The following is a 449,907-nucleotide window of genomic DNA, read 5'->3' as shown; positions in this document are numbered from 1 at the left end:
TGGTTCTTCGGGTAGTTGAGCACATGGACGAGGTTGGGCCAGGCGGCCACGTCCGGGTCCTTCAGCCGCTCGGCGACCCGCCTCCTGATCTCGTCGGGCGAATACGTCTCCAGCATGCGGGACTTGACTCCGTCGGTGAAGGCCCAGCCGGAGTCGCCGCCGCGGCCCTCGCGGGCGGCGCGCGGCATGAACCACATGACGCCGCCGTGGTACGTCGTCTCGTAGAAGTCGTAGTGACCGCCGCTGACGAAAATAGCCTTCAGGCTCGGCGGGCGCTCGGCCGCGGCCAGCACCTGCATCGAGCCGAAGTAGGAGATGCCGATCATGCCGACGTTGCCGTCGCACCAGGGCTGGGCCGCGACCCACTCGATGAAGTCGTAGGCGTCCTGGCCGAGGGAGACACCGCCGGCGTTGTAGTTGCCGATGTGCTCGCCCTCGGAAGCCCCGGAACCGCGCAGGTCACCGATGACGTGGACGTAGCCCTCCTTGACGACGCGCGCGATGTCGCCGGCCTCGATGCAGCCGTCCCACATCGGGCTGGGCCGGCGCTGCGGCGGGGTGGTCAGCGCGAGGGCCTGGAGTTCCTTGCCGTAGGGGCTCAGGGCGACGAGCGCGGGCCGGGGGGTGTCGTCGACGCCGCTGTAGGTGTCGGCCGCGAGGGTGATGCCGTCGCGCATCGGGGCTCGGAGGTCCTTGCGGACGGCGATGCTCTGTTCGCCCGCGCGGATCGTCTGGGGGTCGGTCATGAGGGGGTGCTCCTGAGTCACAGGTTCTGGTTGCGCAGGCGGTAGCCGTGCATCGAGGTGAAGAACGGCGACGGCTCCAGCGCGGGGTCGCCGGAATAGTCGAGTTCCTCGGCCGCGGAGGCGAACGGGGAGTACGGGGAGTCCGTCTGCCGCAGACCCGCGGCCAGGCATCCGCAGGCGGCCGAGGCGACCCGCGCCTCGATGTCCAGACTCTGGGTGATGGCCTCCCGGGCCTGCGCCTCGTCGAGTTCGACTCCGTACGGGGTGCCGTCGGCGCGACGGTAGGGGTGCCCCAGGTAGAGGTGGCGTGGGCGGATCTCGTCGCGCAGGTACGCGAGGCCGGCGCGGTAGGCGTCCGGGTCCGTGTAGCCGGGGAAGCCGTTGGCGGCTCCGTGGACCTGGACGGCGTCACCGGTGAAGACGGAGCGCTGTCCGTCCACGACGTACGCGACCGAGCCCGGGGTGTGACCGGGGACGGCGTGCACGGACACGGTGACGTCTCCGCCGAGGGAGAGCGTCTCGCCGCCCCTGACCAGCAGGGAAGGTTCCATCTCGCCGGAGATGACGGCGTTCGCGGCGGCCGTCACCTCGGCCGCGCCGTCGGGGTCGGCCAGGTACCGGCCCCGGCCGGCGAGGTACTCCTCGACATGGGCGCGGCGCGAGCGGAGCAGCGGTGCGTCGGCCTCGTGGATCACGACCTTGGCGCGGCGTCCGGTGAGCTCCCACAGGGCGTGGGCGCCGCCGACGTGGTCGATGTGGCCGTGGGTCAGCAGGATCCACCGCACGTCCTCGATGCGGTGTCCGATCGCCTCCAGTGCGGGGGCCATGCCCTCGGCCGGCGAAGAGGCGATCCCGGTGTCGACGATCGCCGGTTCGGGCGCGTCGATGAAGAAGCTGTACAGCCCGAACCGGCCCCACGGTGAGACCAGGGGGTGGACGGCGACCGGGTCGTGCGTCATGGTCTTCCCTCCCTGCGGGTTCAGCGCCGGCCGAGGAAGGCGGCGGTCTCCTCGAAGACCCGGTGGTACTCCGGGATCCACGAGAAGTGCTGGACGAAACCGTGGCCCGCGCCCTCGTACCGGCTGACCGTCGCCGGCACGCCGGCGTCGCGCAGCCGCTCCCCGTAGCGTTCGCCCTCGTCGCGCATCGGGTCGTGCTCGGCGGTCACGACCAGGGCCGGCGGCAGGCCGGTGAGGTCGGCCCGCTTGACCGGCGACACGAGCGGGTCGGCGGGGTCGGCGCCGCTGCCGAGGTAGAACGCGTTGAACGGCTTCAGGCCCGCGGTCTCCAGGCCGTAGCCCACGGCGTTCTCCCGCAGCGACGGGTAGCGGTCGACGTCGAAGTCCAGGTCGAGCGAGGGGTAGTACAGGATCTGGTGGGTGATCCGGTCGAAGCCGTCGTCGTGGGCCCGGGCGGCGACGGCCGCGGCGAAGGTGCCGCCGGAGCTGTCGCCGGCGACGGCCAGGGTCGCGCCGTCCCAGTCCAGCCCGTTGCCGTCCTGCGCGGCCCAGCGTACGACCGCGTAGCAGTCGTCGAGGCCGGCCGGGAAAGCCGCCTCCGGTGCCAGGCGGTAGCCGACGGAGACGACCTTGAGGCCGGTCTCCTCGGCCAGCGAGCGGGCGATGTGGTCGTGGGTGTTCAGGCTGCCGAGGAAGAAGGCGCCGCCGTGGAAGTACACGAGGACGCCGTGGCGCTCGGCCTCGGCGGGGGTGTAGATCCGGACCGGTACCTCGCCGATGGCCGTCGCGGCCGTCACGTCCTCGACGGCGGGCAGCGGCAGGCGCTCGTGCGGCGGTGCCACCTGGGCCTCGTCGGCGGCACGCAGGGCGGCCGGGTCCAGCGGGCCCTCGGGCGGGGCCGGCAGGGTCGCGAGGAACTTGGCGATCTCGGGGTGCAGTGTCACGGGGTCACTCCTGTCCCGCGGCGGCGGGCTTCTGGCCGGGGAAGACGTCGTCGATCTCTTCCACGGTCCACCCCTGGCGCGAGATGCGCTGCAACTCGTCGGTCACCGGTTTGCGGATGGCCTGGAACAGGGCGAGCGCCTCCTTCGGGGAGTCGGCCTGCCGCAGGGCGTCGGCGAGCGCGCCGCCGTCCTCGATGGCCGAGTTGGCGCCCTGGCCCTGGTGGTGGAGCATCGAGTGGGCGGCGTCGCCGACGAGGACGACGGAGTCCGTGTGCCAGGTGTCGACGGGGTCGATGTCGTACACGGCGCGGATGTTCACGGTGTCCATGTCGAGGTCGCGGGTGATGGCCACCAGGCGCTCGTCGAAGCCGTCGACCGTCTTGAGCAGGTCCTCCTTGGTGACCTGCGGCGCCCAGGTGCCGTCCGGGTTCAGGGCGGTGATGTCGAAGGACACCTGGCCGCGGTGGCGCAGCGGCAGCAGGTAGATCTTGGTGCCGCGGCCGATGTACATGCGCAGGTTGTCGTCGACGACCATGCCGTGGGCGGCGTCGGCGGAGATCACCGTGCGGTAGGCGTGCTCGCCGGAGAACACCGGGGGCTTGTGGTTGAAGAGCTGGTGGCGGACGACCGACTTGATGCCGTCGGCGCCGACGACCAGGTCGGCCTCGACGGAGGTGCCGTCCGCGAAGGTGAGGACGGCGCCCTGGCCCTTGTCCTCGATGCTCTCCAGCTTGTGGCCGAGGTGCACCATGCCCTCGGGGAGCGCGCCCATGAGGGCGTCGATGAAGTCGCCGCGGTGGATGAGGTGGGTCTGGACCTGCTCGCCGTCGGCGGGCCACGCGTCCTTCATGATCGGGTCGCCGGTGGCGGTGAGGATTTCGAAGTAGTCGCTGGGGGAGGTGACTTCGGCGATCGTTTCGAGGATCCCCCACTCGCGGAAGCGGTTCATGGTGGCGGGGCGCAGACCGATGCCGGCACCGACCTCGCGGATCCGGCCGGCCTGCTCGTACACGTCCACGCGGGCGCCCAGGAGGCTGAGCGCCTTGGCGGCGGCCGCGCCGCCGTACCCCGCTCCGACGACGGCGATCTTGAGGTTCTTGATGTCCGGGAGCTGCATCGTTGGTTCTCTCTACTTCTGGAGGGTCAGGAGGGCGGCGGGATTGTCGACGAAGATCGTCTTGATCGCGGTCTCGTCGAGGCCGGCGGCGCGGAGGTCCGGGATGAGGTCCTCGAAGAGGTAGTTGACGGTGTGGCCCTTGACGCCGGGCCAGCCGAGCGGGGAGCAGTTGGCGTCGGCGGAGGCGAGGACCTGGTGGATCCGGCGGCCTCCGTCGATGAAGCGCAGGAAGTGGTCGAGGCGTTCCTTGCGGGGGCGGGCCCAGAACGGCGGGTCGGGCAGCTCGGTCTCGTAGCCGAAGGTGTCGAAGCCGATGCGGCCGCCCTGCTCGGCGATCCACACGTCGCGGGTCTTGTCGGCGTTGACGCCGTCGTCGACGTGCCCGAACAGGACGCGATCCAGGGGCAGACCCTCCTCGTCGAAGATCGCGACGGCGTTCTCGGCGTCGATGGCGAGGTGGGTGAGGATCGGCGCGCCGGTGCCGAGGGCGGCGCGGGCGGCGGCCCGGTAGATCCGCTTGTCCAGGTCGGTCATCCGGCCGCCCCGGCTCACGCCGACCTTGATGACGCCGGCGAGGCTGCCGGTGTCGGCGATGCCGACGGTGATCTCGTGGACGAACTGCCGCATCAGGTAGTCGACGTCGGCGTTCGCGAAGTGCGGCAGGGCGGTGTCGCCGCCGACGAAGCCGGTGCAGGCGACGATGTGCACGCCGGTCTTCGCGGACAGGGACTTGTAGTAGTCGACGTCACGGCCGTTGCAGATGCCGGTGGCGTCGACGAAGGTGCCGCCGCCCAGCTCGTGGAAGCGGCGCAGCTTGGGGACGGTCTCCTCGTACCGCTGCTCGGGCGTCTTCCACCACTTGGTGTCCAGCTCGGAGCCGGGCATGCCGTATCCGATGTGCTCGTGGACGGCGACGAGGCCCAGTTCCTCGGCCGGGACCGGCCCCAGGACCGTGTTCACTCTCGACACAACACTCACCTTTGAGAAAGAGACTTGATGGTCGTCGGTGCCGGTGCGCTCAGCGCACCGACAGCAGGTCCCGCGGGTTGTCCACGAGAATCCGGCGCGTGTCCTCGTCGCTGAGACCCCGGGCCTTCAGCAGCGGGACGAAGTTGGTCAGGACGTGGCTGTACGGCACGTCGGTGCCGGTGTGCCCCTTGGCGACGCCGGTGGCGCTGCTGGACAGCAGGACCCGGCCGGCGAGGCCGGCCCCGGCCAGCTCGGCGACCAGCGCGGCCCGTTCGGTGTCGGTGACGTGCTCCTCGTCCTGTGTGCCGACGTGGTCGAGGGCGACGTAGGCGCCGCGGCGGGCGATCTCCCGGGCCACGCCGGAGGCGACGGCGTCCTTGCGGTCCAGCCCGCCGACGACGACGCGGTCGGCGGGCAGCTTCTCCTCCAGGACGACGTCGAGGTCGTGCACGGCGTCGGCGCCGTGGCGGATGGAGAGGGGGACACCGGTGGCCAGCGCGGTACGGGCCGCACCCCGGAACAGGCTCTCGTCGGTCGCGGTCATGCCGGTGCGGGTGGCGGCGGTGGCCACCAGGCCCGCCGGGCCGCGGCGCTCGACGCGCGGGACGACCATGCCCTCGGTGATCTCCTTGGTGAAGAGATCGGCGAACTTCTCGGCCGGCCACGGTGTGGGCGGGTTGGTCTGCGGGGTGAGGAAGTATCCGCCGAGCATGTCCTCGGGGCCCTGCCCGGTCGAGGCGACGATGTGCACGCCCGTCGCACGGGCGAGGGCCTCGTAGAGCCGGACGTCGCGGCCGTGGAACATGCCGGTGCTGTCGACGACCGTGCCGCCGCCGTGGGTCCTGAAGTCCTTCAGCCGGGCGGCGAGGGTCTCGAAGATCTCGGCGCGGTCGATGGTGATGTCGTAGGCGTGCTCGGCGCCCGGCACCACCGACAGCAGCGCCTCGTGGACCGAGACGACGCCCAGCTCGGCGGCCGGCACCGGGCCCAGGACCGTGTTGACGGTGTTGCTCTCGACGCTCATGCGCATGCCTCACATGTCTGGTGTGGGGTGCCCGCGCACCCTGTGGCTGCCGTCACGGTAGCCATTCGCTTTACACGCCGTCAATGAAACGAACACCACGAAAAAACAATTTGCCATGGGTTGCGCGAGTACTTCGGGACCCCTTGCGCGAGTCCCGGAACGACGTACGAGACGCGTGCGACATGCACGGCGTGCATGTCGGAGCATGCCAAGCATTCACTTGTTCGATGTCGGGACTCACACTTCACTGAGGGGCATGAACACCCCGCCCGCCTCCGACGTGGACCTCTTCGCCGACGAAGTCGTCCTCGACCCGTACCCCGTCTACGCCGAGCTGAGGGAACGCGGCCCCGTCGTGCACCTGCCGCGCAACGATGTCTACGCGCTGACGCGGTACGACGCCATCCGCGGCGCCCTCGCCGACTGGGAGTCGTTCTCCTCGTCCTCGGTCGCGTTCAATCCGCTGGCCAACGAAGCGCTGGCCGGCACCTCGCTCGCGTCCGACCCGCCCGTGCACACCCAGCTGCGCGCCGCGCTCACCGAGAACCTCTCCCCACGCGCGCTGCGCGGCCTGAAGGGCTCGATCACGGCGAAGGCCGACACCCTCGTCCGCGAACTCGTCGCGAGGGGATCCTTCGAGGCCATCGACGCGCTCGCCCGCGCCTTCCCGCTGGAGGTCGTCGCCGACCTCATCGGCTTCACCGGTCAGGTGCGGGCCGACATGCTGCGCTGGGGCCAGGCCGCCATGCAGGTCCTCGGCCCGCTGAACCAGCGCACCGCCGAGAACTTCCCGATCGCCGGCGAGCTGTACGCCTGGTGCTCCCAAGTCGAGGCCGGGGACCTGGCCGAGGGCTCCGTGGGCCGCGGCATCTTCGACGCCGAGGCCCGCGGCGCCATCCCGCCGAACACGGCCGGCCACATCATCCACCAGTACCTCGGGGCCGGCGTCGACACGACCGTCGCCGCCATCGGCAACCTCGTCGCCCTCTTCGCCCGCCACCCCGAGCAGCTCGCCCTGGCCCGCGAGGACCCCTCGCTGGTGCCCGCCGCGTTCAACGAGGTGCTGCGCTTCTGGGCCCCCGTGCACGCCTGGGGCCGCCGCGTCACCAAGGACGTCACGATCGAGGGGGTCGACATCCCTGCGGGCGCGCAGGTGGCGATCCTGTTCGGCGCCGGCAACCGGGACCCGCGCCACTACGGGAACCCGGACGCGTTCCTCGTCGAGCGCAACCCGGTCGACCATCTGTCGTTCGGCTACGGCCCGCACGGCTGCGCGGGCCAGGGGCTCGCCCGGCTGGAGGCCCACGCCGTGATCGAGGCGCTGTCCCGCCGGGTCGAACGCCTCGTCGTCGGACCCGAGGTCCGCATCCCCGGCAACACCACGCGGAGCATCGAGCAGCTCCCCGTCCTGGAGCTGATCCCCGCATGAAGATGATCCTCGACCGCCCCCGCTGCGAGGGCCACGGCCTGTGCGAGGAGGCCGCCCCGCAGCTGATGCACCTCGACGACGAGGGCGAACTCGTGCTGGACCGCGAGGAGTTCGACGCGGCCGACGCCGCCCTCGCCAACGCCGCCGTGCGGGTGTGTCCCGTCGCGGCCCTGAGGATCGCATGAGCACCGCGGCCCCCGGGCGCGTGGTCGTCGTCGGCAACGGCATCGCCGGGCTCACCGCGGCCGACACCCTCCGCGAGGCCGGGTTCGACGGCGAGCTGACCGTCGTCGGCGACGAACGGCACCCCGCGTACAGCCGCCCGGCCCTGTCCAAGGCGCTGCTGCTCGACGGCGACGACCTGACCTCGCACGAGCTGCCGCCCGCCGGGCACGGGGCGACCGAACTGCTCGGGGTGCGGGCGACCGGCCTCGACCTGGACCGCCGGCTCGTCTCCCTCGACGACGGCACGGCCCTGCCGTACGACCGTCTGGTGCTGGCCACCGGGTCGCGGGCCCGGCGGCTGTCCGACCTGCCCGGCGAGCTCACCCTGCGCGGGCTCGACGACGCGCTGGCCCTGCGCGGCCGGGTGGCGACCGGACCGACGGTCGCCGTCGTGGGCGGGGGCCCGCTCGGCATGGAGATCGCCTCCGGCTGCCTGGCCTCCGGCTGCGAGGTCACTCTCGTCTCCCAGGGCACACCTCTGCGGCAGCAACTCGGCCCGTATCTCGCCGGCGTCTTCGTGCGGGCCGCGCTGGAGCGAGGACTTCGGCTGGTGGAGACCGCCGAGGCCCGGCTCGAGGACGGCGGCAGGGGTCCGCGGGTCGCGCTCGCCGAGGGCGGTGTGCTGGAGTCCGAGGTGGTGCTCACCGCCGCGGGCGACATCCCCAACACGGAGTGGCTCGCGGGCTCCGGGCTCACCGCGCGGGGCGCCGTCGAGGTCGACGCGCGCGGCCTCGTCCGGCCCGACGTGGCGGCCGTCGGCGACCTCGCGGCCTTCCCCACCGGGCGGGGTCCGCGCCGCGTCCCCCTGTGGAGCAGCGCGATCGAGCAGGCGAAGGTCGCCGCGCGGGCACTCCTGCACGGCGACGCGACCCCGCCGCTGCGGTTCCAGCCGTACTTCTGGACGGAGCAGTTCGGTCTGAGCCTGAAGGCGGTCGGCACCCTTCCCGTGGAGGACGAGCCGTAGTACGTCGACGGGGAGCCCGGTGGTGGTCCCGCACTGATGCGCTGGTCGCATGCGGACGGCACCGCGGACGTCGTCGCCCTGGACTACCGCATACCGATCCCCCGGCTGCGCCGGATGACCCGGGCGGCCGCGTAGGCTGCGCCCCATGAGCGCGGAGGAACGGGCCACCACGAGTTCGGGCCTGGACCGGCTGGCGTCGGTCAACCTGAACCTGCTGGTGCCTCTTCTCGCGCTCCTGGAGGAACGGTCGGTGACCAAGGCCGCGGAGCGCGTCGGCCTCTCCCAGCCCGCGATGAGCCACGCCCTGACCCGGATGCGGCGCCTGCTCGGGGACGACCTGGTCGTCCGGCAGGGCAGCGGGGTCACGCTGACGCCGCGCGCGCTGGAGCTGGTGGGGCCACTGCGCAGCGCCCTCCAGCAGACGGCGCGCATCGTGAACTTCCCCGTCTTCGACCCCACGACGGACCGCCGGATCATCACGGTCGCCATGACGACCAGCACGGCGTTCGTCGTCGGGCCCAGGTTGACCCGGCTCGTCAGGGAGCGCGCCCCGCACGCCACGCTGCGGCTGCGGACGATCACGATGCCGAGCGAGTCGACCTTCACCGATCAGGGCGTCGACGTCGTGCTGATCTCCGAGGGGCACTTCTCGCCGTACCCGCGGGAGCGGCTGTACGACGACCGGGTCGTGGTGGTGGCCGCACCGGACACGCCCCCGCGAGCCGACGCCCTGGAGCTGCTGACGACCCAGCCGCACGTCGTGGTCGACACCGGCCGGCGGGTCTTCCCCTACTCGGTGCTGGAGGACAAGGGCATCCCCTACCGGGTCGGACAGCTGAGCTCCGACTTCCTGCTGGTGCCCTTGCTGGTGGCCGGCGCCGGCGGTGTCGCGCTGCTGCGGCACCGGGTCGCCGTCGCCATGCAACGGCTCTCCGATCTGCGGATCGAGGAGTTTCCCTTCCCGCTTCCCGGGCTCGGGATCGACATGGTGTGGAATCCGAGGCTGACCGACCAGCACTTCGTCGCGTGGCTGCGGGCGCTGCTCCAGGAGGTCGCGGCGGGGCTCTGAGCGCCGGTCAGTTCAGCAGGCGCACCCAGCTGTCGGTGAGCTCCTCCAGCATCTGGTCGCGGGTCAGCCTCCAGTCGGAGCCGTCCCAGTGCTGCGCCACATAGTCGAGCTGGGACATGGCGAGCACACCCCGGAAGTGCCGCTGGTGGGGCTCGAAGCGGCCGGCCGCGCTGAGCCCGTCCTCGATGTCGCTGATGGCCTCCTCCAGCCAGCGCTCCACCAGGTCGGGGAGGTCCGGATCGATCACCGCGGCGTCCCGGCCGATCCGGATGATCGGCCGGATCACCGGCCAGCTCTCGGCGGTCCGGCGCAGCCACGCCAAGATCGCCTCCGGCGTCCCGTCGGCGACGGTGGCCACCAGGTCCTTGGCGGTGGAGCCGTGCTCGGGCGAGCGGACGCGCTGTAGCGCCTCGTTGAGCTGCTCGTCGATGAGCGCCCGCATCAGCTCGCTGCGGGAGGGGAAGTACGCGTAGAAGGTGACGCGTGTGGTGCCCGCGGCGGTGGCGATGTCGTCCACCGTGGTGGCGGCGTATCCCTTCGCCTTGAAGAGCTCGAGTCCCGACTCCAGCAGCAGACGGCGGGTCATCTGCTTCTGTGCCTCACGAAGGGTGGCCATGGCGCAGATCCTAACCCCGTCCGGGCACGGCGAACGCTCAGCTTACGCACAGCCCGCGGCGCCGACGTCGCGTAAAGCCCTCAGCCGGTCGGTTCGACGTCCAGCCGCTCCCGCGGGGCGGCGACAAAGATGCCGTACGTCTCCAGGACCCCGACGCCGTCCGGGCAGTGGCGAACACGGCGAAGACGCCGTGGTCGGTGCGGACACGGTGGACGCAGCCCGGCCCGGTGAGCGGGTACGTGCAGGCGGGGAGTAGCTTCGGGGCAGCATTCCGGGTGAACAGCCGCGAGCGCGCCGCCGAACCGTTCGAACGGGTGCGGACGGCCGCGTAGAGGTAGGAGTCGCTCATGCCGCGCCTCCGGCGAGGGCCGCCTCGCCGGAGGCCGCCGACGAGAGCGGGACCGGCGTGAACATCTCCGGTTCCTGGTCCGGCGTCAGGGCGGTCGGCCCGTAGAGCCAGTCGGTGAAGGAGTAGTCGTAGGTCTCGCGGGCGCGCAGCAGGGCGTTGCGCTGTTCGCGGGCGAGCCCGTCGAGGTGCCACAGTTCGCCCCACTTGCGGGACGTGGTCAGGACGCGTCGGCAGTGTTCGGGGCGGACGGCCTCGTAGGCGGCGAGCGCGGCGGTCCAGTCGACCGTGCCGTCCCCGGCGCGGTTGCGGGCGGCGTGCTCGCCCAGTACCCAGCCGTCCTCGATGGCCATGATCGCGCCCTGCGCGATGTATTGCAGCGGCGGGTGCGCGGAATCGCCGAGCAGGGCGATCCTGCCGTGCACCCACTGCATGATCGGGTTCCGGTCGAACATCCGCCACCACTTGTCCCGCCACATGAAGGGCAGGCCGTCACGGACGAAGTCGCAGGTGCCGGCGAAGGCGGCGTCGAGCTCGTCGGGCGTACCCCAGTCGTCGCGGCCTGCGAGCGCCCTGGGCGACTCGAAGACGGCGACCTGGTTGAGCATCTCGCCGCCGCGCAGGCCGTAGTGGACGAAGTGGCAGCGGGGGCCGACGTACACCGCTACCTCGCTGAGGTCGACGGACCGCACGCGCGGCTGCTCGGCGGGGACGGTGCCGCGGTAGGCGACGTACGCCGACGACACCGGCCGGTCGTCCACGAACAGCTTGCGGGCGGCCGAGTGCAGACCGTCGGCGGCGATCACCATGCCGGCCTCGTGGGTCGCGCCGGAGGCGAGGGTCACGCGGGCCCCGCCGTCGGTGTTCTCGTACGAGGTCACTTGGGCGTCGTTGACCAGCTCGACCCCGGCGCGCCGGCAGGCGCGCAGCAGCAGGCCGTGCAGGTCGCTGCGGTGGATGACCAGGTAGGGGTAGCCGTACCGGGTCTCGAGGTCGCGCAGGTCGAGGCGGGTCAGCTCCTTGCCGTCGACGGCGTCCCGCATGACCATGGCGTCCGGGACGACGCCGAGGCGCTTGGCCTCGTCGAGGAGGCCGTAGTCGTCGAGGATGCGGGTGCAGTTGGGGGCGAGCTGGATGCCGGCGCCGACCTCGCCGAAGGCGGGGGCGCTCTCCAGCAGGCGGACGCTCAGGCCCTGGCGGGTGAGCGAGTGGGCGGCGCCGAGGCCGCCGATGCCGCCGCCGACGACGATCACATCTGGATGGGACATGAGTGCACTCCTCTACAGCCAGGGGCCGGGCTCGGGGACGTCTGTCAGCGAGTGGGGCCGGCCCGCCAGCCAGGCGGCGACCTCAGGCGGCGGACCGTCGGGCAACTCGGCGAGGCCGCGCTTCGCCTTGATCTCGGCGACGAGCGCGGTCAGGAAGCCCTTCGGCAGGTCGGCGAAGGTGACGACGCCGGTGCCGAGGTCGACGGCGTGGACGCAGACCTCGCGGGCGCGCATCCACGGCAGTTCGGTCGCGGGCACGGTCCGGCCCTGGGCGGTGACGACCTGGTGGCCCCACTGCGCCTCGGAGAGCCCGTCCAGGCCGGTCGCGAGCCTTCGCGCGGAGTCCGTCAGCCAGGAGCGCAGTTCCTCCGCCGACAGCGTGGGGCCCTTGGCGATGCCGGCGGCGCGCTCCTCGGCGGAGGCGTACATCGGGGTCTCCTCGCCGGTGGCCGCCCAGTGCACCAGGTTGCCGAGCGCGTCGGCGTTGGCGGCGACGTGCGCCACCAGGTGCTTGCGCGTCCAGTCCGGCAGCACGCTGGGCGCCGAGAAGGCGTCCTCGTCCAGTCCAGCGACGGCGTCGAGCAGCAGCTCGGTGCCGGTACGGACCCAGGCGCGCGTGTCGTTGCGGGTCCGTGGGGCGCCGGTCATCCCTCGACCACCTCGTTGGAGCAGGCGCCGAGGCCGGCGATCTCCGTGACGACGGTCTGGCCGGGCAGCAGGAAGACCTTCGGGTCGCGGGCGTTGCCGACGCCGGCCGGGGTGCCGGTGGCGATGACGTCGCCGGGCTTCAGGGTGATGACGGTGGAGATGTACCGCACGAGGAAGACCGGGTCGAACAGCAGCGTCCCGGTGTCGTCCTGCTGCACGACCTCGCCGTCGACGACCGTCCTCACCCGAAGCGCGGGGCGTACGCCGCCGACCTCGTCGGGGGTGACGACGTACGGTCCGAGCGGGGTGGTGGCCTCCCAGATCTTTCCCTGGGTCCACTCGATGGTGCGGAACTGCCAGTCGCGCAGCGAGATGTCGTTCATGACGGTGAAGCCGGCGATGGCGTCGGCGGCCTGCCGCTCGTCGGCGCGCCGGACCTGCTTGCCGATGACGACGGCCAGTTCGACCTCCCAGTCCAGGGTGTCGGTCTCGGCCGGCTTGGCGATGTCGTCGTTCGCGCCGATCAGGGTCTCGGCGAACTTGGGGAACAGGGTCGGGTGGCTGGGCAGGTCCCGGCCCATCTCCTTGATGTGGTTGGTGTAGTTGTGGCCGACGCAGACGATCTTGGAGGGGTTGGGGACAACCGGCGCGAAGTCGGCGCCCTCCACCGGGTAGGCGGTTCCGGAGGCGGCGGCCCTGCCCTGCCAGTCGTCCTGGGCGAACAGCTCGCCCAGGTCGGCGTAGCCGAGGTCGACGAGGGTGTCGCCGTCGAGGCGGACCGCCCGGGTGCCGTCGGCGGTACGGAGGGTGGCGAGCTTCATGGTCAGCCGTCCTTCTGAGTGCGGTCGAGCTTCAGCGCCTCGAAGACGGGCGCGTCGGAGAAACGGAACAGGTCGAGGGCGCCGGAGTCGGTGTCCGAGTCACCGGCCTCGGACTTCACGGAGAATGGCTCCCAGGACGGGACGACGAACAGGTCGCCGCGCGTGACCGTCCAGGCCTTGTCGCCGACGGTGACCACGCCGGAGCCGTCGAAGACCTGGTAGACGCAGGAGCCGGTCTCGCGGACCGGAGCGGTCTGGGCGCCGCGGACGACGCGGTGGAACTCGGCGCGGATCGTCGGCAGGACGTCGGAGCCGTCGTGCGGGTTGCTGTAGCGCACCGCGGCGTGACCGGGTTCGACGGTGCCGCCGAAGCCCTCCTTCTCCAGCAGCAGCTGGTCGCGCAGCGCGGCGTTCGTGTACTCCCACTTGTACGACAGCAGCGGGCTGCCGGGCGTGGCCGGGGTGGCCGACAGCGGACGCAGGCCGGGGTGGGCCCACAGCCGCTCGGAGCGGGACCGCTCGGGGGTGGTCCGCTCGGCGTCACTGATCTCGTCGCGGCCGAACTCGAAGAACTGCGCCTCGGTGACGTACTGGAAGGGAATGTCCAGACCGTCGATCCAGGCCATCGGTTCTGTGGTGGCGTTGTGGTGCGCGTGCCAGTTCCAGCCCGCCTGCGGGAGGAAGTCACCGCGGTTCATGGGCACCGGGTCGCCGTCGACGACCGTCCACACGCCCGAGCCCTCGACGACGAAGCGGAAGGCGTGCTGGGTGTGGCGGTGTTCGGGAGCGTCCTCGCCGGGCATCAGGTACTGGATGGCCGCCCACAGCGTCGGGGTGGCGAAGGGCCTGCCGCCGAGGGACGGGTTGGCCAGCGCGATCGCGCGGCGCTCCCCGCCCCGCCCGACCGGCACGATGTCGCCGGCCTGTGCGGCCAGCTCGCGCAGCCGCTCCCAGCGCCACAGGTGTGGCACGGCGCGCGAGCGCGGGTGGGCCGGCATCAGGTCACCGATCTCGGTCCACAGCGGGATCAGCAGTTCCCGCTCGAAGCCCCGGTACAGCTCTTCGAGCTTCGGGGTGACCTCGGGCTGCCCCTCGGCGGTGACGGCCTGAAGCCGCACCGGGGAGCCCGTGGCGATGTCTTGGGTGAGGGAGGACTCAGTCACGGAGCCAGCGTGCATGGCGTCTGCTGACGGAACATGTAGATTCTGCACAGCAGAATTGGCGAGCGTCGGGAGAGCTGCCGTGGACAAGCCGCTGAAGACGCCGCCGCCCTATCCCATCGCCAGCGTGGACCACGCACTGCGAGCGGCGGCCATCCTGCAGATGGAGGGCGGCGCCACCGTGGCGCAGCTCGCGGAGCGCCTGGGTGTCGCCCGGTCGACGGCCCACCGCATCCTGGCGATGCTCGTCTACCGGGACTTCGCCGTGCGGGGTGAGGACCGCGTCTACCGCGCGGGCCCGGTGCTGGAGCTGGCCGCCCACTCCCAGTCGCTCGTGTCACGGCTGCGCACCATGGCCCTTCCCCACCTGCGCCGGGTCGTCGATCTCCTCGACGAGACCGCGAACCTGATCGTGCGCACCGGGGAGACGGTGCGGTTCATCGCCAGCGTCGAGTGCCGACAGGCCCTTCGGGTCGGGTCCCGGGAGGGGATGGTCTTCCCCGCCCACCGCACCACGGCGGGGCTCCTCCTGCTCGCCGAACTGACCGATGAGGAGCTGGAGAAGGTTTACACCCCCGAGCGCTACCGCGACCGCCCGGCCGACCGTCCCGACCTCTCGCGGCTGCGGACGGAACTCAGGCGCTTGCGTCGCAACGATTTCGCCGTCAACAGGGAGCGGTCCGAGCGCGGTCTCGTCGCCGTCGGCGTCCCGGTGCGCGGCCGGGACGGCGCCGCGCTGGCCGGCCTTTCCGTCTCGATGCCCAGCGTGCGCTACGACCCGCAGCGCCTGCGCTCCCTGGTCGCCACGCTGGAGACCGCGGCGCACGCCGTTGAAGAGGACTTGGCCGACTTGACCGATCAGCCGTAGAGCCCGGCCCACCGACCTTTCGGAACGAACAGAATTTTTATTGCCTGCATGTTCCATTGACGCGCAGTAAAGCCAAGTGTCATCCTCCACGGCACCACGCCGGACGCGCCGTGCCTCCTCTTCCCCACCGCGTGCGCGGAGCCGAGCGTTTCCAGGCTTCGGGGCGCCCGCTTCCGGGAGACCCGAAGTCCCCAGCCAGGGAGAACGCGCGATGACACGCAACATCGGGACGACGACGTCCCCGGGGCCCACCGCGGGGGCGGCCCGGACACCGGGCTACGCGGGAACACTGACTGCCGCCTGCGCCGCGGTCTTCGTGGCCCAGGTCGCGAACGCACTGCCGGCGTCGCTGAACGGACTGTTCCAGCAGGACCTGAACACCCATGGCTCGCAACTCACCTGGATCACCGCCGCGTTCATGATCGCGGTGGTGTGCTTCGAGTTCACCTTCGGCGTCTTCGGCGACCTGTTCGGACGCCGCAGGCTCGTCGTTGCGGGCACGACTCTGGTAGTCGCCGGCAGCACCGTCGCCGCGCTGGCCCCGTCCGTCCAGGTGCTCTGGGTCGGCGCCGCCCTGAACGGGCTGGGTGCCGGGGCCATGTTCCCGGGCTCGCTCACCGCACTTACCGCCGTCGCCCGCGACGTACGGCAGCGATCGACCGCCGTCGCGGTCTGGAGCGGGTTCTTGTCCGCCGGTGCCGCCGTTTCCCCCCTGCTCGGTGGCATGTTCGCCAAGGTCGGGTCGTGGCGCGGCTCCTTCTGGGTGCTCGTCGGTCTCGCATTGATCAGCATGGTGCTCACCAAGGCGCTGGCGACAGAGTCGCGAGCACCGGAGGGCCGCACGTTCGACATAGCCGGTCAGGTCACCTTCGCGCCCGGCCTCATCCTGGTGTTGTACGGCGCCGTCGAAGGCCCCGAGTCGGGCTGGACGACCCTGCCCGTCACTCTCTCCCTGGCCTTCGGCTCGATGTTCCTCGCCGCATTCGTCGTGGTGGAGCTGGGGGCGGAATCCCCCATCTTCGACGTGCGGCTGTTCCGCAACAGAGCCTTCGCCGTGTCGTCCGCCGCCGCGGTCATCGGCATGCTCGCCTTCCTCGGCGCCTGCTTCGCGACAAGCATGTGGTTGGGGCCAGTGCAGCACCAGGATCCGATTCGGGTGGCGCTCCCCTTCCTGCTCCTACAGGGACCGGCCTTCCTGCTGATCCCCGTCGTCTCATGGCTGCTTCACCGTGTCGCCCCGTCCTGGCTACTGTCCTCGGGGTTCGTCCTGATGGCGGTCGGCTGCCTGCTGTGCGCCCGGCTGGACGTCACTGACCCGCGGCTCGGCGCGTTCGTTGCGCCCGCCCTGCTGGTCGGCGTCGGATTCGCCCTGACCGTCAGCTCCGTCACGGCCGTGGCACTGGGCAGCGTGCCCCCGCGCCTGGCAGGCATGGCCAGCGCCACCACCAACATGCTGCGCGACCTCGGGTTCGCCCTCGGTCCCGTCGTCGTCGGCGCGGTCGCCCTCAGCGGCGCGGGGTCGGCGTTCGCGACGAACCTCTCCGGCACGGTGCTGCCGGCCGCTGAGACCGCGGCAGCACGGGAGATCGCCTCGGCAGGCGGCCCCATCGCCGTGAACAGCCTGCCGTCGGGCGCTCCGGGATCAGCGGCCCACAGCCTGGCTTTGGACGCCCTGGGCACCGGCTTCAGCACCGCGTTCCTGGTGTGCGCCGCGGCGGCGGCCGTCGCCGCGGGACTCACCGCCTTCGGGATGATCGGCTTCCGCCCCGCGATCGCGCCGAGGTCGGGGGGCTCTCTCCCCTACCGCCCGGCCACAGCGGCCGGGCAGAACCTGCTGCCGGCGCCGCGCGCCCCTGAACCCCGCGCCTGCCGGGCACCCGGCAGGCGCGACATCGACCCCACGCCCTGGTCCGCTGACTACCGGGAATGACAGGGCGTCGGCCGCCCCGCCGCCGCGGGACGGGGCGGCTTGTTGTCACTTGTGCCGGAGGGCGAGCGGGTCGCCGGCCTCGCGGACGACGTCGGCGATCCAGGCCATGGCCTCGGGCACGTCGTAGTTGCCGGCGTGCGGCTGGTTCCAGGCGAGCCGGTAGTCGAGGTCCTCGACCTGCTTGTCCGCGGCGAGCGCCCGGTCGAGGTTGACCGAGACGGTGAACGCGGTGTCCCGGTCGCGGGTGCCGTGGCGGACGTACCAGTTCGGTGCGGTGTCGGCGCGGGTGCCGATGAAGTCCATCGGGTTGATCAGATGTGCCTGGTCGTCGACGGTGGTGCTCTTCTTACCGGTGTACTGGTCCCAGGTCAGCCCGGTGTCGTCGAGTCCGCTGCCGTCCCCGGCGATGTCGTTGTGGTTCCAGCCGTACTCGGTGTAGTTCAGGTACTTCTGCGTCGGCGGGCCGAAGAGGTCGGTCTCGGTTCCGCTGGTGGTGTTCCCGTCGACGCCCACAGCGTCGAAGGCGGGGGTCGTCTTGAGGGTGGCCTGAGTGGCGACGAAGGCGAGGTACTTCGCCATGTCGACGGAGCGCACCGTGCGGGTGGCGGTGTCGACGTCGATCCAGTCGTTGACGTACCTCTTGGTGGTGGGCGGACCTCCAGGGGCGCCGGAGGTGATCTCGAAGGTGTCTCCCAGCGGCGGGACCGAATGGTCGGGATCCGCCTTCAGGTAGGTCTCCGCGGAGCGGACGACCTCCCGCCTGATGGTGTCCAGCATGTTCGCGGCACTGAGGCGGGAGCCGTCGGGGTTGCGCAGCCCGAGGCTCTTCTCGTACGCCGCGAACTCGGCCGCGATCGCGGCGGCGTCCTCGGGCGAGGGGTTGGAGCCCGTGGCGTCCCGGGTGGCGAGGGCGTTGTACAGCCACTCGTAGGCGACGTCGGCGTTGCCGAGGTCGGTGATCGGGCAGTACGCGTTGACGGCGAAGACGTCGTCGCGCAGGGTGCTGCGTTCCTTGGCATCGACGCCGGCGGCGCCGATCGCGGCCAGGTACGGGGTGTACTCGCCGCTGTTGCCGGAAGCACCGAGGATCGACGCCAGCGCGCCGCCGCCGCTGGTGCCGTTGACCACGATCCGCTCCGCGCTGCCGGGCATCGTCGCGTCGTTGAGGCGCAGATAGCGGACGGCGGCCTTGGCGTCGACCGCAGCCGCCGGAGCCTTGCCGGGGAACGAGCCGTCGGCGCCGATCAGTCCGCGGCTGCGGCTCGCGACGTCGACGAAGACGTAGCCCGCCTTCAGGGCGGCGCCGACGTTGCTGGTCGCGCTGTTGTAGGGAGTGCCGTCGGTGACGCCGGCCCTGATGTAACTGGCTTTCCAGCCACTGTTGTTCACCGCGAGGTAGACCGGGGTGCGCTGGTCGCCGAAGGCTCTCTCGGGAACGAACACGTTCATGCTCTGGTAGCCGCAGGCGGTGTTGGGGATCGTGGTGCCGCCGCCGGGGCCGCCGGGCTGCCGGGCCGCCGCCGCGACCGGGTTCGCGACGTAGCAGATCTCCTTGTACCAGCGCACGTTCATCGGCCGGCCGTCGACGGTGACGGTGATCGTCGTGTAGCCGGAGGAGTCGAAGGTGAGCGCCGCGTCCTGGGGGTCCGCCGCCCGGCCACGGCTCTGCGCAGGGGCAGCCGCCGCGACGGAGGCCGGTACTGCGACGAACGTGAGGACGAGGGAGCCCGCCAGCGCCATACCTCTCAGGAGGCGTTCGCGGGTGACGAAGCGTCCCGACCGCATGCTCGGCCGGTGGGTGAGTGCGTCTCGTCCGCGTGGCGCGGTCAACCTCTGCATGGGTCTCCCCTCATCGAGCACCAAGTGCTGCGGATGCCTCAAGCGCAAGGCGCGACGCACGCTACAACTTTGTCAACAATATGCCTAGCACTATCGCCGACATCTTGTTTCCCGAGCCCGGCGAGTCAGGACCCGGCCGCCGCAGGCACCCGCACCCCCGGTGGAGACCGACAAGACGTGAGAGGGCTGCCCATTGCCGCCGTACGCCCGTTCTGCCGTTCCTCGCCGCTGTTGACCGGCGCGCGAGCACCGCAGGGCGGCTGTCGGGCGCCGCCTGTGACTTCCACCGCGCTCGCTCCACCCACAAGAAGAGTGAGAACAGAATTGTTGACAATTCTGTTCGCCTAGATTTAGCGTCGACAGGCACTCACTCAGGGAGGGCAGATGCCGAAGGAAGCCCGTCCAGGCTCCGGAGAGCAGGCCAAGCAGTACGCGCTGGAGCGGCTCAGGAAGGCGATCCTGCACGGCGAGATGGCACCGGCCCAGCGGCTGGTGGAGAACGAGCTCGCCGAGAGCTACGGCGTCACGCGTGCCAGCATGCGTGCCGCGCTGCTCGACCTGACCTCCGAAGGGCTGGTGGAGCGGATCCGCAACCGTGGTTCGCGGGTGCGGGTGGTGACGGTCGAGGAGGCCGTGGAGATCACGGAGTGCCGGATGGCGCTCGAAGGGCTGTGCGCGGGCAAGGCGGCGACCGAGGCCACCGATGCGCAGCTCGACGAGTTGACCGACCTGGGCGAGGCCATGTCCAGGGCGGTCACCAACGGCGATCCGGTCGCCTACTCCGAGCTCAACCATGACCTCCACGCCCTGATCCGGGATGCCTCCGGCCAGCACACGGCCGTCGGTCTCCTGGAGCGGCTCAACGCCCAGCTGGTGCGCCACCGCTTCCGGCTGGCGCTGCGGCCGGGCCGTCCGCAGCAGTCCCTGAGTGAGCACCTGGCCGTGATCGAAGCGATCAGGGCCAGGGATCCGCAAGCGGCCGAGACGGCCGTTCGCGCCCACCTCAGCAGCGTGATCGACGCCCTGCGCGCCGACTGAAACGCGCCCCTGGGGCGGGTGCGGCACCTGTCACCAAGGAGATGCAGCATGACCCACGGCAACGGCGCACCCCCCGCCGCTCCGCCCCGATCGACCCTCGTTGTGACCGCGCACGCGGGGGACTTCGTGTGGCGGGCGGGCGGCGCCATCGCCTTGGCCGCCGCCCGGGGCGAGAAGGTCACCCTCGCGTGCCTGACCTTCGGCGAGCGCGGCGAGTCGGCCAAGGCGTGGCGGGAGGGCAAGAAGCTCGAGGAGATCAAGGCGATACGCCGGGAGGAGGCCGAGAAGGCCGCCGCCGTCCTGGGCGCCGAGGTCCGCTTCTTCGACGCCGGCGACTACCCGCTCCTCGTCACGGCCGAGCTGACCGACAAGCTCGTCGCCGTCTACCGGGAGACGCAGCCGGACGTCGTCCTCACCCACCCCACCGAGGACCCGTACAACGGCGACCACCCGGCCGCCAACCGCATGGCACTGGAGGCGCGCGTCCTCGCGCAGGCCATCGGCTACCCGGGCGAGGGCGAGGTCATCGGCGCCCCGCCCGTCTTCTACTTCGAGCCGCACCAGCCCGAGATGAGCGGCTTCCGGCCCGAGGTGCTGCTCGACATCACCGAGGTGTGGGAGACCAAGCGCAAGGCGATGGAGTGCCTCGCCGCCCAGCAGCACCTGTGGGACTACTACACCGACCTCGCCGTCCGCCGCGGCGTCCAGCTCAAGCGCAACGCGGGCCCCAACCTCGGCCTGGCGCACAAGACCATGGCCGAGGCGTACATGCGGCCCTACCCGCAGATCGCGAAGGAGCTCGCCTGATGCCCGGCATGATCGTCACCAACCCGCCCAAGGCCGAGGCGGAGGACGTCGAGGCGCTGGCCGGCTACGGGACAGCGACCGTCGGTGAGGCCATGGGCCGCACCGGCTTCCTCGGTACCCAGCTGCGCCCGATCCAGCAAGGTGTCCGGGTCGCGGGCACCGCCGTCACGGTGCTGTGCTGGCCCGGCGACAACCTCATGATCCACGCGGCGGTCGAGCAGTGCGGCGAGGGCGACATCCTCGTCGTCACCACCACCTCCCCGTGCCTGGACGGCCTGTTCGGCGAGCTGTTCGCCACGGCCCTCGCCCATCGCGGGGTGCGTGGCGTCGTCCTGAACACCGGCATCCGTGACACCGCCGAACTGCGCGCGATGGCCTTCCCCGCGTGGTCCGCCGCCGTCAGCCCGCAGGGGACGGTCAAGGCGACCGGCGGCAGCGTGAACGTCCCGATCGTGATCGGCGGCCAGGTGATCCGTCCCGGTGATGTGATCGTCGCCGACGACGACGGAGTGGTGGTCGTCCCGCGTGAGCGCGCTCGCGACACCGCCGAGGCGTCCGAGGCCCGCGAGCAGAAGGAGGCCGGGGCCCGCGCCGCCTTCCGGGACGGGCAACTGGGCCTGGACCGCTACGGGTTGCGGGAGACACTCGCACGGCTCGGGGTGACCTACCGGGCGTACGAGGAGGTCGAGTCGTGACCCGCCCCGCAGGGCTCCGCTGCATGCTGATGCGCGGCGGCACCTCCAAGGGCGCCTACTTCCTGGCAGCCGACCTGCCTGCCGAGGAGACCGTCCGCGACGAGCTGCTGCTGCGGGTCATGGGCAGCCCGGACCCCCGCCAGATCGACGGCCTCGGCGGCGCCCACCCGCTCACGAGCAAGGTCGCGGTGGTGTCCCCGTCGGCCGACCCCGAGGCCGACGTCGACTACCTCTTCCTCCAAGTCGCCGTGGACGCGGCGGAGGTCTCGAACCGCCAGAACTGCGGCAACCTGCTCGCCGGGGTCGGCCCGTTCGCCGTCGAGCGCGGACTCGTACGAGCAGGGAGCGGCGAGACGTCCGTGCGCATCCGCATGATGAACTCCGGTGACTTCGCCGTGGCGACGTTCCCGACCCCTGACGGCCGTGTCGACTACAGCGGCGACACGGAGATCTCCGGGGTTCCCGGGAGCGCCGCCGCCGTGGTCATCGACTTCCCGCCGGGTAAAGGGCAGTTGCTGCCCACGGGGAACGTGCGCGACACGGTGGCCGGCGTCGAGGTCACGTGCGTCGACAACGGCATGCCGACCGTCCTGATCCCGGCTGAGGCTCTCGAGGTCACCGGTCAGGAGGACCCGAAGGGTCTGGAGAGCGACCGGGAGCTGACCGCCCGACTCCACGAGATACGGCTGGCTGCCGGGCGGCTGATGGGGCTCGGCGACGTCACCGGCACCACGGTTCCCAAGCTCACCCTCCTCTCGCCGCCCCGCCACGGCGGCGCCGTCACCACCCGCACCTTCATCCCGGCCCGCGTCCACACCTCCATCGGCGTCCTCGGCGCCGCGAGCGTGGCGGCCGGGCTGCGGATCGAGGGAAGCGTCGCGCACGGCATCGCCGTCCTCCCCGAGGACGGCGACCGGCTCCGCATCGAGCATCCCAGCGGATTCACAGACATCGAGAGCAGCATCGATCGCGCCCCCGGGGGCGGCCCGACAGCGCGTCGCACCGCCGTCGTCCGCACCGCCCGCAAGATCTTCGACGGCACCGTCTTCCCCGCACCACGCACAGGAGGTCGCTCATGACCCCGCCTCTCGGCGACATCGCCCACATCGGCCACGCCCAGCTGTTCACTCCGGACCTGGACGCCTCCGTCGCCTTCTTCACCGACTTCCTGGGCCTGACCGTCAACGGGCAGGACGGCGACACCGTCTACCTGCGGACCTACGACGACTACGAGCACCACAGCCTCGTCCTCACCGCCCGCGAGCAGCCCGGCCTCGGCCGCCTCGCCCTGCGCACCTCCAGCGAGGAGGCGCTCCGACGCCGGGTGGAGGCCATCGAGGCGGCGGGCGGCACGGGACAGTGGACCGAGGACGAGCCCGGTCTCGGCCGGCTCTACGTCACCACCGACCCGGACGGCCACGAACACGCCCTGTACTGGGAGAGCGAGTACTACCAGGCCACCGAAGCACTCAAGCCCGCACTCAAGAACCAGCCGCAGGCGAAACCCAACCGGGGCGTCGGCGTCCGCCGCCTGGACCACATCAACTTCCTCGCCGCCGACGTCCTCGCCAACGCCGAGTGGCAGGAACAGCTCCTGGGCGCCCGCCCCACCGAGCAGATCCGGCTCGACTCCGGCAGGATCGCGGCACGCTGGCTGACGTACACCGACAAGTCGTACGACGTCGTCTACACGTCCGACTGGACCGGCAGCGAGGGCCGCCTGCACCACATCGCCTTCGCCGCCGACACCCGCGAGGACATCCTGCGCGCCGCCGACCTCGCCATCGACACCGGCGTCTTCATCGAGACCGGCCCGCACAAGCACGCCATCCAGCAGACGTTCTTCCTGTACGTCTACGAACCCGGCGGCAACCGCGTCGAACTGTGCAACCCGCTCACCCGCCTGGTGCTGGCGCCGGACTGGCCGCTCATCACCTGGACCGAGGAGGAGCGCAAGAAGGGCCAGGCGTGGGGTCTGAAGACCATCGAGTCCTTCCACACGCACGGCACGCCGCCCGTACAGCCCTGATCTGATCTCTCCGCAGGCCCCGGGGAACGGCCGTCCGTACCCCGGGGCCTGAATCGTTGCTTATATTGTTAACAAAAGTGTTGACGCAGCGGCTGCGGCTTCTTAACGTCTACGCCACAGCGAGCTTGCGGCTCCCCGCGCGGAGCCCGCAGCTCAGGGGCATGCTCCGTCCGTCCTCCCCACCGGATGCGCGAGCCGCACCGGCCCCACTGCCCTTGCAGCCAGGGACCAGGGCCCTGTCCTGACGTCCCGCACGAGAGGAAACAACGATGTCCTCCTCCGCCACCTCCCCGCTCGCCCAGGCGACCGGGCCGGCGTCCCGCCGCAGCCGCACCGTCGTCATCGCCCTGTGCTGGGGGCTCGTCCTCCTCGACGGCATCGACACGTTCATCTACGGCTCCGTGCTTCCGAAGATGCTCGGCGGCCACAGCCTCGGCCTCACCCCCGACACCGCGGGCACGATCGGCAGTTACGCGAACTTCGGCATGCTGCTCGGCACGATTCTGTCCGGCATGGCATCGAACTGGATCGGCCGCCGCGTCACCGTCTTCGTCAGCGTCGCGATCTTCACCCTCGCCACGCTGGGCACCGGCTGGTCCCAGTCCTCGGGCCAGTTCGGCTTCTTCCGCTTCGTGTGCGGTTTCGGCCTCGGCGCGCTGCTGCCGATAGCGATCTCGTACGGCATGGAGTTCACCTCTCGCGGCCGCCGCGCCCTCGCCACCGGCATCATCATGACCGCCCACCAGACCGGCGGCGCCCTGGCCCCACTGATCGCTCTCTGGCTGGTCGACGACCACGGCTGGCGAACGGCCTTCATCGCCTCCGCGCTGCCCGCCCTGATCCTGCTCCCGATCGCCTTCAAGCTGCTGCCCGAGTCACCCACCAACCTGCTCACCCGCGGCCGCCGAGCCGACGCCGAGCTGCTCGCCACCGCCTACGGCACCGAACTCGCCGAGCCGAAGGCGGACCGCAAGGACAAGCTGGACGCGCTGAAGAACCTCTTCCGCAACCGCCAGTGGTCCACCACCCTGTGCTTCTGGCTGACCTCCTTCGCGGGTCTGCTCCTGGTCTACGGAGTCGGCCAGTGGCTGCCGAAGATCATGGTCGACCTCGGTTACGACACCGGCGACTCGCTGCTCTTCTCGACGTTCCTGAACGTCGGCGGCATCTGCGGCATGCTCATCGCCGGCCGCACCGCCGACCGCATCGGCCCGCGCAAGGTCGTCATCGCCTGGTTCGTCCTGACCTCCGTCTTCGTCTACCTCATGGGCGTCCAGATGTCGGTCGGACTCCTGTACGCGGTGGTCTTCTTCGCCGGACTGCTGCTCTTCTCCGGCCAGACCATGGTCTACGCGACGGTCGGCACCCACCACAACGACGAGGACCGCCCCACCGCCCTCGGCTGGGTCTCCGGCATGGGCCGTTTCGGCGCCATCTTCGGCCCGTGGATCGGCGGCGCCCTCCTCGAGGCGGGCCATGCCGACATCGGCTTCACGATGTACGCCTGCGCCGCGCTCTTCGGCGCGGTCATGATGACCGCGGCCGCCCTCACCATCAAGGCGCGCACAGCCGCGAGGGTCTGACCGCGGGCAGAGGACATAGCTCCTCCCCCACCGCGAGCGTATGAGTAGTCGTCGTACCAAGCTGTCGTGTGATCAGGCCGCGAGCAGTCTGCGCACGCTCGGCCGGGGTCTCCCAGCCGAGCGTGTTGCGTGGGCGGCCGTTTTCCCCGGTCGTGGCCGACGAAGTGACGGCGAGGCCGGAAGCCTCCGTCCTGCGGCGACGTCGGCGAGCCACGTACCTACGCTCCTCGTCGTCTCCGCCAACCTCGCCGCCGCACACCAGGCCGGCGAGGAGGCCAGCCACTTCTGCCGCTCGGGCGCGTGAACTCAGTGCACTTCACCGGGGTTGCGACGTCGACATCGACAACGCCCCGTCGTCCACCGAGCCTCCCCTTCTCCCGCCGCAGACACCCCCCTAGAGGCGGGCCTCCCGTCGTTCCCCGCGCAGCAGCCATGCGAGGTAGGCGCCGCCGGCCACGCCGGTCACCACGCCCACCGGCAGCAGCGCCGAGCCGGTCAGGCGTTGGGTGAACAGGTCAGCGGCGGTCACCAGAAGGGCGCCCATCCACCCGGCGGACAGCACGCCCGGACCCGCCGCGCGAGTGACCCGGCGGGCCAACTGCGGGGCGGCCATCGCCACGAACGGAACCGGGCCGGCCGCCGCGACGGTCATCGCGGTCAGTCCGGTACCCGCCCCAAGCAGCACCAGGCGGCTGCGTTCAGGCGGCACACCGAGCGCGGCGGCGGTGTCGTCGCCCATCTCCAGCATCGTCAGTCGGCGCCCGTACACGAGGACGACCGGGACGAACGCCATCAACCCGAGAGCCGCGACGCGCACGTCGGCCCAGTCCCGGGCGTTGAGCGAGCCGACCATCCAGGCGGCGGCCTGCGCCGCCTTGCCGATGTCGGCACGCACGTACAGGAAGCTGGTCACCGAGCCGAGCACCGCGGAGGCGCCGATGCCGACGAGGACCAGCCGGTAGCCGTGCACGCCTCGCTTCCACGCCAGCAGGTACACGGCGGCGGCTGTGGCCAGCCCGCCGCACACCGCGCCGAGCGCCGTCTGCGCCGCGCCCACGTCGAGGACGATGATCGCCACGAGGGCGCCGGCCGAGGCCCCGTTGCCGAAGCCGATGACGTCCGGACTGCCCAGCGGGTTGCGGGTCAGCGACTGGAACACAGCGCCCGCCATGCCCATCCCGAAGCCCACGAGCGCGGCCACCAGGGCGCGCGGCAGGCGGAGGTCCAGTACGACGAACTCGGCGCCCGGCGGGCCGTCCCCGGCCAGGGTGCGCAGGACCTCGGGCGGGGAGAGAGCGTAGGTACCGGTGCCGATGGCGAGCACCATCGCGCACGCGGTGAGCGCGGCGAGCGCGGCGCAGACCAGCAAGGCGCGCGGGTAGTAGCGCAGCGACCAGCGGCCCGTGCGCAGCATTCCGGGCCGCATCTCGACGCGGCGCCGCGCGGTGTCGTCCTTCACGAGGCTCACAGCTGGGCCACCTTCCGCCGCCGCACCAGGTGGATGAAGAGGAGCCCGCCGAGGAAGGCGGTGACCGTGCCGACCTCGATCTCGGAGGGCGGCACCACGACGCGTCCGATCATGTCGGAGACGAGCAGCAGTACCGGCGCGTACAGCGCGCAGAACGGGAACATCCAGCGCGGGTCGGGGCCGCAGAAGGCGCGAGCGGCGTGCGGGATCATCAGGCCCACGAAGCCGATCGGCCCGCACACGGCCGTCGCCCCGCCGCAGAGCAGGGTGACGGCGACGACGGACAGCACCCGCACGCGCCGCACCCGGGTGCCGAGCGCCAGCGCATGGTCCTCACCGAGGGCGAGCGCGCCGAGCGGCCGGGCCAGGGCGAGGGCGAGCAGCGCGCCGGCCACGAGCAGCGGCGCCACGGTGAGCAGCAGGGACGCGTCGCGCTTGGCGAGGGTGCCGACGGACCAGTACCGCATCTCGTCGAGGGTGCTCAGGTGCCACAGGGACAACCCGTTGACGTAGCCGAACAGGGCAGCGTTGACGGCGGTTCCGGCCAGGGCCAGCCGCACCGGCGTGGCCCACCGGCCGCCGAGCGCGTTGACGGCGGTGGCGGCGAGTCCCGCTCCGGCCAGGGCGAACCACAGGTATCCCGTGAACGAGGTGATGCCGAGGACGCCGATCGCGGTCACGACGGCGGCGGAGGCGCCGGCGTTCACCCCGAGCAGCCCGGGGTCGGCGAGGGGATTGCGGGTCAGCGTCTGCATGACCGCGCCGCCGAGACCGAGCGCGGCGCCGACGGTGGCGCCGATGACGGTGCGCGGCAGCCGCAGGTCCCGCACGATCGCGTCGTTCTCCGTGCCGGAGGGGTCCAGGAGGGCGGACCAGACCTGGTCCACCGGGATCTGCTTGGCGCCCATGACCAGGGAGAGCGTGGCGGCCGCCACCAGGAGGACGACGCCGAGGAGCAGGCCCGCCGGGCGCAGCACCCCCTGGGCACTGGGCTTCTTCGTTCGGTCTGCCTGCCCCGGCGGAGCGGGGGCTGTCGCGACACTCACGAGACCGCCGCCCCGGGGACGCAGTGGCGGACAACTGGTGCCGAGTTGGCTGGGTGCGGGGGACACATTCCGATGGACATGTGCTTAGCTTAGGCTAGCCTTACCTTAACTGTTGACGATTTCGTCGACATCTTGCGACTTCCTGCCTGCGTTTCGACCAGCGGTTTACGGAGAACGCCGATGCCCCCGCTCGCCCACCCCACTCCTCGCAGTGCCGCCACACCGGACATCCGCCCGGTCCGGGTCACCGGCCTGCGCGTCGCGCGCCTGCTGGAGGAGACCCGGGGCGCCGACGACGTACGGCGAGCGGCCCTGGCAGCCGAGTTCTGGCGTGAGGTGGAGCGTCGGGGCACACCCCTCGTCGAAGACCTCGACGGTGCCTCCGACCACCGGGCAGTGACGTTTCTGTGGCGCGGTCACCGAGCCACCCGGCAGGTGCTGCTGTTCGGCAACCGCATCACCGACCGGGACCGGCTGGCCGATGCGCTGCTGGAGCGGGTGCCCGGCACCGACGTGTGGCACCTGGGCCTGCGGCTGCGCGCCGACCACCGCGGCTCCTACCGGCTGGCGGCCGACATCTCGCTCAAGGCGGCGCCCACGGATGCGGACGGCCTACAGCAACGGCTGCGCTCGCTCTCCGCCCACGCGGCGGCCGACCCGCTCAACCGCCGCTCCGTCGCCACCCGTTGGCGGACCGCCGACAGTTCCGTCTTCGCACTCCCGGACGCCCCGCCCGAGCCGTGGGCCGGGCGCCGGGGCACGGTGCCGGCCGGACGGGTCGAGCGGCACCGGGTACCGGGGGCCGCCCCGGTCGGCGACCGGGACGCCTGGGTCTACCTGCCTGCGGGCCACCATCCCGCCATGGAAGCCCCGCTGCCCGTTGCGGTGATGTGCGACGGCGACATGTGGTTCGGCCGGCTCGGCTTCGGCGACACCCTGGACGCCCTGATCGCCGACGGCTCGCTGCCGCCGCTCGTGGTGGTCGCGCCGGACGCCGTGGACCGGCGCACCCGCTGGCGCGACCTCGGCGGCCGGGAGCCGTTCGTGGCGTTCCTCGCGGACGAGTTGTTGCCGTGGGCGGCCGGTCGCTGGCCCCTGACCACCGACCCGTCCCGGACCGTGGTCGCCGGTCAGAGCCTCGGCGCCATGACCGCGCTGTACGCCGGTCATCTGCGGCCCGACCGGTTCGGCAACGTGCTCGCGCAGTCCGCCTCACTGTGGTGGCGCCCCGGCCTGCCGCCGCCCGCCACCGCGAAACCACCGGTGCACGGCACCCCGTGGCTCGTCGGCCGCTACGCGTCCGGCACCACCGGCCCGGTGACCGTCCATCTGGACGTCGGGCTCCACGAGGGCCCCATGGTCGACCACCACCGCGTCCTGTACGACGCCCTGCTCGCGGCGGGCCACCGTGTCACCCACCGGACCTACAACGGCGGCCACGACTACGCCTGCTGGCACGGCGCCCTCGCCGACGGCCTGGTCCGTCTGCTGGGCGCGCCCGCCACCCCCTGAACCACCTCCATGCATGTCTTCCGCATCTCTCGATTCACCCGCTACAAGGAGTTCCCTTCCCATGTCCTGTGCACATGCCGCCCGCAGAACCGTCCTGACGTCCGCCGCCGCAGTCGTGACCGGAACGCTGCTCCTGACCGGCTGCGGGAACGACGACGGCGCCAGTGACGGCGCGGGCGGCCAGGAGTCGAGCACCCGGCAGATCACCGACGCGACCGGCCGGAAGGTCGACGTGCCGGCCGAACCGAAGAAGGTCGTCACCCTCAGCGAGCCCACCCTCGACGCCGCCCTCGCGCTCGGCGTCGAACCGGTCGGCGCCACCGCCGGTCGCGGACAGCAGGGCGTCTCCAGCTACCTGGCCGACAAGGCGGGCACGGCGGACGTCGTCGCCACGGTCGCCGAGGCCGACATGGAGAAGCTCGCCGCGCTCCAGCCCGACCTGATCCTCCTCGACGAGACCACGGCGGTGAAGAAGGAGGTCTCCAAGCTGGAGTCCATAGCCCCGACCGTGGTCACCGCACAGCTCAACGAGGACTGGAAGAAGGCGTTCTCCGCAACGGCCGACGCGCTGAACCAGAAGGCCGAGGCGGAGAGGCTGCTGAGCGGCTTCGACGCCGACGTGGCCGCCACCAAGAGCAAGCTGGGTGAGAACGCCGGCGCCGTCGTGAGCGTCGTGCGCTGGCAGAACAAGGCGCCGTCGGCCGTCGGCCGCGGTGTGGGCCACGTCGGCGCCACCATCACCGCGCTGGGCCTGGGCCGCCCGAAGGATCAGCAGGGCGTGGGCACCGGCCACAGCGAGCCGGTCAGCCTGGAGAAGCTGGCCACCATCGACGGCGACTGGCTGTTCTTCGGCACGCTCGGCGAGAAGGCCGACAGTGCGAAGGCCTACGCCGAAGCGAAGAAGGTGCCCAACTTCGGCAAGCTGAAGGCCGAACGGGAGGGCCACGTCGTCGCGGTCCAGGGCTCCGCCTGGAACAGCGCCGGCGGCCCACTGGCCGCGCGGATCGTCCTGGACGATCTGACCAAGGCGCTCGCTTCGTGAGCGCCGGGCTCGACGGCCGGCTCGCCCTCGTGACGGGGGCCGGCCGGGGCATAGGCGCGGCGGTCGTCACCGCGCTCGTCGAGCAGGGCGCCCGTGTCGTCGCCACCGACCGCGCCCCCGAGGGCGTCGAGGCGCTCACCGGCGAGCGCGGAGACGGCCGGGTCACCGCCCGCGCGCTCGACGTCACCGACGCCGACGCGGTGGAGACGCTGGTCGACGAGACCGAACGCACCCTCGGTCCGCTGGACATCGCCGTCAACGTGGCCGGCATCCTGCGTGCGTCGGACGTCCTCCACCTCACCGACGACGACTGGGCGGCCACGTTCGCCGTCAACTCCACCGGTGTCTTCCACGTCTCCCGCGCCACCGCCCGACGCATGTCGGGCCGAGGGCGCGGCAGCATCGTCACCGTCGCCTCGAACGCGGCCGGTGTCCCCCGCGCGGGCCTCGCCGCCTACGCCGCGTCCAAGGCCGCCGCGGTGATGTTCACCAAGTGCCTGGGCCTGGAGGTGGCCGGGCGGGGCGTGCGCTGCAACACCGTCTCCCCCGGCTCCACCCTCACCGACATGCAGCGCGCGCTGTGGACGGTCGGCGAGGACGATGCCTCGGCCCGGCGCGTGATCGACGGAGACCTCGCCACGTACCGCACGGGCATACCGCTGGGCCGGATCGCCGACCCGGCCGACATCGCCGACGCGGTCGTCTTCCTGGCCTCCGACCGCGCGCGACACATCACGATGCACGACCTGTACGTCGACGGCGGCGCCACCCTGCGGGCCTGACCCGGCCCGTCGAGGCCCGCGGCTCACGCCATCCCCCACTGGAGACAGCCATGCCCCTTTCCCTGCACGAAACCGTGCGCGAAACGCACGAGACGCCGCACGAAGCCCAGCCGGTCTCCGCGCCGGTCGTCCCCGGCGCCGCGACCCGGCTCCTGGAGGCCTACAGTCCCGCCACCGACCGCTTCCTGGCCACGCCGCACCGGACGCTACTGGGCAGCGGCACAGCCGCCCGGATACCCGACGATTCCCGCCCGCCGGCCGAGCGGGTCCGCGAGGTGCTGGGCGCGCTGCGCCGCCCGGGCGCCCCCGCTCCGGTGGTCGTCGGCGCGCTGCCCTTCGCCTCGGAGGCGCCCACCGCGCTGGCCGTACCGCAGACCGTGCGCTGGGCTCCCCCGCTGCGCGAGGACCCGCTGATCGCCCTGCCCGTGCCCGACGAGGCGGAACGCGACTGGCGGGTGCGCGAGGTCCCCGGGCCCGAGCACTACGGCGAGGCGGTCGCGGCGGCGGTCGGTCGCATGCGGGCCGGTGAGTTCGACAAGGTCGTTCTCGCCCGCACCCTCGAACTGACCTCCGCCCGCGACCCCGACCTCCCGGCCATGCTGCGCCGCCTGGCCCGCCGCGACCCGGCCGGTTACACCTTCGCCCTGCCCAGCGGCCCCGGCCGCACCCTCATCGGCGCCAGCCCCGAACTCCTGGTCGCCAAGGACGGCGGCAGGCTCACCGCCAACCCGCTCGCGGGTTCGGCACCCCGCAGCGCCGACCTGGCGGAGGACGTACGGCACGCGGTCGCGTTGCTCGAGTCCGAGAAGGACCTGCACGAGCACGCCGTCGTCGTGGCCGCCGTACAGGAGGCCCTCGCGCCGTTCTGCGTGTCGCTGCGGGTGCCCGAACGGCCCACCCTGGTGCGTACGGCGGCCATGTGGCACCTGTCGACCACCGTCACCGGCGAGCTGGCCGACCCCGGTGCCACCGCGCTGGATCTGGCCTCGGCCCTGCATCCGACACCCGCTGTGTGCGGCACGCCGACCGAGGTGGCGCGTTCCGTGATCGCCGAGTCCGAGCCGTTCGACCGGGGCGCCTACACGGGCATGGTCGGCTGGCAGGACGCCGACGGCGACGGCGAGTGGGTCGTGACCATCCGCTGTGCCGAGGCCGAGGGGCGATCGCTGCGGCTCTTCGCCGGCGCCGGGGTGGTGGCCGCCTCGACACCCGAGGCCGAGACGGCGGAGACCGCCGCCAAGTTCCGTACCTTCCTGCACGCGGTGGGAGCCTCCCTGTGACCCTCACCCCGGGCGTGGACGCACCCACCTGGCCGGTCGAGTTCGCCGAGCGCTACCGGGCAGCCGGCCACTGGCGCGGCGAGACCTTCGGCGGCATGCTCCGCGAACGCGCCGAAGCCCACCCTCACCACATCGCCCTGGTGGACCCGGCCCCCGAACGCCGCACCTGGACCTACCGCGAACTGGACGAGCGCGCCGACCGGCTCGCCGCCGGCTTCCTCGCCCGCGGCATCGCCAAGGGCGACCGGGTCGTCGTACAGCTGCCCAACGTCGGCGAGTTCGTCGAGGTGGTCTTCGCCCTGTTCCGCATCGGCGCACTGCCGGTGTACGCGCTGCCCGCGCACCGGGACACGGAGATCGCCCACTTCTGCTCCTTCACCGAGGCCGTCGCCTACGTCGTCCCCGATCTGCACGCCGGCTACGACCACCGCGAACTGGCGTCCCGCATGCGGCATCGGGTGCCGGGCCTGCGGCACGTGTTCGTGACCGGCGACCCCGGCGAGCACACCGCGCTGTCCGACGTGCCGTGCGAACCGTCCGCTCCCTTCGACGGTCCCCGGCCGCACGAACTGGCGTTCCTCCAGCTGTCGGGCGGGACGACGGGCGTGTCCAAGCTGATCCCGCGCACGCACGACGACTACCTGTACTCGCTGCGGGGCTCCAACGAGATCTGCGGCGTGAACGCCGGCACCCGTTTCCTCGTCGTCCTGCCGGCCGCACACAACTTTCCGATGAGTTCTCCGGGTTGGCTGGGCGCGCTGTATGCGGGCGGCACGGTGGTGCTGTGCCCGAAGCCCGACCCGGACACCGCGTTCCCGCTGATCGCCCGGGAGCGGATCAGCATGACCGGGCTGGTGCCGCCGCTGGCGCTGGTGTGGACGCAGGCCGCGACCGAGACCGCGCACGACCTGTCCAGCCTGGAGCTGGCGCTGGTGGGCGGCGCCAAGTACAGCGAGCAGGCGGCCCGCCGGCTGGAACCGGCACTGGGCTGCAAGCTGATGCAGGTCTTCGGGATGGCCGAGGGCCTGGTCAACTACACCCGGCTGGACGACGACACCGAGACGGTGGTCACCACCCAGGGCCGGCCGATCTCCCCCGACGACGAGATCCGGGTCGTCGACGACGCCGGCCGGGACGTCCCCGACGGGGAGTTCGGACACCTGCTCACCCGCGGCCCGTACACGATCCGCGGTTACTGGCGGGCACCGGAGCACAACCGGCGCGCTTTCACCGAGGACGGCTTCTACCGCACCGGAGACATCGTGCGCCGTACCCCGACGGGTCATCTCGTGGTGGAGGGCCGGGCCAAGGACCAGATCAACCGCGGCGGCGAGAAGATCGCGCCGGAGGAGGTCGAGAACGTCATCCTCGCCCACCCGTCCGTGCACGACGTGTCGGTGGTAGCGGTGCCCGACGCATACCTGGGCGAGCGCTCCCTGGCCTACGTCATCCTGCGCGAGGGCGCCGAGCCACTGAAGCCGGTCGCGGTCAAACGGTTCGTGCGCGAGCGCGGCATCGCCGCCTACAAGGTGCCCGACCTCGTCGAGTTCGTCGACGAGTTCCCGCGGACCGGCGTCGGCAAGGTCAGCAAGAAGCACCTGCGCTTCGCCGCCGGCCAGTCCTGACCGCATCGAGAGGCTGTTTCCCATGGCACTTCCCGCCATCGCCCCCTACCCGCTCCCCGCGCCGGACGAACTACCCGCGAACCGCGTGTCCTGGACCGTGGACCCCACTCGCGCCGTTCTGCTCGTGCACGACCTCCAGCAGCACTTCCTGTCCGCCTTCCCCTCCGGCGAGCAGCCCCTGACCGGCATGCTCGGCAACACCGCCCGTCTGCTCAAGGAGTACCGCCGCATCGGCGTCCCGGCCGTCTACTCCGCCCAGCGCGGCGGCCAGACACCGGAGGAACGCGGGCTCCAGCTCGACTTCTGGGGCCCCGGAGCCGCCGACGACGCCGAGGCTCTCGCCGTGCCGGAGTCGGTGGCACCCGAGCCCGGGGACACCGTCCTCACCAAGTGGAAGTACAGCGCCTTCGTCCGCACCGACCTCGCGGAGCTGCTGCGCGAGACGGGCCGCGACCAACTGGTGATCACCGGCGTGTACGCGCACATCGGCGTGCTGATGACCGCCGCGGACGCCTGGCAGCGCGACCTGAGGGCGTTCGTGGTCGCCGACGCAGTCGCCGACTTCTCCCGCGAGGACCACGACACGGCACTGCGCTGGGCCGCCGGCCGCTGCGCGGTCGTCACCACCACCGACGCACTCCTGAAGGACGTCTGCGCCATGGCTCCCGCTCCGCTCACCGTGGACCGGATCCGAGCCGACGTCGCCGACTGCCTCGGCGAGGACCCGGCGGACATCCCCGTCGACGAGAGCCTCCTCGACTACGGCCTCGACTCGGTCCGCGTCATGACCCTGCTGGAGCGCTGGCGCCGCGAGCACGCCGTCACGGCCGGCTTCGCCGACCTGGCCGAGCGGCCGGCCATCGACGCCTGGGCGCCCTTGCTGGGGGCGGTATGACCGTCCCCGGACTGCCTTTGACGGCGGCCCAGTCGGGCATGTGGTTCGCGCAGGCCCTGGACCCGCTCAGCCCCGCACAGAACACCGCCGAGTGCCTGGAGATCGACGGGCCGCTCGACCCGGAGTTGTTCGCCGACGCGCTGGGCCGGGTGGTCGCCGAGGCGGAGGCACTGCGCGTCGTACGCGTCGAGGACACGGCCGAGGGACCCCGCCAGTACGTCGCGGAGGAAGTCGAACTGCCGCTGACCGTGCGCGAGACGTGCGACGCGGTCGAGGCGGAGGCGTGGATGCGCGACGACCTCGCCGAGCCGTTCGACATCACGCGCGGACCTCTGTTCCGGCAGGCCTTGTTCCGCGTCGGACCGGACCGCTGGCTGTGGTACCAGCGCGTCCATCACCTGGTCATGGACGGCTACGGCTACTCCCTGCTGGTGCGTCGCACCGCCGAGGTGTACTCGGCGCTCGTCCGCGGCGCGGAACCTCCGCCGCGCACCTTCGACACGCTCGCCGCCCTGGTCGAGGACGACGCCGCCTACCGGGCCTCGCCGGCCTTCGATGCCGACCGCGCCCACTGGACACGGGCGTTCGCCGACCGGCCCGAGGCACCGCGCCTGGCGGGCCGAGGTGCGCTGCCGTCCCGTACCTTCCTGCGCCGCAGCGCCCAGCTGTCCCCGGAGACGACCGGGCGGCTGCGGGACCTGGCCGCCCGCCTCCGCGCGACCTGGCCGGACGTGCTGATCGCGGCCCAGGCCCTCTACACCTCCCGGGCCGCCGCGCAGTCGGACGTCGTGCTGGGGCTGCCGATGATGGGCCGGATGGACTCGGTGTCGCTGCGGGTGCCGGGCATGGTGATGAACGTGCTGCCGCTCAGGCTCGCCGTCTCCCCCGGTGCGACGTTCGCCGAGCTGGTGCGGCAGGTGGTGCTCGGCATCCGTGAGCTGCGGCGCCATCAGCGCTACCGCTACGAGGAGATCCGCCGCGACCTGGGGCTGCTGGGCGAGAGCCGTGCCCTGGTGGGGCCGCTCGTCAACGTCATGCCCTTCGACTACGGCGTGGACTTCGCGGGTGCCCCCGTCCGCGCCCGGAACCTGTCCGCGGGGCCGGTGGACGATCTGACGGTCAACATCCACGACCGCGCCGACGGCCGGGGTCTGCGCATCGACCACGACGCCAACCCGGCCCTCTACGACGACGACGCCCTCGCCGCGCACCAGGACCGGTTCCTGCACCTGATCGACCGGCTCACCGGCACGGACCCGCATCGTCCCCTCGCCGAGCACGCCGTGCCGACCCCGGCCGAACATGCCCTGGTCCTGGACGAGTTCAATCGCACCGACATCGCCCTGCCGCCGACCACGCTCGTCGGACCGATCGAGTCGCAGGCCGCCCGCACACCGGAAGCCACCGCGCTGGTGTACCGGGACACCACGCTGACGTACGGCGAGCTGAACGCCCGCGCCAACCGCCTGGCCCGGCACCTCCAGTCGCGGGGCGCCGGACCGGGCGCGGTGGTCGCCGTCTCCGTACCGCGTTCGGTGGAACTGGTCGTGACGCTGCTCGCGGTGCTGAAGGCGGGCTCGGCCTATCTGCCGCTGGACCCGGACTACCCGGCGCCGCGCCTCACGTACATGCTCGAAGACGCCAGGCCTGTGTGCGCCGTCGCCGACCGCGTCGGCCGCCTCCCCGAGGACACCGGCACCGGCCTGGTGGTGCTGGACGGCCTCGACGTGTCCGCGTACACGTGGACGAACCCGGCACGGGCCCTGACCCCCGCGCACCCGGCGTACGTCATCTACACGTCCGGCTCCACCGGCCGCCCCAAGGGCGTGGTCGTTGCGCACCGCGCGATCGACAACCGGCTGCGATGGATGCAGCACGAGTACGAACTGACCACGGCGGACCGGGTGCTGCAAAAGACTCCTTCGTCGTTCGACGTGTCGGTGTGGGAGTTCTTCTGGCCGCTGCGGGAGGGCGCGGCGCTGGTCGTCGCCGAGCCCGGCGGCCACAAGGACCCCGTGCATCTGGCCCGGCTGATCCGCGAGCAGGCGGTCACCACCTGCCACTTCGTGCCCTCGATGCTCCAGGTGTTCCTGGCCTCGGCGGAGACCGGCGGATGTGGCGACGTGCTGCGCCGGGTGTTCTGTAGCGGGGAGGCCCTGCCCCGGGAGACCGCGCAGACCTTCGCGCGCGTCCTGCCGGGCGTCGGCCTGCACAACCTCTACGGCCCGACGGAGGCCGCCGTCGACGTCACCCACCACACCTGCGCACCGGCCGACGCAGGCCCGGTACCGATCGGCCGACCGGTGTGGAACACCCGCCTGTACGTGCTGGACGCCGCCTTGCAGCCTTGTCCGCCCGGCGTGCCCGGCGAGCTGTACCTGGCGGGCGTGCAACTGGCCGACGGATATCTGGGGCGGGAGGAACTGACGGCGTCCCGGTTCGTGCGCGACCCCTTCGGACCAGCGGGCAGCCGCATGTACCGGACCGGTGACCTGGCCCGCTGGACCGGCCGGGGCGAGGTCGAGTACCTCGGCCGCACCGACCACCAGGTCAAGCTGCGCGGACAGCGCGTGGAACTCGGCGAGATCGAGGCGGCGCTCGCGGCCCGCCCCGGCGTGGACGGGGCCTGCGCCGTGGTGTGGGAGGACCGGCTCGTCGGATACGTCACCGGCGGCGCCGACCCGGCGGACGTGCGGGCCGCCCTGGCCCGGGAGCTGCCCGAGCACATGGTGCCCGCGGCCGTCGTGGCGCTGGACGCGTTCCCGCTCTCCCCCAACGGCAAGCTGGACCGCCGTGAACTGCCCGCCCCGGTCTTCACCGGCGCCGGGGCGCGCCGCGCGGCGTCCGCCCACGAGGAGACGCTGACCCGGCTCTTCGCCGAGGTGCTGGATGCCCAGGGGGTCGGCCCCGACGACGCGTTCTTCGACCTGGGCGGGACCTCGCTGCTCGCGGTGCGCCTGGTGGCGCGGGTGCGGGAGGAGTTCGGCACCGAGCTGACCATCGGCTCGCTGTTCGAGGCGCCGACCCCCTCGGCCCTCGCCGCCCGGCTGGACGCCGCGGGACCGGGTGCCGATGACGCGCTGGGCGTCGTACTGCCCCTGCGCACCGAGGGCGACCGGACGCCGCTGTTCGCCGTCCACCCGGCCGGCGGCCTCTCCTGGTGCTACGCCGGGCTGACGGCGCGGCTCGGACCGGGGCAGCCCGTGTACGGCCTCCAGGCGCGCGGCCTCGTCGGTGACGAGCGGCTGCCACGCACGCTCCAGGAAGAAGCCGAGGACTACGCCCGGCAGATCCGCGGCGTCCAGCCGCACGGCCCGTACCGTCTGGCGGGCTGGTCGGTCGGCGGGGTCCTCGCGCACACCGTGGCGGTGCTGCTCCAGGAGGCCGGCGAGCAGGTCGAACTCCTCGTACTGCTCGACGCGTTCCCCGCCGAGCAGTGGCGGGAGAGGCCCGCACCGGAGGAGGGCGACGCGCTCACGGCGGTGCTGCGCATGGCGGGCTTCGACCGCACGGACGAACGCACCCGTGAGGACGTGCTGGCCACGCTGCGCCGGGCGGGCAGTCCGCTCGCCGGGCTCTCCGAGAGCGCCCTCTCCCGGATCGTGGACATCGTGCCGAACCACGCCCGCATGATGCGCGAGCACGAACACGGCTCGTACGAGGGTGACGTGCTGTTCTTCACGGCTGCCGCCCCGCGCGCCGAGGACTGGCTGACGCGGGAGGCATGGCGGCCGTACGTGAGTGGCGCGATCGTCAACCAGGACCTGGACTGCACCCATCCGCAGCTGATGCGGGAGCGGTACCTGGACGACATCGCGGCGGTGATCGCCGCCCGTCTGAAAGAACTCGACGCATGACCGGCTCCCGTTCAGCTGCCCAGGAGGGCCACGAGCCCGTCGGCGAGTTCGGTGCGCCAGCAGAGGTAGTCGTGGCCACCGTTGAACTCCCGGTAGGAGGAGTCGTGACAGCCGATCGACGTCAGGGTGTCCCGGAACCGCCGGGCCGCCGGCAGGGCCACCCATTCCTGCTCGCCGAAGGAGAGCCAGAAGCGCACCGATGGCCGCGGTGCCCCGGCGACGGTCCGGGTGAGCCACTCCGCGTCCGGTCCGGCCGGCCACCAGAACGACGCGGACTGGACGAGGGCGTTTCCGAAGCGGTGCGGCGCGCTCACTGCGGCGTAGGCGGCGGTCAGTCCGCCGAGGCTCTGCCCGGCGGCGACCGTGCGGCGGGGATCGGCGGTGAGCGGCAGTCGCCGGGCGGCCCACGGCAGCAGTTCATCGGCGAGGAAGCCGACGAACTCGGGCCGGCACGCCAGTTCGGCCCAACGCGTCGCCTCGTCCACGGCGTCCGGCAGCAGTGCGGCGACGGGCGGGATGCGTCCGTCGGCTATCAGGTTGTCGAGCAGACGGCCGATGCCGAGACGCGGCCCCCAGTGCTCGCCGTCCAGGAGGACCAGCACCGGCAGTTCCTCCGTCCGTCCCGCGCCGCCGGGCGGTTCGTACAACCAGACCCGGCGGTCGCCACCGAGGAGGGCGCTCGCCACCGCGTGCCGGGTGACGGTGCCGGGCAAGACGCCGGGTCTGGGCTCCCAGTCCATGGCGCTCGGGGCGGCGGGGAGTTCGACGTACGGGACCGGCTCACCGTCCCAGCGGCTGGGCAGAGCACGGGAGTTGTGCGGGTCGGGTCGGCGGCGGGTGCGCAACCATCGCCAGTAGGCGGGGGTTTGTGGGGTGGGACGCGGGCCGTCGCCGACGTCGTCGACGTAGAGGTCATAGGTGCCGCGCCAGTCGTGCCGCAGGCGCAACGTCCAGTGCCACACGTCCGTGCCGGGAACGTGCTCCATGAGATTGCCGGCGGGGTCGCGCGGGTCACCGAGTTTGTTCGGCAGGACCTGGACGGCGCGGGTGGCAGGTGTTCCGCGCCACAGGAACGTCACCGCCCGGTACTCCGGGCTGCTCAGCGGGTCGGTGCCGACCAGGGGCGTACCGCTCTCGCGTACGCCGGCCCAGAAGTCCTCGGTGCCGCCCGGACCGGGCAGAGCGCACACGGGGTCGGCGACCCGCGGCACGGGACGGGTCCGGGGCAACCGGGGCGGGCGGTGCGGAGTGCCCTCGGGCGGGCGGGCGGCGAGCATGCGACGGAATCCAATCGACAGCGCAATTGAGTGGCCATGGTCTCTAAATTAGGTTAGCCTTACCTTACTTGATCTGCGCATCGCATCGGTCCGGGCCCCCGTCCTCCCTTCGACGGTCGCGGCCGGCCGCCGCCCCCGTGCGACCCCCAAGCCACTTTCCCCCGCAGTTCCGGTTTCCGTTGAATCCCGAGAAAAGGGAGTTCCACCACCATGTCTCGCTCTGCCAACCGCACCCGCCGCCGCACCGCGCTCACCGCAGCCGTCGCCGTGGCGGTCGCCGCGGGCAGCACACTGACGCTCGCGGGCACCGCGTCCGCGCACACCACCGGTTCGACCGTCACCACCGCCAAGCTGACCAAGGGCCTCTATCAGTCGGCCTACTCCGAGCGGAACGACGTGCTGTGGGTCACCGCCGCCGTCGGCCGCCCGCCGGTCACGGAGTCCCACCTGCTGAAGGTCGACCCGAGGACCCTCGAGATCGAGGCCGACCTCACCCCGCCGGTCACCGACACCGCCACCGGTGCCGTCGAGGCGGTCTACGGCGTGGCCGTGGACGACGAGCACAACACCGTCTGGACGACCAACACCCGCAACAACACCGTCGCCGTCTACAGCCAGCGCTCCGGCAAGCACCTGGCCACGCTCGCGGGCGTGGCCCACGCCCGCGAGATCGTCGTGGACGAGCGGCACAACACCGTCTGGGCCAGCGGATTCAGCGACGGCACACTGGTCGCCTTCGACTCCAAGTCCCTCAAGGAGAAGGAGCGGATCACCGTCGACGGAGCGGGCCCGACCGGTCTGACCGTCAACGAGCGGACGGGCGCCCTCTACGCCGCCGACCTCAACAACGACCGCCTCATCGAGCTGAAGCGCGGCTCGCGGACGCCGCGCTTCATCGCGGTCGGCGACGGCCCGATCTCGGTGGCGCTCTCCGAGAACGGCAGGACCGCCTACACCGCCGACCAGACCTCGGGCACTCTGTCCGTGGTCGACCTGAGGAAGGGCGCCGTCACCAAGTCCGTGTCGACCGGCGCCGGCGCCCTGTCCGTGGAGACCGACGAGCGTTCCGGCGACGTCCTGGTGGTCAACCGCACCGACGCCAACGTCACCCGGGTCGACCCGCGCAAGGGTGTCGTCGAGGAAACCGTGACGACCGGCGCCAACCCCAACCATGTGGAGATCGCCGACGGCACCGCCTACGTGGTCGACAAGTCCGGGGCCACCCAGACCGAGGACACCGTGACCCGGATCCGTCTTCGCCGCTGATCCTCCCTCCCCGCGCCTGTCGAGGAGTAGCCGCCGACCGTCCTATGAGACGGTCGGCGGCCTACCGGGTGCACTACAGGGGCAGCGGCGGGGCGATGCCGTGCTTGGCCGCCTGTTGCGTCAGTTCCCTCCAGACTTTCGGCGCCACCGGCACGCCGTGCGTGCCGCGCTCCACGGCCACCGCGGCACTACGCTCGCCCGGGTAGTACACACCGTCGGTTCCAGCCGCGACCGGCAGGCCCTTCAGGGTGCCGAGAGTGTCGTCCACGGCCGCGGTGAACTCCGCCGCACCACCGCCGAAGGCGGCCGGGTCGAGGGCGATCAGCAAAGCGTTCTGGCGGTGCTTGCGACCGTCCGGGTCGTCGGAGTGGAAGGACGCGAAGATCGGGGCGCCGACCAGGACACTCGTGAGCAGTTCGAAGGCGAGCGACATGCCGGAGCCCTTGGCACCGCCCAGCGGCAGCGGCATGACCGCCTTCTCCGGGTCGGTGGTGGGGGTGCCGGCCTCGGTGGCGGCGGCGTTCTCCGGCAGCGGCGTGCCGTTCGCCTTGGCCTGTCGGATCTTGCCGAGGGCGATGGTGGCGGTGGCCATGTCGAGCAGCAGCGGCGCGTGGTCGGCGGCCGGCACGGCGATGGCGAGGGGACTGGTGGCGACGGCGGCACCCTTGGCACCGGTGTAACCCATGTTGGGCATGCCGGCCACGAAGCCGAGGCCGACCAGGCCGTGCTCGGCGATCTTCGAGACGTAGTAGCCGATGGCACCGGTGTGGACGGTGCGGCGTACGCCCACGGAGGCGATACCGAAGGTCCGGGCACGCTCGACCGCCTCGTCGGCGGCGGCGCTGAGGGCCACCGGTCCGGGGGCGCGGTCGGCGTCGATCACTGCGGCGGCCGGGGTGGTCGACTCGACCTTGAGGACGGCCCGGGCGTTGGCCACGCCCTTGGCGAGCAGCTCCAGGTAGGCGGGAACGCGGGCGACGCCGTGGGACTCGACGCCGCGCTGGGCCGCCCAGACGAAGACGTCGGCGGTGGTCCGGGCCCGATCGGGGCTCAGGCCCCCTTTCTCCAGGAGGGCGGCGGCGAAGGTGCGCAGATCGTCGGGGGCGACGCGGACCTTCCCCGGCTTGGGGGTGGGAGTGTCGGTCATGGTGCGGGGTCTCCTGGGTCAGCGGGTGACGAGGACGTCGACGACGGCTGTGGTGCCCTCCGCCACGGCCTTCAGCGCGCGCTCCAGGGCGGGCGCGAGGGCGTCGGTGGTGTCGACGGTCTCGGTGTGCATGCCGAACGGTTCGGCGAAGGCCGCGAGCCGGGGCAGCCGGTGCAGGTCGGTGCCGAGCCACTCACCGGTCTCGGCGGCGGCGCCCTCGGGGTAGAAGCGCCGGTGGTTGAGGTTCATCGACTTGTAGACGCGGTTGTTGAAGACCACGATCAGCACCGGCAGCTCGTAGGCCTTGGCAGCGTCGTACGACGGGATCACCGGGTTGTAGGTGAACGCGCCGTCACCGATGGTGAGGACCACCGGACGTTCCTCGACGGCGAGTTTGACGCCGAGCGCGACCGCGATGCCCTGGCCGAGCCCGCCCTGCACGTAGAAGTACGAGTCGGGGTCGGCGGTTTGCAGGTGCCGCTTGACGACGCGGCTGTGCGTGATGGTCTCGTCGACGACGACGCCGTCCTTGCCGTCGAGCAGTCGGCGCAGGGTGGCAGCGACCAGGACCGGGTCGACGCCCTCGGACTGCTCCGCCCTGCTCTCGGCCGCGGCGATGGCGGCCTGCTCGGCGGCGTGCCGTGCCTCCTGCGCCGACCGGCGTACGGTGACGGCCGCGTCGTCCAGGTCCTTCGCCCGCTTGGCCAGTTGGCGCAGGGTGTTGGTGACGTTGCCCTCCAGATAGACGTCCGCGAAGAGGACCTGGTAGACGATGTGCGGGCGCTGCGGCACCTGGTCGATGACGACGATCTTCGCCTTCGACGGCTTGCGGCTCGGCGGGTAGAACGGGGCGCGGCAGCTGACCAGGAGGATCAGGTCGGCCTCGTCCATCCACGGCCCGACATCGCTGCCGGCGTGCAGCGGGTGGGTGCGCGGGAAGTTGCCGCACACCGCCGAGTCGGGTTCGACGACCGGGAGGTTCCAAGCCTCTGCGAAGGCGACCAGGGCCTCGAAGCCGCCCGCCTCACGGCCGGCCGTTTCGGTGACGATCACGGGGTTCCTCGCCTCGCGGATCAAGGCCGCGACCGGGTCGACCTCTTCCGGCGAGGAGTGCGTGGAGCCCGGCGGCACGACGGGCTTGGCCTCGCGGCCGTCCCACTCCTCCAGCAGGATCTCCAGCGGGATGTTCAGGTAGGCGGGGCCCGCCGGAGCCCGCCAGGCCAGTTCAGCCGCCCGCGCGATCATCGTGGGCAGGGTGCTGATGTCGGCGGCCTCATTGGCCCACTTGGTGAACGGCTGCGCCACGTGGTGGGGGCCGCCCACGATGGACAGGTTGCGGTACCACTGGCCGCCGGGGTCCTGACCCGGGCCGTCGCCGTACGTGGTCGACTCCGAGGAGGTGACCAGCATCGGAACACCGGCGAGGAGGGCGCCGTGCACCGCCATCGAGCCCTGGAGCAGGCCCGGAGCGGCGTGCAGGAGCACGCCCTGCGGGCGGCGCTCGACCAGCCCGTATCCGGTGGCCATGCCGACCGCGACCGTCTCGTGGGTCAGATCCAGGTATTTTGGCGCCGGCTCCCCGTCGCGGTGGCGCCGGGCCAGGGACTCCCACACCGGGGCCCATTCCGACCCCGAGGAGCAGAAGATGTAGTCGGCGCCGACGGCGTTGAAGGCGGATACGAAGGCATCACCGCCGTCGGCGCCCGGCTTGTTGCTGCTGTCCGTCATCTCGTGTGCGTCCTCAGCCCTCGTACGGCCAGTTCAGGACCTCGGAGATACCGCGCCCCATGATCCATTCGAGCTCCTCGGGCGTGAAGTCCCAGTGCTTGGTGAACTGCTCGATCGTGTCGGTGTAGGTGATGCCGTGGCCGAGCAGGCGGGTGATGTCGGTGCCGTAGAAGCAGCGCTGCGGGCCCATCTTGTCGACCATCTCGCGGACGTACTTCTGGATGTTGTTGTTCGGGAAGGGCTGCGTGGAGTAGCCGGGCAGCGCCGAGACCTTCACGTAGATGTTCGGGTGGGCGGCCAGGTCGGCGGTCTCCGAGACCCAGTAGCCGATCGCGTCGTCGACGCAGCGGGCCATGATGCCCATGTGGTCGATGATGATCTTCAGCTCGGGGTGCTTGGCGGCGATCTCGCCCAGCTCGCGCTTCCAGATGGGGGCGTGGACCATGGTGGGGATGCCGAGCTGCTCGGCGACCGGCCAGTACCAGTCGTTGGTGCCGTCGATCATCCAGTTGCGGTCCTGCGGGCGGTGGAAGGTGAGCCGGGTGCCCTTGATGTGCGGGTTCTGGGCGAAGTCCTTCAGCATGGCCGTGCCCTCGGCCTCGTTGTCCTGCGGGACGCGGGCCATGATGCCGAAGCGGTCCGGGTGGGCCTCGCAGGCCTCCAGCGCGTAGTCGATGCGGTTGCCCTCCCAGGACGGCGGGAGGATCAGCGCCCGGTTGACGCCGGCCTCATCCATCAGCTCCAGGGCCTCCTCGTAGGAGAAGGGCTCCTCCCGGTGGCCGTTGAGGCGGATCCGCTCGCGGGCACCCGGGACCCAGGGACGGTCCGGGGTCTCTTCCTTCCAGATGTGGATCTGGGTGTCGACGACGAACATGTCGAACTCGCTTTCTCGAACGTTCTCGAAGGGGGTGGTGGGTGGTGTGCAACGAACGCTAGGCGGGTGAAGAGGTCTTGCCGAGAGCTTGGGATGCAAGCTGTTGTTGCGCGAAAGTGCGCTGTGAACTGGGCATTCTCGGCGTGCTTCAGGCGTCGCCGAAGACGGCGCCGACGATGTGCTCGGCGATCGCCATGGAGGCGGTGGCGGCCGGCGAGGGCGCGTTGCGCACGGCGGTGATCCTGCCAAGTCGGTGGATGCGGAAGTCGTCCACGAGGGTGCCGTCCCGGTCCAGGGCCTGGGCCCGTACGCCGGCTCCGCCACGGATCACGTCCCCCGCGCCCACGCCGGGGACGTACAGGCCCGCGTCCTTGATGAAGGCCGTGGTGGACAGCGAACCGCGGTACTCCTTGACGCCGGTGCGCCAGTGCTGGGCCGCCATCCTCCAGGAGCCCGGATAGGCGGCGAGGCCGAGCAGGTCCTTGGGGGAGACCTTGATGAGCCGGTAACCCTCCCTGGCGAGTGCCAGGACGGCGTTGGGGCCGACCTCCACCGTTCCGTCGACCCGGGGGGTGAAGTGGACACCCAGGAAGGGGTAACGAGGGTCCGGCACCGGATAGACGAGGCCGCGGACGAGGTGGGTACGATCCGGCTTGAGCAGCATGTACTCGCCCCGGAACGGGATGATCCTGGGTTCCTGCTTGTCCTGGGCGAGCCTGGCCACCGAGTCCGAGTGCAGGCCCGCGCACAGAATCAACCGGTCCATCTTCAGGCGCTGTCGGCCGGAGGCCACCTCGATGCCCCCCGGTACGTTGGTGATGCCGGTGACGGGGAAGCCGAGTCTGACCTCGCCGCCCGCGTCGGCGATGTCCTTGGCGAACTCCCGGGCGATCGCCGGGTAGTCGGTGATCGCGGTGCGCGGGGAGTGCAGGGCCGCGACGCCGCCGGCGTGGGGCTCCAGTTCCTTGATCTCGTCCTTGGAGACCCTCCGCAGGTCTGGCACGTGGTTGTTCCTGGCCCGCTCGTAGAGGTTCTCCATACGGCCCAGCTCGTCCTGGCGGACCGCCATCACGAGCTTGCCGATCTCCCGGTAGGGCAGCTCGCGGTCCTGGCAGTACTCGCGCAGCAGTGCCACGCCGCGCACCGTCAGGTTCGCCTTGAGGCTGCCCGGCTTGTAGTAGATGCCGGCGTGTACGACTCCCGAGTTGTGGCCGGTCTGGTGCAGCGAGACCTGCTGTTCCTTCTCGCACACCACGACACGGGTGCCGGGGCGCCTGAGCGCGATCTCGCGGCCCGTGGCCAGTCCCACGATGCCGGCGCCGACGATGCCGATCGTCTCGTCAGCCATCGGCATCCTCCTCTCTGTTCTTGCCGCTCCCCCGCCGTCAGGCGCCGAAGTGGACGGCGACCGTCTTGACGCGGGTGGAGAAGCGCAGGACCTCTTCGCCCTGCTCCTTGTAGCCGGTGCCGGAGTCGTGGAAGCCGCCGAAGGGCAGGTGCACGTCCCAGCCGGGCGTGGGGTGGTTGACTGCGATCTGGCCGCACTCGGCCTCGTCGACGAAGCGGTAGGCAGCACCGATGTCGCGGGTGAAGACGGCCGCGGCCAGGCCGTACACGGAGTCGTTCACGGCGGCGACGGCCGCTTCGAAGCCGTCGACGGCGCGGACGGCGAGGACCGGGCCGAAGACTTCCTCCCGCCAGACGGCCATCTCGGGGGTGACGTCGCCGAGCACGGTGGGCCGCACGTAGCAGCCGTGCGCGTGATCGCCCTCGGTGTCGGCGCTGCCGCCGGTGAGGACATCGGCGCCCTGCTCGACCGCCTGGGCCAGGTGGACGATGACGCTGTCGCGCTGCTTGGGGCTGGACAGCGGGCACATCGTGGTGGCCGGGTCGCTGCCCGGGCCGACGATGAGCTTCTCGACCTCGGCGACCAGCAGCCGGGTGAACTCCTCGTACACCGGACGTTCGACGACGACGCGGCTGGTCGCGGTGCAGCGCTGGCCGGCCTGGCCGAAGGAGGCGGCGACGACGGCCTTCGCGGCGGCAGGGAGGTCGGCGTCGCGCAGCACGACGGAGGCGTTCTTGCCGCCCAGCTCGCCCTGGAAGCGGACGTTGCGGTCGGCGAGGCGGCGGCGGATGGAGTTGCCGACCTCGTTGGAGCCGGTGAAGGTGATGCCCGTGATCCGCAGGTCGTCCAGCAGCGCCTCCTCGATCTCCCGGGTGCGTCCGGTCACCACGTTCAGCACACCGGCGGGCAGGCCCGCGTCGTGCAGGGCGCGCGCGAAGTGCAGCCCGGACATGGGGGTGTCGGTGGCCGGCTTGAAGACGGCCGCATTGCCGGTCGCCAGCAGCGGGGCGAGCTTGCGGGCCGGGGTGATCAGCGGATCGTTCCAGGGGCTGATCACGAGGATGACGCCGATCGGCTCGCGCTGGGTGTGCGTACGGGTGTCCGGGCGGGCGTCGTGCAGGAGGGTGCCGTAGCCCTCGCGGGCGAGGCCTGCGTAGTAGTCGAGGAAGTCGGCGGCCTTGCCCGCCTCGCCGCGGGCCTCGGACAGCGTCTTGCCGTTCTCGGCGGTCACGTCGGCGGCGATCTCGTCGAGCCGTTCGCGGATGAGCCGGGCGGCGTCGGTGAGGATCCGGGCCCGGTCGAAGGGGCTGGTGCGCTTCCAGACGGCGAAACCCCGCTCGGCGTGGTCGTAGGCCCGGGTGACGTCCTTGGCGGCCAGTGCCGGGATACGGGCCACGGGGGTGCGGACGTCGGCCGGGTCGTGGACGTCGATCCACTCGCCGGTCGTCACCCACTCTCCGCCCAAAAGCGTTTCCAGAGTGCGCATCAGATCACTTCTTCCTTCGTCGGCCTCGGTGCCGTGACCGCGACGACACACCACGCGGGAGGGGGTTCACCAGCCCCGCGCAGGCAGGCATTGGTTGCATCGCGCGCAGGTCGGCGCGGGGACGGTCCGTGCTGGAATCGGCGGGCCGGACGGTGCGCTCGGCGCCGCCGGGAGCCGAGGAGAGTCGAGACATGGCCTACGCAGTCGTCGCCCATTACCGCTGTGCGCCCGCCGACGAGGCCGCGGTGCGTGCCGCGCTGCTGAAGGCGCGGGAGGCGACCCGCGCGGAACCGGCGAACCAGATGTACGAGGTGCACGCCGTGGCGGACCAGCCCGGCGGGTTCCTGCTGTACGAGCGCTACGACGACGCCGCCGGGTTCGAGGCGCACAAGGCGGCGCCGCACTTCAAGGAGCAGATCGTCGAGGCCGTGTGGCCGCTGCTGACGGACCGGTCGGTGACCTTCGCAGAGGTGCTCTGAGCGGACGGCCGAGGGCCGGGAAACGCAGGCTTCCCGGCACTCGGGTCCCTCAGAACTCGTTGCCCCAGCAGTAGCGGGCGATGGTCTCGACCAGGACCAGCTTCCTGCGCTGATCCTCGGCGCTCAGCAGCGGTCGGCTCGCCACGTCGGCGAAGCCCCGGGACGGGGCCACGGCGGCGTCCTCCAGGTCCTTGAACGCGTCGAGGGGGTCGATTCGGGACATCACCGTGTCGATGTCCTCCAGCTCGGGACGGGTGGCGTCCACGACGCCCAGGCAGAAGTCCCGCTCCTCGGGCAGTGCCCGGACCAGCTCCACCTCCGACTCGGTGCCCTGGTCGAACGGCAGTACCCAGCGGTCCGCCGGGACCTCGGTGAACAACCGCTCGGCGCGGCCCACGTCGACGGCGCCCGGCGCGGCCCATCCGGGCGCCACGCCGATGCGCACGCCCTCGGGGCGTTCGTCCAGCCGTATCGCCGCCGAGTCGACCGCGAGCGCGTCCTCGAAGGACAGCGCGCCCGGGCCGGCCGGGTCGGGGGCGACCTGGTCCAGCAACAGCGGGCTGTTCAGCTGAATGAGGCGCACGCCCCGGGAGACCAGCAGGGCGATCTCCGCCCGGACGATCTCCGCGAGCGCCTCGCCCAGCGCGCGGGCGGAGGGCACGCCGAGTCCGGGTTCGTAGGTGGTGGCCGCGAGATACGCCGGGGAGGGCAGTGACACTTTCGGGGCGATGACCGTCAGCTCGGCGAGCCTGGCGGCCCAGTCGGCGAGCAGCGGCCCTTCGGCCTTCGGCAGGGACTCGGCGACCCAGCGCACCAGACCGTCGGCGCCCGTCCGGTCGGTGCGGCGGAAGCCGGAGACACCTTCGAGGACGGCGCCGCGGAAGTCCTCGCGAGGGAAGTCGCCGTCGGTGACGACGGTGGAGCGCAGCCTGCGCTGGTAGGCGACCGCCTCGTCGACCGCCTTGGCCTCGGCCGTCCGGAGGGCCTCCGGGTCACCGGCCGCGCGTGCGGCGGTGAGTTCGGCGGGGCGGACCAGGCTGCCGTGGTGGTCGATGCGGTAGTTGAACGTGTCCGCCATGGTCAGTCCTTCGTGGAGTCGGAAGCGGCGGGAGTCGGCTTGCCCACGACGCCCCAGGCGGCGAACTCCAGCTCGTAGCCGAGGGACGCGAGCACCTCGTCGGCGATGACCTGGTCCTCGTCCGCGGTGCCGCCGGCGATGCCGAGGCCGCCGATGATCTCGCCGTCCTTCTTGATCGTGACGCTGCCGTCCGTGGCCATGATGGGCATGGCGGCGCCGGGGAGCTGGGAGAGCTGGGAGAAGAAGACGGGCTGGCTCTCCTGCCACTTCTTCAGCATCTTTCCGGGGCGCTGCATCACGGCCGCGGTGTACGCCTTGGCGCGGGCGATGTCCGGCGTGAGTGGGCGGGCTCCGTCCGGACGGCGGATGGCGACGACGAAGCCGCCGGCGTCCACGACGGCGACGCTCACCGCCTTGCCGATCGCCTGGGCCCGCTTCTGGGCGGCGGCGATGATCTCCTCGGCGGCGTCGAGGCTGATGGTGTTCATACGGCTTCCTTCGCGGCGGTCAGGGTACGGCGCAGCCGGGCGACGGCCGCGTTGTACGGCTCGGGGGTCTCCCAGTACATGGAGTGCGGGGCTCCGGGGACGATCTCCAGGTGCGAGCCGGGCAGCAGTTCATGGGCGCGGGTGACGGTCTTGACGCCGAGGACCGCGTCCTTCTCGCCGGCCAGGAAAGCGACTTCGACGCCGGACTTCTGGATTTCTTCCAGGGACGGGCCGTTGGTGTCCAGGTTGCGCAGGTCCTGCATCCTGGCCACGTTGAACGTGCCCATCTGCTGGAACAGGAAGGTGAGGTCGGCGCGTTCGGTCTGGAACGGCTTGGTCAGCAGGCGGTCGATGACCGGCAGTTTGACGGCCTCGGCGCGGTCGGCGGCGGCCAGCTCCTTCAGTTCGGGGTTGCTGATGCCGCCGAGGGAGTGGCCGAGGACGACGCAGGAGACCCGCTCGGGACGCATCAGGCCGGCGCGCAGGGCGGCGACGGAGCCGATGGACTGGCCGACCAGCATGACGTCGGTCAGGTCCTCCTTGTCGAGGACCGCGAGTACGTCGCCGGGGAAGTCCTGGCCGTCGAACTCGGGCATCGAGCTGTCGGACTTCCCGAAGCCGCGCAGGTCGAAGGTGACCACGGTGAATTCGTCGCGCAGGGCTGCGACCTGCTGCCACCAGATGGCGTGGTGTCCGCCGCTGCCGTGCACGAACATGATCGCCGGACCGCTGCCGTGGCGCTCGTAGTAGAGGGAGGTGCCGTCGGAGTCGACGTAGGGCATGGGAGGAAACTCCTCAGCGGGGGCGGTCAGTTGGGGCGCTTGGCGTGGTGGACCAGCTCGATCATGGTGTGGTCGGGGTCGTGGATGTAGCAGAACTTGGACCGGTTCTCGGGCCGCTGGATGGGCCGGGTGTGCCGGATTCCCAGCTCCTTGAGGTGGGCGAGGAACTCGTCCCAGTCGTCGACCTCGACGGCGAAGTGGTAGGGCGCCATGCGCTCCATCTCCTCGACCGGCGTGAAGTGCAGGTCGAAGTTGCCCCGGGTCATCAGCACCACGCGGGTGTTGGACTTGGGCATGATCCGCTTCATCCCGAAGACCTTGGTGTACCACTCGGCGGTCCGGTCGGGGTCGGTGGTGGGGAAGTTGACGTGGTGGATGTAGCGGGGTGCTGCGCTCATGAGTCGTTCCCTTCCAGGTGTACGGGGTTGGAGAGCGTGCCGATGCCGCTGATGTCGACCTCGACGGTGTCGCCGGGTTCGAGTGGGCAGACGGACTCGGCGCCCATCCAGAGCACGTCGCCGGGGTGCATGGTGATGTGCTTGGTGATCTCGACCATGTGGTCGAAGGGGTCGAAGACCATGTCGCCGGTGGCGAACTCGGCCCGGGTGACGCCGTTCACGCTCAGGGTGGTGGTCTGCGCGAGGGCGTCGACGTCGGTCTCGATCCAGGGGCCCATCGGCTTGAAGGTGTCGCTGTTCTTGCTGCGCCAGAAGGAACGGTCCTGGTGCTGCCAGGTGCGGGCGCTGATGTCGTTGCCGACGGTCCAGCCGAAGACCGCTCTGCGTGCCTCGTCGTGGGTGGCGTGCCTGAGGGTGCGGCCGATGACGGCGACGAGTTCGGGTTCGGCCTCGAACCGTCCCGTCACCTCGGCGGGTCTGACGATGGGCGTGCCGTGGCCGGTGAGGGCGTTGTTGGCCCGGTAGCCGACCTCCGGGCGCTCGGGCATCGGGGCCCCGGCGTGGGTGATGTGCCGGGGATAGTTCATGCCGACGGCGTAGAAGACGGGCGGGACGACGGGCGGCAGCCAGTGCGCGCCCTCGCGCGGCACGGTGCCGATGACGTCGAAGTCGTTCTCCTCCAGGGGGGAGCCGGACAGCAGCTCGATGTCCCGCTCCCCCACGCGGCCCCACACGGCGCGTCCGCCGACCGAGATGCGCGCGTACCTCATGGCGCCAGCAAGTGGGAGACGCGCTTGGTGATCAGGTAGGCGTCGAGCGCCTCGGGGCCGCCCTCACGGCCGTAGCCGCTGTCCTTGACGCCGCCGGAGGGGGCCTCGTGGACGGAGCCGCCACAGTGGTTGAGGGAGAGGATGCCGGCCTCCAGCTCGTCCGAGAGCTTCTCGGCGGTCGCGGCGGAGTCGGTGAAGCCGTAGGCGGCCAGTCCGTACGGCAGCGCGTTCGCGGTCGCGAGCGCCTCGTCGAGGTCGCCGAAGGGAACGACGGGAGCGAGCGGCCCGAAGGGCTCCTCGCTCATCAGCCGCGCGTCCTCGGGGACGTCGGTGAGGACGGTCGGCGCGAAGAAGTAGCCGGGGCGGTCCAGGCGCTCTCCGCCGGTGAGGACCTTGGCGCCGCGGGCGACGGCGTCAGCGATGAGGCGCTCCATGGCCGCCAGGCGGCGCTCGTTGGCGAGCGGACCCATGCCGGTGCCGTCGGCCAGGCCGTCGCCGACGGTGACCGCCTCCGCGGCCGTGACGAACTCGGCGGTGAACTCATCGACGATCGACTCGTGGACGAGGAAACGGCTGGGCGAGGTGCAGACCTGGCCGGCGTTGGCCCACTTGGCCTGGGCGGCCTTGCGGGCGGCCTTCACCGGATCGGCGTCGGCGCAGACGATCACGGGGGCGTGGCCGCCCAGTTCCATCAGGGAGGGCTTCATGACCTCCCCGGCCCGGGCGGCGAGCAGCTTGCCGACCGGGACGGAGCCGGTGAAGGCGACCAGACGGATGACCGGGGACTTGATCAGGTGCTCGGAGACCTCGGCGGGTTCACCGAAGACGAGGTTGAGGACACCGGCCGGGAGTCCGGCATCGGCGTAGCAGCGGACCAGTTCCATCGCCGTGGCGGGGGTCTCCTCCGAGCCCTTGATGACGAGGGAGCAGCCGGCCGACAGCGCCGAGGAGATCTTCCGGTTGGGGCCGCCCACCGGGAAGTTCCAGGGGACGAAGGCGGCGACGGGTCCGATGGGCTCACGCCGTACGGTCAGCACGGTGCCGGGGGGCGAGGGGATGATGCGGCCGTAGGCGCGGCGGGCGTCGTCGGCGTGCCAGCGCAGGGTCTCGGCGGTGCGGCGGGCCTCGCCGGTCGATTCCCTGAGCGGCTTGCCCTGCTCCTGGGTGGAGACGCGGCCGATCTCGGCGGCGCGTTCGCGGATCAGGTCGGCGGCGGCGTGCAGGATGCGGGTGCGCTCGGCGACGGGCGTCGCGCGCCACACCTTGAAGCCGTCCGCGGCGGCGTCGAGGGCGCGGTCCAGGTCGGCCGTGGTGGCCAGGGGCACGTCGCCGATCACCTTTTCGGTGGCGGGGTTCACGATCGGGGCGGTACGTCCGGTGCCGCCCTGGCACCACTCGCCCGCGATGTACATGCGGACGGCGGGGTAGCCGTGGTCGGTGGTCATGGGTGGGTGCCCTCTCAGGCCGGCGGGGTGGTGGTTCGGGAGGTCAGGAGGCGGGAGCGTCCTGGTCGCGGTTGGTGCGCAGGGCCCAGATGTGGTGGGGCGGGGTGGTCTCGTGCACGCGGGTCCCGTAGGTGTCGTCGACCCGGTCCATGTCGGCCGCGTACTCGACCCGGCCGCCGCAGGGGGCGTGCAGGAAGCGGAAGACGTTGGAGCCGACGGTGTGGCGGCCCAGCTTGCGGGCCTCGCGCCAACCCCGCTCGATCATGTGGTTGCCGCCCTCGACCACGTCGTCGAAGCCGGGCACCTCGTAGGCGATGTGGTTCACGCCGACGCGGTCGGGGCGGTGGCACAGCAGCATGGTGTGCTGGTCGTCGTCGCCGGGCGCCTGCATGAAGACGCCCATGGGCTCGACCACGTCGGTCGGACGGAAGCCGAGGAGGTCCGTGTAGAAGGCGACCGCCTCGTCCTTGCCCTCCTTGGCGATGTTGAGGGCCACGTGGCACATGCGCAGCGGGTGGGCACGGGTGATCGGTTCCAGGGCCTCGTTCCAGCGGCCCACGTTGCCCAGTGTGTTGGTGCGGCGGGGTTCGACGGTCACCTTCTTCGGCCGGGCGAGGGTGAGACCCACCCCGAAACCGCTGCGGTCGGCCGCGTGGTGGACGCCGTCGGCACTCGTCCGGACCTCGTGGTCCCGGTCGACCGCGGCCGCCAGGCGGGCCAGCTCCTCCCGGGTGTCGACGCCCCAGACGACCTCCCGCAGTGTGGGGCCGCTCTCCACGGGGGCCGGCAGCAGGGGGCCGGGGTCGGTGTCGAGGTGCAGGGTCTGTCCGGTGAGCGTCTCGAACACCGCGTGCTCGTCGGTCCGCTCCACCAGGAAAAGCCCGAAGTCTTCGAAGAACCGCACGCATTCGTCGAGGTCGTCGATGCCGTAGGTGACCGATTCGATTCTCTGGATTCCCATGGATTCCTCGTTTCCGTCTCGCCTGGTGAGCGTAGGTTTGAGGGAGTCGGCGTCTCAATGGCCCGAGCTGTCCCCAGTGCGCAATCGTTTCTTGCGCCCTCGTCGCCCGTTTACGAGCGCATGGCGGGGATCGGATTCCGGGAGAACCACTCGGCGAGGAAGTCCAGGAACACGCTCACCTTGCGCGGGGTGTCCTGGCCGGGGCCGTAGATCGCGTACAGGGGACGGTCGGGCACCGCCAGCTCGGGCAGCAGCACCCGCAGGGCGCCCGAGGCGAGATCGTCGTGGACCGGCCGCTGGGGCAGCAACGCGACACCGCGACCGTGGACAGCCGCCTTTTGCAGGGCGATGTAGGAATTCGAAGAGAAGGCGATGTTACGGATCTTGTGCAGGGTGCTCGCGTGTCCGTGGCCGATGCGCCAGACCGGGTCGTTGACGTGTACCAGGCAGTCGTGGGTGGCGAGGTCGTTGGGGTGAACCAGCGAGCCGTGTTCCGCGATGTACTCCTCCGACGCGCACAGGACGAACGGCAGGGAGGAGATCTTCTTCAGCCGGACGCTGGAGTCGCGCAGATCGCGCGTGTGGAAGGCGACGTCGAATCCGCTGTCCAGGAAGTCGTAGGTGCGGTCGGACATGCCGCCCAGTTCGAAACGGATCTGTATTTTGGGATGGGCCGCGGAAAAGGCGGCGATGGCATCGCCGAGATCGAGGCTGCCTATCCATTTGGGGCAGATGACACTGAGCGTGCCCTCGGCCCGGTCGTGGAGCTGGGCGATGCCGGCGTCCTCGGCCTCGATCTCGTCCAGGATGCGGGTTGCGAAGTCCGCGTACCGCTGACCGGGTTCGGTCAGACTCACCGAGCGGGCGGTACGGTTCACCAGGCGGACGCCGATCTGGCGTTCCAGTTCGGCGACGTGCCGGGACACCAGGGAACCCGATGACCCCAGCTTCTTCGCGGCCCCGCTGAAACTGCCGACCTGGGCGACGGTGACGAAGCTGTGCATGAGGAGCAGGCGGTCCATGTTCTTCCTCCGAAAGCCGCTCCCCGCCCGACCGGTGCCGGGAGCGGGGAGCACGGGCCCCGCCGTGGCCGCGGGCCCGTCCCGCGGTGGCAGTGCGGGATCGGGTCGGCGGTACGGCGGGATGTGCGGCTCAGACACGGGTGAGACGGGCGCCGGTTCCCGGTGGGGGCCCTACTTCGGGCAGTACTGGGGAGCCTCGCTCAGGTTGTCCTTCGTGACCAAGACAAGAGGAATGTCAGAGATCTTGTCAACACCTTCTTTCTTGTCGAGCAGCCCGACGGTGCTCTTCACGGCGGTCCGGCCGATGGCCATGGCCGAGTTCGCGACGGTGGCGGCGAGGCGGCCGTCCTTGACCGCGGCGACGCCGTCCTCGGTTCCGTTCACAGAGACGATCTTGACGTCCTCGGCGCCGGCGGCATCGAACGCCTTCCGGACGGCGAAGGCCATCTCCTCGTTGGCGACGAAGGCGTAGTCCAGATCGGGGTGGGACTGGATCATGTTCTCGGCGACGTCCTGCGCCTTGGCCGGGTTGAACATGCCGGGCTGGTTGGCGACCACCTTCGCGTTCTTCGGCAGCGCGTCCTCGAAACCGCCCACCAGCAGGTCGGACGCCGCGCCCGGGGCACCGGCGACGACGCCGACCGTCACGTCCTTGCCCGCGGCGTCCTTGCCGACCCACCCGGCGTCCAGGGCGCCGACCTTCTTGAGGTCGACCACGGCCGCGCCGAGTACGTCGGACATGTCGGAGGTCGCCACGGAGGTGAGGTAGAGCGGGATGCCCGCGCTCTTTGCCTTGGCTATGTCACCCTCGAGGGCGTCCACATTGACTGTCTGGACGATCAGAGCGTCCACGTTGCGGGCGATCATGTCCTCGATGTTGGACAGTTCGGTCCCGGCGTCCTGCTTGGAGTTGGCCGAGTAGACCTTGGCGTCCTGCGCCTCGGCCTCCTCTTCGACCGCCTCGAGCAGACAGGTGTGGAAGTGGGTGTTGGAACCGTTGACGAATCCGAGGGAGACGGAACCGTCGGCGGCGCCCCCGCTGTCGTTCCCCGAGCCGCATCCGGCGAGGAGCAGGGCTGCGACGCCTGCCAGGGAGGCCGCAGCGGCGCGGTGACGGGAGCGGGCGATGGGATTCATGGAGTCGGGCCTTTCCTGCATCGTCGAAGAGAAGGTGCCTGCGTGGTTGGACGCGCCGAGAGGAGGGTGCGCAAGGACGACGGACGTTCGCCTTCGCGCTGTCCCTCGCTAATGACCTGGTGAGGACTTGCGCTGGAACTCGTTGATGACCGCCGCGACCAGGAGCACGCCACCGGTGACGACGAGCTGGTAGTTGCTGTTCACCTGGAGCAGGTTCAGGGCGTTGCCGACCACGCCCAGCAGCACGACGCCGAAGACCGTGCCGACGATGGTGCCGTGGCCGCCGGCCAGGGAGGTGCCCCCGATCACCACGGCGGCGACGGCGGTCAGCTGGGTCTGGAGGCCGGCCGTGTTGGGGGCGGCGGCACCCAGCCGGGAGAGCAGCATCAGGCCGGCCAGTCCCGCCAGGACGCCGGCGAGCGCGTACAGGGCGAGCTTGCGGCCGTTCACGTTGATGCCGCTGAGGCGGGCGACGTGCTCGTTGCCGCCCATCGCGAAGGCATCGCGGCCGAAGGTGGTGAAGCGCATGGTCACGCCGACCAGCGCGAGGACCAGAACGGCGACGATCGTCAGATAGGGCACGCCGACGATCTCGTCGTTGCCGAGGGAGGACATCTTGTCGCCGATGGTGACACTCATGCCGTCCAGGACGAGCAGCGCGACGCCGTCGAGAAGCATCGCCGAGGCGAGCGTGGCGACGAACGGGGCGACCCGCGTGTACGTCACCACCAGGCCGTTGACGAGGCCGATCAGGGTGGCCAGCGCCAGGCAGACGACTACGACGGCGGGTGTGGACCAGCCGCTGTCGACGAGTTGCGCGCCCACGCACAGAGTGACGGCCGCGTTGCTGCCCATGGAGAAGTCCATGCCGCCGGCCGTCATCAGCAGGGTCAGCCCGGCCGCGATGACGGCGTTCACGCTGACCTGGCGCAGCACGTTGAGCAGGTTCTGCGAGGTGGTGAACGTGTCCGCCTGCACGGCGGTGAACACGCAGACAAGGATCAGTACGAGTATCAGTCCGCCGTGCGGGACGTGCAGCAGTTTCCGGGATGCCGAACCGGCGGCGCCGGTGCGCCCGGGCGCACCGGCCGCGACGTCCGGGGAGGCGGCGGGGGTCTTGAGACTCACTGCGGTTGACCTCCGAGTGCGGTCGCGACGAGCTCGTCGCGGGTGATGGCGTTGATGTCGTGTTCGGCGACGGTGCGGCCGGCGCTCACGACGACGACCCGGTCAGCCAGACGCATGACTTCCTCGGCGGACGAGGAGGCGAGCAGGACGGCCACGCCCCGCGCGGCGAGGGCATCGACCAAGGTGTGGATGTCGGCCATGGCGGCGACGTCCACGCCGTTGGTCGGGTCCTCCAGGAAGCAGGCGACCGGCTCGGTCTCCAGCCACTTGCCGAGCAGGACCTTCTGCTGGTTGCCGCCGGACAGCGAGCCGACGGGCGGGTTTCCGGTGAGGGCGATGACGCCGTACGTGTCGCGCACAGGGGCGGCGCGGCGAGCGAGGTGGGCGGCGCGGTGCAGCCGGCGGCGGGCGAAACGGTCTCCCGCCAGCATCAGGTTCTCGTCCACGGTCATGTTCTGGACCAGGCCGAGCGAGCGGCGGTCCCCGGTGACGCACCGCAGGCCGCTGGCCAGGGAGGCGCGGACGCGCCCGAGGGGCACGCGCCGACCGTCGACGTGGACCTCTCCGGCGTCGGGGCGCCGGCGTCCCGACAGCAGGTCGAACAGCCGGGACTGCGCGTCACCGGCGGGTCCGAGCACGGCGACGATCTCGCCCCTGCGCACCTCGACGGTGAAGTCCCGGATGGCCCGGCCGTGGCTCAGCCCCCGAACGACGAGCCCCTTGTCGTCGGCGGGCGCGGGGCGCTCGGGCCGCGTCGAGACCACGTCCCGGCCCACCATGCTGCGCACCAGGGAGGCGGGGTCCATCTCCGTGGCCGGTGCGCTGCGCACCAGGCCGCCGTCGCGCAGGACCGTGACCCGGTCGGCGATGGACATCACCTCGTCGATGTAGTGGGAGATGTAGACGACGGCGACGCCCTCGTCCCGCAAGGTCCGCACCAGGGCACGCACCTGGCCGGCGTCCTTGGAGCTGAGACAGGCAGTCGGCTCGTCGAGGATCAGCACCTTCCCGCCCCGGCGCACCTCGCGGGCGACCTCGACCATGGTCTGCTCGGCGACGGTGAGCGTGCCCGCGATCCGGTCCACGTCGATGTCGATGCCGAGCCCGCTCAGCGCGCCGTGCGCCTCGGAGCGGACCGTCTTCCAGCGCACGGCGCCGCCGCGGGTCGGCAGGTCACCCAGCATGACGTTCTCGGCGACGGTGAGGCCCATGGCCAGCTCGCGGCGCTGCGGTACCGAGGAGATGCCCAGCCGGCGGGCCTTGCGCACGGTCAGCCCGGAGTGCCGAGTCCCGCCGACCTCGATGCTCCCACCGTCTGGTTGATGGACGCCGCACAGGACCTGCACCAGCGTGGACTTGCCGGCGCCGTTCATACCCATCAGGGCGTGAATCTCACCGGGGTGCAGGTCGAGATCGACGCCTTTCAGGGCGGCCGCACCGCCGAAGCTCTTGGTGACACCACGTACGCGGACGACTGTCGCAGGCGTCGCCCCGCCCGGCGCCATCGGCGTCCTGGAGCTCACGGCCGTGCCTCCCTCGGCGCCCGGGCCCGTCAGGCTGCTCACGGTCGTGCCCCGTCGGCGTCGGGGGCGACGCGGCCGTAGCCCCGAATGTCGGGGAAAGGGGGTTCCTTGTCGGCTTGCAGGTCCACCTGGAAGGTGTTCAGACACATGCCGAGCATGGTGAAGTTGCCGAGTGCGCCGATGGTGTCGACCAGCCCCTTGGGCCCAAAGTGCTCCAGCGCGGCGGCGAAGGTCTCGTCCGAGACGAAGTGCTCTTCCAGGACCTCCCGGCAGAACCGGTAGAACGCCTGGTCGGCCTCGTTGTCGAAGACCGCCTCGCGCTTCTCCGCCAGGGCCTTGACGGCGGCCACCGGGATCCCGGCCTCGATCGCCTGGTGCACGTGCGCGTTCCACGAGTACTGGGCGTCCCAGTTGCGGGCCGCCATCAGGAGGGTCAGCTCGCGCAAGTGCTTCGGCAGACCGCAGTCGAAGCGGGCGAACGCACCGAGAGACTCGGCCCGTTCGCACATCTCCGCGCTGTGCAGCCACACCCGGAAGGGGCCGCGGACCGCGCCTCGGCGGCCGGCGATACGAGCGGCCAGCTCCTGCTGCCGCGGGTCCATTTCCTCTTCGGTGAGAACGGGGAGCCTCATCTGGCCGATACCTGCCTTTTCCTTCCGGCGCGTTGCCGCAGCGGGTCGAAAGCCGTGCGGTGACAGGTGACGGTACAGCCGGGCGGAAGATGCACACCCCTCCCGGAGCGCAACGTAAACCTGCACGCCAGAGGGCACCGCCTCGCGGCGGTGAGACCTAACGTCGGTCGGCGCAAGACGTCGGAGTGGAAAGGAAACCCCGGATGACCACCATCATCAAGGCCGCGTCCGTACCCCTGCTCGACCGGGGCGGTGCGGTGATGACCACGCCCCTGATCACCACGCCCTCGGCGGGCGGCGAGAACCGCATCACCAGCGGGATGAGCGTGTATCCGGTGGGCTCGGGGGCGCCGATGCACTCGCACAACTGCGACGAGCACGTGACGGTCCTCGAGGGCGAAGCGGAGGTGTGGGTCGACGGCAAGGTGACACGACTGGAGCGGTTCGACACGACGTACATCCCCGCCCCGATCCCCCACTTGTTCCGCAACGTCGGCGAGACACCGCTGCGCATCCTGTGGGTGTACTCCTCGGGCCACGTGACCCGCACGTTCACCGAGACCGGCAGAACGGTGGAACATCTGTCGGCCGAGGATCAGATGGGCCGAGACTGAGCCCGGGCCGCACGGCCTACGACGCCGACAAGTCCGCTGACCTCTCCGTTACCCGGCGCCCGTCACGTCCCGCCACCTCCCAGCGGCGGGAAGGGCGAATACCCGCCACCCGGCTGTACCGTCCGCGCCGTCGCGTTGCTTGCAGGAACCGCGGCCACCGCGCGCGTACACCGCTCCCGGGACTCGGGCGGTGAACGAACGCACATGGACGCTCCTCCCAACGCCCTGGAAAGGCGGCCCAGCCATGCCTACGCCCCCGCGCTGCCGAAGAGCCACGCATGTTCCGCTCCTCGGCATCGCCCTGCTGCTCAGCGGCTGCGGCCTTTACCAGGCCGACTCGGACACTGCGGACCACGACCCGCTCACCCTCGGGTTCGTCAACGGCGGCGACAGCCAGTTCCACACCTGCCTCCAGCGGTCCGTAGAGATCACCGCCAAGAACAACTTCGCACGACTGGTCACCGCGAACTCGAGACAGGACCCCGCGATGGAGCTGAGCAACATCGAGGACATGATCGCGCGTAAGGTCGACGCGATCATCCTGCAAACCGTCGATACGGACGCCCTGAAACGCGACATGGAAAAGGCCGGAGAAGCGGACATCCCCGTCTTCCTGACCTCCGTGAGCGCGAACCCGGACGACATCCTGGGCGCGGTGGTCGTCGACCTGAAGGCCGTCGGCCGGCTCGACGCCCAGTGGATCGCCGACGACGCGGCGGGCCGTGACGTACGAGTCGGTGTCATCGCGGGAGCGCCGGGCGCCGCCTCCGATCTGCTCACCGACGGCTTCACCGAAGCCCTGCCCGCCAACGCCGAGGTGGTCGCGGACCAGCCTGGCATGTTCGACGCCGACAAGGCCGGAAAGATCGCCACCACCATGGCCCGGGCCCACCCTGACCTGGACTACGCTTTCGTCGCCAATGAGCAGATGGCCTTCGCCGCCCGCAAGGCCTTCGACGCGGCCGGAGCCGACAAGGTCAGGATAGTGACGGTCAACGGCACGGACGAAGCCCTCGCCGCGCTGAAGGACGGCCGCTTCTCCGCGACGGTGTCCAACTCGGCCGGCAACACCGGCGAACTGGCCGTCAGCAACACCATCGCCCTGCTGCGCGGCAGGAAGGCGACGAAGATCGACCACACACCGATCCGCTTGGTCACCAAGGGTGATGCGGACACGGCACCGTTGTACTGCCCCTCCGACTACTGATCCGGGGCCGCCATCGCGCTACTCGCCAGTGCGGAAGCCACCGATCAGATCGTGGCCCGGTGCGGACCCAGTAGGTGCGCAGGACGGATGGCCCTGGCACCACGGAAGCCCCCTGGCACCGTCTGGCGCCCGGTCCGGCCCGGATGGCGAGGTCCGGTGACGGGTTTGCCATCCGCGCCGGTCCGTCCCGGGTGTTCTGCCGTCCCGGCCAGTGCCCTCGTCGGCCGGACGGGGTTGTCAGCCGAAGATGCGGGGGCCGCGGACGGTGGCGTCGGCGCCGCTGTCCGCGAAGACGACCTGTCCCGTGACGTGGCGGTTGGTGGGGCCGGTGAGCCAGGCCAGGAGGTCGGCGATGTTCTCCGGTTCGGCTGCGCCGTTGAGCGGGGAGGGGACCTGGGCGTAGAGGCTGTCGCGGCCTTCTTCGGTGGCCAGGAGGGGAGCCGTCATGGGCGTGCGGATGATGCCGGGGCCGACGGCGTTCAGCGGGATGCCGGCGCCTGCCCAGGCGTCGGTGATCGCCTGGGTACGGACCCACTCGGCGATCGCGCGTTTGCTGCTCGGGTAGATCAGGTGGCCACGCTCGTCGGCGGTGAGGGCTTCGGCACGGCTGACGGCTCGTTTCTCGTCGTCGTCGCGGAGGGCGTCGAGGAGTTCCGGGTCGGTCTCCTGGAGGGCGGAGAAGGAGGTGACCACGACCGCGCGGGGGGCTGCGGAGTGGGCCAGCAGCGGACGCAGGGCGGTGAGGGTGGCGGTCGCGCCGAAGTAGTTGACCTTCACGGTGAGGGGGTGGGGCAGGGAGACGCCGGCGATGGCGTGGACGGCGTCGATGCCGTCGGGTGCCTGGGCGGCGACGCGGTCGGCGAGGCCCTCGCGGGCGGCGGGGTCGGAGAGGTCGCAGTCGATGTCGCTGCCGCGCAGGTCGACGCCGATGACGCGGTCGCCCTGGGCGAGGAGGGTCTGACGGGTGGCCGCGCCGATACCGGAGGCGGCGCCGGTGACGACGTGGACGCGTGAAGTGGTGCTCATGGGTTCTGCTTCCGAGAAGGCGGTGGGGTGGCGGACTGGGGCGGATGCCGGTCCCGCCCGGGCGAGGCGCGGGCTGGACCGGACCGGCCGGAGGTCAGGGGATAAGCGCGAACTCTTCGACCAGGGACCCGGGCACGTGGTAGCCGTTCTGGTCGCGAATGGTGTCGACGTGTGCGGCGATGTCGTCGGCGGTGGCCACCGGGGCGTCGGCGGCGACGTGGTAGCCCTCGGTCACGCCGATGAAGACGCGGGCGTAACGGCCACGGGCGACGGAGAACGCCTCGTGGGTGTGGGGGTTGTCCTCGCCGGCCAGGTAGGTGGCCATGGCGGTGATCATCTCGGGCTCGCCGTGCGCGGGCGTGGTGGGGATACCGGCCAGGGTCTCGGGGTTCATGGCGGCGGCCATGCGGCTGTCGGCGGCCGGCAGGATGGTGTTGACCTTGACGCCGTGCGGTGCGCCCTCCAGGGCGACCACGTTGGCCAGGCCGAGGACGGCGCCCTTGGCGGCGGCGTAGTTGGCCTGTTCGGCGTTGCCGAAGATGCCGGCGGCCGACGAGGTGAAGACGATGCGGCCGTAGCCCTTGTCGCGCATGACGGCGAAGGCGGGCTGGGTGACGTAGAAGGCACCCTTGACGTGTACGGCGAGCAGGACGTCGATCGCCTCGGGCGTGAGGTCGGTGAACGGGGCGTTGCGGATGTTGCCCGCGTTGTTGATCAGGACGTCGACGGTGCCGAAGGCGTCCAGGGCGGTCTGCACGATGGCCTTGCCGCCCTCGGGTGTGGCGACCGAGTCGTAGCTGGCGACCGCCTCGCCGCCGGCGGCCGTGATCTCCTTGACGACCTGGTCGGCCATCGCGGCGCCGCCGCCCCTGCCGTCGATTCCGCCGCCGAGGTCGTTGACGACGACCTTCGCTCCGCGGGCTGCCAGGTCCAGGGCGTGGGCGCGGCCGAGGCCGCCTCCGGCCCCGGTGACGATCGCGACGCGTCCCTGGAATGAAATCCGGGCCATGGTGGACCACTTCTTCCTGTACCGAACTCGTGTCCCGGGATCGCCCGCGACACTCAACTGCAACGTTATGCCTTTTTGGCATGACGTGCCAACTGTAGGTTTCGTGCCACAATGAGGCGAGCGACACAACGACGGAGGAGTGCGCAGAGGTGCCTCAGCCCCAGGGGTCTGTCGGCCGGCCCGCCACCGACCTGCGGCAACGCCGCCGTGCGGCCATGCAGCGCGAGCTCGCCCTGCGAGCCGCCCACCTCTTCGAGGAGCAGGGCTTCGCCGACACGACCGTCGAGCAGATCGCCGCGAACGCGGGTATCTCCCTGCGCACCTTCTACCGGCACTGCCCGGTCAAGGAGGAGGCGCTCACTCCGCTGCTCGTGGAGGGCGTCCACACCCTCGTCGACGCGCTCGCGCGACGCCCCGCGGCCGAGCCCCTGCCGGAGGCCGCCCGGTCCGCTCTGCTCGCCAGCAGCACCACGTCCGAGGACACCCTGCGCATCGCTCGCGTGATGCTGGCCGAACCGGTACTCAAGGCTCGGTGGCTGGCGGCCGGGCGGCGCGCCCAGGACCTGCTGGTCCCGGTCGTCGCCCGGCGGCTTGGAGTCGCAGCCGACAGCCTGGCCGCCAAGACGACCGCCGGCATGCTCGTCAATGTGGCCACCACGGCCCTCGAACACTGGGCGCTGCACCCAGAAGACAGCACACTGGGCGAGGTCACCTCGGCGGCCTACACCGCCGTCGCCGGGTTCGGCCGGGCCGCCGCCACCTGATCCCGTCCGGTGGCTGGCTCGGTGGCACCCTGAGGCTTCGAGCATTCAGCCGGGGTGGATCACCGACATCGACACCAGGGGCCCACACGGCCCGGACCGAACGGTGCCGGAACCGCGCACCGGCTCCCGTCCTTCAGGCGTCGCCGCCGGAGTCGGCCGCCATGCGTTCGACGATCCGGGCTCGGTGAGCCCCACGAGCTGGGCGCGGAGGTCGTCGCTGTCCCGACCGCGCTCGACTGCGGGCATCGAGTCCGAGGCACGGGCGCCGGCAGCCACCCGAGGGATCCGGGTGGCTGCCGGCGCCGTAAGAAGAGTCGGCCGGGCTCTAACCGGCCGGCTGCACTTCCCAGTAGTGGGGCTCGTCGGGGGCCTGTCGCACCACGAGCCGGGCGGTCGCACCGGGATCATCCACCAGCTTCCCGTAGGAGCCGGACCGGTCGGCGGGCGTGTGCTCGATGTCGGCCCACACCACGCCGCCGGGGCCGGCGGAGCCGTAGGAGACGGTCCATTCGGCGTACTTGTCACCGCAGTTGCTCACCGACACGGTGTGCTGCGACGTCACCATCAGACAGGTGCGCGGGTCCGAGCCCGGTGTGGAGACTTCCATGGTTCCGTTGGGGCGTTGCCGTACCTGCCAGTTCGCTGAGGTCGACGCGGTGTCCGCGCAGGCGCCCAGGGACACCACGCCGACGTTCGCGTGCGTCTTGGGCCACACGAGGCACTTGCCGTCCTGGAGAGCCGCGAAGCGGTAGACGCCGTCGACGAGTGGGGCGGCGTGGGCGGGTTGAGCGAGTGCCGCGGCGGCCGCGACGGCGGCGGCCAGGACGGACAGGAAGCGTGAACGCATGGCGGTGACTCCTCGAACAGCCGTGGTCGAGAACCGATCGCACGGCACAGACGTGGTCGATGCACGATCCGTCGGAGACGACGGCGACTCCGATCCTGGAGGGCCGGACCGCGCGGCAACGGCCCGTAACGGCCGCCGTCACTCGCCTGGTTGAGCCGCGTCACCCGATGGTGGAGTCAGAGCGTGGCCTCGCTGGTCAGCCGCAAGTCTTGCCGGCCGTGGCATCGTCCGTGCCGGTGCGCGGGTCTCTTCAGCACGCAGCGCTCCACCGCGCACCCGCAACGCCGAGACGAGGCTGTTCGAGTGAGGAAGAAACGAACCGCCCCCAGGGGCACGCGGTGACGACCAGACGGTGGTGTCCGACTCCGGGTGGTGGTCAGCCGGGGATGCAGCCGGTCCCGCGCCTGCGCGGTGGCCTTCCCACAGCGGCGGGTGGCGGCGACGGCCTGGCGCTGCGCCGCTGAGTCAGCGACCGTTGCGGCGGCCGAGGGACCCCACGCGGGTATCCTGCTGCGGGAGTTGCAGGTGACAGGCACCAGTGGACGCAGTTTCAGTCGGGGGCAACGTGGTGCGCGTACTTAAGGCGGTAGTCCCGGTCCTCGCCCTGGTGGCGGTGACGGCCGGGTGTACCTCGTCCGAGGGCGGGGACGAGCAGCGGCTGACCGCGCAGCGAGAGAACTACTGCACGCAGCTGGGGGCGTGGCAGAAGGCGCGGAACGCGGCGGCCACGGACACGCCGGAGCCGTCAGAGTACGACGAGGTCGGGGCCGTCGCGCAGAACACCTTCCTCGCGATGCGACCGCTCCGGGATGAGACCCTTGACGGAGGCCGCACCTTGGCGGAGGCGACGGTGGCAGCGGTGAACAACGGTGACTCCGAGGCGGAGGGGCGCGTTGTGCAGTACTGCGACGATGTCGGCTTCGAGACGCTGACCCGCTAGTGCCGCATCGACAACGTTCGCCCGCCGGGGATCGTTCCATCCGTAAACATGCACCCGTTGCGTGGAGGCGGCGGCTCGGTCCCTGTCAGTCGGACATCTGGGGTGCGGCGGCCACCGCGTTCGGGCGCGGCCCGGCCGGGAAGAGGGGGCCGGTGTCCGCGTACACCTCCACCTTCTCGCGGGTGAGCCAGCCGGTACGGGCGCAGGTCGCCAGGCCGTACCAGCGCAGAGCGCGCAGCACCGTGAAGCTCCACAGGGTCACCACCGGCGCGCAGGCGAACACCAGCAGCCGGCTGCGCAGCCGTTCGTCGTCCGGGCGGATCGCCAGATAGCGGAGGCTGTGGAGGTAGCCGACGATGACGGGGACGAGGAGGAGCAGCGGCAGCGGGCCCGCGTTGCTGATCGGGTGCAGCAGGATGAACCAGGTGAAGGCAGCCGCGGTCGCCAGGGTGACGAACCAGTTGAACGTCTGGTTCCAGAAGGCGTACCCGCTGAGCGGGAGGTATCTGACGCGCCAGAAGGACCGGATCGCGGAACCGCGCATCCAGCGAAGCTGCTGGCGGAGGTGGTGATTGAGGTTCTGGGGCATGGTGGCGCGGGCGAACGCGGTCGGCTGCTGGACCGTCCTGCCGCGGAGTTTGGCCAGGAGGGTCAGAAGGGAGTCGTCGGAGAAGGCGACCGGACGCCCCATGAACGTCTCGTCGAGGTAGGTGCGGGCGTTGTCGCGCAGCACCTCGGCCCGGTAGGCGGCGCAGCAGCCGGTGTTGACGACGACGGAACCCAGGACCGACTGCGCGGAGCGCTCGTTGAGCTGCCAGCTGAGGGCGTACATGTCGAACAGGCGGGTCAGCCGGCTGGCGCGGGCGTTCGCGGACATGACGAGGGCGGCCACCGACTGCACCTGATCGTCCGTGAAGGGCTGCTGGAGCTCGTGGAGTGCGAGCCGGTCGAGTTCGGTGTCGGAGTCGATGGTTACGAAGTAGTCCGCGTCCGGGCTCGCCGCGGCGGCCGTGAGCTGGGCGTGCCGCTTGCCGTGATTGTCTGTGCGCTGCCACGAGACCCGGACGCCGGCGTCGGCCGCGGCCCGCTCGAACCACTCCCGCACCTCGTCGTAGTCGACGCCGCTTCCGTCGTCCGTGACGTCGACCGAGTCCGGCAGCCGCGTCTGGTTCAGCAGGGACTGAAGGCAGCGGCGCAGCAAGGGGGCGTCCTCGTTGTAGACGGGGACCAGGACGGCGACATGGGCGGCGTCCAGGACGGCCTGCTGCTCGGCGGAGGCCCGATAGGGGCGCTCGGCGTAGGCCAGCAGCGTCTGCCACAGCAACCACAGGCAGGTCACCGTGTACAGGATGACGAAGGGCGGCCGGCCGTTCCCGCCGAGGGAGGCGAGCGCATCCACGCGGCACAGGACGAGGTAGCCGAGCACCGGCGCGGTGAGCGTGGCGGCCACCAGCACACGACGGCGCCGCGCGGACTCCGGCCTGACCCGGACCTGGGCGGGCTGATGCGAGGCGCGACTTTGGCTGGTGCCGCGGCCGTGCCCGTCGTCCCCGCTCATGATCCTGCCGGGCTATCGCGCCGCCATGTGAGCCGGAGCAGCACGACACCGGTCACCACCATCGCGGCGGCGACGGCCAGCAGCCACACCTCACCGACCGCGAACCCGAACACGGTGACGGTGCCCGCCCCGAGCCCCGTCTTCGCCAGCTGCCCTTCAGACATCCGTGTGCCCCTTCGTCCTCGTCGCGGAAAGCGGCGGCGCGGCAGTCCGGAGCCCGAGGTCGTCGGGCACGGACGGCCGTCACATCCGAGAGAGACGGTTCCCTGCCCAACCGTCGCAGCCGCCGTCCCCGGCACCGATTCAGTCACCGGCGTAGGGCCTCGCAATCGCGGGAGCTCGCTGAGGACGGGCTGCGACGCCCTGAAAAGGGATCCTGTCCCGGCAGCCGCCTTGTGCCCGAGTTCGAGGCGCCCCCCGGGCAACGCTCGATTCGGCCTCTCTCCCCAGGGCATCTGCCCCCCCCTTCCCTGAGCAGGCATGGTGTCCGCGCGCATAGCCGACCCCCGAACTATGTTGCGCCGCCACATGTGCGCTTCACCTGCGGATTCCTACGGTGTGGCGACACGCAACCGTCCCCGCAGATCCCCAGGAAGTGGTGCCGATGTCGTCGCCCGCAGCCGCTCCACCAGCCCCGGCCCCGAACAACCTCAAGCGCATCGTCGCCGCGTCCCTCATCGGCACCACCATCGAGTGGTACGACTTCTTCCTCTACGGCTCCGCCGCCGCGCTCGTGTTCAACGAGTTGTTCTTCCCGGACTCCGACCCGCTGGTCGGCACGCTGCTGTCGTTCCTGACCTATGCCGTCGGGTTCGCCGCGCGGCCCGTCGGGGCCCTGGTGTTCGGGCACTACGGTGACCGGCTCGGGCGCAAGAAGCTGCTGGTGCTGAGCCTGTTGATGATGGGCGGGGCGACCTTCGCGATCGGGTTGCTGCCCACCCACGCGACCGTCGGCACGGCCGCTCCCGTGCTGTTGACCGTGCTGCGGCTGGTCCAGGGTTTCGCCCTCGGCGGTGAGTGGGGCGGGGCCGTGCTGCTGGTGTCGGAGCACGGGGACGCGCGGCGGCGCGGGTTCTGGGCTTCGTGGCCGCAGACCGGTGCGCCCGCGGGGCAACTGCTCGCGACCGGTGTGCTGTCGCTGCTGACGGCCGTGCTGTCGGACGCCGCGTTCAACAGCTGGGGCTGGCGGATTCCATTCCTGCTCTCCGGGGTCCTGGTCATGGTCGGTTTGTGGATTCGTCTGTCTGTCGACGAATCACCGGTGTTCAAGCAGGCGTTGGCGCAGGCCGAGTCGCGGAAGGCGAAGGCCGAACCGCTTCCGCTGGTCGCCGTGATGCGATACCACTGGCGCGACGTGCTGATCGCCATGGGCGCGCGGATGGCGGAGAACATCAGCTACTACGTCATCACGGCCTTCATCCTCGTCTACGCCACGTCCGCGGCCGACGTCTCCAAGCAGACCGCGCTCAACGCGGTGCTGATCGCGTCGGCCGTGCACTTCGCGGTCATCCCGGCGTGGGGCGCGCTGTCGGACCGGATCGGCAGGCGCCCGGTGTATTTGCTGGGCGCGGCCGGCGTGGGGCTGTGGATGTTCCCGTTCTTCATGCTGATCGACTCCGGCCGCTTCGGCAGTCTGCTGCTCGCGGTGACCGTGGGGCTGGTGCTGCACGGCGCCATGTACGCGCCCCAGGCGGCCTTCTTCTCCGAGATGTTCGCGACCCGGATGCGCTATTCGGGGGCGTCGATCGGCGCCCAGTTCGCCTCCGTGGCCGCGGGTGCGCCGGCGCCGCTGATCGCCACCGCGCTGCTGTCCGAGTACGACAGCTCGACGCCGATCTCCCTGTATGTCATCGCCTCGGCCGTACTGACGCTGTTCGCCGTGGGGGTGGCACGGGAGACCCGGCACCGGGATCTCGCGGAGGTCGACCCCGCCCCCGGTGACGGAGACGGTGACGGAGACGAAGGCGGCAGCGGTTCGGTGTCCGACTCCCGTGCGCAGCGGGCGCGTACCGTCTGAGCCGTCCGGTTTCCGGCCCCCGTACGCCGGTGCGTGCGGGGGCAGTGTCAGTGCCGGGTCGGGGCCGACAACCGCTGCAGCTTCAGGGCCAGTTGTATCTCCAGTGCGCGCTCGGGGCTCTGCCAGTCCTCGCCCAGCAGCCTGCCGACGCGCTCGAGGCGCTGGGCGACGGTGTTCACATGGACGTGCAGGGCCTCCTTCGTGCGGGCCGGGCTCATCCCGCAGGCGAAGTACGCGTCGAGGGTGCGTACGAGTTCCGTCCCGCGCCGCTCGTCGTAGGCGACGACCTGGCCGATGGTGCGCTCGACGAACCCGGGCACGTTCTGGTCCCCGGCCAGCAGCAGGCCCAGGAACCCGAAGTCCTCGGCCGCCGCGCCGTCCCCGCACCGGCCCAGCAGCCGCAGGGCGTCCAGGCAGCGTCCTGCCTCGGTGTGGGCGGCGGCCACGGCGTCGGGGCGGGCGGCGAGGTCCCGCACGGGGGCGGAGGCGCCGACGGTGACGGCCTCGTGGACCGCGCGGCCCAGGTGCCGGGCGGTGCGGCGGGCCAGGTCGGTGGCCTCGTCGCCGTCCTCAAGGGGCAGCAGCAGTACGGTGCCGCCGTCCCGGGCGGCGGCCAGGCCGTGCCGGGTCGCGGCGAGGTGGGAGGCGGCGGCCCACAGGCGCCGGCGCGCGTCCGCCTCCTGGTCGGCGTCGGCCCCGGTGGCGTCGAGGCGGGCGACGAGGACGACATGGGCGGCGGAGAGGTCGGCGTGCAGCCGCCGGGCCCGGTCGTCGAGCAGCCGCGGGTCGCGGTCGCGGGCGTCGAGCAGGTCGTCGAGCAGCTCGCCGCGGACGCGCTGCTCGGCCTCGGCGGCGGAGCGGCGGGCGAGCAGCAGCAGGGAGGTGACCATCGCGGCGCGTTCCAGGGTGAGCTGGTCGACGGGGTCGAGGCCGGGGTGGCCGCGCAGGACGAGGGCGCCGAACAGCTCGTCGCCGGCGGCGACGGCGGCGATCCAGTCGTCCTTGTGCCGCACCACGTGCCCGTCGGCGCGGGACGCCTCCAGCGCGTACTCCGGTGCCGCGGCGGCCTCGGTGAACTCCACGGTCCCGTCCAGGACCTGCGAGACGGCGGCGGCGACGTCGTGCACCCCGCCGCCGCGCAGGACGAGCTCGGCGAGCCGGTCGTGGACGTCGGAGGCGCGCTCGATGACGCCGCTGCGGTCCCGGATGATCTCGTTGGCCCGTTCCAGGCCGGCCAGGGCCGAGCGGGTCTCGGCGAGCAGGTTCGCGGTGTCGATGGCGGCGGACGCGAGGGCGGCGAAGGAGCCGAGCAGGGCGATCTGCTCGCGCTCGAAGACCCTGGCGCGCCGGTCGGCGGCGAAGAGCACGCCGATGACGTGGTGGCCGAGCATGAGGGGTACGCCGAGGATGGCGACCAGGCCTTCGTCGCGCACCCCCGCGTCGATGGTGCCGGTGTGCTGGAAGCGGGCGTCCTTGAAGTAGTCGTCGGTGACGTAGGGGCGGGCGGTCTGGGCGACGAGGCCGCCGAGCCCCTCCCCCATGCCGAGCCGCAATTGCTGGAAGCGGGCGGCGACCGAACCCTCGGTGACCCGCATGTAGGTGTCACCGCGCTCCGGGTCGTTGAGGCTGAGGTAGGTGACATCGGTGCCGAGCAGGGAGCGGGCCCGCTGCACGATCGCCCGCAGGACCGCGTCCAGGTCGCGCAGTCCGGCGAGGTCGTGGGCGGTCTCGAACAGCGCGGACAGCTCGGCCTCACGCCTGCGCCGGCCCTCCAGCTCCGAGCGCACCCGCAGCGCGAGGTGCTTGGCCCGTTCGAGCGCGTCGATCCGGTCGGCCGGTCCGCCCTCGGCACGGGCGAGCAGCACGGGCTGCTCGTAGGCGTCGGCGGAGGCGCCGCGGGCCAGCAGCTCCAGGAACGGCGTCTCGGCGGACTGCGCATGATCGCGGGACATGCTCACAGGATTCCCCATCACCCGTCCGTCCCGGCAGCCCTGTGGAAAACCCCGGCTCAGTGCGCGGTCCAGCCGCCGTCCAGGACGAGTGAGGTGCCCGTGAGGCTGGCCGCGTGCGGGCCGCACAGGTACGCCACCGCTTCGGCGACCTCGTCGGGTTCGATCAGCCGCCGCACGGCGCTGTCCCGCAGCAGTACGTCGGAGAGCACCTGCTCCTCGGGGACCCCGTGGGCGCGGGCCTGGTCGGCGATCTGCCGCTCCACCAGCGGGGTGCGGACATAGGCGGGGTTGACGCAGTTGGAGGTGACGCCGTGGGCGGCGCCTTCGAGCGCGGCGGTCTTGGACAGGCCCTCCAGTCCGTGCTTGGCGGACACGTAGGCCGCCTTGTAGGGGGAGGCGCGCAGGCCGTGGACGGAGGAGATGTTGACGATGCGGCCCCAGCCCTGCCCGTACATGTGGGGCAGGGCGCCGCGGATCAGCCGGAAGGGGGCCTCCAGCATCACGGTGAGCACGGTGTGGAAGACGTCCGGCGGGAAGTCCTCCAGGGGCCGCACCAGTTGCAGCCCGGCGTTGTTGACGAGGACGTCGGTGCCGGCCGCGGCGCGTTCGGCGGCGTCCAGGTCGGTCAGGTCGAGGACCTGCGGCTCGACACTGCCCGCGAGGTCCCCGCAGCTCCCGGCGAGTGCCTCGAGACCGGCGGCGTCCCGGTCGATCGCTCTGACCTCGGCCCCGGCGGCGGCCAGCCGCAGCGCGCAGGCGCGGCCGATGCCGCCGGCGGCTCCGGTGACGAGGGCGGTGCGGCCGTGGAGGTCGAGCGAGGCGGCGTGGGGGGCCTGGAGGACGCTGGGCGTGGTCATGTCCTGACCCTAGGCAGCGTCCACCCGGTCCCCCATGTGGGCACGCCCCATACTTCAGACGGAACCAGTGGGTTCGAACCATGTGGGGGCGTCGGACAGGGCCTGCTTGACCCTGGCCTGCCCGAACTCCTTGATGTCCGGCAGCGCGTCCACCGCGAACCAGCCCACCTCCAGCGACTCGTCGTCGTTGACCCGGGCCTCGCCGCCCACGGCCCGGCAGCGGAAGGTGATGTCCATGAACTGGCAGACGTCACCGTTGTCGTAGGTGACCGGCTTCAGCGCCTGCACGAGGACCAGTCGCTCGACGACGCACTGGACGGCGGTCTCCTCCTCGACCTCGCGCACGGCACAGGCGGCGGGCTGCTCCCCCGGGTCCGGGATGCCGCCGATCAACGACCAGCGCCCGTTGTCGGACCGTCGGCCGAGCAGCACTCTGCCTTCGTCGTCGAAGACGACGGCGGTGACTCCGGGGAGCCACAGGAGCTGGTGTCCGGCCGAGGCGCGCAGGTCGTGAATGAAATCGGGAGTAGCCATGTGCCCGACCCTAACGGGGCGGCCCGGCCGCTCCCGCCGATGTCGAGGGGCGTGCGGCGGGCGTACGGCTACACGTCGCGGGCGCGCCGACCGCGCACACCGGCACCCACGGCCCAGCCGAGCCCGCCGGCAGCGACCAGTACCAGGGCGATCTCGGGCGCCACGCCGAGGCGGGTGGCAGGCGTCTCGGAGGAACGCAGGGGCACCTCCTGCACCAGGGAGTCGGCCACGAACATTCCGGTCTTCTGGGTGATCCGGCCGTCCGGCATGATGATCGCGCTGACGCCGCTGGTCACCGGGACGGTGACGGTCCGGCTGTGCTCGACGGCGCGGATCCGGGACATGGCGAGCTGCTGGTAGGTCATCTCGCTGCGGTCGAAGGTCGCGTTGTTGCTGGGCACGGAGATCATCTGGGCGCCGTCGGTGACCTCGGAGCGCACGGCCCAGTCGAAGGCCGCCTCGTAGCAGGTCACCAGGCCCACCTTGGTGCCGGCCATCGTGAACACGCCGGGTTCGGTGCCCCGGCTGAAGTCCCGGCTGACCATGGTGGTCCAGTCGTCGTTGATCGCCCCGATGAGCGAGCGCAGCGGCAGGTACTCGCCGAAGGGCTGGATCTGCCGCTTGTCGTAGGTGTCGACGGGGCCCTTGTCCGGGTCCCACAGGATCTGCTCGTTGAGCAGCTTGCCGTCGCGGTCCACGACGCCGCCGACCGAGATGGGCGCGCCGATGGCCTTGGCGGCCCCGTCGATGATCCTGCGGGCGTCCGCGTTGGCGAAGGGGTCGATGTCCGAGGAGTTCTCCGGCCAGAGCACGAAGTCGGGGCGTGCCGTCCTGCCCGCCTTCACCTCGGCGGCCAGGCGCAGTGTCTCGCGCGCGTGGTAGTCGAGTACGGCCCGGCGCTGGGAGTTGAAGTCGAGACCCGCGCGGGGCACGTTGCCCTGGACCACGGCGACGGTCGCGGTGCCGTCCTCCGCCTTGTCGCTGACCAGCGGCCGGGCGGCCACGGCGCCCACCACGGGTACGGCCACGCCGAGCAGGGCCACCGCCGCTGCCCCGCGACGCACCTCGTCGCCGCGGCGGGCCCGGACGGCCAGGCGTACGGCCTCGCAGAGACCGAAGCCGCACAGCACGACCGCGAAGCCGAGCACCGGTGTGCCGCCGGCCGCGGCGAGCGGGAGGAACACGCCGTCCGCCTGTCCGAACGCGATCTTGCCCCAGGGGAAGCCCTCGAAGGGCACGCGCGCGCGTGCCGCCTCTCCGGCGATCCACAGCGCCGCCGCCCACAGCGGCCACCCGGGCAGCTTCGACACCGCGGCGACGCCCGCGCCGACGGCCGCCACGAAGAGTGCCTCGATCGCGGCCAGGGCGAGCCAGGGGCCGGGGCCGACCTCCACGCCGGTCCACACCAGCAGGGGCAGCAGGAAACCGAGGCCGAAGAGGTAGCCGAGGCCGAGGCCCGCCTTCCAGCCGCGGCCCCGCAGCACCCATCCGAAGACGGCGAAGGCCGGCAGCGCGAGCCACCACAGGGTGCGCGGCGGGAAGCTGACGTAGAGGAGCACTCCGGAGAGCGCCGCGGCGGCGGCCGGGACGAGGCGCACGAGCCGCGCGACGGCCCGGGAGGCGGGCGTGGTCTGCGGCTGCGTACGGTCCGACTCGCCGACGGAGGTTGCGGTGGCTGTCACCCCCCGGAGTGTACGGCGGGTCACCTGGCCGCGGACAGGACGGTCCGGGCACGCCCGGAGGGCCGTCCGGGGACGCCGAAGAGCCGCCCGGGGACGCCGAAGGGCCGTGCGGGGACCGTGCCGCATCGTTTCGCCACAACCGGGTGCCGACCGGTCCCCAATCCGCCGACCGGCCGTTACGGTGTGGCCGAGCCCCGGTCGCCGGCCCGATTCCGCCGGACGGCGGGGGCCCGTCAGGTCGGGGGCGACGCGGGCGGGGGACACGGTGGGTGCGAGGGGGACGGCGTCTGCGGCCGATGCGGTCGCGGACGGCGAGAGACGCGGTGGCGCGGACACGGCGGGGATGGTGGTCCTCGCGGCCTGCGCCTCCTGGCCGCTGATCACCGCGGCCGCGCGCGACGGGCGCCCGGAGGGCGTGCTGCTCGCGGTGCTGGCCGTGGCCGCCGGGTATGCCGTGGGGCGGATCGGCGGGGCGCTGCTGCCGGTCGCCGCGCCCGGTGCGGCGGCGCTGGCCGGGGTCGCCCTGACCGTCGCCGTCCCGCATCTCGCGCCGGGGCCGAGGATCACCGCACCGCTCGGGCACGCCGGTGCGACGGCCGCGCTGCTCGCGCTGTCGGCGGGTGCCGCGTGCTGCGGGGCGTGGGCCTGCGGGGTGCCGGCCGTGCGGGTCGCGTTACGGCTGCTGGCCGTGGGGATCGCCGTGACCGCGGCCGTACTGGGCTCGGTGGCCGGCTGTGCCGCCTGCGTGCTGGTACTGCTGTGCTCGCTCGCCGCGGGCCGCGTCCGCCGGCGCGGCGCGGGGATCGCCGGGCTGGGTCTGGGCGCGGGCCTGGCGGCCGGCCTGGGCTGGGCGGTTGCGGGCGGCTTCGGGCCGGACGGGCTCGCCGTCCTTCTGGAGGGGCAGCTGACCTCCCATCGCGTCCGGTTGTGGGGCGACGCGCTGGAACTGCTGTGCGCGGACCCGGCCCTCGGGGTGGGGCCGGGACGCTTCGGGGCGCTGAGCCCCACGGCCGCCCAGGGTCCGTCGCCGGACGGCCGACCGCACTCGGCGGTGTGGCAGCAGGCGGCGGAACAGGGGGTGGTGGGCGTGGTGCTGCTGGCCGCGGCCTTCGGCTGGGTGCTGTACGCACTGTGGCGCTCGCCGCGCCCCACACCGGTCGTCCTCACCGCCGGTGTGGCCCTCACGGGGCTCGCGGCGATCGCCGCCGTCGGCAACGCGCTGAGTTTCACCGCGGTGCCGTTGGGCGCGGGACTCCTCGCGGGACTGGCCACGGCCCGCCCCTTCGCCGCGGAGGCACCGCCGGCCCGGGGCGCGCAGACCCGACCGCGGGACGGCCGGCTGCCCGGCTGAGGACCGTACGGCCGGTGCCTGCCGCGGGGCGTTCAGTGGGCCGGGCCCGGCGCCTTCGGACGCAGTCGGTCCTTGATGACCTGGACGGCCGCCTCCGCGTCGTCCACGGTGATCGTGAAGGTGTGGCCGTCCCCCAGCCGCAGGATCAGGCCCTCACCGCGTCGCACGACGACGGCCGTGCCCCGCTCCGGACGCCACCGGTAGCCCCAGCCGCCCCAGTGGCGCGGGGTGACGTGCGGCGCGAACTCGGCGCCGACGACGTGCGACAGGGGGATGCGGCGGCGGGGTACGCCGATGTGGCCGCAGCGCACTTCGAGGCACTCCTCGTCGACTCTCAGCGCGACGTGCACGAACGCGAGCGTGCCGAACAAGACCAGCAGTCCCGCCGCGATGCAGCCGACGACGGCCATGGCGAGCGGGGCGACGCCGGACTCCCAGGCCGATTCGACGGCCAGGGCGATGCCGAGCGCCATGCAGGCGGCGCCGATGAGCGCCAGGAACCACTGGACCCGGCTGGTGGCACGGCCGGTCCAGACATTGGGCTGCGGGACGGTCTCGCCGTGGCGATGCCTCATGGATATGAGGTTACTCATGTTTCGCTGCGCGGGTACCTCGTCGCGCAGGGTGACTGGGCCGACCGGGCGGGGCGGCCCGTCAGCCGGCCGGCGTGACCGCGCGCAGGAGCCGGCCCTCGTCGTAGGCCAGCGCGGGCGCGGGCAGGGTGCCCTCGCGTCCGCTCAGCAGCACGGTCAGGGTGCCCGTCGCCGGGGCGCCCGGGTCGGGGCGGGCGCCGATCCGGCGCAGCGCCTGGGCGGCCACGGCTCCGGCGGAGCCGTGCAGGACGAGCCGCGGGGCGCCGGGGCGCTGCACGGCGGCCCGGATGCGCTCGGCGACCAGTTCGTAATGGGTGCAGCCCAGGACGACGGTCGTCACGTCGCCGGGTGTGAGGGCGGCCGCGGCGGTCACGGCCTCGGTGATCGCCCTCTCGTCGGCGTGCTCGACGGCGTCGGCGAGTCCCGGGCACGGCACCTCGGTGACCGTCGCTCCGTCGGCGAAGTCCTCGATCAGGCGCCGCTGGTAGGGGCTGCCGGTGGTGGCCGGCGTCGCCCAGATCGCCACCGGGCCGCCGCCGGCCGCCGCGGGCTTGATCGCCGGTACGGTGCCGACGACGGGCACTCCGGGCTCCAGCCGGGCGCGCAGTGCGGGCAGTGCGTGCACCGTGGCGGTGTTGCAGCCGACGATCAGGGCGTCCGGACGATGCGCGGCGGCCGCCTCGGCCACGGCGAGGGCACGGCGGGTCAGGTCCTCGGGCGTGCGCGGGCCCCAGGGCATTCCGTCGGGGTCCAGGGAGAGGATGAGATCGGCGTCCGGTCGCAGCCGCCGTACCGCGGCGGTCGCCGCCAGCAGACCGATTCCGGAGTCCATGAGCGCGATCTTCACCCGGCCACCATAGACGATGCGCCGTTACCGGCCGGTGCCGTGGGGCAGACTGCGCACGTGAGCGCCGATGTGTGGACCTCCGTCGTGACCGTCGTGACCGTCGTGGCAGCCCTCTCCCTGGCCACCTGGCTGTGGCTGCTGCTCGCCCGGGGCTTCTTCTGGCGTACCGACGTCAGACTTCCGGCCCGGGAGGAGCCCGACGCCTGGCCCTCGGTGTGCGTGGTCGTCCCCGCCCGCGACGAGGCGGCGGTACTGCCCGCGAGCCTGCCGTCCCTGCTCGCCCAGGACTATCCGGGGCGGGCCGAGGTCTTCCTGATCGACGACGGCAGCACGGACGGCACGGGCGGGCTGGCGTGCGAGCTGGCCCGGCGGCACGAAGGGCTGCCGCTGACCGTGGCCTCGCCCGGGGAGCCGCCCGCCGGCTGGACGGGCAAGCTGTGGGCGGTCCGGCACGGCATCGGTCTGGCACGCACGCGTGAGCCGGAGTACCTGCTGCTGACGGACGCCGACATCGCGCATGCTCCGGACAGTCTGCGCGGCCTGGTGTCGGCGGCCCGCACCGGAGGTTTCGACGTCGTCTCGCAGATGGCCCGGCTGCGGGTGGAGAGCGGCTGGGAGCGGCTCGTGGTGCCGGCCTTCGTCTACTTCTTCGCCCAGCTGTACCCGTTCCGGTGGATCGGCGGTGGCCGCGCGCGGAGCGGGGACGCCAGGGGAGGCGGGGGACGGAAGGGGAGGCGCACGGCGGCCGCGGCGGGCGGTTGCGTGCTGTTGCGTGCCGACGCCGCGGAGCGGGCGCGGATCCCGGACGCCATCCGGCACGCCGTCATCGACGACGTGGCCCTCGCCCGCGCGGTCAAGGGCGCCGGCGGCCGGGTCTGGCTGGGCCTGGCCGAACGGGTGGACAGTGTGCGTCCGTATCCGCGGCTGCACGACCTGTGGCGGATGGTCTCGCGCAGCGCGTACGCGCAGTTGCGGCACAACCCCCTGGTGCTCGCCGGTACGGTGCTCGGTCTTGCCCTGGTGTACCTGGTGCCGCCCGCGGCGGTGCTCGTCGGCCTGGCCGCGGGGCAGGGCCCGACGGCCCTGCTGGGTGCCGCCGCCTGGCTGGTGATGGCGGGGACGTACCTGCCGATGCTGCGCTACTACCGGCAGCCCCTGTGGCTCGCGCCGCTGCTGCCGTTCACCGCGTTCCTCTACCTCCTGATGACGGTCGACTCGGCGGTGCAGCACTACCGGGGGCGGGGCGCGGCCTGGAAGGGCCGCACCTACGCCCGTCCGGACGCCGTGCCCGAGGAGGGCCGAGCGGGCTGAACGGGCCGAGCGCCCCAGGGCGGGTCATTTCCGGCCGGGCGTCCAGTTCATGCCCCAGCCGTAGGCGTAGTCGACCGTCCGCTGCGGGCTCACGCCGCGCTCCGGCACCAGATAGCGGGCCTCGCGCTGGACGACGAGGTCGCTCCCGGTGTTGGTGATCAGCGCGAGGGCGCACACCGTCGAGGGCACGGTGCACTCGTCGAGGGAGAAGTCGACCGGGGCGCCGTACTGCGGCTGGAGGGTGACCGTGGCGTGCAGGTCGGCGAAGGAGCGGGCGCCCTCGTAGATGGTCACGAAGACGAGGATGCGCCGGAAGTAGCGCTGGTGGTCGAGGCTGATGGTGAGGTTCTCGCCGGTCGACACGGCGCCGGTGCGGTCGTCGCCGTCGAGGTGGATGAACGGCGGCTGGTGCAGCGCCCCGAAGGCGTTGCCGAGTGCCTGCACGACGCCCTTGCTGCCGTCGCTCAGTTCGTACAGGCAGCACAGGTCGAGGTCGAGGTCGTCGTGCATGGCGACCGGGCGGCCGAGCTTGCGGGCCCAGCCCGAGAACTGCTTGCGCACCTGCCAGTTGAGGTTGACGCGCATGGCGCCGGAGGTGGCGCCCTGCTTGGTCAGCGAGACGGAGGGTGCCGCCTTGGTGAGCGTGACCTTGGTCAGCCGGACCGGCTCGGCGGACGGCGCGGACGGCGCCGTCGCCGGGGGCGGCGGGGTGGCGGGCCGTGCCATGGACGGCGGCGCGGCCGGTGCCGGCGGCGGCGCCGCGGCCGGGAACGCGGGCGGGGCCGTCGGCGCCGGCCGGGTGGGCGCGGGCTGTGCGGGAGCGGGCGGGGCGGCCGCAGGCGCGTGCTGCGGTTCGTCCACCGAGATGCCGTAGTCCGTGGCCAGTCCCTCGAGCCCGCTGTCGTATCCCTGTCCGACGGCGCGGAACTTCCAGGCGCCCTGGCGGCGGTAGAACTCGCCGAGCACGAAGGCCGTCTCGGCACTCGCGCCCGGATTGTCGAAGCGGGCCACGACGGTGTTCTGCGCCGTGTCGCGCACCTCGATGTACAGATCGGGCACCTGCCCGAACGCTCCGCCGTCCGAGGAGGCGGCGAGGATCACGGTCTCGATCGCGGGCTCCACGCGCGTGAGGTCGACGAACAGGCTGTCGGTCACCCGGCCGCCGGCGTCCCGCTTGCCCTCGTGGCGGACCGATCCGGAGGCGTGGGCCGGCTGGTTGTAGAAGACGAAGTCCGCGTCGGACCGGACCTTGCCGCCGACCAGCAGGAGGGCGGAGGCGTCCGCGTCGGGCACGCCGGGTCCGGACCGCCAGCCCAGTTCGACCCGCAGTGCCGTCGTCGGCACCGGGGTGTTGGATCCTTTCGACATTGACATGTCCGCCCCCATCACGTGTCACCGAGCCGGGTGGTGTCCCGGCGAATCGTCGAGTTCCTGACGCACAACCTATTCTCCGGGCCGCCCGCCCTTGAAGAAGAGTCCGGCGGAAGCTTCGGTCAACCGCCGGTAACCCGCCCGGAACTCGGCCTTTACCGCAAAATCGCGCGGCTTGACGCCCCTTTTTCCCAAGTTCGCTCGCATTGGGGATGCCCGGTCACCGCGGACACGCAAAACAACCCTCTTATCGGTCTCCCCAACCAGCACATCGTGGGCTTAACTTATGGCCATGACCTCCCCCCGCTCCACTTATGGCGGCGGCTACTACTCCGCCTCCTTCCCGGACACCCCGATCTACGACTCGCTCGTGGCCGAACGGGGCACACCGCAGATCGCCCCGATCCGGGTCCCCGCCGCGTACGACATGCCGAGCAGCAGCCATCTGCCCGCGCTGCCGTCCGCCCTGCCCGCCCTGCCGGCGGGCCCCTCGCAGCCCACCTACGGATACCCGCAGCAGGCCCCGCAGCCCGCCCCGCTCCAGCAGGCCCCCGCCGCGTACATCCCGCACCAGGCGACCGCGCCTCGCGGATACCCCGGCCCCCAGCAGCCGCAGCAGCCCCGCCCGGCCGCGCCCGGCCCCGCGGGGTACGAGGCGATGCGCCCCGCGGCTCCCCGGCCGGCCCCCGCGCCGTACCAGGATCCGTACAACCAGCAGCAGTACCGCGGCTACTGAGCCGTCCTCCGGGTTGTCGGTGCCACCTGGCACGATGACCCCATGGGGTACGCGCGACTGCGGTCGATCCACGTCCATCCGGTCAAGGCCTTGCGGAGCCTTTCGCTCCAGGAGGCCGAGGTGGAGCCCTGGGGGCCGGCCGGAGACCGACGCTGGATGCTGATCGACGACGGGGGAAAGGTCGTCACGCAACGCAGGCAGCCGCGCCTCGCCCTGGCCGCCGCCGAGCTCCTGCCCGGCGGCGGCGTACGGCTGTCCGCACCCGGCACGGCGCCGCTCACGGTGCCGGTCCCGCGCGCGGCCGGCACCGTGCCGGTGCGGATCTTCCGGGACAAGGTGGAGGCCGTTCCCGCCGAGGACGAGGCCGCGCACGCCTGGTGCAGCGCGCTGCTCGGCACCGACGTCCGGCTGGTGCACCTGGACGATCCCGCCACCCGCCGCCCGGTGGACCCCCGGTACGCACGGCCGGGCGAGACCGTCTCCTTCGCGGACGGCTTTCCGCTGCTGCTGACCACCACCGCCTCGCTGGACGCCCTCAACTCCCTGATCGCGAGCGGCGAGCACGCGGACGAGGGCCCGTTGCCCATGGACCGCTTCCGGCCGAACCTGGTCGTCTCCGGCACCGATCCCTGGGCCGAGGACCGCTGGTCGCGGATCGCCGTCGGCGAGGTCGTCCTGCGGGTCGCCAAGCCGTGCGGGCGGTGTGTGGTGACGACCACCGACCAGGGCACCGCGGACCGCGGCGCCGAGCCCCTGCACAGTCTCGGCCGCCACCGACGCCTCGACGGCAAGCTGGTCTTCGGGCAGAACCTGGTCCCCCTCGGCCGCGGCACGGTCCGGGTCGGCGACCCGGTGCGGATCGTCGAGTGAGGCGCCCGCGCTCGCCCCTGACCGGGCCCGGGTTCCGGACAAACGGCCCGCTGACGGGAACCCGGTGCGGGGTCCGCGCGTTGGGGTTCGTGAGAGGTTCATGAGAACCCGGCCGTGACGGGCCACCTGAGCGGGGACGGCACGCCCCCGCGGTCCGGTCCGCCCGGGATCCGCGTGAACGGCTCGACGGGGGTGGAGCGGAGCGGGAAGGGGGTCCGTGTGTGCGGGCGATCAGAGGTCTGTGGCGTTGGCGAGGCAATCCGCTGTGCCGCGCGAGCGACCTGGCCGAGGCCTGGCTGGCCCTGACTTCGCTGCTGCTGATCGTGTGTGTGGCGCCCCTGGCCGGCGTGCTCGTGGGCGGCGCGGCGCAGAGCGCCCTCCAGCGGTCGGTGCGTGAACAGCACGAGCTGCGGCACCGGGTGACGGCCACCGTGGTCCGGGCCCTGGAGCGTTCACGCCTGACCGTCGACCCGGAGGGTGCCACCGGCGAGGAGCTGCGCAGCCGTGTCCTCGCCGCCTGGACCGGGCCGGACGGCTCGCGGCACGAGGGCCCCGTCCTGGTGGGCATCGACCGCCCGGACAGCGGCGACCGGTTCGCGATGTGGACGGACGGGCGGGGCCGTGAGGTGGCCCGCCCGCTGGACTCCGCCACCGCGACGACGCACGCCGCGCTCGCCGGGGTCGGCACCGCGGTGGCGGCCGCGGCGCTGGTGGAGGCCGCCCGGCGGATCGTGCTCTGGCGCCTGGTCCGCCGGCGGTACGCGCGCCTGGAGCAGGAGTGGGAGCGGGCGGGACCGGACTGGGGCAGGACCGGCGCGGGCAGTTGACGGGCTTCGGCCTCCGGTCAACTCACCACCTGCGCGCACGCTACGGTGGACCGGCCGAACCTAATCGGCGACGACCCGCGTACGACGAGGTGGGGGCACAGCAACGCCATGGCACAGGGCACGGTCCAGGTGACGCACACCGGCACCTCGCGGTGGCGGCGCCGCACGGGTGAGTACGCATCGCTCGCCGCCGCCCTGGAGGCCGCGGCCGACGGCGACGTCCTCACCGTCGCCCCCGGGACCTACCGGGAGAACCTCGTCGTCCAGCGGGCGGTGACCCTGCGCGGCCCCGAGGGCGCCCAGGGTTCGGTGCGCATCGCGCCCACCGACGGAGTCCCGCTGACCGTGCGCGCCTCGGCGGTGATCCAGGACCTGCACGTCGAGGGCCAGGACGCGGCGGCGCCCGCGGTGCTGGTGGAGGACGGCACGCCGGAGCTGCTGGGCCTCAGGATCGTCGCGCGTTCCGCCTCCGGGATAGAGGTGCGCGGCAGTGCGCGTCCCACGGTGCGGCGCTGCACGGTCGACAATCCGGCCGGTGTCGGCATCGCCGTCCTGGACGGCGGGGGCGGCGTGTTCGAAGAGTGCGAGGTCGTCGCGGCAGGCCAGGCGGGCGTCGCGGTGCGCTCCGGCGCCCACCCCCGCCTCGAGCGCTGCCGGGTGCACCACGCCGCGGGTTCCGGACTGACGGCGACGGGCGAGGGCTCCGCCCTGGAGGCCGTGGGCTGCGAGATCTACGAGGTGCGGGGCAGCGGCGTGCAGGTGACCGGCCGGGCCACCGCCCATCTGACCGACTGCGACGTGCACCGCACCACCGGCGACGGCGTCACCCTGGACACGGACGCGGTGCTCACCCTCGCCGACTGCCGCATCCACGACATCCCGGAGAACGCGGTCGACCTCAGGTCCCGCTCCGTGCTCACCCTGACCCGCACCAGCGTGCGGCAGTTCGGGCGCAACGGCCTGTCGGTGTGGGACCCGGGCACGCGGGTGGACGCCAACCAGTGCGAGATCTTCGACAGCACCGGCGACTACCCGGCGGTCTGGGTCAGCGACGGCGCCACCGCGGTACTCGACTCCTGCCGGGTGCACGACGTGCCGGACGCGCTGTTCGTCCTGGATCGCGGCTCGCGCGCCGATGTCGTCGACAGCGACCTCTCCCAGGTGCGCAACACCGCCGTGTCGGTGAGCGACGGCGCCACCGCGCAGCTCGACGACTGCCGCATCCGGGACGCCGCCACCGGCGCCTGGTTCCGCGACCACGGCAGCGGCGGCACCCTGAACAACTGCACCCTGGACGGCAACCGCACCGGTGTGATCGTCACCAAGGGCGCCGACCCCACCATCGAGCGCTGCACCGTCGACTCCCCCTCCGAGGCGGGCGTCTACGTGTCGGCCGGCGGCCGCGGCAGCTTCCTGAACTGCCGGGTCACCGGCAGCGCCGGCTACGGCTTCCACGTGATCGACGGCTGCCGTACGACGCTGAAGAAGTGCCGCACGGAGCGGTGCGCGCGCGGCGGGTACGAGTTCGCGGACGGCGGCCCCGACTCGGCGTACGACTCCGGGCCGCTGGTCGAGGACTGCACCAGTGACGAGAGCACCGGTCTGACGGCGCCCGCCACGGCGCCCGAGCCGGTGGTGCAGACCGCGGCCCAGTCCCCCGGTCTGCTGGGGTCGATCCCCGGGCAGCGCACCACCGAGCAGGAGCCGCTGGTCGCGGGCACCGCCCCCGCGGAGCCCGCCCGGACCTCGAAGGCCGTCCTGGGCGAACTGGACGCCCTCGTGGGCCTGGACAGCGTCAAGCGCGAGGTGCGGGCGCTGACCGACATGATCGAGGTGGGCCGGCGCCGGCAGCGGGCGGGCCTGAAGGCCGCGTCGGTCAAGCGGCACCTGGTCTTCACCGGCTCCCCCGGTACCGGCAAGACCACGGTCGCCCGGCTGTACGGTGAGATCCTCGCCTCCCTCGGGGTGCTGGACAAGGGGCATCTGGTCGAGGTGTCCCGGGTGGACCTGGTGGGCGAGCACATCGGCTCCACGGCGATCCGCACCCAGGAGGCGTTCCAGCGGGCGCACGGCGGCGTGCTGTTCATCGACGAGGCGTACGCGCTGTCCCCCGAGGACGCGGGCCGGGACTTCGGCAAGGAGGCCATCGACACGCTGGTCAAGCTGATGGAGGACCAGCGGGAGGCCGTCGTCGTGATCGTCGCGGGATACACGGCGGAGATGGAGCGCTTCCTGTCGGTCAACCCCGGCGTGGCGTCCCGTTTCTCCCGCACCATCACCTTCGGCGACTACGGCCCGGGGGAGCTGCTGCGGATCTTGGAGCAGCAGGCCGACGAGCACGAGTACCGGCTGGCGCCGGGCACGTCCGAGGCGCTGACGAAGTACTTCACGGAGATCCCCAAGGGTCCGGCCTTCGGCAACGGGCGCACCGCCCGCCAGACCTTCGAGGCGATGGTCGAACGGCACGCGAGCCGGGTCGCCCAGCTGCCCGACCCCAGCACGGACGACCTGACCCTGCTGCACCCGGAGGACCTGCCCGGGCTGCGGTGACGGCGCTGGAGCCGGTGCCGGGCGGGCCTGCGCCTCAGCAGTCCCCGGTCGCGTCGTCCGCCGCCGGGACGGGCGCCGCGGCACCGCCGGTGTGGCGTGGCGCCGGTACCTCGGGGCGAAGCCGGGCCAGCAGCCGTCCGCGTTCCTCGGCGAAGACCGGGTCCGCCTGGTAGTCGGAGTGGCCGAGGACCGGCGCCGGCAGCGGGTGGAGTTCGGTCCGGCCGTACGTCAGCGGGTCCCGGAGGGGCGCGCGGTCCACCGCGGGGCCCGCGTCGCCGGGCAGCCGCATCGGGCCGCCGATGGGGTCGGTGCGCCGGTAGAGGTTGCGCCAGCAGTCGACCTCCTCGTGCAGCGAGGCGAGCGCGTCGGGGCCGAAGTGGGCCGGGAACCAGCGGCCGTACAGCCGTTCCAGCGGGGAGCCGTAGGTCAGCAGGGCGACGCGCCTGCGGGCGGCCGGTTCCAGCTGCCAGGACGCGGCGGCGGCCAGGACGCTGCCCTGCGAGTGTCCGGAAATGACCAGCCGTCCACCGGTGGCACGGGTCCAGGTCGCCATCCGCCAGGTCAGGTCGGGCACCGCGCGCTCGGCGTAGCAGGGCGGTGCGAAGGGGTGGGCGGCGCGCGGCCAGAAGGTGCCGACGTCCCACAGGATGCCGATGGTGCGCCGCGCGGAGGCGTCCTTGTAGGCGCGCCTGCCCCAGGTGACGAAGAGTATGAAGCCGAGGCCGATCAGCCAGGAGCCCAGTTCCTGTGCGGTCTGCGCGGCTCCCTGGACGACGGCGTACGTCCCGCGGGCGGCCTCGCCCGGCACCTGGTCGGTCGTCATGGCGCCTACCAGGGCTCCGGCGCCGAGGAGCAGGGTGGCGGTGGAGGTGATGGCGACGAGGACGGGGGCCCGGTCGGTGAGGCCGGCCATGGCGCGGGTGAGCGCGATGCGCCGGGTGCGCGCGGGGTCTCCGGCCTCTCCCGGGTGGTCGCCCTCCACGGCGTCCTGTTCCGCCCGGGCCAGGCGCAGGGTGTGCCGGGCGAGCACGGCGCACATCAGCAGGACGACGACGAGCAGGGGCGGGATGACGGACGCCTGCCAGGTCAGCAGGACGGGCGGGCCGTCGAGGAAGGTGCCGGTGCCGTCCATCCAGTCGGAGACGCGCTGGGAGACGCCGCCGGACATCACGCCGCCCAGCGCGCAGGCCAGCATGGCGACGGCGGGACCGCCCAGGCCCCGGATCGCGGCGCGGGCGTCGGGGCGGCTGCGGTGGAGCAGGTGGGCGGCCACGGCCAGCGCGACGACCAGCAGCCCCTGCACCAGGGCGATGCCGCCGAAGGCCGCGTCACCGGCCAGCCGGCCCTGCGACGTCCAGGTGGGACGAGCCCAGCCGCCGTACAGCAGGGCGAGGAGGAACAGCAGCAGGGCGGCCAGCGGCAGGCGGCGGACGAGGTGCTCGTCGAGTGTCCGGTCGAGGCGCCTCTCGCTGCGGCCCCGGCGGCAGACCACCGCGACGACGGCGACCGACGCCACGGCCAGCGCCCCCAGCAGGACCCAGCCCAGCGTGTCGAGCAGCGCCGGTCCGCCCGGCCGCCGGTCGAAGCGGGCCGCCGGGACGCCGACCGCCACGGCGACGGTCAGCAGGCCCGCGGCGGTGTGCGCGGCGCGCAGCCGGGCCACCAGGCGGCGTCCGTACCAGAACCCGGGACGGCCCAGCGCGGCACGGCGGGGGTCCTCCTCGGCGTCGGCCTCGCGGTCCATCGGCTGCCGGGACTCGTACGCCCGCCAGGTGCGCAGCGACAGGTACCACAGCAGCCCGGTGAGGGCGGCGGGCACCGCGGCCGCGAGGGCGAGCCGGCGGCCGGGCGTGCTCCACCAGCCGCCGTCCGACACCACCGGCGACAGGAAGCCCAGCCAGGAGTGCCGCTCGGCGCACGCGCGGGTGCCCGCGCACTGCCAGGCCACGAGGTCGAGGGCGACCTCGCAGGCGGCGGCGACCAGGAGCACCGTCAGGGTGAGGCCCACGAGCCGCAGCAGCAGGCCGTGGAGGCGGACCGTGCGGATCCGGCCGTGGGCGGCGGGCCGCATCCAGTGGGCGATGTTGACCACCATGAAGGGCAGGAGCAGCAGCCACAGGGCGCGGGCGCCGTTGCCGGAGGTGAGGTTGCACCAGACGTAGGCCTCGGGCACCGGCCGGCCCCGGTAGTCCTCGGGCCGGGACTCGGCGTCGGCGTCCTCGGTGCGCCGGAAGACGGCCGCGACGTGGTCGCCGGTGACCCGCACGGTCCGCGGGTCGTCCAGCATCTCGGCGGGTGTCGTACCACCCACCCCGTGCACCAGCAGTTCCAGGGCGGTGCCGCTTCTCGCGTCGGTGCCGCCCGCCCCGGCTCGCTCCTGTGCCTCTCCCACTGTCCGCACTCCCCCGTGACGCGCCGTCGGCTCTGTCCGTGCGGGCACAAGGATCTCCCGTCCGGGGACCTCCCGCACCCCTCGGCACGGAATCTCCCCGTTCCGTGTGACCGGTGACGGCGGGCGGGCGGTGGCGCGGGCCGTGGCGGGGCGTGCGAGGATGGACGTCCGCGCACGGGTGCGGGGAGAAGTCCTCATCGGAGCGGGTGCGTCGGCGTGTCGGACGGTGTGGCGGCGAAAGGACCGAAGCGTACGTGAGTGAGAATCCGAACCTCCTCGCGGAGCAGCGGCGCGCCCTGATCCTGGACGAGGTCCGCCGCCGGGGCGGTGTCCGGGTCAACGAGCTGACCCGCAAGCTCGGCGTGTCGGACATGACGGTCCGCCGCGACCTCGACGCGCTCTCCCGGCAGGGTGTGCTGGAGAAGGTGCACGGCGGGGCCGTCCCGGTGGCGGAGGCGAGCACCCACGAACCGGGGTTCGAGGCCAAGTCGGGTCTGGAGCCGACCGCCAAGGAGGACATCGCGCGGGCCGCCGCGGAGCTGGTCGCGCCGGGCGCCGCGATCGCCCTGTCCGGCGGTACGACGACGTACGCGCTGGCGCATCGGCTGGTGGACGTGCCGGACCTGACGGTGGTCACCAACTCGGTGCGGGTGGCCGACGTGTTCCACGTGGCGCAGCGCACCTCGGGGGCGCGGCAGGGCGGCGCGACGGTGGTGCTCACCGGTGGGGTGCGCACGCCCTCCGACTCGCTGGTGGGTCCGGTCGCCGACCAGGCGATCGCGACGCTCCACTTCGACGTGCTGTTCCTGGGCGTGCACGGGATATCGGCCGAGGCCGGCCTGTCCACGCCGAATCTCGCGGAGGCCGAGACGAACCGGCGTCTCGTGCAGTCGGCACGGCGTGTCGTGGTGGTCGCGGACCACACCAAGTGGGGTGTCGTGGGCCTGAGTTCGTTCGCCGCGCTGGAGCAGGTGGACACGCTCGTGACCGACTCCGGCCTCGCGGCACAGGCGCGCGCGGAGGTCGCCGAGCACCTCGGGCTGGTCGTGGCGGGCGAGCCGGAGCCGGAGCCGGCGGCGGACTGACGCCGCCGCCGGCGTCCGGAAACCCCCTGCCGCGCGGGCGCCGGGCGTGGCCCGTACGGTGCCCGCCCCGCTGACACCCGGCGCGCCCGGGGCTATCGTGGCGCCACCCGGCCGATCGTCCGCCACGCGCGGCTGCGCACAAGGGGGTTGTGTCCATGGCTCGCCGTCTGCGTCCGGTGGGTCTCGGCTTCGTCGAGACGGCGCCGGTACGCCTGGTCTTCGCACGGGAGATCTCCGCCGCTCCGGACGCCGTCTTCCGCGCGCTGGCCGAGGACGTACCCGGCTGGACCGCGTGGTTCTCGGCGGTGACGTTCGCCCGGCCCATCGGTGAGGGCGCGGGGCGCGAGATCCGGCTCAGGGGCGGCACGCGTTTCGTGGAGACGGTGCTGGCGGCCGAGCGCCCCGAGGTGTACGCCTACCGCGTCGACGTCACCAACGCGCCGGGTGCCCGGGCCATGCTCGAGGAGTGGCGGCTGACGCCGGCCGGTACCGGTACCCGGGTGCGCTGGACGTTCGCGGCGGACGGTACGGCGCCGTTCCGCTTCGTGCTCGACCGGGCGCGTCCGGGGCTGGGGCGGGCCTTCCGGGGCGCGGTCACGTCGCTGGACCGGCGGCTGCGGCGGCCGTAGCCCGGCGAGCGGGTCGTGCCCGGGGTGCCGGTCGTCAGCCGGGCCAGGTGCCCGTGCGCAGCAGGGACTCGATCGCCGCCGTGTGCGGCTCGATGTCGAGGCCCTGTTCGGTGAGCCAGGCGTCCGAGTAGTACTTGTCGAGGTACCGGTCCCCGGGGTCGCACAGCAGCGTCACGACGCTGCCCCGCTCCCCGGCGGCCACCATCTCGGCGACGATCTTCAACGCGCTCCACAGGCCGGTGCCCGTGGAGCCGCCCGCCTTGCGGCCGATGGCCCGCTCCAGGGACCGTACGGCCGCGACGCTCGCCGCGTCCGGCACCTTCATCATGCGGTCGATCGCGCCGGGCACGAAGCTCGGTTCCATCCGGGGCCGGCCGATGCCCTCGATCCGGGAGCCCCGGTCGCAGGCCACGTCGGGGTCGCCGGTGGTCCAGCCCTCGAAGAAGCAGGAGTTGTCCGGGTCGGCGACGCAGACGCGGGTGTCGTACTGCATGTAGTGGACATAGCGGGCGAGGGTCGCCGAGGTGCCCCCGGTGCCGGCCGTGGCGACGATCCAGGACGGCTCGGGGTACCGCTCCAGCCGCAGCTGGCGGAAGATCGACTCGGCGATGTTGTTGTTGCCGCGCCAGTCGGTGGCGCGTTCGGCGTAGGTGAACTGGTCCATGTAGTGGCCGCCGGTCTCCGCCGCGAGGCGGGCCGACTCCTCGTACATCCGCCGGGAGTCGTCCACGAAGTGGCACCGTCCGCCGTGGAACTCGATCAGGCGGATCTTCTCGGTGCTCGTCGTGCGGGGCATGACGGCGATGAAGGGCACGCCGATCAGCTTCGCGAAATACGCCTCGGAGACGGCCGTCGAGCCGCTGGACGCCTCGATCACCGGGCGGTCCGGCCGGACCCAGCCGTTGCACAGGCCGTAGAGGAACAGGGAGCGGGCGAGGCGGTGTTTGAGGCTGCCCGTCGGGTGGGTGGACTCGTCCTTCAGGTACAGGTCGATGCCCCAGTGCTCCGGGAGCGGGAACAGGAGCAGGTGGGTGTCGGCCGAGCGGTTGGCGTCGGCCTGGACCTTGCGGACGGCCTCTTTCAGCCAGGCTCGGTAGGCGGCGTCGCTGTGGTCGACGTCGAGGGTGGCGCCGGTGCCGGTCTGCCGGTCAGTGCTCACTTCGGGGTCTCCTTACGCTGCGCGCCGACGGCGGACAGCGCGGCCGACACCAGGATCATAAACACCTTCCACACGCTTCTCACCTGCATAAACACACCTTTGGGCGCCTCAAAGGCACCCCTGGGGGCCGGGGCCCGCGCGGTGTGGCGGGCGGTGGGGGGCGCATTCGCGCGAGTGCTCCGGTCGCCTCCGGAAAGGACCGGCGCGTACTGGTGCTCGGGGCTCGGTGCGGGCAGACTGCCAGCGGCGGGAACCGACGCGCGAGGGGGCGACGGCCATGGCGGAGCCGGAGTTCAGGGCCACGGGGGTGCGGATCGGCAAGCGGCTGCGTTCACTCACCCGGGCCGGGACGGTCCGGATCAGCGGTGGCCGGGTGGAGCTGCTCACCAGCTACGGCAGCGAGATAGACAGCGCGCCGGTGCAGGCGGTGCGCGCCTCCCGTCCGTGGTTCGGTCCGCAGGACCGGGCGCTGGCCGACCTCGACGGCAAGCGGTATCTGCTGACCCTCGGCGAGCGTGACCCGGCCCCCGGGGAACCGGGGCCGCCCGCGGCCCGCCGCTTCATCGAGGCTGTGCGCCGGGCGGCCGGACGCCGCGCCTGAGAGATGTCCGTAAGTTGCGGTGCCTCACCCCTTGCGTCACGCTGGTCTCACGTCACTCTGGGTTTACCGGCGATAACGCTGCGAACCAGCCCGCCGGCCATGACAGCGGGCGGCGTGCGCCAGGTGCGCCTCGCTGGATCCGAACTCCGTGTTCTTCCGGACCTCTATGTCGGGGAGTCGCAGCCGTGATCACTCACCCAAGCAGACACTGCACGGTGGAGCTCCAAGCCCTGCCGTCGCGGATCGGCCAGGTCCGCAGAATCGTATCTGCGCAATTGCGCTACTGGCATATGGATCTCCTGATCGACCGGGCGGTGCTCGGCGTGACGGAGTTGCTGACCAATGTCCACCTCCATGCACGGCCCGACAAGGCGTGCACCGTGGAGATAGAGCTGCTCCTGGACCGGCTCACGGTCTCGGTGCGCGACCACGATCCGCGACTGCCCGTCGTGGACGACGCCGAGCCCCTCGCGACGTGCGGGCGCGGGCTCGCCATGGTGGCCGCGATGAGCGAGACCTGGGGTGCCCGGCCGGACGGCGAGTCGGGCAAGGTCGTCTGGTTCACGCTGCCGACGGCCATCACCGCCGCGCCGGTCACCGCGCCGCCGGTGGCGACGCGCCCGCCGCGCCGTCTGGTCGAGGAGGTGCCGGCCGCCGCGTTCGCCGAGGTCGAGCACGCGGTCGACCTCGGCAGCCCCCAACCCGCTCCCGCCCGGTCGGCCGTTGTCGGCTGACCGGGCGGTGACCGTCCGCTGCCGCGGGCCGTGCGGCACGGGGTCCGGCCCACGTCCGGAACCCGAACCCGGGTGCGTGTCGCCGGGGCGGCAACCACCGTGCTCTGCCGGGGTCGTGACGGAGCTTCGGGTGCCCCACGGGGCGCGGGGCGTGCGGCGCAACCGGGCGCCGACCGGGCCTTCCGGTCGGCGCCGGGGCGCCCCGCGGCCGACCGGGGGTCGGCGGCGGGCTCGCCGGCGTACCGGGCGCACGGCGACCGCCCGACGGCGAGCCGTGCAGCACACGCGCATGCACCGCCGGAGCGACGCACCGGTCCCCGGGGGCTCCGCGCCACCGGCGATGGGTGGCGCCCGCGTCCCGCCGCGGGCCGGGCGCCCTCCACCGCGTCGGCGATCCTGCGTGGGTACGGACGGACGGCGGCCGATGCACCGCTCCCCGGCCGGGAGTGGGTGGACCGGCCCGGTATCAGCCGCACGGCGCGGGCTCCCCCTCCACCACGTCGGCAATCCAGCCCGGGTACGGACGGACGGCGGCCGGTACACCCGCCCGCCACCCGCCGGGGAGCGGGTGCACCCGCCGGTATCAGCCGCACGGCGCGGGGCCGCCGGGGGCCGGTGCGGGCTACTCCGTGGCCACGGCGCGCAGTACGTCCAGGCGGGACGCGCGCCGGGCCGGGCGCAGGCCGGCCAGGGCGCCGGCCGCGAGACCGACCAGGGCCACCACCGCGAGCTGCGCGGGCGGCAGGGCGAAGGCGAAGGCGCTGTCCGAGGCGCCGTCGGAGGCCGCCACCAGGACCCAGCCGAGGAAGGCACCGAGACCGAGCCCGCCGACCGTGCCGAGGGCGGCGACCAGGACGGACTCCCAGCGCACCATGGCCCGCACCTGGGCCCGGGTCTGACCCACGGCCCGCAGCAGGCCGAGTTCGCGGGTGCGCTCGTGGACGGCCAGGGTGAGGGTGTTGGCGATGCCGAGCAGCGCGATGAGCACCGCCAGGGCGAGCAGCGCGTAGACGAGGGTGAGCATCATGTCGATGCCGCCCGCGGAGGACTGCGCGTACGCGTCACGGGTCTGCACCTCGGGGTTGCCGTACCGGTCGGCGACCTTCTCCACCGCCGCCCTGCCCGCGTCCGGGTCGACGCCGTCCTCGAAGGCGACGGCGACCAGGCTGTCGGAGTCCTGGGTGCGGTGCGGGGCCCAGGCGGCGCGGGTGATGACGTAGTCGCCGGCGAGTTCGGACTGCCCGTAGACCGCGCGGACGGTGAAGGTGCCGCTGCGGCCGTCGGTGAAGGTGAGCCGCGTGGTGTCGCCGGTGGTCAGTCCCCGCTTCTCCGCCTCGCTCCCGGTGATCGCGATGCCGTCGGTGCCGAGGTCGTCCAGTGAGCCGTGGACGGTGCCGAGGTCGAAGGTGCGGTTCAGGGCGACCGGGTCGGTCACGGTCAACGCACGTCCCTCGCCGTCCACTTCCGCCACTCCCCGGCCGAGTCCGACGGTGGTGTCCACCTCGGGCAGTTCCCGGACCGCTTCGGCCAGGCGCGGGCTGAGGCCGCTGCCGCCCGCGCCGAAGGACGGCGCGCTGACGGCGACGTCGCCCGCGAAGGACCGGGAGACGGTCTGGTCCATGGTCGCCTTGAGCGACGCGCCGAAGACCGTGAACAGCGACACGACCGCCACGCCGATCATCAGCGCCCCGGCGGTGGCCGCCGTGCGCTTGGGGCTGCGCAGGGCGTTGCGCCGGGCGAGGACGCCGGTGACGCCGCGGAGCCGGTCGAGCGGGGCCCCGAGGACGCGTACGGCGGTGGCGGAGGCGACCGGGCCGAGTACGACGAAGGAGGCCAGGGCCAGTACCGCGCCCGCTCCGGCCAGCCACACCGACGGGGAGAGCAGGACGCCGACGAGCGTCACCGCGAGGGCGAGCACGAGCATCCCCGTACCGGTCACCGCCCGCGCGCGGGAGGCGCCGGAGGTGTCGACGGCCGTCTCGCGCAGCGCGGCCAGTGGAGCGGTGCGGCCCGCTCGGGCCGCGGGCAGCAGGGCGGAGCCGAGGCAGACCAGGACGCCCACGGCGAGCGGGAGCAGCAGCGACAGCGCGCTGACCACCAGGGCGCCCTCGGGGAAGGGGAAGCCGATCGCCGGGAACAGGGCCTGGAGTCCGGCCGCGATGCCGATGCCGCCCGCGAGCCCGGCGGCGGACGCGGTCACGGCCACGACGGCCGCCTCGGCGAGGGTGGCGGCGGTGACCTGGCGGCGGGAGGCGCCCAGTGCGCGCAGCAGGGCGTTCTCCCGGGTGCGCTGGGCGACCACGATGGCGAAGGTGTTGTGGATGGAGAAGGTCGCGACCAGCAGGGCGATGCCGGAGAAGACGAGCAGGAAGGTCGTGAACAGGCTCAGGAACTGACTGGAGATCATGTCGGTGTTCTCCGCGGCCGACTCCTGGCCGGTGATGGCCTCGACGCCCTCGGGCAGTACGGGTGCCAGCCGGTCGACGAGTTCCCGCTGGCCGACGCCCGGCCCGGCCCGCACCTGGATGCTCGCCGCCTCGCCCGGGCGCGCGGTGAGGTACTTCTCGGCGTCGGCCCGGGTCATCCCGGTGAAGGTCACCTGGGCCATGCCGTCCTCACCCCCGAAGGTGGCGAGACCGACCACGGTGACCTCGACGGGGTCGGGGGTGCGCAGGGTGGTGGTGTCGCCGATCGTCAGGCCGCCCTGCTCGGCGGCGCCGCGGTTGACGACGACCTCGCCGGACTGCTGCGGGGCGCGGCCCTCGGCGAGGCGGTACGGGTTCAGCTCGGGGTCGGTGATCCAGTTGCCGGCCAGGGTGGGTGGTCCCTGGCCGCCGATCGGGTCGCCGTTCGCGCCGACGAGCTGGCCCGCGCCCTGGATGCTGGGGGCGGCGGCCGCGACGCCGGGGACCCGCTCGATCGTCCGCACCAGGCCGGTGCCGACCGGCTGCCGTACGCCCTGGCTCTCGCCCGGTGTGGTGATGGCGTCGGCGCTGCGCACCACGGCGTCGGTGCCGCCGGCGGCGTTGCCGAACATGGTGTCGAAGCTCGCACGGAGCGTGTCGCCCATGACCAGGGTGCCGGTCAGGAAGGCGACGCCGAGGACCACGGCGAGGAACGTCCCGGCGAAGCGGCGTTTGTGGGCCCTGAGCGAGGAGGCGCTCAGGCGGACGGAGGCGTTCATGAGGGCACCTCGAAGGCTTTCATCCGGTCCAGGACCTTGTCGGCGGTCGGCGCGTCCATGCGGTCGACCAGGCGCCCGTCCGCGAGGAAGACGACCTCGTCCGCGTGGGCGGCGGCGACGGGGTCGTGGGTGACCATGACGACGGTGCGGCCGGTCTGCCGGACGGTGCGGCCGAGGAGGCCGAGCACCTCGCCGCCGGAACGGGAGTCGAGGTTGCCGGTGGGCTCGTCGGCGAAGACCACGTCCGGCTGCCCGGCGAAGGCGCGGGCAACCGCCACCCGCTGCTGCTGCCCGCCGGAGAGTTCAGCGGGCCGGTGGTGGAGGCGGTCGCGCAGTCCCACGACGTCGATCAGCGCGTCGACCCACTCGGTGTCACCCCGGCGCCCGGCCAGGTCCAGCGGGAGGGTGATGTTCTCGGCGACGGTCAGCGTCGGCACCAGGTTGAAGGCCTGGAAGACGAAGCCGACGCGGTCGCGGCGCAGCAGGGTGAGCCGGCGGTCGTCGAGGGTGCTCAGGTCGGTGTCGCCGATGCGGGCGGTGCCCGAGGTGAGCGTGTCGAGTCCGGCGGCGCAGTGCATCAGGGTGGACTTGCCGGAGCCGGAGGGCCCCATGATGGCGGTGAAGCGGCCGGCCGGGAAGTCGACGCTCACGCCGTCCAGGGCGCGTACGGCGGTGTCGCCACCGCCGTACACCTTCACGGCGTCCACGACCCGGGCGGCGGCCCGGGTGACGGTCGTCGTGGTCATGCCGCACCGCCCTTGCCCGTCCGGCCGAACTGCTCGTCCAGCACGGACAGCCGGCGCCAGTACTCGTCCTCGTCGATCTCGCCGGAGGCGAAGCGGTGGCCGAGCACGGTGATGGGCGAGTTGTCCGCGACGGTCGTCGGCCGTCCGGGTCCGCGGCGGCCGCGCCACACCGTGCGCCGCAGCAGGGTGATGCCGCCGCCGATGACCAGCGCCCAGATCACCGGGAAGAGCAGGATCCACGGGCCGGGCCCGCCGTCGCCGAACTGTGCCAGGGTCTCCATGTCGTCCAACTCCTCGGTCGCGATGTCCCTTGTGTCGCTTCCGAGCCTCGCTCCGCAAGGGGGTCCCGGTCGTCGTACGGCCAGCGGCAGTGGGCGTACGACGACGGGAGTACCGCGGCGGTCCGGGTCTGCTCCCGCCGCTCTTCCTCGCCCTCTCGACTTCTGTAACTACTAGTATGTACAGTGAGCGCATGAGCACCTCGGAACGACTGATCGAGTCCACCCGCGAGTTGCTGTGGGAGCGCGGGTACGTGGGCACCAGCCCCAAGGCCATCCTCGAGCGGGCGCAGGCGGGGCAGGGCAGCATGTACCACCACTTCAAGGGCAAGCCCGACCTCGCGCTCGCCGCGATCCGGCGCACCGCGCAGGAGATGCGGGCCGCCGCCGGGGCCGTGCTCAACGGCCCGGGGACGCCGTACGAGCGCATCGAGGCGTATCTGCGACGCGAGCGCGACGTGCTGCGCGGGTGCCCGGTCGGCCGTCTGACGATGGACCCGGACGTGATCGCCGACGACGCCCTGCGCGCGCCGGTGGACGAGACCCTCGACTGGCTGCGCGAGCAGATCGCGCAGTTGGTGGAGGAGGGCCGGGAGCAGGGCGAGTTCGCGCCCTCGCTGGACGGCGAGGAGATCGCGGCGGCGGTCGTCGCGACCGTCCAGGGCGGCTACGTGCTGGCCCGCGCGTCCGGCTCGCCCGCCGCCTTCGACGCGGGCGTCCGGGGACTGCTCTCACTGCTCGCCACCCACAAGAACGCCACCGCGTAGAGGAGTTCGACGACCGTGCACATCACCCGGCAACGCCCCGGAACCGAGCGGGGCCCGGCCGAGAACTTCACCGGCCCGGTGTGGCTCGACGAGATCGCCGCTCCCCCGGCCCCGTCCCGGCTCCGCATGTTCCACGTCCACTTCGCGCCGGGCGCGCACACCGCCTGGCACCGCCATCCGCACGGCCAGGTCCTGCACATCCTTCAGGGCGAGGGCCGGGTGCGGCGCGAGGGCGGTGCGGTGGAGACCGTGCGCGCGGGCGACACCGTGTGGATCGAGCCGGGCGAGTGGCACTGGCACGGCGCCGGGCCGCACACCTTCATGAGCCACCTCGCGGTCGTCGAGGCCGCCGGGGACGGCACGACCACCGAGTGGGGCGCCCACGTCGCCCACGAGGACCCGCACGCCTGAGGGGGCATCCGATGCACGCCATGCAGTACAGCTTCACCCTGCCCGCCGACTATCCGATGGAGGTCATCAGGGAGCGCGTGGCCCGCACCGGGCACCTGCTGGACGAGTGGCCCGGACTCGGGCTCAAGGCGTATCTGATCCGCGAGCGCGAGAAGGACGGCTCCCCCGTCAACCAGTACGCGCCGTTCTACCTGTGGCACACCGTGGAGGGCATGAACTCCTTCCTCTGGGGCGGCGCCTTCCAGCGGCCCACCGACGACTTCGGCCGGCCCGCGGTCCAGCAGTGGACGGGCCTGGCGTACGAGGAGGGCGGCGCCGCCGGCTCCCCCGCGCGGGTGGCGGTCCTGCGGCGGCAGCGGGTGCCGGAGGGCGTGCCGTTGTCCAAGGTGGCGGCGGACGCGGTGCGCGAGACCGGGCGACTGGCCGCCGGGGACGGGGCGCTGCTCGCGGCGGCGGTCGTGGACACCCGGCGCTGGGAGACGGTGCACTTCTCGCTGCACGCCGGTGACGCGCCGGACGGTGCGGCGGGCGAGGTCTTCCGGGTACTGCACCTGTCCGCGCCCGGACGGGGCCTGCTGCCCGGGGGACCCCAGTGGTGAGCGCCGTCCGCACGGTCCTGGGGGACGTGCCCGGCGGGGACCTGGGGGTGTGCGACGCCCACGACCACCTGTTCTTCGCCAGTCCCCGGCTGCCCGGCGAGGAACTGCGCGACGCGGCGGCGGCACGGGCGGAACTGGCCGCGTTCCGGGAGCGGGGCGGCGGCGCGGTGGTGCAGTGGACGCCGTACGGGCTGGGTCGACGGGCCGCCGATCTGCCCGCCCTGTCCCGGGACACCGGCGTCCACGTGGTGGCCGCCACGGGACTGCACCAGGACGTCCACTACGACGAGGGCACGCTCGCCGCGCTGCGGGGCCGCGCGGCCGAGGTCTTCGTCGCCGAACTGACCCGGGGCATCGGGACGTCGGGCGTCCGCGCGGGACTGATCAAGGTGGCGGGCGGCTTCCACGCGCTCGACGCGCACGCGCGATGGACGATGTCGGCGGCGGCCGAGGCGCACCACGCGACGGGGGCGCCCATCGCCGTGCATCTGGAGCTGGGGACCGGCGCGCTGGACGTACTGGAGCTGCTGTGCGGCGAGTCGGGGGTCCCGCCGCAGAGCGTGATCCTCGGTCACCTCAACCGCTCCCCCGACCCCGTGACGCACCGGCAGGCGGCCGGGTCGGGGTGCTGGCTGGCCTTCGACGGGCCGTCGCGGGGAAACCACGCCACCGACTGGCGGATGCCGGACGCGGTGCGGGACCTCGCCGAAGCGGGGTTCGGCGACCGGCTGCTGCTGGGCGGCGACACGACGACGGCCTCCGCCCGTTCGGTCGACGGCGGTCCGGGCATGCCGTACCTGCTGCGCCGGGTGGCCGCCCGGCTGGCCCTCGCCGTGGGGGACGACCTGGTGCGGCGCATCCTCACCGAGAACCCGGCACGGGCGTTCGCCGTCGACTGGCGCTGACGCCCCCTCCCGCGGACCCCGTCCCGGACCCACCCGACAGGAGATCCCTGATGCCCTTCGTCCGCATCGACGCCCACGGCGGCGACACCGGCGGCGACCGCCTCGACGCGCTCGGGCGGGCCGTCCACGACGCCCTGGTCGAGACGCTCGGCATCGCGTCCGACGACCGCTTCCAGGTCCTGACCGCCCACGACGCCGCCCGCGGCACCCTGCGCTACGACGACTACCTCGGGGTGCGCCGGGACGCCGGCATCGTCTTCGTGGCGATCACGCTGCGGGCGGGGCGGACGACCGGACGGAAGGAGGCGCTGTACCGCCGGATCGCCGAGCTCGCCGAGGAGTACGCGGGGACGGAGCCCCGCAACGTCTTCGTCACCCTGACCGAGAACACCTCCGCGGACTGGTCGTTGGGCGACGGTCTCGCGCAGTACGTAGGGTCGGGATCATGCTGAGACTCGGAATCCCCGTCATCGGTGTCACGGACGTCCCCCGCGCGGTGGCGTTCTGGACGGCCGCGCTGCCCCTGGTCGCCACGGAGGAGTGGCGGAGCGAGACCTGGCGCACGCTGGAGTACGCGGACGGCTCCGGGCGGGCCCTCGGCCTGCTGCGCAGTGACTCGCCGCCCGAACCGCGGCCCCGTCTCCACCTCGACCTGTTCACGGACTCGGCCGAGGAGCAGCGGGCGGAGGTGCGGCGGCTGACCGGCCTCGGTGCGCGGGCCGTGGAGTGGGACCTGTATCCGCCCGACCCCGACTTCGTCGTGCTCGCCGACCCGGACGGCAACATCTTCTGCGTCGTCGACCTCAGCCACGCCCCGAGCGGCGGCGACCGGCCCGCGCCCTGAGCTGCGGGCCCGGCTCGGCCGCCTACGCGGGCACGCCGCCCAGCGGGTCGTCCAGGACCGGCTGCCAGGCCAGTTCGGCCGCGCCCACCAGGCTGTTGTGGTCGAGGCCGCAGGGCAGGATCGGCACCCCGCCGCTCTGGCCCCACAGGCTGCGCCCGGCGACGACCGCGCGCAGCCGCTCAGGGTCGGCGTCGAGGAGCGCCCGGTGCAGTCCGCCGAGGATGATGCGGTCCGGGTTGAGGATGTTCACCAGCCCCGCGAGACCCAGGCCCAGGCGGTCGATGAGGGTCTCGGTGGCGGCACGGACGTCCGGGTCGGCATAGTGCTCGCGGATCAGGTCGTAGGACTGCTGGAGCAGGGACACCTCGGGTCCCGGTGCGCGGCCGGCCGCCGTGAGGAAGGCCAGCGGGTCGGTCTCCACGTCCAGGCAGCCGCGGCTGCCGCAGTGGCAGGGGCGGCCCTCGGGGTTGACGGTGAGGTGTCCGACCTCCAGCGCGAGCCCCGAACTGCCGGTGTGCAGACGGCCGTCGAGGACCAGCGCACCGCCGACACCGCGGTGGCCGGTGGCCACGCACAGCAGGTCGCGGGCGCCGCGGCCGGCACCGTGGCGGTGCTCCGCGAGGGCGGCGAGGTTGACGTCGTTGCCGGTGAAGGCGGGGCCCTCGATCCCCGCGGCGCGCACCTGCCGCGCGAAGATCTCCCGCACGGGCGCGCCGGCCGGCCAGGCCAGGTGCAGCGGGTTCAGCGCCAGGCCCTCCGGTTCCGCGACGGCCGACGGCACCGCCAGTCCGGCGCCGACGCAGCGCCGCCCGGTCTCCCGCAGGAGTTCCGCGCCCGCCTCGACGACCGAGCCCAGCACCTTCGCCGGGTCCGCGTCGACGACCTCGCAGCCGGGCGCGGTGGCGACGATCCGGCCGCCCAGACCGACCAGGGCGGCGCGGAATCCGTCGGCGTGGATCTGGGCGGCGAGGACGACGGGCCCGTCCTCGGCGACCGAGAGACGGTGCGAGGGGCGGCCCTGGGATCCGGCCGCCGCGCCGGGCCTGGCGTCCACCCGGATCAGGCCGAGCGCCTCCAGCTCGGCGGCGACCGCCCCGGCCGTGGCCCGGGTCACGCCCAGTTCCGCGGTGAGGACGGCCCTGGTGGGGGCGCGTCCGGTGTGCACGAGCTCCAACGCGGGCCCGAGCGCACCGCGCCCCCGGTCCAGCCGCGTCCTCGAGGTGGTCCCTTCCCCCGCCGCCCGGGGGTCCGCCTTGCCGCTCATGAGGGGGAGTCTCCCATGATCCGTCCGGGCGGGGTGCCTAGAGGCCGCTGACCCGGAGCGTGATGTTCAGCCGCCCGGCGAGTCCCAACTCGGGCGGCGCGGTGCCCGGGTGCACCCTCGGCACCCCGTGGTACGCGAGCCGGGAGGGGCCGCCGAAGACGAACAGGTCACCGCTGCGCAGCTCGGTGTCGGTGTAGGGGCGGGTGCGGGTCTCGGGGTTGCCGAAGCGGAAGACGCAGGTGTCGCCGAGGCTCAGGGAGACCACGGGGGCCCCGGAGCGCTCGTCCGCGTCGCGGTGCATGCCCATGCGGGCGTCGGCGTCGTAGAAGTTGATCAGCGCGATGTCGTACGGCTCCCGTGCCACCGCTTCGGCGCCCAGCGCGTCGGCCACCGCGCGGCGGGCGAGGTCGTCGAGCCAGTCCGGGAAGGCCTTGACCGGGGCCCCGTCGCCGTCGACGGCGGTGGGGGCGTAGCCGTACGGGTACCAGTGGCGGCCGAGGCAGACCTGCCGGGCGGTCATGGTGCCGCCGCCGGGGGTGCGCACCGTGCGGAGTCCGGCCGGTGGGCGGGCCCACGCGCGGCAGGCGTCCAGCAGCTCGCGCTGCCGTCCCGGGGCCAGCCAGTCCGGCACGTGGACGGCGCCGGGCGCGGTCTCGGCGCGGGTTCTGGGGAACAGCTCGGCGTCCATGTCCCCATCCTGCCTCCGCGCCCCGCCTCCCGGGCGCGACCGGTGCTGAGCTGCGGCTCGGCTAGCCTGGGCACACGATGAACGACGGCAACACGCAGGACCCCGGCACGCACGACCGCGGCGCGCACCACGGCAACAGGCACCACCGCAGCATGCGCCACGGCAGCACGCATGACGGCAGCACGCATGACGGCGCAACGCATGACGGCGGCACGCACGGTCGCGGCGGGAACGACGGCGGTGATCGTGGCGACCGTATGACGACGCCCTGGGGCTCACACGTGCTGTCCCGCTACCCCGAGGACCCGCGGGACCGGCTCCGCGCCTGGGACGCGTCCGACGAGTACCTGCTGGGGCACCTCGCGGAGCGGGAGGTCCCGCTGGACGGCACGGTCGTGGTCGTCGGCGACCGCTGGGGAGCGCTGGTGACGGCGCTGGCGGCGCACCGGCCGGTGCAGATCACCGACTCCCACCTGGCGCGGGAGGCGACGCGCGCCAATCTGGGGCGCAGCGGCGTCGAGCCGGGTTCGGTGCGCCTGCTCACCACGCAGGATCCGCCGCCGGACCGCGTCGACGTGCTGCTGGTGCGGGTGCCGAAGAGCCTGGCGCTGCTGGAGGACCAGCTGCTGCGGCTGGCGCCCGCGCTGCACGAGGGCACGGTCGTGGTCGGCACCGGGATGGTGAAGGAGATCCACACCTCGACGCTCCGGCTGTTCGAGCGGATCGTCGGCCCGACCCGGACCTCACTGGCCGTGAAGAAGGCCCGGCTGATCTTCGCCGAACCCGACCCCGCGCTGAAGCCGCCCGCCAACCCGTGGCCGCTCGGGTACCGGCTCCCCGACGACGTCGGACCGCTCCTGTCCGGCCGGCCCGTCGTCAACCACGCCGGGGTCTTCTGCGCCGACCGGCTCGACATCGGCACCCGCTTCCTCCTGCGGCACCTGCCGGAGCCCGGGGGCTTCCGGCGGGTGGTGGACCTGGGCTGCGGGAACGGTGTGGTCGGTACGGCGGTGGCGCTGGCCGATCCCGACGCCGAGGTGCTGTTCACCGACGAGTCGTTCCAGGCGGTGGCCTCGGCCGAAGCGACGTACCGGGCCAACGAGGTCGCGGGTCAGGCGGAGTTCCGGGTCGGCGACGGGCTGGCCGGCGTGCCGGACGGCAGCGTCGACCTGGTGCTCAACAACCCGCCGTTCCACTCCCACCAGGCGACGACCGACGCCACGGCGTGGCGGATGTTCACCGGGGCGCGGCGGGTGCTGCGCCCGGGCGGCGAACTGTGGGTGGTCGGCAACCGGCACCTGGGCTACCACGTCAAGCTGCGGCGCCTGTTCGGCAACAGCGAGCTGGTCGCGGGCGACCGGAAGTTCGTGGTCCTGAAGGCGGTCAGGGAGTAGCCGGAGGACGGGGAGCGGGCGCGGTGGGGGCGATCACCCGGATGAGCGTCGCCACCGTCCGGACCATGGCTTGCCGCCCTGCGGTGAGGTAGCCGCGCGAGTCGACCGCCTCGGGACGGGCGGCTTGGTGCTCCCTGATGGCTCCGGTCATGGCGATGTTGAGGGCGGTGCCGACGTTGACCTTGGCGATGCCGCCCGCCACGGCCGCGGCGAGTTCCCCGTCCGGGACGCCGGAGGAGCCGTGCAGGACGAGGGGGACGTCCAGGGCGCCGGACAGTTCCCTCAGCAGGTCGTGGTCGAGGGCCGCGGTGCGGGTGGTCATGGCGTGGGAGCTGCCGACCGCGACGGCCAGGGCGTCCACGCCGGAGTCGGCGACGAAGGCCCGCGCCTCGGCGGGGTCGGTGCGGGCACCGGGGGCGTGGGCGTCGAGCGGCGGCGCCCCGTCCTTGCCGCCGACCTCCCCCAACTCGGCCTCGAGCCACATCCCTTGGGAGTGCGCCCAGTCGGCGGCGGCCCGGGTCGCGGCGAGGTTCTCGGCGTACGGCAGCCGGGCGGCGTCGTACATCACGGAGCTGAACCCGGCGTCCGCGGCCTGGCGCAGCAGGCTGTCGCTCTGCACGTGGTCGAGGTGCAGGGCGACGGGGACGGCGGCGGCCTCGGCGGCGGCGACGGCCGCGCGGGCCAGGGGCAGCAGGCGGCCGTAGCGGTACTTCACGGCGTTCTCGCTGACCTGGAGGAGGACGGGTCCGCGCGCCGACTCGGCGCCCGCGACGACGGCCTCGACATGCTCCAGGGTGATGACGTTGAAGGCGGCGACGGCGGTGCGCTCGGCCGCGGCACGGCCGATCAGGTCGCCGGTGGTGGCGAGGGGCACGGGGTCTGTTCCTTCCCTGCGTCGGGGCGGGCGTCAGGGGGCGAGGACGACCGAGCGGGTCAGGTGGCGCGGGCGGTCCGGGTCGAGGCCGCGGACCGCGGCGACGGCGACGGCGAGCCGCTGGGCGCGCACCAGTTCGGCGAGCGGGTCCAGCTCACCGGGCACCCACAGCGCGCCGGTGTCGCGCACCTGGTCCGCCAGTCCCTCGGGCGCCTCGCCGAACATCCAGGTCGCGGTGCCCGCGGTGCTGATGCTGATGGGGCCGTGCCGGTACTCCATCGCCGGGTACGCCTCGGTCCAGGACAGGGACGCCTCGCGCATCTTGAGTCCGGCCTCGTTGGCCAGTCCGACGGTCCAGCCCCGGCCGAGGAAGGTGAACTGGGTGCGTTCGACGAGCCCTTCGGGCAGCTCGCCGGCGAGCGCGGCGCGGGCGTCGGCGACGACGGCCTCGGTGTGCAGGCCCAGGTGGGCGCGGAGCACGGTGAGGGCGGTGGTCGCGAACCGCGTCTGGACGACGGACCGTTCGTCGGCGAAGTCGAGGACGACGACGTCGTCGGCGGCGGTCATGACCGGCGTCCGGGGGTCGGCGGTGAGCGCGACGGTGCGGGTGCGGCCCTTCAACTGCGTGAGCAGCGTCAGCACTTCGGTGGTCGTGCCGGAGCGGGTGAGGGCCACCACCCGGTCGTACGTCCGTCCCCGCGGGAACTCGGAGGCGGCGAACGCGTCCGTCTCGCCCTGGCCCGCGTCCTCGCGCAGCGCCGCCGCCGACTGCGCCATGAAGTACGAGGTGCCGCAGCCGACGATCGCCACCCGCTCCCCCGCCGCCGGCAGCGCCGCCGTGTGGCGCGCCGCCTCGGCCGCGGCGCGCGTCCAGCAATCGGGCTGGCTGTTGAGCTCGTCCTCGACATACGTCATGTCGCACACTCCCCGTCCCCGGACTGATTGTTCCTGCAAGGTATAGCGATCTTTCGAGCACTATCAAGCAATCAGCGGAAGAGTGCGGTGCGCTAGGGTCGGCGGGGGTCGAGGAACGGAGGCGCGGATGTCGCGCGACGCCCGCTGGAAGGCGCTGCTGGAGCTGCTCGTCGAGCGCGGCCGGCTGGACGTCGAGGAGGCGGCGACCGAGCTGGAGGTCTCGGCCGCGACGATCCGCCGTGACTTCGACCGGCTGGCCGAGCAGCAGATGCTGGTGCGCACGCGCGGGGGCGCGGTCGTCCACGGGGTGTCGTACGAACTGCCGTTGCGCTACAAGACCGCCCGCCGTGCCTCGGAGAAGCAGCGCGTCGCGCAGGCGGTCGCCGCGCTGGTGGCGCCCGGCGAGGCGGTGGGGCTGACCGGGGGGACGACCACCACGGAAGTGGCGCGCGCCCTGGCCGTGCGCACCGACCTGGCCTCCGGCACCCCCGCGCTGACCGTGGTCACCAACGCGCTCAACATCGCCAACGAGCTTGCCGTCCGGCCCCAGTTCAAGATCGTGGTGACCGGCGGTGTGGCGCGGGCGCAGTCGTACGAGCTGATCGGGCCGCTCGCGGACGGGGTGCTGGGCCAGGTGACCCTCGACGTGGCGGTCCTGGGCGTCGTCGCCTTCGACGTCGTGCACGGTGCCGCGGCCCACGACGAGGCGGAGGCCGCGATCAACCGGCTGCTGTGCGAGCGGGCCGAGCGGGTGGTCGTCGCCGCCGACTCCAGCAAGCTGGGGCGGCGGGCCTTCGCCCGGATCTGCGCGACCGGGTCGGTGGACACGCTGGTGACGGACGGCGCGGCCGACCCGGAACTGGTGCGCGGGTTCGAGGAGGCGGGGGTCCGGGTCGTCACGGCCTGAGGGTCCGCGGGGGCGGGGGTCCGGGTCGTTACGGCCTGAGGGTCCGCGGAGGTGGGCACCGGCCGGCCCCGGCCGTGGTGCCGGTCAGTGTCCGTGGCCGTCGGCGTGTTCCGGCGTCGCGGCCGGGGCGGATTCCGTGGCGCCCGGCGTCGATCCGGCGCGCACGGTGAACGCCGCGGTGTGGACCTCGCCCCGGTGCCGGAAGTCCAGGAAGAGGCGGTAGGCGCCGGCACTGGGCGCGGTGGCCGTGAACGAGATCTCCGGGCCGGGCTCGGTGGCGCCGTCGCCGGGTTCGCCGTTCGGGTGGACGTGGAGGTAGGCGAGGTCGCCGGCGCGCAGGGCGACGAGGTGGCCGTAGGCGCCGAGGTAGGGCTGGAGGTCGCCCACGGGCTCGCCGTCGCGGGACACCTTCAGCCTCAGCTCGCTCGCCTTGCCGGGGCGCAGGGAACCGTCGAGTTCGACCTGGTAGCCGTCGGTCCGGGCGGTGCCGTCCGGGGCCGGGAGCCGTGCGGGCTCGTATCGGCCGGAGGCGGCCAGGTCCGCGCCGAGGGTGAGGTTCTCGGCGCCCTCGGCGGCCGGGGTGAAGTCGGCGAAGACGCGGTAGCCGCCCGCCGCGGGCAGGTCGACGGGGGTGCTCCAGGTGCCGTCGGCGGCACGGGTGGGGTGCAGGTGGCGGTAGGTGACCAGGTCGCGTGAGGCCAGGACGAGGTGGAGTTCCTTCTCGTGCTCGCGCCGGTACGCGGTCACGGCGTCCCCGCTCGCGTCCCGGACCATGAAGCGCAGTTCGGTGCGCTGACCGGCGGTGACGCGCGGGGTGGCGAGGTCGAGGGTGTAGCCGCCCTCGGAGATCCGCAGGCCGCCGACCGGGGTGCTCTCGTGTCCCCCGTGGCCGCCGCCTTCTTCCGGCCGCGGCGACGGCCTGCCCGGGTCGCTCGGGCCACTCGGATCGCCCGGGTCGCTCGGAAGGCGCGGGTCGTCCCGCTCGCCGTGCTCCTCGTGGGGCGCGGGCGCGCTGTCCGCGACGATCGGGTCCACTCCCGTGCCGACGCCGTAGGCGGTGCCGAAGGTCGCGGCCAGGGCGGCCGCGAAGGCGGTGATCCTCAGTCCGGTGTGCATGGCGGTCGTCTCCTCGGATTGCGGGTCTCCGGCTCACGCGGAGACCTCTCCATGCACTTCACCATACCCCTGGGGGGTACCTAGTCAAGCGAGGGAGACGCTTGCGTTCGATACCCCCCAGGGGTATACATGGAATCGCTGGGACGGATACCCCCGCCCCGTATTGGCCGCACGATCTCCGGAGGAACGTCATGCCCTCGAACGTCACCACTCCCGCCGCCTCCCCCGTCACCACCGCCTACGCGGTGTCCGGCATGAGCTGCGGTCATTGCAGCGCGACGCTCACCCGGGTGATCGGCGAGCTGGACGGTGTGACCGGTGTCGACGTCGAGCTGGACACCGGCCGCGTCACGGTCACCGCTGCCGAGCCGGACGACGCCGCGATCGCCGCGGTGGTCGACGAGGCCGGCTACGAGCTGACCGGCCGCGCCTGACCGGCCCGCACTCCCCCGCCGCACCGCCGGGACCCGCGCCGCCGGGTCCCGGCCGACGACCCCGCGTCAGGAGCAGTCATGACCACCAGTACGACCAGCGCACCAGCCGAGGTGGAACTCGCCATCGGCGGCATGACCTGTGCCTCGTGCGCCGCCCGGATCGAGAAGAAGCTCAACCGGATGGAGGGCGTCACCGCCACCGTCAACTACGCGACGGAGAAGGCGAAGGTCAGCCATGCCGGTGCCGTGTCCGTCCAGGAGCTGATCGCCACGGTCGAGGCCACCGGGTACACGGCCCGCGAACCGGAGCCGGTCCGTGCCGAGCCCGTGAGCGGCGCGGAGGGCGCCGAGCCCGCCGACGCGCTGCTGCCGCTGAGGCAGCGGCTGGTGACGGCCGTGGTGCTGGCGGTCCCCGTCATCGCGATGGCGATGGTGCCGGCGTTGCAGTTCGAGTACTGGCAGTGGCTGTCGCTGACCCTGGCGGCGCCCGTGGTGACGTACGCGGCCTGGCCCTTCCACAAGGCCGCGGTCACCAACGCCCGGCACGGCGCGGCCACCATGGACACCCTGATCTCGGTCGGCACGTCGGCGGCCTTCCTGTGGTCGCTGTGGGCACTGTTCCTCGGCACCGCGGGCACCCCCGGCATGACCCACCCCTTCGAGCTGACCATCGCCCGCGGCGACGGCTCCGGGAACATCTATCTGGAGGCCGCGGCCGGGGTGACCGCGTTCATCCTCGCCGGGCGCTACTTCGAGGCCCGTTCCAAGCGCAAGGCCGGTGCCGCGCTGAAGGCCCTGCTGGAGCTGGGCGCCAAGGACGTCACCGTGGTCAGGGCGGGCCGTGAGGAGCAGATCCCGGTCGGGGACCTGAAGGCCGGGGACCGCTTCCTGGTGCGCCCCGGCGAGAAGATCGCCACCGACGGCACGGTCGTCGAGGGCACGTCGGCCGTCGACGCGTCGATGCTCACCGGCGAGTCCGTGCCGGTCGAGGTCGGCGTGGGCGACGGGGTCACCGGAGCGACCGTGAACGCGGGCGGCCGGCTCGTGGTCGAGGCGACCCGGGTCGGCGCCGACACCCAGCTGGCCCGGATGGCGAAGCTGGTGGAGGACGCGCAGAACGGCAAGGCGGCCGCCCAGCGGCTCGCCGACCGGATCTCCGGCATCTTCGTCCCCGTCGTGATCGCGCTCGCGCTGGCCACCCTCGGCTTCTGGATCGGCAACGGCTCCGGGCCGGCCGCCGCGTTCACGGCCGCCGTCGCCGTCCTGATCATCGCCTGCCCCTGCGCACTGGGTCTTGCCACCCCGACCGCGCTGATGGTCGGCACCGGGCGCGGCGCCCAGCTCGGCATCCTCATCAAGGGTCCCGAGGTCCTGGAGTCCACCCGCAAGGTCGACACCATCGTCCTGGACAAGACCGGCACCGTCACCACCGGACGTATGACGCTGCTCGCCGTGCACACCGCGGAAGGCACCGGGGAGGCCGAAGTGCTGCGGCTGGCCGGGGCGTTGGAGCACGCCTCGGAGCACCCGATCGCCCGGGCGGTGGCCGCCGGCGCCGCCGAACGGGTCGGCACCCTGCCCGCCCCGGAGGACTTCGCCAACGTGCCGGGGCTCGGCGTCCAGGGTGTCGTCGAGGGCCACGCGGTCCTGGTGGGCCGCGAGCAGCTGCTCGCCGAGTGGGCCATGGAACTGCCCGCCGGCCTGGCCCGGACCAAGGCCGAGGCGGAGCGGGACGGCCGCACCGCGATCGCCGTGGCCTGGGACGGCGAGGCCCGGGCGGTCCTGGAGGTCGCCGACGCGGTCAAGGAGACCAGCCCCGAGGCGATCACCCGGCTGCGCGCCCTGGGCCTGACGCCGGTGCTGCTGACCGGGGACAACGAGGCGGTGGCCGCCTCCGTCGCCCGCGAGGTCGGCATCGACGCCGAGCACGTCGTCGCCGAGGTCATGCCCGAGGACAAGGTCGCCGTCGTCAAGCGCCTCCAGGGCGAGGGGCGTTCGGTGGCGATGGTCGGCGACGGGGTCAACGACGCCGCCGCGCTGGCCCAGGCGGACCTGGGACTCGCCATGGGCACCGGCACCGACGCCGCCATCGAGGCGGGCGACCTCACCCTCGTCCGCGGGGACCTGCGGGTCGCCGCCGACGCCATCCGGCTGGCCCGCCGGACCCTCGGCACCATCAAGTCCAACCTGTTCTGGGCCTTCGCCTACAACGTCGCCGCCCTGCCGCTCGCCGCCGCGGGGCTGCTCAACCCGATGATCGCCGGGGCGGCCATGGCCTTCTCGTCCGTCTTCGTCGTCGGCAACAGTCTGCGGCTGCGGGGCTTCAAGACCACGGACTGACCCCACCGCCTCGCCACCGGGCCGCCGGCCACCTCCGTGAGGAGCGGCCGACGGCCCACTGGTACGTGGCCCCGGCCGGCCCGGACCGCACCCCGCCCGGTCCGGGCCACACACTGCCCGGTCCGAACCGCACCCTGCTCGCTCCCTGCCGCACCTGGCCGGTACGGGCCGCACCCGCCCCGGATGGGCCCCGCCGCTCCATGGCGACACCCCCCGGCCGGGCCCCGCTCCTTGGCCACGCCCACCGGACGGACCCCCGGACGGGCGCCGCCCGCGCGCCGCCGGGTGCGGGGACGACCAGGATGGTGCGGGTCCCCTCTCCCGCGGAGCAGGAGCCCATGACCGAACCGACCCACGCCGACCGCGGCACCCCGGGCCCGCTCGGGCCGCCGGCCGGTCCGGAGTCCGCGCCGAAGCGGGCCCTCGCGGCCGTGCTCGGGGATCTGCGGGCCGTGGACGGCGCGTTGTACGCGGCCGTCGCCGCCACGTCCACGCCCGCGCTCGACCGGGCGCTGCGGCGCCTGTCCCATGCCGCGGACCATTCGAAGGTCTCGCTCGGGATCGCCGCCGTCCTCGCCCTGAGCGGTGCGCGGGCGCGGCGCGCGGCCCTGGTCGGCGTGGGGGCGGTCGCCGTCGCGTCGGCTTCGGCGAACCTGCTGGGCAAGCGTCTGGTGCACCGGGCGCGACCGGACCGGGAGGCCGCGCGGGTGACGGTGGACCGCCATGTACCCATACCCGCGTCGGCGTCGTTCCCGTCGGGGCACACGGCCGCGGCGGTCGCGTTCGCCACGGCCGTCGGCGTCGTCCTGCCCGAGGCCGCCGTGCCGCTCGGCGCGCTGGCGGGCGCCGTGGGCTACTCCCGGGTCCACACCGGCGTGCACTATCCCGGAGACGTCGCCGCGGGCGCCGTCCTGGGCATCGCCAGTGCGGCGGCCGCACTGGCGGCGGCGGCGCCTGCCCGGGTTCGTCAGCCGAACACCTTCACGGCCTGGTAGTACGTCCAGGCCGTGCTGTTGCAGGCCGTCTTGGTGGCACCGCCGTAACCGGCGCAGACCCGCTTGAGGTCCTCGTAGAAGGCGCTGTCGAGGCGGGACTTGTTGGCGCTGAAGGTGCCCGCGTCCTTGTAGTTGCGGTAGCCGAAGTCGTGCCGTGCGCAGGAGGTGCTGAAGGGGAAACCGAACGGGTTGTCCGGCGAGGTGGAGCAGTAGTCGGTGGTCCAGTCGAAACCGTAGGCGGACCAGGCGGACTTGTTCGCCCGTGCGGCGTTCCAGGCGTTGTAGCTGGACGCGCTGGTCTGCGTCCAGCTCGCGAGGACCTGGGGCTTGTCGGCGGGGGCGGCGTCGGCGGCCGCCGCGGTGGCTACGACGGTGGTCACGGCCAGGGCCGCGGCGGTGAGTCCGGTGGCGAGTCTGCGGTGCATTCCCACACCTCCACGAGGATGCGACCCACCCTTTGGGCCGCAGGTTCATGTCAAGATGATGCGCATCTCCACCACCCGTTCACACCTATGGCGGCCCAACTCGCTGTGAACATATCGACTTTGGTGCGTTACGCGCGCTCCGCGGGGGCCCAGTCGGGGTGGTCGCCGTGCATCGCGGAGTGGAAGGGGTCACCGGGGGTGATCTCGCCCGCGCGCACCGGCCGTCCGGTGAACGCCGCCTTGTACAGCGCCGCGGCGAACTCCAGCGTGGCGCGGGCCTCCGGACCGCTGCCGGGCGGGCGGACCCCGGCGTCCCACGCGTCCAGTACGGCCCCGAGTTGCGCCGCGTGGGAGCTGGGCACGTCGGCGCCGGGGGCACTCCAGGCGGCGGCGCGTTCGGGCGCGACGTGCGGGGCGGGGGTGTAGGTCCAGTCGTCGTTGCGATGCCCGTACAGGTGCGTCAACTCGACCGTCGCGTCGGCGCAGTCGACGCGTATCCGGCTCCTCTCGTGCGGGGAGAGCACGCTGTTGACGACGGTGGCGAGGGCGCCGCTCTCGAAGCGCACCAGGGCGGTGGAGACGTCCTCGCCCTCGGTGTCGTGCACCAGCCGCGCCGCCATGGCCCGTATCTCCGCCCAGGGGCCGAGCAGATGGAGCAGCAGGTCGTACTGGTGGATGCCGTGGCCCATGGTCGGGCCGCCGCCCTCGGTGGTCCAGCGTCCGCGCCAGGGCACCGCGTAGTAGGCGGCGTCGCGGTGCCAGGTCGTCTGGCAGTGCGCGACCAGCGGCGCGCCCAGTTCGCCGTTCGCGATCAGTGCGCGGGCGTGCGCGGCGCCGGAGCCGTACCGGTGCTGGAAGATCACGGACGCGTACGCCCCGGACCCCTTCTCGGCCGCCGCGATGTCGTCGTACTCGGCGAGGGAGAGGCACAGCGGCTTCTCGCACAGCACCCAGGCACCCGCCTCGAGCGCAGCCACCGTCTGCTCCCGGTGCAGCGACGGCGGTGTGCCGACCAGCACCAGGTCGGGGCGTACGGCGTCCAGCATGGCGCCCGTCGAGGTGTGTCCGGCGACGTCGCCGGGCGCCTGCGCGCGGAAGGCGTCGAGCCGCGCCGGGTCCACGTCGACGGCGGCGACCAGTTCGACGCGGTCGGCGTGCGCGGCGAGGGCGGGCAGGTGACTGCCGGTGACGATGGCACCGGTACCGACCACGGCGACCCGGCGGCGGACGGGACGTGGAGCCATGCGGTCCTCCTCGGACGGCGGCGCGGTCGCACGCGTCCGTCGACGAACGGTGATGGATACGAAGCGAGAGCGACAGAAAGCGCTTTCAGACTGAGCCGACCCTAAATGGCGAGCGATGGCCCGGACAACCCCCACCGTTTGCGGGGCGGGCGTACGGCTGGTCGACTGTCGCGGGGGGACCGGGGCCGGCGGTACCGCGGCGGCCCACCCTTCAGTCCTCTCCGGAAGGAGTCCAGGCGTGAGTTCCCCGAAGCCGAAGCCCTCGTCGTCCGCGGAGCACCGGTCGGACGGCAGCCAGCCCTGGCTGCACCAGAAGGGCCGGACCATCCAGGAGTTCGGCACCGTCAAGCAGTTCCCCGTGGCGCTGACCATGGAGACCCGCCTCTACTCCTGCCAGCGGCTCAACAAGGTCCTGGCGGACACCCGGATCCTGCACGATCTGTACAAGAAGTACCACTGGCTGATGCGCGGGGCGACGTTCTACCAGCTGCACCTGCTGCTGGACAAGCACGCCGGTGAACAGCTGGAGCTGATCGACACCATCGCCGAACGCGTCCAGACGCTCGGCGGCGTCGCGGTCGGCGACCCCCGGCACGTCGCGGAGATCACCACCGTGCCGCGCCCGCCGGACGGGGTGGAGGAGGTGCCGTCGATGCTCTCGCGGCTGCTGGAGGCGCACGAACTGATCCTGACGGAGTGCCACGACGCGGCGGCGCGCACCCAGGAGTACGGGGACGACGGCACCAACGACCTGCTGGTCTCCGAGGTCGTGCGCACCAACGAACTCCAGGCGTGGTTCGTGGCGGAACACCTCGTGGACACACCGCTGGTCCACGCCTGACCCCGCCGGACATGGCGCACACCGGCGAGGACACCGAGGGCAGCCCTCCGGCACACGGACGGTGGCACGCGTTCCGGCAGTCGCCGTTCTGGCCGGCCACCGTGCTGGTGCTGATCCTCGCGGCCGCGGCGGGGCTCTTCGCGGGCTCGTACACCTACTCGATGGCGAACCCGACGCCGCGCCTGATCCCCACGGCCGTGGTCGGCTCCTACGAGGAGGCGGGCGGCCGGGCCTTCCTGTACGGCCTGGAGAAGGCGCTGGACACCTCGGTGCGGGTGCATCCCTACGGGACCCGCGCCGCGGCCCGCGAGGCGATCGAGCAACAGGAGGTCTTCGCGGTCTTCGAACTGCGCGACGACGGGCGGAGCGCCGCCCTCGACGTGTCCGGCGCGTCCGGCGCGTCGGTCGCCGAGTTGCTCGCGCAGACGACGCCGGCCGTGGGGAAGAAGCTCGGCGTCGACGTCACCGTCCGGGACGTCAACCCCCTTCAGAAGGGGGACCCGCGCGGGCTGGCGATCTTCTACATCTCCCTGGCCGCCGTGATCATCGGCTTCGTCGGGGCGATCCAGCTGAGCGTGCACGCGCGGGCGCTCACCCCCGTGGAACGCATCCTGTTCACCGCGGTCTACGCGCTGCTCGGCGGGTTCGTCATCGCGGCCACGGTGGACTGGCTGCTGGGCGCGGTGGACCTGCCGTTCGCCGAGTCGTGGCTGATCCTGGCGCTCACCATGTTCGTGTCCGGCATGGTCTTCACCATGTTCAACACCATGTTCGGCCGTTGGGCGATGCTGCCGACCTGGGGCCTCATGGTGATCATCGGCAATCCGTCCTCGGGGGGCGCGGTGTCCTGGCCGCTGCTGCCGTCGCCGCTGGGGGTGATCGGCCGGTGGCTGCCGCCCGGCGCCTCGGTCAACGCCCAGCACACCGCGGTGTACTTCCAGGGCCACCAGCACGCGTTCCCGTTCCTGGTGCTGGGCGGGTGGGCGCTGCTGTCCTGCACGGTCTTCTGGGTGTGGCGGCACCGGCATCCCGGCGGACGGGAGAAGGGACCGCCGGAGGCCGAGCCGGAGGCCGCCGGGTCCTGACGGTCCGCCGGTGCTCGCTCGGGCGGGTCAGGGGGTGGTCAGGGCACGGCAGGCCATCTGGAGGGCCAGCCGGTTGCCGGGGTCGTCCAGCGGCACGCCGAGCCGTTCGCGGACCTGGCGCAGCCGGGCGGCGACGGTGTTGCGGTGCAGGCCGAGGGCGCGGGCGGTGGCGGCGGCGGAGCCGCCGTGCTCCAGGAAGATCCGCAAGGTGGTGAGCAGGTGGGCGTGGTCGGGGCCGCGCAGCGGGGCGAGCGCGGTCTCGGCGAAGGCGCGGGTGATGTCGGACTGCTGCCAGGCGGCCAGCAGTCTGCCCACGCCGAGTTCGTCGGTGTGTTCGACGGACGGCCGGACGTCCCTGGCCGCCGCGAGCCGCACCGCGTTGCGGGCCTCGGTCAGGGTGTCGGCCAGCCCGCCGGGGCCCTGGCGGGGCCTGCCGATGCCGGCCACCAGCCGCCAGTCGGCGGGAAGTTCGGCGAGCGCCCGGCGCACCCGGTGGAGCAGGAGCCGGGGTTCGTCGTCGGCGGGCCGCGGGCCGCTGCTGCACCACAGGGCCCAGTCGCCGTCGCCCTCCGCCACCGCCTGGGCGGTGACGCCGTGCCGGGACAGGGCGGCGAGCACCGGTGCGGGGACGGTGCCGGGGCGGCCGGCCGCCGGCGGTTCCTCGGCGTGCACGGCCAGGCCCACGTGCCAGTCCTCCAGTCGCCAGCCCAGGGCGACCGCCTGCTCGACGACCTCCCGGCTGACGGTGCCCCGGCCGGTGACGACCTCCGCCAGCAGGCGGCGGCGGACGGCGCTGTCGTGGTCGGCGCGGGTGCGGGCTCCGGCGAGCCAGGACCGGACGAAGGGTTCGAGCAGGGCGAGGCCCAGTGCGACGGTGTCGGCACGGTCCTCGTCGGCCCGTTCGAAGGGCCACACCAGCCAGGCGGTGACCGGCGCGGCACCGCCCGGCAGGTGCCCGGCGAGCGGGACGGCGTGCACGGGGTGGGCCAGCAGGCCGGGGGTGCGCTGGGGCACGGCGAGCTGCGGGCGCAGGGCGTCCGGCACGACCGGGTCACCGACGATGGCTCCGCCGTCCGGGGTGACGAGGCTGACGTCGGCGGCGAGCACGGTCCGGGCCACGGCGATCAACTCCGGCCCCTCCGTGCGGGTGGCGAGCCGGCGGAGCAGGTTCTCGACGGTGCGGGCCCGCGTCACCTCGGGGGCGCGGACCCGCAGGGTGAGATCGAGGGCGAGCCGGAAGGGGTCGTCCGTGGCGGCCCACAGCACGGGAATCCGGAGCCGGTCGGCCAGTCGTACGGCGGACAGCGGTGGCCTGGCCGTGCCGTCGGCGGTGACGCACAGCGCCGCGGCGCCGGCCTCCTGGGCCCGGCGGACGAGGGCGTCGAGCCGGTAGGCGGGCGTGGCGTCCTCCGCCGTGCAGAGCACCAGGTGGCCGTCGACCGGGTCGAGGACGCCCCGGTACGCGGTGACGTCCCGCACGGGCCGCCCCAGCCCGGCGTGCCCGGCCAGCGTGCGGGCGCCCTCGAGCAGGGGATCGGCCAGCAGATCGGCAACACTCGGAACGGCGGTCACGACGACCCCCAGGACGAGGAGACACCGCGGCGCGCCGCCGTACCACCGGGCGGTGCAACGCCCAGGGCGACGGCGAGGGGCCCGGCCAAGGACCCGGCCCCGGGTGACCGGCCGAGCGGGGACGGGCGGCACGGCAGGATCAAATGGCCGACCGGACGCGACCGGTCGACGGCGGTCACGACGGACCCCACGGCGAGGAGGCCCTGCGGCGCGGCACCGGACCGGCGGGCGAGCCCAGGTCGGGGTCGAGGACGAGGAGGACCGGCCAGGGACCCGGCCCCGAGCAGGATCAAGCAGCCTCTGGGGCGCAGCCTCTCGGCGGGGGTCACGACAGACTCCCCGGCGAAACGCCGCCCCAACCCGGGCGACACGAGGCCGTACCACTGGGCGGTGCCACGTCCAGACCGACGGCGGAGGGGACCGGCCAAGGACCCGGCCCCGGAAGGCCGCCCTTGCGGGGACGGGCCGCGCGGCAGGAGCAGGTGGCCGGCGAGGGGCGACCGGTCGGCGGGGGTCATGACGGGATCCGGGTTGAGGAGGCGGCGGGGTGCGGTGGCGGGCCGGTGGGCGGGGGCAGGTCGAGGCCGAAGGCTGCGGGGCCGACCAGGGGTGCCGCGTCGGACGGCCAGGTGTGCAGGGGTGGGAGGCGGAGCAGGATCAGGTGGCCGCCGGTGCGGAGCTGGTCGGCGCGCAGGGGGCGGCGGCCGCTGGGATCGACGGCGGCGATGATCTGCGGGGCGGCGGCCCGGGTGACGCCGTCGACCGTGACGGCCAGGTACTCGTCCAGGAGGTCCACCCGGACCACGGCACCGGTGCGTCCGTCGGTGAGGGTCGCCCAGCCGGGGGTCAGGTCCTGGCGGGGGACGATCTCCTCGACGCGGCCGGCCGCGAGCAACTCGGCGCCGAGGGCGTCGGCCAGGCCCTCGGGCGTGCCGCCCGCGTCCCGCGCGGTGAGGAGCCAGTCGCCGAGTCCGAGGCAGGCGGAGACGGAGCCGCGCACCCCGAGCGCCGCGAGCCGGGCGGCGGGCAGGGGGTGGACGGCGAGGGCGGCGGCCCCGCCGAGGGCGAGGACGTTGGCGCGCAGCAGCCGTTCGGCCAGGCGGCGTGAGCACTCCCGGACGACGACGGTGTTCCCGCCGGGGCCGACCAGGACGAGCGGCGCCGGGTCCACCCCGGCCACGGCGGCGACGGTCTGGTCGATGCGGGGGAAGGCCCGCCCCATGAGGTCGCCGTCGACGAGCGGCAGGCCGAGCCGGGCGGCGGCGACCGCGGCGACGACGGCGTTGAGGCCGCCGATCTCGATGACCCCGACCGCGCCCGCCGACCCGCCCGCCACCTCGGCGGCGGTGCGTACGGCGTGGGCGAAGTCCTCGGGGTCGGCGAGCCGTTCGGCCAGGACGTCGGGAGCACCGACCAGCCCGGCGTGCACCACGAGGGTGTCCGGCGCCTGCGCGGCGGCGGGGAGCAGCGGCACCGGTGCCCCGGCCAGCTCGCGACGCAGCAGCAGCGCGCCGGTGGCCACCTCTCCCCCGCCGCCGGAGCCGAGCAGCATCGCCCCGGCGGCCAGCGCCGGCACCCGCGCGGCGGTCAGCGGCGCGGGAGACACGGGCGAGGGGGCCTCGGCGGACGTGCGGGTCACCCTTCGATCATCACACTTCGGCGCCCTGGAACGGCACGTACTCGTGCGCGTACCCGAAGTAGCCGGGCCCGGCCAGGGCGAGACCGTCGGGGGTGCGCCAGCGCGGGTCGCAGGGCACGCCGAGGACGCTGACCCGCAGGCCGTAGCGGAGCGTCTCGGTGGTGACCGGTTCGCCGGAGTCGGTGTCGAGGACGCAGATCAGGTCGGGAACGCTGACGACGACCTCGCCGTCGCGGGTGGCGACCAGGTTCTCGTTCTGGAAGGACAACTCCAGCGCGGACCCGGCATCGGCGTCGAGGCCGGTGAGCCGGGCCGTGCCGCGGGCGAAGCCACCCGTGGTGGTGCGCTGCACGTCGCCGATCTTCCCGGTGAAGACCGTCCGGCCGCCGAGGACACCGGACGCCGCCGCCACCGGATCCGCGTGGCCCTCGCGGGCCTCGCGGATGGCCCGGCCGACCCGTTCGCACAGGGTCAGGGTGCCGGGCACCAGGTGGTCCTTGGCCTGGCGGCCGGTGAGCGCGTACAGGCTGACCGCCGCGCTGCACCCCATCTCGACGGTGGCGGCGCGGGCGAGGCGTTCCGCCCAGGCGTTGCCGTCGGTGCGCAGGGTGACGGAGTTGCCGCGTTCGTCGGCGAGCGCCATCGGGGAGGCCTGCACGCCGCCGAGGGTGGGCAGCAGCATTTGCAGTTCGGGGAAGGCGCGGCCCATGCCGTCGGCGTCGATCAGCGGGACGCCCGCCTCGGCGGCGGCGACGAACGGCGACATCGAGTTCAGGCCGCCCGCCTCGATGGAGACGGTGTGGGTGGCCTTGCGGCCCAGGAGTTCCTCCAGGGCGCGCATGGCGCCGATGATCTCGTCGCCCGAGGGGAGCTTCTCCAGCATCACCGTGGGCGCCCCCATGAAGGCGGTCGGGACGATGAACGCCCCGTCGTCGACCTCGTCGACGTCGAGGAGGGTGACGGGACCGTTCCGCTTCAGCGCCTGCTCGGCGAGGAGGCGGCCGACGAAGGGGTCGCCGCCTCCCCCGGTGCCGAGCACGGCGGCCCCGCGGGCGAGGTCGGGCAGGTGGTCGGCGGTGATCTCACGCACGGGGGCCTCCCAGGCTCAGCTCTCCGACGGCCTTGACCCGGATCCGGGTGGCGTTGCCCGGCAGGTAGGCCAGCGGTACTTCCTCGATGTCGACGATCTCGACGGAGCCCGGCCGGGCACCGGCGGCCACCGCTCGGTCGACGGCCTCCTGACGGGCCTCGTCGAGCACGGTGTCGCGCTGCTGCGGTACGACCGAGTAGACCCGGTCGACCTCGCCGCCGACCTGGGCGATCGCCGCGCCGATGGCGTTGGCCACGGCGAAGTGGTCGGGGCGCACCACGCGGGACGCGCCCGTGAGGTCCTCGGGCACCAGGATGCTGCCGCCGCCGACGGCGACCACGGGCACCGGTTCGGCGGAGGCCCGCATCCGGTCGACGACCTCGGCGAGCCGGTCGTCGACGACGCGCAGGGCGGCGTCCACCACGCTCTTGTCGAGGTGCGCGACGAGCGAGGCGTCCCCCACCTCGGCGCGTCCGCCGGCCACCGCGACGTCGGTGGCGGTGAGGCGGGTGCCGCCGAAGACGAGGGCCTCCTGGGCGAGCCGGTAGCCGACGCTGGCGGGGCCGACGGCGGTGCCGGACGCCTGGTGCACGACGTGGCTGCCGCCGCCGATGCCGATCGAGAGCACGTCGGGCATGCGGAAGTTGGTCTGCACGCCGGCCACGTTGACGTCCGTGGACGCCTCGCGCGGGAAGCCCTGCTGGAGGATGCCGACGTCGCTGGTGGTGCCGCCGATGTCGACGACGGCGCAGGACGGCAGCCGGGACAGGAACGCGGCGCCGCGCATGGAGTTGGTCGGTCCCGAAGCGAAGGTCGCCACCGGGTAGCGGCGGGCGTAGTCGACGTCCATCAGGGTGCCGTCGTTCTGGCTGAGGAAGACCGGCGCGTTGATGCCCGCCTCCGCGACCGTGCGGAGCAGTCCGGTGGCGACCTGGTCGGCGAGGCCGCGCAGGGCGGCGTTGACGACGGTGGCGTTCTCCCGGCCGAGCAGGCCCATGCGGCCGATCTCGTGGGAGAGGCTCACCGGGGCACCGGGCAGTTGCTCGGCGATGATCTCGGCGGCGCGGGTCTCGAACTCCGCGTTGACCGGGGAGAAGACGGAGGACAGCGCGAAGGAGGTGGCGCCGGCGGCCACCGCGCGGTCCAGGACCGCGCGGAACTCGGCCTCGTCGAAGTCCGCGATGGGGCTGCCGTCGTACTCGTGGCCGCCGTGGCACAGATGGCTGTGGCCGCCGATCGCGGTGACCAGGCGGTCGGGCCAGTCGACCAGCGGGGGCAGGGCGCGGGTGGCGGGCAGCCCGAACCGGATGGCGGCGGTCTGCGCCAGGCGCTCGCCCTCCACCAGTGCGTTGATGAAGTGCGTGGTGCCGATCATCACCGCCTGGACGGCCGCCGGGTCGAAGCCGGTGGCCTGCCGGAGGTCGCCGAGGGCGGTGACGATACCGCCGGTGACGTCGGCCGTGGTGGACGCCTTCACGGCGCCCAGCACCCGGTCGCCGTCGATGAGGACGGCGTCGGTGTTGGTGCCGCCCACGTCGATGCCCAGTCGGAGCATGTGGGTTGTCCTGCCTTTCTCTTTCGGTGGCCGCGTACGCCGGTGGCGTGCGCGGTCAGGCGGCGGGGACGCCGGGGGTGCCGGTCGCCGTCCCGGGGACGGCGCGGCGGGTCGGTGCGGTGCCCACCCCGCGGACCAGGCCGAGGCGGGCGGCGGCGAGGTAGAGCACGAAGGCGACGGCGATCGAGTTGATGGACGGCAGGCCCCAGTCGACGTACTTCCCCACGACGGCCGCGACGATCCAGGTGATCAGCCCCGCGGGCACCCACATGGGCGACGCGGCGGGGAGTTCGCCGCTGTCGCGGGTCTCGTCGAGGCCGGAGCGCCAGGTCCGGGCGACGAAGTACTCGGCGACCATGATTCCGGCGATCGGCGGGAAGAGGACGCCCAGCAGGTCGAGGAAGTCGGTGAAGTTGTCGAGGACCCCGGCCGCGCCCAGCAGGGAGCCGAGCACCCCGACGACGACGGTGACGGCGCCCCGGTGCAGGCGGCGGCCGAAGGCCTGGTCGACGAAGGTGACGACGCCGAGGGAGGCGGCGTACAGGTTCCAGTCGTTCACCTTGATGGTGGCGGCCACGATGATCAGTGTGCCGAGGAAGCCGGAGGTGGACGTGACGATGGCGATGACGTCGTTGGTGCGCAGGGCGAGTGCGAGGAGCACGCCGATCAGGCCGATGACGTACTCGCCGATGGTGATGCCGACGACCGTCTGCTTGACGACGTCCTTGCCGCTGCGGTTGAAGCGGCTCATGTCGGGGGTGATGACCGCGCCGACGATGAAGCCGCCCGCGACGATGGTGGTGCCCTGGAGCAGGGACAGCGGGGGCCCGGCGGGCTGGGCGGAGGTCAGCGCGCCCAGGTCGTGCCGGGACAGTTCGACGGCGATGGACCAGCCCGCCATGAGCAGGAAGGCGGGGACGGTCACGTAGGCGGCCCACGCCATGGAGCCGACGCCCTGGACCACGATCGCGGTGATGAGCAGCCCCACCACCAGGGCCCAGCCCCAGGAGGGCAGGACGCCGACGAGGTTCACCAGGCCGTCCGCCGAGACCGCGTTCTGGATGCCGAACCAGCCGACGGCGCTGAGGCCGATGGCGAGTCCGATGAGGGAGGCGCCGGCCGCGCCGAACCCGGTCCAGCGGGCCAGCAGCGATGTGGAAAGCCCTTCGCGCTGGCCGGCGATGCCGGTGAAGACCGTCATGACCTCGAGGATCACCGCGCCGAGGGTGATGGCGAGCACGGCGTTCCAGAAGGTCATGCCGAAGCCGAGGGTCGCGCCGATGAGGAAGCTGGCCAGGGTGGAGAGCTGACCGAAGCGCTGGGTGGCCACCGAGAACCAGTGGAACCGGGCCGTCTGCGGCACGCGGGCCAGCGCGTGGTCGTCGTGTCCTGAAGAGGACGCCATGGGGACTCCAGAAGGGCGGGGGCGCCGGGTGCGGTGCGGTGCGCCGAGACTAGGCCGCCGCCCCCGGCCGGTCACCGTGCATCAAGCACCGGTACGCGGCACCGGCAGGGCATCCCGCACAGTCGGGCGCCGGTCGCGGGCGGGGGCGGGCGCGTCGGCGGTGCGGTCCGCACGGTCGTCGCGGCCCGGCTGTGCGCCTGGCACCTTGCGGCCCGCGGCGGGTCCGCACAGGGTGGGCCGACCGTTCCGCCCGCCCACCTGGAGGTGCTGTGAAGCTCACGGTCGTGCTCCCCGTCATCACCGACGCGTTCACCGAGGAGGTCCGCCGCGAGGTGGGCGCCTGGGTGTCGCCCGGCACGGAGGTCGGGGTCCGCCGCATCGCGCGCGGCACCGCCTCCATCGAGTCCGAGTACGACGAGGCCCTCGCCGGCCCGGGCATCCTCGACGCCGTCCGTGAGGCCGTCGAGGACGGCGCCGACGCGGTGTTCGTCAGTTGCTTCGGCGACCCCGGCGTGCAGGCGGCCCGGGAGATCGTGGACATCCCGGTGGTCGGCGGTTTCGAGCCCGCCGTGCTCACCTCCCTCGCACTGGGCGAGCGCACGGGTGTGATCACCGTGCTGCCGAACGTGCTGGGGATGCTGCACGGCCTGGTCCGGCGCTACGCCCTGACGGAACGGGTCGGACCGATCCGGGTCGTCGACATCCCCGTCCTCGACCTGGACGCCGGCGACCGGCTGGTCGACGCGCTGACCGAGCAGGCCCGGGCCGCGGTGGCGGCGCGGGAGGCGGACGTGATCGTGCTCGGCTGCACCGGGATGCTGGGCGTGGCGGCGGCCCTCCAGGAACGTCTGGCCGCCGAGGGTCCCTTCGTCCCTGTCGTCGACCCCACGGGTGCTGCGATCATGTGGCTGGAGTCGCAGGTGCGGCTCGGGGTGCGGCCCAGCCGTGCCACGTACCTGCCGCCTCGGCCGAAGGACCGCATCGCCTGACCACCGTCCGCCTCCCCGTCCACCTCCCCGTCCGCCTCCCCGTCCGCCTGGCCCACGACCCTGGAGTTGCCCCATGGCCCTCGACGTCGCCGCGATCCGCGCGCACGTGCCCGCCCTGAAGTCCGGTACCGCGCGGTTCGACGCGCCGGGCGGTACGCAGACCCCGCAGCCGGTGATCGACGCCATCGCGGCGGCGCTGACCGCCCCGCTCGCCAACCGGGGGCGCAACACCGAGGGCGAGCGCAACGCGGACCGGATCGTCGACGGGGCCCGGTCCGCGCTCGCCGACCTCCTCGGCACCACGCCGGGGACGGTGGTCTTCGGGCGCAGCGCCACCCAGCTCGCCTACGACCTGTCGCGGACCCTGGCCAAGGGCTGGGGGCCGGGCGACGAGGTGGTGGTCACCCGGCTCGACCACGACTCGAACATCCGGCCCTGGGTGCAGGCGGCCGAGGCGGCGGGGGCCGACGTGCGGTGGGCGGACTTCGACCCGGCCACCGGCGAGCTGCGGCCCGAGCACCTCGCGGCGGTGCTGGGCCCGCGCACCAGGCTGGTCGCGGTGACCGCCGCGTCGAACCTGATCGGGACCATGCCGGACATGCCCGCGCTGGCGTCCCTCGCGCACGCGAACGGGGCGCACTTCCACGTCGACGCGGTGCACTACGCCTCGCACGCCGTGGTGGACCTGGCGGCGACGGGCGCGGACACGCTGGTGTGCTCGCCGTACAAGTTCCTCGGCCCGCACCTGGGCGTGCTGACCGGCCGGGCCGAGCTGCTGGAGTCGCTGCGCCCGGACAAGCTGCTGCCGTCCGCCGACACCGTGCCCGAGCGGTTCGAACTGGGCACCCTGCCCTACGAGTTGCTCGCCGGGGCGAGCGCGGCGGTGGACTTCCTGGCGGGGCTCGACCCGGAGGCCGGGGGCTCGCGCCGGGACCGGCTGGTCGCCTCCTTCGCGGCGCTGGAGGCGCACGAGGACGCGCTGCGCGAGCGGCTCGAACGAGGGCTCGCGGACCTGGGCGGCATCACCGTGTACTCGCGGGCCGCACGGCGCACCCCGACGCTGCTGTTCACGGTGGCGGGCCTGCGCCCGGCCGACGTCTACCGGCAGCTCGCCGAGCGGGCGGTCGACGCGCCGGCCGGTTCCTTCTACGCCGTGGAGGCCGCGCGCCGGCTGGGCCTCGGCGACGAGGGCGGCGTACGCGTGGGCCTCGCGCCGTACACCAGTGCGGAGGACGTGGACCGGCTGCTGACGGCGCTCGGCGCGCTGGAGCGCTGAGGCGCACCCCGGCAGAACGCCCCGCGCCCCGCCCCGAGCGACGAAGCGGCACGCCCCGCACGGCGAAGCGGCACGCCCCCGCGTGCCGCTTCGCCGTGTGGTCCGGCCGCTGCCGGGGTCAGGTCAGCGGCACGGTCACCTCACCGGTGCCCTCCGCGCTCGCGCCGCCCGCGACCCGGACCGTGAACGGACGGTCGGTGCCGCTCGCGGTCACCCGCAGGACGTCCCCGTCGCGCCGCACGCGGAAGGTCGCGGCCGGAGTGCCCGTCAGGTCGGGCACGGTGACCTCGGCCGTGTGCTCGGCGTCGGCGGACGGGTGGACCAGCAGGGTCGGGGCGTCCAGCCAGTCGCCGTCGGGCCGCTGGTCGTCCGCGGCCAGCGGCAGGACGGCGCCCTCGCGGACGTACACGGGCAGGCTGTCGTAGCCGTGCCGTTCGGTGCGCCAGGCCGGGCCGGTGACGCGCTCGCCGGTCAGCAGGTGGGTCCAGGTGCCCGCGGGGAGGTAGACCTCGACCTCGCCGTCCTCGGTGAAGACCGGGGCGACCAGGACGTCGGAGCCGAGCATGTACTGGCGGTCCAGCGGACGGCACGCCGGGTCGTGCGGGAACTCCAGGACCATCGGCCGCATCATCGGCACGCCGGTGCGGTGGGCCTCGGCGGCGACGCCGTACAGGTAGGGCATCAGGCGGTGCTTGAGGAGGGTGAAGCGGCGGGCGACGTCGACGGCCTCCTCGCCGAACTCCCACGGCACCCGGTACGACGAGGAGCCGTGCAGCCGGCTGTGCGAGGAGAGCAGGCCGAAGGCGAGCCAGCGCTTGAAGACCGCCGGGTCGGGTGTGCCCTCGAAGCCGCCGATGTCGTGGCTCCAGAAGCCGAAGCCGCTCAGCGACAGGGACAGGCCGCCCCGCAGTGACTCGGCCATCGCCTCGAAGGACGACCAGCAGTCGCCGCCCCAGTGGACGGGGTACTGCTGGCCGCCCGCGGTCGCCGAGCGGGCGAAGAGGACGGCCTCGCCCTGGCCGCGCTCCTTCTCGAGGAGTTCGAAGACGGTGCGGTTGAACAGGTGCGTGTAGTAGTTGTGCATGCGCTCCGGGTCGGAGCCGTCGTGCCAGACCACGTCGGTGGGGATGCGCTCGCCGAAGTCGGTCTTGAAGCAGTCCACGCCCTGGTCGAGCAGCGGCTTCAGCTTGCCCGCGTACCAGTCGCGGGCGGCGGGGCTGGTGAAGTCGACCAGGCCCATGCCGGCCTGCCACAGGTCCCACTGCCAGATGTCGCCGTCCGCCCTGCGCACCAGGTGGCCGAGGGCGGCGGCCTCGTCGAAGAGCGGGGACTTCTGGGCGATGTAGGGGTTGATCCAGGCGCTGACCCTGAGCCCCTTGGCCTTGAGCCGGGCGAGCATGCCGTCCGGGTCCGGGAAGACGTCCGGGTCCCACTCGAAGTCGCACCACTGGTACTCGCGCATCCAGAAGCAGTCGAAGTGGAAGACGGAGAGCGGAATGCCGCGCTCGGCCATGCCGTCCACGAACGAGGTCACCGTCTGCTCGTCGTAGGAAGTGGTGAAGGAGGTGGTGAGCCACAGGCCGAAGGACCAGGCCGGCGGCAGGGCGGGGCGGCCGGTGAGGGCGGTGTAGCGGGTGAGGACGTCCTTCGGGGTGGGCCCGGCGACGACGTAGTACTCCAGCGTCTGGTCCTCGACGCTGAACTGCACCTGCCCGACGGACTCGGAGCCGACCTCGAACGAGACCGCGCCGGGGTGGTTGACGAAGACGCCGTAGCCGCGCGAGGAGAGGTAGAACGGGACGTTCTTGTAGGCCTGCTCGCTGCTGGTGCCGCCGTCGGCCTGCCACATGTCGACGACCTGGCCGTTCTTGACGAACGGGGTGAAGCGCTCGCCGAGGCCGTAGATCTGCTCGCCGACACCGAGGGCGAGGCGGCTCAGCATGTGGTGGGCGCCGTCGCCGGTGGTGGCGAAGGCGGTGCCCTTGGCATCGGCACGGGTCAGTTCGCGCCCGTCCGCGTCGTGGAAGGTGAGGCCCCAGGGGCCTTCGCGGTCCAGACGGAGGGTGAGCGGGCCGCTGGTCAGCTCGGTGACGGTGCCCTCCTGGCGCACCTCGCCGGCGCCGTCCGCCGCCTCGGTGAGCGCGAAGTCGGGGCCCGGCCGGCGCTTGCCGGCGTGGTGGGTGACGCGGACGCCGATGACGCCCTCGGCGGGTGAGAAGCACTCGACCGTGAGGAGCGGCGCGTTGAGCGTGTCCCCCCTCCGCGTCACCTTCTTCACGGCGGCATGGGCGGTGAAGCGCTTCGATTCGGGGCGTACATCGCGTACCTCAGTGGCGTACGAGAGATGCACGCCCTCGCGGATGAGCCAGAAGCCGTCGGTGAACTTCATGATCTTCCTTGGGTGGGGCGGGAGCTGTCGGGTGGGAGCACGGGGGCCGTCTCACAGCGTTTTGATCGTACACAAAACAAATCCCCACGCCGAGGTGTTCGTACCGGCTGCACCATGCTGAGCTGGCACTATTACGCAAGAGAACGAGACCCTCACCCCGCGGAGCGGAGAGAGCGGGGCCACTTTCCTCTAGCGCGGAAGCGGGTCGGTGACGTATTAGTCATCACATCAAACAAAACAGTCCGGCGAGGAAGCCGGACGGTACGACAGCAAGGGCCGCACCATGTCGAAGCGCTTCACCTCGCTCGCCTTGACAGCACACCCTCCGGCTGCCACGCGCCGCGGACGAGGACGCTCACGCCGAGTCGTCGCCCCCTTCACGGCCGTGTCCGTGCTGGTCGCCGGGGCGGCGCTGGCCGGCTGCGGACAGCAGCGCGACGCCGGCACGTTCACCGTGATGAACTCCTCGACCGACGAGTCGTACCACCGCTGGGACGCGGAGGCGATGGCCCGCTGCGGCAAGGAGCTGGGCGTCAGCATCGAGCAGCAGAGCGTCCCGGCGGCGCAGGTGATGACGAAGGCGCTGCGCATGGCGTCGTCCAAGTCGCTGCCCGACATCGTGCAGTTCGACGCGTCCGAGATGCCGACCTTCGCCGACGCGGGCGGCCTGGTCGATCTGAGGACCCTCGGGCTGAGCACCGACGACATCCCCGACGGGATCGTGGACTTCGGCTCGTACAAGGGCACGTACTACGGCGCGGCCCGCTCGGTGAACACCCTCGCCCTCTTCTACAACAAGGACGTCCTCGACCAGGCGGGCGTGCAGGTGCCCACCACCTGGGCCGAACTGCGGGCGACGGCGAAGAAGCTCACCCAGGGCAAGCAGTACGGCCTCGCGCTCAGCGCGGGCGGCGCCGAGGACGGCGTCTTCCAGTTCACGCCGTTCATGTGGTCCAACGGCGGCGACGAGACCGACCTGGACGGCCCGAAGGTCGTCGAGGCCCTGGACTACTGGAAGAGCCTGCTCAAGGACCGCTCGCTGTCGAAGTCGACGGTCAACTGGACGCAGGCGGACGTCAACGACCAGTTCATGGCCGGGAACGCGGCGATGATGATCAACGGACCGTGGCAGGTGGAGACCCTCAACAGCGACAAGTCGCTGCACTGGGGCATCGCGCCGATCCCGGTGCCCGACGCCGGGGACGACTCGGTGGGTCCGCTCGGCGGCGCCGTGCTCACCGTGCCCAACACCGGCGACGAGGCCCGGGAGAAGACGGCCGGGAAGATCGTCGCGTGTCTGGCGAGCGAGCAGGAGCAGCTCACCTACGCGCTCAACAGCTGGATGGTCCCGGCCAACGCCAAGGCCGCCGCCGTCTGGCGCGAGAAGGTGCCCGAGCTGGACTCCCTCGCCGATCAGGTGGCCGTCGCACGATCCCGGACGGCGAAGCTCGGTGCCGGCTGGTCGAGTGTGTCGCTCGCCCTGCAAAGCGCCTTCCAGTCGGCCCTGACCGGCCAGTCCAGTGAGACCGCCCTGAAGCGCGCCCAGCAGCGGGCCACGAGCGGGAACTGAGGTACGACCCCATGACCACGCCCATGCCCACCACCTCCACCGTCGGCGCGCAGACGCCCGCCAAGGCGTCCGAGCCCGCCTCCGCTCCCGACCCCGGCCGGATCGCGCGCCGCCGCAGGCTCGCCCAGTGGGGGTTCGTCGCCCCCGCCGTCGTCTTCATGCTGCTGTTCTTCGGCTACCCGCTCGTGCGCAACGTCGTGATGAGCTTCCAGGACTACACGCCGAAGACCTTCTTCACCGGTGAGTCGCCCTTCAACGGCGCCGACAACTGGTCCAACGTGTTCCAGGACGCCCTGTTCGGCAAGGCCCTGTGGCACACGCTCGTCTTCACGGCGGGCTCCCTGCTCGGCCAGTTCTGCATCGGTCTGGCGCTCGCGGTGTTCTTCAGCCGCCGCTTCCCGCTGAACGGGGTGCTGCGCTCGCTGATCCTGCTGCCCTGGCTGGTGCCCATGGTGGTGTCCGGCATCGTCTGGCGCCGCATCCTCGACCAGGACACGGGCGTGCTCAACTCGTTCCTGGACACGCTCGGCGTCGGCGGCCACACGCCCTGGCTGACCAGCCCGGAGATGGCCCTGCTCTCGGTCATCCTGGTCAACATCTGGATCGGCATCCCGTTCAACATGGTGATCCTGTACGGCGGTCTCCAGGAGATTCCGAAGGAGCTGCACGAGGCGGCCGCCCTGGACGGCGCGTCGGCCTGGCGGACCTTCCGTTCGGTGACCCTGCCGATGCTCAAGCCCGTCGTCACGGTCGTCCTCGTGCTGGGCTTCATGTCGACGGTGAAGATCCTCGACCTGATCCTCGCCCTGACCGACGGCGGCCCGGCCGACGCGACCCAGACGCTCGGCACGCTGACCTACCAGAACTCGTTCGTCCAGCTGGACTTCGGCGCGGGCGCCGTCGTCGGCAACGTACTCATCCTGATCTCCGCCGTGTTCGCGGTGTTCTACCTGCGGGCCAACCGCACCGAGGGGAAGTGACGTCCATGGCCTCCCACACGCCCACCGCCTCCCGGCGCCGCTGGGGCTCCACCGTCGCCGGCGTGCTCATCCTGTGCGTGATGCTGTTCCCGCTGTACTGGATGCTCAACACCGCGCTCCAGCCCGACTCCGGGCTGCTCCAGGTCGACCCGGTGCCGGGCAGTCTGGACTTCTCCGGCTTCTCCAAGGCGATCAGCGACCAGGGCGGGCACCTGCTGACCTCGCTGGCGGTCTCGCTCGGCGCGGTCGCCATCTGCCTGGCGATCTCGGCGCCCGCCGCCTACGGTCTCGCGCGGTTCGGGCTGCGCGGCTCGCGCACCATCGTGTTCGGCACGCTGATCACCCAGATGGTGCCGGGCATCGTCATCGCCAACGCGCTCTACAACTCCTACGTCGACCTGGGCCTGGTCAACTCCTACTTCGGCCTGATGCTGGCGGACGCCTCGCTGGGCATCCCGTTCTCGATCGTGCTGATGCGCTCCTTCATGGTGTCGATCCCGGGCGAGGTGATCGAGGCGGCGCAGATCGACGGCGCCGGTCCGGTGCGCACCTTCGTCCGGGTGGTGCTGCCGATGAGCCGCAACTCGCTGATCACGTCGGGGCTGTTCGCGTTCTTGTTCTCGTGGAGCGACTTCATGTTCGCGCTCACCCTGAACACGACCGACGAGGTCAAGCCCATCACCCTGGGCATCTACCAGTACATCGGCGCGCACGTCGGCGACTGGGGTTCGGTGATGGCCGCTTCGGTGCTGTCCGCGGTGCCCGCGGCGATCCTCCTCGTCCTCGCCCAGAAGTACATCGCCGCCGGGATCACCGGCGGTTCCGTCAAGTGAACCCCGCACACCCCATACACCCCGCAAGCACGGAGATGAGCAGCACAGCATGAGTGAGTACCCCGGTTTCCCGCCCGGCTTCGTCTTCGGCGCTGCGACCGCCTCGTACCAGATCGAGGGCGCGGCGAGGGAGGACGGCCGCGGACCGTCGATCTGGGACACCTACAGCCACACCCCCGGCCTGGTGGTGAACGGCGACACCGGTGACGTGGCCTGCGACCACTACCACCGCTACCCCGAGGACGTGGCCCTGCTGCGCGACCTCGGCGTGGACTCCTACCGATTCTCGATCGCCTGGCCGCGCATCGTGCCGGACGGCTCGGGCGCGGTGAACCCGAAGGGCCTGGACTTCTACTCCCGGCTGGTCGACGAACTGCTGGCGGCCGGCATCGAACCGGCCGCCACCCTCTACCACTGGGACCTGCCCCAGGCCCTGGAGGACCGGGGCGGCTGGCGGGTGCGGGAGACGGCGGAGCGGTTCGCCGAGTACACGGCGGTGGTCGCGGAGCACCTGGGCGACCGGGTGCCGCGCTGGATCACCCTCAACGAGCCGTGGTGCAGTTCCTTCCTCGGCTACTCCATCGGCCGGCACGCGCCCGGCGCCAAGGAGGGCCGGGGCGCGCTGGCCGCCGCCCACCACCTGCTGGTCGGCCACGGGCTGGCGGTGAAGGCGCTGCGGGCGGCCGGGGTGCGCGAGGTCGGCATCACGCTCAACCTGGACCGCAACCTGCCCGCCACCGACTCCGCGGCCGACCTGGCGGCGGTGATCCGCGCGGACACCCAGCACAACCTGGTGTGGACCGAGCCGATCCTCGCGGGCCGCTACCCGGCCACCGAGGAGGAGACCTGGGGCGAGCTGATCACCGGCGAGGACTTCCGGCGGGACGGCGACCTGGAGCTGATCTCCCAGCCCCTGGACTTCCTCGGCGTCAATTACTACCGGCCGATCGTGGTCGCCGACGCCCCGCACCGCGAGAGCGACCCGGCCCGCCGCGTGGCCACGGACAACCGGTACGAGGAGGTACGGCACCCCGGAGTGCGGCACACGGCGATGGACTGGCCGGTCGTGCCGGACAGCTTCACCGACCTGCTCGTCGCCCTGAAGAAGCAGTACGGCGACGCGCTCCCGCCGGTCCACATCACCGAGAACGGCTCGGCGGAGGACGACGCGGCCGCCGCCGACGGCACGGTGCACGACACCGACCGGGTCGCCTACCTGCACGACCACCTCACCGCGCTGCGGGCGGCGATCGACGCGGGCGTGGACGTGCGCGGGTACTACGTGTGGTCGCTGCTGGACAACTTCGAGTGGGCGTACGGCTACGACAAGCGCTTCGGCATCGTGCGGGTCGACTACGACACGCAGCGGCGCACGCCGAAGGACAGCTACCGCTGGTACCGGGAGATGATCGCCGCCAACCGCGGCTGAGGCAGGCGGGACGCGGAGGGCTGCCGGGCGGCGGCCCTCCGCGTCAGCCCGCGTCCCGTTCCGCGTACGCCGCCGGGTCGGCCAGCACCTCGCGGACGATCACGCCGGCCGCGCCCCGGGCCGCGTCTCCGAGCGAGGACGCGGCCCGCAGCCGTTTGCCGTCCTCGCTCCACAGCCCGGAGACCACGCGCCGGGCCAGTTCGCGGTCGACGGCCGGGGCGAGCCAGTCCATCAGTTCGCGGTAGACGCCGCCGAGCATCACCGCCTCGGGGTCGAAGAGGTTCACCGCGCCCGAGACCACGACGCCCAGTTGCCGGCCGGCCCGTTCGATCGCGGCAAGCGCGGACGGATCGCCCTGCCGGGCCCGGCGTTCCAGTTCGGCGACGCCCTGCGCTCCCGCGTCCGCGTCGATGCCGGCGGCGGTGAGCAGCGCGGCCTGTCCGGCGTACTGCTCCAGGCAGCCGTGGGCGCCGCACCGGCACCGCGGGCCGTCGGGGTCGACGACCATGTGCCCGATCTCCCCGGCGAAGCCGTGCGCCCCGCGCAGCAGCCCGCCGCCCAGCACGAGGGCGCCGCCGATGCCGATCTCGCCGGTCAGGTAGAGGAAGCTGCGCACGCCCTCGGTGCCGGCGCCGAACCACAGCTCGGCGAGGGCGGCGGCGTTGGCCTCGTTGTCGGAGCTGACCGGCAGCGGCCGGTGGGCGGGGCGCAGGGCGAGGAGCGCCTGGGCGAACAGTCCCTCGACGGCGACCCGCTGCCAGCCCAGATTGGGTGCCTGGCGCACGGTGCCGCCGGTCACCAGGCCGGGCAGCGCGACATGGACGCCGGCCGGTGCGAGGTCCTGCTCGGCCGCCGAGCCGATGGCGCGCGCCGCCAGCCGGGCCGCGCGCGTCAGGACTTCGGAGGGCCGGGCGCCGCGGTTGTCGACGTGCTCCACGAGCCGCACCCGGTCGGTGCCGGCGAGGTCGACGACGCACACCGCGATGTAGTCGATGTTGATCTCGACGCCGAGTCCCGCGGGGCCCGAGCGGGACACCTTCAGAACGGTGCCGGGCCGTCCCGCCTGGCCGCTGCTGGTCTTGCCCCACTCGGAGACGACGCCGTACTCCAGCAACTGCTCGACCAGGGACGACACCGCCGCACGCGTCAGTCCGACGTGCGTGGCGACACCGGCCCGGGTCGCCTCCCCCGCGTCGTGCACGGCCCTCAGAACCAGGCTGAGGTTGTGCCGTCTGACCGTGGCCTTGTCGGCCTTCGGTGCCAAGGGGGTGAGGTTGTTCATCATGGTGCTGTCGAGCGTATGCGACACCCGGGGCGCGGGGCCCCGGGTGCTCCGGGTGCTCCGGGTGCTCCGGGTGCTCCGGGTGCTCCGGGTGCTCCGGCGGCTAGGCCGGCAAGTTCCACTTCTGGGTGCCGAGGCCGTTGCAGTCGTAGATCTGTAGCCTGGTGCCGTTGGCGGTGCCGCCGGACGGGATGTCCAGGCAGCGGCCGGACTGCGGGTTGAACAGCGAACCGTCGCTCCGGTGGCGCCACTGCTGGCCGCCGACGCCCGGGGCGCAGTCCCACACCTGGACCTTGGTGAAGTTGGCCGTGCCGTTGCCGTCGATGTCCAGGCACTTGCCGAACGCGCGCACCGTGCCATCGGGGGCCACGGACCAGCGCTGTCCGGTGGCGGTGGAGCAGTCCCACAGCTGAGCGGCGTTGCCGTTGCGGCTGGTGTTGGTGTCGACGTCCAGGCACTTGCCCGCGACCCACGGCGTGGTGACCTGGCCCACCGGTCCGCCGAGGCCGCCGGTGTTGAAGCGGACCTGGCACTGGTTGCCGGTGCCGAGCCAGGTGGCGGTCAGGTAGAGGAAGGAGGTGCCGTCGGCGCGCGGCACGATCGGTGAGCTGTAGCCGGGGCAGGAGGGCTCACCGGGGTTGTAGCCGCCGGTGGGGTCGGTCAGGACCGGGGCCTCGATCTCGGTCCACTCCCCCGCGCCGAGGTGGGTGTTGGCGAAGACCACGCCGCCGGACTCCGACAGCACCGTCTTGTTCCCGGTGGGGCCGCTCACCACGCGCTGGCCGGACATCAGCAGCGTGCCGTCGGGGCCGCCGCCCGGTACCCAGGCGAGGTAGGGGGTGTGCAGCAGCTCCCTGCCGTCGGCGGTGCGCACCAGGGTGCCCGGGTTGTCGGCGGGCGCCCAGTTCAGCCCGTCGGGGCTGGTCTTGGTGTACACCTCGCAGGCGTGGTCCGCGTCGGTGGCGTCCCGGCACATCTCGTACGCCATCATGAACCGCCCGTCGGGCAGCGGGACGATGATGGACATGCCGGGGCGGGCGAGGTTGTCGGCGGGGAAGGCGACGTCCTGGGTGAGCGTGCCGCTCCAGGTACGGCCGCCGTCGGTGGAGGTGTAGTGGCCGATGACCTGGTTGTTGGTGGGGCTGTTGGCGGGCCGCTCGTCGGAGATGAAGCAGGCCAGGGTGTTGTCGGGAGCGAGCAGGAACCAGGGTTCCCAGATGCCGTGCCCGATGGTGTCGGGCAGGCCGCTGGTGCGGGTGCAGTCGGAGAGGTACTGCCAGCTCTGTCCGTGGTCGGTGCTCTTGAACACCTCGACCCGCTGCGTGGTGTAGTCACCGGCCTGCCAGGCGGTGCCGGCGGCGAGGAGGTCGCCCTGGTTCAGGCCGTTCGCGGTGCGCGGCACCTCGTAGAGGACGGGTGCCTCGATGTCCCAGCCCGGGGTGTGCGAGGTGATGGTGGAGATCGGGGCGGCGCTCCAGGTGCGCCCGCCGTCGGTGCTGCGGTGGACGGGCAGCGTGTTGGTGGCGCCCTGTTCGCGCTTGGCGTAGGTGGCCAGCATGGTCTGTCCGGCCGAGCCGTCGTGGTCGAGGCGGACGGCGCGGGGGTAGCTGTTGTCGCCCTGCGGGTGGGCCGCGAGGTCGGGCGACGCCAGGACCTGCCCGGCGGGCGCCGCCGACGCGGGCTGCGACCACAGGGACAGCAGGGCCGTGAGGAGGGCGAGGACACCGAGCAGGGCCGGTGATCGTCTGAGGGTGAGTGACGGGTTGCGCACGGATCGACTCCTTGGTGGTGGGGATGTCGGGTGGTGCGGGATCGGTGGATCTGGTGGAGCGGGTGGCCCGGAGGTCAGGCGGTGGGGCGGGCCTGCGGGTCGTCGCCGATGTACGGGTCGGTCCGCGTGTCCACGTCCAGCGCCGTCCGGGCGGCGACGGTGCCGTCCACGACCAGCGCCAGGTGCAGCCGGCCGCTGGTCCAGCCGTCGGGCAGCGTGGCGGGCACGGTGACGGCGGCGCCGAGGACGTACGGCTTGGCCTCCGCGCGGCCACCGGGGACGGCGTCGCCGGGCGCGTCGGGCGTCCCGGCGTACACCGGGGTCCAGGTGGTGTGCAGGGTGCCCGCGACCGGGTCGGCCCCGTGGTGGGAGACGTGGACGTCGACCGTGACGTCGCGGTCGGAGGTGAGCAGGTCGCGGCCGGGTGCCACCGGCGTGACGTCCAGGACGAGGGTGGTCGGCGCGTTGGCGTGGGCCGGGTCGACGCCCGCGAGGTCCTTCGTGCCGCGGCCGAAGTCCAGCAGCCCGGCGCTCTCGTGCTCGATGTCGTACAGCTCCGTGTACACGTACCCGGCGAGCCGGTCGTGGCGGCGCAGCTCCTGGGTCTGCCAGCGCAGGTGCCAGGCGCGGTCCAGGCCGGTGAAGCCGCCGCCGTACTCGCTGTTGAGGTTGGGCAGGCCGCGCAGCGGCTGACCGGGGACGGCGAGCTTCTTGTGGACGACGAAGTCGGGGCCGAGCTTGACGGGGAAGTCGTCGCGTTCGCCGGAGAGCAGGTCGGCGACGGTGGTGGCCCAGGAGGCGGCGCTCTCGTCGTAGTAGTGCCAGTCGAGCAGGTCGGTCTTGACGTGGGTCCAGCCGGAGTTGTCGACGACCGGGCGGGTGGCGTCGAGGGCCTTGAGGCGGTCGTAGGCGTCGGCGGTGGCGCGCTGCTTGGCCGGGTCGCCGGGGATGTCCCAGTCCAGACCCCATTCCTCGTTGTACAGGCCCCAGATGACGATGGCGGGGCTGTTGCCGTCGCGTTCGACCATCGGCTCGATCTGCTCGGCGAAGGCGGCGGTGGAGGCGGGCGAGAAGCGGCCGGGCGAGGCGGGTTCGGCCCACAGGAGCATGCCGAGGGTGTCGGCGTGATGGGTGAAGCGCGGGTCCTCCAGCTTGAGGTGCTTGCGGACGAGGTTGTAGCCGGCCTCGGCCGCGAGTTCGAGGTCGCGCCGCAGGGCGGTGTCGTCGGGGGCGGTGATGCCGGTCCCGGGCCAGTAGCCCTGGTCGAGCACGCCGCGTACGAACAGCCGCCGCCCGTTGAGATACAGGGACTCGCCGTCGACGGCGATGGTGCGCAGGCCGGTGTACGCGGCGACCCGGTCGGTGCCGTCGGCGGAGGTCAGCTCCGCGTCCACGTGGTAGAGGTGCGGGTCCTCGGGCGACCACAACCTGGGCGCGGAGAGAGGGAGTTCGGTCCGGAGCCGTCCGTCGGGGTCCACGGTCGCCGTGACGGCGGTGTCCTCGTCGCGTACGCGCAGCCGGAGTTCGGCGCGGTCCGCCGCGGGACCGTGCACGACGGCCTCGACGGCGATGCCGGTCAGGTCGTCGTTCGGGCGCAGCCGGAGTGCGGCGAAGTGGGTGGCGGGGCGGGCCTCCAGCCAGACGCTCTGCCAGATGCCGGAGGAAGGGGTGAAGCAGACGCCGTCGTAGTCGTCGCGGGGCATGCTGCGCTGCTTGCCGTGGGCGATGTCCCGCTTGTCGGCGGGGGCGTGGACCCGGACCGTCAGCAGGTGGTCGCCGTCGTCGCCGAGTGCGTCGGTGACGTCGGCGGCGAAGGGGGTGTAGCCGCCCTCGTGGTGGGCGACCTCGGTGCCGTCCACCCAGACCGTGGCGGCGTGGTGCACGGCACCGAAGTGCAGGACGACGCGCTGTCCGGCCCAGTCGGCCGGCACGGTGAACGTCCGCCGGTACCAGGCGGTCCGGAGCCAGTGCTCGGCGATGCCGGAGGCGGGCGTCTCCCAGGCGAAGGGCACGGTGATGGCTCGGTCGTAGCCGTCGGACGCGTCGGCGGAGTAGCGCTCGGCGGGGTCGGCGCGGAAGTCCCAGGTGCCGTTGAGGGTGCGCCAGGAGTGGGACCGGTCGAAGTGCGGACGGGGGTATTCGGGACGGGGGGTGGTCATGGGCGTGTGTGCTCCGATTCGGTGCGGCTGTGGGGCGGTCGGCGGTGTATGGGGGAAGTTCAGCCCTTGACGCTGCCCGCGAGGATCCCGTTGATGAAGTGGCGTTGCAGCAGGACGAACAGGGCCAGCACGGGCAGCATCGCGATGCTTCCGGCGGCGAGCAGTTCGCCCCAGACGGTCGCGAAGTCGGCGCCGACGCGGTTGCCGGTAACGTTCTGCGCGAGGGTGGACAGCACGACTTGCAGCGTCTGGTGGCTCTCGTCGTTGACGGCGACGACCGGCCAGACGAAGTCGTTGTAGATGTTCATGGCGGTCAGGACGCCGAGCGCGGCGATGCCGGGCCGGATGACCGGCACCACGATCCGGGCGAAGATGCCGAACTCGCTCGCCCCGTCCACGCGTCCGGCGTCGAGGAGTTCGTCGGGCACGGCCGCGATGGTCTGCCGCATCCAGAAGATGCTGAAGGCGTCGATGCTGCCGGGCAGGATCAGCGCCTGGTACGTGTTGACCCAGCCCAGTTGGCTCATCTCCAGCAGCAGCGGGATGACCAGCACGAGGGTCGGCAGCATCAGCGTGAGCATCAGCACGCCGAAGAGCAGGTTCTTGCCGGGGAAGCGGTACTTGGCGAAGGCATAGCCGGCCAGCGGGCAGAAGAACATGGTCATCGCGCCCTTGACGGCCACGACGAGCACGGTGTTGACGAAGCCGGTGCCGATCGGCACGTCGTCGAACATCGCCCGGTAGTTGTCGAGCGTGGCCGAGCCGAGGGAGAAGGACAGCGGGTCGCGGACGATGTCGGTCGGCGGCTTCAGCGAGGAGCTGACGGCCCACCAGATGGGATAGACGAACACCAGGGCGAGGAGGCCGAGCACCAGGTACTGGAGCGGCCCCGGCCGGGGCTGGGACAGGCTCCTGCCCGGCTTCTCGGTCCGTCTGGTCATGAGGCTGGTCATGGTCACTCGTCTCGGGAGCGGAGCAGGCGCACGGACAGCAGGGACAGGGCGAACACCAGCAGCACGAGCAGGAAGGAGTTCGCGGCGCCGGTCCCGAGGTCGGACGCCAGGATGTGGTTGTAGAGGTAGAGCCCGCCGGTGGTGGTCGAGCCGTACGGGCCGCCCTGCGTGACGACGAACGGTTCGGCGAACATCTGGAACACCGCGAGGGTCTGCACCACGACGAGGAAGGCGATGCTGCGCCGGACCAGCGGCAGGGTCAGCGACCAGAACTGCCGCTTGCGGGAGGCGCCGTCGAGGGCGGCGGCCTCGTACACGTCGGAGGGCACGGCCTGGAGCCCGGCGAGCAGGATGATGATCGCGAATCCGGTGGTCTTCCACAGGAACAGCAGCGCGAGCGTCGGTTTGGCCCAGGCGGTCGACTGGAGCCAGTCGACGTCCGGCAGGCCGACGAAGTTGAACAGGTGGTTGACCAGCCCGTAGTCGGTGTCGAAGGCGACGATCCAGACCTGGGCCATGGCCACCAGCGGGGTGACGAACGGCGCGATGAAGGCGACCCGGAACATGCCGCGCAGCCGCAGCTTCGCGTTGGCCAGCAGGACCGCGGCGGCCAGGCCCCCGACGATCTGGAGGGGCACGATCAGCAGCCACATCACCGCGCTGTTGCCCAGCGACGACCAGAACTCCTCGCTGGTGAGCAGGTAGGTGTAGTTCTCCAGGCCGATGAAGTTCGCCTCGCCCGCGCCCTTCCAGTCGGTGAAGCTCAACTGGAGCGCGAAGACGAGGGGGTAGAGGCCGAAGGCGGCGAAGACGACGTAGAACGGCGCGACGAAGAGGTACGGCGCGAGGAAGGGCTTGCGGCGGGAGCGGCGGGCGGGGCGCGGCGCGTCCGGTGCCGCTCGCTCCTTGCGGGGCGGGGTGAGGGTGCCGGAGGTCATGCGCGGTCCACCAGGTTGCGCTGGATCTTCTTGGTGGAGTCGTCGATGACGTCGTCGGGCGCCATCTTCCCCTCGATGAGCCGCTGGAGGTTGTTGCCGAGGTAGTCGACGGACTTGGCCCACCAGGCCGGGATCGGCGCGGCGGACGGAATGGTGTCAGCGGCGTCCACGGCGACCTTCCACAGGTCCTGCCCACCGAGCGCGGCCACCGGTTCGAACAGCGGCTTGTCGGGGCGGCGGGCGGGGCCGTAGCTCGGCACGGAGGTGGTCAGTCCGCCCGGGTAGACCTCGCTCGGCCCGTACACGGCGCTGTAGCCGGGCTCCTTGAAGCACAGGAACTCGTAGAGCAGCCAGGCGAGTTCCGGGTTCTTCGCCTTCGCCGGGATGATGAAGCTGCTGCCGCCCATGGCGCCGCTGCGCGCCCCGCCCGGGGTCCAGGCCGGCAGGGGCGCGGCCCGCCACTTGCCCTTGCCCTTCTTCAGCAGCTGCTGGGGCGCGAAGGACCACCACACCGCCCAGGGAACCAGGGCCTGCTGACCGTTCTCCAGGGCGGCGAGGTCGGCCTGCTTGAGGTACTCGGCGTGGGTGACCAGGTCGTCGTCGACGGCGTCCCGGACCCAGTTGAGGATGTTGCGGTACTCCTTGGAGTCCAGCCGCACCTGGCCGTCGGCGTCGGCGAGGCTGGTGCCCTGCTGGCCCGCGAGCATCTCCAGCCAGAGCTGGCCGAGGAAGGGGTCCTTCTCCATGTGCAGGGGGCGGGACTTGGGGTTCTTCTCCCGCAGCGACCGCGCCGCGGCCAGCAGGTCGTCGTAGGTCTTCAGCCCGGCCGGATCGACGCCCGCGTCCTCCAGCAGGTCCTCGCGGTACCAGAGCAGCCCGGGGTCGAGGTCCCAGGGCACGCCGTAGATCCGGCCGTCCACGGTGTTGACCGAGAGCTTGTACGCCGAGGTCTTGTCGCGGTACGGCGCTATCAGGTCCGTCAGGTCGTACAGGTGCTCCGCCTGGCCGCCGATCTTGGCGTCGTCCCAGAAGCTGCCGTCGGGCAGGTCGGTGCCGCTGATCAGGGTGTTGGCGAGCTTGGCGTCGATGTCGACGGCCTGGTGGTTGACCTTGATGTCCGGGTAGGCCTTGCGGAAGGCGTCGATCGCCGCGTCGAAGACCTTGAACAGGTCGCCGGAGCGGTTCCAGATGGTGATCTCGCCCTTGGCCGACGCGCTGGGCGTCCCGGTGAGCTTGCGCGGCTCGGACCCGGAGGAGCCGGGGGCGCACGCCGCGAGGGGACCGGCGGCCGCGGCGAGCGCGCCGGCGCCGAGCGCGCCGCGCAGAACGGTGCGCCGCGGGACGAATGATCTGGACATGAGCACGGCTCCTCGGTCGGGAATGCGGGCTGGGGTGCGCGAGACGGAGTGGCTGAGCAGGGGTGGACGTGGACGCGCGCAGGCGTCGTCGGCGGCGCGGCGGTCCGCACGAGGTCCGGACCGCCGCCCACGCTTTGCAACGATGCAGAGATGATGCGTCGCCTTTTGCAACGATGCAATAGCTGAGTAACATCAACCTGCATCTACGCCGGTCCGCACCGGCGCGGACAGGAGATGCTGCCGACCGATGCCCCGCGAGGGCCGTGAGGGGGAACCGGATGGCCGGCTCCACACTCCGCGACGTCGCCCGACGCGCCGGAGTCTCGATTCGCACCGTGTCCAACGTGGTCAACGGTTCGGTGCCCGTCTCCGACGAGTTGCGGGTCCGGGTGCAGGCCGCGCTCGACGAACTCGACTACCGGCCGAACCTGGTGGCCCGCAACCTCCGCCGGGGCCGCAGCGGCATGATCGCCCTGGTGGTCCCCGAGCTGGACGTGCCGTACTTCGCCGAGCTGGCCCGCGAGGTGATCACCGCGGCCCGCACCCACGGGTACGTGGTCATGCTCGACCAGACCGACGGCGACGGCGAGCGCGAGCGGGAGCTGCTGGGCCGCGAGTCGCGCGCCACGATGTTCGACGGCCTGCTGCTGAGCCCGTTGTCCATCTCCGCGGACGAACTGCGCCGCCGCACCAACCGGGTGCCCGTCGTGCTGCTCGGCGAGCACATCTTCAACGGCAGCTTCCACCACGTGGCGATCGACAACGTCGCCGCGGCCCGGGACGCCACGGAGCACCTGCTCGGGCTCGGCCGTCGGCGCATCGCGGCCATCGGCGACCAGCCCTACAGCACCGGCGAGACCGCGCAGTTGCGCACGACGGGCTACCGCCAGGCGCTGGAACGGGCCGGACTCACCGTCGACGAGGAGCTGATCGTCCCGACCCCGCGTTTCCACCGCCACCTCGGCGCCGAGGCGATGGAGCGGCTGCTCGCCCTGCCCGAGCCGCCCGACGCGGTCTTCTGCTACAACGACCTGCTGGCCATCGGCGCCATGCACACCCTGGCCCGGGCCGGGGTACGGGTGCCCGACGACATTGCCGTCGTCGGGGTCGACGGCATCCAGGAGGGCCGGTACAGCTCGCCGTCGCTCACCACCGTCGCCCCGGACAAGGCCGCGATCGCGCGCACGGCGGTCAGCACCCTGCTCGGCGTGATCGACGGCTCGGCACCCGCACCGACGGAGGCCAAGGCGCCGCACCGGCTGCTGGTGCGGCAGAGCACGGTGGCGACACCGGCCGACTGACGAGGCGCGGGCTTGCGCACGCCACGGACCTCAGCAGCCCCGGCCCGGGAACCGGCCCAGGCCCCGCCCACGACACCGACACCGGCCGACTGACGAGGCGCGGGCTTCCCCACGCCACGCACCTCCACAGCCCCGGCCCGAGAACCGGCCCCGACCCCGCCCACGACACCGGCACCGGCACCGGCACCGGCCTCGTCACCGGCCCGGGCCCCGCCCTCGACCCCGGGCGCCCTTGCCGCCTCCCCCACCCGGCACCTAGCCTGAGTTTGTGCCGCAAATAAACAAAGCCCGATCGCACAGCGCCGTGCCGGGCACCCGCGACGATCTCACCCGTCTCCGCATCGCCCTGACCGCCTTCTTCGCCCTGGACGGCTTCGTCTTCGCCGGCTGGGTGGTCCGCATCCCCGCCATCAAGGAGCAGACCGGCGCCTCCGCCAGCGCCCTCGGACTCGCCCTGCTCGGCGTCTCGGCGGGCGCCGTCGTCACCATGACCCTCACCGGACGACTCGTCCGCCGCTACGGCAGCCATCCCGTCACCGTCGGCTGCGCGGTCCTGCTCTGCCTCAGCATCGCCCTGCCCCCGCTCACCCACTCCGCGCTCGCCCTCGGCGCCGTCCTGCTGGTCTTCGGCAGCGCGTACGGCGGGATCAACGTCGCCTTCAACAGCGCCGCCGTCGACCTGGTCGCCGTACTCCGGCGCCCGATCATGCCCAGCTTCCACGCGGCGTTCAGCCTCGGCGGCATGGTCGGCGCGGGGCTCGGCGGACTGGTCGCCGGGGCGCTGTCGCCGACGCGGCACCTGCTCGCCCTCACCGTGACCGGGCTGCTGGTCACCCTGTTCGCGGGCCGTGCCCTGCTGCGCTGCGAGCCCGCCGCGCCGCCGGAGCGCGCGCCCGAGCAGGACGGCGTCCCGCACCACCGGGACCGCCGTACCCGTCGCCTCGTCGTCACCTTCGGCCTCATCGCCCTGTGCACGGCGTACGGCGAGGGCGCGATGGCCGACTGGGGCGCGCTGCACCTGGAGCAGGACCTCGACGCCTCCCCGGGCCTGGCGGCGGCGGGCTACTCGTGTTTCGCCCTCGCCATGACCGTCGGCCGGCTGACCGGGACGGCGCTGCTGGAACGCCTGGGCCGGACGGCCACGGTGGTGGCGGGCGGCACCACCGCGGTGGCCGGCATGCTGCTCGGGTCGCTCGCCCCCTCCGTGTGGGTGGCGCTGTTCGGCTTCGCGATCACCGGCCTCGGGCTGGCCAACATCTTCCCGGTCGCGATCGAGCGGGCCGGCGCGCTCGGCGGCCCGAGCGGTGTCGCGACGGCGTCCACCCTGGGCTACGGCGGCATGCTGCTCGGCCCGCCCGCGATCGGTTTCATGGCCGACTGGCTGTCCCTGTCGGCCGCCCTCACCAGTGTGGCCGTGCTCGCGGCGGTGGCGGTGCTGATCGCGGTCGCGACGCGACGCGCGGCGGTTCCCGGCTGAGCCGCACCACGCCGCCCCGTCGGGAAGGCACCGGCGGGACCTGCCGTCGAGTCCGCTCCATGCGGCAGACTGCCTGCCGTGAAGACTGCCGCGTACGTCGAGATCCTGGACCGTGAAGGTGCGTTGCTGGCCGCGGCCGCCGAGGCGGCGGGCAGCGACGCCGAGGTGCCGACCTGCCCCGGTTGGCGGGTGCGGGACCTGCTGCGGCACACGGGGATGGTGCACCGCTGGGCGACGGCGTTCGTCGCCGAGGAACTCACCGGTCCCCGGCCCGCCGACGATCTGACCGACCTCGACGGCGCCCCGCTGCTGGCCTGGTTCCGGGAGGGTCACGGTCGGCTCGTCGAGACGCTCGCGGGTGCCGCACCGGACGTGCGGTGCTGGCACTTCCTGCCCGCCCCGTCACCGCTGGCCTTCTGGGCCCGGCGCCAGGCGCACGAGACGACCGTGCACCGGATCGACGCCGAATCGGCGCGCGGCGTTGAACCGAGCGGTGTCGGCGTGGACTTCGCGGTGGACGGCATCGACGAGTTGCTGTGCGCCTTCCACGCCCGCGAGAAGAGCGCCGTGCGCACCGAGGAGCCCCGCACGCTGCGGGTCCGGGTGACGGACGCGCCGGACGCCGTGTGGACCGTACGGCTGTCCGCGCGGCCGCCGGTGACCGTGCGGGAGGACACCGGGGGCGCCGACTGCGAGCTGTCCGGGCCCGCCGCGCTCCTCTACCCGGCGCTGTGGAACCGCCGGCCGTTCCCCCAAGTGACCGGCGACGGGTCGCTCGCCGCGGTGTGGCGCGAGCGGTCGGGTGTCACCTGGAGGTGAGGCGACCCGTGCCGGGCGCCGCGCTGGGAGACTGGACGGCATGGACACTTACGGGCGACGGCGCACGCAGGGCGAGCGGGACGCCATCACGGTCGAGATCGGCTACGCGCTGTGCAGCGCGGCGTTCGCGGCGGCCGTGCTGTTCGGTGCGGTGGCGTGGCCCGCGTATCTCTTCGGCCTGACGGGCGGGGTGCGCTCCGCACTCGTCGGGGCCGACGTGGCGCTCGCCGTGGTGGTGTTCTGCGTGCGGGTGGTGAGCGTCCTGGTCCGGTACGGGCACGGCGGTCAGCCGAGCCAGCCCGGCCGCACCAGGCCCGACTCGTAGGCGAGGACGACCAGTTGGGCGCGGTCGCGGGCGCCCAGCTTCACCATGGTGCGGCTGACGTGGGTCTTGGCGGTCAGCGGGCTGACGACCAACCGGCGGGCGATCTCCTCGTTGGACAGTCCGATGCCGACCAGGGCCATCACCTCGCGCTCCCGCTCGGTCAGCCGGGCCATCTCCCCGGCCGCCGCGGGCTCCTTGGAACGCGCCGCGAACTCGGCGATCAAACGGCGCGTCACCCCCGGCGACAGCAGCGCGTCCCCGTCCACCACCGCCCGCACGGCGCGCAGGAGTTCCGCCGGTTCGGTGTCCTTGACCAGGAAGCCGGAGGCCCCGGAACGGATCGCCTCGAAGACGTACTCGTCGAGTTCGAAGGTGGTGAGCATGACCACCTTCACGTCGTGCAGCCCCGGGTCGCCGGTGATCCGGCGGGTGGCGGCGAGGCCGTCGAGCAGGGGCATGCGGATGTCCATGAGGACGACGTCGGGGCGCAGTTCGCGGATCGAGCGCACCGCCTCCTCGCCGTCGGCGGCCTCGGCGACCACCTCGATGTCGGCCTGCGCGTCCAGCAGTGCCCGGAAACCGGCCCGGACCAGTGACTGGTCGTCGGCGAGCAGTACGCGGATCACCGGTCGTCCTCCTTCGACTGTGCCGTACGTGTCACGTGGCCGCCTTCTTCACGTCGATCGGCAGGGCCGCCAGCACCCGGAAGCCGCCGTCCGGACGCGGGCCCGCCTCGATGGTGCCACCCAGCGCCGCCGCACGCTCCCGCATCCCGGCCAGCCCGTTGCCGCTGCCGCCCGCCTCGGCGCCCGTCGCGGGGCCGTCGTCGTCGACGCGCAGCAGCAGCGTGCCCCCGTCCCGGTCGAGGCACACGCGCGCGTGCCGGGAACCGGAGTGCCGTACGACGTTGGTGAGCGCCTCCTGCACGATGCGGAACGCGGCCAGGTCGGTGCCGGGCGACAGCCGCGGCGGCTTCCCCTCCACCTCGACGGTGAGACCCGCGCTCGCCGCCTGCTCGACCAGTTCGGGGAGCCGGTCGAGGCCGGGGGCCGGAGCGCGCGGCGCGTCCCCGGGGGTGCGCAGGGTGTCGAGCACCTGCCGCACCTCGCCGAGCGCCTCCTTGCTCTGGTCCTTGATGGTGCTGAGGGCGGTGCGGGCCTGTTCCGGGTCGGTGTCCAGGAGGGCCAGTCCCACCCCGGCCTGCACGTTGATGACGGAGATGCTGTGGGCGAGTACGTCGTGCAGCTCGCGGGCGATCCGCAACCGCTCCTCGTCCGCGCGCCGCCGCGCCGCCTGGGCCCGCTCCGCCCGCTCCCGCGCCCACTGCTCGCGGCGGGCCCGGGCCGGCTCGGAGAGGGCCGCGACGGCCACGACCCAGGTGGCGATCACGAGTTCCTGCCCCCAGGACGCCGCGGAGTCCCCGGACGGCGGCAGCCACCGGTAGAGCCAGTGCGCCACCAGGGCGTGCCCGGCCCACAGCGTCCCCATCGCCGTCCAGGCCGCCTTGCGGTGCCCGGCGACGACGGCGCTGAAGCAGGCCACGGCGACGGCCACGAACACCGGGCCGTACGGGTATCCGGCGCCCAGGTAGACCAGCGTGGTGGCCGCCGTGCCGAACACGACGGGCACCGGGTACCGCTGCCGCCACAGCAGGGCGGCCCCCGTCACGAACAGCAGCGTGCGGGCGAACGGGTCCAGAGCGGCCCGCTCCGCCTCCTGGGCGTGGGCGGCGAAGTTCGAGCCGACCATGACGAACGCCGTGACCAGCAGAGTGGAGCGCCAGGGCCACCGGGGGCGCTGCTCCTCGTCGTCCCGCGGGTTCCGCCACGGGGGCCCGTGCCGCCACCACTGCGGCGCCCGGCCCGCGCGCTCGCGCTGTCCGTCCATGTCCGCCACGCTAGACGCCGGGCCCCGCGGGCGGCGTCACCCGCGCGTGGTGATCACACGTACTCCCGGCGAAGTACACCCGCGCACGACCGCGCGCCCGCCGCCGGACGTCAGGGGAACACGAGGCCGACCGCGTGGGCGAGCCGGTCCGCCGCGTGGCGGAAGAACGTCTCCCGGTCCTCGACGACCCGGTTGAACTGCCCGAACACCTCGAACCCGACCAGCCCGAACAGCTCGGCCCAGCACGCCACCATCGCCGTGACGGTCTCGGGCGGCAGGTCGGGGGCGAGGTCGGCGGCCATCCGGTGGGCCTCGGGCCGCAGTTCGGCGGGCAGCACCGGCTTGGCGAGCCCCGTGCCCCGGTGCGCCTCGCGCAGGATGCCGATGAGCACCTCGCCCACCCGGGCGGCGGCGGGGATCGTGTCCTCGGGCGCGGTGTAGCCGGGCACCGGCGACCCGTAGATCAGCGCGTACTCGTGGGGGTGGGCCAGCGCCCAGACGCGTACCGCCTCGCACACCGCGGTCCAGCGGCGGGCGGGTCCGAGGCCTGCCGCCGAGTCGCGCGCCGCCTCGGCCGCGCCGCCGAGCGAGTCGTAGGCGTCGATGATCAGGGCGGTCAGGAGGTCGTCGCGGCTGGGGAAGTAGCGGTAGAGGGCGGAGGAGGCCATGCCCAGCTCGCGGGCCACGGCCCGCAGGGACAGTTTGGCCGCGCCCTCCGCGGCGAGCTGTGCGCGCGCCTCGGCCTTGATGGCGGCGGTGACCTCGATCCTCGCCCGGGCGCGGACGCCCCGGACTCCGTCTGCGGTGCTCATGGGGGACAGTCTTCCACGGATTTGGAGCAGTGCACACAAACGAGAGCACTGCTCTTGCTTTCCCGCGGCGCAGCGGTGCACACTGGGACCACCGAGCGAGAGCAGTGCTCACAAAAGTGAGCGGCGCTCTCCATGTCCTGCCTGCTGGAGGCCACCATGTCGACGACCGCGCCGTACTACCGCAAGGGCAGCCCGCTGACCGTCCGGCTGAACAGCGTCATCGGCCGGCTGGCGCGCCACGGCGTCAGCCTCGCGGGCACCGCGGAGATGTCCGTGCGCGGCCGCAAGAGCGGGCAGATGCAGCGCATCCCGGTCAATCCGCACACCTACGAGGGCGCGCAGTACCTGGTCTCGGCGCGCGGCCACTCGCAGTGGGTGCGCAACATGCGTGCCGCCGGCGGCGGTGAGCTGCGGGTGGGGCGCAAGGTGCGGGTGTTCACCGCGGTGGAGCTTCCCGACGAGGAGAAGCTCCCGATCCTGCGGACCTACCTGGCGAAGTGGGGCTGGGAGGTCAACCAGTACTTCAAGGGCGTGACCGCGAAGTCCTCCGACGAGGAACTCGCCGCGGCCGCCGGCGACCACCCGGTCTTCCGGATCGACATCAAGCCCTGACCCGCCGGACACCGGCGTCAGGCGCCGGTCTCCTCCCCCGCGGACGACTCGGACCGCTCGGACTGTGCGGACGGCTCGGACGGTGCGGACGGCGCGGACTGCGCGGGCCGCCGGTCCATCGCGCCCAACGCCCGCTGCGCCAGCGGATGGCTGCGGACCAGCTCACCCAGCGAGGTCGAGCCCTGTGTGATGTCCTTGAACGCCTTCCACGCCGGGCGGAAGCCGGTCAGGGCCGCGTGGAAGAGGCCGGGGCGTCGCTCGAACACCGCCAGCATCCGCTTGCCGACGCTCATCTCCACGCCCAGACCGGCCTTGACCGCGAACGCGTAGTTCAGGGCCTGCCTGCGCGCGTCCACGGCGTCGTGCGCCTCCGAGATGCGCACCGCCCACTCCCCCGCGAGCCGTCCCGAGCGCAGCGCGAAGGAGATGCCCTCGCGGGTCCACGGCTCCAGGAGCCCGGCCGCGTCCCCGCAGACCAGGACCCGGCCGCGCGACAGCGGCGAGTCGTCCGCGCGGCAGCGCGTCAGATGGCCGGAGGAGACGCTGGGTTCGAATCCGGCCAGCCCGAGCCGGGCGACGAAGTCCTCCAGGTACCGCTTGGTCGCCGCGCCCTCGCCGCGCGCCGAGATCACCCCGACCGTCAGGGTGTCGCCCTTGGGGAAGACCCAGCCGTAACTGCCGGGGATCGGGCCCCAGTCGATGAGCACCCGGCCCTTCCAGTCCTCGGCGACCGTCTCGGGCACCGGGATCTCCGCCTCCAGGCCGAGGTCGACCTGGTCGAGCTTCACCCCGACGTGCGCGCCTATCCGGCTGGCACTGCCGTCCGCGCCGACCACGGCCCGGGCCAGTACCGTCTCGCCGCCCTGGAGGACGACGGCGACCGTGCGCCGGTCCGGCACCGCCGACCCGTGCTGCTCCACCCGGGTCACGGTCGCCCCGGTGCGCAGCTCGGCACCCGCCTTCTGGGCGTGCTCGACGAGCTGAAGGTCGAACTCGGGCCGGTTGATCAGCCCGAACAGCATCTGCCGGGAGCGCCGGGTCCGGGTGAAGCGCCCGTTGTTCGAGAAGGTCACCGCGTGCACACGGTCCTGGAGGGGCAGTTCGAAGCCCGGGGGGAGGGTGTCGCGCGAGGGTCCGATGATGCCGCCGCCGCACGTTTTGTAGCGGGGCAGCTCCGCCTTCTCCAGCAGCAGCACGCGCCGCCCCGCGACCGCCGCCGCGTAGGCGGCCGAGGCCCCCGCCGGTCCCGCGCCCACCACGACCACGTCCCAGACCTGACGCGCGTCGTCCGCCGAAGAGTTCTCGCTGCTCACGATGGTCTACTGCTCCGATCAAACCGCCTGCCGCACCTGACCCCCGCATCCTACGGCGGGCATCGCCGCAGGCCACTGTGGGAGGATCGGCCCGTCATTCCAAGTACTCCTTGGTACAACGTCGCACCCACAAGGAGCGTGCCCATGTCGTCGAATCCGGTCGCCGAGACCGTCGCTTCGCTGATGCCCCGCGCGAAGGAGGAACTGGCCGCGCTGGTGGCCTTCAAGTCGGTGGCCGACTTCGACCAGTTCCCGCGCAGCGAGAGCGAGGGAGCCGCCGAGTGGATAGCGGCGGCCCTGCGCGCCGAGGGTTTCCAGGACGTGGACCTGCTCGACACGCCGGACGGCACCCAGTCGGTGTACGGGTACCTGCCGGGGCCCGAGGGCGCCAAGACGGTGCTGCTCTACGCCCACTACGACGTGCAGCCGCCGCTGGACGAGGCCGGCTGGGCCACTCCGCCGTTCGAGCTGACCGAGCGCGACGGCCGCTGGTACGGGCGGGGCGCCGCGGACTGCAAGGGCGGTGTGCTCATGCACCTGCTGGCACTGCGCGCGCTGAAGGCGAACGGCGGCGTGCCGGTGCACGTCAAGGTGATCGCCGAGGGTTCCGAGGAGCAGGGCACGGGAGGACTCGAGCGGTACGCCGAGGCACACCCCGAGCTGCTGGCCGCCGACACCATCGTCATCGGCGACGCGGGCAACTTCCGGGTCGGGCTGCCGACGGTCACCTCCACGCTGCGCGGCATGACGATGCTGCGCGTGCAGGTCGACACGCTCGAAGGCAACCTGCACTCCGGCCAGTTCGGCGGTGCGGCGCCCGACGCGCTGGGCGCCCTGATCCGCGTACTGGACTCGCTGCGCGCGGAGGACGGCTCGACGACCGTCGACGGTCTGGCGGCGGACAGCACCTGGGAGGGGCTGGCCTACGACGAGGAGCAGTTCCGCCGGGACGCGCGGGTGCTGGACGGCGTGGAGCTGATCGGCTCCGGCTCGGTGGCCGACCGGATCTGGGCGCGGCCCGCCGTCACGGTGCTCGGCATCGACTGCCCGCCGGTCGTCGGCGCCACCCCGTCGGTGCAGGCGGGCGCACGGGCCCTGGTGAGCCTGCGGGTGCCGCCGGGCGTGGACGCCGCCGAGGCCACCAAGCTGCTCCGGGCCCACCTGGAGGCGCGTACGCCGTGGGGCGCGCGGGTCGCCGTCGAGCAGATCGGCCAGGGTCAGGCGTTCCGCGCCGACACCACGAGCCCCGCGTACCGGGCCATGGCGGACGCGATGGCGGTGGCGTACCCCGGCGAGGAGATGCAGTACGCCGGTCAGGGCGGCTCCATCCCGCTGTGCAGCACCCTGGCCTCCCTCTACCCGGAGGCGGAGATCCTGCTGATCGGCCTGAGCGAGCCCGAGGCCCAGATCCACGCCGTGAACGAGAGCGTGTCCCCCGAGGAGCTGGAGCGGCTGTCGGTGGCGGAGGCGCACTTCCTGCGCAACTACGCGGCGAGCTGAGCCCGCGCCCGTCGGACTCTGCCGTCGGCAGAGGGGCCTCGCCACCTGGCGGGGCCCTGCCTACGGTCGTCCCATGGATGTCGTCGAACTTCTGCCGGGCCTGAGCCTGCTGCGTTTCCCCGTCGGTCAGGCGTACCTCTGGCGTGACGGGGACGAGGTGACCCTGATCGACGCCGGACCGGCCGGGTACGGGGCCCGCATCGCGGAGACCGCGCGGACCGCGGGCCGGGTACGGCGTGTCGTGCTCACCCACTTCCACGAGGACCACGCGGGCGGCGCGCAGGAGGTCGCCGCGCTCACCGGGGCCGAGGTGGTGGCGCACACCGCCGAGGCGCCCGTCGTGCGGGGCGAGGTGCCCGGTCCGCCGCCCGTGCTCGAGGACTGGGAGCGCCCGCTGCACGCGAACGCCGCGCGTCGGCTCCCGCGAGGTGACTTCGCCCGCCCGGCCCGGCTGACCGAGGTGGTGGACGGTGACGTCCTGGACTTCGGCGGCGGGGCCCGGGTCGTGCACGCGCCGGGTCACACGGACGGGAGCATCGCGCTGCACCTCCCGTCCCACGGCGTGCTGTTCACGGGCGACGCCGTCGCCGCCTCGCCGGTCGACGGCGCTGTGCTGCTCGGCGTCTTCAACCTCGACCGGGACCGGGCCCTCGCCTCCTTCGGGCGGCTGGCGGCCCTCGACACGGAGGTGGCCTGTTTCGGACACGGCGATCCGGTGACCGCGCGGGCCGGGGAGGTGCTGAGGGCTTCGGCGCGAACCTACGGGGAGGCGGGCTGACGCGGGCGACGCCGGGCCGCGGCGTACGGGACGGCGGGCCGGGAGGGCGAACGGTCAGCCGACCGGTGTGCCCGCCTCCAGGTAGTGGGCGGCGCCGCGCTCCCGGGCCCGCAGCGCCCAGCGCAGCCGCTCGTAGCGGACCGGGGGCAGCAGGGCCGCGGCCTCGTCCTCGGTGGCGAAGCGCCAGTCGCGCAGCTCGGCTCCCGGCAGCAGCACCCGGTCGGCGGCCGCGGTGTCGAGCCGGCCGCCGTCGAAGAGCAGCCGCAGACCGCCGTGGGCGGGGGGTGCCGGTGGTTCCCAGTCGACGACCAGCAGGGCCGGTACGTCGTCGAGGCTGAGCCCGGTCTCCTCGGTGACCTCGCGCATGCCGGCGCGGGCCGGTGCCTCGCCGGGTTCGACGACGCCGCCCGGGAACTCCCAGCCGGGCTTGTAGGTGGGGTCGACGAGGAGGACCCGGTCCCGCTCGTCGAAGAGCAGGACGCCGGCGGCGACGGTCTCACCGGTGGGCTCCGGCGTCTGCACGATCTCGCAGGCCGGCACGGCGCCCGTGCCGACGGCCTCGGCGACCCGGACGGCCGCTTCGTAGGGGGTGAGGGCGCCGGTGTCGACGGGATGGGCGTCGGCGGTGAGCCAGGCGGCGAGGGCGGCGCGGTAGGGCTCGATGTGGTCGTAGGACCACTGCCGTACCCGCGTCTCGCCGTCCGGCAGGTCCTCCGGGGTCTCGCGGCTCGCTATTCGCTCCCGCAGGATCGTTTCGGCCGGGGCCAGCAGGACGTGCCGGACCTCGATCCGGCGGGCGGCGAGACCGCCGAAGATCTCGTCCCGGTACTCCTGGCGCAGCAGGGTCATCGGGACCACGAGCGTCCCGCCGAGGTCGGCGAGCAGCGCGGCCGCCGTGTCGATCACCAGCCGGCGCCAGATCGGCAGATCCTGGAAGTCGCCCACCTCGGCCAGGCGTTTGGGCGGCAGCAGGTGTGCGAGCGCCCCGCCGATGACCTCGGGGTCGAAGAGCGTGCTGTTCGGGATCAGTTCGATCAGTTCCCGTGCGGTGGTGGTCTTCCCCGCACCGAACGCGCCGTTGATCCAGACGACGGTCACAGGTCCCCCTCTTCTGTTGGCCCCCTGTGGCTTGCCCGCTTCACCCTGCCACGGAAACCCGGCCCCGTGGGGGCGGGGAGAAAGGGCATATGACAGCGGCGCCGACGCCCCCTCGGGGCACCGGCGCCGCGTGGTCCGCACCGGGCACTTCGGCCCGGCCGGAGGGTGTCAGCCCAGCTGTCCCAGGGCGTCGCCGTCGAGGGCCAGGCTCTCGGTGGCGACGGTGTCCTCCAGGGTGCTGACGGTGTCGTCCACCCCGAGACCGAGCGGGAGTTCGCTCGGCGCGGCGTGGGACGGGGTGACGGCCGCGACCACGAAGCCGGTGGCGAGGGACGCGAGGGCGAGCATGCTGCGCTTCTTCATGCCCCGCTCAACTACGCCGCCGCGCGGGAGGTCACGGTCTGGACCGGGGAAGCCACCGAGGACACCGAGTCGTACCGCGGGCCCAGGCCGCCGAACCGCCGCGTCCCCTGCGGCTCGCCGCCGGTGACGCAGCCTGCGAGGCACCGATTCGACCGGCCGCCTCCGAGGCACCATTTCGTACCGGGCGACATCCAAGAACACCGATTCGTACCGGGCGACATCCAAGGACGCCGATTCGTACCGGGCGGCGCCCAAGGACACCGAGTCGTACGGGCTCCCCTGCCTCAGACGTGCGCGGCGGTCACCGACGCCGTCCGCGTGAGCGCCGCCGCGGCCGCGCCGACCAGCCCGGCGTCCGTCCCCATCTGGGCCGGGACGACCGCGAGGCGCTGCACGAAGGACAGCGTCGCGTAGTCGGTGAGGGCCTTGCGCAGGGGGGCGAAGAGGATCTCCCCCGCCTTGCCCACTCCCCCGCCGACCACGGCGATGTCGATCTCGACGAGGGTCGCGGTGGCCGCGATACCGGCGGCCAGCGCCTGGGCGGCCCGTTCGAAGGAGGCGACGGCGACGGGGTCGCCGGAGCGGGCGGCGGCGGCGACCGCGGCGGCGGAGGTGTCGCCGTCCGGGCCGGGCCTCCAGCCCGCGTCGAGGGCGCGCCGGGCGATGTTCGGACCGCTCGCTATGCGCTCCACGCAGCCGCGCGCGCCGCACGGGCAGGGGTCGCCGTCCAGGTCGACGCTGATGTGGCCGATGTGGCCGGAATTGCCGGTCGGCCCGGGGTGCAGCCGGCCGCCCAGCACCAGCCCCCCGCCGACGCCGGTCGAGACCACCATGCACAGCGCGTTGTCGTGGCCGCGGGCGGCGCCCTGCCAGTGTTCGGCCGCCGTGATGGCCACCCCGTCCCCGATCAGCTCCACGGGCAGGCCGCCGACGGCGTCCCGGACCCGTCGGACCAGCGGGTAGTCGCGCCAGCCGGGGACGTTCACCGGGCTGACGGTGCCGGCCGAGGCGTCCACGGGACCCGCGCTGCCGATGCCGACGGCCGTGGCCCGCCCCCACAGGGGCGAAGCGGTCAGCTCCGCGAGAACGGCCTCGACGGCCTCCATCACGGTGTCACCGTCCTCCCGGGCAGGTGTCGCACGCTGTGCGCGCGCCTGGATGCGGCCGTGGCCGTCCACCAGTGCGCCGGCGATCTTGGTGCCGCCGATGTCCAGCGCTGCCACGAGGTCGGTGTGCATCAGAGTCGGATCTCCCCGTCGGACCGAAAGCGAAAAAGCCGTACAACACGAGCGCGCAGCGACCGGTCCCGCGATGGGGACGAGGACCGGAGAGTGCGATGGACAGTGTCTCCCGCATCTGACAACGTTGTCCAGGCTCTATGCTCGACGCCACATCCTCATACAAGCCCATCACCGACACATCCCCCCGGACAGCAGGAGCCGACGCAATCCCGTGGACGACAGGACAGGACACCGCATCGTGCCCGACACGACCCGCCGCGCAGACCGCCTCCCCGGGAACCGTTACGGCAATCGCCCGACCATGAAGGACGTCGCCGCCCGGGCCGGGGTCGGCCTCAAGACCGTCTCCCGGGTGGTCAACGGGGAGCCCGGCGTCACTCCCGAGACCGAGCGCCGCGTCCAGGAGGCCATCGACGCGCTGGGCTTCCGCCGCAACGACAGCGCGCGGGTGCTGCGCAAGGGCCGCACCGCGAGCATCGGCCTGGTCCTGGAGGATCTCGCCGACCCGTTCTACGGGCCGCTCAGCCGCGCGGTGGAGGAGGTGGCCCGCGCGCACGGCGCCCTGCTGATCAACGGGTCCAGCGCGGAGGACCCGGACCGCGAGCAGGAGCTGGTCCTCGCACTGTGCGCACGGCGCGTGGACGGCCTCGTGGTGATCCCCGCCGGGGACGACCACCGGTACCTGGAGCCCGAGCTGAAGGCGGGCGTCGCCACGGTCTTCGTCGACCGCCCGGCGGGTCGGATCGACGCGGACGTGGTGGTCTCCGACAACTTCGGCGGTGCCCGCGACGGCGTGGCCCACCTGATCGCGCACGGGCACCGCAGGATCGGCTTCATCGGCGACATGCCCCGCATCCACACCGCGGGCGAGCGGCTGCGCGGCTACCGGGCGGCGATGGAGGACGCGGGCATACCGGTCGAGGACTCCTGGATGTCCCTGGGCGTCACCGATCCCGTGCGGGTGCGCCGGGCGGCCGAGGAGATGCTCGCCGCCCCGCGGCCGGTCACCGCGATCTTCACCGGCAACAACCGGGTGACGGTCACCGTGATCCGGGTCCTGGCCGAGCACACCCGGGGCGTCGCCCTGGTCGGCTTCGACGACATCGAGCTGGCCGACCTGCTCCAGCCGGGCGTCACCGTGGTCGCGCAGGACGCGGCCGCCCTCGGCCGCACCGCCGCCGAGCGGCTCTTCAGGCAGCTGGACGGCACTCTCCTCGCCCCGGACCGCATCGAACTGCCGACCAGGCTGGTCACCCGGGGGTCGGGCGAGCTGCCGCCGTCGGCCTGAGCGCACCGCCACAGCCACAGCCACAGCCACATCCACGAGGAGCATCACACCGTGTCGACACCTCCCGGCGAGGACCGGACGCTGCGGGCGCTCGGGCTGGCCGGGGTGCCGCGCGAGGAGCCGCTGCTGTACCCCGGCGCGTGGCCGCGGGAGTCCGGGCTGCTGGACGGGGACCGGCTGCTGCCGCTGGACCGGGCGGTGTACGACGAGGAGGACGGCCGGGTCCCGGTGCTGGCGATCGGCTCCAACGCGAGCCCCGGTCAGCTGCGGCACAAGATGGCCGAGTTCGGCATCGGCTCGCCGATCCCGATGGTGCGGTCGCGGGTCACCGGGCTGGACATCGGCGTCTCCGCGCACGTGAGCCGCATGGGCTACGTGTCCGCCTCGCCGGTGGGCGCCCCCGGCACCGTACGGGAGCTGTTCGTCCTGTGGCTCGACGCCGAGCAGCTCGCGGTGATCGACGCGAGCGAGGGCGTGCCGATGGCGGGCGGCAACTTCGACCGCGTCTGGCTGCCCGCGCCCGACGTGCGCGTCGAGCCGGGGGACGGCTCGGTGCTGCCCGGCGCCTACGCGTACGTCAACCGCCACGGCGTGCTGCACGACGGCACCGGTGCGCCGCGGCGCCATCCGGGGGCGCAGCGGCCCCTGATCACCGAACTGCTGCGGGGGTCGGCGCGGCTGCGCGCGCTGTTCGGCGCGACGCCCGAGGAGTTCTGCGCGCGGGCGCGGGCGGACCGGCGGCTGTGCGACCGGGGGACGCGGCTGTTCGCCGAGGAGGAGCGGGTGACGGCGTCCGGCCTGGAGCGGTACGTGGGCTCCGGGCCGGCGGATCCCTTCGCCGGGGGCCGGACGCCGTCGGCGGACCCTACTGCGCCGATGCCGTGAGGTCGCCGCGCCGGGGCCCGGAGAAGCCTTCCAGGTCGGCTCGGGTGAGGCCGGTCAGCCGGGCGACCTCGCCGATGTCGAGGGCGCCGCAGTCCAGGCCGCGCAGCAGGTAGCCGCTGAGCGCCTTGGCGGTGGCGGGCTCGTCCATGACGTCGCCGCCGGTGCGGTTGGCGTAGCGGGCGAGGCGGGCGGCGGCCTGCTCGAAGCCCTCGCGGTAGAAGGCGAAGACGGCCGCGTACCGGGTGGGGATGTGGCCGGGGTGCATGTCCCAGCCCTGGTAGTAGGCGCGGGCGAGCGCACGGCGGGTGAGGCCGTAGTGCAGCCGCCAGGCGTCGTGGACCTGCGCGGTGGGGCCGACCGGCAGGACGTTGGTCGAGCCGTCCGAGACGCGTACGCCGGTGCCGGCGGCGGCGACCTGCATGACCGCCTTGGCGTGGTCGGCGGCCGGGTGGTCGCTGGCCTGGTGGGCGGCGGAGACGCCGAGGCAGGCGCTGTAGTCGAAGGTGCCGTAGTGCAGGCCGGTGGCGCGGCCCTCGGCGGCCTGGATCATGCGGGCCACGGTGGCGGTGCCGTCGGTGGCGAGGATGGACTGGCTGGTCTCGATCTGGATCTCGAAGCCGATCCGGCCGGGCGTGAGGCCGCGCGCCTTCTCGAAGGCCTCCAGGAGCCGCACCATGGCGGTGACCTGCTCGGGATAGGTCACCTTGGGCAGGGTGAGGACCAGCCCGTCGGGCAGGCCGCCGGCCTCCATCAGGCCGCTGAGGAAGACGTCGAGGGTGCGGATTCCCCGGGCGCGCACCGGAGCCTCCATGCACTTCATGCGGATGCCCATGTACGGGGCGGCCGTGCCCTGCTCGTACGCCTCGGCGATCAGGCGGGCGGCGCGGGCGGCCGCCTCGTCCTCGTCGGCGTCCGCGCGGTTGCCGTAGCCGTCCTCGAAGTCGACGCGCAGGTCTTCGATCGGCTCGCGCTCCAGCTTGGCGCGCACGCGGGAGTACACGGGCTCGGCGAGGTCGTCGGCGAGACCGAGGACGGCGGCGAAGGAGGCGGCGTCCGGGGCGTGTTCGTCGAGCGCGGCGAGGGCCTTGTCGCCCCAGGAGCGGATCGTGTCGGCGGCGAAGACGTCACCGGGGACGTAGACGGTGTGGACGGGCTGGCGGGTGCCCGGGTCTCCGGGGTAGCGGCGCTCCAGCTCCGCGTCGACCGGTGCGAGGGAGGCACTGATCTCCTCGCCGACGGCGCCCGCGAGGCTCGTTGCCACCTTCTCCTGCTGACCCATTCGACACCCTCCTGATGTTCATTTTTCCGCTGAACGGAATCACTTATCCGTAGAGTGAAGTTATCTGTCGGTTCTTCGCCGGTCAACACCCATCCTGCGGGGCACGCCGAGGCCCCCGCGACGTCCGTGGACGTCACCGGGGGCCTCGGCGTGCGGTACGGCGGGGAGGTCAGCCCTTGCGGGTCTTGACCTCCTCGGTGAGCTGCGGGACGACGTCGAAGAGGTCGCCGACGACGCCGTAGTCGACCAGCTCGAAGATCGGGGCCTCGGCGTCCTTGTTGATCGCCACGATCGTCTTCGAGGTCTGCATGCCCGCGCGGTGCTGGATGGCGCCCGAGATACCGGAGGCGATGTACAGCTGCGGCGAGACGGACTTGCCGGTCTGGCCGACCTGGTTGGTGTGCGGGTACCAGCCCGCGTCCACCGCGGCGCGCGAGGCGCCGACGGCCGCACCGAGGGAGTCGGCGAGCGCCTCGATGATCGCGAAGTTCTCCGCGCCGTTGACGCCGCGGCCGCCGGAGACGACGATCGCGGCCTCGGTCAGCTCCGGGCGGCCGGTCGACTCGCGCGGCGTGCGCGAGGTGACCTTGGTGCCGGTCGCGGCGGCGGAGAAGGTGACGGACAGGGCCTCGACCGCGCCGGCGGCCGGGGCGGGCTCGACGGCGGCGCTGTTCGGCTTGACCGTGATGACCGGGGTGCCCTTGGAGACGCGGGACTTGGTGGTGAAGGCGGCGGCGAACACCGACTGGGTGGCCACCGGGCCCTCGTCGCCGGCCTCCAGGTCGACGGCGTCGGTGATGACGCCCGATCCGAGACGCAGCGCCAGGCGGGCGGCGATCTCCTTGCCCTCGGTGGAGGACGGGACCAGCACGGCGGCCGGGGACACCGCGGCGACGGCGGCCTGGAGGGCGTCGACCTTCGGCACGACCAGGTAGTCGGCGTACTCGGCGGCCTCGTGGGTGAGGACCTTCACCGCGCCGTGCTCGGCGAGCACGGCGGCGGTGTCACCGGCGCCGTTGCCCAGCGCGACGGCGACGGGCTCGCCGACGCGGCGGGCCAGGGTCAGCAGCTCCAGGGTCGGCTTGCGGACGGCACCGTCCACGTGATCGACGTAGACGAGAACTTCAGCCATGGGACTTCTTCTCTCCTGCTTGCGAAAGATGAGGGGCGGTGGGGGCGGCGGGGCCTCAGATGAACTTCTGGCCCGCGAGGAACTCGGCGAGCTGCTTGCCGCCCTCGCCCTCGTCCTTGACGATCGTGCCCGCGGTGCGCGCCGGACGCTCGGCGGCCGACTCCACGACCGTGTAGGCGTTCTCCAGGCCGACCTCGTCCTCGTCGATGTCGAGGTCGGACAGGTCCCAGGACTCCACCGGCTTCTTCTTGGCCGCCATGATGCCCTTGAAGGACGGGTAACGGGCCTCGCCCGACTGGTCGGTGACCGACACGACCGCCGGCAGGGAGGCCTCCAGCTGCTCCGTGGCCGAGTCGCCGTCGCGGCGGCCCTTGACGACGCCGCCCTCGACCGAGACCTCGGACAGCAGCGTCACCTGCGGCACGCCCAGGCGCTCGGCGAGCAGCGCGGGGACGACGCCCATGGTGCCGTCGGTGGAGGCCATGCCGGAGACGACCAGGTCGTAGCCGGCCTTCTCGACCGCCTTGGCCAGCACCAGGGAGGTGCCGATGGCGTCGGTGCCGTGCAGGTCGTCGTCCTCGACGTGGATCGCCTTGTCCGCGCCCATGGACAGCGCCTTGCGCAGCGCGTCCTTGGCGTCCTCGGGGCCCACCGTCAGGACGGTGACCTCGACGTCGTCGTCGGAATTCTCGGAGATCTGCAGCGCCTGCTCGACCGCGTACTCGTCCAGCTCGGAGAGCAGACCGTCCACGTCGTCCCGGTCGACGGTCAGGTCATCGGCGAAGTGCCGGTCGCCAGTGGCGTCGGGCACGTACTTCACAGTGACAACGATCCTCAAGCTCACGCCGGCTCTCCTACTGCGTCGACATTTCAGTGCTGCCTCTTGCAGGCAGCATAGGCGCCCCAAGCGGCCGATCCCGGTCGGGGCGACCTGCGCTCCGCCCGGAATATTACTCGTCAGTACATCCAGTTCTTTCCCGCTAAGCAAGCGCTTTGAACTGTGACCTTCGCAACGCAGCGTAACCGGAACCCGACGCCCGCGCAGAAGGTGTCCCGCCGACCGGTCAGTCCCGCAGACCGCGGTATCGCCCCTGGTGGTACAGGAGCGGCGCGCCGGTTCCCGCGGGGTCGCCGAGGAGCACCTGTGCCAGCACGATCCGGTGGTCCCCCGCGGGCACCCGGCCGGCCACGCGGCACACGAGCCAGGCGAGCACGCCGTCCAGCACGGGCACCCCCTCGGGTCCCTCCCGCCACGCGGTGGGTGCCGCGAAGCGGTCGGCGCCGCTGCGGGCGAAGGTCGCCGCCAGCTCCTCCTGGTGCTCGCCGAGCACATGGACGCCGACGTGCTCCGCCTCGGAGACCGCGGGCCAGCTGGAGGAGCCGGTGCCGATGCCGAAGGAGAGCAGCGGCGGGTCGGCGGAGACGGAGGTGAGGGACGTGGCCGTGAAACCGACCGGACCGCGGGGCCCCCGGGCGGTGATCACGGCGACACCCGCGGCATGCCGCCGGAAAACGGACCGCAGCAGATCGTCGGTGGCGGGCAGCGGTGCGGTGCGGTCGGGTGTGACCGTCATACGGGGTGGTCCTTCTGCGTTGCGCCCCGGTCCCGGGAACGGCGAGCGGGGCATGGGGGCAGGCTGACGACGGATGGCACACACAGTCAATTACGTCCCCGGATGCGGCGGCTGTGGAGAAGGCCTCAGCACTGGCGTGGCGCTTGTCACACCGCCTCACCCAGCGCCGCGATCACGTCCGCCTTGCGCGGCTGCCCGACGGCACGCCGCACGACGCGGCCGTCGGCGTCCAGAACCAGGACCGTGGGGGTCTTGAGCACGCCGAGGGCGCGGACGAGTCGCAGCCGGTCCTCGGCGTCGATCTCGATGTGGACGACGCCGGGGACCATGCCCGCCACCTCTCCCAGCACCCGCCGGGTGGCCCGGCAGGGCGCGCAGAAGGCGCTGGAGAACTGCACGAGCGTGGCGCGGGCACCGAGTTCCGCACCGAGGTCGGCCGCGTCGAGCCGTGGGGCGGGGGCCGCCGCCCGCCTGTCGTCGTCCTGGCCGCGCACCGGCGCGCCCCCTTCCGCCGCCACCGCGGCACTGTCGGGCGCGCGTGCCCCGCGCGCCACCGGTCGGTCCTCCGAAGGTGCAGCGCTCGCACAGCGGCGGAGATTCCCGCCCACCGTCGCATTTCGGCCACACCCGGACCGGCAAGTGATGAGGATCTCGCCGCACACGGGCACCAAGGCTGGTACACCGGCCGTTCTTGGGGCACGATCTGCGACAAGCCCGTAAACCTACGGGTGCGTAACTTTCGACTGGGAGCCCCCTTCCCAGGCTGACAAGGAAGGGTTCGACCCGCCCATGGCAGAACTCGTCTACCGCCCGGTGATCGGTCTCGCCCGCACCCTGTTCAAGGCGTGGGACCTCAAGATCGACTGCCAGGGATCGGAGAACATCCCGCGCTCGGGCGGCGCCGTGCTGGTGAGCAACCACATCAGCTACCTGGACTTCATCTTCGACGGCCTGGCCGCGCTGCCGCAGAAGCGGCTGGTGCGCTTCATGGCGAAGGAATCCGTCTTCCGGCACCGGATCTCCGGTCCGCTGATGCGCGGGATGAAGCACATCCCGGTCGACCGCAAGCAGGGCGAGGCGGCCTACGCGCACGCCCTCGACTCGCTGAAGTCGGGCGAGATCGTCGGCGTCTTCCCGGAAGCGACGATCTCCGAGTCCTTCACCCTGAAGAGCTTCAAGTCGGGAGCCGCGCGGCTCGCGCAGGAGGCGGGCGTCCCCCTGGTCCCCGTAGCCCTGTGGGGCACCCAGCGCCTGTGGACCAAGGGCCACCCGCGCAACTTCAAGCGCAGCCACACCCCCATCACCATCCGGGTCGGCGAGGCCATGGAGGCCTCCCGCGAGCAGTACGCGGGTGCCATCACCCGGCGGCTGCGCGAACGGGTGCAGGAACTGCTGGAGGCCGCGCAGCGCGCCTACCCGGTACGCCCCAAGGGGGCCGACGACACCTGGTGGATGCCGGCCCACCTCGGCGGCACGGCACCCACGCCCGAGCAGCTGCGCACCGCGCAGGCGCACTGAGCCGCGCGCTTCAGAGCGCCGCCGGGAGGGTCCGCCACAGGTGCGGGCGGTCGGTGGCCGCCTTGAGGACGTCCAGCACCACCGGGTGCGGCGCCGCGTACAGCTCCGGGTAGTCCGCCTCGCCCGCCGCGTGGTCCGGCGTGAAGGCCAGTCGCTCCCTGCCCAGGGAGAACCGCGCGTTCACGCCGGGCTTGTTCCCGCGCGGATCCTGCCGGTGCCAGGCACCGTCGAGGCGTACGGCGACCAGGCCGTGCACCACGTCCAACCGCTGGTAGCAGAGCGCGGTCGGGATGTCCTCGGCCCGCAGCAGCGCGGCCAGCGCATGGGCCTTGGCGTAGCAGATGCCGGTGCGCCGCTCCAGGACGTCGGAGGCCCGCCAGGTGACGCGCGGGTCCTCGGAGTCCTGTGAGTGCGGGATGGTGTCGCGCACGAACTCGAAGGCCAGCCGCGCATAGGCATACGAGTCCTCCGCCTCTCTCGCCAACCGGCCGGCCGCGTCCCGCACCTGCGGATGATCGTGGTCGATGGCGTCATCGGCAGCCAGATAGGCGGACAGGTCAGGGGTTTTCTGGATCAGCTCCATGCCCGCAGAGCATAGGAAAGCGATCACCCTCCAGTCAATGACTTTTCAGGTGACCGCATACCTATGCATAGTGTGAGCGGTGGCGTCAGCGCGCCGTCTCCTCCTTGAGGGCGGCCACGAACGCGTCGACGTCGTCCTCGGTGGTGTCGAACGCGCACATCCAGCGCACGTCGCCGGCGGCCTCGTCCCAGAAGTAGAAGCGGAACCGCTTCTGAAGGCGCTCACTCACGTCGTGCGGCAGCCGGGCGAAGACGGCGTTGGCCTGCACCGGGTAGAGGATCTCCACGCCGTGCACGGCGCGCACGCCCTCGGCCAGGCGCTGGGCCATCTCGTTGGAGTGCCGGGCGTTGCGCAGCCACAGGTCCTTGGCCAGCAGCGCCTCCAGCTGCACGGACACGAAGCGCATCTTGGAGGCCAGCTGCATGGACAGCTTGCGCAGGTGCTTCATGTGGCGCACGGCGTCCTGGTTCAGGACGACGACCGCCTCGCCGAACAGCGCGCCGTTCTTGGTGCCGCCTAGGGAGAGGAGGTCGACGCCGACCGCGTTGGTGAACGTGCGCATGGGCACGTCCAGCGAGGCGGCGGCGTTGGCTATCCGGGAGCCGTCCAGGTGCACCTTCATGCCGTGCGCGTGGGCGTGCTCGCAGATGGCGCGGATCTCGTCGGGCGTGTAGAGGGTGCCCAGCTCGGTGCTCTGGGTGATCGACACGACCTGCGGCATCGCCCGGTGCTCGTCGTCCCAGCCGTACGCCTGGCGGTCGATGAGGTCGGGCGTGAGCTTGCCGTCGGGGGTGGGGACGGTGAGCAGCTTGAGGCCGCCCATGCGCTCGGGGGCGCCGCCCTCGTCGACGTTGATGTGCGCGCTCTCGGCGCAGATCACCGCGCCCCAGCGGTCGGTGACCGCCTGGAGCGCGACGACGTTGGCGCCGGTGCCGTTGAAGACCGGGAACGCCTCGGCGCCGGAGCCGAAGTGGCCGCGGATCACCCGCTGGAGGTTGTCGGTGTAGTCGTCCTCGCCGTACGCGACCTGGTGCCCGCCGTTGGCCAGCGCCAGGGCGGCGAGCACCTCCGGGTGGGCCCCGGCGTAGTTGTCACTGGCGAAACCGCGGACCTCGGGGTCGTGATGGCGACGCGCGTCGGTCTTCGGGGGGTTCACGGCTTCTCGGTCAGCCACAGACGGTTTCCGTTCACTTCCGCGGCGGGCTTGTCCCAGACACCGGCGACTGCCTCGGCGAGGTCACGCACGTCCGTGAAGCCCGCGAACTTCGCGTTGGGGCGCTCGGCGCGCATCGCGTCGTGCACCAACGCCTTGACCACCAGGATCGCAGCCGCCGAGGTCGGCCCCTGCTCGCCCCCCGCCTTGCGGAAGTAGTCTGCCATGGCCAGCGTCCAGGCCTCGGCTGCGGCCTTGGCGGCCGAGTAGGCGGCGTTGCCCGCGGTGGGGCTGGACGCTCCGGCAGCGCTGATCAGGAGGTAGCGGCCGCGGTCGCTGCGCTGGAGCGCCTCGTGGAAGGCGAGGGAGGTGTGCTGCACGGTGCGGACGAGCAGCTTCTCCAGGAGGTCCCAGTCGCCGAGTTCGGTCTTGGTGAAGGTCTTGCTGCCGCGCCAGCCGCCCACGAGGTGGATCACGCCGTCGACGTGGCCGAACTCCTGCTCGGTGCGGTCGGCCCAGGCCCGGGTGGAGTCCAGGTCCAGCAGGTCGACGGTCTCGCCGGTGACGGTGGCGCCGCCGTGCGCGTAGCGCGCCGCGTCCACCGCCTCCGCGAGCCGCTCCGGGTCGTTGTCCGCGCCGACGACGGTCGCGCCCGCCTCGGCGAGCCGCAGCAGCGCGGCCCGTCCGGCGGGCCCGCCCGCCCCGGCCACCGCGATCACCGCGCCGTCGAGCGCCCCGTTCCCCATGGTCCTCGCCTCCCGAGCCTGCTGCCGTGCTGCCTGATCCTGCCCGCCGGTGCCGTCGCTCACGCGGCGGCCCGCTCGGCGCCGTCCGCCGCCGCGGTGATACCCCGGGTCGAGGCGATCACCTTCTTGAGCTTCTTGGACAGGGCCTCGTAGAACATGCTCAGCGGAAACTCGTCCGGAAGCACGTCGTCGACGAGTTTGCGCGGCGGCAGGGACAGGTCCAGGGCGTCGGGGCCCTTGGCCCACTTCGAGCCCGGGTGCGGGGCGAGGTAGGTGGAGACCAGCTCGTAGCCGGCGAACCAGTGGACGATCTTCGGGCGGTCGATGCCGTCGCGGTAGAGCTTCTCGATCTCGGCGCACAGCTGGTTGGTGACCTGCGGGGCGCGCTGCCAGTCGATGAAGAGCTTGTTGTCGGTCCAGCGGACGACGTCGTGCTTGTGCAGGTAGGCGAAGAGGAGCTGGCCGCCGAGGCCGTCGTAGTTGCGCACCCGCTCGCCGGTGACCGGGAAGCGGAACATGCGGTCGAAGAGCACCGCGTACTGCACGTCGCGGGCCTGCGGGACGCCGTCGGCCTCCAGCTTCACGGCCTCCTTGAAGGCGGTGAGGTCGCAGCGCAGCTCCTCCAGGCCGTACATCCAGAACGGCTGGCGCTGCTTAATCATGAACGGGTCGAAGGGCAGGTCACCGTGGCTGTGGGTGCGGTCGTGGACCATGTCCCACAGCACGAACGCCTCCTCGCAGCGCTTCTGGTCGTCGACCATCGCGGCGACGTCCTCGGGCAGCTCCAGGCCCAGCAGGCCCACGGCGGCCTCGGTGACGCGGCGGAAGCGGGCGGCCTCGCGGTCGCAGAAGATGCCGCCCCAGGAGAAGCGCTCCGGGGCCTCGCGCACGGCGATGGTCTCCGGGAAGAGGACGGCCGAGTTGGTGTCGTAGCCGGCCGTGAAGTCCTCGAAGGTGATGCCGCAGAACAGCGGGTTGTCGTAGCGGGTGCGCTCCAGTTCGGCCAGCCAGTCGGGCCAGACCATGCGCAGCACGACCGCTTCGAGGTTGCGGTCCGGGTTGCCGTTCTGCGTGTACATCGGGAAGACGACCAGGTGCTGGAGGCCGTCCGCGCGGTTCGCGGCGGGCTGGAAGGCCAGCAGGGAGTCGAGGAAGTCGGGCACCTCGAAGCCGCCGTCCGCCCAGCGGGCGAGGTCGGTCACCAGGGCCTCGTGGTAGGCGCGGTCGTGCGGCAGCAGCGGGGACAGCTCGCGCACGGCCTCGGTCACTACGCGTACGGCGTCCTCGGCGGCGGCCCGGCCGGGGGCGCCCTCGGCGTCGAAGTCGATCGACCCGTCCTTGGACTGCCATGGCCGGATCTGCTCCACGGCATCCTTGAGCACGGGCCACGCCGGGTGCTCCACCACCCTGCTCGCCGGAGGAACGTTCTCCTCCGCACCCACCTGCACAAGAATTTCCGTCATGTCCCATCCTCCACGGGAGAAGCTTGCGTCAGAACACCGTAGTCATACGACGTTTCTCCAATCAAGGGGAGGCTCCGTAAATTATCCTGCCTCACCCCGGCCTTCACCGCATTTTTTCCTGTCGGACGCCGGATTCGTATACCCGGCGCGGCACGGGGGAAACGGTCCGGCAGGGCCCGTTAGGCTGCGCCCTGCCCACGCCGACGTCGACGGAAGCGAGTCGAGCCTTGAACTTCCTCACCATCGGTCACCGCGGAGCGATGGGTGTCGAACCCGAGAACACCCTGCGTTCCTTCGTCGCCGCCGAGCAGGCCGGCCTCGACGTCGTCGAACTGGACCTGCACCTGAGCAAGGACGGCGCGCTCGTGGTCATGCACGACGCGGACGTGGACCGCACCACCGACGGCACCGGTGCGATCGCCGACAAGACCCTCGAGGAGCTGCGGGCGCTGGACGCCGGGCGCGGGGAGCGGGTCCCGGTCTTCGAGGAGGCGCTGGACGCCGTCTCGGTGCCGTTGCAGGCCGAGATCAAGGACGCGGCGGCCGCTCGTGTCCTCGCCGAGGTGATGCTGCGCCGGGACCTGGTCGACCGGGTGGAGGTGATCTCGTTCCACGACGAGGCCATCGTCGAGATCGCCCGGCTCGTGCCGGGGGTGCGGACCGCGCTGGTCGCGCAGTACTACGGCCCCGAGGTCGTGGACCGCGCGGTGGCGGCGGGTGCCCGGACCCTGTGTCTGGACATCAACAGGGTCACGCTGGAGATCGTGCGGAAGGCCCGCAAGGCGGGGCTGCGGGTGTTCTGCTGGACCGTGAACACGCAGGACCACCTGCGGCTGGTGCGCGCCCTGGGCCTGGACGGCGCGACGACCGACTATCCGGAGATCAAGCGCACCGGGCGCTTCACGGCCTGAGCGGCCGGCTCGGCCGCGCAGCCGGCCCGGCCGGACGCCCGCCCGTCACGTCAGCGGTTTGACCAGCAGCTCGAACCGGAGGTCGTCGCGCTGCGGGATACCGAAGCGCTCGTCGCCGTACGGGAAGGGGGTCGTCTCTCCCGTACGGCGGTAGCCGCGGCGCTCGTACCAGGCGATGAGGTCCTCGCGCACCGAGATCACGGTCATGTGCATCTCCGTGACGCCCCACGTCGCGCGGGCCCGCCGCTCCGCCTCCGCGATGATCGCCTTGCCCAGTCCCCCGCCCTGGAGCGCCGGGCTGACGGCGAACATCCCGAAGTAGGCGTGCGCCCCGCGGTGCTCCAGCTGGCAGCAGGCCACGATCCGGCCGTCCCGCTCCACCGTCAGCAGCCGGCTGTCCGGTGCCTTGACGACCTCCAGGACACCCTGCGGGTCGGTGCGCTGCCCCTCGAGGATGTCCGCCTCGGTGGTCCACCCGGCCCGGCTCGCGTCGCCCCGGTACGCGGACTCGATGAGCGCCACCAGCGCGTCCACGTCGGCGTCGGTGGCGTCGCGGTAGGTCAGCGGGCTGTCGGCGGTGTCCATGGGGCGTCTCCGGTTCGTTCTGGGCGCGGCGCGGGCACCGATGAGCGTAACGCCGTGGCAGGGCGCCACTAGGGTCGGGACGCATGGTGCACGTACTCAGCAGCCGGACCCTGCTCCGCCCCACCGACCCCGAGCGCTCCCGCGCCTTCTACGGAGAGCAGCTCGGTCTCGCCGTCCACCGGGAGTTCGGCACGGGTCCCGAGCGGGGCACCGTCTACTTCCTCGGCAACGGCTTCCTGGAGGTCTCCGGGCGCTCGGACGCTCCCCTCACCCCCGGGCTGGCCCTGTGGCTCCAGGTCGAGGACGCGGCGGCCGCCCACGAGGAACTGCGCGCCAGGGGCGTCGAGATCGTGCGGCCGCCAGTCGAGGAGCCGTGGGGGCTGGTCGAGATGTGGATCGCGGACCCGGACGGCACCCGGATCGTGCTGGTGGAGGTGCCCGCGGAGCATCCGCTGCGCTACCGGCCCGGGATCTGAGCCGCGGGGGCGGCAGCGCGACCGGGGCGGTACGTGCCGGATGGCCGCGGCCCGGGTCCGGCCTTAGCGTCTGAAGGGACGGAAGGGGCGGACGGCCCACGGCCCACGGTCCCGGCGGAAGGACGCCACCACGATGAAGCTCCACGAACCGGTCACCGGCGGGCCCTGCTGGGCGGAGCTGGGGACCACCGACCTGGAAACGGCGAAGCGGTTCTACACCAAGCTGTTCGGCTGGTGGCCCGAGACGGACCCGCGGCAGCAGGCGGGCGGCTACACGATCGCCAGGATCGACGGCGCGGCGGTCGCCGCCCTGACGCCGCTGTACCAGCAGGGTCAGCCGGTCGCCTGGAACGTGTCGTTCGCCGTGCGCGACGTCGACGCGGCCCTACGGCAGGTGACGGCGGCCGGCGGAGCGGCCCTCCAGGGGCCCGCCGACGTCTTCGACGCGGGCCGGTTCGCGGTGGCCGCCGATCCGACCGGGGCGGTGTTCCAGTTGTGGCAGGGGCGCTCGTTCCCCGGTGCGGGGCTGTTCAACGCGCCCGGCTCGCTGGGCTGGGTGGAACTGCTGACCCGGGAGCCCGACCGGGCCGCCGACTTCTACACGACGGTGTTCGGCTGGAGCGTCGGCGCCTCGGACCGCTACCCGCAGTGGGGGATCGACGGGGCGGACTTCGGCGGCATGGTGACGATGGACGAGAAGTTCCCGCACGAGGTGCCGGCGCACTGGCTGCCGTACTTCGCGGTGGCGGACGTGAACACCGTCGCGGTCGACACGACCGACGGCGGCGGCACCGTGCTCATGGAGCCGACCTCCGTGCCCGACGGGCCGCGCATCGCGGTGCTGCGGGACCCGCAGGGCGCGATGTTCGGCGTGTACCGGGCGGGCGACGAACGCTGACGCACCACGGGCCCGGCAGGCGGCCCGCCGCCCCGGCAACCCGTCGCGCGGCGCCCCGGCCCGTCCTGTTCCCGGAGCCCGCCCGCGCCGGGCAGGGCGTACCGGGCAGGAGCCGCCTGGTACGCCGAGCGCGGACGGCAGGCGGCAGGCGGCAGGCGGCAGGCGGCAGACGGCAGACGAGCCTCGACCCGCCCGCCGCCCCACCGGCGCCTCAGGCCCGCAGAGCGTCCAGGCGGCCCTCCAGCTGGCCCAGCAGCCCGCCGAGCAGCACCGCCAGCTCGCCCTGCCGGGGCACGTCCACGCCGGACAGGACGGCCGACTCGTAGGCGAGCTGCTCAGGCAGGATGCCGTCGACCAGGTCGCGTCCGGCGTCCGTCAGGCGGACGTGGGCGACCCGGCGGTCGCGGGTGTCGCCGCGCCGCTCGACCAGGCCGCGCTCGGTGAGCTGCTTGAGCCGCTTGGTCACGGCCGCGCCGGAGGAGAAGGTTTCCCGGGCCAGCTCACCGGGGGTCAGCTCGTGCCCGGTGCGGCGCAGCGCGCCGAGCAGGTCGAACTCGGCCCGGCTGAGGCCCGCCCGGCGCAGCGGGGCGTCCTCGGCCTGCTGGAGGAGGGCGGCACAGCGGTTGATGCGGCCGATGATCTCCATCGGCCCGGTGTCGAGGTCCGGATGGACGGCACGCCACTGTCGTACGACCGCGGCCACGGTGTCGCCGCCCGGCCCCGTCCCTCCGGCGCCGGAACCGGCACCGGCTCCCCCGTCGTTCGCTCCCCCCTCGGTTGCGGTCATGGCCGTACGTCCTCCGTTCTCGTGCCCGCGTCCCGGTCCGGACGCACTGCCTGGCGTCGCACCGCCTCGGCGAGCGTACGGTGTCCGGACCGCTCGGCGAGCACGACCCTCTCCTGGGGCAGTGCGCGCCCCCACCATTCGCCGGCCGCCCCGTCGGCGGTGGCCCTCAGGTCGGTCAGCGCGGCGGCCAGACCCCGGCGGGCGGCCTCCAGGGCGCCGGGGGCGGGAGCGGGCTCGGCGAGGAGGCGCGCGGCGCGCTCCCGGGCGCGGTCGGCCGCGGTCACCGCCCCTTCGACGCTGCTCCCGGCGCGCCGGTTGGTGACGACGACGGCGGCGAGGAAGCCGACCAGGGCGCCGACGACGGTGTCCACGGCCCGCTCGGTCATCAGGTCGCCGGTGGCCTGGTAGCCGGCGAACTCGGTGACCAGCAGGGCCATCGGGGTGACGCAGACGCTGCCGAGCCAGTAGTTGCGGGTGATGAGGGCCTCGGCGCCGAAGTTGAGGGCGAGGCAGCACAGGACGAGCAGCGCCTGTCCGAGGTGCGCGAGCGGGGCGATGGCGGCGAACAGCAGCACTCCCGCGAGGTTGCCGACCACGCGCTGCACGGCCCGGCTCCAGGTCAGGGTCAGGTTGGCCTGGTAGAGCGCGGCGGCGGTGACCAGAGCCCAGTAGGGGCGGCCGATGCCCAGGGCCAGGGAGGCGTATCCGGCCAGCGCGCAGCCGAGGGCGGTGCGGGCGGCGAGGGGGGCCAGGGGACCGAGCCGCCGCCACAGCGGCGCGGGGCGGGCGGCGAGTTCGGCTTCCACGCCGAGGAGTTCGTCGGTGTCCGCGGGGGCGTCGCCGGTGCGGGGGATGCGGCCGGCACCGCGCAGGGCGTGGGCCCAGGCACGCAGTCGCTCCGGGTCGGTGTCGGCGGGGGCGGCGAGCGCGACCTCGGCACGGACGACGAGGCGTTCCAGGGCGTGCCGGGTGGCGGCGCGGACGCCGGTGGACGGCAGGGCCAGCAGCGTCTGCCAGGCGCCCTGTACGGCGGCGTACCCGGCGGCGCGCGCGGGGGCGTGGTCCTCGTCCGCGCCGGTGCCGTGGGCGGCGGCGTACGCGGCGGCGGCGTTCAGTGCCTGGGCGGTGGCCCGGCGTTCCGGGCCGTGCGGGCGGACCGGGGCGGGCGCCATGCCGACCAGCCAGGCCCAGACGCCCGCGGCGGCGGCCAGCGCCAGGTGGCCGGGGATCTGCCCGAGGGTCTGCGGGACGAAGAGGGCGGCCGAGCTGATGAAGGTCAGGACCACGTTGCCCGGCGGGCCGACCCGGGTGGCGTCGCACAGGGCCTTCTGCACGGCGGCCAGCAGCGCGCCGACGGTGACGAGGACGACGGCGTCGCGGGTGAGCGAGGCGGTGACCAGGGCGACGGCGAGGCCGCCGATCATGCCGAGCACCACCCACGCCAGGGTGCGGGCGCGGGCGGCGTAGGGGCGGTTGTGGGCGTAGAGCGCGCACAGGGACCCGGCCATCGTGTACATCGCCAGGTCGAGCCGGCCGAGCGCCAGCAGGAGCAGGTTGGGCGGGGCCACGGCGGCGACCGAACTGAGGGCGGGCTTGAACCAGATCTCCGAGGGCCGTCGCAGGCGCAGCACGCCGGCCAGGGAGAGTCGTCGGGCCGGTGAGGTGCCGGAGGTGGGGGTCGCACTGCTCATGGGATTTACCTTAACAAGTGTTTTACCCGTGAATCAAATATCGGATGCACTCCCGTCACCGTCCCCGTCACCGTTCCCGTCACCGTCGGCCGGCACCGGCACCGGCCGACGGCGATCCTCGGCGGCGAGGGGCGCGCGCTCCCCCGGATGCCCCCGCGTACCCCCTTGCGCTCGCGTGCGCGCCGCATGGCCCGGGCAGTCCTTGACAGACCGTGGACCGCCGAACGGGAGGTGCGTGTGCACGAATCGGCGTCACCCGGATGGCTGCTGGTCGCGCTGTGCGCGGCGACCGGCGCCTACTGCCTGCTGCGGCTGCGCAGCAGCGTCGAGGAGCAGCGCCGCGCCGCGGGCGGCGAGGCCCTCATGGGGTTCGGCATGGCCGCCATGGCCGTGCCCGCCGCGGCGTTCACCCCGCCGACCTGGGTCTGGTCCGCGTACGCGGTGGTGTTCGGGGCCGCCGGGCTGCGGGCGTTCTGGGCGGCCCGGTCGGGGCGCCACCACCTGCACCACCTCGTGGGGGCCGCGGCGATGGTCTACATGGCGGTGGTGATGGCCGGCTCCCCCGCCCACGCGCACGGGCACGGCGCGTCCGGCGCACCGCTGCTGACCGGGGCGCTGCTGCTGTACTTCACGGGATACGTGCTGTTGACCGGCGTACGTCTGATACCCGTGGTGACGGTGGCCGGCGGCGGTCCGGGGGCGCCACCCGTGCCCGCACCGGGCGGCGGCGCGGTGACCGGCGGCCCTGCGGCGGCCGGGTGGGGCGACCGGCCGGAGCTGGCGCGGGCCTGCCGGCTCTCGATGGCGATCGGGATGCTGGCCATGCTGCTGCCCCTGTGACACCCGCGGCCGGGGGCGGCACGCCCTGACTCGCGCTGCCCAAGGCCCGCCGTGCGCAATCGTTGCCTGCGTCACTTTGCGTCTCGGGCCGTACTGCCGACGACGCGGCGCTCATAGGCTGCCCCCATGATTCTCCCCGCGGCACTGCTGCTGCTCGGCGCGCTGACCGCCGTGCTCGCCCCCAGGCTGCTCGCCCGGGCCGACTGGCCGGACCGCGAACCGGTGGTCGCCCTGTGGGTCTGGCAGTGCGCGGTGGCGGCGGTGCTCGTGTGCTGCGCGCTGTCGATGACGTTGAGCGCGGCGGCGGCCTGGCACGCGGTGGGCGGGCCCGTCTTCGCGGCCGCTCCCGGCCCGGTGGTCGAGGCCTACGCCCTGGGCACCTCCGGCCTCTGGGCGGACACCACCGCCGTCACGCTGGCCTGCGGCGGGCTGTGGAGCGCCGCGATGCTCGCCCGGGAGGTCGTACGGGCCCGCTCCCGGCGCCGGCTGCGCCGGGCGGAGCTGCGGCACCGCGCTCCGCTGCTGCCCGGCGAGGAGCCCGGCCCGGGGCCGCTCGTCGTCCTGGAGGGCGAACGGCCGGACGCCTGGTGGCTGCCCGGCACTCCCCCTCAGCTGGTGGTCACCACCGCTGCGCTGCGCCGCCTCAAGGGCCGGCAGCTGGACGCGGTGCTCGCCCACGAGAAGGGGCACGCGCGGGCGCGGCACGACTGGCTGCTGCACTGCTCCGCCGCGCTGGCGGACGGGTTTCCGCGGGTCCCGGTGTTCGCCGCGTTCCGCGACGAGATGCACCGCCTGGTCGAACTCGCCGCCGACGACGTGGCCTCCCGCAGCTTCGGCCGGCTGACGACCGCCCTGGCCCTGGTCGAACTCAACGAGGACCGCGGGGTCTTCGGCCCGTGCCCGACCGCGCGTGCCGGCGTCCCGCAGCGGGTCCACCGGCTGCTCACCCCGCCGAACCGCCTTACGGCGGCCCGGAGGCTGCGGCTGACGGCCGCGGCCGCCCTGGTACCGGTCGTCCCGGTCCTGCTGGCGTTCGCGCCGGGGCTGCGGGCGTTGGGCTAGCGCGGCCTCCCCGCCACGGCAGTGGCCCCGAAGGCACCGGTTCGGCGAGGATCGCAGCATGCAGACGCCGCCGGTCGACTCGCCGCCCGCCCCGCCGCAGCCACGCACCGCCCTCCGCGTCACCTGGGTGCTGACCGTGTGCTCCGTACTCCTGCTCACCCTGGTGGCCGTCGAATGGCGCCCGTTGGTGCGGTTCGACGAGGACATCGCCGACACGACGCACCGATGGGCCGTCGAACAGGGCGGCGTCACCCAGGCCATGCGGATCCTCACCGACTGGGTGTGGGACACCTGGACGATGCGCCTGCTGTGCGCGGTGGTGGTGCTGTGGCTGTGGTGGCGCCGTGCGGACCGGTGGACGGCCGTGTGGCTGGGCGCGACCTGTCTGCTGGGCAGTCTTCTGCAACAGGCCCTCAAGGCGGCGGTGGACCGTCCCCGCCCGGTCTGGCCCGATCCCGTGGACTCCGCGCACTACGCGGCCTTCCCCTCGGGGCACGCGATGACCGCGACGTTCGTGTGCGGCCTGCTGGTGTGGCTGCTCCACCACTACGGCGCCGGGCGCGACCTGCGCCGTACCGGCCTGGCCGTCGCCGTGGTCTCCGTCTTGGGGGTCGGCGTGACCCGGGTGTGGCTCGGTGTCCACTGGGCCACGGACGTCCTCGGCGGCTGGCTCCTGGGCGCCCTGGTCGTGGCGCTCGCGGTGCTGGTGCACCGGCGCCGGCATCCGTGAGCGGCGCGGCGTTCGCCGGGCCGGATCACCGCGCACTCCGCGCCGGCCCCGGACGTCGCCCCGGCGGCCGTCGCCGCCGCCGCTCTGTCGTGGCCGCCCCCTAGGATCCGGGCCATGACCGCCGTTTTGTTCGACTTCTCCGGAACCCTGTTCCGTATCGAATCCACCGAAGCCTGGCTGCGCGCGGCGCTCGACGGCGCCGGAGTGGAGCTTGCCGCACCGGAGTTGGCCCGGACGGCCGAGGCCCTCCAGCGGGCGGGAGCGCTGCCCGGCGGCGCACCGCCGGTGCGGGTGCCGGAGGAACTCGCCGAGGTGTGGGAGGTCCGCGACGACAGCTCCGCGCTGCACCGGGCCGCCTACACGGGGCTGTCCCGGCAGGTGCCGCTGCCTCGCCCCGACCTGTACGACGCGCTGTACGAGCGGCACATGGCGCCGGACGCGTGGAGCGCCTACGCCGACGCCGCCGAGGTGCTGGACGCGTTGCGCGGGCGCGGAATCGCCGTGGGGGTGGTCAGCAACATCGGCTGGGACCTGCGTCCGGTGTTCCGCGCGCACGGCCTCGACCGGTACGTGGACACGTACGTCCTGTCGTACGAGCACGGGATCCGCAAGCCCGACCCCCGGCTGTTCCGCGTCGCCTGCGCGGCGCTGGGCGTGGAGCCGGGGCGGACGCTGATGGTCGGCGACGACCGGAGGGCGGACGGCGGCGCGGCGGCGCTCGGGTGCGGGGTGCACTTCGTCGACCACCTGCCGGTGGCCGAGCGCCCGGCCGGGCTGCGGCCGGTGCTGGACCTGGTCACGTAGCCCGAGGCAACCACCGGGTGGTCCCGCCCGCCTCGGACGATCCCCCGTGTCGCCCGAGGCAGACAGTAGCCGGAACGGTCCCGCAGGGCCGTCCGTCTGCGCCGAGTATAGTTGGCTGGTAGCCAGTCAACGCAGGAGTACAGCATGTCCCCGCGCAGCGCCTCGGTCAATGAAGAATTGCGGCGGCGCTCGAAGGAGCGTCTTTTGCAGGCCGCCGTGGAGCTGGTGGGCGAGCGCGGGTACGAGGCGACCACGCTGGGCGACATCGCGGACCGGGCGGGCTCGGCCCGGGGGCTGGTCTCCTACTACTTCCCCGGCAAGCGCCAGTTGGTGCAGTCCGCCGTGCACCGGTTGATGCACCGCACCCTGGAGGAGGCCCTGGAGCGCGAGCCGCACACCGGCGACGGGCGTGAGCGGCTGGCGCGGGCCGTCGACGCGATCCTGGGGCTCGCCCGGGACCGGCCGGTGCTCATGCGCCAGCACATGGCGGGGCTGCTCCAGGCGGAGGTCGGCTTCGTGCCGTGCCCGGAGCAGCGGCGGCTGGCGGAGCTGCTGAGGGACACGGTGGCCCGGCACGGCTCGCGGGACGTCGACCGCGACTACCCGATGCTGCGCGCGCAGCTGATGGGCGCCGTCTTCGCGGCTCTCGTACCCGGGGTGCCGATGCCGGTGCCGGAGCTGCGCGCCGAGTTGTTCGAGCGCTACCGGCTGGACTGGAAGCTGGGTGTCCCGCCGGACGCCGAAGCGCCCGGCGGGACGACGTGCGACCCGGACCTGTCACGGTTCTTCGCGACCGGTGTACTCGATCGGCCGGAACGGACGAAGCGGCAGGACCGGACGGACCCGACCGCTCAGTCGAAGTAGTCCGGCTGCGTCTGCGTGTTGAGCTCCCGCAGGTGGACCCGCTTGGCCGGGTCGGTGCGCCGGTCGCTGAGCTTGAGGACGTCGAAGCCCTTGGCGATGTCGTTCGAGTAGATGTAGCCGTTGTAGTAGTACGCCGACCACGAACCGCCGGTGGTCATCGAGTCGGTGGTCAGCGGACCCCGCTCGAAGTAGGCGATCTCCCTGGGCCGCGAGGAGTCGGTGAACTCCCAGACGGAAATGCCGCCCTGGTACCAGGCCTGGACCATGATGTCCTTGCCCTTGACCGGGATCAGCGAGCCGTTGTGGGCCACGCAGTTCTCGGTGTCCGCCTGGTGGCGCGGGATCTTGAAGTAGCTGCGGAAGACCAGCTTGCGGTGGTCACCGCGGCCGACGATGTCGTAGATGCCGTCGGCGCCGCGGTTCGGGCCGATCTCCGCGTTGCAGGTGGCGGCGCCGCCGCCGCCCAGCTCGTCGGTGAACACGACCTTGTCCGCGCGCTGGTTGAAGGTCGCCGAGTGCCAGAACGCGAAGTTCACGTTGTCCTGGACGCGGTCGATGACCTTCGGGCGCTCGGGGTCCTTGATGGAGAACAGGATGCCGTCGCCCATGCAGGCGCCCGCCGCGAGGTCCTCGGAGGGCAGGACGGTGATGTCGTGGCAGCCGGTGGTCTTGGAGACGCCCGGGTTGGTGGGTCCGCCCGGGTTGCCGCCGCCGTCGGGGCCCTCACCGGGGAACAGCACCGGGAAGCCCACGAGGGCCGCCCGCTCGGGTGCCTTGCGCGGCACCTTGATCACGGAGATGCCGTCGTGCGGCGGCTTGCAGTCGGGGTAGGCGGCGTTCGGCGAGTAGGAGGAGACGTAGATGTAGACGTTCTTCCGCTCGGGCACCAGCGTGTGGGTGTGCGAGCCGCAGGCGGTCTCGACGGCGGCGACGTACTTCGGGTTCCGCTTGTCGCTGATGTCGAAGACCTTCATGCCCTCCCAGGAGGACTTCTCGGTCGCGGGCTGCGTGGTGCTGTTGCAACTGCTGTCGCTGCGCGAGGAGTCGGTCGACAGGAACAGCAGGTCCCCGGAGACGGAGATGTCGTTCTGGGAGCCGGGACACAGCACCTGGGCGACGGTCTTCGGCTTCTTCGGGTTCTTGATGTCGAAGATGCGGAAGCCGTCGTAGTTCCCGGCGAAGGCGTACCGGCCCTGGAAGGCCAGGTCCGAGTTGGTGCCGGGCAGTGCGTCCTTGGGGATGTTGGTGAGGTGCTCGATGTTGTCCGAGTGGACGATCTCGTCCTGGCCGGGTATCTCGCCGCTCTCGATGGCGTCGCGCACCTCGGCGCGCGCGCTCTTGGACACCTCCTTCGACGTGGCCGGAGCGTCCCCGGGGTCGGGGGTCGCGACGGCAGGGCCGGCGGTGAGCAGCGCGGACAGGAGTCCGGCGGCGGCAGCCGCGACTCCCAGGCGTCTGCGCCGCGCTCGCGGGTCGTTCAACAGGGTCACTGTTTCCTCCCAACGTCCGTTCCCGTCGGAACGGTTCACGCATCCCGCAGTATCGTCTTCGCCATGCACATCTCAACAGGGGGCAACAAACTCGCAATGAAGTTTTTTGATCAGTGACGCGCGGAAGCGTGCTAGGACGGTCATCGCACCCACAAGGTGCTCCGCCTCCCTCCACCCAGAGGGGCACCCGCAGCCACAGGAGGTCGTTGTGTCCTTTCGCCCCGCGATGTCCAGCGCGTCACTCGTCACGGCCTCGCTGACCGCACTGGCCGTGCTCGGGCTGGGGGCCTGCGACTCGGGATCGGACACCGGTGCGGCGGCCGCCGCCGGACCCTCGGTGATCGCGCCGGGCAAGCCGGGCGAGGGCAACCGGACCCTGTCCGCCGAGGACGCCGAGAAGCAGCGCGCCGACGACGACTCCCCCAACTCGGCGGACGTCTCCTACGCGCGGATGATGATCCAGCACCACGCCCAGGCACTGAAGATGACCGAACTGGCGCCGAAGCAGGCCGAGTCCGGCCGGATCAAGAAGCTGGCGGAACGCATCTCGGCCGCGCAGGGACCGGAGATCAAGGCGATGGAGGGCTGGCTCGAGACCCACGGCGAGAAGGTGACGGGCGGCGGGCACGATCACGCCGCGATGCCGGGCATGGCGACCGAGGCACAGCTGAAGAAGCTGCGCGCGGCCGAGGGCAAGGCCTTCGACCAGCTCTTCCTCACCCTGATGATCACTCACCACGAGGGCGCGATCAGCATGGCCACGGACGTGAAGTCCGAGGGCAACAACGTACTGATCGAGGAGATGGCCGACGACGTGGTCGCCCAGCAGACGAGCGAGATCTCCCGGATGCGCGCGATGCTGTGACGACGCGGCGCTCCGGCGGCGGGAGGCGCCCTCGGCCGCGTCTCAGCGGCGTGCGCGGCGCGGCGCCAGGAAGCCCTCGTCGCGGGCCTGGCCGATCAGCCTGAGCGACCTGCGCCTGCTGTGCCCGGTGGCGCGCATCACCGCGAGGACCGGATCGCCGCCCTCGTCCCGGGCCGTCCGGTACTCCTGGGCGACGAGCCTGCGCCCCTCCCGTCCGCGCGGCCACGCGGGCCGGGCCCGCCGCGACGCGGCCGGCGCGCCACGGGCGGGGGCCGGGACGCAGGCCTCGAAGAGGGGGTGCTCCAGCCACTCGGCGAGCACGGCCAGGTCGTCGAGGGACAGCGGCGGCTGGGCCCGCACGTCCTCGACGCGCACGTCCGCACCGGACAGCACGGCGAGCGCGTCCACCCGGGCGCCGTCGGGAAAGGCCAGCCGGACGTCGAACCACGAGGTCGTGGTGGAGCCCTCGCTCACCGCCCAGGCGTGCCGCACGGACATCTCACCGTCGTCCGGACAGCGGTCGGAAAGCTGAAGAGAACGATCAACGAAGGATGCTTCGAGCACATACGCAACGTAACCGAATGATCACATTCCATACGAACGGAACACGCTTCGTTCACCGAGGGCGGCACCCTGTCAGCGGAGCGGACCGCGCGGAGACGCGGCGGGGCAGAGCGGTGGCGGCAGCGGCCTCCCGCCCCGGCGGTCAGTGGCTCCCGACGGCGGCGGCCTGCCGGGCGGCCGCGGCCAGCAGGGCGTCGAGCAGCCCGGGGAAGAGGGCGTCCAGGTCGTCCCGGCGCAGGCCGTTCATCTTCGCCGTGCCCCGGTACGTCTGCCGGACCACCCCGCTCTCGCGCAGCACTCGGAAGTGGTGCGTGGTGGTGGACTTGGTGACCGGCAGGTCGAAGTGGGAGCAGGAGAAGAGCGCGCCGCTGTCGGCGGCGAGGTCCCGCACGATCCGCAGCCGCACCGGATCGGAGAGCGCGTGCAGCACCCCCTCCAGCCGGATCTCCGCCCGCGTCGGGTGCGGCAACTCGCGTGGAGGGGCGGCGGTGGCAGCGGGGGGCACGGCGGCTCCAGTTCGTCCAGGGGCCCCACCGGTCGGGAGGCGGTTCCCCATTGTACGAGAACTGTCGTAGTTTGACACCCGACGTACTACGAGAGCTATCGTACGAGCCGTCCCCGCCCCGCCCGACCCTTGGAGCAGCCCGCCATGAGCCCCCTCTTCGAGCCCCTCCGGCTGCGTGACACCACGATCCCGAACCGGGTCTGGATGCCGCCGATGTGCCAGTACTCCGCCGCACCGGCCGGCCCGCAGGCGGGCGTGCCCGGCGACTGGCACTTCGCCCACTACGGCGCCCGCGCCGTGGGCGGCACCGGCCTGATCGTCGTGGAGGCCACCGGCGTGTCCCCCGAGGGGCGCATCTCCCCGCAGGACCTCGGGCTGTGGAACGACACGCAGGTCGCGGCGTTCCGCCGGATCACGGACTTCGTGCGCTCCCAGGGGACCGTTCCCGCGGTCCAGTTGGCGCACGCCGGCCGCAAGGCGTCCACCGCGCAGCCCTGGAAGGGCGGCGGGCCGGTGGGGGCGGACGCCCACGGATGGCAGCCGCTGGCCCCGAGCGCGCTCGCGTTCGACGAGCGGCACCCGGTCCCGACCGAGCTGACCGCCCCGCAGATCCAGGAGACGGTGAGCCAGTTCGCCGACGCCGCACGCCGGGCGCTGGCGGCCGGTTTCGAGATCGCCGAGATCCACGGCGCCCACGGCTACCTGATCCACGAGTTCCTGTCGCCGCACTCCAACCACCGCACCGACGCCTACGGCGGCTCGTACGAGAACCGCACCCGGTTCGCCCTGGAGGTCGTCGACGCGGTCCGGGAGGTCTGGCCCGACGACAAGCCGCTGTTCTTCCGCGTCTCGGCGACCGACTGGCTGGAGGAGGGCGGCTGGACGCCGGACGACACCGTCCGCTTCGCCGGCGACCTCCAGGCGCACGGCATCGACCTGCTCGACGTGTCCACCGGCGGCAACGTCCCGCGCGTCCGCATCCCCACCGGGCCCGGCTACCAGGTCCCGTTCGCCGCGCGCGTGAAGGCGGGGTCCACGCTGCCGGTCGCCGCCGTCGGTCTGATCACCGACGTCGAGCAGGCCGAGAAGATCGTGGCCAACGGCGAGGCCGACGCGGTGCTGCTGGGCCGCGAGCTGCTGCGCAACCCGTCCTGGGCGCAGCACGCGGCGCGGGAGCTGGGCGTGGACGCCCGGATGCCGGACCAGTACGGCTGGGGCATGTAGACGCCGGGTTTCGCGCGGGGCGTTGACTAGAAAGTGCTTACCCTCTACGGTCCGTTCACCAGCATGACCGTCGCGAAGGGCACGGCTTCACTCTTCCCCACAAGTTGGGCTGTGCGTTCGTATTCACGGTCATGCTGACGAACATCGTTCACGTACATGTTCCGTTCTTCCACCCCCACTCCCTATGGAAGGGATCAGAACATGACCGTTGCGACACGACCGCCCGCCCGGCGCGCGGCAACCGGCGCGCTGGCCGCCCTGGGGCTTTCGGTTGGCATGCTCATGACTTCCGGAGCCTCTTCGGCGCACGCCGCCACCTGGCCGACCCCCAACGGCAGTGAGGGCGTCTCCTCCACCATCTCGGTGTCCGGCACCAAGGACTACGGGATGAAGCGCCTCTACGGCACCGGCGACCTGGGCTCCGACGGCCAGGACGAGGACCAGGGCCCGATCCTGGAACTGGCCCCCGGCGCCGTCCTCAAGAACGTGATCATCGGTGCCCCGGCCGCGGACGGCGTCCACTGCAAGGGCAGTTGCACGCTCCAGAACGTCTGGTGGGAGGACGTCGGCGAGGACGCGGCGACCTTCCGGGGCTCCTCGTCGTCGAACGTCTACACGGTCTCGGGCGGCGGCGCCAAGGAGGCCGGCGACAAGGTGTTCCAGTTCAACGGCGCCGGCACCCTGAACATCTCCGGCTTCGCCGTGAAGAACTTCGGCACCTTCGTCCGGTCCTGCGGCAACTGCTCGACGCAGTACAAGCGGACCATCAACCTCAGCAACATCGAGGTGAGCTGGAAGGGCGGCCGGATCGCCGGGATCAACACCAACTACGGCGACAGCGCGACCCTGCGCGGCATCACGATCGTCGGGGACAGCAGCAAGAAGATCGTCCCGTGCCAGAAGTACATCGGCAACGACGACGGCGACGAGCCGGACTCGAACGGCTCGGGCGCCGACGGCACGTACTGCAAGTACTCCTCGTCCGACATCACCTACAAGTGACGCGTCAGGTCCGGGCGCCGTGCGCCCGGACCTGTCCGGACTGCTCCCGCTGGTAGCGCGCGTAGGCGTCCCGCAGGGCCGTCCCCGGCCAGCCGGCCGGGAGCAGCTCCGCGGGCAGCACCGGGTCGGCGAGCAGGTGCCGCACGACGGCCGCGAAGGCGGTGAGGCGGTCCGCCGGACGCCGGGCGCGGTGGACATGGGCGAGCAGTGCCCGCGCCGTGGCCGCCCACTCGCCCAGCGGCCACAGGCGCGCGGCCAGTTCGCGGGCCGGGGCCTCGGGGCGTGAGACGAGCCGCTCGGCCACCCGGTCGAGGCTCGGGGGCAGCGGGCGGTCGAGGTTGGCGGGACGCAGCCAGACGCCCTCGCGGAGCTCGGCCAGGCGCAGGGCGGTCAGCCCGGCCCGCAGCTCGGCACGGGCGGCGGGCCCGCGGCCCGTCGCGGTGATCACGAGCGTCTCCCAGTCGCCGTCCCACGCGCGCGTGTGCGGGCGCAGGGCCTCGTCCTGGCGCCGCTGGCGCTCCAGCAGGCGCTCACTGAGCCGGTAGCCGGTGTCCGTGCGGCGCAGGTCCCCGGCGGCGGTCATCCGGCTCAGGGCCGCGCGGGCGGTGGAGGCGCCGACGTCGAACCCCTCCACGAGCCGTACCAGGTCCCGGGCCGGCAGTTCCGGGGGGTGCGTGCCGAGCAGCAGGCTCAGAACCACCGACCGCGCGGACAGCGGACGCAGGGTGAGCCCGTCGGCGGCCCCGGAACCGCTCATCCGCGCGGGCACGTGTCGTTCGTCCACATGAGCACGTACTGTACGTGCGCCCATGATGTTGCACTATTGCTGCGACCGCAGCGAGAGTGCAACACTCGACTCATGACGACACTCGCGCAGGAACCGCCGTACGAGTCCTACGAGCCGTCCGAGGAGCCCTGGGGCCGTCCGGAGGCCCGCGCGACGCACGAGGTCACCAACCAGCCCCCTCCCCTGGCCCCCTACGACGCCTCCGACGACCCGGCCCTGCTGGAGGGCGTGCGGCGGGAGGGCGCCGGGTGGGCCGAGGACGGGCTGCGGCGGCTGGGCCGCCGGGCGGGCAGCGCCGAGGCGCAGGAGTGGGGCGACCTCGCGAACCGGCACGAGCCCGTGTTGCGCACCCACGACCGGTACGGCAACCGGGTCGACGAGGTCGAGTACCACCCGAGCTGGCACCACCTGATGCGGGTCGCGGTCGGGGAGGGCCTGGCCGGCGCGCCGTGGGCCGACGACCGGCACGGCGCCCACGTCGCACGGACCGCCGGCGGGCTGGTCTGGGGCCACACGGAGGCGGGCCACGGCTGCCCGACCTCGATGACGTACGCGGCCGTCCCGGCGCTGCGCGCCCAGCCCGAGCTGGCGAAGGTCTACGAACCGCTGCTGGCCTCCCGGGAGTACGAACCGGGGCTGCGCACGCCCACGGACAAGCGCGGACTGCTGGCCGGCATGGGGATGACCGAGAAGCAGGGCGGCTCGGACGTCCGGACGAACACCACGACGGCCACCGCGACCGCCGAGCCCGGGGTCTACACGCTGCGCGGGCACAAGTGGTTCACGTCGGCGCCAATGTGCGACGTGTTCCTGGTCCTGGCCCAGGCCGCCGGGGGCCTGTCCTGCTTCCTGGTGCCGCGCGTGCTGCCCGACGGCACCCGCAACACCTTCCGCGTCCAGCGCCTCAAGGACAAGCTCGGCAACCGGTCCAACGCCTCCTCGGAGCCCGAGTTCGACGGGACGGTGGCCTGGCTGGTCGGGCCCGAGGGGCAGGGCGTCAAGACCATCATCGAGATGGTCAACTGCACCCGGCTGGACTGCGTGATGGCCTCGGCGACGCTGATGCGCAAGACCCTCGTGGAAGCCGGTCATCACGTGCGGCACCGCAGCGCCTTCGGCGCCCGGCTGGTCGACCAGCCGCTGATGCGCAACGTCCTGGCGGATCTCGCCCTGGAGTCCGAGGCCGCGACGACACTCACCCTGCGGCTGGCCGGCGCGGCCGACCGTGCGGTGCGCGGTGACGAGGGAGAGGCGGCGTTCCGGCGGATCGCCACCGCCGTCGGCAAGTACTGGGTGACCAAGCGGGGCCCGGCGTTCACCGCGGAGGCCCTGGAGTGCCTGGGCGGCAACGGCTACGTGGAGGACTCGGGCATGCCGCGGCATTACCGCGAGGCGCCGCTGCTGTCGATCTGGGAGGGCTCGGGGAACGTCAACGCCCTGGACGTGCTGCGGGCCCTCGGCCGCTCCCCCGCCTGCGTGGACGCCCTCTTCGCGGAACTGGCCCTGGCACGCGGGGCGGACGCCCGGCTGGACGCGGCGGCGGCCCGGCTCCGGGCGGGCCTCGGCGAGGCGTCCGAGACCGGTGCCCGCCGGCTCGTGGAGCTGATGGCGCTCACCCTCCAGGCCTCCCTCCTGGTCCGGCACGCCCCGCCGGCCGTCGCCGACGCCTTCTGCGCGAGCAGGCTCGGCGGCGACTGGGGACACGCCTTCGGCACGCTGCCGGACACGGCCGACCTCGGCGGGATCCTGGCGCGGGCGCTGCCGGGCGAGGACTGAGCGAGGCGGCGCGAAGGACACCTCCGCGGAACCGACATCACCGTCCTGACCTGTTACGACGCCCTTTCCAGGGGTGACTGTCAGTGGCTGGGTGCAGACTGGCCCGTGTCCGAGACGAAGGCGTCGACGAGGACGCCGCGGAGGTGATCGGCATGACCGAGGTACTGCTCGCCGTGGGCACCCGCAAGGGCCTGTTCATCGGGCGCCGGCGGGGTGGCACCTGGGAGTTCGACGAGAGTCCCTACTTCAACGCACAGGCGGTGTACTCGGTCGCCCTGGACACCCGCGGCGCCACCCCGCGGCTGCTGGCGGGCGGCGACAGCGCGCACTGGGGTCCTTCGGTGTTCCACTCCGACGACCTGGGCCGGACCTGGACCGAACCGGCCGCGCCCGCCGTCAGGTTCCCCAAGGACACCGGCGCCTCCCTGGAGCGGGTGTGGCAGCTGCACCCGGCGGCCGCCGAGCCGGACGTGGTGTACGCGGGTACGGAACCGGCGGCGCTGTACCGCTCGGAGGACCGCGGTGAGAGCTTCGAGCTGGTCCGCCCGCTGTGGGAGCACCCCACGCGGTCGAAGTGGGTGCCGGGCGGTGGCGGCGAGGGACTGCACACCGTCCTCACCGACGCCCGCGACCCCGAGTCCGTGACGGTCGCCGTCTCGACCGCGGGCGTGTTCCGCACGGCCGACGGCGGCGCGAGCTGGGCGCCGTCGAACTCCGGTGTCTCCGCCGTCTTCCTGCCGGACCCCGACCCGGAGTTCGGCCAGTGCGTCCACAAGGTCGCGCGGGACGCCGCCAACCCGGACCGCCTGTACCTCCAGAACCACTGGGGGGTGTACCGCAGCGACGACGCCGGTGCGCACTGGACGGACATCGGCGAGGGCCTGCCCTCCACGTTCGGTTTCGCGGTGGCCGCCCACCCGCACCGCGGCGACACGGCGTACGTCTTCCCGATCAACGCGGACGCCGACCGGGTGCCCGCCGACCACCGGTGCCGGGTCTTCCGCACCGCGGACGCGGGCAAGAGCTGGGAGCCGCTGTCGGCGGGCCTGCCCCAGGAGGACCACTACGGCACGGTGCTGCGCGACGCGCTGTCCACGGACGATGCGGAGCAGGCGGGCGTGTACTTCGGCAACCGCAACGGCGAGGTGTTCGCGTCGGCCGACGACGGCGACAGCTGGCGGCAGTTGGCCTCCCACCTGCCGGACGTGCTGTGCGTGCGGGCAGCGGTCGTCGGGTGAACCGGACCGGGGGGACGGGCCTTGGCCACCGGTTGATCGGCGTCACCCGTACGGCAGTAGGGTGACGCCCGTGGCACCACGACCCTTGAATGAAATCGTCGAAGCGGGCTGGGCCAAGGCCCTGGAGCCCGTCGCCGGACGGATCACCTCGATGGGTGAGTTCCTGCGCGCGGAGATCGCCGCCGGACGCACCTACCTCCCGGCGGGGGCGAACGTCCTGCGGGCCTTCCAGCAACCCTTCGACGACGTACGGGTCCTGATCGTCGGACAGGATCCCTACCCCACCCCGGGGCACGCCGTCGGACTGTCGTTCGCCGTCGCGCCCGAGGTACGCCCGCTGCCCGGCAGCCTCGTCAACATCTTCCGGGAGCTGAACACCGACCTGAACCTGCCGCAGCCCTCCAACGGCGATCTCACGCCCTGGACCCAGCAGGGTGTGCTCCTGCTCAACAGGGCGCTCACTACCGCCCCGCGCAAGCCCGCGGCCCACCGCGGCAAGGGCTGGGAGGAGGTCACCGAGCAGGCGATACGCGCGCTCGCGGCGCGGGGCAAGCCGATGGTGTCCATCCTCTGGGGCCGCGACGCCCGCAATCTGCGTCCGCTGCTCGGCGACCTCCCGGCCGTGGAGTCGGCGCACCCGTCCCCGATGTCGGCCGACCGGGGCTTCTTCGGTTCCCGTCCGTTCAGCCGGGCCAACGACCTGCTGATGCGCCTGGGAGGTCAGCCGGTCGACTGGCGCCTGCCGTGAGCACCGGCTTCCTGGCCGTGGACTCCGGTGGCTCGGGGCTGCGCGCCGTCGTCGGTGCCGTCGGCCCCGGCGGCGGACACGGCCACGACGGTCCCGGCGGCGGAGCGGGCGGCGGACACGGCCCGCTCGGTCGGCGGGTCTCGCGGGAGCCCGTCCGCACCGGTGCGCACGGGATCGACCCCGGGCACCTCATGGGACAACTGCTGCCCATGGCCAGGGAGTTGTGCGCCGAAACCGGCGTCACCGAGCTCGGCACCGTCGTCGTCGGGGCCGCCGGGCTGGCCACGCTGGGCGACGCGCTGCGCGCCGAACTGCCGGGCGCGCTGGCCCGGGAGCTAGGCGTACGGACGGTCGCCCTGGCCGCCGACGCCGTCACCGCGTACGTGGGCGCGCTGGGTCCGCGGGCCGGGGCGGTGGTGGCCGCCGGTACCGGCCTGATCGCCGTCGGCACCGATCTGTCCCGCTGGCGCCGGGCGGACGGCTGGGGGCATCTGCTGGGCGACTGCGGCAGCGGCGCCTGGATCGGGCGGGCGGGCCTCGAGGCGGCGCTGCGCGCCCATGACGGGCGGGAAGGCGGCTCCGCACCGCTGCTGGCCCGCGCCGAGGAGCGGTTCGGCCCCGCGGCGGGACTCCCCGGGCAGGTGTATCCGCGGTCCGACCGTCCGGCCGTCCTGGCCTCCTTCGCACCCGACGTGGCGGCCTGTGCGGCCGCCGACCCCGTCGCGGCGGAGATCCTGCGGGCCGCCGCCCGGCACCTGGCCGACTCGGCCGCCGCGGTCTGTCCGGCCGGCGGTGCACCCCTCGTCGCCGTCACCGGCGGGCTGACGCGGCTGGGCGATCCGCTCCTCGTGCCGCTGCGGGACGAGCTGGCGAAGCGCCTGCCGCAGGCGCGGTGGACGGCCGCCGAGGGTGATCCGCTGGACGGCTCGGTCCGGGTCGCGACCGACCTGGCGACCGGTTCATTCACACTTCCGAGTGACGACAGGATGCTGTGGGTGACGACCGTGCCGGACGGCTGAGAACCGGTCCGCCGGCGAGGTGAATCATGCCGATGTCGGCCGATCCGTACATCACTCATCAGACAAAACCGGACGGATACCGCTCACCTGCACCCTCCCCGAACAGGGAAACCCCGGAAACCAGTAACATGCGGCGCCATGAGCTCCCCCACTGGGCCCGCGTCCGGCCTGCCAGTACGAATGCCGCGCCCCCGCCAGCCCGGACGGCACCGCCGTCCCGAACCACTGGTGGCTCCCGAGGGCGCGCCGGCGCTCGTCCTCGCGGTGCCGGGGACGCCCAGTAGCGCCACCCGAAGCCTCGCCGACGAGGTCATCAGCATCGCCCGTTCCGAGCTGCCCGGGCTCGACGCCCGAATCGGCCACCTCGACGGGGACGACGACGCCGAGTTCCCGTCGCTGACCGCCGTGCTTGTCCAGGCCGCCGAGGAGCGCACCGCCCGCTTCGAGCAGGCGCGCGCCGCCGGCCTGGACGTCAGGGAGCCCGAGGGCCCCGTCGCGGTCGTCGTGCCGCTGCTCGCCGGTCCGGACAACGCGCTGCTGCGCCGGATCCGGCAGGCCGTGATGGACAGCAAGATCGCGGCGGAGCTGACCGACGTGCTCGGGCCGCACCCGCTGCTGGCCGAGGCCCTGCACGTGCGGCTCTCCGAGGCCGGTCTCGCCCGTGCCGACCGGGCCCGCCTGTTCACCGTGGCGACCGCCGCGGACGGCATCATCCTGGCCTCCGTGGGCGGTGACGAGGCCGTCCAGGCGGCCGGCATCACCGGCATGCTGCTCGCCGCGCGCCTCGCCGTGCCGGTGATCGCGGCGGCGCTGGACGAGGAGGGCTCGATCGCCTCCGTGGCCGAGCAGCTGCGTTCCTCGGGCTCCCAGCAGCTGGCGCTCGCGCCATACCTGATCGGCCCGGAGATCGAGGCGTCGGTGCTGGAGGAGGCGGCCAAGGAGGCGGGCTGCTCCACCGCCGAGCCGCTCGGCCCGTACCCGGCGATCGGCAAGCTGGCGCTGGCCAAGTACACGACGGCGCTCGGGATCTCGCCGCAGCAGGCGCAGGGGGCGCCGGTTCGGTGACGCGCGCGTGCGCCTGCGTTTCCAGGCGTGTGTGAAGGGGCCCGCTCCTGGTGAGGAGCGGGCCCCTTCGGCATGGCCGCGGGGTACGGGGCCGTCGGTCGGGATCGCGTCCGGCATGGGTGCGGGCGGGGGTGGGTCGCGCCGCCCGGCGCTTACGGGGTGCCTCCCCCACTCTCGGCTCCGCTCGAGCGGGAGGTGCCCCCACCGCCCACCCGTGCCGTCTGCGGGTACCTACGAGGCCGCTCAGGCACCGGGGGAGGCAAGACTGCCCGCAGACTGGGGCGGGATGGCTGCCCGCAGGCTGGGCGGCACGAGGGCCCGCAGGCGGGGCCGGAGCGCTGCCTGCGGTTACGCGGGGGCGAAGATCACGCAGGAGGCCGCCGGGACCGACAGGGTGCCGGTGCGGCGGGGAATGCCGGTGGCCGGGTCCAGGGCGAACCAGGTCACGTCTCCGGAGCGCTCGTTGGCCGCGTAGAGGAAGCCGTCCGACACGGCGATGTCGCGGGGCCAGTGGCCGCCGCAGGGCACGGTGGCGGACAGCCGCAGTCCGTCCGGCTCCACGACGAACACCGACAGGACGTCCTCGCCGCGGGTCGCGGTCCACACGAAGCGGCCGTCGGGCGAGACGGCGATGCCGGAGGGGTAGGCGTCGCCCGCCGGGGCCCCCGGCAGCACCGGTACCTCGGTGAGGGGCTTGAGCGCGCCGTCGGCCGCCTCCCAGTGGCAGACGGTGACGGTGGGCGCCAGTTCGTTGAGGACGTAGGCGCGCGAGCCGTCCGGGTGGAAGGCCAGGTGCCGGGGCCCCGAGCCCGGCCGCAGCGCGATCTCCCGGTGCACGGCCGGGGCACCGTCGGCGAGGGTGCAGACCCGCACCGAGTCGGTGCCGAGGTCCACGCTGACGGCCCACCGCCCGCTGGGGTCGGGCCGCACCTGGTGGGCGTGCGGTCCCTGCTGCCGCTGGGCGTGCGGCCCCGAGCCGGTGTGCCGCAGGACGCCGGACGCGGAGCGGGCCAGGGTGCCGTCGGGGCGGACCGGTACGGCGGTGACGGTGCCGGAGCCGTAGTTGGCGGTCAGCACGTGCCCGGCGTACAGGGTGAGGTGGGTCGGCCCGTCGCCGTCGACGGACACCGGCCGACCGGTGGGCTCGGGCCGGTCCCCGCTCACCCGGTAGGCGGCCACCGCGCCCTCGTCCGTCTCGCTGACGGCGTAGAGCGTGTTTCCGTCGGGCGCCAGGGCCAGGTAGGAGGGGTCGGCCAGTCCGTCCGTGCCGCTCACGACCGTGAGGGCGCCGCTGTCGGGGGCGACCGTGGCCGTCAGGATGCCGGGGCCTCCGGCCGCCGTGAACGACCCGATGTACGCCCGCCGCTGCCGCCTGCCGCCGTCCGTCACCGCTACTGCCCCTCTCGTCCCGCTCCGTCGGCCCTCATCATCTGCCCTGATCGTCCGCCCCGGAGTGACGGTAGCAGTCGATCACTTGCGGTCTAGACCAAACGGGTGCCGCGGGCGGCCGACGTGGCGCGTCAGGCGCCGGCCAGGCGTGAACCGGAGGGGCTGCGCAGGGGCGCGGCGAGTTCGGCGAGGGCGTGTTCCAGGTCGTGGAGGTGGGCCAGCGCGGGTTCGGCGGCGCGCTGCCCGCCCGCACGGGCGTCCACCGAACCTTCCGCGCGGACGGCGCCGGGAGCGGCGGAGGCACCGTTGCCGGTGAGGGCTTCCACCGCGGCCTCGACCCGCCAGCAGGCGGCGGCCAGCCGGGCGTCGTGCGAGGCCTCCGGGTCGGCGGCGACGGCGACCAGGCCGCGGATCTCCCGGGCGCAGTCGTCGAGCAGGTCCAGGACCCGGCGGGCCCGCCGCCTGCGGCCGTACATCGGGCTCAACGGGTGCACGAGCGGGGCGACCGACATCCGTACCCGGCCCAGCAGCTGCTCCAGTTCGGCCACGCGCGGCGCCGGGTCGGCGCCCTCGGTTCCGGCGAGGCGGGCAGCGGCCTGAGCGGTGCAGGCGTGCACGCAGCGCAGCGCGCGCTGGATCCAGACGTCGGTGACGGCGTGCGTGGTGACGGGCAGGACGAAGAGCACGGCGAGCGCGGCGCCGAGCGCGCCCACGCCGGTCTCGGCGATCCGCAGGGCGAGCAGACCGGGGCTGAGGACGCCCAGCAGGCCGTAGAGCAGCTCGGCGAGCAGGGTCACGCAGAGCATCATCCAGGTGTAGGAGACCGCGGCGGTGTAGAAGATGCCGAAGACGCAGGCGGCGGCCAGCACGGCGGTGGGCACCGGGGACCCGGCCACCGGCACGGCGATCAGGAAGCCCAGGCCGATGCCGGCCACCGTGCCGAGGACCCGGCGGAAGCCGCGCACCAGCGTCTCGCCGCGCGAGGTGGTGTTGACGAACACCCACCAGGTCGCGCCGACGGCCCAGTACCAGCGGTCGTCGGACACCAGCTGGCCCACGACCAGGGCGAATCCGGCACCCGCGGTGGCCTGCACCGCCTGACGGGTGGTGATGCGGGCCAGCCCGGTGCCTGCGGGCGGCGCGGGAGCGGCGGGCGCGGGCCGGCGGCGCTCGTAGCACCACAGGCCGAACCGCACCGCCGCGGCGGCGGCCACGGACAGCAGGACGGCGGCGAACATCTCGGGCAGCCGGTCCGTGGTCGCGTGCAGGAACTGCGCGATGAAGAAGGTCATGAAGGCGAAGACGCCCAGGCTGTGCCCGCGCGGGCCCCAGCGGCGGGCGTACACGCCCGCGCCGACGACGGCGAGGAAGGTGAGGTCCCGGGCGACAGGGAGGTCGTGCAGCGCGGCGGCGGCGGTGAGCACGGGCAGCCCGGCGACCGGCAGCAGCGCGGTGGTGACGGCCTGGCCGCGCACGGTGGCGTCGGTGACGGTGAAGAGCGCGAGCAGGGCGGCCAGGCCGCCGATGATCGCGCCGACCAGCGAGGTGCCGGCCAGCCCGCACACCACGACGGCCAGCCCGATGCCGAGGACGGCCCGGGCGGCGAACCGCAGCCGGGACCGCCCCGGGTCCGGGCTCACGAACACCTTCTTCAGCACTGATGACCGCCCCCTCGCTCGCTCACGCCCACTGGCCCGGAAGTCGCCGCATACAAAAGGCGCCGCGGGATCCGCAGCGCCATCGACACCCCTATAGGAGCATCTCCGCCACCACTGGCTCAACAGGCCGCCGCTGGGGTGTGCCATTGGTACAGTGATCTGGGCATGCCTGCGGCCACCGGAGAGCCAATGGCCGACGGGAGGAGGGCCGGACCCGCGATGGCCGTCGACGAGCTCGACACCCGCATCCTGCGGCTGCTGCTGGAGCAGCCGCGCACCAGCGTGCGGGAGTACGCCCGCCTCCTCGGCATCGCCCGCGGCACCCTCCAGGCCCGGCTGGACCGCCTGGAGCGCGACGGCGTGATCACCGGTACCGCCCCGTCGCTCTCCCCCGCCGCGCTGGGCCACCCGGTGCTCGCGTTCGTGCACATCGAGGTCACCCAGGGTCATCTCGACGAGGTGGGCGAGGCGCTGGCGGCGGTGCCGGAGATCGTCGAGGCCTTCTCCATCACGGGGGGCGGGGACCTGCTGACCCGCGTCGTGGCCCGTGACAACGCGCACCTGGAGGACGTGGTGCAGAAGCTGATCAGCCTGCCCGGCGTGGTCCGCACCCGCAGCGAGGTGGCGCTGCGCGAGCGCGTGCCGCACCGCCTGCTGCCGCTCGTGGAGTCGGTCGGGCGCTCGGCCCGCAGGTGATCCTTGGCATCCTGGACCGCATGAGCACCCTGAGCACGCTTGGCGGCATCTCGGTCGTCTTCGATCTCGACGGAACACTCGTGGACAGCGAGCCGAACTACTACGAGGCGGGCCGGCGCACCCTCGCCGAGTACGGCGTCCCGGACTTCACCTGGGCCGACCACGAGGCGTACGTGGGCATCAGCACCCGGGAGACGGTCGCCGACTGGCAGCGCCGGTACGGGCTGGGGGCCTCGGTCGAGGAACTGCTCGCCGTCAAGAACCGCCACTATCTGGGGCTCGCCCGCGACTCGGCCCGCGCGTACCCCGAGATGCGGAAGTTCGTCGAGCTGCTGGCGGGCGAGGGGGTGCCGATGGCGGTGGCCTCGGGTTCGTCGCTCGAGGCCATCGGAACGATCCTCGCCCGCACCGGCCTCGACGCACATCTGCGCACCGTCGTCTCGGCCGACGAGGTGGCGCGGGGCAAGCCCGCCCCCGACGTCTTCCTGGAGGCGGCCCGCCGGCTGGGCGCGGAACCGGCCCGCTGCGTGGTCCTGGAGGACGCCGCCCCCGGTGCGGCCGCCGCGCACGCGGCCGGGATGCGCTGCATCGCGATCCCGTACGTCGCGGCCCAGGCCGACGACCCGGAGTTCGCCACCGCGGGGCTGCTGGTGCGCGGCGGCCAGGAGGAGTTCACCGCGCGGGCGGCGTACGACTGGCTCGTGCGGACGGCGCGTACGTCCTGAGGTGATGTGCGGTACGTCTCACTTCAGGTGATGTGCGGCGCCCCCGGCCTCACCTCGGGTGAGGTGCGGCACACCTCGCGCCACAGGTTTTGCCCGCAGCGGTGATCAGATCGCGTTCCGTATCCGTACCTCCTGGTGTCCGAGCCTGTCTTCGCCCCAGGAGGCACGATGCGCATCACGCGCACCACGGCAGGGACCGCCTTCGTGGCCGGTGCCCTGGTCCTCACCCTCACCGCGCTCGCCTACCCGACCATGCTCGGGGTGCAGAACGCGGGCAGTGACCAGGCCCGGGTCGTCACCAACACGCGGTACGGGCCGCTCACCGAGCAGGACCGGGACTTCGTGGTGAAGGTGCGTGCCGCGGGGCTGTGGGAGCATCCGCTGGGGCTGATGGCCATGGAGCGGGGGACGACGCCGGAGATGAGGGAAGCCGGTGAGCACCTGGTCGTGGGCCACTCCCGGCTGGACGCCACCTGTCGCAGGATCGCGCCGGAACTGGGCATCACCCTGCCCAACCTGGCCTCACCGCAGCAGCAGCAGTTCGTGTCGACCGTGGACGGGACGACGGGCAAGCAGTTCGACACCACCGCGGTCAACATCATGCGGATCACCCATGGCCAGATCTTCCCGGCCATCGCCAACATCCGCGCCAACACCAAGAACTCGCTGGTCCGGCAGCTCGCCGACCAGGCCAACGACACCGTCCTGGACCACATCACCGTGCTGGAGAAGACCGGGCTGGTCAACTTCGACCAGGTCAACTTCCAGCAGACCGCACCACCGAACCTGCCGAAGGTGCAGCTCACTCCGCCGGCCCCGCAGCCCGGCGAGCCGGTGCTCTCGCTCACCTCGCCGCCCGGCCTCGAGGTGAACACCTCCGCGCCGACGCCGAGTCCGACGGTCCGCTGACGCGTCGGGCGGGAGCCGGGGGCGGTGAGTCGGGAGTGCGGTGGGTTCAGTGCCGGCGCGGTTTGCCGCCGCGGCCGCCGCTCCTGCCCTTGCCCTTGCCGCCGCCGCTCGCGCCCCGGTGGCCGCCCCCGGTGCCGCGCCGGGCGCCCCCGGGCTGCTTTCCGGCGGTCTGCTTTCCGGCGCTCTGCTTGCGGGCGGTCTGCTTGCCCTCTTTGGCACGCGCCGGTTCGGGCTGCCTGCCCCGGGTGCTGTTGACGGTCCGGCCCCGGACGATGCCGATGAAGTCCTCGACGAGGTCGGTGTGCGCGTCCTCGGGCCAGGACAGGGCCACGCCCGACGCGGGGGCGTCGGTGACCGTGCGGTACGTGAGGTCCTTGCGGTGGTGCAGCCGGGCCAGGGACAGGGGCACGAGCAGCACGCCGATCCCGGCCGCCACCAGTTCCACGGCGTCCGCGGTGGTGGCCGGGCGCTCGAGGGCGGGCCTGCCCGGCAGCCGTTCCCAGCCGAGGACGTCGTCCAGGGGGTGCAGCACGATCTCGTCGGCGAGGTCCGCGACGGTCGCCTCCTCGGCCGCGGTGACGAGATGGTCCTTGGGGATCAGCACGACCGTGGTCTCGGTGTAGAGAGGGATGGCGCTGAGCAGGGTCCGGTCGACGGGCAGCCGCACCAGTCCGGCGTCGGCGCCGCCGTCCAGCAGCACACCGGCCGCCCCGGCGGCGGAAACCTGGGTCAGGGCGAGGGGGACGTCCGGCAGCCGCTCGTTCCAGATGCGCGCCCATTTGTCGGGCGTCACCCCCGGGACGTACGCGAGCCGGAACGAGGGGGGAGCTTCCGAGCCTGTCACCCGGCCAGGTTACCGGGCGTGGTCGGGAGCCACTCACACGATCGATACCCTTGACCGCATGACGTCGCACCAGAACACCCAGACCATGAAGCCCGCGACCGCGGCGAAGAAGCTGGGTGTGTACCTCGAAGCCACACCCGCCGAGTTCCGGGAGGGCGTCGTCACGCGCGCCGAGTTGAACGCGCTCCAGACCGACCCGCCCGCGTGGCTGCGCGAGCTGCGGCGCGACGGTCCGCACCCGCGGCCGGTGGTGGCGGCGAAGCTGGGCGTCTCCATCGCGGGCCTGCACCGGGGCGGGGTCGCCGAGCCGCTCACCACGGAGCAGATCGACGCGCTGAAGCAGGAGCGTCCGGAGTGGCTGGAGCGGGAGCAGGCGGTCCAGGCCGACGTGCGCAAGGAGGCGGCCCGCGTGAAGAAGCTGCACGCCGAGCGGGCGGAGCGCGCCGAGCGCGACTGACCGGCCGCCCGGCCCGGTGGCCACCCGGTCATTCCTCGGCCTTCTGCGCGGTCAGGCTCCAGGCGTACTGCAACCAGTCCGACACCACGACCGCGCTCAGGCCCGCGCACACCAGCCGCCCCGCCCGGGGCGCCACGGCGTAGGTGCCCACGAGTCCACCGGCCACCCACGCCGAGGCGCAGAACGGGCAGGAGATCAGGTCGCCGACGGCACGGCGCAAACCGGTGCCGCGCCCGGCGTCCATCACCTCGTTGGCGTTGCCCTCCCGCTCGCGGTGGGTGAACGGGGCCCGCAGGAAGCTGGTGACCTTGTCCTTGGTCAGCAACCGGGAGGCCTTGAACGTCGCCGTGCCCAGCAGGGCCACGTCCCAGGCGGGGACGGTGTCGGGCAGCCGGACGCCGCGGCGCCACGCCGTCACCGCGAACGCCCCCGCGGTGGCCGCGAAGGTCGTGGCGAGCGCCGCGTATCCGGCGAGGGGCGTCTGCGTCTCCTCCTCGCCGGCGTAGCGCTGCTCAAGGTCCGTCATGGGTGTCTCCTCGGTCTCGGTGGCCCGTCTCCGGGCGTCTCTCGGCGGGTGGTCCGGTGGATGCCGGGCCGCCGAAGAGGTCGGCGCAGTCGGCGGGCAGGCTGCCCAGCAGCCGGTCGACGTGTTCCCGGGGCACCGCCTCGGCGAGGGTGGAGAGCACGGCGCCCGCGTCCCATTCGGCGGTGCGCGGCCGGGCGCCGGTCTGCTGGGCCACCCGCCGGAGGAACTCCGCACGGCCGAAGGTCTCGGGACGCCCGCGCTCCAAGCGCAGCGCGTCGTCCAGCGGTGCGGGCAGTTCGCGGGCCAGTCCGGCGGCCTCCTCCGGGGGGATGCGGGACGCGATCACCCACAGGACGGCGGTCGTGACCTGCTCGGCCTCGTCGTCGCCGTGGAACTCACCGCGGTCGCGGACCCGGGTGAGGAATTCGTCGAGCCGCACGGCGTCGCCTCCTTGTGCCGTTCGCGCTCCGGGGCGGGTGCCCTGTGCCCGGCCGGGAAAACGACCGCGACAACCCCGGCCGTGCGCCCTCGGCACTCCCCCACCGCGCCCGCGCCCTCCCGCGCAGCGCCCTGCCTCGCCGCGCCCTCACCGTCGTATGCCCGCACGCGCGGCGTCGGCGGCTTCGGTCACCAGGGTCAGGGCGTCCGCGTTCCCGGTGGACAGCGCGCGTCCGGCGGCGATCCGCAGTCGCCGGTCCCGGCCCGGTGCGGTGAGCCGCCGCAGCGCGTCCAGCAGCGCTCCCGTGTCCTCGGCGACCTCGGAGACACCGAGCGCGGCCATGCGCCGTACGCCGTCCGCGCCGTGGCCGGGTATGGGGCGGTGGCCGACGACCGGCAGACCGGCCGCGAGCGCCTGTACGGCGGTCTGACCGGCCGCGTTGTCGATCAGGGCACGGGCCGCGCGCAACAGGCCCGGCATGTCCGTCACCCAGCCCAGGGCCAGGACACCCGGTGTGCCGGACAGCGTGCGGCGCAGCCGACGGTTGTCGCCGCAGAGCACCACCGGCAGGTACCCGTGGTCCGCCAGAGGCCGGACGGTGGCGTCCAGGTGCGAGCCGACGCCCCAGGCACCCGCGGACAGCACCACGGCGGGCCGTCCCGGGCCGAGCCGGTCGAACGTCTCCCGCCACCCCGCCGTCCCCGGAACGTCGTCGGCCGAGAACTCCGGGGCCACGACGGGACCGCACGTCGACGCGGGGGTGCCGGTACGTGCCCGCACCTCGCGCGCCGCTTCCTCGGTGAGACACACACAGTGGTCGTTGCCGGGATGCAGCCACTGCCGGTGGAGCTCGAAGTCGATCACGAGGACGACGCTGGGCACGCTGAGCAGCCCGCGTTCGCGCAGGTGGCCGGTCAGCTGGGCGCCCAGGTGGAAGACGGGCACGACCACGTCGGCGCCGGTACGCTCCACCAGCGCGCGCAGTCTGCTCCCGGCCAGCCGGGCCAGCGGCGTCCCGCTCGGGCGGCGGCCCTCGCCGGGCCGCAGGAAGAGGCGGTACAGGGCGGCGTAGGCCCACGGGAAGTGCCGTACGGACCCACGGTAGAAGGACCTGAGGGCGGCGCCCAGTCCGTACGGCAGGAGGGCGAGGACGTCGACGACCTGAGCGGTGTCGCCGCGCTCCCGGGCCCGCCGGACCAGTTCGGCGGCGACCGTGTCGTGACCGGCGCCCATGCTTGCGCTGATCAGCAGCAGGCGTCTGCCGCCCCGCGGACCGTGCGGGGCTCCGGGGCGGCGGGGCACTGATGAGCTGCGAGGATGCACGGCGGACCAAGTTGCCGGTCCGGCAGCTTCCAAACCACCCGCAAGCGGGCGTTTCGGGCGTCTCCTGAGGGATACTCCGTGACCGCCCGTCCGGCCGGACGCCGGAGCCCGACCGCCCGGTCGGCCGCTTCCCGGTGCCCGCCCCGAGCCAAGGTGGTCCCCATGGTCCATGCGTTCTCCCGTCCCCGGTCCCTCCCCGGACCGCAGGTCGTCGCACCCGGCGCGGACCACGCGAGGCCCGGGCGGCGGCCCGTCGGAATCCGGGACCCTCGGACCCGCACGGCGCTCGTGACGGGGGCGTCCTCCGGTATCGGCGCGGCCGTGGCCCGCCGGCTGGGCGAGGAGGACGGCTGGCGGCTGGTGCTCACCGGACGGGATCCGGTGCGGCTGCGCCAGGTCGCCGACGACACGTCGGCGACCGCGTTCGCCGCGGATCTCACCCTCCCCGACGCCGGCCGGCAGCTCACCGACTTCACGCTGGCCACGGCGGGCCCGGTGGATCTGCTGGTGGCCGGCGCCGGGGTGGGCTGGGCCGGGGATTTCCTGGACATGCCGCCGCACACCATCGACGAGGTGCTCGACATCAACGTGCTGGCCACGCTGCGGCTGGTGCGGCTGCTGCTGCCGGGGATGGTGGCGGCGGGCTCGGGCCGGGTGGTGCTCATCGGATCGCTGGCCGGCGCCGTCGCGGTGCGCGACGAGGCCGTGTACTCCGCCGCCAAGGCCGCGATCGGCGCCTTCGCGGACTCGCTGCGCTACGAGTTGCGGGGCACGGGTGTGGGGGTCACCCATGTGGTGCCGGGCGTCGTCGACACTCCGTTCTTCGAGCGCCGGGGCGCTCCCTACCGGCGGTCCAGGCCGCGCCCGGTGCCGCCCGAGCGCGTGGCCGACGCGGTGCGGACCGCGGTGGTCCGGGGCCGGGACGAGGTGTACGTGCCCTCGTGGCTGCGTCTGCCGTGCCGGGTGCGGGGCGCGGCTCCGGGACTGTACCGGCGGCTGGCCGCACGGTTCGGATGACCGGGAGCGCGCCGCGGTGAGTGTCCTCACCGTCGTCCTCGCCCTGTTCGCGGCGCTGTCGAACGCCGCGGCGTCGGTACTGCAACGCCGGGCCGCGGCGCAGGACGAGGACCGGGCGGGGGCCAGGCACACGGCGCTGCGCTCCCTGCTGCGGCTGGTGCGGGACCGGTACTGGGTCGCCGGGGCGGCGCTGCTCGCGCTGACGACGGTGTTGCAGGCGGCCGCGCTGGCGGTGGGCAGTCTGGCCGTCGTCCAGCCCTTGATGGCCACCGAACTGCTGTTCACGCTGGTGGTCGGCAGTGCGGTCTTCCACCGGCGGCCGGACTCGCGGACGTGGCTGGCCTTCGTCGCGCTGGCCGTGGGGCTCGCGCTGTTCCTGGGCTCCGCCTCCCCGTCGGCCGGTCAGGACACCGCTACGGGGGGCCGGTGGATCTGGGCGGGGCTGGCGCTGTTCGTCCTGATGACGGTCCTCGCCTCGGTCGGCAGCCTGGTGCACGGCGCGCCCCGCGCCGCGCTGTTCGGATCGGCGTCCGCGGTGGGGTTCGGCGGTACGGCGGCGCTGCTCAAGGAAGTGACGGGGCGGCTCCCCCAGGGGGTGGGCGAGGTGCTGACCCAGTGGCCGCCGTACGCGACGGGGGTGGTGGGCGTGGCCAGCTTCCTGCTGTTGCAGAGCGCCTTGCGGGCGGGGACCCTGGCCGCCTCGCAGCCTGCCCTGACCCTCGGCGACGCGCTGACCAGCGTCGCCCTGGGCTGGGCCCTGTTCGGCGAGGAGATCCTGCTCGGGGTGCGGGTGCTGCCCGAGCTGATCGGCGTGGCGCTGATCGGCCTCGGCAGCGTCGGGCTGGCGCGTGCGCCGTCGGTGCACGGCGCCTGGGACACCGCCCCGGCGGCACGGGACGGCCCCGGGCGAGCGGTGGAGCGATGAGGCGGCGAACCGGAACGCACGACTGGGCGGAAACCCGGCCGGCCGACCGGGGACGGAACGAGGTGAAGAGACCGGAGGTACCACGGATGCGTCAAGGTTCTCGGGCCGGGCGGACGGCGTACGCCGCCGCTCCGGTCCTCGCCGTCGCACTGGCCCACATCGGTCCGGCGGCGACCTGGCTGCCCGAACTGCGCCGCCGCCGGTTTCCCGGTCTGGCCGGTCTCGGCTCCCCCGGCCACGTGGCGCTCACCTTCGACGACGGCCCCGATCCGGCGTCCACGCCGCGGTTCCTCGACGTACTGGACCGACTCGGTGTGCGGGCCACCTTCTTCGTCCTGGGCGAGAACGCCGCACGCCACCCCGTGCTCACCGGCGAGCTGGTCCGGCGCGGACACGAGATCGCCGTCCACGGCTGGTCGCACGACCGGCCCTGGTGGCCGTCGCCGTCCCGGGACGCGCGCGAGTTGCTGCGCGCCGTCCGGGTGGTGGGCGAGGTGACCGGGACCGTCCCGCAGTGGTACCGGCCGCCCTACGGCATCCTCACCTCCGGTCGCTGGGCGGCCGCCCGCCGGTCCGGGCTGCGGCCCGTGCTGTGGACCGCGTGGGGCAAGGACTGGCGGTACGACGCCACGCCCGCCTCGGTACGCGCGACCGTGGCGGCCGACCTGCGCGGGGGTGGCACCGTCCTCCTCCACGACACCGACTACGCCTCCGCCCCGGGCAGCTGGCGGGCCGCCCTCGGCGCGCTGCCGGACATCGTGCGCGACTGCCGCGGGGCGGGGCTGGCGGTGGGCCCCCTGCGCGAGCACGGGACGGGCGGGGCCGCGGTGCCGTCCGTGACCGCGGGGTCGCCCGGGACGGCCGGGACAGCAGGGACGGCCGGGACGGCCGGGACAGCAGGGACGGCCGGGACAGCAGGGACGGCCGGGACAGCAGGGACGGCCGGGACAGCAGGGACGGCCGGGACAGCAGGGACGGCCGGGACGGCAGGGACGGCAGGGACGGCCAGGAGGGGACCGTTTCGGTCACCGGCGCCGGGATAGCCGTAGCGTCATGAAGGACAGCGACGAGCGGCGCGCGGCGGCACCGGACACGTCGAGCCCGCCCTGGGCACTGCGCGAGTACGCCGTCCTCGCCGACGGCGAGCGGGGCGCGGTCCTGGACCCCCGGGGCCGGATCGTGTGGCTGTGCGCCCCGCGGTGGCACGACGACGCGGTGTTCTCGGCCCTGATCGGCGGGGCCGGGCACTTCACCGTGGAGCCGACGGACCCCTGGCACGTCTGGGGCGGCTCCTACGAGGAGGGCACGCTGATCCGGATCAGCCGGTGGGTGACCGCCGACTGCGTGATCGAGTGCCGGGAGGCCCTCGCCCTGCCCGCCCGCACGGACCGGCTCGTACTGCTGCGCCGCATGCGCGTGGAGCGGGGCGAGGCACGGCTGCGCCTGGATCTGGACCCGCGGCCCGGCTTCGGGGCGGTCCGGATGCGCGATCCCCGGCTGGACCGGGGAGTGTGGACGGCCGCGTCGGAGGACCTGCGGATGCGGCTGGCCGGGGCGCCGGACGCGGTGTGGCGGGACGGGGCCGGGCTGTGCGGCGAGTTCCGGCTGCGCGAGGGCGAGACGCACGACCTCGTGCTGGAGCTGTCCGCGGGGCGGGAGACCGAACCGCTCGACGCCGAGGCGCTGTGGCGGGCCACGGAGCGGGAGTGGGGGCAGGCCGTACCGGACTGCTCGCGGCTGGTCGCGCCCCGCGACGCCCGGCACGCCTACGCCGTGCTGCGCGGACTGACCAGCGTCTCCGGCGGGATGGTCGCCGCCGCGACCACGTCCCTGCCGGAACGGGCCAACAGCGGGCGCAACTACGACTACCGCTATGCATGGCTGCGCGACCAGTGCTACGCCGGTCTCGCGGTCGCCGCGCACGGGCCGCACCCCTTGGTCGACGACGCCGTGCGCTTCGTCGCCGAGCGGGTGCTCGCGGACGGCGACGGCGTGCGCCCCGCCTACACGGTCGACGGGCGGCCGGTCGGGGAGGAACGCTCCCTACGGCTGCCCGGCTATCCCGGTGGCAGCGACCACGTGGGCAACGACGCGGGCGCCCAGTTCCAGCTGGACACCTTCGGCGAGGCGTTGCAGTTGTTCGCCGCGGCCGCCGCGCACGACCGGCTGACCGACGAGGCGGAACGGGCCGCCGCCGTCGCCGTGGACGTCGTCGAACGGCAGTGGCTGAAGCCGGAGGCCGGTCTGTGGGAGCTGGAGAACCGGTGGTGGACCCACTCCCGGCTGAGCGTGGTGTGCGGTCTGCGGCGGATGGCCGAGGTGCTGCCTGGGGCCGCGGGACGCCGGTGCGCCGAGCTCGCCGACACGGTGCTGCGCGAGACCCGGCGCCGCTGCCTGCGCGCCGACGGCCGCTGGCGGCGGGCCGAGGACGACGACGGGCCGGAGGCCGCGCTGCTGGTGCCGATGGCCCGCGGCTGCGCGTTCGGGGACGGCGACGGCGACGCCGCCACCCGCGCGTACGTCGAGTCCCGGCTGACCGAGGACGGGTACCTGTACCGCTTCGAACACGCCGGGGTGCCGCTCGGCGAGGCCGAGGGTGCGTTTCTGCTGTGCGGCTTCACGATGGCGCTCGCCACGCACCGGGTCGGTGACCGGGTCGGCGCGTTCCGCTGGTTCGAGCGCACCCGGGCGGCCTGCGGGCCGCCCGGGCTGTTCGCCGAGGAGTACGACGTGCGCCAGCGCCAGCTCCGCGGCAACCTCCCGCAGGCGTTCGTGCACGCCATGATGCTGGAGTGCGCGGTCCGCCTGGCCGGCGAGTCGACGCTGCCCTGAGCCTTCCTCCTCAGGCGGCCGCCCCCGTCTCCGCCACGTCCCGGTCCACCGCGGCGCGGTGGGCCTGGTCCCGGTGGATCGGCTCGGCTCCGCCCGTCAGGGGGACGCCCGTTCCGCCGCGGCGGGCCGCGACGATCTCCGCCGCTATGGACAGGGCCGTCTCCTCCGGGGTGCGGGCGCCGAGATCGAGGCCGATCGGTGAGCGGAGCCCGGACAGCTCGTCCTCGGTCAGGCCCGCCTCCCGCAGCCGGCGGTGGCGGTCCTCGTGGGTGCGGCGCGATCCCATCGCGCCGACGAACGCGACCGGTCTGCGCAGGGCCTCCGTCAGCAGCGGCACGTCGAACTTGGCGTCGTGGGTGAGCACGCACAGCACGGTGCGTCCGTCGGTCCGGGTCTGCCGCAGATAGCGGTGCGGCCAGTCGACGACGACCTCGTCGGCCTCCGGGAAGCGGGCCCGTGTGGCGAAGACCGGCCGGGCGTCGCACACCGTGACGTGATGCCCGAGGAACTTCCCGGCCCGCACCAGCGCGGCGGCGAAGTCGACCGCGCCGAAGACGATCATGCGGGGCGGCGGCACGCTGGACTCGACGAGCAGGGTGAGCCCGCCGGGGCAGTGCGACCCGTCCGGGGAGAGTCCGACCGTGGCGGTGCGTCCGGCGTCCAGCAGGGCGGCCGCCTCGGCGGCCGCGGTGCGGTCCAGCTCGGGGTGTCCGCCGAGACCGCCCTCGTACGATCCGTCGGGCCGGACCAGCAGCGCCCGGCCCAGGAGTTCGGACGGGCCCCGGACGACCCGGGCGAGGGCCACCGTCCCGCTCCGGGCGGCGGTCGAGAGCGCCGCCCGGAACACCTCCCGCGACGGCGCGTCCGCGCCGACCGGCGTCACCAGTACGTCGATGACCCCACCGCAGGTCAGGCCGACCGCGAAAGCGTCGTCGTCGCTGTAGCCGAACCGCTGGCGCACGCTCTCGCCGCTGTCCAGGGCCTCGGCGCACAGCTCGTACACCGCGCCCTCCACGCAGCCGCCGCCGGAGACCGAGCCGATCACCGTGCCGTCGCGGTCGACGGCGAGGGCCGCACCCGGTCCGCGCGGTGCGCTGCCGCCGACGGAGACGACACTGGCGACGGCGAACTCCCGTCCTTCGGCGAGCCAGCCGTTCAGCTCGTCGGCGATGTCAAGCATGCGGGCCGCCCCCGGACGCGGGCACCCCCGCCGACAGGATCCGGTCCGGCCGGATCGGCAGGTCGCGGTGGCGTACGCCGGTCGCGTGCCAGACGGCGTTGGCGACGGCCGCGGCGGCGCCCACGACGCCGATCTCGCCGACGCCCTTGATGCCCACCGGGTCGTCCGGGTCGGGGTCGTCCACCCAGTCGGCCTGGATGTCGCCCACGTCGGCGTTGGTGGCCACGTGGTACCCGGCGAGGTCGGGGGCGTACAGGGCGCCGCTCGTCCGGTCCCGGACCGCCTCCTCGTGCAGGGCCATGGAGATGCCCCAGACCATGCCGCCGACGAGCTGGTTGCGGGCGGTGAGCGGGTTGACGATCCGGCCGGCCGCGAAGATGCCGAGCATGCGGCGCACGCGTACCTCGCCGGTGGCGGGGTCCACGGCGACCTCGGCGAACTGCGCGCCGAAGGAGTGCCGTTCCTTCTGGGCCAGGGCGCCGAGGGCCTCGGTGGTGTCGGACCGTACGGTGATGCCCTCCGGCGGGATCGGCGTGCCCAGGGCGAGCCGCTCCCGCAGTTCACGGGCCGCCAGCCGGATCGCCCAGGCCCAGGAACGCGTGCCCATCGAACCGCCCGCGATCATCGCGGGGCCGAAGTCGCTGTCCCCGATCCGGACCCGGACCCGGTCGGGCGCGACCTCCAGGGCGTCGGCGGCGACGAGCGTGAGCGCCGTACGGGCGCCGGTGCCGATGTCGGCGGCGGCGATCCGCACGGTGAAGCCGCCGTCGGCCTGCGCGGTGACGACGGCCGTGGAGGGACCGGCGCCCGCGTGGAAGGAGGCGGCGGCCGTGCCCGTGCCGAGGAGCCAGCGCCCCTCCCGGCGCCGCCCGGGGCGCGGGTCGCGCTCGGCCCAGCCGAACCGCCGGGCCCCTTCGCGGAAGCAGGCGTCCAGGTTGCGGCTGCTGAAGGGCAGCCCGGAGACCGGGCCGACCTCGGGTTCGTTGCGCAGGCGCAGTTCGATCGGGTCGACGCCGCAGCGCTCGGCGAGTTCGTCGAGGGCCGACTCGACGGCGAAGGACCCCGGCGCCTCGCCCGGCGCGCGCATGAAGGTCGGCGACGGCACGTCGAGCGGGACGACCTCGTTGGCCGTGTGGTGGGCGTCGGCGTCGTACATCACCCGGGCCACGCCCGCGCTGGGCTCGACGAACTCGTAGACGGTGGACGTCTGGTTCAGCGAGCGGTGCTCCAGGGCGCGCAGCCGGCCGTCGGCGTCGGCGCCGAGCCGCACACGCTGGAGGGTGGGGCTGCGGTAGCCGGCCAGCGAGAACATCTGCCGCCTCGTCATGACCACGCGCACCGGACGCTGCAACTCGGTCGCGGCCATCACGGCGGCGACCTGGTGGGCGCGCAGTCCCTTGCTGCCGAAGCCGCCGCCGATGTGCTCGGAACGCACCCGCACCGCGGAGGCGTCGAGGGAGAACATGCTCGCCAGTTCGCTCTGGATCCAGGTGGTGCCCTGGTTGGAGTCGACGACCTCCAGGCGGCCGCCGTCCCACCGGGCGGTGGCGGCGTGCGGCTCCATCATGCTGTGGTGCTCTTCAGGGGTCGTGTACTCCTCGTCGACCACGACGGCGGAGGCGGCGAGGCCGGCCGCGAGGTCGCCCTTGGCGGTCTCGCCGGGCATGACCCCGCCGGCCGGGTGGGCGTCCGGGTGGCCGGTGGTGAGGGCGGTGTCGTGCGGCTCCTCGTCGTAGGCGACGACGAGGGCCTCGGCGGCCTCCCGGGCCTGCTCGGGTGTCTCGGCGACGACGAGGGCGACCGGCCAGCCCACGTGGTGCACCCGGTCCTGCTGGAAGACCGCGGCGGTGGGGTCCGGCGCCATGCCCAGCAGGCCGATGTAGTCGGTGTCGACGCGCGGGGCGTTGCCGTGGTGCAGGACGGCCAGTACGCCGGGCATGGCCAGGACCGGCTCGGTGTCGATCGCGCGGACGCGGCCGCGGGCGACGGTGGACAGCACCAGCCAGCCGTGGGCGAGGTCGGCGAAGGGGATCTCGCCCGCGTAGCGGGCCGCCCCGGTCACCTTGTCACGGCCCTCGACGCGGGTGTGCGGGGTGCCGACGACGCCCCTGATCGCCGTACGACCGGTCGTGGCGGTGGTCATCGGGCGGTCTCCTCGGCGAGTTCGGTCAGGACGGCCACCACGAGGTTGCGCATGAGGGTCACCTTGTATCCGTTGTCGGGCAGCGGCCTGGCGGCCGCGAGTTCGAGGTCCGCGGCGGCGGCGAAGGTGTCGCCGTCGGCCGGTGCGCCGGTCAGCACGGACTCGGCCGCGCGGGCCCGCCAGGGCCGCGAGGCGACCGCGCCGAGGGCCAGCCGGGCCTCGCGCACGACGCCGTCCTCGATGTCGAGCGCGGCGGCGACCGAGCCGATCGCGAAGGCGTACGAGGCGCGCTCGCGCACCTTGCGGTAGCGGGAGCGGGCGGCGACCGGGGCGGGCGGCAGGGTGACGCCGGTGATCAGCGCGCCGGGCGGCAGGACGGTCTCCCGGTGCGGGGTGTCCCCGACGGGGAGGTAGAAGTCGGCCAGCGGCAACTCACCCGGCCCGTCGAGGGTTTCGTAGCCGACGACGGCGTCGAAGGCGGTGAGGGCCACACCCATGTCGGAGGGGTGCACGGCCACGCAGTGGTCGGAGGCGCCCAGGACGGCGTGGTTGTGGTGCTCGCCGGTGATCGCGGAGCAACCGCTGCCGGGGGCACGCTTGTTGCACGGCTTGCTCAGGTCGGTGAAGTAGCCGCAGCGGGTGCGCTGGAGGAGGTTGCCGCCGACGGTGGCCATGTTGCGCAGCTGGCCGGAGGCGCCGGCCAGGACCGCCTGTGCCAGGGCCGGGTAGCGGCGGCGCACCTCGGGGTGGGCGGCGAGGTCGCTGTTGGTGACGGTGGCGCCGATGTGCAGGCCGCCGTCCGCGGTCACCTCGATGCCGTCCAGGGGCAGTTCGCGGACGTCGACGAGCCGGGCGGGACGCTCGACGCCGGTCTTCATCAGGTCGACGAGGTTGGTCCCGCCGCCGAGGAAGCGGGCGTCCGGGTCGGCGGCGAGCAGGGCCACGGCGCCGGAGACGTCCTCGGCGCGCTGGTATCCGAACTCCCTCATGCGGCCGTCTCCTCGGTGGTCTCGTGCCGGCCGGCACGGTCGCCGTCGTGGGCCTCGGCCTCGTGAGCCTCGGCGGCACGGGTGACCGCCTGCACGATGGAGACGTAGGCGCCGCAGCGGCACAGGTTGCCGCTCATCCGTTCGCGGATCTCGTCCGGCGTCAGGGGTGGTGGTCCGGCCTCGGGGCGTACGTCCTCGGTGGCGGCGCTGGGCCAGCCGGCCGCGTGCTCCTCGATGACCGCGATCGCCGAGCAGATCTGGCCGGGGGTGCAGTAGCCGCACTGGTAGCCGTCGAGGTCGAGGAAGGCCTGCTGGACCGGGTGCAGCCGGTCGCCCTCGGCCATTCCCTCGATGGTGGTGATCTCGCGTCCCTCGGCGGCGACGGCGAGGTTCAGACAGGAGACGGCGCGGCGTCCGTCGACCAGGACGGTACAGGCGCCGCACTGCCCCTGGTCGCAGCCCTTCTTGGTACCGGTGAGGTCGAGGCGCTCGCGCAGGGCGTCGAGCAGGGTAGTGCGGTGGTCGACGGTCAGCTGGTGCTTCTCGCCGTTGATGTTCAGGGTGACGGCGCTGGACGTCGACGAGGGCGCTGGGGCCATGATCAGCCTTCTTTGGTGTCTGGGACCGGGAAAACTGGCTGTAGGCGGTGAGTGCATGGGTGGGGGGTACCGCTGTCCGCCGGTAGACTGGGCGGACAACCGGACAACTGTCCATTCACTGGAAAACGTAACGGACAGTTGTCCGCTTAGCAAGGTCGGGATTCGGCCACGAACCCGGAAGGAGGACGAGTGCCGCAGTCGAGGAAGGCCAAGCCGGACACTCCCCTGCGCTCGGACGCCCAGCGCAACCGCGAGCGCATCCTGGCCGTGGCCACGGAGGAGCTGACGCACTGCGCGAACGCCCCGTTGAGCGCCATCGCCAAGAAGGCGGGGGTCGGGCAGGGCACCTTCTACCGCAACTTCCCGAGCCGCGAGGCGCTCGTCCTGGAGATCTACCGCTACGGGATGCAGCAGGTGGCCGAGGCCGCGCCCGAAATGCTGGCCGCCGGGGAACCCGACCGGGCACTGCGCCAGTGGATGGACCGCCTCGCCGAGTTCGCCATGACCAAGGCGGGTCTGGCGGACGCGATCCGGCTGGTCACCAGCGCGCCCGGGGCGCCGGAGAAACCGCGCCCCACCCCGCTGGAGGACGCGGCCGAACTCCTGCTCCGTGCCAACCACGAGGCCGGCACGATCCGGCCCGGAGTGACCGGGGACGACTTCTTCCTCGTCCTCGGCGGACTGTGGCTGATCGATCCCGGCGAGAACTGGCAGCCGCGGGTCACCCGGTTCCTGGACCTCGTCATGGCCGGGCTGCGGGCCGGAGCGCCGGGCCGGTGACCGCGCCCCGGAAGCGGTAGCGGCGCTCCGGGCGCCCCGCCACGCCGTAGCGCAGGGAGACGTCCGCGCCGCCCACGGTGTGGAAGTACTCCAGGTAGCGGCGCGCGCTGACCCGGGAGATGCCGGTCAGCGCCGCGCACTCGCTGGCGGACAGGGTGCCGTCGGCCTCGCGCAGGGTGCGCTCCACCAGTCCGGCGGTCTCCACACTCATTCCCTTGGGCAGCGGGGGTGCCGGTGCGGCCTGTGCCGCGGCCCCGGCCAGTACGCGGTCGACGTCGGCCTGGCTGCGCACCACCGTGCCGAGCAGCCGGCCCCGCTGGGCGGCGTAGCGCTCAAGGCGCACCCGCAGGTCCTCGAACTCGAAGGGTTTGAGGAGGTAGTCGACCACGCCGTGCCGCACCGCCCCGCGCACCGCGTCCGCCTCCCGGGCCGCGCTGATGACCATGACGTCGCAGTCGTGGCCCGCGGCGCGCAGCCGCGGGATGACGTCGAGGCCGAAGACGTCCGGCAGGTACAGGTCGAGCAGGACCAGGTCGGGTCGCAGTTCCCCGACGGCGGTCAGCGCCTGCTCCCCGGTGCCGGCGGCCCCGACGACCCGGAAGGGCTCGACCCGTTCGACGAACGCGCGGTGGACGCGGGCCACCATGAAGTCGTCGTCTACCACGAGCACGCCGATCGGGGCGGCCGCGCGGGGCGGCTCGCCGGGCGCGGCGGTCGCGGTCGCGTCGGACGTGCCGCTCGTAGCCGTCATGGTGCTGCTCCTTCCGCCACCGCGTCGGTGAGGTGGCTGACGGTCATGCGTGCGGTGAACATGGCCCCCTCGGGGGTGTTGGTCACCGAGATCTCACCGCCGTGACGTTCGCAGACCAGCCGGGTCAGCGCCAGGCCGATGCCGCGCTCGCCCTGCCGGGCGGCCTTGGTGGTGAAGCCGTGGGAGAAGACCTCCCGGGCCAGTTCGGGCGCCACGCCGGGCCCGGAGTCGCGGACCACGATCTCGACGCTGGCGGCGTCCTGCCGCAGCTCGACCTCGACCCAGGCCTCGTGCGCGTCGTCCAGGGTGGCGGCGGCGTCCACGGCGTTGTCGACGAGGTTGCCGACCACGGTCGCGACGTCGGCGGCGTCCGCCGGCTCCAGCCGGTCCAGGGCCGTACGGTCCGAGACGCGCAGGACCACCCGGCGCTCGGCCGCGAGGGAGGTCTTCGCGGTGATCAGCGCGGCCACCGCGGTGTCCCGGACCCGGCGGCTGAGGGTGACGTCCAGGGACTGGCGGCGCTGGTTGAGGCCGCGGATGTAGCGCACCACCTCGTCCTGCTCACCGATCTGGATGAGCCCGGAGATGGTGTGGAGCTGGTTGGCGAACTCGTGGGCCTGGGCGCGCAGCAGCTCGGAGGTGGAGCGGAAGGAGCCGATCTCCCGCTCCAGACGGGCCAGTTCCGTGCGGTCGCGCAGCGTGGTGACCGAGCCGAGCGGGCGGCCGTCCTTGGTGACGGTCATGCGGTTCATGACCAGGACCCGGCCGTTGCGGACGACGACCTCGTCGCGCGGATCGGCCGTCTGCGAGGTCACGCCGGCGAGGACGTCGCGCAGCCGTCCGTCGATGCCGAGACCGTCCAGGCTCTGGCCCACGCAGTCGGCGGGCAGGTCGAGCAGGCGCCGGCCCATCTCGTTGACCAGGGTGAGCCGGTGCTGCGGATCGAGGGCGACGACGCCCTCGGCGATGCCGTACAGCATGGCCTCGCGGTGTTCGGCGAGGCCGGCGATCTCGCGCGGCTCCAGGCCGAGGGTCTGCCGCTTGACGCGCCGGGCCAGCAGCCAGGAGCCGGCCACGCCGAGGCCGCTGGCGATGCCGAGGTAGGCGAGCAGGTAGGAGGAGGCTCCGCCGAGCCGCTGCCACACCGTCGGGTCGGCCTCGCCGACCATCACCGTGCCGAGGTGGCGGCCGAGGGTCTGCCGGGTGGCACCGAGCACCGGGACCTGGGCGACCAGCTCCCGGCTGCCCTGCACGGTCAGCGGCCCCGACCAGCCGCTCGTGACACCGGCACCCTTCCCGCGCGGCAGCCGGGCGCCGATCAGCGTGGGGTCGGTGGAGCTGACGACGCGGCCGCCGGCGTCGGCGACCGTGACGGAGGTGACCCCGGACTGGGTCTGCGTGGAGTTGACCAGCGGGGCGAGGGCCTCCTGCGGCACCGGGCGCAGCAACTGGCTGCGCACCAGCGGCGTGGCGGCCAGCTGCTCGGCCAGGGCGGTGACCCGGCGGCCCTCGACGCGGTTGAAGGTGGCCTTGGACTGGGCGAGCGAGACGGCGGCCACCGCGAGCAGGACGACCACGACGATGGCGAGTTGCAGGACCAGCATCTCGCCCGCGAGGGTCTGACGGCGGAAGGTGGGGGCCACGGCGGACTCGTTTTCGGCTCACGGAGGGGGCTGGGACGGGGCGGGGATGTGGTGACCGGCAGGGGGACCGGTGGGTGTGCCGGATCGCCATCATGGCGCCCACCTGCGGCGAGGGAAAGGGATGTGCCTGCTTCGCAATGAACCGGCGATCGGACGGCGATGTGACACCCCGCATCGGTCACGCGGTTTCTGGCGACATGGATCGGCCGCGCGGTTCCGGCGACCGCAATGAACACAACCTCCCTTGGTTGCGCAAGGAAGACACGAGGCAGACGCGCGGGCACCATGTGGCCCACGTCACCCTCCCCCACAGGGCTCCCCTACCGCTCTACCCAACCGACAGGTGGTGTCATACGTGCGCCTGCGCACCCCCCTTGCCCTGCTCGGGGCCGCCGTGCTCGTGCTGGCCGGACCGCCGTTGCTCTCCTCGGGCGACGACTCCGATTCCGGCACCCGGATCCCGGGCCTGCGCTTCATGGTTCCCAACACGCCCGGCGGCGGATACGACATCACCGCCCGCACGGCCGCGAAGAACGCCGAGGACGCCGGACTCACGCACAACATCGAGGTGTTCAACCTGCCCGGCGCGGGCGGCACCGTGGGCCTGAGCCGGCTGGTGAGTGAGCACGGCAACGGCAAGCTCGCCATGTCCATGGGCCTCGGTGTCGTGGGCGCCGTCCGCTCCAACCACGCGCCCAAGACCCTCGCCGACGCCACGCCGATCGCACGGCTCACCGAGGAGCAGGACGTCGTCGTGGTCGCCAAGGACTCGCCGTACAAGACGATCGACGAGCTGATCGACGCCTGGAAGGAGGACCCCGGGAAGATCCCGGTGGGCGGTGGTTCGTCGCCGGGCGGGCCCGACCACCTCGCGCCGATGCTGATGGCGCAGGCCGCCGGGATCCAGCCGAAGTCGGTGAACTACATCCCCTTCGACGGCGGCGGCGAGCTGCTCGCCTCCATCCTCGGCAACAAGGTCGGCTTCGGGGTCTCCGGCGTCGGCGAGTACCTGGACCAGATCAAGGCGGGCGAGCTGCGGGTGCTCGCGGTGACCGGGCCCGAGCGGGTGGACGACCTCGAGGACGCGCCCACCCTCAAGGAGTCCGGCTACGACGTGGACTTCACCAACTGGCGCGGCATCGTCGCCCCGCCCGGACTGTCCGAGGCGCAGCGCGACAAGCTGATCCGCCTGTTCGAGGAACTGCACGACTCGCCCGAGTGGAAGAAGTCCATGGACCAGAACGGCTGGGACGACGCGTTCCTGACCGGCGACGAGTTCGGCGACTTCCTGGACGCCCAGGACCAGCGTGTGGTGTCGGTGCTGAAGGAGCTGGGACTGTGACCACGCCGACCGAACTCCCCGGGGACCGCGAGGAAGCGGCCTCCGGCCGGCGCTCGTGGCTGCGCGAGCACTCCGAACTGGGTGTCTGCGTCCTGCTGCTGGCGCTCGGCGTGCTCGTCCTGACCGACGCGCTCACCATGGACGTCGACATCACCCAGCGCGGCCCGGTCGGCCCCAAGACCGTGCCGGTCGTGGTCGGCATCGGCCTGCTGGTGATCGCCGCGCTGCTCGCCGTCGACGTGCTGCGCGGCGGCCGGGGCGAGGCCGAGGGCGGCGAGGACGTCGACCTGTCCGAACCGGCCGACTGGCGCACGGTGCTGCTGCTGTCCGGGATCTTCCTCGGCGCCGCCGCCCTGATCGAGCCGGCCGGCTTCCCCGTGGCGGGTGCGCTGCTCTTCTGGGGCGCCGCCTTCGCGCTCGGCAGCCGCCGCGTGGACCGCGATCCGCTGATCGCCGCGGTGCTGGCCCTGATCACCTACGTCGTCTTCGACAAGCTGCTCGGCGTGCCGCTGCCCGGCGGTCCGCTGATGGGAGTGCTCTGACATGAACGCCCTCAACTCCCTCATGGACGGGTTCGGCACGGCCCTGACCCCGCTCAACCTGCTGTGGGCCGCCCTCGGCGTGCTGCTCGGCACGGCCATCGGCGTGCTGCCCGGCATCGGCCCGGCGATGGCGGTGGCACTGCTGCTGCCGGTGACGTACGGGCTGGATCCGGTCGCGGCGTTCATCATGTTCGCGGGCATCTACTACGGCGCGATGTTCGGCGGTTCGACCACCTCCATCCTGCTCAACACCCCCGGCGAGAGTGCCGCCGTGGTCGCGGCCATGGAGGGCAACCCCATGGCGAAGGCGGGGCGTGGCGCGCAGGCGCTGGCCGCCGCCGCCATCGGCCACTTCGCGGGCGGCATGATCGGCACGATCCTGCTCGTGGCCCTCGCCCCGACGGTCGCCGACCTGGCCGTGGACATCGGTGCCCCGGACTACTTCGCCATCATGGTGCTGGCCTTCATCGCCGTGACGTCGGTGCTGGGTTCGTCGCGGATCAGGGGTCTGGCCTCGCTGCTGATCGGTCTGACGATCGGCCTGGTGGGCCTGGACCAGATGACCGGCCAGCAACGGCTGACCTTCGGTTCGCTGCAACTCGCCGACGGCGTGGACGTGGTGATCGTGGCGGTCGGTCTGTTCGCCATCGGCGAGGCGCTGTGGGTGGCGGCCCATCTGCGGCGCGGGGCGGCCGAGCCGATCCCGGTGGGCCGTCCCTGGCTCGGCCGCGCCGATGTGAGGCGGACCTGGAAGTCCTGGCTGCGCGGCCCGTTCATCGGCTTCCCGTTCGGCGCGATCCCGGCGGGCGGCGCGGAGATCCCCACCTTCCTGTCGTACGTGACGGAGAAGCGGCTGTCCAAGCACAAGGACGAGTGGGGCAAGGGCGCCATCGAGGGCGTGGCCGGTCCGGAGTCGGCGGCGTCGGCCTCGGCCGCCGGCACGCTGGTGTCCATGCTGACGCTCGGTCTGCCGACGACGGCGGTCGCCGCGGTCATGCTGGCCGCCTTCCAGCAGTACGGCATCCAGCCGGGTCCGCTGCTCTTCGAGCGCGAACCCGAGCTGGTGTGGGGTCTGATCGCCTCGCTGTTCGTCGGCATGGTGCTGCTGCTCGCCCTGAACCTGCCGCTGGCGCCGGTCTGGGCCAAGCTGCTGCGCATCCCGCGGCCGTACCTCTACGCGGGGATCATGTTCTTCGCTGCGGTCGGTGCGTACGCGGTCGGCGGCGAGGTGGTCGACCTGGTGATCCTGCTGGTCATCGGTCTGATCGGGTTCGGTATGCGGCGCTACGGGCTGCCCGTCCTGCCCGCCGTGATCGGTGTCATCCTCGGCCCGAACGCCGAGCAGCAGCTGCGCCGCGCCCTTCAGATCAGCGACGGCAGCGTGACGGGCCTGGTCAACACGCCGTTCTCGGTGACGGTGTATGCGGTGATCGTGCTGCTGCTGGCCTGGCCGCTGGTCAAGCGGCTGGTGGTCCGGGGACGGACACGGGCGGACGCCTGATCCCCGGCCCGGTCCGGTCCGGCGACGCGTGCGCGTGCGCGTGCTCAGGAGCGGTGTGGTATGCCCGGTACGTCGATTCCGTACCGGGCAACGTCGTCGGAGCGTCGGAGATCAACTTCATCGGTAACCTCGTCGGCGGCTGCCTCGGCCTGTGCGAGCTGATGGTGCTCGCGGCCGAGGGCCGGGTACGCCTGCGAACGGCGACGTACCCGCTCGACCGCTTCCGGGACGCGCTCGCCGACCTGGACGCCGGCCGGGTCCGCGGCCGCGCCGCCCTCGTACCGTGACCGGGGAGATCCACTCCGGTCCCGCCCTCACAGAAAGCGAACTCATGATCTTCATCACGGCGAAGTTCCAGGTACTCCCCGAACACGCGGACCAGTGGCCGGAGATCGTCGGCGACTTCACCCGGGCCACCCGGGCGGAACCCGGCTGCCTCTGGTTCGACTGGTCCCGCAGCGTCGACGACTCCACGGAGTACGTGCTGGTCGAGGCGTTCCGCGACGAGGAGGCGGGCGGCGCCCACGTCAACTCCGCGCACTTTCGCGCCGCGCAGGAGAAGCTGCCCCGCTACCTGGCCCGCACGCCGCGCATCGTGAACACGATGCTCGACCAGGAGGGCTGGTCGGAGCTGGGCGAGATGGCGGTGGAGTAGGACGCCGGAGCCCGCCGCCGTCACCGGCGGCGGGCCCGCTGCCGGAGCAGCCTCCGGTGGACTCCGTCCGGGCGGAGCCGGCCCAGGCCGGCCCTCCGGAGGCGGGTGAGCAGCTCGTCGAAGCTCTCGCTGTCGTGGTGCTGGTCGAGGTAGGGCTGTGCGCGTTCGTCCCAGTCGGCCGGTTCGGGCACGGCCAGGTCCCAGTCGATCTCCCAGACGCGGAGAGTTCCGTCCGCGCCGAGTGAGACCGCGCGGGTGCCGTCCTCGCTGACGCGCACCCGTTGCAGTGCGGTCTGCCCTTCCAGGACGTGGACGCAGCGGCCGGTGGTGACGTCCCAGATGCGGATGGCCTCGTCCATGCCGGCCGAGAAGGCGAACCGGCCGTCGGCGGTGAGGTCGACGCCGAGCACGGGATGGGTGTGGCCGGCCATCAGCCGCAGGCACTTGCCCGTGGCCAGGTCCCAGTGCCGCACCGTGGCGTCCCAGCCCCCGGTCACGGCGAAGCGCCCGTCCGCGCTCACCTGCACGGTGTCGACACGGTCGGCGTAGTCCTCGAGAGCGCGCCGGCGCCTGCGGTCACCCGTCCAGTAGACGACGCCCGAGTATTGCAGGGCGGCCATGACGACGCGACCGTCCGTGCTCACACTGACCGCGTTGACCTGTTCCAGCTCGCGTCGGGAGGGGCCCTCGGTGTAGTGCGCGGTGCGGCTCGGCCCGCGGAACGCGCGCAGCAGGCGGCCGTCGGCGAGATCCCACAGCCGCAGCACCCCGTCCCCGTTCTGGACCAGCGCGGTGCGGCCGGCCCGGTCGACGGCGACCGACATCCAGGTGGAGACGGGCTCGCCCAGGTCCCGGACCGGGGTTCCGGTGCGCAGGTCCCACAGCCGGACGTCGCGCGCGGCGTGGCCCACGACCGCGTGGGAGGCGTCGACCGTCATGGCGAGGACGCTGACGTCGTCCCCGCCGTGTTCGGCGAGAGGGTAGGTGCGGGCGGCCCGGCCGGTGTCGAGATCCCACAGGACCATCGTGTGTCCGGGCGTGCTGGACAAGGCGTGTCGCCCGTCGCCGCTCACCGCGACGTCCCGGTGCCAGAACGTCGCCTCTCCGGGGAGGGTGATGCTTCGCGCCTGCCAGACGGCCCGCAGGCCGACGCGCTCGGCGCCGGTGAGGAGCCGGCGCCAGGCGACGACCACGGACGCGTCCCGTTCGTAGCCCGGCAGCGTACGTGCTTCGGAGAGGCTGCTCAGGGCCCGGGGGAGATCTCCTTCGGCGGCTGCGGACTCGCTCGCCGCGAGGAGGGTCCGCAGCCGGTCGTCGAGCTGTCGCACGCGGGCGTGCGGCCGGGGGCGGCAGACCCGCAGCGGCGCCCGGTGGCCCCTGGGCAGTCCCCAGGACCTGACGGTGTCGTTGTTGCTCACCGAGTGGGCCCGTCGTCCGTCCGGGTCGATCCGGACGGGCATGTGCAGGGACTCGTTGGCGAACAGCAGCCGGGCCTGTTCGTCACGGTGTCCTTCGAAGGTCCGCAGGCAGCGGCCGTTCGTGGTGTCCCACAGGCGCATGTCGCCGTTGCGGGTGGCGGTCAGCACCAGTGCGTCGTGCAGCCGGAGCTCCTCGACGCCGTCGCCCAGCACGTGCCGGCACTCCCCGGTTTCCAGGTCCCACACGCGCAGGGCCTCGTGCCCGCCGGTGACGGCCGTACGGCCGCCGTTGCCGATCCCGACCGCGTTCAGCCGGTCGGGACTGGTGAGGCCACCCGCGTAGCGTCCGGTGCGCAGGTGCCACACCTGGACGGTGCCGTCGTCCGCGCCGGAGGCAAGGAGCGATCCGTCGGCGGAGAAGGCGAGTGAGCGGATCCGATCGGAGGGCCCCGTCAGGTCGAGCACGGTCCTGCCGGAGGCGACGTCCCACACCAGGATCCGGCTCGGCTCGTACGCCGGGGCGACGGTCGCGCCGGCCAGGAGCGAGCAGCCCGGTCCGAAGCGGAGCGCGCTGACGTGGACCCGGCTCTCCATCACCACGCGCCCGTGGCGGTCGTCCCCGGTCTCCCGCACCCGCACGGCGGTGTTCGTCCCCCAGGCGGCCAGTCGTCCGTCGTCGCCGAGGTCGAGGGCCGTGACGGCCTCCCCGCTCTCCACCACCCGGGGGTCCGGGGACGACAGGGAGAAGAGGTGCACCGGGAACCGGTCGGGCTTGCGGCGGTAGCCGAACAGGTAGGTCCGGAGGTTGCGCGGTACCGGGTCACGGATCACCCGGGCCGTCATGGCGACCCGGCCGTCGGTGCTGAGGGAGGCGGCCGTCATCCACTCCGTGCCGCGCTCCTCCCGCGTCCGCGCGCCCCTGTGCGTCAGGACGTGCTCCTCCAGGCCGTCTCCGAGGGCCCCTGCCTCGGCCTGTCCGAGGACCGCGCTCACCTCCGGTTCGTCACCGGCGCCGGCGGCCGCCTCCCGCAGGAGCGGGAGCGCGGCGTCCAGATCGCCCCGCTCCAGGTGGAGTTGGCCCAGCAGGTAGGCGCCTTCCCACCGGCCGGGGGCTCCGGTGCGGGCGACGGACATGGTCGCCACCGCCGTCTCGTCGCTGATCTCGCCGCGGCGCCAGCGCAGGGTGAGCGAGTTGAACGTGGCTTCCAGGTGGGTGGGATCGATGCGCAGCGCCTCCCTCAGGGTCTGCTCGGCATGGGTGTCCTCGCCGAGGTCGAGCCGGGAGAGCGCGTGGTTGTTCAGCTCGTCGGCGCGCAGGGCGGCCTCGGCGGGAGCCGTCCTCGGGTAGGGACCGACCGTGTGTTCGTGGAGGTCGATCAGCTCCTCGGCGATCTCGGCCATGGTGGCGGGGCGCTGCGACGGCTCGTGGCGCAGGCAGCGCCCCAGCAGCCGGGCGAGGCGGTCCGGCACGGCGGCGGCGGACCGCTGCTCGGCCAGCGTCACCGGCGCGTTCGGTCCCTCACCCCAGGTGGCCGCTCCGACGAACATCTCCAGGACGGTCACCGCGAAGCTCCACACATCGGTACGACGGCCCAGCGGCCGGCCCGCCACCTGCTCCGGCGACGCGTACGCGGGGGTGTAGCCGCCTGCGGTGACCGCGACGCTGACGTCAGCGCGCCCTGGGGCGGCGCTCTCCTCGACCGCCAGGATCGCCCGGGACCTCGACAGGCCGAAATCGGTCACCTTCGCCGTGCCGTCCTCGTCGAGCAGGATGTTGGCCGGTTTGACGTCCTGGTGGACGACGCCGCGCCGGTGCGCGTGCTCCAGCCCCCACGCCACCTGGATCGCCAGGTCCAGCCGGAAGCCCAGCGCCCGCTCCGGCTCCATGTCGCGCAGCCGGCCCCGGTCGAGCAGGTCGCGCAGGCTGCCGCCGGCGGCGTACTCGGCGAAGATCCGCGGGATGCCGTCGACCGTGCGCACGTAGAAGCAACTGCACAGGTGGGGGTGGAGACCCAGGGAGATCCACGTCCTGGCCTCGGCGAGGAAACCCTCCCGGCCGACCGGGTGCCGGAACAGGGCCGGCCGCGGGCTCTTGACGGCCAGGTCGACGTCCCAGCCGAGGTGCCGCACCCGGTAGACCAGGCCCATCCCGCCGTGCAGGTGCACACGAGTGACCCGGTACAGGCCCTCGATCTCGTCACCGACCCGCCAACTCGCCCCCGTCACCACGAAATCTTTATTAGCATCACGGGGTGTCGTTCCACTACTACTTGTACATCAGTGACAGCAAGGTCGACATGTTGCTGCCGCAGATCGACCCGGCCCACGCCACCAAGCGCGGATCCGAGGTCGGGCTGAGCCTGTCGGTGCTGTCGTTCAAGAAGACCGCCGAGCGGCCCGCTCACGACCGCACCGCCCGGCTGGAGCGGGTCCTGCGGTTTTTGCAGGACTACGGCGACATCGGTTCCGTCGACCAGCCGGGGCAGTTCTTCGGCGGGCTGCTCCCGGTGCAGTGGGGCCGCTTCCCGGGGGCCGCGTCGATGGTGTTCGCGGGAGGCCGTACGGACCGGACGGTGCTCGCGCTCGGCGGGTCCGGGCGGCATCTGCTCGGCGCCGTACCCAACATCGACCAGGCCGACCCCGCGTGGTCGCACCTGCCTCCGCTGCTCGACGGACTGGCCTCCGACATGGAGGACGAGATGCTCGTGGAGGCCGCCGAACAGCCCGGCGACCACCTCGACCGGGGGGACCTGAACGCACTGGCCACGGTGCGCCGGGCGGTCGACCGGCTCACCGGACCGGCCCAGAACGTCGAATTCGTCGCCAAGCGCCTCCTGCACGGAACGCTGGACGGGCAACCGGTGCTCCTCGGCTCCCCCGTATACCTCGCCCTCGTCGACTGAGCGTGCGCCACCGGCCGGAGGGCGTCCGCCCGCGGTGACGGGCTCCGGCCGGTGACGGCGGACGCGGCCCTAGCCGAGGAACGACAACCGCACCTGGCGGTCGGGATTGTCCCTGTTGGTGTCGACCAGGCACACCGACTGCCAGGTGCCGAGTTCCAGGCGGCCGCCGATCACCGGCAGCGTCGCGTGCGGCGGTACGAAGGCGGGCAGGACGTGGTCGCGGCCGTGCCCGGGACTGCCGTGGCGGTGCTGCCAGCGGTCGTCGGCGGGGAGCAGGGTGTGCAGGGCGGACAGCAGGTCGTCGTCGCTGCCCGCGCCGGTCTCGATGATCGCGATCCCGGCGGTGGCGTGCGGGACGAAGACGTTGAGGAGGCCGTCGCGCCCGGACGCCGCCTCGCGCAGGAAGGACTGGCACTCGCCGGTGATGTCGGCGACCCGCTCCGCCGAGCCGGTGGCGAGGTTGAGGACTCGGGTGGTGAAGGCATCAGGCATGACCCCATCGTGACACCCGGGAGAAGCGTGATCCCGTCCTGACACCGGGGAAGATCGGGGCCTGCCACGCCGTTGGTAGAAGCGTGAACAACACACGCGAGGTCGAGGTCGTCGTCATCGGTGCCGGTCAGGCCGGGCTCGCCGCCGCCTACCACCTGCGGCGCACGGGCTTCGAGCCGGAGCGTGACTTCGTGGTGCTGGACCACTCCCCCGGGCCCGGCGGAGCCTGGCAGTTCCGCTGGCCGTCCCTGACGTACGGCAAGGTGCACGGCATGCACGCCCTGCCGGGGATGGAGTTGACGGGCGCGGATCCCTCGCGGCCGTCCGCCGAGGTGGTGAGCGGGTACTTCGCCGACTACGAGCGGACGTTCGACCTGCGGGTGCTGCGACCGGTCGACGTGCGTGCCGTGCGCGAGGGGACGGACGGGCGGCTGCTCGTCGAGACGTCGGCCGGGTCCTGGTCGACGCGTGCCCTGATCAACGCGACCGGCACCTGGGACCGGCCCTTCTGGCCGCGCTATCCGGGGCAGGAGACCTTCCGGGGACGCCAGCTGCACACCGCGCAGTACGCCGGGCCGCAGGAGTTCGCCGGGCTGCGCGTGGTCGTGGTCGGCGGCGGCGCCTCGGCCACCCAGCACCTGCTGGAGATCGCCCCGTACGCGGCGGCCACCACGTGGGTGACCAGGAGGCCCCCCGTCTTCCGCGAGGGGCCCTTCGACGAGGACGCGGGCCGGGCGGCGGTGGCGCTGGTGGAGGAACGGGTGCGGCAGGGGCTGCCGCCGAAGAGTGTCGTGTCGGTGACCGGGCTGCCGCTGAACGACGCGGTCCGGGCCGGGCTGGAGTCGGGTGTGCTGGACCGGCAGCCCATGTTCGACCGGATCACTCCCGAGGGGGTGGAGTGGGAAGGCGGGCGGCGGGTGACCGCGGACGTCATCCTGTGGGCGACCGGGTTCCGGGCCGCCATCGACCACCTGCGGCCGCTGAAGCTGCGGGAGGCGGGGGGCGGTCTCCGTGTCGAGGGGACGCGATCGGTCGCCGACCCGAGGGTCCATCTCGTCGGCTACGGGCCCTCTGCCAGCACCATCGGCGCCAACCGGGCGGGCCGCGCGGCCGTGCGGGACATCAGGCGGCTGCTGGCGGACGGGGAGCCGGTCGCCGCGTGACGCCCCGGCCGGTCACGTGGCGGCCCCGGCACCGGCCTTCTTCGAGGCGCTCCGCTGGAGGCGGTTGAACTCGTCGACGTTGCGCTGGTGTTCGGCGTAGTCGGCGGTGAAGCGTGTGTCGCCCGGCTTGACCGTGACGAAGTAGAGCCAGTCGCCGGGAGTCGGGTTGATCGCGGCGCTCATCGCCACGTCGCCCGGGTTGGCGATGGGGGTGGGCGGCAGCCCCATGCGCTGGTACGAGTTGTAAGGACTGTCGATCTTCGTGTCCTTGTCGGTGGTCTTCAGGGTGGAACGGCCCAGGGCGTAGTTGATGGTGGAGTCCATTTGCAGCGGCATGCCGCGCTCCAGCCGGTTGAAGATCACCCGGGCCACCTTGCCCATGTCCTCCTTGGCGGCGGCCTCCGCCTGCACGATGCTGGCGATGGTGACCGCCTGGTAGACGTTCAGCGCGTTGCGCTGGGCGCCCGCGGCGACGGGCGCGCCGGTGAACCTCTTGTTCGCCGTGTCGACCATGGCCGTCAGCAGCTTCTCCGGGGTCGGGTTCTCGCCCAGTGGATAGGTCGCGGGGAAGAGATAGCCCTCGGGGTTGCCCTCGGCGTCGTTCGGCAGCTTGAGATTGGCCTTGGCCAGGGACTTCTTGGTGGTGCCCGCGGGCAGGGCGAGGGCCTTGTCGACGGCCGCGTAGACCTGGGTCGCGCGTCGGCCCTCCGGGATCACCAGGGAGGCGGGGCGGGACGCGCCCTCCTCGTCCGACGTCAGCAACGGCACCGCCACGGCGGTACCGGCGACCACGGCGCCCACCGCGATCAGGGCGACACGGCCCCGGCGCGTCAGCCGGATCGCCCTCCTGGGGCTTCGGGGACTCTGCGGGCTCTGGAGACCTCTGAGGCCCGTGGCGCCTCTGAGGCTCCCACGGGGGCCTCTGGCGCTTCTCGCGCTCCTCGCGCTTCTCACACTTCTCGCGCTCCGTGGCGGAGTGTTCATCTGCATGCGGGCACGGTAACCCCCATACGGCCACAAACCCGGCATATCGTCATCTTGTCGGCTCCAGTCGGGCGTCCCGGCGGACCAGCGCGGCGTACCTCCCGTCCTGTGCCAGCAGCGCCTCGTGCGTGCCCTGTTCGGCCAGGCGTCCGGAGTCCAGGACCACGATCCGGTCGGCACCCCGGACGGTGGAGAGGCGGTGCGCGATGGTGATCGTGGTGCGGTTGGCGGACAGGGCGTCGATGGCGCCCTGTACGGCGGCCTCGGTGCGGGTGTCGAGGGCGCTGGTCGCCTCGTCCAGGACGAGGACGGGCGGGTCGCGCAGGATGGTGCGGGCGATGGCCAGGCGCTGCTTCTCACCACCGGAGAAGCGGTGGCCGCGCTCGCCGACCACGGTGTCGTAGCCCTCGGGCAGTGCGGCGATGTGGTCGTGGATCTGCGCCGCCCTCGCCGCCGCCTCCAGCTCCGCGTCCGTGGCGTCCGGCTTGGCGAAGCGCAGGTTCTCGGCGACGGAGGCGTGGAAGAGGTACGTCTCCTGCGAGACGACGCCGACCGCGCGGGCGAGGGTGTCGAAGTCGAGGTCGCGCACGTCGACCCCGTCGAGGGTGACCCGGCCGCCCGTCACGTCGTACAGCCGCGGCACCAGGTGGCCGAGCGTGGACTTGCCGGCGCCGGTGGGACCGACGACGGCGAGACTGCTGCCGGCGGGGACGGTGACGTCGATGCCGTCGAGCACCGGGCCGCTCTTGCCGTCGTAGCCGAACTCGACGTTCTCGAAGCGGACCTCGCCCTTGACGTGGTCCAGGTGGACGGGGTCCTCCCGCTCGGTGATGTCGATCGGCAGGTCGAGGTACTCGAAGATGCGCTGGAAGAGCGCGAGCGAGGTCTGAATCTGCACACCGGTCGACAGCAGGCTCACGGTCGGGCGGAACAGCCCCTGCTGGAGCGAGACGAAGGCGACGATCGTGCCGAGGGAGACGTCGGGACCGCCGAGTTGCAGGGCGATGCCCGCGGTCCAGTAGATGACGGCCGGCATGGCGGCCATGACGATCGTGATGACGGCCATCCGCCAGCGGCCCGCCATGTTCGACCGCACTTCCAGGTCGACCAGGCTCTCGGACTCGTCCGCGAAGGCGCGGGTGAGCGAGTCGGACCTGCCCATGGTGCGGCCGAGCAGGATGCCGCTGACGGAGAGCGACTCGGTGACCGTGGCGGCCATCGCGGCCATCTGCTTCTGGCGTCTGGTGGTGATCTTCCTGCGTTCCCTGCCGACGCGGCGGCTGATCCACACGAACACCGGGAGCAGGAGCAGCGAGACGACGGTGAGGCGCCAGTCGAGGACGACCATGGCGGCGATCGTGGCGACCACACTGGTGAGGTTGGAGACCAGGGAGGTCGCCGTGGAGGTGACGGTGGCCTGCATGCCGCCGATGTCGTTGGCGATGCGGGACTGGACCTCGCCGGTGCGGGTGCGGGTGAAGAAGGCGAGGGACATCTGCTGGAGCCGTCCGTAGACGGCGGTGCGCAGGTCGTGCATGACGCGCTGGCCCACGGTCGTCGAGATCAGGGTCTGGAGCACGCCGAAGACACTGGTGAGGACGGCGCCGAAGATCATGCCGAGGGCCAGCAGGCTCAGCAGGCCCGTGCGCCCCTCGGGGATCGCGACGTCGAGGATCTCCCGGAGCAGGAAGGGCGTGGCGACCGACACCAGGGACGCGGCGCCGACCAGCAGGCCGACGACCGCGAGGCGGCCGCGGTAGGGACGGAACAGCTTGAGGATGCGCCGCACCTGCCGGGGCTGTTCCTTGGCGTCGGCGGGTGCGGTCCAGGCGGATGCGCGATCGGGGTGCATGGGCTCCTTCGGAGGCGGCGGGTGAAGGCCGGCGAAGCCATCGGAGCGCAGACCTCAAGGGCCTGCCGCAGGCGTTCGCGGACCTTGCGGATCATAGGTCATTGTTACCTATACTCACAATGAACTTCATCCTGATATTGTTCCCCCATGACCGCCCCCGATCCCGACGGCCTGCTCGCCGAGCAGCTGCTGCGGCTCACCCGCCGGGTGCACCGCATCCAGAAGCGCCATCTCGAGCACCGCGACCTCGGCATCACCCCGGCCCAGTCCCGGCTGCTGCGCACGCTGGCGCACTACGGCTCGCCCCCGCGCATGGCGGACCTCGCCGAGCGTCTGGAAGTCGTGCCCCGGGCGGTGACGACCCTGGTCGACGGACTGGAGGCGGCCGGGAAGGTGCGCCGCGTCCCGGATCCCGCCAACCGCCGGGTCATCAGGATCGAGCTGACCGACGACGGGCGCACGGCCCTCAGGGAGCTGCGCGGTGCGCGCCGGTCCGCCGCCGAGGAGATCCTGGCCCCGCTGACGGACGAGCAGCGCGCGGTGCTGGGCGGACTGCTGGACACCCTGATCGACGGGCCCGGGGCCGACACGGGCGAGGGCCGCCGGACTGCGTGACCTGGGCGATCGCGGTGGTCCGGGCGATCGCGGTGGGCCGGGCGATCGCGGTGGGCCGGGCGCCGCCCGGCGTGCCGCAGGGCCCGTGCTCAGGCCTTCAGGTGGGCCCTGTCCCCCATCACCACCACGGGATGACGGTCCGGGTCCAGGGTGCGCAGCAGATACTCCATCGCCGGCTTGGGCAGGCTGACGCAGGCCGACGTACCGCTGCCGTGGTCCATGTGCAGCCAGATGGAGCCGCCCTTCGAGGTGCCCTCGGGCCGGGTCGGATCGTTCGGCGGGGTGCCTTTGACGCGGTTGTAGTCGATGGCGATGACGTAGTCGAAGTCGTGCCAGTACGACTTCGCCCACCAGCGCGGTGCGGCGAAGCTCGCCGACCTGGTGTACGGCAGGCCCGCACCGGAGGCGGAATCCGGGTCCGGGAGCACGCCGCCCGCGTCGCTGAGCGTGAACACACCGACGGGGCTGCGCTTGTCGTTCTCGTGGTGGTCGGTCGTCCACCCCTTCGTGCCGTTGTGCGCCGCCCAACTGCGGGCGCGGTGCCAGCCGGAGCCCTGCTTCGTGTAGAGCACGACCGTGGAGTCCGCGGAATCCCTGCCGTCTCCGTACACCGCGACGACCTGGCGCGAGTCGCCGGGGATGCGTGCCTGGAGCCGGTCGCCGACGCCGGGGATCCTCGTCGGGTCGGCGGCCTCACTGCTCCGCCCGGTCCCGCCGGGGGGTCCGCTCGCCCGGGAGTCCGCCCCGTCGCCCGACGAGCCGCCGCAGGCGGACAGCGCCGTCACCGCCAGCAGGGTTCCAAGGGCCGCCGTCGCGACCGCCGTACGCCGTCCACCACCACGTGCCATCCGTCCATCGTCGCACCCGCCGCGGGCATGCCGTCACCACCGCGGACGTTGGGGGCGGGTGGACTGCCGCGCACACGAACGTGAACGTGGACGCGGACGTGCGGCGCGTGCGGCCAGTACGGGGTGTGAGGCGTAGGGGTTGTGTGGGGCGTGCGGCGCGTGCGGGGCCGCAGCCGGATACGCACGCCCTCACGGAAAACCGCTTGATTTTGGGCACGTGGCGACGCGAACCTTTCACGGTTTGCAGCCTTTCGATGCCGCATAGCGACGGCACCCCCTGACACGAGCCACTGGGACGTCATGCAGATCCAAGACCTTCCGTATCCCGATCCGGGCGTGCCGGACGCACGCTCGGGCCCCCGATTCCTGTGGTGGCTGTTCCGCAACCAGCTCGGTGGCCAACTCAAGTCACTGGCCTGGGGCCTGCTGCACTTCGCCTCCGTCTCCGCCCTGCCCTTCTGCGTCGGTCTCGCCATCCAGGCGGTCGTCGACCGCTCCGGCACCCGGCTCGCCCTCGCGGGCGGCGTCATGGTCCTGTGCTGCGCCGGCAATGCGCTCGGCGACACCTTCCTGCACCGCGCCGCCGTCACCAACTGGATCACCGCCGCGGCCCGCGTCCAACAGCTCCTGGCCCGCAGGACGGCGCTGCTGGGCTCGGCGCTGACCCGGCGCGTGGCGGCCGGCGAGGTCGTGGCCGTGTCCACCGGCGACGTCGAGAAGATCGGCTGGTTCGTGGAGGCCGTCTCCCGCTTCACCGCGGCAGCGGTCACCATCGTGCTGGTCTGCGTGGCGCTGGTCGTCTACCAGCCGGCGCTCGGCGTCGTCGTGGTCGTGGGCCTGCCGGTGCTGGCCCTCGCGGTGCTGCCCCTGCTGCCCCGCGCCACCCGGCGGGCGGACGTCCAGCGCGACAAGGCCGGCCGCGCCACCGAACTCGCCTCGGACACCGTCGCCGGACTCCGCGTGCTGCGCGGCATCGGCGGCGAGGAACTCTTCCTCGACCGCTACCGCGCCGCCTCCCAGGAGGTGCGCCACGCGGCCGTGCGCAGCGCCCGGATGTGGTCCCTGATCTCCGCGATCCAGGTGCTGCTGCCGGGGCTGCTGCTGGTCGCGGTGGTCTGGCACGGCGTCCACCTGGCCCGCGAGGGCCGCATCGGCGTCGGCGAACTCGTCACCGTCTACAGCTCCGTGATGATCCTCACCTACCCGCTGCGGCACTTCGAGGAGATCGCCATGGCGTACTCCTTCTCCCGGCCCTCGGCCAAGCGGGCCGCGCGGGTGCTGTCCCTGGAACGCGCCACGGACAGCGGTGGTTCGCGCGCCGCCGAGATCCCCACCGGGGACCTGTACGACCCGGCGACCGGTCTCCTGGCTCCGGCGGGCCTGTTCACCGCCGTGGTGTGCGGTGACCCGGACGCGGCCGGACGGCTGGCGGAACGGCTCGGCGGGCACCCCTCGGAGCAGGGTGCGTCGGCCCTGCTGGGCGGGGTGCCGCTGGACGAACTGCCCCTGAATTCCGCACGCACCGCCGTCCTGGTGCAGGACAAGGACCCGGTACTCCTCTCCGGAACGCTCCGCGAACTGCTGGACGTGCCCGCGTCCGGTGCCGTCGCCGCCGAGGACGCGCTGGCGGCCGCCCAGTGCGGCGACGTGTTGACGGCACTCGCACAGGGCTCGGTCGGCGCCGACGACCCGATGGACGCCCGCATCACCGAGCGGGGCCGGTCGCTGTCGGGCGGCCAGCGCCAGCGGTTGGCACTGGCCCGGTCCCTGATCACGGACCCGGAGGCGCTGGTCCTGGACGAACCGACCTCGGCCGTCGACTCGCACACCGAGGCGCGGATCGCGGAGGGCGTACGGGCACTGCGCGCGGGGCGCACCACGGTGGTGTTCACCTCGTCGCCGCTGCTGCTGGACCGCGCGGACCGGATCGTGTTCCTGCATGACGACGAGGTCGTGGCGGTCGGCGCCCACCGGGAACTGCTCCAGACCGAACCCCGGTACCGGGCGGTGGTGACGCGCGAGACCGACGAGGAGACCGCGGCGCACCGCGACGGCACACCCGCCGGAAGAGGGGCCGCGAAGCCCCTGCCCGACGACCGCGGCGACGGCCCCGCGAACGGTCGTGACGACGGACTGAACGACGACCTGAGCGACGACGACGTACTGCACCGACTGGAAGAGATCGAGGAGACGGCATGATCGGCGTCGCGCCACCGGCCTACGACCCGGCGGCCCCCACGACCGCGAACACCCTGCCCGTCGGCGCCCGCCCAACTGTGCGCGCCTACGTGGGAGAACTGCTGCGCCGGCACCGTCGGGCGTTCCTCTTCCTCGTCACCGTCAACACCGTCGCCGTGATCGCCTCGATGGCGGGCCCCTACCTGCTGGGCGGGCTCGTGGAACGGGTCTCGGACGACGCGCGCGAACTGCGTCTGGGCCTCACGGTCACGCTCTTCGTGCTGGCCCTCGTCGTGCAGGCCGTGTTCGTGCGCGAGGTGCGGCTGCGTGGGGCCGTGCTCGGCGAGCGCATGCTGGCCGATCTGCGCGAGGACTTCCTCGTGCGTTCGGTCGGGCTGCCGCCCGGAGTACTGGAACGGGCCGGCACGGGCGATCTCCTCTCCCGGATCACCACCGACATCGACCGGCTCGCCAACGCCATGCGCGAGGCCGTGCCCCAGCTCGCGATCGGCGCCGTGTGGGTGGTGCTGCTGCTCGGTGGCCTGGTGGTCACGGCGCCGCCCCTGGCTCCGGCGGTGCTGATCGCGGTGCCACTGCTGGTGATCGGCTGCCGCTGGTACTTCCGCCGGGCGCCCTCCGCCTACCGCTCGGAGGCCGCCGGGTACGCCGCGGTGGCCGCCGCGCTCGCCGAGACGGTGGACGCCGGGCGCACCGTCGAGTCCCACCGCCTCGACGCCCGTCGCATCGAGCTGTCGGAGCGCCGGATCACGGAGTGGACGGCCTGGGAGCGGTACACGCTCTGGCTGCGGTCGGTACTCTTCCCCGTCATCAACGTCACCCATGTGACCGTGCTCGCCTCCGTCCTGCTCATCGGGGGTGTCTTCGTCCTCCAGGGCTGGATCGGGGTCGGCCAGCTGACCACGGCCGCCCTGATCGCGCAGATGCTCGTCGACCCGGTCGGCATCATCCTGCGCTGGTACGACGAGTTGCAGGTGGCCCAGGTGTCCCTGGCCCGGCTGGTGGGCGTGCGGGACATCGAGCCGGACGCCGGTGATGGCACCCTGGCCCCCGAGGGACGGCACGTGCACGCCGACCGCGTGCACTTCGGGTACCTCGAGGGCGTGGACGTGCTGCGCAAGGTGTCGCTGGAGGTCGCCCCCGGCACCAGGCTCGCGCTGGTCGGCCCCTCGGGGGCCGGCAAGTCCACCCTGGGCAGGCTGCTCGCGGGCATCTACGGCCCCCGAGAGGGCCGGATCACCCTGGGCGGCGCGGAACTGTCCCGGATGTCCGCGGAACGGGTCCGCTCGCACGTCGCCCTCGTCAACCAGGAGCACCACGTCTTCGTGGGTTCCCTGCGCGACAACCTCCGGCTCGCCAGGACCGGCGCCACCGACGCCGAGCTGTGGGCCGCGCTGGGGGCGGTCGACGCCGACGACTGGTCCCGGGGACTCGACGAGGGCCTGGACACCGAGGTCGGCTCGGGCGGCTTCGCGCTCACCCCGGCGCAGGCCCAGCAGATCGCGCTGGCCCGCCTGGTGCTGGCCGACCCGCACACCCTGGTGCTGGACGAGGCGACCTCCCTGCTCGATCCCCGGGCCGCACGTCATCTCGAACGGTCCCTGGCCCGGGTCCTGGACGGACGCACGGTGATCGCGATCGCCCATCGTCTGCACACCGCCCACGACGCCGACGTCATCGCCGTCGTCGAGAACGGCCGGATCAGTGAGCTGGGCAGCCACGACGAACTCGTCGCGGCGGACGGCGCCTACGCGGCGCTGTGGCGGTCCTGGCACGGCTGACCACGCCGTGCCCAGCGGGGACGGGACCGCTGGGGAGCGGATAGCCGGGGCGAGCACGGCCGACGTGCCGGACCCGGGCCACCCCTGGCCGGGGGCGGCCCCGCCGGGTGCGGCCCCGCCGGGTGCGGCCCTGTCCGGAGCCGCCCCGCTCGGGCCGGGCCGAGCCCGGGACGGTGCGGCCGGGCGCCCCGGCCGAGTCGGGCGGGGCCCCGCCGGCTGGCCGGGTGGTGGGCCGGGGGCGGACGCCGCTCCGGTACCGGGGCGGCCGGCGTGGACCGGCCGGGCCGGTGGAGCAGCAGCGGCATGCCTGGCGCGTACCCCGGCGGGGTGCGTGCCGTTGCGCGGTCCCGAACGGGAGTGGAAGGCTGGGAGAAGGCACCGGCTCGAGGTAGGCCCGGGAACCGCGGGGTTCCGCGACGGGTCAGGCCTGTGCCCCGTGCAGCGGCGGCCTGCCGCGGTGCACGGTGAGAAGGGGCCGGTCCCCACCCCCTGGAGGTATCCGTGAACAGCGTCGACGGATGGGGAGATGACGTCTACCAGCCCGACGGGTCCGAGCAGCGGGAGGACACCGGCCTGCTCGACAGTGAGGACACCCTTGAGGAGGACGGTGTCGACGATCCCCTCGACCGGGGCTGGTCCCCGCCCGAGCGCCCCTGGGCGGTTGAGCACACCGGTGTGACGGCTGCCGAACGCCGCCGCGGCGAAACGCTGGACCAGCGCCTCGCCGAGGAGCGTCCGGACGAGCTCGCGCCCGACGGCGACGGCCTGGGCGACTCCGACGGCACCGACGGGGAACTGCTGGACAACGAGGTCGGCGCGGACCGCTCCGGCCGACTCGTGGCGCCCGACGAAGGGGCGCACGAGGACGAGGAGCCGGCGCTGGTCGCCATGGACGTGGGCATCGACGGTGCGGCCGCCTCCGCCGAGGAAGCGGCGATGCACGTGGTCGACGAGGACTCCCTGCCCGGCTGACACCACCTGCGACGGCAGCCCCGTGCCGTCGTCCCGAAGAACCGTGCGGCACGAGGAGCAGCCATGCAGCAGGACAAGCACCCCGACTACCGGCCCGTCGTCTTCCGTGACCGCAGTGCCGGGTACGCCTTCCTGACCCGGTCCACCGCGACCAGCGAGGAGACCATCGCGTGGGACGACGGCGAGACCTACCCGGTGGTGGACGTGGAGATCTCCTCGGAGAGCCACCCCTTCTACACGGGCAAGGCGCGCACGGTGGACTCGGAGGGGCGCGTCGCCCGATTCGAGCGGCGGTACGGCCCGGGCGAGGGGCAGGACACCGGGCAAGCCGGCTGAGCCGGCCGGGTGCGCGTCGCTCAGGTGAAGTTGAGTGCCGCCGCGCCGCCCACTCCGCCGAGCAGCATGAACACCGGCATCAGCACCTTCAGCTCCACCCAGCTGCCCGCTCGGAACCGCATGGCCTTGGGCGGGCCGATGGGGTACCACCGCTTGCGGCCCACCGGTATCGGCCAGAGTATCGGGCAGCCCGAAACGGTCAGCGCGTCCCCGATGTCGTGCACCAGCGCGCCGAGCACGATCGGCAGCCCCAGCCACAGGTACTCCTGGCCCGGCGCGGTGAACAGCCAGTCCGCGCCGCCGTCCGGTTTGTCCAGGATGCCGGCGAGGATCCACGCGCTGGTGCCGGCCAGCAGCCAGACCAGCACGTCGCTGCTGGAGCCGCGGGTCGCCCGCCAGAGCAGCCCCTCGATGGCCAGCACCATGTGCACGAAGAGGATCGCCAGGACCGCCCAACGGCCACCTGTGATGGCCAGGACCGACGTGCCCCCGCCGATCAGGACCGCCCACAGCCAGGTGTGCGTCAGCGTGCGGTGCCCACCCGAGCGACGCGGGTCGCCCCGCTTCTTCGTGGCCTTGTAGACGGAGTAGGACAGCTTGTCGACGATCTCGCACAGGCCCCGTGAGACCGGTCCGAAGGCCCGGGAGATCGTGGCAGCCTTGTGGTCGAGGTCCGGGGCGAGCGCCGCTCCGGCACAGATCAGCGCTCCGGCGAGCAGCACGGGCCAGGGCATCGGGTGTCCCGCGGCGGCGGTCGCCGCTCCGACGCCGAGCCACGCCGCGGCGCCCGACAGTGAGTGTGCTGGTCCCATCATCGCCGTTGCCCGCCCCATTCCTCGTGTGCCGCTGTGCAGTTGTCCAGGTCCGCTGTTGCCGCGCCGGCGACCCAGCGTAGCGTTCGTGATCTTCACGCGGACAGCCGATTCCCCCATCGTGGCCCGGGGCAGGCAAGATGGGGGCGTGACCCTCATCGATCAGCTGCCGCGGACCGCCGACCCCGATGCCCTGTACGAAGCCTTCGAGGCGTGGGCGCAGGAGCGCGGTCTCACGCTCTACCCCCATCAGGAGGAGGCGCTGATCGAGGTGGTCTCCGGCGCGAACGTGATCGTGTCGACCCCCACCGGCTCCGGCAAGAGCATGATCGCGGCGGGCGCTCATTTCGCCGCCCTGGCCCGCGACGAGGTCACCTTCTACACGGCCCCGATCAAGGCGCTGGTGTCGGAGAAGTTCTTCGAGCTGTGCAAGATCTTCGGCACCGAGAACGTGGGCATGCTGACCGGCGACGCCTCGGTGAACTCCGACGCCCCCGTCATCTGCTGCACCGCCGAGGTCCTGGCCTCGATCGCACTGCGTGACGGCAAGCACGCGGACATCGGCCAGGTCGTCATGGACGAGTTCCACTTCTACGCGGAGCCGGACCGCGGGTGGGCCTGGCAGATTCCGCTGCTGGAACTGCCGCAGGCCCAGTTCGTCCTCATGTCGGCGACGCTCGGTGACGTCTCCTTCTTCGAGCAGGACCTCGCGCGCCGCACCGGCCGTCCCACCTCGGTGGTCCGCTCGGCCACCCGTCCGGTGCCGCTGTCCTACGAGTTCCGCTACACCCCGCTCACCGAGACCCTCACCGATCTGCTGGCGGCCCGGCAGGCGCCCGTGTACATCGTGCACTTCACCCAGGCGCAGGCCGTGGAGCGGGCGCAGGCGCTGATGAGCATCAACATGTGCACCCGCGAGGAGAAGGAGCGGATCGCCGACCTCATCGGCAACTTCCGCTTCACCACGAAGTTCGGCCGCAACCTCTCCCGCTACGTGCGGCACGGCATCGGGGTCCACCACGCCGGCATGCTGCCCAAGTACCGGCGGCTGGTGGAGAAGCTCGCGCAGGCCGGCCTGCTGAAGGTGATCTGCGGCACGGACACGCTCGGCGTGGGCGTCAACGTCCCGATCCGAACCGTGCTGTTCACGGCGCTGACCAAGTACGACGGCACCCGCGTACGCACACTGAGGGCCCGGGAGTTCCACCAGATCGCCGGGCGTGCGGGGCGCGCCGGGTTCGACACGGAGGGGTTCGTGGTCGCGCAGGCGCCCGAGCACGTCGTCGAGAACGAGAAGGCGCTCGCCAAGGCCGGGGACGATCCGAAGAAGCGGCGGAAGGTCGTGCGGAAGAAGGCTCCCGAAGGGTTCGTCGCCTGGTCGGAGAGCACGTTCGACAAGCTGATCGGCTCGGAGCCGGAGCCGCTCACGTCCCGCTTCCGGGTCACCCACACCATGCTGCTGTCGGTGATCGCCCGCCCCGGCGACGCCTTCTCCGCGATGCGGCACCTGCTGGAGGACAACCACGAGCCGCGCAGGCAGCAGCTCAGGCACATCCGGCGGGCGATCGCCATCTACCGCTCGCTGCTGGACGGCGGCATCGTGGAGAAGCTCGAGCAGCCGGACGCGGAGGGGCGCATCGTGCGTCTCACGGTGGACCTCCAGCAGGACTTCGCGCTGAACCAGCCGCTGTCCACCTTCGCCCTGGCCGCCTTCGAACTGCTGGACCCGGAGTCGCCGTCGTACGCGCTGGACATGGTGTCCGTGGTGGAGTCCACGCTGGACGACCCGCGGCAGATCCTCGCCGCCCAGCAGAACAAGGCGCGCGGTGAGGCCGTGGCCGCGATGAAGGCGGACGGCGTCGAGTACGAGGAGCGCATGGAGCGCCTCCAGGACATCACGTACCCGAAGCCCTTGGAGGAGCTGCTCTTCCACGCCTACGACACGTACCGCAGGAGCCACCCCTGGGTCGGTGACCACCCGCTGTCCCCGAAGTCGGTCATCCGCGACATGTACGAACGGGCGCTGACCTTCACGGAGTTGGTCTCCCACTACGAACTGGCCCGCACCGAGGGCATCGTGCTGCGCTACCTGGCGAGCGCCTACAAGGCCCTCGACCACACCGTGCCGGACGATCTGAAGTCCGAGGACCTCCAGGACCTGATCGAGTGGCTCGGCGAGATGGTGCGCCAGGTCGACTCCAGTCTCCTCGACGAGTGGGAGCAGCTCGCCAACCCGGAGGAGATGACGGCGGAGGAGGCCCAGGAGAAGGCCGATCAGGTACGGCCGGTCACCGCCAACGCGCGCGCCTTCCGGGTGCTGGTCCGCAACGCCATGTTCCGCCGGGTCGAGCTCGCCGCCCTGGACCAGGTCGGTGAGCTGGGCGAGATGGACGCCGACGCGGGCTGGGACGCCGACGCGTGGGGCGAGGCCATGGACGCGTACTGGGACGAGTACGACGACCTCGGCACCGGCCCGGACGCCCGCGGTCCGAAGCTGCTGATCATCGAGGAAGAGCCGCAGAACGGGCTGTGGCGGGTGCGGCAGATCTTCGACGACCCGAACGACGACCACGACTGGGGCATCAGCGCGGAGGTCGACCTCACCGCCTCCGACGCGGAGGGCCGTGCGGTCGTCCGTGTCACCGATGTCGGCCAGCTGTGAGCACAGGAGAACACCACCCATGACGAATCCGGCCGAGAGCCTCGTCGCACTGCTCGACCTGGAGCAGATCGAGGTCAACATCTTCCGTGGCCGCAGCCCCGAGGAGTCGCTACAGCGGGTCTTCGGCGGCCAGGTGGCCGGCCAGGCGCTGGTCGCCGCGGGACGGACCACCGACGGCGACCGCCCGGTGCACTCGCTGCACGCGTACTTCCTGCGTCCGGGACGCCCGGGTGTGCCGATCGTGTACCAGGTCGAACGGGACCGGGACGGGCGGTCGTTCACCACCCGCCGGGTCACGGCCGTGCAGCAGGGCCGCACGATCTTCACGCTCACCGCCTCCTTTCACAAGCCTGAGCAGGGGAGTTTCGAGCATCAGCTGCCGCCGGCCCGCAAGGTCCCCGATCCGGAGTCCCTACCGACGGTCGCCGAGGAGGTGCGGGAGCACCTGGGTGCGCTGCCGGAGCAGTTGGAGCGCATGGCCCGTCGTCAGCCCTTCGACATCCGCTACGTCGACCGGCTGCGCTGGAGCGCCGAGGACGTCGAGGGCGCCGAGCCCCGCAGCGCCGTGTGGATGCGCGCGGTCGGGTCGCTCGGCGACGACCCGCTCGTGCACACCTGCGCCCTGACCTACGCCAGCGACATGACGCTCCTGGACGCCGTGCGCATTCCTGTGGAGCCGTTGTGGGGTCCGCGGGGGTTCGACATGGCGTCGCTGGATCACGCCATGTGGTTCCACCGGCCGTTCCGGGCGGACGAGTGGTTCCTGTACGACCAGGAGTCTCCGATCGCGACCGGTGGGCGTGGGCTGGCCCGCGGACGGATCTACGACACGGAGGGGCGCTTGCTGGTGTCCGTGGTGCAGGAAGGGCTCTTCCGGGCCCTGTAGGTCAGGAGTCCCTGCGCCACAGCCTGCCGAGCAGGCTGCTCAGCCGTCGGGGCTGCTGCTCCGCCTCGCTCGGCGGGGTGTCCTCCGCTTCGCGCGGCACCGGTTCCGCCGTACCGCGCGTCAGGGATTGCGGACCGGGCGGGTGCGGCGCGACGAGCGTGCCCGGGCGGGGCGCCGGACGATGTCGGCGGGCCGTGTCCACCGCGGCCGCCAGCTCCGAGCGGAGCCGGTCGACCTCGTCCGGGTCGGCAGCCGTGGCGATCTCCTCGGCGAGCTGTGCGGCCGGGGAGCCCGGCGAGCCGTGCGTGGCGAGTGCGGGACGGAACCGGCGCAGATGGGAACGCTCGTAGGGATCCGTGACGACGGCCGCGATCTCGGCGGCGTCGAGCAGTGACGCCACCGCCGCGGCCCGGGCCCAGGGGTCGTCCGCCTGCCGGAGCAGGAATCCCAGGTGCCTTCCCCGCCAGTTGCGAGGACGCAGGTCAAGTCCCCCTCCCAACTGGTCCCGCAGCCCTTCGGGTGTGCGCCCCTTCAGCAGTGCGGTGTTGCGCTCGTCGGCCCGGAACCGGCGCAGCTCCTCCGCCAGATACAGCCAGACCACGGCGCGGTACCTGTTGAGGTAAAACTTCACGGGCACCAGCAGCCCCAGCCGTGCGAGACGTGTGAACCGGGCCGTGGTCACGTCCATGAGGGCCGCGCCCTCCCTGGTCCCGACGGTCCGGACTGCGGCCCGGAGCACGTCGGGGAAACCGTCCGCCGCCCGGATCCGGTCGATCTCGTCGCGGGGGACGCGCCGCCCGCCTCCCCCGTCGTCGGGTACGGTGCGGACTCGGCCGAGCTGGACCGCCAGGTCGAAGTCACCGCGCCTGAGGCCCAGTTCCCGCGCCGCGCGATGACGGGTGACCGAGGCGGTCCGGGTGGTGCCGGTCTGCCCGCCGGCTTCGGCGACGTTGTGCGTGAGGGTGTTGCCGGACATGGTTCGTCTCCCCCGTGGAGTGTGTGGCGGGCGCCGTCCGCGCCCGCTGACACAAAAACCGTAGCCGGATCCGCGACATCCGTGGCGAGCCTGTGGATAACTCCGCGGCCGACCGGCGGGGTCACCGAAAGCGCAGGTCAGGGCTCGGTGGGTGATATCCGTCCCGGCTGCCGGGCATCGACGTCGAGGTGCTCGCCCACCCGGTTCACGAGCAGTGTCATCTCGTACGCGATCTGCCCGATGTCCGCCTCGGCCCCGCTGAGCACGCACAGGCAACTGCCCGACCCCGCGGCGGTGACGAACAGCACCGCGTCGTCGAACTCGACCATCGTCTGCCGTACCTGACCGGCGCCGAAGTGGCGGCCCGAGCCCTTGGCCAGGCTGTGCAGTCCGGACGAGACGGCGGCGAGGTGCTCGGCGTCCTCGCGTCGCAGGCCCGTACTCGCGCCGGTCACCAGGCCGTCGTTGGACAGGACCAACGCGTGCCTTACGTGTTCGACGCGCGCGGTCAGGTCGTCGAGCAACCAGCCGAGTCCCTGGTTCTGCACCATGATCCGATCTCCCCGTGTCTCCCCGTATGCGTTGCCTCCCCCTGGCCGGGGGATCCGTCCGCCAGCCTTCCCCACGCCCGTGCTCCGGGCAAGGAGGATGGGGGCATGGCACAGAAGATGACCGATGAGGAATGGCGGGCGTTCGTCTCGGACGGCACCCGCACCGGAAAGCTCTCGACCGTTCGGGCCGACGGCAGCCCGCATGTGGCGCCCATCTGGTTCCTGCTGGACGGGGACGACCTGGTGTTCAACACCGGCAAGGACACCGTGAAGGGGCGCAATCTGGTCCGTGACGGCCGCATCGCCCTGTGTGTGGACGACGACCGGCCGCCTTTCGACTTCGTCGTGCTCCAGGGGCGTGCGCGGATCTCGGAGGACCTCGACGAACTGCGGCACTGGGCCGCCCGCATCGGCGCCCGATACATGGGTGAAGACCGCGCCGAGGAGTTCGGGGCGCGCAACGGTGTCCCGGGCGAACTCCTCGTACGGGTCACCGTGGACAAGGTCCTCGCCCAGAAATCGGTCGCGGCGTGAGGGCAGGAGCCGACGGCACGGGCTGAGGGAACGCACCGAGAGCGGCCCTGTCGTCGGCGCCGGTCCGGTCAGCGGACGGAGTCGAGGAGCCGGGCTGTGTGCATCCGCCCGGCGTACTCGACGAGCCGGATCAGCACCTCCTTCCCCGAATCGCGGTCCCGGGCGTCACACAGCACCACGGGCGTTCCCGGATCTAGGTCGAGCGCCCTGAGGACGCTGTGCTCGTCGTGGCGGCGCGCTCCCGTGAAGCAGTTCACGGCCACCACGAACGGGATGTGCCGGTGTTCGAAGTAGTCCACCGCGGGGAAGCAGTCCGCGAGGCGCCGGGTGTCCGCGAGGACGACGGCGCCGAGCGCGCCCTGCGCCAGTTCGTCCCAGAGGAACCAGAACCGGTCCTGCCCCGGCGTGCCGAAGAGGTAGAGGGAAAGGCCGGAACGGATCGTGATGCGGCCGAAATCCATGGCGACGGTCGTGGTGACCTTCCGGTCGATGCCGTCGGTGTCGTCCACGAGCCGCCCGGCCTCGCTGAGCAGTTCCTCCGTGCGCAGCGGCCTGATCTCGCTGACCGCGCCCACCAGGGTGGTCTTGCCCACGCCGAACCCTCCGGCGACCAGGATCTTCAACGCCAGCGCGGTCGTGTCGCCGTCCGTGGCGTCGGAGCGTTCGGAGACCATCGATCACTTCTCTCGGTGCGGGTGGTCGTGCACATGGGTGCCGGTCGTGGTCGTGCGAGTCGTTGTCGTGGCCGTGGTCGTGGTCGTGCCGGTCATGGTCTTTCGGCCTTCTCTACAGAGCGCGCAGTCCGTCGATCACTTCGCGCAGAATCCGTTCGTCGGGCAACTGCGCCGGCGGCACGGGGCGGCTGACGGTCACACACCCCAGTTCCACCAGGTCGCCGAGGAGCACCCTGACGACGCCCACGGGAAGATCCGCATCGGCGGCGAGTTCGGCGACCGACTGGGTTTCCGTGCGGCACAGGCCGATCAGGGTGCGGTGTTCCGGTCCGAGGACGGCGTCTTCGACGTCCGGTGCGCCGACCGCGCGCGCGACGAGGGCGATCAGGTCGAACCGCACTCCCGCGGGCCCCGGCCGGGTGCGGCCGCCGGTCATCGCGTAGGGACGGACGAGTGGTCCGGCCTCGTTGTCGTACCACTGGCTGCCCGGTCCTTCCCGGCCACCACCCGTGCTGTCGTCGGTCATCCCTGAGGCCCTTCCGGGTCATGCGCCGAAGGAGGGCCGTACGGCGGCACGCGGCGCGGTGTGCAGGTGCTCGCCGACCCGTCTCACCAGCCGTGCCATCTCGTAGGCCACGAGACCGATGTCCGCGCTCACGGCGGTGAGGACGGCGAGGCAGGAGCCGTCTCCGGCCGCGGCCACGAACAGGAACCCGTCGTCCATCTCGACCATGGTCTGGCGCACGCCCCCGGCGCCGAAGTGCCGGCCCGCTCCCTTGGCCAGGCTGTGGAAGCCGGAGGCGACGGCGGCGAGGTGCTCGGCGTCCTCGCGACCGAGGCCGTTGGACGCGCCCACGGCGAGCCCGTCGTTCGACAACACGACGGCGTGCCGCACCTCGTGCACCCGTCCGACCAGGTCGTCCAGGAGCCAGTCGAGTTCGCGGGTCCGCCGGGCGGCTCCCGTGCCGGGGTTCTGGATCATGCGGGGTCTCCTTCGGTGCTGTCGCCGGTCGGCGGTGCCGGGCGGCCGGGGCGACGGCCACCGCCTCGCGACCAGCCGTCGCGGTACGCGGTCATGCGGTCCCGCACTGCCTCGGGGGTGCGCTCCTCGCCGCCGCGCTCCTCGTCACCGCGCGGCGGGCCGGGCCGCGGCGGCCCCACGGGGCTCTCGCCACGCAGTTGAGGGGCCAGACTGGCCTGCCGCACCCGGCGGGGAAGGTCGTCGGACTCCCCCGTCGGCCGCGACTCTCGAGGGTCGTCGCTCCTCGCGGGGGTTTCGGATGCGTCGGGGACGTCGGAGGAGCGGTGCAGTCGCAGGGCAGGCGCCCCGGGAGGCCGACCCGCAGTGGTGGTGCGCGTTGCCGCCGGTGCGGCGGATGTCAGCGCCGGCCGGTCGACCGGTGCGGGAACGGGGTCCTGCTGCCCGGAGGAACCGGGCACGCGTGCGTACAGGTGCTCCTCGTCCCGGGCCGCCTGATGTGCCGCCCCGGCAGGGGTCGCCGCGGTTTCGCCGTGCAGGAGTGCGAGGGGCAGGAGGACGACTGCGGTGGTGCCGCCGTAGGGGGAGGTCCTGAGGTGCACCTTGATGTCCTGCCGGGCGGCGAGTCGGCTGACGACGAACAGGCCGAGCCGGTCGCTGTCGAACAGGTCGAGTGTCTCGGAACGTGTGATGCGGTGGTTGGCCTCGGCGAGGGCGTCCTTGCCCATGCCGAGGCCGCGGTCCTCGACCTCGATCGCATAGCCGTTGCCGACGGGTTCACCGGTGACCCGCACGCGCGTGTGGGGTGGTGAGAACTGGGCGGCGTTCTCGATGATCTCGGCCAGGAGGTGGGTGACGTCGGCCACGGCGGCGCCCTTGACCGACGCTTCGGGCAGCTGCCGTACCTCCACGCGTGCGTAGTCCTCGACTTCGGAGACGGCGGCACGGACCACGTCGGTCACGGGGACGGGCATCCGCCAGGCGCGGCCGGGCGCAGCGCCGGAGAGGATGATCAGACTTTCGGCGTGGCGGCGCATGCGGGTGGTGAGGTGGTCGAGCCGGAAGAGGTCGCTGAGTTCGTTCGGGTCCTCGGAACGCCGTTCCATGCTGTCGAGGAGACTCAGTTGACGGTGGACGAGGATCTGACTGCGGCGGGCGAGGTTGACGAAGACCCCGGCGATGCCGCCGGCGAGTTCGGCCCGTTCCACGGCGGCGCGCAGAGCGGCGCGGTGCACGCTGGCCAGGGCCTCGGCGACCTGTCCGGCCTCGTCCTCGGCAGGAGGCCGGTGCGGTGCCTCGGACCGGATGTCTATCTCGTCCCCCGCGCGCAGCCTGCGCATCGCCTCGGGAAGCTTGTGGCGGGCGATTTCCAGGGCGCTGTCGCGCAGGCTCACCAGTTCGACGACCAGGCCACGGCCGATGCGGACGGAGATGACGAGGGACGCGGCGACGGCGAGGAGGCCGAACAGGACCGCGGCCCCGGCCGGCGTGAGCACACCGCGGGTGAACGGGTCGGTCCGGTCGGCGACCGAGCGTCCGGCGTCCCGCTCGATCGCCCGCATGCCGTCCCGTACGCGCGTGTGCGCCCCGTCCCAGGCGGACCGGGGAACCGTCGCCCCGACCGGTCCTCCCCGCGTACCACTGCCGAGCAGCCGGTCCTCCGTGGCGCCCACGGCCAGGTAGGCATCGCTGTCGGCCAGGTTCCGCCAGGCCGCGCCTTCGTCGCCGCGCAGATCGGCGACGGCGGCCCCGGTCAGTGTCCGGCGTGTGTCCACGGCGCCGGTGAACAGGCGCAGTCGCGCCCCGGCGAGCCCGTCGGCCAGGCGGGCACTGGCCAGCAGTACGTCCTCCTGGGCCAGTGCCTCGCCCGCGCGGGCGAATTCGACCAGGACGCGCGCGTCCGATCCCGGATCGGTGTCCTGGACGCCGCTCAGCGCGCCGCCCACGTGGAAGGCCGTCGAGATGGCCGCCGTGTAGCGGCGGTAGGCGTCTTCCCAGTCGGCGCGGTGGTCGAGGACGGCGGTTCGCAGCGGCCCCAGTCGTTCGGCTCCGGTGACGAACGCCTCGAGCCGCCGGGCCACTCCGGTGGGCAGTTCCTCGCTGTCGGCCACGGTGTGGTGGTCGCCGAGCCGTAGCTTTCCCACCGCGCGGTCGGTGCGCGCGGTCAGTTCCCGGAAGTCCGCGCCGGGCACCGACGACGGGTCGGTGGCGAGCCGGACGGCGGCGAGCCGCTCGGCCTGTAGGGCGGCGACGGCGGCGTTCACGGGGACCCGGACTCGGGCGTCCACGCGCTGGACCTGCCGCAGCCGGGAGATGTCCTGGGCGGTGGTGACGGTGGCGTACGCCCACAGGGCCAGGAGGGAGACGACGGGCACCATGAGGAGGCAGACGATCCGCGCGCGCACGGTGCGGGGCTGTACGCGCCTTGGCCACGTGCGTGTGTCGGGCGGGGCCGCTGCCTCGCCGGCCGGCTCTGCCGGGCCCTCGTCGGCGGGCGGTCCGGCGTGCGCGCGACGGCCGCGTACGGACGGCCGGGACGGCACGTCCGATGGCCTGTCGGACGGAGTGTCGGACGGCGTGTCGGCGCCCGCTTCGGGCGTCGGACGTGCGGGGGTGGGACGGGGTGGACGCATGGCCTCCTCGCTCGGGACGGAGTCGGTGCGTTGCCTCGGGCCCTGCGGCCCGGACACGCCGCTACGGGGCGGTGCTCCCAGCGGGTTGCCGCCGGACCGAGGTGGGCGCCTCGCGCTCCCCGGCCGTCGGCGACAGCGCGACGAAGGCCGACGTCAGAAAGAGGTAGGACCCGAGGCCGACGGCGAGGGGGAAGATGAACTGCATCGCCGTGGCCCCGGGCAGCGCCTCGCCGGAGGGCGTGACGCGCACGCTCACCGCGGCCATGCCGGTGTAGTGCATGCTGCTCACGGCCGCCCCCATGATCAGTGAGGCGAGGGCGACCGCGAGAGGCGACTCGGTGTTGAGCGCCGCCCACAGGGCCGCGGTGGCGGCTGCAACGGCTATGAGCACGGAGAGCCCTACGCGTGCCGGGTCGTAGCCCACCTCGCCGTGCAGGCGCATGGCCGCCATGCCGAGGTAGTGCATGCTCGCGACGCCCAATCCCGTGGTGAGTCCGCCGAGCAGAAGGGCTCGCACCCGGTTGCGGCCGTAGCCGACGGCGAAGACTCCGACGCAGACGACGAGCACGGCGACGAGCAGACTCACGAGGGTGAGAGGTACGTCGTACCGGATGTCGGTGCCGCTGACCCGGAAGCCGAGCATGGCGACGAAGTGCATCGTCCAGATGCCCGTGCCGATGGCCGAGGCCGCGGTCAGAAGCCAGTTGCGGCGCGTGTGCCCGGTGGCGGCCAGGGCGCGCACGGTGCAGCGCAGTCCGAGGGCGGCGCCGGTACAGGCCATCGCGTACGACAGCGCGGGTGTCAGCCAGCCCAGGGCTGCGTGGTCCAGGTGTCCCATGGCCCCGGGACGCTAGTCCCGACCGGGGCGCACAACGGGGGCGCATTTCGAAAGGTGTTGCTATCTGACACAGAGAGGCGCTGGAACGATCGCGTCACGCTCGAACATGTGCGCTGCGACATCTTCCGTGCTCTTGGGGGATCATGCGAAGCATGAGCGACGACCACACGCGCGTGCAGGAGTTCTTCGGTTCCCGGGCCGCCGACTGGGACCGCCGGTTCCCCGACGACGGCCCGGCCTACGCGGCCGCGGTCGCCGAGCTGGGGCTGCGCGAAGGTGATCGGGTACTGGACGCGGGGTGCGGCACCGGTCGGGCCCTGCCCCCGTTGCGTACGGCGGTGGGGCCGACGGGGCTGGTCGTCGGGGCCGATCTCACGCCTGCCATGCTCCAGGCCGCCGTACGGGCCGGCAGGGACCGCGACGGGCGCCTGCTGCTTACCGACGTCGCCGCGCTGCCGCTGCGATCCGGGGTGCTGGACGCGGTGTTCGCGGCGGGTCTCGTCGCGCACCTGCCCGATCCCGTCGGCAACCTGCGGGAGTTGGCGCGCGTCGTACGTCCGGGCGGTGTGCTGGCGCTGTTCCACCCGATCGGCCGGGCGGCGCTCGCGGCCCGGCAGGGACGGCAGCTCACACCGGACGACCTGCGCGCGGAGCGCAATCTCCGTCCGCTGCTGGGCGGTTCCGGATGGGACATGACGGCGTACGTCGACGAGGACGACCGCTTCCTGGCCCTGGCGACCCGCGCGGGCTGAGATCGGGAGCCCTTCGGCACTTATGCGCATCGAGGGTCCGATCCCCTGCACCTGGGGGCCGATGGCCCAGTGATCGTCGCGGGCGCCGTCTCCCGGGCCCCACTCGGTCGGCCGCGGGAGACGCTCGCCTCATTCGGCGGCCGGCGAGCCGATGTGGCGGACCGGGCAGCCCCGGACGCCGGGGACCGGACGGGTGCCCAGGTCAGCCAGCCGGTAGCCGTTCGGGTAGCCCTTGACCTCCCGGTTCTGACGGGCGTGGTGCGGGGCACGCCTCGGCGGCAGCAGCCGGACCACGCGTCCGCGCAGCCTGACGGCCCGGCGCACGGCCACGCGGGTGGCGGGGCTCGGCGGAGCGTAACCGAAGGCCCGCAGGAGGGGCTCGTCGAGCAGGGCGAGGGTCCCGGCGCGCAGAAGCGGGGCGAGAGGGCGCGGATACCAGGAGGCCATGAGATCGAGCGTGGCGTCGGAAACCCGGCGCGCGTCCTCGTCCCAGGCGAAGTGGGCCTCCTCGTAGGCGTCGAGACAGGCTTCGAACTCCTCGTACGAACCCGGGATGTCCTTGATGCCCATGTGCCGTCCCAGCGTGCGGTAGTGAACGGCGGTGGCGACTACCTCGTGGCGCGACATCCTGCGCCAGCCGTAGGTGTCGATCCAGCGAGTGGGGATCACGACGAACGTGCACAGGACGTACCGCATGTCGTCGTTGGTGATGTCGTAGCTGCGGTGCATCCGGTTGATCCGTCGGATGGCCGTGCGGCCCTGCGCACTGTCGACGCCGTGCTCGACCACGGCGTCGAGGAGCAGTGCCGTGTCGTCGTACCGCTTCTGGGGCCGGTCGGTGAACTCCGCCGTCTCGGCGAGCAGCCGGCCGATGCTCGGCACGGCGTAGGTGCGGTAGAGCGCCAGCTCCAGGGCGCGGGCGAAGTCCCAGGGGAACTCGTAGGCCGAGGACAGCCGGTAGATCTCCGAGGCGTCCTCGTAGGGATCCATGCGCCGGATCCGTGCCAGTCTTTCGAACCGCCGCGTCACGTGACCGCCCCCTTCTGCGGATGGGGCTTCAACTCTACGTTGAGTAGCAGGAGATGCACGGTCGGCCAGGATGATCGTTTGGGGAGGGTGGTCCGCTTGTTCCGCAGGATCCTCGAGGCTTGGGACAGATCCCGTACCGCTCGGCGCACGGAGGGGAGCAAGGACGGGACGGCGGGAGGCGGGCCCCGCTCGCACAACCTGTTCGAGGCCGCCGCCGCCTACGTCTCGGCGTGTGTGGAGGACGATCAGGACCGGATCGACGAGGCGGCGGGCCGCGTGTCGCCGGAGGCCTTGTCGTTCGGGGTCAACGAACTGGCGTGCCGGGCCGTGATCGCGCTCGCCCGGGAGCGCCGGGAACCGCCGCGGGACGTGGCCCGCGCGCTCCTCGGGCTGCCCGCGCCCTGAGCGTCGCACCTCGGCCGCCACGTGGTCGATTCGCCCCCGTCCAACCGGAAAGCTGCAGCTCGGGTGCGTCTGGGAGTCGTGACAAGGGCTTCCCGGGCGCACTAGGGTGCCCGCCATTGGACGAACCGATGGGGAGGCTGGGATGGCCGGGACGGACGAGGACGCCGTCGCCGCCGCGGACGATGCGCTCTATGTGCTCACGGCGGTGCTGCTGACGCCGGCGAAGTTTCCGAGTGTGCTGGGCGACGACTACCCGGAGGCGTGCGCCGCGCTCGGTCTCCCGCCGCTGGCGGACGGCTACGGCCTGGTGCTCGGCCAGGACGGTGACGGCGCCCGGTGGACCGTCGTCATCGACGACGTCTCGCTGGTCGCGGTCGCCGTGGCGTCCTGGGACTGCGGCATGGAGTACGACCTGTCGCCGGACGAGCGGACGGTCGTCACCGCGCTGCCCGGCTGGCCCCTCGCGGTCGCCGTGGCGGCACCCGGTGTTCCCGTGCCGCACGACCCCGGGCCCGAGTCCACCGACCAGCCCGCGCTGTGCCCGCCGGACACCACTGTCTGGGGGCCGGCGCAGCGACGTCTGGGAGCCGACGAGATCGCCTTGCAGTGGGCGCAGTGGCGGGAGCAGATCGACGACGCGGAGTTCCCGACGCCGGGCGGCGAAGCCGGTTCGCCGGCCGGTGCCCCCGGCGACGGCGGGAAAGCCGGCGCGGACGCCGAGGCAAGCAGTGACGAGGGAGCACCGGCCGCCGCCGCGGACGAGGTCGTTGCCACGGACGAGGTCGCTGCCGCGGACGACCGGACCGGCGCCGGGGCCTTCGGGCACGGCGGTGTCCGGCGAGTCCTCGCGGAGGCCCGCGCCTACCTCGACACACCGCCGCCGCTCGGCCGGGTCAGGTCGTCGTTCGCCCCTGGCGACGCGCGGACGCTGCGTGCCGACGGTCCCGGCTGGTCGCTCGTCGCCAGGACCGACGACATCGCGTTCGTCCTGCTCGACGAGGAGCCCGGTGAGGTCCTGCCGGTGGGGCGGGGACCGTCGCTGCCCGGGCTCCTGGAAGCCCTCGACAAGATGGCCGTCCGACCGAGCTGACCGGGACACGGACGGCGTACCACCGCCCGGGGCGGGGAGGGGGAGGTACGCAACCCCTCCTCCCCGCACGACCGGCGGCACGGCGCCCGGCGCCCGGCGCCCGATCAGTGCCTCAACGGCCTATCTCCCTGCGCGAGACACGGCGCAGCCTGCGCCGCTGCGAGGGATCGAGTGTGAGGTAGGCGGCGGCCGGGACTCCCAGAACTATCAGCAGGGCGGCCCACCAGGGCAGCCAGATCAGCAGGATGAGCCCGACCGCCACACCCCCCGCTGCGACCTTGGCGTTCTTCGACATGATGTCGCCTCCTTCGCGGCCACTGCCGCTCTCTGTCCTGAAAACGGGCCCGCGCTCCCGGCGGTTCCGCAGCGCGACCCTGAGAACTCCCTGAGGACCGACCCCTACGCGCCCCTGAGAGTCCGTCGGCGACCGAGTCCGGAGGGGTGCCGTGAGACACCTCCCCCCTTGAATAGTGAGCCATGCCACAAACAAAGCGCAGCCCAGCGATCCAGTGATCGCATATACTCGGCCGCCGCATCCTGGCTAGTCAAATTTGAGGAATACGTCATCGCTGCGCAGAACGCTCTTCCGACCCCCTCCGAGATCTCCGCACTGGCCGACTGCTGCGCCGTCTTCCTGCCCGGCGAACCGGCACGCACCGGCACGGTCGCCTTCTGGCGGCCCGACGGCGAAGCGCCCGGCACCGTCCCGTCGGGGACCCCGGGGAGCCTGACGGTCGTACTGCCCGAGGACGACGGCGTCGAAACGGTGAGCGTGCCCGCGGTGCTGCTCCCGGTAGGGGCCGCCCTGCCGGTACTCACACGCGCGCGTGCCCGTGCGGACGGGCATCGGGCGTCGGTGTTCTGGGGAGCGGTCGCCGTCGAGGCCCTGCACCTCGTGGCGCGCGGACTGCTGCTGCCCGGCCTCTCCGCGGCCGAACACGACGCCTGGCGCGCGGGTCCGCTGGACGCGCGGGAGAGCGAGCGGGTCCGCCATCTCGCCGCCGCCATGCCGCCCGAGGCGCACGCGGTCCCGGTCGACGACACCGGCCCCCCGCGTCTGCCCGACCCGGAGGTCCTGGTGCGCTCCTTCCTGGACGCGGTCGCGGACACGCTGCCCCGCTCCCCCGCCGCCGAACTGGTGGCGGGCGGGCCCGCCTACGCCTCGTGGCAGCCGCGGCTCTCGCCCGAGCTGCGCGAATGGGCCCTGGACGTCGCCGCGGGGCACGACACGGGCGTACGGCTGTCGCTCCGTGTCGAGGTGCGGGGACTGTCGGCCGGTACTCCCCGGGACGCCCGGCCGACGTTCCGGGCGGTGCCCCAGGTGCACAGCGTCAGTGACCCCACGCTTGTCGCGGACACCGCCGAGGTGTGGGCCGGCACCGTGGCCGCCGCGTTCGGCACGCGCGCGCGTACAGACGCCCTGCTCGCCCTGCGCCGGGCGGCCCGGGCCTGGCCCTCGCTCAGCCCTCTGCTGTCGGCGGCCGTTCCCGACGCGGTCGAGCTCACCGACGAGGAGATCGCCGAGTTGCTCGGAGCCGGGTCCCGGGCGCTCGTCGGCGCCGGAGTCGACGTGCACTGGCCGAGGGAGCTGGCCCGCGACCTGACCGAGCACGCCGAGGTGGGGCCCCCGCAAGGCGATCCGGGGTCGCGCACGACCGGGTCCGGGACCGGCGCGTCATTCCTGTCCGCCGACGCACTGCTCGCCTTCAACTGGACGTTCGCCCTGGGCGGCAAGAACCTCACGCGCGAAGAACTGGATCTGCTCGCCGAGGCGAACCGCCCCGTCGTGCGCCTGCGCGACCAGTGGGTGCTCGTCGACCCGGAGGAGGCCCACCGCGCCCGCGCCCGGCAGGACCACAAGGTCACGCCGGTCGACGCGCTCGCCGCCGCTCTGACGGGCTCGACGGAGGTCGACGGACGCCGCGTGGAGGTGCGGCCCACGGGATGGCTGGCGGCCGTGCGGGAGCGCCTCGCCGACCCCGAGGCGCAGGAGGCCGTGGCGCAGCCCGCCGCTCTTCGGGCCACGCTGCGCGACTACCAGCGGCGGGGCCTCAACTGGCTGGTTCGCATGACGTCGTTGGGACTCGGCTGCTGTCTCGCCGACGACATGGGGCTCGGCAAGACCATCACGCTGATCGCCCTGCATCTGCACCGGCAGACGGACGCGGAGGCTGCCGGTCCCACCCTGGTGGTCTGCCCGACCTCCCTGATGGGCAACTGGCAGCGGGAGATCGAGCGGTTCGCGCCCGGCACGCCCGTACGCCGCTTCCACGGCACCCGCCGCGACCTCGACGGCCTCGCGGACGGCGAGTTCGTGCTGACCACCTACGGCACCATGCGTCTGGACACCGACCGGCTCTCCGCGGTGTCGTGGGGCATGGTCGTGGCGGACGAGGCGCAGCACGTGAAGAACCCGTACTCGGAGACCGCGCGGCAACTGCGCTCGATCGGCGCCCGCGCGCGCGTGGCCCTCACCGGAACCCCGGTGGAGAACAACCTGTCGGAGCTGTGGGCCATCCTCGACTGGGCCACGCCCGGGCTGCTCGGCCGGCTCGGCAGCTTCCGCCGGCACTACGCCCAGGCCGTCGAGGGCGGACAGGACCCGGCGGCGGCGGAGCGACTGGCCCGGCTCGTAGGGCCCTTCCTGCTGCGACGCCGCAAGTCGGATCCCGGAATTGCGCCGGAGCTGCCGCCGAAGACCGAGACGGACCACCCCGTGTCGCTGACGGCGGAACAGACGGGACTGTACGAGGCGGTGGTGCGCGAGGCGCTCGCGGAGATCGCCGGGGCCGGCCACATGGCGCGGCGCGGCCTGATCGTGAAGCTGCTGACGAGCCTCAAGCAGATCTGCAACCACCCGGCGCAGTTCCTCAAGGAGGACCGGCCGAAGATCACCGGTCGCTCCGGGAAGCTGGAACTGCTGGACGAGCTGCTCGACACGATCCTCGCCGAGGAGGCGAGCGTGCTGGTCTTCACGCAGTACGTGCAGATGGCACGGCTTCTGGAGCAGCACCTGGCGGCGCGCGGAGTGTCGTCGATGTTCCTGCACGGCGGCACGTCCGTCACCGCACGGGAGTCGCTGGTGCGGCGGTTCCAGGACGGCGAGGTTCCGGTCTTCCTGCTGTCGCTGAAGGCGGCGGGCACCGGACTGAACCTCACGCGCGCGGAGCACGTCGTGCACTACGACCGCTGGTGGAACCCGGCCGTCGAGGCGCAGGCCACCGACCGCGCCTACCGGATCGGTCAGACCCGCCCCGTCCAGGTGCACCGGCTGATCGCGGAGGGGACCATCGAGGACCGCATCGCCGCCCTGCTGAACCGCAAGCGGGAACTGGCCGACGCCGTGCTGGGCTCGGGCGACGCGGCGCTCACGGAACTGACGGACGCGGAACTGGCCGACCTGGTCGAACTGCGAGGGGGTACGCGATGACTCGGTACGACAACGAGGCGGAACGGACGTTCGTCGCGCTGCCGCCCGCACAGGGCCGGGGTTTCGCGCAGACCTGGTGGGGGCGCGCCTGGCTGAAGGCGCTGGAGGACGCGGCGATGGACGCGGCGCAGGTGAAGGCGGGGCGCAGGCTCGCGCGCGCGGGAGCGGTCGGCGCGGTGTCGGTGCGGCCGGGACGCATCACCGCGGTCGTCCACGACAGGGACCGTACGGCGCACCGGGCCGACGTGCTGCTGGAGCGGCTCTCCGACGCCCAGTGGGACCGCTTTGTCGACATGGCGATCGAGCGCTCGGGACATGTCGCGGCGCTGCTGGACCGTGACATGCCGCCGCACCTCGTGGAGGACGCCGCGGCCGCCGGCATCGACCTGCTGCCGGGCATGGGCGACCTGGAACCCGAGTGCGACTGCGGTGCCTGGGACCACTGCGGACACACCGCGGCGCTCTGCTACCAGGTGGCCAGGCTGCTGGACCAGGATCCCTTCGTCCTGCTGCTGATGCGGGGCCGCGCGGAGGGCGCCGTGCTGGAGGCCCTCCAGACCCAAGGCTCCGCACCAGCGGAAGAGGTCGCTGTCCGGCAGGAGGGGGTGGACGCGGCCGAGGCGTACAGGGCGGGACAGGTACTGCCGCCGCTGCCCGCACCGCCCGGCCTCGGGGACGGTCCGGGCGTACCGCCGCCCCTGGACACGGAGGCGGCCTCCCCGCCCGGCGTCGACCCGGCCGGCCTGTCGTTCCTGGCCTCCCGGACGGCTGCGGAGGCCCACCGTCTGCTCGCCGAGGCCCTGCGCGCCGGGCACGACCGGCGGGCCGTGGCCCCGGAGCCGACCATGGCACAGGATGCGGTGCGCCTGGCCGCGGGGGATCCCGGGCCGGATGTGCTGGACCGTCTCGGCGAGGGTTCGGGGCGAACGCGGGAGGCCCTGGCCACGGCCGTACGCGCGTGGCGGCTCGGCGGTGGGACCGCCCTGTCCGTACTCGAGGAGGAGTGGGCCGTCGAGGGCGACGCCCTCGCACGCGCGCGTGCGGCACTGGAGTCGGCCTGGGAGGTGGACGAGCGGCCGTCGTTGCGGGCTCGGGCCAACCGGTGGAGCGTCGTCGGCGCACCGCACCAGCTCCGTCTGGATCGCGAGGGGCGTTGGTGGCCGTACCGCAGGGAGCACGGCCGTTGGGTCCCCGCGGGCGGCGCCGACCAGGACCCGGCGACGGCCCTGGCCGCGGCGGCCCTCGCGACGGGCGACGAGACCTGACAGCCGGCCCGGCCGCGCCCGGCCGGCGTTGCCCTCACGAGACCTGACCCGCGCCGCTTTGGCTCCTCGGCGCTCCCCGCCCCGTCCGGCGCGCGCGGATGCGGGGCCATCGACCGAGACGTACGGGCTCCGGCCCCCACCCGAAGGTGGGGGCCGGAGCCCGTACGCGACAGGGGCGAGGACGGATCAGCGGGCGCCGAGGAGGTGGTCCATGGCGAGCTGGTCGAGGTGCTCGAAGGCCATGCCGCGTGCGGCGGCGGCGTCCACGTCGAAGGTGTCGTAGGCGCTCTGGTCGGCCAGCAGGGAAGCCAGTCCGTCCTCGGCGGTCGGACGGGCCAGCTCGTCCAGCCGGGCCGCGGCCAGCGCCTCCTGCACCTGCGGGTCGGCGCGGAAGGCCGCGGCCCGGTCCTTGAGGATCAGGTAGTTGCGCATGCAGCCGGCCGCCGACGCCCACACGCCGTCGAGGTCCTCGGTCCGCGGCGGCTTGAAGTCGAAGTGCCGCGGGCCCGCGTAACCGGCCCGCTCCAGCAGGTCGACGAGCCAGAACGCGGCCCGCAGGTCGCCGGCGCCGAACCGCAGGTCCTGGTCGTACTTGATGCCCGACTGGCCGTTGAGGTCGATGTGGAAGAGCTTGCCCGCCCACAGCGCCTGGGCGATGCCGTGGGGGAAGTTCAGACCGGCCATCTGCTCGTGGCCGACCTCCGGGTTCACGCCGTACAGCTCCGGCCGCTCGAGGCGCTCGATGAAGGCCAGGGCGTGGCCCACCGTCGGGAGCAGGATGTCACCGCGCGGCTCGTTCGGCTTCGGCTCGATCGCGAACTTCAGGTCGTAGCCCTGCTCGGTGACGTACTCGCCCAGCAGGTCGAAGGCCTCCTTCATCCGGTCCAGGGCGTCCCGCACGTCCTTGGCCGCGCCGGACTCCGCACCCTCCCGGCCGCCCCAGGCCACGTAGACGCTCGCACCCAGCTCGACCGCGAGGTCGATGTTGCGGATCGTCTTGCGCAGCGCGTAGCGGCGCACGTCCCGGTCGTTGGCCGTGAAGGCGCCGTCCTTGAACACCGGGTGCGTGAACAGGTTCGTGGTCGCCATCGGCACCTTCATGCCGGTCGCGTCCAGCGCCTGCCGGAACCGCTTGATGTGCGACTCCCGCTCGGTGTCGCTCGACCCGAAGGGGATCAGGTCGTCGTCGTGGAACGTGACGCCGTACGCGCCCAGCTCGGACAGGCGCCGCACCGACTCGGCGGGGTCCAGGGCCTGCCGGGTGGCGTCACCGAACGGGTCACGGCCCTGCCAGCCGACCGTCCACAAACCGAACGTGAACCTGTCCTCGGGAGTGGGCTGGTAGTTCATTCCGCGGCTCCTCACTCGATGCCGATCAATCGCCGCCGACTATTTCGTCATGGCGCTTTACAAATTAGTATGCACACACGGTCCTGGGAAGAGACAAGGTGTCCCCCAAGGAGTGAAGGCCGGGTCACAGGACCCGCGGAAGAGGGAGAAGCCCGATGTCAGCAGCCGAGGGTCCGCTCGTCGTCGGCGTGGACACGTCCACCCAGTCCACCAAGGCGCTGGTCGTCGACGCGGCCACCGGCCGGGTCGTCGCGAGCGGCCAGGCACCCCACACCGTGTCCTCCGGGGCCGGCCGGGAGAGCGACCCGCGCCAGTGGTGGGACGCGCTGGGCGAGGCACTGAGCCAGTGCGGCGAGCCCGCCCGCGAGGCCGCCGCGGTCTCCATCGGCGGACAGCAGCACGGCCTGGTCACGCTGGACGCGCAGGGCGAGCCGGTCCGCCCAGCCCTGCTGTGGAACGACGTGCGCTCGGCCCCGCAGGCCCGCCGCCTGATCGACGAGCTGGGCGGGGCCAAGGCCTGGGCGGAGCGCACGGGGAGTGTTCCCAGCGCCTCCTTCACGGTCACCAAGTGGGCCTGGCTGGCCGAGCACGAGCCGGACGCGGCTCGCGCGGTGAAGGCCGTACGGCTCCCCCACGACTACCTCACCGAGCGCCTCACCGGCGAGGGGACCACCGACCGCGGCGACGCGTCCGGCACCGGCTGGTGGGCGTCGGGCACCGAGGCGTACGACGAGGGGATCCTCGCGCGCGTGGGGCTCGATCCGGCGTTGCTGCCCCGCGTCGTCCGGCCCGGTGAGGTGGCCGGCACCGTACGCGACGGCCACGGCCTGCCGTTCTCCAAGGGGACCCTGGTCGCGGCGGGTACCGGCGACAACGCGGCCGCCGCGCTGGGCCTGGGGCTGCGCCCCGGCGTCCCGGTGATGAGCCTCGGCACGTCGGGCACGGTGTACGCCGTGTCGCAGCACCGGCCCGCCGACCCGACCGGAACGGTGGCGGGCTTCGCCGACGCGCGCGGCGACTGGCTGCCGCTGGCCTGCACCCTCAACTGCACGCTCGCCGTCGACCGTGTCGCGTCCCTGCTGGGTCTGGACCGGGACGCCGTCGAGCCGGGCACCGACGCCACGCTCCTGCCCTTCCTGGACGGCGAGCGCACACCGAACCTCCCGCATTCCTCCGGTCTCCTGTACGGGCTCCGGCACGACACGACCGCGGGCCAGCTGCTCCAGGCGGCATACGACGGCGCCGTCCACTCGTTGCTCGGCGCGCTCGACCTGGTCCTCGACGCCGACGCGGACCCGTCCGCGCCGCTGCTGCTGATCGGCGGCGGCGCCCAGGGCGCGGCCTGGCAGCAGACGGTACGGCGGTTGTCGGGCCGCCCGGTACAGATCCCGGAGGCCAGGGAACTGGTCGCGCTCGGCGCCGCAGCACAGGCCGCCGGCCTGCTGACCGGCGAGGACGCGGCCGCCGTCGCCCGGCGCTGGAACACGGCCGCCGGGCCGGTGCTCGACGCCGTGGAACGGGACCGGGCGACGCTGGACAGGATCACCGGGGTACTCTCCGACGCGGCACCGCTGCTGGAACGGGACGCGGCCTCCCGGTGAGGGCGCGCCCGTCACGGGCGGGCCGCCGACGGCCGGTGCGCGAGCGGGTGCGGCGGGCTCGTCGTCCGCGGACCGGGACGAGGTGGTGAGGGGACAGCTCTCCTGCCGTGTCCCGGAGCAGCACTGGCCGACGGGCCGCCCGTGGACCGACCGCCCGGCGGCACCCGGGGCCGCCCGGGGCCGGACCGAGTGACGACAGACCAAGGACTGACGGAGGCATGACCGCACCGCCGCACGAAACCCACCCGGCCCGTCCGGGGCGCGCGCTGCCGAACACCCAGCAGGGGATGCGCCGCCGCAATCTCGCGCGGGTGATGCACACCGTCAGCGCCGAGGGGCCCCTGTCCCGGGCCGCCGTCGCCTCACGGATCGGGCTGACGCGGGCGGCGGTGTCGACGCTCGTGGACGAACTGGTCCGCTCGGGACTGCTGGAGGAGCTGGGCCCCGAGCGCCCCGGCCGCGTGGGCCGGCCCGGATCCGCGCTCGCCGTCAGCGCGCAGGGTCCGGCCGGCATCGGGGCGGAGATCGGCGTCGACCATCTCGCGGTCTGTGCGGTCGACCTGCGCGGCCGGGTACGCGCGCGTGCCGTTCGGTACGGCAGCAACCGGGGCCGTTCGCCGGAGCCGGTGCTCGCGCAGCTCACCGGTCTGGTGCGGCAGGTCGTGTCCGAGGCGGAGGCCGAGGGGTTGTGGCCGGCCGGGCTCGCGGTGGCCGTGCCGGGTCTCGTGGCCCGGGACGGCCGGACCGTCGTGCGCGCCCCGAACCTGGACTGGCACGACGCGGACCTCGGCGCGCTGCTGCCCGCGGACCTGCCGCCGACGGTGGACAACGAGGCGAATTTCGGTGCGCTCGCCGAACTCTGGCTCGGTGACGGCACTCCCCGGGACTTCCTGCACGTCTCGGCCGAGATCGGCATCGGCGCGGCCGTGGTCTTCGACGGCCGGCTGCTGCGCGGTACCCGCGGGTTCGCCGGCGAGCTGGGGCATGTGCCGGTCCATCCCGACGGTCCCGACTGCGCGTGCGGCGGTCGCGGGTGCCTGGAGCAGTACGCCGGTGAGAAGGCGGTACTGCGTGCGGCGGGCGTGGAGCCCGGGGAAGACCGTGTCGGCCTGCTCGCCGGACGTGCCGCGGAGGGCGACGAGGACGTACGGCGTGCTCTGCGCGAGGCGGGCACGGCACTCGGCATCGCCCTGACCGGGGCGGTGAACCTGCTGGACCCCGAGGGCGTGGTGCTGGGCGGCGCACTGGCCGGACTCGCGCCCTGGCTGCTGCCGTCGCTGCGGGAGGAACTGGCCCGGCGCACGGCCGGGCCCGCCTGCCCGGTGGCGGTGTCGGAGCTGGGCCCGCAGGGACCGCTCCTCGGCGCCGCGCACTCCGTGGTGCGTGCGGTCCTGGACGACCCGGGCGCGCTCGCCCGGCAGGCCTGACACCACCCGGGCAACCCTGACCCCGCCCGGGCCGGCCTGACACTGCCCGGCGGCCCTGGCACCACCGGGCAGGCCTCACGCCACCCGGCAGAAGGTTCGCCGCCTGCCCGGCCCGCCGCTCTCGTTCACTCGATCGAGTGAGCGCTGTGTCCACAAGGCGGTGGCTGTCCACGGAACGGCGCGGCGCTCTACTGCGCAATCCCCGCTCCCCGTACGGTGATTCACGCGAACGCACCTCGCCCACCGGGCGGCCGGACGTCCGCGTCGGCATCCCGCTTCGCGGTCCATGCCGCCACGGCACGCCGCTCCGCCATGCCGGCTCCGTCATGCCGCCGCGGCATGTCGCTCCGTCAGTGGCGAGCTGCCGAGCAGCGACCCCCCACTCGGGCCCAGGGCCCCACCGACGAAAGGGCAATCCCATGGAAAGGGAGAGGACAGCACCCGCTCCGACCAGGCGGCGACTCCTGAAGGGCGCCGCGTTGGCCACCGTCCCGTTCACCCTGCTCTCCGGTACCCGGGCAGCCGCGCGGACCCGTGCCGTCGACTACCCCTCCGCGGAGTGGCTGCCGGCGAACACGTCGAACTACAGCCGGTCGAGCCGCCCCACGGCCTACCCCGTCGACTACGTGGTCGTCCACGTCACGCAGGAGACGTACGCCGACACCCTGTCCATCTTCCGCGATCCCGAGAGGCAGGTGTCCGCGCACTACGTCGTCCGGTCCTCCGACGGGCACGTCGCGCAGTGCGTCCGGGAGGCGGACATCGCGTGGCACGCGGGCAACTGGGACTACAACACCCGCAGCATCGGAATCGAGCACGAGGGGTGGGTGGACCGGCCCGAGTATTTCACCAACACCCTGTACGAGCAGTCGGCCCGGCTCACCGCGGCGATCTGCACCGCGTACGGCATTCCCAAGGACCGCACGCACATCATCGCGCACCACGAGGTGCCCGGCAGCGACCACACGGACCCCGGGCCCTTCTGGGACTGGACGCGCTACATCAGACTGGTCAACTTCGCCTGACCTCTCCTCGGCCTCGCCTGACCCCTCCTCGGCCTCGCCCGGCCTCGTCGCCGGTCCACTCGGAACACCACATTCGGGTGCCCAGCCGGTCGAAGTGGTTGTCCGCGCGTAGCAGCGGAGTCACGATGTCCCACACCGCAACAGCGTCCGGGGAGGCCGAGTTGACTGATTCATGGCTGGCTCTGGAACCGGGAGCCGACCCCGCAGAGCGCGCGCGGACACTGCGCCGGGCACACGAGACCTTCACCGAAGCGGGGACGGTGCCCCGACCGGTGCGCTCCGTGGTGGCGGAGTCGTGGCGGCGGTCGGTCCGGGCGGGCGTCGGCCCGGACGGTACCGCGAACGTGGAGCTGATGGACGGTGACCTCGGCGCCTACCGGGCGGAGCACCCGCTGTCGCGGGTGATGCCGCTGGTCCGGGAGCTGCTGGGGACGTTCGCCGCCGACGGCGAGCACCTGCTCGCGGTGTGCGACGCGCACGGCAGGCTGCTGTGGGTCGAGGGGCATCCGGCCACCCGGCGCCGGGCCGGGCGGATGAACTTCGTGCCCGGGGCCCGCTGGTCGGAGTCGGCGGTCGGAACGAACGCGCCGGGCACGGCGGTGGCCGTCGGCCGTCCGGTGCAGGTCTTCGCGGCCGAGCACTTCATACGCCGGGTCCAGCCCTGGACCTGCGCCGCGGCTCCGGTGCACGATCCCCGCACCGGGCGGGTGCTCGGCGCCGTGGACATCACGGGCGGGGACGGTCTGGCGCATCCGCACAGTCTGGGTTTTGTCCAGGCCGTGGCGCGCGCCGCGGAGTCGCAGCTGGCGCTGCTCACTCCGGAACTGCCGGGGCCCGAGGCGGCCGAGCTGACCGCGCTGGGCCGTGACGAGGCCCTGCTGAGCGCGGATGGCCGCCGGGTCCGGCTGAGCCGGCGGCACAGCGAGATCGTCGTGCTGCTGGCCCACCATCCGGAGGGTCTGACGGGCGACGAGCTGCTCTGCGCGCTGTACGAGAACGAGACGGTGCCGGCGGTGACGCTGCGGGCCGAACTGGCACGCCTGCGCGGCATCCTGGGGCCCGGCCGGCTGGCCTCCCGGCCGTACCGGCTCACGATGCCCGTCGAGTGCGACGCGGCCGTCGTCGAACGTCGGCTGCGGGCCGGCGCGGTGACGGGGGCGGCGACGGTGTACGCGGGTCCGCTGCTGCCCGGCTCCCAGGCCCCGGCGGTCGTCCGGCTCAGGCGCCGGCTCGCCGACGGCCTGCGGGCGGCGCTGATCACCTGCGGTGATCCCGACCTGCTGGCCGACTGGGGCCACGCACCGTGGGGGGAGGGCGATCTCGACGTGTGGCGCGCTCTCGCGGCGGTCCGGCCCACGGCGGCGACGCGCTCCCGGCTCGCCGCGCTGGAGGCGGAACTGGCGGCGCCCGGCCGGGGGTGAGCGCCCGCCGGTGAGCCGCGTCCGGGAGACCGCCCACCAGAACGCGGCGTGCGCAACGTGTCTGCAACCTCCCCCTTCCTAGCCTCACGCGCAGAGCTGTCCAACGGCGGGCAGCGCTCGATGAGGGAGGCACGAAGGATGACCCGTTACGCGGCGCCCGGCACCGAGGGCGCGATCGTCTCCTATCAGTCGCGCTACGACCACTTCATCGGCGGCGAGTACGTGCCGCCGGCGCGCGGGCAGTACTTCGAGAACCCGTCCCCGGTGAACGGCCTGCCGTTCACCGAGATCGCGCGCGGCACGGCGGACGACGTGGAGCTGGCGCTGGACGCCGCGCACGAGGCCGCTCCGGGCTGGGGCCGTACCTCGGTGACCGAGCGTTCCGACATCCTGCTGAAGATCGCCGACCGCATGGAGGCGAACCTTGAGCGCCTGGCGGTCGCCGAGAGCTGGGAGAACGGCAAGCCGGTGCGCGAGACGTTGGCGGCCGACATCCCGCTCGCCATCGACCACTTCCGCTACTTCGCGGGCGCGGTCCGCGCCCAGGAGGGTTCACTGGGCGAGATCGACGACGACACCGTGGCGTACCACTTCCACGAGCCGCTGGGAGTCGTCGCGCAGATCATTCCGTGGAACTTCCCGATCCTGATGGCGGCCTGGAAACTCGCCCCCGCGCTGGCCGCCGGGAACGCTGTGGTCCTGAAGCCCGCGGAGCAGACCCCGGCCTCGATCCACTACTGGCTGAGCCTGGTGGCGGACCTGCTGCCGCCCGGCGTCCTGAACGTCGTCAACGGCTTCGGTGTGGAGGCGGGCAAACCGTTGGCGTCGAGCCCCCGGGTGGCGAAGGTGGCGTTCACCGGTGAGACCACCACCGGGCGGCTGATCATGCAGTACGCCTCGGAGAACATCAAACCGGTCACGCTGGAGCTGGGCGGCAAGTCGCCGAACATCTTCTTCGACGACGTCTGGGCGCGGGACGACGACTTCCGCGACAAGGCGCTCGAGGGCTTCACGATGTTCGCGCTCAACCAGGGCGAGGTGTGCACCTGCCCGTCCCGGGCGCTCGTCCAGCGCGGCAGCTACGCCGAGTTCATGGAGGCCGCGGTCGCCCGTACCGAGTCCATCAAGTCGGGCCATCCCCTGGACACCGACACGATGATCGGTGCGCAGGCGTCCAACGACCAGCTGGAGAAGATTCTCTCCTACCTGGACATAGGCCGTCAGGAGGGTGCCAAGGTGCTCACCGGTGGTGAGCGGATCGAGCACGACGGCGAGCTGAAGGGCGGCTACTACGTCCAGCCGACGATCTTCGAAGGACACAACCGCATGCGGATCTTCCAGGAGGAGATCTTCGGCCCGGTCGTGTCGGTGACGTCCTTCGACGACTTCGACGACGCGATCAAGACCGCCAACGACACCCTGTACGGGCTCGGTGCCGGCGTGTGGACCCGTGACATGAACACCGCCTACCGCGCCGGACGTGCGATCCAGGCGGGACGCGTGTGGACCAACTGCTACCACGCCTACCCGGCGCATGCCGCCTTCGGCGGCTACAAGCAGTCGGGCATCGGCCGGGAGAACCACAAGATGATGCTGGAGCACTACCAGCAGACCAAGAACATCCTTTGTTCCTACAGCCCTCGGAAGCTCGGCTTCTTCTAGAGCTCGAAGTCGGGTTGCGTGGAGGCGTAGTCGGGCTCCGGGCAGACGGGCGCGGCACTGGAATCACAGCGCGCGCCCGTCCGCCCGTCCGCCCCGAGCGCGTAGGGCGAGGACAGTGCGCCGATCTCGGACGCGAAGGAACCAGGTCGACGGTCCGCGGCGGCGACGACACCACGCGGGGGCTGAGGCGAGACGGTTCGTCTTGTTAGGATGCGGGTATGGCTTTCCTCTTCTTCGTCTGAGTCCGGGCACGGCCCCTGCCGCCGTTTCTGCTGCCCGTAGACCCTTCGGATGCCCAGGGAAAGCCCCATGCGCGACCGCGCCCGTACCACTCCGCCCGCCCACGCCCCCACGGCCGTGGCCCAGATGTCCGTGCAGTCCGTCACCAAGTCGTACGGCACCCGGACCGTCCTCGACCAGGTCTCCTTCACCGTCCGGCCGGGCGAGAAGGTCGCCGTCGTCGGGGAGAACGGCTCCGGCAAGTCCACCCTGCTCCGGCTGCTGGCCGGGGCCGAGGCACCGGACACCGGGGAGATCACCGTGCACTTCCCCGGCGGCACCGGCCACCTCGCCCAGACGCTGGACCTCGATGCGGACGCCACCGTGCAGGGCGCCGTCGACCTCGCCCTGTCCGAGCTGCGCGGCATGGAGCGCGGGCTCCGGGCGGCGGAGGAGAACCTCGCCGACGCGTCGGACCAGGAACTCGCCTCGTACGGCGCGCTGCTGATGGAGTACGAGGAGCGGGGCGGTTACGAGGCGGACTCCCGTGTGGACGCCGCCCTGCACGGACTCGGGCTCGCCCGAATCACGCGTGAGCGCCTGTTGGGCTCGCTGTCCGGCGGCGAGCAGTCACGCCTCGCGCTCGCCGGTGTCCTGGCCGCCTCCCCCGAACTGCTGCTCCTGGACGAACCGACGAACCACCTCGACGGGGCAGCCGTGCGCTGGCTGGAGGAGCGCCTGCGCGCACACCGCGGAACCGTCGTCGCGGTCACCCACGACCGCGGCTTCCTGGAACGCCTCGCCACCGCGATCGTCGAGGTCGACCGGGACGAGCGAACCGTGCGCCGGTACGGCGACGGCTGGGCCGGCTACCGCGCCGCGAAGGCCGCCGCCCGGCGCGGAGCGGAGCAGCGGTACGCGGACTGGGTCGAGGAAGTGAACCGTACGGAGGAACTGCTGGAGGCCGCCGGCAGGCGGCTCGCCGCCACCGGCCGCGACCCGAAGCAGGGCTTCGGCAAGCACCGCCGGTCCAGCGAGTCGAAGCTCGGCGGGCAGGTGCGATCCGTGCGGGAGCGCCTCGCGCAGCTGCGGCGCGACCCGGTGGCGGCGCCGCCGGAACCGCTCCGGTTCACGACACCGCTGGTGCCGGCCGACGGCGACCGATCCCGGGGCCCACTCGCCGAACTCGACCACGTCCGGGTCGGAGAACGGCTGTGTCTGGAGGGGCTCCTGACGATCGAACCCGGAGCACGTCTCCTGGTCACGGGCGAGAACGGCGCCGGCAAGACGACGCTCCTCCGCGTCCTGGCGGGCGATCTGCGTCCCGACGCGGGCTCGGTGCGCGGTCCCGCGCGGATCGGCTACCTCGCCCAGGAACTGCCCGGGCGGGCCACGCGGCTGCCGCTGCTGGCCGCGTTCGCAGCCGGGCTGCCCGGCCCGCCGGACGAGTACGCCGAACAGCTGCTGTCCCTGGGGCTGTTCCGCGAGGAGGATCTGCGGGTGCCGGTCGCCGCCCTGTCCAAGGGACAGCAGCGGCGGTTGCAGATCGCGGTGCTGGTGACCCGGCCCGCGGACCTCCTCGTCCTCGACGAGCCGACCAACCACATCGCCCTCGACCTGGTCGAGGACCTTCAGGCGGCGCTCGCGGCGTACCCGGGCGCGGTGGTCGCGGTCTCGCACGACCGCGGCTTCCGTGCGCGTTTCGCGGCCGAACGGCTGGAGCTGCGCTCCGGCCGTGCGCACGCGGTCAGTTGCTCCCGGCGGTGAGCTCACCGAACGGCTTGTTCGCGGCGTCTCACGCGAACTGGCGCTGCGGTTCGGCGCGGGCGGCCTGCGCGGGCGAGGACCTCCGCGCCGGGTGACGGTGCGGCGGCGTCCGCGGGACGCGGTCGGCCGTGCCCGTCACGATCTACCTGAGGCCCGGTCGGGACCTCTATGCTCGGGCGGCAGGTTCCGTGTGCCGTCAGCATGCAGTCTGTACCACCCGGGGGAAGTCGTGGACGTGCCGATGCTGATCCTGCTGGGTGCGGCGGGAGGTGCGCTGCGCGGGCTCCTCGACGTCTACAGCCGGTTCCTGGACTGGCAGGCGGACCGTCGCGCCAACCGGCAGTTACCCACTTGGCAGGAGAGCGAAGCGCCCCGGTTCCAGGAGTACTTCGATCCCGTCGCCGATCCGATCGCAGCCGTCGTGCACAGCGCGATGGGTGCCGGGGCCGCGGTGCTCCTCGGTACCACCGGACAGGTCAGCGGAGCGTACGCGGCCGTTGTCGTCGGCATCTCCGCCCCGGTCATTCTGACCCAGCTCGGCCGTGTCCAGTCGGTCGGCGACGCGGTCGGCGGCGCACCGCAGACAGGGACGGCCGCCGAAGAGGTGACCACCGCGGGCTCTCCGCGCGCCGCGCCGCCCACGGAGCGGCCGGCGCCGGACGACACCGGATCCCTGCCGTCCGTCACTCAGCCCTCCGTCACTCAGCCGCCCGTCGCCCAGCCCTCCGTCGCCCAGCCCTCCGTCGCCCAGCCGTCCCCGGCCCCCCACCCGACACCGCTGTCGTCGCCGGTGCCCGGTCCCTCCAGGAGCGTCGACGAACACCGCCGGACGAGCGTCACCGGCCCTGACTCCTCGGCTCTGGACTTCACCACCGATCACGGTGCTCCGCGTCCTCCCCACGGACCGGCGCTCGGCGAGGAAGGGACGACAGGATGACGCGGCCCTTCATGAGCCGACGTATCGCCGCGGCGATCCTGGGCGCCAACCGCCCGGGCGACCGGCTCGCCGCCACCGCCCACCAGCGCCGCCTTCCCCTCGGACGCCGTCTGCTGACGTCGGTCCTGGGCCTGCGGGCACATCCGCCGGTGCCGTCCGCGCCCCCACGCGACGAGTCGATCGGGACAGCGAAGGCGCCGGACGACGGCGTTCGGCCGCGCACGCCGGATGCGGACCGCCAGGAATACGGCTCGCACCGGACACGGGCGGTCCCGCGGCCCCTGCTGGGCGAGGACCGCCAGGAGTACGAGCGGATTCTCGACGCGGCACTGCGCTCCGCCCCGCACCGCCCGGAACTCGCCACTGTCGGGCAGCGGCTCAATTCGGAACAGCTCCGCACGATGGCGCTCAACGCCACCCCACTCATCACAGCCGTTGCGGCGACCGAGTACCAGCACTACGTGCAGGTTCGCGAACTGAACCGTCCGGCGCGACCCGTCCCGGCCCCCTTCCACGGACCCGACGCGAAGTACCCCGGCGCGGTGCGGATCCCCCTGGGCGCACACCAGAACAGCGCGGGCCCCGCAGCCGTCGTCGCGGTGCTCGCTCCCGTGCTCGCGGCCACCGTCGCGGTGCTCGCCCTGCTCGTGGGCTTCATCCTGAGGACCCTCGCCCCCGGGTCGGCGTTCGCCCGGACCCTCCTCACCGTCGGGTGGGTCTCCGGCGCGGTCGCCGCGGCCACGTTCCTGGTCGCCGCCGTCGGTCTGCTGCTCACCGCCCTGCGCAACGGGCGCTCGCCCGAGACCGGACTTCACGACGAGTCGAGCCGGGAAGTGGAGCAGGCCAGGGAGGCCTGGCGCGAGGCGCTGCTGGAGCGGGGGATCTTGCCGTTCCTGCGGGAGGCCCTCACCGATCCCGGCACGGCAGCAGCACCACAGCACCCGGCGCCGCCCGTGGCGAACAGCCGTGTTCCGAGCCTCGGCCACCAACGGCCCGGATTCACCAGCCCGGATTTCACCAGCCCGGATTTCGGGGGGCCGGCCGAGAGCGGGCCCGCCACGGGACCCGAGGAATCCGGGTGACGTCCGGCCCGCCGCGCCGGGCCGGACACCGGACCGTGTGCGCCGTGCTGTCACCGCTACAGGCCCACGTCGCGGCGGCGGACGTCCTCCAGGGACTCCCGCCGGACCAGGAGGCGGGCCCGGCCGTCGCGTACGGCGGCCAGGGGCGGGCGGCCGACGAGGTTGTAGCCGGAGGCCATGGCAAGCTGATACGCACCGGCCACGGGTACGGCGAGCAGGTCACCCGGGCGCACGTCGCCGGGCAGTTCCACGTCGGACGCGAGGATGTCGCCCGCTTCGCAGTGGCGCCCCACCACGGTCACCCTGGCCGGGGCCGCGGTGCCGCGCCGGCCGATGAGGCGGGGCGCGTAGCGGACGCCGTACAGGGCGGGGCGCGGATTGTCGCTCATACCGCCGTCCACGGCCACGAAGACGTGGTCGCCCGTGTGTTTGACGGCCAGCACGTGGTAGAGGGCGACGCCCGCCGGGCCGGCGATGGCCCGGCCCGGTTCGATGAGCAGGCGCGGCACGGGCAGTCCGGCCGTGGCGCAGGCGTCGGCCAGCTCCGCGCGGACCCTGCGGGCCAGCGTCGTCAGGTCGAGGGCCGGTTCACCGGGACGGTAGGCGATGCCGTGTCCGCCGCCGAGGTCGAGTTCGGGCAGGACCAGGCCGTGCTGCTCGTGCAGGCGCAGCATCAGCCCGACCATGCGCCGTACGGCGACCAGGTAGGGCTTGACGGTGGTGATCTGGGAGCCCAGGTGGCAGTGCAGGCCGGTCAGTTCGAGCTGGGGTTGGTCGAGGACGCGGGCGATGGCGTGCTGGGCGTAGCCGTCGGTGATCGGCAGGCCGAACTTCTGGTCGTCCGTGCCGGTGCGGATCTTGGCGTGGCCGCCGGCACTGATGCCGGGCACCACGCGGACCATCACCTTCTGGTGGCCGTCCGGGCCCACGGCGGCGGCCAGCCGGGCGATCTCCGAGGGACTGTCGATGACGATGCGCCCCACGCCGAGGCGGAGGGCCGTGTCGAGGTCGCGGGGTGACTTGGCGTTGCCGTGCAGCACGATCCGGTCCGGCGGGAAGCCGGTGGTGACGGCGAGTTCCAGTTCGCCGGCGGAGCAGACGTCGAGGCCGAGACCCTCCTCGTCGATCCAGTGGGCCATGGCCCGGCACAGGAACGCCTTGGCGGCGTAGAGGATGTCGGCTTCGGGGAACGCGTCGCGGTAGGTGCGGCAGCGTTCGCGGACCTCCGCCTCGTCGAGGACGTAGACGGGGGTGCCGAAACGGTCGGCGATCTCCGTGAGGGGTACGCCGCCCACGGCGAGGTCGCCGCGGGCGGGTTCCGTGGTGGACGCGGGCCACACCGACAGGTCGGCGGCGGTGGGCCGCGACGCGGGTACGTGGACGGTGGTCATGGTGTGCCGCCCCTCTCAGCCGGCCCGCAGGGCGGAGGCGGGCGCCGGTGCGGCGGGCGCGGTCCGGTCCGGCACGGCTGCCGGGGCGGTGAACTGCGGGTCCACCGTGAGCGCGGTGACGCCGAGCGGTGCGGCCAGCGCGCGCAGTGCGGGCGCGGCGAGCCGGATCCACGCCTGCTCGGCGCCGAGGGTGGTGACCAGGCGGCGCCGGGAGGTGAAGCCGACGGCCGTACGCCGGCCCGGCGGTGTACGGAAGAGCCGGAGGGTGGTGTGTCCGCAGGGGCCCGGCCGGAAGGGGACGTACAGGAGTCCGGCCGGGAATCGTTCGGAGGGTTCGGGGTCCTCGTCGTACAGGGGTTCCGTCATGGGGTCCTCCCGGAGGATGCGGCAGTGCGCAGGGCATGGTTGGGGGCGGTTCGGGGTGCCCCGGGCGCGGGGAGGCGGGCCGGGGCACGCACCGACGTTATGCCCGGCGTCCCCGTGTCCGGGCCGGGCGCTGACGGGACGCTGACGGTGCTCCGGAGGATGTTGACGAGATGCTGACGGCCCGGTGCCGCACCCACTGGATACCTGGGTGTTCCGGCAGGTGTGCAACGGCCGGCGGCGGCCGAGCGGGGCGGCCCGGGCGGAGCTCGGCTTTCCGACAGCAGCAGGAGAGGCGCCTGAGCGGGGGTTGCTCCCGCTGCGGCGTTCGCAGGTCTCACCCGCAGGGCGTCCGTCACAGCGCGGACGAGATCACCAGACGTTGGATCTGGTTCGTGCCCTCGATGAGCTGGAGCAGCTTGGCCTCACGCATCCAGCGTTCCGTCGGGTGGTCGGTCACGTATCCGTAGCCGCCCAGGACCTGGACGGCATCGGTGGTCACGCGCATCGCGGTGTCGGTGGCGAAGAGCTTGGCCTTGGCTGCGGCGGCCGAGGAATGCTGCCCGGCGTCGAGCCGGCGGGCTGCGTCGAGCAGCAGCGTGCGAGCGGCACTGACCTGGGTCGCCATGTCGGCGAGCAGGAAACCGATGCCCTGGAAGGAGATGATCGGCTTCCCGAACTGCTGCCGGGTCTTCGCGTAGGCGACGGCATAGTCGAGCGCGGCCTGGGCCAGCCCCACCGCGCAGGCGGCGATACCGAGGCGCCCTCGGTCGAACAGGCCCATCGCGATCAGGAACCCCTTGCCGGGCCTGCCGATCCGCCGGTCCTGGGCGATCTCCGCCCCGTCGAAGACGACCTGGGCGGTCGGCGAGGAACGGACGCCCATCTTCCGTTCCGGTGCCTGCGGGCGGAGCCCTGGTGTGTCCGCGGGCGCCAACAACAGGGAGAGGCCGCGCACCCCGTCGCTTCCGGTGCGGCAGAACACGTTGTAGTAGTCGGCGGCGCCTGCGTGGCTGACCCAGGACTTGGTCCCGTTCACGACGTAGCGGTCCTCGTGCGGAGTGGCTGTGGTCCGCAGGGCCGAGATGTCGGAGCCGGCTTCCGCCTCGGAGACGCAGTTCGCACCGAGTAGTCCGCCCCCCAGCATGTCCGGGAGCCAGGCGGCCCGCTGTTCGTCGGAACCGAAGGCGGCCAGTCCGTAACAGGAGAGCACGTGGATGTTGACCGACTGGGCGACCCCCAGCCAGTGCTGGGCCAGGGTCTCCAGGACGGTGAGGTACACCTCGTAGGGCTGGCCGCCTCCGCCGTACTGCTGCGGGTAGGGCAGCCCGAGCAGTCCGGCCCGGCCGAGCGTGTGCAGCAGCTCGCGGGGGAAGGTCCCCTCGGCCTCGAACTGTTCCACCCGCGGGGCGAGTTCGGCGGCGGCCAACTGCCGGACGAGTTGCAACAGGTCCAGTGCCTCCTCCGTCCAGGCGGGTCCGGTGGGCTGGGGGTGACGGCTTGGCGCGGAGGTGGGCATGGCGGCGTCCTCACGTACGGCTGGATCATGGCGCACCGGTTCTTCGGCGCTGGTGAAGGGGCGTTGGGGCGCGAACCCGAAGCCGGCGGGGATCAGGCCGGCAGCCACTGCTCGGCTTCGGGCCACCGCCGTACGGCCCGGCGCACCGCGTAGTCCCAATAGGAGCGCACGGACAGGTCGGCGTAGATGAAGTCCTGCTTGAGCCGGACGTCCTCGGAACTGGAGTAGTGGTACTCCGTTCCCGTGGAGAGCGCGGCGAGCTGGAGGCGACAGGCGCGTTCCAGCACCTGGGCGAAGATCGCGGCGTGGCGCACGCTCTTGCCGACGATCACCCCACCGTGGTTGCGCAGGAACACGGCGCGTCCGGTGTCCCCGAGTTCCTTCGCGATCCGGTCGCCGGTGGCGATGTCGAGCACCGTGTTGCTGGTGGTGGTGAAGACGCTGGTCGCGTCGACGAAGTAGGAGCCCTCATGGGAGAGGGGACGCAGTTCGAGGTCGCAGGCACCGAACAGCAGGGTGTACGGGGCGTGGCTGTGCACGATGCCGTTGACGTCCGGCCTGGCTCGGTAGATCGCCTGGTGGAGCGGGAGTTCGGGGGGCGCCGTGCGCGGGGGCTGTCGCGCGTGGTCCACCGCCGCGGTGACGGTCTCCTCCGGTGTGACCTCGTCGAAGCCGCAGAGCGCGTTCTTGATCAGGAAGGTGTCCGCGCCGGGTGTTCTGGCGGATATCTGTCCTTGGTTGAAGTCGTCGTGTCCGTCCAGGGAGAGCATCCGCCCGCCGAGGGCGAGCTGGTTGGCCAGCCGGCGTGTCATCAGAAGGCCTCGCTCGTGCCGTGGTTGTCGGGGGAGGTGGTCGAGAGGGTGTGGAAGAGGTCGTCCACGGTGATCAGTCCGGGCGGGTGCCGCGGCAGCCGCCGGGCGAGAGCCAGCGCGGTGCGGGCCACGGCGCGCAGCGAGGTCACCTGGTGGTGGACGGTGAGGGCTTCGTCGACGCCCCAGGTCCAGGTGATCGAGTGTTCACTGACCTCCGGGCCTCCGCGGCGGAGCCCCAGCTCGGCCTCCGGATGCCCGCCGGCGTCCGTCCAGGCCGTGGCGAGTCGTTCGGCGGTCGCACTGACCCGAGCCGCCTTGCGGGCCGGGTGCCGGTCCAGGACGTCCACGTGGGGATCCGTGACGTGGTGGACGGTGGCGACCAGGCCGGCCAGCCTGCGCTGAAGGTAGCTGCCGAACGAGAGGTTGGCGGCCTCGAGCACGGGCACCGCGTCAGCGACCTCGTCGAGCAGGCCCGCGTGCCGCTCCCGCAGGTGGGAGACGCACTCGAGGAGCGGCACACCGCGCCGGACGCAGTACGCGGCGACTTCGGGGAAGCCGCCGGGGGCGCCCGCGTCGATGAGGACGTCGGGCACGGACTCGACCGTCCAGCCGGTACTCGCCCGTGCCCGCAGGCTCACCGGGACGCGCGCGTCCGTGCAGGCTTGCAGCAGCGCACCGCCGAGCCGTCCCGCACCGACGATGCCCACCGTGAGGGGCGGGCCGCCGTGCAGGGGGGCGGCTGCCGCCGCGTCAGACGGCATCGGAGCCGAGATCGGCCAGGACGGCGGCTACGATGCCGTCCACCGTGCCCAGCGCCTCGGCCCCCTCGTCGGCGTCCAGGTAGGCGCCGAACTCGTTCTCGATGGCGTCGAGCAGTCGGATGTAGGAGAGCGACGTGTAGTTGACGGCTTCCAGGACACCTCCGTGCGCCTCGATGTCCGAGACACTGAGGTCACCTTCGTGAGACGAGATGATCAGGCGGATCACGCCGTCGCGTATCAGCTGCGGGCCGGCAGGCATGACTGACTCCTCGGAAGGGGGCCGGCGGGTTTCGCCGTCGGCGCGGGTGCCGCCCGGGCGGGTGCCAGGGGGCAGTGTGGCGGGAGCGGAGCGGTTCGGCGGGCTCAGGAAGGGCCGGCGTCGAAGAGACTCCGCAGTTCGTGGAGCACCGGCTTGCCGATCACCGTGGTGGGGATGGCGTCGACGACCCGGATCAGTGTGGGGACCTTGTGGGCGGCCAGGCCGTCCCGGATCCGCAGGCGTACCTCGCCGGCGTCGAGCCCTTCGCGCAGCACGAGTACGGCGGCCACGGCGGGCTCGCCGTGCCGGTCGGGGACTTCGAGGACCACGGCCTGTTCCACGCCGGGCACGGTGGCGACGGCGTTGCCGACCTCGACCGGGTCGACCTTGCGGCCACCCACGTTGATCATCCGGTTGGAGCGGCCGGTGAGTACCAGTTCCCCGTTCTCCAGGCGCCCGCGGTCCCCCGTGCCGTAGTGGCCGCCGTCGTCGATCCGGCTCTCCAGGAGGCCGGGGGCGTTGAGGTAGCGGGTGGCCATCGAGGCGCTGCGCACGTGGACGGCCCCGTCCCGGCCGACGGCTTGCCGGGTCTGGATGTCCACCCCCGGCAGCGGGCGGCCCAGGCTCTGCGCCGAGGTGGCGGTGGAGTAGGTCAGCGGTCCGGCCTCGGCGACGCCGTAGTAGTTGCCCATCGGGACTCCGGTCAGTGCGGTGAACTGCTCCTTGGTGTCCGCGCGCAGCGGGGCCCCGGAGGAGATGGCGACGCGGACGGAGGCGAAGTCCGCGCGGCCGCCGCCGGTGCGGACGAAGGAGTCGTAGAGGGCGGGGAAGGCGACCAGCCGGGTGGTCTGCGTCTCGGCGACGAGCCGACGGATCCGGCCACTGGTCGGCAGTCCGTGCGACAGGTGCAGCTGCGCGCCGACCAGGAAGGTGGACAGGAGGGAGGTGTTGAAGGCCAGTCCGTTGGACAGGCCCGCGCAGCACAGGATGCGATCACCGGCTGTCATGGCGGTGCCCACCGCCCAGTTCTCGGCCGCCGCGCGCACCGCCCGCCCCGAGAACTCCAGGCAGTTGGGCCTGCCCGTGGTGCCGGAGGTGAAGCGGCAGACCTCGGTGTCGGGGTGCAGCCGGTGACGGCGCTCGGCGGTACGGCGGTGCGTGGCGGTCAGGCCCGGCAGCGCGGGGACCGCGTCGCCTGCCGTGTCCCGGTCGTGGAGCAGCAGGTCGAGCGAGCAGTCCTCGTGGATGCGCTCCAGTTCGCCGTCACCGGCCGAGGCGTCGACCAGGAACGGGACTGCCCCGGCGTGCAGGATGCCCAGGTAGGCGGTCACCCACGTGGTGCTGTTGCGCGCGGCCAGACCGATCCGGGGGCGGTCGTCCACGGACCGGGTGCCGCTGAGCCACTCGGCGGCCCGCAGGCTCCGCTCGTGCAGGGCGCGGTAGTCGGCCGAGGAGTCGGGTCCGGACAGCGCCGGTCTGTCCGCGTACTGGTCGGCGCACCGGGCGAATGCGGCGGCGAGGATCATGAGCGCTCATTCTGTGCGTAGGCGACCGCGAAGCGGTCGAGCTTCGGGGCGTCGGGGGTGTCCACGCCCATAGCGACCGCGTAGACCACATCGTGATCGGTGGGCAGGCCGGCCAGCCGCTGCCATCGCTCGCTGTCGAAGCCGCCGACACCCGTGACCGCGAGGCCGCGCCGGGCCGCTTCCAGGCAGACCAGTTGAGCCAGCGCCCCGGCGTGGTAGAGCACCGTCCACAGTTGTGAGCCGCCTGCCTCGTCGATGAGCGAGGCGGTGGGCGCGTGCAGCAGCAGCACGGCCGACGTGTCGGCCAGATGACGCTGAGCCATGAAGGCTTCGGTGACCGCTTCGTTGGTCAGCTCGGGAACCCAGCGGATGTCCAGGCCGGCCGGCCAGGCCGACTCGCCGTGCCCGTGGGGCTCTTGCCGCACGGCCAAGGTGGCGTGGGGCGGGGTTCCTTCACCGGGCAGCAGGTCGTGGAGGACGGACAGCGCGCGGCCGACGGTGCCCTGTATGTCTCGCACGGGGACGGTGCCGGGCGCGAAGCCGGTGGCCGACCGGCGGCCGTGGAACGCCGCCCGCGGCACGAGAGGTGCCCTGCTCCCGCGCCGTACCGCCGTCGGCAGGGAGACGGCCGCTCCGGGCGGACCGGCCGCAGCCCCTTCGGAGTCGGTGACGAGTGACTCCCAGCAGAGCCGCTCCAGCCAGTGCGGCTGCCGGCGCAGCGAGGACGGCCGGGTGGCGCGGGCGTCGCGGACCGCCCAGCAGGACGGTCCGGCATCGGGGCCGTTGCCGGCCGGTACCGCGGTGACGGCCAGCGCGGAGTGGACCTCCGCGCACTCGCCGTACTCCGTGACCAGGGGCTCCAGACCCGGTGGGCGCCGGCGCAGCACGACACTCGCACCGAGGCTGTCGGCCGCCAGGACCAGGTTCATGTGCAGGTGCGCCGTGTCCAGTTGGGTGTAGAGGTAGCCCCGGTCGCCGTACTTTCGCATGGACAGCCAAGGCCTGGTGGCCAGCACGATGACCGCACCGTCCTCGGGGACGGCGAGCGCCGCTTGGCAGAGCATCGCGTCGACTTGCGGTCCGCGGCTGAGCAACTGACAGAGCCGTCGCCCCGGATCGACCTGGTAGAGGCCGGTCGCATCCGCGTCGTCCCTGGTCAGGATGTAGCACTCGTAGGGGTAGGTGGCGCCGGCCGAGGGCACCGCCCGGCGTGAGCCGTCCCTTCCGATCATGCCGAGGTCGAGTACCGCCAGGCCGGTGCGCAGTCCCGCTGCGGGCGTGAGGGCGGGCGACCGTCCGGACCCTGCGGAGTCGACCGCCATCCGTGTCCAGAGCGGTATGGCACGCACTTCCATCGTGATCTGCTCCTCGCTTCCATGGGGATGCAGCACTGCGGCCCGGTGCGCCCACCCGGAAGCTGGCGCCACGCCGAGACCGACGCAAATTATGCACAGAAGCTAGCAAAATCAAGATGTCTGGCGAGTCTGTTTTCTGCTTTCCCTCCCCTTCCCTCTTCGGTAGTGCGCAGAACCCGAGGACGAGTAGGCGCAAAAGGCCCAGAAGTGCACCGGGAGACGCACGGGAGGCTTCTGGGAGCCGTCTCATCCATCGGTCACATGTCAGAAACTTCAACGTCGACTGTTGAGAAATTGCTATGTTCCGCGCCATTCTTGAGCCCGCTCGCGGCGGGACACTTCGGCGAGCAGGACAAAGAGGAAGAGGACTGGTGACAGACCCCACAACCGCCCGCGTGCGGTTCCACGCGGGCCACCCCCGGACCGGGCCGATGACCTGGGGCCAGCGCGCCATCTGGGAGGTGATCCGCTGGCTGCCGCCCGACGACGACTCGCTGAACCAGCTCGGCTGGGCGCCGGTCGGCTCCGCCACCGTGGCCGAGGTGTGCGACATGGTCCGGCTGCTCGTGGAGCGGCACGAGTCGCTGCGGACGGCCTATGCCGAACACCACGACGGCCTGGTGCAGCACGTCGCGGCCTCGGGCGAGATCGAGTTCCTGCTCGCCGAACTCGATCCGGGTGACCTGGCGGTGGCCGTCGCCCCGCTCGGCGAACGGATCCGGGCAGGCGCCTTCGACAACGGCGCCGGACTGCCGGTGCGTGCGGCGATCGGGCTGCGCGCGGGCGTACCGGCCGCCGTCGCGATCGCCGCGAGCCACCTGGCGGTCGACGGCTGGAGCTTCCAGATCGTCATGGACGAACTGCGTGCCCTGCTCACCGCCGGCCCCGACGGCGCGGCGGATCTGCGCGCGCGTTCCCGGCAACCCGTCGACCGGGCCGGATTCGAGAGGTCCGAAGCCGGCGCCCGGCGCGAGAGGCGCACGCTGGACTACTGGGCCCGTCAGGCGGACACCGTTCCCGCGAGCATGCTGGCGGCCGCTTCGACGCCGCAGCAGCTCGACCGGGACTGGGCGCACCTCGACTCCCCCGCCCTGGCGCTGGCCGCCCACGCGCTGGCCGGACGCAGCCGCTGCAACACGGCCACCGCTCTGCTCGGTTCAACCGCGCTGCTGCTGGCCTCCTACCTCGGTGAACCCGAGGCCGCGCTGCGGGTCATCGTGTCGACCCGTTTCAAGCCCGAGGACGAGGAGTTCGTCGGGGCCTTCAATCAGAACGCGATCGTCCGCCTGCACATCGCGGACGAGTCCACCGAGCAGTTCCTCTCCCGTGCCGCCCGGACCGCGTTGAACGCCTACCGGCACTCGGAGGCCTGCCCGGTCAAAATGGAGGAGCAGCTGGAGGAGATCGCCCGCCGGCGCGGTATCACCCCCGGCGGCTACTGCTTCTTCAACGACATCCGCTTCAGCGCCGAGGAGCGCAACGCGCCGCCGCCCGAGATCGACCCTCTGAAGCTGCCCACCCGGCTGGACGAGGCCCTCGCCCGTACCCGCCTGACCCGCCTGGACAGTGCGGGGCGGCAGTCCGGGGCCAAGTTCTTCCTCTTCCTCGACGCACTGCGCGAGTCCTGCGCGCTCACCCTGTGCACCGACCCGCGTTTCCTGCCCGCCTCCGCCGGCGACTTCCTGCGGGAGCTCGAGCACTTCATGGTGCGGGCGGCCCGGAACCCCGGCACCCCGGTGGGTGAACCGGTCGACCGGCTCCGCCGCCGGCGGCAAGGAGCCCACCATGACTGAGACCACGAGGCAGCCACAGGGCACGGTTCCGGAGCAGGCTCCCATGATCCGCGCAAAGGGACTGCGCAAGCGCTACGGCGCAGCGCGTGGCGAAGGGTTCACCGCGGTCGCGGGCATCGACTTCGAGGTCCGTCCCGGGGAGGCGTTCGGGATCCTGGGCGCCAACGGCGCCGGGAAGTCCTCGACCATGCGCATGATCGCGTGCACCTCGCCCTCCACCGGCGGGAGCCTCGACGTACTCGGGCTCGACGCACGGACCGAGGGCGCCCGGATTCGCGCCCGGATCGGCGTGGTCCCGCAGGACGACACCGTGGACGTCGAACTGACGGTCAGGGAGAACCTGTTGATCTACGGGCGCTACTTCGGACTCCCGAAGGCCGAGATCCGCAGGCGGGCCACGGAACTCCTCGACTTCGCACGGCTGCCCGACAAGGCGGAGGAGCGGGTCGAAGCGCTGTCCGGCGGCATGCGGCGACGTCTGACGATAGCCAGGGCCCTCATCAACGAGCCCGAGATCGTGCTGCTGGACGAGCCCACCACCGGCCTCGACCCGCAAGCACGCCACCTGCTCTGGGAGCGGCTGTTCCAGCTCAAGGACGACGGCATCACGCTGATCCTCACCACCCACTACATGGACGAGGCCGAGCAGCTGTGCGACCGGCTCGTCGTGATGGACGGCGGGCGGATCGTCACCGAGGGGTCACCCGGCGGACTGATCGAGCGGTACTGCACCCGGGAGGTGCTCGAACTGCGCTTCGGCCCGGGTGAGCGCGAGGCCATGACCGGCAGGGCGCGGGGCCTGGTGGAGCGGATCGAGGAACTGCCCGACCGCATCCTTCTCTACACCGACGAAGGGGAGGCCACCCTGGCGGCCGCCCACGCGCGCGGCATCGTCCCGCTGACCGCCCTGACCCGCAGGGCGAGCCTGGAGGACGTCTTCCTCACTCTGACGGGCCGCAGCCTGGCCGACTGAAGCGTCGCCGCCCTGCCCGCCCTCCAGGTGTCGCCACGGAGAGTACCGATGACCACGCACGCCTCCCGCTCCCTCGTCCCGCCCGGCCGTACCCGCACGGTCCCGCCCGCCCTGCACGAGTTCGCCTACTGGCTGCATCGCTACCGCCGCACCTGGCGCGGGACCGTGGTGCTGAACGTGGCCAACCCGCTGCTGTTCCTGACCGGCATCGGTGCGGGACTGGGCACTCTGGTCAACCACAACAACAGTGCCGCCCTGGGCGGCCTGTCGTACCTGGCCTTCCTCACTCCCGGCCTGCTTGCCGCCTCGGCCATACAAACCGCCTATATCGACTCGGCCCACCCCGTCCACCAGTCGGTGCAGGCCAAGGGGCACTACTGGGCGGCGAGTGCCACCCCGGTGTCTCCCGTCGACATCTACTACGGTCACCTGCTGTTCAACATCTTCAAGGTGACGCTCTCCGCCACGGCCTTCACCGCGGTGGCGGTGGTCTTCGGCGTCGTCGACGCGCTGCGGGCCCCCCTCGTGGTGCTCGCGACCCTGCTGGTCGGAGCCGCGTTCGCCGCCCCGTCCGCCGCCTGGGCGGTGACCGCGAAGCGCCAGCCCACGGTACTCGCGGTACTCCGGTTCGGCGTGATGCCGATGTTCATGTTCTCCGGCACCTTCTTCCCTCTGGCGCAGTTGCCCGGCTGGCTCCAGCCCGTGGTGCGGGCGACGCCGCTCTGGCACGGGGTCGAGCTGTGCCGTACGGCAGCGCTCGGCACCGGCACCGTGGCCGGCATCGCCGTCCACGTCGGCTACCTGGCCGTGCTGACTGTCGTCGGTCTGCTGCTCGGGCGGCGCACCTATCAGCGGCACCTGCACTCCTGACGACCAGCTCTCACCCCTGAAAGGCAGGGATCCCATGTCGGCCGTGCTGGGCCCGCATGTCTCCGCTCGTCCCGATCCGGCACCGCGCTCCGGGGGCGCCCTGGCGATGGTCGAGCGGAACCTCATGATCTACCGGCATACCTGGCTGCTGCTGGTGGCCGAGATCTTCGAACCGGTGCTCTATCTCCTCGCCTTCGGCGTCGGCATCGGCGGACTGGTCGGCAACGTACCGGGGCTCGCCGACACCGATGTGCCCTACGCGGAGTTCGTCGCTCCCGCTCTGCTCGCCACCACGGCGATGAACGGCGCGATGAACGAGACGACGTTCAACCTGTTCAACAAGCTGAAGACGAACCACACCTACGAGTCGATCCTGACCACGCCGATGACGGTGCGCAGCGTGGCGTGGGGCGAGGTCTGCTGGGCCCTGCTGCGCGGCGCTCTGGTGACGGCCGGGTTCCTCGTGGCCGTCACCGTCTTCGGCCTGGTGCACAGTCCGCTGGTGCTGCTGGTGATACCCGGCGCACTCCTGGTCGGGTTCACCTTCGCGGCGCTGGGCCTGGCCGTGGTGACCTGTCTGCGGGACTGGCAGGACTTCCAGTACATCCAGTTGGCCATGCTGCCGATGTTCCTGTTCGCCACCACCTTCTACCCACTGGACGTCTACCCCCGTCCGGTCCAGCTGCTGGTGGAGTGCCTGCCGCTCTACCAGAGCATCGAGCTGATCCGGCAGCCCTCACTGGGTGAGTTCGGCGTCGGACTGCTGGTCCCGGCCGTGTACCTGCTCGCGGTGGGCGGCCTCGCCCTCGTGTTCGCGTTCCGCCGGCTGGACCGGGCGCTGCGCCGCTGAGTCACTCACGGCGCGACGACTTGCGCGGTCGAGCCAGGGGCGACTTCACCGGGTCGCGCCTGGCTCGGCGGTGCGACGGATACGGCCTCGGGGCGGGGGCGGTACGTCGAGCAGCCCGGCCCGCCTTCGTCCAGCGAAGGCGGGCCGGGCTCGTCCGCGGAGGTCCGTTCCTCCGCGGGGCGGTCCGCGCACGGCGTCGGACCCGGGCAGGAGGCAGGTCACCGCCCGGGGCCGCTCGTCAGCCGCGCAGCCAGACCGCCGTGTCCCCCGGCAGCCGTCCGTCCGCGTCGAGCTGTGCGCTGGCAAGCAACAGCTCGGTGTGGGCGGGCAGTTCGACGGGCTGGTCCTGAAGGTTCACCACACAGACCAGTCCGTCGGTGCGGGCGAAGGCGAGGACACCGTTGTCGGAGGGGAGCCAGGTCATCGGACCGTCACCGAACCCGGGGGTGTCGCGGCGGAGCCTCAGTGCCGTGCGGTACAGGGAGAGCATCGAGTCGGGGTCGTCGAGCTGGCGGTCCACCGCGTACTGCGGCCAGTACGCGGGCTGTGGCAGCCAGGGCTCCGCGGCACCGCCGAAACCACTGTGCGGTTCGCCGGCCGTCCACGGCAGCGGGACGCGGCAGCCGTCGCGGCCCGGGTCGGTGCCGCCGGAGCGGAAGTGCATCGGGTCCTGGATGCGGTCGAGGGGGATGTCCGCCTCCGGCAGACCCAGTTCCTCGCCCTGGTAGAGGTAGACCGAGCCGGGCAGGGCGAGCGTGAGCAGTGCGGCGGCGCGGGCGCGGCGGGTGCCGAGCTCCAGGTCGGTGGACGTGCCGAAGGCCTTCGTGTCGAAGTTGAAGGCGCTGTCCTCGCGGCCGTAGCGCGTGACCGTGCGCGTCACGTCGTGGTTGCAGAGCACCCAGGTCGCCGGGGCCTGCACCGGGGCGTGCTCGGCGAGGGTGTCGTCGATGGTGCGGCGCAGACGCTCGGGGTCCCAGGGGCACGCGAGGAGGTTGAAGTTGAAGGCGGTGTGCAGCTCGTCGGGGCGCAGGTAGCGGGCGAACCGCTCGGGGTCGGGGAGCCAGACCTCGCCGACGAAGATGCCGCCGTACTCGTCGGCGATCGCGCGCCAGGAGCGGTAGATGTCGTGGATCTCGTCCAGGTCGAGGTAGGGGTGCGGGTCGACGCCCTCGGTGAAGTCGGGCAGGTCCGGGTGCTTGGTCAGCAGGGCGGCGGAGTCGATGCGGACGCCGGCGACGCCCCGCTCGAACCAGAAGCGCAGCACGTCCTCGTGTTCGCGGCGGACGTCGGGGTGGTTCCAGTTGAGGTCGGGCTGTTCGGGGGTGAACAGGTGCAGGTACCACTCTCCGTCGGGCACCCGGGTCCAGGTGTCACCGGCGAACTGCGAGGGCCAGTCGTTCGGCGGGAGTTCGCCGTTCTCGCCGCGGCCGGGGCGGAAGTGGAACAGCTTGCGCTCCGGGCTTCCCGGCCCGGCGGCCAGGGCGGCCTGGAACCAGGCGTGCTGGTCGGAGACGTGGTTGGGCACGATGTCGACGATGACCTTGATGCCGTGCTCGGCTGCCTCGGAGATCAGCTTCTCGGCGTCGTCGAGGGTGCCGAAGGCCGGGTCGATGGTGCGGTAGTCGGCCACGTCGTAGCCGCCGTCGACCAGCGGCGAGGAGTACCACGGGGTGAACCACACGGCGTCCACGCCCAGCTGGGCGAGGTACGGCAGGTTGGCGCGGACACCCGCGAGGTCCCCGGTGCCGTCCCCGTCGCCGTCCGCGAAACTGCGGGGATAGACCTGGTAGATGACGGCGTCACGCCACCATTCATGGGTGCGGGAGGGGTGCACGGCTGCCACGGGAGGTCCTTTCGGGCAGGTGGGACTCCGCCGACGGCCGGAACGGGGCGTGGAAGTGCCGGCCGGCGGCGGAGCGCTTTTGGGTGGTGGAACGAAGGGGAGGTGACGGGCCCGGGTGCGGGTCAGCCCTTGAGGCTGCCGGCGGTGAGGCCCGCCATGATGCTCCGCTGGAAGAAGAAGAACACGATGATCATCGGAATGCTCGCCATCACCAGACCCGCCATGATCTGGTTCTGCGTCACCTGGCCCGCGGTCTGGGAAAGGCCCACGCTGATCGTCATCTTCTCGCTGTCCGGCAGCACGAGCAGCGGCCAGACGAAGTCCTTGAAGACCAGCACGATGGTGAAGATGGACACCACGCCGAGGATGGGCCGGGAGATCGGCAGGATGATCGAGACCAGTACGCGCCACGGCGGCACCCCGTCGATCTCCGCCGCTTCGAGGATCTCGTCGGGAATCGAGTCGAAGAACCGTTTGAGCAGGAAGATGTTGAACCCGTTGGCCGCCACCGGGAACCAGATCGCCCAGGGGGTGTTGAGCAGATGCCACCCGAAGATCGGCACGTCCGTGACGGTGATGTACGCCGGGATCATGACGACGATCGGCGGGATCATCAGGGTGGCGAGCATCGCCCCGAGGATCACGTTGCCGAACATGGGGCGCAGCTTGGACAGCGCGTACGCGGCCGTCACGTCCACCGCGAGGGCGAACAGCCAGGCGCCGACCGCGTAGAAGAGCGTGTTCTTCAGGAGCAGCCCGACGTCGAAGAGCTCCCACGCGTCCGCGAACACCGAGAAGTCCGGGTCCTTCGGCCACAGCGTCGGGGGCATCTGGGCGATCTCCTCGCCCGACTTCATCGCGCCCGTGACCATCCAGTACAGCGGGAAGACGAACACGAGGGTGAACACGGTCAGGACGGTGGCGAGCACGGTCCAGTAGATCCGGCTCCCCCAGCGGGACTTGAGCTCCAGGGGCGAGACGATGGTGCGGGAGTGGCCGTCGGCCCAGGCGCCGCGGCGCCCCTTGCGCCGGCGGCGCGCGGACGGCGGCGTCACCTCGCGGGTGTCCGCGGCGGTTTCCGGGTGCGCTGTCATGTCGACTGTGTTGGCCACGGGACTACCTCTTCTCGTCGCGGGTCAGCCGGAGCTGGACTGCGGCGACCGCAAGGAGAACGATCATGAGCATCACTCCGAGCGCGCTGCCGGCGCCGTAGTTGCCGCCGTAGACGAAGGCGTACTGGTACATCAGGAAGGCGACGGTGACCGTCGCGTTCTCCGGTCCGCCGCCGGTGAGCATGTAGGGCTCGATGAACACCTGCATGGTGGCGACGATCTGGAGCATCAGCATGAGCAGCAGGATCAGCCGGGTCTGCGGGATGGTGACGTTCCAGATCCGCCTGAAGATGCCGGCCCCGTCGAGTTCGGCCGCTTCGTAAAGGTCACCGGGGATGTTCTGGAGCGCGGCCAGATAGATCAGGACCCCGGAGCCCATGTTCATCCAGGTGGAGACGATCACCAGGGAGATCAGCGCGGTGTCCGTGGAGTCCAGCCAGGACAGGCCCGGCAGGCCGACGAAGTCGAGCAGCTGGTTGAACAGGCCGGGCCCGGGATCGTAGAACCAGCGGAAGAGCAGCACCGAGACGATCGGCGGCAGCATCACCGGCAGGTACACGACGAAGCGCAGGTACCCGCGCGCGTGCCGCAGTTCGTTGAGCACGATCGCCACCGCGAACGGGATCACGTAGCCGCACAGCAGGGCGAGGAAGGTGAAGGCGAAGGTGTTCTTCCAGGCCTGGCCGAACGCCGGGTCCTCCACCACCGTGCGGAAGTTGTCCAGGCCGACCCAGGTGGGCTCGTCGACCAGATTGGTCTCCTGGAAGCTGAGCACGACCTGCCGGATGATCGGCCACCAGGCGAACAGCGCGAAGCAGAACAGGGCCGCACACAGGAATCCGTAGGCGGTGAGGTTGGTGCGAAGAGTCCTGCTCCGACGTGAGGACCGTGCGGGACGTGCGGGACGTGCGGGTGGCCGGCGTCGCGGCCCCGTGGGCCGTTTCGCCTGCACGGTGGATGTGTCCATGTGATCTCCCGTTCCGCGTCGCGGGTCGGGGTGCCGCCTTCCGTCGGGGACGGATGCGGCACCCGCGGGCCGTGACGGTCAGCTCTTCGCCAGAATCGTGTTCGCCTTGCCCTCGGCGTCGGCGAGCAGCTTGTCGACGTCGGCGTTCTCACGGGTCAGGACCGCGGACATGGCCACGTCCAGCACCGCGTAGAGCTCCTGCGCCTTCTCCGGCTCCAGCTTGAGCTCGACGTTCTTCGACCCTTCGACGTAGGGCTCGTAGTACCCGACCGGCAGGACCGCGCTGGCCTCGCGGAGTTCGGAGATCTTCTGGCCGGCCGGCGAGTCGCCCATGTAGTCGTTGTTCGGGACACCCACGGCCTCACCGTTGGCCTTGCCGCGCGCGTAGTCGTGCCGGCCCTTGCCCGGGGTGTTGAACTGGAAGTCGATCCACTGCAAGCCGGCCTTGGTCTCGGCGGCGCTCGCCTTCGGGTTGATCATGTAGGCCTCGCCACCGGTGAGCGACGCCTTGCCCTCGGGGATGGGGGCGATGCCGTAGTCCGCCTTGTCGCCCTGGAACTTCTGCACCATGTCGGTGACCACGTCCGGGGCGCCGAGCATCATGCCCGTCTTGCCGGCTGCCATCTGCTGCATCAGTGCCTCCCAGCCGATCAGCACCTTCTTGCCGACGCTGTCGTCCTTCCAGCGCATGTCGTGCAGCGTTTGCAGGACCGCCTTGCCCTCGGCGCTGTTGAAGGCCGCCTTGCCGTCCACGACCATCTCGCCGCCGCGGCTGAAGATGGACTGCGCGAAGTGCCAGCCGCCGACGTTGCCGCCGCCGTACTCGCCGTATCCGACGTAGCCGTCACCCAGGTCCGCGATCTTCTTGGCCGCGGCGCGGACCTCGTCCCAGGTCTTCGGCGGGGTGTTGGGGTCGAGACCGGCCTCCTCGAAGAGCTGGCGGTTGTAGACCAGGCCGACGGTGTAGCTGACGTTGGGGACGCCGTAGACCTTGCCGTCCTTGGTGAGCATGTCCCGGACGTCCTGCCGGATGTCGTCGTAGTTCTTCACCAGGTCCGTGGAGGCGGTGATGTCCTTCGCCTGTCTCTTGGCTATGACATCGGCGTAGTTGGTGACAGGGGCCATGAAGACCGTCTCCATCTGACCGCCGGCCAGCTTCGCGGCGAAGGTCTTCGGGTCGAAGCACGGCTGCTGGTCCGTGCTCTTGACCTTGACGCCCGGGTGCGCCTTCTCGAAGGCCTTGACGTCGTCGTCCCAAGCCTCGCGCTGCTTGGGCGCGGTCTTCGCCGGCTGGCACGCCACGGTGATCGTGACATCCCCGTCGGCTTCGCTGTCCGAGTCACCCCCGCAAGCCGTGGCGGACAGGACAAGACCTGAAGAGATCAGAAAGATCGCGAGGTTGCGGTGCTTCATTGCGGCTCCTCCGAGGTGGCACCCAGGGCACTGCCCTGATCGGAGCGTCACATTAGGACGCGGAACAGAGCTACGCAATATTTTGACCCAACATTGCAAGATTACGACTGCGTTACGAGCCCCATGGACTGAGGCTTCAAGTGGGCGCGCCCGCCGGGAGCAGCAACGTCAGCCGCACGAGGGTCGCCGGCCTCCGGGCCCCCGGGAATGCCTCAGTAGGTGGGCATCTCCGGGTCGATCCGCTCCGCCCAGGACAGAATGCCCCCGCCCAGGTGGACCGCGTCCGGGTGACCGCTGCGCTTGACCACCGCGAGGACCTCCGCGGAGCGGATGCCGGCCCGGCACAGCAGTACGGTCCTGCGGTCCGTGGGCAGCCGTGCGGCGGCGTCGCCGTTCAGGAACTCACCCTGCGGGACGAGCACCGAGCCCGGCAGGTGGGCGAAGGCGTACTCGTCCGGCTCACGAACGTCGACGACGTGCACCGGCTCGTCCGCGTCGAGCAGTTCCTTCAGCTGCTCCACGGAGATGGTGGACTCCCGCGCGGCCTCGGTCGCCTCGGGCGAGAGCAGTCCGAAGAAGGGCTCGGCGGCGGTCGGTTCGGCCGGGCGCGCGGCACGCTCGTGCGGGCGCAGCGGCACGGTCGCGCACGTGCCGGCCATGGCGTCGTACTCCATCACCCGACCGACCAGCGGCTCGCCCTGACCGGTGAGCAGCTTGACCACCTCGGTGGCCAGGGCGACCCCCAGCCAGGCACCGACCACCTTCAGCGCACCGGAGACGCCCCGGAAGTAGGGGGCGGGGGGCTTCGGGAACAGGTCCCTGAGGCCCGGGCCGTGCCCGTCCCAGAAGACCGAGACGCGCCCGCCGGTGGCCCCCATGGAGCCCCACACGAAGGGGATGCCCGCCTCGGCGCAGACATCGTCGACCAGCTGGCAGCGGGCCGGGTCCTCCCCCGCGCAGACCACGAGGTCGTAGTCCCGGACCAGTTGGCGCGCGCGGGGCAGCTCGAACCAGCTCTCCGCCACGGCGCGCACGACCGGATGGGTGCGCCCGAGCGCGCGGACCCAGGCCGTGGCCCGGTCCGCGGGTTCCGCGTCCGGCAGCCCGAGGTAGCGGTCCCACGGGTCCATGGGCGAGCCGTCGGCGACACCGATCATGCCCACGCCGGAGTCGGCGAGGTGAGCGATGAGCGGGGCGCCGATCTCGTCCGCTCCGACGACCAGGACCCGCCCCGCGGCGAGCCGGCGCTGCCCGTCGGAGCCGTGTCCGGCGAGTATCAGCTGGTGTGCCTGGCGGCTGGCTTCTCCGGTGGGCAGGCCGGTGGCGGGTCGTGTCAGCGGGGGAAGCGGCATGCGGGTCTCCTGTGGGTCTTCGGGAGCGGCCACGGCTGCTGGGCGTCCGCCTCGGCAGCCCGGTCGGGTACATGAGGGATCTGCGGCATGACGATGCTGGTTCCCGCACTGTACGCTGAAATCAGATCAGCTCCGAGATCCAGATCAGTGCAACTGCTCGTAAAAATCTGACTGTTGTCGGCAGTGCAGATGCGTCAGCAGACGCCCCAGCAGACGAGAAGCACGGGACGCGTGCGTGCCGGGTGGCCGGGGCGCCGACAGCCCGCTCAGCCGGCCCCCGCCGGGCCGGGGCACCCTGCCCGACGTCAGGGGGCGAGAGCCACGGTCGGGGCCGGGCGGGCGGGACGTCCGAGGCGGACCGGCACTCCGGGTGAGTACAGGACGCTGACCGGGTCGTCCGTCGGGGCCGGTATCCCGGCGCCCGCGACCAGGTCCTCGTCGCACGAGAGGAGCCGGGCGCGGTGCAGGGGCCAGCGGGGATGGTGGTTGGGCAGGTAGGCCGCCCCGCCGAAGGACATGTTGTGCATGCCCCAGCGGGCGGTGAGGAAGTGCTCCAGGGGCGTGGGCTCGTGGATGCGTTCGCCGGTCCGCAGGGTGATGCGGCTGTGCGCGCCGCGCGGTCCCGGCCAGCGGCGTGAGCTGGTGTACGTCACGGTGTCGCCCACGGACCGGACGGCCATGCGGGACCACAGGTAGGGCAGGCGGAAGCCGATCCGCCCCAGCAGCACCGGTACCAGCCGTGAGGCGTCCATCGACCGGAAGACCACACCGCGCCGCCCGTGCGCGTCCACGCTGTAGAGCCGCACATTGGTCTCCGGGAACGAGCCGAAGTACGGGATCCCCGGCAGCCGGAACCAACCGACCCGGTGCATCCGGAAGGCGACGAGCCCGACGTAGGTGAGTCCGTCGTGCGTGTCGGGGACGGTGCCGCGCGGCATCAGGCCCGCCACGGCGGCGGGTTCGACGGCCCAGTGGAGGAAGGCGAGGTCGAGCCACTCCTGGGTGAGGAGCGGCAGCCTTATCGGTGTCGGGGCGTCCGGCGTGACGGCGCTGGGCTTGTGCACGGCGCAAGAATGACAGACGGCGGGGCGTGGGACGGACGGACGGGCCGCGCCCGACGGATGGACCGCGCCGGACGGACGGACCGTGCCGAACGGACGGGCCATGCCGAACGGACGGGCCGCGCCCGACGGACGGACCACGCCGGACGGACCGTGCCGGACGGACGGACCACGCCGGACGAATGGATCGGGTGGCCGGCTGTCGCGGGAGTCGGCCCGTGGTTGACCCTCGACCTGGTGAAGGGATCAGGGTTCGGGACGTGGAGAACGAGTTGCGCAGCATCGGGGAGATGGCCCGCGACAGCGGGCTGGGCGTAAGCGCCCTGCGGTTCTACGACCGTGCCGGTGTGCTGGGACCCGCCTGGGTCGATCCGGCCAGCGGCTACCGCTGGTACGCCCCCGAGCAGCTCGACGAGGCCAGACTGCTGGCCCGGCTGCGACGGGCCGGCATGCCGTTGGCGGACATCCGGCTGGTACTGGCCGGCTGGTCCGGCGAGGACACGGACCTGGTGCGCGGGCTTCTCCAGGCGCACCTGCGCCGACTCGAACGGGGGCTGGCCGAGGCCCGCGGCGAGTTCTCCACGCTCCGAGCGCTACTCGATCACCGGGAGAGTCCCATGACTGCCTCGCCGCGTACCGGCACCGTCCACCTGTCCCTTCCCGCCCCCGCACTGGCGGCCGCACTCGACGCGGTCCGCTTCGCCACCGGCCGGGACCCCGAACTGCCGATGCTCGGCGGGGTCCTGTTCGACGTCGAGGGCGACGCGCTCCGCGTCGTGGCCACCGACCGGTACCGGCTGGCCGTGGCGCGTGTCGAGGCCGTCGGACACGGAGGGTCGCGCGAACAGGTCGTCGTGCCCGCGCCGCTCGTCGACGCGATGCGCGCGCTGCTGGGGAGCGACGAGCCGGCCCGCTTCGCCGTGGAGGGCGACCGCGTGACGCTGGAGGTAGGTGAGCGCCAGGCGTCGGGGCAGCGCCTGGCCCACGACTTCCCCGACTACCGGCGTCTCGTCCAGCTGCCGCCCGGGCGGCGGGTCGTCGTGGACGTGGCCGCGCTTCGGGAGGCGTTGGAGAACGGTCCCGTCCGGGTGACCGAGGAACGCGAACCCGGCCGGTCCGCGCGTGACATCAGCGTGCTGACGACGGTGGACGACGGAACGGTGCTCGTCTGCGGGGACGGCGCCCCGGAGGGGGACACGGACGGAAACCGGGACGTGAGTCGAGACGTGAGCCGGGACGACGACACGGCCGGGGACACAGACAGGGGCACGGACGGGGTCGGGTACCACGTCGGCGTCGACCGGCTGTTCCTGCTGGAGGCGCTCGCCGCCGGGGGCCGGGACCGGCTCGTCCTGGAGTTCGGGCCCGCCCCCACCGCGCCGCTGGCGATCCGCCGGGCGGACGACGAGGCGGCGTTCTCGCTGCTGATGCCGGTCCGTCTGGACGACTGACGGCGCTCCGGCCGCCCACCCCGCGGCCCCTCCCCCGCCCTGCGTCCCCGCGCCGACGGCGTTGTCAGTGGGCTCGCCTACAGTCGTCAGCACTTGATCACTGCGGTGCGGGGAGGCACTCATGGGGTGGGTGACGGCCGGGGACTACGAGGTCGCCCTGGACGACGGAAAGGTGGTGTGCCGCAACGCCGCAGGACGGCGGCTGAAGTCGGTGCCGGCCAAACTCGCGGACGATCCCGCGGTGGTCGGACTGCGTCAGCTCGTCGAGTGGCTGGAGCGGCACGAACGCCAGTGTCTGAGCGACGTGGAGCGGTGGATGGTGCGGTCGCTGCCCGTGCCCCTCGCCGTGCTCACCCGGGTGTGGCCGGACCCCGCCTGGCGGTCCGCGCTGCGCGACCTCGTGGTCACCGGCGCCGACGGCGAGGTGGCGGGCTTCCTGCGGGACGCCGACCCCGAGCGCGGCCTCGGCCTCGTCGACCTCGACGGCGACACGGTGCGCATCGCCCCCGACCTCGTCCATCTCCCGCATCCCGTGCTCCTCGAAGACCTGGAGGAGCTGCGGGAGTTCGCCGTCGAACTCGGCGTCGAGCAGCGGGCCCAGCAGCTCTTCCGCGAGGTGTGGCACCGCCCCGCCGCTCTCGACGCCGAGGCCGCCTCCGTCGAGGAGTACGCGGGCGGCGCCTTCAAGGAGTTGCGCTTCCTGCACGGCCGGGTCACCCAGCTCGGCCACCGTGTACGCGGTGGATATGCCGTCTGCTCCGTCTGGGAGGACGGCCGGGCCGTGGAGGCCCGCGTCTGGGTCGGCGACTACGACGGATACGAGGAGACGGAGACCGGCCCCCTGATGTGGACGGACGCCGCCGGACGGGTGCTGAAGCTGGGCCGGGTCGGCCCGGTGGCCTGGTCGGAAGGCATGCGCATGGCTGCCGCGCTGTACGCCGGTCGCGACATCGAGGACGAGGAGCGGGCCGCGTGAGCGCCATGGACACCACCACCGCGCCGCACGGCGCCACCGGCGCGCACGAGGGCACCGGCACCGGTCCCGGCTCCGGCTCCGGCTCCGGCTCCGGCTCGGACGACGCCACCGCCTCCGCCCTGCTCGAAGCCGGTGCGCTCCTGCCGCCGGGCAGCAGCGGCCGCGAGGACGCCGACGTCCTCACCGTCCGTACGTACACCCATGCCGCGCTGGGCGAGCGCAGCGTCGTCCGGCTGGTGCCCGGCACCCTCGGAGAGGCCGAGGACCTCGCCCTGGACTTCCTCGGCCTCGTGCGGGACCCGCAGACCCCCGAGGTCGGGCAGGTCAGGCGGGAGACCCTCGGGTTCCCCGCCTGGGCCCTGGTCAACGACCCGGCCAACGGGCACCACGCGCTGGCCCTGGTCAAGGACGTGGAACGGCTCGCGCGCCAGGCCAAGTCCCGCCCCGGCACCGCCAAGGAGGGCTTCGAGCAGCTCGGTGACCGGCTCGGCCGGGCCGTGCCGCACTTCCTGCCGACCTTCTACGAGCAGGCCGCGCGGATCTTCCTCCAGTTCGACAACACCACCTACGCCGCCGCCTTCTTCGGCAAGGCCCGGGAGGCCGAGCGGGTGCACGCGCTCGCCGTCGACGAGCAACGGCAGCGTGCCGTGTTCCTGGAGTTCGCGTTCGCCGGGGCGCTGACGGTCAAGGCGCTGAAGCAGCACGTGAAGGATCTGGCCGCCCGGCTGGACGCCGCCGAGGCGTGGGCCCAGTTCCGGCAGTTGGCCGTGGAGCGCTGTGCGGCCGGCATGCCGCCGTACGCCTCGCTGCCGCAGGACGCGCGCGTGCTGATCAAGGCGGCCGGGCTCCCCCGGGTGGAGGCCGAATGCGACCTCGTCGCCGACCTGGTCGCCTCCCCCGCCGCCGTCCGGGCGCCCGCCTCCTTCTGGACCGCCTACCGGGCGACCCTGGGCCTCCTCGCCGAACGGCGGCCCGCCGTTCGGGAGCGCCTGCTGGAGATCATGCCGGCCGGACTGGACCACAGCGTCAAGAGTGACGAGTTCTGGCTGGACCTGCTGGCCGAGTGCGGTGCCGACCGGCTGCTGACCGGCGAGGACGGCGCGACGACCGCCGGGCGCGACGCGACTGCTGCCTTGCGCGATGCGACTGCTGCCTTGCGCGGCACGACGACCGCCGGGCGCGACGCGACGACCGAGGCCGCGGCCGGTGTCGACGCCGCGGACTGGCTGAGCCGTTGGGCCGCCCACCGCAAGCGGGGCGCCACGGTCTGCGACAGCTCGCCCGCCACGCTCGGCCTCGTCGCACGGATGGCTCCCGGGCTGCGCGCCGCCGGACGGCCCGTCGTCCTGTTCACCGGCCGCCGGCACGTGGGCGTCGACATCTCCCTGCTCGACCTGTGCGCGGCGCAGGAAGTCCCCCTCGCCCTGCCCGCTGCCGACGCGGAGGTCCACCTCGGACTGGACCGTTGGGTGCGCGACAGTCATCCGGAGCGGCGTGACCTGGCCGCCGTGGCGGCGGACCCGCGGCTGCGCCCCCTGCTGCTGCGGGCGGTCGGCGCCGCAGGAAACGAACGGCGGTCGAGCCGGGTACTGGACCACCTCGCCGACCACCCCGTCCTCAGCGGGGTCCTGCGCGAGTGGCTGGACGGCGCCGTCGGTGAACTGGCCGGCGCGGTGGGCCTGCCCGGGGCCCAGGAGGCACTGAACCGGCTCAGCGCCTTCCGTTCGGTGGCTCCCCGGGTCAATCCCGAGGCCGTGGCCCGCGCCGCCGGGTACGCGGCGGCTCCACTGCTCGGGCGCACCCTGCGGGCCGGCATCCTCGACGAACTGGGCTGGCCCGCCCTCGACGAGGCCCTGCGACTGCTCGATGCCGAGACCCGGGCCCGCAAGGGCAACGGGCCCGGGACGGGCAGGGACCGCGACACCGCGCTGATCGTGAACGAGGCCTGGCCCTGCCTGATCCTCAGCCGCGGGCACAAGGCGGTCGTCGTCGGCCCCGACCGGATCCTGCTCGAACACGACCTGCGGCTGCCGGCCGACCTGGACCGCTGGCAGCGCCCGCAGTTCCGCTACACGGACGGGGAGCTGCTCGTAGTGTGGTGGCAGGACGGCAAGCAGCGCGGCTACTGGTCCACTCGCCCGTCCGAGGTCCTCACCCTCACCGGTGAGCAGATCTCCCACTGGTGGCGCAACGACGACGTCGTCCCGTCCATCCCGCTGCCCGACGGCGGCCGGGCCACCGGTGGGCGCACGTTGCACGCCGGCGACACCGTCCTGCCCGCGAGCAGGCCCGTCATCGGCGACGGCACGTCGTACTGGCGGCAGGGCAGGCAGGGGCGGCGGCACGTGTGGCTGGAGTACGACCCCGCGACGGGCTCGCACGGCCGCGCGTCCCTGCCCGCCTTCCTCGGCTCCGGCATCGGCGACGACGCGACGCTGATGCAGGACCGGTGCGAGGTGCTGCCGATGCAACCGGGCCTGGAGCAGAGCCCGTTCGGTACCAACGGCACCGTACTGGGACGCTGGGTGCGCGCCGAGGAGGCGGCGGGCGAGACGCTGACCACGGCCGGCACACCCGACGGCCGGACCGTCACGCTGCGGTCCTTGCGGCCCGGCGAACGCGTCACCCCGCTCGGTGCGCTGCGCCTGCCCGGCGGCGCCGCGCCCGTCGTGGCCCGCACGCGACGCCAGGTCGCCCTGTTCGCGCCGGACGACGGCAGTGACGCGGGCGTACTCGGCCGCGTGACACCGAACGAGCGGGGCGGGGAGTTCGCCGCGGGCACGCCGTTCGTCCCGCCCGTCTCCTGCTGGCACGCGCTGCGGCCCCGGGACGAGCGTTCCTCGGCCGTCCTGCGTGCCTTCACCGACGAGGAGGCAGCCGACCTGCTGCGGGAGGCGGCACGGGCGCTGGCCGAGCGCCAGGCGCAGCTGAGCGCGGCGAAGGCCGCGGACGAATCGGCCGGTGACCGCGGCACGGACCCCGACCCCGCGGCAGCCGACACGCCGACCGCCGCCGGGGACGGGCCCGTGGTGCCGTCCGCCGAAGAGGTGGTCCGGCGGGCCGCGGCCCGGGCGCTTCCCGGGCTCACCGACCAGCGGCTCCTCGTGGGCGTGGCGGCTTTGGTCCGCAGCACGGTCCGGATCGCCGACGCGGTCGCCCGCTTCGTCACGCCACCCGTGGACCAGCCGAAGCCGGAACGCAAGCGGACGGAGGGGATGTTCGCGGACTACCGGCCCCGGCACGGTGACGACCGCACCCTGCGCGCGGCCGCCGACGGTCTGACAAGGATGTGGGGGTCGTGGGGCGGCGAGGACCAGTGGACCGCGCTCCGGCAGATCCGTGCCGTGAACCACGTGCTTGCGGGCAAGCCGGCCGACGGCGCGCGCCTGTCCGAGCGCACCCGTCGGTCGGCGCTCGGCGACGGGTGGCTCAGTGACGAGTACACCGTCCCCCGCATCGGCATGATCTGGCCGGGGCTGCTCGGCGTGCTGGGGCCGCTGGCCTACCGGGCCACCGTGCCGACGCTGCCGGCGGCCGAACGGGAGGCGCTGCTCCTGCTGTTCGAGGCGCTCGCGGAGGGGCCGCTCGGCGCTCCCGGGGACGGACTGCGTGAGATCGTCCTGGGCGAGCCGCACGACAAGCACCGGCAACAGGAGCGTGCGGGTCAGGTACTGCGCCGGGACGGCCGCACCGTCGTCGTCCTCGGCTGCCAGAACGTCGACACCGCCCGGGACCGCGTCAACTGGCTCGCCCTCGACCACGATCCGGCGGGCGTCTTCGGCGCCGTCGCCCACTTCACGCTGGAGAAGGAGACCCGGCACGCACCGGCGCTCCCGGCGGACGCGCTCGCCGCGGTCGCCCGGCTGGTCCGGGAGAAGGGAGCCGCACCCTGGCAGGCCGAGGCGCCCGCCGCGCTCGCCACGGCGACTCGGGGAGGCGTCGGTCCGCTCCAGGCCGCCGTGCTCCTCGCCGGGCAGCCGGAGAGCCTCGGCGCCGACGCCCTCACCACGGCCGGGCTCAGGCCCCGGCAACTCGACGCGGGCAACCGCATGCTGAGCTCGCTCCCCGCCGCGGACCGAGCGGCGTTCCTCGGCGCCCTGCTGCCCGGCGATCCCGCCGAGCTGTGGACGGCGGGCCCGGACACGGATGCCGCGGGCCGGGTCTGGGCCGAGCGCCTCGGCGCCCTGGTCCGTCTGCCCGAGGACCTGGCCGTCACGCTCGACGGTCTGCCGGTCGGCTCCGCCGAGGCGGTGCTCAATCCGGCGCGCACCCCCTGGCTGAGCCGCACCACGGTCCAGCGTCCGGACAAGAACGGCCGACTGGTCGCGGAGGACCCCGCCGCGGTGCCGCACCGGCACACGCTGAGCGGCGCCGCCGACACGCTCGCCTCGCTCGCCTACGCCCTCCCCCACGGCCACCCGCTGCGCGCGGCCCTGCCGCAGGGCCTGGCCGCGCTGCGCCGGCGCCTGGCCGACCCGGGCCTGCTGCTCGACCTGGACGTGGGCTGGACGGAGAAGGGCGGCACCACCGCCGCCGAACTGCGCACGGCGTACGGACTGCCCGCCGCGGGCGGCGCCGACGCGGACGGCTCGACGCGAATCGGTGAGGCCCTCGTCCTGCGCCCCTGGCACGGCGACCGGGAGACCGTGCTGGTGCGACCGGCCGGTCTCACCGGCCCGGACGACGCCGTGTTCGGGCTGCTCGAAGGGCTGGTGGGTACCTGGCGCGGCAGCGGGATGCGGGCGCTGCGCACCCTCCTGGGGGACGAACTCGCGCGTGCCCTCGACGCGGGCCTGGATCCCGAAGGGCCCGCCGGGCCGGCCCAGGACCCCCTGGTCAGTGTTCCGGCGCTCGTCACCGAGGTGGCGGCGGCCCACGGCCTGGACGAGGACGCGGCGGCGCTCTACCTGCAACTGCTCGCCCTGCCCGACCCGACCGACCGCAACTGCGCCCGCTGGACCGGCTGGCGGCCCGCTCGGCTGAAGAAGGCCCGCGCCGAACTCGCCGCCACGGGACTGGTCGTCGAGGCGAAGCGGCCACGGGCCGGCCGTTCCCTGTTCCTGCCCTGCGGCTGGCGCGACCTCAAGTCGCCCGCCCTGCCGGTGGAGACGTGGAAGGAGGGCCTCTACCCGGTCGGTGAGGGATTCCGGGCCGTTCCGCTCGTTCCGGTGGCCGAGTTGTTCACCCGCGCGTGGGAGCGGGTCCGGGCCCAGGACGCGCCCGCCTATGAGGAACTCACCACCCGCGCCACCCGCGGGGGGCGTCGCCGATGACCCCGCTCGCGAACCCAGTGCCCACTGCCCGACCCGACCGGAAGATCCGTCGATGACCACCACCCTCTCCCCGGACACCGCCCGTCAGATCGTGCCGCCCGAGGACCGGTACGCATCCGAACTGGCCTTCCTCGCCGCCTACGACGACGGTCCGCGCCCGCCCGCCTGGCGGCTCACGCCCCGCGCCGTGGTCACCTTCGTCATGGGCAGCGACGGCCGTGCCCTGCGGCTGCCCGAGGGCGCCGAGGCACCCGAGGGCGTACCGCGCCGGCTGGTGGTGGAGGGCAAGTTCGTGGGTGACCGGGCGCTGGTCGAGCGGTGCGTCGTCACGCTCGCCGGGGAGCGCGGACTGCTGCTCGTCGGCGAGCCCGGCACCGCCAAGTCCCTGCTGTCCGAACTGCTGTCGGCGGCCGTGTGCGGCACCAGCGGCCTGGTGGTGCAGGGCACGGCGGGCACCACCGAGGACCAGCTCAAGTACGGCTGGAACTACGCGCTGCTGCTCGCCCAGGGGCCCAGCCGGACCGCACTCGTGCCCTCCCCGGTCCTGACCGCGATGACCAGGGGCGGCATCGCCCGCGTCGAGGAGGTGACCCGTTGTCTGCCGGAGGTGCAGGACGCCCTGGTCTCCCTGCTCTCCGAGCGGCGCATCGCCGTTCCCGAACTCTCCGGCACCGACGACGCCCTGGCGCATGCCGCCCCCGGTTTCAACCTCATCGCCACCGCCAACCTGCGCGACAAGGGCGTCTCCGAGATGTCCGCGGCCCTCAAGCGCCGCTTCAACTTCGAGACGGTCGGCCCGATCCCGGACCTCGACGCCGAGACGGCCCTGGTCCGCAGCCAGGCACGGGCCTCGGTCGAACGGGCCGGCGCGCCCTTCAAGGTGGACGAGGCGGTCCTGGAGGCACTGGTCGTCGCCTTCCGCGACCTGCGCGAGGGCCGGTCCGCGGAGGGCTGGGAGGTCGAGCGCCCCTCCACGGTCATGAGCACCGCGGAGGCCGTGTCGGTCGCGGGCGCGCTGGGGCTGGCCGCGGCGTACTTCCCCGGGGACCGCGACGTACTGGGCCTGCTGCCGGGGCATCTGCTCGGCGTGGTCCGCAAGGACGACCCCGCCGACGCGGCGCGGCTGCGCGGGTACTGGGACGGTCCGGTCCGGCGGCGCGCCGAGCAGGGTTCCGCCACCTGGCGCACCCTGTGGGACCTGCGCACGGTCCTGGAGGGCTGACCGCCGTGTCCCGCACCGCGCCCTCCCCCGGCTCCCCGTCCCTCTCCTCCGCTCCCGCCGCGTTCACATCCGCGGAGCAGGCGGTCGCGGCGCTCACCGGTCCCGGGGTGCCGTTCCTCATCGGCGTACGGCATCACGCGCCGTCCCTGGCCGCGGCCGTGCCCCTGCTCCTCGACCGGGCCGCGCCGGACGTCCTGTTGGTCGAGCTGCCCGCCGAGATGCAGGAATGGCTGCCCTGGCTGGGCCACGAGGAGACGCGGGCGCCGGTCGCGCTGGCCGCGGCCAGTCGGGAGGAGGGGGCGGGGACGGCCTTCTATCCGTTCGCGGACTTCTCCCCGGAGCTGGCCGCCGTGCGCTGGGCCGCCCGGCAGGGCGTTCCGGTCGTCGCCTGCGACCTGCCGTTGGCCGACCGGACGTGGCGGGAGGGGAGGCGCCGCCCGGAAGCACCCACCGCGCACCCCGGCGCAGACGTGCCGGAGCCGGACCGTTCCCGGCTCGGCACGGTCCTGCGGGCGCGGCTCACCGGCCGTCCCGGCGAGGATCTGTGGGACCGCCTTGTCGAGGCGGCGGCACCGGGGTCGGGGCCGGAGTCGTTGCGCCGCGCCGCGCTCCTGACCGGCTGGGCCCTGCGCGAGGAGGCTGTCGCCTCCGTGGGCGTACCCGACCTGGATCTGCGCCGCGAGGCGTGGATGCGCTCCCGGCTGGCCGCCGCCACCGCGGACGGTGCGCGGGCCGCCCTGGTCGTGGGCGCCTTCCACGCTCCGGCACTGGTCTCCCCGCAAGCCGCGGCCGAACCGGAACGGGACGACTCCGGCGACGGTGCCGGCCCTGCCGACCGGCCCGGCTGGGTCACGTCCCTGATCCCGTACACGTACGCCCTCCTGGACGAGCGGTCCGGCTACCCGGCGGGTATCCGGGACCCCGAGTGGCAGCACCTGGTGGTGCGGGCGGCCGGTGATCCGGCCGCGCTCGCGGAGGCGTTGACGCACACGGCCGTACGGGTGTGTGCGGCGTTGCGCGGCCTCGGGCACCCGTCGGGGCCCGCCGACGCGCGCGAGATCGTGCGGGTGGCCTCGGACCTGGCCCGGCTGCGCGGACTGCCGGCGGCAGGCCGGGGCGAGTTGGTCGAGGCGGTGCAGACGGTACTCGCGCAGGGCGAGCCGTACGGCAGGGGGAGGGCCGTCGCCAGGGCGATGGAACAGGTCCTCGTCGGCGCGCGCAGCGGCCGCCCGGCCCCGGGCGCACCGCGCAGCGGACTCGCTCCGGCGGTCGAGGCCGAGTTGGCGGCTCTCGGGCTGCCCGGCCCGGGGCCGGTCGGCGCGCCGGCGCCGAGGAGGGGCGGCGGCGCGCGGGGCGGCGGCGCGCCGGGCACCACCGCGTCGGCCGCGGTCCCGACCGCGCGGGATCTGCGTCTGGACCCGCTGCGGTCCGGCCTCGACCGTGCGCGCGACCTGTTGCTTCGCCGCCTGACGGTCTGCGGCGTGCCCTACGCCGAGGCGCGGGGCGTCGTCGGTGCGGGCGGCGCCGAGACGTTGACGACACGGTGGGAGGTGCGCTGGACACCGGCCACCGAGGCGATGCTGTCCGCGGTCGGCGTGCACGGTGTCACGCCCGCCCAGGCCGCCGAGGGGGTGCTGCGCGAGCGGTGGCGGACGGAGCGGGACGAGGGCGGCCCCACCGCCGCGCAGACCCTGGACGGGCTCCGGCAGGCGGCCGAGTGCGGCCTGCCGGACCTCGCGGACGCACGCCTCACGGAGACCGCCGAGGTGCTGCCGGGCGCCGCCGCGCTGCCCGAACTCCTCACCGGGCTGGGCCTTCTGGATCGGCTGCGGGCGGGGCATGTCCCGGGGCTGGGTGCCGACGAGGAGCGTGCGGCCCGGGCCACCGCCGTGGCCGCGCTGCTCACCGCCGCGGCGGTACGCCAGGTGGACGGGCTCAGCGGTGCCGAGGACCCGGCCGACGCGCACGCCCTGCTGGAGCTCGCCCACCGCGCCGACGTGCTCGGCGGCGTCCGGCTGACCGACGCGCTGGCCCGGCTGGCCCATGAGGGGTCCCCGCTGATGCGCGGCGCCGCCGGGGCCGTCCGGGTGCTCCTGGGGCACGAGGACCCCGGCGTGTTCGGCGAACGCGTCGTGTCCTGGGTCGACGCCGCCCGCGACCCCGCTTCCCGCTCCGCGCTCACCGCCCGGCTCGCGGGGCTGCTGACGGCCGCGGGTCCGCTGCTGGAGTCGGCGGCCCCGGCGCTCGAGCCGCTCCTCGACCGGGTGTCGGAGCTGGCCGACCGGGAGTTCCTGGACCGGCTGCCGGCGTTGCGCGGCGGTTTCGACACACTCAGCCCGGCCGCGCGCGACCGTCTCCTGTCCGTCGTCGAGGAGCGTCTGGGCACCGACCGGACGGCCGACACGGGCGGGGTGGATCCGGTCGCGCTCGCCCTGTGGACCCGCGCGGACCTCATGGCCCGGGCCACCCTCGGCGGTCTCCGGCTGCTGCCCCCCGCCGTCCCCACACGTACGCCCCACGAGTCCGCCGAGCCCCGCACCCACCGGCCCGGAGAGGCGAACGAAGGCGACGAGGCCGACCGGGCCGACACGCCCGACGCCACAGCCACAGCCACAGCCACATCAACTTCCGCAGCCGCAGCCACAGCCGCAGGTGCCGCCGCCGCGTCCCTCCCCGCCGAGGAACGTCACCTGGACCCCGCCGACCGCTGGCGGCTGGTGCTCGGCCGACGTACCGACCGGCTGTCTCCGGCGGCGGCCGCGCCGGCCACCGCGTTGGACGAGCTGTACGGCAGCGGGCGGGGCGAGGGCAGCCGGGGCGACCTGACCGGCCCGGGCCGGGGCGGCTCGGGCGGCGGGCGGCAGGCCCCGTATCCGAGTGTGCGGGAGTGGTCGGAGGAACTGACGGCGCTGTTCGGGCCGGGTATCCGCGAGGAGGTCCTGGCGGCCGCGGCCGCGTCGGGCCGGCCCGACGTCTTGGCCGAACTGGACCCGGACAGCGTGCGGCCCTCCGTCGACCTGCTGCGCACCGTGCTGCGGCATGCGGGAGGCCTGCCCGAGGCACGGCTGGCCGCGCTCCGGCCGCTCGTGCGGCGGCTGGTCGAGGCGCTGACCCGGGAGTTGGCCACCCGGTTGCGCCCGGCGCTGCACGGCACCGTCGTGCCGCGTCCGAGCCGCCGCCCGGGCGGCGGCCTGGATCTGCCCCGCACGCTGCGGGCCAACCTGGCGTCGGCGCACCGCGGTCCGGACGGCACGGTCCGGGTCCTTCCGGAGCGCCCCGTCTTCCGCACCCGGGCCAAGAGGTCCGCCGACTGGCGGCTGATCCTGGTGACGGACGTGTCGGGGTCCATGGAGGCGTCCACGGTCTGGGCCGCTCTCACCGCATCGGTGCTGGCGGGCGTGCCCACGCTCTCCACGCATTTCCTGGCCTTCTCCACGGAGGTCATGGACCTCACCGACCACGTCGACGATCCGCTGTCCCTGCTGCTCGAAGTCAGCGTGGGCGGCGGCACGCACATCGCCGCGGGGCTGCGGCACGCCCGGGAGCTCGTCACCGTGCCGTCCCGCACCCTCGTGGTCGTCGTCAGCGACTTCGAGGAGGGCTATCCGCTGGGCGGACTCCTCGCCGAGGTCCGCGCCCTGGTCGGGTCCGGCTGTCATGTGCTGGGGTGTGCCAGCCTCGACGACGCGGGCCGCCCGCGGTACTCGACCGGGGTGGCGGGGCAGCTCGTCGCCGCGGGCATGCCGGTCGCCGCGCTCAGTCCACTCGAACTCGCCCGCTGGGTAGGGGAGAAGATCGCATGAGCCCGCTCCTCCCCCCGGTCGACCCCTCGGTGACCGCCCAGCTCGTCGCGGCGCTGACACCCAGGCTGCGCAAGCGGCTGGACGCGGGTGTCGCCAAGCTCGCCGGGCGGCCTGTCGCCCGGGACGGCGACCTCGTGCGCATCGCGGTCGACGACGACACCGACCTCGAACTGCACGCTCCCGACGGGGTCGTGACGCGTGCCGAGGCGATCCGCTGCGGGTGCCTGCTCGCCCCCGACTGCCTGCACCGGGCCGCCGCGGCGTCGGCGGCGCCAATCGCCGAGATTCCGGAACCGGTGGCCGGGGAGCCACCGCTCACGGAAGCGAAGCGTCCGGCGCCTCCGGCGTCCGTCCCGGTCACGGCTCCCCCTGCGGCCCCCGGGACCGCTGCCACCGACGACCGCACCGCCTCCGACGACCTCGCCCCCGACGACCCCGCTCCCGAAACGGCCACCCCGACCCAGCGCACGGCCGCGGTCGCCCTGCACGACGCTGCGGCAGCCGTGCTGGAGGCGGGCGCCGACGGAGCCGGGGCCGTGCTTCAGGCGGAGCTGCTGCGGGCGGCGCACACCGCGCGACTCGCCGGCCTCCCGCGCGCGGCCGGCCGTGCCGTCGCCGTGGTCACGGCGCTGCGCGCGGCCCGTGGCGCCGACCCCGCCCACCGCCTCGGCGACCTCACCACGGCTCTGCGCGATGTCCTGGTCCTCGCGCACCGCCTCCCGGGAGCCACCGGTCGGGAACTGGCCGGGCTGCGCGGCAGGGTACGCCAGCCGTACACGCCGGACGGGTCGCTGCGCCTGTACGGGCTCTTCGCCGAGCCGGTCCTCACGTCGACCGGACACGCGGGCACCGTGACCTGGACCGCCGATGCCGCGGGGCGGCTCTACACGGTCCCGGACGTGGCCCCGGGCGGCGCGGAACGGGCCGTGGGCTCGGCGGACCGGGCCGTGCGCATCGGCGACACCTCGCTGACCCCTCGTGAACTGTCCCGCGCCGGACTCGCCGTGTCCGGGGCCACGGTCTCCCCGACGGGCCGCCTGGGCGCGGGGGCGGGCGTACGCGCCGTGCGCGCGCCCGGCGCCTCCTGGCACACCGAGCCACTCGACCGACTGTGGGCGGTGCCGGTGGCCGAGCAGATCGCCCGTGCCCTGGCGAGCGACCTGGACGTGCCGACGGCGAAGGCCAAGGACACCGACCCGGGCGGTAAAGCCGGTGACGGCGATGACGCCGGTGACACTCGTGACACCCGTGACACCCGTGACACCGGTGACGGCACCCGCGTTCCCACCGCGCAGGACGGCCGGGACGGACAAGATCTGCTGTTCCTCGACGTCACACTCGTCGGCACGGTCCGCGAGGCGGCGGGCGAGTGTCTCCTCGCCGACTGCGACGGTCTGACGGTCCGGCTCGCCGCCGCGCACGACGACCCCGCGCTGCCCGACCGGGAGAACCTCCGGCTCCTCGCCCTCCTCGCCCGCGAGGGCGGCCCGGGCACCCGGCTGCGCGTGGTCGCCCGGCTCACGCCCGCCCCGCTGCCCCGTGCGGTACTGCTGGCGGCGAGCCGCCCCACCGATCCGGACACGCACGTCGACCTCGGTCTCGACCGGCTCCGTCGCGCGGACCTGCCCGCGGATCCGACGGCGGGCGCCCCGGGCACCTCGGACACCTCGGGCGCCCCGGGCACCTCGGGCGACGCTGGCAACGCCCGGCCCGCGCCCACCATTCAGCCTGGGATCGCGCCCGACGAGGCTCCCGTGCACCTGCTGCGGCGCCGGGTCCACCAGGCCGCGTCCGGCGGCCGCCGCGTGCTCGCCTTCCCCGGGAGCAAGGAGTCCGAGGCCGCCCGCCTGCGCCGGTACGGTCTCGGGACCGCCGGTGAGCTGCTCACCGCGCTGCACGCCGCGGCGGCGGAACGGGCGCGCGACCCCTTCGGCCGCCTGCTCCCGGCCGACACCGGGCGCTTCGCCACGGCATGGCTGGGCGCGGCCGTCTACACGGAGGTGGTCGACCGCGCCCTGTGCGCCGCCGCGTGGGGCGCGAGTCCACCCGGACCCGCGTCTCGGTGATCTCGCCACTCCCGCGCTCGCCAGGGGGCGGGCGGCTCGGTCGGCCGCTCCCTCGCCCTCCGCACCCTCACCATCGCCCCGCCGCACCCACACCATCGCCCCGTCGCACCCTCGCAATCGCCCCTCCGCACCCTCGCGATCACCCGCCGAGCACGGACGGCTCGCCGTAGTATTCGGATGATCTCGTGGGGGAAGGCGGGCCGACATGGGCAGGCAGCGTCCCGGTACGCCGACGCTGGAGGAGGTGGCCGCCCTCGCAGGCGTGGGCCGGGGCACCGTCTCAAGGGTGATCAACAACGCGACCGGCGTGCGCGAGTCCACGCGCCGCGCCGTGCAGCGGGCCGTCGCCGAGCTGGGGTACGTGCCGAATCTCGCGGCCCGTTCCCTGGCGGGGCACCGGGCGGACGCCGTCGCGCTGGTGATGACGGAGCCGGACTGGCGGCTGTTCGGGGAGCCGTTCTTCACCGAGATCGTCCACGCCGTCGGCGACGCCCTCACCGACACCCCGTTGCAGCTGCTGCTCACCCTGGTCCGGACGGAGACCGAGCGGCGGCGCTTCGTGGAGTACGCGCGCGGCGGCCGGGTGGACGGGGTGCTGCTCATGTCCGTGCACGCCGAGGATCCGCTGCCGGACATGCTCGCCGAGGCGGGGCTGCCCACGGTCATGCTGGGTCGGCGTTCCGGCGAGGAGAGCGTCACCTACGTCGACGCCGACAACGCGGGCGGTGCGCGCGGCGCGGTCACACATCTGCTGGACACCGGCCGCGGCACGATCGGGGCGATCAGCGGGCCGCTCGACATGTACGTCGCGCAGTGCCGTCTGCGCGGGTACCGGGAGGCCCTGGAGCCGGCGGGTGTCCCGGCGGGGGCGTCGCTGGTGGTCGAGGGGGACGACTTCACGGAGGAGAGCGGACACCGGGCGATGACCGAACTGCTCGCCCGGCACCCGGATCTCGACGCGGTCTTCGCCGCCTCGGACACGCTGGCGGCCGGGGCGCTCAACGCGCTGCGCGCGGCGGGCCGACGGGTGCCGCAGGACGTCGCCGTGATCGGCTTCGACGACTTCCACCCGGCCCGTCCCACGGACCCGCCGCTGACGACGGTCCGGCAGCCGCTGGAGGAGATCGGCCGCACGATGGTGCGGCTGCTCCTAGAGGAGATGGAGGACCCCGCCGTCGCCTGGCGGCACGTCATCCTCCGCACCGAACTGGTGCTCCGGGACTCCGCCTGACCCGACTTGACCGACGGGAGCGCTCCCGGCGGGACCGCTCCCATCTGCGCCTTCGAGATTCGTTCGACAACTCTGGCGCGCACAGTCTTGTCAGGAACATGAACCGCTTCTACAGTCCCAACAACCGGTAAGTGGGAGCGCTCCCATCAGTGGGGAGTTGGGAGCGCTCCCGCACCGGCCCCTGCTTCCCCCACCCCTCCCCCTCGCTCCCCCCACCCCTCCCGGAGAGGTCCCATGCGAACGCCACGGCCTCAAGACCGCACCCGGCGCGGCCTCTTAGAGGTCCTAACAAAGGCGTTGGACGTGGCGGTGGGTGATGAGGCAGACGGCGAGTCCGAGGAAGGCTTCGTGGATGTCGTCGCGTCGTTCCCAGCGGATGCGCAGGCGGCGGAAGCCGTGCAGCCAGGCGATCGTGCGCTCGACAACGTAGCGGAAGATGCCCAGGCCGGTGCCGTGTGGCTCGCCCCGTCTGGCGATCACGGGCCGGATGCCGCGCTGCCAGAGCTGGCGGCGGTAGATGTCGTGGTCGTAGCCGCGGTCGGCCAGCAGAGCGTCCGGCCGCCGGCGGGGCCTGCCGACCCGGCCCGCGACGGGTGGGATCTTGTCGAGGAGGGGCAGCAGCTGGGTGACGTCATTGCGGTTTCCGCCGGTCAGCGATACCGCGAGCGGGATGCCCTGACCGTCGACGATGAGGTGGTGCTTGCTGCCCGGCCGTGCGCGGTCGACCGGGCTCGGTCCGCTTTTGGGCCCCGTCGGGCAGCCCGCACGTGCGAGGAGTCGATCACCGCCCGCTCCCAGTCCAGCCGGTCCTTCGACCTCAGCTCGTTCAGCAGCAGCTGGTGGAGCTGGTCCCAGACGCCGGCCTCGTTCCAGGCCGCAAGGCGCCGCCAGCAGGTCATGCCCGAGCCGAAGCCGAGTTCCTGGGGGAGGTACTCCCACTGGATGCCGGTGTGCAGCACGAAGAGGATTCCGCACAGGGCCTGCCGGTCCGGCACCCGCGGTCTGCCCTGGACCTTCTTCGGACCTGGCGTCGGCAGCAACGGCTCGACCAGCGACCACAGTTCATCCGACACGATCCACGGCCGCGACTGACGGTTTCCCATACCCAGACCTACGAGCAGAGAGGCCGACAGCCTCATGATCAGCGGCTTTTGTTAGAGCCAGTTAGGCGCTCTGGGCGCGGCCCTGTCGACCTTCACCCTTCTCGCGTCACTCGTGTCCGCCGCGGCCCCGGCCCAGGCGGACACCACGATCTGCGAGCCCTTCGGCACGACGACGATCCAGGGACGCTACGTCGTCCAGAACAACCGCTGGGGCTCCAGCGCCACCCAGTGCGTCACCGCCACCGACACCGGTTTCCGCGTCACGCAGGCCGACGGTTCGGCGCCGACCAACGGGGCACCGAAGTCGTATCCGTCGGTCTTCAACGGCTGCCACTACACGACCTGTTCGCCGGGCACCAACCTCCCGGCCCGGCTCGACACCGTCTCTCGCGCGCCGTCCAGCATCTCGTACGGCTTCGTCGACACCGCCGTCTACAACGCCTCGTACGACATATGGCTGGACCCGACCCCCCGGACCGACGGGGTCAACCAGACGGAGATCATGATCTGGTTCAACAGGGTGGGCCCGATCCAGCCCATCGGCTCGCCGGTGGGCACGGCCACCGTCGGCGGACGCACCTGGGAGGTGTGGAGCGGCGGCAACGGCTCCAACGACGTGCTGTCCTTCGTGGCACCCTCGGCGGTCACCGGCTGGAGCTTCGACGTCATGGACTTCGTCCGGGCGACCGTGGCGCGCGGACTCGCCGAGGACGACTGGTACCTGACGAGCGTGCAGGCGGGCTTCGAGCCCTGGCAGAACGGCGCCGGGCTGGCGGTGAACTCCTTCTCCTCCACCGTCGAGACCGACGGTACCCCGGGCGGCACGGACCCCGATCCCGACCCCGGCGGCCCGGGCGGCGCGTCGGCGTGCGCGGTGTCGTACGGCACGAACGTATGGCAGGACGGTTTCACCGCGGACGTCACCGTCACCAACACCGGTACGGCCCCCGTCGACGGCTGGCGGCTCGCCTTCACCCTGCCCTCGGGCCAGCGGATCACCAACGCCTGGAACGCCTCCGTCGCACCGTCGACGGGCGCGGTCACGGCGACCGGCGCGAGTCACAACGCCCGGATCGCCCCCGGCGGCAGCCTGTCGTTCGGCTTCCAGGGCACATACGGCGGAGCCTTCGCCGAGCCGGCCGCCTTCCGCCTCAACGACGCCGACTGCACCGCGGCGTAGCGGCCCGCCCCGCCCCACCGCTCCTCGCCCGTCCGGTCGAAGCGCCCGCCCCGGACGGGCGGGGACTCCACTCTCGATCTTGTCATGTACGACTCACACATGTGCACGACTTGCACAACTCACACGTGTGCACGACCCACGCACGTTTACGACTCACGCACGGTCACACATCTGCTCACCCACGGACCGGAACCAGGAGACCCCTATGGTTCGACGCACCAGATTCCTTTCACTGGCGGCGGTACTGGCCACCCTGCTGAGTTCGCTCGGCGTGGCCCTCCTCTTCGGGCAGGGGCGGGCCGAGGCACACGGCGTGGCGATGATGCCCGGGTCCCGCACCTACCTGTGCCAGCTGGACGCCAAGACCGGCACCGGCGCCCTCGACCCGACGAACCCGGCCTGTCAGTCCGCGCTCGACCAGAGCGGCGCGACGGCCCTGTACAACTGGTTCGCCGTGCTCGACTCCAACGCGGGCGGCCGCGGCGTTGGTTACGTGCCGGACGGCACCCTGTGCAGCGCCGGCGACCGCTCCCCGTACGACTTCTCCGCCTACAACGCCGCCCGCTCGGACTGGCCCCGCACGCATCTGACGTCGGGGGCGACGATCCCGGTGCAGTACAGCAACTGGGCGGCCCACCCGGGCGACTTCCGGGTGTACCTGACCAAGCCGGGCTGGTCGCCCACGTCCGAGCTGGGCTGGGACGACCTGGAGCTGATCCAGACGGTGACCGATCCGGCCCAGCAGGGCTCGCCGGGCACCGACGGGGGCCACTACTACTGGGATCTCGCGCTGCCCTCGGGCCGCTCGGGCGACGCACTGATCTTCATGCAGTGGGTGCGTTCGGACAGCCAGGAGAACTTCTTCTCCTGCTCGGACGTCGTCTTCGACGGCGGCAACGGAGAGGTCACCGGCATCCGCGGTTCCGGCAGTACTCCGGACCCGGACCCGACGCCGACCCCCACGGACCCGACGGACCCGCCGCACACCGGTTCCTGCATGGCCGTGTACTCCGTGGAGAACTCCTGGAGCGGCGGCTTCCAGGGCTCGGTCGAGGTGATGAACCACGGCACCGAGCCGCTGAACGGCTGGGCCGTGCAGTGGCAGCCGGGCGGCGGGACCACGCTCGGCGGGGTGTGGAACGGTTCGCTGTCCAGCGGCTCCGACGGTACCGTCACGGTCCGGAACGTGGACCACAACCGCGTCGTACCACCGGACGGCAGCGTGACCTTCGGCTTCACCGCCACCTCGACCGGCAACGACTTCCCGGTCGACTCGATCGGCTGCGTGGCTCCCTGACGCGAACTCGGGCACACGCCCCGGCAACGCCCTGACGCACGTCGGGACACGGTCGGCGGGACCCTGCGGGCTCCCGCCGACCTCACGTGCCGGTTACGAATCGCTCAACCTCTGGTTGCGGAGCGGTGATCGGGCGACGATAGGGCCATGACTCCGGCCCAGCGCGCCTTTGAGCGGCTGCACGCCTGGCCCGACCTCTCGGCGGGTCCGGCCAGTTGCGGAACCGGACGGGCCCTGTGCTCCGTCCGCGACGAGATCGTCCACTTCCACTCGGACCGGGACGTGGACCTCCACCTCACCCACCGGGCCATCCAGCGCTTCCAGTACGACCTCGGCGGCTCCACCGCCATCCGTCTGGTGCCCGGCTCCCGTTGGGTGACCGTGCACCTGGACTGCGAAGCGGACGTCGACCTGCTGCTGAGCCTGGTGAGCATCGCGCTCAAGGCCCACCAGTCCCGGCCCCCGGCCGACATCGCCCCCGGTGCTGCGGGGCCAGCGGGTCTCCCGGCGTCCCCGGGGTGCAACTTCCACCGGGTCACGGTGCTTCCGCGCGCCGCGGCCGGGGAGGCCTGAGTCCGGCCGCGGCGAGGGCCGCGCCGAGCACGCAGAGGGCGCCCGTGACGACCACGGCCACGTGGACGCCGTTCATGAACGCCTGCCCGCTGCCCTCCACCACGGCGGCCCGCAGCCCGGCCGGCATGTCGCCGGAGACGGGTGCCACGCCCATCGCCACGGCGTCCCTGGCCTCCTGGAGGCCGTCGGCCACGGCCGGGGGCACGCCCGCGCCGGTCAGCTCGCCGGTGAGGGTGCCGCCCACCTTGGCGCTGATCAGGGAGACCAGCACGGAGGTGCCGAGCGCGCCGCCGATCTGGAGGGTCGTCGCCTGGAGACCTCCCGCCACACCGCCGTCCCGGACGGGGGCGTTGCCGACGATGGCGTCGGAGGAGGCGGCCATCACCATGCCGACGCCGAGGCCGAGCGCGATGAAGGGCGGCCACATCGTGGCGTAGGAGGAGTCGGTCTGCCAGGTGAGCATGCCGAAGCAGGAGGCCGCCTGGAGCAGCATGCCCAGCGGCATGGTCAGCCGGGGCCCGTAGCGCTGGGTCAGGATCGCGCCCAGGGGCGAGGCGACCAGCGAGGCGAGGCTGAGCGGGAGCGTCCGCACACCCGCCTCGACCGGCGTGAAGCCCCGCACGTTCTGTAGGTAGAGCATGACGAAGAAGATCACGCCGAGCATCACGAAGAAGTTCAGCGCGGTGACGACCGCGCCGATGGTCAGCGCACGGCTGCGGAACAGGCGCATGGGCAGCAGCGGGTGCGCCACGCGGGTCTCGTAGCGGCCGAACACCAGCAGGAGTACGAGGCCGGCGGCGACGGCGCCGAGGGTGCCGGCGGAGGTCCAGCCCCAGGTCTCGCCCTTGACGACGCCGAAGACGACGGCGAGGAGGCCGAGGGCGAGCAGGACGAGGCCGGGTATGTCGAAGCGCTCGCGGGCCGCGGCGTTGCGGCTCTCCGGCAGGACGAGGGCGCCGAAGGCGATGGCGGCGACACCGATGGGGGCGTTGATGTAGAACACCGACTCCCAGTCGACGTGCTCCACGAGAAGGCCGCCGACGATGGGCCCGAGGGCCGTGGCGACGGCGGAGACCATGGCCCAGATGCCGACGGCCATGCCGAACTTCCTGGGCGGGAAGACGGAGCGGAGCAGTCCGAGGGTGTTGGGCATCAGCAGTCCCCCGAAGGCGCCCTGGAGGGCGCGGAAGGCGACGACGCCCTCGATCGAACCGGACAGGCCGATGGCGACGGAGGCGAGGGTGAAGCCGGCGACTCCCACCAGGTAGTACGTGCGGCGGCCGAAGCGGTCGCCGAGCTTGCCACCCAGGATGAGGGTGGCGGCGAGGGCCAGCAGGTAGGCGTTGGTCACCCACTGGAGCTGGGCGGTGGAGGCGTGCAGGTCGCTGCCGATCTCGGGGTTGGCGATGGCGACGACGGACCCGTCGAGCTGGACCATGAAGAGGCCGAACGCGACGGCGAGGAGGGTCAGCCAGGGATTGGACCGCAGCCGGCCGGCCGCCCGTGGGGCGGTGTCGGTCTCGGCCGCGGGCGTGGCGGAGTGGTCCACGGAGGTGGAGGGCATGGAGGAGCTTCGCTTCCGATGTCGGAGTGGTGCGGGAAAGGATCGGCGCGCCGCCAGGGCGGATACCCGGCACGGCGGACGCCGCGAGCGGCAGGTAGGCAGTTCGGCGGACGCCGCGAGAGGCCGGTAGGCAACTCGGCGGACGCCGCGAGAGGCAGGTACGCGGCACGGCGGACGCCACGAAGGCGGGCGCGTGGGTCAGAGGGACACAGCGGGGGGCGAGCCCGTGGCTCAGCGGGACACCGCGGGGGCCGGCCCGTGGCTCACAGGGACGCCGCGAAGCGGGCCCGTGGGTCAGCGGGCGCCGGGCGGAGGTGCCGCGTCAACGCGTCGAGGGCGTCCAGGGCGGAGCCGAGCGCGCCCCGCTGTCCCTCGGTGAGGGAGGTCAGGGCGTGGCGGATGAACGCGGTCTCCAGTTCCCGCACCTCGGACACCCGTTCACGCGCCGTGGCGGTGAGGTGGAGGTGGGCGATCCGCTTGTCGTCGCTGTCCCGCCGGCGTTCCAGGTCGCCCCGCTCGGTGAGCTGGGAGACCAGGGCGCTGACGTTGTTCGGCTTCATCAGCAGGGCCTCGGCGGCCTCGCGCACCGTGACGCCCTCGTGCTGCGCGACGAACCGCAGCAGGGCGAGTTGGCCCTCGGTGGGCTTGGGGTGCGGGTACCGGGCGGTGACCTGTCGGTCCAGCGCCCGGTGCAGCGCGGGAAGGCACGCCGCGAGCCCGGAGGCCACGCGGTCGATGTCCCGCCGAGGGGTGCTGGAGTCGGTCACCCCGAGACAATAGATATGGCCGGATAGGTATGTCAAAAGAGGCACCTTGCGCAGGACGCGGCCGGCCCGCCCCGGGTGCCGCGCAACGCACTCGCAACGTTCCCCGTGCTGGCATGGGCGGCATGGGTGACACATACAGGGAGACCCCGCGCGTCGAGCTGACCCCCGAGGCGTCCGCATGGCTGCGCCGGCTCCGCGAGGCGCACGGCCCGCTGATGTTCCACCAGTCGGGCGGCTGCTGCGACGGCAGCGCCCCCATGTGCTATCCCGCCGGCGAGTTCCGCACCGGCGCCGCCGACGTCCTGCTCGGCGAACTGGCCGTCGAGGGTGTGGCGGAGCCGGTGGAGTTCTGGATGTCGCGCAGCCAGTACGAGGCGTGGCGTCACACCCGGCTGATCGTGGACGTCGTGCCGGGCCGCGGCAGCGGCTTCTCGCTGGAGGCGCCCGAGGGGGTGCGCTTCCTCATCCGCTCCCGCGTGCTGGACGCCTGAGGCCGGCCCCCTCCCCCTCGGCCGTCAGCGCACCAGGGGAAGGAAGATCGTGTCGACGATCTCCTCGACGACGTCGTCGGGGACCGGCGCGAGGGTCGCGAGGATCTCCTGGCGCAGCAGGTCGAAGGGGAGGGACCTGACGCGCCCGGTGAGCCGTTCCGGCCTGGCCTCGCCGCGCGCGACGGCCCGGTCGTAGACCTCGGCGAGCGCGTCCGCGGATTTGCCGCGGGCCGCGTCGAGCAGGTCTCCGGGGTTGGTGCCGGTCTCCTGGTAGTAGCCGGCCAGGTGCGCGTACATGAGGATGACGAGCCGGACGTTGGCGGTGCCGATCTCCCGCATGAGGGCGAGGACGTCCCCCCGCAGGCTTCCCGTGTCGGGTGTGTCGACGCGCGCTTCCTCCAGGGCGTGGGCGACGGCCGCCCTGGCCAGTTCGTCGCGGTGCGCCCAGCGGCGGTACAGCACCGGCGGGCTGGTGCCCGCGCGCCTGACGACGGCGTCCATGGTGAACCTGGCGTAGCCGCGCTCGGCGAGTTCGCCCCAGGCCGCGTCCAGGAGCGCCTTCTCCAGTGCCGCTCCGCGGCGCCGCTGCGCCATCCACGCCCCCTCGCTTGGGAAAGAGTTGTCTTTCTTACTCTATCGCCCTACCCTGCCGAGAGTAAGAAAGAGTGCCCTATCTTAAGGAGGTGGGGGATCATGAGCACCCCCCACGGGACCGCGCCCACGACGCCGGGTCCCGATCGCGTCGACCCCGCCGTGTGGCGCATCGGGGCCACCCTCGTCGTGGGCGCGCTCGCCGTCGTCTTCGACACCACCGTCGTCAGCGTCGCGCTGGGCGACCTGGCGACGGCGTTCGACGCCCCGCTGGCCACCGTCCAGTGGGTGAGCACCGGCTATCTGCTGGCGGTGTTCGTCACCATCCCGCTCGCCGTGTGGGCCCAGTCGCGCTTCGGCGGCCGACGGCTGTGGATCGCGGCACTGGGCGGGTTCCTGCTCGGCTCGGTCCTGAGCGCGCTGGCGTGGAACGCCACGAGTCTGATCGTCTTCCGTGTCGTCCAGGGCCTGGCGGGCGGCATCATGATGCCGCTCATGGCCACGCTGCTCATGCAGGCGGCCGAGGGCCGCCGTCCGGGCAAGGTGATGGCGATCATCACCGTGCCCACCGCGCTCGGCCCGATCCTCGGGCCGGTCCTGGGCGGTCTCGTCCTGCATCTGGCCGACTGGCGCTGGATGTTCCTCGTCAACATCCCGTTCTGCGCCGTCGGCGGATGGCTGGCCCTGCGGAACCTCCCCGACGACCGGCCGGAGCCCGGCGGCCCCCGCGTCCGCCTGGACGTGATCGGCCTGCTCCTGCTCTGCCCGGGCGTCACCGCCCTGGTCTACGGCCTGTCCCGGGTCGAGGGCGGCACGGGCTTCACCGGCGCCGCGGTCCTCGTGCCGCTGCTCGGCGGACTCGCCCTCGTCGGCGGCTTCACCGTCCGGTCCCTGACCCGCCCCGGCGGCTCCCTGGTCGACCTGCGGCTGTTCCGCCACCGCGCGGTGGCCTCCTCCGCCACCCTGCTCTTCCTGGGCGGCATCGCGCTGTACGGGCCGATGATGCTGCTTCCGCTGTACTTCCAGCAGGTTCGCGGCGAGGACGCCCTCGGCGCCGGGCTCCTGCTCGTCCCGCAGGGTGCCGGGGCGCTGCTCGCGCGCGGCCTGGCGGGCCGGTACCTGGACCGCGTCGGCCCCCGCCGCGTCGCCGTCGCCGCCTTCGCCCTCGTCGCGGTGGCCACGGTGCCGTTCGCCTTCGTCACCGCCGACTCCGGCGGGACCCCGCTCATGGCCGCGCTGTTCGTCCGCGGCATCGCGCTCGGCGCCGCCATGATCGCGCCGATGGGCGCCGCCTACGTCGGACTGCGCCACCGGGAGATCCCCGACGCCGGTGTCATCACCCGCGTCGCCCAGCAGATCGGCGGCTCGGTGGGGATCGCCGTGCTCGCCGTCGTCCTGCAACACGCCTCGCTCGGCGCCCACGGCCCGAGCGCCCTGGCCGACGCCTTCGACCGGGCCTTCTGGTGGTCGGTGGCGCTCACCGCTCTCGCCGTCCCGCTGTGCCTGCTGCTGCCCGGCCGGCCGCAACTCCCGCCCCCAGCCGGGGCGGCGCGGACCGCCGCGGCGGCCGGTCCCCGCCGTCCTAAGGTCTGAGGCTCCCCACGATGTCCGCCGTCGCGGTCAGTCCGCTGTTGATGGTCGGGGCGATGCTCGTGCTCGCCAGGTAGAAGCCGAGCAGCAGGCACACCAGTGCGTGCGAGACCTTCAGCCCGCCGTTGCGCAGGAAGAGCACCGCCAGGATGGACAGCAAGAGCACCACAGAGATGGAAACGGCCATCGTCAACCTCCTCCGCCACGTCCACTTCGCGGCGTTCGGCCGTAAGTGTGGCGTAGCGGAGGGTTCGTCCGTGCGGCTGACCTGTCCTCCGAACGAGTGGTGTCCCGGCGCCGCCCTACGCGCCGCGGTGGGCGTCGAGGAACGCCTCGAGGCCCGCGAGGTCGTCGGTGTTGAGGTGGTCGACACCGGCGGCGAGCAGTTCCGCCCACACCGCGTCCCGGGCGGGCCCCGGCACGTCGGGCGTGGCCCAGAAGCGCACCCGCTGCCCGCGGGCGTGGGCCGCGCCCACGATGTCCCGCAGCCTGCGTCGCTCGGCCGCCGGGAAGGTGCCGACGCCCTGCCAGGTGAAGTTGAGCGTCCAGTTGTCGCTGATCAGCGGGACGAAGGAGGCCGGTGCGGCGGTGCCGAGGTCGGTGAGGCGGCCGTCGTAGAAGGCCCGGCGGGTGCGCTGGGCCGCCATGGGCACGCGGGCGGCCCGGTCGCCGGAGACCACCGCGGTGACCGCACCCGGGAACACCCGACCGTGGGCGTAGGAGGTGAACAGGTGCGGGTAGCGGCGCAGTCGGCGGTCGAGTTCGAGGTACGTCGCCTCGCCCTCGGTCTTGATGTCGATCAGGAGTTGCAGGGCGCGGCGGTCCCGCCGGTAGACCCGGCCGTGCTGTGCGCGGACGCGGGCGGCGAGCGGGTCGAGGTAGAGCGCCTCCAGGGTGCGGGACGGGTCGAGGTCCTCGGGGTCGTGGGCGACCAGGAGTCGGCCGCCGACCAGGTAGATGTCGGCCTCGACGCTGCCGAATCGGTGGTCGAGGGCGTCGAGGAGGGGCCGGGGGTGCTCGTAGTCGTTGTGGGCGTGCGCGCGCCACAGCGGGCGCGGCCCGTGCCTGCCGTCGGACGCCAGCGCGGTGCCGGCGGGCAGGGCGACCGCGCCCGCGAGGGCGGCGCCGAGGGTGGTGAGGGCTCTGCGTCGGGTGGTGAGGGCCATGCTCTGCCTCCCTGGAAGTGCCGTACGGGACCCCAGTGAGTATGGGGTCCCTCCGGCCTCAGGGAGCAGAGCCGTGCGGGGAGTTGGCCGGACCGCCGCCGGTCGTTCACTTCAGCGGCGGCCTCCCGGACCGCACGCGCCCGCGTGCGGGGGCGGGTACGTCAGGGCGCCCGCAGGTCGACCAGTTCGGCCAGCGCCGCCCGGTGGGCGCCCGCCGCGCCGTAGGCGATCGAGTCGGCCTTGGCCCGCTTGAGGTACAGGTGGACCGGGTGTTCCCACGTCATGCCGATGCCGCCGTGCAGTTGCAGCGCCTCCTCGGCGGCGTGGACCGCGACCCGGGCGGCGTACGCCTGGGCCACGGCCACCGCCACGTCGGTGTCGACGCCGGTCGCCAGGGCGTCGGCCGCGTTGCGGGCGGCGGCGCGCAGGCCCGCCACCTCCAGCCACAGCCGGGCGAGCCGGTGCTTGAGGGCCTGGAAGCCGCCGACCTGCCGGTTGAACTGCTTGCGTTCCTTGAGGTAGCGGACCGTCTCGGTCAGCAGCCAGTCGGCGAGGCCCAGTTGTTCGCAGGCGAGCAGCCCGGCACCGGCGCGCAGCGCCCGGCGCACGGCGGGTGCCGCCTCGCCGAGCCGGTGCCCAGGGGCGCCGTCCAGGGTCACCCGCGCCACCGGCCGGGTGGCGTCGAGAGACACCTGCCCGGTGACCGCCGCGTCGGCGGCGCGGACCGCGTACAGGCCGCCGTCGTCGGCGGGCACGAGCAGCACGTCGGCGAAGGAGGCGTCGGCGATGCCGGTCAACTCGCCGTGCAGCGCGCCCGCTTCGAGTCGTACCTGCGGGACGGCGCCGCCCGGTGCCACGTGCAGTCCGACGGCCAGTACGGCGACGGTGGTGGCGGACGCCAGCTCGCCCAGCAGGTCGTCCGCCGCGCAGGCCAGCAGCGCCTCGGTGGCGACGACGGCGCTCGTCAGGTACGGCACCGGTGCGACCGCCCGGCCCAGTTCCTCCAGGACCACGCCCGCTTCGCGGTGGGTGGCGCCCTGGCCGCCCAGGTGCTCCGGGACCAGCAGGCCCGCGAGGCCCATCGAGCCGGCGAGCACCTTCCACAGCGACGCGTCGTGCGGGGCGGCCGACTCGGTGCGGGTGAGGACGGCCGCCGGGTCGCAGTGGTCGGTGAGCAGGTCCCGGACGGCGGCGCGCAGCGCCTCTTCCTCCTCCGAGTGGAGCAGGGCGGGTTCCGGCTGTGCGCTCATCGGGCGAGGTCCTTCCATGCGACGTCCTTGTCGGTGCGCGGCTCGGCGGGCAGGCCGAGGACGCGCTCGGCGACGATGTTCAGCAGGACCTCGCTGGTCCCGCCCTCGATGCTGTTGCCCTTCGACCGCAGGTAGCGGTATCCGGCGTCGCGGCCGGTGAAGTCGACCAGCTCGGGGCGGCGCATGGTCCAGTCGTCGTAGAGCAGGCCCTCCTCGCCGAGGAGTTCGACCTCCAGGCCGCTGATCTCCTGGTTGAGCCGGGCGAAGTTCAGCTTCATGCCGGCGCCCTCGGGGCCGGGCTGGCCGGCCGCCAGCTGCTGGCGCAGGCGCACGCCGGTGAGGCGCGCGACCTCGGCCTCGACCCACAGGCCGAGCAGCCGCTGGTGCAGGTCGTGGGTGCGCAGTTCGGGGCGTTCGCGCCAGGTCGCGGCGATCTTGCCGATCATGCCGCCCTCGCGGGGGATCGGCGTGCCGCCGATGGCGACGCGTTCGTTGTTCAGCGTGGTCTGCGCGACCCGCCAGCCGTCGCCGGTCTCGCCGAGGCGGCGGGAGTCGGGGATGCGGACGTCGGTGAGGAACACCTCGTTGAACTCGGCCTCGCCGGTGATCTGGCGCAGCGGCCGCACCTCGACGCCGGGGTCGGTCATGTCGCACACGAAGTAGGTGATGCCCCGGTGCTTGGGCACGTCCGGGTCGGTGCGGGCGATGAGGATGGCCCAGCGGGCGAGATGGGCGCTGGAGGTCCACACCTTCTGGCCGTTGACGACCCAGTCCTCGCCGTCCCGGACGGCGCGGGTGCCGAGGGCCGCCAGGTCGGACCCGGCGCCCGGCTCGCTGAAGAGCTGGCACCACACCTCCTCGCCGGTCCACAGCGGACGCAGCAGCCGGCGCTGCTGCTCCTCGGTGCCGTACTGGAGGATGGTCGGGGCGGCCATGCCGAGGCCGATGCCGATGCGCCGGGGGTCGTTGTCGGGGGCGCCCTCGGCCGCCAGCTCGGCGTCCACGACGGCCTGGAGGGAGCGCGGCGCACCGAGTCCGCCGAGTCCCTGCGGGTAGTGCACCCAGGCCAGTCCGGCGTCGAAGCGGGCCCGCAGGAAGTCCAGGCGGTCCGTGGTGGCCGGTGGGTGCGCGGCGAGCAACTCACGGGTACGGCGGCGCAGTTCCGCTGCGTCGGTCATGCGGCGGCTCCCTTGTCCAGGTTCTCCGGTACGACGGCCAGGCGGCCGGTGCTCCTGCCGTCGGCGACGCGCTGAACGGCGTCGGCGGCGTCGGCGAGCGGCACCCGCTCGCTCACCAGCGGCTTGATCGCGCCCCGCGCCGCCAGCTCGGTGAGCTGTTCGTGGCAGTGCCGGACCAGCTTCGGGTCCTTGGTGTTGTACAGGCCCCAGTGCAGGCCGAGGATCGCGTAGTTCTTGACCAGCGCGTGGTTCAGCGCGGGGCTGGGGATCGTGCCGCTGGCGAAGCCGACGACGACGATCCGGCCCTCGAAGGCGACGACCTTGGCGGACTGGGCGTAGGCCTGGCCGCCGACCGGGTCGTAGATCACGTCGGCACCCCGGCCGCCGGTGGCCTCCTTCACGGTGGCGATGACGTCGTCGGCGTGCCGGTCGACGACCACGTCGCAGCCCAGCTCGCGGGCGACGGCCGCCTTTTCGGGGCCGCCGACGACGCCGACGACGGTGGCACCGGCCGCCTTGCCCAGCTGCACCGCGGCGCTCCCGACGCCGCCCGCGGCGGCGTGGACCAGCAGGGTCTCCCCGGCTTGCAGCCGGGCCCGGCGGTGCAGGCCGAACCAGCCGGTCTGGTAGCCGATGTGCAGGGCGGCGGCCTCGGCGTCGTCGAGGGCGTCCGGCGCGGGCAGCAGGGCACGGGCGTCGGCGAGGGCGTACTCGGCGAAGCCGCCGTGCGGCAGTACCGGGTTGGCGATGACGCGGCGCCCGTCCTCGGTCTCGCCGCAGATCTCCACGCCCGGCGTGAACGGCAGCGGCGGCCGGACCTGGTACTGGCCCCGGCACATCAGGGCGTCCGGGAAGTTGATGTTCGCGGCGCGGACCCTGAGCAGGACCTGGCCCTCGCCCGGCGTCGGCGGCGGCACGTCCGCGAGGCGCATCACCTCGCCCGGCTCGCCGTTCTCGTGCACCTGCCATGCCTGCATGCGGGGCCTCCACCGACTGCGTCGTCCGACCGGGTCCTCCGCATACTAAGCGGTCGCTTGCCGATCAGGGAACAGGGTGGGACGTCACGCCTGCGCGGGCCGCGCCCGTACGTGCATCCGCTCGCCCTGCGGGCCGAAGAGGCTCAGGAACTCGGCCGGCCCCTCCCCCGTCGATCCGAACCAGTGCGGCACCCGGGTGTCGAACTCGGCCGCCTCCCCGGCCGACAGCACCACGTCGTGCTCGCCGAGCACGAGCCGCAGCCGGCCGGAGAGGACGTAGAGCCACTCGTACCCCTCATGGGTACGCGGGTCGGGTTCCTCGTTCCGCTGGGGCTCCAGCACCTTGAACGCCTGGAGGCCGCCCGCCTGGCGGGTGAGCGGCCAGTGGGTGCGGCCGTGCCGCACGATGGGCCTGGCGCGCACCCGGGGGTCGCCGACCTGCGGGGCACCGACCAGTTCGTCCAGCGGCACCTGGTGGGCCTGGGCGATCGGCAGCAGCAGTTCGAGGCTCGGTTTGCGCAGGCCCGACTCCAGCCGCGAGAGGGTACTCACCGAGATGCCGGTCGACTCGGACAGCGCCGCCAGGGTCACCTCGCGCTCCTTGCGCACCTGGCGGAGCCGCGGCCCCACACCGGCGAGGACATCGTCTGCGGTCGTCATGCGTTTATTGCAGTTCCGGCAAACAAGTTTGTCAATACCGCGGTATCCGAGCGACCTTCTACGTGGAGGTGGTCACCATGACCCAGAACACGGATGTCACCCAGAACGAGGCCCTGACCGGCACCTACGACGTGGTGGTCGTCGGCGGCGGCGCGGCGGGGCTCTCCGCCGCGCTGGTGCTGGGCCGCTCGCGGCTGCGCACCCTGGTGGTCGACGCCGGCGAGCCCCGCAACGCGCCCTCGGCCCACATGCAGGGGTACCTGACCCGGGACGGGATGTCCCCGGCCGAGTTCCTGGCGCTGGGCCGTCAGGAGATCGCGCGCTACGGGGTGGAGCTGGTCCGCGACCGCGCCGTGGACGTGTCCCGGGACGGGGACTTCGCGGTACGGCTGGCCGGCGGGTCAACCGTGCACGCCCGCCGGCTGATCGTCACCACGGGGCTCAAGGACGAGCTGCCGACCGTGCCCGGGGTCGCCGAGCGGTACGGCCGGGACGTGCTGCACTGCCCGTTCTGCCACGGCTGGGAGGTGCGGGACGAGCGCTTCGGCGTCCTGGCCACCAGCCCGCTCAGCGTGCACCAGGCCCTGATGGTGTCCGGCTGGTCGGACGACGTGACGCTCTTCCTGCACACGGTCGCCGAGCGGGAGCTGTCCGACGACGACCTGCGGCGGCTCGCCGCGGCCGGGGTCAAGGTGGTGCCCGGCGAGGTCGCCGCCCTGCGGGTCGAGGACGACCGGCTCACCGGGGTGCGGCTGGCGGACGGCACGGCGCACGACCGCACGGTGGTGTTCGTCGCGCCGAAGGCGGTCCCGCAGACCGGCCTGATGGAGCGGCTGGGGGCCCAGTTGCAGGAGACGCCGTTCGGCGCCTATCCCGTGGTGGACCCGACGGGCCGGACCAGCGTGCCCGGCGTGTGGACCGCCGGCAACGCGATGGGCTTCGCCGAGCAGGTCGTGCACGCGGCGAGCGGCGGGTACCGCGCGGCGTCGGCGGTCGTGGGCGACCTGATCATGTCGGACCTGGACGCTGCCCTCGCCGAGTGACCCGCCGGAGCACCCGGGAGGGCGTACGCGGGGACACGGCGCCCGCCGTTCCCGGGTTCCACGGGGCCGGGCGCCGACCGCGGGGTGTGCGCCCGCCCTCTCCGGTGCACCATGGCTGCATGCTGCTTGCCCGGTTGGCCCAGGTGTCCCGGGAGGTCGCCGCCACGTCGGCGCGGTCCCGGAAGACCGTCCTGCTCGCGGAGCTGTTCCGCGAGGCGGAGGCGGCGGACGTACCGGTCGTCATCCCGTACCTGGCGGGACGGCTCCCGCAGGGCCGGATCGGCGTCGGCTGGAAGGTGCTGAGCCGCCGGGTGCCGCCGGCCGGCGTGCCGAGCCTGACCGTGCGGGACGTGGACGCCCGGCTCACCCGGCTCGGCGCGGTCTCCGGCCCCGGTTCGCAGGCCGAGCGGGCCCGGCTGGTCGGCGAGCTGATGGGCGCGGCCACGGAGGACGAGCAGCGCTTCCTGATCGGGCTGCTCACCGGAGAGGTCCGCCAGGGCGCCCTGGACGCGGCCGCCGTCGAGGGCCTGGCGGCGGCGACGGACGCTCCCCCGGCGGACGTACGCAGGGCGGTGATGCTCGCCGGGTCGCTCCAGACGGTGGCCGAAGCGCTGCTGGCCGACGGACCCGGCGCCCTGGACCGGTTCCGGCTCACCGTGGGCCGCCCCGTCCTGCCGATGCTGGCGCACAGCGCGTCCTCGGTCGCCGAGGCGGTCGGCAAGCTGGGTGCCGCGGCCGTGGAGGAGAAGCTGGACGGCATCCGCGTCCAGGTGCACCGGGACGGCGGCACCGTACGGGTCTACACCCGCACCCTGGACGACATCACCGACCGGCTCCCGGAGGTCACCGACGCGGCCCTCGCGCTGCCCGGCGAACGGTTCATCCTGGACGGCGAGGCGATCTCCCTCGACGCGGGCGGCCGCCCCCGGTCCTTCCAGGCGACCGCCGGCCGGGTGGGCTCCCGCACCGACGTGGCCACGGCGGCGCGGGCGGTTCCGGTCTCCGCCGTCTTCTTCGACGCGCTCTCCGTCGACGGCCGCGACCTGCTCGACCTGCCGCTGACCGAACGGCACACGGAGCTGGCCCGGCTGGTCCCCGAACCGCTGCGGGTACGGCGCACGCTGGTGCACGGCCCCGCCGACACCGGTGCCGCCGAGCAGTTCCTCGCCGACACGCTGGCACGCGGACACGAGGGCGTGGTCGTCAAGGGACTGGACGCCGCGTACAGCGCGGGCCGGCGCGGCGCGTCCTGGCTGAAGGTCAAGCCGGTGCACACGCTCGACCTGGTGGTGCTGGCCGCCGAGTGGGGCCACGGCCGCCGCACCGGCAGGCTCTCCAACCTCCACCTGGGCGCCCGCACCGCCGACGGCTCCTTCGCGATGCTCGGCAAGACCTTCAAGGGCATGACCGACGCCCTGCTGGCCTGGCAGACCGAGCGCCTCCGGGAGCTGGCCGTCGAGGAGCACGGCTGGGGCGTGACCGTACGGCCCGAACTCGTCGTCGAGATCGCCTACGACGGTCTCCAGCGCTCCACCCGCTACCCGGCCGGCGTCACCCTGCGCTTCGCCCGCGTGGTCCGCTACCGCGAGGACAAGCGCCCCGAGGACGCGGACACCGTGGACACCCTGCTCGCCGCCCACCCCGGGGTCGCCCCGTGAGGCGCAGCGCGGGCCTGCTGCTGCACCGGCGCGGGCCGGGCGGGGAGCTCCAGGTGCTCCTCGGCCACATGGGCGGACCGTTCTACGCCCGCCGGGACGCCGGAGCGTGGACCGTGCCCAAGGGCGAGTACGACCCGGCGGAACCGGCGTGGGAGGCGGCCCGGCGCGAGTTCCGGGAGGAGCTGGGGCTGCCGCCGCCCGACGGCGAGGCGGTGCCGCTCGGCGAGGTGCGGCAGGCGGGCGGAAAGGCCGTCACGGTCTGGGCCGTGGCGGCCGACCTCGATCCGGCGACGGTCGTGCCCGGCACCTTCACCCTGGAGTGGCCGCCGAGGTCGGGGCGGACGGAGGAGTTCCCCGAGCTGGACCGGGTGGCCTGGTTCGGGCTCGACCGGGCGCGCGAGGTGATCGTGAAGGCGCAGGCCGCGTTTCTCGACCGGCTGGCTGAGCACTCGCAGTGAGGAGACGCGACGAGGAAGCCGCGGCCCGTCCGCGTTGCGGTGCCCCGCGCCGCGCGCCAAGGTCGAAGCACGCATGCACTCAGGGAGGTCGGCCATGCCCATCGCGACGGTGAACCCGGCGAACGGCGAGACGCTCAGGACGTACGAGGCCATGGGCGAGGAGGAGATCGAGCGCCGGATCGAGCTCGCGGAGGCCACCTTCCGCACCTACCGGACCACGGGGTTCTACGAGCGGGCCGGGCTGATGCGCCGGGCCGCCGACCTCCTGGAGGCGGACCAGAAGGAGATCGGCAGGGTCATCACCACGGAGATGGGCAAGCCGGTCAAGCAGGCCCGCGCGGAGGCGGCCAAGTGCGCCAAGGCGATGCGCTGGTACGCCGACCACGCGGCCGAGCTGCTGGCCGACGAGGAGCCCGCCGACGCCGACGTGAAGGACTCCGGCGCCTCCCGGGCCCTGGTCCGCTACCGGCCGCTCGGTCCGGTGCTCGCGGTGATGCCGTGGAACTTCCCGCTCTGGCAGGTGATCAGGTTCGCGGCGCCCGCGCTGATGGCGGGCAACGTCGGGCTGCTCAAGCACGCCTCGAACGTGCCGCAGACCGCCCTGTACCTGGAGGACCTGTTCCACCGGGCGGGCTTCCCCGAGGGCTGCTTCCAGACCCTGCTCATCGGCTCGGCGGCCGTCGACGACATCCTGCGCGACGAGCGGGTGCGGGCCGCCACCCTCACCGGCAGCGAGCCGGCGGGCCGCGCGGTGGCCTCCACCGCCGGGGAGATGATCAAGAAGACGGTCCTCGAGCTGGGCGGCAGCGATCCGTTCGTCGTCATGCCGTCCGCGGACGTCGAGCGGGCCGCCGCGGTGGCGGTGACCGCGCGCACGCAGAACGCCGGGCAGTCGTGCATCGCCGCGAAGCGGTTCATCGTGCACACGGACGTGTACGACGCCTTCGCCGAGCGCTTCACCGAGGGCATGCGGGCCCTGAGGGTCGGCGACCCGATGGACGAGGAGACCGAGGTCGGCCCGCTCTCCAGCGAGCAGGGCCGCAGCGACCTGGTGGAGCTGGTCGACGACGCGGTACGCGGCGGCGCGGACGTGCTGTGCGGCGGAGAACGCCCGGACGGGCCGGGCTGGTACTACCCGCCGACCGTCCTGGCGGGCGTCACCCGCGAGATGCGCATCCACCGCGAGGAGGCCTTCGGGCCGGTCGCCACGCTCTACCGCGCGGCCGACCTGGACGAGGCGGTGCTGATCGCCAACGACACCGACTTCGGGCTCAGTTCCAACGTGTGGACGCGCGACGACGCGGACGTGGACCGCTTCGTCCGGGACCTGGAGGCGGGCGGCGTGTACGTCAACGGGATGACGGCGTCCCACCCGGCGTTCCCGTTCGGCGGGGTCAAGCGGTCGGGCTACGGGCGTGAGCTGTCCGGGCACGGAATCCGCGAGTTCTGCAACATCACCACCGTATGGCACGGAGCGTGAGCCTTCCGCGACTACGATCCCCTTTGTGAACCGCGAAGTGACCCTGCCTCTGATCGTCGACGACCGCGGCACGCTCCAGGTCGCCGCGTCCGACGTGAGCAAACTGCTGCGCACGGTCGGCGGGCGCTGGCTGCGGCTGGTGGAGACCGGCGAGGAGAACCTGGACGAGAACACCGTCGCGGCCCTCACCATCGAGCTGGCCAAGCTGGCCGACCGGATCGACGTGGCGTGCATCGCCCACAGCAGCGGCCCCTCCTCCTGAGGCGCCTGCCGCCTGCCGCCCGACTCCCCGAGACGGAGTAACCCGGCGAGAGATCGCCGCCCCGGTGAGTGATCGTGGACGGGCACCCCTGAAAAGGTGCACCACTTTCCGGCCGGGGGGCGAGAGCCTTCCGCGAGGCGAAAGCAGGCACGGTTCATGGCGACTTTGTGCAGACCGTCGGTGTCCGTCCCGGAGCACGTCATCACGATGGAGGAGACGCTGGAGCTGGCACGCCGGCGTCACACCGACCATCCTCAACTGCCGCTCGCGCTTCGGCTGATAGAGAACACCGGGGTCCGCACCCGGCACATCGTGCAGCCCATCGAGGAGACCCTGAAGCACCCGGGATTCGAGGACCGCAACAAGGTCTACGAGCGGGAGGCGAAGTCCCGTGTCCCGGCCGTCGTCCAGCGGGCCCTGGACGACGCGGAGCTGCTCACCACGGACATCGACGTGATCATCTACGTCTCGTGCACGGGCTTCATGATGCCCTCGCTCACGGCGTGGCTGATCAACGAGATGGGCTTCGACTCCACCACGCGCCAGATACCCATCGCCCAGTTGGGCTGCGCGGCCGGAGGTGCGGCGATCAACCGCGCCCACGACTTCTGCACCGCCTACCCCGAGGCCAACGCACTCATCGTGGCCTGCGAGTTCTGCTCGCTGTGCTACCAGCCCACCGACCTCGGCGTGGGTTCCCTGCTGTGCAACGGCCTGTTCGGCGACGGCATCGCCGCCGCGGTGGTCCGCGGCCAGGGGGGCACCGGAGTGCGCCTGGAGCGCAACGGCTCGTACCTGATCCCCAAGACCGAGGAGTGGATCATGTACGACGTGAAGGCGACCGGTTTCCACTTCCTGCTGGACAAGCGGGTGCCGGCCACCATGGAGCCGCTCGCGCCGGCGCTCAAGCAGCTGGCGGGCGAGCACGGTTGGGACGCCGCCGACCTGGACTTCTACATCGTGCACGCGGGCGGCCCCCGCATCCTCGACGATCTCAGCACGTTCCTGGAGGTCGACCCGCACGCGTTCCGCTTCAGCCGGGCCACGCTCACCGAGTACGGCAACATCGCCAGCGCCGTCGTCCTGGACGCGCTGCGCAGGCTCTTCGACGAAGGCGGCGTCGAGGAGGGGGCCCGCGGGCTGCTGGCCGGTTTCGGTCCCGGCATCACCGCGGAGATGTCCCTGGGCCGCTGGCAGACGGCGGACGTGCGGCGCAACGTGCGGCAGGACATGACGCGGGACCTGTCCCGGGACGTGACGCGGAGTGTGAGGCAGACGTGAGTGAAGAAACGATTTCCCAGACCGTGCCGCCCGTTCGGGACTGGCCGGCCGTCGACCTGCCCGGCAGCGACTTCGACCCGGTGCTGACCGAGCTGATGCGCGAGGGTCCCGTCACCCGGATCTCACTGCCCAACGGCGAGGGCTGGGCCTGGCTGGTGACCCGGCACGACGACGTACGCCTGGTCACCAACGACCCGCGGTTCGGGCGCGAGGCCGTCATGGACCGGCAGGTCACCCGGCTGGCCCCGCACTTCATCCCGGCGCGCGGCGCGGTCGGCTTCCTGGACCCGCCCCACCACACCCGGCTGCGCCGCTCGGTGGCCGCGGCCTTCACCGCGCGGGGCGTGGAACGGGTGCGCGAGCGGTCCCGGGCCATGCTCGACGAACTGGTCGACGCCATGCTGGGGGCCGGGCCGCCCGCCGACCTCACCGAGGCGGTGCTGAGCCCGTTCCCCATCGCGGTGATCTGCGAGCTGATGGGGGCGCCGGCCACCGACCGGCACACGCTGCACACCTGGACCCAGCTGATCCTGTCCTCCTCGCACGGCGCCGAGGTCAGCGAGCGGGCCAAGAACGAGATGAACGCCTACTTCTCGGATCTCATCGGGCTCCGGTCGGACAGCACCGGCGAGGACGTCACCTCGCTGCTGGGCGCCGCCGTCGGACGGCAGGAGATCACGCTGGAGGAGGCGGTGGGGCTCGCGGTCCTGTTGCAGATCGGCGGCGAGGCGGTCACCAACAACAGCGGGCAGATGTTCCACCTGCTGCTGACCCGTCCGGAGCTGGCCGAACGCCTGCGCTCCGAGCCGGAGATCCGCCCCCGGGCCATCGACGAGCTGCTGCGCTGGATCCCGCACCGCAACGCCGTGGGGCTGTCCCGGATCGCCCTGGAGGACGTGGAGATCAAGGGCGTGCGCATCCGCGCGGGCGACGCGGTCTACGTGTCGTACCTGGCGGCCAACCGCGACCCGGAGATCTTCCCCGACCCGGACACCGTCGACTTCGACCGCTCCCCCAACCCGCACGTGTCCTTCGGCTTCGGCCCGCACTACTGCCCGGGGGGCATGCTGGCCCGGCTGGAGTCCGAGCTGCTCGTCGACGCGGTCCTGGACCGGGTGCCGGGCATGAAGCTCGCGGTGGCGCCCGAGGACGTGCCCTTCAAGAAGGGTGCGCTGATCCGCGGGCCCGAGGCCCTGCCGGTGACCTGGTGAGCGGCCTGGTGGCGGCGGCCGAGGGCCTGCTGGTGCCGCCGGGCCAGGGCAGGGTGGTGCAGGCCCCGGCCCAGCACGTGACCTTCAAGGTGACCGGTTCGCACTCGCGCATGGCGTCCACCTTCGAGGTGATCGTGCCGCCCGGGTTCGACGTCGGCGCCCACGTGCACACCCGCAGCGAGGAGCTGTTCTACGTGCTGGAGGGCGAGCTGGACGTGCTCGCCTTCGAGCCGAGGATCCGTACGCCGGACAGCTGGCGGACGTGGGAGTCGGCTTCGGGCAACCGGGTGGTGCGCGCCACCCCGGGCACGGTCATCGTCGTACCCCCCGGCTGCCCGCACGCGTTCGCGAACCCGACCGGCGAGCCGGCCAAGATGTTCTTCCAGGCCAGCCCGCCCCCGGACCACGAGCGCTACTTCGAGGAGCTGCTGGAGATCCTCGGAAACGGCGGCCCGCCGGACCACGAGGCGATCGAGGCCCTGCGGGCGAAGTACGACATCGAGCAGCTCACGCCGCTGCGACACGGTTAGCGGATCGGCATCCCGGCGAGCGTCCGCGCGATCACCAGCCGCTGGATCTCACTCGTGCCCTCGAAGATCGTGTAGATCGCCGAGTCCCGGTGCATCCGCTCCACCGGGTACTCCCGCGTGTAGCCGTTGCCGCCCAGGATCTGGATCGCCTGGGCGGTCACCTTCTTCGCGGTCTCGCTCGCGAAGAGCTTGGACATCGAGCCCTCGGCCGCCGTGAACGGCTTGCCGTTGATCGCCATCCAGGACGCCCGCCACACCAGCAGCCGGGCCGCGTCGATGGAGGTGCGCATGTCGGCGAGCTGGAAGGCGACGCCCTGGTTGTCGATGATCGGGCGCCCGAACTGCTCCCGGGTCTGCGCGTACTCCAGCGCCACCTCGTACGCGGCGCGCGCGGTGCCCACCGCCATCGCGCCGACCGCCGGTCGGGACGCCTCGAAGGTGGCCATCGCCGCGTTCTTCACGCGCTCGCCGCCCTTCTTGGCCTTCTCCCGGGCGCGGGCGAGGCGGGCGTCCAGCTTCTCCTTGCCGCCGAGCAGGCAGGAGCCGGGCACGCGCACGTTGTCGAGGACGACCTCGGCGGTGTGCGAGGCGCGGATGCCGTGCTTCTTGAACTTCTGGCCCTGGGACAGCCCGGGCGTGCTCGGCGGGACGATGAAGGAGGCGTGGCCCTTGGACCCGAGGTCCGGGTCGACGACCGCGACGACGACGTGGACGTTGGCGATGCCGCCGTTGGTCGCCCAGGTCTTGGTGCCGTTGAGCACCCACTCGTCCTTGGCCTCGTCGTAGACGGCACGGGTGCGCATGGAGGCGACGTCGGAGCCGGCGTCGGGCTCGGAGGAGCAGAAGGCGGCGACCTTGACGTCGTTGGCGTCGCCGTACATCTGCGGGATCCAGGTGCCGATCTGCTCCTCGGTGCCGTTGGCGAGGACGCCGACGGCGGCGAGGCCGGTGCCGACGATCGACAGGGCGATGCCCGCGTCGCCCCAGAACAGCTCCTCCATCGCCATGGGGATGCCGAGGCCGGTGGAGTCGAAGTACTGCTGGGCGTAGAAGTCCAGGGAGTAGATGCCGACCTTGGCAGCCTCCTGGATGACCGGCCAGGGGGTCTCCTCGCGCTCGTCCCATTCGGCGGCCGCGGGGCGGATGACGTCGGCCGCGAAGCCGTGCAGCCAGTCCCGGACCTCCTTCTGTTCGTCGCTCAGCTCCATGGTGAACTCGGCCATGTCCCCTCCAGTGACGCCCGTGCATGTTACTTGCGGTAACACCGAGTCTGTTACCGACGGGTAAGAAAAGTCAACTCCCAGGGCACCCTCGCCCTCCCGTTCGATGTCACGTGCCCTGTGAGTGTTAGTTTGCGCAGGCGTCACCGAAACAGCACGGGTGGGGAGAGCACATGAACACCACGCAGCGGACCGATCAGCAGACGTCCGCCGACCGCAGACGGCGCGAGCTGCTCGAGGCCGCCGACCGGGTGGTGCTGCGCGACGGTCCGCACGCCTCGATGAACGCCATCGCCGCCGAGGCCGGCATCACCAAGCCGATCCTGTACCGGCACTTCGGCGACAAGGGCGGACTCTACGCCGCCCTCGCCGTCCGGCACACGGACGCCCTCCTCGCCTCGCTGCGGGCCGCGCTGGACGCTCCGGCGGAGCGGCGGCAGCGCGTCGAGTCCACCCTGGACACCTATCTGGCGGCCATCGAGGCCCGCCCGCAGGTCTACCGGTTCCTGATGCATCCGGCGGAGGGCGCCGGCACCCCGGGCGACCAGTCCGAGCAGGGCTTCGACGTCGGCAAGCACTCGGCGCCGCTGCTGCGCCGGATGGGCGAGGAGCTGGCCCAGGTCATCGAGGAGCGGCTCGACGTCGGGCCGGGCACCCAGCAGCTGGCCCGGGTCTGGGGGCACGGGATCGTCGGCATGATGCACGCCGCCGGGGACTGGTGGCTGGGCGAACGGCCCTGTCCCCGGGAGGAATTGGTCCGCACCCTGGCCGACCTGCTGTGGGGCCGGCTCGCGGAGGCCGGCGACAAGGCGGGCGGCCCGGGCTTCTGACGGCCCCCGCCGCCGTGCCTTCCCGGGGCACACCACGTCGCCGCGCCTCCGCGGGGGGGCGCCTCGACCGCCGCGCCTTCCCGGCGTACACCTCGGCCGCCGCGCCTTCCCGAGGCACGCCACGGCCGCCGGGCCGCGCTCCGGTCGCCGTGCCTTCCCGGGCCGCGCCCGGGTCTTCGGCGCGGTGGAGGCGCTCAGCGGTGCCAGGACGCCCGCGCCACCTGGCGCATCAGCTTGCGGTGGCGCCGGCCGGTCAGGCGATCGGCGTAGACCCGCCCCTCCAGGTGGTCGCACTCGTGCTGGAGGCACCGGGCGAAGAAGCCCGTCCCGCGCACGGTGACCGGCTCACCGGTCACCGTGAAGCCGGTCACGACCGTCTCGTCGTACCGCTCGGTCCCCGCCTCCAGGCCCGGCAGCGACAGGCAGCCCTCCGGACCCCGCACCACCACGCCGCCGGTCTCCACCAGCCGGGGGTTCACCACGTGCCCGAGATGCCGCTCGTCCTCGTCGTCCGGGCAGTCGTACACGAAAACGCGCAGCGCCTCGCCGATCTGGTTCGCGGCCAGGCCCACCCCGTGGGCGGCGTACATGGTCGCGAACAAGTCCTCCACGAGCGCCGCGAGTTCCGGGCCGAAGTCCGTCACCTCCGCGCAGGGGGCGTGCAGGACGGGGTCGCCGAGGAGACCGAGGGGACGGACGCGCCCGTGGGCGCCCGGGATGGAGCCTTGTCGCATGGCGGTCAGAGTAAGGTCCCTGTGTCCCCCGGCGGCACGCGCCCACCGCCGGAACCGGTGGCCGGTGCCGCGATTCGGGAGTGCGAATGGATCTCGATAGGCTGAGGTCCACACCACGTGGCCGTCAGGCTTCACAGGCTTCAGGCGCGGCGCGTACGGCAAGGAGGATCGAGAACTGATGGCAGGCAACTCGGACCCGCTCACGCCGCGGGCCAAGATCGCCGTGACCGCGGGCAAGGCGGTCGCGGCGGCATCGCGCGCCGCGGGGCGCGGCAGCGGTTCGGTGATCGGCGGCCGGGTCGCGCTGAAACTCGACCCCGACCTCCTGCACCGGCTCGCCGGGCACCTGGACGTGACCCTCGTCTCGGCGACCAACGGCAAGACCACCACCACCCGGCTCATCGCCGAGGCGCTCAAGGCGGCCGGCCCGGTCGTCTCCAACGCGCTCGGCGCCAACATGCCGGCCGGCATCACCTCGGCGCTGGCGGGCGGCGCGGACGCCCGCTACGGGGTCATCGAGGTCGACGAGAAGTACCTCGTCGGCGTCGCCCAGGCCACCGAGCCGAAGTGCATCGCGCTGCTCAACCTCTCCCGCGACCAGCTGGACCGCGCCGCCGAGACCCGGATGCTCGCCGAGAACTGGCGCGAGGGCCTGGCCGGCTCGAAAGCCGTGGTCGTCGCCAACGCCGACGACCCGCTGGTGGTGTGGGCCGCCTCCTCCTCCCCCAACGTGATCTGGGTCGCCGCGGGCCAGATGTGGAAGGACGACGCCTGGTCCTGCCCGTCCTGCGGCGGCGTCATGCAGCGCCCCGGCGACGACTGGTTCTGCGGCGAGTGCGGCTTCCGCCGCCCCACGCCGAGCTGGGCGCTGTCCGGCGACCACGTGCTCGACCCGCACGGCTCCGCCTGGCCGATCCACCTCCAGCTGCCGGGCCGCGCCAACAAGGCCAACGCCGCCTCCTCGGCCGCCGTCGCCGCCGTCTTCGGGGTGCCGCCGCAGGTCGCCCTGGAGCGCATGTACCAGGTGCAGGCGGTCGCCGGGCGCTACGACGTGGTCCAGTTCCAGGGCCGCGACCTGCGCCTGCTACTCGCCAAGAACCCGGCGGGCTGGCTGGAGACCTTCTCGCTGATCGACCCGCCGCCCGCCCCGGTGATCCTCTCGGTGAACGCGCGCGGCGCCGACGGCACCGACACCTCCTGGCTGTGGGACGTGGACTACACCCGGCTGTCCGGCCACCCGATCTGCGTGGTCGGCGACCGGAAGCTGGACCTCGCGGTGCGCCTGGAGGTCGCGAACCAGCAGTTCCAGGTGTGCGAGGACCTCGACCAGGCGGTGCAGCTCTGCCCGCCGGGACGCATCGAGGTCATCGCGAACTACACCGCCTTCCAGGACCTGCGCCGCCGCGTCGGCAACTGACCGCGAGACTTCAGGGGATTTTCGTGAGCGACAACCAACTGCGGATCGTCTGGATCTACCCGGACCTGCTCAGCACCTACGGCGACCAGGGCAACGCCCTCGTCGTGGAGCGCCGGGCCCGCCAGCGCGGCCTCGACGTGGCACGGCTCGACGTGCGCAGCGACCAGCCCATCCCGACCTCCGGCGACATCTACCTCATCGGCGGCGGCGAGGACCGGCCGCAGCGCCTCGCGGCCGAGCGGCTGCGCCGCGACGGCGGCCTGTACCGGGCGGTGGAGAACGGCGCGATCGTCTTCTCGGTCTGCGCCGGCTACCAGATCCTGGGCCACGAGTTCATCAACGACCTAGGCCAGCGCGAGCCGGGCCTCGGCCTGCTGGACGTGGTCTCCACCCGCGGCGAGGGCGCGCGGTGCGTCGGCGACGTCCTCGGCGACATCGACCCGCGCCTCGGCCTGCCCCCGCTGACGGGCTTCGAGAACCACCAGGGCGTCACCCACGTCGGGCCCAACGCCCGCCCGCTCGCCCAGGTCCGCTTCGGCAACGGCAACGGCACCGGGGACGGCACCGAGGGCGCGTACAACGACACGGTCTTCGGCACGTACATGCACGGCCCCGTGCTGGCCCGCAACCCGCTGATCGCGGACCTGCTGCTCAAGCTGGCCCTCGACGTGAACGCCCTGCCGCCGACCGACGACCGCTGGTACGAGGCACTCCGCAACGAGCGCATCGCGGCTGCGCAGCAGCCTGCGTAGTCACAGTTGCGCAGCAGCCTGCGTAGTCACAGTTGCGCAGCAGCCGGCCTGAGAGCGCTCGCGACGGCCCGTCTGATGACGCATCCGCACAGGTGAGCGGGTGCGTCCAGTAGGCGGACGCGTGGTTCGGCCCCGCCCCCTCGTACCGCTAGGGTGGCGGGGATCGAGCCGGACAGCGCGGTCCGGACCCGTGCCACGTTGAGAAGGTATTTCGGGCTATGCGCATTGGTGTCCTCACGTCCGGCGGCGACTGCCCCGGCCTGAACGCCGTCATCCGGTCCGTCGTGCACCGTGCCGTCGTCGACCACGGCGACGAGGTCATCGGTTTCCGGGACGGCTGGAAGGGCCTCCTGGAGTGCGACTACCTCAAGCTCGACCTCGACGCGGTCGGCGGCATCCTGGCCCGCGGCGGCACCATCCTCGGCTCCTCCCGGGTCCGTCCCGAGCACCTGCGGGACGGCGTGGAGCGGGCCCGCGGCCACGTCGAGGAGCTGGGTCTCGACGCGGTCATCCCGATCGGCGGCGAGGGCACGCTGAAGGCGGCCCGGCTGCTGTCCGACAACGGCCTGCCGATCGTGGGCGTGCCGAAGACCATCGACAACGACATAGCGGTCACCGACGTCACCTTCGGTTTCGACACCGCGGTGACCGTCGCCACCGAGGCCCTGGACCGGCTGAAGACCACCGCCGAGTCGCACCAGCGGGTGCTGATCGTCGAGGTCATGGGCCGGCACACCGGCTGGATCGCGCTGCACTCGGGCATGGCGGCCGGCGCGCACGCCGTCGTCGTACCGGAGCGGCCCTTCGACATCGACGAGCTGACCGCGAAGGTCGGGGAGCGTTTCTCCGCGGGCAAGCGGTTCGCGATCGTGGTGGCCGCGGAGGGTGCCAAGCCGAAGGCCGGCACCATGGACTTCGACGAGGGCGGCAAGGACGTCTACGGCCACGAGCGCTTCGCGGGCATCGCCCGCCAGCTCTCCATCGAGCTGGAGGAGCGGCTCGGCAAGGAGGCCCGGCCGGTGATCCTCGGACACGTCCAGCGCGGCGGCACACCGACGGCGTACGACCGGGTGCTGGCGACGCGGTTCGGGTGGCACGCGGTGGAGGCGGTGCACCGCGGGGAGTTCGGGAAGATGACGGCCCTGCGCGGGACGGACATCAAGATGGTGTCGCTCGCCGACGCGGTGGAGTCCTTGAAGACGGTGCCGGATGCGCGGTACGCGGAGGCGGAGTGTGTTCTTTGAGGTTGTCGCAGTACTCCGTCCGCGGGTAGTCCGTGGTTGCTCGCGCCCACGGGGCGGAGCCGCAGATTGATACAGCCCCGCGCCCCTGACGGGACGCTGTACCGCCCCCGGTGAAAAATGTCGCCGGGGGCGGTTCTACGCTTGCTTCGGACAAGCGGCGTTCAACCGCGCTCAACCCCCACGAAACAGGAGCGGGCGGATGGATCACAGCGGGCACGGCATGACGATGGATCTGCCGCCGTTCACGCTGGGGCGGGGCCTCGCCTGGTCGGCGGATCCCTTCTTCCTGGTCGCCTGCCTGCTGGGACTGGCGCTGTACGGCTGGGGCGTCGTCCGCCTGGTGCGGCGCGGTGACAAGTGGCCGGTCGGCCGGACCACGGCCTTCGTGACCGGTGTGCTGAGCGTCGCCCTGATGATGTGCACCAAGCTGAACGACTACGGCATGGTCATGTTCAGCGTGCACATGGTCCAGCACATGGTGATCAGCATGGTGTCGCCGATCCTGCTGCTGCTCGGCGCCCCGATCACGCTGGCGCTGCGCGCGCTGCCCCCGGCGGGCCGTGGCCGCAAGGGGCCCCGTGAGCTGCTGCTGATGCTGCTGCACAGCCGCTACATGCGGATCATCACGCATCCGGCGTTCACCATCCCGCTGTTCATCGCGAGCCTGTACGCCCTGTACTTCACCCCGCTCTTCGACACCCTGATGGGCTCGCAGGCCGGGCACATCGGGATGATGGTGCACTTCCTCGCCGTGGGCGTGGTGTTCTTCTGGCCGATCATGGGCGTCGACCCGGGCCCGCACCGGCCGGGCTACCTGATGCGGATGCTGGAGCTGTTCGCGGGGATGCCGTTCCACGCGTTCTTCGGCATCGCGCTGATGATGGCCTCCTCCCCGATGGTCAAGACGTTCGAGAACCCGCCCGCCTCGCTCGGCATCGACGCGCTCTCCGACCAGAACGCGGCCGGTGGCATCGCCTGGGCCTTCAGCGAGGTCCCGTCCGTGCTGGTGCTGCTCGCGCTGCTCTTCCAGTGGTACGCCTCGGAGGAGCGCCAGGCCCGGCGCAGCGACCGGGCCGCCGACCGCGACGGCGACAAGGAACTGGCGGCGTACAACGCCTACCTCGCCTCACTGAACACACGCGGCGGCTGAACGGGGCACCATGGAGGGCAACGGACACGAGGAGGGTGTTGCGATGCCCGGTTCCACGGACAGTTCGACGAAGACGATGGGGGCGCTCACCATCGGCGGCCTCGTCGCGGTGACGGCGTACACGGTGGCGCTCGGGAGCAACGGCTGGCTGTGGTTCGGCTGGGTCGTGCTCGGTCTGATCACCTTGGGGCTGGTGGCCACCCGCAGCGCCTGAGCCCCCGCGCGGGGCGCCCCCGTCACCCGGCGGGCCGGCTCAGTCGCGACCGAGCCGGCCCGCCGAGTGCACGCCCGGCTGGTACTTCGGCAGCCGGACCGTGATCTTCATGCCCGCGCCGGCGGCCGTCTCGATGACGAGGCCGTGGTCGTCCCCGTAGACCTGGCGGAGGCGGTCGTCGACGTTGGACAGCCCGATGCCGCCCGACGGGCTGACCTCGCGCGCGAGGATGCGGCGCAGCAGGTCGGGGTCCATGCCGGCGCCGTCGTCCTCGATGACGACCAGGGCCTCGGCGCCCGCGTCCTGGGCGGTGATCTGGATGCGGCACCGGTCGGCCTTGCCCTCCAGGCCGTGCTTGACGGCGTTCTCGACGAGCGGCTGGAGGCAGAGGAAGGGCAGCGCGACCGGCAGCACCTCCGGGGCGACCTGGAGGGTGACGGCGAGGCGGTCGCCGAAGCGGGCCCGCACCAGCGCCAGGTAGTGGTCGATGGCGTGCAGCTCGTCGGCGAGGGTGGTGAAGTCGCCGTGCCTGCGGAACGAGTAGCGGGTGAAGTCGGCGAACTCCAGGAGCAGCTCGCGGGCGCGCTCGGGGTCGGTGCGGACGAAGGACGCGATCACCGCGAGCGAGTTGAAGATGAAGTGCGGGGAGATCTGGGCGCGCAGTGCCTTGATCTCGGCCTCGATGAGCCGGGTGCGGGACTGGTCGAGGTCGGCCAGCTCCAGCTGGACGGAGACCCAGCGGGCCACTTCCCCGGCGGCCCGGACCAGCACGGCGGACTCTCGGGGCGCGCAGGCGACGAGGGCGCCGTGCACCCGGTCGTCCACGGTCAGCGGGGCGACGACGGCCCAGCGCACCGTGCAGTCCGGGGTGTCGCAGGTGAGCCGGAAGGCCTCCCCGCGGCCGGTCTCCAGCGGTCCGGCGATCCGTTCCATGATCTCGGCGCGGTGATGGGTGCCCACACCGTCCCAGACCAGGACCTCCTTGAGGTCGGTCAGACACAGCGCGTCCGTGCCCAGCAGGGAGCGCAGCTTGCGGGCCGACTTCCCGGCGGTCTCCTCCGTCAGGCCCGCCCGCAGCGGGGGTGTGGCCAGGGAGGCGGTGTGCAGGGTCTGGAAGGTGGCGTGCTCGACCGGGGTGCCCAGGCCGCCGAGGTGCTCCGGCCGGGCCGTGCGCCGCCCCAGCCAGAAGCCGGCGGCCAGCAGGGGGAGCAGGGCGACGGCCAGCCCCGCCAGGAAGCCGCCCACGGAGCCGCTCACCGCGTGGACTCCTTGCGCGGGTCGGCCGTCGCGTCCGGGCCGTTCGAGCGCGGGTCTTCTGCACGCGGGGCGTCCGTACGCAGGTCGTCCGTATGCGGGGCGCCCGTGCGCAGGTCGTCCGTACGCGGGGCGCCCGTGCGCAGGTCGTCCGTACGCGGGGCGCCCGCGCGCAGGTCGTCCGTACGCAGTTCCTCCGTGCCCAGTTCCTCCGGCAGGTGGAAGCGGGCCAGGATCGCCGCCGTCCCGGCCGGCACCCGGCCCGGGGTGGCGAGGGACACCAGCACCATGGTGAGGAAGCCCAGCGGCACCGACCAGAGGGCGGGCCAGGCCAGCAGCGCGTGCAGCGATCCGCCGCCGCCCGGGAAGCCGCCCATGGTGGCGGCGACGGCGAGCAGGGCCGAGCCGCCGCCCACCAGCATCCCGGCGGCCGCGCCGGGCGGGGTCAGCCGCCGCCACCAGATGCCGAGGACCAGGAGGGGGCAGAAGGAGGAGGCGGACACCGCGAAGGCGAGGCCCACGGCGTCGGCGACCGGGAGCCCGCCGACCAGCGCGCTCGCCGCCAGGGGCACGGCCATGGCGAGCAGGGTGCCCAGCCGGAAGTGCGGCACGGCGCGGGACGGCAGCACGTCCTGGGTGAGGACGCCCGCGACGGCCATGGTGAGCCCCGACGCGGTGGACAGGAACGCGGCGAAGGCACCGCCCGCGACCAGCGCGCCCAGCAGGTCGCCGCCCACTCCCCCGATCACCCGGTCGGGCAGCAGCAGGACCGCGGCGTCCGCGTCCCCGGTGAGGGTCAGTTCGGGGGCGTAGAGGCGGCCGAGGGCACCGTAGAGGGGCGGCAGCAGGTAGAAGGCGCCGATCAGGCCGAGCACGGCGACGGTCGTGCGGCGGGCCGCGACGCCGTGCGGGCTGGTGTAGAAGCGGACCACGACGTGCGGCAGCCCCATGGTGCCCAGGAACGTGGCCAGGATCAGGCCGTACGTGGCGTACAGCGGGCGTTCGGTGCGGCTCTCGGCCCGGGACGGGGACAGGGCGTCGTCGGCGCCGCGTCCGGCCGCCGGGACGGGGGTGTCCGCGGCGAAGGTGAGGCGGGCGCCGGCCGCGATGCGGTGGGTGCCGGCGGGCAGTGCGACGCGGTCTCCGTCGTGGGCGCGGCCGTCCACGGTGCCGTCGACGGTGACGGTGAGCGGCTCGTCGAGCTTGAGGGTGAGGCTGTCGTCGACCCGTACGGAGCGCTGCTCGCGGAAGGTGGCGGGTTCGTCGAAGGGGCGGCCGGGGGCGCCGTCGGCCTGCCAGGCCAGCACCAGGAAGAAGGCGGGGACGAGCAGGGCGGTGAGCTTGAGCCAGAACTGGAAGGCCTGGACGAAGGTGATACTGCGCATGCCGCCGGCGGCGACGATCGCGGCGACCACGACGGCGACGATCACCCCGCCCAGCCAGTCGGGCGCCCCGCTGAGCACGCTCAGGGTCAGCCCGGCGCCCTGGAGCTGGGGCAGCAGGTACAGCCAGCCGACCCCGACGACGAAGGCGCCCGCGAGCCGTCGCACCCCCTGGGAGGCGAGCCGGGCCTCGGCGAAGTCGGGCAGCGTGTAGGCCCCGGAGCGGCGCAGCGGGGCGGCGACGAACAGCAGCAGGACGAGGTAGCCGGCGGTGTAGCCGACCGGGTACCAGAGCATGTCGGGGCCCTGGACGAGGACCAGGCCGGCGATGCCGAGGAAGGACGCGGCGGAGAGGTACTCGCCGCTGATGGCGGCGGCGTTGAGGCGGGGGCCGACGGTGCGGGAGGCGACGTAGAAGTCGGAGGTGGTCCGGGAGATGCGCAGGCCGAAGGCGCCGACGAGGACGGTGGCCACGACGACGAGGGCGACGGCGGGTATCGCGTAGCTGGAGTTCATGGCGCCTTCTCGGCCTCGTTCCGCACGGTCACCGGTCCTCGACGAGCCGCACGAAGTCGCGTTCGTTGCGCTCGGCGCGGCGCACGTACCAGCGGGCGAGGAGGACCAGGGGGGCGTACAGGCCGAAGCCGAGGACGGCCCACTCCAGGCCGCGGGCGTCGGGCAGCGCCGCGAAGAGCAGCGGCAGCGGTCCGACGAGGAGGCCGAGGACGGCGAGGGCGGTGAGGCCGGCCCGCAGCTGGCTGCGCATGAGGGAGCGGACGTAGGTGTGACCGAGGGTGGTCTGCTCGTCGATCTCGGTGCGCGGGCGGTAGTAGCCCGAGGCGCGCCGGGTACGCCTGGGCGGGCCGGTGACGGTCACGCGCCGTTCGGCGGGGTCCTGGGGCACGGTTCACGGCCTCCGCATGAGCAGGTCCCGCAGCTCCCGGGCGTGGCGCCGGCTGACCTGGAGTTCCTCGGTGCCGACCAGGACGCTGACGGTGCCGGCGTCCAGGCGGAGTTCGCCGATGTGGCGCAGGGCGACGAGGTGGCGGCGGTGGATGCGGACGAAGCCGCGTGCCCGCCAGCGTTCCTCAAGGGTGGTCAGGGGGATGCGGACGAGGTGGCTGCCCCGGTCGGTGTGCAGGCGGGCGTAGTCGCCCTGGGCCTCGACGTGGGTGATGGCGTCCACGGCGACGAAGCGGGCGACGCCGCCCAGTTCCACGGTGATGTGGTCGGGGTCGGGTTCGTGCACGGGTATCCGCGGCGAGGGGAGCGTCGCGCCGCGTTGCTCGGCGGCGCGGCGCACCGCCTCGGCCAGCCGCTCCCGGCGCACGGGTTTCAGGACGTAGTCGACGGCGTCCAGGTCGAAGGCCTGGACGGCGAAGTCCTCGTGCGCGGTGACGAACACGACGAGCGGAGGCCGCGCGAACCCGGTCAGCAGCCGGGCGAGGTCCAGTCCGTCGAGGCCCGGCATCTGGATGTCGAGGAAGACGACGTCGATGGCGTCGGGACCGTCGGGGCCCGACTCCAGCGCCCGGTTGATGCGGCGCAGCGCCTCGGTCGCGTCGCTCGCGCCCTCCGCCGCGCCGATGCGGGGATCGGCGTTCAGGAGGTACACGAGTTCCTCGAGCGTGGGGCGTTCGTCGTCGACAGCCAGGGCGCGCAGCATGAGGCTGGAGTGTAGGAGTAATCCGCACGCCTGCACACGGGCCGGGCGTGGACGTATCCGCTGGATACAGTGCCCGCATGAGCAGCAGGCCCGCTTCGTTCGACGAACTCGACCGGAAGATCGTCACCGCCCTGATGGAGAACGCCAGGACGTCCTTCGCCGAGATCGGCGCGGAGATCGGACTGTCCTCGACGGCGGTCAAGCGCCGGGTGGACCGGCTGCGCGAGACCGAGGTGATCACCGGTTTCACGGCGACGGTGCGGCCCTCCGCGCTGGGCTGGCGCACGGAGGCGTACGTGGAGGTGTACTGCGAGGGGGCGGCGCCGCCGCGGCGGCTCGCGGAGGTGGTGCGGGGCTACCCGGAGATCACCGCGGCGATGACGGTGACCGGCGGCGCGGACGCCCTGCTGCACGTGCGGGCGCGGGACGTGGAGCACTTCGAGGAGGTGCTCGAGCGGATTCGTGCGGAGCCGTTCATCCGGAAGACGATCAGCGTGATGGTGCTGTCCCACCTGATCCCGGACAGTCCCGAGGCAGGAGCGGCCCTGCTCGCCCCAGAGGACGCAGCGGACGTGCGCTGACCAGGGGAACAACGCAGCGATCCTGCGGGAACACGCAGCTTTCGTCGCTTGTCGGGCGCGGTCGCCCCTTCTTACCGTGGTGTCAACACCCCGTCACACACCGTGAAAAGCGGAGGTACCCCTCTGTGACCGAGTCCCGTGTGCCGCGCCGGCGGCGCTTCGTGGTCTGCGAACCCAGACACTTCGCCGTGCAGTACGCGATCAACCCGTGGATGAGCACCGGCCGACCGGTCGACGTCATCCGCGCCCTCGACCAGTGGCAGGCGCTGGTCGACACCTACCGTGCCCACGGCCACACCGTGGACACCGTCGCGCCGGTCCCCGGCCTGCCCGACATGGTCTTCGCCGCGAACTGCGCGGTGGTGGTCGAGGGCCGGGTCTTCGGCTCCCTCTTCCACGCGCCCGAGCGGCGTCCGGAGTCCGTGCCCTTCGAGGCGTGGTTCAAGACGGAGGGCTTCGAGGTCCACCATCCCGAGTCGGTCTGCGAGGGCGAGGGCGACCTGGTCCCGGCCGGGCGCTGGATCCTGGCCGGCACGGGGTTCCGCACCACCCCCGCGGCCCATCGCGAGGTGCAGGAGTTCTTCGGCGTGCCGGTGATCTCACTGACCCTGGTGGACCCGTACTTCTACCACCTGGACACGGCGCTGTTCGTGCTGGCGGAGGGGACCGACGCGGACGGCGGGAACATCGCCTACTACCCCGGCGCCTTCTCACCCGGCAGCCGGGAGGTGCTGGAGCGGCTCTACCCGGACGCGGTGATCGCCACCCGCGAGGACGCGATGGCGTTCGGGCTCAACTCCGTGTCCGACGGACGGCACGTGTTCATCGCGCCTCAGGCCCGGGAGCTGGCCGACCGGCTCGCCGGCCGCGGCTATCTGCCCGTGCCCGTCGACCTGTCCGAGTTCCACAAGGCCGGTGGCGGCATCAAGTGCTGCACCCAGGAGATCCGGGAGACCCGCTCATGACCGCACCCGCCCGCACCGACCGCGGTTCCGAGGAACTGATCCGCGCGGAGGAGCCCGTCCTCGCGCACAACTACCACCCGCTGCCCGTCGTGGTGGCCCGCGCCGGGGGCGCCTGGGTCGAGGACGTCGAGGGCCGCCGCTACCTGGACATGCTGGCCGGGTACTCGGCCCTCAACTTCGGCCACCGCCACCCGGCGCTGATCGAGGCCGCCCACCGGCAGCTGGACCGGCTCACCCTGACCTCGCGCGCCTTCCACAACGACCGGCTGGCGGGCTTCGCCGAGCGGCTGGCCGCCCTGACCGGCACGGACATGGTGCTGCCGATGAACACCGGCGCGGAGGCGGTGGAGAGCGGCATCAAGGTGGCCCGCAAGTGGGCCTACGACGTCAAGGGCGTCCCGGCGGACCGGGCGACGATCGTGGTCGCGGCGGACAACTTCCACGGCCGTACGACGACGATCGTGAGCTTCTCCACCGACGAGACGGCCCGTTCCGGCTTCGGCCCCTTCACGCCCGGTTTCCGGATCGTTCCGTACAACGACCTGGCCGCGATGGAGGCGGCGGTCGACGAGACGACGGCGGCCGTGCTGATCGAGCCGATCCAGGGCGAGGCGGGGGTGCTGATCCCGGACGACGGCTATCTGGCCGGGGTGCGGGAGCTGACCCGGCGCAAGGGCTGTCTGTTCGTCGCGGACGAGATCCAGTCGGGCCTGGGCCGCACCGGGCACACCCTGGCCGTCCAGCACGAGTCGGTGGTGCCGGACGTGGTGCTGCTCGGCAAGGCGCTGGGCGGCGGCATCGTCCCGGTGTCGGCAGTGGTCGGCAGCCGTGAGGTGCTGGGTGTGCTGCGTCCGGGCGAGCACGGTTCGACGTTCGGCGGCAATCCGCTGGCGGCCGCGGTGGGCACGGCGGTGGTGGAGCTGCTGGAGACCGGCGCGTTCCAGCGCCGGGCGGCCGAGCTGGGCGCGGTGCTGCGCGAGGGACTCGCCGCGCTGGTCGGCAAGGGCGTCGTCGGCTTCCGGGCGCGGGGGCTGTGGGCGGGCGTCGACGTGGACCCGGCGCTGGGCAGCGGGCGCGAGATCAGTGAGCGGCTGATGCGCGAGGGCGTCCTGGTCAAGGACACCCACGGCTCCACGATCCGGCTGGCCCCGCCGCTGACCGTCACGGCCGAGGAGCTGACCGGCGCCCTCGGGACGCTGGAGAAGGTCCTGACCTCCTGACCCGCCCGGCGGGTTTCACCGAGCGGCTCGGCGGTCCTCGTCGAGCCGCTCGACGTGGGCGACGTTGTCCCGGTCCTCGGCGTCCTCGCTCGGTCCGCCCGCGAACCAGGCGTCGAGGATCTCCCGCAGCAGCGGCCCGGACGTCAGCCTGAGGCTCAGGGCGAGCACATTGGCGTCGTTCCAGCGCCGGGCCCCGTCGGCGGTGTACGCGTCAGCGCACAGGGCCGCGCGAACGCCGGGCACCTTGTTGGCGGCGATGGAGGCGCCGGTGCCGGTCCAGCAGCACACCACGGCCTGGTCGGCCCGCCCCTCGGCGACCTCGCGGGCCGCCTGCTCGGAACAGGCGGCCCAGCGCGGGTCCGCCCCGGGGCTCAGCGCGCCGTGCGCGCGGACCTCGTGGCCGCGGGCGCGCAGTTCCCCGACCAGGAGCCGGGCCACGGGTTCGTCCATGTCGGAGGAGACGGAGATACGCATGTGCGAAGCGTACTCACCGGCCGCTCACCTCATCGGCCCAGTCACATGACCGAAGTCACGACCATACCCAGCATGATCGGGGGAACGGGTACGACCTGAGAGACGTACGACCGAGCGGCGCTCCGTCCGGAGTGTCTGCGTGTGGAAAGGGAGGCCGCCACGTCCCCCACCGAGAACGGACCGGAGACCGACGCCGCGGCGGTGCGCCGCCACCCCGCCCTCTTCCGGGCGATCAAGCGCCGGCAGAACCCGCGGCTGCGCCGGTCGGACATCACCGTCACGGACGAGGCAGCCGTCAAGCGCGCCGTCAAGGCGGCCTCTCTCGGCAATGCCATGGAGTGGTTCGACTTCGGCATCTACGCCTATCTGGCGGGCACGATCGGCCGGGTGTTCTTCCCCTCCGGGAGCGACACCGCGCAGCTGCTCTCCTCGTTCGCGACGTTCGCCGTGGCGTTCCTGGTGCGGCCGATCGGCGGCATGGTCTTCGGCCCGATGGGCGACAAGGTCGGCCGCAAGAAGGTGCTGGCGCTGACGATGATCCTGATGGCGATCGGCACGGCCGCCATCGGGCTCATCCCCAGCTACGACTCGATCGGCTTCTGGTCGCCGCTGCTGCTGATCCTGTTCCGCCTGCTCCAGGGCTTCTCCACCGGCGGCGAGTACGGCGGCGCGTCCACCTTCATCGCCGAGTACGCGCCCGACAAGCGGCGCGGGTTCTTCGGCAGCTTCCTGGAGCTGGGGACGCTGGCCGGGTACACCGGTGCGGCCAGTCTCGTCACCGCGCTGACGGCGGGGCTCGGCAGCGACACGATGGACGCCTGGGGCTGGCGGATCCCGTTCCTGGTCGCGGCGCCGCTCGGCATCGTGGGTATCTACCTGCGGCTGAGGCTGGACGACACGCCCGCCTTCCTGAAGCTGGAGGACTCCAACGTCCACATCTCCGAGGCGGCGACCGCGGTGGAGACCACCGCGCGGGGCGACCTCGCCAAGATCTTCCGCACCCACTGGCGGTCGCTGGTGCTGTGCATCGCGCTGGTCGGGGCGTACAACATCACCGACTACATGCTGTTGTCGTACATGCCGACGTACCTGTCGGACGAGCTGGACTACAGCGAGAGCCACGGTCTGATGATCCTGGTGGCGACGATGGTCCTGCTGATGCTGATCATCAACCAGGTCGGCCGGCTCTCCGACCACTTCGGCCGCAAGCCCGTCCTGATGACCGGCATGATCGGATTCTTCGTGCTGTCCGCCCCGGCCTTCGTGCTGGTGCAGGAGGGCAGTCTGCTCGCGGTCTCGGGCGGCATGCTGATGCTCGGCCTGTCACTGGTCTGCCTGCTGGGCACGATGTCGGCGGCGCTCCCGGCGATGTTCCCGACCAACGTCCGGTACGGGTCCCTGTCGGTCGGCTACAACCTGTCGGCGTCCATCTTCGGCGGGACCACGCCGCTGGTGATCACCGCGCTGATCAGTGTGACCGGCTCCGACATGATGCCCGCGTACTACTCGATGGCGGCGGCGCTGGTCGGTGTGGTGGCCGTGGCCTGTATGAAGGAGACGGCCCAGAAGCCGCTGGCGGGCTCCCCGCCGGCGGTGGGGACCGAGGAGGAGGCCGCGGAGATGGTTGAGGCGCAGGCGCCGACGCCGAAGTTCTGACGCGGGGCGGTCCGCCGACGCCGAAGTTCTGACGCGGGGCGGTCCGCCGACGCCGAAGTTCTGACGCGGGGGCGGGTCCGCCGACGGGCGGTGGGGTTCGGTGCGAACCCCACCGCCCGTCGGCGCGTCAGGCGTTTCCCGCCCGCGTGTCAGAGGCGCTGCCACAGAGCCGGGACGTTGGGCGGCTCCCAGCCGGGGTAGGCGGTGTGGCCCTGGATGCACCGGTAGCTGACGCCGTCGTAGCTGACCAGGTCACCGGCCGCGTAGGTGGCTCCCAGCCGCCAGGTGGTCTCGCCGCCGCCGTCGCCGGGCACGGTGAGGGTGTAGGTCGTGGTGTGGGTGACGGTGCCCGTACCCGTGAGGGTCAGGGTGTAGGTGCCGGGAGCGGTGCCCGCGGCGACCTGGACCGTGGCGGTCGAGGACTGGCCGGAGGTGACCGAGGCCGGGCTGAAGCCGACGCTCACTCCGGTCGGCGCGCCGGACGCGGACAGCCGCACGGTCTGGGCGTCGCCGCTGGTGGTGGCGGTGTTCACGGTGACCGTCGCGGAGCTGCCCGGCTCGACCGTGCCCGAGGACGGGTTCGCGGAGAGGGAGAAGTCGTCCCGCGGGTTCGGTGCGTCGCCGACGGCGGTCTTCCAGATCGTGTACGCGATGCCGTCGGCGCTGCGGTTCAGCGCGGTGGCGTTGATGTTGGAGGTGGTGTCGCAGGCGGAGTGGTAGCACGGGTCGTAGGACCGGCCCGCGGTGCCGCCCCACTTGGCGGCCTCCGAGGACGACTTGATCGCGGAGGCGCCGGTGGCGTAGCCCGAGGTGGGGACGCCGACCTGCTGGAACGAGTAGTCGTCGGAGCGGCCCTGGCCCTCGACGTTCTCCTGCGGGGCGAGGCCGAGGGAGGTCCAGTACTCCCGCATCGGGGCGGAGGCCGAGGAAGTCAGGTTGTTGACGAAGTAGCCGCCGTTGACGGAGCCGACCATGTCGAAGTTGTAGTACGCCTTGATCCTGGCGCGCTCGGTGGAGGACAGGGCCCGGGCGTAGAAGTCGGAGCCGTTCAGGCCCTGCTCCTCGTCGGTCCACCAGGCGAAGCGGACGCGGTTCTCCATGGTCGGGTTCTGCTCGGCCAGGGTCAGCGCCGTCTCGAGGAGCGCGGCCGAACCGGAGCCGTTGTCGTTGATGCCGGGGCCCGCCGAGACGCCGTCGAGGTGGGCGCCGAACATGTAGACGCTGTTCGCGTCGCCCTTGGGCCACTCCGCGATCAGGTTGTTGCCCGCGCCTGCGGAGCAGCCGGAGGTGCAGGTCTGCTCGGTGACGGTGTAACCGGCCGCCTGGAGCCTGCCCTTCACGTACGCGAGGGAGGCGTCGTACCCGGAGCCGGTGGACCGGCGGTTGCCGCCGTTCTGCGCGGCGATGGAGCCGAACTGCGCGAGGTGGGCCTGCACTTGGGCGACGTCGACGTCGGGCGGGGTGCCGGGGTCGGTGCCGCCGCCGACGGTGAGGGTGTACTGGGCGGTGTGGCTCTTGCTGCCCGCCGTGCCCTTGACGGTGATCGAGTAGGTTCCGGCGGCGGTGCCCGAGGTGGTGGAGACACGCATCGTCGAGCTGGAGCCGGAGGTGACCGTGGACGGGCTGAAGGAGACGCTCACGCCGGGCGGGGTGCCGGTGGCCGTCAGCGACACCTGCTGGGCGGCGCCGGTGACGGTGGTGGTGTTGATCGTGGCGTTGACCGCGGAACCGGCCTCGACGTTGCCGCTCGCCGGGCTGAGGGCCAGCGAGAAGTCGGTCTGCTGCCCGGTGCAGGTCGGGTCGCCGCTCTGGGCCGGGATGTCGATCGCGTTCCAGGCCGCCTTGGTGGCGTCGAACAGGCCGCAGGACGGGTCGAGGTTCTTGGCCGCGGTGAGGGTGGCGCTGCGGTACCGCTTGTAGGTCATGCCGCTGGTCTTGAGCAGCATCCCGCCGTAGAAGATCTTCCCGGCGTTCTGGATGCCGATGCCGGTCACCCGGCTGCCGTCGCAGGTGGGGCTGGCGGGCTTGCCGCCGCCCGGGTTGGAGCCCTCGGCGAGGAGGTAGAACCAGTGGTTCATGGGTCCGGCGGCCGCGTGCTCCTCGGTGTTCGGGATGGCGGAGGAGTAGCAGTTGGGGTCGTTGTTGACCAGCTGGGGGTTGTACATGTTGCGGATCGGGCCGCGGCCCTGGAGGTTGATCTCCTCGCCGACGGTGTAGTCGGGGGTGTCGTGCGGGGCGGGCTGGTTCGCGTAGGCCTCGGTCAGGGCTCCCATGATGTCGCCGGTGGCCTCGCCCAGGCCGCTCTCGTGGTTGGCGCCGCCGGGGGTGAAGCTGTCGAGCCCGTGGCCGAACTCGTGGCCCACCACGTCCATGCCGGCGATCCACTTGTTGGCGCTGTTGTGGCCGATGGTGACGCGGGAGCCGTCCCAGTAGGCGTTGAGCTGGTTGAGGCCGACGAGGACCGGCCAGCTGCCGCCGTTGCCGTTGTGGCCGTTGCGGCCGAGCCAGTCGCGGAGCATGTCCGACTCCTTCTGCGCCGCGTACATGACGTCGACGCAGCCGGTCTCCTTGCTGGAGGCGTTGCCGGTGCCCCAGTCGTCGTCCGGTCCGGTGAACAGGCCGCCGTTGTAGTCCGAGCACTGAAGGCCGGGGCGGGTGGTGTCGCGCAGGGCGTACTGGCTGCCGGAGCGGGAGGTGTCGATGGTCAGCGGGTCGGGGCCGTTCCACTCGCTGTGGCCGGTGCCGGCCTTCACGTCGTCGTAGCTGTCGACGACCTTGCCGGTGCGGGCGTCCACGAAGACGTGCAGCCTGCTGGGCGCGTGGTCCTCGGTGGTGCCGACGAGCACGGTCTCCCAGGCGAGGGTCTGGACGTCGTCCTTGACCCGGACCACCAGCCGCTTGGAGTCGACCTCGTCGACCTTCGCGAGCCGCTCGCGGCTGGTCCGCACCGCCTGCGCGGCCTTGATCCCGGCCTCGGTGGGCACGGCGATCGCGGCCTCGGTGGCGGACCGGACGGCGCGGACCCTGCCCTTGCCGTCGGCGAGGACGACGGCGTCGCCGCCGACCACCGGCAGTCCGTGGTAAGTGCGCTCGTAGGCGACGGAGAACAGGTTCTCGTCCCAGGGGGTGACCTGGTGGCGGTCGTACCGCTCGTCGGGGCCGCCGGCGACGAGGGCGTCCAGGCCGCTGCGTACGGCCTGGTCGGCCGCGGCGACGGCCCTCTCGACGGGGGTGGGTTCCGCCGCGGAGGGCGCGGACCGCTCCGAGGCCGAGGCGAGGGAGGTCGGTACCACCACCCCTGCGAGCGTCATGGCCAGGACTGTCCCGGCCACCGCGGTCTGTCTGAGCATCGTGGCTCCTTGTGAGAGTGGGGGGCTCCTTGCGGGCCGACCCGGGCCGTGACATGCCGGACGCGCGCCCTGGGGTGCGGGGACGCGTCCCTCGGGTGTCAGTTGCATGTCAGGTCGCGGGCTGGCGGAACCCTCACACCTCGGCGCACCGCAATCAACGGCTCGGCGGGCGCGGTGCGGTCCTGTCAAATTCCGGCAAGTACGGGTGGGTGGCCGGCAGATGCCTCGCGGGTTCACTCCCCCGCGTCGAGCAGCCGCTCGCGGTACGCCCTGACCTCCGGCAGGTCGGCCCACTTCCCGGTGAGCCTGCTGTGCAGGCCGCGCAGTTCGGCGGTGACCATCGACTCGCGCGAGCGCACCGCCTCCGGCAGGGCCTCGGTGGCCAGGGCGACGGCCGCGCCCGGATCACCGGCGCACGCCCAGCTGTCCGCCAGGCGCAGGGTGAGCAGCAGCCGGGCACTGCGCATCTGCGGCGGCACCTGTGCGCGCGAGCGTGCGGTGGCGTCCACCGCACGCCGGGCCGCCGCCCGGTCCCCGGTCGCCACGGCGAGGTCGCGCAGCGCGCCGCCGATCGCCGAGTCGACCCGCATCGCGCCCTCGGCCCCGGCCATCCAGGGCGCCTCCAGGTGGTCCTGCGGGCCGAGGCGGGCGAATCCCCGCCGGGCCAGGGAGATGTGGTGGCGGCAGGCCGCGGTGTCGCCCGCCAGGGCGTGGCCGCGTGCCTGGTACAGGTCGGACAGGGTGCCCATCCACCGGCGTCTCGTGTCCACCGCGCCGATGCCCCGGGCGTAGCCGAGCATCAGCGAGGGGTCGCCGTCGAGCCGGACCAGGGTGCACATGTCGCTGAGCAGGGTCGCGCGGGCCGAGGCGTCCTGGACGGCGTCCGCCCAGCGCAGTCCGTGGCCGAACCAGGCCATCGCCACGCCGATCTGACCGCGCTCCATCCGCAGCCGGCCGGCGACCTGGGCGTACTGGGCGCCGAGCCGCAACTGCCCGTACGGCAGCCGCCCGGCGGAGTTGACCTCGCCGGCCCAGTGGGCCAGGGCCCGCAGCAGTCCCTCCACGGCACTCACGCGGCCCTCGTGCCGGAACGCCTCGCGGATCAGGCCGGCCAGGACCGCGGTGAGCCCGTGCAGCAGTTCCGTCTCGGCGACCGCCGCTCCGCCGCCCGCGCCCCACGCCGGGGCCGCACCGCCCCCCGGTGCCGGCCCGCCGAGCAGCGCCGGTAACTCGCCCGGCTCGGGCACCGCGCAGCCCGCGGTGCCGTGCAGCGGGCAGGCCAGCCCCTCGGCGGGCAGCCGCGCGGGCCACATCCGGACGTCCGGCGCGTCCTGTCCCGCGGCGACGTCCGCGCCGGGCAGCGGCGCGAACAGCGCCGGGTCGGCCGGGCCGCTGCCCGGCCGCCGCGGCACTTCGCGCGGCGCGGCGACGACCGCGGCCAGCACTCCGCCCGTCTCCAGCACCGCGTCGAGCCTGCGCACCAGCCCGACGGGCGGCTCGCGCAGTCCCGCCTCGAGTTTGCTCACGGCGGAGTGGTGGTAGCCCACCCGCAGGCCGAGTTGCAGTTGCGTGAGCCCGGCCGCCCGGCGCAGGGAGCGCAACTGCCGCCCGAACTCCGCCCACGGGGCCTCGTCCGCCCGTGCCGGTCTGTCCGTCGGCGCCGGTCTGCCCGTCGGTGCCGGTCTCTCCGCCCGTACCGATCCGTCCGCCCGTGCCGATCCGTCCGCCCGTGCCGATCCGTCCGCCCCTGCCGATCCGCCGGTCATCCGCCCTCCCCCGGGTCGCGCCCCCGCCGCGGGCCGTGCGCCACCCGGGCTTCGCGCCTTCCGCCACCGGACAGCACAGAGGAGAGGGCAGGCCGCGTCAATCGAGTTGACCGAAGAGCGTCCGAACCGGTCCCGTCCGGTTTCGGCGAGGTCGGGCTACGATCGATCACCGGTCGCCGACGACCGGCCGAGAGCCCGGAGAACTGGGAGACGCACCGTGTTCTACTACGTGCTCAAGTACGTACTGCTGGGCCCGCTGCTGAGGGTCGTCTTCCGTCCCCGCATCGAGGGGCTCGACCATGTGCCGGGGTCGGGGGCGGCCATCGTCGCGGGCAACCACCTCTCCTTCTCCGACCACTTCCTCATGCCCGCGGTACTCAAGCGCCGCATCACCTTCCTCGCCAAGGCCGAGTACTTCACCGGTCCCGGCCTCAAGGGCAGGCTGACCGCGTTCTTCTTCCGCAGCGCGGGGCAGATCCCGGTGGACCGCTCCGGCAAGGAGGCGGGGCAGGCCGCGATCCGCGAGGGGCTCGGCGTGCTGGGCCGGGGCGAGTTGCTCGGCATCTATCCGGAGGGCACCCGCTCGCACGACGGCCGGCTGTACAAGGGCAAGGTCGGCGTCGCGGTGATGGCGCTCAGGGCCGGGGTGCCCGTCGTGCCCTGCGCGATGATCGGCACCTTCGAGGCGCAGCCGCCGGGCCGGAAGATCCCGAAGCTGCACCCGGTGGTCATCCGCTTCGGCGAACCCCTCGACTTCTCCCGCTACGCGGGCATGGAGGGCGAGAAGGCCGTGCTGCGTGCCGTCACCGACGAGATCGTCTACGCGATCCTGTCCCTGTCCGGTCAGGAGTACGTGGACCGGTACGCGGCGGACGTGAAGGCCGAGGAGGCGCAGAAGGCGGCGCAGGGCCGGAGGTTCCCCCGGCTGCCGCACCGCTAGCCGGGGGGCCGTCGGGTGCCGTCGTCTGCCGTGGGCAGAAGGGCGTGGCCGACCGGCGACGGGACGCCTACGGTCGCCGTATGACACGTGCAGTGGTGATCGGGGCGACGGGACAGATCGGACGGGCGGCGGTCGGCGCGCTGGCCGGGGACGGCTGGGAGGTGACGGCCGTCTCGCGGGGCGGCGAGCGGGACGCGCGGTGGCCGGAGGACGTACGGGTGGCGCGGGCCGACCGGGAGGACGACGCGGCGCTGTCGGCGGTGGTGGGCGAGGGCTGCGACGTCCTGGTGGACATGGTGGCCTACGGGGAGCGGGAGGCACGGCAGTTGGTCTCGCTGGCCGGGCGGGTCGGCTCGGCGGTGGTGATCTCCAGCGTGTCGGTCTACGAGGACGACAAGGGCCGCAACTTCGACACGCAGGGCGAGCCCGGCGGCTTCCCCGAGTACCCGGTGCCGCTCCCGGAGACACAGCGCACCGTACGCCCGGGCGACGGCTCGTACAGCACCGGCAAGGCGGCGCTGGAGCGGGAACTCCTCGCGGCGGGCGACCGGTTGCCGGTGACCCTGCTGCGGGCGGGTGCGATCCACGGGCCGTACTGCCAAACGCCTCGCGAGCTGTACTTCGTCAAGCGCAACCTCGACGGCAGGCGCCGGCGCGTGCTCGCGTACGGCGGTGCCAGCCGCTTCCATCCGGCGGGCGTGCGCAACATCGCCGAGCTGATCCGGCTGGCGGCCCCGCGGCCGGGCACGCGCGTGCTGAACGCGGTGGACCCGGACGCCCCGACGGTGGCGGAGATCGCGGCGGCCATCGACGCGGTGATGGGCGTCGAGACCGAGGACGTGCTGCTGGACGGCCCGCCGGCGGACGGTGTGGGCGACACCCCGTGGACCGTGCCCGCGCCGGTGGTGTGCGACATGGGCGCGGCCCGGGAGCAGTTGGGCTACCGCCCGGTGGCCCGGTACGCCGAGACCCTGCCGGAGACGGTGGCCTTCATCCGGGAGCGGCTGGCGGGGCGGGACTGGCGGGAGGCGTACCCGAAGATGTTCCGGGCGTACGGCGACCTCTTCGACTACGCGGCGGAGGACGCCTGGGCCGGGGGACGCTAGCGGCACGGGGAGGGGGCGACCGGTCGCTGCACGGGGAGGGGGCGGCCGGTCGGACCGGCCGCCCCCTTCCTTCGTCTCCGCCCGCCGGGTTACGGCTTGGGCGTGGCGTGCGGCGCGCAGGTCACGTCGCGGGCGTCCACCTTGCCGGTGAGCAGGTAGGTGTCCACGCGGTCGTTGATGCACGGGTTGACCAGTCCGGTGACGCCGTGCGAGCCGGCGTCCCGCTCGGTGATGAGCCGGGAGCCCTTGAACCGCTGGTGCAGTTCGACGGCGCCCTCGTACGGAGTGGCGGCGTCCCGCTCGGACTGCACGATCAGCACCGGCGGAAGTCCCTTGCCGGTCTTCACGTCCAGCGGGGTCTGCTGCTTGACCGGCCAGGTGGCGCACGGCAGGTTCATCCAGGCGTTGGCCCAGGTCATGAAGGGGTGGTCGCGGTGCAGCCGGGTGTTGTCCCGGTCCCAGGTGTTCCAGTCGGTGGGCCACTTGGCGTCGGTGCACTCGACGGCCGTGTACACGGCGTTGCCGTTCTCCGCGGAGGCGTTGCCCGCGGTGTCGGACAGGTCGGGTGCGGCGGCGTCGACGAGGGCCTGGGTGTCACCGGCGACGTACTTGCTGAAGATCTCGGCGGTCGGCGCCCAGGCGGAGTCGTAGTACGGGGCGCTCTGGAAGAAGGAGATCAGCTCGGCCGGTCCGACGACGCCGCCCAGCGGCTCCTTCGCGGCGGTGGCGCGCAGCTTCAGCCACTGCTCCTGGACCTCGGCGCGGGTGTCGCCGAGGTGGTAGGCGGCGTCGTTCGCGGCGACCCAGTCCTGCCAGTCCTTCCAGCGGCCCTCGAAGGCGACGTCCTGGTCCAGGTTGGCCTGGTACCAGATCTTGTCGCGGGACGGGTTGACGACGCTGTCGACGACCATGCGGCGGACGTGGTCCGGGAAGAGGGTGCCGTAGACGGCGCCGAGGTAGGTGCCGTAGGAGACGCCGAGGTAGTTCAGCTTCTTCTCGCCGAGCGCGGCGCGGATGACGTCGAGGTCGCGCGCGGTGTTCGGCGTGGTCATGTGCGGGAGCATCTCGCCGCTGCGTTCGAAGCAGCCCTCGGCGTACTCGCGGGCGAGCTTGCGCTGGGCGAGCTTGTCGGCCTCCGAGCCGGGCACGGGGTCGGCCTTGGGCGCCTTGACGAACTCCTGCGGGTCGGCGCAGGAGATGGGCGCGGAGTGGCCGACGCCGCGGGGGTCGAAGCCGACGAAGTCGTAGGCCTTGGCCGTCTTGGCCCACACCGCGCTCTTGCTCGTGACCCGCGCCGGGAAGCGCAGACCGGAGCCGCCGGGGCCGCCGGGGTTGTAGAGGAGCGCGCCCTGGCGCTCACTCTTGCTCCCGGTGTTGCCGATCCGGTCGACGGCGAGCTTGATCTGCTTGCCGAACGGCTTGGCGTAGTCCAGCGGCACCGTGACGTAGCCGCACTGGATGGGTTTCGGCAGGTTCCAGTCGGCGGCGCAGTCCCGCCAGTCGACGCCCGCTCGGGAGGCGCGGGCGGCGGCGATGGCGGCACCGCGCGCCTCCTTGTCCCAGCCCCGCGCGTGCCCGTGCCCATCGGCCGGGGCGGCGCTCGCGGCGGGCGCCGAGACGGCGCCGGCTATCAGCGTGGCGGTGACCAGCGCTCCGGCGGTGCCGAACGCGGTCGCCCTCCGCCGTATGCTGCTCGTGCTCAAGTGGCCCTCCCCGTACGTGTTCGCGACAAGTACGGGGATCCTCGCGGCTGTGGGATTGCTGAGAACAGAGCTGGTGCTACTTCTTTGCCAATCCGATAAACGGAGAAAAGCGTTCGATCGGCGGACCCGCCCGCCGGAACGCCCAGGGAACCCTCAGTCCAGCGAGGCCAGCGCCCCGTCCAGCAGCCGCCGCAGCCGCAGCGCGTCCGGCGCGACGGCGGTCACGAGCGCGGCCGGTCCGGCGAGCGGCAGGACGGCCGCGCCCTCCTCGAACGGGCGCGCCGCCGGTGGCTCGCTGACGAACCCGGGCCGTACGACGACCAGCTGGCCGACCGCGCGGTGTCCCGCCAGCCCGGCGGGCCCGTCCCAGCCGCCCGGCGCGCCGGGCCCGCACGCCAGCTCCTGGTCGAGGACGCACCGTCCGTCGATCCGTACGGTCAGACGGCTGGTGAGGCGTCCGGGTTCCTCCCCGGCCCGCCCGAGCACCTGCTCCTCGCGCAGCAGCAGCCGCGCCCCGGCGGCGAGGTCGACGGTGGTGGTGACGTGCAGGTCGCTGCCTGCGGCGGAGATCAACTGCTCCGGCAGCCAGCTCAGTTCGGCATCGTCGTCGACGGTGAGCCGGACGTCGTAGCGGGCGCCGGTCTTGTCCTGCCCCGGCAGCGCGAGGGTGGCGGCGGCCGAGCCGACGCTCAGGCGGGCACCGTCCGCCGCGTGGGCCGCCACCGTGAAGTGGTCGCCGCCGAGCGGCCCGCTCATCGCGCCGACCAGCATGACCCGGGCCTCGGCACCGCTCCCCCGGGTGCGCCGCACGGCGAGCGGTCCCTCGCCCTCCAGCACCGGCAGGACGGTGCCGCCGCGCCCGTCGCCGCGGGCGAGTATGCGGGCGTTCGCCCGGACGCCGCCGGCAGCGGTGGTCACGCGGTCCACGCGGCGATCCGCTCCCGCACCCAGTCGGCGACCTCCCCGACCCCGCCCTCGCTCCTGAGCGACTGGAGGACGACGGGCAGTTCGCCGCGCGCCGCCTTGGCGTCGGCGGCCATGCGCGCGAGGTCGGAGCCGACGTACGGCGCGAGGTCGGTCTTGTTGACGATCAGCAGGTCGGCGGTGGCGACGCCGGGTCCGCCCTTGCGCGGGATGTCGTCGCCGCCCGCCACGTCGATCACGAACACCTGCGCGTCGACGAGTCCCCGGGAGAAGGTGGCGGTGAGGTTGTCCCCACCGGACTCCACCAGGACCAGGTCGAGCGGACCGACCTCGTCCTCCAGGTCCTCGACGGCCTCCAGGTTGGCGGAGATGTCGTCCCGGATCGCGGTGTGCGGGCAGGCGCCGGTCTCCACCGCGGTGATCCGCTCGGGCGGCAGCACGGCCTCCCGGAGCAGGAACTCGGCGTCCTCCCGGGTGTAGATGTCGTTGGTCACCACGGCGAGGGACAACTCCTCCCGCAGCGCCCGGCACAACGCGGCGACGGTGGCGGTCTTCCCGGACCCGACGGGCCCGCCGAGCCCGATCCGCAGCGCACGCCGACTCCCGTCGGGCCGCCGGGCATCGGCGGAAACGGCGGCGGAGGATTCGAGGTGATGGTCGAGATGCATGAACAGTTCCTGTCAAAGTCGGGATCGGCCATACCAGCCCGTCCGGCGTTTGAGGACGAGGCCGTTCAGGCCGAAGGGGGGTCCAGGGGGCACAGCCCCCTGGCGGGGCAGAAGGGGCAGAGCTCTGGGGTCGGGATCGGGAAGGGGCGGCGGGGGCGAATCCCCACCTAGGAGGCGAACAACCGCACAGCCCAAGCGGCATGCGCCTCGGCCCCGATCTCCAGCAGCGGCGCGGACCGCGCGGGCAGCGCGTCGGCCCCGTCGGACACGACGCGCTCGCCCGTCTCCACGGCCTCCTGAGCCACCCGGTCCATCTCGTCCGCGAGCCGCGCCAGCACCCCCGTCGCGTCGAACGGATCGAGACCGAGCAGCCGCACCACCGCCGTCGCGGGTCCGCTCACCCCCTCGTAGAGCGAGCAGTACGCCGCGTCGAGCGGCCCGAGGCCGGCCGCACGCGCGGCCAGTCCCAGTACGACGGGCTGATGGGCGCCCTTGGGGAACAGCGAGGCCAGGGCGTCCAGTTCGGTGCTCGGCCAGGTCGCCCGGGCGGCTCGCATCAGCTGCCGTCCCAGCCTGCGCGCCGCCACCCGCAGGGCGGGCGACGGGGTGCGGGCGTCGGCGGCCCGGTCGAGTTCCCCCGGGTCGGCACCGAGGGCGGCGGCCGCCGCGACGCACGCCGCGACGACCCCGCTGGTGTGCAGCCGCCCCCGGCAGAACGCCTCCAGGCTCGCGGCATCCGTGATGCGTCCCGCCCGGACGGCGGCCTCCGCCCCGCCGGAGTGGGCGTGCCCTCCGGCGGGAAAGCGGCCGTCCGCGAGGACGAGCAGTGCGGCGCGGGTCATGCCGGCGCTCAGAAGAGGAAGTACCGCTGGGCCAGCGGCAGTTCGGCGACGGGGGCGGGTTCGACGAGTTCGCCGTCGATGGTCACCGCGAAGGAGTCCGCGGCCACCTCCACCCGGGGCAGCGCGTCGTTCTGGCGCATGTCGGCCTTGGTACGGCCGCGCGTGGACCGGATGGGCACGAACTCCCGGCCCAGCCCGAGCCGCTGCGCCAGCCCGTCCTCGACCGCCTGCTCGGACACGAAGTTGACCGAGTTGGCGGCGGGGGCGGTCCCCAGGGCACCGAACATCGGGCGCGGCAGGACGGGTTGCGGCGTGGGGATGGAGGCGTTCGCGTCGCCCACCTGCGCGTACGCGATCTGGCCGCCCTTGATGACGAGCTGCGGCTTCACCCCGAAGAAGCGGGGGTCCCAGAGCACCAGGTCGGCGAGCTTGCCGGTCTCGACGGACCCGACCTCGTGCTCGATGCCCTGGGCGACGGCGGGGTTGATGGTGTACTTGGCGACATAGCGGCGGACGCGCAGGTTGTCGGCGCGGGTGTCGCCGGGCAGCAGGCCGCGCCGCCGCTTCATCACGTGCGCGGTCTGCCAGGTCCGCAGGATCACCTCGCCGATGCGGCCCATGGCCTGGGCGTCCGAGGACATGATGGAGATCGCGCCCATGTCGTGCAGGATGTCCTCGGCCGCGATGGTGCTGGGCCGGATCCGGGACTCGGCGAAGGCCAGGTCCTCGGGGACGGCGGGGTTGAGGTGGTGGCAGACCATCAGCATGTCGAGGTGTTCCTCGACGGTGTTGACGGTGTGCGGCCGGGTCGGGTTGGTGGACGCCGGCAGCATGTTGGGCAGCGACACCGCCGTGATCATGTCAGGTGCGTGGCCGCCGCCGGCGCCCTCCACGTGGAAGGCGTGCAGGGTGCGGCCCGCGACCGCGTCGAAGGTGTCGCCGACGAAGCCGGCCTCGTTGAGGGTGTCGGAGTGCACGGCGAGCTGGACGCCGGACTCCTCGCACACGTCCAGGCAGGCGGAGATGACGGCGGGGGTCGCCCCCCAGTCCTCGTGGATCTTGAAGCCGAGGACGCCGGCCCGCAGTTGGTCGCGCATGGACTCCTTCGACATGGTGCTGCCCTTGCCGAGGAAGCCGATGTTGACGGGGCTCGACTCCAGGGCGGCGAACATCCGCGCGAGGTGCCAGGCGCCGGGCGTGACGGTGGTCGCCTTGCTGCCCTCGGCCGGGCCGGTGCCGCCGCCGATGAGGGTGGTGATGCCGGACGCCAGCGCTTCGTGGACGGCGTCGGGCGCGATGAAGTGGACGTGGGTGTCGATGCCGCCCGCGGTGACGATCTTCCCGTTGCCCGCGACGATCTCCGTCTCGGGGCCGATGACCAGGTCGGGGTGGACACCGTCCATGGTGTCGGGGTTGCCGGCCTTGCCGATGCCGGTGATCCGCCCGTCGCGGATGCCGATGTCGGCCTTGACGACACCCCAGTGGTCGATGATCAGGGCGCCGGTGATCACGGTGTCCGGTGCGCCTTCGGCACGGGTGGTGCGCGACTGCCCCATGGACTCGCGCAGCACCTTGCCGCCGCCGAAGACGGCTTCGTCGCCGGAGCGGCCGGGGCCGCCGGAGCGGTCCTCCTCGATCTCGACGAGGAGGTCGGTGTCGGCGAGGCGGACGCGGTCGCCGGTGGTCGGGCCGAACAGGTCGGCGTAGGCGGTGCGGGACAGTTCAGGCATCGAGGGCACCTCCGGTCGCGCCGCGCAGACCGACGACGACACGGGCGCCCGCGAGGGGGATCAGCCGCACGTCGACGGGGATGCCGGGCTCGAACCGGACGGCGGTGCCGGCGGCGATGTCCAGCCGCCTGCCGTGCGCCGCGGCGCGGTCGAACTCGAGACCGGGGTTGGCCTCGGCGAAGTGGTAGTGGGAGCCGACCTGGACGGGCCGGTCGGCGGTGTTGAGGACGGTCAGGCGGGTGACTTCGCGGCCTTCGTTGAAGGCGACCGGCTCGTCGGCGAACAGGATCTCTCCGGGGATCACGACTGCCGCCCCGTCAGATGATCGGTTCGTGGACGGTGACCAGCTTGGTGCCGTCGGGGAAGGTGGCTTCGACCTGCACGTCGTGGATCATCTCGGGGATGCCCTCCATGACCTCGTCGCGCTGGATCAGCTTGCGTCCGGAGGCCATGAGTTCGCCGACGCTGCGCCCGTCCCGGGCGCCTTCGAGGATGTGCGCGGTGATCAGCGCGACGACCTCGGGATGATTGAGCCTGACGCCTCGGGCGCGGCGCTTCTGAGCCACGTCCGCGGCCACATGGATGAGCAGTCTCTCCTGCTCGTGCGGGGTCAGTTGCATTTACCACCTCACAGGGCATCACGCCAGGACCGGACGGTCCGGCAGCCGCGGCCACCGCGACGGCTCTAGATGTAACACACATGCAGCCGCCCGAACGCACCCGCCGGTTCCGGAAAACCGCAGGTGGATCGGGGTGCAGACTAGGGCTAGAGTGTTACGGCCACGTCACCCGGTTTTGACCGATTGATTACCGATGCCGTCGGTGTCTTCCCGCGTGCCCGCGCTACGACGGGTCCGGCCCCCGGTGCTCCGCGGCGATGCCGAAGCGGTGGGCCCCCCGCGGTGTCGCGGCGGCCGCGTCGTGCACCGCGGCGACCGAGGTGACCACCTGGCCGTCCGGGGCCTCCCGGGTCTCCTCCAGTCGTTCGAGGTCGGCGGCGGAGACGAGGGCGACGAGGGGCTTGCCGTGCCGGGTCACGACGACGCGCTCGCCGCCGTACACCACCCGGTTGATCAGGTCGGCCAGCTCGGCCCTGGCTTGCGTCACCGGAATCTCGTAGGCCATGACCCCAGCTTACGGTTCCGCCCGAATCCACTCCCGGCAAGCGTACGTCCTGTACATTTTTTACAGAGAGCGTCGCCGAGTACGGTTCCGCCACGAGGAGGGGTTCGCCATGACCCGACCGTCCGCCCGCCACGTCCTGCCCGAGTTCACCGAACGCACGAGCGCCGGGGCCCGGACGACGGACCCCTACTCCAAGCTGCTCCAGGAGCGCATCGTCTTCCTCGGGACACCGATCGACGAGACCTCGGCCAACGATGTGGCGGCCCAGTTCATGTACCTGGAGCACCAGGCACCGGACCGGGACATCGAGCTCTACGTCAACTCGCCCGGCGGCTCCTTCATCGCCATGACGGCGATCTACGACACGATGCGCTACGTGGCCTGCGACGTGGCGACGACCTGCCTCGGGCAGGCCGGTTCGTCCGCCGCGGTGCTGCTGGCGGCGGGCACCCCGGGCAAGCGCGCCGTACTGCCGGGCGCCCGGGTGGTGCTCCACCAGCCGGCGCTCACCGAACCGCTGGAGGGCCGGGCGAGCGACCTGGCCGTCCACGCCGACGCACTGCTCCGGGCCCGCACCAGCCTGGAGGAGATCCTGGTACGGCACACCGGCCGCTCGCACGAGCAGGTGCACGCGGACATCGAGCGGGACCTGGTCCTGGACGCACGACAGGCCCTGGAGTACGGGCTGGTGGACCGGATCGTGCCGGGGCGCAGGACCCCGCCCGCCTCGCCCGGCGCGAGGTGATCCGCCCGTGCTGCCACCCGAGTTGCCCCCGCTGCCCGCCCTGACCCGTGCCGAGGCCGAGGTCATCGACCGCTATCTGGACGTCGTCGACCTGCTCGGGCGCATCAACCCGGGGCGCGAGGGCGACACCTACGGCGGCCTGCGGGCCGCCCAGGCGCTGGTGGGCAAGGCGACGGCGCTGCGTGACGCGCTGGCGCTGATGCACCGGCGCGGCGAGACGGAGGTGCACGCCGCCACCCTGGCCCGGGCGCTGCGGGTGCTGGACGGTGAGCGGCGGACCGCACGGGTCGGTCTTCCGCCGCGCGCCGGGAGCTGAGCGAGCCGGAGTCGAAACGGACCAAACGGCGTACCCCCTTTCGGCGTAGGGACACCTCCGATTCGCGACCGGTCGAAGTTGCGGCGCCGCGCGCCCGGCGGGTGCGATGCGCCGCTCCGCCGCTGGTCCAGGGGTCGTCACCGCGCTCGACGCCGCCTCGAACACGAGGCGGCGACCCGAACGGACGAGTGGGATGTAACAACACAAAGGGCACGTTCCGTTGGGAATTCCCCTTGGGGCGGGACAAGATCCGTGACTGACGACAAGCCCCCGCCGCAGCGGCGGGGCGGTCCGGGCGGACGCCGAGTCCTGCCGCCGTCCGGACGACCGGTCGCGACGGAAGTGGATCGGCAGGAGTGGAGGACCCGAGCACGACGGGTCGCCGGCCCGGCCGCCTCCGCGGGAGGCACCGGACCGAGCGGTCCTTGGGGTGAAGCCGCACTCGTGCGGCCGGGCAACTTCGCCAGCCCGAATCCGACAGGTCATCCTTCACAGGCGGCTGACGAAGGGTTGCGCATGTCCGCGCTCAATCGCGTCCCGTCCCTGATGGCTCGTGCCGGTACGGCCTCGGCCCTCACCCTCGCCGCCGTGGGCGGCTCCGTCGTGGTTCCCGGTGTCGCCTCCGAGGCGGCCGCGGCGAGCCATGCGACGAAAGCCCTCAAGATCGCGGCCTCCAAGCAGGGCGCCCCGTACCGCTGGGGCGCCACCGGTCCGCACCGGTTCGACTGTTCCGGCCTGACGCTGTACTCGTTCAAGAAGGCCGGCAAGAAACTGCCGCGCACCGCGGCCCAGCAGTACAACAAGACCCGCCATGTCTCCGCCAAGAAGCGCAAGGCCGGCGATCTCGTGTTCTTCCACTCCGGCCGCAGCGTCTACCACGTCGGCATCTACGCCGGGAAGGGCAGACTCTGGCACGCCCCGAAGACCGGGGACGTGGTGCGGCTGCAGAAGATCTGGACGTCAAGCGTCTGGTACGGCCGGGTCAAGTAGCCCGTCCGCGGGGGTGACGGCGGTCTGCCCCGCCGTCACCCCCGCGGGTGCGCCCGGCCCGCCCGGGGGCGTCCAGGGCAGTTCGATGGAGACGGTCTTGCCGCCCTCGCGCGTGGGCCGGACCCTCAGCCTGCCGCCGCACTCGGCGGTCAGCCAGCGGATGATCACCATGCCCCGCCCGTTGTCCTGCTGGACGGCGGCGGGCAGCCGCTTGGGGAAGCGCGGATGGCTGTCGGTGACGCCGAGGCGCAGCCGTTCCTCGCGGTCGAGGACGAGGTCCACCGTGAAGGTGGGCGACTGCCCGAACGTGTGCTGGACCGCGTTGGTCGCCAGTTCGGAGACGATGAGCCGCACGGTCTCGGACAGATCCGCGTCGCCCGGCAGCCCCCACTCCGCCAGGGTGCCGACCACGTAGGTCCGCGCGGCGGCCACCGAGGCGGGATCGCTCGGCAGAGTGACGGATGCTTCCAGATGGTCTGCCATGGCGACGTCGTCCCTTTCTCACGGGACCGCAGGCCCGACACGGAGCGGATGGTTCGAGTACGGTCCCGGACTGGTGCTTCGCCGCCAGACTGCCACCAACCGACCCGTGAAGGGCGGCGATCCACCAAGATATGCATATATCTGTCGCTCGAAGCGGTGAACTCTGCGACGGCAGAGCGTATTTGGGCGACTCATAAGGAGTAAGGGAGTTGTCCCATGCAGCACGGTCCCGTGGTGCGCCGCCGGAAGCTGGGCGCGGAACTGCGCGCCCTGCGCACGTCGGCGGGCATCACCAGCGGCGAGGCGGCCCGGCTCGTGGGCTGGCACCAGTCGAAGATCAGCCGGATCGAGACGGGGACGAGCGGGGCGAAACCGTCCGACGTGCGGTTACTGCTGGACGCCTACGGAGTGGACGACGAGCAGCTGCGGGGGCTGCTGGTGACTCTGGCGCGCTCCGAGGACGCGGCGGGGCGCAACCACTGGTGGCACGCGTACCGCGGGGTGCTGCCACCGACCTACCGCGACTTCATCAGTCTGGAGTCGCAGGCCAGCGCGATGCGCACGCTGGAGACCACGGTGGTCCCCGGTCTGCTCCAGACGCCGGAGTACGCCCGCGCGGTGACGCGGGCCGCGGTGGACGGCATGCCCGCGGAACGGCTGGACACGCTGGTGGAGGTCCGGCTGGCCCGGCAGGACGTGCTGCGCGGCGAGCCGCCCCTGAAGCTGAGCGCGGTCCTGGACGAGGCGGTGCTGCGCCGGGAGGTGGGCGGGCCCGGAGTGATGGCCCGTCAACTGGCGCGGCTGGTGGAGGCCGCGCGGCTTCCCCATGTCCGCCTCCAGGTCCTGCCGTTTTCCGCCGGGGCGCACATCGGTGTCACCGGCCCTTTCGTTATCTTCTCTTTTTCGAGCACTTCTGATCTGGATGTGGTTGTTCTCGACCACTTGACGAGTAGCCTGCACCTCGAACGGAAAGAAGACCTAGAGGCCTACACCGAGGCCTTCAACGCCCTTCTGATCCATGCCCTTTCGCCCGAGGACTCGTTGGACTTCATCGCCGCGACAGCGGCAGGCGCGTAAGGAGGCACCATGTCAGGCTCCCTGTCCGAACGTCCCCGGAACATCCCTGTCAGCACCGATATGACCGGTGTGCGGTGGCTGCGCAGCAGCTACAGCACCGGGGCGAACAACTGTGTGGAGACGGCCCGTCCGCCGGCCGGCCGCTGGGCCGGACTGCTCGCCGTGCGCGACTCCAAGAACCCGGCCGGACCCGCCCTGCTCCTCTCCCCCGAGAGCTGGACGGCGTTCACCGCAGGAGTCAGCCGCGGCTGATCCGCCGCACCCCGGACGACGCACGGCCGTGTCCCGCCGACTCATGGCCGCGTGTCGCCGATCACCCGCACAGCACGCTCGATCTGTTCCCCGGAGAGGTCCCCACGGGCGGTCAGCCTGAGCCGTGAGATGCCGTCGGGCACCGAAGGAGGGCGGAAGCAGCCCACGGACAGGCCGGCCGTACGGCAGTCGGCCGCCCACCGTACGGCCTCCTCCGGGGAGGGCGAGCGCACCGAGACGACCGCGGCGTCCGGACGTACCGCGTCCAGACCCGCGGCGGTCAGGCGCGCGTGCAGTTCGGCGGCGACGGCGCGGGCCCGCGCGGCCCGCTCCGGCTCGCGGCCGAGCAGTCGGAGCGCCGCCAGGGCGGCACCGGCCGCGGCCGGGGCCAGTCCGGTGTCGAAGATGAACGTGCGGGCCGCGTTGACCAGGTGAGCGATCACCCGGGCGGGGCCCAGCACCGCGCCGCCCTGGGCGCCGAGCGACTTGGAGAGGGTGACGGTCACGACGACGTCGTCGCGGCCCGCGAGGCCCGCTCCCTGCGGGGCGCCCCGGCCGCCGTCGCCGAGGACGCCGAGACCGTGGGCGTCGTCGAGGACCAGTCCGGCCCCGTGCGCCCGGCACGCGTCGGCGAGCGCGGGCAGGGGCGCGGCGTCGCCGTCGACGGAGAAGACCGTGTCGGAGACGGCCACGGCGGGTCCGTCGTGCGTCGCCAGCGCCTTGCGCACGGCCTCCGGGTCGGCGTGGCCGACGACCTGGGTGGTGCCGCGGGCGAGCCGGCAACCGTCGATCAGTGAGGCGTGGTTGCCCGCGTCGGAGACGACGAGGCTGCCGTGCGGTGCCAGCGCGGTGACGGCGGCGAGGTTGGCCGCGTAGCCGGAGGAGAAGACGAGCGCGGCCTCGAACCCGCAGAATTCGGCCAGTTCGCGCTCGAGTTCGGCGTGCAGCGCGGTCGTGCCGGTCACCAGCCGCGAGCCGGTGGCGCCGCCGCCCCAGGTCCGCGCGGCCGCGGCCGCCCCCTCGACGACCTCCGGGTGCCGGGCAAGACCCAGGTAGTCGTTGCTCGCCAGGTCCAGCAGCGTGGACGCCGCCGGGCGGGGGCGCAGTACCCGTACGAGTCCGGCCTCGCGGCGCGCCCGGTCCTGCTCCTCGATCCAGCCGAACGCCATGGGGCGGCCCTCCGGTGTTTTGTAGGCAATGAACAGACATTAGCGGTCCGGCCACCCCCGCGAGGTGTGGCAATACCCACACGTCGATCTGTCAGTGTTGTGCAAAGTCTCCTTGGCCGCGGATGGCCCCTTAGGACAGGATCGGCTCTCATGGACCTGCTGAACACGCTGGTGGACAAGGGGCTTCGGCGCGAGTCGCCGACCCGCGAGGAGGCGCTCGCCGTCCTCGCCACTTCCGACGACGACGTGCTCGACGTGGTGGCCGCGGCCGGAAAGGTGCGCCGCCACTGGTTCGGCCGACGGGTGAAACTCAACTACCTCGTCAACCTCAAGTCGGGCCTGTGCCCCGAGGACTGCTCCTACTGCTCGCAGCGGCTGGGCTCCAAGGCGGAGATCCTCAAGTACACCTGGCTCAAGCCCGACCAGGCCAAGGCCGCCGCCGCGGCGGGGGTGTCGGGCGGCGCCAAGCGCGTGTGCCTGGTGGCGAGCGGACGGGGCCCGACCGACCGGGACGTGGACCGGGTCTCGGACACCATCAGGGCCATCAAGGAGCAGGACGAGTCGGTCGAGGTGTGCGCCTGCCTCGGGCTGCTCTCCGACGGCCAGGCGGAGCGGCTGCGCGAGGCCGGGGCCGACGCCTACAACCACAACCTCAACACCTCCGAGTCGACGTACGGCGACATCACGACCACGCACACGTACGCCGACCGGGTGGACACGGTGAACAAGGCGCACGCCGCCGGGCTGTCCGCCTGCTCGGGCCTCATCGCGGGCATGGGCGAGAGCGACGAGGACCTGGTCGACGTGGTCTTCTCGCTGCGCGAGCTGGACCCGGACTCGGTGCCGGTCAACTTCCTGATTCCGATGGAGGGCACGCCGCTGGCCAAGGAGTGGCACCTCACTCCGCAGCGCTGCCTGCGCATCCTGGCGATGACGCGGTTCGTCTGCCCGGACGTCGAGGTGCGCATCGCCGGCGGGCGCGAGGTGCACCTGCGCACGATGCAGCCGCTCGCCCTGCACCTGGCCAACTCGATCTTCCTCGGCGACTACCTCACCAGCGAGGGCCAGGCGGGCCACACCGACCTGGAGATGATCGCGGACGCCGGCTTCGAGGTGGAGGGTGCCGGGGAGGTCACCCTGCCGGAGCACCGCGCCTCGGTGCGGGGCGGGGGCTGCGGCTCGCACGACGGTGGCGGCGGCTGCGGCTCGCACGCGGGCGCCGACGGCGACGCGGGGTGCGGGGCGCACGCCGGTGGTGGAGTGTGCGCCCCCGCGTCCACGGCGCCGCGCCCCGCCGAGGAGCCCCGCACGGACCTGGTGGCGGTGCGCCGCCGCGGCGCCGGGACGGACCTCGCGCCCAATGCCTGAGCCCGCGTGGGACGTCGCCGAGCTGCTGGAGCTGGACCGGCGCCACGTCTGGCACCCGTACGGCCCGATGCCCGGCCGGCAGGACCCGCTGGTCGTGGAGTCGGCGAGCGGGGTCCGGCTGCGGCCGGCCGACGGCTCCGGGGAACTGGTCGACGGGATGTCGTCCTGGTGGTCGGCGATCCACGGCTACAACCACCCGGTGCTGAACGAGGCCGCGCGCGGACAGTTGGAGCGGATGAGCCACGTGATGTTCGGCGGGCTCACCCACGAGCCCGCCGTACGGCTGGCGAAGCTCCTTGTCGACATATCACCCGAGGGCCTGGAGCACGTGTTCCTGGCCGACTCCGGTTCGGTGTCGGTCGAGGTCGCCGTAAAGATGTGTTTGCAGTACTGGCGTTCGCTCGGCCGCCCCGGCAAGCAGCGCCTGCTCACCTGGCGCGGCGGCTACCACGGTGACACCTGGCAGCCCATGTCGGTGTGCGACCCCGAGGGCGGGATGCACGAACTGTGGTCCGGCGTCCTGCCGCGCCAGGTGTTCGCCGACGCGCCGCCGGCGGAGTACGAGGAGGCGTACGCCGACCACCTGCGGTCGATGGTCGAGCGGCACGCCGACGAACTGGCCGCGGTGATCGTCGAGCCGGTGGTACAGGGCGCGGGCGGCATGCGCTTCCACTCCCCCGCGTATCTGCGGGTACTGCGGGAGGCGTGCGACGCGCACGACGTACTGCTGGTGTTCGACGAGATCGCGACCGGGTTCGGTCGTACGGGCGCGTTGTTCGCGGCGGAGCACGCGGCGGTGACGCCGGACGTGATGTGCGTGGGCAAGGCGCTGACCGGCGGCTACCTGACGATGGCGGCCACACTGTGCACGTCGCGGGTGGCCGACGGCATCTCCCGGGGCGAGGTGCCGGTGCTGGCCCACGGGCCGACGTTCATGGGCAATCCGCTGGCCGCGGCCGTGGCGTGCGCGTCGATCGGACTGCTGCTCGGCCAGGACTGGCTCGCCGAGGTCGAGCGGATCGGGACGGGCCTCGGCGAGGGACTCGCGCCCGCCGCCGAGCTGCCGGGCGTGCGCGAGGTGCGGGTGCTCGGCGCGATCGGGGTGGTGCAGCTCGACCACGCCGTCGACATGCGGGCGGCCACCCGGGCGGCGGTGCGCGAGGGCGTGTGGCTGCGCCCGTTCCGCGACCTGGTCTACACCATGCCGCCGTACGTCACGGGCGACGCGGACGTCGCACGCATCGCCCGCGCGGTGTGTGCGGCGGCACGGGAGGGATGACATGCCGGTACTGGTGATCACGGGCACGGGCACGGAGGTCGGCAAGACGGTGGTGACCGCCGCCGTCGCCGCCACGGCCCTGGCGGGCGGCCGGTCGGTGGCGGTGCTGAAGGCCGCGCAGACGGGCGTGGGTCCGGACGAGGCCGGGGACGCCGAGGAAGTGGCGCGGCTCGCGGGTGCGGTGACCGTCGCCGAAGTGGCCAGGTTCCCCGAGCCGTTGGCGCCCGGGACGGCCGCGCGCCGGGCCGGGCGGGCACCGGTGCGCCCCGGCGAGGTGGCGGAGGCGGCGGCCAAGCTGGCCACCGACCACGACCTGGTGCTGGTCGAGGGCGCCGGCGGGCTGCTCGTACGCTTCGACGCGGCCGGGGGGACGCTGGCGGACGTCGCCGGTCTGCTGGGCGCACCGGTGCTGGTGGTGACGTCGCCGGGGCTGGGCACCCTGAACACCACGGAGCTGACCGCGCGCGAGCTGCGTTCCCGGGGGCTGGAGCTGCCGGGTCTGGTGATCGGCAGCTGGCCCGAGGCCCCGGACCTTGCCGCCCGCTGCAACCTCGCGGACCTCCCCGACGTGTCCGGCGCCTCCCTCCTCGGTGCCGTACCCGCCGGAGCGGGGGCCCTCGCCCCGGCCGCCTTCCGTGCGGCGGCACCCGGCTGGCTGGGGAGCGGCTTCCCGCTGGACGGCAGCTGGGACGCGGACGCCTTCGTCGCCACACACGGTCCCTGACCGGGGCCGGGTCCGCACGGCCCCGGTCAAGCAGCCCGCGCGGTGGGTGCGGGGCGGCGATGCGGGGGACAATCGCGGTGAGGCGCCACCTCGTGAGGGAGGTCCCCATGCCGCTGCGATCCGCCCGTGCCCGCGGGGTGCCGCGCGACGCCGTGCACCATCCGCTGTTCGCCCGCTCCTACGCACGGTTCAGTGTGAGCGCCGAGACCCGGATGGGCATGGCCCGCGTCCGCGAACGGCTGCTCGCCGGGCTGTCCGGGCGGGTGATCGAGGTCGGCGCGGGCAACGGGCTGAACTTCTCGCACTACCCGGGCACCGTCTCCGAGGTCGTCGCCATCGAACCGGAGCGCGTGCTGCGCCGGTTGGCGGTGGAGGCGGGGCAGCGCGCCCGGGTGCCGGTGGACGTGGCGCCGGGCGCGGCGGAGGCCCTGCCGGTCAAGAGCGAGGCCTTCGACGCGGCCGTCGTCTCACTGGTGCTGTGCAGCGTCCGGGACGTGCCCCGGGCGCTCGCGGAGCTGCGGCGGGTGCTGCGCCCCGGCGGGCAGGTGCGGTTCTTCGAGCACGGCCGGGGCGGCGGGCGGGTGATGACCTTCGCCCAGAGCGCCCTGGACCGGACGCTGTGGCCTCCCCTGTCCGGCGGCTGCCACCTCTCCCGCGAGCCGGTGGCCGCGCTGCGGGAGGCGGGGTTCACGCTCGGGCCCTACCGGCGGGTGATGATGCCGGAGAACGGGCCGGCCCTGCCGAGTTCGTACTGCGTCCTGGGCACGGCCTGGCGACCGTCCTGAGCGGCGGCGCGGTCACGCGCTCCAGCCGCGCAGTTCGTCCGCGATCTCCTCGACGGACGCCTCGCCCTTCTTCACCAGCAGCGCGAGGTCCCGCACCCGCTCGGGCGTGGTGACGACCCGTACCCCGCCGGCGACCAGGTAGGCGTAGGCGACCGCCGTGGCGAACAGAGCGTTCGAGCGCTCCAGCGCCGGGACGTGGATCAACAGCTGGAGCAGCGCGGCGGCGCGGGCGTGCGGGGTGTCGTAGACGGGCGTGCCGAATATCTCGGCGCGGTGGCGGGCGACGGCGGCGACGAGCGCTCCCCAGTCGGTGACCTGCGGATCACCGGGTGTGCGCTGCTCGGCGAGCATCAGCAGCCAGGCGAGATCGATGGTGAGGTCGTTCATGCGGTACGCGTGCGACGGCTCACCGGCGGCCCTCGCCGACCTCGTCGGCGAACACCTTCTCGTACTGCCGCATGAAGTCGGCGGCGGCCTCGACGAAGGTGCGGCCGGCCTCCCCGGTGTCCTGCCGGACCAGTTCCTCGATGTAGCGGTTGACGCTCAGCCCGCGGGCCAGGGCCTGCTCCCGGGCCGCCCGGGCGGTGCCCTCGTCCACCCGCACGTTCAGCTGGGCCTTCCGGGTCTTCGCCATACCCCGAAGCTAGCGCCAAAACGCTAGCAGCGGCAAGGCCACCCGGTCTCTTCCTGTTCCGGCCGCGGCAGTGATTGACTCGCCGTGACCGGAAGTCCCCCGTGCGTGAGGAGAGTTCATGGCGCGCCCGTTCCGCTTCGGCGTCAACCTGATGAGCGCCGCCCCCGCAGACGAGTGGGACGCCAAGTGCCGGCGCGCCGAGGAACTCGGCTACGACGTGATCCTGGTGCCGGACCACCTCGGCATGCCGGCGCCGTTCCCGGCCCTGGTCGCCGCGGCCCGGGCCACCGAACGGCCCCGGCTGGGCACGTTCGTGCTCAACGCGGGCTTCTGGAACCCCGCGCTGCTGGCCCGGGAGGTGGCGACCACCGACGCCCTGACCGGCGGACGGCTGGAACTCGGGCTCGGCACCGGCTACGTACGCGCGGAACACGACGCCGCGGGACTGCCCTTCGGCTCACCGGGCGAGCGGGTGGACCACCTGCGGCGCACCGTCGAGGAGCTGGAGCGGCTGCTGGGCGACGAGGAGCACCTGCCCCGGCCCACACAGCGGCCCGGGGTTCCGCTGCTGATCGGCGCGAACGGCGACCGGATGCTGGAGCTGACCGCCCGGCACGCCGACATCGCCGCGTTCACCGGCGGACGCACCGCGCGGGGCAGCGCGACGGGACGGCTGGCGCCGGTCACCGCCGAGGAGCTGGACGAGCGCGTCGCCCGGTACCGGGAGCTCGCCGCCGGCCGCAAGGAGCCGGCGGAGCTGAACCTGCTCATCCAGATGGTCGCGGTCACGGAGGACCGTGAGTCCGCCGTCCGGCCCTACCTGGAGCGCATCCCCCACCTCACCCCGGAGCAGGTGCTGGAGCTGCCCATCCTGCTGGCCGGGACCCTGGAGCGGATCACCGCGCAGGTGCGGGCGCAGCGCGAGCGGTACGGCTTCACCTACCTGACGGTGCTGGAGCCGTTCATGGAGGCCTTCGCGCCGGTGCTGCGGGCCCTGCGCGAGGACTGACGCCCCGCCGCGCGCCGCGGCCGCGACACCGCGCGCCGGGCCGGTCCGCATGCCGGAATCACCGCACGGGGGTCCGGCCCGCGTGGTGGGATCGCGGCATGACCGATCTGCGCATACGGCCCGGCGGGCCGGAGGACCTGGACGCCGTGCTGACCTTCTGGAAGACGGCCGCCGAGGGGACGAGCATCAGCGACGACCGGGAGGGCGTGGAGCGCCTGGTGGCGCGCGACCCGGAGGCGCTGCTCCTGGCCGAGCGCGACGGGGAGCTGGTCGGCACGGTGATCGCGGGGTTCGACGGCTGGCGCTGCCATCTGTACCGGCTGGCGGTGCACCCGGGCCACCGGCGCCGGGGCATCGGCTCCGCCCTGCTCGCCGCGGCCGACGAGCGCTTCGTCCGGCTCGGCGGACGCCGCGGGGACGCGATGGTGCTGGTGCGCAACGAGCGGGCCCAGCATGCCTGGCGGGCCGCCGGGTACGAGCCGCAGGAGCAGTGGCGGCGCTGGGTGAAGCACCTCACCGGCTGAGCGGCCGCGAGGCGAAAGGTTGAAGGCTTGAACATCGGGCGAACCACCGGGTCGTGGCCGATCATGGGTCCGAGGTGACCCGATGACCGAAGTGCTCCTGCTGCTGGTGGCGATCCTGCTCTCGCTCGCGTGCGGCGCCTTCGTCGCGGCCGAGTTCTCGCTGACCACCGTCGAACGCGGTGAGCTGGAGCGCGCGGCGGAGCGGGGCGAGCGGGGCGCGGCGAGTGCCCTCAAGGGCGTACGCAACCTGACCTTCCAACTCTCCGGGGCCCAGCTCGGCATCACGGTCACCAACCTGGTGGTCGGCATGCTCGCCGAACCCTCGGTCGCGGCGCTGATCGCGGGGCCGCTGGAGGGCCTCGGGGTGTCGCGTTCGGCGGCCTCCTCGCTGGCGCTGGTGCTGGGCACCGCCCTGTCGACGGTCTTCCTGATGATCGTCGGTGAGCTGGTGCCGAAGAACTGGGCGATCTCCGCACCGCTGGCCGTGGCCAAACGGGTGGGCGGCCCGCAACGCTGGTTCAGCGCCGTCTTCCGGCCCTTCATCACCCACCTGAACAACACCGCCAACCGCATCGTGCGCCGCTTCGGGGTGGAGCCCGCCGAGGAGCTGGCGTCCGCGCGCGGGCCGCAGGAGCTGGCGGCGCTCGCCCGGCACTCCGCCAAGGAGGGCGCGCTGGAGCCCGACACCGCCGAGTTGTTCGTGCGCACACTGAACCTGGCCGATCTGACGGCGCAGCAGGTGATGACCCCGCGCGTCCAGGTCGTGGCCCTCGATGCCCGGGCGACGTGCGAGGACGTGGCGAACGCGACGCGGGCGACGGGACTGTCCCGGTTCCCGGTCTACCGGGACAGCCTCGACGCCGTGGTCGGGACGGCGCACGTCAAGGACGTGCTGGCGGTGCCCGCCGAGCGGCGGCCCGGGATGCCGGTCGCCGACCTGATGCGCGAACCGCTGCTGGTCCCCGAGTCGCTGACCGTGGACCGGCTCCTGGACCGGCTCTCCGGACGCCGCACGATGGCCGTCGTGATCGACGAGTACGGCGGTACGGCGGGGGTGGCCACGCTGGAGGACATCGTCGAGGAGGTCGTCGGCCAGGTGCGGGACGAGCACGACCCGCACGAGACGCCCGACCTGGACCCGGCGGGCACGGACGCGGCGGGGCGCGCGCTGTACTGGGCGGACGGCTCCGCGCGCGTGGACCGGCTGGAACGGCTGGGGCTGCGGGTCCCCGAGGGCCCGTACGAGACGGTGGCGGGGCTGGTCGCGGCGGGTCTCGGGCACATCCCCGTGGTGGGCGACAGTCTGGACGTCGCGGGCTGGCGGCTGGACGTGGTCGACGCCACGGGACGCAGGGCCGCCCGGGTGCTGATGCACGCGCCCCTTGATGATGCGGGCAACGCGGCCGACTCGGACGGCACGATCGACGGGGCCGACGGGGCCGGTCGGCCGGACGCCGGTTCGGGCGACGGGGAGGACGAAGGGGAGGCCGGCCGATGACCGCCGTACAGCTGCTGATCGGGCTGGCGACCCTGGTCGTCAACGCGTTCTTCGTGGGCGCCGAGTTCGCGCTGATCTCCGTGCGCCGCAGCCAGGTGGAGCCGTACGCCGAGCAGGGCGACGCCCGGGCGAAGCGGGTGCTGTGGGGCCTGGAGCACGTGTCGGCGCTGCTGGCGGCGGCGCAGCTGGGCATCACGCTGTGCACGCTGGTCCTCGGCGTGGTCGCGGAACCGGCGATCGCGCATCTGCTGGAGCCGGTGTTCCACGCGGTGGGCGTGCCGTCGGGTGCCGGGCACGCGGTGTCCTTCGTGATCGCCCTGGCGCTGGCGACGTACCTGCACATGCTGCTCGGCGAGATGGTGCCGAAGAACATCGCGCTGGCCGAGCCGGTACGCAGCGCGCTGATCCTCGGGCCGCCGCTGGTGGCGCTGTCCCGGGCGCTGCGTCCGGTGATCTTCACGGTCAACGCCTTCGCGAACGGGCTGCTCAAACTGCTCAGGGTGGAGGCCAAGAACGAGGTGGCGGCGACGTTCACGGACGCGGAGCTGGCGGAGATCGTCAAGGACGCCGGTGAGGCGGGACTGATCGACGACCGCGCCAGGGAGCGCCTGCGCGACGCCCTGGAGCTGGGCCGCCGACCGGTGCGGGACGTGGTGCTGCCGCTGGAGCGCGTCGTGCACGCGCGCGTGGGCATCACCCCGGAGCAGTTGGAGCGGTTGTCGGCGCAGTCGGGGTTCTCCCGCTTCCCGGTGGTGGACGACGGGCGGCGGATCGTCGGCTACCTGCACGTGAAGGACGCCCTGGACGCCTCGCCGCGGGACGTGCCGTTCCGCCTGCGGGACATGCGTCCCATCGCCCGGGTCCGCGAGCGCACCCCGCTGGACGACGTACTGACCGCCATGCGGCGCAGCCGTACGCACCTGGCGGCGGTCCTCGGCTCCGACGGGCGGCTGGCCGGACTGGTGACCATGGAGGACGTCCTGCGGGAGCTGTTCGGGCAACGCGCGTGAGCCCCTCGCGCCCGCGTGCCCAGAGCACCCCCCGAGTGACCGGGTGCCCCGAGCGCCGTGGCCGGAGCCCCGGAGGGCGACCGACCGGCGGGTATGTGCAGGGGATACCATTTCCGTCGCCATGCACACGAACCCCACGTACACCAGTCTCGTCGCCGTCGGCGACTCCTTCACCGAGGGCATGTCGGACCTGCTTCCCGACGGCTCCTACCGTGGCTGGGCCGACGTGCTCGCCGCCCGGATGGCGGCCCGCTCCCCGGGCTTCCGCTACGCCAACCTCGCGGTGCGCGGCAAGCTGATCGGACAGATCGTCGACGAGCAGGTGGACGTGGCCGCGGCCATGGGCGCCGACGTGATCACGCTGGTCGGCGGGCTCAACGACACGCTGCGGCCCAAGTGCGACATGGCCCGGGTGCGGGACCTGCTCACGCAGGCGGTGGAGCGGCTGGCGCCGCACTGCGAGCGGCTCGTGCTGATGCGCAGCCCCGGCCGCCAGGGTCCCGTGCTGGAGCGGTTCCGGCCGCGCATGGAGGCGCTGTTCGCGATCATCGACGACCTGTCCGAGCGGCACGGCGCCGTGGTCGTGGACCTGTACGGCGCCAAATCCCTGGCCGACCCCCGGATGTGGGACGTGGACCGGCTGCACCTGACCGCCGACGGGCACCGCCGGGTCGCCGAGGCCGTGTGGCAGTCGCTCGGTTACCAGCCCGAGGACCCCGAGTGGCACGCGCCGGTCCCGCCGACGCCGCCACCGGGCTGGACGGCGCGCAGGACCGCCGACGTCCGGTTCGCCCGGCAGCACCTGCTGCCCTGGATAGGCCGCCGGCTGACCGGCCGCTCGTCCGGGGACGGCCTGCCGCCCAAGCGCCCGGACCTGCTCCCCTACGAGGATCCGGCGCGCTGATCCCCGGCGGCACGAGCCCTTCGTAGGTTCCGACGAACGAGCCCGCGGCGCCGACCTGCACGAATCGCCAGTAGAATCCGTCCACGTGACTTCCGCTCCCGCCAAGCCCCGCATCCCGAACGTCCTCGCCGGACGCTACGCCTCCGCCGAGCTCGCCACGCTCTGGTCGCCCGAGCAGAAGGTGAAGCTGGAGCGGCAGCTCTGGCTCGCCGTGCTGCGTGCCCAGAAGGACCTGGGCATCGAGGTGCCCGACGCCGCGATCGCCGACTACGAGCGTGTCCTCGACCAGGTCGACCTGGCCTCCATCGCCGAGCGCGAGAAGGTCACGCGGCACGACGTGAAGGCGCGGATCGAGGAGTTCAACGACCTCGCCGGGCACGAGCACGTGCACAAGGGCATGACCTCCCGCGACCTCACGGAGAACGTCGAGCAGCTTCAGGTCCGGCTCTCGCTGGAGCTGATCCGGGACCGCTCGGTGGCCGTCCTCGCCCGCCTCGGCAAGCTGGCCGGCGAGTACGCCGAGCTGGTGATGGCGGGTCGCTCGCACAACGTGGCCGCGCAGGCCACGACGCTGGGCAAGCGGTTCGCCACCGCCGCCGACGAGCTGCTCGTCGCGTACGGCCGGGTGGAGGAGCTGCTCGGCCGCTACCCGCTGCGCGGCATCAAGGGCCCGGTCGGCACCGCCCAGGACATGCTGGACCTGCTCGACGGCGACGCGGGCAGGCTCGCCGAGCTGGAGCGGCGGATCGCCGGGCACCTGGGCTTCTCGCAGGCCTTCACCTCGGTCGGCCAGGTCTACCCGCGCTCCCTCGACTACGAGGTCGTCACCGCGCTGGTGCAGCTGGCGGCGGCGCCGTCCTCGCTGGCCAAGACCATCCGGCTGATGGCCGGGCACGAGCTGGTCACCGAGGGCTTCAAGCCCGGCCAGGTCGGCTCCTCCGCGATGCCGCACAAGATGAACACCCGCTCCTGCGAGCGCGTCAACGGCCTGATGGTGATCCTGCGCGGCTACGCCTCGATGACCGGTGAGCTGGCGGGCGACCAGTGGAACGAGGGCGACGTGTCCTGCTCGGTGGTGCGCCGGGTGGCCCTCCCCGACGCGTTCTTCGCCCTCGACGGGCTGCTGGAGACCTTCCTGACGGTGCTCGACGAGTTCGGTGCCTTCCCGGCCGTCGTGGCCCGGGAGCTGGACCGCTACCTGCCGTTCCTGGCCACCACCAAGGTGCTGATGGGCGCGGTGCGCGCCGGGGTCGGCCGCGAGGTCGCGCACGAGGCCATCAAGGAGAACGCGGTCGCCTCCGCGCTGGCCATGCGCGAGCAGGGCGCCGAGCGCAACGAGCTGCTGGACAAGCTGGCCGCCGACGACCGCATCCCGCTCGACCGTGCCGCCCTGGACGCCCTGATGGCCGACAAGCTCTCCTTCACCGGTGCGGCGGCCGACCAGGTCGGTGCCGTCGTCGGCCGGATCGAGGAGATCGTCAAGCGGCACCCGGAGGCAGCCGGATACACCCCCGGGGCGATCCTCTGACCCGCTTCACCCGGGCCGAGCTGGACGCCGCCCGCGACCGTCTCGTACCGGACGTCGTCGCGGACGGCCTCCGCGTGCTGTTCTGCGGCATCAACCCCGGCCTGATGACGGCGGTGACGGGCCACCACTTCGCCCGGCCCGGCAACCGCTTCTGGCCCGTCCTGCATCTGTCGGGGTTCACCCCGAGACTGCTGAAGCCGTCGGAGCAGGGTGAGTTGCCCTCGTACGGGCTGGGCATCACGAACGTCGTGGCGCGGGCCAGCGCGCGGGCGGACGAGTTGACCGCCGAGGAGTACCGGGAGGGCGGCCGGCTGCTGGCGCGGAAGGTGGCGCGGCTGCGGCCCGGTTGGCTGGCGGTGGTGGGTGTCACCGCTTACCGGGCGGCGTTCGACGAGCCGAAGGCCCGGGTGGGACCGCAGGAACGGACCTTCGGGAGCACACGCGTGTGGGTGCTGCCCAATCCCAGCGGGCTCAACGCGCACTGGACGGCGCAGACGATGGCGGAGGAGTTCGCCCGGCTGCGGGTCGCGGCGGAGCCGCGGTCGCAGGTGCAGGGCTGACGGTCACGGTGGTGGCTCCTGCGTGACCACCGCCAGCAGCCGCACCTCGTCCGTCTCGTCGCGGTCGGCGACGGCCACCGCGACCCAGCGGCCGGTGCCGGCGGCCTCCCAGACGTACGCCACGCGGGCGTCGGCGCTCAGGCCGGCCCACGGCTCGGGTATCTCCTCCCGCTCGGTCCGCAGCAGGACCGTGTGCAGGTTGTAGGGGTCCGTCTCGCCCCAGCGCGGGGCGAGTCGCTCGTAGAGGGCGTCCCGGCCCTTCTCGTACTGCTCGACCGTCGCCGCCCGCTCCCCCGGGTCCCGGCCGCCCGGGCCGCGGCTGCTCTCCAGCACCGCCGTGAAGTACCCGGGTGCCGCGGTGCCCCCGTCCGACGGGCCGTGCTCCGCCGGGAAGGGCCGGAAGCACAGCTCGTCGACGAGGGCGAGGTGCCGCGCGATGTCCATGGGTCCAGTAAACCCGCCGCCACTGACAATTGGCGGGGCGTCAGCCGGCCCTCCGCTGGGCCGGTGGTCAGGCGTCACGGCGACGCAGCCGCCAGAAGCCGGCGAGGAGGGCGACCGCGGCCCACAGCGCGGTCACCGCGAGTCCCGTCCAGGGTCCCAGGGTTCCGTCGTACGTCCGGTACAGGACGATCTGACCCGCCTTGTCCGGCAGGAAGTCGGCGACGGTGCCCGCCGCGTCCCCGATCACGAAGGAGACGACGAGGATGAACGGGATCAGGGTGGACAGGGTGGCCACCCCACTGCGGAACAGGGCGGTGAGCCCGGCCGCGAACAGGGCCATGAGCATGAGGTAGATGCCGCAGCCGACGACGCCCCGGACCTGCTCGCCGACGGTGAGCGCGTCCGCCGCCGCGCCGAGACCCGCCCGCGCGGCGAACAGGGCGGCGAATGCGGTGACCAGCCCCACCCCGAGGGCCGGTACGGCGACGACCACCAGCTTCGCCGCGAACCACCGCCCCCGCTGCGGAACCGCGGCCAGGGTGAGCCGGATCCCGTTGCCCCGGTACTCGCTGGAGACGACGACGGCTCCGAAGGCGACGGCCGCGATCTGGCCCGGCATCACCCCCGACAGGGCCATGAACAGCGGGTCGAAGTCCGGGTCGGAGGTGTCGGACGCCCCCGCCAGTGCGGAGAAGGCCGTGGTGACGGCGAACAGGGCCAGCAGGGTGCCGCACAGCGAGCGCAGCGTGAGTACCTTGAGCGCCTCGGCGCGCAGGACGGGTGTGAGGTTCATGGTCAGGCCTCCTGGGGCTGTGCGGCGAACTCGGTCTCGGTGGCGGTCAGGTCGAGGTAGGCCTGTTCCAGCGTGCCTTCGTCCGCGGCCAGTTCGAGGACGGGCACACCCGCGCCGGACATGATCCGGCCGATGTCGTCCACGCGCGCGTGGTGCACGGTCCAGTACCCGTCGTCGTGCTCCACGGCGTCGTGGCCGTGCCGGGCCAGTGCGGTTTTCAGGGCGGTCGCGTCCGAGGTCCGGACGCGCACCCGTGGCCGCACGCGCGCGTCGATGAAGTCCCGCATCGGCGTGTCGGCGAGCAGGCGGCCCCGGCCGAGGACGACCAGGTGGTCGGCGAAGGACGCGGTCTCGTTCATCAGGTGGCTGGAGACCAGGACCGTGCGCCCCTCGGCCGCCATCCGGCGCAGCAGTTCGCGGATCCAGATGATGCCCTCGGGGTCCAGCCCGTTGGACGGCTCGTCCAGCATCACCACTTCGGGATCGCCCAGCAGCGCGGCGGCGATGCCCAGCCGCTGGCGCATGCCCAGGGAGAACGTCTTGACCCGGCGGCGGGCCACGGACGCGATGCCCGTCTCCTCCATCACCCCGTCGACCCGCCGCGCGGGGACGCGGTTGCTCGCCGCCAGGACGCGCAGGTGGTTCCGGGCGGTGCGCGAGCCGTGGGCGGCGTCCGCGTCGAGCAGCGCGCCGATGTGCCGCAGCGGCTCGTGGAGCGTGGTGTAGGCGCGTCCGCCGACGGTCGCGGTCCCGGAGGTGGGCCGGTCCAGACCCAGGACGAGCCGCATGGTGGTGGACTTGCCGGCGCCGTTGGGGCCGAGGAAGCCGGTGACGCGGCCGGGGCGCACGGTGAAGGTGAGGTCGTCGACGGCTCGTCGGGTGCCGTACTCCTTGGTGAGGCTCTGGACGTCGATGCTGGTCATGGCAGCAGCGTGCCGGTCGGGGCGGGGCGTTGGCCTCCCCCGCCGGTGGAGACCGCCTCCCCCGTGCGGGGGAGCCCGGTGTCGGTGGCGGCTGACACGATGGGCGCATGGTCGGCTTGCTGCGCCCGTTCGGCCGGGCGGTGACGTACACACGATGGCTGCATCTGTTCATGGCCGTGGTGTGGCCGGCCATGTGGATCTTCGTCGACGAGCCGTGGGCCTTCGCGTCGGTGGTGCCGCTGGCGCTCGCCGGTCTGCTGCCCTGGATGCGGGTGGTCGAGGGCGTACAGGCCAGGCTGCTGCTGACCGGCCGCCGGCCGGACGAGGCGAACCCGGACATCGTCGTGGCGCCGTCCGTGACCTGGGCCGACCGCGGACGCACGGTCGTGTGGCTGGAGGCCCGTCTGCTCATCGGCTCCTGCGTCGCGATGCTCACGGTGCAGTTGCCCGTCCTCGCCGTCGATCTGGTGAACGCGGCGCGGGGCGGGCAGCAGGGGGACGGCTCGTACGTCCGCCTCGCGGGAGACCACTGGTGGTACGGCCTGCTCGCGCCGCTGCCGCTCCTGCTGCTCCCGGCGGTCGTCGTCGGTTCCGGTGAGCTGATCACCCGGCTCGCCCGCCGCCTCCTGGGACCGTCCGCCGCCGAGCGGCTCTCCGCCCTGGAGGAACGCACCGAGCAACTCCTGGAGCGCACCCGCATCGCCCGCGAGCTGCACGACTCCATCGGCCACGCGCTGACCGTCGCCGTCGTCCAGGCGGGGGCCGCCCGCGCGGCGAACAGCCCGGAGTTCACCGACCGCGCGCTGACCGCGATCGAGGAGACCGGCCGGGCCGCGCTGGAGGACCTGGAACGGGTCCTCGGCGTCCTGCGGGAGGCGGAGCGGCCGGTGAGCGCCCGGCCGACCCTCGCGGACGCCGACCGCCTCCTGGAGTCCGCCCGGGCCTCCGGCGCCAAGGTCGACGCCGAGGTCACCGGCCCGCTGGAGACCCTGCCGGGTCCGGTCTCGCGCGAGGGCTACCGCATCCTCCAGGAGGCGCTGACCAACGTGCTGCGGCACGCGGGTGCCGTGCCGACCGGGGTGCGCGTCGAGGTCGTGGACGGCGCGCTCACTCTGGAGGTGCGCAATCCGCTGCCGGACGGGAGGGCCGCGCCCGGTCGCGGCAGCGGACTGCGCGGGATACGCGAGCGGGCCGCGCTGCTGGGCGGGCGGGCGCACACGGGCCCGGACGGCGCCGGCGACTGGAAGGTGCGCGTGGAGCTGCCGCCGGGCTGATCTACGCTGGGCGGATGCCGGTCAGAGTGCTCCTCGTCGACGACGAACCCCTGGTCCGCGCCGGTCTGCGGGCGGTGCTGGAGGCGCAGCCGGACATCGAGGTGGTCGGGGAGGCGGCCGACGGGGCCGCGGTGATTCCGCTGGTGCGGCAGACGCGGCCGGACGTGGTCGCCATGGACGTCCGGATGCCGTTGCTGGACGGCATCGAGGCCACGCGCGCGTTGCTGCGGACGGTGGCGGACCCGCCGAAGATCCTCGTGGTGACGACCTTCGAGAACGACGAGTACGTGTACGAGGCGCTGCGCGCGGGCGCCGACGGGTTCCTGCTCAAGCGCGCCCGCCCGGCCGAGATCGTGCACGCGGTGCGGCTGATCGCCGAGGGCGAGTCGCTGCTGTTCCCGTCCTCGGTGCGGCAGTTGGCCGCCGCGTACGGGGACGGCGGCGGGAACCGCGCGGCCCGCGCCGCGTTGGATCGCGCCCGGCTGACCGAGCGGGAGGGCGAGGTGCTGCGGCTGATGGCGCGCGGGTTGTCGAACGCGGAGATCGCCGCCCGGCTGGTGGTCGGCACGGAGACGGTGAAGTCGCACGTGAGCGCCGTACTGGCGAAGCTGGGGGCGCGGGACCGCACCCAGGCGGTGATCACGGCGTACGAGTCGGGGTTCGTGGCACCCGGGTGAGGACGCCTCGCGGGCCGGGAAACGCAGGCCGCGACTCGCCGGGGTCCGGCGGGCCGAGTACCATCCGGCCCACACGCGCACGAGCTGGGAGGACGGACCTTGGCAGGCCTGACCGGCGGGGACCCGTCGCTGTTGCGGAGGATCAATTCCGCCGTGGTGCTGCACGCGTTGCGTGCGACGGACTCCGCGACGCTGACCGAGATCACCCGGGTGACGGGGCTGTCCCGGCCGACCGTCGAGGGCGTCGTCGAGGGGCTGATCGAGGCCGGCCTGGTCGTCGAGGCGGCCGCGGGCGAGGGCACGGCCCGGCGGCAGGGGCGGCCCGCGCGGCGGTTCCGGTTCCGGGCCGAGGCGGGACACCTGCTGGGCCTGGAGATCGGCCCGCACCGCGTCGCCGCGCTCCTGTCCGACCTGGACGGCCGGGTGATCGGCGCCCAGGCCAAGGACGTGGACGAGAACGCGCCGGCCGACGAGCGGCTGGAGCGGCTGCGCACGGCCGTGGCCGAGCTGCTGCGCCGGGCCGGTGTGGCGCGCGGCTCGCTGCGGGCGGTCGGCGCGGCCACGCCCGGCATCGTCGAGGCGGACGGCACGGTCCGCCTGGGCACGGCGCTGCCCGGGTGGACGGGGCTCGGCCTGGGTGAGCGGCTGAGCCGTTCCTTCAAGTGCCCGGTGCTGGTGGAGAACGACGCGAACGCGGCGGCGGTGGCCGAGCACTGGAAGGGGACCGCCACCGAGTGCGACGACATCGTGTTCGTGCTGGCCGGGCTGAGTCCCGGGGCGGGGGCGCTGATCGGCGGGCGGCTGCACCGGGGGTACGGCGGGGCGGCCGGGGAGATCGGCGCGCTGCACCTGCTGGGCCGGGACGTGACGCCGGAGACGCTGCTGTCCACCACGGACCAGCCGCTGCACCCGTTGGACGAGCAGGCGGTGGCCAAGGTCTTCGCCGAGGCCCGGGAGGGCGACGAGCGGGCCCGCGCGGCCGTCGAGCGCTTCATACAGCGGCTGGTGCACGATGTGGCGGCGCTCGCGCTGGCGCTCGATCCGGAGATGGTCGTCATCGGCGGCTGGGCGGCCGGGCTCGACGGTGTGCTGGAGCCGTTGCGCCGGGAGCTGGCCCGTTACTGCCTGCGCCCGCCGCGCGTGGCGCTGTCGCTGCTCGGTGAGGCCGCGGTGGCGACGGGTGCGCTGCGGCTCGCCCTCGACCATGTGGAGGAGCAGCTGTTCGCGGTCGAGGGCGCGACGGCCCGCCGCTGACCCGGTCGGGCGGTCAGGAGGCCTGGCTCTGCGGGCCGTGGTGGATCTCCACGCCGCCGGAGTCGCCGAACGTCAGGCGGCAGGTGTCCGCCCGGTAGGTGGCGACGGAGAGTGCGGCGGTGCGGCCCTCGGCGAGGTAGCGGGTGGTGACCACGAGGACGGGCGCGCCCGGGAGGCGGTCCAGCTCCTTCGCGTCGTCCGCGCCGGCCGAGCCCAGCTCGACGGCGCTGTCCTGCCGCTCCAGGTCCCCGCGCTGTAGCTCGCGCAGGACGGCACGCGCGCGTGCGGGGCCCGAGGGCGCGTCGATGGCGGTGAGGTCGGGTACCGACGAGGACGGGACGTAGAGCAGCTCCGCGGCGACGGGCTGCCCGTGGCTCACGCGGGAGCGGCGGACGGTGTGGACCGGCTCGTCGCGGTCCGTCCGCAGCGCGTCGGCCACGGCGGCGGGGGGTGCCGCGAGGTGGCAGTCGGCCGGTTGCCAGGCGTCGTCGGCCGCTCCGGGCCAGGCGTGCTCCCGGGTGCCGACGGCCACGCCGACGCGCGGCGGGGCCACGGTCGTGCCGACGCCGCGGCGGCGCTGGAGCCTGCCCTCCAGCTCCAGCTGTTCCAGGGCCTGGCGCAGCGTCGCGCGGGCGACGCCGAAGCGGGCGGCGAGGTCGCGTTCGTTGGGCAGGACCTCGCCCACCTCGAACTCCGAGTCCAGGGCCTCGCTGAGCACGGTCCTGAGGTGCCAGTACTTCGGCTCCGGCACCGATTCCAACTGCGTGGTCCCCACCCTGTCCTCCGCAATCGCCGTGATCCGGCGGCGTTTTGACGCCCTTGTTTATTAAAGGTTGTTGCAGTTCTCTGCGACCATAAAACGCGCCACCCCCTTGGTCAAGACCAATCCCGCGCACAGAACGGCCCCGGCACCCGTCGCGGGACGGGTGCCGGGGCCGCGAGCCTCCTCGGGAGCGGGCTAGGGAATGTCGGCCAGGGAGGTCAGTTTGTCCGGGTTGCGCATGATGTAGAGGGCCTGGATCCGGCCGTCGGCGACGTCCACCTGGAGGACGGAGTCGGGCTTGCCGCCGGAGCGGACCAGCAGGGCGGGGCCGCCGTTGAGCTCCAGGAAGTGGAAGGTGGCGTCGGGAACGCCCTGCTGGGCGACGGCGAACAGGAAGCGGCCCACCTTGTCCGAGCTCTCCAGGACCCGCAGCGGCGCCTTGGACCTGCCGCCGCTGTCGCCCACCAGCCGGACGTCCGGCGCGAGCGTCGCCAGCAGACCGGCCAGGTCGCCCTCGACCGCGGCGGCCAGGAAGCGCTCGGTGAGGTCGCGCCGCTGGGCCGGGTCGACGTCGTAGCGGGGGCGCCGCTCGTCGACGTGCTTGCGGGCGCGTCCGGCGAGCTGGCGCACCGCGGCCTCGCCGCGCTCCAGCATCGCGGCGATCTCCGCGTACGGGTAGCCGAAGGCCTCCCTGAGGACGAACACCGCCCGCTCCAGCGGCGACAGCGACTCCAGGACGACGAGGACGGCGAGGGACACGGAGTCGGCGAGGACGGCCCGCTCGGCGGTGTCCGGCACGGCGTCGCCGAAGTCGGTGACGTAGGGCTCGGGGAGCCACGGGCCGACGTACGTCTCGCCGCGCGACTTGACCTGGCGCAGCCGGTCGACGGCGAGGCGGGTGGTGACGCGCACCAGGTAGCCCCGGGGCTCGCGCACGGCGGAGCGGTCGGCGCCGGACCAGCGCAGCCACGCCTCCTGGACCACGTCCTCCGCGTCGGCCAGGCGGCCCAGCATGCGGTAGGCGACGCCCAGGAGGACGGGCCGGTGCTCTTCGAAGACGTCGGTCGCAGTGTCGGTGGTCACCCCACCATCCCAGCGGACGCGTCCGGTGGTGTCCAGACGGAATCGCTCGTACCCGGCACCGGGGCTACCCGTCGGTAGCAATTGCTGACAAGCTGTCTACCCGACGCCATCGCACACGCGTTCCCGGAACACCCGTTCCCGACAAGGAGCCCCATGTCCGCAACGCTCTCCTTCACGGCCCCCACCGCCCGCGGTCCGCAGGACATCACCCTCGCCTACGCGCGCGTGGGCGCCGGCGAGCCGCTGCTTCTGCTGCACGGCATCGGTCACCACCGGCAGGCCTGGGACCCGGTGGTCGACATCCTGGCCACCGAACGCGACGTGATAGCCGTGGACCTGCCGGGGTTCGGGGCGTCGCCCGCGCTGCCGCCGGGGCTGCCGCACGACCTGCCGACGACGAGCGCGGTGCTCGGCGCCTTCTGCGCGGCGCTGGGCGTCGACCGCCCCCATGTGGCGGGCAACTCGCTGGGCGGCCTGCTGGCGCTGGAGCTGGGCCGGGAGAACCTGGTGCGGTCGGTGACGGCCCTGTCCCCGGCCGGCTTCTGGACGCAGGCCGAGCGGCGCTACGCCTTCGGCGTCCTGACGGGCATGCGCCGGACGGCGCGGACCCTGCCGCTCCCGCTCGTCGAGCGGTTGTCCCGTACGGCCGCCGGGCGCACCGCGCTGACCAGCACGATCTACGCCCGTCCCGGCCGGCGCTCCCCCGAGGCCGTGGTCGCCGAGACACTGGCGCTCGCGCACGCCGAGGGGTTCGCCGAGACGCTGCGGGCCGGCCGGAGCGTGCTGTTCACCGACGACGTGCCCGGCATCCCCGTCACCGTGGCGTGGGGCAGCCGGGACCGGCTGCTCCTGCCCCGGCAGGGCGTGCGCGCCAAGCGCACCGTTCCGCGCGCCCGGCTGGTGCGGCTGCCCGGCTGCGGCCACGTCCCGATGAACGACGACCCGGCGCTGGTCGCCCGCGTGCTCCTGGACGGCAGCAGGGCTCAGTCGGCCAGGGCTCTGAGGACTTCGTTCAGCACGGTCGCGTTGTAGGGCATGCTCACGTGCGGGGTGTGGTCGTCCGGGTCGATGTCCTGAAGGACGATGTTGTTCACGTAGCGGCCCTCGGTCCTCGCGAGGGCGCACGACGTGTACGGAGTGACCACGTCGTCGTACTGGGTGGCGATGACCGTGTGGCGGACGCCCTCCGTCGTCTCGCCCAGCTCGGCCAGCTCGCGCTGGAAGGGGTGGTCGTGCTGGAGCTGCGGCCAGGCCGGCACGACCTCCCCGACGGCGCCCTGTTCGAGGAGTTCCACCGCGCCGGGAATCTGTCGGGCGAGGTTCATCAGCCCCTGGGCCGTGACGCCGTGGTTGCTGGGTGAGATGCCGACGAAGTTGTGCACCTTGGGCCCGCCGCCCAGCGCGTTGAGGTAGTAGCGCGGCATCATGCCGCCCTGCGAGAAGCCGACGAGGTCGACCTGCTGGGCGCCGGTGCGGCGCAGGATCTCCTCGACGAAGTCGGCCAGTTGCCGGGCGGAGTGCTTGATGTCGCCGAGGCCGAAGATCACGGGGTTGCCGTGCTGGCCGTAGTCGAGCCGGAAGACACGGTGGCCGTGCTGCCGCAGCAGGGGTGTCGCCGTGTTCCACGTGTAGCCGCGGTTGCCGAAGGTGCCGTGCACGAGGACCACCGGGCGCGGATGTTCCTCGCTCGGCGGGGCGTTCCAGTCGTCCTCTCCCGCCTGTACGTCGACGGTTGCGATGACCTGCGCCCCGCCGGCCTGGGCGACCGCGCCCACGCGGTGCGGCGCCTCGGTGATGTCCGTGACGACGTCGTCCGAGTTGGCGCCGGGGACACGGGGATTGAGAAAGCTCACGGTCTTCTCCCTTTCGTTGGAGAATGCCGCCGCCCGGAGATGCTCACGGTGAAGGAGCGGCCGGCTCCCGGGCCGGTTCGGTGGGGCAGCTTCTGAAGGCGAGTACGGCGTTGTGGCCGCCGAAGCCGAAGGAATGGCTCAGGGCGAGGTCGACGGGCTGCGCCCGGCTGGTGCCGGTGACGGCGTTGATCTCGGCGTCTCTTTCCTGGTTCTCGAGGTTGGCCACGGGAGGCACCCGGCCGTGGGCCACGGACAGGGCGGTGATCGCCGCTTCGACCGCCCCGGCCGCGCCGAGCAGGTGGCCGAGGGTGCCTTTGACCGAGGTCACGGAGGGCTGGTGCGGGAAGAGGCGACGGATCAGCCGGGCCTCGGCGGCGTCGTTGAGCGGTGTGCTGGTGCCGTGCGCGTTGATGTGCTGCACGTCCGCGGGGCGGGCGCCGGCGTCGTCGAGGGCCCGCCGCACGGCGAGGGCGGCGCCCTTGCCCTCGGGGTCGGGTGCCACGGGGTGGTGGGCGTCGGACGATGCTCCGTACCCCGCCAGCAGGGCGTAGCCGGGGCGGCCGCGGGCCCTGGCCGCACTCGCCGGCTCCAGGACCAGGGCCGCACCGCCCTCCGCCATGACGAAGCCGTCCCGGGCGGTGTCGAAGGGCCGGGAGGCGGCCCGCGGGTCGTCGCCGCGCCGGGACAGCGCGCCCATCCGGTCGAAGCCGGTGACCCAGAGGGGCTGCACGACCGCGTCGGAGGCGCCCGCGACGGCGATGTCGCAGGCCCCGGAGCGCAGGAGTTGCAGGGCGGTGCCGATGGCGGTGGCGCCGGAGGCGCAGGCGGTGACCGTGCACAGCGCCGGGCCCCGGGCGCGCAGGTGGATGGTGAGCTGTCCGGTGGCCATGTTGGGCAGGAACATCGGCAGCAGCAGCGGTGAGACGCGTGCCGTGCCCACTTCGAGCAGTTTGCGGTGCTGTTCCAGCATGGTGCCGGTGCCGCCGGCCGAGCTGCCGAAGACCACCGCGACGCGGTCCGCGTCCCAGTCGGCGGGGTCCAGGCCGGCGTCGGAGACCGCCTCCAGGGCGGCGTAGAGGGCGAACTGGGTGAAGCGGTCGTACTGCCAGGGGCGTGAGCCGGGGACGTGATCGCGCGGGGAGAAGTCCGGTACGAGGCAGGCGAAGTCGACCTCGAGGCCCTTGAGTTCGGGGACGTGCCGGGCGGTGGGGCGGCCCGCGCACACGCCGTCCCAGGTGGCCTCGCGACCGGTGCCGGCCGGAGTGACCAGGCCGATCCCGGTGACGGCGACGTCGGGACGGGCGCCGGTCACTGCTTGACGGCCTCGGCCATGAGGTCGGCCACGCCGGCCAGGGTGAGGTCCGGGTCGGCCTCGCCGTCCTGTACCTCGATGCCGAGTTCCTCGGTGAGTACGACGAAGAGCTCCACCACGGCCAGCGAGTCGAGGTCCAGCTGCTCGAAGGTCGCGGTGGGGACGATGGCCTCGGGGGGCACTTCGAACTTGTTGCTGAGAACCGAGGCGAGCAGGTCGTAGGCGCGGCTGTGGGGTGTGGTGTCGGTGGTCATGTCGGGGGTGTCCTTTCCGGTCCGACGGGCGGTGCCCCGGGGTGGTGGGGTTCCGGGTGGTGAGGTCCCGCGGTGGCGGGGTTCCGTGGTGGTGGGGCTCTGTGGCGGCGGCGCTCTGTGGCGGCGGGTCGGCGGGTCGGCGGTCAGCCGAGCGCGGCCGGTGCCTCCAGCTCCTCCTTGACGTCCTTGAGCAGGGCCATCGCGTCGCTGCCGTTGACCACCCGGTGGTCGTAGACCAGGCCGAGGTGGACGAACCGGTGGGTGCGCGGAGTGCCCTGCGCGTCCAGGAGCACCTGGTCGTCGACGGCGCCGATGGAGATCACGCAGGTCTGGCCGGGGAAGACGATGGGGGTGGCCAGGACGATGCCCTCGGTGGTGTGCGGGGCGACCATGATGGTGGCCCCGGCGAGTTCGGCGGCCTGGAACGTGCCCCGGTACGCCTTGCTTCGGAAGCCGGTCAGCAGGTCGGCGATCCGGTCGCCGCTCAGCTCGGCGGCGTCGTGCACCACCGGGGTGTACAGACCTCGGCCCGCGTCCATGGTGACGCCCACATGGGCCCGTTCGCTCTCGCGCACCGTGCCGTCGTCGGTGAGCGCGGCGAACATCAGGGGATGTGCCGCGTGCCGGCGCGCCACCGCCTTGATCAGCAGGACCGGCAGCGAGACGAAACTGCCGGTGCGTTCGGACAGCTGCCGGGCCAGTTCCTCCGCCCGTCCGACGTCGACCTTGGCGTAGGCGGCCGCGGCAGGCACGGTCCGCATCGACTCGGTCACCACCGCCCCCACCGTCCGCTGCTGCTTGGACAGTTGGCGCTGGGAGGAGTCGGGCGCGGGCGCGGCCCGCCGCACCAGGGCCTCGACGTCGGCCGTGCGGACGACCGTGCGCCCGAGACCGCGCAGCTCGGCCTCGGACACGCCGTGGCGGTCGGCGAGCGCACGGGCCGCGTTGGTGATGCTCGGCTGAGCGCCGGGGGGTGCGGATGCCGCCGCCGGGGTGGCGGCCGACGCCCGGTAGGACTCGCGCTCCTCGGCCGACTCGAAGAGGTAGGCGATGGTCTGCCCCGGCGTGCAGTCCTGGCCGCCGCCGACGAGGACGTGCAGGATTCCGGGGCCGGTGCTCTCGATCTCCTCACTGGCCTTGGAGGTCTCCACGACCGCCAGCGCTTCCTCGCCCTCGATGCTGCTGCCGTCGGGGACGAGCCACTCGACCAGGGTGTAGCTGGAGTCGTTCGTGTTGAGCGTGGGCAGTTCGATGCCGATCACTTGGTCGCCTCCGTGATCGCGCGGTGGATGGTGGACGGCTGGAGCAGCACGTCGTGCTCCAGGTGCGCCGCGGTCGGCACGATGCTCGGCTCGGCGCTCAGCGGCAGTACCGGGCGGGCCAGCCGGCTCCACAGCTCCTCGTGGAGTTGCTGGGCGAGCAGCTCGCCCCAGGTCCCGTCGGCCGTGGAGTCCTCCATGACACAGATGCGGTCGGCGCGGGACAGCACCGGGAGCAGCGCCCTGCTGTCGAAGGGGTAGAGCTGGGAGGGCACCAGCAGTTCGCACGTGATCTCCTCTTCGAGGAGCAGGGTGCGCAGGGCGGTGACGGCCCGTTCGGTGAGCCCGCCCGGGGCCAGGACGATCCAGTCGGGCGGCCCGCAGTCCGGCGCGAACACCCGGGCGGTCTCGCTGGGATCGGCCAGCACCTCGTAGCGGAAGAGGTCGTCCACGACCCCGTCCTGGTACATGGCGCGGGTGTAGAGCACCTTGTCCTCGAAGAGCACACCGGGCTCCTCGCGGTCGAGCATCGCGGTCAGTACGCGCCGGTTGTCGTGGAACGGGGAGACTTCCCGCAGGTGCAGCGAGGGAATGCCGAGGAAGTGCTTTTGCAGGCTCTGGCTGTGCGTCGGGCCGTACCCCCGGTTGCCGCCGGTGGGGCAGCGGACGACCATGCTCATCGGGACCCTGCGGCCGTACATGGAAACGGACTTGGCGGCGAAGTTCAGCAGCGGGTCGAAGGCCAGCGCGGCGAAGTCCGAGAACATCATCTCGACCACGGACCGGTTGCCGGCCAGGGCCAGGCCCGCGCCCACGCCGGCGATGCCGCCCTCGCTCAGCGGTGAGGACAGCACCCGGTCCGGGAAGCGGTCGGAGAGCCCCCGGGTCACCTTGAACGCCCCGCCATAGGGGTCGGCGACGTCCTCGCCGATCAGATACGTGCCGGGATGCGCGCCGAGGAGGTGGTGCAGTGCGCTGTTGAGGTTCTCGGCCACGCGCTCGCGCCTGGTCATCGGGCCTCCCATCGGGACGCCGGACGCGCGCCGACCTCTCGTACGACGGCGGCGACGGCCTCCGCCTGTGCCTGGTCGGCGGCGGCGAACCGGGCGGGATGGTCCTGTCGGTAGCGGCGGTACCAGTCGTGCCGGGCCGCTCGCTCGCGGACCTCGGCCGCGCGGGTGTCGTCCCCCTTGCTGTGCGGGCCCACGCGGTGGGTGACGCACTCGACCACGTACGGTCGGTGCCGGTCGCGGACCTGCTCGACCACGGGCGCGAGGGCGGCGCGTACGTCGGTGACGTCCACGGAGTCGATCCGCAGGTGGCCGACGCCGAAGGCCGCCGCCCGGGCCGCGACGGTGCCGGACATCTGCCGCTCGGTCGGTGTCGACTGGGCGATCCCGTTGTGCTCCACCACGACGAGCACCGGGACCTGCCACAGCTGCGCCATGTTGAGCGCCTCGTACACGGCGCCCTCGCCCCAGGTGCCGTCACCGATGTGGACCACCGCGATCCGGCCCGGCTCGGCCCGCTTCAGATGCAGGCCGACGCCCACGGCGACGGGCAGGCTCTGGCCCTGGACGCCGGTCGACAGGTAGCGGTCGCGGTAGATGTGCTGGCTGCCGCCGACGCCGTGGCAGACGGCACCGGCCCGACCCATGATCTCCGCGAGCAGACCGTGCGGGTCGTGGAAGCGGGCCAGGTAGTGGCCGTGCCCGCGGTGGTTGCTGAAGACGTAGTCGCCCTCGTCCAGCAGCGGGTAGAGCGCGACGGGGATGTACTCCTGGCCGAGGCAAGTGTGCGTGGTGCCGTGCAGCCGGCCCTGGGAGAAGAGCTCCAGAACGGCCAGTTCGAAGTGGCGGATCATCAGCAGGGTGCCGAGATCGGCGTCGGACAGCCGGGACAGGGGACGGGCCGCGACACCGGTTTCGGATGCGCCGCCGGGCCCGAGGTCGACCGCGGGGGACGCGGACGTGACGTTCATGAGGTGCTCCTTACGGAAGTTCGACCACCTGGGCGCACCAGGTCAGCCCGGCGCCGAAGCCCAGGAGCAGCGCCTTGTCGCCGGGCCGTACGGTGGCCGAGGCGAGCAGCGACTCCAGGGCCAGCGGGATGGACGCCGAGCTGGTGTTGCCGTCGGTGACGATGCTGCGGGCGATCGCCACGTGCTCGGGCGGGCGCAGTCGGCGCACCATCGCGTCGATCAGCCGCCCGTTGCACTGGTGCGGCACGAAGGCGGCGATGTCGTCCCAGGTGAGTCCGGCCGCGTCGAGTGCGTCCCGGGCCACTTGCGGCATCTGCGAACCGAACCAGCGGACCACCCGGGTGCCGTCCATGTGCATGTACGGGCGGGCGGCACCGGGTTTGGGCGGGGCGCTGGTCATCCAGGGCTCGCCGGGGCCGTGGGTGCCCCACACCGCCGGTCCGATCCCGGGGTGCTCGGCGGCGCTGACCACCGCGGCCCCGGCGGCATCGCCGAAGACCATGACGGTCCCGCAGTCGTCGGGGTCGGTGATGTCGCTCAGTCGCTCGGCGGCGACGACCAGGATCTGACGCGCCTGCTGTGCGGCGATGAGTCCGGAGGCCAGGGTCAGCCCGTAACCGAACCCGGCGCATCCGCCGTTGAGGTCGAAGCCGCCGGCCCGGCCGGCGCCGATGCGGTGGGTGAGACTGGCGGCCCGGCACGATGCCCGGCCGACGCTGCTGGCGGAGGAGAACAGGACACAGTCCAGGTCCTCGGCGAGCACGCCAGCGTGGGCCAGGGCCTTGTCCGCCGCCTGCGCGGCCATCTCGACGAAGGTGTCGTCGGGGTCGGCCTTCAGCCTGGTCCGGATTCCGGTGATCTGCTCGATGTAGCCGTCCTCGTGACCGAACCTGGTGTCGAGTTCGGCGCTGGTGAGCACGCCACCGGGGCGGTAGACGCCGATGCCGGTCAGCCGTCCCGCGCCCCGGGCCATCAGCGGGCTCCGTCCGCCGCGGCGACCGCCGCTCGGCCGTTCACGTAGTCGAGGGTCCGCCGGACGGTGCGCAGGTCGTGCACCGCCTCGTCCGGGATGGGAACGCCGTAGCGCTCCTGGATCCGCTCGGCCAGTTCGATGACGGCCATCGAGTCGAACCCCAACGACGTGAAGGGCGCGTCGGCCGGCTGCTCCGAGAGCGCCCGGGCCGCTTCGGCGCCGGCGATCTCGGCCACCATCGCCGTCAGATCTTCCAGGGTGAAAGGGGACATGCGGAAACTCCAGCTGATGAGGTGCGGGGAGGGGTGCACGGGAGGGAGGGGAGCAGAGAAGAGGACCGCGCGTGGGTCACCGGGCGGGCAGCAGGGCGTCGCGGCTCAGGAAGGCGAGCATCCTGCGGAAGTAGTCGGAGTCGAGCACGGGCGGGGCGCGGTGCGCGGACGCCGCGGTGGGGCCGGCGGTGTCCTGCCCCGGGGCCGGGATCATCTGCCGGAGGGTCTCGCCGGCCAGCCGCAGGGTGCTGCGGGGGACCTCGTCGCCCAGGTCGCGAAGCCGCTCCAGCCAGGTGTCGAACGGAACGAGCGGAAGGTCGACGCCCGCGTCGGCGAAGCCCTGGAAGTACGACCGGAAGGGCAGCGGCTCGGGATCGATCACGTGGAACACCTGTCCTCGGGCACGCCGGCTCAGGGAGAGGTCGACGATGGCGCGGCTGGTGAAGTCGACCGTGCCCACCGGCAGGAGACCGGGGTGGTCGGGGGCGCAGCCGGCGCGGATGCTCGCCGTCGTCAGGTGGACGAACCAGTCCGACTTTCCCACCAGGCCGGTGCGCGAGTCCGCCAGGATCACCCCGGGCCGGTGCACCATCGTGGGCGATCCACGGTCCGCGGCCTGCGCGACCAACTGCTCGGCGACCCATTTGGTGGCGGAGTAACCGGAGACACCGGTCCCGGCCTCCCGGGCCGCCGGGATCACCCCCATCGTCGAGATGTAATGCACGGGAATTCGGCGGGTCCGGGTCGCCAGTCTCAGGATTTCCAGGGTCCCCGACACATTGCAGCCGCGCAGGATCGGGTAACTCGCCAGAAGATTGACCCAGGCACCGCAGTGGTAAATGACGTCGATTCCGCGCGAGAGGCCCGAGAACTCCTCGTCGGGCAGGCCGAACCGCGGCTTCGCCAGGCTGCCCAGCACGACGTCGATACGGGACATGTGGTGCTCCGGCACCTCCCGGGCGCGTAACTGACCGGCGAGCCGCTCCCGGGCCTGAGCGGCCGACTCCGCTCTCACCAGGCAATGAATTCGGGCGTCGGTGGCGTCCAGCAGGTCGGCGAGCAGGAAACCGCCGAGGAATCCCGTGGCTCCCGTCAGCAGGATTCTCTGGGGTGGCCCTTCGGGAACCTCCGGCAGGGCCGACGCATCGATGTCCGCCGGAAGTCGCACATCGTCGCCGATCGGGGAACTGGCCATACCAACACCGCATTTCAGCACAGGCGAGATTCGGTCCTGCCCTCAACACTCCCCGCACCTCACGAGATTTACTACAGAAATCTCCCACCAGTGGGAGCGCAGGGCGCATCCTGCCGGCCGTCACCCGCACCCACACCATCACCACGGGTGAGTAGGGCTCATTCATTCGAACAGGCCGCGCCTCCGAATGGACGGCCGGAACGTACGCCCGGCGCGCGGTACCGGTTTCGCGCGCCGTCGGTTGCGCGCCAACGCGCTTACCCGGAAGGAGCGTTGCGCAACGGGGAGCGGGGGGCGGGAGCGGCCCGAGCGTAATGACAGATGAGACGGACACAGCCAAGAGGTGACGAGGCAAGGGGGGTTGAGCCATGGCCGCAGGGCCTGAGATGCCAGAGGTGCCCGAAACCGGTGGGAGCGCGAGGAGTTCACACTCCGACTCACCGTACGTGTTGCCCGAGGCATGGCAGCCCCTGCTCGACCGCCCGGCCCTCGCGGAGCTGCTCGGGCACCCCCTCGCGGGCGCCGCGCTGAAGGAGATGTGCCGGCTCCTGCCACCCCGCCTCGCCGTGCACTCCCTGCGGACGTTCCTGCTGGCCGACGCCTGTGCGCGGACCCACGGGACCGCCTACGACCGGGTCGGCCTGCTGGCCGCCGCGGCGTTCCACGACGCCGGGCTGGTAGGGCGCACTCCGCTCGGTCGCGGTGGATTCCCTTACCGGTCCGCCCAGTTGCTCGACCACTTCCTGGCCCGGCACCAGGTGGGCGTGGGACGGCGCACGACCCTCACCCGTGCGGTGCGGGGGCACATGCGGCCGTTCCCCGCGCGTGATGCCGGGCCCGAGGCTCGGCTGCTGCACTTCGGCGTGTGGCTGGACGTCACCGGGCGCGGCGAGCGGCAAGTGCCGGGCGACCGGCGGCGGTTGGCCGGGCTGGCACCGACCCCTTGGTTCGCCGTGTCCTTCTCCGCCCGGGTGATGGCCTGCGGGCTGCGCCGGGTGCTGCCGGGCTCCCCGGTCACCCGCCGGTGACCGGGGAGCCCGGCGACTCGCCCTTCCCGTTGCGAAAGGAACCGCAGACATGCAAGAAGACCAGCGTGTTTTCGATGTCGCCATCGTCGGAGGCGGCATCGGCGGGACGATGCTGGGGACCGTACTCGCCCGTCACGGCGTGCGCGTGCTGCTGCTCGAAGGCAGCGGCCACCCCCGGTTCGCCATCGGAGAGTCCACCGTCCCCGAGACCACGTTCGGGCTCCGGGTCCTGGCCCGCCGCTACGACGTCCCTGAGCTCGAGCACCTGGCGACCAACGCGGCACTGCGCCGCCACGTGTCGTCGAACAGCGGGGTCAAGCGGAACTTCAGCTTCGTCTACCACCGGGAAGGTGAGCCCACCCGGCCCGACGAGTGCACCCAGTACCCCACCTGGGGGCCTCCGCTCGGTCCCGACTCGCACTACTTCCGGCAGGACGTGGACGCGTACATGTTCCACGTCGCCGTGTCCTACGGCGTGACCGCGTACACCCACACCATGGTCGACGACGTGAAGTTCGAGGAGGACGGCGCGACTCTCGTCACCCGGGACCGGGGCACCTTCCGGGCCTCGTACGTGGTCGACGCCGGCGGCATGCGGGCGGTCCTGCCCGAGCGCCTCGGGCTGCGGCAGGAACCGCCCTACCGCACGAGGTCGCGCACGATCTTCACGCACATGGTGGACGTGCGCCCCTTCGACGCCGTGGCGCCCTCGCGTGAACAGCACGGCATGCCCAGCCCGTTCAGCCAGGGGACGCTCCACCACATGTTCCCGGGCGGATGGTTCTGGGTCATCCCGTTCGACAACCAGACGGCCGGCACGAACCAGTTGTGCAGTGTCGGCATCAACCTCGATCTCGACCAGCACCCCCGTCCGGAGGACGTCTCGGCGGAGGAGGAGTTCTGGCAGTACGTGCACCGGTTCCCCAGTGTGGCCCGGCAGTTCGAGAAGGCGCGGGCGGTCCGGCCGTACGTGTCCACGGACCGCACCCAGTTCGCCTCGCAGAAGGTCGTCGGCGACCGGTGGTGCCTGCTGCCGCACGCCAGTGACTTCATCGACCCGCTCTTCTCCAGCGGCCTCGCCGTCACCGTGATGGCGCTCAACGCCCTGGGCCACCGGCTGATCGACGCCGTGCGCAAGGACGACTTCGACACCGCCCGGTTCGCGTACCTGGACCACTGGACCAAGCGCATGTTCCGGTTCTACGACGACCTGGTGTCCTGTAGCTACATCGCCTTCGACGACTTCGACCTGTGGAACGCCTGGAACCGCGTGTGGACCATCACCACGCTGTACGGCACGAACGCCCAGAACCAGGTCGCCGTGACGTTCGAGAAGACGCACGACCCGGCCTGTTTCGACCTGCTGGAGCAGCCGCCGTACCGAGGTCTCCAGGGTATGGACAACCCCTGGGTGGAGCGGATGTTCGACCAGTCGCGGGACGCCGTACTCGCCTACCGTGCGGGCGAGTTGACGAAGGAGCAGGCGATCGCACGCATCTACGAGCTGCTCGGCGAGAGCGGACTGGTCCCGGCGGTGTGGGGCACCCTGGACTCAGAAGACCGGTGCCCGTCCGGGGTGTTCACCCTCTGGCCGCTGATGAAGATCCTGCTGTGGGGCAAGTACCGCTCACCGCAGCACGTCCGGGGCTCCTACTTCACCGGCGGAGCGCGGCTGGTGGGCAAGGAAGCGGTCCAGGCGTACACCACCGAGCTGCGCGCCGGCGGCTCCCAAGTGCACCAGATCGTGCGGGACATGTGGCGCAACTGGAACCGCGACTGGGCGCGGCGGCCCGCTCCTCGGAAATGAGCACGGAAAAACATTTCTGCCGACTGGTGGAGGCGTGTATTCCGGTTTGCCGCTCCAGGGCCTCGGGTAGGAAAACCACATGGCCGACAAATGGAAAGTCGGCCGCGGTTCTCCCCGCTCAATCCGAGAGACAACGGGCTGCAATCCACGATGGTGCGACATTCCACCTGCCAATCGCCCGCTGAATGCTCCTGGGAAGAAATCTTCCAGCATCAGGACCGCCTCATGCGGCTGGTTCGGCGAAGACTACCAAGTTTTCAGGACGCCGAGGACTGCGTTCAGGAAACCATGGCCCGGGCAGCGGCCCACGCCACGTTGGACAGGAATCGACTCGGTGCCTTTCTGACGTCCGTGGCGCTTCGCCTCTGCATCGACTTCTACCGTGACATGGAGCGTCGCAGCAGACTCCTCCAGCGTGCGGTGGTCGCGGAAACCCCGGGTACGACTGAGGAGGACGTCTGCGACGAGGACTTCGGCAGATGGCTTCTGGGCCAGGTACAAAACCTGCGGGGGCGGGAGCAGGAGGTCATACTCGCCCGCGCCAAGGGTATTTCCACTGCGGAATTCGCCCGCATACACAACATCTCCGTCAAGGCGGCCGAAGCCGCCTTCACCAGGGGCCGCGCGCGATTGAAGAACGTCTGCGCGAAAGCCTTGGAAGGCTGCGCCCGATAACACCCGAAAACCGCACCTCTCCCATCGCAGAGAAACGGAAAGGGACCCCACTCATGGGCAACAGCAAGAACGTCCAGGACATCTTCAAGGATTTGGTCGGTGATATGACCGACAGCTGGAAGGAAGCGTTCGACGACCTCCTGAACCGGGACGACGACTCGGGATCGTCGCGCGGCTCGGGATCGTCGCGCGACTCCGGCAACGCCGTCAGCGCGCTGGCCGGACTGCCCCCGAACGCCCTCGCCGCACTGGCCGGGGCCGTCAACCCGGCGACCGCGCTCGCGGGTGTCACCAATCCGCTGGCCGCCCTCGGCGGGGTCGGCGCGGCCGGCAACCCGCTCGCCGGCCTCGCCGCGGGGGCCGCGAACCCGCTGGGGAACATCGCGGGCGCAGCGCAGAACCCCCTGGCCGCGCTCACCGGTGCCGCGGGCGGCGGCAACCCGCTCGCGGCCGCGCTGGGCGGGGCGGGCAACCCCCTGGCCGCGCTGGGCGGGGCGGCCAATCCGCTCGCCGCGGTCGGCGGCGCGGCCGGCGCGCTCGGCGGGCTCGGCCAGCTGGCCGGAGGCCTCGGACACGCGGCGAGCGGGGCGGGCGACCTGATGGCGCTCCCGGCCCAGCTCACCCAGCTCCTCCAGGTGCTGCCCAAGCTCCTCGAGGCGGTCCAGGGCCTGCAAAACCTGACCAACCTGCCGGCCCAGGCCGGTCAGCAGGGGCTGGCGGCGCTCCAGGGCCTGACCGGTCAGCAGGGGCCGGGCGGAAAGCCGTCCCAGGGCGGACAGTCCTCGAGCTGACCGGCCGTGCCGCCGTCCCGTCCGGCCGTCTCCGTGGTGCACGCCGACCGCCGTTCCGTACCCGGATCCCGATCTGAGGAGGATCACACACGATGACGTCCGTCGTCGGCGATCGGCTGCGTCTCGTGGTCAGGGTCCTGGGCAGCCTCGTGGCCGACGAGGTGGGACAGGCGACCCGGCTGCGGAGGCGTACGAAGCGGGACACGCGGTCCCCGGCGGAGGGCCTCGTCGGCTCCGCCGGGTCCGCGGCCGAGGCCACCGCCGGGGCGGAGCAGCGCCGCGCCAAGGCGGTTCGGCATGCCCTGGAGAGCCTCGGCCCCTTCTACGTGAAACTCGGCCAGGTCCTCTCCACCCGGCCCGACATGGTCCCCGAGTCCATCCGGGACGAATTGCAGAACCTGCACGACGAGGTCGACGTCCAGCCGTTCTCGGAGTTCGAGCCGGTACTGGCCCGCGACCTCGGGCCGAACTGGAAGCTGCGCTTCGACGACATCGAGACCGTCGCCCCGCTGGGGGCGGCGTCCCTCGCTCAGGTCTACCGCGTGACGCTGCCCGGCGGGCGCGCGGCCGTGGTGAAGATCCAGCGGCCCGGCATCCGCGAGGGCGTACTCGCGGACATGGCCCTGATGCGCCGGGCGTCGAAGATCGTGGCCCGGGTCGCTCCCCGGTTCAACGAGGTCATCGACATCGAGGCGATGCTCGGCTCGGTCTTCGACGCCATGGAACCGGAGCTGGACTTCACCGGCGAGGCCCGCAACATGGACGAGGCCCGCGGGCAGGTCCGGTCGTTCCGTTCGCTGGAGGTGCCCCGGGTCCTGCACGCCAGCCCCCGGGTGCTCGTCCAGTCGCTGGCCGACGGGAAGTCGGTGCGGCACGTCGACCGCGCCCACTTCACGGACGACGAGCGCGTGGAGATCGGCAAGGACCTGCTGCGGTTCATGTACCACGGGTACTTCGTCCATCGCTTCTTCCACGCCGACCCGCACGCCGGCAACGTCTTCGCCGCGCCCGGCGGCCCCGCGACGCTGATCGACTGGGGCATGGTCGGCCGCCTGGACCGCAGGACCAGTCTTCAGCTGCTGCCGCTGTTCATGACCTTGGCGCAGAACGACGGGGCCGGGCTGGCGCAGCACTGGGCGGAGATGGGCCGGGTGACGTCGTGGGCCAACATGCCCGCGTTCGCCGCCGACATGGCCGCGTTCGTGCCCAAGGTCTCCCATCTCTCGCTGGAGGACATGAACTTCGGCGTCGCGCTCACCACCGTGCTGGCCAAGGCGACCAAGCGCGGGATCGGTTCGCCGCCGGCCGTCTCGCTGCTGGGCAAGTCCTTCGCGAACCTCGACGGTTCGGTGCGGTGCCTGGCTCCCGAGATCACGCTGCCCGAGGTGTTCCAGGGGGAGGTGCCGAAGATCCTTTTCGCACTGGGCCGCGAGTTCCTCGGCCGCAACCAGTTCGCCCGGAACTCCATGGAGCTGCTGCTGGCCGCCGTCACCAGTCCGGAACAGGTCCGGGGCGTCCTCTCCGACGTGGCCAACCGTCAGTTCGCACTGAACATCCACGAGCCGCGCACCCCTCCCGCGATGGGCGGCCAGCGGCCCACCCGCCCCTCCAAAAGCCTGCTCGCGCTGGGTGCCGCGGCCTTCCTGCTGGGCCGTCGCCGCTCCGGATGATCCGGGCCCGCGCCGCCACCCCGCCCCACCTCAAGGAGACCCCATGCCGGAATCCACCCGCCCGCAGTCACCGTTCGCGCCGACCGCCGCGACCCCGCACGGCATTCCCCGCGCGGCGCTCTGGACGGCCGCCGCACACGCGGCGGAGAACCTCCGGCCCGCGCCGATCGTCCGCGACCCGTGGGCCGCCGACTTCCTCCACGCGGCCGGGTTCGACGGGGGCCCGCCCGGTGACGGACCGTTGCAGCGCCTGCTCCCCGACTGGCAGGTGGTACGCACCCGCTTCTTCGACGACTACGCACTCGCCGCGGCCCGTTCGGGCTGCCGCCAGGTGGTGCTGCTCGGCGCCGGCCTCGACACCCGTGCCTTCCGGCTCGACTGGCCGACCGGGGTGCACGTCTTCGAGGTGGAGGACGCGGCCGTACTGGCCTTCAAGGAACGCGTACTGGACGGGAGCCGGCTCTCCTGCGGACGCCGCACCGGCGTCGAAGCCGACGGCACGGCATCCTGGAGCAAGGAACTCGGGGCGGCGGGATTCGATCCCGGCAGGCCCACCGCATGGCTCTGCGAGGCACCCCTGTACTTCCTCCCGCCCCCCGACGTGGCGGCCGTCGTCACCACGATGACCGAACTCTCCGCGCCCGGCAGCATGTTCGGCGCCGAGTGCGTGAACTCCGCGACCATGTCCTCCCCGTTCGTCGCGCCCTTCATGGACGCCCTGTCGACGATCGGACTGGCCTGGAACTGGCAGATTGCCGATCCGGGGCGCTGGTGGGCCGGACACGGCTGGGACGCGGCGGCCGCCGACCCGTACACGCTGCCGTACGCGGTCGAGCGCCTCTCCCCGTATCTGCCGCTGATCGGCACGGCCGCCGCGGAGAGCGTCTTCCTCACCACCGGAACGCTGCGCGGCACTCCCTGACACGGCACCACGCGCAGGCCCCGGACGCACCGTCCGGGGCCTGCGCGTGGTGCCGTGGCTACGACCGCTCCAGCTCCAGCAGCGCCGCGAGCCACAGGTCGGGGAGTTCGTCCGCGGTCGCCAGGGCCTCGTCGTGAACGACGGTCAGGCAGGCGGTGTCGTGCTGGCTCGTCAGCGTCGTCACACACCGGATGCCTGACGCGACGCCGGCGAACGTGGCCGCGCGACGGGCCGCGATCCCCTGGTGGACCAGGGCCGTGCCGAAGTTCACGCTGCTCACCGGGCCGGCCACGAACGCCCCGCGGACCAGGCGGGTGCCGACGGTGGCGCCGAGTGCCCGCGGGGAGGCGGACAGCAGCAGGCGCATGGCGTCGCGCCGCCGGCTCTCCCGCAGCCGGCCCGTACCGGCGACGACCCGGGCCAGGGCCCGCTGCGGTGACTCCTCGTCGCAGGGCAGCAGGAGCCGGGCGGTGACCATGCGGTTGCCCGGGGCGCACTCCTCCCCCGGGGCCCGGACCGACATCGGGATCGACACGGGCAGTGGCGGATGGGCCGAGCCGGTGTCCTTCAGGTACCAGGTGCGGACGGCGTGGGACAGGGCCGCGAGGTAGACGTCGGTGACCGTGCCGCCGTGGGCGCGGGCGACGGCGCGCAGCCGGGCCAGCGGGGTGTCGGCGTGGCAGACGTCGACGCGGCCCGTGGATTCTCCGTCGAACGCGGGTTTCGGGGTGGGCGCGCGGAAGGCGGCCACCACCTCGCCCAGGGCGTCCGCGAGGCCGTGTGCGGTGGGCCGGGCGGGACGCTGTGGGGCCGGTCCGCCCTCCGGGTGGTCTCCGAGGAGTGCGCGGGCGGTGTAGGCGGCGCCCATGCCGTCCTGGAAGGTGTGGTCGGTGCGGTAGACCAGGGTGTGCCGGTCCGCCGGGCCGTGGACCAGCCACACGTCCCAGGGCGGCCGGTCGTCCGTGTTCATCGGCCGGGACAGCATCAGGCGGCTGGTCGCCGACCCGTCGGTGTCCTCGGGCAGCCACGCCTCGTGCACGTGCCGGTCCACCGCGATCCGGTCCACTCGCCGGAACTTCCTGCGGTCCCGTGCGATGCGGTAGCGCAACGCCGGGACGTGGTGGACGCGTTCGGCGACCCGGGCGCGTACGGAGTCCAGGGTGGGGGCACGGCCTTCGAACCCGAACGTGAACGCGAGCGGCACCGGGTTGCCGCCCGTCGCCAGGTGGAAGGCGGCATCTACGGTTCCCATGGACAGGGCCGACGGCAGGCGGCCGTCCGTACCGAGGTGGGGTCGCATGGTGGAACCTCCTGGTCGGGTTCTGAGGATCAGTGGGGCTGCGAGGCTGGGGGCGGCGAGGGCTGGGGCCGCGGAGCCGGCGTCCGCGGTCCGCCGGGCTGGAGTCCGCGGTCCGCAGAGCTGGGGTACGGATGCGGCCGCGTCCGTCGTCAGCACGTATGCCGAGCGATTCGCCCCAGTGTGTCCACGTACGCCCCAAGCAGGGGCCCCGCGGGTCCGCGTGCGGGCAGGCGCGGGGCCCGGGAACGGTGCCACGGAAGCGGTTCACCGGGTTCCGGCTCACCCAGCAGGGCCGCGGCCACGTGCGCGCCGTGCGCCACGGACAGGGCGAGTCCGTGCCCGCAGCAGCCGCCGATGTACCAGACGTCGTCGAAGCCCGGCACCGGCCCCACCACCGGCAGGTCGTCGCCCGTCATGCCGATGCGGCCGGACCAGCGGTGGGTGACCCGTACCCGGGCGAGGTCCGGATGCAGGGACCGCAGCCACCTCTCCAGCCAGGCCCAGGCGCGCTCCCTGACGGCCTGGAGGCGGGGAGCGCCGAAAGCCCCGGGGACCGTGGCGGTGCCGCCGCCCGCCACCAGGCCCCGGTCCGGGAGCAGCCGGAAGTACGGCGCCAGCGGGACGGCGTCGACGACGGAGTGTCCGGCCCGCCCTCCCAGGGCCTCGTAGGCCGGGGCGCTCAGCGGTTCGGTGGCGACGGCGTACACCTCGAGCGGCAGGACGGTACCGACCGGCAGGTCCAGTGCCTGCGCGGCCGAGTTGACGGCCAGCACCGCCTGACCGGCGTAGAGCCTGCCGTGCGGGAGGACCAGCTCGGGGCCGACCAGATCGCCGGGGCGGAGGGCCAGCAGCGGGCTGCGGCCGTAGAACCGCACGCCTTTGTCGGCGCAGGCACGGGCGAGGGCGCAGGTCAGGGCGGCCGGGTCGAGGGTCGCGGCGGGGCGGTGCAGGAGTGCCGCCCGGTAGGGCACGCCGACCCGGTCGCGGATGCCGGCCGGGGTGAGGACGGGGACGTCCAGGCCGAGTTCGCGGCAGGCGCGGGCCTGGCGGGCGAGTGCCACCAGGCCCGCGGACGACCGCGTGGCCACCAGCTGCTCGCCGGGCCGCAGCCCGCAGGGCACGTCGAGCCGGGCGCACAGGTCGAGGACGTCGCGCACCGCCCGCTCACTGGCCCGGTGCATCCTGCGCGCCGTCTGCGGGCCGAAGCGGCGCACCGCGCGGTCGACCGCGGGGCCGGCCCGGGGGCCCAGCAGACCGGTGCCCCGGCCGCTGGCGCCGGCGGCCGGGTGCTCGGCGTCCACCACCGCGATGTCGAGCCCGGGGGCACGCTCCGCCAGGTGGTAGGCGCAGGACAGCCCGGCCAGCCCGGCCCCGACGACGGCCACGTCCGCGGTGACCACGCCGTGCAACTGGGGCTGCGTCGGCAGTTCCGCGGGGTCCCAGTACGGCGTTCCGGCCGGCGGCCTGGTCATCCGGCGGCGTCCGGCACCGGCTCGGTCAGCGCACCGAACCGGCGGTCGTGCCACAGCAGCGGGCGTCCGCCGCCCACGTGCACGGCGGCGACCCGCCCGACGACGAGGTGGTGGTCGCCGTAGCGGCGTACGTCCTCGGTCAGGCACACCGACCAGGCGAGCGCGCCGGCCAGCACGGGGACGCCCAGCACCTGCCGGGTTTCGGTCCCGGCGAACCGCTCCGCCGCGGTCGTGGTGGGGGACGCGAACCGGCCCGCGAGCTCCTGCTGTTCCTCGCGCAGCAGGTGCACGGCGAAGGTCCGCCGGCCCCGGACGGCGGCGAGGGTGCGGGAGCCGTCGCGCAGACAGGCAAGGAGCAGCGGCGGGCGGGCGGAGAGCGAGGTGACGGCGGACACCGTCATGCCCAGCGGGCCGTCCTCGCCGCGGGCGGTCACGACGGTCACGCCGGCGGCCAGCTTGGCGTACAGACCGAGGCAGCGGGCGGCGCCGGGCCCCGGTTCCTCGTGCAGTGCTTCCTCGCGCGGCGGGTCGGCGGCCGGCGTCGGGGCGCCCGCGACGGCCGCCCGGTCAGTCACCAGCCGCAGCCGCGCGCTCATCGATCACCTCCGCGCCCGCAAGGCCCCGCAGCACGCGGGCGACGTTGGTCCGCAGGGTCGACTCGGCCACCGGGTCGAGGATCTCGGCCATGGACGGGATGCCCAGGTCGAAGGCCGCGGTGTAGACGACGAGCGTGCCGCCGTCCCTCGCTTCGCAGCGCCAGCTCCCCTCGAAGGCCTGGAAGTCGCCGCTGAGCTGCTCGAAGGCGATGGAGTACGTCTCGGGCGAGTAGGTGTCGCGTTCCCGCCACCGCATCAGGCCGCCCCGGAACTCGACGGTCCAGTCCGAGGTCGTGGAGCCGTCGGGCAGCGGCGGCTCGACGTGCACCTCGCGGAAGGTGTCGCTGTACTCGGGAAAGCGGCGGAAGTCGCTGATGCGGGCGTAGACGTCGGCGGGTGCCAGTTTGTCGGCGAGGGCGTGCAGAACCACGTGGCGCATGGGTCGTTCGGTTCCTTCCCGGAGGGTTTTCGGACGCTGGTGTCCGGAGCTGGTGGCTGGCGCCGGCGCCAGGAGCCGGGGTCAGCCGGTCATACGGTCGGCCGTGCCGCGCAGGGCCGCGCCGAGGGTGGTGAGGAACAGGTCGAGCGCGGCGTCCTCGACCACGGCCGGCGGGGTCAGCCGCAGCACCCGGGTGGAGTTGAGGGAGTTGTTGACGAGCACACCGCGGGAGATCAGTTCCAGCAGGAGTTCGCCAACCGCCTGTTCTTCGGCGAACTCGATGCCGATCAGCAGGCCCCGGCCGCGCACGTCGCGGACCAGTCCGCCCTGGTACGGCGCGCACACCTCCCGTACGGCGGTGAGGATGCGCGGGCCGAGCGCGGCGGCCCGGGCCACGGTGTCCTCCTCCTCCATGGCCCGTACGGTGGCGAGGGCGGCGGCGCAGGCGATCGGCGAGGCGCCGAAGGTGGAGGTGTGCAGGTAGGGGTCGCGGCTGAAGGGGGCGTAGGCCTCCGCGGTGGCGACCATCGCGGCGACCGGTACGACACCGCCGCTGAGTCCCTTGCCGACGAGCAGCACGTCCGGACGCACGTCCTCGGCGTCGACGCCCCACCAGGTGCCCAGCCGTCCCATGCCGGTCTGGATCTCGTCGGCGACCAGCAGGGCGCCGTACGCCCGGCACAGCGCCCGCACCTGACCGAGGTAGCCGGGGCGGGGGATGCGTACGCCGCCCTCGCCCTGGACGGGTTCGACGATGACGCAGGCCCGGTCGCGGTGGGCGGCCAGCGCCTGTTCGAGGTCGGCCGGGTCGTCGTAGGCCACCTGGGTGACGTCCGGGAGCAGGGGCTGGAAGGGCGTCTGGTACGTGGCGTTGGCGGTGACGCTCAGCGCGCCGAGGGTCTTGCCGTGGAAGCCGCTGCGGGTGGTGATCACCGAGGTGAGTCCGTGCGCGCGGGCCAGTTTCAGGGCCGCCTCGGTGGCCTCGGCGCCGGAGTTGACGAAGTGGACGTAGTCGAGGCCGGGCGGGGTGTGGGCGGCCAGGGCCTGGGCGGCCAGGGCGGCGACGGGTTCGAGGAGGACGCGGCTGGCCAGCGGGTGGGTGTCGATCTGCCGGTGCACCGCTTCGACGACGGCCGGGTGGCGGTGGCCCATGATGAAGACGCCGTAGCCGCCGAAGTCCAGGAAGCGGCGGCCGTCGTCGGTGTGGATCCAGCCCCCTTCGGAGCGGACCTCGGCCATGCCGCCCATGACACGGCCCATCACGGCACGGCCGGAGCCGATGTGCTTGAGGTAGAGGTCCACGATGTCGGGCCGGTCGGTCGGCACGGCGGTTCCGGCGCGCGGGGTGGAGGGCTCGGAGGACGGGGCGGAAGGCTGGGAGGGCGAGGCGGCCGACCCGGTGGACAGCCCAGTGGTGCCGGTGGTGCCGGTGATCTCGGTGGTGCCTGTGGTCTCGGTGGTCTCGGTGGTCGGGGGTGAGACGGTCATGACGCCACCTCCATGGGGGCGGTCGCGGCGGATCGGTTCCGGCCGGGCAGGCAGGCCCTGTCCCCGGCCCAGCTCTCCGCGTTGCGGACGAGCGCGGCCCGGATGTCGGTCCGAGTCAGGCGGGTGCCGCAGTGGGGTTCGCCGAGGGAGGTGTCGAACGGCAGCTCCCGCTGGAACACCAGCAGCAGTTCCGCGTAGTACTCCAGCCGCCGCCTCAGGGACGCGGGCAGCGAGGTGCCCTCCAGCATGGGCAGGAGCAGCCGGTGCACGGCATCGACAGGGATGAGCCGGGGCCGCTGCGGCCGGGGCAGGCCGTGGCGTACGGCGACGTCCGCGCAGACGTCGGCGAACTCCCGCAGGTCGATGGCCTCCTTGCCGGCCGTCAACCAGTACTCCCCGTCGGCCACACCGCCCCGGACCAGGTCGCCGATGGCCCGCGAGACGTAGTCCTGGGGCACCATGTCGATCCGGGTCTCGGGGGCTCCGGGCAGCACCGGGGCCTGCCCCAGGACCATCGAGCCGATCGTCCTGGTCAGCCCCTGCTCACCGGCGATCCGCCCGCTGACGGAGTCACCCATGACGACCGAGGGCCGGACGATGGCGCCGGGCACGCCCGCCTCGCGTGTCATCTGTTCGGCCCGGGCCTTGGAGTCGAGGTAGGCGGCCGCACCCGGGAAGCGCCGGTGGTCCTCCTCGGTGGGGGTGTGGGCCACGAACGCGGTACTCACCAGGTACAGCGGGGCGTCGGCCCGGGCCGCCAGGTCGAGCATGGTGTCGGCACCGCGCAGATTGGTGCGCGTGATGTCCTGCGGCGGCGTCCGCCAGTTGGTCTCGGCGGCGCAGTGCAGCACCACGTCCACCTCGAGGGCCAGTTCGTGCCAGGCCAGTGGGCTCAGGCCGAGCCGGGGAGCTACCAGGTCGCCCTGGAGCTCGCGCACCCGCGGATCGCGCAACGGTGTGTCGCGGCGCAGGCACAGCAGGTCGAAGTCGGGTGACAGCTCGTCGATCAGGGCACGTCCGAGGACTCCGGAACCGCCGGTGAGCAGCAGGGAGGGGCGGTCGCGCCGTCCCGTACGGCCGGCGGGCAGGAGGGCGAGACGCTGGTTGTCTGACGGCATGGGGGGGTGTGTTCTCCCAACGGGTCTCGGCCCACCGTTGGACGGTGGGAGGCGCGGTCAGGCGATGGCCAGTGGCCGGTCCGCCAGGTACGCGGAGAACGGGGCGGTCATCCGGGAGCGCGACGGCGGGTGCAGGGAGAGTCCGTTGGCGCAGGCGGCCAGGTGGCCCACCTCGTCGGACGTCATGAAGTTGAGGCCGCCGAGGAGTTCGACCGCGCGCGGAACGACCCGGGCGATGGCGTCCTGGACTCCGTAGCGCACGTACAACGCCTGTGCGAGCGCCGACTCGTCGAGGTCACCGGCGTCGACACGCCGGGCGACGCCCTCGGCGGTGGCCATGGCGGCCTCGGTCTCGACGAAGAGGCGTACCCGGTCGTGCTCGGGGATGCGGTCGTTCAGCAGCACCCGTTCCACCAGCGCGCTCGCGGCGCCGAGGTAGCTGCCCGTCATCAGTGTCTGGAACCAGATCAGACCGGCCGTCTGGAGTTCGTCGAGCTGTTCACCGGAGGTCGTCCCGGTGCGCAGCAGGAGTTCCGGCGGTACGAGGACGTCGGTGAGCGTGACCTGTTCGCTCTCGGCCCCGGCGAGGAAGGCGCTGGACCAGAAGCCGCTGACGCTCATGCCCTCGCTCTCCGCGGGCACGAGGGCTACGGCGAGTTCGTCGCCCTGCCCGTCCTCGCGCGGGATCAGCACGCTGGCGGTGAGCACGTCCATGGAGTGGGCCAGGCTGCACGGCCGTTTGACGCCGTTGATCCGGACGCCGTCCGCGGTCACCGTGGCGGTCATCGACGGGTCGAGGATGCCCGCGCCGCTGCGGCCCTCGGCGAAGCCGGAGGCGATCAAACGGTTGGACGAGGCCACGCCCTCGATCAGCATCCACTCCAAGCCGTCGCCGAGACCGCCGATCCCGACCAGGGTGGCCATCGAGAAGTGATGCATGGTGGTGGCCACGGCCAGGGACGGCGAGCGGCTGCCGATGGCCCGCTGCACGCGCAGGGCATCGAGCGCGGTGGCGCCCCGGCCCTGGTGGGCCTCGGGGACGAGCAGTCCCGGACCGCCGCTGTCCCGGAAGTGCCGGATGCCCGGGCTGCCCGGCCGTTCCAGCTCCATCAGCGGGGCCTCGCGCAGGGCGGGGTCCAGGTCGGGCAGCAGCTTCGCGAGGGTGGCGCGTTCACGCTCTAGGAATCTCATGGGCGTGCGGTCCTCCAGGGTGGGACGGATACGGAATCGGCGCGGCGCTCGCGCGGCCGTGGACGCGGTGGCTCAGAGGGCGTTGGTGGCGCGCAGCAACTGCCAGACCGCGCCGGGGCGGGGCCTGCCGCGGAAGGCGATGTACTCCGGCAGGACCACGTGCGGGGCCCACTTCTGCTTGTACTCGAGCTGGGAGGCCGCCGGGTAGATCACCTCGCCGCGCTCGGCGAGGAACCGGGCGAACCGGGTGAACAGCCGGCTGGCTCCGGGCAGTTCGTGCTCCGGGTCGAGCCCGGTGAACGGGGTGAAGCCGAAGTGCAGCCAGCCCGCTCCGTCGGCGGTGAGCCGTTCCATGACGGTGGCGTTGAGCGCCTCCATCACGCCGGGCGGAGCGTCGGGGCGGCGCCGGCTGAGGTCGTGCAGCCAGCCGGGGCGGCTGCCGTAGACCGGCGAGTAGTTGATGTAGCCGGCCGTCTCGCCGTCGATCCGGCCGACGAACAGCCGGCGGTGCCGCTGGAGGCTCCCGTTGCGCTGGCCGACGAGGAAGCGCAGCTCCTTGACGTGCCGGCCCTTGTCCCGCAGCCAGCACTGGTCGATCCGGTCCAGTTCGGCGCAGTCGTCGCCGGCCGTGACCTCGGCGACCTCCAGGCCCGCCCGCCGGGCGCGCGAGATCTTGTTCCGCAGCCGGACGAACCGTGAGCCGCGCAGCGTGAAACGGCTCAGGTCGACCGCGTACGACGCCCCGAGCTGGTTGACCGTGAAGCCGTGCTCCGCGTACAGCTCGGCGTCCGCCCGTTGCAGTTGCACGGCGACCAGCCGGCGGCCGGCGTGGGCGGCGAACGCCTCCAGCAGGCGTGCCCGGTGTTCCGGCGCGGTGAACGGGCCGCCGAATTGCAGGACGTAGCGGCCCGAGGTGCGATAGGCGCAGGCGCCGTCGAACCCGCCGTCGTGGAAGTACGCGTTTCCGCTGTTGAGCGCGAGAAAGGAACTGGGGTTGTCGCTGTGCGCGGCGAGTGTGTCAAGCACGGACGGCATCGGCGTCCTCCACGGAAGTCCGCGCGGCGGCACTTTCACCGGAATCCGCCGCCGAGTGGTACCGCTGCTCGAACCTGCGGAACTCCGGGGTGGTTTCCGGCTCGAAGGCGACACCGAAGGGTTTGAGGGAGTTCCCGAAGAGGGCCCGGTCGACCATGAGGTGGATCGGGAGGGCCAGCAGGGCCCATTCCGGCCGGACGAACAGCGCCCACGCCCCGGCCAGGAGACCCGCTGTGACCAGGCTGTGCATGGTGTTGTAGGCCACGTAGCAGGCGCGCGGAACGTGTCCGTCGGGGCTGCGCCGGAAGGCGATCGCGCCGGGCAGGTATCCGACGACGTCGATCACCGCGAACAGCAGCACGAAGACGGCCCAGCGGATTTCCGTGAGGTGCTGGAAGGCAAGCACGAGCGATACGGCGAGAAAGCCCAGCCATTCGAGTCGGGAGAGAGCGAAGGTGGTCTTCGTCTCGAAACGGTTCTTGGCGTCCACGGGCGCTCCTGGATTGCGCGTACGATTCCGGGGCGCGGCCTCGGCCTGCCCCCTCGCTGTGGTCTGTCACTCCGGTTTACGCACCAACGGGTCCAACCCCTCGTAAAGTGGAGACGATTGAGCAGACGTGGTGCAGACGTGATGTTCGGGGGGACTTCTTTCATGACGCCGTCGACCGGTCCGGGCGGCCCTCCTGGCGGCCCTCCTGGCTCCGCCGCCGGCAGCGCGGCCTGGGAGTTGCTGCTGCCCGCCGCCTCGGCACCGGCACGTGCGCGTGGCCGTGCCTTGCAGGAGGCCCTGCGTGACGCGGTCCGCTCGGGCCGGCTCACGCCGGGCACCCGCCTCCCGTCCAGCCGGGACCTCGCGGCCGACCTGAAGGTGTCGCGGGGGCTGGTGACGGAGGCGTACGAGCAGCTGACGGCCGAGGGCTATCTGCGCAGTGGTCGGGGCGCGGGGACGTGGGTGGGGGACGCCGTTCGGGCCGCCCGTCCGCGCGCGCGTGATCTCGCCCCGCGCTCCCCCGCGGATCGCGTCGACTTCGTGCCGGGGACACCGGATCTGTCGCTCTTCCCCCGCTCGGCGTGGGCCGCCGCGCAGCGGGGCGTGCTGACGGAGCTGGAGCACGAGAGCCTCGGCTACCCCGACCCGCGCGGGCTGCCCCGGCTGCGGACCGCCCTGGCCGAGCTGCTCGCGCGGCGCCGGGGCGTGGTGGCGGACCCGGAACGGATCATGGTGGTCTCAGGCGTGGCGCAGGCCACCTCGCTGCTGGCGGGCGTGCTCCACGCGCGCGGGTCGCGCACCGCCGGCGTCGAGGACCCCGGCAGCCCTCAGCACCACGCCCTGTACGCCGCGGCGGGACTCGGCCCGGTGCCCCTCCCCCTGGACGGCGAGGGCCTCGCCACGGGCCCGCTGTACGCGTCGGGCGTCCGGCTCGTGGTGACGACCCCCGCCCACCAGTTCCCCACCGGGATCGCCTACTCGGCGCGGCGGCGCGCCGAACTGCTCGACTGGGCGCGGTCCGTGGACGGCCTCGTGCTGGAGGACGACTACGACGGCGACTTCCGCTACGACCGCGCCCCCGTGGGCGCGCTCCAGGGACTCGATCCGGAACGCGTCGCCTATACGGGCTCGGTCAGCAAGTCCCTCGCCCCGGGGCTGCGGCTGGGCTGGCTGCTGGTGCCCGACTGGCTGGCGGACGCCGTCGTCGAGCGCAAGCGCACCACCGACCTGGGGCACCCGACCCTCGACCAGGCGGTCTTCGCCCGTTTCGTCGAGCGTGGCGACTACGACCGCCGGCTCCGTGTCTGCCAGCGCGCCTACCGGGAGCGCCGCGACGCCCTGGTGGCCGCGCTGGCCGAACACTTCCCCGGCTCACGGGTCACCGGCATCGCCGCCGGGCTGCACGCCATCGCCACGCTTCCGGAGCGGTACGGGCCCGAGGAGGGGTTCCTCGCGCGCGTGACGGCGGCGGGCGTCGCGGTGCGCCCGCTGACGGCGTACGCGCACGGCGGTGCGGCCGGCGGACCGAGGGGCGGGGGTCCGGGGGGCGAGGGCCCAGGGGGCGCGGGTCCAGTGGGCGCGGGCCCCGTGACGTGGAAGGAGGTGCGGCTGGTGCTGGGGTACGCGCATCTCACACCGGGACGGATCCGGGAGGGGGTGGCGAGGATGGCACGGGCCGTGTGACACGGCACGCGCTGCGGGCGGGCGGGCGATGGATTGCCCGGGACCCCCAGGGTTTCCCTTGCCCCCCGAGGCGTTCGGGCCCCCACGGGCGTCCGGGTTGTTCACCCGCAATTTCCGTGAACGCCGCGCGGTGCCAGTAGGTCTGGCTCTGCACACTGGCTCGAACCCTGGCCCGCACACCGGCCGGATCCCGTCCCTGGAGGCGCATCCATGTCACACCGTCCGTTGCCCGGCCGCCGCAGCGTGCTGCGCGGTTCGCTCGCCGCGTCGGCCGCCCTGACCCTGCCCACCGCCCTGGGAGCGGCGCCGGCGTTCGCCCGATCGGGGCGGCCGGGGGCGGGCTGGGGCGTGCAGACGGGAGACGTCACCTCCCACTCCGGTCTGGTCTGGGTGCGGTCCGACCGGCCGGCCCGGATGATCGTCGAAACGTCGGCGACCGAGTCCTTCCGCCACCCGCACCGGTGGCACGGTCCGCTGCTCGGACGCGACACCGACTTCACCGGCACCACCCGGCTGCGGGGTCTGCCGCCGGGCGAGCAGATCCACTATCGCGTGCAGCTCGCCGACCCGGACGACCCGCGCCGCACGGGCGAGCCGGTCACCGGCACCTTCCGCACCGTGCCGGTCCGCCGCCGCGAGGGCGTGCGTTTCGTGTGGTCCGGCGACCTCGCGGGGCAGGGCTGGGGCATCAACCCGGACCTCGGCGGCTACCGCATCTACGACGCCATGGGGGCCCTGGACCCGGACTTCTTCCTGTGCAGCGGCGACAACATCTACGCCGACGGCCCCATCGCCGAGACGGCCGCCCTGCCGGACGGCGGCACCTGGCGGAACATCACCACCGAGGAGAAGTCCAAGGTCGCCGAGACCCTCGCCGAGTTCCGCGGCAACTTCCGCTACAACCTGCTCGACGAGAACCTGCGGCGCTTCAACGCGCGGGTCCCGTCGGTCATCCAGTGGGACGACCACGAGGTCCGCAACAACTGGTACCCGGGCCAGGTGATCGCCGACACGGACGACCGGTACACGGAGAAGAGCGTCGACGTCCTGGCCGCCCGCGCCCGGCGCGCGTTCAGCGAGTACTTCCCGATCTCCACCCTGCGCCCCGGCGCGCGGGAGGGGCGTGTGCACCGGGTGCTGCGCCAGGGCCCGCTGCTCGACGTGTTCGTGCTGGACATGCGGACCTACCGCAACGCCAACTCCCCCGGCGAACAGACCGTGGACCCGCAGGGCATCCTCGGCCGCGAGCAGTTGGAGTGGCTCAAGCGGGAACTGGCGCGGTCGCGTGCGGTGTGGAAGGTCATCGCGGCCGACATGCCGATCGGCCTCGTCGTGCCGGACGCCACCGAGGGCGCGCCCAACATCGAGGCGATCGCGCAGGGCGACCCCGGCGCTCCCCTCGGGCGCGAGCTTCAGATCGCCGAACTGCTGCGCTTCGTCAAGCACCGCCGGATCACCGGCACGGTGTGGCTGACGGCCGACGTGCACCACACCTCGGCCCAGCACTACCAGCCCTCGCGGGCCGCGTTCGGTGACTTCGAGCCGTTCTGGGAGTTCGTGTCCGGGCCGCTCAACGCGGGCGCGTTCCCGGCCAGCGCACTGGACGGCACCTTCGGTCCCGAACGGGTCTTCGTGAAGGCGCCGACCGCCTCGAACGTCTCGCCCGCGGGCGGCTACCAGTTCTTCGGCGAGGTCGACATCGACGGCGACAGCGCCGAGATGACGGTGCGGCTGCGCGAACAGGACGGCACGGTGCTGTTCACGAAGGTGCTGCGGCCGGGCCGGGTCGGCCAATAGTCCCGCGGCCGGTCCCGTAGCCTGTCGGGAGTGCCGCGCACCGGCGTCATCGCCCGGTGCGCGGCCCCGCGTCCTCGTCGGGCGCCTGATCCGAATTCCCGGCCTTCGCGGCCGTTTCCGCAGGCCACAGCCATTGTCAGTGGTCGCCTCTACGGTTTTTTCATGACGCGATCTTTGCAGGCCGTGGCCTATCGACGACCCTCCGTGCTGGAATCCGCGGCGAGCGGGCAGCGCCTGGGACTGGAGACCTCCCGGGGTGCGACGCCCGCCGGTGCGGTGGCCCATCCACGGTTCTTCACCGGTTTTCTGACGTCGCCTCAGAAGGCGTCCGCGGCGCTGCTCGCGGTGGCCGACGTGGCCGCCGCACGGTACTTCCAGCCGCAGTTGCGCGCCTCGCTGGACCCGGTGGTGACGGCCGGCGGCGACCGGCTCCGCTTCGAGTCCTTCTCCGGCTGCGGCGGGGTCTACGCCCGCATGGACGTGCTGGCGGCCGGTCTCGACGGCGGCGAGGTCGGACACGGTACGACGAACGTCGACGTCAACAACCCTCTGCGCGAGGCCCTGTCCCGGATCGGCGCCGACGACCCGCTGCACCTCCGGGTCGGCCCCGAGGAGCTGGCCGTGACCACGCTGGACGGGCCGGTGGTGGAGAAGAAGGTGCCGCTGCCGGACCGGTGGCTGCGCGGCTTCGCCGAGGCCCAGGTCATAGCGGCCGGCTTCGACCTGCGGGCCGAGCTGGACGCGGCCGAGGCGGTGCGCTTCCTGCGTGGGCTGCCCCGGGGCGGCCGGAGCGGGGCGCCCGGCCTCCGGTGGGTCGTGCCGTCCGGGCGTTCGCTGCGGCCGACGACGCGTGCGGTGCCCGGCGCGGCCTGCCTGCCCGGTCCGGAGCGGCTGGTCGCGATGCAGCGCGTGCTGCGGCACGCCACGGCCCTGCGGGTCTACGGGCCGGCCCTCGCTCCGGGAGCCGCCGCCACGGCCTCGGCCTGGGAGGTGCTCCTGCCCGGCATGCGCCTCACCCTCACCCTGTCCCCCGACGCCTCGCGGGGGTTCTCCGGAGAGGGCGGGGTGCTCGACGCCCTCGCCACCGACGAGGCCGCCGCGGACGCCGAGTTGGTCTCCGTGCTCCTCGCCTGGGAGCCGCGGATCGACATCGCCGACCTGGCCGCGGCCTCGGGGCTGACGGCGGAGCGGACGCGTGCGGCGCTGGTCCGCCTCGGCACGTCGGGGCGGGTCGGGTACGACACGGCGGAGGCGGCCTACTTCCACCGGGAGCTGCCGTACGACGCCGAGCGGGTGGAGCGTCACAATCCGCGGCTGCGTTCGGCCCGCGCCCTCGTCGCGGCGGGCGCGGTCGCCCTGGACGGGGCGATCGGGACGGTCACGGCCGAGGACGGCCATGTGCACCGGGTGCGTGAGGAGGCGGGGGTGCTCTCGTGCAGCTGCCTGTGGTGGGCCAAGTACCGGGGCGGGCGCGGTCCGTGCAAGCACGCGCTGGCGGTACGGATGGTGCGGCGGGGCGCCGACGAGGCGCAGGGGACGGTTCGGATCGACGGGGGTGCGCGATGACGACGACGGCAGCGACCGCAACCGCGACTGAGGCTGCGGCAGCGATCGCGACCGCGGACACGACGGGGCTGCTGGTGAGGGCGGTGCGCGCGGGTCGGACGGCCGAGGTCGTGGCGCTGCTCGACGGCATGACCGACGGGCAGCGGCGTGCCTGCTTCCCCGAGTTGAAGGCCGTCCGCCAGGAGCTGAGGACGGCCCGCTGGTCCGAGGAGTCCCGCCGTGCCCACCCCGCGCTGCACGCGGCCGGGGCGGCCTGCCAGACCGGTGCCGCGGCCGTGGCGAACTGGCTCGCGTCCGTGGACATGCGCTGGTCGCAGGCGTCACCGGCGGTCCTGCTGCACGTGCTGGGCGACCGCGACCGCGGGTGGCTGGCCGACGTGGCGCACCGGCTCGCCCAGCGACCGGCCACGTCCAGCGTGCCGTACGAGTTGATGGCCGGCCTGGTGCGACTGGCCGGCTGCCCGGTGCCGACGACGGATGCCTACGTACGGGGCTGGCTGATCCACGTCAGCGGGAGCCGGCGGCCGGCCGGCACGGTCTGCGACCGCCTGCGCCAGGACCCGCACCTCGCGGAGCTGGTCGCCGCCCTCTTCCGCACCGAGGGTGTCGGCGCGCAGCTGGGATGGCTGTCCGGCGACGGACCCGAGAGCTGGACCAGAGCCCTGGCACGGCTGACCGCCGAGGGCGCGCTCGACCGGCGGGCCGTGGTCGACGCCTGTGTGGCACGGCTGCTGCGCGGCGGCCCGCCGGCCGAACTCCGGGTGTTCCTGCGCCTGCTGGGCGATCTGGCACTCACCCGCGAGGAGGAGCGCGGGCGGACGGCCGACTGGACGGCGCTCGCCTCGGACGCGATGCCGACGGTGGCCTCCCACGCCCAGTCGGTGCTGGGCGGCCTGGCCCAGGCCGGAGAACTGCCGCCGCGGCAGTTGGCGGAGGCGACCGACGCGGTGCTGTTCCGCACGGAGAAGAAGCTCGTGCGGGCCCAGCTGGTGCTGCTCGGCAAGGTACTCGCCCAAGACCGTGCCGCGGCCGACGCGTTGCTGCCCGCCGTCGCCCGGGCGTTCGGGCACGAGGACTCCGACGCCCAGGAGCGGGCGCTGAGGCTGGTCGAGCGGCACGTCGGCAAGGTCACCTCCGCGGAGGTCCGGGAGGAGCTCGCCGGGGCGGCGGAGCAGCTGATCCCGGCGCTGCGCACACGGGCGGTGCGCACCCTGGGTGCGACGCCGCCGGACGACCGGACCGTGTCCCACGAGGAGGTACTGCCGCCCCCGCCGCAGCCGGTGCGCCTGGCGCCCGCTGCCGCGTCGGCGGTCGAAGCCGCCGAGGAGATCAGCGCGTTGCTGGCCTCCGGAAGTGACGTGTCCGCGTTCGAGCGCGCCCTGGACGGGCTGGTCCGGCACGCCCACCGGGACCGGGACGCCCTGCTCGAGGCCCTCGAACCAGTGGTCGCCCGCCGCTGGTGGGCCGAGGCGGAGCTGCGGTACGGCCATCCGTCAGACGACTTCTTCGCTCGCCGTCACGAGCTGTTCGACGGCGCGCGCGCCTTCGACCTGCTCCTCGCGACCTTGTGCGGGAAGGTCCGGACGGACACCCTGCACCGGGTGGTCCGGGACGGGTTGACGAACTCCGGCTGTGCGCACAACTCCCTGGCCCGCCCGTTCGAGGCCCGCATGTGGGAGGTGGCCCACCGGCTGCGCACCGATCCCCAGCCGTTCCTGCTGGCCACCCCCAGCTGGGGCACGGGCCTGCTGGAACCGGACGAGTTGGTGGACCGTCTGGACACCTACCGCCGCGCGGGCGCCCGGGTCGCCGAGGTCGACTTCGGCCAGGCGTTGCTGCGGGTGCGGCGGGACGACCGCACGGCGGCGCTCGCGGCGGCCGAACGGGCGGCCGCGCTGGGCACCGAGGAGGGAGAGCGGCTCGCGCGCCGGTTGACCGCCGAGCGGACCGACCCTTCCGCCGCCCGGCGGACGGCGGACACCCGGATCCTGGTGGAACTGGGTGAGGTGCCCGACCTCCAAGCGGAGGAGTTCCCTGCCGCCCTGCGACTGTTGGGGCGTGCGGTGACCCCGGGTTCGGACCACTGGTACTGCGGCCATTGGGGCGGGAGGATGCGCTCGCACTGGTTCGCTCTGCTGCCGGAGCGGCCGGAGCTGGTGGCCGCACGGCTGCTGCGGGACGTGTCCGAGGTGGCTGTGAACGACCAGCGCGGCGCCGCCGCGACGGTGCTGCCCCGGCTCGCCGACGCGGACGGCGAGCCGGGCGAGGCCGCCCATCTGTGCGTGGCGTACGGGTTGGGCGCTCGGCACGCCGAGGACCGGCTCGCCGCGGTGGACGCCCTGCTGATGCTGGCGGCCCGGGACCGGCTCGACGCCGACCGGCTGGGCGCGGATCTCGGCCAGTTGGTGCGGCGCGGCGCGGTGAAGCCGGCCCGGCTCGCCGACGCGGTGCGCACCGCCGCGGCGACGGGGGCGAACGCCACCGTGTGGGCTGTCCTGCGTCACGTGCTGCCCGTGCTGCTCGCGGACCTCGCCACCGGCGCGGCGACGCCCTCGACCCGGGGCCTCGGTGAACTGCTGGCCGTGGCGGCCGAGTGCGCCGAGCGGACGGGCGCGCGGGGTGTCCTGCCGCACCTGTCGTCGGCGGCGGACCGGCGCGGCACGTCACGGCTGGTGACGCAGGCGCGGCGACTGCGGGACGCACTGGCGACGGCGCCCGCCGCCTGACGCCACACCGACCCGAAAGGGTGCAAAGCGCCCTAGAAGCCTTCTTTACCCATCGGTCACAGAGCGTTCGTGATCACGCAACACCGTTCCTTCACAGTGGGTGCATGAGTCGAGACATGTCTGATGTGACGGATGCCGTGGCGCACCTCGTCGAGTACGGCACCGCGGTGCCCGCCCTGGTGCTGGCCTCCCTGGCGGCACTGATCGCCACGGCGGGATTCCACACCCGGTGGTCACGACGCCACGGGCAGGCGCCGCCCGCGGACGATACCGGCGCCCGGCCACCGACCACCGGGCGGACGGCCGGGACCGGAGCGACCGGGCGGGAGACGACCGGACGCGAGCCGGGCGGAGCCGAGCCGGGCGCTTCCGAGCACGGCGGTGAGAGCGCGCTGTGGCGGATGCGGACGACGGTTCGGGACGCGCCGGGTTCGCTGGCCGTGCTCTGCGCGGCCCTCGCCGACCGGCGAATCGACATCCTGAGCTTGCAGACACACCCGTTGGCCGAGGGCACGGTGGACGAGTTCCTGCTCCGCGCGCCGGGTGAGCTGAGTGCGGGCGAGCTGGCCGACCTGGTGACGGCGGCGGGCGGTGCCCGGACCTGGACCGAGCGGGCGGACGCCCACGACCTGGTGGACGCACCGACCCGGGTGCTGGCCCTGGCCGCGCGTACGGCCCTGGACGCGGCGGAACTGCCGTTGGCGTTGCGGCAGTTGCTGGGCCGGTGCACCATCAGGTCGCTGCCCGCGACCGCCGACGCGCGGACCGGGGCGCGAGCGGCACAGGAGGTGCCGCCGGAGGGCACGCTGGAGGACACGGTGCTGCGGCTGCGCGCCCCGGAGGGCGGGGTGATCAGCGTGGAGCGCCCCCATCTGCCGTTCACCCCGGCCGAGTTCGCCCGGGCGCGGGCGCTGGTCGAGCTGGACGCCCGGCTCGGGCCCCGGGTCCCGCACATCCGGGACGTGCTGACCCTGCCCGAGGGAAGCGACATCACGGTCCGCCGGGCCGACACGCGTGACGTTCCGGCGGCGAAGGCGATGCACGAACGCTGCTCGGCGCGGACGCTCGGGTTGCGGTACCACGGTCCGGTCAAGGACGCCGACCGGTACCTCAACCACCTGCTCAGCCCGCGCTTCGGCCGCACCCTCGCCGCGCAGACCGCGTCGGGGCGGATCGTCGCGCTCGGTCACCTGCTGTGGGACGGGGACGAGACGGAGGTCGCGCTGCTGGTCGAGGACGGGTGGCAGCGCCGCGGCATCGGCGGCGAACTCCTCGGCCGCCTCGTGGCGATGGCGGCGGAGACCGGGTGCGAGAGCGTGTACGCGGTCACCCAGGCGTCCAACACCGGCATGGTGGCCGCGATGCGCGGCCTTGGCCTCCCCCTCGACTACCAGATCGAGGAGGGGACCCTGGTCGTCACGGCGCGTCTCGACCCGGCCGCCCGGTCCGCGGCGCCGCTGCCGCACGGGGAGCGGATCGGCCGGGAGTGACGGACGGCGGACGTGGTGGGCCGGTCACTCGGTCCGCGCCAACGCCTCCCGCAGCGGGACGGCCCCGGCCGCCCGCTCCCCCAGGGCCCGGTCCAGGTCGGCCCACAGGTCGTCGACGTCCTCCAGGCCGACCGACAGCCGCAGCAGCCGGTCGCCGACCCCGGCCTGCCGCCGGTCGTCCGCGTCCACGATGCGGTGGCTGATGGACGCCGGGTGCTGGATGAGCGTGTCGACGCTGCCGAGGCTCACCGCCGGGGTGATCAGCCGGACCGCGCCGATGACCTCGTGCGGGTCGCCGTGAACCTCGAAGGAGACCATCGCGCCGCCGATGCGCGGATAGTGGACGCGGGCCACCCGCGGGTCGGCGGCCAGCCGCCCGGCCAGCTCGGCGGCGTTGGCCGAGGCGGCCCGTACCCGGACGGGCAGCGTGGACAGTCCCCGCAGCAGCAGATATCCGGCCAGCGGGTGCAGCACTCCGCCCGTGGCGAAGCGGACCTGCCGCAGCCGCCCCGCGAACTCCTCGTCGCAGGCGACCACTCCGGCCAGCACGTCCCCGTGCCCGCCGAGGTACTTGGTGGCACTGTGCAGCACCAGCCGGGCACCGTGTTCGGCGGGGCGCTGGAGCACGGGTGTGGCGAAGGTGTTGTCCACGAGCAGCGGCACCGACCCGCAGGCGTGCGCCACGGCCCGCAGGTCGACCTCGGCCAGCGTCGGGTTGGCGGGCGACTCCACGAGGACCAGGCCGGTGTCCGGGCGCAGCGCGTCCGCGACGCCCGCCGGGTCGGTCCAGGTGACCTCGGACCCCAGCAGCCCGGCGGTCAGCAGGTGGTCGCTGCACCCGTACAGGGGCCGTACGGCGACGACGTGCCGCAGTCCCATCGAGCCGCGGACCAGGAGGACCGCGCTCAGTGCGGCCATGCCGCTGGCGAAGGCGACGGCGGCCTCGGTCCCCTCCAGCCGGGCCAGCGCCGTCTCGAAGCGGGAGACGGTCGGGTTGCCGAGGCGGCCGTACACCGGCGGGCCGTCCGGCTCGGCGCCGCCGGCGGCGAACGCGTCGATGCGGGCGGCCTCGCCGCGGCTGTCGTACGACGGGTAGGTCGTGGACAGGTCGATGGGCGGGGCGTGCACTCCCTGGGCGGCGAGGTCGTCGCGGCCGGCGTGCACGGCTTCGGTGGCCAGTGCCCTGCCCGTGGGTGCGGTGGTGCGTACGTCGTCGGGTGGTGACGTGTGCGTGCGCGCTGAGTCCATGGCCCGAAGGGTGAACACCGAACGGGTGGATGCGGCCGTACTCCGTGCTACGTTCGGGCCATGGCCGATTCCGTCGTACTGGATCCGGTGGACCTCCATCTGCTGCGGCTGCTTCAGAACGACGCCCGGACCACCTACCGCGATCTCGCCGCCCAGGTCGGCGTCGCGCCGTCGACGTGTCTGGACCGGGTGGCCCGGCTGCGGCGGGCCGGGGTGATCCTCGGCCACCGGCTCGAGCTGGACCCGGCGAAACTGGGGCGCGGCCTCCAGGCGCTGCTGCTGGTGCAGGTGCGCCCGCACCGGCGGGAGCTGGTCGGACCGTTCGTGGAGCGGATCCGGGCGCTGCCCGAGTCGCGCACCGTCTTCCACCTCACCGGCCCGGACGACTACCTCGTGCATGTCGCGGTCGCGGACATGACGGATTTGCAGCGGCTGGTCCTGGACGAGTTCACGTCCCGGCGGGAGGTGGCCCGGGTCGAGACCCGGCTGATCTTCCAGCAGTGGGAGTGCGGCCCCCTGCTGCCCCCGGCCTCCTCCCCTGCCGCGGCCACGCCCTGAGCGAAATCCGGCCGCCCGCGCGGTCGGGCCCTGCCGACCGGGCTGACGCGGCACCGGTATCCGTATGAGGATGTCCGCATGTCAGAGACCAAGAGCCCGCTGCCCCGCGAGGTCGCCGACGCCTACGTCGACGAGCTCATCGCCCTCGACCCCGTCACCGGTACCTATCTCGGTGTCGCGGAGAGTTCCAGCCGTCTGCCCGACTTCTCACCCGCGGGGCAGGAGGCCCTCGCGGAGCTGGCCCGCGCCACCCTCGCCCGGCTGGACGAGGCGGAGCGCCGGCCGGGCGGGGACAGCGACGTGGAGCGGCGCTGCGCCCGGCTGCTGCGTGAGCGACTCACCGCCGAACTGGCGGTGCACGAGGCCGACGAGGGTCTGCGTTCGGTCGGCAACATGGGCACCGCCGCCCATTCGGTGCGCGAGGTCTTCACCCTCACCCCGACCGGCACCGACGAGGACTGGGCCCGGATCGCCGAGCGGCTGCGGGCGGTGCCGGCGGCGTTCGCGGGCTACCGCGCGTCCCTGTCGCTGGGTCTGGAGCGCGAGCTGTACGCGGCGCCGCGGCCGACCGCCACCTTCGTCGAGCAGCTCGGCGAGTGGGCGGACACGGGCGAGGGGCGTGGCTGGTTCGAGGACTTCGCCGCCGACGGCCCCGAGGCGCTGCGCGCGGAGCTGGACGAGGCCGCCCGGGGCGCGACCGCGGCCGTCGCGGAACTGCGGGACTGGATGCGCGACGTGTACGCCCCGGCCGTCGAGGGCGCCCCGAACACGGTGGGCCGGGAGCGCTACGCCCGCTGGTCGCGCTACTACAACGGCACGGACCTGGACCTGGACGAGGCGTACGCCTACGGCTGGTCCGAATACCACCGCCTGCTGGCCGAGATGAAGGCGGAGGCCGAGAAGATCCTGCCGGGCGCCGAGACGCCGTGGGTGGCCCTCGCGCACCTGGACGAGCACGGCAGGCACATCGAGGGCGTCGACGAGGTCCGCGACTGGCTGCAAGGCCTGATGGACCAGGCGATCGAGCAGCTGGACGGCACCCACTTCGAACTCGCCGAGCGGGTACGGCGGGTGGAGTCGCGCATCGCGCCGCCCGGCAGCGCGGCGGCGCCCTACTACACCTCGCCGTCGGAGGACTTCGCACGTCCGGGCCGCACCTGGCTGCCGACGATGGGACTGACCCGGTTCCCCGTGTACGACCTGGTCTCGACCTGGTACCACGAGGGCGTCCCGGGCCACCACCTCCAGCTCGCGCAGTGGACGCACGTGGCGGACGACCTCTCCCGCTACCAGGCCTCGGTGGGCATGGTCAGCGCCAACGCCGAGGGCTGGGCGCTGTACGCGGAGCGGCTGATGGACGAGCTGGGGTACCTCACGGACGCGGAGCAGCGCCTGGGCTACCTGGACGCGCAGATGATGCGGGCCGCCCGCGTCATCGTGGACATCGGCATGCACCTGGAGCTGGAGATCCCGGCGGACTCGCCCTTCCACCCGGGAGAGCGCTGGACGCCGAAGCTGGCGCAGGAGTTCTTCGGGGCGCACAGCAGCCGTCCGGCGGACTTCGTGGAAAGCGAGCTGACCCGGTACCTGACGATCCCGGGCCAGGCGATCGGCTACAAGCTCGGTGAGCGGGCGTGGCTGCTGGGCCGCGAGAAGGCCCAGGAGCGGCACGGCGACTCCTTCGACCTCAAGGCGTGGCACATGGCGGCCCTCTCCCAGGGCTCGCTGGGCCTGGACGACCTGGTGGACGAGCTGTCGCGGCTGTGACGCCCTCGCCGCGCCCGTGTCACCTCACCGCCTGAAGCCCCCCTCCGAGTCGACGACCTGACCGGTGATCCAGTCCGCCTCGTCCGTGGCGAGCCACGCGACGAGGCGGGCCGGGTCGTCGGGCATGCCCCAGCGTCCGCCGGGAAACCGCGCGGCGACGGCGTCGTAGTCCGGGCCGGTCAGGTAGTCGGTGTCCACGGGGCCGGGGTTGACCGCGTTCACGGTGACGGCGTGTTCGGCGAGGGCCGTCGCCAGGGAGCGCGTGACGGAGGCGAGCGCGCCCTTCTGGAGGGCGTAGGCGATCTCGCCGGGCATGCCGCCCGCGATGTCCTGGCCGGAGGTCATCAGCACGACGCGTCCGCCGGGTGTGCGCGGCGGCAGGGCGGCGCGGTGGCGGGCGTGGGCCTGGACCAGCAGCAGCACCGAACGGGTGTCGACCTGCCAGTGCGCGTCGAGCATCGCGGCGTCGACGGTGTCGAGGGTGCCGTCGGAGCCGCTGAGCGCGTGGTTGGCGACGAGGATGTCCAGCCGTCCGCCGAGCGCTTCGGCGGCGTCGGCGACGAGTTCGCCGGGGGCGTCGGGCCGGGTGAGGTCGCCGGGGCCCGCGTGCACGGCGGCGTCCGGGTCGCCGAGCGCCGCGCGTACGGAGTCGACCACGTCGTCCACGCGGTCGGCGCCCCAGGGCATGGCGGCGTCGTGCGGGACGTGGTGGTGCAGGTAGACGCTCGCTCCGTACGCGGCGAGCCGTCGGGCCACGGCGTGGCCGATGCCGCCGCGCCGGCTGGCTCCGGTGACGAGGGCGGTGCGGCCGCGCAGGGGCAGCGGGTCGCGGCGCAGGTCTTCGGAGGCGGGGTGGGGAAGTCGTGGCATGGGCACCCATGATGGGTGGGCGGCGGCCGTCCCGCATGTGGATATCTCCGCCCCGCGCACCGGTGCGCCTCCGTGGACTGCGATCCGCCGCCCCGCACGCCGATGCCGCCGCCGCTACCGGTCGGTGAGCCGCCGCAGGTGGACGAGGCCCAGCCAGGTCTCGGGTCCGGGGCGCACCTCGGCCGCGCGCACCGCGTACCGGCCGGGGTCGAGCGCGACCCGCACCCGGTCGGCGCGGTCCGACGCGGCGCCGGGCCAGGCGGCGTCGAACAGGAACACGGGTCCGGGCACGTGCCAGGACACCTCGGGCTGCCACTCGGCGGCGTCGAGAGCGGCGGGGACCCCGGCCAGCACCTCGTCCTCGGAGTCCGCGGCGCACCAGCGGACGAAGGTGCCGTGGTCGGGGAGGTAGGCGGTGGAGGCGGGTTCGTCGCCGAGTACCAGGGCGGTGGAGTCGCCGACCGGAAGCAGTCCTACGTGGCCGTCGACCTCGCACGCCCGGTCGTAGTCGGAGTCGGTCTCCTCGCCGTCGGCGCCGGTCCAGAACGGCAGGACCGTCTCCGGGACCGCGATCAGCGGACCTCCGCCCGACTCGACCCACTCCACCGCGCCCGGCTCCGCGTATCGCACCATGCGGCAGAACCTACACGCCGCTCAGCAACCGCAGTCGGCCGCGTCCACCGGAACGGTCAGGGGGTCGGCGGCGCGGCGCTCGGCGCCCTGCCACGTCTCGAACTCGAAGCCCTCGCGCACCCAGTACTCGAAGCCGCCGAGCATCTCCTTGACCGGGTACCCGAGTTCGGCGAGGGCGAGGGCGGCACGCGTCGCGCCGTTGCACGCGGGTCCCCAGCAGTACGTCACCACCGGCACGGCGGGGTCGAGGAGTTCCCCGGCCCGCTCTGGGACGAGGGCGGTGGGGAGGTGGACGGCGCCCGGCACGTGGCCCTGGTCCCAGGACCCGGTGGAGCGGCAGTCGACGAGCACGAACCCCGGGTCACCGCCGGCGGCGAGGGCGTCGGCGACGTCGGAGACGTCGGTGTGGAAGGCGAGGCTCGCCCGGAAGTACGCGGCGGCTTCGGCGGGCGGTGCGGGGGCTGCCCGCAGAACGGAGTTGACGGGTCCGGCGGGGGTGGGGGCGACACTCATGGTCCGGCCTCTCCTCGGTGGATCTTCCAGCCAGAAATCTATGGTGCGCACCGCCACGCCTGAAGGGGGATTCCCCGGCCCGTGTCTTGCCCGACCGGGAAATCCCGGCTATCCATCCCGGATGACCGAGTATTCCCCGGACGCCACCGACTGGCGCATCCTCGACGCGCTCCAGCGGGACGGCCGGGCCAGCTTCGCCGAACTGGCCCGTGCCGTCTCGATGTCCGCGAGCGCGGTGACGGAGCGCGTGCGGCGACTGGAGGAGGCGGGGATCATCCAGGGGTACGCGGCGGTCGTCGATCCCGAGCGGCTGGGGCTGCCGATCCTGGCGTTCGTGCGGCTGCGCTACCCGGTCGCCAACTACAAGCCGTTCCACGACCTGGTCGCGGTCACGCCGGAAATCCTGGAGGCGCACCACGTCACGGGGGACGACTGCTTCGTGATCAAGGTGGCGGCCCGTTCGATGCGGCACCTGGAGGAGGTGTCCGGCCGGATCAGCGCCCTGGGTTCGGTCACCACGAGCGTCGTCTACTCCTCACCGCTCCCCCGCCGCCCGTTGGGACGCTGACACCGGCCCCGACGCGCTCAGCCGGCGCCCCGCTGCCGCAGTACGGAGCCCGACCGCCCCTTCACGACCTCCAGTTGGGCGTGGATGCGGCGGCGCAGGTCGGCGACGTGGCTGACGATGCCGACGCTGCGGTCCCGCTCGCGCAGCGCGTCCAGGACGTCGAGGACCTCGTCGAGGGTCTGGTCGTCGAGGCTGCCGAAGCCCTCGTCGATGAAGAGGGTGTCCAGGCGGACGCCGCCCGCCTCGTCGGTGACGACGTCGGCGAGACCGAGCGCGAGGGCGAGCGAGGCGAAGAACGTCTCGCCGCCGGACAGTGTGGCCGTGTCGCGTTCGCGGCCGGTCCAGGCGTCGACGACGTGCAGGCCGAGGCCGCTGCGGCCGCGGCCACTGCGGTCGTCGGAGTGGACGAGGGTGTAGCGGCCGGAGGACATGCGCAGCAGCCGGGCGGTGGCCGCAGCGGCGACCTGTTCGAGGCGGGCGGCCAGTACGTACGACTCCAGGCGCATCCGGCGCTCGTTGTCCGCCGAGGTGCCCGCGGCGAGGGAGGCGAGGCGGGCGACCCGGGAGTGCTCCTCGCGCAGCGGCGCGAGCCGGCGCGCCGACGTGGTGGCGTGGGCGGACAGCCGGTCCAGTTCGGCGCGGCACCGGTCGGCGGCGTCGCGGGCCGAGGAGGCCTCGCGCAGGCGCCGGTCCGCGTCGGCGGCCGCCTGTTCCGCCGCGGCGAGGTCGGCGGGCGGCCGGCGGGCCGCGTCGGCGGTGCCGGCCTCGGCGAGGACCGCGCGGACGGCGGCGTCCTCCGACTGCCAGGCGTCGAGCCGTCGTTGCAGCTCGCGGTGGGCGGTGTCGTCGAGCAGGGCGGCGGCCGCGTCCGCCGGGGTGTCGAAACCGGCCCGGAAAGCGGCGTCGGCGAGCCGGGCGTCGGCGTCCTTGAGCCGCTGGGCGGTGTCCTCGGCGGCGCGGGCGGTGTCCGCCGCGTCCGTGAGCAGCGCGGCCCGGCGCTCCAGCTGTGCGGCCCGCGCCGTCACGCTCTCGGCGGCGCCCCGGGCCTGCGTCAACTCCGCTTCCAGTGCGGCCTGTTCGCGCTCCAGCCGGTCCCGGCCCGCGACCCGGGAAGCGGACCGTACGGCGGCCTGCTGCTGGGCGGCGGCGCGCTGCTCGCGTTCGCCTTCGGCCCGCCGCAGTTCCTCCTGCGCGGCGTGCAGGCCGGAGGCGGTCGCCCGCGCCCGCGTGTACGCCGTCTCCAGTTCCTCGGCCTCTTCGGCCAGCCGGGCGGTGGGCGCGTCCCCGGCTTCCGCCGTGGCGGCGGCGAGCGCCTCCCGCAGGGTGCCCAGCTTCCGTTCGGCCTGCGCGCGCCGCTCGTCGGCGGTCTGGTAGGCGGTGAGGGCGCGTTCCTCCGCCTCGCGGTCGACGTGCCCGGCGCTCTTGCGGGCGGGCGCGGGGTGCTGGGTGGCGCCGCACACCGCGCAGGGTGTGCCGTCGGTGAGGTTCGCGGCGAGTTCGGCGGCGATGCCGTGCAGCCGCTGCTCCTTGAGGTCGAGCCAGTGGGCGCGGGCCTCGACGGCGTCCTCCGCGGCGGCGAGCGCCCGCTGCCGGGCCGCTTCGGTGTCGTCGGTGAGCCGGTCCCGTTGCCGGGCGGCCGCCAGCCTGCGCCGCGCCGGATCGCGCTGTACGGCGAGCTGTTCGGCGCGGGTGGCGGCCTCCTGTGCGGACTCGACGCGGCTCTGGAGCCCGGTGCGGACGGTCTCCCACTCGGCGAGCCAGGTCTCCGCCTCCTGCCGGACCTCCTCGTCGGCGCGTTCCTGGCGGTCGAGACCGGCCCGCTCCTCGACGAGTTCGGCGAGGCGGCGTTCGGCACGTCTGGCCGACTCGAGGCCGCCCAGTTCCTCGGCGGCCCGGCGGGCGGCGGCGGCCAGTCCGGCGGCACCCGCGTCGGCGAGGGCCTGCGGCAGCAGGGCGCGGGCGCCCGCCTCCGCGGTCGCCGCCCTGCGGTGCTCGCCGTCGGCGGCGTCCCGCAGCTCCAGGGCGGGGGCCACCGCCTCGGCCTTGCGGGCCCGTTCCATGCGCTCCCGGGCGGCCCGGTGGGCGTCGGCGCGCTCCGCCAGTCGGGCGGCCCGCTCCCGTGCCTCGGCGAACCGGCGTTGCAGCCGGTCGAGTTCGCGGGCGTCGGCCAGCTCGCGGCCGGTGGCGGCCTGGGCGGACTCGGCGGCGGTGAGCCGGCTGTCGGCGATCGTGAGCAGCTCGCGGGCTTCGGCGCGGGCCACGGCGGCGGCTTCGAGGACCGCCTCGGCCAGTCCCGGTTCGCCCGGTGCCAGCTCCGGCAGCTCCATGGCGTCACCGGCGGCCTGCTGCATCCGGTGCGCGTCGGCCAGCAGGGTGGCGTCGCCCTCGCGGACCTGGGCCTCGGTGGCACGGCGCCGTTCGGCGAGACGCTTCTCGACCTCGGCGAACCGCCGGGTGTCGAAGAGCCGGCCGAGGAGCTTGCCGCGGGCTTCCGCGTCGGCGCGCAGGAAGCGGGCGAAGTCGCCCTGGGGCAGCAGCACGACCTGGCAGAACTGCTCGCGGCTCATACCGAGCAGCTGGGTGACCTCCTCGCCGATCTCCTGGTGCGAGCGGCTGAGGTCCTTCCAGGCGCGGGTGGTCGCGTCGTACTCGCGCAGCCAGGTCTGCGCCTTGTCGACGGTGGTGCCCTTGCCGCGGAGCTTCAAGCGCTCCCAGGGCGGCTGGCGGGTGATCTCCAGCCGGCGCCCCGCGACGGTCAGCTCCAGGCGCACCTCGGTGCGGGTGCCGGGGGCCGCGTGGTCGCTGCGCAGTGTCATGCCCTGACCGCCGCCCTGTCGGGCGCCGGGAACGGAGCCGTACAGGGCGTAGCAGACGGCGTCGAGTACGGAGGTCTTGCCGGCGCCGGTGGGGCCGTGCAGCAGGAACAGTCCGGCGGCCGACAGGTCGTCGAAGTCGACGCTCTGCGAGGCGCCGAAGGGTCCGAAGGCGGTGATGTCCAGCCGGTGCAGCCTCACCGGGCCACCTCCCGCACGGTCTCGTCCGCGCGTACGGCGTCGAAGGCGTCCCGCAGCACGCCCCGTTCGCGGTCGTCGGGCCCGGCGCCGCGCACGTGGGTCACGAAGTCCTCCGCGATCTGCTGGTCGCTGCGGTCGGCGAGGCGCCGGGCGTAGGACACGCCGGGCTCGTCGGGGGCGCGCTCGGGGTCGAAGACGAGGCTCAGCGTGTGCGGGAACCGCTCCGCGAGCCGGGCCATGGGCTCGTCCGGGCGGACCGGGTCGGTGAGGGTCGCCTCGACCCACGCGTCCTCGTGCGGGGCCAGCTCCGGATCGGCGAGCAGGTCCTCCAGCCGGCCGCGCAGCCGGGCCAGCGCACGCGGCACCGGGCAGTCGAGGCGCTCGGCGGTGACCGCACCCGCCGCGTCCAGGTCGACGAGCCACATGCTCTTGCGCTGCCGGTGCTCGGAGAAGGAGTACGGCAGCGGGGAGCCGGAGTAGCGGACGCGCTCGGTGAGGGTCTGGCAACCGTGCAGGTGCCCCAGCGCCACGTAGTCGACGCCGTCGAAGACGCCGGAGGGCACGGCGGCGACCCCGCCGACGGCGATGTCCCGCTCGCTGTCGCTCTGCTCGCCGCCGGTGACGAAGGCGTGCGCGAGGACGACGGAGCGGGTGCCTCGCGCGCGCGTGGCGAGGTCGGCGCGCACCCGGTCCATGGCGGCGGCGAGCACGGCCTCGTGCCCCGCCTTCTCGACCCCGAACTCGGCCTTCACCAGCGCCGGTTCGAGATACGGCAGCCCGTAGAAGGCCACGTCCCCGTGGGTGTCGGTCAGCACCACGGGCGTGTCGCAGCCCGCCGGGTCGGTGCGCAGGTGGATGCCGGCCCGGTCGATGAGCCCGGCGCCGACCCCGAGCCGGCGGGCCGAGTCGTGGTTCCCGGAGATCATCACCGTGGGCACGCCGAGGTCGGCGAGGCGGTGCAGCGCGTCGTCGAACAGCTCGACGGCCGCGAGCGGCGGCACCGCCCGGTCGTACACGTCTCCCGACACGACCACGGCGTCGACGGCGCGCTCGCGCACGGTCTCGACGAGGTGGCCGATGAACCCCGCCTGGGCCCCGAGCATGTTCACCCGGTGGAACGCCCGGCCGAGGTGCCAGTCGGAAGTGTGCAGCAGTCGCATGATCCCCGAGACTAACGGCAGGGTCCGACAGCCCGGGCGGTAACTCCCGTTTCGCCCCGGCCACGACGCCGTTAAGGACCACTACGCCCCTGTTGTCCGCCTTGTCTAGGCGTCGCCGTAGGCCTCTCCGCCCAGTTCGAACCCGGCCGACCCCGCGGTGGCGTCCGCGAGCCAGGAGCGGAAGGTGTCCACGTCGGCCTCCGGCAGACCGACCTCGATGGTGACGGCCTCGGCATACCGCACGTCGCGCACGGCCCGGCCGGCGGTGCGCAGGTCGTTCTGGAGCTTCCCGGCCCGCTGGTGGTCGACGGTCACCGTGGCCAGGCGGAACCGGCGCCGGGTGAGGGTGCCGAGGTCGTCCAGGGCTTCGCCGACCGCTCCGCCGTAGGCGCGGATGAGACCGCCCGCGCCGAGCTTGACGCCGCCGTAGTAGCGGGTGACGACGGCGACGACGTACCGCATGTCGCGGCGCAGCAGCATCTGGAGCATCGGAACACCCGCGGTGCCGCCCGGCTCGCCGTCGTCGCTGGCCTTCTGGACGGCGGCGTCGGCGCCGATGACGTACGCCCAGCAGTTGTGGCTGGCGTCGGCGTGCTCCTTGCGCACACCCGCGACGAAGGCCTGGGCGTCCTGTTCGGTGGCGGCCGGGGCGAGGGCACACAGGAAGCGCGAGCGGTTGATCTCGGTTTCGTGCACCCCCGCGCGGGCGACCGTGCGGTACTCGTCCTGCATCCGGCCAGCCTAATCCGTGGTTCAGGACCTTCCGCCGGGGCGGATGCTTCGCGGGATGTTCGAGTACGGGGCTGCGATGCCTCCGGCCTGAATGCCTACGCGGGCTCCTCGCCCATCACCAGGGCCTCCGGCAAGAAGTCGTCCATCACCCGTCGGTGGGTGAAGAACGACCGCCTCGATCACGCGGGACATCTGTGGGCATTCTCAGCCCTTCGGCACTCGCCCGGAGCCGGCGCCCACCACCGGCGACGCCGAGAGGTCGGCGACTGGCACGCGGCCGCCCGGCGCAACCTCTTCAACCGCATGATCGGCCAGCTCTGCCACTGCCTTCAGCACCGCAAGCTGTTCGACGAGAACACCGCGTTTCCCGCAGCACCCGTGCTCGCCGTCAGCGCGGCATGACCGGCATCAGCTCCCTCATGCCTTCCGGCAGGTCACGGTCCTCTCGCCAGGCCTCGCTGATCGAGATGAGAGCCTCCCACGACGCCTCGGCGACGGGGCCAGGCCGACCCGTCGCAAGCTCGGCAAGCAGTCGGCCGCACAGGTAGGACGTCACTTGGTAGAGAGCTTGGCCAGCCTCCGCAACGCGAGCCAGATCCGACCCAGGAGCGTGCGGCGGCTCTCCGTCGACGCGGATGGTGAGGGCCACGGCAGCGTATACCCGTCCGTGGATGAAGTCCCACAACTCGATCACCCGCTCTCGCGTCGGCAAAGAGCCCTGGCCGGAGGCAGATTCGGTCACACGGAAAGGCTACCCATGAGGTCTTCGTTGTTCGACGCCCGCCCCCAGCCGCTTGACGGCATGGCAACGTGAGCTGTCTATGCGCTCGCCCCGCCGGGCCCCTCGGGGGCGTCGTCGTGGTCCCCGGCGGCGACCGCGGTCACGGCGCGGAGCCGACGTCCCTGGTGAGGTGGAGGCCGAGGAAGCGGTCGGCGTAGGCGCAGATCTCGAACCGGGCGCCGTCGGCGAGGTCCGGGTCGCTCTCCACGCGGCGCAGCAGGCGCAGTACCGCAGGGGCGTCCAGGTCGTCCTCCCAGGCGGCCCGCAGCCGGTCGCGCAGCTCGCCCGGGACGGGGCGCGAGGGGTGCCGGGCCCAGTCGGCGACCGCGCGGCGCAGGCGCGCGAGGGTGTCCCGGGCCGCGTCCAGCACGGCGGCGTCGAGCTCCACGCACGCGTGGTGGTGGCGCTCCAGCAGGGCGAGGCGCACGGCGTCGGGGTCGGCGAGGTCGGAATCGAGGTCGGGAGCGGCCGGTCGCACGGGGGCGACGGCGACCGTCATCGCGTCCCGGACGTCCCCGTCCCCGCCCCGTTCCCCGCTCTGGTCCGCGTCCTGGGCCTCTCCCCCGTTCCCGCTCCCGTGCTTCCCTTCGGACACGCATGCGGCCACAGGTTCGGCCGCGGCTTCGGCCCCGGTCCCGGTCCCGGTCCCGGCTTCGGCTTCGGCTTCGGCTACGACGCGGACGACCTGTCCGGTGCCCGGGCCGGGTCCCGTCGCGGCGCCGTCCTCGAAGGGCCGGACGCCGAGGGCGGCGGCGTCCTTGCGCAGCCGGTCCGGCTCCGCGGTGCCGGTCAGCACCGCCCACGCGGGCGTGCCGTCGAGTTCCAGGGCGCGCACCAGGAGGTCCGCGACCAGCAGCACCCGCAGGGCGCCGGCATCACGCCCCCGTACGTGCGCCTCGACACGGGTCGGCGCCCGGCGGGCGGGCGCGGCGGGGGCGGGTTCTCCGGTACGGGCGTCGATGATGCGCAGCACGGGGCGAGCGTAGGCGGGACGGCGCGGCGGCGCACCGGGGCGCGCTCGCCGCACCCCACCCGGCGCGGGGGAATCCCGGCACGTCGCCGTCCGTTGTCCCGACCGGGAGGCCCGACCCGCGGGCCGCCCGGGAGCACGAGGAGGCCGCCGGTGTACGGCGACGAGGCAACCGTCCGCAAGATCCTCACCGAGCTGGGTGACACCTGGGCCGTGGTGGGCCTGTCGAACAACCGGCAGCGCGCGGCGTACGGCGTCGCCGAGGTGTTGCAGCGCTTCGGCAAGCGCGTCGTGCCCGTGCACCCCAAAGCGGAGACGGTGCACGGGGAGCAGGGGTACGCCTCGCTCGCGGACATCCCGTTCGACGTGGACGTCGTCGACGTCTTCGTCAACAGCGACCTGGCCGGTCCGGTCGCCGACGCGGCGGTCGCCAAGGGTGCCGAGGCGGTCTGGTTCCAGCTCGGCGTGGTCGACGAGGTGGCGTACGCGCGGACCAGGGACGCGGGCCTGGAGATGGTGATGGACCGCTGCCCGGCGATCGAGATCCCGCGGCTGGGCTGAACGGGCCGGCGCTCACCCGCCCGTGCCGGGACCGGACTCGATGACCACCACGCGGGCCCAGTCGGGCGGTGCGTCGGGGACGTACTCGGGGTCGTCCTCGTCCCAGGAGCCACCCGTCCGCTCCCGGGGGAACAGGCCGACCACCGTCCGGCACGGCGGCCGCTCGTCGGGCCAGGGCGTCTGCCCGTCGGTCAGCACCACGACGGCGTCCGGCGCGGGACGCGCCCCGAGCGCCCGGGTGAATCCGGTGCGCAGGTCCGTGCCGCCGCCGCCCACCAGCGGGATCCCCTCCTCCCGGCACAGGGAGTGCGCGAGGCGGGCCGCCGCGTCGCACGGCACCACGCTGACCAGGTCGCGCCGGCCGCCGACGGCGCGGGCGATGGCGGCGACCTCCAGGAGCGCACTTCCCAGTTCGGCGTCGCTGACCGATCCCGAGGTGTCGATGACCACGGCCACCCGCGGCGGTCTGCGCCGCAGGCTGGGCAGTACCACTCCGGGTGTGCCGGCCGAGCGGCGCGACGGCCGGCCGTAGGTGTAGTCCTCGCCCGCGCCGCCCGAGGAGGTCGCCGAGCGGACGGCGGCCCCCAGCAACTGGCGCCAGGGCTGCGGTGGGTGGAACACCTGCTCCGCCCACCGCCGCCAGCCCTTCGGGGCGCTGCCAGGGCGGGCGGTGATGCCGCGCGCCACCCGGAAGCGCACCGCGTCCCGTTCCTGCTCGCTGAGACCGTCCGCGCCGTCCGGACCGAGGTCCCAGTCCCGTTCGAGGCCGTCGGCCCCGCTGCCGCAGTCCAGCCAGGCCAGGCTCTCGGTGAGCCGCCCGAGCCGGAACTGGCGCAGGTAGTCCTCCATGAGCTGCCCCTCGGGCAGGTGCAGGAATCCCGGGTCGACCGCGCCCTCGGGGCGGACCAGTCCGTCTCCGAACACGTCGTCGTTGATCTCGCAGTCCGCGGCGATGTTCATCCGCAGCCGTTCCGCCGGGCCGGTCAGCCCGCGCTCGCGTGCCACCCGGTCGCTGCGCCCGTGGTGGTCGCGCAGCAGGTGCGAGACCTCGTGCACCCACACCCCGGCGAGTTCCTCCACGGGTGTGCGGTCCACGAAGACCGGTGAGGCGTAGCACCGCCAGTACCGGTCGACGGCCATCGTCGGCACCCCGCGCGACGGGACGACGTGCAGGGCGAACAGGGCCGTGGCCAGGTAGGGCCGGGCCCGCGCGGCGTGCAGCCGGGCGGCGTAGAGCTTGTCCAGGTCGATCCGCACCCGGAGCCGCTCGGGCCCCTTCATCGGCCCGCCCGCGCGGTGCCCGCGATCCGTGCCGCGGCACGGTCGGCCGCGCGGTCCGCTCGCCGGGAGAGGGCCATGGCCCCGGCGAGCCGCTCGATCGTGGCCGGGACGTCCCAGTCCTGCCGTCGCAATGCGGCGAGGGTCGTCGCCGGGACGACCACGACGTCCGGCGCGCCGGTCTCCATCGCCCGGACCAGCAGCGCCCACGCCGCGTCCCACCGGGACTTGTCCGGCCGCTTGCGCACCGCGGCGACCACCCCGTCCAGCACGGCCTGGCGGAGGTCGCCCCGTTCGGGCAGCACGGCGCCCGCCGGGTCGGCGAGCAGGGTCTCGGGGTCCGGGAGATCCATCCGGTCCAGGCTCGCCATCAGTTCGAGGCCGGGCCCGTCCCCCACCGTCCCGCGCACCAGCAGGGAGAGCACCTCGCCGGACGAGCCGGCCGCGGTCGCGAAGGCGATGAGGCTCAGGGTCATCTCCCAGCTCCGGGGCGACGGCCAGGCGCCGCCCCGGCGCGTCTCGCCGCTGGGCAGCCGGTGCACCAGGGCGGGGCGGGCGGTGAGGAACTCGCACACCGCCCGGCGCGCGTGCCGCACCGCCGCCTCCAGCCCGGTCGGGTCGAGGCTCGGCAGGGTCGCCCGGGGCCAGGTCCCGCCGAGGCCGCGTACGACGACGTCCTGGTCGTGGGTCCACTGGAGATGGACGAACCGGTTGGCCAGGGGCGGGCTCAGCTCCCAGCCGTCGGCCGCCGAGGACCGCGGGTTGGCGGCGGCCACGATCCTGACGCCGGCCGGCAGCCGCAGCGCGCCGATCCGCCGTTCGAGGACGAGCCGGAGCAGCGCCGCCTGCACGGCGGGGGGCGCGGTGGACAGCTCGTCGAGGAACAGCAGTCCCCGGCCGGCCCGTACCAGGCGCACGGCCCAGTCCGGCGGGGCCATCGGGACGCCCTGCTCCGCCGGGTCGTCGCCGACGACGGGAAGCCCGGAGAAGTCGGACGGTTCGTGCACGCTCGCGATGACGGTGGTCAGCGGGAGGTCCAGGGCGGTGGCGAGCTGGGTGAGGGCCGCGGTCTTGCCGATCCCGGGCTCGCCCCACAGCAGTACGGGGAGGTCGGCGGCGACGGCGAGGGTGAGGGCCTCCAACTGGATGTCGGGCCGCGGCTCGGTGGTCGTGTCGCGCAGGAGCGTCAGCAGGTCACCGGCGACGTCGAGTTGGGAGGGCACGGCAGGGGCGCATGTCGTCATGTGTCATCACCTGAGGGTTGGTCGTGGAAGGGATGCAACGCAGGAAGGTTCGGCCCCGGCCACGGCTTCGACCCCGGCCACGGCTTCGGCTACGGCTACGGCTACGGCTACGGCTACGGCTACGGACGATGCGGCGCGAGGAGGTTGGTCACGGGGCTTCGGCGCGGGCGGGACTCCCGCCGTCGCCGAGGTCAGTCGAAGGTGGCGTGCCGGGGGCGGGAGCGACCCGTGCGGGGGCGGTGCGGGTCCGGGCGGAGTCGTCCCGGAGCGGGCTCGTCCAGTCCCGCGCGGAACATGCCGTGGGCGACCCGCCGCAGCGCGGCGGCCTCCAGGTCGTCCCGCAGGGCGCCGTCCCGCAGGCGTGCGGCGGGACCCAGCAGGCTCTCCACGGCGGCGAGGGCACCGGCGGTGTCCCCGTGGTTCAAGCGCTCACGGATGTCGGGGAGGCACTCCGGACGCCGGTGCGCCTCGTCGATCACCTGGAAGCAGGGCAGCGGCGTGCCGGTCAGCGCGGCGAGCAGTTCCTCCCGGCGGACCTCGGCCGGATCGTGGTCCAGGGCCGCCAGCGCCCCGTCGACGAAGCCGATCCGGTGCCTGGCTCCCCGGCAGTCCACGATCCGCGGGCCCGTCGCCGGGTCCGGTGTCCGCAGCGGGGCGGCCGGGACGTGGTCCGGCACCAGCGCGGGAGCCACCAGCGGGTGCAGCCGGTCGGCCTCGATCGCCCCGGCGCGGAGCAGTTCCAGGTCGGGCAGCAGCCAGGTGGCCGCGTCGGGGAGCACCGGCAGCGCGGACAGGGCACCGCCCGTGGGCGCCGCGAGGATACGCGGAGCGGACGGACGTGTGCCGTCCGCCGCCGGCTCCAGGACCAGCCGCTGCCCGGCTCCGACCCGTACGACGACCGCTCCCGTACCGCTGTCCTCGGCCCGGAGCAGGATGCGCGCCTCGGCGTCCCACCGGTCCAGGGCGCATCGCCTCCCGTACGGGACCGTCACCCCGGCGCTGCCGAGGTCGGGCGGCGCCGCGCCGGGCGGGGGCAGGTCGGCGCCCGAGCGGACGCGCAGCTCACCGGTCCTGCGCGCGTCCCACAGGTGGCGGTGCAGGTCGAGCCGGAAGCGCCGGCTGGGCCGGGGATGCGGGTGCCGTGCGGTACCGGCGTCCCGGCCCGAACCGTCCCACAGCGCCAGGCTGATGCGCTGGCCGCCGTCCGCCCAGGCCGGCGGGGTACGCGCGACGAGGTGCACCGGACGTACGCTGTCGCGCCCCTCGGTGCCGTACCGGGCCAGGGTGAGCGTCAGCCCCGGGCGGAGCAGCCCGTCCGGGGCGATTCTCGGCAGATGCCAGCGCAGCAGGTCGGGAGCGAGGTGCCGCAGGTCGGCGCGGATCCGGGAGGCCAGGACGTGGCCGTGGGTGCGCGTGAGCCGACGCAGGTCGAGGTCGACGTCGAAGGCCGCCGCGGCGCACGCGCCGGCCCAGTCCCCGGCACGGCGGCGGGCGGTCGCGGTCGCGATCATGGTGGGCGGCACGGCGAAGCGACGCACGCGCTGCCAGCGGGAGAGGCGGGATGCGGAGTCCCCGGTCACGAGGTGAGTGGCCATCAGCACTCACCTTGCGTGGACGGGTCCCCCAATCTGCCGACAGGAGGAGTAGTCATCGCGGGGAGCATAGCTTCGCCGACAGGGACCCGCCAGGTGTTTTTGACGGGGCGAGGACCGTCGCGACCGTTCCCGCGGCCCGCGCGCCGCCGCCATAATGTCCGGGTGACCGCACCTGCCGCCGGCGCCAACTCCGTTGAGGTGCAGGCCTGTTCCGTCGTCGTGGTGGGCGCGGGTCCCGCCGGGCTGACCGTCGGCAACATCCTGCGCGCCGCGGGGGTCGACTGTCTGGTGCTGGAGACGGAGACCCGCGAGTTCGTCGAGCACCGGCCGCGGGCCGGCGTCATCGAGGAGTGGGCCGTGCGCGGGCTGGAACGGCGCGGGCTGGCGCGGACCCTGCTGGAGCGGGCGCGGTCCCACACCGAGTGCGAGTTCCGCTTCGCCGGGGAGCGCTACCGCTTCGCGTACACAGAGCTGACGGGGCGACACCACTTTATCTATCCGCAGCAGTTCCTGGTGACGGACCTGCTGCGCCAGTACGCGGACGTGCGGGGCGGCGGGATCCGGTTCGGCGTCCGGGACGTACGCCTGCACGGCCTCGAGTCCGGGCGGCCGTCGGTGTCGTACGTGTGCCCGGACTCGGGTGAACGCCGGGTTGTGACGGCGGACTTCGTCGCGGGCTGCGACGGTGCGCGCGGGGTGACCCGGGCGTCGCTCCCTCCCGAGCGGGCCCGCCTGGCCCGTCACGACTACGGCGTCGGCTGGCTGGCGCTGCTGGCCGAGGCGCCGCCGTCCTCCGACTGCGTGGTGTTCGGCATGCATCCGCGGGGTTTCGCCGGGCACATGGCACGCAGCCCGGAGGTGACGCGCTACTACCTCCAGTGCCCGCCGGGCGACGACCCGGCGAACTGGCCGCACGAGCGCGTCTGGGCAGAGCTGCGGCAACGGCTGGGCGCGGCCGGCGCACCGCCGCTCAGGGAGGGGCGGCTGATCGAGAAGCGCGTGCTCGACATGCACGGTTACGTGGTTGAGCCGATGGCCTTCGGGCGGCTCTTCCTGGCCGGGGACGCGGCGCATCTGACCGCGCCCATCGCCGCCAAGGGCCTCAACCTCGCCCTGCACGACGCCTTCCTGCTCGGTGACGGACTGGTCGCGTCCCTGACGAAGGGCGACCACTCCGGGCTGTCCGGCTACTCGGCCGCATGTCTCCCGCGGGTGTGGGACTACCAGGAGTTCTCCCAGTGGCTCGCGGAGATGTACCACGGCACGGCGTCGGGCGACCCCTACCGCGCCGGTGCCGCGCTGGCCCGGCTGCGCCGCTTGTTCGACTCGCCGGTCGCGGCGACGGAGTTCGCCGAGCGGTACCTCGGCGTGCGGACCACCGGCTGAGGTGCCCCGGCGCCCCGCCCCCACCGCGCCCGGCGGTCGGGAGCGGCAGTCAGGAGCGGCAGTCAGGAGCGGCAGTCGCTCAATCGCCACCGCGTGACGGGTCAGGCCGCGCCCAGCCCCTCCAGGACCTCGGCACCGGGCAGTTCCGCGAAGGCCTTGCCCGGCACGAGCAGTTTGCCGCGCCGGCGTCCGCTGCCGACGAGGACGTACGGCAGGTCGACGACGGCCGAGTCCACCAGCACCGGCCAGTCGCCGGGCAGGCCGACCGGGGTGATGCCGCCGTACTCCATGCCGGTCTCTCCCGTGGCCGTGTCCATCGGGGCGAAGGATGCCTTGCGCGCACCGAGGTGACGGCGTACGACGCCGTTGACGTCGACGCGGGTGGTGGAGAGGACCACGCAGGCGGCGAGCGTCGTGCCGCCGCCGCGCTTGCCGGTGACCACCACGCAGTTGGCGGACTGTTCGAGCAGCTCACGGCCGTAGTGTTCGACGAAGGTGGCGGTGTCGGCCCAGTCCGGCTCGGTGTCGACGTAGAGGATCTGGTCGGCGGGTACGGTCCCGCTCCAGTGGCGTACGGCGTCGGCGACCGGGCGGGTCAGTTCGTCGAGGCAGTCCGGGGCGGGCGTGGCGCTGTCGAAGTTCCCGATGGGTGCGTGCATGGCGGCACGCTAACAACTGGGTGGGCCCCGGAGAACGGGCGTCTCAGCGAACGGGCGGCACCGAGACCGCCATGATCATCTCCATCGGGGCGTCGCCCTCGTTGCCGTACGTGTGCGGGGTGTCGGACTCGAAGGAGGCGCTCGCGCCCGTCGGCACGCGGTGGGTCACCCCGTCGACGGTGAGGGCGAGTTCGCCCGACGTGACGTGCACCAGCTCGACCGTGCCGCTGGGGTGCGGGTCGGAGAGGCTGTGCTCGCCGGGCATCAGCCGCCACTCCCACATCTCCAGCGGGCCGGGCGCCTCGACTCCGGCGAGGAGCCGGCTGAAGCTGCCCGCGTCGGTGTGCCACAGACGCACGGCCTGGTCGGCGGGGACGACGCGGACCGTGGGGCCCTGTTCCCAGTCGAGCAGGGTGGTGATGCTGACGCCGAGGGCGTCGCCGATCTTCACGACGGTCCCGAGGCTCGGGTTGGTGCGCGCCTGCTCGATCTGGATGAGCATGCCGCGGCTGACCCCGGCGCGCGCCGCGAGTGCCTCCAGGGTGAAGCCGCGCTCGGTGCGCCAGCGCTTGACGTTGCGCGCCAGGGACTGGGTCAGAAGGTCGAGGTCCGCCACGTTCCGTCCAGGACTGGTACTCGTCTCGTACTCGTACGTACTCGTCTCGTACTCGTACGGGAGCACATACGGGAGTACATGGGTGTGCATGACCTGGTGCGGCGGATTCCACTGCGGTCTGCCGCACCCGAAGGTCCACCGAACTGTACTGCGGGGCGGACCGGATCACGGCAGCGCTCCCGGGCGTCGCCGCCGGGCCGTTCCGTCAGCCCTCGGCGGCCGGTTCCGCGAGCCTGCCCGGCGCGTGCTCCGGGTCCTCGTCCAGCTCGGCGAGCCGGGCCACCGCCTCGGCGTCCAGCTTGGACAGCTCCCGCAGCTGTCCCGGGGTGATCCCGTCGGGGATCGGCACCGGTGCGGGGGTCCGCAGCGGCGGCTGCCAGCCCTCGGCGGGTGTCCAGCGGCGTACGACGCGGGCCGGGGCGCCCGCCGCCACCGCGTGGTCGGGGACCGTGCCCCGGACCACGGCACCGGCGGCCACGACCACGTTCCGTCCGATCCTCGCGCCGGGCAGGATCACCGCACCGGTGCCGATCCAGCAGCCGGGGCCGATCTCCACCGGGTCCATCCGGGGCCACTGCTTGCCGATGGGCTGGTGCGGGTCGTCGTAGGAGTGGTTGGTGGAGGTGACGTAGACGTACGGGCCGAAGTAGCAGTCGCTGCCGATGGTGACGGTGGTGTCCGCGATGACGTGGCTGCCGCGGCCGAGGACGACCCCGTCGCCGATGCGCAGGATCGGCTCGGGGCCGAGGTCGAGGTCGGGCATGAGCCCGGCGGTCAGCGTCACCTGCTCGCCGATGATGCAGTGGGCGCCGACGTGGATCCAGGGCTCGCCGAAGACGGTACCGAGCGGGAAGGCGAGCCGGGTGCCCTCGCCCAGCGCGCCGAAGCGGAACCGTCCGGGGTGGTCGGCGGTGACGGAACCGGTGCGCTGCACCCAGGCCCAGCCCGCGTGGACGGCCCGCTGCGTGAGGCGGCTCCGCCAGGACGAGAACGTGTTCTTGCGGTGGGGCACCCGCTCACGGTAGTCCGGGCGCCCTGCGGACAGGTCCGCACCGTGCTGTGATCTTCACCCCACCGGGTGGCGTACGGTGCCGTACAACACCCGAGCAGGAGGCGAAGATGACGCAGAAGGCGCTGATCACGGGCATCGGCGGCAAGGACCCGAAGGTGGACGCGGAGTCCTTCGTGGCGCCGACCGCCTCGGTCGTCGGGGACGTGACGCTGCACGCCGGGGCGAGCGTCTGGTACGGCGCGGTGCTGCGCGGCGACGTCGAGCGGATCTCCGTCGGCGCGAGCAGCAACGTCCAGGACAACTGCACGCTCCACGCCGACCCCGGTTTCCCCGTCACCGTCGGCGAGCGGGTCTCCATCGGGCACAACGCCGTGGTGCACGGCGCCACCGTCGAGGACGACTGCCTGATCGGCATGGGCGCCACGGTCCTCAACGGCGCGGTGATCGGCGCCGGTTCCCTGGTCGCGGCCCAGGCGCTGGTCCCGCAGGGGATGCGGGTGCCGCCGGGGTCGCTGGTCGCGGGGGTGCCGGCGAAGGTGAAGCGGGAGCTGACGGAGGAGGAGCGTCAGGGGGTCACGCTGAACGGCACGATGTACGCGGCGCTGGCCGGGGAGCACCGGGACGCGGTGGGGGAGGATCTGTGATCGGCCGGGCCGTCCGCGGCTTGGCTGTGGCGGCTCGCGCCCACGCGGCGGAGCCGCACATCGACACAGCCCCGCGCCCCTTCGGGGCGCGCCTCACTCCCCGGCGACCGCCGGCTCGGCCTCGGTCTGGGCCCTGCCCGCCCTGCGCTTGACGATCAGCATGGAGGCGACACCGATCAGGACCGCCACCACCAGGCCCAGCCAGGAGAACCGCTTGAGCCAGTCCTCCGCGACGACGCCGACGTAGTAGATGACGGCGGTGGTGCCGCCCGCCCAGACGATGCCGCCGAGGACGTTGGCGATCAGGAACTTCCAGTACGGCATCCGCAGCACACCGGCCAGCGGGCCCGCGAAGATGCGCAGCAGGGCGACGAAGCGGCCGAAGAACACGGCCCACATGCCCCACTTCTGGAAGGACCGCTCGGCGGTGGCGACGTGCCCCTCGCTGAAGTGCTTGGGGAATTTTCCGCCCAGCCAGGCCAGCAGGGGCCGGCCGCCCTTGCGGCCGATGGCGTATCCGATGGAGTCGCCGATCACCGCGCCCGCGCTGGCGCAGGCGCCGAGGACCAGCGGGTCGACTCCGCCGTGCTGCGACGACAGCAGGGCCGCCGACACCAGGATGATCTCGCCGGGCAAGGGGATGCCCAGGCTCTCCAGACCGATGACCAGCGCGACGACGGCGTAGACGGCCGCCGCGGGTACCGTGTCGAGCCACTCCTGGACGTGCAACGCCCCACCCTCCGCTTCGCGTACCTGCTGCCCGGTGCGCCGTGATCGAGGCGCACCGGGAAGGGTACCGGGTCGGCGGGGGTCAGCCGTTGGGGCGCAGGGTCCATATGACGGTCATCTCACCGGTGACGGCTCCGTCCTCGCGCTGGATGGCGACGCTCACCGGGAATTCGGGGCGGCTGCCCGCGTCCAGTTCGGCGACGACCTCGGCGGCGGGGCGGCCGAGTGTCGCGGTGGCGGTGACCGGGCCGAGGGCGATCTTCTTGAAGGCGATCTCCGCGGTGACCGGCAGCGGCACCGCCCGGGAGAGCTGATCGCCGAAGGCGGCCAGCACGATCGCGCCGCTGGCCGACTCGCCCAGCGTGAACATGGCTCCGGCGTGCGGTCCGCCGACGTGGTTGCGGTACTCGCTCTGGTCCGGGAGGGCCAGGACGGCCTTCTCCGGGGTGGTCTCCAGGTACTCGAGGTTGAGGGTCCTGACCATCGGCACCGTGGCGGCGAGCAACTCGCCGATCGACATCTGATCTGCGCTCATGACGGCAGGTTACCCGCGAGTAGCATCCAGGGCCAGGCACTCGGGAAGATCGCCGTATGCTGGGCGCCCATGTGGCCAGGAGAACAGTCGCCCACCGGCGGGCCGGACCCGCGGCAGCCCAACCCGTACCGGCAGCCCGGCTACCAGCAGCAGCCGCCGTACGCGGGGCAGCAGCAGCCGTACCCGGCACAGCAGCAGCCGCCGTACGCGGGGCAGCAGCAGCCCGCACCCTGGAACGCGCCCACCGTCACGTCCGGCGGACCGGCCGGCCGGGGACCCGGCAGCGGCCGTACGAAGGTGGTGGCGGTTGTGGCCGCCTCGGTCGTGGTGGTCGCCGCCGCCGTGACCGGGGTCGTCCTGCTGGGCGGGGGCGAGGACGACGGGGCCCGGCCCGGTCCCGCCCCGTCCTCCTCCGCCGCCCCCGGCCCGGCCGCGTCCACCGCCGACGACCCGCGCGGCGGTGACGACGCCCCGAAGCCCACCGTCGAGGGCTGGACCGTCGTGGCCAACCCCGACCACGGCATCGCCTTCGACGTACCGGCGTCCTGGGTGCCGCAGTCGCGCGACTGGGTCACCTACGTCGCCGAGGACGACGACCCCGACGAGAAGCCCCTGGTCGCCATGAAGGCCCCCGCCGTCCTGAAGGAGGAGTGGTGCGGGTCCGACGAGGACCGGGACGGCTCGGTCGACCACATGCCGCTGGCCAGTGCGGGCACCCGCGGCAACAACGGCGCCCGGAGCACCGAGGAGATCGCCCGGACCGACTCCGCGACCTGGGTCTACGGCGCCTACACCCAGCCGGACCGCGACAAGGTCTCCACCGGGCCCGTGACCTCCTTCACCACCGCCTCCGGCATCGAGGGCAGCGTGGCGACCTCCCGGTCCTCCGGGGTGGCGAAGAAGGGCAAGTGCGACGTGAACGGCAAGGCGACCACCTTCGCCTTCACGTCCGCCGACGGCGACTTCGTCTCGTGGTCGTTCTTCGGTGCGGCCGGCGTGGCCGACGAGGTGCCCGAGGCCACCGTCCGCAGGATTCTGGCCACCGTCAGGGAGTACACCCCGTCGGACGCCTAGGTTCCCCGGTTTCGGTACGTCCCTGACAAGGGCCGGTGACCGAATCGTTTCCTGGGCGGCATTAGGGTGACTGCTCATGTGGCCAGGACAGCAGCCGCCCGGGGGCGAGCAGAACCCGCAGAACAATCCGTACCAGCAGCCGGGGTACCAGCAGCCGAATCCGTATCAGCAGCCCGGCTACCAGCAGCAGCCCGGCGCGTACGGGCAGCAGCAGTGGAGCACGCCGCAGCCGGCCACCGTTCCGCAGCCTGCGGCGGGGGGCGGTGGTGGCGGTGGCGGCAACCGGACGAAGCTGGTCGCGATCATCGCGTCCCTCGCCGTGGTGGTGGCCGCCGGTGTCACCGGCTTCCTGGTGCTCGGCGGTGACAAGGACGACCAGGCCGACGACGGCAAGGACAAGAAGACGTCCGCCAGTCCGAGCGTGGAGAAGTCCGAGTCCCCCACCGCCGACCCGAGCGCGTCGGGCTCCGACGAGAACCCGCGCGGGGGCGAGGGGGCCAAGGCCACCGTCGACGGCTGGAAGGTCGTCGCCAACCCGCGCTTCGGCACCATGTTCGACGTGCCGGCGGAGTGGGAGATCGACAGCACCGACACCAGCGTCGGCTTCGAGTGGGAGGAGGACGGGAAGACCGACCGCACGACGGTCACCGCTCCCGCCTACCTGAAGTCCGAGTGGTGCACGACCGACGAGAACAAGGACGGCCGCAAGGAGACCACCGCCCTCGCCACCACGGGCACCCGCGGCGAGAGCGGCGCCAAGACCACCGACCAGGCGGCCGAGACGCGGGTGCCGTGGTGGATCTACGGCGGTTACACCGAGCCGGACAAGAAGAGCGTGAAGTACGGCAAGCCGAAGCCGTACACCACCGCTTCGGGCATCAAGGGGAGCGTCATCACGGCGCACTCGGAGGGCGCTCCCAAGAAGGGCAAGTGCGACACCGAGGGCAAGGCGATCACCTTCGCGTTCAAGAACGGCGCGGGCGACTTCGTCACCTGGAACCTCTACGGCCCCAGGGGCGTCAAGGAGGAGCTCCCGGAGGCGACGATCCAGAAGATCCTCGCCACCGTGCGCCTCACCGAGGAGCCGCCGACCGAGTCGTAGCGGCCCCGTGCCGCGGGTCCCGTACGCCGCTCAGCCGATGCCGAAGGCTCCGGCGGGCGGCTCGGGCGACGGTACGGCGTCCTCGTCGCGCACCGGCCGGGCGCCGCCGATGAGGTCCCGCAGGGCGGGCCCGTGCTCGACCCGGGCCGGGAAGGCGTCGGCGGCAGTGCGCCGGGCCAGCGCCGCGGTGTCCAGCGGTCGGTGCGCGGCGACGAGCACCGCGTTGCCGAAGCGGCGCCCGCGCAGCACGCCCGGTTCGGCGATCAGCGCCAGCTCCTCGAAGAACGCGGCGAATCCGGCGAGTTGGCCGCGCAGGAATCCGAACGGCGCCGCGTCGGCCAGGTTGGCCACGTAGACGCCGTCGGCGCGCAGCACCCGGGCCGCCTCGCGCACATAGCCGACGGACGTCAGGTGCGCGGGCACCCGCGAGCCGCCGAAGACGTCGGCGACCAGCACGTCGGCCGAGTCCGCGGGGGCGGCCGCGAGCCAGGCGCGGGCATCGGCGCCGTGCGCGGTGATGCCCGCGCCCGCCGGCAGCGGCAGGTGCTCGGCGACCAGGCCGAGCAGCCCCCGGTCGGCCTCCACCACGTCCTGCCGCGAGCCGGGCCGGGTCGCGGCCACGTACCGGGGCAGGGTGAACGCACCGCCGCCCAGGTGCAGGACGTCCAGCGCGCGCCCCGGCTCGGCGACCGTGTCCAGGACGTGGCCGAGCCGGCGCGTGTACTCGAACTCCAGGTGCGCCGGCTCGTCCAGGTCGACGTACGACTGCGGGGCCCCGTCGACGGTGAGCAGCCAGGCCCGGTCCCGGTCGACGTCGGGCATGAGCTTGGCGGTGCCGTGGTCGGTGACGCGGCTGACGGGTATGGCTTCGTTCACCCGCCCATTGTGCCGGTGCCCGGCGGGACGCTCTTCCCACCACGGTCACCCCACCGCGGTCACCCCACCACGGGTCATCCACCGCGCTCGCTCACCTCACTGCGCTCACCCCACTGCGGTCACCGTCCCCGCGCCCACCGTGCGGCCGCCCTCGCGGATCGCGAAGCCGAGCCCCGTCTCCAGGGGCACGTCCCGTCCCAGCTCGACCGTCATGGTGACGGTGTCCCCGGGCCGGGCGACGGCCACCTCGCCGAGGTCCACGTCGCCGACCACGTCCGCGGTCCGGATGTAGAACTGCGGCCGGTAGCCGGTGGTGAGCGGCGTGGAGCGGCCGCCCTCGCGCGTCGACAGCACGTACACCCGCGCGGTGAAGCGCCGCGCGGGCACCACGCTGCCGGGTGCGGCGACCACGTGTCCGCGGCGCACGGTGTCGCGGGCGACGCCGCGCAGCAGCAGCGCCACGTTGTCCCCGGCCTGCGCCTCCGCCATCGGCTTGCCGAAGGTCTCCAGGCCGGTGACGACCGTCTCGACGGACGCCCCGAGCACCTCGACCCGGTCGCCGACGCGCACGGTGCCGCGCTCGACGGCGCCGGTGACGACGGTGCCGCGGCCGGTGATGGTGAGCACGTTCTCCACCGGCAGCAGGAACGGCGCGTCCAGGTACCGCTCGGGCATGGGCACATAGGTGTCCACGGCGTCGAGCAGCGCCTCGACGGACGCCGTCCACCTCGGGTCGCCCTCCAGGGCCTTCAGCCCCGAGACCCGTACGACGGGCACGGCGTCGCCGCCGTACCCCTGCGCGGTGAGCAGTTCGCGCACCTCCAGCTCGACGAGGTCGGTCAGCTCCTCGTCCCCCGCGTCGGCCTTGTTGAGCGCGACCACGATGTGGTCCACGCCCACCTGCCGGGCGAGCAGCACGTGTTCGGCGGTCTGCGGCATGATGCCGTCCAGGGCGGAGACGACGAGGATCGCCCCGTCCAGCTGGGCGGCGCCGGTGACCATGTTCTTGACGTAGTCGGCGTGGCCGGGCATGTCGACGTGGGCGTAGTGCCGGGTGTCGGTCTCGTACTCGACGTGCGCGATGTTGATGGTGATGCCGCGCGCCGCCTCCTCGGGGGCGCGGTCGATGCGGTCGAACGGCACGAACGTGCCGGCCCCGCGGTCGGCGAGGACCTTGGTGATGGCGGCGGTCAGGGTGGTCTTGCCGTGGTCGACATGGCCCATCGTGCCGATGTTCAGATGCGGTTTGGTGCGGACGTACGCCGTCTTGGACATGGCGGTACCTCGAAGCCTCGTGGCGGTGGTGGGGACCCCTGGGGCCGGCCGACCCTCCCCCTGCGGGGTCCGCCGGACGATCCGGGGAGGGTCAGCTTCGGGCGCCGTCGACTGCGGCGGTGAAGTGGGGGACGGCAGCCTTCGGGGCATCCGCGACCGCGGATGCTGCGAGGTGGAAGGCGTACCGGAACATGACGCCGATCATTGCCGACGCTTCGTCGCACGTCGAATGGTTTTTACGGGAACGGAAGTTCGACGCCTCCGTGGTCCCGAGCACCGGGGACCGGCTAGGGGGTGTCGTGTGGATCAGGCCGGCCGCGGCCGGCGGTGCCTTGTGGCCGACCCGAGCGGGGTCTGGTGCGTGCAGCTGCAAGGCGGAGGAGGGCGACAACGCGATGGGGGTCCCCCCGCGCGAGCGAAGCCGAGCGTGGGGGAGTTGGCAACCGACGACAACGCCGCAGATGTGCGTGCCAGACCCCGCGACCCCGGCAAGATCCAAACGACACCCCCTAGGGGCCGACGGTCCGCAGCGCCTCCCGGACGGACAGCGGTGCGAGGCGGGTCCGGTGCTCGGCCACGAAGGCGCGCACGGCGTCCGGATCGGTCTTGGCGTACTCGCGCAGGCACCAGCCGACGGCCTTGCGGACGAAGAAGTCGCCGTGGCCCGACTGGCGCACGCAGTACCCGAAGAGGCGGTCGGTGTCGGTGTGTTCCTTGCGGCGCAGCTGGTGCAGGAGCGCCGCGCGGACCAGCCAGCGGTCCTCGTCCTCGATCCAGACGTCCATGTCCCGCGCGAGGCCGCGGTCGGCGGTGACCAGGCCCCCGACGACGTGCGCGGCGAGCAGGTCGACGGTGTCCCACCAGGGGACCGCGATGAGCAGATGCCGGACCACGGGCAGGAAACCGGACGAGCAGTACGTCACATGCCGGCGCAGGTAGTCGACGGCGAAGTAGTGGTACTCGCGCTCGGGCAGCCGCCAGCAGCGCAGCGCGACGGCGGTGCAGTCCGACTCGTCGGGGCGGGGCACGCCCGTCAGCACGGTGCGGGCGAGGGAGCGGCGAACGGGCGAGGTCAGACCCAGGAAGGGGGCCACGTCCTTCATGTACGCCCGCATCCCCGCGGCCCGCTCGGGGTCGGCCGCGGCGGGGTACTCGGCGGTGAGCCGCGCCAGTACCGTGTCGGCGAGGGCGCTCGGCGGCGCGTCCGGAATCGGCCGGGCTGTGACGCTCATGAGACGCACCATACGGCGATCACACACATTTGTCGGTTAGTGTCACCGGATGCTCGATGCCACCACCCGCTCTGGGGGCACCGCCACGGTCTCTCCCCGGACCGCCGCCACCGAACTCGCCGTCGCCACCGCCGCCGGACCGGTCGCCCCGGCCGGCTTCGCGGGGCGGGTGACGAGAGTGCTCCTGTCGCCCTGGTCGCGGCTCTCCCTCCTCGTCGCCCTGCTGGCCTCGGCCGCGACGGCGGTGGTGCTGTTCCAGCCGCAGCAGTTGCTGACCAACGGCTGGCCGCCGCAGCTCGGGGGTGCCGCGGCGGCCCTCGCGTACGCGGTGGCGTACGGGCTGTGCACGGTGGCCTTCGTACCGCGCCCGCTGCTCAACCTGGCGGCCGGCGCCCTGTTCGGCTCGCAGCTGGGGCTGGCCTCCGCGCTGGCGGGGACGGTGCTCGGCGCCGGGATCGCCTTCTGCCTCGGCCGGGTCCTCGGCCAGGAGGCGCTGCGTCCGCTGCTGCGGGGCAAGTGGCTGAAGGCCGCGGACGGGCAGCTCAGCAGGCACGGCTTCCGCTCGATGCTGGCAGCGCGGCTGTTCCCCGGGGTGCCGTTCGCCGCCGCCAACTACTGCGCCGCCGTGTCCCGCATGGGCCTGCTGCCCTTCCTGCTGGCGACGGCGCTCGGCTCGATCCCCAACACCGCCGCCTACGTCGTCGCGGGCGCCCGCGCCTCGACGCCGACCTCTCCCGCCTTCCTGATCGCGCTGGCCTGCATCGCCCTGCCGGGGCTCGCGGGCGCGGTGGTCGCCTGGCGCAAGCGGCACCGGCTGCGCGGGCACTGAACGGTCACTGAGCGGGCGCCGACGGAGCGTTACACCGCCTCCAGGATCATGGCGTTGGCGAGGCCGCCCGCCTCGCACATGGTCTGCAAGCCGTAGCGGCCGCCGCGCTCGTGCAGGGCGTGGACGAGGGTGGTGGTCAGGCGGGTGCCGCTCGCGCCGAGGGGATGGCCGAGCGCGATGGCCCCGCCGTGCACGTTGACCCGGCCCATGTCGGCGCCGGTCTCCTGCTGCCAGGCCAGTACGACGCTCGCGAAGGCCTCGTTGACCTCGAAGAGGTCGATGTCGCCGAGGGAGAGGGACGCCCGGCGCAGCACCTTCTCGGTGGCCGGCACGACCCCGGTGAGCATCAGCAGGGGGTCCGAGCCGGTGACGGCGAAGCTGTGCAGCCGGGCGAGGGGGCGCAGGCCGAGGCGGGCCGCGGTCTCGCTCGACGTGATCAGCACCGCCGAGGCCCCGTCGTTGACCGGGCTGGCGTTGCCGGCGGTGACGTTCCACTCGATCTGCGGGAACCGTTCGGCGAAGGCCGGGTCGTGGTAGGCGGGCCGGAGACCGGCGAGGACCTCGACGCTGCTGGCCGGACGCACGCACTCGTCGCGGGACACACCGTCCAGGGGCGCGATCTCGGCGTCGAAGCGGCCGGTGTCCCAGGCGGCCGCGGCCTTCTGGTGCGAGGAGACGGCGAAGGCGTCCATGCGCTCCCGGGTGAGCGACCACTTGGCGGCGATCAGCTCGGCGCTGATGCCCTGCGGGACGAGCCCCTCCGGATAGCGGGCGGCGACCCCGGGTCCGAACGGGTCGGCGCCGGGCGGCACGTTCGACCACATCGGCACCCGGCTCATGGACTCGACCCCGCAGGCGACGACGAGGTCGTACGCGCCGGCGATGACGCCCTGCGCGGCGAAGTGGACGGCCTGCTGCGAGGAGCCGCACTGCCGGTCCACGGTGGTCGCGGGGACAGACTCGGGGAAGCCCGCCGAGAGCAGGGCGTAGCGGGTGGTGTTCATGGCCTGCTCGCCGACCTGGTCCACGGTGCCGCCGATGACGTCGTCGATCAGCGCCGGGTCGACACCGGACCGCTCGACCAGGGCGCGCAGCGTGTGGGCGAGGAGTTCCACGGGATGGACGTGGGCGAGGGCTCCGTTCGGTTTGCCCTTGCCCATGGGGGTGCGTACGGCTTCCACGACGACTGCGTCACGCATGGTGCGGGCCTCCGGTGGTCGGTGCCGGCGGACTGCCGGTGAGGGAGGAACAGGGACTACCAGCGAGTAGGAAATCCAAACTCACCATAGACCTGTGGGTTGGAAATTCAAACCCTCATCGGCCGCTCGCCTAGACTGGCCGGCATGGCCGCCGCTTCCAAGAACCCGCGCCCGTGCTCCATCGCCGACACTCTGGCGCTCGTCGGCGAGAAGTACTCCCTGCTCGTCCTGCGCGAGGTCTGCCTCGGCAACGGCCGTTTCGACCAGCTGGTGCGCAACACCGGCGCCCCGCGCGACGTCCTCGCCACCCGGCTGCGGCGCCTCGTCGACGCGGGAATCCTGGAGCGGCAGCCGTACAGCGAGCGCCCGCGGCGCTTCGAGTACCGGCCGACCCGGGCGGGCCTCGAGCTGGAGCCGGTCCTGATGACCCTCATGGCGTGGGGAGACCGGCATCTGCGCGCGGACGGCGACCGCCCCATGGTGATCGAGCACGCCTGCGGCCACGAACTGGTCCCCCAGGTCACCTGTCCCGCCTGCGGCGACACCGTCCGCCACGAGGATCTGACCGCCCATCCCCAGGCCCCCGGCTGGACGGTGGCGGGCCCCGCGGTGGCGTAGGGGGCTGTTCACCCCCGTCGCCCGGGGTTCATTTCGGGGCGCTACGCTGCCCCTCGGCACGCCAGGTCCCGATCACCGCACGCGACGGTTCGGCGTGTCCGCCGACCGTTTCTCGCCGTTCCTCGATCGCCGCTTGGACTGACGTAACTCCATGTCTTGGTTTGAATCCCTCGTCCTCGGACTCGTCCAGGGGCTGACCGAGTTCCTGCCCGTGTCCTCCAGCGCGCACCTGCGGCTGACCGCGGCGTTCTCCGGCTGGCACGACCCGGGCGCGGCCTTCACGGCGATCACGCAGATCGGCACCGAGGCCGCGGTGCTCATCTACTTCCGCAAGGACATCGGGCGGATCATCTCGGCCTGGACGCGCTCGCTCGCCGACAAGTCGATGCGCCACGACCCCGACGCACGCATGGGCTGGCTGGTGATCGTCGGCTCGATCCCGATCGGTGTGCTCGGCCTGACGCTGAAGGACCAGATCGAGGGTCCGTTCCGCGACCTGCGGATCACCGCGACGATGCTGATCGTCGTCGGTGTGATCATCGGCATCGCCGACCGGATGGCCGCCCGGGACGAGAAGGGCGGCCGGCACCGCGCCCCGCAGCAGCGCAAGGAGCTGGAGAACCTGGGCGTGCGGGACGGCCTGATCTACGGCCTGTGCCAGGCGGCGGCCCTCATCCCCGGCGTCTCCCGCTCCGGCGCGACCATCAGCGGCGGACTCTTCATGGGCTACCGGCGCGAGGCCGCCGCGCGGTACTCGTTCCTGCTCGCGATCCCCGCGGTGCTCGCCTCCGGCGTCTTCGAGCTGAAGGACGCGATGGAGAGCGACCACGTCTCCTGGGGACCGACGCTCTTCGCCACGGTCATCGCCTTCGGCACCGGGTACGTGGTCATCGCCTGGTTCATGAAGTTCATCTCCACCAAGAGCTTCATGCCGTTCGTCTGGTACCGCATCGCGCTCGGCATCGTCATCATCGCCCTGGTCGCGACCGGCGCCCTCAGTCCGCACGCCGCGGAGTCCGCCGGCTGAACCAGGGCCGCACGGTGAGCGCTGTCTCGCACGTTGTGTCCGTGGGCCCGGCGTGGCGGACTCAGCCGGCATGGTCGACCACTCAGGTGTGTTGCTGCTCTGCCGTGGGAGGCAGAGGGTCGAGCACCGGGTTGGTGAGGTGCTGGTAGATGATCGCGGTGCGGAAGCTGACGATCTCACGGCGGTTGGTGAACTGGTCCAGGAGGAAGGCGTGCAGATGGTCGATGTCCTGGGCTGTGACGTGGACGAGGAAGTCGTCGCTGCCGGCCATCGTGTAGACCGAGACGACTTCCGGTAGCCGCGTCACCGACTGTTCGAAGGCGGCGACGACGTCCCGGCGCAGCGGCCGGATCTGAGTGGACACCATGGCCTGGACCGGGCGGTTGAGTGCCCGCAGGGAGACCTGGGCCTTGTACCCCTGAATGACGCCGCGCTTGTGCAGCAGCCTGGTGCGTTCGAGGCAGGTGGACGGTGCGATGCCGAGCTCCTCGGCGAGCGCACGGTTGGACAGCCGACCATCGACCTGGAGACGACGCACGATCGCCGAATCAACTTCGTCCACGGCTGCCTCCACGACCGATGAGCCGAATTTAATTCGGCGTTGGGGATAATGATCCGCGCTTCATTCTAGCTTCTGGCGTATGAGGCAAGCATTTGCGCACGAAGAGGTCGTCGTCCGTCGCGGCAGCCGCTCAGGGCTGCCGCTGATCGTCTCTGTCCACTCCCGGGTTCTGGGACCGGCGGTCGGCGGGTGCCGGCTACGCCGCTACGAGACCTGGCAGGACGGGCTGTCGGATGCGCTGCGCCTGTCGGAGGCCATGACGCACAAGGCCGCGGTGGCCGGTCTGGACTTCGGCGGGGGCAAGAGTGTGATCGCCCTCGGCAAGGACACCGAACTCACCCCGGCCCTGCGCGAGGCCGCGTTCGAGGACCTGGGCGAGCTGATCGCCTCCTGGGAGGGGTCGTACCGGACCGGCCCCGACATCGGCAGCGGCCCGGACGACATGGTGATCCTGAAGCGATTCTCGCCGTACGCGTACTGCGCGCCCGAAAAGCACGGCGGGACCGGAGATTCCGGCGGTCCCACCGCCACCGGCGTGCTGGCCGCGCTGCGTGCCGGTGCCCGGCATGTGTTCGGCGACGCCTCCTGCGCCGGCCGGAGGGTGGTCATCAGCGGATTCGGGTCAGTCGGCGGCGGCATCGCTGACGGCTTGGCCGCCGAAGGCGCTCACGTCGTGGTGTCGGACGTGGACCAGTCCCGAATGGACGCGGCCCTGGCGAGCGGTTACGGCTGGGTCGAGCCCGATCGGGCGCTGTCCGAACCCGCTGACATCTTCGTCCCGGCGGCCGTCGGCGGCGTCCTCAGCGAAGACTCCGTGCCCCGGCTGTCCGCCCCTCTGGTCGTCGGACCGGCCAACAATCAGCTCACCGAGGAGTCCGTCGCCGACGCACTCGCGGGGCGCGGTGTCGTCTGGGTCCCCGATTACGTTGCCAGTGCCGGCGGCATCGTCTACGCGCTCAGCCGGGAATCGGAGCACTACAGCCACGAGGACGCCCACAAGCGGGTGGAGGGCATCGGTGACACCGTCAGCCATGTCCTCGACCTGGCCCGTTCGACTGGCGTGACCCCGCAGCGGGCCGCCCAGCAGATCGCCGAGGCCCGGCTCGCTTCCGCCGCCCGGAGGGCAACCGGGGGACCGGTCGGCGAGTTGTCCGACGCCGGGTAATCGACCGACGAGACGAATGGATCATGATGAACGAGGAGCAGGTGGAAATGGCCGACGTCCAGGCGGCGTTGGGCGCTCGCGAGCGACTGCGGCAGTGGGCCGACGGCGGGCAGGTGGCCGAGCTGCTGTACGCGGCATCGGCGAGCGGATGGTTGGACATGCTGCGGGAGCCCACGACCGTGGAGGCGCTGGCCGAGAACAGCGGCGTCTCCACCGAGCGTGCGGGCCGGGTCGTCGAAGTGTTCCTGGCAGCCGCGGTGGTTCGTAGCCCGGAGGGTTCCTCACCTGCCTACGTCCTCGACCCGGAGTTCGCAGCGCTGCACCGCGGTCCCGCCGGGATACGGCTGAACGACACGATCGACGACATCGCCGCGGCTCGCGACCGCATCCGCTCGGCCTTCTCGCCGGACGCACCGGACCACTGGGAGCATGACGCACTGATCGTCGCCCGCAACTGGGGCATGCTGCCCGTCGCCGCCTCGCGGGCCATCTTCTCGATGGCCTACGACGCGGTGCCGGAGTACCGCGACCGGCTGGCCGCCGGCGGCACGCTGCTGGACATCGGCAGTGGCGTCGGCGGAGCCCTACTGACCACCCTGACGATGTGCCCCCAGTTGCGCGCGGTCGGCGTCGAGCGGGCCGACGACGTCGTCAGGGAGCTGCGAAGGCGGGCCGAGGCGGCCGGTGTGGCCTCCCGCGTGGAGATCCGGTGCGCGGATGCCCGTGAACTCTCTGACGAGGCGGTGTGCGAGGTCGCCTACTGGGCCCAGGCGTTCTTCCCTCGTGACGCTCGCACGAGCACTCTGGCCGCAGTGCGGCGGGCGTTGGTTCCCGGGGGGTTGCTCATGGTTCAAGAACTGACACCGTCGGCGCAGGACACACCGGAAGCACAGCTCCGTTCGGCCCTCGCCGCGCTCGTCGCCGAATCCCGCGGTGTCCACCCTGCTCACACCGCTGAGGAACTCGCCGCAGAACTGCGGGACGGCGGTTTTGAGGATGTGCGGGTGGCGGTTTCCCCTGTCGGCCGCCTCGTCCTGGGCCGACGGGGGAACTGCCGGAGCACGCCTTGAGGAAGGCGAGGTGTGGTGGTCGAGGCAGGACTGCGGCGGCGCGCCTCGATGCCGCCCGCGGCACCCGGGTCCCGGTCGACCCGGGCCACGGCAACGAGTCTTCTGCTGGCCCCGGGCGGTCCGAGCAGGGCAGCGTTCGCCTTCGACACCTGCCCGCATCGCCGCAAGCGTCCGACAGCTTCTCCCGGGGAAACCCGCGCGCTCCTGACATTCCGAGGCCGGCGCGGGCGAGCGCGACGGGCTGCCTCGCCGGCGCCGGGCTCAGGAAGGAGCTGCCCTAGAGCGGTCGGCCTCCGGCACGTCCCCACTGGGCCTCGTCCCACTCCACGTATTCGATCTGGACGCCACCTGGCAGCTTCGCAGTCAGGTTCCTGCCAGTGGGAACGACTTGCGGACCACGCACGATCTGCGCTCCGGTCCGGGTGAGCAGCGCATGGCACTCGTCGAGGTCATCAATGATGAGCGTGGCCACTGTCGCCCTGTACGGCTTCAGCACCCGATCATCGCCCGCCACCACCAACACCCGGCCGACGGTAGCCAACTCCAAGCCGTTCGGCATCGTGAAGCGGGTGCTGATCGGCTCACCCGTGACCGTGGCGAGCGAAGCCAGCACCGCATCCAGGTCGTTGGCGTAGGCGCGGGCGAAGGTACGGAGGATGCGCATGATCACCAACAAGGGATCCAGGGATACGGGTATTCCCCGCTCCATCATGGCGCTCGCTGATGCGAGGCAGCGCGATCGTGTCGCGGGATCCCGGTTCGGCCCTACAGCTGGACGGTGGCACCGGGCTCGAGGAGGTCGATCGGGGTGCCGGTGAGGCCCTTCTCGCCGAGGAGACTGGCGGTGGAGTGCTGGCCGAGGTCGCTGAGCATGAGTTCGTGGATCTGGATGATGCGCTCGGGCCCGACTGCGCGGACGTAGTCGGCGGCTTCACCGAGCTTGGTCCATGGGCCGCTGGTCGGCAGCAAGAGGGTGCGTACGGGAGCGTCGGGCGCGAAGTAGGCGTCGCCGGGGTGGTAGACGGCTCCGTCATCGAGGAGGTAGCCGACATTGTCGGGGCACGGGATGTCGGCGTGGATCAGCGCGTGGCGGTGGCCGTGGACGGTGACGGTGATGGAACCGACGCTGAAGGTGTCGCCCGCGGCGACGGCGTGAACGCGGCCGTCGTGGCTGCCGAGGGCGTCCGCGACAGCAGCCGTGCCGTAGACCTGCAACCCGGTCCGGGCTTCGAGAGCAGTGGCGACGAGCTCCGCGTCGAAGTGGTCGAAGTGTTCGTGGGTGATCAGGACGGCATGAGCCCGGGTGACGGCTTCTGCCGCGTCCGGGGTGAAGGTACCGGGGTCGATGACCAGGCGGGTGCCGTCCTTCTCGAGGGTGACGCAGGCATGGGCGTGCTTGGTGAGCTTCACGGTGGGTCCTTTCCGAGCCGACCACTTTCTACAACCAAACTGTACAGCATGACTACATATCGAACCGTGGGGATCACCTGCGACCTGCTCCTGCAACGCCAGGGAAACAATGGAGCCAAGGTGTACAGTTTGGTTGATGGGCGCGGGTAACCTGACCCCATGGACGAGAATCAGTTGGCTGAAGAACTTCGCCTGACGATCGGACGGCTCGTACGCACGGTGCGCACTGCCGACAAGATGCCGCCCGGCGAGGCCGCGGTCCTGGGCTACCTGGACCGCGGCGGCCCGCTGACCACCGCCGACATCGCGCAACAGCGGGGAGTCAGTCATCAGTCGGCTGCCAAGGCGGTCAAGGAACTCCTGACTCAGGGCCTCGTGCAGGCCGAGGCACACCCCAGCGACGGGCGCAAGCTGTTGCTTCATCTCACGCCGGCGGGAAGTGACCGTCTGGCCGAGGAGCGCCGGAGGCGTGCCGACTGGCTCGGCGCCGCGATCAACGATGTCCTCGGTTCCGACGAACGAAAGACGCTTGAGGCGGCGCTGCCTCTGCTGTCGCGCCTGACCACACACCTGGACGGCAAGTAGCCCGGGGGCTGCCGTCCGGATCATCGAGTGCTGTGCGCGGTGAGGTCCGCCGGCTGAGGCGAACGGCTTGTGTAGCCGTCCGGTAGCGCAGTGTCAGTGCTTGCCCCTAGGCTTGTCCGCATGTCCCCCGATTACGTGACGCCTGGTTCCGTGCGGTCCGCCGCGGACCTGAACGATCAGATCCGGGCGCTGTGGCGGCGCGCGGGCGGGACCCTGTCCGCGCAGGAGCGCGTGGAGTACGAGCTGCTGGTGGTCGAGTGGGCGACCGCGATCCGCGGCGAGGTCATCGAGGCGGCCTGAGCCACCGGGGCTGCTCGAGGCGGCCTGATCCACGGGGGCCGCCGCGCGGGCCGCCCCGCTGCGGAGACGGCCCGGTCCCGAGCGCCGTTCAGCGTCCGCCCGCCACCCGGAGCACCGTCCCCGTCGTGTACGACGCCTCGGGCGACAGCAGCCAGGAGATCGCCGCGGCGATCTCCTCCGCGCGGCCCGCACGCCCCATCGGCACCGCCGCCCCCATCCGCGCGGCCCGGCCGGCATCGCCCGCCGCCGCGTGCATCTCGGTGTCGATCACCCCGGGTGCGACGGCGTTGACCCGGATCCCGTCCGGGCCGAGTTCCTTGGCCAGGCCCAGCGTCAGCGCGTCGACACCGGCCTTGCTCGCCGCGTAGTGCACGTACTCCCCCGGGCTGCCGAGGGTCGCGGCGCCCGAGGACACGTTCACGATCGCGCCGCTGCCCCGCGGCGTCATCAGCCGCGCGGCCCGCCGGGCGCACAGCAGCACGCCGAGCAGGTTGACGTCGAGGACCCGGCGCAGGTCCGCGGTGTCGCTGTCGGCGAGCCGTCCCAGCGGGCCGGTCACGGCCGCGTTGTTCACCAGCCCCGTCACCGGGCCCAGCCGCTCCTCCGCCACGTCGAAGAGCCGCTCGGCGTCGGCCTCGACGGACGTGTCCGCCCGCACCGCGACCCCGCGGCCGCCCGCGGCACGCACCCCCGCCACGACCGTCTCGGCGGCCGCGGAGTCGCGTGCGTAGCCCACGACGACGTCGTGCCCGTCCGCCGCGAGGCGCAGACAGGTCGCCGCACCGATCCCCCGGCTGCCGCCGGTGACCACCGTGATGGGTCGTGTCATGAGGTACCTCCCGGTATTTGATCGATCATCGATCATGCTACGCGCGGGTTCACGCGCCGGACAGGCTTCGGTGTGATCAACTGAAATCGCCCTCGTCGCGTGGGCACACTGGGGGAACCAACGGGTAGGGACCATCAGTAGGGAGGAGTCCATGAAGACGCTCGACCACTGGCTCGCCTCCCCGTGGCGGCGCTCGGCCGTCGCCGTGCTCGCCGGGGCCCTGCCCGTGCTCGCCTTCCCCGGGCCCGCCCTGTGGTGGTGGGCCTGGTTCGCGCTGGTCCCCTGGGTCCTGCTGGCCCGGACCGCGCCGGGCGGCAGGCGGGCGGCGTACGACGGGTGGTGCGGCGGGTTCGGGTTCGTGCTGGCCATGCACCACTGGCTGCTGCCCAACCTGCACGTCTTCACGTTCGTCATCGCCGCGCTGCTCGGCGCGCTGTGGGTCCCCTGGGGCTGGCTGGTGCACCGCACCCTGGGCGGGTCGCCGTCCGCCGGCCGGGTCGCGGCGGCCCTGGTGGTGCTGCCCTCGGGCTGGCTGCTGGCGGAGCTGGTCCGCTCCTGGCAGGGGCTCGGCGGCCCCTGGGGGATGCTCGGTGCCAGTCAGTGGCAGGTGGCCCCGGCGCTGCGGCTCGCCTCGGTGGGCGGCGTGTGGCTGCTCAGCTTCCTGGTGGTGGCCGTCAACGTCGCCCTCGCCGTTCTCGTCGCCGTGCGCCGGGCGAGGGTGCCGGCCCTGGCGGGACTCGTCGCGACGGCCGCGGCCACCTCGGCCGCCTGGGTCTGGTCGCCGCGCCCCGACACCGACGAGCGGGCCGCGATCGCCGTGGTGCAGCCCGGCGTCGTCGCCGGCGCGGACAGCGCCGACCGGCGGTTCGACCGCGAGGAGCAGCTGACCCGGCGGCTCGCGGACCGGGACCTCGACCTGATCGTCTGGGGCGAGAGCAGCGTCGGCTTCGACCTGGACGACCGGCCGGACCTCGCCCGGCGGCTGGCCGCGCTCTCCCGGGAGACCGGCGCGGACATCCTGGTCAACGTGGACGCGCGGCGCTCCGACAAACCCGGCATCTACAAGAGTTCGGTGCTCGTCGGACCCGAGGGGCCGACCGGCGACCGGTACGACAAGATGCGGCTCGTCCCCTTCGGCGAGTACGTGCCCTTCCGCTCGGTGCTCGGCTGGGCCACCTCCGTGGGCAAGGCGGCGGGTGAGGACCGCAGGCAGGGCACCGAGCAGGTGCTGATGGACGTCGGCGACGGCCTGCGGATCGGGCCGATGGTCTGCTTCGAGAGCGCGTTCCCCGACATGAGCCGCAGCCTCGTCGCCGACGGAGCCGAGGTGCTGGTCGCCCAGTCCTCGACCTCGACCTTCCAGCACACCTGGGCCCCCGAGCAGCACGCCTCGCTGGCCGCGCTGCGCGCCGCCGAGACCGGCCGGCCGATGGTGCACGCGACGCTGACCGGCGTCTCCGCCGTCTACGACGCGAACGGCGCGCGGATCGGCTCCTGGCTCGGCACCGACGCGAGCGCGTCACGGGTGTTCGAGGTCCCCGTCACCCACGGCAGCACGCCGTACGTCCGCTACGGCGACTGGACGGTGTACGCGGCGCTGGGAGTCCTCGCTGTCTGGGGCGCCGCCGAGGGCGTCGGGGCGGTGCGGTTCAGGCGGGGCCGCCCTGCACGGCCCGCACCACCCGCTCGCACAGCTCATGGGTCTCCAGCGCGTCCCGGGCGCTGAGCACCCGGCCGGCGCGCACCGCGTCGAGGAAGGCGAGCACTGCCTGCTCGATGCCCCGCTGGCGGGCCACGGGCACCCAGTCGCCGCGCCGCCGGACGGTCGGCTGGCCCTTGTGGTCGATCACCTCGGCGAGGTTGACCACCTGGCGCTTGGTGTCCTGGCCCGACACCTCCAGGATCTCCTCGGCCGAGCCGCTGAGCCGGTTCATGACGCCGAGTGCGGTGAAGCCGTCCCCGGCGAGCTGGAGCACGACGTGGTGGAGCAGGCCGCCCTCGGTCCGGGCGCGCACGGTCACGTCGTCGACCGGTCCCGGCACCAGGAACCTCAGCGTGTCGACGACGTGGATGAAGTCGTCGAGGATCATCGTGCGCGGGTCCTCGGGCAGGCCGGTGCGGTTCTTCTGCATCAGGATCAGCTCGCGCGGGTGCTCGGCGCACTGCGCGTACCCGGGGGCGTGGCGCCGGTTGAAGCCGACGGCGAGGCTGGTGCCGCGCTCCTCGGCGAGGGCCACCAGGCGTTCGGAGTCGGCGAGTTCGTAGGCCAGGGGCTTGTCGACGTAGGTGGGGACGCCGGCGTCCAGCAGCCGGGCCACGATCTCGGGGTGGGCGGCGGTCGGCGCGTGCACGAAGGCGGCGTCCAGGCCCTGGGCGAGGAGCGCGTCGAGGTCGGCGTGGCGCTGCGCCGGCGGGATGCGCAGCCGGTCCGCGACCCGGGTGAGGGTGGCGGGGGTCCGGGTCTGCACGTGGGGTTCGATCCCGGGCAGGGCGGTGATCACCGGCAGGTAGGCCTTCTGCGCGATGTCGCCGAGTCCGATGCAGCCGACCTTCACGGGATGTGCTCCTCTAACGCTCGTAACGCTCGCCGACCTGGGTCCGCCGGGAAGCATACGGGGGCTGCGGGGGCCGCCAGTCGGCGATGCCGTCGAAGCCGCGCAGGAACAGGGCCGGTCCGGCCTTGGACAGGGCGAGAATCGCGGCGTCGCGGACCGCGATCCCGGCGCGGTTGCTCATCAGGTTGAGGCGGGCCACCTTGACGGCCTGCCGGGCGATCGCGGTGGTGCGGGGCAGCCGGGCGGCCGAGTAGGCGGCGAGGTCCCGGCTGTGGTGGGCGAGCACGACCGCGTCCTCGATGGCCTGGTTGCCGCCCTGGCCGAGGTTGGGCGGCATCGCGTGCGCGGCGTCCCCGAGGAGGGCGACCCGGCCGCGGTGGTAGGCCGGCAGCGGTTCGGCGATGTGGTGCACGTCGTGGCGCAGGACGTCCTCGGGGCGGGCGGCGGCCAGGACGGCGGGGATCGGGTCGTGCCAGTCGCCGTAGCGGTGCAGCAGTTCGGCGCGCTCGTCGGCCACGTGTTGGCCGGCCGGGGCGACGGCGGCGGCGTAGGCGTAGACCCGGCCGTCCTTGAGCGGATGCGTGCCCCAGATGCGGCCCCGGCCCCAGGTCTCGTGGGAGGCGAACTCGACGCCCGGCACGGGTATCACCGTCCGCCAGGTGGTGAAGCCGGAGTAGACGGGACCCGGGTGGTCCGGGAAGAGCGCACGGCGCACCACCGAGTGGATGCCGTCGGCCGCGACCACCAGGTCGGCCTCCAGCCGGCCGCCGGGAGTGCGGACGATGGCCGGACGATCGCGGTCCCCGGGGTCGGCGACCGTCGCGTCGGCGGCCGTGCGGACCGCGTCCGGCGGCAGCAGCGCGGCGAGGCTGCCGATGAGGGTGGACCGGTGCAGCAGCACCAGCGGACCGCCGAAGCGTGCCGTCGCCGCTTCGGCGCTGGACCGGGAGAGCCAGCGTCCACCGGGGGTGCGCAGTCCTCCGTCGCCCTGCCAGGCGGCGAGGTCGCGGATCTCGTCGCCGAGGCCGATCACGTCCAGGGCGCGCAGGGCGTTGGGCGACAGCGAGATGGCCGCGCCGATCGGGCGGAGCGAGGGGGCGCGCTCCAGGACGGTGACCCGCAGGCCGCTCCGGTGCAGGGCGGCCGCCGCGGTGAGGCCGCCGATGCCGCCGCCGATCACGACGGCGCTCCTCGTGCGTGTCATGACTGTCCTCGGCCTTCTCTTCGACGGGACTCTCTTGGACGCGCCCCTGTTCGAGACGCCCGTGTTCGACGCGACTCTTTTCGACGCGCCCCTCTTCGGCACCGGGGAACTACAGATGTAGTGAGCCCTGCCGCCGACTGTACTACAGCCGTAGTGAGGCAGGTAGGTTGATCTCCATGTCCGCACACACCGCGCCCCCCGTCCCCCCGGCGGGAGCCTCCCGCGCCAATCTGGTCGCCGACGCCGCCCTGGCCCTGCTCGCCGAGCGCGGGATGCGCGGACTCACACACCGGGCGGTCGACGAGCGGGCCGCACTCCCGCAGGGCTCCACGTCCAACGTCGCGCGGACCCGGCAGGCGCTGCTGGAGCTGGCGGTGCGGCGCCTGGCCGACCGGGAGTCCAAAGTGCTGGCGCTGCACGA

General features: G+C 72.9%; 417 protein-coding genes, 1 pseudogene and 1 riboswitch (2 of these 419 cut by a window edge). Of the genes and pseudogenes, 204 read left to right on the top strand and 214 right to left on the bottom strand.

Annotation, left to right across the window (positions count from 1 at the left end):
- The 6 genes in view from B9W62_RS34770 to B9W62_RS34745 are tightly spaced (at most 49 nt apart) and all read right to left on the bottom strand, a layout consistent with a single transcriptional unit that may run on beyond the window.
- Window positions 1–746, bottom strand: partial view of a CocE/NonD family hydrolase gene (locus B9W62_RS34770; RefSeq protein ID WP_087810885.1) — the 5' portion only. 1,000 nt of this gene lie to the left of the window's left edge; 746 of the gene's 1,746 nt are visible here — the first part of the coding sequence; the start codon lies at window positions 744–746; the stop codon falls past the left edge of the window.
- A gap of 17 nt (window positions 747–763) precedes the next feature.
- Entirely contained in the window at window positions 764–1,705 is a 942-nt protein-coding gene (locus B9W62_RS34765) for an MBL fold metallo-hydrolase (RefSeq protein WP_087810884.1), read from the bottom strand.
- A 20-nt stretch (window positions 1,706–1,725) separates the two neighbouring features.
- Window positions 1,726–2,649 carry an alpha/beta hydrolase gene (locus tag B9W62_RS34760; RefSeq protein WP_087810883.1) on the bottom strand — a complete coding sequence of 308 codons (924 nt, stop codon included), beginning with the start codon at window positions 2,647–2,649 and terminating at the stop codon, window positions 1,726–1,728.
- A 4-nt stretch (window positions 2,650–2,653) separates the two neighbouring features.
- The gene (locus B9W62_RS34755; RefSeq protein WP_087810882.1) at window positions 2,654–3,766 is read right to left on the bottom strand and encodes an FAD-dependent oxidoreductase; all 1,113 of its coding nucleotides are present in this window, start codon (window positions 3,764–3,766) and stop codon (window positions 2,654–2,656) included.
- A gap of 12 nt (window positions 3,767–3,778) precedes the next feature.
- Window positions 3,779–4,735 carry a phosphotriesterase family protein gene (locus B9W62_RS34750; protein WP_087810881.1) on the bottom strand — a complete coding sequence of 319 codons (957 nt, stop codon included), beginning with the start codon at window positions 4,733–4,735 and terminating at the stop codon, window positions 3,779–3,781.
- Window positions 4,736–4,784: 49 nt separating this feature from the next.
- Complete coding sequence (locus B9W62_RS34745) at window positions 4,785–5,759, bottom strand: phosphotriesterase family protein (protein WP_087812229.1); 975 nt, start codon at window positions 5,757–5,759, stop codon at window positions 4,785–4,787.
- Window positions 5,760–6,015: 256 nt separating this feature from the next.
- Here B9W62_RS34745 and B9W62_RS34740 point away from each other — a divergent pair, with 256 nt between their 5' ends.
- From B9W62_RS34740 to B9W62_RS34725, 4 genes are all read left to right on the top strand, one after another.
- Window positions 6,016–7,188 (top strand): cytochrome P450, encoded by a 1,173-nt coding sequence (locus B9W62_RS34740; protein ID WP_087810880.1) that lies wholly within the window; start codon window positions 6,016–6,018, stop codon window positions 7,186–7,188.
- On the top strand, window positions 7,185–7,373 hold the full coding sequence (locus B9W62_RS34735) for a ferredoxin (RefSeq protein ID WP_087810879.1): 189 nt from the start codon (window positions 7,185–7,187) through the stop codon (window positions 7,371–7,373). The genes B9W62_RS34740 and B9W62_RS34735 overlap by 4 nt, the downstream gene beginning before the upstream one ends.
- Complete coding sequence (locus tag B9W62_RS34730) at window positions 7,370–8,377, top strand: NAD(P)/FAD-dependent oxidoreductase (RefSeq protein WP_256976683.1); 1,008 nt, start codon at window positions 7,370–7,372, stop codon at window positions 8,375–8,377. The genes B9W62_RS34735 and B9W62_RS34730 overlap by 4 nt, the downstream gene beginning before the upstream one ends.
- A 145-nt stretch (window positions 8,378–8,522) precedes the next feature.
- The gene (locus B9W62_RS34725) at window positions 8,523–9,446 is read left to right on the top strand and encodes a LysR family transcriptional regulator (RefSeq protein ID WP_087810878.1); all 924 of its coding nucleotides are present in this window, start codon (window positions 8,523–8,525) and stop codon (window positions 9,444–9,446) included.
- A gap of 7 nt (window positions 9,447–9,453) precedes the next feature.
- Here B9W62_RS34725 and B9W62_RS34720 read toward each other — a convergent pair whose 3' ends face one another.
- The 5 genes from B9W62_RS34720 to B9W62_RS34695 form a co-directional block, all read right to left on the bottom strand.
- On the bottom strand, window positions 9,454–10,062 hold the full coding sequence (locus B9W62_RS34720; RefSeq protein ID WP_087810877.1) for a TetR/AcrR family transcriptional regulator: 609 nt from the start codon (window positions 10,060–10,062) through the stop codon (window positions 9,454–9,456).
- A 345-nt stretch (window positions 10,063–10,407) separates the two neighbouring features.
- Entirely contained in the window at window positions 10,408–11,676 is a 1,269-nt protein-coding gene (locus B9W62_RS34710) for an FAD-dependent oxidoreductase (RefSeq protein ID WP_306426464.1), read from the bottom strand.
- A 12-nt stretch (window positions 11,677–11,688) separates the two neighbouring features.
- Window positions 11,689–12,324, bottom strand: a complete 636-nt coding sequence (locus tag B9W62_RS34705; protein WP_087810875.1) for a maleylpyruvate isomerase family mycothiol-dependent enzyme — start codon at window positions 12,322–12,324, stop codon at window positions 11,689–11,691.
- Window positions 12,321–13,145, bottom strand: coding sequence for a fumarylacetoacetate hydrolase family protein (locus B9W62_RS34700; protein ID WP_087810874.1), 825 nt, complete (start codon window positions 13,143–13,145; stop codon window positions 12,321–12,323). Before B9W62_RS34700 ends, B9W62_RS34705 begins: the two co-directional genes overlap by 4 nt.
- Window positions 13,146–13,147: 2 nt before the next feature.
- The gene (locus B9W62_RS34695; RefSeq protein WP_218781997.1) at window positions 13,148–14,308 is read right to left on the bottom strand and encodes a cupin domain-containing protein; all 1,161 of its coding nucleotides are present in this window, start codon (window positions 14,306–14,308) and stop codon (window positions 13,148–13,150) included.
- 79 nt (window positions 14,309–14,387) lie between these two features.
- Between B9W62_RS34695 and B9W62_RS34690 the strand changes: the two genes are divergently transcribed.
- Complete coding sequence (locus tag B9W62_RS34690; RefSeq protein WP_087810872.1) at window positions 14,388–15,173, top strand: IclR family transcriptional regulator; 786 nt, start codon at window positions 14,388–14,390, stop codon at window positions 15,171–15,173.
- A 211-nt stretch (window positions 15,174–15,384) separates the two neighbouring features.
- On the top strand, window positions 15,385–17,103 hold the full coding sequence (locus tag B9W62_RS34685) for an MFS transporter (protein WP_087810871.1): 1,719 nt from the start codon (window positions 15,385–15,387) through the stop codon (window positions 17,101–17,103).
- Between the two features lie 45 nt (window positions 17,104–17,148).
- Here B9W62_RS34685 and B9W62_RS34680 read toward each other — a convergent pair whose 3' ends face one another.
- The gene (locus tag B9W62_RS34680) at window positions 17,149–18,843 is read right to left on the bottom strand and encodes a subtype B tannase (RefSeq protein WP_087810870.1); all 1,695 of its coding nucleotides are present in this window, start codon (window positions 18,841–18,843) and stop codon (window positions 17,149–17,151) included.
- A 483-nt stretch (window positions 18,844–19,326) separates the two neighbouring features.
- Here B9W62_RS34680 and B9W62_RS34675 point away from each other — a divergent pair, with 483 nt between their 5' ends.
- The 6 genes from B9W62_RS34675 (at window position 19,327) to B9W62_RS34650 (ending at window position 25,094) form a co-directional block, all read left to right on the top strand.
- Window positions 19,327–19,980, top strand: coding sequence for a GntR family transcriptional regulator (locus B9W62_RS34675; RefSeq protein WP_087810869.1), 654 nt, complete (start codon window positions 19,327–19,329; stop codon window positions 19,978–19,980).
- A 48-nt stretch (window positions 19,981–20,028) separates the two neighbouring features.
- A complete protein-coding gene (locus tag B9W62_RS34670; protein WP_087810868.1) occupies window positions 20,029–20,787 on the top strand; it encodes a PIG-L deacetylase family protein in 759 nt (252 codons plus the stop codon).
- Entirely contained in the window at window positions 20,787–21,482 is a 696-nt protein-coding gene (locus B9W62_RS34665; RefSeq protein ID WP_087810867.1) for a 4-carboxy-4-hydroxy-2-oxoadipate aldolase/oxaloacetate decarboxylase, read from the top strand. Before B9W62_RS34670 ends, B9W62_RS34665 begins: the two co-directional genes overlap by 1 nt.
- Before the next feature lie 23 nt (window positions 21,483–21,505).
- Complete coding sequence (locus B9W62_RS34660; protein WP_087812228.1) at window positions 21,506–22,561, top strand: 4-oxalomesaconate tautomerase; 1,056 nt, start codon at window positions 21,506–21,508, stop codon at window positions 22,559–22,561.
- A complete protein-coding gene (locus B9W62_RS34655; protein WP_087810866.1) occupies window positions 22,558–23,511 on the top strand; it encodes a catechol 2,3-dioxygenase in 954 nt (317 codons plus the stop codon). Before B9W62_RS34660 ends, B9W62_RS34655 begins: the two co-directional genes overlap by 4 nt.
- A gap of 269 nt (window positions 23,512–23,780) precedes the next feature.
- Entirely contained in the window at window positions 23,781–25,094 is a 1,314-nt protein-coding gene (locus B9W62_RS34650) for an MFS transporter (RefSeq protein WP_087810865.1), read from the top strand.
- A gap of 394 nt (window positions 25,095–25,488) precedes the next feature.
- On the opposite strand, the gene B9W62_RS34645 is transcribed toward B9W62_RS34650, so the two are convergent.
- Together B9W62_RS34645 and B9W62_RS34640 are read right to left on the bottom strand one after the other, a co-directional pair.
- The gene (locus B9W62_RS34645; protein ID WP_087812227.1) at window positions 25,489–26,520 is read right to left on the bottom strand and encodes a FecCD family ABC transporter permease; all 1,032 of its coding nucleotides are present in this window, start codon (window positions 26,518–26,520) and stop codon (window positions 25,489–25,491) included.
- A gap of 38 nt (window positions 26,521–26,558) precedes the next feature.
- Window positions 26,559–27,608 (bottom strand): FecCD family ABC transporter permease, encoded by a 1,050-nt coding sequence (locus B9W62_RS34640; protein WP_373433721.1) that lies wholly within the window; start codon window positions 27,606–27,608, stop codon window positions 26,559–26,561.
- Window positions 27,609–27,788: 180 nt separating this feature from the next.
- Between B9W62_RS34640 and fes (B9W62_RS34635) the strand changes: the two genes are divergently transcribed.
- The 8 genes and pseudogenes from fes (B9W62_RS34635) (at window position 27,789) to B9W62_RS34605 (ending at window position 38,601) form a co-directional block, all read left to right on the top strand.
- Window positions 27,789–29,120: an enterochelin esterase gene (gene fes / locus B9W62_RS34635; RefSeq protein ID WP_087810864.1), complete on the top strand. Its 1,332-nt coding sequence runs from the start codon at window positions 27,789–27,791 to the stop codon at window positions 29,118–29,120.
- 61 nt (window positions 29,121–29,181) lie between these two features.
- On the top strand, window positions 29,182–30,162 hold the full coding sequence (locus B9W62_RS34630) for an ABC transporter substrate-binding protein (protein ID WP_087810863.1): 981 nt from the start codon (window positions 29,182–29,184) through the stop codon (window positions 30,160–30,162).
- The gene (locus B9W62_RS34625) at window positions 30,159–30,944 is read left to right on the top strand and encodes a 2,3-dihydro-2,3-dihydroxybenzoate dehydrogenase (protein WP_087810862.1); all 786 of its coding nucleotides are present in this window, start codon (window positions 30,159–30,161) and stop codon (window positions 30,942–30,944) included. Before B9W62_RS34630 ends, B9W62_RS34625 begins: the two co-directional genes overlap by 4 nt.
- Window positions 30,945–30,994: 50 nt before the next feature.
- Entirely contained in the window at window positions 30,995–32,224 is a 1,230-nt protein-coding gene (locus tag B9W62_RS34620; protein ID WP_087810861.1) for an isochorismate synthase, read from the top strand.
- Entirely contained in the window at window positions 32,221–33,849 is a 1,629-nt protein-coding gene (locus B9W62_RS34615) for a (2,3-dihydroxybenzoyl)adenylate synthase (RefSeq protein ID WP_087810860.1), read from the top strand. Before B9W62_RS34620 ends, B9W62_RS34615 begins: the two co-directional genes overlap by 4 nt.
- A 22-nt stretch (window positions 33,850–33,871) precedes the next feature.
- A pseudogene (locus tag B9W62_RS34610) lies at window positions 33,872–34,501 on the top strand (isochorismatase family protein); the annotation flags it as partial.
- A 6-nt stretch (window positions 34,502–34,507) separates the two neighbouring features.
- A complete protein-coding gene (locus B9W62_RS40960; protein ID WP_256976811.1) occupies window positions 34,508–34,744 on the top strand; it encodes a phosphopantetheine-binding protein in 237 nt (78 codons plus the stop codon).
- The gene (locus B9W62_RS34605) at window positions 34,741–38,601 is read left to right on the top strand and encodes a non-ribosomal peptide synthetase (protein WP_087810858.1); all 3,861 of its coding nucleotides are present in this window, start codon (window positions 34,741–34,743) and stop codon (window positions 38,599–38,601) included. The genes B9W62_RS40960 and B9W62_RS34605 overlap by 4 nt, the downstream gene beginning before the upstream one ends.
- Before the next feature lie 11 nt (window positions 38,602–38,612).
- Here the strand turns inward: B9W62_RS34605 and fes (B9W62_RS34600) are convergent, their stop codons facing one another.
- Complete coding sequence (gene fes, locus B9W62_RS34600; protein WP_087810857.1) at window positions 38,613–39,878, bottom strand: enterochelin esterase; 1,266 nt, start codon at window positions 39,876–39,878, stop codon at window positions 38,613–38,615.
- 210 nt (window positions 39,879–40,088) lie between these two features.
- On the opposite strand from fes (B9W62_RS34600), the gene B9W62_RS34595 reads away from it, so the two are divergent.
- A complete protein-coding gene (locus B9W62_RS34595; RefSeq protein ID WP_087810856.1) occupies window positions 40,089–41,144 on the top strand; it encodes a YncE family protein in 1,056 nt (351 codons plus the stop codon).
- A gap of 73 nt (window positions 41,145–41,217) precedes the next feature.
- On the opposite strand, the gene B9W62_RS34590 is transcribed toward B9W62_RS34595, so the two are convergent.
- From B9W62_RS34590 to B9W62_RS34570, 5 genes are all read right to left on the bottom strand, one after another.
- Window positions 41,218–42,291 carry an Ldh family oxidoreductase gene (locus B9W62_RS34590; protein WP_087810855.1) on the bottom strand — a complete coding sequence of 358 codons (1,074 nt, stop codon included), beginning with the start codon at window positions 42,289–42,291 and terminating at the stop codon, window positions 41,218–41,220.
- 18 nt (window positions 42,292–42,309) lie between these two features.
- Window positions 42,310–44,019, bottom strand: a complete 1,710-nt coding sequence (locus B9W62_RS34585; protein WP_087810854.1) for a thiamine pyrophosphate-dependent enzyme — start codon at window positions 44,017–44,019, stop codon at window positions 42,310–42,312.
- A 13-nt stretch (window positions 44,020–44,032) separates the two neighbouring features.
- The gene (locus B9W62_RS34580; RefSeq protein WP_087810853.1) at window positions 44,033–44,893 is read right to left on the bottom strand and encodes an amidohydrolase family protein; all 861 of its coding nucleotides are present in this window, start codon (window positions 44,891–44,893) and stop codon (window positions 44,033–44,035) included.
- Window positions 44,894–45,041: 148 nt separating this feature from the next.
- Window positions 45,042–46,241, bottom strand: a complete 1,200-nt coding sequence (lhgO, locus tag B9W62_RS34575) for an L-2-hydroxyglutarate oxidase (protein ID WP_087810852.1) — start codon at window positions 46,239–46,241, stop codon at window positions 45,042–45,044.
- A 37-nt stretch (window positions 46,242–46,278) separates the two neighbouring features.
- Window positions 46,279–47,727: an aldehyde dehydrogenase family protein gene (locus tag B9W62_RS34570; RefSeq protein WP_087810851.1), complete on the bottom strand. Its 1,449-nt coding sequence runs from the start codon at window positions 47,725–47,727 to the stop codon at window positions 46,279–46,281.
- A gap of 191 nt (window positions 47,728–47,918) precedes the next feature.
- On the opposite strand from B9W62_RS34570, the gene B9W62_RS34565 reads away from it, so the two are divergent.
- Window positions 47,919–48,206 (top strand): putative quinol monooxygenase, encoded by a 288-nt coding sequence (locus tag B9W62_RS34565; RefSeq protein ID WP_087810850.1) that lies wholly within the window; start codon window positions 47,919–47,921, stop codon window positions 48,204–48,206.
- Window positions 48,207–48,255: 49 nt separating this feature from the next.
- Here B9W62_RS34565 and B9W62_RS34560 read toward each other — a convergent pair whose 3' ends face one another.
- The 12 genes from B9W62_RS34560 to B9W62_RS34505 all read right to left on the bottom strand — a co-directional run bounded on the left by B9W62_RS34560 (window position 48,256) and on the right by B9W62_RS34505 (window position 59,540).
- Window positions 48,256–49,284, bottom strand: a complete 1,029-nt coding sequence (locus B9W62_RS34560; RefSeq protein WP_087810849.1) for a uroporphyrinogen decarboxylase/cobalamine-independent methonine synthase family protein — start codon at window positions 49,282–49,284, stop codon at window positions 48,256–48,258.
- Window positions 49,285–49,286: 2 nt separating this feature from the next.
- On the bottom strand, window positions 49,287–49,772 hold the full coding sequence (locus B9W62_RS34555) for a GlcG/HbpS family heme-binding protein (RefSeq protein ID WP_087810848.1): 486 nt from the start codon (window positions 49,770–49,772) through the stop codon (window positions 49,287–49,289).
- Window positions 49,769–50,554, bottom strand: coding sequence for an alpha/beta fold hydrolase (locus B9W62_RS34550; RefSeq protein WP_087810847.1), 786 nt, complete (start codon window positions 50,552–50,554; stop codon window positions 49,769–49,771). The genes B9W62_RS34555 and B9W62_RS34550 overlap by 4 nt, the downstream gene beginning before the upstream one ends.
- Window positions 50,555–50,580: 26 nt before the next feature.
- The gene (locus B9W62_RS34545) at window positions 50,581–50,952 is read right to left on the bottom strand and encodes a VOC family protein (protein WP_087810846.1); all 372 of its coding nucleotides are present in this window, start codon (window positions 50,950–50,952) and stop codon (window positions 50,581–50,583) included.
- A complete protein-coding gene (locus tag B9W62_RS34540; protein ID WP_087810845.1) occupies window positions 50,949–51,722 on the bottom strand; it encodes a fumarylacetoacetate hydrolase family protein in 774 nt (257 codons plus the stop codon). The genes B9W62_RS34545 and B9W62_RS34540 overlap by 4 nt, the downstream gene beginning before the upstream one ends.
- Window positions 51,719–53,167, bottom strand: a complete 1,449-nt coding sequence (locus tag B9W62_RS34535) for an NAD-dependent succinate-semialdehyde dehydrogenase (protein ID WP_087810844.1) — start codon at window positions 53,165–53,167, stop codon at window positions 51,719–51,721. Before B9W62_RS34535 ends, B9W62_RS34540 begins: the two co-directional genes overlap by 4 nt.
- A gap of 43 nt (window positions 53,168–53,210) precedes the next feature.
- Window positions 53,211–54,128: a VOC family protein gene (locus tag B9W62_RS34530; protein WP_087810843.1), complete on the bottom strand. Its 918-nt coding sequence runs from the start codon at window positions 54,126–54,128 to the stop codon at window positions 53,211–53,213.
- A gap of 110 nt (window positions 54,129–54,238) precedes the next feature.
- Window positions 54,239–55,150, bottom strand: a complete 912-nt coding sequence (locus tag B9W62_RS34525) for a LysR family transcriptional regulator (protein WP_087810842.1) — start codon at window positions 55,148–55,150, stop codon at window positions 54,239–54,241.
- A gap of 171 nt (window positions 55,151–55,321) precedes the next feature.
- Entirely contained in the window at window positions 55,322–56,287 is a 966-nt protein-coding gene (locus B9W62_RS34520) for a sugar ABC transporter substrate-binding protein (protein ID WP_087810841.1), read from the bottom strand.
- A gap of 108 nt (window positions 56,288–56,395) precedes the next feature.
- Window positions 56,396–57,415, bottom strand: a complete 1,020-nt coding sequence (locus B9W62_RS34515; protein ID WP_087810840.1) for an ABC transporter permease — start codon at window positions 57,413–57,415, stop codon at window positions 56,396–56,398.
- A complete protein-coding gene (locus tag B9W62_RS34510; RefSeq protein ID WP_256976681.1) occupies window positions 57,412–58,938 on the bottom strand; it encodes a sugar ABC transporter ATP-binding protein in 1,527 nt (508 codons plus the stop codon). The genes B9W62_RS34515 and B9W62_RS34510 overlap by 4 nt, the downstream gene beginning before the upstream one ends.
- A gap of 38 nt (window positions 58,939–58,976) precedes the next feature.
- Window positions 58,977–59,540, bottom strand: a complete 564-nt coding sequence (locus tag B9W62_RS34505) for a carboxymuconolactone decarboxylase family protein (protein WP_087810838.1) — start codon at window positions 59,538–59,540, stop codon at window positions 58,977–58,979.
- A 233-nt stretch (window positions 59,541–59,773) separates the two neighbouring features.
- Here B9W62_RS34505 and B9W62_RS34500 point away from each other — a divergent pair, with 233 nt between their 5' ends.
- Both B9W62_RS34500 and B9W62_RS34495 read left to right on the top strand, forming a co-directional pair.
- Window positions 59,774–60,184 (top strand): cupin domain-containing protein, encoded by a 411-nt coding sequence (locus tag B9W62_RS34500; protein WP_087810837.1) that lies wholly within the window; start codon window positions 59,774–59,776, stop codon window positions 60,182–60,184.
- A gap of 244 nt (window positions 60,185–60,428) precedes the next feature.
- Window positions 60,429–61,391 (top strand): sugar ABC transporter substrate-binding protein, encoded by a 963-nt coding sequence (locus B9W62_RS34495; RefSeq protein WP_087810836.1) that lies wholly within the window; start codon window positions 60,429–60,431, stop codon window positions 61,389–61,391.
- A 237-nt stretch (window positions 61,392–61,628) separates the two neighbouring features.
- Here the strand turns inward: B9W62_RS34495 and B9W62_RS34490 are convergent, their stop codons facing one another.
- Entirely contained in the window at window positions 61,629–62,417 is a 789-nt protein-coding gene (locus B9W62_RS34490) for an SDR family oxidoreductase (protein WP_087810835.1), read from the bottom strand.
- Between the two features lie 94 nt (window positions 62,418–62,511).
- Complete coding sequence (locus B9W62_RS34485) at window positions 62,512–63,426, bottom strand: SDR family NAD(P)-dependent oxidoreductase (protein ID WP_087810834.1); 915 nt, start codon at window positions 63,424–63,426, stop codon at window positions 62,512–62,514.
- A 149-nt stretch (window positions 63,427–63,575) separates the two neighbouring features.
- Here B9W62_RS34485 and B9W62_RS34480 point away from each other — a divergent pair, with 149 nt between their 5' ends.
- Window positions 63,576–64,190, top strand: coding sequence for a TetR/AcrR family transcriptional regulator (locus B9W62_RS34480; RefSeq protein ID WP_256976680.1), 615 nt, complete (start codon window positions 63,576–63,578; stop codon window positions 64,188–64,190).
- Between the two features lie 325 nt (window positions 64,191–64,515).
- On the opposite strand, the gene B9W62_RS34475 is transcribed toward B9W62_RS34480, so the two are convergent.
- On the bottom strand, window positions 64,516–65,037 hold the full coding sequence (locus B9W62_RS34475; RefSeq protein ID WP_087810832.1) for a hypothetical protein: 522 nt from the start codon (window positions 65,035–65,037) through the stop codon (window positions 64,516–64,518).
- 538 nt (window positions 65,038–65,575) lie between these two features.
- Between B9W62_RS34475 and B9W62_RS34470 the strand changes: the two genes are divergently transcribed.
- Window positions 65,576–65,977 carry a hypothetical protein gene (locus tag B9W62_RS34470; protein ID WP_256976679.1) on the top strand — a complete coding sequence of 134 codons (402 nt, stop codon included), beginning with the start codon at window positions 65,576–65,578 and terminating at the stop codon, window positions 65,975–65,977.
- Between the two features lie 85 nt (window positions 65,978–66,062).
- On the opposite strand, the gene B9W62_RS34465 is transcribed toward B9W62_RS34470, so the two are convergent.
- Together B9W62_RS34465 and B9W62_RS40375 are read right to left on the bottom strand one after the other, a co-directional pair.
- Window positions 66,063–67,535: a glycosyltransferase family 2 protein gene (locus B9W62_RS34465; RefSeq protein ID WP_087810831.1), complete on the bottom strand. Its 1,473-nt coding sequence runs from the start codon at window positions 67,533–67,535 to the stop codon at window positions 66,063–66,065.
- Window positions 67,532–67,699: a hypothetical protein gene (locus B9W62_RS40375; RefSeq protein WP_160166059.1), complete on the bottom strand. Its 168-nt coding sequence runs from the start codon at window positions 67,697–67,699 to the stop codon at window positions 67,532–67,534. The genes B9W62_RS34465 and B9W62_RS40375 overlap by 4 nt, the downstream gene beginning before the upstream one ends.
- Before the next feature lie 440 nt (window positions 67,700–68,139).
- Here B9W62_RS40375 and B9W62_RS34460 point away from each other — a divergent pair, with 440 nt between their 5' ends.
- Window positions 68,140–69,552: an MFS transporter gene (locus B9W62_RS34460; RefSeq protein WP_179235812.1), complete on the top strand. Its 1,413-nt coding sequence runs from the start codon at window positions 68,140–68,142 to the stop codon at window positions 69,550–69,552.
- 47 nt (window positions 69,553–69,599) lie between these two features.
- Here B9W62_RS34460 and B9W62_RS34455 read toward each other — a convergent pair whose 3' ends face one another.
- The 4 genes from B9W62_RS34455 to lnt (B9W62_RS34440) form a co-directional block, all read right to left on the bottom strand.
- The gene (locus tag B9W62_RS34455; RefSeq protein WP_087810829.1) at window positions 69,600–71,504 is read right to left on the bottom strand and encodes a helix-turn-helix domain-containing protein; all 1,905 of its coding nucleotides are present in this window, start codon (window positions 71,502–71,504) and stop codon (window positions 69,600–69,602) included.
- A gap of 56 nt (window positions 71,505–71,560) precedes the next feature.
- On the bottom strand, window positions 71,561–72,361 hold the full coding sequence (locus B9W62_RS34450) for a 3-hydroxybutyrate dehydrogenase (protein WP_087810828.1): 801 nt from the start codon (window positions 72,359–72,361) through the stop codon (window positions 71,561–71,563).
- Between the two features lie 54 nt (window positions 72,362–72,415).
- Window positions 72,416–72,895 (bottom strand): NUDIX hydrolase, encoded by a 480-nt coding sequence (locus tag B9W62_RS34445; protein WP_087810827.1) that lies wholly within the window; start codon window positions 72,893–72,895, stop codon window positions 72,416–72,418.
- Window positions 72,896–72,963: 68 nt separating this feature from the next.
- On the bottom strand, window positions 72,964–74,577 hold the full coding sequence (lnt, locus tag B9W62_RS34440; protein WP_087810826.1) for an apolipoprotein N-acyltransferase: 1,614 nt from the start codon (window positions 74,575–74,577) through the stop codon (window positions 72,964–72,966).
- Window positions 74,578–74,920: 343 nt separating this feature from the next.
- Here lnt (B9W62_RS34440) and B9W62_RS40370 point away from each other — a divergent pair, with 343 nt between their 5' ends.
- Window positions 74,921–75,928: an O-antigen ligase family protein gene (locus B9W62_RS40370; RefSeq protein WP_179235811.1), complete on the top strand. Its 1,008-nt coding sequence runs from the start codon at window positions 74,921–74,923 to the stop codon at window positions 75,926–75,928.
- 32 nt (window positions 75,929–75,960) lie between these two features.
- Here B9W62_RS40370 and B9W62_RS34425 read toward each other — a convergent pair whose 3' ends face one another.
- Both B9W62_RS34425 and B9W62_RS34420 read right to left on the bottom strand, forming a co-directional pair.
- On the bottom strand, window positions 75,961–76,503 hold the full coding sequence (locus B9W62_RS34425; protein ID WP_087810825.1) for a hypothetical protein: 543 nt from the start codon (window positions 76,501–76,503) through the stop codon (window positions 75,961–75,963).
- Between the two features lie 79 nt (window positions 76,504–76,582).
- Complete coding sequence (locus B9W62_RS34420) at window positions 76,583–77,368, bottom strand: glutamate racemase (protein WP_087810824.1); 786 nt, start codon at window positions 77,366–77,368, stop codon at window positions 76,583–76,585.
- A 39-nt stretch (window positions 77,369–77,407) separates the two neighbouring features.
- Between B9W62_RS34420 and B9W62_RS34415 the strand changes: the two genes are divergently transcribed.
- The gene (locus B9W62_RS34415) at window positions 77,408–78,679 is read left to right on the top strand and encodes a glycosyltransferase (protein ID WP_373433720.1); all 1,272 of its coding nucleotides are present in this window, start codon (window positions 77,408–77,410) and stop codon (window positions 78,677–78,679) included.
- Between the two features lie 24 nt (window positions 78,680–78,703).
- Here B9W62_RS34415 and B9W62_RS34410 read toward each other — a convergent pair whose 3' ends face one another.
- Window positions 78,704–80,047 carry a TerD family protein gene (locus B9W62_RS34410; RefSeq protein WP_087810822.1) on the bottom strand — a complete coding sequence of 448 codons (1,344 nt, stop codon included), beginning with the start codon at window positions 80,045–80,047 and terminating at the stop codon, window positions 78,704–78,706.
- Between the two features lie 295 nt (window positions 80,048–80,342).
- Between B9W62_RS34410 and B9W62_RS34405 the strand changes: the two genes are divergently transcribed.
- The 4 genes from B9W62_RS34405 to B9W62_RS34390 all read left to right on the top strand — a co-directional run bounded on the left by B9W62_RS34405 (window position 80,343) and on the right by B9W62_RS34390 (window position 85,033).
- Window positions 80,343–80,786, top strand: a complete 444-nt coding sequence (locus B9W62_RS34405) for a DUF6643 family protein (RefSeq protein WP_161376573.1) — start codon at window positions 80,343–80,345, stop codon at window positions 80,784–80,786.
- Between the two features lie 42 nt (window positions 80,787–80,828).
- Complete coding sequence (locus B9W62_RS34400; protein ID WP_087810820.1) at window positions 80,829–81,656, top strand: MOSC domain-containing protein; 828 nt, start codon at window positions 80,829–80,831, stop codon at window positions 81,654–81,656.
- Window positions 81,657–81,877: 221 nt separating this feature from the next.
- Window positions 81,878–82,483 (top strand): Rv1733c family protein, encoded by a 606-nt coding sequence (locus B9W62_RS34395; RefSeq protein ID WP_087810819.1) that lies wholly within the window; start codon window positions 81,878–81,880, stop codon window positions 82,481–82,483.
- 108 nt (window positions 82,484–82,591) lie between these two features.
- On the top strand, window positions 82,592–85,033 hold the full coding sequence (locus tag B9W62_RS34390; RefSeq protein ID WP_179235810.1) for a right-handed parallel beta-helix repeat-containing protein: 2,442 nt from the start codon (window positions 82,592–82,594) through the stop codon (window positions 85,031–85,033).
- A gap of 34 nt (window positions 85,034–85,067) precedes the next feature.
- Here B9W62_RS34390 and B9W62_RS34385 read toward each other — a convergent pair whose 3' ends face one another.
- Window positions 85,068–87,425: a hypothetical protein gene (locus B9W62_RS34385; RefSeq protein ID WP_087810817.1), complete on the bottom strand. Its 2,358-nt coding sequence runs from the start codon at window positions 87,423–87,425 to the stop codon at window positions 85,068–85,070.
- Between the two features lie 254 nt (window positions 87,426–87,679).
- Between B9W62_RS34385 and B9W62_RS34380 the strand changes: the two genes are divergently transcribed.
- Both B9W62_RS34380 and B9W62_RS34375 read left to right on the top strand, forming a co-directional pair.
- Window positions 87,680–88,510: a DeoR/GlpR family DNA-binding transcription regulator gene (locus B9W62_RS34380; RefSeq protein ID WP_087810816.1), complete on the top strand. Its 831-nt coding sequence runs from the start codon at window positions 87,680–87,682 to the stop codon at window positions 88,508–88,510.
- A 155-nt stretch (window positions 88,511–88,665) separates the two neighbouring features.
- Window positions 88,666–89,139, top strand: a complete 474-nt coding sequence (locus B9W62_RS34375) for an SRPBCC family protein (protein WP_087810815.1) — start codon at window positions 88,666–88,668, stop codon at window positions 89,137–89,139.
- A 34-nt stretch (window positions 89,140–89,173) separates the two neighbouring features.
- Here B9W62_RS34375 and B9W62_RS34370 read toward each other — a convergent pair whose 3' ends face one another.
- Window positions 89,174–90,298, bottom strand: coding sequence for an L-cysteine desulfhydrase Cds1 (locus B9W62_RS34370; RefSeq protein WP_087810814.1), 1,125 nt, complete (start codon window positions 90,296–90,298; stop codon window positions 89,174–89,176).
- Window positions 90,299–90,575: 277 nt separating this feature from the next.
- Here B9W62_RS34370 and B9W62_RS34365 point away from each other — a divergent pair, with 277 nt between their 5' ends.
- Window positions 90,576–90,899, top strand: coding sequence for a hypothetical protein (locus tag B9W62_RS34365; protein WP_087810813.1), 324 nt, complete (start codon window positions 90,576–90,578; stop codon window positions 90,897–90,899).
- Window positions 90,900–91,084: 185 nt separating this feature from the next.
- Complete coding sequence (locus B9W62_RS34360; RefSeq protein ID WP_179235809.1) at window positions 91,085–91,633, top strand: ATP-binding protein; 549 nt, start codon at window positions 91,085–91,087, stop codon at window positions 91,631–91,633.
- A gap of 622 nt (window positions 91,634–92,255) precedes the next feature.
- Here B9W62_RS34360 and B9W62_RS34355 read toward each other — a convergent pair.
- Genes B9W62_RS34355 through B9W62_RS34345 form a run of 3 tightly spaced genes read right to left on the bottom strand, consistent with a single transcriptional unit; the run spans window position 92,256 to window position 95,844 of the window.
- Complete coding sequence (locus tag B9W62_RS34355) at window positions 92,256–94,817, bottom strand: ABC transporter permease (RefSeq protein ID WP_087810812.1); 2,562 nt, start codon at window positions 94,815–94,817, stop codon at window positions 92,256–92,258.
- Window positions 94,814–95,563 (bottom strand): ABC transporter ATP-binding protein, encoded by a 750-nt coding sequence (locus B9W62_RS34350; RefSeq protein WP_087810811.1) that lies wholly within the window; start codon window positions 95,561–95,563, stop codon window positions 94,814–94,816. The genes B9W62_RS34355 and B9W62_RS34350 overlap by 4 nt, the downstream gene beginning before the upstream one ends.
- Entirely contained in the window at window positions 95,560–95,844 is a 285-nt protein-coding gene (locus B9W62_RS34345) for an SHOCT domain-containing protein (RefSeq protein ID WP_087810810.1), read from the bottom strand. Before B9W62_RS34345 ends, B9W62_RS34350 begins: the two co-directional genes overlap by 4 nt.
- Before the next feature lie 191 nt (window positions 95,845–96,035).
- Here B9W62_RS34345 and B9W62_RS34340 point away from each other — a divergent pair, with 191 nt between their 5' ends.
- From B9W62_RS34340 to B9W62_RS34315, 6 genes are read left to right on the top strand one after another with little or no spacing between them, the layout of a single operon-like run.
- Window positions 96,036–96,608 carry a TetR/AcrR family transcriptional regulator gene (locus tag B9W62_RS34340; RefSeq protein WP_256976678.1) on the top strand — a complete coding sequence of 191 codons (573 nt, stop codon included), beginning with the start codon at window positions 96,036–96,038 and terminating at the stop codon, window positions 96,606–96,608.
- A 15-nt stretch (window positions 96,609–96,623) separates the two neighbouring features.
- Complete coding sequence (locus B9W62_RS34335; RefSeq protein WP_087810808.1) at window positions 96,624–97,019, top strand: (R)-mandelonitrile lyase; 396 nt, start codon at window positions 96,624–96,626, stop codon at window positions 97,017–97,019.
- 11 nt (window positions 97,020–97,030) lie between these two features.
- Window positions 97,031–97,618: a DUF4865 family protein gene (locus B9W62_RS34330; RefSeq protein ID WP_087810807.1), complete on the top strand. Its 588-nt coding sequence runs from the start codon at window positions 97,031–97,033 to the stop codon at window positions 97,616–97,618.
- Entirely contained in the window at window positions 97,615–98,523 is a 909-nt protein-coding gene (locus tag B9W62_RS34325) for a phosphotriesterase family protein (RefSeq protein ID WP_087812223.1), read from the top strand. Before B9W62_RS34330 ends, B9W62_RS34325 begins: the two co-directional genes overlap by 4 nt.
- 50 nt (window positions 98,524–98,573) lie before the next feature.
- Complete coding sequence (locus tag B9W62_RS34320) at window positions 98,574–98,975, top strand: tautomerase family protein (protein ID WP_087810806.1); 402 nt, start codon at window positions 98,574–98,576, stop codon at window positions 98,973–98,975.
- Complete coding sequence (locus tag B9W62_RS34315; protein WP_107424231.1) at window positions 98,969–99,367, top strand: VOC family protein; 399 nt, start codon at window positions 98,969–98,971, stop codon at window positions 99,365–99,367. Before B9W62_RS34320 ends, B9W62_RS34315 begins: the two co-directional genes overlap by 7 nt.
- Before the next feature lie 22 nt (window positions 99,368–99,389).
- On the opposite strand, the gene B9W62_RS34310 is transcribed toward B9W62_RS34315, so the two are convergent.
- Both B9W62_RS34310 and B9W62_RS34305 read right to left on the bottom strand, forming a co-directional pair.
- Window positions 99,390–100,631, bottom strand: a complete 1,242-nt coding sequence (locus tag B9W62_RS34310; RefSeq protein WP_087810805.1) for an ROK family protein — start codon at window positions 100,629–100,631, stop codon at window positions 99,390–99,392.
- A gap of 37 nt (window positions 100,632–100,668) precedes the next feature.
- On the bottom strand, window positions 100,669–101,319 hold the full coding sequence (locus B9W62_RS34305) for an alpha-ketoglutarate-dependent dioxygenase AlkB family protein (protein ID WP_087810804.1): 651 nt from the start codon (window positions 101,317–101,319) through the stop codon (window positions 100,669–100,671).
- A gap of 257 nt (window positions 101,320–101,576) precedes the next feature.
- On the opposite strand from B9W62_RS34305, the gene B9W62_RS34300 reads away from it, so the two are divergent.
- Window positions 101,577–102,713 (top strand): methyltransferase, encoded by a 1,137-nt coding sequence (locus B9W62_RS34300; protein WP_179235808.1) that lies wholly within the window; start codon window positions 101,577–101,579, stop codon window positions 102,711–102,713.
- Here B9W62_RS34300 and B9W62_RS34295 read toward each other — a convergent pair.
- Together B9W62_RS34295 and B9W62_RS34290 are read right to left on the bottom strand one after the other, a co-directional pair.
- Window positions 102,703–103,587 (bottom strand): class II fructose-bisphosphate aldolase, encoded by an 885-nt coding sequence (locus tag B9W62_RS34295; protein WP_087810803.1) that lies wholly within the window; start codon window positions 103,585–103,587, stop codon window positions 102,703–102,705. The genes B9W62_RS34300 and B9W62_RS34295 overlap by 11 nt on opposite strands.
- A 33-nt stretch (window positions 103,588–103,620) precedes the next feature.
- Window positions 103,621–104,502, bottom strand: a complete 882-nt coding sequence (locus tag B9W62_RS34290; RefSeq protein WP_087810802.1) for an SIS domain-containing protein — start codon at window positions 104,500–104,502, stop codon at window positions 103,621–103,623.
- Between the two features lie 127 nt (window positions 104,503–104,629).
- Here B9W62_RS34290 and B9W62_RS34285 point away from each other — a divergent pair, with 127 nt between their 5' ends.
- The gene (locus B9W62_RS34285; protein WP_087810801.1) at window positions 104,630–105,409 is read left to right on the top strand and encodes a DeoR/GlpR family DNA-binding transcription regulator; all 780 of its coding nucleotides are present in this window, start codon (window positions 104,630–104,632) and stop codon (window positions 105,407–105,409) included.
- Window positions 105,410–105,493: 84 nt separating this feature from the next.
- On the opposite strand, the gene B9W62_RS34280 is transcribed toward B9W62_RS34285, so the two are convergent.
- Window positions 105,494–106,525: a hypothetical protein gene (locus B9W62_RS34280; RefSeq protein ID WP_087810800.1), complete on the bottom strand. Its 1,032-nt coding sequence runs from the start codon at window positions 106,523–106,525 to the stop codon at window positions 105,494–105,496.
- 191 nt (window positions 106,526–106,716) lie between these two features.
- On the opposite strand from B9W62_RS34280, the gene B9W62_RS34275 reads away from it, so the two are divergent.
- The 3 genes from B9W62_RS34275 to B9W62_RS34265 all read left to right on the top strand — a co-directional run bounded on the left by B9W62_RS34275 (window position 106,717) and on the right by B9W62_RS34265 (window position 110,294).
- The gene (locus B9W62_RS34275; protein ID WP_087810799.1) at window positions 106,717–106,959 is read left to right on the top strand and encodes a heavy-metal-associated domain-containing protein; all 243 of its coding nucleotides are present in this window, start codon (window positions 106,717–106,719) and stop codon (window positions 106,957–106,959) included.
- 78 nt (window positions 106,960–107,037) lie between these two features.
- Window positions 107,038–109,299, top strand: a complete 2,262-nt coding sequence (locus B9W62_RS34270) for a heavy metal translocating P-type ATPase (protein ID WP_087810798.1) — start codon at window positions 107,038–107,040, stop codon at window positions 109,297–109,299.
- A 338-nt stretch (window positions 109,300–109,637) separates the two neighbouring features.
- Window positions 109,638–110,294, top strand: a complete 657-nt coding sequence (locus B9W62_RS34265; protein ID WP_179235807.1) for a phosphatase PAP2 family protein — start codon at window positions 109,638–109,640, stop codon at window positions 110,292–110,294.
- On the opposite strand, the gene B9W62_RS34260 is transcribed toward B9W62_RS34265, so the two are convergent.
- Both B9W62_RS34260 and B9W62_RS34255 read right to left on the bottom strand, forming a co-directional pair.
- Window positions 110,267–110,719 (bottom strand): phospholipase, encoded by a 453-nt coding sequence (locus tag B9W62_RS34260; RefSeq protein ID WP_087810796.1) that lies wholly within the window; start codon window positions 110,717–110,719, stop codon window positions 110,267–110,269. The two genes, B9W62_RS34265 and B9W62_RS34260, sit on opposite strands and share 28 nt — an antisense overlap.
- 128 nt (window positions 110,720–110,847) lie before the next feature.
- Complete coding sequence (locus tag B9W62_RS34255) at window positions 110,848–111,963, bottom strand: Gfo/Idh/MocA family protein (protein WP_107424230.1); 1,116 nt, start codon at window positions 111,961–111,963, stop codon at window positions 110,848–110,850.
- 238 nt (window positions 111,964–112,201) lie between these two features.
- On the opposite strand from B9W62_RS34255, the gene B9W62_RS34250 reads away from it, so the two are divergent.
- Entirely contained in the window at window positions 112,202–112,804 is a 603-nt protein-coding gene (locus B9W62_RS34250; RefSeq protein ID WP_087810795.1) for a Dps family protein, read from the top strand.
- A gap of 11 nt (window positions 112,805–112,815) precedes the next feature.
- Complete coding sequence (locus tag B9W62_RS34245) at window positions 112,816–113,889, top strand: ABC-2 transporter permease (protein ID WP_087810794.1); 1,074 nt, start codon at window positions 112,816–112,818, stop codon at window positions 113,887–113,889.
- Between the two features lie 27 nt (window positions 113,890–113,916).
- Here the strand turns inward: B9W62_RS34245 and B9W62_RS40365 are convergent, their stop codons facing one another.
- The 5 genes from B9W62_RS40365 to B9W62_RS34215 form a co-directional block, all read right to left on the bottom strand.
- Window positions 113,917–115,461 (bottom strand): helix-turn-helix domain-containing protein, encoded by a 1,545-nt coding sequence (locus B9W62_RS40365; protein WP_179235806.1) that lies wholly within the window; start codon window positions 115,459–115,461, stop codon window positions 113,917–113,919.
- Window positions 115,462–115,975: 514 nt separating this feature from the next.
- A complete protein-coding gene (locus tag B9W62_RS34230) occupies window positions 115,976–117,100 on the bottom strand; it encodes a DUF917 domain-containing protein (RefSeq protein ID WP_087810793.1) in 1,125 nt (374 codons plus the stop codon).
- Between the two features lie 10 nt (window positions 117,101–117,110).
- Window positions 117,111–118,190 (bottom strand): DUF917 domain-containing protein, encoded by a 1,080-nt coding sequence (locus B9W62_RS34225; RefSeq protein ID WP_087810792.1) that lies wholly within the window; start codon window positions 118,188–118,190, stop codon window positions 117,111–117,113.
- Window positions 118,183–119,745, bottom strand: coding sequence for a hydantoinase/oxoprolinase N-terminal domain-containing protein (locus tag B9W62_RS34220; protein ID WP_087810791.1), 1,563 nt, complete (start codon window positions 119,743–119,745; stop codon window positions 118,183–118,185). Before B9W62_RS34220 ends, B9W62_RS34225 begins: the two co-directional genes overlap by 8 nt.
- A 55-nt stretch (window positions 119,746–119,800) precedes the next feature.
- Window positions 119,801–121,150: a purine-cytosine permease family protein gene (locus B9W62_RS34215; protein WP_087810790.1), complete on the bottom strand. Its 1,350-nt coding sequence runs from the start codon at window positions 121,148–121,150 to the stop codon at window positions 119,801–119,803.
- Between the two features lie 269 nt (window positions 121,151–121,419).
- Between B9W62_RS34215 and B9W62_RS34210 the strand changes: the two genes are divergently transcribed.
- Together B9W62_RS34210 and B9W62_RS34205 are read left to right on the top strand one after the other, a co-directional pair.
- The gene (locus B9W62_RS34210; RefSeq protein WP_087810789.1) at window positions 121,420–122,139 is read left to right on the top strand and encodes an aspartate/glutamate racemase family protein; all 720 of its coding nucleotides are present in this window, start codon (window positions 121,420–121,422) and stop codon (window positions 122,137–122,139) included.
- Window positions 122,140–122,212: 73 nt separating this feature from the next.
- A complete protein-coding gene (locus B9W62_RS34205; protein WP_087810788.1) occupies window positions 122,213–123,415 on the top strand; it encodes a cysteine desulfurase-like protein in 1,203 nt (400 codons plus the stop codon).
- A 118-nt stretch (window positions 123,416–123,533) separates the two neighbouring features.
- Here the strand turns inward: B9W62_RS34205 and yicI are convergent, their stop codons facing one another.
- A complete protein-coding gene (yicI, locus tag B9W62_RS34200; protein WP_087810787.1) occupies window positions 123,534–125,804 on the bottom strand; it encodes an alpha-xylosidase in 2,271 nt (756 codons plus the stop codon).
- A gap of 283 nt (window positions 125,805–126,087) precedes the next feature.
- On the opposite strand from yicI, the gene B9W62_RS34195 reads away from it, so the two are divergent.
- Genes B9W62_RS34195 through B9W62_RS34180 form a run of 4 tightly spaced genes read left to right on the top strand, consistent with a single transcriptional unit; the run spans window position 126,088 to window position 130,616 of the window.
- A complete protein-coding gene (locus B9W62_RS34195; protein WP_256976677.1) occupies window positions 126,088–127,374 on the top strand; it encodes an ABC transporter substrate-binding protein in 1,287 nt (428 codons plus the stop codon).
- Between the two features lie 11 nt (window positions 127,375–127,385).
- Window positions 127,386–128,354, top strand: coding sequence for a carbohydrate ABC transporter permease (locus B9W62_RS34190; protein WP_087810786.1), 969 nt, complete (start codon window positions 127,386–127,388; stop codon window positions 128,352–128,354).
- Window positions 128,355–128,359: 5 nt separating this feature from the next.
- Entirely contained in the window at window positions 128,360–129,187 is an 828-nt protein-coding gene (locus B9W62_RS34185; RefSeq protein WP_003977772.1) for a carbohydrate ABC transporter permease, read from the top strand.
- A gap of 49 nt (window positions 129,188–129,236) precedes the next feature.
- Window positions 129,237–130,616 (top strand): GH1 family beta-glucosidase, encoded by a 1,380-nt coding sequence (locus B9W62_RS34180; protein WP_087810785.1) that lies wholly within the window; start codon window positions 129,237–129,239, stop codon window positions 130,614–130,616.
- A gap of 43 nt (window positions 130,617–130,659) precedes the next feature.
- Here B9W62_RS34180 and B9W62_RS34175 read toward each other — a convergent pair whose 3' ends face one another.
- The 6 genes from B9W62_RS34175 to B9W62_RS34150 all read right to left on the bottom strand — a co-directional run bounded on the left by B9W62_RS34175 (window position 130,660) and on the right by B9W62_RS34150 (window position 139,077).
- Window positions 130,660–131,901, bottom strand: coding sequence for an ROK family protein (locus B9W62_RS34175; RefSeq protein WP_087812219.1), 1,242 nt, complete (start codon window positions 131,899–131,901; stop codon window positions 130,660–130,662).
- Window positions 131,902–132,001: 100 nt separating this feature from the next.
- Window positions 132,002–133,669 carry a sialidase family protein gene (locus tag B9W62_RS34170; protein ID WP_087810784.1) on the bottom strand — a complete coding sequence of 556 codons (1,668 nt, stop codon included), beginning with the start codon at window positions 133,667–133,669 and terminating at the stop codon, window positions 132,002–132,004.
- Window positions 133,670–133,743: 74 nt separating this feature from the next.
- The gene (locus tag B9W62_RS34165; RefSeq protein ID WP_087810783.1) at window positions 133,744–135,828 is read right to left on the bottom strand and encodes a glycoside hydrolase family 2 protein; all 2,085 of its coding nucleotides are present in this window, start codon (window positions 135,826–135,828) and stop codon (window positions 133,744–133,746) included.
- A 59-nt stretch (window positions 135,829–135,887) separates the two neighbouring features.
- Window positions 135,888–136,769 carry a carbohydrate ABC transporter permease gene (locus B9W62_RS34160; RefSeq protein WP_256976676.1) on the bottom strand — a complete coding sequence of 294 codons (882 nt, stop codon included), beginning with the start codon at window positions 136,767–136,769 and terminating at the stop codon, window positions 135,888–135,890.
- Between the two features lie 14 nt (window positions 136,770–136,783).
- Entirely contained in the window at window positions 136,784–137,719 is a 936-nt protein-coding gene (locus B9W62_RS34155; protein ID WP_087810781.1) for a carbohydrate ABC transporter permease, read from the bottom strand.
- The gene (locus tag B9W62_RS34150) at window positions 137,716–139,077 is read right to left on the bottom strand and encodes an ABC transporter substrate-binding protein (RefSeq protein WP_087810780.1); all 1,362 of its coding nucleotides are present in this window, start codon (window positions 139,075–139,077) and stop codon (window positions 137,716–137,718) included. Before B9W62_RS34150 ends, B9W62_RS34155 begins: the two co-directional genes overlap by 4 nt.
- Window positions 139,078–139,355: 278 nt before the next feature.
- On the opposite strand from B9W62_RS34150, the gene B9W62_RS34145 reads away from it, so the two are divergent.
- The 4 genes from B9W62_RS34145 to B9W62_RS34130 all read left to right on the top strand — a co-directional run bounded on the left by B9W62_RS34145 (window position 139,356) and on the right by B9W62_RS34130 (window position 142,999).
- Window positions 139,356–140,378, top strand: a complete 1,023-nt coding sequence (locus B9W62_RS34145; RefSeq protein WP_087810779.1) for a LacI family DNA-binding transcriptional regulator — start codon at window positions 139,356–139,358, stop codon at window positions 140,376–140,378.
- 304 nt (window positions 140,379–140,682) lie between these two features.
- Window positions 140,683–141,855 (top strand): MFS transporter, encoded by a 1,173-nt coding sequence (locus B9W62_RS34140; protein ID WP_087810778.1) that lies wholly within the window; start codon window positions 140,683–140,685, stop codon window positions 141,853–141,855.
- Window positions 141,856–141,933: 78 nt separating this feature from the next.
- Window positions 141,934–142,674, top strand: a complete 741-nt coding sequence (locus B9W62_RS34135) for a maleylpyruvate isomerase family mycothiol-dependent enzyme (protein WP_087810777.1) — start codon at window positions 141,934–141,936, stop codon at window positions 142,672–142,674.
- Between the two features lie 40 nt (window positions 142,675–142,714).
- On the top strand, window positions 142,715–142,999 hold the full coding sequence (locus tag B9W62_RS34130; protein WP_087810776.1) for a DUF6332 family protein: 285 nt from the start codon (window positions 142,715–142,717) through the stop codon (window positions 142,997–142,999).
- On the opposite strand, the gene B9W62_RS34125 is transcribed toward B9W62_RS34130, so the two are convergent.
- From B9W62_RS34125 to B9W62_RS34115, 3 genes are all read right to left on the bottom strand, one after another.
- A complete protein-coding gene (locus B9W62_RS34125) occupies window positions 142,960–143,625 on the bottom strand; it encodes a response regulator transcription factor (protein WP_087810775.1) in 666 nt (221 codons plus the stop codon). The two genes, B9W62_RS34130 and B9W62_RS34125, sit on opposite strands and share 40 nt — an antisense overlap.
- A gap of 31 nt (window positions 143,626–143,656) precedes the next feature.
- Window positions 143,657–144,886, bottom strand: a complete 1,230-nt coding sequence (locus B9W62_RS34120) for a sensor histidine kinase (protein ID WP_087810774.1) — start codon at window positions 144,884–144,886, stop codon at window positions 143,657–143,659.
- 110 nt (window positions 144,887–144,996) lie between these two features.
- On the bottom strand, window positions 144,997–145,698 hold the full coding sequence (locus B9W62_RS34115; RefSeq protein WP_087810773.1) for a TetR/AcrR family transcriptional regulator: 702 nt from the start codon (window positions 145,696–145,698) through the stop codon (window positions 144,997–144,999).
- 132 nt (window positions 145,699–145,830) lie between these two features.
- On the opposite strand from B9W62_RS34115, the gene B9W62_RS34110 reads away from it, so the two are divergent.
- Window positions 145,831–146,310, top strand: a complete 480-nt coding sequence (locus tag B9W62_RS34110; RefSeq protein WP_256976675.1) for a nitroreductase family deazaflavin-dependent oxidoreductase — start codon at window positions 145,831–145,833, stop codon at window positions 146,308–146,310.
- 17 nt (window positions 146,311–146,327) lie between these two features.
- On the opposite strand, the gene B9W62_RS34105 is transcribed toward B9W62_RS34110, so the two are convergent.
- Window positions 146,328–147,623: a geranylgeranyl reductase family protein gene (locus tag B9W62_RS34105; protein WP_087810772.1), complete on the bottom strand. Its 1,296-nt coding sequence runs from the start codon at window positions 147,621–147,623 to the stop codon at window positions 146,328–146,330.
- 144 nt (window positions 147,624–147,767) lie between these two features.
- Here B9W62_RS34105 and B9W62_RS34100 point away from each other — a divergent pair, with 144 nt between their 5' ends.
- Window positions 147,768–149,123 carry a dipeptidase gene (locus tag B9W62_RS34100; RefSeq protein WP_087810771.1) on the top strand — a complete coding sequence of 452 codons (1,356 nt, stop codon included), beginning with the start codon at window positions 147,768–147,770 and terminating at the stop codon, window positions 149,121–149,123.
- A gap of 73 nt (window positions 149,124–149,196) precedes the next feature.
- The gene (locus B9W62_RS34095; protein WP_087810770.1) at window positions 149,197–149,901 is read left to right on the top strand and encodes an MBL fold metallo-hydrolase; all 705 of its coding nucleotides are present in this window, start codon (window positions 149,197–149,199) and stop codon (window positions 149,899–149,901) included.
- Between the two features lie 54 nt (window positions 149,902–149,955).
- On the opposite strand, the gene B9W62_RS34090 is transcribed toward B9W62_RS34095, so the two are convergent.
- From B9W62_RS34090 to B9W62_RS34080, 3 genes are all read right to left on the bottom strand, one after another.
- A complete protein-coding gene (locus B9W62_RS34090) occupies window positions 149,956–150,999 on the bottom strand; it encodes an NUDIX hydrolase (protein ID WP_087810769.1) in 1,044 nt (347 codons plus the stop codon).
- A gap of 168 nt (window positions 151,000–151,167) precedes the next feature.
- Window positions 151,168–151,362: a hypothetical protein gene (locus tag B9W62_RS34085; protein WP_087810768.1), complete on the bottom strand. Its 195-nt coding sequence runs from the start codon at window positions 151,360–151,362 to the stop codon at window positions 151,168–151,170.
- Between the two features lie 284 nt (window positions 151,363–151,646).
- On the bottom strand, window positions 151,647–152,600 hold the full coding sequence (locus tag B9W62_RS34080) for an ROK family protein (protein WP_087810767.1): 954 nt from the start codon (window positions 152,598–152,600) through the stop codon (window positions 151,647–151,649).
- 214 nt (window positions 152,601–152,814) lie between these two features.
- On the opposite strand from B9W62_RS34080, the gene B9W62_RS34075 reads away from it, so the two are divergent.
- Window positions 152,815–153,891 carry a LacI family DNA-binding transcriptional regulator gene (locus tag B9W62_RS34075; protein ID WP_179235805.1) on the top strand — a complete coding sequence of 359 codons (1,077 nt, stop codon included), beginning with the start codon at window positions 152,815–152,817 and terminating at the stop codon, window positions 153,889–153,891.
- 51 nt (window positions 153,892–153,942) lie between these two features.
- Window positions 153,943–154,776: a hypothetical protein gene (locus B9W62_RS34070; RefSeq protein WP_087810766.1), complete on the top strand. Its 834-nt coding sequence runs from the start codon at window positions 153,943–153,945 to the stop codon at window positions 154,774–154,776.
- Here B9W62_RS34070 and B9W62_RS34065 read toward each other — a convergent pair.
- From B9W62_RS34065 to B9W62_RS34045, 5 genes are all read right to left on the bottom strand, one after another.
- Window positions 154,757–156,055, bottom strand: a complete 1,299-nt coding sequence (locus tag B9W62_RS34065; RefSeq protein WP_087810765.1) for a DUF6986 family protein — start codon at window positions 156,053–156,055, stop codon at window positions 154,757–154,759. The two genes, B9W62_RS34070 and B9W62_RS34065, sit on opposite strands and share 20 nt — an antisense overlap.
- Before the next feature lie 169 nt (window positions 156,056–156,224).
- A complete protein-coding gene (locus tag B9W62_RS34060; RefSeq protein ID WP_087810764.1) occupies window positions 156,225–157,187 on the bottom strand; it encodes an electron transfer flavoprotein subunit alpha/FixB family protein in 963 nt (320 codons plus the stop codon).
- Between the two features lie 55 nt (window positions 157,188–157,242).
- On the bottom strand, window positions 157,243–158,031 hold the full coding sequence (locus tag B9W62_RS34055) for an electron transfer flavoprotein subunit beta/FixA family protein (RefSeq protein ID WP_030398801.1): 789 nt from the start codon (window positions 158,029–158,031) through the stop codon (window positions 157,243–157,245).
- Between the two features lie 220 nt (window positions 158,032–158,251).
- Window positions 158,252–158,761 carry a flavin reductase family protein gene (locus B9W62_RS34050; protein WP_087810763.1) on the bottom strand — a complete coding sequence of 170 codons (510 nt, stop codon included), beginning with the start codon at window positions 158,759–158,761 and terminating at the stop codon, window positions 158,252–158,254.
- 146 nt (window positions 158,762–158,907) lie between these two features.
- Window positions 158,908–159,279, bottom strand: a complete 372-nt coding sequence (locus B9W62_RS34045; protein ID WP_373433719.1) for a TlpA family protein disulfide reductase — start codon at window positions 159,277–159,279, stop codon at window positions 158,908–158,910.
- A gap of 271 nt (window positions 159,280–159,550) precedes the next feature.
- Between B9W62_RS34045 and B9W62_RS34040 the strand changes: the two genes are divergently transcribed.
- On the top strand, window positions 159,551–160,279 hold the full coding sequence (locus B9W62_RS34040; protein WP_052837115.1) for a lysophospholipid acyltransferase family protein: 729 nt from the start codon (window positions 159,551–159,553) through the stop codon (window positions 160,277–160,279).
- 10 nt (window positions 160,280–160,289) lie between these two features.
- Here B9W62_RS34040 and B9W62_RS34035 read toward each other — a convergent pair whose 3' ends face one another.
- From B9W62_RS34035 to B9W62_RS34020, 4 genes are all read right to left on the bottom strand, one after another.
- Window positions 160,290–160,862, bottom strand: coding sequence for a transglutaminase domain-containing protein (locus tag B9W62_RS34035; RefSeq protein WP_179235804.1), 573 nt, complete (start codon window positions 160,860–160,862; stop codon window positions 160,290–160,292).
- 85 nt (window positions 160,863–160,947) lie between these two features.
- The gene (locus B9W62_RS34030; RefSeq protein ID WP_087810761.1) at window positions 160,948–162,018 is read right to left on the bottom strand and encodes a threonine aldolase family protein; all 1,071 of its coding nucleotides are present in this window, start codon (window positions 162,016–162,018) and stop codon (window positions 160,948–160,950) included.
- Window positions 162,015–162,761: an SDR family NAD(P)-dependent oxidoreductase gene (locus B9W62_RS34025; protein WP_087810760.1), complete on the bottom strand. Its 747-nt coding sequence runs from the start codon at window positions 162,759–162,761 to the stop codon at window positions 162,015–162,017. The genes B9W62_RS34030 and B9W62_RS34025 overlap by 4 nt, the downstream gene beginning before the upstream one ends.
- Before the next feature lie 59 nt (window positions 162,762–162,820).
- Window positions 162,821–164,224 carry a DUF6421 family protein gene (locus tag B9W62_RS34020; protein ID WP_087810759.1) on the bottom strand — a complete coding sequence of 468 codons (1,404 nt, stop codon included), beginning with the start codon at window positions 164,222–164,224 and terminating at the stop codon, window positions 162,821–162,823.
- A 227-nt stretch (window positions 164,225–164,451) separates the two neighbouring features.
- On the opposite strand from B9W62_RS34020, the gene B9W62_RS34015 reads away from it, so the two are divergent.
- Window positions 164,452–165,135 carry a glycerophosphodiester phosphodiesterase gene (locus B9W62_RS34015; protein ID WP_087810758.1) on the top strand — a complete coding sequence of 228 codons (684 nt, stop codon included), beginning with the start codon at window positions 164,452–164,454 and terminating at the stop codon, window positions 165,133–165,135.
- Between the two features lie 45 nt (window positions 165,136–165,180).
- Here the strand turns inward: B9W62_RS34015 and B9W62_RS34010 are convergent, their stop codons facing one another.
- Complete coding sequence (locus B9W62_RS34010) at window positions 165,181–165,720, bottom strand: GNAT family N-acetyltransferase (RefSeq protein ID WP_087810757.1); 540 nt, start codon at window positions 165,718–165,720, stop codon at window positions 165,181–165,183.
- An 83-nt stretch (window positions 165,721–165,803) separates the two neighbouring features.
- Here B9W62_RS34010 and B9W62_RS34005 point away from each other — a divergent pair, with 83 nt between their 5' ends.
- Both B9W62_RS34005 and B9W62_RS34000 read left to right on the top strand, forming a co-directional pair.
- Window positions 165,804–166,196 carry a VOC family protein gene (locus tag B9W62_RS34005; protein WP_087810756.1) on the top strand — a complete coding sequence of 131 codons (393 nt, stop codon included), beginning with the start codon at window positions 165,804–165,806 and terminating at the stop codon, window positions 166,194–166,196.
- A gap of 133 nt (window positions 166,197–166,329) precedes the next feature.
- Window positions 166,330–167,094: a VOC family protein gene (locus B9W62_RS34000; protein WP_087810755.1), complete on the top strand. Its 765-nt coding sequence runs from the start codon at window positions 166,330–166,332 to the stop codon at window positions 167,092–167,094.
- 211 nt (window positions 167,095–167,305) lie between these two features.
- Here the strand turns inward: B9W62_RS34000 and B9W62_RS33995 are convergent, their stop codons facing one another.
- Window positions 167,306–167,881 carry a MarR family winged helix-turn-helix transcriptional regulator gene (locus B9W62_RS33995; RefSeq protein ID WP_087810754.1) on the bottom strand — a complete coding sequence of 192 codons (576 nt, stop codon included), beginning with the start codon at window positions 167,879–167,881 and terminating at the stop codon, window positions 167,306–167,308.
- Window positions 167,878–169,572, bottom strand: a complete 1,695-nt coding sequence (locus B9W62_RS33990; protein WP_087810753.1) for an FUSC family protein — start codon at window positions 169,570–169,572, stop codon at window positions 167,878–167,880. Before B9W62_RS33990 ends, B9W62_RS33995 begins: the two co-directional genes overlap by 4 nt.
- A gap of 237 nt (window positions 169,573–169,809) precedes the next feature.
- Here B9W62_RS33990 and B9W62_RS33985 point away from each other — a divergent pair, with 237 nt between their 5' ends.
- From B9W62_RS33985 to B9W62_RS33965, 5 genes are all read left to right on the top strand, one after another.
- Complete coding sequence (locus B9W62_RS33985; protein WP_087810752.1) at window positions 169,810–170,412, top strand: DUF5134 domain-containing protein; 603 nt, start codon at window positions 169,810–169,812, stop codon at window positions 170,410–170,412.
- A gap of 126 nt (window positions 170,413–170,538) precedes the next feature.
- A complete protein-coding gene (locus B9W62_RS33980) occupies window positions 170,539–171,474 on the top strand; it encodes a M56 family metallopeptidase (protein ID WP_087810751.1) in 936 nt (311 codons plus the stop codon).
- Window positions 171,475–171,532: 58 nt separating this feature from the next.
- Complete coding sequence (locus tag B9W62_RS33975; RefSeq protein WP_087810750.1) at window positions 171,533–172,204, top strand: phosphatase PAP2 family protein; 672 nt, start codon at window positions 171,533–171,535, stop codon at window positions 172,202–172,204.
- Between the two features lie 114 nt (window positions 172,205–172,318).
- Window positions 172,319–173,008: an HAD family hydrolase gene (locus B9W62_RS33970; RefSeq protein WP_087810749.1), complete on the top strand. Its 690-nt coding sequence runs from the start codon at window positions 172,319–172,321 to the stop codon at window positions 173,006–173,008.
- Window positions 173,009–173,152: 144 nt separating this feature from the next.
- Window positions 173,153–173,872: a TetR/AcrR family transcriptional regulator gene (locus tag B9W62_RS33965; RefSeq protein WP_087810748.1), complete on the top strand. Its 720-nt coding sequence runs from the start codon at window positions 173,153–173,155 to the stop codon at window positions 173,870–173,872.
- Here B9W62_RS33965 and B9W62_RS33960 read toward each other — a convergent pair.
- Window positions 173,860–175,362: an LVIVD repeat-containing protein gene (locus B9W62_RS33960; RefSeq protein WP_087810747.1), complete on the bottom strand. Its 1,503-nt coding sequence runs from the start codon at window positions 175,360–175,362 to the stop codon at window positions 173,860–173,862. The genes B9W62_RS33965 and B9W62_RS33960 overlap by 13 nt on opposite strands.
- Before the next feature lie 208 nt (window positions 175,363–175,570).
- Between B9W62_RS33960 and B9W62_RS33955 the strand changes: the two genes are divergently transcribed.
- Window positions 175,571–176,227 (top strand): DUF305 domain-containing protein, encoded by a 657-nt coding sequence (locus tag B9W62_RS33955; protein ID WP_087810746.1) that lies wholly within the window; start codon window positions 175,571–175,573, stop codon window positions 176,225–176,227.
- Window positions 176,228–176,269: 42 nt separating this feature from the next.
- On the opposite strand, the gene B9W62_RS33950 is transcribed toward B9W62_RS33955, so the two are convergent.
- Together B9W62_RS33950 and B9W62_RS33945 are read right to left on the bottom strand one after the other, a co-directional pair.
- A complete protein-coding gene (locus tag B9W62_RS33950; RefSeq protein ID WP_087810745.1) occupies window positions 176,270–176,725 on the bottom strand; it encodes a DUF6214 family protein in 456 nt (151 codons plus the stop codon).
- A 208-nt stretch (window positions 176,726–176,933) separates the two neighbouring features.
- Window positions 176,934–177,296 carry an ArsR/SmtB family transcription factor gene (locus tag B9W62_RS33945; protein WP_087810744.1) on the bottom strand — a complete coding sequence of 121 codons (363 nt, stop codon included), beginning with the start codon at window positions 177,294–177,296 and terminating at the stop codon, window positions 176,934–176,936.
- A gap of 144 nt (window positions 177,297–177,440) precedes the next feature.
- On the opposite strand from B9W62_RS33945, the gene B9W62_RS33940 reads away from it, so the two are divergent.
- Window positions 177,441–178,520: an NADH:flavin oxidoreductase/NADH oxidase gene (locus B9W62_RS33940; protein ID WP_087810743.1), complete on the top strand. Its 1,080-nt coding sequence runs from the start codon at window positions 177,441–177,443 to the stop codon at window positions 178,518–178,520.
- A 201-nt stretch (window positions 178,521–178,721) separates the two neighbouring features.
- Window positions 178,722–179,522, top strand: a complete 801-nt coding sequence (locus tag B9W62_RS33935; RefSeq protein ID WP_087810742.1) for a pectate lyase — start codon at window positions 178,722–178,724, stop codon at window positions 179,520–179,522.
- Between the two features lie 4 nt (window positions 179,523–179,526).
- Here the strand turns inward: B9W62_RS33935 and B9W62_RS33930 are convergent, their stop codons facing one another.
- Entirely contained in the window at window positions 179,527–180,279 is a 753-nt protein-coding gene (locus tag B9W62_RS33930) for a PaaX family transcriptional regulator C-terminal domain-containing protein (protein WP_256976810.1), read from the bottom strand.
- 102 nt (window positions 180,280–180,381) lie between these two features.
- On the opposite strand from B9W62_RS33930, the gene B9W62_RS33925 reads away from it, so the two are divergent.
- The 5 genes from B9W62_RS33925 to B9W62_RS33905 all read left to right on the top strand — a co-directional run bounded on the left by B9W62_RS33925 (window position 180,382) and on the right by B9W62_RS33905 (window position 186,155).
- Entirely contained in the window at window positions 180,382–182,085 is a 1,704-nt protein-coding gene (locus B9W62_RS33925) for a DNA alkylation response protein (protein WP_087810740.1), read from the top strand.
- 83 nt (window positions 182,086–182,168) lie between these two features.
- A complete protein-coding gene (locus B9W62_RS33920) occupies window positions 182,169–183,323 on the top strand; it encodes a WD40/YVTN/BNR-like repeat-containing protein (protein WP_087810739.1) in 1,155 nt (384 codons plus the stop codon).
- Window positions 183,324–183,393: 70 nt separating this feature from the next.
- On the top strand, window positions 183,394–184,071 hold the full coding sequence (locus B9W62_RS33915; RefSeq protein WP_087810738.1) for a uracil-DNA glycosylase: 678 nt from the start codon (window positions 183,394–183,396) through the stop codon (window positions 184,069–184,071).
- Complete coding sequence (locus B9W62_RS33910; protein ID WP_087810737.1) at window positions 184,068–185,090, top strand: N-acetylglucosamine kinase; 1,023 nt, start codon at window positions 184,068–184,070, stop codon at window positions 185,088–185,090. Before B9W62_RS33915 ends, B9W62_RS33910 begins: the two co-directional genes overlap by 4 nt.
- Before the next feature lie 138 nt (window positions 185,091–185,228).
- Window positions 185,229–186,155, top strand: a complete 927-nt coding sequence (locus tag B9W62_RS33905; RefSeq protein ID WP_087810736.1) for a sirohydrochlorin chelatase — start codon at window positions 185,229–185,231, stop codon at window positions 186,153–186,155.
- A gap of 348 nt (window positions 186,156–186,503) precedes the next feature.
- On the opposite strand, the gene B9W62_RS33900 is transcribed toward B9W62_RS33905, so the two are convergent.
- Window positions 186,504–187,544 (bottom strand): lactonase family protein, encoded by a 1,041-nt coding sequence (locus B9W62_RS33900; protein ID WP_087810735.1) that lies wholly within the window; start codon window positions 187,542–187,544, stop codon window positions 186,504–186,506.
- Window positions 187,545–187,675: 131 nt separating this feature from the next.
- Window positions 187,676–189,202 carry an FUSC family protein gene (locus tag B9W62_RS33895; protein WP_087810734.1) on the bottom strand — a complete coding sequence of 509 codons (1,527 nt, stop codon included), beginning with the start codon at window positions 189,200–189,202 and terminating at the stop codon, window positions 187,676–187,678.
- Between the two features lie 219 nt (window positions 189,203–189,421).
- Between B9W62_RS33895 and B9W62_RS33890 the strand changes: the two genes are divergently transcribed.
- From B9W62_RS33890 to B9W62_RS33880, 3 genes are all read left to right on the top strand, one after another.
- A complete protein-coding gene (locus tag B9W62_RS33890) occupies window positions 189,422–189,898 on the top strand; it encodes an Lrp/AsnC family transcriptional regulator (RefSeq protein WP_087810733.1) in 477 nt (158 codons plus the stop codon).
- A 29-nt stretch (window positions 189,899–189,927) separates the two neighbouring features.
- Complete coding sequence (locus B9W62_RS33885; protein WP_179236178.1) at window positions 189,928–190,623, top strand: HAD family hydrolase; 696 nt, start codon at window positions 189,928–189,930, stop codon at window positions 190,621–190,623.
- A gap of 168 nt (window positions 190,624–190,791) precedes the next feature.
- Window positions 190,792–191,532 (top strand): DUF4142 domain-containing protein, encoded by a 741-nt coding sequence (locus B9W62_RS33880; RefSeq protein ID WP_087810732.1) that lies wholly within the window; start codon window positions 190,792–190,794, stop codon window positions 191,530–191,532.
- 46 nt (window positions 191,533–191,578) lie between these two features.
- Here B9W62_RS33880 and B9W62_RS33875 read toward each other — a convergent pair whose 3' ends face one another.
- A complete protein-coding gene (locus B9W62_RS33875) occupies window positions 191,579–192,376 on the bottom strand; it encodes a LysR substrate-binding domain-containing protein (RefSeq protein ID WP_087810731.1) in 798 nt (265 codons plus the stop codon).
- Between the two features lie 58 nt (window positions 192,377–192,434).
- Here B9W62_RS33875 and B9W62_RS33870 point away from each other — a divergent pair, with 58 nt between their 5' ends.
- The gene (locus B9W62_RS33870; RefSeq protein WP_087810730.1) at window positions 192,435–192,833 is read left to right on the top strand and encodes a DUF5997 family protein; all 399 of its coding nucleotides are present in this window, start codon (window positions 192,435–192,437) and stop codon (window positions 192,831–192,833) included.
- A 28-nt stretch (window positions 192,834–192,861) separates the two neighbouring features.
- Here B9W62_RS33870 and B9W62_RS33865 read toward each other — a convergent pair whose 3' ends face one another.
- The 3 genes from B9W62_RS33865 to B9W62_RS33855 form a co-directional block, all read right to left on the bottom strand.
- Window positions 192,862–193,359: a DUF1360 domain-containing protein gene (locus tag B9W62_RS33865; protein WP_087810729.1), complete on the bottom strand. Its 498-nt coding sequence runs from the start codon at window positions 193,357–193,359 to the stop codon at window positions 192,862–192,864.
- Window positions 193,346–193,798 (bottom strand): DUF2267 domain-containing protein, encoded by a 453-nt coding sequence (locus B9W62_RS33860; RefSeq protein WP_256976674.1) that lies wholly within the window; start codon window positions 193,796–193,798, stop codon window positions 193,346–193,348. Before B9W62_RS33860 ends, B9W62_RS33865 begins: the two co-directional genes overlap by 14 nt.
- Window positions 193,799–193,945: 147 nt before the next feature.
- On the bottom strand, window positions 193,946–195,031 hold the full coding sequence (locus B9W62_RS33855; protein WP_179235803.1) for an MGDG synthase family glycosyltransferase: 1,086 nt from the start codon (window positions 195,029–195,031) through the stop codon (window positions 193,946–193,948).
- 252 nt (window positions 195,032–195,283) lie between these two features.
- On the opposite strand from B9W62_RS33855, the gene B9W62_RS33850 reads away from it, so the two are divergent.
- The 4 genes from B9W62_RS33850 to B9W62_RS33835 all read left to right on the top strand — a co-directional run bounded on the left by B9W62_RS33850 (window position 195,284) and on the right by B9W62_RS33835 (window position 199,895).
- Window positions 195,284–196,138 (top strand): SDR family NAD(P)-dependent oxidoreductase, encoded by an 855-nt coding sequence (locus B9W62_RS33850; RefSeq protein ID WP_179235802.1) that lies wholly within the window; start codon window positions 195,284–195,286, stop codon window positions 196,136–196,138.
- A 16-nt stretch (window positions 196,139–196,154) separates the two neighbouring features.
- Window positions 196,155–197,063: a DMT family transporter gene (locus B9W62_RS33845; protein ID WP_087810726.1), complete on the top strand. Its 909-nt coding sequence runs from the start codon at window positions 196,155–196,157 to the stop codon at window positions 197,061–197,063.
- Window positions 197,064–197,149: 86 nt separating this feature from the next.
- Complete coding sequence (locus tag B9W62_RS33840; protein WP_179235801.1) at window positions 197,150–198,106, top strand: polysaccharide deacetylase family protein; 957 nt, start codon at window positions 197,150–197,152, stop codon at window positions 198,104–198,106.
- A gap of 10 nt (window positions 198,107–198,116) precedes the next feature.
- Window positions 198,117–199,895 carry a glycoside hydrolase family 15 protein gene (locus B9W62_RS33835; protein ID WP_087810724.1) on the top strand — a complete coding sequence of 593 codons (1,779 nt, stop codon included), beginning with the start codon at window positions 198,117–198,119 and terminating at the stop codon, window positions 199,893–199,895.
- Window positions 199,896–199,905: 10 nt separating this feature from the next.
- Here B9W62_RS33835 and B9W62_RS33830 read toward each other — a convergent pair whose 3' ends face one another.
- The 4 genes from B9W62_RS33830 to B9W62_RS33815 are packed head-to-tail and all read right to left on the bottom strand — an operon-like array spanning window position 199,906 to window position 204,806.
- Window positions 199,906–201,075, bottom strand: coding sequence for an XdhC family protein (locus B9W62_RS33830; RefSeq protein ID WP_087810723.1), 1,170 nt, complete (start codon window positions 201,073–201,075; stop codon window positions 199,906–199,908).
- Entirely contained in the window at window positions 201,068–203,218 is a 2,151-nt protein-coding gene (locus B9W62_RS33825) for a xanthine dehydrogenase family protein molybdopterin-binding subunit (protein WP_087810722.1), read from the bottom strand. The genes B9W62_RS33830 and B9W62_RS33825 overlap by 8 nt, the downstream gene beginning before the upstream one ends.
- Window positions 203,215–204,207: an FAD binding domain-containing protein gene (locus B9W62_RS33820; protein ID WP_087810721.1), complete on the bottom strand. Its 993-nt coding sequence runs from the start codon at window positions 204,205–204,207 to the stop codon at window positions 203,215–203,217. Before B9W62_RS33820 ends, B9W62_RS33825 begins: the two co-directional genes overlap by 4 nt.
- A complete protein-coding gene (locus tag B9W62_RS33815) occupies window positions 204,204–204,806 on the bottom strand; it encodes a 2Fe-2S iron-sulfur cluster-binding protein (RefSeq protein ID WP_087810720.1) in 603 nt (200 codons plus the stop codon). Before B9W62_RS33815 ends, B9W62_RS33820 begins: the two co-directional genes overlap by 4 nt.
- 189 nt (window positions 204,807–204,995) lie before the next feature.
- Here B9W62_RS33815 and xdhR point away from each other — a divergent pair, with 189 nt between their 5' ends.
- Window positions 204,996–205,586 carry a purine salvage operon transcriptional regulator XdhR gene (gene xdhR, locus B9W62_RS33810; protein ID WP_087810719.1) on the top strand — a complete coding sequence of 197 codons (591 nt, stop codon included), beginning with the start codon at window positions 204,996–204,998 and terminating at the stop codon, window positions 205,584–205,586.
- Here xdhR and B9W62_RS33805 read toward each other — a convergent pair.
- Together B9W62_RS33805 and B9W62_RS33800 are read right to left on the bottom strand one after the other, a co-directional pair.
- Entirely contained in the window at window positions 205,549–206,337 is a 789-nt protein-coding gene (locus tag B9W62_RS33805; protein ID WP_087810718.1) for a response regulator, read from the bottom strand. The two genes, xdhR and B9W62_RS33805, sit on opposite strands and share 38 nt — an antisense overlap.
- A complete protein-coding gene (locus B9W62_RS33800) occupies window positions 206,334–207,980 on the bottom strand; it encodes a sensor histidine kinase (RefSeq protein ID WP_087810717.1) in 1,647 nt (548 codons plus the stop codon). Before B9W62_RS33800 ends, B9W62_RS33805 begins: the two co-directional genes overlap by 4 nt.
- 355 nt (window positions 207,981–208,335) lie before the next feature.
- Between B9W62_RS33800 and B9W62_RS33795 the strand changes: the two genes are divergently transcribed.
- From B9W62_RS33795 to B9W62_RS33775, 5 genes are read left to right on the top strand one after another with little or no spacing between them, the layout of a single operon-like run.
- The gene (locus tag B9W62_RS33795) at window positions 208,336–209,322 is read left to right on the top strand and encodes a Bug family tripartite tricarboxylate transporter substrate binding protein (protein ID WP_179235800.1); all 987 of its coding nucleotides are present in this window, start codon (window positions 208,336–208,338) and stop codon (window positions 209,320–209,322) included.
- Window positions 209,319–209,864, top strand: coding sequence for a tripartite tricarboxylate transporter TctB family protein (locus B9W62_RS33790; RefSeq protein WP_087810715.1), 546 nt, complete (start codon window positions 209,319–209,321; stop codon window positions 209,862–209,864). Before B9W62_RS33795 ends, B9W62_RS33790 begins: the two co-directional genes overlap by 4 nt.
- A gap of 1 nt (window position 209,865) precedes the next feature.
- Window positions 209,866–211,365, top strand: a complete 1,500-nt coding sequence (locus B9W62_RS33785) for a tripartite tricarboxylate transporter permease (protein WP_087810714.1) — start codon at window positions 209,866–209,868, stop codon at window positions 211,363–211,365.
- A 53-nt stretch (window positions 211,366–211,418) separates the two neighbouring features.
- Window positions 211,419–211,652 carry an MDR/zinc-dependent alcohol dehydrogenase-like family protein gene (locus tag B9W62_RS33780; RefSeq protein ID WP_256976672.1) on the top strand — a complete coding sequence of 78 codons (234 nt, stop codon included), beginning with the start codon at window positions 211,419–211,421 and terminating at the stop codon, window positions 211,650–211,652.
- A 44-nt stretch (window positions 211,653–211,696) separates the two neighbouring features.
- Window positions 211,697–212,020, top strand: coding sequence for a putative quinol monooxygenase (locus B9W62_RS33775; protein ID WP_087810713.1), 324 nt, complete (start codon window positions 211,697–211,699; stop codon window positions 212,018–212,020).
- Between the two features lie 20 nt (window positions 212,021–212,040).
- Here B9W62_RS33775 and B9W62_RS33770 read toward each other — a convergent pair whose 3' ends face one another.
- The gene (locus B9W62_RS33770; protein ID WP_087810712.1) at window positions 212,041–215,664 is read right to left on the bottom strand and encodes a protein kinase domain-containing protein; all 3,624 of its coding nucleotides are present in this window, start codon (window positions 215,662–215,664) and stop codon (window positions 212,041–212,043) included.
- Window positions 215,665–215,690: 26 nt separating this feature from the next.
- On the opposite strand from B9W62_RS33770, the gene B9W62_RS33765 reads away from it, so the two are divergent.
- Window positions 215,691–216,341: a DUF7019 family protein gene (locus B9W62_RS33765; protein WP_087810711.1), complete on the top strand. Its 651-nt coding sequence runs from the start codon at window positions 215,691–215,693 to the stop codon at window positions 216,339–216,341.
- Window positions 216,342–216,410: 69 nt separating this feature from the next.
- On the opposite strand, the gene B9W62_RS33760 is transcribed toward B9W62_RS33765, so the two are convergent.
- On the bottom strand, window positions 216,411–216,833 hold the full coding sequence (locus B9W62_RS33760; RefSeq protein ID WP_087810710.1) for a secondary thiamine-phosphate synthase enzyme YjbQ: 423 nt from the start codon (window positions 216,831–216,833) through the stop codon (window positions 216,411–216,413).
- 83 nt (window positions 216,834–216,916) lie between these two features.
- Between B9W62_RS33760 and B9W62_RS33755 the strand changes: the two genes are divergently transcribed.
- On the top strand, window positions 216,917–217,996 hold the full coding sequence (locus B9W62_RS33755) for an NAD(P)-binding domain-containing protein (RefSeq protein WP_087810709.1): 1,080 nt from the start codon (window positions 216,917–216,919) through the stop codon (window positions 217,994–217,996).
- A gap of 12 nt (window positions 217,997–218,008) precedes the next feature.
- Here the strand turns inward: B9W62_RS33755 and mltG are convergent, their stop codons facing one another.
- Together mltG and B9W62_RS33745 are read right to left on the bottom strand one after the other, a co-directional pair.
- On the bottom strand, window positions 218,009–218,770 hold the full coding sequence (mltG, locus tag B9W62_RS33750; protein WP_087812214.1) for an endolytic transglycosylase MltG: 762 nt from the start codon (window positions 218,768–218,770) through the stop codon (window positions 218,009–218,011).
- A gap of 259 nt (window positions 218,771–219,029) precedes the next feature.
- Window positions 219,030–220,832: an ABC transporter ATP-binding protein gene (locus tag B9W62_RS33745; RefSeq protein ID WP_087810708.1), complete on the bottom strand. Its 1,803-nt coding sequence runs from the start codon at window positions 220,830–220,832 to the stop codon at window positions 219,030–219,032.
- Between the two features lie 147 nt (window positions 220,833–220,979).
- Between B9W62_RS33745 and B9W62_RS33740 the strand changes: the two genes are divergently transcribed.
- Complete coding sequence (locus B9W62_RS33740) at window positions 220,980–221,447, top strand: MarR family winged helix-turn-helix transcriptional regulator (RefSeq protein WP_087810707.1); 468 nt, start codon at window positions 220,980–220,982, stop codon at window positions 221,445–221,447.
- 89 nt (window positions 221,448–221,536) lie between these two features.
- Here B9W62_RS33740 and B9W62_RS33735 read toward each other — a convergent pair whose 3' ends face one another.
- Window positions 221,537–222,295, bottom strand: a complete 759-nt coding sequence (locus B9W62_RS33735) for a hypothetical protein (RefSeq protein ID WP_087810706.1) — start codon at window positions 222,293–222,295, stop codon at window positions 221,537–221,539.
- Between the two features lie 300 nt (window positions 222,296–222,595).
- Between B9W62_RS33735 and B9W62_RS33730 the strand changes: the two genes are divergently transcribed.
- The 4 genes from B9W62_RS33730 (at window position 222,596) to B9W62_RS33715 (ending at window position 227,580) form a co-directional block, all read left to right on the top strand.
- Window positions 222,596–224,494, top strand: a complete 1,899-nt coding sequence (locus B9W62_RS33730; RefSeq protein WP_087810705.1) for an ABC transporter transmembrane domain-containing protein — start codon at window positions 222,596–222,598, stop codon at window positions 224,492–224,494.
- The gene (locus B9W62_RS33725) at window positions 224,491–226,272 is read left to right on the top strand and encodes an ABC transporter ATP-binding protein (protein ID WP_087810704.1); all 1,782 of its coding nucleotides are present in this window, start codon (window positions 224,491–224,493) and stop codon (window positions 226,270–226,272) included. Before B9W62_RS33730 ends, B9W62_RS33725 begins: the two co-directional genes overlap by 4 nt.
- Window positions 226,273–226,773: 501 nt before the next feature.
- Window positions 226,774–227,244 carry a DUF5709 domain-containing protein gene (locus B9W62_RS33720; RefSeq protein ID WP_087810703.1) on the top strand — a complete coding sequence of 157 codons (471 nt, stop codon included), beginning with the start codon at window positions 226,774–226,776 and terminating at the stop codon, window positions 227,242–227,244.
- A gap of 63 nt (window positions 227,245–227,307) precedes the next feature.
- On the top strand, window positions 227,308–227,580 hold the full coding sequence (locus B9W62_RS33715) for a type B 50S ribosomal protein L31 (RefSeq protein WP_087810702.1): 273 nt from the start codon (window positions 227,308–227,310) through the stop codon (window positions 227,578–227,580).
- A gap of 20 nt (window positions 227,581–227,600) precedes the next feature.
- Here the strand turns inward: B9W62_RS33715 and B9W62_RS33710 are convergent, their stop codons facing one another.
- Entirely contained in the window at window positions 227,601–228,395 is a 795-nt protein-coding gene (locus tag B9W62_RS33710; protein ID WP_087810701.1) for a metal-dependent hydrolase, read from the bottom strand.
- A gap of 145 nt (window positions 228,396–228,540) precedes the next feature.
- Between B9W62_RS33710 and B9W62_RS33705 the strand changes: the two genes are divergently transcribed.
- On the top strand, window positions 228,541–231,054 hold the full coding sequence (locus B9W62_RS33705) for a DEAD/DEAH box helicase (protein WP_179235799.1): 2,514 nt from the start codon (window positions 228,541–228,543) through the stop codon (window positions 231,052–231,054).
- Window positions 231,055–231,073: 19 nt separating this feature from the next.
- Window positions 231,074–231,940: an acyl-CoA thioesterase gene (locus B9W62_RS33700; protein ID WP_087810700.1), complete on the top strand. Its 867-nt coding sequence runs from the start codon at window positions 231,074–231,076 to the stop codon at window positions 231,938–231,940.
- A 1-nt stretch (window position 231,941) separates the two neighbouring features.
- On the opposite strand, the gene B9W62_RS33695 is transcribed toward B9W62_RS33700, so the two are convergent.
- Together B9W62_RS33695 and B9W62_RS33690 are read right to left on the bottom strand one after the other, a co-directional pair.
- Entirely contained in the window at window positions 231,942–232,916 is a 975-nt protein-coding gene (locus B9W62_RS33695) for a DUF6397 family protein (protein WP_087810699.1), read from the bottom strand.
- A 137-nt stretch (window positions 232,917–233,053) separates the two neighbouring features.
- Window positions 233,054–233,467, bottom strand: a complete 414-nt coding sequence (locus B9W62_RS33690) for a roadblock/LC7 domain-containing protein (protein WP_087810698.1) — start codon at window positions 233,465–233,467, stop codon at window positions 233,054–233,056.
- A gap of 105 nt (window positions 233,468–233,572) precedes the next feature.
- Between B9W62_RS33690 and B9W62_RS33685 the strand changes: the two genes are divergently transcribed.
- Entirely contained in the window at window positions 233,573–234,001 is a 429-nt protein-coding gene (locus tag B9W62_RS33685; RefSeq protein ID WP_087810697.1) for a PPOX class F420-dependent oxidoreductase, read from the top strand.
- A 68-nt stretch (window positions 234,002–234,069) separates the two neighbouring features.
- Here the strand turns inward: B9W62_RS33685 and B9W62_RS33680 are convergent, their stop codons facing one another.
- The 5 genes from B9W62_RS33680 to B9W62_RS33660 all read right to left on the bottom strand — a co-directional run bounded on the left by B9W62_RS33680 (window position 234,070) and on the right by B9W62_RS33660 (window position 239,125).
- Window positions 234,070–234,675: a GTP-binding protein gene (locus B9W62_RS33680; RefSeq protein WP_087810696.1), complete on the bottom strand. Its 606-nt coding sequence runs from the start codon at window positions 234,673–234,675 to the stop codon at window positions 234,070–234,072.
- Between the two features lie 112 nt (window positions 234,676–234,787).
- A complete protein-coding gene (locus tag B9W62_RS33675; RefSeq protein ID WP_087810695.1) occupies window positions 234,788–235,201 on the bottom strand; it encodes a DUF742 domain-containing protein in 414 nt (137 codons plus the stop codon).
- An 18-nt stretch (window positions 235,202–235,219) separates the two neighbouring features.
- A complete protein-coding gene (locus tag B9W62_RS33670) occupies window positions 235,220–235,657 on the bottom strand; it encodes a roadblock/LC7 domain-containing protein (RefSeq protein WP_087810694.1) in 438 nt (145 codons plus the stop codon).
- Window positions 235,654–238,287: a sensor histidine kinase gene (locus B9W62_RS33665; RefSeq protein ID WP_087810693.1), complete on the bottom strand. Its 2,634-nt coding sequence runs from the start codon at window positions 238,285–238,287 to the stop codon at window positions 235,654–235,656. The genes B9W62_RS33670 and B9W62_RS33665 overlap by 4 nt, the downstream gene beginning before the upstream one ends.
- 61 nt (window positions 238,288–238,348) lie before the next feature.
- Entirely contained in the window at window positions 238,349–239,125 is a 777-nt protein-coding gene (locus B9W62_RS33660; RefSeq protein ID WP_087810692.1) for an MHYT domain-containing protein, read from the bottom strand.
- A 152-nt stretch (window positions 239,126–239,277) separates the two neighbouring features.
- Here B9W62_RS33660 and B9W62_RS33655 point away from each other — a divergent pair, with 152 nt between their 5' ends.
- Window positions 239,278–239,877: a class I SAM-dependent methyltransferase gene (locus B9W62_RS33655; RefSeq protein ID WP_087810691.1), complete on the top strand. Its 600-nt coding sequence runs from the start codon at window positions 239,278–239,280 to the stop codon at window positions 239,875–239,877.
- Between the two features lie 129 nt (window positions 239,878–240,006).
- On the opposite strand, the gene B9W62_RS33650 is transcribed toward B9W62_RS33655, so the two are convergent.
- Window positions 240,007–240,867, bottom strand: coding sequence for an oxygenase MpaB family protein (locus B9W62_RS33650; protein ID WP_179235798.1), 861 nt, complete (start codon window positions 240,865–240,867; stop codon window positions 240,007–240,009).
- Window positions 240,868–241,002: 135 nt separating this feature from the next.
- Here B9W62_RS33650 and B9W62_RS33645 point away from each other — a divergent pair, with 135 nt between their 5' ends.
- Together B9W62_RS33645 and B9W62_RS33640 are read left to right on the top strand one after the other, a co-directional pair.
- Window positions 241,003–241,311 (top strand): hypothetical protein, encoded by a 309-nt coding sequence (locus tag B9W62_RS33645; RefSeq protein WP_179235797.1) that lies wholly within the window; start codon window positions 241,003–241,005, stop codon window positions 241,309–241,311.
- A 142-nt stretch (window positions 241,312–241,453) separates the two neighbouring features.
- Window positions 241,454–242,401, top strand: coding sequence for a hypothetical protein (locus B9W62_RS33640; protein WP_087810688.1), 948 nt, complete (start codon window positions 241,454–241,456; stop codon window positions 242,399–242,401).
- Window positions 242,402–242,513: 112 nt separating this feature from the next.
- On the opposite strand, the gene B9W62_RS33635 is transcribed toward B9W62_RS33640, so the two are convergent.
- On the bottom strand, window positions 242,514–242,696 hold the full coding sequence (locus B9W62_RS33635) for a hypothetical protein (RefSeq protein ID WP_052837043.1): 183 nt from the start codon (window positions 242,694–242,696) through the stop codon (window positions 242,514–242,516).
- Window positions 242,697–242,966: 270 nt separating this feature from the next.
- On the opposite strand from B9W62_RS33635, the gene B9W62_RS33630 reads away from it, so the two are divergent.
- Window positions 242,967–245,831, top strand: a complete 2,865-nt coding sequence (locus tag B9W62_RS33630) for a DEAD/DEAH box helicase (RefSeq protein ID WP_087812212.1) — start codon at window positions 242,967–242,969, stop codon at window positions 245,829–245,831.
- Complete coding sequence (locus B9W62_RS33625; RefSeq protein WP_087810687.1) at window positions 245,828–247,096, top strand: SWF or SNF family helicase; 1,269 nt, start codon at window positions 245,828–245,830, stop codon at window positions 247,094–247,096. Before B9W62_RS33630 ends, B9W62_RS33625 begins: the two co-directional genes overlap by 4 nt.
- 186 nt (window positions 247,097–247,282) lie before the next feature.
- Here B9W62_RS33625 and xylA read toward each other — a convergent pair whose 3' ends face one another.
- Window positions 247,283–248,446, bottom strand: coding sequence for a xylose isomerase (gene xylA / locus B9W62_RS33620; RefSeq protein WP_087810686.1), 1,164 nt, complete (start codon window positions 248,444–248,446; stop codon window positions 247,283–247,285).
- A gap of 155 nt (window positions 248,447–248,601) precedes the next feature.
- On the opposite strand from xylA, the gene xylB reads away from it, so the two are divergent.
- The 8 genes from xylB to B9W62_RS33580 all read left to right on the top strand — a co-directional run bounded on the left by xylB (window position 248,602) and on the right by B9W62_RS33580 (window position 259,587).
- Window positions 248,602–250,047 (top strand): xylulokinase, encoded by a 1,446-nt coding sequence (gene xylB, locus B9W62_RS33615; protein ID WP_087810685.1) that lies wholly within the window; start codon window positions 248,602–248,604, stop codon window positions 250,045–250,047.
- Window positions 250,048–250,265: 218 nt separating this feature from the next.
- Entirely contained in the window at window positions 250,266–251,474 is a 1,209-nt protein-coding gene (locus B9W62_RS33610) for an ROK family transcriptional regulator (RefSeq protein ID WP_087810684.1), read from the top strand.
- Between the two features lie 419 nt (window positions 251,475–251,893).
- On the top strand, window positions 251,894–252,499 hold the full coding sequence (locus B9W62_RS33605) for an N-acetylmuramoyl-L-alanine amidase (protein ID WP_087810683.1): 606 nt from the start codon (window positions 251,894–251,896) through the stop codon (window positions 252,497–252,499).
- A 161-nt stretch (window positions 252,500–252,660) separates the two neighbouring features.
- Window positions 252,661–253,920, top strand: coding sequence for a GAF domain-containing protein (locus B9W62_RS33600; RefSeq protein WP_087810682.1), 1,260 nt, complete (start codon window positions 252,661–252,663; stop codon window positions 253,918–253,920).
- A 138-nt stretch (window positions 253,921–254,058) separates the two neighbouring features.
- Window positions 254,059–255,582 (top strand): acetaldehyde dehydrogenase ExaC, encoded by a 1,524-nt coding sequence (locus B9W62_RS33595; protein ID WP_087810681.1) that lies wholly within the window; start codon window positions 254,059–254,061, stop codon window positions 255,580–255,582.
- A 309-nt stretch (window positions 255,583–255,891) separates the two neighbouring features.
- A complete protein-coding gene (abc-f, locus tag B9W62_RS33590) occupies window positions 255,892–257,568 on the top strand; it encodes a ribosomal protection-like ABC-F family protein (RefSeq protein ID WP_087810680.1) in 1,677 nt (558 codons plus the stop codon).
- Window positions 257,569–257,803: 235 nt separating this feature from the next.
- Window positions 257,804–258,505: a hypothetical protein gene (locus tag B9W62_RS40360; protein ID WP_179235796.1), complete on the top strand. Its 702-nt coding sequence runs from the start codon at window positions 257,804–257,806 to the stop codon at window positions 258,503–258,505.
- 281 nt (window positions 258,506–258,786) lie between these two features.
- Window positions 258,787–259,587, top strand: a complete 801-nt coding sequence (locus tag B9W62_RS33580) for a hypothetical protein (RefSeq protein ID WP_373433751.1) — start codon at window positions 258,787–258,789, stop codon at window positions 259,585–259,587.
- A gap of 56 nt (window positions 259,588–259,643) precedes the next feature.
- Here B9W62_RS33580 and lysA read toward each other — a convergent pair whose 3' ends face one another.
- The 8 genes from lysA to B9W62_RS33540 form a co-directional block, all read right to left on the bottom strand.
- Window positions 259,644–260,978, bottom strand: a complete 1,335-nt coding sequence (gene lysA / locus B9W62_RS33575; RefSeq protein WP_087810678.1) for a diaminopimelate decarboxylase — start codon at window positions 260,976–260,978, stop codon at window positions 259,644–259,646.
- Between the two features lie 15 nt (window positions 260,979–260,993).
- Window positions 260,994–261,344: an SAV_915 family protein gene (locus tag B9W62_RS33570; RefSeq protein ID WP_087810677.1), complete on the bottom strand. Its 351-nt coding sequence runs from the start codon at window positions 261,342–261,344 to the stop codon at window positions 260,994–260,996.
- A gap of 352 nt (window positions 261,345–261,696) precedes the next feature.
- Window positions 261,697–262,860, bottom strand: coding sequence for an acyl-CoA dehydrogenase family protein (locus tag B9W62_RS33565; RefSeq protein ID WP_087812211.1), 1,164 nt, complete (start codon window positions 262,858–262,860; stop codon window positions 261,697–261,699).
- Window positions 262,861–262,952: 92 nt separating this feature from the next.
- On the bottom strand, window positions 262,953–263,672 hold the full coding sequence (locus tag B9W62_RS33560; RefSeq protein ID WP_087810676.1) for a class II aldolase/adducin family protein: 720 nt from the start codon (window positions 263,670–263,672) through the stop codon (window positions 262,953–262,955).
- On the bottom strand, window positions 263,672–264,433 hold the full coding sequence (locus B9W62_RS33555; RefSeq protein ID WP_087810675.1) for a dihydrodipicolinate reductase C-terminal domain-containing protein: 762 nt from the start codon (window positions 264,431–264,433) through the stop codon (window positions 263,672–263,674). Before B9W62_RS33555 ends, B9W62_RS33560 begins: the two co-directional genes overlap by 1 nt.
- Window positions 264,423–264,692 (bottom strand): hypothetical protein, encoded by a 270-nt coding sequence (locus B9W62_RS33550; RefSeq protein WP_087810674.1) that lies wholly within the window; start codon window positions 264,690–264,692, stop codon window positions 264,423–264,425. Before B9W62_RS33550 ends, B9W62_RS33555 begins: the two co-directional genes overlap by 11 nt.
- A gap of 104 nt (window positions 264,693–264,796) precedes the next feature.
- Window positions 264,797–266,218, bottom strand: a complete 1,422-nt coding sequence (locus tag B9W62_RS33545; protein ID WP_087810673.1) for a class I adenylate-forming enzyme family protein — start codon at window positions 266,216–266,218, stop codon at window positions 264,797–264,799.
- Complete coding sequence (locus B9W62_RS33540; protein ID WP_087810672.1) at window positions 266,215–267,573, bottom strand: nitroreductase family protein; 1,359 nt, start codon at window positions 267,571–267,573, stop codon at window positions 266,215–266,217. The genes B9W62_RS33545 and B9W62_RS33540 overlap by 4 nt, the downstream gene beginning before the upstream one ends.
- Window positions 267,574–267,944: 371 nt before the next feature.
- Between B9W62_RS33540 and B9W62_RS33535 the strand changes: the two genes are divergently transcribed.
- Genes B9W62_RS33535 through B9W62_RS33520 form a run of 4 tightly spaced genes read left to right on the top strand, consistent with a single transcriptional unit; the run spans window position 267,945 to window position 272,059 of the window.
- Entirely contained in the window at window positions 267,945–269,366 is a 1,422-nt protein-coding gene (locus B9W62_RS33535) for a condensation domain-containing protein (protein ID WP_179235795.1), read from the top strand.
- Window positions 269,359–270,339, top strand: coding sequence for an ABC transporter ATP-binding protein (locus B9W62_RS33530; protein ID WP_256976670.1), 981 nt, complete (start codon window positions 269,359–269,361; stop codon window positions 270,337–270,339). The genes B9W62_RS33535 and B9W62_RS33530 overlap by 8 nt, the downstream gene beginning before the upstream one ends.
- Window positions 270,340–270,387: 48 nt before the next feature.
- The gene (locus B9W62_RS33525; RefSeq protein WP_087810670.1) at window positions 270,388–271,209 is read left to right on the top strand and encodes an ABC transporter permease; all 822 of its coding nucleotides are present in this window, start codon (window positions 270,388–270,390) and stop codon (window positions 271,207–271,209) included.
- A gap of 34 nt (window positions 271,210–271,243) precedes the next feature.
- Window positions 271,244–272,059, top strand: a complete 816-nt coding sequence (locus B9W62_RS33520; RefSeq protein ID WP_087810669.1) for an ABC transporter permease — start codon at window positions 271,244–271,246, stop codon at window positions 272,057–272,059.
- Window positions 272,060–272,297: 238 nt separating this feature from the next.
- Here B9W62_RS33520 and B9W62_RS33515 read toward each other — a convergent pair whose 3' ends face one another.
- The 6 genes from B9W62_RS33515 to B9W62_RS33490 all read right to left on the bottom strand — a co-directional run bounded on the left by B9W62_RS33515 (window position 272,298) and on the right by B9W62_RS33490 (window position 279,810).
- Window positions 272,298–273,902: a glycoside hydrolase family 13 protein gene (locus tag B9W62_RS33515; protein WP_087810668.1), complete on the bottom strand. Its 1,605-nt coding sequence runs from the start codon at window positions 273,900–273,902 to the stop codon at window positions 272,298–272,300.
- A gap of 122 nt (window positions 273,903–274,024) precedes the next feature.
- Complete coding sequence (locus tag B9W62_RS33510; RefSeq protein ID WP_256976669.1) at window positions 274,025–274,996, bottom strand: carbohydrate ABC transporter permease; 972 nt, start codon at window positions 274,994–274,996, stop codon at window positions 274,025–274,027.
- A 22-nt stretch (window positions 274,997–275,018) separates the two neighbouring features.
- On the bottom strand, window positions 275,019–275,981 hold the full coding sequence (locus B9W62_RS33505; protein WP_087810667.1) for a carbohydrate ABC transporter permease: 963 nt from the start codon (window positions 275,979–275,981) through the stop codon (window positions 275,019–275,021).
- Between the two features lie 78 nt (window positions 275,982–276,059).
- A complete protein-coding gene (locus tag B9W62_RS33500) occupies window positions 276,060–277,394 on the bottom strand; it encodes an ABC transporter substrate-binding protein (RefSeq protein ID WP_087810666.1) in 1,335 nt (444 codons plus the stop codon).
- Between the two features lie 212 nt (window positions 277,395–277,606).
- Window positions 277,607–278,746 carry a ThiF family adenylyltransferase gene (locus B9W62_RS33495; protein WP_087810665.1) on the bottom strand — a complete coding sequence of 380 codons (1,140 nt, stop codon included), beginning with the start codon at window positions 278,744–278,746 and terminating at the stop codon, window positions 277,607–277,609.
- Between the two features lie 305 nt (window positions 278,747–279,051).
- Window positions 279,052–279,810, bottom strand: coding sequence for a YqjF family protein (locus B9W62_RS33490; RefSeq protein WP_087810664.1), 759 nt, complete (start codon window positions 279,808–279,810; stop codon window positions 279,052–279,054).
- A 257-nt stretch (window positions 279,811–280,067) separates the two neighbouring features.
- Here B9W62_RS33490 and B9W62_RS33485 point away from each other — a divergent pair, with 257 nt between their 5' ends.
- The 7 genes from B9W62_RS33485 to B9W62_RS33455 all read left to right on the top strand — a co-directional run bounded on the left by B9W62_RS33485 (window position 280,068) and on the right by B9W62_RS33455 (window position 295,829).
- Window positions 280,068–281,258: a DNA polymerase III subunit beta family protein gene (locus B9W62_RS33485; protein ID WP_256976668.1), complete on the top strand. Its 1,191-nt coding sequence runs from the start codon at window positions 280,068–280,070 to the stop codon at window positions 281,256–281,258.
- Window positions 281,259–281,379: 121 nt separating this feature from the next.
- Entirely contained in the window at window positions 281,380–282,234 is an 855-nt protein-coding gene (locus B9W62_RS33480; RefSeq protein WP_087810662.1) for a DUF4132 domain-containing protein, read from the top strand.
- Window positions 282,235–282,239: 5 nt separating this feature from the next.
- Entirely contained in the window at window positions 282,240–287,507 is a 5,268-nt protein-coding gene (locus B9W62_RS33475) for a hypothetical protein (protein WP_373433750.1), read from the top strand.
- A gap of 52 nt (window positions 287,508–287,559) precedes the next feature.
- On the top strand, window positions 287,560–288,729 hold the full coding sequence (locus tag B9W62_RS33470; protein ID WP_087810660.1) for an ATP-binding protein: 1,170 nt from the start codon (window positions 287,560–287,562) through the stop codon (window positions 288,727–288,729).
- A 5-nt stretch (window positions 288,730–288,734) separates the two neighbouring features.
- A complete protein-coding gene (locus tag B9W62_RS33465) occupies window positions 288,735–292,532 on the top strand; it encodes a vWA domain-containing protein (RefSeq protein ID WP_087810659.1) in 3,798 nt (1,265 codons plus the stop codon).
- Window positions 292,529–294,598 (top strand): SWIM zinc finger family protein, encoded by a 2,070-nt coding sequence (locus B9W62_RS33460; RefSeq protein WP_087810658.1) that lies wholly within the window; start codon window positions 292,529–292,531, stop codon window positions 294,596–294,598. The genes B9W62_RS33465 and B9W62_RS33460 overlap by 4 nt, the downstream gene beginning before the upstream one ends.
- Window positions 294,599–294,803: 205 nt before the next feature.
- Complete coding sequence (locus B9W62_RS33455; protein ID WP_087810657.1) at window positions 294,804–295,829, top strand: LacI family DNA-binding transcriptional regulator; 1,026 nt, start codon at window positions 294,804–294,806, stop codon at window positions 295,827–295,829.
- Window positions 295,830–296,114: 285 nt separating this feature from the next.
- Here B9W62_RS33455 and B9W62_RS39810 read toward each other — a convergent pair.
- Window positions 296,115–296,932, bottom strand: a protein-coding gene (locus B9W62_RS39810) for an IS5 family transposase (protein WP_256976609.1) whose coding sequence is annotated in 2 segments (ribosomal slippage) — window positions 296,115–296,581 and window positions 296,581–296,932 — 819 coding nt in all. Because the reading frame shifts where the segments join, the coding sequence is not laid out codon by codon here.
- Window positions 296,933–297,002: 70 nt separating this feature from the next.
- Between B9W62_RS39810 and B9W62_RS33440 the strand changes: the two genes are divergently transcribed.
- The 3 genes from B9W62_RS33440 (at window position 297,003) to B9W62_RS33430 (ending at window position 299,982) form a co-directional block, all read left to right on the top strand.
- The gene (locus tag B9W62_RS33440) at window positions 297,003–298,112 is read left to right on the top strand and encodes a glycoside hydrolase family 12 protein (RefSeq protein WP_087810656.1); all 1,110 of its coding nucleotides are present in this window, start codon (window positions 297,003–297,005) and stop codon (window positions 298,110–298,112) included.
- Window positions 298,113–298,317: 205 nt separating this feature from the next.
- Window positions 298,318–299,409, top strand: coding sequence for a lytic polysaccharide monooxygenase (locus tag B9W62_RS33435; protein ID WP_087810655.1), 1,092 nt, complete (start codon window positions 298,318–298,320; stop codon window positions 299,407–299,409).
- Window positions 299,410–299,556: 147 nt separating this feature from the next.
- Complete coding sequence (locus tag B9W62_RS33430; protein ID WP_087810654.1) at window positions 299,557–299,982, top strand: luciferase domain-containing protein; 426 nt, start codon at window positions 299,557–299,559, stop codon at window positions 299,980–299,982.
- On the opposite strand, the gene B9W62_RS33425 is transcribed toward B9W62_RS33430, so the two are convergent.
- Both B9W62_RS33425 and B9W62_RS33420 read right to left on the bottom strand, forming a co-directional pair.
- Window positions 299,945–301,546 carry an MFS transporter gene (locus B9W62_RS33425; protein ID WP_087810653.1) on the bottom strand — a complete coding sequence of 534 codons (1,602 nt, stop codon included), beginning with the start codon at window positions 301,544–301,546 and terminating at the stop codon, window positions 299,945–299,947. The genes B9W62_RS33430 and B9W62_RS33425 overlap by 38 nt on opposite strands.
- Before the next feature lie 263 nt (window positions 301,547–301,809).
- Window positions 301,810–302,313 (bottom strand): MarR family winged helix-turn-helix transcriptional regulator, encoded by a 504-nt coding sequence (locus B9W62_RS33420; RefSeq protein ID WP_087810652.1) that lies wholly within the window; start codon window positions 302,311–302,313, stop codon window positions 301,810–301,812.
- A 122-nt stretch (window positions 302,314–302,435) separates the two neighbouring features.
- Between B9W62_RS33420 and B9W62_RS33415 the strand changes: the two genes are divergently transcribed.
- Window positions 302,436–302,804 carry a DUF779 domain-containing protein gene (locus B9W62_RS33415; RefSeq protein WP_087812208.1) on the top strand — a complete coding sequence of 123 codons (369 nt, stop codon included), beginning with the start codon at window positions 302,436–302,438 and terminating at the stop codon, window positions 302,802–302,804.
- A 24-nt stretch (window positions 302,805–302,828) separates the two neighbouring features.
- Here B9W62_RS33415 and B9W62_RS33410 read toward each other — a convergent pair whose 3' ends face one another.
- A complete protein-coding gene (locus B9W62_RS33410) occupies window positions 302,829–303,398 on the bottom strand; it encodes a TetR/AcrR family transcriptional regulator (protein WP_087810651.1) in 570 nt (189 codons plus the stop codon).
- Between the two features lie 99 nt (window positions 303,399–303,497).
- On the opposite strand from B9W62_RS33410, the gene B9W62_RS33405 reads away from it, so the two are divergent.
- Window positions 303,498–304,988, top strand: a complete 1,491-nt coding sequence (locus B9W62_RS33405; protein WP_087810650.1) for an MDR family MFS transporter — start codon at window positions 303,498–303,500, stop codon at window positions 304,986–304,988.
- On the opposite strand, the gene B9W62_RS33400 is transcribed toward B9W62_RS33405, so the two are convergent.
- From B9W62_RS33400 to B9W62_RS33375, 6 genes are all read right to left on the bottom strand, one after another.
- Window positions 304,978–305,172 (bottom strand): hypothetical protein, encoded by a 195-nt coding sequence (locus B9W62_RS33400; RefSeq protein WP_003977636.1) that lies wholly within the window; start codon window positions 305,170–305,172, stop codon window positions 304,978–304,980. The two genes, B9W62_RS33405 and B9W62_RS33400, sit on opposite strands and share 11 nt — an antisense overlap.
- Before the next feature lie 115 nt (window positions 305,173–305,287).
- Window positions 305,288–306,151 carry a phosphatidylinositol-specific phospholipase C/glycerophosphodiester phosphodiesterase family protein gene (locus B9W62_RS33395; RefSeq protein WP_087810649.1) on the bottom strand — a complete coding sequence of 288 codons (864 nt, stop codon included), beginning with the start codon at window positions 306,149–306,151 and terminating at the stop codon, window positions 305,288–305,290.
- 161 nt (window positions 306,152–306,312) lie between these two features.
- The gene (locus B9W62_RS33390; RefSeq protein WP_087810648.1) at window positions 306,313–307,401 is read right to left on the bottom strand and encodes an acyl-CoA dehydrogenase family protein; all 1,089 of its coding nucleotides are present in this window, start codon (window positions 307,399–307,401) and stop codon (window positions 306,313–306,315) included.
- Window positions 307,398–308,579: an acyl-CoA dehydrogenase gene (locus B9W62_RS33385; protein WP_087810647.1), complete on the bottom strand. Its 1,182-nt coding sequence runs from the start codon at window positions 308,577–308,579 to the stop codon at window positions 307,398–307,400. Before B9W62_RS33385 ends, B9W62_RS33390 begins: the two co-directional genes overlap by 4 nt.
- Window positions 308,576–309,556: an NADPH:quinone oxidoreductase family protein gene (locus tag B9W62_RS33380; RefSeq protein ID WP_087810646.1), complete on the bottom strand. Its 981-nt coding sequence runs from the start codon at window positions 309,554–309,556 to the stop codon at window positions 308,576–308,578. The genes B9W62_RS33385 and B9W62_RS33380 overlap by 4 nt, the downstream gene beginning before the upstream one ends.
- 84 nt (window positions 309,557–309,640) lie before the next feature.
- A complete protein-coding gene (locus B9W62_RS33375) occupies window positions 309,641–310,216 on the bottom strand; it encodes a helix-turn-helix domain-containing protein (RefSeq protein ID WP_087810645.1) in 576 nt (191 codons plus the stop codon).
- 77 nt (window positions 310,217–310,293) lie between these two features.
- On the opposite strand from B9W62_RS33375, the gene B9W62_RS33370 reads away from it, so the two are divergent.
- The 8 genes from B9W62_RS33370 to B9W62_RS33335 all read left to right on the top strand — a co-directional run bounded on the left by B9W62_RS33370 (window position 310,294) and on the right by B9W62_RS33335 (window position 318,139).
- Window positions 310,294–311,259: an NAD(P)/FAD-dependent oxidoreductase gene (locus B9W62_RS33370; protein WP_087812207.1), complete on the top strand. Its 966-nt coding sequence runs from the start codon at window positions 310,294–310,296 to the stop codon at window positions 311,257–311,259.
- A 119-nt stretch (window positions 311,260–311,378) separates the two neighbouring features.
- The gene (locus B9W62_RS33365; RefSeq protein WP_087810644.1) at window positions 311,379–312,917 is read left to right on the top strand and encodes an ATP-dependent DNA ligase; all 1,539 of its coding nucleotides are present in this window, start codon (window positions 311,379–311,381) and stop codon (window positions 312,915–312,917) included.
- Window positions 312,914–313,375: an NUDIX hydrolase gene (locus B9W62_RS33360; RefSeq protein WP_087810643.1), complete on the top strand. Its 462-nt coding sequence runs from the start codon at window positions 312,914–312,916 to the stop codon at window positions 313,373–313,375. The genes B9W62_RS33365 and B9W62_RS33360 overlap by 4 nt, the downstream gene beginning before the upstream one ends.
- Window positions 313,376–313,469: 94 nt before the next feature.
- Window positions 313,470–314,855, top strand: a complete 1,386-nt coding sequence (locus B9W62_RS33355) for an NADP-dependent succinic semialdehyde dehydrogenase (protein WP_087810642.1) — start codon at window positions 313,470–313,472, stop codon at window positions 314,853–314,855.
- Window positions 314,856–314,880: 25 nt separating this feature from the next.
- Complete coding sequence (locus tag B9W62_RS33350; RefSeq protein ID WP_179235793.1) at window positions 314,881–315,117, top strand: DUF6213 family protein; 237 nt, start codon at window positions 314,881–314,883, stop codon at window positions 315,115–315,117.
- A gap of 156 nt (window positions 315,118–315,273) precedes the next feature.
- Window positions 315,274–316,398, top strand: coding sequence for a 1,3,6,8-tetrahydroxynaphthalene synthase (locus B9W62_RS33345; protein WP_087810641.1), 1,125 nt, complete (start codon window positions 315,274–315,276; stop codon window positions 316,396–316,398).
- A complete protein-coding gene (locus tag B9W62_RS33340; RefSeq protein WP_087810640.1) occupies window positions 316,395–317,609 on the top strand; it encodes a cytochrome P450 in 1,215 nt (404 codons plus the stop codon). The genes B9W62_RS33345 and B9W62_RS33340 overlap by 4 nt, the downstream gene beginning before the upstream one ends.
- A complete protein-coding gene (locus B9W62_RS33335) occupies window positions 317,606–318,139 on the top strand; it encodes a cupin domain-containing protein (RefSeq protein ID WP_087810639.1) in 534 nt (177 codons plus the stop codon). The genes B9W62_RS33340 and B9W62_RS33335 overlap by 4 nt, the downstream gene beginning before the upstream one ends.
- Here the strand turns inward: B9W62_RS33335 and B9W62_RS33330 are convergent.
- Window positions 318,136–319,362, bottom strand: coding sequence for an acyl-CoA dehydrogenase family protein (locus B9W62_RS33330; protein WP_087810638.1), 1,227 nt, complete (start codon window positions 319,360–319,362; stop codon window positions 318,136–318,138). The genes B9W62_RS33335 and B9W62_RS33330 overlap by 4 nt on opposite strands.
- Before the next feature lie 170 nt (window positions 319,363–319,532).
- On the opposite strand from B9W62_RS33330, the gene B9W62_RS33325 reads away from it, so the two are divergent.
- Window positions 319,533–320,189 (top strand): TetR/AcrR family transcriptional regulator, encoded by a 657-nt coding sequence (locus B9W62_RS33325; RefSeq protein WP_087810637.1) that lies wholly within the window; start codon window positions 319,533–319,535, stop codon window positions 320,187–320,189.
- Between the two features lie 194 nt (window positions 320,190–320,383).
- On the opposite strand, the gene def is transcribed toward B9W62_RS33325, so the two are convergent.
- Window positions 320,384–320,923, bottom strand: a complete 540-nt coding sequence (def, locus tag B9W62_RS33320) for a peptide deformylase (protein WP_179235792.1) — start codon at window positions 320,921–320,923, stop codon at window positions 320,384–320,386.
- A 178-nt stretch (window positions 320,924–321,101) separates the two neighbouring features.
- Between def and B9W62_RS33315 the strand changes: the two genes are divergently transcribed.
- The 5 genes from B9W62_RS33315 to B9W62_RS33295 all read left to right on the top strand — a co-directional run bounded on the left by B9W62_RS33315 (window position 321,102) and on the right by B9W62_RS33295 (window position 325,700).
- Window positions 321,102–322,340 carry a Mur ligase family protein gene (locus B9W62_RS33315; RefSeq protein WP_087810636.1) on the top strand — a complete coding sequence of 413 codons (1,239 nt, stop codon included), beginning with the start codon at window positions 321,102–321,104 and terminating at the stop codon, window positions 322,338–322,340.
- A gap of 23 nt (window positions 322,341–322,363) precedes the next feature.
- The gene (locus tag B9W62_RS33310; protein WP_087810635.1) at window positions 322,364–323,092 is read left to right on the top strand and encodes a type 1 glutamine amidotransferase; all 729 of its coding nucleotides are present in this window, start codon (window positions 322,364–322,366) and stop codon (window positions 323,090–323,092) included.
- A 218-nt stretch (window positions 323,093–323,310) separates the two neighbouring features.
- On the top strand, window positions 323,311–324,336 hold the full coding sequence (locus tag B9W62_RS33305) for a 6-phosphofructokinase (RefSeq protein WP_087810634.1): 1,026 nt from the start codon (window positions 323,311–323,313) through the stop codon (window positions 324,334–324,336).
- 199 nt (window positions 324,337–324,535) lie between these two features.
- Entirely contained in the window at window positions 324,536–325,486 is a 951-nt protein-coding gene (locus B9W62_RS33300; RefSeq protein WP_087810633.1) for a cytochrome c oxidase assembly protein, read from the top strand.
- Window positions 325,487–325,529: 43 nt separating this feature from the next.
- Complete coding sequence (locus tag B9W62_RS33295; protein ID WP_016325678.1) at window positions 325,530–325,700, top strand: hypothetical protein; 171 nt, start codon at window positions 325,530–325,532, stop codon at window positions 325,698–325,700.
- A gap of 39 nt (window positions 325,701–325,739) precedes the next feature.
- Here the strand turns inward: B9W62_RS33295 and B9W62_RS33290 are convergent, their stop codons facing one another.
- From B9W62_RS33290 to B9W62_RS33275, 4 genes are read right to left on the bottom strand one after another with little or no spacing between them, the layout of a single operon-like run.
- Complete coding sequence (locus B9W62_RS33290) at window positions 325,740–326,945, bottom strand: sensor histidine kinase (RefSeq protein WP_179236175.1); 1,206 nt, start codon at window positions 326,943–326,945, stop codon at window positions 325,740–325,742.
- 8 nt (window positions 326,946–326,953) lie between these two features.
- Window positions 326,954–328,852 (bottom strand): sodium/solute symporter, encoded by a 1,899-nt coding sequence (locus tag B9W62_RS33285; RefSeq protein WP_087810631.1) that lies wholly within the window; start codon window positions 328,850–328,852, stop codon window positions 326,954–326,956.
- 28 nt (window positions 328,853–328,880) lie between these two features.
- Window positions 328,881–329,240 (bottom strand): hypothetical protein, encoded by a 360-nt coding sequence (locus B9W62_RS33280; RefSeq protein WP_087810630.1) that lies wholly within the window; start codon window positions 329,238–329,240, stop codon window positions 328,881–328,883.
- Window positions 329,241–329,243: 3 nt separating this feature from the next.
- The gene (locus B9W62_RS33275) at window positions 329,244–330,002 is read right to left on the bottom strand and encodes a LytR/AlgR family response regulator transcription factor (protein ID WP_087810629.1); all 759 of its coding nucleotides are present in this window, start codon (window positions 330,000–330,002) and stop codon (window positions 329,244–329,246) included.
- Between the two features lie 77 nt (window positions 330,003–330,079).
- Here B9W62_RS33275 and B9W62_RS33270 point away from each other — a divergent pair, with 77 nt between their 5' ends.
- The 3 genes from B9W62_RS33270 (at window position 330,080) to rocD (ending at window position 332,768) form a co-directional block, all read left to right on the top strand.
- Window positions 330,080–330,583 (top strand): Lrp/AsnC family transcriptional regulator, encoded by a 504-nt coding sequence (locus B9W62_RS33270; protein WP_087810628.1) that lies wholly within the window; start codon window positions 330,080–330,082, stop codon window positions 330,581–330,583.
- 125 nt (window positions 330,584–330,708) lie between these two features.
- Window positions 330,709–331,548: a dimethylargininase gene (ddaH, locus tag B9W62_RS33265; RefSeq protein WP_087810627.1), complete on the top strand. Its 840-nt coding sequence runs from the start codon at window positions 330,709–330,711 to the stop codon at window positions 331,546–331,548.
- Window positions 331,545–332,768: an ornithine--oxo-acid transaminase gene (rocD, locus tag B9W62_RS33260; protein ID WP_087810626.1), complete on the top strand. Its 1,224-nt coding sequence runs from the start codon at window positions 331,545–331,547 to the stop codon at window positions 332,766–332,768. Before ddaH ends, rocD begins: the two co-directional genes overlap by 4 nt.
- A gap of 15 nt (window positions 332,769–332,783) precedes the next feature.
- On the opposite strand, the gene B9W62_RS33255 is transcribed toward rocD, so the two are convergent.
- Window positions 332,784–333,242 carry an RpiB/LacA/LacB family sugar-phosphate isomerase gene (locus B9W62_RS33255; protein WP_087810625.1) on the bottom strand — a complete coding sequence of 153 codons (459 nt, stop codon included), beginning with the start codon at window positions 333,240–333,242 and terminating at the stop codon, window positions 332,784–332,786.
- A 141-nt stretch (window positions 333,243–333,383) separates the two neighbouring features.
- Between B9W62_RS33255 and proP the strand changes: the two genes are divergently transcribed.
- Window positions 333,384–334,898 carry a glycine betaine/L-proline transporter ProP gene (proP, locus tag B9W62_RS33250; protein ID WP_087810624.1) on the top strand — a complete coding sequence of 505 codons (1,515 nt, stop codon included), beginning with the start codon at window positions 333,384–333,386 and terminating at the stop codon, window positions 334,896–334,898.
- Between the two features lie 149 nt (window positions 334,899–335,047).
- On the opposite strand, the gene B9W62_RS33245 is transcribed toward proP, so the two are convergent.
- Both B9W62_RS33245 and B9W62_RS33240 read right to left on the bottom strand, forming a co-directional pair.
- Entirely contained in the window at window positions 335,048–338,248 is a 3,201-nt protein-coding gene (locus tag B9W62_RS33245) for a M20/M25/M40 family metallo-hydrolase (RefSeq protein ID WP_087810623.1), read from the bottom strand.
- Between the two features lie 233 nt (window positions 338,249–338,481).
- On the bottom strand, window positions 338,482–340,014 hold the full coding sequence (locus tag B9W62_RS33240) for a helix-turn-helix domain-containing protein (RefSeq protein WP_087810622.1): 1,533 nt from the start codon (window positions 340,012–340,014) through the stop codon (window positions 338,482–338,484).
- Between the two features lie 217 nt (window positions 340,015–340,231).
- Here B9W62_RS33240 and B9W62_RS33235 point away from each other — a divergent pair, with 217 nt between their 5' ends.
- Together B9W62_RS33235 and B9W62_RS33230 are read left to right on the top strand one after the other, a co-directional pair.
- Window positions 340,232–340,954: a lysophospholipid acyltransferase family protein gene (locus B9W62_RS33235; RefSeq protein ID WP_087810621.1), complete on the top strand. Its 723-nt coding sequence runs from the start codon at window positions 340,232–340,234 to the stop codon at window positions 340,952–340,954.
- Between the two features lie 80 nt (window positions 340,955–341,034).
- Window positions 341,035–342,060 carry an NAD-dependent epimerase/dehydratase family protein gene (locus B9W62_RS33230; RefSeq protein WP_087810620.1) on the top strand — a complete coding sequence of 342 codons (1,026 nt, stop codon included), beginning with the start codon at window positions 341,035–341,037 and terminating at the stop codon, window positions 342,058–342,060.
- An 89-nt stretch (window positions 342,061–342,149) separates the two neighbouring features.
- Here the strand turns inward: B9W62_RS33230 and B9W62_RS33225 are convergent, their stop codons facing one another.
- The 8 genes from B9W62_RS33225 to B9W62_RS33185 form a co-directional block, all read right to left on the bottom strand.
- Window positions 342,150–343,763, bottom strand: coding sequence for an alpha/beta hydrolase (locus tag B9W62_RS33225; RefSeq protein WP_087810619.1), 1,614 nt, complete (start codon window positions 343,761–343,763; stop codon window positions 342,150–342,152).
- A 153-nt stretch (window positions 343,764–343,916) separates the two neighbouring features.
- Window positions 343,917–344,681: an urease accessory protein UreD gene (locus tag B9W62_RS33220; RefSeq protein WP_087812204.1), complete on the bottom strand. Its 765-nt coding sequence runs from the start codon at window positions 344,679–344,681 to the stop codon at window positions 343,917–343,919.
- Window positions 344,678–345,355 (bottom strand): urease accessory protein UreG, encoded by a 678-nt coding sequence (gene ureG / locus B9W62_RS33215; protein WP_087810618.1) that lies wholly within the window; start codon window positions 345,353–345,355, stop codon window positions 344,678–344,680. The genes B9W62_RS33220 and ureG overlap by 4 nt, the downstream gene beginning before the upstream one ends.
- 167 nt (window positions 345,356–345,522) lie before the next feature.
- Window positions 345,523–346,197 carry an urease accessory protein UreF gene (locus B9W62_RS33205; protein ID WP_087810616.1) on the bottom strand — a complete coding sequence of 225 codons (675 nt, stop codon included), beginning with the start codon at window positions 346,195–346,197 and terminating at the stop codon, window positions 345,523–345,525.
- 8 nt (window positions 346,198–346,205) lie between these two features.
- The gene (locus B9W62_RS33200) at window positions 346,206–347,927 is read right to left on the bottom strand and encodes an urease subunit alpha (RefSeq protein ID WP_087810615.1); all 1,722 of its coding nucleotides are present in this window, start codon (window positions 347,925–347,927) and stop codon (window positions 346,206–346,208) included.
- The gene (locus B9W62_RS33195) at window positions 347,920–348,231 is read right to left on the bottom strand and encodes an urease subunit beta (protein WP_087810614.1); all 312 of its coding nucleotides are present in this window, start codon (window positions 348,229–348,231) and stop codon (window positions 347,920–347,922) included. The genes B9W62_RS33200 and B9W62_RS33195 overlap by 8 nt, the downstream gene beginning before the upstream one ends.
- Before the next feature lie 13 nt (window positions 348,232–348,244).
- The gene (locus tag B9W62_RS33190; protein WP_087810613.1) at window positions 348,245–348,547 is read right to left on the bottom strand and encodes an urease subunit gamma; all 303 of its coding nucleotides are present in this window, start codon (window positions 348,545–348,547) and stop codon (window positions 348,245–348,247) included.
- A 223-nt stretch (window positions 348,548–348,770) separates the two neighbouring features.
- Entirely contained in the window at window positions 348,771–349,052 is a 282-nt protein-coding gene (locus B9W62_RS33185; RefSeq protein WP_087810612.1) for a type II toxin-antitoxin system Phd/YefM family antitoxin, read from the bottom strand.
- 109 nt (window positions 349,053–349,161) lie between these two features.
- On the opposite strand from B9W62_RS33185, the gene B9W62_RS33180 reads away from it, so the two are divergent.
- The 3 genes from B9W62_RS33180 to B9W62_RS33170 all read left to right on the top strand — a co-directional run bounded on the left by B9W62_RS33180 (window position 349,162) and on the right by B9W62_RS33170 (window position 351,103).
- A complete protein-coding gene (locus tag B9W62_RS33180) occupies window positions 349,162–349,797 on the top strand; it encodes an ATP-dependent Clp protease proteolytic subunit (RefSeq protein WP_087810611.1) in 636 nt (211 codons plus the stop codon).
- Window positions 349,798–349,804: 7 nt separating this feature from the next.
- On the top strand, window positions 349,805–350,113 hold the full coding sequence (locus B9W62_RS33175) for a hypothetical protein (protein ID WP_087810610.1): 309 nt from the start codon (window positions 349,805–349,807) through the stop codon (window positions 350,111–350,113).
- Between the two features lie 370 nt (window positions 350,114–350,483).
- Window positions 350,484–350,626, top strand: a riboswitch (cyclic di-AMP (ydaO/yuaA leader).
- A 3-nt stretch (window positions 350,627–350,629) separates the two neighbouring features.
- Window positions 350,630–351,103, top strand: a complete 474-nt coding sequence (locus B9W62_RS33170; RefSeq protein WP_087810609.1) for a C40 family peptidase — start codon at window positions 350,630–350,632, stop codon at window positions 351,101–351,103.
- On the opposite strand, the gene B9W62_RS33165 is transcribed toward B9W62_RS33170, so the two are convergent.
- The gene (locus tag B9W62_RS33165; protein WP_087810608.1) at window positions 351,074–351,586 is read right to left on the bottom strand and encodes an ATP-binding protein; all 513 of its coding nucleotides are present in this window, start codon (window positions 351,584–351,586) and stop codon (window positions 351,074–351,076) included. The genes B9W62_RS33170 and B9W62_RS33165 overlap by 30 nt on opposite strands.
- 216 nt (window positions 351,587–351,802) lie before the next feature.
- Here B9W62_RS33165 and B9W62_RS33160 point away from each other — a divergent pair, with 216 nt between their 5' ends.
- Both B9W62_RS33160 and B9W62_RS33155 read left to right on the top strand, forming a co-directional pair.
- Window positions 351,803–352,663: a helix-turn-helix domain-containing protein gene (locus tag B9W62_RS33160; protein WP_087810607.1), complete on the top strand. Its 861-nt coding sequence runs from the start codon at window positions 351,803–351,805 to the stop codon at window positions 352,661–352,663.
- Between the two features lie 9 nt (window positions 352,664–352,672).
- On the top strand, window positions 352,673–352,915 hold the full coding sequence (locus tag B9W62_RS33155; protein WP_087810606.1) for a DUF397 domain-containing protein: 243 nt from the start codon (window positions 352,673–352,675) through the stop codon (window positions 352,913–352,915).
- Window positions 352,916–352,956: 41 nt separating this feature from the next.
- Here the strand turns inward: B9W62_RS33155 and B9W62_RS33150 are convergent, their stop codons facing one another.
- Window positions 352,957–354,084 (bottom strand): 8-amino-7-oxononanoate synthase, encoded by a 1,128-nt coding sequence (locus tag B9W62_RS33150; protein WP_087810605.1) that lies wholly within the window; start codon window positions 354,082–354,084, stop codon window positions 352,957–352,959.
- A 150-nt stretch (window positions 354,085–354,234) separates the two neighbouring features.
- On the opposite strand from B9W62_RS33150, the gene bioB reads away from it, so the two are divergent.
- The 4 genes from bioB to B9W62_RS33130 all read left to right on the top strand — a co-directional run bounded on the left by bioB (window position 354,235) and on the right by B9W62_RS33130 (window position 358,240).
- Window positions 354,235–355,452, top strand: coding sequence for a biotin synthase BioB (bioB, locus tag B9W62_RS33145; RefSeq protein WP_087810604.1), 1,218 nt, complete (start codon window positions 354,235–354,237; stop codon window positions 355,450–355,452).
- Window positions 355,445–356,731: an adenosylmethionine--8-amino-7-oxononanoate transaminase gene (locus B9W62_RS33140; RefSeq protein WP_087810603.1), complete on the top strand. Its 1,287-nt coding sequence runs from the start codon at window positions 355,445–355,447 to the stop codon at window positions 356,729–356,731. The genes bioB and B9W62_RS33140 overlap by 8 nt, the downstream gene beginning before the upstream one ends.
- Window position 356,732: 1 nt before the next feature.
- On the top strand, window positions 356,733–357,455 hold the full coding sequence (gene bioD / locus B9W62_RS33135; RefSeq protein ID WP_087810602.1) for a dethiobiotin synthase: 723 nt from the start codon (window positions 356,733–356,735) through the stop codon (window positions 357,453–357,455).
- Window positions 357,456–357,562: 107 nt separating this feature from the next.
- On the top strand, window positions 357,563–358,240 hold the full coding sequence (locus B9W62_RS33130; protein WP_087810601.1) for a class I SAM-dependent methyltransferase: 678 nt from the start codon (window positions 357,563–357,565) through the stop codon (window positions 358,238–358,240).
- Window positions 358,241–358,252: 12 nt separating this feature from the next.
- Here B9W62_RS33130 and B9W62_RS33125 read toward each other — a convergent pair whose 3' ends face one another.
- Together B9W62_RS33125 and B9W62_RS33120 are read right to left on the bottom strand one after the other, a co-directional pair.
- Window positions 358,253–358,627, bottom strand: a complete 375-nt coding sequence (locus tag B9W62_RS33125; protein ID WP_087810600.1) for a fic family toxin-antitoxin system, toxin component — start codon at window positions 358,625–358,627, stop codon at window positions 358,253–358,255.
- 19 nt (window positions 358,628–358,646) lie between these two features.
- Complete coding sequence (locus B9W62_RS33120; protein ID WP_087810599.1) at window positions 358,647–358,874, bottom strand: toxin-antitoxin system HicB family antitoxin; 228 nt, start codon at window positions 358,872–358,874, stop codon at window positions 358,647–358,649.
- A 118-nt stretch (window positions 358,875–358,992) separates the two neighbouring features.
- On the opposite strand from B9W62_RS33120, the gene B9W62_RS33115 reads away from it, so the two are divergent.
- The 7 genes from B9W62_RS33115 to mug all read left to right on the top strand — a co-directional run bounded on the left by B9W62_RS33115 (window position 358,993) and on the right by mug (window position 365,907).
- Window positions 358,993–359,883: an LLM class F420-dependent oxidoreductase gene (locus tag B9W62_RS33115; protein WP_087810598.1), complete on the top strand. Its 891-nt coding sequence runs from the start codon at window positions 358,993–358,995 to the stop codon at window positions 359,881–359,883.
- A gap of 98 nt (window positions 359,884–359,981) precedes the next feature.
- Entirely contained in the window at window positions 359,982–360,407 is a 426-nt protein-coding gene (locus tag B9W62_RS33110; RefSeq protein WP_087810597.1) for a GNAT family N-acetyltransferase, read from the top strand.
- Window positions 360,408–360,489: 82 nt separating this feature from the next.
- Window positions 360,490–361,905 carry a hemolysin family protein gene (locus B9W62_RS33105; protein WP_087810596.1) on the top strand — a complete coding sequence of 472 codons (1,416 nt, stop codon included), beginning with the start codon at window positions 360,490–360,492 and terminating at the stop codon, window positions 361,903–361,905.
- Window positions 361,902–362,915 (top strand): hemolysin family protein, encoded by a 1,014-nt coding sequence (locus B9W62_RS33100; protein ID WP_087810595.1) that lies wholly within the window; start codon window positions 361,902–361,904, stop codon window positions 362,913–362,915. Before B9W62_RS33105 ends, B9W62_RS33100 begins: the two co-directional genes overlap by 4 nt.
- 121 nt (window positions 362,916–363,036) lie before the next feature.
- Complete coding sequence (locus B9W62_RS33095; protein WP_087810594.1) at window positions 363,037–363,819, top strand: SGNH/GDSL hydrolase family protein; 783 nt, start codon at window positions 363,037–363,039, stop codon at window positions 363,817–363,819.
- Window positions 363,820–363,904: 85 nt separating this feature from the next.
- Window positions 363,905–365,347: an adenylosuccinate lyase gene (gene purB, locus B9W62_RS33090; protein WP_087810593.1), complete on the top strand. Its 1,443-nt coding sequence runs from the start codon at window positions 363,905–363,907 to the stop codon at window positions 365,345–365,347.
- 20 nt (window positions 365,348–365,367) lie between these two features.
- On the top strand, window positions 365,368–365,907 hold the full coding sequence (gene mug, locus B9W62_RS33085) for a G/U mismatch-specific DNA glycosylase (RefSeq protein ID WP_087812203.1): 540 nt from the start codon (window positions 365,368–365,370) through the stop codon (window positions 365,905–365,907).
- A 3-nt stretch (window positions 365,908–365,910) separates the two neighbouring features.
- Here mug and B9W62_RS33080 read toward each other — a convergent pair whose 3' ends face one another.
- From B9W62_RS33080 to B9W62_RS33070, 3 genes are all read right to left on the bottom strand, one after another.
- Entirely contained in the window at window positions 365,911–366,351 is a 441-nt protein-coding gene (locus B9W62_RS33080; protein WP_087810592.1) for a hypothetical protein, read from the bottom strand.
- A 67-nt stretch (window positions 366,352–366,418) separates the two neighbouring features.
- Window positions 366,419–367,144 carry an ABC transporter permease gene (locus B9W62_RS33075; protein ID WP_087810591.1) on the bottom strand — a complete coding sequence of 242 codons (726 nt, stop codon included), beginning with the start codon at window positions 367,142–367,144 and terminating at the stop codon, window positions 366,419–366,421.
- A gap of 2 nt (window positions 367,145–367,146) precedes the next feature.
- A complete protein-coding gene (locus B9W62_RS33070) occupies window positions 367,147–368,067 on the bottom strand; it encodes an ATP-binding cassette domain-containing protein (protein ID WP_087810590.1) in 921 nt (306 codons plus the stop codon).
- Between the two features lie 107 nt (window positions 368,068–368,174).
- On the opposite strand from B9W62_RS33070, the gene B9W62_RS33065 reads away from it, so the two are divergent.
- The 3 genes from B9W62_RS33065 (at window position 368,175) to B9W62_RS33055 (ending at window position 371,272) form a co-directional block, all read left to right on the top strand.
- Window positions 368,175–369,341, top strand: coding sequence for a sensor histidine kinase (locus B9W62_RS33065; protein WP_087810589.1), 1,167 nt, complete (start codon window positions 368,175–368,177; stop codon window positions 369,339–369,341).
- A gap of 14 nt (window positions 369,342–369,355) precedes the next feature.
- Complete coding sequence (locus B9W62_RS33060) at window positions 369,356–370,018, top strand: response regulator transcription factor (RefSeq protein WP_087810588.1); 663 nt, start codon at window positions 369,356–369,358, stop codon at window positions 370,016–370,018.
- 99 nt (window positions 370,019–370,117) lie between these two features.
- Window positions 370,118–371,272 (top strand): ROK family transcriptional regulator, encoded by a 1,155-nt coding sequence (locus tag B9W62_RS33055; protein ID WP_087810587.1) that lies wholly within the window; start codon window positions 370,118–370,120, stop codon window positions 371,270–371,272.
- A 13-nt stretch (window positions 371,273–371,285) separates the two neighbouring features.
- On the opposite strand, the gene B9W62_RS33050 is transcribed toward B9W62_RS33055, so the two are convergent.
- Together B9W62_RS33050 and B9W62_RS33045 are read right to left on the bottom strand one after the other, a co-directional pair.
- On the bottom strand, window positions 371,286–372,047 hold the full coding sequence (locus B9W62_RS33050) for a GntR family transcriptional regulator (RefSeq protein ID WP_087810586.1): 762 nt from the start codon (window positions 372,045–372,047) through the stop codon (window positions 371,286–371,288).
- 183 nt (window positions 372,048–372,230) lie between these two features.
- Window positions 372,231–373,118: an RNA polymerase sigma-70 factor gene (locus B9W62_RS33045; protein ID WP_087810585.1), complete on the bottom strand. Its 888-nt coding sequence runs from the start codon at window positions 373,116–373,118 to the stop codon at window positions 372,231–372,233.
- A 153-nt stretch (window positions 373,119–373,271) separates the two neighbouring features.
- Between B9W62_RS33045 and B9W62_RS33040 the strand changes: the two genes are divergently transcribed.
- Complete coding sequence (locus B9W62_RS33040; RefSeq protein WP_179235791.1) at window positions 373,272–374,150, top strand: alpha/beta fold hydrolase; 879 nt, start codon at window positions 373,272–373,274, stop codon at window positions 374,148–374,150.
- On the opposite strand, the gene B9W62_RS33035 is transcribed toward B9W62_RS33040, so the two are convergent.
- From B9W62_RS33035 to B9W62_RS32995, 9 genes are all read right to left on the bottom strand, one after another.
- Window positions 374,102–374,971, bottom strand: coding sequence for an alpha/beta fold hydrolase (locus tag B9W62_RS33035; protein ID WP_087810583.1), 870 nt, complete (start codon window positions 374,969–374,971; stop codon window positions 374,102–374,104). The two genes, B9W62_RS33040 and B9W62_RS33035, sit on opposite strands and share 49 nt — an antisense overlap.
- A gap of 43 nt (window positions 374,972–375,014) precedes the next feature.
- Complete coding sequence (locus tag B9W62_RS33030; RefSeq protein WP_087810582.1) at window positions 375,015–376,283, bottom strand: beta-ketoacyl-[acyl-carrier-protein] synthase family protein; 1,269 nt, start codon at window positions 376,281–376,283, stop codon at window positions 375,015–375,017.
- Window positions 376,280–376,537, bottom strand: coding sequence for an acyl carrier protein (locus tag B9W62_RS33025; RefSeq protein WP_087810581.1), 258 nt, complete (start codon window positions 376,535–376,537; stop codon window positions 376,280–376,282). The genes B9W62_RS33030 and B9W62_RS33025 overlap by 4 nt, the downstream gene beginning before the upstream one ends.
- Window positions 376,538–376,680: 143 nt before the next feature.
- A complete protein-coding gene (locus B9W62_RS33020) occupies window positions 376,681–377,799 on the bottom strand; it encodes a 2-oxo acid dehydrogenase subunit E2 (protein WP_087810580.1) in 1,119 nt (372 codons plus the stop codon).
- A complete protein-coding gene (locus tag B9W62_RS33015) occupies window positions 377,796–378,809 on the bottom strand; it encodes an alpha-ketoacid dehydrogenase subunit beta (RefSeq protein ID WP_087810579.1) in 1,014 nt (337 codons plus the stop codon). Before B9W62_RS33015 ends, B9W62_RS33020 begins: the two co-directional genes overlap by 4 nt.
- Window positions 378,806–379,777, bottom strand: a complete 972-nt coding sequence (locus B9W62_RS33010) for a thiamine pyrophosphate-dependent dehydrogenase E1 component subunit alpha (protein WP_087810578.1) — start codon at window positions 379,775–379,777, stop codon at window positions 378,806–378,808. Before B9W62_RS33010 ends, B9W62_RS33015 begins: the two co-directional genes overlap by 4 nt.
- Window positions 379,778–379,787: 10 nt before the next feature.
- Window positions 379,788–380,750 (bottom strand): ketoacyl-ACP synthase III, encoded by a 963-nt coding sequence (locus tag B9W62_RS33005; RefSeq protein ID WP_087810577.1) that lies wholly within the window; start codon window positions 380,748–380,750, stop codon window positions 379,788–379,790.
- Complete coding sequence (locus B9W62_RS33000) at window positions 380,750–381,022, bottom strand: acyl carrier protein (protein WP_003977559.1); 273 nt, start codon at window positions 381,020–381,022, stop codon at window positions 380,750–380,752. The genes B9W62_RS33005 and B9W62_RS33000 overlap by 1 nt, the downstream gene beginning before the upstream one ends.
- 76 nt (window positions 381,023–381,098) lie before the next feature.
- The gene (locus tag B9W62_RS32995; RefSeq protein WP_087810576.1) at window positions 381,099–382,217 is read right to left on the bottom strand and encodes an SDR family oxidoreductase; all 1,119 of its coding nucleotides are present in this window, start codon (window positions 382,215–382,217) and stop codon (window positions 381,099–381,101) included.
- Window positions 382,218–382,663: 446 nt separating this feature from the next.
- On the opposite strand from B9W62_RS32995, the gene B9W62_RS32990 reads away from it, so the two are divergent.
- From B9W62_RS32990 to B9W62_RS32965, 6 genes are all read left to right on the top strand, one after another.
- Window positions 382,664–383,245 carry a hypothetical protein gene (locus B9W62_RS32990; protein WP_256976665.1) on the top strand — a complete coding sequence of 194 codons (582 nt, stop codon included), beginning with the start codon at window positions 382,664–382,666 and terminating at the stop codon, window positions 383,243–383,245.
- Between the two features lie 49 nt (window positions 383,246–383,294).
- Window positions 383,295–385,052, top strand: coding sequence for an NAD(P)/FAD-dependent oxidoreductase (locus B9W62_RS32985; RefSeq protein ID WP_087810574.1), 1,758 nt, complete (start codon window positions 383,295–383,297; stop codon window positions 385,050–385,052).
- Window positions 385,053–385,142: 90 nt separating this feature from the next.
- Window positions 385,143–385,727, top strand: a complete 585-nt coding sequence (locus B9W62_RS32980; RefSeq protein WP_087810573.1) for an RNA polymerase sigma factor — start codon at window positions 385,143–385,145, stop codon at window positions 385,725–385,727.
- A gap of 53 nt (window positions 385,728–385,780) precedes the next feature.
- Entirely contained in the window at window positions 385,781–386,518 is a 738-nt protein-coding gene (locus B9W62_RS32975; RefSeq protein ID WP_087810572.1) for a hypothetical protein, read from the top strand.
- A 92-nt stretch (window positions 386,519–386,610) separates the two neighbouring features.
- Window positions 386,611–388,188: an ABC1 kinase family protein gene (locus tag B9W62_RS32970; RefSeq protein WP_087810571.1), complete on the top strand. Its 1,578-nt coding sequence runs from the start codon at window positions 386,611–386,613 to the stop codon at window positions 388,186–388,188.
- A 43-nt stretch (window positions 388,189–388,231) separates the two neighbouring features.
- The gene (locus B9W62_RS32965) at window positions 388,232–389,110 is read left to right on the top strand and encodes an SAM-dependent methyltransferase (RefSeq protein WP_087810570.1); all 879 of its coding nucleotides are present in this window, start codon (window positions 388,232–388,234) and stop codon (window positions 389,108–389,110) included.
- A 58-nt stretch (window positions 389,111–389,168) separates the two neighbouring features.
- On the opposite strand, the gene B9W62_RS32960 is transcribed toward B9W62_RS32965, so the two are convergent.
- From B9W62_RS32960 to B9W62_RS32920, 9 genes are all read right to left on the bottom strand, one after another.
- Window positions 389,169–390,410, bottom strand: a complete 1,242-nt coding sequence (locus B9W62_RS32960) for a wax ester/triacylglycerol synthase domain-containing protein (RefSeq protein WP_087810569.1) — start codon at window positions 390,408–390,410, stop codon at window positions 389,169–389,171.
- Between the two features lie 149 nt (window positions 390,411–390,559).
- A complete protein-coding gene (locus B9W62_RS32955; RefSeq protein ID WP_087810568.1) occupies window positions 390,560–391,882 on the bottom strand; it encodes an NAD(P)/FAD-dependent oxidoreductase in 1,323 nt (440 codons plus the stop codon).
- A complete protein-coding gene (locus B9W62_RS32950; RefSeq protein WP_179235790.1) occupies window positions 391,879–392,478 on the bottom strand; it encodes a flavin reductase family protein in 600 nt (199 codons plus the stop codon). Before B9W62_RS32950 ends, B9W62_RS32955 begins: the two co-directional genes overlap by 4 nt.
- Window positions 392,450–392,917 (bottom strand): aromatase/cyclase, encoded by a 468-nt coding sequence (locus tag B9W62_RS32945; protein WP_087810567.1) that lies wholly within the window; start codon window positions 392,915–392,917, stop codon window positions 392,450–392,452. The genes B9W62_RS32950 and B9W62_RS32945 overlap by 29 nt, the downstream gene beginning before the upstream one ends.
- An 81-nt stretch (window positions 392,918–392,998) precedes the next feature.
- A complete protein-coding gene (locus B9W62_RS32940; RefSeq protein WP_087810566.1) occupies window positions 392,999–394,405 on the bottom strand; it encodes an aspartate aminotransferase family protein in 1,407 nt (468 codons plus the stop codon).
- Window positions 394,402–395,523: an SDR family oxidoreductase gene (locus B9W62_RS32935; RefSeq protein WP_087810565.1), complete on the bottom strand. Its 1,122-nt coding sequence runs from the start codon at window positions 395,521–395,523 to the stop codon at window positions 394,402–394,404. Before B9W62_RS32935 ends, B9W62_RS32940 begins: the two co-directional genes overlap by 4 nt.
- A gap of 57 nt (window positions 395,524–395,580) precedes the next feature.
- Window positions 395,581–396,714 (bottom strand): acyl-CoA dehydrogenase family protein, encoded by a 1,134-nt coding sequence (locus tag B9W62_RS32930; protein ID WP_087810564.1) that lies wholly within the window; start codon window positions 396,712–396,714, stop codon window positions 395,581–395,583.
- Window positions 396,715–396,786: 72 nt separating this feature from the next.
- Window positions 396,787–397,749, bottom strand: coding sequence for a bifunctional lysylphosphatidylglycerol flippase/synthetase MprF (locus tag B9W62_RS32925; protein WP_087810563.1), 963 nt, complete (start codon window positions 397,747–397,749; stop codon window positions 396,787–396,789).
- A complete protein-coding gene (locus tag B9W62_RS32920; protein ID WP_087810562.1) occupies window positions 397,733–398,239 on the bottom strand; it encodes a hypothetical protein in 507 nt (168 codons plus the stop codon). Before B9W62_RS32920 ends, B9W62_RS32925 begins: the two co-directional genes overlap by 17 nt.
- Window positions 398,240–398,401: 162 nt before the next feature.
- On the opposite strand from B9W62_RS32920, the gene B9W62_RS32915 reads away from it, so the two are divergent.
- The 5 genes from B9W62_RS32915 to B9W62_RS32895 all read left to right on the top strand — a co-directional run bounded on the left by B9W62_RS32915 (window position 398,402) and on the right by B9W62_RS32895 (window position 407,501).
- The gene (locus tag B9W62_RS32915) at window positions 398,402–399,922 is read left to right on the top strand and encodes a MocR-like pyridoxine biosynthesis transcription factor PdxR (protein WP_087810561.1); all 1,521 of its coding nucleotides are present in this window, start codon (window positions 398,402–398,404) and stop codon (window positions 399,920–399,922) included.
- 210 nt (window positions 399,923–400,132) lie between these two features.
- Window positions 400,133–401,719: an alkaline phosphatase D family protein gene (locus B9W62_RS32910; RefSeq protein ID WP_087810560.1), complete on the top strand. Its 1,587-nt coding sequence runs from the start codon at window positions 400,133–400,135 to the stop codon at window positions 401,717–401,719.
- A 162-nt stretch (window positions 401,720–401,881) separates the two neighbouring features.
- Window positions 401,882–403,285: an SWIM zinc finger family protein gene (locus B9W62_RS32905; RefSeq protein ID WP_087810559.1), complete on the top strand. Its 1,404-nt coding sequence runs from the start codon at window positions 401,882–401,884 to the stop codon at window positions 403,283–403,285.
- A complete protein-coding gene (locus B9W62_RS32900) occupies window positions 403,282–406,011 on the top strand; it encodes a DUF7824 domain-containing protein (RefSeq protein WP_087810558.1) in 2,730 nt (909 codons plus the stop codon). Before B9W62_RS32905 ends, B9W62_RS32900 begins: the two co-directional genes overlap by 4 nt.
- 116 nt (window positions 406,012–406,127) lie before the next feature.
- A complete protein-coding gene (locus tag B9W62_RS32895; RefSeq protein WP_087810557.1) occupies window positions 406,128–407,501 on the top strand; it encodes a GNAT family N-acetyltransferase in 1,374 nt (457 codons plus the stop codon).
- A 24-nt stretch (window positions 407,502–407,525) separates the two neighbouring features.
- Here B9W62_RS32895 and B9W62_RS32890 read toward each other — a convergent pair whose 3' ends face one another.
- Window positions 407,526–408,749: a trans-sulfuration enzyme family protein gene (locus tag B9W62_RS32890; RefSeq protein WP_087812201.1), complete on the bottom strand. Its 1,224-nt coding sequence runs from the start codon at window positions 408,747–408,749 to the stop codon at window positions 407,526–407,528.
- Between the two features lie 60 nt (window positions 408,750–408,809).
- Between B9W62_RS32890 and B9W62_RS32885 the strand changes: the two genes are divergently transcribed.
- Both B9W62_RS32885 and B9W62_RS32880 read left to right on the top strand, forming a co-directional pair.
- Entirely contained in the window at window positions 408,810–409,307 is a 498-nt protein-coding gene (locus tag B9W62_RS32885) for an Lrp/AsnC family transcriptional regulator (protein ID WP_087810556.1), read from the top strand.
- 78 nt (window positions 409,308–409,385) lie between these two features.
- Window positions 409,386–411,074 (top strand): DUF885 domain-containing protein, encoded by a 1,689-nt coding sequence (locus tag B9W62_RS32880; RefSeq protein WP_087810555.1) that lies wholly within the window; start codon window positions 409,386–409,388, stop codon window positions 411,072–411,074.
- Window positions 411,075–411,098: 24 nt separating this feature from the next.
- Here B9W62_RS32880 and B9W62_RS32875 read toward each other — a convergent pair whose 3' ends face one another.
- The 3 genes from B9W62_RS32875 to B9W62_RS32865 form a co-directional block, all read right to left on the bottom strand.
- On the bottom strand, window positions 411,099–411,944 hold the full coding sequence (locus B9W62_RS32875; RefSeq protein WP_087810554.1) for an SDR family oxidoreductase: 846 nt from the start codon (window positions 411,942–411,944) through the stop codon (window positions 411,099–411,101).
- A 114-nt stretch (window positions 411,945–412,058) separates the two neighbouring features.
- Window positions 412,059–412,577 (bottom strand): immunity 21 family protein, encoded by a 519-nt coding sequence (locus B9W62_RS32870; protein ID WP_087810553.1) that lies wholly within the window; start codon window positions 412,575–412,577, stop codon window positions 412,059–412,061.
- A gap of 21 nt (window positions 412,578–412,598) precedes the next feature.
- Window positions 412,599–413,090 (bottom strand): rhodanese-like domain-containing protein, encoded by a 492-nt coding sequence (locus B9W62_RS32865; protein ID WP_107424229.1) that lies wholly within the window; start codon window positions 413,088–413,090, stop codon window positions 412,599–412,601.
- A gap of 121 nt (window positions 413,091–413,211) precedes the next feature.
- Between B9W62_RS32865 and B9W62_RS32860 the strand changes: the two genes are divergently transcribed.
- Window positions 413,212–413,658 (top strand): Lrp/AsnC family transcriptional regulator, encoded by a 447-nt coding sequence (locus B9W62_RS32860; RefSeq protein WP_087810552.1) that lies wholly within the window; start codon window positions 413,212–413,214, stop codon window positions 413,656–413,658.
- Window positions 413,659–413,675: 17 nt separating this feature from the next.
- Here the strand turns inward: B9W62_RS32860 and B9W62_RS32855 are convergent, their stop codons facing one another.
- The 3 genes from B9W62_RS32855 to B9W62_RS32845 form a co-directional block, all read right to left on the bottom strand.
- Window positions 413,676–416,672: an AAA family ATPase gene (locus B9W62_RS32855; protein WP_087810551.1), complete on the bottom strand. Its 2,997-nt coding sequence runs from the start codon at window positions 416,670–416,672 to the stop codon at window positions 413,676–413,678.
- Window positions 416,669–417,832, bottom strand: coding sequence for an exonuclease SbcCD subunit D (locus B9W62_RS32850; RefSeq protein ID WP_087810550.1), 1,164 nt, complete (start codon window positions 417,830–417,832; stop codon window positions 416,669–416,671). The genes B9W62_RS32855 and B9W62_RS32850 overlap by 4 nt, the downstream gene beginning before the upstream one ends.
- Window positions 417,833–417,937: 105 nt before the next feature.
- Window positions 417,938–418,564, bottom strand: coding sequence for a YigZ family protein (locus B9W62_RS32845; protein WP_087810549.1), 627 nt, complete (start codon window positions 418,562–418,564; stop codon window positions 417,938–417,940).
- A gap of 159 nt (window positions 418,565–418,723) precedes the next feature.
- Here B9W62_RS32845 and B9W62_RS32840 point away from each other — a divergent pair, with 159 nt between their 5' ends.
- On the top strand, window positions 418,724–418,966 hold the full coding sequence (locus B9W62_RS32840) for a hypothetical protein (protein WP_373433718.1): 243 nt from the start codon (window positions 418,724–418,726) through the stop codon (window positions 418,964–418,966).
- Here B9W62_RS32840 and B9W62_RS32835 read toward each other — a convergent pair.
- Both B9W62_RS32835 and B9W62_RS32830 read right to left on the bottom strand, forming a co-directional pair.
- Complete coding sequence (locus tag B9W62_RS32835) at window positions 418,953–419,306, bottom strand: hypothetical protein (RefSeq protein WP_087810548.1); 354 nt, start codon at window positions 419,304–419,306, stop codon at window positions 418,953–418,955. The genes B9W62_RS32840 and B9W62_RS32835 overlap by 14 nt on opposite strands.
- 139 nt (window positions 419,307–419,445) lie before the next feature.
- On the bottom strand, window positions 419,446–420,318 hold the full coding sequence (locus B9W62_RS32830; RefSeq protein WP_256976664.1) for a hypothetical protein: 873 nt from the start codon (window positions 420,316–420,318) through the stop codon (window positions 419,446–419,448).
- Window positions 420,319–420,468: 150 nt separating this feature from the next.
- On the opposite strand from B9W62_RS32830, the gene B9W62_RS32825 reads away from it, so the two are divergent.
- A complete protein-coding gene (locus B9W62_RS32825; RefSeq protein ID WP_087810546.1) occupies window positions 420,469–420,876 on the top strand; it encodes a CoA-binding protein in 408 nt (135 codons plus the stop codon).
- 12 nt (window positions 420,877–420,888) lie between these two features.
- Here B9W62_RS32825 and B9W62_RS32820 read toward each other — a convergent pair whose 3' ends face one another.
- The 3 genes from B9W62_RS32820 to B9W62_RS32810 form a co-directional block, all read right to left on the bottom strand.
- Entirely contained in the window at window positions 420,889–422,157 is a 1,269-nt protein-coding gene (locus B9W62_RS32820; protein ID WP_087810545.1) for a vWA domain-containing protein, read from the bottom strand.
- Window positions 422,154–423,398, bottom strand: coding sequence for an AAA family ATPase (locus B9W62_RS32815; protein ID WP_087810544.1), 1,245 nt, complete (start codon window positions 423,396–423,398; stop codon window positions 422,154–422,156). The genes B9W62_RS32820 and B9W62_RS32815 overlap by 4 nt, the downstream gene beginning before the upstream one ends.
- Before the next feature lie 191 nt (window positions 423,399–423,589).
- Window positions 423,590–424,993: a hypothetical protein gene (locus B9W62_RS32810; protein WP_087810543.1), complete on the bottom strand. Its 1,404-nt coding sequence runs from the start codon at window positions 424,991–424,993 to the stop codon at window positions 423,590–423,592.
- 162 nt (window positions 424,994–425,155) lie between these two features.
- Here B9W62_RS32810 and B9W62_RS32805 point away from each other — a divergent pair, with 162 nt between their 5' ends.
- The gene (locus tag B9W62_RS32805; RefSeq protein ID WP_087810542.1) at window positions 425,156–426,379 is read left to right on the top strand and encodes a 4-hydroxybenzoate 3-monooxygenase; all 1,224 of its coding nucleotides are present in this window, start codon (window positions 425,156–425,158) and stop codon (window positions 426,377–426,379) included.
- A gap of 101 nt (window positions 426,380–426,480) precedes the next feature.
- Here B9W62_RS32805 and B9W62_RS32800 read toward each other — a convergent pair whose 3' ends face one another.
- The 3 genes from B9W62_RS32800 to B9W62_RS32790 all read right to left on the bottom strand — a co-directional run bounded on the left by B9W62_RS32800 (window position 426,481) and on the right by B9W62_RS32790 (window position 428,666).
- Window positions 426,481–427,038, bottom strand: a complete 558-nt coding sequence (locus B9W62_RS32800) for a YbaK/EbsC family protein (RefSeq protein WP_087810541.1) — start codon at window positions 427,036–427,038, stop codon at window positions 426,481–426,483.
- A gap of 43 nt (window positions 427,039–427,081) precedes the next feature.
- On the bottom strand, window positions 427,082–427,654 hold the full coding sequence (locus B9W62_RS32795; RefSeq protein WP_087812200.1) for a helix-turn-helix domain-containing protein: 573 nt from the start codon (window positions 427,652–427,654) through the stop codon (window positions 427,082–427,084).
- A 205-nt stretch (window positions 427,655–427,859) separates the two neighbouring features.
- Window positions 427,860–428,666: an acyltransferase gene (locus B9W62_RS32790; RefSeq protein WP_087810540.1), complete on the bottom strand. Its 807-nt coding sequence runs from the start codon at window positions 428,664–428,666 to the stop codon at window positions 427,860–427,862.
- A 107-nt stretch (window positions 428,667–428,773) separates the two neighbouring features.
- Between B9W62_RS32790 and B9W62_RS41145 the strand changes: the two genes are divergently transcribed.
- Window positions 428,774–429,310 carry a gamma carbonic anhydrase family protein gene (locus tag B9W62_RS41145; protein WP_087810539.1) on the top strand — a complete coding sequence of 179 codons (537 nt, stop codon included), beginning with the start codon at window positions 428,774–428,776 and terminating at the stop codon, window positions 429,308–429,310.
- A gap of 93 nt (window positions 429,311–429,403) precedes the next feature.
- On the opposite strand, the gene B9W62_RS32780 is transcribed toward B9W62_RS41145, so the two are convergent.
- Both B9W62_RS32780 and B9W62_RS32775 read right to left on the bottom strand, forming a co-directional pair.
- Window positions 429,404–430,039, bottom strand: a complete 636-nt coding sequence (locus B9W62_RS32780) for a DedA family protein (protein WP_087810538.1) — start codon at window positions 430,037–430,039, stop codon at window positions 429,404–429,406.
- Window positions 430,040–430,121: 82 nt separating this feature from the next.
- Entirely contained in the window at window positions 430,122–430,559 is a 438-nt protein-coding gene (locus B9W62_RS32775) for a DUF4442 domain-containing protein (protein ID WP_052838967.1), read from the bottom strand.
- Between the two features lie 84 nt (window positions 430,560–430,643).
- On the opposite strand from B9W62_RS32775, the gene B9W62_RS32770 reads away from it, so the two are divergent.
- Together B9W62_RS32770 and B9W62_RS32765 are read left to right on the top strand one after the other, a co-directional pair.
- Window positions 430,644–431,648, top strand: coding sequence for a DUF8017 domain-containing protein (locus B9W62_RS32770; RefSeq protein WP_087810537.1), 1,005 nt, complete (start codon window positions 430,644–430,646; stop codon window positions 431,646–431,648).
- Between the two features lie 76 nt (window positions 431,649–431,724).
- Window positions 431,725–432,750: a DUF8017 domain-containing protein gene (locus tag B9W62_RS32765; RefSeq protein ID WP_087810536.1), complete on the top strand. Its 1,026-nt coding sequence runs from the start codon at window positions 431,725–431,727 to the stop codon at window positions 432,748–432,750.
- 30 nt (window positions 432,751–432,780) lie between these two features.
- Here the strand turns inward: B9W62_RS32765 and B9W62_RS32760 are convergent, their stop codons facing one another.
- The 3 genes from B9W62_RS32760 to B9W62_RS32750 form a co-directional block, all read right to left on the bottom strand.
- Window positions 432,781–433,626, bottom strand: a complete 846-nt coding sequence (locus B9W62_RS32760) for a spermidine synthase (RefSeq protein WP_087810535.1) — start codon at window positions 433,624–433,626, stop codon at window positions 432,781–432,783.
- Between the two features lie 105 nt (window positions 433,627–433,731).
- Entirely contained in the window at window positions 433,732–434,901 is a 1,170-nt protein-coding gene (gene tuf, locus B9W62_RS32755; RefSeq protein WP_087810534.1) for an elongation factor Tu, read from the bottom strand.
- Between the two features lie 509 nt (window positions 434,902–435,410).
- A complete protein-coding gene (locus B9W62_RS32750; RefSeq protein WP_256976662.1) occupies window positions 435,411–436,133 on the bottom strand; it encodes a DNA alkylation repair protein in 723 nt (240 codons plus the stop codon).
- A gap of 49 nt (window positions 436,134–436,182) precedes the next feature.
- Here B9W62_RS32750 and B9W62_RS32745 point away from each other — a divergent pair, with 49 nt between their 5' ends.
- Complete coding sequence (locus B9W62_RS32745) at window positions 436,183–436,962, top strand: TVP38/TMEM64 family protein (RefSeq protein WP_087810532.1); 780 nt, start codon at window positions 436,183–436,185, stop codon at window positions 436,960–436,962.
- 29 nt (window positions 436,963–436,991) lie between these two features.
- Here B9W62_RS32745 and B9W62_RS32740 read toward each other — a convergent pair whose 3' ends face one another.
- Window positions 436,992–438,161, bottom strand: coding sequence for a thiolase family protein (locus tag B9W62_RS32740; protein WP_087810531.1), 1,170 nt, complete (start codon window positions 438,159–438,161; stop codon window positions 436,992–436,994).
- A 144-nt stretch (window positions 438,162–438,305) separates the two neighbouring features.
- Here B9W62_RS32740 and B9W62_RS32735 point away from each other — a divergent pair, with 144 nt between their 5' ends.
- Together B9W62_RS32735 and B9W62_RS32730 are read left to right on the top strand one after the other, a co-directional pair.
- Entirely contained in the window at window positions 438,306–438,779 is a 474-nt protein-coding gene (locus B9W62_RS32735) for a winged helix-turn-helix transcriptional regulator (protein WP_087810530.1), read from the top strand.
- A gap of 151 nt (window positions 438,780–438,930) precedes the next feature.
- Window positions 438,931–439,806 (top strand): undecaprenyl-diphosphate phosphatase, encoded by an 876-nt coding sequence (locus B9W62_RS32730; protein WP_087810529.1) that lies wholly within the window; start codon window positions 438,931–438,933, stop codon window positions 439,804–439,806.
- 82 nt (window positions 439,807–439,888) lie between these two features.
- Here B9W62_RS32730 and B9W62_RS32725 read toward each other — a convergent pair whose 3' ends face one another.
- Window positions 439,889–440,368 carry an Lrp/AsnC family transcriptional regulator gene (locus B9W62_RS32725; protein WP_087810528.1) on the bottom strand — a complete coding sequence of 160 codons (480 nt, stop codon included), beginning with the start codon at window positions 440,366–440,368 and terminating at the stop codon, window positions 439,889–439,891.
- A gap of 79 nt (window positions 440,369–440,447) precedes the next feature.
- Between B9W62_RS32725 and B9W62_RS32720 the strand changes: the two genes are divergently transcribed.
- Both B9W62_RS32720 and B9W62_RS32715 read left to right on the top strand, forming a co-directional pair.
- Window positions 440,448–441,533: a Glu/Leu/Phe/Val dehydrogenase family protein gene (locus tag B9W62_RS32720; RefSeq protein WP_087810527.1), complete on the top strand. Its 1,086-nt coding sequence runs from the start codon at window positions 440,448–440,450 to the stop codon at window positions 441,531–441,533.
- Between the two features lie 23 nt (window positions 441,534–441,556).
- The gene (locus tag B9W62_RS32715; protein WP_087810526.1) at window positions 441,557–442,603 is read left to right on the top strand and encodes an SAM-dependent methyltransferase; all 1,047 of its coding nucleotides are present in this window, start codon (window positions 441,557–441,559) and stop codon (window positions 442,601–442,603) included.
- Between the two features lie 277 nt (window positions 442,604–442,880).
- Here B9W62_RS32715 and B9W62_RS32710 read toward each other — a convergent pair whose 3' ends face one another.
- Together B9W62_RS32710 and B9W62_RS32705 are read right to left on the bottom strand one after the other, a co-directional pair.
- Complete coding sequence (locus B9W62_RS32710; RefSeq protein WP_087812199.1) at window positions 442,881–443,267, bottom strand: hypothetical protein; 387 nt, start codon at window positions 443,265–443,267, stop codon at window positions 442,881–442,883.
- Window positions 443,268–443,368: 101 nt separating this feature from the next.
- Window positions 443,369–444,013, bottom strand: coding sequence for an MBL fold metallo-hydrolase (locus tag B9W62_RS32705; RefSeq protein WP_087810525.1), 645 nt, complete (start codon window positions 444,011–444,013; stop codon window positions 443,369–443,371).
- 159 nt (window positions 444,014–444,172) lie between these two features.
- Between B9W62_RS32705 and B9W62_RS32700 the strand changes: the two genes are divergently transcribed.
- The gene (locus tag B9W62_RS32700; protein WP_087810524.1) at window positions 444,173–444,598 is read left to right on the top strand and encodes a MarR family winged helix-turn-helix transcriptional regulator; all 426 of its coding nucleotides are present in this window, start codon (window positions 444,173–444,175) and stop codon (window positions 444,596–444,598) included.
- 120 nt (window positions 444,599–444,718) lie between these two features.
- Entirely contained in the window at window positions 444,719–444,898 is a 180-nt protein-coding gene (locus B9W62_RS32695; RefSeq protein WP_087810523.1) for a hypothetical protein, read from the top strand.
- A gap of 88 nt (window positions 444,899–444,986) precedes the next feature.
- On the opposite strand, the gene B9W62_RS32690 is transcribed toward B9W62_RS32695, so the two are convergent.
- Window positions 444,987–445,727 (bottom strand): SDR family NAD(P)-dependent oxidoreductase, encoded by a 741-nt coding sequence (locus B9W62_RS32690; protein ID WP_087810522.1) that lies wholly within the window; start codon window positions 445,725–445,727, stop codon window positions 444,987–444,989.
- Window positions 445,728–445,878: 151 nt separating this feature from the next.
- Here B9W62_RS32690 and lnt (B9W62_RS32685) point away from each other — a divergent pair, with 151 nt between their 5' ends.
- Window positions 445,879–447,453: an apolipoprotein N-acyltransferase gene (gene lnt / locus B9W62_RS32685; RefSeq protein ID WP_087810521.1), complete on the top strand. Its 1,575-nt coding sequence runs from the start codon at window positions 445,879–445,881 to the stop codon at window positions 447,451–447,453.
- Here the strand turns inward: lnt (B9W62_RS32685) and B9W62_RS32680 are convergent.
- Entirely contained in the window at window positions 447,377–448,282 is a 906-nt protein-coding gene (locus tag B9W62_RS32680; protein ID WP_087810520.1) for a Gfo/Idh/MocA family protein, read from the bottom strand. The two genes, lnt (B9W62_RS32685) and B9W62_RS32680, sit on opposite strands and share 77 nt — an antisense overlap.
- Before the next feature lie 13 nt (window positions 448,283–448,295).
- Window positions 448,296–449,588, bottom strand: a complete 1,293-nt coding sequence (locus tag B9W62_RS32675) for an FAD-dependent monooxygenase (protein WP_373433717.1) — start codon at window positions 449,586–449,588, stop codon at window positions 448,296–448,298.
- Between the two features lie 74 nt (window positions 449,589–449,662).
- Here B9W62_RS32675 and B9W62_RS32670 point away from each other — a divergent pair, with 74 nt between their 5' ends.
- Window positions 449,663–449,907: the start of a TetR/AcrR family transcriptional regulator gene (locus B9W62_RS32670; protein WP_087810518.1), read on the top strand. Its footprint extends 376 nt past the window's final position; 245 of the gene's 621 nt are visible here — the first part of the coding sequence; the start codon lies at window positions 449,663–449,665; the stop codon falls past the right edge of the window.

This window comes from Streptomyces sp. CS113 (assembly GCF_002188365.1).
Lineage (GTDB): Bacteria > Actinomycetota > Actinomycetes > Streptomycetales > Streptomycetaceae > Streptomyces > Streptomyces tendae.
The sequence above is the reverse complement of the archived record's forward strand: the minus strand, read 5'-3'. Positions and strand labels throughout refer to the sequence as shown.

Excerpts from the sequence above, each read along its gene's own strand:
- B9W62_RS33695 (WP_087810699.1), bottom strand. The coding sequence starts at position 232,916 with ATGTCCGGCAACACCCTCACGCACAACGTCGCCGAAGCCGGCGGGCAG.
- B9W62_RS32710 (WP_087812199.1), bottom strand. The coding sequence starts at position 443,267 with ATGCGCATCCTCCGTACCTTCGCCCGCGCCTACGCCAACGACCTGGAT.
- B9W62_RS33655 (WP_087810691.1), top strand. The coding sequence starts at position 239,278 with ATGAGCGACGACCACACGCGCGTGCAGGAGTTCTTCGGTTCCCGGGCC.
- B9W62_RS34490 (WP_087810835.1), bottom strand. The coding sequence starts at position 62,417 with ATGAGCACCACTTCACGCGTCCACGTCGTCACCGGCGCCGCCTCCGGT.
- B9W62_RS34145 (WP_087810779.1), top strand. The coding sequence starts at position 139,356 with ATGGCCGGCTCCACACTCCGCGACGTCGCCCGACGCGCCGGAGTCTCG.
- B9W62_RS34530 (WP_087810843.1), bottom strand. The coding sequence starts at position 54,128 with ATGGGAATCCAGAGAATCGAATCGGTCACCTACGGCATCGACGACCTC.
- B9W62_RS34735 (WP_087810879.1), top strand. The coding sequence starts at position 7,185 with ATGAAGATGATCCTCGACCGCCCCCGCTGCGAGGGCCACGGCCTGTGC.
- B9W62_RS34700 (WP_087810874.1), bottom strand. The coding sequence starts at position 13,145 with ATGAAGCTCGCCACCCTCCGTACCGCCGACGGCACCCGGGCGGTCCGC.
- B9W62_RS33640 (WP_087810688.1), top strand. The coding sequence starts at position 241,454 with ATGGCCGGGACGGACGAGGACGCCGTCGCCGCCGCGGACGATGCGCTC.
- B9W62_RS32910 (WP_087810560.1), top strand. The coding sequence starts at position 400,133 with ATGTCACACCGTCCGTTGCCCGGCCGCCGCAGCGTGCTGCGCGGTTCG.
- B9W62_RS33505 (WP_087810667.1), bottom strand. The coding sequence starts at position 275,981 with ATGGACACATCCACCGTGCAGGCGAAACGGCCCACGGGGCCGCGACGC.
- B9W62_RS33500 (WP_087810666.1), bottom strand. The coding sequence starts at position 277,394 with ATGAAGCACCGCAACCTCGCGATCTTTCTGATCTCTTCAGGTCTTGTC.
- B9W62_RS33495 (WP_087810665.1), bottom strand. The coding sequence starts at position 278,746 with ATGCCGCTTCCCCCGCTGACACGACCCGCCACCGGCCTGCCCACCGGA.
- B9W62_RS34345 (WP_087810810.1), bottom strand. The coding sequence starts at position 95,844 with ATGGAGACCCTGGCACAGTTCGGCGACGGCGGGCCCGGCCCGTGGATC.
- B9W62_RS33470 (WP_087810660.1), top strand. The coding sequence starts at position 287,560 with ATGACCACCACCCTCTCCCCGGACACCGCCCGTCAGATCGTGCCGCCC.
- B9W62_RS33595 (WP_087810681.1), top strand. The coding sequence starts at position 254,059 with ATGACCCGTTACGCGGCGCCCGGCACCGAGGGCGCGATCGTCTCCTAT.
- B9W62_RS34450 (WP_087810828.1), bottom strand. The coding sequence starts at position 72,361 with ATGACCACGCCCAGCGTCCTCCAGGCCCCCCACGCCGCCTCGCTCGAC.
- B9W62_RS34195 (WP_256976677.1), top strand. The coding sequence starts at position 126,088 with ATGTCGAAGCGCTTCACCTCGCTCGCCTTGACAGCACACCCTCCGGCT.
- B9W62_RS34005 (WP_087810756.1), top strand. The coding sequence starts at position 165,804 with ATGGTGCACGTACTCAGCAGCCGGACCCTGCTCCGCCCCACCGACCCC.
- B9W62_RS32740 (WP_087810531.1), bottom strand. The coding sequence starts at position 438,161 with ATGCGTGACGCAGTCGTCGTGGAAGCCGTACGCACCCCCATGGGCAAG.
- B9W62_RS33345 (WP_087810641.1), top strand. The coding sequence starts at position 315,274 with ATGGCGACTTTGTGCAGACCGTCGGTGTCCGTCCCGGAGCACGTCATC.
- B9W62_RS34320 (WP_087810806.1), top strand. The coding sequence starts at position 98,574 with ATGCCCTTCGTCCGCATCGACGCCCACGGCGGCGACACCGGCGGCGAC.
- B9W62_RS33125 (WP_087810600.1), bottom strand. The coding sequence starts at position 358,627 with ATGAACGACCTCACCATCGATCTCGCCTGGCTGCTGATGCTCGCCGAG.
- B9W62_RS34710 (WP_306426464.1), bottom strand. The coding sequence starts at position 11,676 with ATGTCCCATCCAGATGTGATCGTCGTCGGCGGCGGCATCGGCGGCCTC.
- B9W62_RS33555 (WP_087810675.1), bottom strand. The coding sequence starts at position 264,433 with ATGCCGTCTGACGCGGCGGCAGCCGCCCCCCTGCACGGCGGCCCGCCC.
- B9W62_RS33365 (WP_087810644.1), top strand. The coding sequence starts at position 311,379 with ATGCTGCTTGCCCGGTTGGCCCAGGTGTCCCGGGAGGTCGCCGCCACG.
- B9W62_RS33685 (WP_087810697.1), top strand. The coding sequence starts at position 233,573 with ATGGCACAGAAGATGACCGATGAGGAATGGCGGGCGTTCGTCTCGGAC.
- B9W62_RS33160 (WP_087810607.1), top strand. The coding sequence starts at position 351,803 with ATGCAGCACGGTCCCGTGGTGCGCCGCCGGAAGCTGGGCGCGGAACTG.
- B9W62_RS32845 (WP_087810549.1), bottom strand. The coding sequence starts at position 418,564 with ATGCAGGACGAGTACCGCACGGTCGCCCGCGCGGGGGTGCACGAAACC.
- B9W62_RS34630 (WP_087810863.1), top strand. The coding sequence starts at position 29,182 with ATGTCCTGTGCACATGCCGCCCGCAGAACCGTCCTGACGTCCGCCGCC.
- B9W62_RS32815 (WP_087810544.1), bottom strand. The coding sequence starts at position 423,398 with ATGACGACATGCGCCCCTGCCGTGCCCTCCCAACTCGACGTCGCCGGT.
- B9W62_RS34580 (WP_087810853.1), bottom strand. The coding sequence starts at position 44,893 with ATGTTCGTCGTCGACACCCAGATCCACATCTGGAAGGAAGAGACCCCG.
- B9W62_RS33415 (WP_087812208.1), top strand. The coding sequence starts at position 302,436 with ATGGGTGACACATACAGGGAGACCCCGCGCGTCGAGCTGACCCCCGAG.
- B9W62_RS34205 (WP_087810788.1), top strand. The coding sequence starts at position 122,213 with ATGGCCCTCGACGTCGCCGCGATCCGCGCGCACGTGCCCGCCCTGAAG.
- B9W62_RS34755 (WP_087810882.1), bottom strand. The coding sequence starts at position 3,766 with ATGCAGCTCCCGGACATCAAGAACCTCAAGATCGCCGTCGTCGGAGCG.
- B9W62_RS32690 (WP_087810522.1), bottom strand. The coding sequence starts at position 445,727 with ATGACACGACCCATCACGGTGGTCACCGGCGGCAGCCGGGGGATCGGT.
- B9W62_RS34500 (WP_087810837.1), top strand. The coding sequence starts at position 59,774 with ATGACCACCATCATCAAGGCCGCGTCCGTACCCCTGCTCGACCGGGGC.
- B9W62_RS33545 (WP_087810673.1), bottom strand. The coding sequence starts at position 266,218 with ATGATCCTCGCCGCCGCATTCGCCCGGTGCGCCGACCAGTACGCGGAC.
- B9W62_RS33330 (WP_087810638.1), bottom strand. The coding sequence starts at position 319,362 with ATGGCCGAGTTCACCATGGAGCTGAGCGACGAACAGAAGGAGGTCCGG.
- B9W62_RS33540 (WP_087810672.1), bottom strand. The coding sequence starts at position 267,573 with ATGGAAGTGCGTGCCATACCGCTCTGGACACGGATGGCGGTCGACTCC.
- B9W62_RS32860 (WP_087810552.1), top strand. The coding sequence starts at position 413,212 with ATGACCGAGTATTCCCCGGACGCCACCGACTGGCGCATCCTCGACGCG.
- B9W62_RS32870 (WP_087810553.1), bottom strand. The coding sequence starts at position 412,577 with ATGGTGCGATACGCGGAGCCGGGCGCGGTGGAGTGGGTCGAGTCGGGC.
- B9W62_RS32950 (WP_179235790.1), bottom strand. The coding sequence starts at position 392,478 with ATGAGCGCGCGGCTGCGGCTGGTGACTGACCGGGCGGCCGTCGCGGGC.
- B9W62_RS34425 (WP_087810825.1), bottom strand. The coding sequence starts at position 76,503 with ATGAGGCATCGCCACGGCGAGACCGTCCCGCAGCCCAATGTCTGGACC.
- B9W62_RS33510 (WP_256976669.1), bottom strand. The coding sequence starts at position 274,996 with ATGACAGCGCACCCGGAAACCGCCGCGGACACCCGCGAGGTGACGCCG.
- B9W62_RS33930 (WP_256976810.1), bottom strand. The coding sequence starts at position 180,279 with ATGAGCGGTTCCGGGGCCGCCGACGGGCTCACCCTGCGTCCGCTGTCC.
- B9W62_RS33570 (WP_087810677.1), bottom strand. The coding sequence starts at position 261,344 with ATGACGGAACCCCTGTACGACGAGGACCCCGAACCCTCCGAACGATTC.
- B9W62_RS33905 (WP_087810736.1), top strand. The coding sequence starts at position 185,229 with ATGAGCTCCCCCACTGGGCCCGCGTCCGGCCTGCCAGTACGAATGCCG.
- B9W62_RS34270 (WP_087810798.1), top strand. The coding sequence starts at position 107,038 with ATGACCACCAGTACGACCAGCGCACCAGCCGAGGTGGAACTCGCCATC.
- B9W62_RS34465 (WP_087810831.1), bottom strand. The coding sequence starts at position 67,535 with ATGAGCGGGGACGACGGGCACGGCCGCGGCACCAGCCAAAGTCGCGCC.
- B9W62_RS32850 (WP_087810550.1), bottom strand. The coding sequence starts at position 417,832 with ATGCGACTGCTGCACACTTCCGACTGGCACCTCGGCCGGGCGTTCCAC.
- B9W62_RS34180 (WP_087810785.1), top strand. The coding sequence starts at position 129,237 with ATGAGTGAGTACCCCGGTTTCCCGCCCGGCTTCGTCTTCGGCGCTGCG.
- B9W62_RS32730 (WP_087810529.1), top strand. The coding sequence starts at position 438,931 with ATGTCTTGGTTTGAATCCCTCGTCCTCGGACTCGTCCAGGGGCTGACC.
- B9W62_RS33715 (WP_087810702.1), top strand. The coding sequence starts at position 227,308 with ATGCAGCAGGACAAGCACCCCGACTACCGGCCCGTCGTCTTCCGTGAC.
- def (WP_179235792.1), bottom strand. The coding sequence starts at position 320,923 with ATGCGACAAGGCTCCATCCCGGGCGCCCACGGGCGCGTCCGTCCCCTC.
- abc-f (WP_087810680.1), top strand. The coding sequence starts at position 255,892 with ATGCGCGACCGCGCCCGTACCACTCCGCCCGCCCACGCCCCCACGGCC.
- B9W62_RS34155 (WP_087810781.1), bottom strand. The coding sequence starts at position 137,719 with ATGACCTCCGGCACCCTCACCCCGCCCCGCAAGGAGCGAGCGGCACCG.
- B9W62_RS33370 (WP_087812207.1), top strand. The coding sequence starts at position 310,294 with ATGACCCAGAACACGGATGTCACCCAGAACGAGGCCCTGACCGGCACC.
- B9W62_RS33435 (WP_087810655.1), top strand. The coding sequence starts at position 298,318 with ATGGTTCGACGCACCAGATTCCTTTCACTGGCGGCGGTACTGGCCACC.
- B9W62_RS33180 (WP_087810611.1), top strand. The coding sequence starts at position 349,162 with ATGACCCGACCGTCCGCCCGCCACGTCCTGCCCGAGTTCACCGAACGC.
- B9W62_RS33520 (WP_087810669.1), top strand. The coding sequence starts at position 271,244 with ATGTCGGCCGTGCTGGGCCCGCATGTCTCCGCTCGTCCCGATCCGGCA.
- B9W62_RS33190 (WP_087810613.1), bottom strand. The coding sequence starts at position 348,547 with ATGCAACTGACCCCGCACGAGCAGGAGAGACTGCTCATCCATGTGGCC.
- B9W62_RS33550 (WP_087810674.1), bottom strand. The coding sequence starts at position 264,692 with ATGCCTGCCGGCCCGCAGCTGATACGCGACGGCGTGATCCGCCTGATC.
- B9W62_RS33950 (WP_087810745.1), bottom strand. The coding sequence starts at position 176,725 with ATGTCCGTGCGGCACGCCTGGGCGGTGAGCGAGGGCTCCACCACGACC.
- B9W62_RS34305 (WP_087810804.1), bottom strand. The coding sequence starts at position 101,319 with ATGGACGCCGAGCTGTTCCCCAGAACCCGCGCCGAGACCGCGCCCGGC.
- B9W62_RS34565 (WP_087810850.1), top strand. The coding sequence starts at position 47,919 with ATGGCCTACGCAGTCGTCGCCCATTACCGCTGTGCGCCCGCCGACGAG.
- B9W62_RS32960 (WP_087810569.1), bottom strand. The coding sequence starts at position 390,410 with ATGCGACCCCACCTCGGTACGGACGGCCGCCTGCCGTCGGCCCTGTCC.
- xylB (WP_087810685.1), top strand. The coding sequence starts at position 248,602 with ATGTCAGCAGCCGAGGGTCCGCTCGTCGTCGGCGTGGACACGTCCACC.
- B9W62_RS34410 (WP_087810822.1), bottom strand. The coding sequence starts at position 80,047 with ATGTCGAAAGGATCCAACACCCCGGTGCCGACGACGGCACTGCGGGTC.
- B9W62_RS41145 (WP_087810539.1), top strand. The coding sequence starts at position 428,774 with ATGACGCAGAAGGCGCTGATCACGGGCATCGGCGGCAAGGACCCGAAG.
- B9W62_RS34150 (WP_087810780.1), bottom strand. The coding sequence starts at position 139,077 with ATGTCCAGATCATTCGTCCCGCGGCGCACCGTTCTGCGCGGCGCGCTC.
- B9W62_RS33295 (WP_016325678.1), top strand. The coding sequence starts at position 325,530 with ATGCCCGGTTCCACGGACAGTTCGACGAAGACGATGGGGGCGCTCACC.
- B9W62_RS33475 (WP_373433750.1), top strand. The coding sequence starts at position 282,240 with ATGGACACCACCACCGCGCCGCACGGCGCCACCGGCGCGCACGAGGGC.
- B9W62_RS33315 (WP_087810636.1), top strand. The coding sequence starts at position 321,102 with ATGGCAGGCAACTCGGACCCGCTCACGCCGCGGGCCAAGATCGCCGTG.
- B9W62_RS32915 (WP_087810561.1), top strand. The coding sequence starts at position 398,402 with ATGACGCCGTCGACCGGTCCGGGCGGCCCTCCTGGCGGCCCTCCTGGC.
- B9W62_RS32775 (WP_052838967.1), bottom strand. The coding sequence starts at position 430,559 with ATGTCGATCGGCGAGTTGCTCGCCGCCACGGTGCCGATGGTCAGGACC.
- B9W62_RS33525 (WP_087810670.1), top strand. The coding sequence starts at position 270,388 with ATGACCACGCACGCCTCCCGCTCCCTCGTCCCGCCCGGCCGTACCCGC.
- B9W62_RS34280 (WP_087810800.1), bottom strand. The coding sequence starts at position 106,525 with ATGCACACCGGACTGAGGATCACCGCCTTCGCGGCCGCCCTGGCCGCG.
- B9W62_RS33000 (WP_003977559.1), bottom strand. The coding sequence starts at position 381,022 with ATGTCCCCTTTCACCCTGGAAGATCTGACGGCGATGGTGGCCGAGATC.
- B9W62_RS34445 (WP_087810827.1), bottom strand. The coding sequence starts at position 72,895 with ATGGCTACTCCCGATTTCATTCACGACCTGCGCGCCTCGGCCGGACAC.
- B9W62_RS33710 (WP_087810701.1), bottom strand. The coding sequence starts at position 228,395 with ATGATGGGACCAGCACACTCACTGTCGGGCGCCGCGGCGTGGCTCGGC.
- B9W62_RS33390 (WP_087810648.1), bottom strand. The coding sequence starts at position 307,401 with ATGAGCGCACAGCCGGAACCCGCCCTGCTCCACTCGGAGGAGGAAGAG.
- B9W62_RS34190 (WP_087810786.1), top strand. The coding sequence starts at position 127,386 with ATGACCACGCCCATGCCCACCACCTCCACCGTCGGCGCGCAGACGCCC.
- B9W62_RS33395 (WP_087810649.1), bottom strand. The coding sequence starts at position 306,151 with ATGGCCCTCACCACCCGACGCAGAGCCCTCACCACCCTCGGCGCCGCC.
- B9W62_RS33775 (WP_087810713.1), top strand. The coding sequence starts at position 211,697 with ATGATCTTCATCACGGCGAAGTTCCAGGTACTCCCCGAACACGCGGAC.
- B9W62_RS32895 (WP_087810557.1), top strand. The coding sequence starts at position 406,128 with ATGTCTGATGTGACGGATGCCGTGGCGCACCTCGTCGAGTACGGCACC.
- B9W62_RS32745 (WP_087810532.1), top strand. The coding sequence starts at position 436,183 with ATGCTCGATGCCACCACCCGCTCTGGGGGCACCGCCACGGTCTCTCCC.
- B9W62_RS34130 (WP_087810776.1), top strand. The coding sequence starts at position 142,715 with ATGGACACTTACGGGCGACGGCGCACGCAGGGCGAGCGGGACGCCATC.
- B9W62_RS34050 (WP_087810763.1), bottom strand. The coding sequence starts at position 158,761 with ATGACGGTCACACCCGACCGCACCGCACCGCTGCCCGCCACCGACGAT.
- B9W62_RS34020 (WP_087810759.1), bottom strand. The coding sequence starts at position 164,224 with ATGACGGAAATTCTTGTGCAGGTGGGTGCGGAGGAGAACGTTCCTCCG.
- B9W62_RS33455 (WP_087810657.1), top strand. The coding sequence starts at position 294,804 with ATGGGCAGGCAGCGTCCCGGTACGCCGACGCTGGAGGAGGTGGCCGCC.
- B9W62_RS34730 (WP_256976683.1), top strand. The coding sequence starts at position 7,370 with ATGAGCACCGCGGCCCCCGGGCGCGTGGTCGTCGTCGGCAACGGCATC.
- tuf (WP_087810534.1), bottom strand. The coding sequence starts at position 434,901 with ATGTCCAAGACGGCGTACGTCCGCACCAAACCGCATCTGAACATCGGC.
- B9W62_RS32735 (WP_087810530.1), top strand. The coding sequence starts at position 438,306 with ATGGCCGCCGCTTCCAAGAACCCGCGCCCGTGCTCCATCGCCGACACT.
- B9W62_RS34545 (WP_087810846.1), bottom strand. The coding sequence starts at position 50,952 with ATGAGCGCAGCACCCCGCTACATCCACCACGTCAACTTCCCCACCACC.
- B9W62_RS34285 (WP_087810801.1), top strand. The coding sequence starts at position 104,630 with ATGTCGCGCGACGCCCGCTGGAAGGCGCTGCTGGAGCTGCTCGTCGAG.
- B9W62_RS34740 (WP_087810880.1), top strand. The coding sequence starts at position 6,016 with ATGAACACCCCGCCCGCCTCCGACGTGGACCTCTTCGCCGACGAAGTC.
- B9W62_RS34540 (WP_087810845.1), bottom strand. The coding sequence starts at position 51,722 with ATGAGGTACGCGCGCATCTCGGTCGGCGGACGCGCCGTGTGGGGCCGC.
- B9W62_RS33690 (WP_087810698.1), bottom strand. The coding sequence starts at position 233,467 with ATGGTGCAGAACCAGGGACTCGGCTGGTTGCTCGACGACCTGACCGCG.
- B9W62_RS33970 (WP_087810749.1), top strand. The coding sequence starts at position 172,319 with ATGACCGCCGTTTTGTTCGACTTCTCCGGAACCCTGTTCCGTATCGAA.
- B9W62_RS34265 (WP_179235807.1), top strand. The coding sequence starts at position 109,638 with ATGACCGAACCGACCCACGCCGACCGCGGCACCCCGGGCCCGCTCGGG.
- B9W62_RS33405 (WP_087810650.1), top strand. The coding sequence starts at position 303,498 with ATGAGCACCCCCCACGGGACCGCGCCCACGACGCCGGGTCCCGATCGC.
- B9W62_RS33380 (WP_087810646.1), bottom strand. The coding sequence starts at position 309,556 with ATGCAGGCATGGCAGGTGCACGAGAACGGCGAGCCGGGCGAGGTGATG.
- B9W62_RS33730 (WP_087810705.1), top strand. The coding sequence starts at position 222,596 with ATGCAGATCCAAGACCTTCCGTATCCCGATCCGGGCGTGCCGGACGCA.
- B9W62_RS34590 (WP_087810855.1), bottom strand. The coding sequence starts at position 42,291 with ATGACCGACACTCCCACCCCCAAGCCGGGGAAGGTCCGCGTCGCCCCC.
- B9W62_RS33095 (WP_087810594.1), top strand. The coding sequence starts at position 363,037 with ATGCACACGAACCCCACGTACACCAGTCTCGTCGCCGTCGGCGACTCC.
- bioB (WP_087810604.1), top strand. The coding sequence starts at position 354,235 with ATGGACCTGCTGAACACGCTGGTGGACAAGGGGCTTCGGCGCGAGTCG.
- B9W62_RS33680 (WP_087810696.1), bottom strand. The coding sequence starts at position 234,675 with ATGGTCTCCGAACGCTCCGACGCCACGGACGGCGACACGACCGCGCTG.
- B9W62_RS34475 (WP_087810832.1), bottom strand. The coding sequence starts at position 65,037 with ATGCGTTCACGCTTCCTGTCCGTCCTGGCCGCCGCCGTCGCGGCCGCC.
- B9W62_RS33255 (WP_087810625.1), bottom strand. The coding sequence starts at position 333,242 with ATGCGTATCTCCGTCTCCTCCGACATGGACGAACCCGTGGCCCGGCTC.
- B9W62_RS34245 (WP_087810794.1), top strand. The coding sequence starts at position 112,816 with ATGGCGCACACCGGCGAGGACACCGAGGGCAGCCCTCCGGCACACGGA.
- B9W62_RS33990 (WP_087810753.1), bottom strand. The coding sequence starts at position 169,572 with ATGAGCAGTGCGACCCCCACCTCCGGCACCTCACCGGCCCGACGACTC.
- B9W62_RS33115 (WP_087810598.1), top strand. The coding sequence starts at position 358,993 with ATGGCGCGCCCGTTCCGCTTCGGCGTCAACCTGATGAGCGCCGCCCCC.
- B9W62_RS33385 (WP_087810647.1), bottom strand. The coding sequence starts at position 308,579 with ATGACCGACGCAGCGGAACTGCGCCGCCGTACCCGTGAGTTGCTCGCC.
- B9W62_RS33230 (WP_087810620.1), top strand. The coding sequence starts at position 341,035 with ATGACACGTGCAGTGGTGATCGGGGCGACGGGACAGATCGGACGGGCG.
- B9W62_RS34660 (WP_087812228.1), top strand. The coding sequence starts at position 21,506 with ATGCTGATGCGCGGCGGCACCTCCAAGGGCGCCTACTTCCTGGCAGCC.
- B9W62_RS34570 (WP_087810851.1), bottom strand. The coding sequence starts at position 47,727 with ATGCGCACTCTGGAAACGCTTTTGGGCGGAGAGTGGGTGACGACCGGC.
- B9W62_RS33185 (WP_087810612.1), bottom strand. The coding sequence starts at position 349,052 with ATGGCCTACGAGATTCCGGTGACGCAAGCCAGGGCCGAGCTGGCCGAC.
- B9W62_RS34290 (WP_087810802.1), bottom strand. The coding sequence starts at position 104,502 with ATGACGTATGTCGAGGACGAGCTCAACAGCCAGCCCGATTGCTGGACG.
- B9W62_RS33100 (WP_087810595.1), top strand. The coding sequence starts at position 361,902 with ATGACCGCCGTACAGCTGCTGATCGGGCTGGCGACCCTGGTCGTCAAC.
- B9W62_RS34670 (WP_087810868.1), top strand. The coding sequence starts at position 20,029 with ATGACCCACGGCAACGGCGCACCCCCCGCCGCTCCGCCCCGATCGACC.
- B9W62_RS34340 (WP_256976678.1), top strand. The coding sequence starts at position 96,036 with ATGAGCACCTCGGAACGACTGATCGAGTCCACCCGCGAGTTGCTGTGG.
- B9W62_RS32765 (WP_087810536.1), top strand. The coding sequence starts at position 431,725 with ATGTGGCCAGGACAGCAGCCGCCCGGGGGCGAGCAGAACCCGCAGAAC.
- B9W62_RS34505 (WP_087810838.1), bottom strand. The coding sequence starts at position 59,540 with ATGGACCCGCGGCAGCAGGAGCTGGCCGCTCGTATCGCCGGCCGCCGA.
- xylA (WP_087810686.1), bottom strand. The coding sequence starts at position 248,446 with ATGAACTACCAGCCCACTCCCGAGGACAGGTTCACGTTCGGTTTGTGG.
- B9W62_RS33015 (WP_087810579.1), bottom strand. The coding sequence starts at position 378,809 with ATGACCAGGCGCGAGCGCGTGGCCGAGAACCTCAACAGCGCACTGCAC.
- B9W62_RS34650 (WP_087810865.1), top strand. The coding sequence starts at position 23,781 with ATGTCCTCCTCCGCCACCTCCCCGCTCGCCCAGGCGACCGGGCCGGCG.
- B9W62_RS33660 (WP_087810692.1), bottom strand. The coding sequence starts at position 239,125 with ATGGGACACCTGGACCACGCAGCCCTGGGCTGGCTGACACCCGCGCTG.
- B9W62_RS33980 (WP_087810751.1), top strand. The coding sequence starts at position 170,539 with ATGATTCTCCCCGCGGCACTGCTGCTGCTCGGCGCGCTGACCGCCGTG.
- B9W62_RS32985 (WP_087810574.1), top strand. The coding sequence starts at position 383,295 with ATGCAAGAAGACCAGCGTGTTTTCGATGTCGCCATCGTCGGAGGCGGC.
- B9W62_RS33735 (WP_087810706.1), bottom strand. The coding sequence starts at position 222,295 with ATGGCACGTGGTGGTGGACGGCGTACGGCGGTCGCGACGGCGGCCCTT.
- B9W62_RS33890 (WP_087810733.1), top strand. The coding sequence starts at position 189,422 with ATGGCCGTCGACGAGCTCGACACCCGCATCCTGCGGCTGCTGCTGGAG.
- B9W62_RS32965 (WP_087810570.1), top strand. The coding sequence starts at position 388,232 with ATGCCGGAATCCACCCGCCCGCAGTCACCGTTCGCGCCGACCGCCGCG.
- B9W62_RS32905 (WP_087810559.1), top strand. The coding sequence starts at position 401,882 with ATGACGCGATCTTTGCAGGCCGTGGCCTATCGACGACCCTCCGTGCTG.
- B9W62_RS33300 (WP_087810633.1), top strand. The coding sequence starts at position 324,536 with ATGGATCACAGCGGGCACGGCATGACGATGGATCTGCCGCCGTTCACG.
- B9W62_RS33400 (WP_003977636.1), bottom strand. The coding sequence starts at position 305,172 with ATGGCCGTTTCCATCTCTGTGGTGCTCTTGCTGTCCATCCTGGCGGTG.
- B9W62_RS34645 (WP_087812227.1), bottom strand. The coding sequence starts at position 26,520 with ATGCGGCCCGGAATGCTGCGCACGGGCCGCTGGTCGCTGCGCTACTAC.
- B9W62_RS34455 (WP_087810829.1), bottom strand. The coding sequence starts at position 71,504 with ATGTCCCGCGATCATGCGCAGTCCGCCGAGACGCCGTTCCTGGAGCTG.
- B9W62_RS33245 (WP_087810623.1), bottom strand. The coding sequence starts at position 338,248 with ATGCTCAGACAGACCGCGGTGGCCGGGACAGTCCTGGCCATGACGCTC.
- B9W62_RS34100 (WP_087810771.1), top strand. The coding sequence starts at position 147,768 with ATGTCGTCGAATCCGGTCGCCGAGACCGTCGCTTCGCTGATGCCCCGC.
- B9W62_RS33650 (WP_179235798.1), bottom strand. The coding sequence starts at position 240,867 with ATGGATCCCTACGAGGACGCCTCGGAGATCTACCGGCTGTCCTCGGCC.
- B9W62_RS33460 (WP_087810658.1), top strand. The coding sequence starts at position 292,529 with ATGAGCCCGCTCCTCCCCCCGGTCGACCCCTCGGTGACCGCCCAGCTC.
- B9W62_RS34725 (WP_087810878.1), top strand. The coding sequence starts at position 8,523 with ATGAGCGCGGAGGAACGGGCCACCACGAGTTCGGGCCTGGACCGGCTG.
- B9W62_RS34185 (WP_003977772.1), top strand. The coding sequence starts at position 128,360 with ATGGCCTCCCACACGCCCACCGCCTCCCGGCGCCGCTGGGGCTCCACC.
- B9W62_RS33785 (WP_087810714.1), top strand. The coding sequence starts at position 209,866 with ATGAACGCCCTCAACTCCCTCATGGACGGGTTCGGCACGGCCCTGACC.
- B9W62_RS34315 (WP_107424231.1), top strand. The coding sequence starts at position 98,969 with ATGCTGAGACTCGGAATCCCCGTCATCGGTGTCACGGACGTCCCCCGC.
- B9W62_RS33700 (WP_087810700.1), top strand. The coding sequence starts at position 231,074 with ATGACGAATCCGGCCGAGAGCCTCGTCGCACTGCTCGACCTGGAGCAG.
- B9W62_RS33665 (WP_087810693.1), bottom strand. The coding sequence starts at position 238,287 with ATGCGTCCACCCCGTCCCACCCCCGCACGTCCGACGCCCGAAGCGGGC.
- B9W62_RS34160 (WP_256976676.1), bottom strand. The coding sequence starts at position 136,769 with ATGACCAGACGGACCGAGAAGCCGGGCAGGAGCCTGTCCCAGCCCCGG.
- B9W62_RS33410 (WP_087810651.1), bottom strand. The coding sequence starts at position 303,398 with ATGGCGCAGCGGCGCCGCGGAGCGGCACTGGAGAAGGCGCTCCTGGAC.
- B9W62_RS34115 (WP_087810773.1), bottom strand. The coding sequence starts at position 145,698 with ATGAGCACCGCAGACGGAGTCCGGGGCGTCCGCGCCCGGGCGAGGATC.
- B9W62_RS33070 (WP_087810590.1), bottom strand. The coding sequence starts at position 368,067 with ATGACCAGCATCGACGTCCAGAGCCTCACCAAGGAGTACGGCACCCGA.
- B9W62_RS33005 (WP_087810577.1), bottom strand. The coding sequence starts at position 380,750 with ATGGCCCGGGGCGCGGGACGGCTGACCGGCATCGGCGTCTACCGCCCC.
- B9W62_RS40960 (WP_256976811.1), top strand. The coding sequence starts at position 34,508 with ATGGCTCCCGCTCCGCTCACCGTGGACCGGATCCGAGCCGACGTCGCC.
- B9W62_RS34620 (WP_087810861.1), top strand. The coding sequence starts at position 30,995 with ATGCCCCTTTCCCTGCACGAAACCGTGCGCGAAACGCACGAGACGCCG.
- B9W62_RS32900 (WP_087810558.1), top strand. The coding sequence starts at position 403,282 with ATGACGACGACGGCAGCGACCGCAACCGCGACTGAGGCTGCGGCAGCG.
- B9W62_RS34720 (WP_087810877.1), bottom strand. The coding sequence starts at position 10,062 with ATGGCCACCCTTCGTGAGGCACAGAAGCAGATGACCCGCCGTCTGCTG.
- B9W62_RS33040 (WP_179235791.1), top strand. The coding sequence starts at position 373,272 with ATGTCCGCAACGCTCTCCTTCACGGCCCCCACCGCCCGCGGTCCGCAG.
- B9W62_RS32715 (WP_087810526.1), top strand. The coding sequence starts at position 441,557 with ATGATGAACGAGGAGCAGGTGGAAATGGCCGACGTCCAGGCGGCGTTG.
- B9W62_RS33205 (WP_087810616.1), bottom strand. The coding sequence starts at position 346,197 with ATGACCCGCGCCGCACTGCTCGTCCTCGCGGACGGCCGCTTTCCCGCC.
- B9W62_RS34460 (WP_179235812.1), top strand. The coding sequence starts at position 68,140 with ATGTCGTCGCCCGCAGCCGCTCCACCAGCCCCGGCCCCGAACAACCTC.
- B9W62_RS33975 (WP_087810750.1), top strand. The coding sequence starts at position 171,533 with ATGCAGACGCCGCCGGTCGACTCGCCGCCCGCCCCGCCGCAGCCACGC.
- B9W62_RS33850 (WP_179235802.1), top strand. The coding sequence starts at position 195,284 with ATGGTCCATGCGTTCTCCCGTCCCCGGTCCCTCCCCGGACCGCAGGTC.
- B9W62_RS34165 (WP_087810783.1), bottom strand. The coding sequence starts at position 135,828 with ATGACCACCCCCCGTCCCGAATACCCCCGTCCGCACTTCGACCGGTCC.
- B9W62_RS34350 (WP_087810811.1), bottom strand. The coding sequence starts at position 95,563 with ATGACCACGACGACCGTCACCCGGGCCGCCGCCCGGGTCGTGGACGCC.
- B9W62_RS34485 (WP_087810834.1), bottom strand. The coding sequence starts at position 63,426 with ATGGCCCGGATTTCATTCCAGGGACGCGTCGCGATCGTCACCGGGGCC.
- B9W62_RS33815 (WP_087810720.1), bottom strand. The coding sequence starts at position 204,806 with ATGGCCCCAGCGCCCTCGTCGACGTCCAGCGCCGTCACCCTGAACATC.
- B9W62_RS34025 (WP_087810760.1), bottom strand. The coding sequence starts at position 162,761 with ATGGGGAACGGGGCGCTCGACGGCGCGGTGATCGCGGTGGCCGGGGCG.
- B9W62_RS33820 (WP_087810721.1), bottom strand. The coding sequence starts at position 204,207 with ATGAGGGAGTTCGGATACCAGCGCGCCGAGGACGTCTCCGGCGCCGTG.
- B9W62_RS34535 (WP_087810844.1), bottom strand. The coding sequence starts at position 53,167 with ATGACCACCGACCACGGCTACCCCGCCGTCCGCATGTACATCGCGGGC.
- B9W62_RS33060 (WP_087810588.1), top strand. The coding sequence starts at position 369,356 with ATGCCGGTCAGAGTGCTCCTCGTCGACGACGAACCCCTGGTCCGCGCC.
- B9W62_RS33480 (WP_087810662.1), top strand. The coding sequence starts at position 281,380 with ATGGGGTGGGTGACGGCCGGGGACTACGAGGTCGCCCTGGACGACGGA.
- B9W62_RS34765 (WP_087810884.1), bottom strand. The coding sequence starts at position 1,705 with ATGACGCACGACCCGGTCGCCGTCCACCCCCTGGTCTCACCGTGGGGC.
- B9W62_RS33880 (WP_087810732.1), top strand. The coding sequence starts at position 190,792 with ATGCGCATCACGCGCACCACGGCAGGGACCGCCTTCGTGGCCGGTGCC.
- B9W62_RS34010 (WP_087810757.1), bottom strand. The coding sequence starts at position 165,720 with ATGGACACCGCCGACAGCCCGCTGACCTACCGCGACGCCACCGACGCC.
- B9W62_RS40370 (WP_179235811.1), top strand. The coding sequence starts at position 74,921 with ATGGTGGTCCTCGCGGCCTGCGCCTCCTGGCCGCTGATCACCGCGGCC.
- bioD (WP_087810602.1), top strand. The coding sequence starts at position 356,733 with ATGCCGGTACTGGTGATCACGGGCACGGGCACGGAGGTCGGCAAGACG.
- B9W62_RS34065 (WP_087810765.1), bottom strand. The coding sequence starts at position 156,055 with ATGGGTCAGCAGGAGAAGGTGGCAACGAGCCTCGCGGGCGCCGTCGGC.
- B9W62_RS33200 (WP_087810615.1), bottom strand. The coding sequence starts at position 347,927 with ATGCCTGAACTGTCCCGCACCGCCTACGCCGACCTGTTCGGCCCGACC.
- B9W62_RS32890 (WP_087812201.1), bottom strand. The coding sequence starts at position 408,749 with ATGGACTCAGCGCGCACGCACACGTCACCACCCGACGACGTACGCACC.
- B9W62_RS34390 (WP_179235810.1), top strand. The coding sequence starts at position 82,592 with ATGGCACAGGGCACGGTCCAGGTGACGCACACCGGCACCTCGCGGTGG.
- B9W62_RS33760 (WP_087810710.1), bottom strand. The coding sequence starts at position 216,833 with ATGCCTGATGCCTTCACCACCCGAGTCCTCAACCTCGCCACCGGCTCG.
- B9W62_RS34080 (WP_087810767.1), bottom strand. The coding sequence starts at position 152,600 with ATGCACACCGACCTCGTGGCAGCGCTGGACATCGGCGGCACCAAGATC.
- B9W62_RS34310 (WP_087810805.1), bottom strand. The coding sequence starts at position 100,631 with ATGAGCGGCAAGGCGGACCCCCGGGCGGCGGGGGAAGGGACCACCTCG.
- rocD (WP_087810626.1), top strand. The coding sequence starts at position 331,545 with ATGACCGCACCCGCCCGCACCGACCGCGGTTCCGAGGAACTGATCCGC.
- B9W62_RS32970 (WP_087810571.1), top strand. The coding sequence starts at position 386,611 with ATGACGTCCGTCGTCGGCGATCGGCTGCGTCTCGTGGTCAGGGTCCTG.
- B9W62_RS33995 (WP_087810754.1), bottom strand. The coding sequence starts at position 167,881 with ATGACCGCAACCGAGGGGGGAGCGAACGACGGGGGAGCCGGTGCCGGT.
- B9W62_RS32865 (WP_107424229.1), bottom strand. The coding sequence starts at position 413,090 with ATGAGTGTCGCCCCCACCCCCGCCGGACCCGTCAACTCCGTTCTGCGG.
- B9W62_RS32720 (WP_087810527.1), top strand. The coding sequence starts at position 440,448 with ATGAGGCAAGCATTTGCGCACGAAGAGGTCGTCGTCCGTCGCGGCAGC.
- B9W62_RS33805 (WP_087810718.1), bottom strand. The coding sequence starts at position 206,337 with ATGACGGCTACGAGCGGCACGTCCGACGCGACCGCGACCGCCGCGCCC.
- B9W62_RS33165 (WP_087810608.1), bottom strand. The coding sequence starts at position 351,586 with ATGGCAGACCATCTGGAAGCATCCGTCACTCTGCCGAGCGATCCCGCC.
- B9W62_RS33105 (WP_087810596.1), top strand. The coding sequence starts at position 360,490 with ATGACCGAAGTGCTCCTGCTGCTGGTGGCGATCCTGCTCTCGCTCGCG.
- B9W62_RS33935 (WP_087810742.1), top strand. The coding sequence starts at position 178,722 with ATGACCGTTGCGACACGACCGCCCGCCCGGCGCGCGGCAACCGGCGCG.
- B9W62_RS34560 (WP_087810849.1), bottom strand. The coding sequence starts at position 49,284 with ATGGCGGACACGTTCAACTACCGCATCGACCACCACGGCAGCCTGGTC.
- lysA (WP_087810678.1), bottom strand. The coding sequence starts at position 260,978 with ATGACCACCGTCCACGTACCCGCGTCGCGGCCCACCGCCGCCGACCTG.
- B9W62_RS32700 (WP_087810524.1), top strand. The coding sequence starts at position 444,173 with ATGGACGAGAATCAGTTGGCTGAAGAACTTCGCCTGACGATCGGACGG.
- B9W62_RS33275 (WP_087810629.1), bottom strand. The coding sequence starts at position 330,002 with ATGCTGCGCGCCCTGGCTGTCGACGACGAACGCCCCACGCTCGAGGAA.
- B9W62_RS33325 (WP_087810637.1), top strand. The coding sequence starts at position 319,533 with ATGAACACCACGCAGCGGACCGATCAGCAGACGTCCGCCGACCGCAGA.
- B9W62_RS33560 (WP_087810676.1), bottom strand. The coding sequence starts at position 263,672 with ATGACACGCCGGCTGGCCAACCAGCTCGCCCTCGGCGGGCGGATGCTC.
- B9W62_RS34585 (WP_087810854.1), bottom strand. The coding sequence starts at position 44,019 with ATGACGGACAGCAGCAACAAGCCGGGCGCCGACGGCGGTGATGCCTTC.
- B9W62_RS32940 (WP_087810566.1), bottom strand. The coding sequence starts at position 394,405 with ATGACCGTCTCACCCCCGACCACCGAGACCACCGAGACCACAGGCACC.
- B9W62_RS32955 (WP_087810568.1), bottom strand. The coding sequence starts at position 391,882 with ATGACCAGGCCGCCGGCCGGAACGCCGTACTGGGACCCCGCGGAACTG.
- B9W62_RS32880 (WP_087810555.1), top strand. The coding sequence starts at position 409,386 with ATGTCAGAGACCAAGAGCCCGCTGCCCCGCGAGGTCGCCGACGCCTAC.
- B9W62_RS34035 (WP_179235804.1), bottom strand. The coding sequence starts at position 160,862 with ATGGAGCTGATCCAGAAAACCCCTGACCTGTCCGCCTATCTGGCTGCC.
- B9W62_RS34355 (WP_087810812.1), bottom strand. The coding sequence starts at position 94,817 with ATGAACGCCTCCGTCCGCCTGAGCGCCTCCTCGCTCAGGGCCCACAAA.
- B9W62_RS33865 (WP_087810729.1), bottom strand. The coding sequence starts at position 193,359 with ATGACGGACCTTGAGCAGCGCTACGCCGGCGAGGAGGAGACGCAGACG.
- B9W62_RS34275 (WP_087810799.1), top strand. The coding sequence starts at position 106,717 with ATGCCCTCGAACGTCACCACTCCCGCCGCCTCCCCCGTCACCACCGCC.
- B9W62_RS33635 (WP_052837043.1), bottom strand. The coding sequence starts at position 242,696 with ATGTCGAAGAACGCCAAGGTCGCAGCGGGGGGTGTGGCGGTCGGGCTC.
- B9W62_RS33670 (WP_087810694.1), bottom strand. The coding sequence starts at position 235,657 with ATGATCCAGAACCCCGGCACGGGAGCCGCCCGGCGGACCCGCGAACTC.
- B9W62_RS33150 (WP_087810605.1), bottom strand. The coding sequence starts at position 354,084 with ATGGCGTTCGGCTGGATCGAGGAGCAGGACCGGGCGCGCCGCGAGGCC.
- B9W62_RS33355 (WP_087810642.1), top strand. The coding sequence starts at position 313,470 with ATGCCCATCGCGACGGTGAACCCGGCGAACGGCGAGACGCTCAGGACG.
- B9W62_RS33430 (WP_087810654.1), top strand. The coding sequence starts at position 299,557 with ATGACTCCGGCCCAGCGCGCCTTTGAGCGGCTGCACGCCTGGCCCGAC.
- B9W62_RS33025 (WP_087810581.1), bottom strand. The coding sequence starts at position 376,537 with ATGACCACCGACACCACACCCCACAGCCGCGCCTACGACCTGCTCGCC.
- B9W62_RS33010 (WP_087810578.1), bottom strand. The coding sequence starts at position 379,777 with ATGAACGTCACGTCCGCGTCCCCCGCGGTCGACCTCGGGCCCGGCGGC.
- B9W62_RS34110 (WP_256976675.1), top strand. The coding sequence starts at position 145,831 with ATGTCCTGCCTGCTGGAGGCCACCATGTCGACGACCGCGCCGTACTAC.
- B9W62_RS32695 (WP_087810523.1), top strand. The coding sequence starts at position 444,719 with ATGTCCCCCGATTACGTGACGCCTGGTTCCGTGCGGTCCGCCGCGGAC.
- B9W62_RS34120 (WP_087810774.1), bottom strand. The coding sequence starts at position 144,886 with ATGGACGGACAGCGCGAGCGCGCGGGCCGGGCGCCGCAGTGGTGGCGG.
- B9W62_RS33870 (WP_087810730.1), top strand. The coding sequence starts at position 192,435 with ATGACGTCGCACCAGAACACCCAGACCATGAAGCCCGCGACCGCGGCG.
- B9W62_RS32885 (WP_087810556.1), top strand. The coding sequence starts at position 408,810 with ATGGCCGATTCCGTCGTACTGGATCCGGTGGACCTCCATCTGCTGCGG.
- B9W62_RS34400 (WP_087810820.1), top strand. The coding sequence starts at position 80,829 with ATGGGGTACGCGCGACTGCGGTCGATCCACGTCCATCCGGTCAAGGCC.
- B9W62_RS33925 (WP_087810740.1), top strand. The coding sequence starts at position 180,382 with ATGACGACACTCGCGCAGGAACCGCCGTACGAGTCCTACGAGCCGTCC.
- B9W62_RS33835 (WP_087810724.1), top strand. The coding sequence starts at position 198,117 with ATGAAGGACAGCGACGAGCGGCGCGCGGCGGCACCGGACACGTCGAGC.
- B9W62_RS33425 (WP_087810653.1), bottom strand. The coding sequence starts at position 301,546 with ATGCCCTCCACCTCCGTGGACCACTCCGCCACGCCCGCGGCCGAGACC.
- B9W62_RS34655 (WP_087810866.1), top strand. The coding sequence starts at position 22,558 with ATGACCCCGCCTCTCGGCGACATCGCCCACATCGGCCACGCCCAGCTG.
- B9W62_RS32945 (WP_087810567.1), bottom strand. The coding sequence starts at position 392,917 with ATGCGCCACGTGGTTCTGCACGCCCTCGCCGACAAACTGGCACCCGCC.
- B9W62_RS32810 (WP_087810543.1), bottom strand. The coding sequence starts at position 424,993 with ATGGCCACTCACCTCGTGACCGGGGACTCCGCATCCCGCCTCTCCCGC.
- B9W62_RS34705 (WP_087810875.1), bottom strand. The coding sequence starts at position 12,324 with ATGACCGGCGCCCCACGGACCCGCAACGACACGCGCGCCTGGGTCCGT.
- B9W62_RS32995 (WP_087810576.1), bottom strand. The coding sequence starts at position 382,217 with ATGGCCAGTTCCCCGATCGGCGACGATGTGCGACTTCCGGCGGACATC.
- B9W62_RS32820 (WP_087810545.1), bottom strand. The coding sequence starts at position 422,157 with ATGAAGGGGCCCGAGCGGCTCCGGGTGCGGATCGACCTGGACAAGCTC.
- ureG (WP_087810618.1), bottom strand. The coding sequence starts at position 345,355 with ATGCATCTCGACCATCACCTCGAATCCTCCGCCGCCGTTTCCGCCGAT.
- B9W62_RS34685 (WP_087810871.1), top strand. The coding sequence starts at position 15,385 with ATGACACGCAACATCGGGACGACGACGTCCCCGGGGCCCACCGCGGGG.
- fes (WP_087810857.1), bottom strand. The coding sequence starts at position 39,878 with ATGCTCGCCGCCCGCCCGCCCGAGGGCACTCCGCACCGCCCGCCCCGG.
- B9W62_RS32935 (WP_087810565.1), bottom strand. The coding sequence starts at position 395,523 with ATGCCGTCAGACAACCAGCGTCTCGCCCTCCTGCCCGCCGGCCGTACG.
- B9W62_RS33565 (WP_087812211.1), bottom strand. The coding sequence starts at position 262,860 with ATGCCCACCTCCGCGCCAAGCCGTCACCCCCAGCCCACCGGACCCGCC.
- B9W62_RS34495 (WP_087810836.1), top strand. The coding sequence starts at position 60,429 with ATGCCTACGCCCCCGCGCTGCCGAAGAGCCACGCATGTTCCGCTCCTC.
- B9W62_RS33285 (WP_087810631.1), bottom strand. The coding sequence starts at position 328,852 with ATGAACTCCAGCTACGCGATACCCGCCGTCGCCCTCGTCGTCGTGGCC.
- B9W62_RS34095 (WP_087810770.1), top strand. The coding sequence starts at position 149,197 with ATGGATGTCGTCGAACTTCTGCCGGGCCTGAGCCTGCTGCGTTTCCCC.
- B9W62_RS34555 (WP_087810848.1), bottom strand. The coding sequence starts at position 49,772 with ATGAACACCATCAGCCTCGACGCCGCCGAGGAGATCATCGCCGCCGCC.
- B9W62_RS33270 (WP_087810628.1), top strand. The coding sequence starts at position 330,080 with ATGAGCAGCAGGCCCGCTTCGTTCGACGAACTCGACCGGAAGATCGTC.
- B9W62_RS33170 (WP_087810609.1), top strand. The coding sequence starts at position 350,630 with ATGTCCGCGCTCAATCGCGTCCCGTCCCTGATGGCTCGTGCCGGTACG.
- B9W62_RS32875 (WP_087810554.1), bottom strand. The coding sequence starts at position 411,944 with ATGCCACGACTTCCCCACCCCGCCTCCGAAGACCTGCGCCGCGACCCG.
- B9W62_RS33965 (WP_087810748.1), top strand. The coding sequence starts at position 173,153 with ATGTCCCCGCGCAGCGCCTCGGTCAATGAAGAATTGCGGCGGCGCTCG.
- B9W62_RS33725 (WP_087810704.1), top strand. The coding sequence starts at position 224,491 with ATGATCGGCGTCGCGCCACCGGCCTACGACCCGGCGGCCCCCACGACC.
- B9W62_RS34680 (WP_087810870.1), bottom strand. The coding sequence starts at position 18,843 with ATGGCGCTGGCGGGCTCCCTCGTCCTCACGTTCGTCGCAGTACCGGCC.
- B9W62_RS34745 (WP_087812229.1), bottom strand. The coding sequence starts at position 5,759 with ATGAGCGTCGAGAGCAACACCGTCAACACGGTCCTGGGCCCGGTGCCG.
- B9W62_RS34300 (WP_179235808.1), top strand. The coding sequence starts at position 101,577 with ATGACGACGCCCTGGGGCTCACACGTGCTGTCCCGCTACCCCGAGGAC.
- B9W62_RS33305 (WP_087810634.1), top strand. The coding sequence starts at position 323,311 with ATGCGCATTGGTGTCCTCACGTCCGGCGGCGACTGCCCCGGCCTGAAC.
- B9W62_RS34365 (WP_087810813.1), top strand. The coding sequence starts at position 90,576 with ATGGCGGAGCCGGAGTTCAGGGCCACGGGGGTGCGGATCGGCAAGCGG.
- B9W62_RS34260 (WP_087810796.1), bottom strand. The coding sequence starts at position 110,719 with ATGCACCGCAGACTCGCCACCGGACTCACCGCCGCGGCCCTGGCCGTG.
- B9W62_RS33940 (WP_087810743.1), top strand. The coding sequence starts at position 177,441 with ATGAGCCCCCTCTTCGAGCCCCTCCGGCTGCGTGACACCACGATCCCG.
- B9W62_RS33120 (WP_087810599.1), bottom strand. The coding sequence starts at position 358,874 with ATGGCGAAGACCCGGAAGGCCCAGCTGAACGTGCGGGTGGACGAGGGC.
- B9W62_RS34215 (WP_087810790.1), bottom strand. The coding sequence starts at position 121,150 with ATGGCGTCCTCTTCAGGACACGACGACCACGCGCTGGCCCGCGTGCCG.
- B9W62_RS32800 (WP_087810541.1), bottom strand. The coding sequence starts at position 427,038 with ATGCACGCACCCATCGGGAACTTCGACAGCGCCACGCCCGCCCCGGAC.
- B9W62_RS33745 (WP_087810708.1), bottom strand. The coding sequence starts at position 220,832 with ATGCACCCCGATCGCGCATCCGCCTGGACCGCACCCGCCGACGCCAAG.
- B9W62_RS34255 (WP_107424230.1), bottom strand. The coding sequence starts at position 111,963 with ATGGCTCCACGTCCCGTCCGCCGCCGGGTCGCCGTGGTCGGTACCGGT.
- B9W62_RS33675 (WP_087810695.1), bottom strand. The coding sequence starts at position 235,201 with ATGACCGACGACAGCACGGGTGGTGGCCGGGAAGGACCGGGCAGCCAG.
- B9W62_RS33840 (WP_179235801.1), top strand. The coding sequence starts at position 197,150 with ATGCGTCAAGGTTCTCGGGCCGGGCGGACGGCGTACGCCGCCGCTCCG.
- B9W62_RS34085 (WP_087810768.1), bottom strand. The coding sequence starts at position 151,362 with ATGAAGAAGCGCAGCATGCTCGCCCTCGCGTCCCTCGCCACCGGCTTC.
- B9W62_RS34175 (WP_087812219.1), bottom strand. The coding sequence starts at position 131,901 with ATGATGAACAACCTCACCCCCTTGGCACCGAAGGCCGACAAGGCCACG.
- lnt (WP_087810521.1), top strand. The coding sequence starts at position 445,879 with ATGAAGACGCTCGACCACTGGCTCGCCTCCCCGTGGCGGCGCTCGGCC.
- B9W62_RS34060 (WP_087810764.1), bottom strand. The coding sequence starts at position 157,187 with ATGGCTGAAGTTCTCGTCTACGTCGATCACGTGGACGGTGCCGTCCGC.
- B9W62_RS33155 (WP_087810606.1), top strand. The coding sequence starts at position 352,673 with ATGTCAGGCTCCCTGTCCGAACGTCCCCGGAACATCCCTGTCAGCACC.
- B9W62_RS34520 (WP_087810841.1), bottom strand. The coding sequence starts at position 56,287 with ATGAATCCCATCGCCCGCTCCCGTCACCGCGCCGCTGCGGCCTCCCTG.
- B9W62_RS34605 (WP_087810858.1), top strand. The coding sequence starts at position 34,741 with ATGACCGTCCCCGGACTGCCTTTGACGGCGGCCCAGTCGGGCATGTGG.
- B9W62_RS34330 (WP_087810807.1), top strand. The coding sequence starts at position 97,031 with ATGCACGCCATGCAGTACAGCTTCACCCTGCCCGCCGACTATCCGATG.
- B9W62_RS33130 (WP_087810601.1), top strand. The coding sequence starts at position 357,563 with ATGCCGCTGCGATCCGCCCGTGCCCGCGGGGTGCCGCGCGACGCCGTG.
- B9W62_RS33530 (WP_256976670.1), top strand. The coding sequence starts at position 269,359 with ATGACTGAGACCACGAGGCAGCCACAGGGCACGGTTCCGGAGCAGGCT.
- B9W62_RS33110 (WP_087810597.1), top strand. The coding sequence starts at position 359,982 with ATGACCGATCTGCGCATACGGCCCGGCGGGCCGGAGGACCTGGACGCC.
- B9W62_RS34375 (WP_087810815.1), top strand. The coding sequence starts at position 88,666 with ATGGCTCGCCGTCTGCGTCCGGTGGGTCTCGGCTTCGTCGAGACGGCG.
- B9W62_RS34405 (WP_161376573.1), top strand. The coding sequence starts at position 80,343 with ATGACCTCCCCCCGCTCCACTTATGGCGGCGGCTACTACTCCGCCTCC.
- B9W62_RS33240 (WP_087810622.1), bottom strand. The coding sequence starts at position 340,014 with ATGACCGGCGGATCGGCAGGGGCGGACGGATCGGCACGGGCGGACGGA.
- B9W62_RS33140 (WP_087810603.1), top strand. The coding sequence starts at position 355,445 with ATGCCTGAGCCCGCGTGGGACGTCGCCGAGCTGCTGGAGCTGGACCGG.
- B9W62_RS33610 (WP_087810684.1), top strand. The coding sequence starts at position 250,266 with ATGACCGCACCGCCGCACGAAACCCACCCGGCCCGTCCGGGGCGCGCG.
- B9W62_RS32770 (WP_087810537.1), top strand. The coding sequence starts at position 430,644 with ATGTGGCCAGGAGAACAGTCGCCCACCGGCGGGCCGGACCCGCGGCAG.
- fes (WP_087810864.1), top strand. The coding sequence starts at position 27,789 with ATGCCCCCGCTCGCCCACCCCACTCCTCGCAGTGCCGCCACACCGGAC.
- B9W62_RS32930 (WP_087810564.1), bottom strand. The coding sequence starts at position 396,714 with ATGAGATTCCTAGAGCGTGAACGCGCCACCCTCGCGAAGCTGCTGCCC.
- B9W62_RS33625 (WP_087810687.1), top strand. The coding sequence starts at position 245,828 with ATGACTCGGTACGACAACGAGGCGGAACGGACGTTCGTCGCGCTGCCG.
- B9W62_RS34220 (WP_087810791.1), bottom strand. The coding sequence starts at position 119,745 with ATGCTCCGACTGGGCATCGACGTGGGCGGCACCAACACCGACGCCGTC.
- B9W62_RS32925 (WP_087810563.1), bottom strand. The coding sequence starts at position 397,749 with ATGCCGTCCGTGCTTGACACACTCGCCGCGCACAGCGACAACCCCAGT.
- B9W62_RS40375 (WP_160166059.1), bottom strand. The coding sequence starts at position 67,699 with ATGTCTGAAGGGCAGCTGGCGAAGACGGGGCTCGGGGCGGGCACCGTC.
- B9W62_RS34550 (WP_087810847.1), bottom strand. The coding sequence starts at position 50,554 with ATGCCCTACGTCGACTCCGACGGCACCTCCCTCTACTACGAGCGCCAC.
- yicI (WP_087810787.1), bottom strand. The coding sequence starts at position 125,804 with ATGAAGTTCACCGACGGCTTCTGGCTCATCCGCGAGGGCGTGCATCTC.
- B9W62_RS32980 (WP_087810573.1), top strand. The coding sequence starts at position 385,143 with ATGGAAAGTCGGCCGCGGTTCTCCCCGCTCAATCCGAGAGACAACGGG.
- B9W62_RS33065 (WP_087810589.1), top strand. The coding sequence starts at position 368,175 with ATGGTCGGCTTGCTGCGCCCGTTCGGCCGGGCGGTGACGTACACACGA.
- B9W62_RS33855 (WP_179235803.1), bottom strand. The coding sequence starts at position 195,031 with ATGGGCGCCGGTCACGACACGGTCGCCGCCGAACTGGTCCGGCGGGCC.
- B9W62_RS33375 (WP_087810645.1), bottom strand. The coding sequence starts at position 310,216 with ATGACGACCGCAGACGATGTCCTCGCCGGTGTGGGGCCGCGGCTCCGC.
- B9W62_RS34000 (WP_087810755.1), top strand. The coding sequence starts at position 166,330 with ATGAAGCTCCACGAACCGGTCACCGGCGGGCCCTGCTGGGCGGAGCTG.
- B9W62_RS33605 (WP_087810683.1), top strand. The coding sequence starts at position 251,894 with ATGGAAAGGGAGAGGACAGCACCCGCTCCGACCAGGCGGCGACTCCTG.
- B9W62_RS33825 (WP_087810722.1), bottom strand. The coding sequence starts at position 203,218 with ATGACCACCGCCACGACCGGTCGTACGGCGATCAGGGGCGTCGTCGGC.
- B9W62_RS32750 (WP_256976662.1), bottom strand. The coding sequence starts at position 436,133 with ATGAGCGTCACAGCCCGGCCGATTCCGGACGCGCCGCCGAGCGCCCTC.
- B9W62_RS34665 (WP_087810867.1), top strand. The coding sequence starts at position 20,787 with ATGCCCGGCATGATCGTCACCAACCCGCCCAAGGCCGAGGCGGAGGAC.
- B9W62_RS33830 (WP_087810723.1), bottom strand. The coding sequence starts at position 201,075 with ATGCTTGACATCGCCGACGAGCTGAACGGCTGGCTCGCCGAAGGACGG.
- B9W62_RS33075 (WP_087810591.1), bottom strand. The coding sequence starts at position 367,144 with ATGAACCTCACACCCGTCCTGCGCGCCGAGGCGCTCAAGGTACTCACG.
- B9W62_RS34595 (WP_087810856.1), top strand. The coding sequence starts at position 40,089 with ATGTCTCGCTCTGCCAACCGCACCCGCCGCCGCACCGCGCTCACCGCA.
- B9W62_RS33740 (WP_087810707.1), top strand. The coding sequence starts at position 220,980 with ATGACCGCCCCCGATCCCGACGGCCTGCTCGCCGAGCAGCTGCTGCGG.
- B9W62_RS34525 (WP_087810842.1), bottom strand. The coding sequence starts at position 55,150 with ATGGACCGCCTGCTCCTCATGCACAGCTTCGTCACCGTCGCCCAGGTC.
- B9W62_RS34040 (WP_052837115.1), top strand. The coding sequence starts at position 159,551 with ATGGCAGAACTCGTCTACCGCCCGGTGATCGGTCTCGCCCGCACCCTG.
- lhgO (WP_087810852.1), bottom strand. The coding sequence starts at position 46,241 with ATGGCTGACGAGACGATCGGCATCGTCGGCGCCGGCATCGTGGGACTG.
- B9W62_RS32975 (WP_087810572.1), top strand. The coding sequence starts at position 385,781 with ATGGGCAACAGCAAGAACGTCCAGGACATCTTCAAGGATTTGGTCGGT.
- B9W62_RS33080 (WP_087810592.1), bottom strand. The coding sequence starts at position 366,351 with ATGGACATCGCGCGGCACCTCGCCCTCGTCGACGAGCTGTGCTTCCGG.
- B9W62_RS34675 (WP_087810869.1), top strand. The coding sequence starts at position 19,327 with ATGCCGAAGGAAGCCCGTCCAGGCTCCGGAGAGCAGGCCAAGCAGTAC.